352 protein-coding genes, 4 tRNA genes and 1 pseudogene (1 of these 357 only partly in view) are annotated in these 461,373 nt (G+C 62.4%); 191 read left to right on the top strand and 166 right to left on the bottom strand.

Annotated elements, in window-relative coordinates:
- A protein-coding gene (locus IPK70_01880) for a flippase-like domain-containing protein (GenBank protein MBK8225908.1) crosses the window boundary here: on the bottom strand, positions 1–54 show its 5' portion. Its footprint begins 1,149 nt before the window's first position; 54 of the gene's 1,203 nt are visible here — the first part of the coding sequence; the start codon lies at positions 52–54; its stop codon lies beyond the left edge, outside the window.
- 49 nt (positions 55–103) lie between these two features.
- Here IPK70_01880 and IPK70_01875 point away from each other — a divergent pair, with 49 nt between their 5' ends.
- The 4 genes from IPK70_01875 to nadD are packed head-to-tail and all read left to right on the top strand — an operon-like array spanning position 104 to position 3,082.
- Entirely contained in the window at positions 104–1,027 is a 924-nt protein-coding gene (locus tag IPK70_01875) for a DMT family transporter (protein MBK8225907.1), read from the top strand.
- Between the two features lie 32 nt (positions 1,028–1,059).
- Positions 1,060–1,929 carry a YicC family protein gene (locus IPK70_01870; GenBank protein MBK8225906.1) on the top strand — a complete coding sequence of 290 codons (870 nt, stop codon included), beginning with the start codon at positions 1,060–1,062 and terminating at the stop codon, positions 1,927–1,929.
- On the top strand, positions 1,929–2,495 hold the full coding sequence (gene gmk / locus IPK70_01865; GenBank protein ID MBK8225905.1) for a guanylate kinase: 567 nt from the start codon (positions 1,929–1,931) through the stop codon (positions 2,493–2,495). The genes IPK70_01870 and gmk overlap by 1 nt, the downstream gene beginning before the upstream one ends.
- The gene (nadD, locus tag IPK70_01860) at positions 2,492–3,082 is read left to right on the top strand and encodes a nicotinate (nicotinamide) nucleotide adenylyltransferase (protein ID MBK8225904.1); all 591 of its coding nucleotides are present in this window, start codon (positions 2,492–2,494) and stop codon (positions 3,080–3,082) included. Before gmk ends, nadD begins: the two co-directional genes overlap by 4 nt.
- On the opposite strand, the gene IPK70_01855 is transcribed toward nadD, so the two are convergent.
- Positions 3,073–3,717 (bottom strand): uridine kinase, encoded by a 645-nt coding sequence (locus IPK70_01855; GenBank protein ID MBK8225903.1) that lies wholly within the window; start codon positions 3,715–3,717, stop codon positions 3,073–3,075. The two genes, nadD and IPK70_01855, sit on opposite strands and share 10 nt — an antisense overlap.
- Positions 3,718–4,090: 373 nt before the next feature.
- Here IPK70_01855 and IPK70_01850 point away from each other — a divergent pair, with 373 nt between their 5' ends.
- From IPK70_01850 to IPK70_01835, 4 genes are all read left to right on the top strand, one after another.
- A complete protein-coding gene (locus tag IPK70_01850; protein ID MBK8225902.1) occupies positions 4,091–4,267 on the top strand; it encodes a hypothetical protein in 177 nt (58 codons plus the stop codon).
- Between the two features lie 112 nt (positions 4,268–4,379).
- The gene (recJ, locus tag IPK70_01845) at positions 4,380–6,155 is read left to right on the top strand and encodes a single-stranded-DNA-specific exonuclease RecJ (GenBank protein ID MBK8225901.1); all 1,776 of its coding nucleotides are present in this window, start codon (positions 4,380–4,382) and stop codon (positions 6,153–6,155) included.
- Between the two features lie 23 nt (positions 6,156–6,178).
- The gene (locus IPK70_01840) at positions 6,179–7,753 is read left to right on the top strand and encodes a T9SS type A sorting domain-containing protein (protein ID MBK8225900.1); all 1,575 of its coding nucleotides are present in this window, start codon (positions 6,179–6,181) and stop codon (positions 7,751–7,753) included.
- Positions 7,753–8,199: a nucleoside deaminase gene (locus IPK70_01835; protein MBK8225899.1), complete on the top strand. Its 447-nt coding sequence runs from the start codon at positions 7,753–7,755 to the stop codon at positions 8,197–8,199. Before IPK70_01840 ends, IPK70_01835 begins: the two co-directional genes overlap by 1 nt.
- A gap of 6 nt (positions 8,200–8,205) precedes the next feature.
- Here the strand turns inward: IPK70_01835 and IPK70_01830 are convergent, their stop codons facing one another.
- Both IPK70_01830 and IPK70_01825 read right to left on the bottom strand, forming a co-directional pair.
- The gene (locus tag IPK70_01830; protein MBK8225898.1) at positions 8,206–8,886 is read right to left on the bottom strand and encodes a hypothetical protein; all 681 of its coding nucleotides are present in this window, start codon (positions 8,884–8,886) and stop codon (positions 8,206–8,208) included.
- A 12-nt stretch (positions 8,887–8,898) separates the two neighbouring features.
- Positions 8,899–11,655, bottom strand: a complete 2,757-nt coding sequence (locus tag IPK70_01825; GenBank protein MBK8225897.1) for a M36 family metallopeptidase — start codon at positions 11,653–11,655, stop codon at positions 8,899–8,901.
- A 255-nt stretch (positions 11,656–11,910) separates the two neighbouring features.
- On the opposite strand from IPK70_01825, the gene IPK70_01820 reads away from it, so the two are divergent.
- Positions 11,911–12,321, top strand: a complete 411-nt coding sequence (locus IPK70_01820; protein MBK8225896.1) for a BrxA/BrxB family bacilliredoxin — start codon at positions 11,911–11,913, stop codon at positions 12,319–12,321.
- Positions 12,322–12,388: 67 nt separating this feature from the next.
- Here the strand turns inward: IPK70_01820 and IPK70_01815 are convergent, their stop codons facing one another.
- The 3 genes from IPK70_01815 to dprA all read right to left on the bottom strand — a co-directional run bounded on the left by IPK70_01815 (position 12,389) and on the right by dprA (position 19,080).
- Positions 12,389–16,318, bottom strand: coding sequence for a PKD domain-containing protein (locus IPK70_01815; GenBank protein ID MBK8225895.1), 3,930 nt, complete (start codon positions 16,316–16,318; stop codon positions 12,389–12,391).
- Positions 16,319–16,450: 132 nt separating this feature from the next.
- A complete protein-coding gene (gene gdhA / locus IPK70_01810; GenBank protein MBK8225894.1) occupies positions 16,451–17,806 on the bottom strand; it encodes an NADP-specific glutamate dehydrogenase in 1,356 nt (451 codons plus the stop codon).
- A gap of 167 nt (positions 17,807–17,973) precedes the next feature.
- Positions 17,974–19,080, bottom strand: coding sequence for a DNA-protecting protein DprA (gene dprA, locus IPK70_01805; protein MBK8225893.1), 1,107 nt, complete (start codon positions 19,078–19,080; stop codon positions 17,974–17,976).
- Positions 19,081–19,206: 126 nt separating this feature from the next.
- Between dprA and IPK70_01800 the strand changes: the two genes are divergently transcribed.
- The 5 genes from IPK70_01800 to IPK70_01780 all read left to right on the top strand — a co-directional run bounded on the left by IPK70_01800 (position 19,207) and on the right by IPK70_01780 (position 24,730).
- On the top strand, positions 19,207–20,223 hold the full coding sequence (locus tag IPK70_01800) for a TonB-dependent receptor plug domain-containing protein (GenBank protein ID MBK8225892.1): 1,017 nt from the start codon (positions 19,207–19,209) through the stop codon (positions 20,221–20,223).
- Positions 20,224–21,637: 1,414 nt separating this feature from the next.
- Positions 21,638–22,396: a 3-deoxy-manno-octulosonate cytidylyltransferase gene (gene kdsB / locus IPK70_01795; GenBank protein ID MBK8225891.1), complete on the top strand. Its 759-nt coding sequence runs from the start codon at positions 21,638–21,640 to the stop codon at positions 22,394–22,396.
- 167 nt (positions 22,397–22,563) lie between these two features.
- The gene (locus IPK70_01790; protein MBK8225890.1) at positions 22,564–23,628 is read left to right on the top strand and encodes an SPOR domain-containing protein; all 1,065 of its coding nucleotides are present in this window, start codon (positions 22,564–22,566) and stop codon (positions 23,626–23,628) included.
- 54 nt (positions 23,629–23,682) lie between these two features.
- Positions 23,683–24,081 (top strand): hypothetical protein, encoded by a 399-nt coding sequence (locus IPK70_01785; GenBank protein ID MBK8225889.1) that lies wholly within the window; start codon positions 23,683–23,685, stop codon positions 24,079–24,081.
- Positions 24,082–24,091: 10 nt separating this feature from the next.
- Positions 24,092–24,730 carry a hypothetical protein gene (locus IPK70_01780; protein MBK8225888.1) on the top strand — a complete coding sequence of 213 codons (639 nt, stop codon included), beginning with the start codon at positions 24,092–24,094 and terminating at the stop codon, positions 24,728–24,730.
- Here the strand turns inward: IPK70_01780 and IPK70_01775 are convergent.
- Positions 24,715–25,302 (bottom strand): CopD family protein, encoded by a 588-nt coding sequence (locus IPK70_01775; protein MBK8225887.1) that lies wholly within the window; start codon positions 25,300–25,302, stop codon positions 24,715–24,717. The genes IPK70_01780 and IPK70_01775 overlap by 16 nt on opposite strands.
- Before the next feature lie 80 nt (positions 25,303–25,382).
- Between IPK70_01775 and IPK70_01770 the strand changes: the two genes are divergently transcribed.
- From IPK70_01770 to IPK70_01760, 3 genes are all read left to right on the top strand, one after another.
- Complete coding sequence (locus IPK70_01770; GenBank protein ID MBK8225886.1) at positions 25,383–26,030, top strand: flavodoxin-dependent (E)-4-hydroxy-3-methylbut-2-enyl-diphosphate synthase; 648 nt, start codon at positions 25,383–25,385, stop codon at positions 26,028–26,030.
- An 18-nt stretch (positions 26,031–26,048) separates the two neighbouring features.
- Entirely contained in the window at positions 26,049–28,631 is a 2,583-nt protein-coding gene (locus IPK70_01765; protein ID MBK8225885.1) for a hypothetical protein, read from the top strand.
- A gap of 80 nt (positions 28,632–28,711) precedes the next feature.
- Positions 28,712–29,227: an acyl-CoA thioesterase gene (locus tag IPK70_01760; GenBank protein ID MBK8225884.1), complete on the top strand. Its 516-nt coding sequence runs from the start codon at positions 28,712–28,714 to the stop codon at positions 29,225–29,227.
- Here the strand turns inward: IPK70_01760 and IPK70_01755 are convergent, their stop codons facing one another.
- Positions 29,228–29,590 carry a hypothetical protein gene (locus IPK70_01755; protein ID MBK8225883.1) on the bottom strand — a complete coding sequence of 121 codons (363 nt, stop codon included), beginning with the start codon at positions 29,588–29,590 and terminating at the stop codon, positions 29,228–29,230.
- The gene (locus IPK70_01750) at positions 29,587–30,564 is read right to left on the bottom strand and encodes a glycosyltransferase family 9 protein (GenBank protein ID MBK8225882.1); all 978 of its coding nucleotides are present in this window, start codon (positions 30,562–30,564) and stop codon (positions 29,587–29,589) included. Before IPK70_01750 ends, IPK70_01755 begins: the two co-directional genes overlap by 4 nt.
- A gap of 139 nt (positions 30,565–30,703) precedes the next feature.
- On the opposite strand from IPK70_01750, the gene IPK70_01745 reads away from it, so the two are divergent.
- The 8 genes from IPK70_01745 (at position 30,704) to IPK70_01710 (ending at position 35,610) form a co-directional block, all read left to right on the top strand.
- Positions 30,704–31,474 carry a TatD family hydrolase gene (locus tag IPK70_01745; GenBank protein MBK8225881.1) on the top strand — a complete coding sequence of 257 codons (771 nt, stop codon included), beginning with the start codon at positions 30,704–30,706 and terminating at the stop codon, positions 31,472–31,474.
- Positions 31,471–32,499 carry a type I asparaginase gene (locus IPK70_01740; protein ID MBK8225880.1) on the top strand — a complete coding sequence of 343 codons (1,029 nt, stop codon included), beginning with the start codon at positions 31,471–31,473 and terminating at the stop codon, positions 32,497–32,499. Before IPK70_01745 ends, IPK70_01740 begins: the two co-directional genes overlap by 4 nt.
- Positions 32,500–32,623: 124 nt before the next feature.
- A tRNA-Ser gene (locus IPK70_01735) sits at positions 32,624–32,713 on the top strand.
- A gap of 542 nt (positions 32,714–33,255) precedes the next feature.
- A complete protein-coding gene (locus IPK70_01730; GenBank protein MBK8225879.1) occupies positions 33,256–34,020 on the top strand; it encodes a MotA/TolQ/ExbB proton channel family protein in 765 nt (254 codons plus the stop codon).
- 2 nt (positions 34,021–34,022) lie between these two features.
- Positions 34,023–34,415 (top strand): hypothetical protein, encoded by a 393-nt coding sequence (locus IPK70_01725; protein MBK8225878.1) that lies wholly within the window; start codon positions 34,023–34,025, stop codon positions 34,413–34,415.
- Between the two features lie 7 nt (positions 34,416–34,422).
- Positions 34,423–34,875 (top strand): biopolymer transporter ExbD, encoded by a 453-nt coding sequence (locus tag IPK70_01720; protein ID MBK8225877.1) that lies wholly within the window; start codon positions 34,423–34,425, stop codon positions 34,873–34,875.
- The gene (locus tag IPK70_01715) at positions 34,841–35,152 is read left to right on the top strand and encodes a hypothetical protein (protein MBK8225876.1); all 312 of its coding nucleotides are present in this window, start codon (positions 34,841–34,843) and stop codon (positions 35,150–35,152) included. The genes IPK70_01720 and IPK70_01715 overlap by 35 nt, the downstream gene beginning before the upstream one ends.
- 5 nt (positions 35,153–35,157) lie before the next feature.
- Entirely contained in the window at positions 35,158–35,610 is a 453-nt protein-coding gene (locus IPK70_01710) for a biopolymer transporter ExbD (protein ID MBK8225875.1), read from the top strand.
- Between the two features lie 77 nt (positions 35,611–35,687).
- Here the strand turns inward: IPK70_01710 and IPK70_01705 are convergent, their stop codons facing one another.
- A complete protein-coding gene (locus tag IPK70_01705) occupies positions 35,688–36,668 on the bottom strand; it encodes a hypothetical protein (protein ID MBK8225874.1) in 981 nt (326 codons plus the stop codon).
- 109 nt (positions 36,669–36,777) lie between these two features.
- On the opposite strand from IPK70_01705, the gene IPK70_01700 reads away from it, so the two are divergent.
- Positions 36,778–36,957 carry a hypothetical protein gene (locus IPK70_01700; protein MBK8225873.1) on the top strand — a complete coding sequence of 60 codons (180 nt, stop codon included), beginning with the start codon at positions 36,778–36,780 and terminating at the stop codon, positions 36,955–36,957.
- 30 nt (positions 36,958–36,987) lie between these two features.
- Here IPK70_01700 and purD read toward each other — a convergent pair whose 3' ends face one another.
- Together purD and IPK70_01690 are read right to left on the bottom strand one after the other, a co-directional pair.
- Positions 36,988–38,298 (bottom strand): phosphoribosylamine--glycine ligase, encoded by a 1,311-nt coding sequence (gene purD / locus IPK70_01695; GenBank protein ID MBK8225872.1) that lies wholly within the window; start codon positions 38,296–38,298, stop codon positions 36,988–36,990.
- A gap of 159 nt (positions 38,299–38,457) precedes the next feature.
- Entirely contained in the window at positions 38,458–39,087 is a 630-nt protein-coding gene (locus tag IPK70_01690; protein MBK8225871.1) for a thioredoxin family protein, read from the bottom strand.
- Between the two features lie 126 nt (positions 39,088–39,213).
- Here IPK70_01690 and rpoN point away from each other — a divergent pair, with 126 nt between their 5' ends.
- The 6 genes from rpoN to IPK70_01660 all read left to right on the top strand — a co-directional run bounded on the left by rpoN (position 39,214) and on the right by IPK70_01660 (position 47,860).
- Positions 39,214–40,683 (top strand): RNA polymerase factor sigma-54, encoded by a 1,470-nt coding sequence (gene rpoN / locus IPK70_01685; GenBank protein ID MBK8225870.1) that lies wholly within the window; start codon positions 39,214–39,216, stop codon positions 40,681–40,683.
- A 182-nt stretch (positions 40,684–40,865) separates the two neighbouring features.
- Positions 40,866–41,489: a hypothetical protein gene (locus IPK70_01680; GenBank protein MBK8225869.1), complete on the top strand. Its 624-nt coding sequence runs from the start codon at positions 40,866–40,868 to the stop codon at positions 41,487–41,489.
- Between the two features lie 29 nt (positions 41,490–41,518).
- Positions 41,519–43,066, top strand: coding sequence for a hypothetical protein (locus IPK70_01675; GenBank protein MBK8225868.1), 1,548 nt, complete (start codon positions 41,519–41,521; stop codon positions 43,064–43,066).
- Positions 43,067–43,091: 25 nt separating this feature from the next.
- Positions 43,092–44,480 (top strand): Gfo/Idh/MocA family oxidoreductase, encoded by a 1,389-nt coding sequence (locus IPK70_01670; GenBank protein MBK8225867.1) that lies wholly within the window; start codon positions 43,092–43,094, stop codon positions 44,478–44,480.
- Positions 44,481–44,511: 31 nt separating this feature from the next.
- Positions 44,512–45,957 (top strand): alpha-L-fucosidase, encoded by a 1,446-nt coding sequence (locus IPK70_01665; GenBank protein MBK8225866.1) that lies wholly within the window; start codon positions 44,512–44,514, stop codon positions 45,955–45,957.
- Positions 45,958–45,979: 22 nt separating this feature from the next.
- Entirely contained in the window at positions 45,980–47,860 is a 1,881-nt protein-coding gene (locus tag IPK70_01660) for a DUF4838 domain-containing protein (protein ID MBK8225865.1), read from the top strand.
- 12 nt (positions 47,861–47,872) lie between these two features.
- Here the strand turns inward: IPK70_01660 and IPK70_01655 are convergent, their stop codons facing one another.
- Genes IPK70_01655 through IPK70_01645 form a run of 3 tightly spaced genes read right to left on the bottom strand, consistent with a single transcriptional unit; the run spans position 47,873 to position 51,111 of the window.
- Positions 47,873–49,237: an alpha-L-fucosidase gene (locus IPK70_01655; protein ID MBK8225864.1), complete on the bottom strand. Its 1,365-nt coding sequence runs from the start codon at positions 49,235–49,237 to the stop codon at positions 47,873–47,875.
- 3 nt (positions 49,238–49,240) lie between these two features.
- Positions 49,241–50,329 (bottom strand): aminoglycoside phosphotransferase family protein, encoded by a 1,089-nt coding sequence (locus IPK70_01650; GenBank protein ID MBK8225863.1) that lies wholly within the window; start codon positions 50,327–50,329, stop codon positions 49,241–49,243.
- Positions 50,326–51,111: an NTP transferase domain-containing protein gene (locus tag IPK70_01645; protein ID MBK8225862.1), complete on the bottom strand. Its 786-nt coding sequence runs from the start codon at positions 51,109–51,111 to the stop codon at positions 50,326–50,328. Before IPK70_01645 ends, IPK70_01650 begins: the two co-directional genes overlap by 4 nt.
- A 62-nt stretch (positions 51,112–51,173) precedes the next feature.
- On the opposite strand from IPK70_01645, the gene IPK70_01640 reads away from it, so the two are divergent.
- The gene (locus IPK70_01640) at positions 51,174–52,967 is read left to right on the top strand and encodes a hypothetical protein (GenBank protein MBK8225861.1); all 1,794 of its coding nucleotides are present in this window, start codon (positions 51,174–51,176) and stop codon (positions 52,965–52,967) included.
- A gap of 56 nt (positions 52,968–53,023) precedes the next feature.
- Here the strand turns inward: IPK70_01640 and IPK70_01635 are convergent.
- Positions 53,024–53,096 (bottom strand) — tRNA-Ile (locus tag IPK70_01635).
- Positions 53,097–53,182: 86 nt separating this feature from the next.
- Here IPK70_01635 and IPK70_01630 point away from each other — a divergent pair.
- Positions 53,183–53,956: a hypothetical protein gene (locus IPK70_01630; GenBank protein ID MBK8225860.1), complete on the top strand. Its 774-nt coding sequence runs from the start codon at positions 53,183–53,185 to the stop codon at positions 53,954–53,956.
- Positions 53,953–54,585, top strand: a complete 633-nt coding sequence (locus tag IPK70_01625; protein MBK8225859.1) for an HAD family phosphatase — start codon at positions 53,953–53,955, stop codon at positions 54,583–54,585. The genes IPK70_01630 and IPK70_01625 overlap by 4 nt, the downstream gene beginning before the upstream one ends.
- On the opposite strand, the gene mce is transcribed toward IPK70_01625, so the two are convergent.
- The 10 genes from mce to IPK70_01575 all read right to left on the bottom strand — a co-directional run bounded on the left by mce (position 54,578) and on the right by IPK70_01575 (position 69,735).
- The gene (gene mce / locus IPK70_01620; GenBank protein ID MBK8225858.1) at positions 54,578–54,979 is read right to left on the bottom strand and encodes a methylmalonyl-CoA epimerase; all 402 of its coding nucleotides are present in this window, start codon (positions 54,977–54,979) and stop codon (positions 54,578–54,580) included. The two genes, IPK70_01625 and mce, sit on opposite strands and share 8 nt — an antisense overlap.
- A gap of 75 nt (positions 54,980–55,054) precedes the next feature.
- Complete coding sequence (locus IPK70_01615; protein MBK8225857.1) at positions 55,055–55,843, bottom strand: hypothetical protein; 789 nt, start codon at positions 55,841–55,843, stop codon at positions 55,055–55,057.
- Positions 55,844–55,950: 107 nt separating this feature from the next.
- A complete protein-coding gene (locus IPK70_01610) occupies positions 55,951–56,556 on the bottom strand; it encodes a DUF1684 domain-containing protein (protein ID MBK8225856.1) in 606 nt (201 codons plus the stop codon).
- Positions 56,556–57,068, bottom strand: coding sequence for a hypothetical protein (locus IPK70_01605; protein ID MBK8225855.1), 513 nt, complete (start codon positions 57,066–57,068; stop codon positions 56,556–56,558). Before IPK70_01605 ends, IPK70_01610 begins: the two co-directional genes overlap by 1 nt.
- Before the next feature lie 21 nt (positions 57,069–57,089).
- Positions 57,090–59,495 (bottom strand): hypothetical protein, encoded by a 2,406-nt coding sequence (locus tag IPK70_01600; protein ID MBK8225854.1) that lies wholly within the window; start codon positions 59,493–59,495, stop codon positions 57,090–57,092.
- A gap of 39 nt (positions 59,496–59,534) precedes the next feature.
- Positions 59,535–65,648: a hypothetical protein gene (locus tag IPK70_01595; protein MBK8225853.1), complete on the bottom strand. Its 6,114-nt coding sequence runs from the start codon at positions 65,646–65,648 to the stop codon at positions 59,535–59,537.
- Between the two features lie 92 nt (positions 65,649–65,740).
- On the bottom strand, positions 65,741–66,769 hold the full coding sequence (locus tag IPK70_01590; GenBank protein ID MBK8225852.1) for an FAD-binding oxidoreductase: 1,029 nt from the start codon (positions 66,767–66,769) through the stop codon (positions 65,741–65,743).
- A 28-nt stretch (positions 66,770–66,797) separates the two neighbouring features.
- Positions 66,798–67,157, bottom strand: coding sequence for a response regulator transcription factor (locus IPK70_01585; GenBank protein MBK8225851.1), 360 nt, complete (start codon positions 67,155–67,157; stop codon positions 66,798–66,800).
- Between the two features lie 89 nt (positions 67,158–67,246).
- Positions 67,247–68,584 (bottom strand): RIP metalloprotease RseP, encoded by a 1,338-nt coding sequence (gene rseP, locus IPK70_01580; GenBank protein MBK8225850.1) that lies wholly within the window; start codon positions 68,582–68,584, stop codon positions 67,247–67,249.
- Positions 68,572–69,735 (bottom strand): 1-deoxy-D-xylulose-5-phosphate reductoisomerase, encoded by a 1,164-nt coding sequence (locus IPK70_01575; protein ID MBK8225849.1) that lies wholly within the window; start codon positions 69,733–69,735, stop codon positions 68,572–68,574. The genes rseP and IPK70_01575 overlap by 13 nt, the downstream gene beginning before the upstream one ends.
- A 106-nt stretch (positions 69,736–69,841) precedes the next feature.
- Between IPK70_01575 and IPK70_01570 the strand changes: the two genes are divergently transcribed.
- Complete coding sequence (locus tag IPK70_01570) at positions 69,842–71,260, top strand: hypothetical protein (GenBank protein MBK8225848.1); 1,419 nt, start codon at positions 69,842–69,844, stop codon at positions 71,258–71,260.
- On the opposite strand, the gene IPK70_01565 is transcribed toward IPK70_01570, so the two are convergent.
- The 3 genes from IPK70_01565 to IPK70_01555 form a co-directional block, all read right to left on the bottom strand.
- Entirely contained in the window at positions 71,257–71,643 is a 387-nt protein-coding gene (locus IPK70_01565; protein ID MBK8225847.1) for a glutaredoxin, read from the bottom strand. The two genes, IPK70_01570 and IPK70_01565, sit on opposite strands and share 4 nt — an antisense overlap.
- Positions 71,644–71,778: 135 nt before the next feature.
- Entirely contained in the window at positions 71,779–72,282 is a 504-nt protein-coding gene (locus IPK70_01560; GenBank protein ID MBK8225846.1) for a hypothetical protein, read from the bottom strand.
- Positions 72,283–72,327: 45 nt separating this feature from the next.
- Positions 72,328–73,275 (bottom strand): threonylcarbamoyl-AMP synthase, encoded by a 948-nt coding sequence (locus IPK70_01555; GenBank protein ID MBK8225845.1) that lies wholly within the window; start codon positions 73,273–73,275, stop codon positions 72,328–72,330.
- 36 nt (positions 73,276–73,311) lie between these two features.
- Between IPK70_01555 and IPK70_01550 the strand changes: the two genes are divergently transcribed.
- Both IPK70_01550 and IPK70_01545 read left to right on the top strand, forming a co-directional pair.
- Entirely contained in the window at positions 73,312–75,258 is a 1,947-nt protein-coding gene (locus IPK70_01550; GenBank protein MBK8225844.1) for an LTA synthase family protein, read from the top strand.
- A 24-nt stretch (positions 75,259–75,282) separates the two neighbouring features.
- The gene (locus IPK70_01545) at positions 75,283–75,702 is read left to right on the top strand and encodes a Rieske 2Fe-2S domain-containing protein (protein MBK8225843.1); all 420 of its coding nucleotides are present in this window, start codon (positions 75,283–75,285) and stop codon (positions 75,700–75,702) included.
- On the opposite strand, the gene IPK70_01540 is transcribed toward IPK70_01545, so the two are convergent.
- Together IPK70_01540 and IPK70_01535 are read right to left on the bottom strand one after the other, a co-directional pair.
- Positions 75,703–77,187 carry a GH3 auxin-responsive promoter family protein gene (locus tag IPK70_01540; GenBank protein ID MBK8225842.1) on the bottom strand — a complete coding sequence of 495 codons (1,485 nt, stop codon included), beginning with the start codon at positions 77,185–77,187 and terminating at the stop codon, positions 75,703–75,705.
- Positions 77,188–77,302: 115 nt separating this feature from the next.
- Positions 77,303–78,136 carry a M23 family metallopeptidase gene (locus IPK70_01535; protein ID MBK8225841.1) on the bottom strand — a complete coding sequence of 278 codons (834 nt, stop codon included), beginning with the start codon at positions 78,134–78,136 and terminating at the stop codon, positions 77,303–77,305.
- Positions 78,137–78,264: 128 nt separating this feature from the next.
- Here IPK70_01535 and IPK70_01530 point away from each other — a divergent pair, with 128 nt between their 5' ends.
- The 11 genes from IPK70_01530 (at position 78,265) to IPK70_01480 (ending at position 88,370) form a co-directional block, all read left to right on the top strand.
- Positions 78,265–80,877 (top strand): hypothetical protein, encoded by a 2,613-nt coding sequence (locus tag IPK70_01530; protein MBK8225840.1) that lies wholly within the window; start codon positions 78,265–78,267, stop codon positions 80,875–80,877.
- 96 nt (positions 80,878–80,973) lie between these two features.
- Positions 80,974–81,390, top strand: coding sequence for a polymer-forming cytoskeletal protein (locus IPK70_01525; GenBank protein MBK8225839.1), 417 nt, complete (start codon positions 80,974–80,976; stop codon positions 81,388–81,390).
- 45 nt (positions 81,391–81,435) lie between these two features.
- On the top strand, positions 81,436–81,828 hold the full coding sequence (locus tag IPK70_01520; GenBank protein ID MBK8225838.1) for a hypothetical protein: 393 nt from the start codon (positions 81,436–81,438) through the stop codon (positions 81,826–81,828).
- Entirely contained in the window at positions 81,825–82,052 is a 228-nt protein-coding gene (locus tag IPK70_01515) for an AtpZ/AtpI family protein (GenBank protein MBK8225837.1), read from the top strand. Before IPK70_01520 ends, IPK70_01515 begins: the two co-directional genes overlap by 4 nt.
- Before the next feature lie 130 nt (positions 82,053–82,182).
- Positions 82,183–83,325 (top strand): F0F1 ATP synthase subunit A, encoded by a 1,143-nt coding sequence (gene atpB / locus IPK70_01510; protein MBK8225836.1) that lies wholly within the window; start codon positions 82,183–82,185, stop codon positions 83,323–83,325.
- Between the two features lie 25 nt (positions 83,326–83,350).
- Entirely contained in the window at positions 83,351–83,599 is a 249-nt protein-coding gene (atpE, locus tag IPK70_01505; protein ID MBK8225835.1) for an ATP synthase F0 subunit C, read from the top strand.
- A gap of 50 nt (positions 83,600–83,649) precedes the next feature.
- Positions 83,650–84,159 (top strand): F0F1 ATP synthase subunit B, encoded by a 510-nt coding sequence (gene atpF, locus IPK70_01500; protein MBK8225834.1) that lies wholly within the window; start codon positions 83,650–83,652, stop codon positions 84,157–84,159.
- Between the two features lie 41 nt (positions 84,160–84,200).
- Positions 84,201–84,719: an ATP synthase F1 subunit delta gene (gene atpH, locus IPK70_01495; GenBank protein ID MBK8225833.1), complete on the top strand. Its 519-nt coding sequence runs from the start codon at positions 84,201–84,203 to the stop codon at positions 84,717–84,719.
- A 12-nt stretch (positions 84,720–84,731) separates the two neighbouring features.
- Complete coding sequence (locus IPK70_01490; GenBank protein ID MBK8225832.1) at positions 84,732–86,312, top strand: F0F1 ATP synthase subunit alpha; 1,581 nt, start codon at positions 84,732–84,734, stop codon at positions 86,310–86,312.
- A gap of 84 nt (positions 86,313–86,396) precedes the next feature.
- Positions 86,397–87,275 (top strand): ATP synthase F1 subunit gamma, encoded by an 879-nt coding sequence (gene atpG / locus IPK70_01485; protein MBK8225831.1) that lies wholly within the window; start codon positions 86,397–86,399, stop codon positions 87,273–87,275.
- A gap of 150 nt (positions 87,276–87,425) precedes the next feature.
- Positions 87,426–88,370, top strand: coding sequence for a T9SS type A sorting domain-containing protein (locus IPK70_01480; protein ID MBK8225830.1), 945 nt, complete (start codon positions 87,426–87,428; stop codon positions 88,368–88,370).
- A 42-nt stretch (positions 88,371–88,412) separates the two neighbouring features.
- Here the strand turns inward: IPK70_01480 and IPK70_01475 are convergent, their stop codons facing one another.
- Genes IPK70_01475 through IPK70_01465 form a run of 3 tightly spaced genes read right to left on the bottom strand, consistent with a single transcriptional unit; the run spans position 88,413 to position 105,586 of the window.
- A complete protein-coding gene (locus tag IPK70_01475) occupies positions 88,413–89,399 on the bottom strand; it encodes a PorP/SprF family type IX secretion system membrane protein (protein ID MBK8225829.1) in 987 nt (328 codons plus the stop codon).
- A gap of 17 nt (positions 89,400–89,416) precedes the next feature.
- Positions 89,417–97,591: a gliding motility-associated C-terminal domain-containing protein gene (locus IPK70_01470; protein MBK8225828.1), complete on the bottom strand. Its 8,175-nt coding sequence runs from the start codon at positions 97,589–97,591 to the stop codon at positions 89,417–89,419.
- Between the two features lie 15 nt (positions 97,592–97,606).
- A complete protein-coding gene (locus IPK70_01465; protein ID MBK8225827.1) occupies positions 97,607–105,586 on the bottom strand; it encodes an IgGFc-binding protein in 7,980 nt (2,659 codons plus the stop codon).
- A 194-nt stretch (positions 105,587–105,780) separates the two neighbouring features.
- Here IPK70_01465 and IPK70_01460 point away from each other — a divergent pair, with 194 nt between their 5' ends.
- The 3 genes from IPK70_01460 (at position 105,781) to IPK70_01450 (ending at position 111,732) form a co-directional block, all read left to right on the top strand.
- The gene (locus IPK70_01460) at positions 105,781–109,356 is read left to right on the top strand and encodes a HAMP domain-containing histidine kinase (GenBank protein ID MBK8225826.1); all 3,576 of its coding nucleotides are present in this window, start codon (positions 105,781–105,783) and stop codon (positions 109,354–109,356) included.
- An 18-nt stretch (positions 109,357–109,374) separates the two neighbouring features.
- A complete protein-coding gene (locus IPK70_01455) occupies positions 109,375–110,163 on the top strand; it encodes an enoyl-CoA hydratase/isomerase family protein (protein ID MBK8225825.1) in 789 nt (262 codons plus the stop codon).
- 102 nt (positions 110,164–110,265) lie between these two features.
- Positions 110,266–111,732: a polysaccharide biosynthesis C-terminal domain-containing protein gene (locus IPK70_01450; GenBank protein ID MBK8225824.1), complete on the top strand. Its 1,467-nt coding sequence runs from the start codon at positions 110,266–110,268 to the stop codon at positions 111,730–111,732.
- 7 nt (positions 111,733–111,739) lie between these two features.
- On the opposite strand, the gene IPK70_01445 is transcribed toward IPK70_01450, so the two are convergent.
- Positions 111,740–112,141, bottom strand: coding sequence for a carboxypeptidase regulatory-like domain-containing protein (locus tag IPK70_01445; protein ID MBK8225823.1), 402 nt, complete (start codon positions 112,139–112,141; stop codon positions 111,740–111,742).
- Positions 112,142–112,180: 39 nt separating this feature from the next.
- Between IPK70_01445 and dut the strand changes: the two genes are divergently transcribed.
- The 11 genes from dut to IPK70_01390 all read left to right on the top strand — a co-directional run bounded on the left by dut (position 112,181) and on the right by IPK70_01390 (position 123,960).
- The gene (gene dut / locus IPK70_01440; GenBank protein ID MBK8225822.1) at positions 112,181–112,639 is read left to right on the top strand and encodes a dUTP diphosphatase; all 459 of its coding nucleotides are present in this window, start codon (positions 112,181–112,183) and stop codon (positions 112,637–112,639) included.
- 12 nt (positions 112,640–112,651) lie between these two features.
- Positions 112,652–113,659 carry an NTP transferase domain-containing protein gene (locus tag IPK70_01435; GenBank protein ID MBK8225821.1) on the top strand — a complete coding sequence of 336 codons (1,008 nt, stop codon included), beginning with the start codon at positions 112,652–112,654 and terminating at the stop codon, positions 113,657–113,659.
- Positions 113,660–113,669: 10 nt separating this feature from the next.
- Positions 113,670–115,436 (top strand): tetratricopeptide repeat protein, encoded by a 1,767-nt coding sequence (locus IPK70_01430; protein ID MBK8225820.1) that lies wholly within the window; start codon positions 113,670–113,672, stop codon positions 115,434–115,436.
- The gene (locus IPK70_01425; GenBank protein MBK8225819.1) at positions 115,433–116,317 is read left to right on the top strand and encodes a DUF4292 domain-containing protein; all 885 of its coding nucleotides are present in this window, start codon (positions 115,433–115,435) and stop codon (positions 116,315–116,317) included. Before IPK70_01430 ends, IPK70_01425 begins: the two co-directional genes overlap by 4 nt.
- Positions 116,301–117,539: a peptidoglycan DD-metalloendopeptidase family protein gene (locus tag IPK70_01420; protein MBK8225818.1), complete on the top strand. Its 1,239-nt coding sequence runs from the start codon at positions 116,301–116,303 to the stop codon at positions 117,537–117,539. The genes IPK70_01425 and IPK70_01420 overlap by 17 nt, the downstream gene beginning before the upstream one ends.
- A gap of 78 nt (positions 117,540–117,617) precedes the next feature.
- On the top strand, positions 117,618–117,776 hold the full coding sequence (gene tatA, locus IPK70_01415) for a twin-arginine translocase TatA/TatE family subunit (GenBank protein MBK8225817.1): 159 nt from the start codon (positions 117,618–117,620) through the stop codon (positions 117,774–117,776).
- 15 nt (positions 117,777–117,791) lie between these two features.
- Positions 117,792–119,195: an Asp-tRNA(Asn)/Glu-tRNA(Gln) amidotransferase subunit GatA gene (gene gatA, locus IPK70_01410; GenBank protein MBK8225816.1), complete on the top strand. Its 1,404-nt coding sequence runs from the start codon at positions 117,792–117,794 to the stop codon at positions 119,193–119,195.
- A gap of 77 nt (positions 119,196–119,272) precedes the next feature.
- On the top strand, positions 119,273–120,736 hold the full coding sequence (locus IPK70_01405; GenBank protein MBK8225815.1) for a LysM peptidoglycan-binding domain-containing protein: 1,464 nt from the start codon (positions 119,273–119,275) through the stop codon (positions 120,734–120,736).
- 2 nt (positions 120,737–120,738) lie between these two features.
- Entirely contained in the window at positions 120,739–121,770 is a 1,032-nt protein-coding gene (locus IPK70_01400) for a DUF4837 family protein (GenBank protein ID MBK8225814.1), read from the top strand.
- 103 nt (positions 121,771–121,873) lie between these two features.
- Positions 121,874–122,116 carry a hypothetical protein gene (locus tag IPK70_01395; protein MBK8225813.1) on the top strand — a complete coding sequence of 81 codons (243 nt, stop codon included), beginning with the start codon at positions 121,874–121,876 and terminating at the stop codon, positions 122,114–122,116.
- A gap of 5 nt (positions 122,117–122,121) precedes the next feature.
- Positions 122,122–123,960, top strand: a complete 1,839-nt coding sequence (locus IPK70_01390; protein ID MBK8225812.1) for a peptidylprolyl isomerase — start codon at positions 122,122–122,124, stop codon at positions 123,958–123,960.
- On the opposite strand, the gene IPK70_01385 is transcribed toward IPK70_01390, so the two are convergent.
- The 3 genes from IPK70_01385 to lysS all read right to left on the bottom strand — a co-directional run bounded on the left by IPK70_01385 (position 123,961) and on the right by lysS (position 126,258).
- Positions 123,961–124,302 (bottom strand): hypothetical protein, encoded by a 342-nt coding sequence (locus IPK70_01385; protein MBK8225811.1) that lies wholly within the window; start codon positions 124,300–124,302, stop codon positions 123,961–123,963.
- Positions 124,303–124,406: 104 nt separating this feature from the next.
- Entirely contained in the window at positions 124,407–124,637 is a 231-nt protein-coding gene (locus IPK70_01380; protein ID MBK8225810.1) for a hypothetical protein, read from the bottom strand.
- A 103-nt stretch (positions 124,638–124,740) separates the two neighbouring features.
- Positions 124,741–126,258, bottom strand: a complete 1,518-nt coding sequence (gene lysS, locus IPK70_01375; GenBank protein MBK8225809.1) for a lysine--tRNA ligase — start codon at positions 126,256–126,258, stop codon at positions 124,741–124,743.
- A gap of 94 nt (positions 126,259–126,352) precedes the next feature.
- Here lysS and IPK70_01370 point away from each other — a divergent pair, with 94 nt between their 5' ends.
- Genes IPK70_01370 through lipB form a run of 3 tightly spaced genes read left to right on the top strand, consistent with a single transcriptional unit; the run spans position 126,353 to position 128,524 of the window.
- Positions 126,353–127,339 (top strand): bifunctional phosphoglucose/phosphomannose isomerase, encoded by a 987-nt coding sequence (locus tag IPK70_01370; protein ID MBK8225808.1) that lies wholly within the window; start codon positions 126,353–126,355, stop codon positions 127,337–127,339.
- Between the two features lie 39 nt (positions 127,340–127,378).
- Positions 127,379–127,765 (top strand): GxxExxY protein, encoded by a 387-nt coding sequence (locus IPK70_01365; protein ID MBK8225807.1) that lies wholly within the window; start codon positions 127,379–127,381, stop codon positions 127,763–127,765.
- Between the two features lie 45 nt (positions 127,766–127,810).
- Positions 127,811–128,524 (top strand): lipoyl(octanoyl) transferase LipB, encoded by a 714-nt coding sequence (gene lipB / locus IPK70_01360; protein ID MBK8225806.1) that lies wholly within the window; start codon positions 127,811–127,813, stop codon positions 128,522–128,524.
- A 3-nt stretch (positions 128,525–128,527) separates the two neighbouring features.
- Here the strand turns inward: lipB and IPK70_01355 are convergent, their stop codons facing one another.
- The gene (locus tag IPK70_01355) at positions 128,528–131,149 is read right to left on the bottom strand and encodes a hypothetical protein (protein MBK8225805.1); all 2,622 of its coding nucleotides are present in this window, start codon (positions 131,147–131,149) and stop codon (positions 128,528–128,530) included.
- A 119-nt stretch (positions 131,150–131,268) separates the two neighbouring features.
- On the opposite strand from IPK70_01355, the gene IPK70_01350 reads away from it, so the two are divergent.
- From IPK70_01350 to IPK70_01340, 3 genes are all read left to right on the top strand, one after another.
- Positions 131,269–132,435 (top strand): serine hydrolase, encoded by a 1,167-nt coding sequence (locus tag IPK70_01350; GenBank protein ID MBK8225804.1) that lies wholly within the window; start codon positions 131,269–131,271, stop codon positions 132,433–132,435.
- Between the two features lie 60 nt (positions 132,436–132,495).
- Positions 132,496–132,900: a hypothetical protein gene (locus tag IPK70_01345; protein MBK8225803.1), complete on the top strand. Its 405-nt coding sequence runs from the start codon at positions 132,496–132,498 to the stop codon at positions 132,898–132,900.
- A 109-nt stretch (positions 132,901–133,009) separates the two neighbouring features.
- Positions 133,010–133,723 carry a ribonuclease H-like domain-containing protein gene (locus IPK70_01340; protein MBK8225802.1) on the top strand — a complete coding sequence of 238 codons (714 nt, stop codon included), beginning with the start codon at positions 133,010–133,012 and terminating at the stop codon, positions 133,721–133,723.
- 7 nt (positions 133,724–133,730) lie between these two features.
- Here the strand turns inward: IPK70_01340 and IPK70_01335 are convergent, their stop codons facing one another.
- Entirely contained in the window at positions 133,731–134,498 is a 768-nt protein-coding gene (locus IPK70_01335) for a glycosyltransferase family 2 protein (GenBank protein ID MBK8225801.1), read from the bottom strand.
- A gap of 69 nt (positions 134,499–134,567) precedes the next feature.
- Between IPK70_01335 and IPK70_01330 the strand changes: the two genes are divergently transcribed.
- Genes IPK70_01330 through IPK70_01315 form a run of 4 tightly spaced genes read left to right on the top strand, consistent with a single transcriptional unit; the run spans position 134,568 to position 141,455 of the window.
- Positions 134,568–135,869 carry a hypothetical protein gene (locus IPK70_01330; GenBank protein ID MBK8225800.1) on the top strand — a complete coding sequence of 434 codons (1,302 nt, stop codon included), beginning with the start codon at positions 134,568–134,570 and terminating at the stop codon, positions 135,867–135,869.
- Between the two features lie 12 nt (positions 135,870–135,881).
- Positions 135,882–138,179, top strand: a complete 2,298-nt coding sequence (locus IPK70_01325; protein MBK8225799.1) for a hypothetical protein — start codon at positions 135,882–135,884, stop codon at positions 138,177–138,179.
- On the top strand, positions 138,176–139,726 hold the full coding sequence (locus IPK70_01320; protein ID MBK8225798.1) for a hypothetical protein: 1,551 nt from the start codon (positions 138,176–138,178) through the stop codon (positions 139,724–139,726). The genes IPK70_01325 and IPK70_01320 overlap by 4 nt, the downstream gene beginning before the upstream one ends.
- Positions 139,695–141,455 carry a glycosyltransferase family 39 protein gene (locus IPK70_01315; GenBank protein MBK8225797.1) on the top strand — a complete coding sequence of 587 codons (1,761 nt, stop codon included), beginning with the start codon at positions 139,695–139,697 and terminating at the stop codon, positions 141,453–141,455. The genes IPK70_01320 and IPK70_01315 overlap by 32 nt, the downstream gene beginning before the upstream one ends.
- 4 nt (positions 141,456–141,459) lie before the next feature.
- Here the strand turns inward: IPK70_01315 and IPK70_01310 are convergent, their stop codons facing one another.
- Genes IPK70_01310 through IPK70_01300 form a run of 3 tightly spaced genes read right to left on the bottom strand, consistent with a single transcriptional unit; the run spans position 141,460 to position 144,732 of the window.
- Positions 141,460–142,173 carry a glycosyltransferase family 2 protein gene (locus IPK70_01310; GenBank protein MBK8225796.1) on the bottom strand — a complete coding sequence of 238 codons (714 nt, stop codon included), beginning with the start codon at positions 142,171–142,173 and terminating at the stop codon, positions 141,460–141,462.
- A 52-nt stretch (positions 142,174–142,225) separates the two neighbouring features.
- A complete protein-coding gene (locus IPK70_01305; protein ID MBK8225795.1) occupies positions 142,226–144,070 on the bottom strand; it encodes a hypothetical protein in 1,845 nt (614 codons plus the stop codon).
- A gap of 5 nt (positions 144,071–144,075) precedes the next feature.
- Positions 144,076–144,732 (bottom strand): CoA transferase subunit B, encoded by a 657-nt coding sequence (locus tag IPK70_01300; GenBank protein MBK8225794.1) that lies wholly within the window; start codon positions 144,730–144,732, stop codon positions 144,076–144,078.
- A gap of 176 nt (positions 144,733–144,908) precedes the next feature.
- Between IPK70_01300 and IPK70_01295 the strand changes: the two genes are divergently transcribed.
- A complete protein-coding gene (locus IPK70_01295; protein ID MBK8225793.1) occupies positions 144,909–146,387 on the top strand; it encodes a hypothetical protein in 1,479 nt (492 codons plus the stop codon).
- Between the two features lie 82 nt (positions 146,388–146,469).
- On the opposite strand, the gene IPK70_01290 is transcribed toward IPK70_01295, so the two are convergent.
- From IPK70_01290 to IPK70_01270, 5 genes are all read right to left on the bottom strand, one after another.
- Positions 146,470–148,221: a hypothetical protein gene (locus tag IPK70_01290; GenBank protein MBK8225792.1), complete on the bottom strand. Its 1,752-nt coding sequence runs from the start codon at positions 148,219–148,221 to the stop codon at positions 146,470–146,472.
- Positions 148,221–149,978, bottom strand: coding sequence for a hypothetical protein (locus IPK70_01285; GenBank protein MBK8225791.1), 1,758 nt, complete (start codon positions 149,976–149,978; stop codon positions 148,221–148,223). Before IPK70_01285 ends, IPK70_01290 begins: the two co-directional genes overlap by 1 nt.
- A gap of 13 nt (positions 149,979–149,991) precedes the next feature.
- The gene (locus IPK70_01280) at positions 149,992–150,690 is read right to left on the bottom strand and encodes a CoA transferase subunit A (GenBank protein ID MBK8225790.1); all 699 of its coding nucleotides are present in this window, start codon (positions 150,688–150,690) and stop codon (positions 149,992–149,994) included.
- Positions 150,691–150,740: 50 nt separating this feature from the next.
- Complete coding sequence (locus IPK70_01275) at positions 150,741–151,613, bottom strand: toxin-antitoxin system YwqK family antitoxin (GenBank protein MBK8225789.1); 873 nt, start codon at positions 151,611–151,613, stop codon at positions 150,741–150,743.
- A gap of 94 nt (positions 151,614–151,707) precedes the next feature.
- A complete protein-coding gene (locus IPK70_01270; protein MBK8225788.1) occupies positions 151,708–152,655 on the bottom strand; it encodes an NAD-dependent epimerase/dehydratase family protein in 948 nt (315 codons plus the stop codon).
- A 92-nt stretch (positions 152,656–152,747) separates the two neighbouring features.
- Here IPK70_01270 and IPK70_01265 point away from each other — a divergent pair, with 92 nt between their 5' ends.
- The 7 genes from IPK70_01265 (at position 152,748) to IPK70_01235 (ending at position 158,469) form a co-directional block, all read left to right on the top strand.
- Positions 152,748–153,869, top strand: a complete 1,122-nt coding sequence (locus IPK70_01265) for a rhodanese-related sulfurtransferase (GenBank protein ID MBK8225787.1) — start codon at positions 152,748–152,750, stop codon at positions 153,867–153,869.
- A 54-nt stretch (positions 153,870–153,923) separates the two neighbouring features.
- A complete protein-coding gene (locus IPK70_01260; GenBank protein MBK8225786.1) occupies positions 153,924–155,081 on the top strand; it encodes a homogentisate 1,2-dioxygenase in 1,158 nt (385 codons plus the stop codon).
- A gap of 24 nt (positions 155,082–155,105) precedes the next feature.
- Positions 155,106–156,251, top strand: a complete 1,146-nt coding sequence (hppD, locus tag IPK70_01255) for a 4-hydroxyphenylpyruvate dioxygenase (protein ID MBK8225785.1) — start codon at positions 155,106–155,108, stop codon at positions 156,249–156,251.
- A 101-nt stretch (positions 156,252–156,352) separates the two neighbouring features.
- Positions 156,353–157,156 carry an RNA polymerase sigma factor gene (locus IPK70_01250; GenBank protein ID MBK8225784.1) on the top strand — a complete coding sequence of 268 codons (804 nt, stop codon included), beginning with the start codon at positions 156,353–156,355 and terminating at the stop codon, positions 157,154–157,156.
- Positions 157,157–157,255: 99 nt separating this feature from the next.
- Positions 157,256–157,738 carry an SRPBCC domain-containing protein gene (locus tag IPK70_01245; protein ID MBK8225783.1) on the top strand — a complete coding sequence of 161 codons (483 nt, stop codon included), beginning with the start codon at positions 157,256–157,258 and terminating at the stop codon, positions 157,736–157,738.
- On the top strand, positions 157,735–158,037 hold the full coding sequence (locus IPK70_01240) for an antibiotic biosynthesis monooxygenase (GenBank protein MBK8225782.1): 303 nt from the start codon (positions 157,735–157,737) through the stop codon (positions 158,035–158,037). Before IPK70_01245 ends, IPK70_01240 begins: the two co-directional genes overlap by 4 nt.
- An 18-nt stretch (positions 158,038–158,055) precedes the next feature.
- Positions 158,056–158,469 carry a hypothetical protein gene (locus tag IPK70_01235; GenBank protein MBK8225781.1) on the top strand — a complete coding sequence of 138 codons (414 nt, stop codon included), beginning with the start codon at positions 158,056–158,058 and terminating at the stop codon, positions 158,467–158,469.
- A gap of 34 nt (positions 158,470–158,503) precedes the next feature.
- Here the strand turns inward: IPK70_01235 and IPK70_01230 are convergent, their stop codons facing one another.
- Entirely contained in the window at positions 158,504–159,055 is a 552-nt protein-coding gene (locus tag IPK70_01230; protein ID MBK8225780.1) for a cupin domain-containing protein, read from the bottom strand.
- Between the two features lie 29 nt (positions 159,056–159,084).
- Between IPK70_01230 and IPK70_01225 the strand changes: the two genes are divergently transcribed.
- A complete protein-coding gene (locus IPK70_01225) occupies positions 159,085–159,681 on the top strand; it encodes a TetR/AcrR family transcriptional regulator (protein ID MBK8225779.1) in 597 nt (198 codons plus the stop codon).
- A gap of 549 nt (positions 159,682–160,230) precedes the next feature.
- Here IPK70_01225 and IPK70_01220 read toward each other — a convergent pair.
- A complete protein-coding gene (locus IPK70_01220) occupies positions 160,231–165,708 on the bottom strand; it encodes a T9SS type A sorting domain-containing protein (protein MBK8225778.1) in 5,478 nt (1,825 codons plus the stop codon).
- Between the two features lie 399 nt (positions 165,709–166,107).
- Positions 166,108–167,124, bottom strand: coding sequence for a UDP-3-O-(3-hydroxymyristoyl)glucosamine N-acyltransferase (lpxD, locus tag IPK70_01215; GenBank protein ID MBK8225777.1), 1,017 nt, complete (start codon positions 167,122–167,124; stop codon positions 166,108–166,110).
- 70 nt (positions 167,125–167,194) lie between these two features.
- On the opposite strand from lpxD, the gene uvrC reads away from it, so the two are divergent.
- The 5 genes from uvrC (at position 167,195) to IPK70_01190 (ending at position 173,593) form a co-directional block, all read left to right on the top strand.
- Positions 167,195–168,997 (top strand): excinuclease ABC subunit UvrC, encoded by a 1,803-nt coding sequence (gene uvrC, locus IPK70_01210; protein MBK8225776.1) that lies wholly within the window; start codon positions 167,195–167,197, stop codon positions 168,995–168,997.
- A gap of 1 nt (position 168,998) precedes the next feature.
- Entirely contained in the window at positions 168,999–170,159 is a 1,161-nt protein-coding gene (locus IPK70_01205; GenBank protein MBK8225775.1) for a beta-lactamase family protein, read from the top strand.
- A gap of 19 nt (positions 170,160–170,178) precedes the next feature.
- Complete coding sequence (locus IPK70_01200) at positions 170,179–170,928, top strand: DUF3667 domain-containing protein (GenBank protein ID MBK8225774.1); 750 nt, start codon at positions 170,179–170,181, stop codon at positions 170,926–170,928.
- Between the two features lies 1 nt (position 170,929).
- A complete protein-coding gene (locus tag IPK70_01195; protein MBK8225773.1) occupies positions 170,930–171,928 on the top strand; it encodes a glycosyltransferase in 999 nt (332 codons plus the stop codon).
- A gap of 69 nt (positions 171,929–171,997) precedes the next feature.
- A complete protein-coding gene (locus IPK70_01190; GenBank protein ID MBK8225772.1) occupies positions 171,998–173,593 on the top strand; it encodes a T9SS type A sorting domain-containing protein in 1,596 nt (531 codons plus the stop codon).
- Between the two features lie 5 nt (positions 173,594–173,598).
- Here IPK70_01190 and IPK70_01185 read toward each other — a convergent pair whose 3' ends face one another.
- Positions 173,599–173,835, bottom strand: a complete 237-nt coding sequence (locus IPK70_01185) for a hypothetical protein (GenBank protein ID MBK8225771.1) — start codon at positions 173,833–173,835, stop codon at positions 173,599–173,601.
- Positions 173,836–173,863: 28 nt separating this feature from the next.
- On the opposite strand from IPK70_01185, the gene IPK70_01180 reads away from it, so the two are divergent.
- The gene (locus IPK70_01180) at positions 173,864–174,493 is read left to right on the top strand and encodes a LysE family transporter (GenBank protein MBK8225770.1); all 630 of its coding nucleotides are present in this window, start codon (positions 173,864–173,866) and stop codon (positions 174,491–174,493) included.
- A 12-nt stretch (positions 174,494–174,505) separates the two neighbouring features.
- Here the strand turns inward: IPK70_01180 and IPK70_01175 are convergent, their stop codons facing one another.
- Genes IPK70_01175 through IPK70_01150 form a run of 6 tightly spaced genes read right to left on the bottom strand, consistent with a single transcriptional unit; the run spans position 174,506 to position 179,630 of the window.
- Positions 174,506–175,513, bottom strand: coding sequence for a hypothetical protein (locus IPK70_01175; protein MBK8225769.1), 1,008 nt, complete (start codon positions 175,511–175,513; stop codon positions 174,506–174,508).
- 2 nt (positions 175,514–175,515) lie between these two features.
- Positions 175,516–176,031, bottom strand: coding sequence for a hypothetical protein (locus tag IPK70_01170; GenBank protein MBK8225768.1), 516 nt, complete (start codon positions 176,029–176,031; stop codon positions 175,516–175,518).
- Between the two features lie 3 nt (positions 176,032–176,034).
- Positions 176,035–176,442 carry a DoxX family protein gene (locus IPK70_01165; GenBank protein ID MBK8225767.1) on the bottom strand — a complete coding sequence of 136 codons (408 nt, stop codon included), beginning with the start codon at positions 176,440–176,442 and terminating at the stop codon, positions 176,035–176,037.
- Positions 176,443–176,450: 8 nt separating this feature from the next.
- On the bottom strand, positions 176,451–176,915 hold the full coding sequence (locus IPK70_01160) for a YHS domain protein (protein MBK8225766.1): 465 nt from the start codon (positions 176,913–176,915) through the stop codon (positions 176,451–176,453).
- Between the two features lie 52 nt (positions 176,916–176,967).
- Entirely contained in the window at positions 176,968–177,963 is a 996-nt protein-coding gene (locus tag IPK70_01155) for an NAD(P)H-dependent glycerol-3-phosphate dehydrogenase (protein ID MBK8225765.1), read from the bottom strand.
- Positions 177,963–179,630: a M28 family peptidase gene (locus IPK70_01150; protein ID MBK8225764.1), complete on the bottom strand. Its 1,668-nt coding sequence runs from the start codon at positions 179,628–179,630 to the stop codon at positions 177,963–177,965. The genes IPK70_01155 and IPK70_01150 overlap by 1 nt, the downstream gene beginning before the upstream one ends.
- 69 nt (positions 179,631–179,699) lie before the next feature.
- Here IPK70_01150 and IPK70_01145 point away from each other — a divergent pair, with 69 nt between their 5' ends.
- A complete protein-coding gene (locus tag IPK70_01145; GenBank protein MBK8225763.1) occupies positions 179,700–179,927 on the top strand; it encodes a DUF1232 domain-containing protein in 228 nt (75 codons plus the stop codon).
- Between the two features lie 55 nt (positions 179,928–179,982).
- Here the strand turns inward: IPK70_01145 and IPK70_01140 are convergent, their stop codons facing one another.
- The 8 genes from IPK70_01140 to IPK70_01105 all read right to left on the bottom strand — a co-directional run bounded on the left by IPK70_01140 (position 179,983) and on the right by IPK70_01105 (position 190,018).
- Positions 179,983–182,181 carry a S9 family peptidase gene (locus tag IPK70_01140; GenBank protein ID MBK8225762.1) on the bottom strand — a complete coding sequence of 733 codons (2,199 nt, stop codon included), beginning with the start codon at positions 182,179–182,181 and terminating at the stop codon, positions 179,983–179,985.
- 31 nt (positions 182,182–182,212) lie between these two features.
- Complete coding sequence (locus tag IPK70_01135; GenBank protein ID MBK8225761.1) at positions 182,213–182,920, bottom strand: recombination protein O N-terminal domain-containing protein; 708 nt, start codon at positions 182,918–182,920, stop codon at positions 182,213–182,215.
- A gap of 15 nt (positions 182,921–182,935) precedes the next feature.
- Positions 182,936–185,296: a hypothetical protein gene (locus IPK70_01130; protein ID MBK8225760.1), complete on the bottom strand. Its 2,361-nt coding sequence runs from the start codon at positions 185,294–185,296 to the stop codon at positions 182,936–182,938.
- Positions 185,297–185,395: 99 nt separating this feature from the next.
- A tRNA-Cys gene (locus IPK70_01125) sits at positions 185,396–185,469 on the bottom strand.
- Between the two features lie 94 nt (positions 185,470–185,563).
- Positions 185,564–185,911, bottom strand: coding sequence for a dihydroneopterin aldolase (folB, locus tag IPK70_01120; protein MBK8225759.1), 348 nt, complete (start codon positions 185,909–185,911; stop codon positions 185,564–185,566).
- Positions 185,902–187,443, bottom strand: coding sequence for a glutamate--tRNA ligase (locus IPK70_01115; protein ID MBK8225758.1), 1,542 nt, complete (start codon positions 187,441–187,443; stop codon positions 185,902–185,904). The genes folB and IPK70_01115 overlap by 10 nt, the downstream gene beginning before the upstream one ends.
- Positions 187,444–187,495: 52 nt before the next feature.
- Entirely contained in the window at positions 187,496–189,616 is a 2,121-nt protein-coding gene (locus IPK70_01110) for a T9SS type A sorting domain-containing protein (GenBank protein MBK8225757.1), read from the bottom strand.
- A gap of 75 nt (positions 189,617–189,691) precedes the next feature.
- The gene (locus IPK70_01105) at positions 189,692–190,018 is read right to left on the bottom strand and encodes an N-acetyltransferase (protein ID MBK8225756.1); all 327 of its coding nucleotides are present in this window, start codon (positions 190,016–190,018) and stop codon (positions 189,692–189,694) included.
- A gap of 109 nt (positions 190,019–190,127) precedes the next feature.
- Between IPK70_01105 and IPK70_01100 the strand changes: the two genes are divergently transcribed.
- The 6 genes from IPK70_01100 to ybeY all read left to right on the top strand — a co-directional run bounded on the left by IPK70_01100 (position 190,128) and on the right by ybeY (position 198,915).
- Entirely contained in the window at positions 190,128–191,690 is a 1,563-nt protein-coding gene (locus tag IPK70_01100; GenBank protein MBK8225755.1) for a hypothetical protein, read from the top strand.
- 58 nt (positions 191,691–191,748) lie between these two features.
- Positions 191,749–192,714, top strand: a complete 966-nt coding sequence (locus IPK70_01095; protein ID MBK8225754.1) for a glycosyltransferase family 2 protein — start codon at positions 191,749–191,751, stop codon at positions 192,712–192,714.
- Between the two features lie 54 nt (positions 192,715–192,768).
- Positions 192,769–194,544 (top strand): hypothetical protein, encoded by a 1,776-nt coding sequence (locus IPK70_01090; protein ID MBK8225753.1) that lies wholly within the window; start codon positions 192,769–192,771, stop codon positions 194,542–194,544.
- A 93-nt stretch (positions 194,545–194,637) separates the two neighbouring features.
- Complete coding sequence (locus IPK70_01085) at positions 194,638–198,048, top strand: DUF4175 domain-containing protein (GenBank protein ID MBK8225752.1); 3,411 nt, start codon at positions 194,638–194,640, stop codon at positions 198,046–198,048.
- Between the two features lie 5 nt (positions 198,049–198,053).
- Positions 198,054–198,491, top strand: a complete 438-nt coding sequence (locus IPK70_01080) for an ATP-binding protein (GenBank protein ID MBK8225751.1) — start codon at positions 198,054–198,056, stop codon at positions 198,489–198,491.
- Positions 198,492–198,498: 7 nt separating this feature from the next.
- Positions 198,499–198,915 carry an rRNA maturation RNase YbeY gene (gene ybeY / locus IPK70_01075; protein ID MBK8225750.1) on the top strand — a complete coding sequence of 139 codons (417 nt, stop codon included), beginning with the start codon at positions 198,499–198,501 and terminating at the stop codon, positions 198,913–198,915.
- Positions 198,916–198,925: 10 nt separating this feature from the next.
- On the opposite strand, the gene IPK70_01070 is transcribed toward ybeY, so the two are convergent.
- Positions 198,926–199,309 carry a hypothetical protein gene (locus tag IPK70_01070; protein ID MBK8225749.1) on the bottom strand — a complete coding sequence of 128 codons (384 nt, stop codon included), beginning with the start codon at positions 199,307–199,309 and terminating at the stop codon, positions 198,926–198,928.
- Positions 199,310–199,464: 155 nt separating this feature from the next.
- On the opposite strand from IPK70_01070, the gene mnmG reads away from it, so the two are divergent.
- From mnmG to IPK70_01050, 4 genes are all read left to right on the top strand, one after another.
- On the top strand, positions 199,465–201,348 hold the full coding sequence (gene mnmG, locus IPK70_01065; protein ID MBK8225748.1) for a tRNA uridine-5-carboxymethylaminomethyl(34) synthesis enzyme MnmG: 1,884 nt from the start codon (positions 199,465–199,467) through the stop codon (positions 201,346–201,348).
- Between the two features lie 188 nt (positions 201,349–201,536).
- Complete coding sequence (locus IPK70_01060; protein ID MBK8225747.1) at positions 201,537–202,298, top strand: class I SAM-dependent methyltransferase; 762 nt, start codon at positions 201,537–201,539, stop codon at positions 202,296–202,298.
- Positions 202,299–202,493: 195 nt separating this feature from the next.
- The gene (locus IPK70_01055; GenBank protein ID MBK8225746.1) at positions 202,494–204,053 is read left to right on the top strand and encodes an aldehyde dehydrogenase family protein; all 1,560 of its coding nucleotides are present in this window, start codon (positions 202,494–202,496) and stop codon (positions 204,051–204,053) included.
- A gap of 153 nt (positions 204,054–204,206) precedes the next feature.
- Positions 204,207–205,334, top strand: coding sequence for a TlpA family protein disulfide reductase (locus tag IPK70_01050; GenBank protein MBK8225745.1), 1,128 nt, complete (start codon positions 204,207–204,209; stop codon positions 205,332–205,334).
- A 12-nt stretch (positions 205,335–205,346) separates the two neighbouring features.
- On the opposite strand, the gene IPK70_01045 is transcribed toward IPK70_01050, so the two are convergent.
- Positions 205,347–206,822, bottom strand: a complete 1,476-nt coding sequence (locus tag IPK70_01045; protein MBK8225744.1) for a M28 family peptidase — start codon at positions 206,820–206,822, stop codon at positions 205,347–205,349.
- Positions 206,823–206,859: 37 nt separating this feature from the next.
- Positions 206,860–207,297 carry a ribose 5-phosphate isomerase B gene (rpiB, locus tag IPK70_01040; protein ID MBK8225743.1) on the bottom strand — a complete coding sequence of 146 codons (438 nt, stop codon included), beginning with the start codon at positions 207,295–207,297 and terminating at the stop codon, positions 206,860–206,862.
- Between the two features lie 684 nt (positions 207,298–207,981).
- On the opposite strand from rpiB, the gene IPK70_01035 reads away from it, so the two are divergent.
- From IPK70_01035 to IPK70_01025, 3 genes are read left to right on the top strand one after another with little or no spacing between them, the layout of a single operon-like run.
- Positions 207,982–209,238: a hypothetical protein gene (locus IPK70_01035; protein ID MBK8225742.1), complete on the top strand. Its 1,257-nt coding sequence runs from the start codon at positions 207,982–207,984 to the stop codon at positions 209,236–209,238.
- A 19-nt stretch (positions 209,239–209,257) separates the two neighbouring features.
- Positions 209,258–212,293 carry a PAS domain S-box protein gene (locus IPK70_01030; GenBank protein MBK8225741.1) on the top strand — a complete coding sequence of 1,012 codons (3,036 nt, stop codon included), beginning with the start codon at positions 209,258–209,260 and terminating at the stop codon, positions 212,291–212,293.
- Positions 212,265–213,020, top strand: coding sequence for a response regulator (locus IPK70_01025; GenBank protein MBK8225740.1), 756 nt, complete (start codon positions 212,265–212,267; stop codon positions 213,018–213,020). The genes IPK70_01030 and IPK70_01025 overlap by 29 nt, the downstream gene beginning before the upstream one ends.
- A gap of 5 nt (positions 213,021–213,025) precedes the next feature.
- Here the strand turns inward: IPK70_01025 and rnr are convergent, their stop codons facing one another.
- Positions 213,026–215,335, bottom strand: a complete 2,310-nt coding sequence (gene rnr, locus IPK70_01020) for a ribonuclease R (protein ID MBK8225739.1) — start codon at positions 215,333–215,335, stop codon at positions 213,026–213,028.
- A 137-nt stretch (positions 215,336–215,472) separates the two neighbouring features.
- Between rnr and IPK70_01015 the strand changes: the two genes are divergently transcribed.
- The 5 genes from IPK70_01015 (at position 215,473) to IPK70_00995 (ending at position 219,072) form a co-directional block, all read left to right on the top strand.
- Positions 215,473–216,420, top strand: a complete 948-nt coding sequence (locus tag IPK70_01015) for a ribose-phosphate pyrophosphokinase (GenBank protein ID MBK8225738.1) — start codon at positions 215,473–215,475, stop codon at positions 216,418–216,420.
- A gap of 12 nt (positions 216,421–216,432) precedes the next feature.
- A complete protein-coding gene (locus tag IPK70_01010; GenBank protein ID MBK8225737.1) occupies positions 216,433–217,101 on the top strand; it encodes a 50S ribosomal protein L25 in 669 nt (222 codons plus the stop codon).
- A gap of 78 nt (positions 217,102–217,179) precedes the next feature.
- Positions 217,180–217,743: an aminoacyl-tRNA hydrolase gene (locus IPK70_01005; protein ID MBK8225736.1), complete on the top strand. Its 564-nt coding sequence runs from the start codon at positions 217,180–217,182 to the stop codon at positions 217,741–217,743.
- Positions 217,744–217,786: 43 nt separating this feature from the next.
- On the top strand, positions 217,787–218,293 hold the full coding sequence (locus tag IPK70_01000) for an acetyl-CoA carboxylase biotin carboxyl carrier protein subunit (protein MBK8225735.1): 507 nt from the start codon (positions 217,787–217,789) through the stop codon (positions 218,291–218,293).
- Between the two features lie 35 nt (positions 218,294–218,328).
- Positions 218,329–219,072, top strand: coding sequence for a superoxide dismutase (locus IPK70_00995; protein MBK8225734.1), 744 nt, complete (start codon positions 218,329–218,331; stop codon positions 219,070–219,072).
- Between the two features lies 1 nt (position 219,073).
- Here the strand turns inward: IPK70_00995 and IPK70_00990 are convergent, their stop codons facing one another.
- From IPK70_00990 to IPK70_00980, 3 genes are all read right to left on the bottom strand, one after another.
- Positions 219,074–220,141 carry an acyltransferase gene (locus tag IPK70_00990; GenBank protein ID MBK8225733.1) on the bottom strand — a complete coding sequence of 356 codons (1,068 nt, stop codon included), beginning with the start codon at positions 220,139–220,141 and terminating at the stop codon, positions 219,074–219,076.
- Positions 220,142–220,184: 43 nt separating this feature from the next.
- Positions 220,185–221,114, bottom strand: a complete 930-nt coding sequence (locus IPK70_00985) for a bifunctional hydroxymethylpyrimidine kinase/phosphomethylpyrimidine kinase (GenBank protein ID MBK8225732.1) — start codon at positions 221,112–221,114, stop codon at positions 220,185–220,187.
- A 49-nt stretch (positions 221,115–221,163) separates the two neighbouring features.
- Positions 221,164–221,237: transfer RNA gene (locus IPK70_00980), tRNA-Asn, on the bottom strand.
- A gap of 127 nt (positions 221,238–221,364) precedes the next feature.
- On the opposite strand from IPK70_00980, the gene IPK70_00975 reads away from it, so the two are divergent.
- The gene (locus IPK70_00975) at positions 221,365–223,353 is read left to right on the top strand and encodes a PKD domain-containing protein (protein ID MBK8225731.1); all 1,989 of its coding nucleotides are present in this window, start codon (positions 221,365–221,367) and stop codon (positions 223,351–223,353) included.
- A gap of 3 nt (positions 223,354–223,356) precedes the next feature.
- Here IPK70_00975 and IPK70_00970 read toward each other — a convergent pair whose 3' ends face one another.
- Together IPK70_00970 and IPK70_00965 are read right to left on the bottom strand one after the other, a co-directional pair.
- Positions 223,357–223,917 (bottom strand): hypothetical protein, encoded by a 561-nt coding sequence (locus IPK70_00970; protein ID MBK8225730.1) that lies wholly within the window; start codon positions 223,915–223,917, stop codon positions 223,357–223,359.
- Between the two features lie 390 nt (positions 223,918–224,307).
- Complete coding sequence (locus tag IPK70_00965; GenBank protein MBK8225729.1) at positions 224,308–225,321, bottom strand: aspartate-semialdehyde dehydrogenase; 1,014 nt, start codon at positions 225,319–225,321, stop codon at positions 224,308–224,310.
- Positions 225,322–225,432: 111 nt separating this feature from the next.
- On the opposite strand from IPK70_00965, the gene IPK70_00960 reads away from it, so the two are divergent.
- From IPK70_00960 to IPK70_00940, 5 genes are all read left to right on the top strand, one after another.
- Complete coding sequence (locus IPK70_00960; protein MBK8225728.1) at positions 225,433–227,994, top strand: lamin tail domain-containing protein; 2,562 nt, start codon at positions 225,433–225,435, stop codon at positions 227,992–227,994.
- A 255-nt stretch (positions 227,995–228,249) separates the two neighbouring features.
- Entirely contained in the window at positions 228,250–229,560 is a 1,311-nt protein-coding gene (locus IPK70_00955) for an aspartate aminotransferase family protein (protein MBK8225727.1), read from the top strand.
- 77 nt (positions 229,561–229,637) lie between these two features.
- Positions 229,638–230,606, top strand: a complete 969-nt coding sequence (locus IPK70_00950; protein MBK8225726.1) for a carbon-nitrogen hydrolase family protein — start codon at positions 229,638–229,640, stop codon at positions 230,604–230,606.
- A 60-nt stretch (positions 230,607–230,666) separates the two neighbouring features.
- Positions 230,667–231,158 carry a VOC family protein gene (locus tag IPK70_00945; protein MBK8225725.1) on the top strand — a complete coding sequence of 164 codons (492 nt, stop codon included), beginning with the start codon at positions 230,667–230,669 and terminating at the stop codon, positions 231,156–231,158.
- A 162-nt stretch (positions 231,159–231,320) separates the two neighbouring features.
- Positions 231,321–232,517, top strand: a complete 1,197-nt coding sequence (locus IPK70_00940; protein ID MBK8225724.1) for a T9SS type A sorting domain-containing protein — start codon at positions 231,321–231,323, stop codon at positions 232,515–232,517.
- 3 nt (positions 232,518–232,520) lie between these two features.
- On the opposite strand, the gene pyk is transcribed toward IPK70_00940, so the two are convergent.
- The 6 genes from pyk to IPK70_00910 all read right to left on the bottom strand — a co-directional run bounded on the left by pyk (position 232,521) and on the right by IPK70_00910 (position 237,446).
- The gene (gene pyk, locus IPK70_00935; protein MBK8225723.1) at positions 232,521–233,942 is read right to left on the bottom strand and encodes a pyruvate kinase; all 1,422 of its coding nucleotides are present in this window, start codon (positions 233,940–233,942) and stop codon (positions 232,521–232,523) included.
- A 32-nt stretch (positions 233,943–233,974) separates the two neighbouring features.
- Positions 233,975–234,397 (bottom strand): IPExxxVDY family protein, encoded by a 423-nt coding sequence (locus IPK70_00930; GenBank protein ID MBK8225722.1) that lies wholly within the window; start codon positions 234,395–234,397, stop codon positions 233,975–233,977.
- A gap of 36 nt (positions 234,398–234,433) precedes the next feature.
- Positions 234,434–235,204 (bottom strand): ribonuclease III, encoded by a 771-nt coding sequence (rnc, locus tag IPK70_00925; protein ID MBK8225721.1) that lies wholly within the window; start codon positions 235,202–235,204, stop codon positions 234,434–234,436.
- A gap of 1 nt (position 235,205) precedes the next feature.
- The gene (fabF, locus tag IPK70_00920) at positions 235,206–236,456 is read right to left on the bottom strand and encodes a beta-ketoacyl-ACP synthase II (protein ID MBK8225720.1); all 1,251 of its coding nucleotides are present in this window, start codon (positions 236,454–236,456) and stop codon (positions 235,206–235,208) included.
- Positions 236,457–236,465: 9 nt separating this feature from the next.
- Positions 236,466–236,702, bottom strand: coding sequence for an acyl carrier protein (locus tag IPK70_00915; protein MBK8225719.1), 237 nt, complete (start codon positions 236,700–236,702; stop codon positions 236,466–236,468).
- A gap of 72 nt (positions 236,703–236,774) precedes the next feature.
- Positions 236,775–237,446 carry a nitroreductase family protein gene (locus IPK70_00910; protein MBK8225718.1) on the bottom strand — a complete coding sequence of 224 codons (672 nt, stop codon included), beginning with the start codon at positions 237,444–237,446 and terminating at the stop codon, positions 236,775–236,777.
- A 25-nt stretch (positions 237,447–237,471) separates the two neighbouring features.
- On the opposite strand from IPK70_00910, the gene purN reads away from it, so the two are divergent.
- From purN to IPK70_00890, 4 genes are all read left to right on the top strand, one after another.
- Positions 237,472–238,035, top strand: a complete 564-nt coding sequence (purN, locus tag IPK70_00905) for a phosphoribosylglycinamide formyltransferase (GenBank protein ID MBK8225717.1) — start codon at positions 237,472–237,474, stop codon at positions 238,033–238,035.
- 3 nt (positions 238,036–238,038) lie between these two features.
- On the top strand, positions 238,039–238,650 hold the full coding sequence (locus tag IPK70_00900; protein ID MBK8225716.1) for a MarC family protein: 612 nt from the start codon (positions 238,039–238,041) through the stop codon (positions 238,648–238,650).
- Positions 238,647–239,126, top strand: coding sequence for a ribonuclease HI (gene rnhA / locus IPK70_00895; GenBank protein MBK8225715.1), 480 nt, complete (start codon positions 238,647–238,649; stop codon positions 239,124–239,126). The genes IPK70_00900 and rnhA overlap by 4 nt, the downstream gene beginning before the upstream one ends.
- A gap of 84 nt (positions 239,127–239,210) precedes the next feature.
- The gene (locus IPK70_00890; protein ID MBK8225714.1) at positions 239,211–239,738 is read left to right on the top strand and encodes a ferritin; all 528 of its coding nucleotides are present in this window, start codon (positions 239,211–239,213) and stop codon (positions 239,736–239,738) included.
- A 42-nt stretch (positions 239,739–239,780) separates the two neighbouring features.
- On the opposite strand, the gene IPK70_00885 is transcribed toward IPK70_00890, so the two are convergent.
- The gene (locus IPK70_00885) at positions 239,781–241,118 is read right to left on the bottom strand and encodes a M20/M25/M40 family metallo-hydrolase (GenBank protein MBK8225713.1); all 1,338 of its coding nucleotides are present in this window, start codon (positions 241,116–241,118) and stop codon (positions 239,781–239,783) included.
- Between the two features lie 205 nt (positions 241,119–241,323).
- On the opposite strand from IPK70_00885, the gene IPK70_00880 reads away from it, so the two are divergent.
- From IPK70_00880 to IPK70_00870, 3 genes are read left to right on the top strand one after another with little or no spacing between them, the layout of a single operon-like run.
- Positions 241,324–241,851 (top strand): YfiR family protein, encoded by a 528-nt coding sequence (locus tag IPK70_00880; GenBank protein MBK8225712.1) that lies wholly within the window; start codon positions 241,324–241,326, stop codon positions 241,849–241,851.
- A 2-nt stretch (positions 241,852–241,853) separates the two neighbouring features.
- A complete protein-coding gene (locus IPK70_00875; GenBank protein ID MBK8225711.1) occupies positions 241,854–242,738 on the top strand; it encodes a hypothetical protein in 885 nt (294 codons plus the stop codon).
- Positions 242,739–242,746: 8 nt separating this feature from the next.
- Positions 242,747–244,534, top strand: a complete 1,788-nt coding sequence (locus IPK70_00870; GenBank protein ID MBK8225710.1) for a SpoIIE family protein phosphatase — start codon at positions 242,747–242,749, stop codon at positions 244,532–244,534.
- A gap of 11 nt (positions 244,535–244,545) precedes the next feature.
- On the opposite strand, the gene IPK70_00865 is transcribed toward IPK70_00870, so the two are convergent.
- On the bottom strand, positions 244,546–245,388 hold the full coding sequence (locus tag IPK70_00865) for a universal stress protein (GenBank protein ID MBK8225709.1): 843 nt from the start codon (positions 245,386–245,388) through the stop codon (positions 244,546–244,548).
- Between the two features lie 244 nt (positions 245,389–245,632).
- Between IPK70_00865 and IPK70_00860 the strand changes: the two genes are divergently transcribed.
- Positions 245,633–245,995, top strand: coding sequence for a single-stranded DNA-binding protein (locus tag IPK70_00860; protein MBK8225708.1), 363 nt, complete (start codon positions 245,633–245,635; stop codon positions 245,993–245,995).
- A gap of 6 nt (positions 245,996–246,001) precedes the next feature.
- Here the strand turns inward: IPK70_00860 and IPK70_00855 are convergent, their stop codons facing one another.
- The 3 genes from IPK70_00855 to IPK70_00845 all read right to left on the bottom strand — a co-directional run bounded on the left by IPK70_00855 (position 246,002) and on the right by IPK70_00845 (position 249,132).
- Entirely contained in the window at positions 246,002–247,078 is a 1,077-nt protein-coding gene (locus tag IPK70_00855) for a hypothetical protein (protein MBK8225707.1), read from the bottom strand.
- Between the two features lie 136 nt (positions 247,079–247,214).
- The gene (locus IPK70_00850; protein MBK8225706.1) at positions 247,215–248,600 is read right to left on the bottom strand and encodes a hypothetical protein; all 1,386 of its coding nucleotides are present in this window, start codon (positions 248,598–248,600) and stop codon (positions 247,215–247,217) included.
- A complete protein-coding gene (locus tag IPK70_00845) occupies positions 248,578–249,132 on the bottom strand; it encodes a sigma-70 family RNA polymerase sigma factor (protein MBK8225705.1) in 555 nt (184 codons plus the stop codon). The genes IPK70_00850 and IPK70_00845 overlap by 23 nt, the downstream gene beginning before the upstream one ends.
- Before the next feature lie 257 nt (positions 249,133–249,389).
- Between IPK70_00845 and IPK70_00840 the strand changes: the two genes are divergently transcribed.
- Positions 249,390–249,746 carry a single-stranded DNA-binding protein gene (locus IPK70_00840; protein MBK8225704.1) on the top strand — a complete coding sequence of 119 codons (357 nt, stop codon included), beginning with the start codon at positions 249,390–249,392 and terminating at the stop codon, positions 249,744–249,746.
- A 115-nt stretch (positions 249,747–249,861) separates the two neighbouring features.
- Here IPK70_00840 and IPK70_00835 read toward each other — a convergent pair whose 3' ends face one another.
- The 5 genes from IPK70_00835 to IPK70_00815 all read right to left on the bottom strand — a co-directional run bounded on the left by IPK70_00835 (position 249,862) and on the right by IPK70_00815 (position 254,136).
- Positions 249,862–250,614 carry a YebC/PmpR family DNA-binding transcriptional regulator gene (locus IPK70_00835; GenBank protein MBK8225703.1) on the bottom strand — a complete coding sequence of 251 codons (753 nt, stop codon included), beginning with the start codon at positions 250,612–250,614 and terminating at the stop codon, positions 249,862–249,864.
- 111 nt (positions 250,615–250,725) lie between these two features.
- Positions 250,726–251,724 carry a hypothetical protein gene (locus tag IPK70_00830; GenBank protein ID MBK8225702.1) on the bottom strand — a complete coding sequence of 333 codons (999 nt, stop codon included), beginning with the start codon at positions 251,722–251,724 and terminating at the stop codon, positions 250,726–250,728.
- Between the two features lie 113 nt (positions 251,725–251,837).
- Positions 251,838–252,212 carry a hypothetical protein gene (locus IPK70_00825; GenBank protein ID MBK8225701.1) on the bottom strand — a complete coding sequence of 125 codons (375 nt, stop codon included), beginning with the start codon at positions 252,210–252,212 and terminating at the stop codon, positions 251,838–251,840.
- Between the two features lie 119 nt (positions 252,213–252,331).
- Entirely contained in the window at positions 252,332–253,654 is a 1,323-nt protein-coding gene (locus tag IPK70_00820; GenBank protein ID MBK8225700.1) for a hypothetical protein, read from the bottom strand.
- Complete coding sequence (locus tag IPK70_00815) at positions 253,651–254,136, bottom strand: RNA polymerase sigma factor (protein ID MBK8225699.1); 486 nt, start codon at positions 254,134–254,136, stop codon at positions 253,651–253,653. Before IPK70_00815 ends, IPK70_00820 begins: the two co-directional genes overlap by 4 nt.
- 43 nt (positions 254,137–254,179) lie before the next feature.
- Between IPK70_00815 and IPK70_00810 the strand changes: the two genes are divergently transcribed.
- Both IPK70_00810 and IPK70_00805 read left to right on the top strand, forming a co-directional pair.
- Positions 254,180–255,124, top strand: a complete 945-nt coding sequence (locus IPK70_00810) for a glycosyltransferase (GenBank protein ID MBK8225698.1) — start codon at positions 254,180–254,182, stop codon at positions 255,122–255,124.
- Positions 255,124–255,627: a serine acetyltransferase gene (locus IPK70_00805; protein MBK8225697.1), complete on the top strand. Its 504-nt coding sequence runs from the start codon at positions 255,124–255,126 to the stop codon at positions 255,625–255,627. Before IPK70_00810 ends, IPK70_00805 begins: the two co-directional genes overlap by 1 nt.
- Before the next feature lie 8 nt (positions 255,628–255,635).
- On the opposite strand, the gene IPK70_00800 is transcribed toward IPK70_00805, so the two are convergent.
- Both IPK70_00800 and lepA read right to left on the bottom strand, forming a co-directional pair.
- Entirely contained in the window at positions 255,636–257,939 is a 2,304-nt protein-coding gene (locus IPK70_00800; GenBank protein ID MBK8225696.1) for a spermidine synthase, read from the bottom strand.
- Between the two features lie 30 nt (positions 257,940–257,969).
- Complete coding sequence (gene lepA, locus IPK70_00795; GenBank protein MBK8225695.1) at positions 257,970–259,757, bottom strand: elongation factor 4; 1,788 nt, start codon at positions 259,755–259,757, stop codon at positions 257,970–257,972.
- 158 nt (positions 259,758–259,915) lie between these two features.
- On the opposite strand from lepA, the gene IPK70_00790 reads away from it, so the two are divergent.
- The 7 genes from IPK70_00790 to IPK70_00760 all read left to right on the top strand — a co-directional run bounded on the left by IPK70_00790 (position 259,916) and on the right by IPK70_00760 (position 270,296).
- Positions 259,916–260,410 carry a gliding motility-associated C-terminal domain-containing protein gene (locus tag IPK70_00790; GenBank protein MBK8225694.1) on the top strand — a complete coding sequence of 165 codons (495 nt, stop codon included), beginning with the start codon at positions 259,916–259,918 and terminating at the stop codon, positions 260,408–260,410.
- Between the two features lie 89 nt (positions 260,411–260,499).
- Positions 260,500–261,057 carry a sigma-70 family RNA polymerase sigma factor gene (locus IPK70_00785; GenBank protein MBK8225693.1) on the top strand — a complete coding sequence of 186 codons (558 nt, stop codon included), beginning with the start codon at positions 260,500–260,502 and terminating at the stop codon, positions 261,055–261,057.
- Entirely contained in the window at positions 261,047–262,039 is a 993-nt protein-coding gene (locus IPK70_00780; GenBank protein ID MBK8225692.1) for a gliding motility-associated C-terminal domain-containing protein, read from the top strand. Before IPK70_00785 ends, IPK70_00780 begins: the two co-directional genes overlap by 11 nt.
- A 148-nt stretch (positions 262,040–262,187) precedes the next feature.
- The gene (locus tag IPK70_00775; GenBank protein ID MBK8225691.1) at positions 262,188–264,824 is read left to right on the top strand and encodes a gliding motility-associated C-terminal domain-containing protein; all 2,637 of its coding nucleotides are present in this window, start codon (positions 262,188–262,190) and stop codon (positions 264,822–264,824) included.
- A gap of 17 nt (positions 264,825–264,841) precedes the next feature.
- The gene (locus IPK70_00770; protein ID MBK8225690.1) at positions 264,842–267,292 is read left to right on the top strand and encodes a gliding motility-associated C-terminal domain-containing protein; all 2,451 of its coding nucleotides are present in this window, start codon (positions 264,842–264,844) and stop codon (positions 267,290–267,292) included.
- A gap of 83 nt (positions 267,293–267,375) precedes the next feature.
- Positions 267,376–268,329, top strand: coding sequence for a methylenetetrahydrofolate reductase [NAD(P)H] (gene metF, locus IPK70_00765; protein MBK8225689.1), 954 nt, complete (start codon positions 267,376–267,378; stop codon positions 268,327–268,329).
- Between the two features lie 26 nt (positions 268,330–268,355).
- Positions 268,356–270,296 (top strand): T9SS type A sorting domain-containing protein, encoded by a 1,941-nt coding sequence (locus IPK70_00760; GenBank protein ID MBK8225688.1) that lies wholly within the window; start codon positions 268,356–268,358, stop codon positions 270,294–270,296.
- Here the strand turns inward: IPK70_00760 and IPK70_00755 are convergent.
- From IPK70_00755 to IPK70_00730, 6 genes are all read right to left on the bottom strand, one after another.
- The gene (locus tag IPK70_00755; protein ID MBK8225687.1) at positions 270,286–270,966 is read right to left on the bottom strand and encodes a lipoprotein signal peptidase; all 681 of its coding nucleotides are present in this window, start codon (positions 270,964–270,966) and stop codon (positions 270,286–270,288) included. The two genes, IPK70_00760 and IPK70_00755, sit on opposite strands and share 11 nt — an antisense overlap.
- A gap of 29 nt (positions 270,967–270,995) precedes the next feature.
- Entirely contained in the window at positions 270,996–271,427 is a 432-nt protein-coding gene (locus IPK70_00750; protein ID MBK8225686.1) for a TraR/DksA family transcriptional regulator, read from the bottom strand.
- Positions 271,428–271,914: 487 nt separating this feature from the next.
- Complete coding sequence (locus tag IPK70_00745; protein MBK8225685.1) at positions 271,915–275,298, bottom strand: isoleucine--tRNA ligase; 3,384 nt, start codon at positions 275,296–275,298, stop codon at positions 271,915–271,917.
- A 49-nt stretch (positions 275,299–275,347) separates the two neighbouring features.
- Positions 275,348–276,613: an NAD(P)/FAD-dependent oxidoreductase gene (locus tag IPK70_00740; GenBank protein MBK8225684.1), complete on the bottom strand. Its 1,266-nt coding sequence runs from the start codon at positions 276,611–276,613 to the stop codon at positions 275,348–275,350.
- 60 nt (positions 276,614–276,673) lie between these two features.
- The gene (locus IPK70_00735) at positions 276,674–278,338 is read right to left on the bottom strand and encodes a hypothetical protein (GenBank protein ID MBK8225683.1); all 1,665 of its coding nucleotides are present in this window, start codon (positions 278,336–278,338) and stop codon (positions 276,674–276,676) included.
- Positions 278,339–278,350: 12 nt separating this feature from the next.
- The gene (locus IPK70_00730) at positions 278,351–279,607 is read right to left on the bottom strand and encodes a DUF2029 domain-containing protein (GenBank protein MBK8225682.1); all 1,257 of its coding nucleotides are present in this window, start codon (positions 279,605–279,607) and stop codon (positions 278,351–278,353) included.
- A 107-nt stretch (positions 279,608–279,714) separates the two neighbouring features.
- Here IPK70_00730 and IPK70_00725 point away from each other — a divergent pair, with 107 nt between their 5' ends.
- The gene (locus tag IPK70_00725) at positions 279,715–280,668 is read left to right on the top strand and encodes a T9SS type A sorting domain-containing protein (protein MBK8225681.1); all 954 of its coding nucleotides are present in this window, start codon (positions 279,715–279,717) and stop codon (positions 280,666–280,668) included.
- A 65-nt stretch (positions 280,669–280,733) separates the two neighbouring features.
- On the opposite strand, the gene IPK70_00720 is transcribed toward IPK70_00725, so the two are convergent.
- Positions 280,734–281,321, bottom strand: coding sequence for a nitroreductase family protein (locus tag IPK70_00720; protein ID MBK8225680.1), 588 nt, complete (start codon positions 281,319–281,321; stop codon positions 280,734–280,736).
- A 53-nt stretch (positions 281,322–281,374) separates the two neighbouring features.
- On the bottom strand, positions 281,375–282,250 hold the full coding sequence (locus IPK70_00715) for a pirin family protein (GenBank protein MBK8225679.1): 876 nt from the start codon (positions 282,248–282,250) through the stop codon (positions 281,375–281,377).
- A 193-nt stretch (positions 282,251–282,443) separates the two neighbouring features.
- On the opposite strand from IPK70_00715, the gene IPK70_00710 reads away from it, so the two are divergent.
- Both IPK70_00710 and IPK70_00705 read left to right on the top strand, forming a co-directional pair.
- On the top strand, positions 282,444–283,736 hold the full coding sequence (locus IPK70_00710) for an acetyl-CoA hydrolase/transferase family protein (GenBank protein ID MBK8225678.1): 1,293 nt from the start codon (positions 282,444–282,446) through the stop codon (positions 283,734–283,736).
- Positions 283,737–283,913: 177 nt separating this feature from the next.
- Positions 283,914–285,854, top strand: coding sequence for a 1-deoxy-D-xylulose-5-phosphate synthase (locus tag IPK70_00705; protein MBK8225677.1), 1,941 nt, complete (start codon positions 283,914–283,916; stop codon positions 285,852–285,854).
- Here IPK70_00705 and IPK70_00700 read toward each other — a convergent pair.
- A complete protein-coding gene (locus IPK70_00700; GenBank protein MBK8225676.1) occupies positions 285,838–287,226 on the bottom strand; it encodes a glycosyltransferase family 39 protein in 1,389 nt (462 codons plus the stop codon). The two genes, IPK70_00705 and IPK70_00700, sit on opposite strands and share 17 nt — an antisense overlap.
- Positions 287,227–287,258: 32 nt before the next feature.
- Between IPK70_00700 and IPK70_00695 the strand changes: the two genes are divergently transcribed.
- Complete coding sequence (locus IPK70_00695; GenBank protein MBK8225675.1) at positions 287,259–288,710, top strand: hypothetical protein; 1,452 nt, start codon at positions 287,259–287,261, stop codon at positions 288,708–288,710.
- Here the strand turns inward: IPK70_00695 and IPK70_00690 are convergent, their stop codons facing one another.
- From IPK70_00690 to IPK70_00650, 9 genes are all read right to left on the bottom strand, one after another.
- Complete coding sequence (locus IPK70_00690; GenBank protein ID MBK8225674.1) at positions 288,711–290,489, bottom strand: hypothetical protein; 1,779 nt, start codon at positions 290,487–290,489, stop codon at positions 288,711–288,713.
- A 48-nt stretch (positions 290,490–290,537) separates the two neighbouring features.
- Entirely contained in the window at positions 290,538–291,881 is a 1,344-nt protein-coding gene (gene accC / locus IPK70_00685; GenBank protein MBK8225673.1) for an acetyl-CoA carboxylase biotin carboxylase subunit, read from the bottom strand.
- A gap of 141 nt (positions 291,882–292,022) precedes the next feature.
- Positions 292,023–292,511: an acetyl-CoA carboxylase biotin carboxyl carrier protein gene (gene accB, locus IPK70_00680; protein ID MBK8225672.1), complete on the bottom strand. Its 489-nt coding sequence runs from the start codon at positions 292,509–292,511 to the stop codon at positions 292,023–292,025.
- Between the two features lie 61 nt (positions 292,512–292,572).
- Positions 292,573–293,565, bottom strand: a complete 993-nt coding sequence (locus IPK70_00675; GenBank protein ID MBK8225671.1) for a ketoacyl-ACP synthase III — start codon at positions 293,563–293,565, stop codon at positions 292,573–292,575.
- Between the two features lie 2 nt (positions 293,566–293,567).
- Complete coding sequence (locus IPK70_00670) at positions 293,568–294,506, bottom strand: phosphate acyltransferase (GenBank protein MBK8225670.1); 939 nt, start codon at positions 294,504–294,506, stop codon at positions 293,568–293,570.
- Positions 294,507–294,533: 27 nt separating this feature from the next.
- Positions 294,534–294,725, bottom strand: a complete 192-nt coding sequence (rpmF, locus tag IPK70_00665) for a 50S ribosomal protein L32 (protein MBK8225669.1) — start codon at positions 294,723–294,725, stop codon at positions 294,534–294,536.
- An 18-nt stretch (positions 294,726–294,743) separates the two neighbouring features.
- Complete coding sequence (locus IPK70_00660) at positions 294,744–295,259, bottom strand: DUF177 domain-containing protein (GenBank protein MBK8225668.1); 516 nt, start codon at positions 295,257–295,259, stop codon at positions 294,744–294,746.
- A gap of 130 nt (positions 295,260–295,389) precedes the next feature.
- Positions 295,390–296,463 carry a 4-hydroxythreonine-4-phosphate dehydrogenase PdxA gene (gene pdxA, locus IPK70_00655; protein ID MBK8225667.1) on the bottom strand — a complete coding sequence of 358 codons (1,074 nt, stop codon included), beginning with the start codon at positions 296,461–296,463 and terminating at the stop codon, positions 295,390–295,392.
- Between the two features lie 30 nt (positions 296,464–296,493).
- Complete coding sequence (locus tag IPK70_00650; GenBank protein ID MBK8225666.1) at positions 296,494–297,753, bottom strand: leucyl aminopeptidase; 1,260 nt, start codon at positions 297,751–297,753, stop codon at positions 296,494–296,496.
- Positions 297,754–298,095: 342 nt separating this feature from the next.
- Between IPK70_00650 and IPK70_00645 the strand changes: the two genes are divergently transcribed.
- Positions 298,096–300,720: a gliding motility-associated C-terminal domain-containing protein gene (locus tag IPK70_00645; GenBank protein ID MBK8225665.1), complete on the top strand. Its 2,625-nt coding sequence runs from the start codon at positions 298,096–298,098 to the stop codon at positions 300,718–300,720.
- Entirely contained in the window at positions 300,720–301,304 is a 585-nt protein-coding gene (locus IPK70_00640) for a riboflavin synthase (protein ID MBK8225664.1), read from the top strand. Before IPK70_00645 ends, IPK70_00640 begins: the two co-directional genes overlap by 1 nt.
- Before the next feature lie 45 nt (positions 301,305–301,349).
- Here IPK70_00640 and IPK70_00635 read toward each other — a convergent pair whose 3' ends face one another.
- Positions 301,350–303,263: a nitrate- and nitrite sensing domain-containing protein gene (locus IPK70_00635; protein MBK8225663.1), complete on the bottom strand. Its 1,914-nt coding sequence runs from the start codon at positions 303,261–303,263 to the stop codon at positions 301,350–301,352.
- Positions 303,264–303,364: 101 nt separating this feature from the next.
- Between IPK70_00635 and IPK70_00630 the strand changes: the two genes are divergently transcribed.
- The 4 genes from IPK70_00630 (at position 303,365) to IPK70_00615 (ending at position 308,423) form a co-directional block, all read left to right on the top strand.
- Complete coding sequence (locus IPK70_00630; GenBank protein ID MBK8225662.1) at positions 303,365–304,906, top strand: acyl-CoA carboxylase subunit beta; 1,542 nt, start codon at positions 303,365–303,367, stop codon at positions 304,904–304,906.
- A 96-nt stretch (positions 304,907–305,002) separates the two neighbouring features.
- A complete protein-coding gene (locus tag IPK70_00625; protein ID MBK8225661.1) occupies positions 305,003–305,752 on the top strand; it encodes a hypothetical protein in 750 nt (249 codons plus the stop codon).
- Positions 305,753–305,847: 95 nt separating this feature from the next.
- Positions 305,848–307,773 carry a sensor histidine kinase gene (locus tag IPK70_00620; protein MBK8225660.1) on the top strand — a complete coding sequence of 642 codons (1,926 nt, stop codon included), beginning with the start codon at positions 305,848–305,850 and terminating at the stop codon, positions 307,771–307,773.
- A 5-nt stretch (positions 307,774–307,778) separates the two neighbouring features.
- Positions 307,779–308,423 (top strand): response regulator transcription factor, encoded by a 645-nt coding sequence (locus IPK70_00615; GenBank protein MBK8225659.1) that lies wholly within the window; start codon positions 307,779–307,781, stop codon positions 308,421–308,423.
- Positions 308,424–308,509: 86 nt separating this feature from the next.
- Here IPK70_00615 and IPK70_00610 read toward each other — a convergent pair whose 3' ends face one another.
- From IPK70_00610 to polA, 3 genes are read right to left on the bottom strand one after another with little or no spacing between them, the layout of a single operon-like run.
- A complete protein-coding gene (locus tag IPK70_00610; protein ID MBK8225658.1) occupies positions 308,510–308,941 on the bottom strand; it encodes a hypothetical protein in 432 nt (143 codons plus the stop codon).
- An 8-nt stretch (positions 308,942–308,949) separates the two neighbouring features.
- Positions 308,950–309,843, bottom strand: a complete 894-nt coding sequence (locus IPK70_00605) for a hypothetical protein (protein MBK8225657.1) — start codon at positions 309,841–309,843, stop codon at positions 308,950–308,952.
- 53 nt (positions 309,844–309,896) lie between these two features.
- Positions 309,897–312,788, bottom strand: a complete 2,892-nt coding sequence (gene polA / locus IPK70_00600) for a DNA polymerase I (GenBank protein ID MBK8225656.1) — start codon at positions 312,786–312,788, stop codon at positions 309,897–309,899.
- A 95-nt stretch (positions 312,789–312,883) separates the two neighbouring features.
- Between polA and IPK70_00595 the strand changes: the two genes are divergently transcribed.
- From IPK70_00595 to IPK70_00585, 3 genes are all read left to right on the top strand, one after another.
- Positions 312,884–313,984, top strand: coding sequence for a hypothetical protein (locus IPK70_00595; protein ID MBK8225655.1), 1,101 nt, complete (start codon positions 312,884–312,886; stop codon positions 313,982–313,984).
- Positions 313,985–314,007: 23 nt separating this feature from the next.
- Complete coding sequence (locus IPK70_00590; protein ID MBK8225654.1) at positions 314,008–316,002, top strand: VCBS repeat-containing protein; 1,995 nt, start codon at positions 314,008–314,010, stop codon at positions 316,000–316,002.
- A gap of 204 nt (positions 316,003–316,206) precedes the next feature.
- Positions 316,207–317,853 (top strand): hypothetical protein, encoded by a 1,647-nt coding sequence (locus IPK70_00585; protein ID MBK8225653.1) that lies wholly within the window; start codon positions 316,207–316,209, stop codon positions 317,851–317,853.
- A 5-nt stretch (positions 317,854–317,858) separates the two neighbouring features.
- On the opposite strand, the gene IPK70_00580 is transcribed toward IPK70_00585, so the two are convergent.
- From IPK70_00580 to IPK70_00555, 6 genes are all read right to left on the bottom strand, one after another.
- Positions 317,859–318,881 (bottom strand): M28 family peptidase, encoded by a 1,023-nt coding sequence (locus IPK70_00580; GenBank protein ID MBK8225652.1) that lies wholly within the window; start codon positions 318,879–318,881, stop codon positions 317,859–317,861.
- Positions 318,878–320,353, bottom strand: a complete 1,476-nt coding sequence (locus IPK70_00575; GenBank protein ID MBK8225651.1) for a cysteine--tRNA ligase — start codon at positions 320,351–320,353, stop codon at positions 318,878–318,880. The genes IPK70_00580 and IPK70_00575 overlap by 4 nt, the downstream gene beginning before the upstream one ends.
- Before the next feature lie 60 nt (positions 320,354–320,413).
- Complete coding sequence (locus IPK70_00570; GenBank protein MBK8225650.1) at positions 320,414–322,849, bottom strand: transglycosylase domain-containing protein; 2,436 nt, start codon at positions 322,847–322,849, stop codon at positions 320,414–320,416.
- Positions 322,850–322,930: 81 nt separating this feature from the next.
- Complete coding sequence (locus tag IPK70_00565) at positions 322,931–323,377, bottom strand: gliding motility lipoprotein GldH (GenBank protein ID MBK8225649.1); 447 nt, start codon at positions 323,375–323,377, stop codon at positions 322,931–322,933.
- A gap of 29 nt (positions 323,378–323,406) precedes the next feature.
- Positions 323,407–324,783 (bottom strand): hypothetical protein, encoded by a 1,377-nt coding sequence (locus IPK70_00560; GenBank protein MBK8225648.1) that lies wholly within the window; start codon positions 324,781–324,783, stop codon positions 323,407–323,409.
- A gap of 119 nt (positions 324,784–324,902) precedes the next feature.
- Positions 324,903–326,021 (bottom strand): hypothetical protein, encoded by a 1,119-nt coding sequence (locus IPK70_00555; protein ID MBK8225647.1) that lies wholly within the window; start codon positions 326,019–326,021, stop codon positions 324,903–324,905.
- A 74-nt stretch (positions 326,022–326,095) separates the two neighbouring features.
- Here IPK70_00555 and IPK70_00550 point away from each other — a divergent pair, with 74 nt between their 5' ends.
- Entirely contained in the window at positions 326,096–327,286 is a 1,191-nt protein-coding gene (locus IPK70_00550) for a phosphoglycerate kinase (protein MBK8225646.1), read from the top strand.
- Here the strand turns inward: IPK70_00550 and IPK70_00545 are convergent.
- Entirely contained in the window at positions 327,283–327,795 is a 513-nt protein-coding gene (locus tag IPK70_00545) for a CvpA family protein (GenBank protein MBK8225645.1), read from the bottom strand. The two genes, IPK70_00550 and IPK70_00545, sit on opposite strands and share 4 nt — an antisense overlap.
- Positions 327,796–327,854: 59 nt before the next feature.
- On the opposite strand from IPK70_00545, the gene IPK70_00540 reads away from it, so the two are divergent.
- On the top strand, positions 327,855–328,190 hold the full coding sequence (locus IPK70_00540) for a hypothetical protein (protein ID MBK8225644.1): 336 nt from the start codon (positions 327,855–327,857) through the stop codon (positions 328,188–328,190).
- A 3-nt stretch (positions 328,191–328,193) separates the two neighbouring features.
- Here the strand turns inward: IPK70_00540 and IPK70_00535 are convergent, their stop codons facing one another.
- A complete protein-coding gene (locus IPK70_00535; GenBank protein ID MBK8225643.1) occupies positions 328,194–328,586 on the bottom strand; it encodes a hypothetical protein in 393 nt (130 codons plus the stop codon).
- A 30-nt stretch (positions 328,587–328,616) separates the two neighbouring features.
- On the opposite strand from IPK70_00535, the gene IPK70_00530 reads away from it, so the two are divergent.
- Genes IPK70_00530 through IPK70_00520 form a run of 3 tightly spaced genes read left to right on the top strand, consistent with a single transcriptional unit; the run spans position 328,617 to position 331,621 of the window.
- Positions 328,617–329,327 (top strand): peptidylprolyl isomerase, encoded by a 711-nt coding sequence (locus IPK70_00530; protein ID MBK8225642.1) that lies wholly within the window; start codon positions 328,617–328,619, stop codon positions 329,325–329,327.
- A 2-nt stretch (positions 329,328–329,329) separates the two neighbouring features.
- Positions 329,330–330,361, top strand: a complete 1,032-nt coding sequence (gene pheS / locus IPK70_00525) for a phenylalanine--tRNA ligase subunit alpha (GenBank protein ID MBK8225641.1) — start codon at positions 329,330–329,332, stop codon at positions 330,359–330,361.
- Between the two features lie 9 nt (positions 330,362–330,370).
- Complete coding sequence (locus tag IPK70_00520) at positions 330,371–331,621, top strand: geranylgeranyl reductase family protein (GenBank protein ID MBK8225640.1); 1,251 nt, start codon at positions 330,371–330,373, stop codon at positions 331,619–331,621.
- Between the two features lie 11 nt (positions 331,622–331,632).
- Here IPK70_00520 and IPK70_00515 read toward each other — a convergent pair whose 3' ends face one another.
- Together IPK70_00515 and IPK70_00510 are read right to left on the bottom strand one after the other, a co-directional pair.
- Entirely contained in the window at positions 331,633–333,315 is a 1,683-nt protein-coding gene (locus IPK70_00515; GenBank protein ID MBK8225639.1) for a hypothetical protein, read from the bottom strand.
- Positions 333,316–333,384: 69 nt separating this feature from the next.
- Positions 333,385–334,131 carry a class I SAM-dependent methyltransferase gene (locus tag IPK70_00510; protein ID MBK8225638.1) on the bottom strand — a complete coding sequence of 249 codons (747 nt, stop codon included), beginning with the start codon at positions 334,129–334,131 and terminating at the stop codon, positions 333,385–333,387.
- 244 nt (positions 334,132–334,375) lie between these two features.
- Here IPK70_00510 and IPK70_00505 point away from each other — a divergent pair, with 244 nt between their 5' ends.
- Positions 334,376–337,135 (top strand): aminotransferase class I/II-fold pyridoxal phosphate-dependent enzyme, encoded by a 2,760-nt coding sequence (locus tag IPK70_00505; protein ID MBK8225637.1) that lies wholly within the window; start codon positions 334,376–334,378, stop codon positions 337,133–337,135.
- Positions 337,136–337,201: 66 nt separating this feature from the next.
- On the opposite strand, the gene IPK70_00500 is transcribed toward IPK70_00505, so the two are convergent.
- The 5 genes from IPK70_00500 to IPK70_00480 all read right to left on the bottom strand — a co-directional run bounded on the left by IPK70_00500 (position 337,202) and on the right by IPK70_00480 (position 347,614).
- Positions 337,202–337,645 (bottom strand): hypothetical protein, encoded by a 444-nt coding sequence (locus IPK70_00500; GenBank protein ID MBK8225636.1) that lies wholly within the window; start codon positions 337,643–337,645, stop codon positions 337,202–337,204.
- Positions 337,642–339,699 (bottom strand): T9SS type A sorting domain-containing protein, encoded by a 2,058-nt coding sequence (locus IPK70_00495; GenBank protein MBK8225635.1) that lies wholly within the window; start codon positions 339,697–339,699, stop codon positions 337,642–337,644. Before IPK70_00495 ends, IPK70_00500 begins: the two co-directional genes overlap by 4 nt.
- 73 nt (positions 339,700–339,772) lie before the next feature.
- Positions 339,773–341,839, bottom strand: a complete 2,067-nt coding sequence (locus tag IPK70_00490; protein ID MBK8225634.1) for a PKD domain-containing protein — start codon at positions 341,837–341,839, stop codon at positions 339,773–339,775.
- Between the two features lie 185 nt (positions 341,840–342,024).
- Positions 342,025–344,085 carry a PKD domain-containing protein gene (locus tag IPK70_00485; GenBank protein ID MBK8225633.1) on the bottom strand — a complete coding sequence of 687 codons (2,061 nt, stop codon included), beginning with the start codon at positions 344,083–344,085 and terminating at the stop codon, positions 342,025–342,027.
- A gap of 103 nt (positions 344,086–344,188) precedes the next feature.
- Positions 344,189–347,614, bottom strand: a complete 3,426-nt coding sequence (locus IPK70_00480) for a hypothetical protein (protein ID MBK8225632.1) — start codon at positions 347,612–347,614, stop codon at positions 344,189–344,191.
- Positions 347,615–347,825: 211 nt separating this feature from the next.
- Between IPK70_00480 and IPK70_00475 the strand changes: the two genes are divergently transcribed.
- Genes IPK70_00475 through IPK70_00465 form a run of 3 tightly spaced genes read left to right on the top strand, consistent with a single transcriptional unit; the run spans position 347,826 to position 352,482 of the window.
- Positions 347,826–349,976, top strand: coding sequence for a hypothetical protein (locus IPK70_00475; GenBank protein ID MBK8225631.1), 2,151 nt, complete (start codon positions 347,826–347,828; stop codon positions 349,974–349,976).
- A gap of 23 nt (positions 349,977–349,999) precedes the next feature.
- Positions 350,000–351,784 (top strand): tetratricopeptide repeat protein, encoded by a 1,785-nt coding sequence (locus IPK70_00470; GenBank protein MBK8225630.1) that lies wholly within the window; start codon positions 350,000–350,002, stop codon positions 351,782–351,784.
- Positions 351,781–352,482 (top strand): response regulator, encoded by a 702-nt coding sequence (locus tag IPK70_00465; protein MBK8225629.1) that lies wholly within the window; start codon positions 351,781–351,783, stop codon positions 352,480–352,482. Before IPK70_00470 ends, IPK70_00465 begins: the two co-directional genes overlap by 4 nt.
- A gap of 1 nt (position 352,483) precedes the next feature.
- Here IPK70_00465 and IPK70_00460 read toward each other — a convergent pair whose 3' ends face one another.
- The 4 genes from IPK70_00460 to IPK70_00445 form a co-directional block, all read right to left on the bottom strand.
- A complete protein-coding gene (locus tag IPK70_00460) occupies positions 352,484–353,932 on the bottom strand; it encodes an aldehyde dehydrogenase family protein (protein MBK8225628.1) in 1,449 nt (482 codons plus the stop codon).
- Positions 353,933–353,950: 18 nt separating this feature from the next.
- Positions 353,951–354,943 carry a hypothetical protein gene (locus IPK70_00455; protein MBK8225627.1) on the bottom strand — a complete coding sequence of 331 codons (993 nt, stop codon included), beginning with the start codon at positions 354,941–354,943 and terminating at the stop codon, positions 353,951–353,953.
- A 97-nt stretch (positions 354,944–355,040) separates the two neighbouring features.
- Entirely contained in the window at positions 355,041–356,675 is a 1,635-nt protein-coding gene (locus tag IPK70_00450) for a biotin carboxylase (protein ID MBK8225626.1), read from the bottom strand.
- A gap of 106 nt (positions 356,676–356,781) precedes the next feature.
- Complete coding sequence (locus tag IPK70_00445; protein ID MBK8225625.1) at positions 356,782–357,237, bottom strand: DedA family protein; 456 nt, start codon at positions 357,235–357,237, stop codon at positions 356,782–356,784.
- A 70-nt stretch (positions 357,238–357,307) separates the two neighbouring features.
- On the opposite strand from IPK70_00445, the gene IPK70_00440 reads away from it, so the two are divergent.
- From IPK70_00440 to IPK70_00405, 8 genes are all read left to right on the top strand, one after another.
- Entirely contained in the window at positions 357,308–358,033 is a 726-nt protein-coding gene (locus IPK70_00440; GenBank protein ID MBK8225624.1) for a hypothetical protein, read from the top strand.
- A gap of 120 nt (positions 358,034–358,153) precedes the next feature.
- The gene (gene purH, locus IPK70_00435; protein MBK8225623.1) at positions 358,154–359,683 is read left to right on the top strand and encodes a bifunctional phosphoribosylaminoimidazolecarboxamide formyltransferase/IMP cyclohydrolase; all 1,530 of its coding nucleotides are present in this window, start codon (positions 358,154–358,156) and stop codon (positions 359,681–359,683) included.
- A gap of 13 nt (positions 359,684–359,696) precedes the next feature.
- Positions 359,697–360,722 carry a rod shape-determining protein gene (locus tag IPK70_00430; GenBank protein ID MBK8225622.1) on the top strand — a complete coding sequence of 342 codons (1,026 nt, stop codon included), beginning with the start codon at positions 359,697–359,699 and terminating at the stop codon, positions 360,720–360,722.
- Positions 360,723–360,793: 71 nt separating this feature from the next.
- Entirely contained in the window at positions 360,794–361,624 is an 831-nt protein-coding gene (gene mreC / locus IPK70_00425) for a rod shape-determining protein MreC (protein MBK8225621.1), read from the top strand.
- The gene (locus IPK70_00420; GenBank protein MBK8225620.1) at positions 361,621–362,148 is read left to right on the top strand and encodes a rod shape-determining protein MreD; all 528 of its coding nucleotides are present in this window, start codon (positions 361,621–361,623) and stop codon (positions 362,146–362,148) included. The genes mreC and IPK70_00420 overlap by 4 nt, the downstream gene beginning before the upstream one ends.
- The gene (mrdA, locus tag IPK70_00415) at positions 362,145–363,998 is read left to right on the top strand and encodes a penicillin-binding protein 2 (GenBank protein ID MBK8225619.1); all 1,854 of its coding nucleotides are present in this window, start codon (positions 362,145–362,147) and stop codon (positions 363,996–363,998) included. The genes IPK70_00420 and mrdA overlap by 4 nt, the downstream gene beginning before the upstream one ends.
- Entirely contained in the window at positions 363,995–365,317 is a 1,323-nt protein-coding gene (rodA, locus tag IPK70_00410; protein ID MBK8225618.1) for a rod shape-determining protein RodA, read from the top strand. Before mrdA ends, rodA begins: the two co-directional genes overlap by 4 nt.
- A 256-nt stretch (positions 365,318–365,573) precedes the next feature.
- Positions 365,574–366,263 carry a DUF2924 domain-containing protein gene (locus tag IPK70_00405; GenBank protein ID MBK8225617.1) on the top strand — a complete coding sequence of 230 codons (690 nt, stop codon included), beginning with the start codon at positions 365,574–365,576 and terminating at the stop codon, positions 366,261–366,263.
- On the opposite strand, the gene IPK70_00400 is transcribed toward IPK70_00405, so the two are convergent.
- Together IPK70_00400 and IPK70_00395 are read right to left on the bottom strand one after the other, a co-directional pair.
- Positions 366,264–366,560, bottom strand: coding sequence for a hypothetical protein (locus tag IPK70_00400; protein MBK8225616.1), 297 nt, complete (start codon positions 366,558–366,560; stop codon positions 366,264–366,266).
- Positions 366,561–366,722: 162 nt separating this feature from the next.
- Positions 366,723–368,345 (bottom strand): restriction endonuclease, encoded by a 1,623-nt coding sequence (locus IPK70_00395; GenBank protein ID MBK8225615.1) that lies wholly within the window; start codon positions 368,343–368,345, stop codon positions 366,723–366,725.
- A gap of 195 nt (positions 368,346–368,540) precedes the next feature.
- On the opposite strand from IPK70_00395, the gene IPK70_00390 reads away from it, so the two are divergent.
- Both IPK70_00390 and IPK70_00385 read left to right on the top strand, forming a co-directional pair.
- On the top strand, positions 368,541–368,984 hold the full coding sequence (locus tag IPK70_00390; protein MBK8225614.1) for a hypothetical protein: 444 nt from the start codon (positions 368,541–368,543) through the stop codon (positions 368,982–368,984).
- A gap of 181 nt (positions 368,985–369,165) precedes the next feature.
- On the top strand, positions 369,166–370,056 hold the full coding sequence (locus IPK70_00385; protein MBK8225613.1) for an HIRAN domain-containing protein: 891 nt from the start codon (positions 369,166–369,168) through the stop codon (positions 370,054–370,056).
- Positions 370,057–370,397: 341 nt separating this feature from the next.
- Here the strand turns inward: IPK70_00385 and IPK70_00380 are convergent, their stop codons facing one another.
- Entirely contained in the window at positions 370,398–371,084 is a 687-nt protein-coding gene (locus IPK70_00380) for a hypothetical protein (GenBank protein ID MBK8225612.1), read from the bottom strand.
- Between the two features lie 425 nt (positions 371,085–371,509).
- Between IPK70_00380 and IPK70_00375 the strand changes: the two genes are divergently transcribed.
- Positions 371,510–371,887: a helix-turn-helix transcriptional regulator gene (locus tag IPK70_00375; protein MBK8225611.1), complete on the top strand. Its 378-nt coding sequence runs from the start codon at positions 371,510–371,512 to the stop codon at positions 371,885–371,887.
- Positions 371,888–372,028: 141 nt separating this feature from the next.
- On the opposite strand, the gene IPK70_00370 is transcribed toward IPK70_00375, so the two are convergent.
- The 3 genes from IPK70_00370 to trmB all read right to left on the bottom strand — a co-directional run bounded on the left by IPK70_00370 (position 372,029) and on the right by trmB (position 375,353).
- Positions 372,029–374,110, bottom strand: a complete 2,082-nt coding sequence (locus IPK70_00370; GenBank protein ID MBK8225610.1) for a peptidylprolyl isomerase — start codon at positions 374,108–374,110, stop codon at positions 372,029–372,031.
- Positions 374,111–374,292: 182 nt separating this feature from the next.
- Complete coding sequence (locus tag IPK70_00365) at positions 374,293–374,631, bottom strand: MGMT family protein (protein MBK8225609.1); 339 nt, start codon at positions 374,629–374,631, stop codon at positions 374,293–374,295.
- Between the two features lie 32 nt (positions 374,632–374,663).
- Entirely contained in the window at positions 374,664–375,353 is a 690-nt protein-coding gene (trmB, locus tag IPK70_00360; protein MBK8225608.1) for a tRNA (guanosine(46)-N7)-methyltransferase TrmB, read from the bottom strand.
- Between the two features lie 250 nt (positions 375,354–375,603).
- Between trmB and IPK70_00355 the strand changes: the two genes are divergently transcribed.
- Together IPK70_00355 and IPK70_00350 are read left to right on the top strand one after the other, a co-directional pair.
- Positions 375,604–376,689 carry a glycosyltransferase gene (locus IPK70_00355; protein ID MBK8225607.1) on the top strand — a complete coding sequence of 362 codons (1,086 nt, stop codon included), beginning with the start codon at positions 375,604–375,606 and terminating at the stop codon, positions 376,687–376,689.
- 18 nt (positions 376,690–376,707) lie between these two features.
- Positions 376,708–377,943, top strand: coding sequence for a DNA/RNA non-specific endonuclease (locus tag IPK70_00350; protein ID MBK8225606.1), 1,236 nt, complete (start codon positions 376,708–376,710; stop codon positions 377,941–377,943).
- A 3-nt stretch (positions 377,944–377,946) separates the two neighbouring features.
- On the opposite strand, the gene IPK70_00345 is transcribed toward IPK70_00350, so the two are convergent.
- On the bottom strand, positions 377,947–378,984 hold the full coding sequence (locus tag IPK70_00345; protein MBK8225605.1) for an ATP-binding protein: 1,038 nt from the start codon (positions 378,982–378,984) through the stop codon (positions 377,947–377,949).
- Positions 378,985–379,113: 129 nt separating this feature from the next.
- Between IPK70_00345 and IPK70_00340 the strand changes: the two genes are divergently transcribed.
- The gene (locus IPK70_00340) at positions 379,114–380,799 is read left to right on the top strand and encodes a Na/Pi cotransporter family protein (GenBank protein MBK8225604.1); all 1,686 of its coding nucleotides are present in this window, start codon (positions 379,114–379,116) and stop codon (positions 380,797–380,799) included.
- Positions 380,800–380,805: 6 nt separating this feature from the next.
- On the opposite strand, the gene IPK70_00335 is transcribed toward IPK70_00340, so the two are convergent.
- Positions 380,806–381,321: a hypothetical protein gene (locus tag IPK70_00335; GenBank protein MBK8225603.1), complete on the bottom strand. Its 516-nt coding sequence runs from the start codon at positions 381,319–381,321 to the stop codon at positions 380,806–380,808.
- Positions 381,322–381,345: 24 nt separating this feature from the next.
- Between IPK70_00335 and IPK70_00330 the strand changes: the two genes are divergently transcribed.
- Both IPK70_00330 and IPK70_00325 read left to right on the top strand, forming a co-directional pair.
- Positions 381,346–382,344: an acyl transferase gene (locus IPK70_00330; protein ID MBK8225602.1), complete on the top strand. Its 999-nt coding sequence runs from the start codon at positions 381,346–381,348 to the stop codon at positions 382,342–382,344.
- A gap of 48 nt (positions 382,345–382,392) precedes the next feature.
- Complete coding sequence (locus IPK70_00325) at positions 382,393–383,511, top strand: hypothetical protein (GenBank protein ID MBK8225601.1); 1,119 nt, start codon at positions 382,393–382,395, stop codon at positions 383,509–383,511.
- Between the two features lie 13 nt (positions 383,512–383,524).
- Here the strand turns inward: IPK70_00325 and tyrS are convergent.
- A pseudogene (tyrS, locus tag IPK70_00320) lies at positions 383,525–384,543 on the bottom strand (tyrosine--tRNA ligase).
- A 67-nt stretch (positions 384,544–384,610) separates the two neighbouring features.
- Between tyrS and IPK70_00315 the strand changes: the two are divergent.
- Complete coding sequence (locus IPK70_00315) at positions 384,611–385,609, top strand: NAD-dependent epimerase/dehydratase family protein (protein MBK8225600.1); 999 nt, start codon at positions 384,611–384,613, stop codon at positions 385,607–385,609.
- On the opposite strand, the gene IPK70_00310 is transcribed toward IPK70_00315, so the two are convergent.
- The 6 genes from IPK70_00310 to IPK70_00285 form a co-directional block, all read right to left on the bottom strand.
- Positions 385,549–385,938 carry a DUF4296 domain-containing protein gene (locus IPK70_00310; GenBank protein ID MBK8225599.1) on the bottom strand — a complete coding sequence of 130 codons (390 nt, stop codon included), beginning with the start codon at positions 385,936–385,938 and terminating at the stop codon, positions 385,549–385,551. The genes IPK70_00315 and IPK70_00310 overlap by 61 nt on opposite strands.
- Positions 385,935–387,272: a dihydroorotase gene (locus IPK70_00305; GenBank protein ID MBK8225598.1), complete on the bottom strand. Its 1,338-nt coding sequence runs from the start codon at positions 387,270–387,272 to the stop codon at positions 385,935–385,937. The genes IPK70_00310 and IPK70_00305 overlap by 4 nt, the downstream gene beginning before the upstream one ends.
- A gap of 4 nt (positions 387,273–387,276) precedes the next feature.
- Entirely contained in the window at positions 387,277–387,993 is a 717-nt protein-coding gene (locus IPK70_00300; GenBank protein MBK8225597.1) for a polyprenol monophosphomannose synthase, read from the bottom strand.
- 75 nt (positions 387,994–388,068) lie between these two features.
- Complete coding sequence (locus IPK70_00295) at positions 388,069–390,615, bottom strand: gliding motility-associated C-terminal domain-containing protein (GenBank protein MBK8225596.1); 2,547 nt, start codon at positions 390,613–390,615, stop codon at positions 388,069–388,071.
- A 272-nt stretch (positions 390,616–390,887) separates the two neighbouring features.
- Positions 390,888–395,642, bottom strand: a complete 4,755-nt coding sequence (locus tag IPK70_00290) for a hypothetical protein (protein ID MBK8225595.1) — start codon at positions 395,640–395,642, stop codon at positions 390,888–390,890.
- On the bottom strand, positions 395,564–397,555 hold the full coding sequence (locus IPK70_00285) for a hypothetical protein (protein ID MBK8225594.1): 1,992 nt from the start codon (positions 397,553–397,555) through the stop codon (positions 395,564–395,566). Before IPK70_00285 ends, IPK70_00290 begins: the two co-directional genes overlap by 79 nt.
- A gap of 319 nt (positions 397,556–397,874) precedes the next feature.
- Between IPK70_00285 and IPK70_00280 the strand changes: the two genes are divergently transcribed.
- From IPK70_00280 to IPK70_00265, 4 genes are all read left to right on the top strand, one after another.
- On the top strand, positions 397,875–400,433 hold the full coding sequence (locus IPK70_00280; protein MBK8225593.1) for a TonB-dependent receptor plug domain-containing protein: 2,559 nt from the start codon (positions 397,875–397,877) through the stop codon (positions 400,431–400,433).
- 26 nt (positions 400,434–400,459) lie between these two features.
- The gene (locus tag IPK70_00275; protein MBK8225592.1) at positions 400,460–401,737 is read left to right on the top strand and encodes a choice-of-anchor J domain-containing protein; all 1,278 of its coding nucleotides are present in this window, start codon (positions 400,460–400,462) and stop codon (positions 401,735–401,737) included.
- A gap of 34 nt (positions 401,738–401,771) precedes the next feature.
- Positions 401,772–403,097, top strand: a complete 1,326-nt coding sequence (locus tag IPK70_00270) for a carbohydrate binding domain-containing protein (GenBank protein MBK8225591.1) — start codon at positions 401,772–401,774, stop codon at positions 403,095–403,097.
- Positions 403,098–403,741: 644 nt separating this feature from the next.
- Entirely contained in the window at positions 403,742–405,454 is a 1,713-nt protein-coding gene (locus IPK70_00265) for a hypothetical protein (GenBank protein MBK8225590.1), read from the top strand.
- A 91-nt stretch (positions 405,455–405,545) separates the two neighbouring features.
- Here IPK70_00265 and IPK70_00260 read toward each other — a convergent pair whose 3' ends face one another.
- Positions 405,546–405,905: an arsenate reductase gene (locus tag IPK70_00260; GenBank protein ID MBK8225589.1), complete on the bottom strand. Its 360-nt coding sequence runs from the start codon at positions 405,903–405,905 to the stop codon at positions 405,546–405,548.
- Between the two features lie 138 nt (positions 405,906–406,043).
- Here IPK70_00260 and ygiD point away from each other — a divergent pair, with 138 nt between their 5' ends.
- Positions 406,044–406,874, top strand: coding sequence for a 4,5-DOPA dioxygenase extradiol (gene ygiD, locus IPK70_00255; GenBank protein ID MBK8225588.1), 831 nt, complete (start codon positions 406,044–406,046; stop codon positions 406,872–406,874).
- Here ygiD and asnS read toward each other — a convergent pair.
- Positions 406,871–408,328, bottom strand: coding sequence for an asparagine--tRNA ligase (gene asnS / locus IPK70_00250; protein MBK8225587.1), 1,458 nt, complete (start codon positions 408,326–408,328; stop codon positions 406,871–406,873). The genes ygiD and asnS overlap by 4 nt on opposite strands.
- A gap of 192 nt (positions 408,329–408,520) precedes the next feature.
- Here asnS and IPK70_00245 point away from each other — a divergent pair, with 192 nt between their 5' ends.
- From IPK70_00245 to IPK70_00225, 5 genes are all read left to right on the top strand, one after another.
- Positions 408,521–409,270, top strand: coding sequence for a response regulator (locus IPK70_00245; protein ID MBK8225586.1), 750 nt, complete (start codon positions 408,521–408,523; stop codon positions 409,268–409,270).
- 472 nt (positions 409,271–409,742) lie between these two features.
- Positions 409,743–409,880, top strand: coding sequence for a hypothetical protein (locus tag IPK70_00240; GenBank protein MBK8225585.1), 138 nt, complete (start codon positions 409,743–409,745; stop codon positions 409,878–409,880).
- Between the two features lie 277 nt (positions 409,881–410,157).
- Positions 410,158–412,062, top strand: a complete 1,905-nt coding sequence (locus IPK70_00235) for a hypothetical protein (protein ID MBK8225584.1) — start codon at positions 410,158–410,160, stop codon at positions 412,060–412,062.
- 221 nt (positions 412,063–412,283) lie between these two features.
- Positions 412,284–412,430, top strand: coding sequence for a hypothetical protein (locus tag IPK70_00230; protein MBK8225583.1), 147 nt, complete (start codon positions 412,284–412,286; stop codon positions 412,428–412,430).
- Between the two features lie 39 nt (positions 412,431–412,469).
- Positions 412,470–412,604: a hypothetical protein gene (locus IPK70_00225; GenBank protein ID MBK8225582.1), complete on the top strand. Its 135-nt coding sequence runs from the start codon at positions 412,470–412,472 to the stop codon at positions 412,602–412,604.
- Between the two features lie 43 nt (positions 412,605–412,647).
- Here IPK70_00225 and IPK70_00220 read toward each other — a convergent pair whose 3' ends face one another.
- The 11 genes from IPK70_00220 to IPK70_00170 all read right to left on the bottom strand — a co-directional run bounded on the left by IPK70_00220 (position 412,648) and on the right by IPK70_00170 (position 439,615).
- The gene (locus IPK70_00220; protein ID MBK8225581.1) at positions 412,648–416,853 is read right to left on the bottom strand and encodes an FG-GAP repeat protein; all 4,206 of its coding nucleotides are present in this window, start codon (positions 416,851–416,853) and stop codon (positions 412,648–412,650) included.
- Positions 416,854–416,936: 83 nt separating this feature from the next.
- The gene (locus tag IPK70_00215) at positions 416,937–418,766 is read right to left on the bottom strand and encodes a hypothetical protein (protein MBK8225580.1); all 1,830 of its coding nucleotides are present in this window, start codon (positions 418,764–418,766) and stop codon (positions 416,937–416,939) included.
- 69 nt (positions 418,767–418,835) lie between these two features.
- Positions 418,836–422,498 (bottom strand): tail fiber domain-containing protein, encoded by a 3,663-nt coding sequence (locus tag IPK70_00210; protein ID MBK8225579.1) that lies wholly within the window; start codon positions 422,496–422,498, stop codon positions 418,836–418,838.
- Between the two features lie 3 nt (positions 422,499–422,501).
- The gene (locus IPK70_00205; GenBank protein ID MBK8225578.1) at positions 422,502–422,975 is read right to left on the bottom strand and encodes a T9SS type A sorting domain-containing protein; all 474 of its coding nucleotides are present in this window, start codon (positions 422,973–422,975) and stop codon (positions 422,502–422,504) included.
- Positions 422,976–423,048: 73 nt separating this feature from the next.
- Positions 423,049–425,103, bottom strand: coding sequence for a hypothetical protein (locus tag IPK70_00200; GenBank protein MBK8225577.1), 2,055 nt, complete (start codon positions 425,101–425,103; stop codon positions 423,049–423,051).
- Positions 425,104–425,105: 2 nt separating this feature from the next.
- Complete coding sequence (locus tag IPK70_00195; GenBank protein MBK8225576.1) at positions 425,106–432,035, bottom strand: hypothetical protein; 6,930 nt, start codon at positions 432,033–432,035, stop codon at positions 425,106–425,108.
- Positions 432,036–432,038: 3 nt separating this feature from the next.
- Entirely contained in the window at positions 432,039–433,748 is a 1,710-nt protein-coding gene (locus IPK70_00190; protein ID MBK8225575.1) for a hypothetical protein, read from the bottom strand.
- 86 nt (positions 433,749–433,834) lie between these two features.
- Positions 433,835–434,476: a response regulator transcription factor gene (locus IPK70_00185; GenBank protein ID MBK8225574.1), complete on the bottom strand. Its 642-nt coding sequence runs from the start codon at positions 434,474–434,476 to the stop codon at positions 433,835–433,837.
- Between the two features lie 180 nt (positions 434,477–434,656).
- Complete coding sequence (locus IPK70_00180) at positions 434,657–436,549, bottom strand: hypothetical protein (protein ID MBK8225573.1); 1,893 nt, start codon at positions 436,547–436,549, stop codon at positions 434,657–434,659.
- A gap of 236 nt (positions 436,550–436,785) precedes the next feature.
- Entirely contained in the window at positions 436,786–438,870 is a 2,085-nt protein-coding gene (locus IPK70_00175; GenBank protein MBK8225572.1) for a tetratricopeptide repeat protein, read from the bottom strand.
- A 70-nt stretch (positions 438,871–438,940) separates the two neighbouring features.
- Positions 438,941–439,615 (bottom strand): DsbA family oxidoreductase, encoded by a 675-nt coding sequence (locus IPK70_00170; GenBank protein ID MBK8225571.1) that lies wholly within the window; start codon positions 439,613–439,615, stop codon positions 438,941–438,943.
- 208 nt (positions 439,616–439,823) lie between these two features.
- On the opposite strand from IPK70_00170, the gene IPK70_00165 reads away from it, so the two are divergent.
- The 4 genes from IPK70_00165 (at position 439,824) to IPK70_00150 (ending at position 446,619) form a co-directional block, all read left to right on the top strand.
- Positions 439,824–440,438, top strand: a complete 615-nt coding sequence (locus IPK70_00165; protein ID MBK8225570.1) for a TetR/AcrR family transcriptional regulator — start codon at positions 439,824–439,826, stop codon at positions 440,436–440,438.
- Positions 440,438–441,766, top strand: a complete 1,329-nt coding sequence (locus IPK70_00160) for a TolC family protein (protein MBK8225569.1) — start codon at positions 440,438–440,440, stop codon at positions 441,764–441,766. The genes IPK70_00165 and IPK70_00160 overlap by 1 nt, the downstream gene beginning before the upstream one ends.
- 21 nt (positions 441,767–441,787) lie before the next feature.
- Complete coding sequence (locus tag IPK70_00155) at positions 441,788–442,945, top strand: efflux RND transporter periplasmic adaptor subunit (protein ID MBK8225568.1); 1,158 nt, start codon at positions 441,788–441,790, stop codon at positions 442,943–442,945.
- A gap of 131 nt (positions 442,946–443,076) precedes the next feature.
- Positions 443,077–446,619 (top strand): efflux RND transporter permease subunit, encoded by a 3,543-nt coding sequence (locus IPK70_00150; protein ID MBK8225567.1) that lies wholly within the window; start codon positions 443,077–443,079, stop codon positions 446,617–446,619.
- 62 nt (positions 446,620–446,681) lie between these two features.
- Here the strand turns inward: IPK70_00150 and IPK70_00145 are convergent, their stop codons facing one another.
- The 3 genes from IPK70_00145 to IPK70_00135 all read right to left on the bottom strand — a co-directional run bounded on the left by IPK70_00145 (position 446,682) and on the right by IPK70_00135 (position 455,857).
- Positions 446,682–450,809 carry a hypothetical protein gene (locus tag IPK70_00145; GenBank protein MBK8225566.1) on the bottom strand — a complete coding sequence of 1,376 codons (4,128 nt, stop codon included), beginning with the start codon at positions 450,807–450,809 and terminating at the stop codon, positions 446,682–446,684.
- A gap of 368 nt (positions 450,810–451,177) precedes the next feature.
- Positions 451,178–452,002, bottom strand: coding sequence for a DUF3108 domain-containing protein (locus IPK70_00140; GenBank protein MBK8225565.1), 825 nt, complete (start codon positions 452,000–452,002; stop codon positions 451,178–451,180).
- 126 nt (positions 452,003–452,128) lie between these two features.
- Entirely contained in the window at positions 452,129–455,857 is a 3,729-nt protein-coding gene (locus IPK70_00135) for a leucine--tRNA ligase (protein MBK8225564.1), read from the bottom strand.
- Positions 455,858–455,920: 63 nt separating this feature from the next.
- Here IPK70_00135 and IPK70_00130 point away from each other — a divergent pair, with 63 nt between their 5' ends.
- The 7 genes from IPK70_00130 to rlmN form a co-directional block, all read left to right on the top strand.
- Complete coding sequence (locus IPK70_00130; GenBank protein ID MBK8225563.1) at positions 455,921–456,796, top strand: cell division protein FtsX; 876 nt, start codon at positions 455,921–455,923, stop codon at positions 456,794–456,796.
- Between the two features lie 11 nt (positions 456,797–456,807).
- Entirely contained in the window at positions 456,808–457,062 is a 255-nt protein-coding gene (locus IPK70_00125) for a DUF3098 domain-containing protein (GenBank protein MBK8225562.1), read from the top strand.
- Complete coding sequence (gene uppP / locus IPK70_00120; GenBank protein ID MBK8225561.1) at positions 457,059–457,853, top strand: undecaprenyl-diphosphatase UppP; 795 nt, start codon at positions 457,059–457,061, stop codon at positions 457,851–457,853. The genes IPK70_00125 and uppP overlap by 4 nt, the downstream gene beginning before the upstream one ends.
- Before the next feature lie 4 nt (positions 457,854–457,857).
- Positions 457,858–458,586: a tRNA pseudouridine(55) synthase TruB gene (gene truB, locus IPK70_00115; GenBank protein ID MBK8225560.1), complete on the top strand. Its 729-nt coding sequence runs from the start codon at positions 457,858–457,860 to the stop codon at positions 458,584–458,586.
- A 138-nt stretch (positions 458,587–458,724) separates the two neighbouring features.
- Entirely contained in the window at positions 458,725–459,774 is a 1,050-nt protein-coding gene (gene queA / locus IPK70_00110) for a tRNA preQ1(34) S-adenosylmethionine ribosyltransferase-isomerase QueA (GenBank protein MBK8225559.1), read from the top strand.
- Positions 459,775–459,883: 109 nt separating this feature from the next.
- Positions 459,884–460,546, top strand: coding sequence for a 2-C-methyl-D-erythritol 4-phosphate cytidylyltransferase (locus tag IPK70_00105; GenBank protein ID MBK8225558.1), 663 nt, complete (start codon positions 459,884–459,886; stop codon positions 460,544–460,546).
- Positions 460,547–460,563: 17 nt separating this feature from the next.
- The coding region (gene rlmN, locus IPK70_00100) for a 23S rRNA (adenine(2503)-C(2))-methyltransferase RlmN (GenBank protein MBK8225557.1) at positions 460,564–461,373 on the top strand (810 nt) is incomplete at its 3' end.

Below are 461,373 nucleotides of genomic sequence, written 5' to 3'. Positions count from 1 at the left end.
CAGCCGGAAGGTGCTGCGGAAATCCTGTTCGGCTGCCTGCGCGCTGCGCTCCATCGCTCTGGGTTCGGGCTAAAGGTATCCGTGCGCACTTTCGCCGCCGCACATGGACCGCCGATCGCGCGCCCACCTCGCCCTCTTCGCGGTGAATGCCATTTATGGCATCAACTACGTCGTGGCCAAAGGGCTGATGCCGGCGGTGATCGGCGCCAGCGGCTTCATCCTGCTGCGCGTGATCGGGGCCGCGCTGCTCTTCTGGCTGTTGCGCGCGCTGCGGCCGGAGCGCGTGGCCTGGTCCGATGCGGGGCGCCTGCTCCTATGCGCGGTGTTCGGCGTGGCGCTCAATCAGCTCATGTTCTTCCACGGCCTCATGCGCACCTCGCCGATCAACGCGAGCATCATCATGGTGGCCACGCCCATCCTGGTGCTGGTGCTCTCCGGCGTGCTCATCGGCGAGCGCATCACGCGGACGAAGCTGCTCGGCGTGCTGCTCGGCGCTGCGGGTGCGCTCGCGCTGATCCTGCTGAAGCCGACGGGCATGGCTTCAGGAGCCACCATGCTGGGCGACGCATTCATCCTGATCAACGCCATCAGCTACGGCCTCTACCTCGTCCTGGTGAAGCCGCTCATGCGCACGTACTCGGCCGTGACGGTGATGTCGTGGTGCTTTTTGATCGGGTTGGTGATCGTGCTGCCATTCGGCTTGGGCGAGTTCGATGAAGTGGCCTGGTCGTCGCTCAGCGCTCCCGTGATCCTGGCCATGGCCTTCGTGGTGGTCATGGTCACCTTCGTGGCCTACCTGCTGAACACTTGGGCACTGGGGGTGGTGAGCCCGAGCGTGGTGGGCATCTATGTGTACATGCAGCCGGTGCTCGCGGCGGCGATCACCTGGCTCTTCATGCGCATCGGCCCAGAGCGCATAGGCATCCCGGGTTCATATGACGCCTCCATCGGTTGGCAGCAGGGCCTTTGCGCAGCGCTGATCTTCACGGGCGTTCATCTGGTGAGCCGCGCGGATCGGGTGAAGTAGGTCCGGGTACATTTGACGCCTCAACAGAACGCATGCTCTTATCCATGACCGGCTTCGGCCGCGCCGAGGGCGTGGTGAAGGACCGCAAGGTCACCGTCGAGATCCGCGCGCTCAACAGCAAGCAGCTCGACCTCTTGCTGAAGCTGCCCAGCATCTACCGCGATCGTGAGCAGGAGCTGCGGCAAGCGCTGGGCGAAGAGCTCGTGCGCGGCAAAGTGGATGTGTTCGTGAGCGCCGAATCGCTGCACGCCACCAAGCACACCAGCTTCGACCGCGAGCTGATAGCAGCTTATTATGCCGAGCTGAAGGCCATCCGAGACGAGGCCGCGCCGGAAGTCAGCACCGACCTCTTCGCGCAAGTGCTGCGCCTGCCCGATGTGAGCACCACCACCAGCGACCGCGCCGACGACGAGGAATGGTCCGGCGTGCGCGCGCTCGTGGCTGACGCGCTCCGTTCCTTCAAGGCCTTCCGCGCCAACGAGGGCGCCAAGCTCGAAACGGAACTGAAGCAGCGCGCACAAGGCATCGCATCGCTGCTCGATCAAGTGGCCGCGCTCGATGCCGGCCGCCAGGACCGCACGCGCGAGCGCCTGCGCGGCAAGCTCGCCGACCTGAAGGCCGAAGTGGACGAGTCGCGCTTCGAGCAGGAGCTGATCTACTACCTGGAGAAGCTCGACATCACCGAGGAGAAGGTGCGCCTGAGCGCGCATTGCGGTCACTTCGCCGAGACGCTCGCGCTGACGGAGCCGCAAGGCCGCAAGCTCGGCTTCATCGCGCAGGAGATGGGCCGCGAGATCAACACCATCGGCTCCAAGGCCAATGATGCCTCCATGCAGCACCTGGTGGTGCGCATGAAGGACGAACTGGAAAAGGTGAAGGAGCAATTGCTCAACGTGCTCTGATGAAGGGCAAGGCCATCATCGTATCGGCCCCTTCGGGCGCTGGCAAGACCACCATCGTTCGGCACCTGATGGATCGCGGGCTGGGCCTTGCCTTCAGCGTGAGCGCCACCACGCGGCCCATGCGCGCCAGCGAGCGCGACGGCCACGATTACTGGTTCCTTTCAGAAGAGGAATTCAAGCGCCGCATCGCCGCCAACGAATTCGTGGAATGGGAAGAGGTGTACCCCGGCCGATACTATGGCACCCTGCGCGATGAGGTGCTGAGGATCCAGGGCGAAGGCCGGCATCCGGTGTTCGATGTGGATGTGGAGGGCGGGCTCAACCTGAAGAAGGAATTCGGTGAGGATGCGCTGGCGCTGTTCATCGCGCCCCCATCGTTGCAAGCCTTGGAGCATCGCTTGAGTGCCCGCGGCACGGAAACGCCGGAGAGCCTCGCGAAACGCGTGGGCAAAGCCGCGCACGAACTCACCTACGCGACGCGCTTCGACCGCACCGTGGTGAACGACGACCTCATCGGTGCCTGCGCCGAAGCCGAGGCGCTGGTGCGCGATTTCCTTTCCCGATGAAGGTCGGACTGCTCTTCGGCACATTCGACCCGCCGCACAGGGCGCATGTCGCCGTGGCCGAGCACATGCTCCGCACCCAGGGCCTCGACCAGGTGTGGCTGGTGGTTACCCCGCTCAATCCTTTCAAGCGGCACCAGCCGATCAGTGCCGATCACCATCGCGTAGCCATGTCGCGGCTGGCCATCGAAGGACGCACCGGCATCGCGGTATGCGATTTCGAGCTGGGCCAACCGACGCCGAGCTATACGGTGGACACCCTGAGGGCCATGCGCGAGCATTGGCCCGAGCATCGGTTCGTGCTGATCATCGGGAGCGACAACCTCGCGAGCCTGAGCCGCTGGAAGGACCCTGAGGGAATCCTCGCGCACCACCACCTGCTCGTGTACCCCCGGCCTGGCGCCGACCTGCACCAAGCCATGTCGGCATTCCATGAGCATCCGCGAATCATGGCACTGCACGGCGCGCCGGTGATGGATACCTCATCGACCCGGATGCGCGAGGAGCTCTCGGCGGGCCGGATCCCGGTGGGCACCTTGGCCCCGGCCGTGCTCGACTACATCCGCGAGCACCGCTTGTATCAGAGCTGAACCGCCGGCTCGTGCTGGCGGGCGGCATTCATCAAGTGATCGCGAAGCACCCGCGCGGCCCGCTCGAAGCCCAACTCGTTCACCACGTGCAGATCGCAGAGGTGCCGATAGGGCAGCAGGAACTCGCGATAGGCCGGCAGCACATGGTGCTCCCATTGATAGCGCACATCGGCTTCGCCGTAGCCGCGCTCGCGGGCATCGCGCTTCAAGCGGCGCTCGAGCTGGCTCGCCTCGCTGGCATCGATGAACACGCGCAGGTCGAAGAGGTCGCGCACCGGCTGATGGTGCAGCACGAACAAGCCTTCCACGAGGATGATGGGCGCGGGCTTCAGCTCGATCATCTCCGGCTCCTTGCCTTCGGTATTGAAGGTGTACTCCTTCCGCAGGATGGGCACCCCGGAAACCAGCGTTCTCAAGTCCTGCGCAAGGCTGTCGAGGTCAACCGCCGTCGGCAGGTCGAAATTGATGCGGCCATTGGGGTCAATGGCCTGTTGCTCCTTCGGGTGGTAGTAATCGTCTTGCGAGACCGTGCAGCTCATCCCCGGCGGCAGAGCCTCACGCAGCGCCCGCACCAGGCTGGTCTTGCCCGACCCGCTCCCTCCTGCAATACCTACCAGGTAGGCCGCACGTTGCATCTCCGTTGTCCCGCTATCGGGGACGCCGAAAGTAGGAGTCGGGCATCGGCCCGCACACTTTGGCACGGCGGTTGGCAGTTATCCATCCGGAACCAACTCCCCCTAGAGCATGAACCGCTACATGAAGTTGAAGAACGCCGCGAAAGCCCTTCTGCTCGCCGGCGACCTGGACCGCTACCTGCAAGCCCTCCGCCTCATGCACGGCTTGCGTGCCATGAGCCCTACGGGCCTGGCCTGATTGAACCGTACGCGATAGGGGCCCGCGCTGCCATGGCCCCCGGTTTCGGTGAAGGAGCGGCGGCATCCGGGAGGGTGCCGCCGCTGCCATTTCACCGGGTGCGATCCTTTTCCCGGCATCGCCGTAGAAGGCCCCATGACGAAGAAGGACAAGATCGCCTTCATCAAGAGCAGCAAGCGGAAAACGCACGTGTACAATGACCTGAACCGCTACTCGGACCAACAGCTCGACGACGTCATCCGGGAGATCGTGCAGGGGCTGATCCGCGAGAGCGAGATCATCGCCAATGCCTACATCAACGGATACCGTTAAGGAGCCGCGTCCAACGCCTGCTGCTGAAGGCGGAACGCCTTAGGCTACGGGGCCCCACCGCGAAAGCGGCTGGGGCCTCGCAGCGTTCAGCCACCCCGGTTATCTTCGGCGCATGCCGACCCCGACGAAGCGCTGGCGCCTGAGGCCCGAGCCCGAGGCGAAGGCCGTGGCAGGCCTCACTTATGAGCGCTGCCCGGCGAGCGCTGCAACCCTCTTGGCCCAGCGCGGCATAGCCGATAAACGGATGGCCTCGCACTTCTTCCGGCCCATGCTCACCGACCTGCACGACCCCTTCTTGATGGCCGGCATGCAAGCAGCCGTGGAACGCATCGAGCGCGCACTGGGCGAGAACGAGCGCATCATGGTCTATGGCGATTACGATGTGGATGGCACCACAGCCGTAGCACTCGTATTCGGTTTCCTCGCGCGCTTCACAGGGAACCTCAGCTTCTACATCCCCGATCGCTACTCGGAAGGGTACGGGGTCTCCTTCCAGGGCATCGATAAGGCTGCCGAAGAAGGGGCCGCGCTCATCATCGCGCTCGACTGCGGCATCAAGGCCAACGACAAAGTGGATTATGCCACTGAGCGCGGCATCGACTTCATCATCTGCGATCACCATCTGCCAGGCGCCGAATTACCGAAGGCGGTGGCCGTGCTCGACCCCAAGCGGCCCGATTGCCCCTATCCCTTCAAAGAACTGAGCGGCTGCGGCATCGGGTTCAAGCTGATGCAGGGCTTCGCGCAGCGCAACGGCATCCCCTTCGAAGACCTCGAATCGTCGCTCGACCTGGTGGCCATCAGCACGGCGTGCGACATCGTGCCGGTCACGGGCGAGAACCGGATCCTCTGCCATCACGGCTTGAAGCAGATCAACGATCAGCCGCGCCACGGCGTGCGCGCGATCATGGGCATGGCTGGCGTGAAGAAGCGCCTCGGCGTGGGCGACCTGGTCTTCGCCATCGGGCCGCGGATCAATGCCGCCGGCCGCATCGAGCACGGGCGGCAGGCCGTGGAGCTGCTGCTCGCGCACGATGAGAAGCACGCAGCAGCAGCCGCGGCGCTGGTCGATGGCAACAACAGCCACCGGCAGGAGCTGGATCGGAGCATCACGGAGGAAGCATTGGCTTGCTTCACCAACGACGGATGGCTGCGCGATGCGTGGAGCACGGTGGTGTTCAGCAAGAGCTGGCACAAGGGCGTTGTGGGCATCGTGGCATCGCGTCTGGTGGAGAAGCATTACAGGCCCACGGTGGTGCTCACCGAGAGCAACGGCAAGGCGGTAGGCAGCGCCCGAAGCGTGCGCGGCTTCGACGTGTATGAAGCCGTCAGCGCATGCAGCGACCTGTTGGAGCAATTCGGCGGGCACATGTACGCCGCCGGCCTCACCATGCCGCTGGAGAACGTTCAGTCCTTCCGCGAGCGCTTCGATGCCGCGGTGCGCCAGATGATCAAGCCGGAGCAGCGCGTACCCGAAGAGGACGTTGACCTGGAGCTGCGCCTTGACGCGATCGATGATGGGCTCCTGCGCGTGATCCGGCACATGGCCCCTTACGGACCCGGGAACATGCGGCCCGTCTTCCTCGGACGCGGCGTGGTGGATACCGGCAGCGCACGCCTCGTGGGCGAGCATCATCTGAAGATGCGCCTCACCCATCCTGAGGATACCCGCCGATCCTTCGATGCCATCGCCTTCAAGCAAGCGCACTGGATCGACCTCGTGAAGAGCGGACAACCATTCAGCGTGCTTTACGCGATCGAGGACCACGAATGGCAGGGCCGCGTGAGCACGCAGCTGAACATCAAGGACATCAAGCCGGGCGCCGAAGGGGTGCTCGTTGGAGAGGAGTTCCCGGTGCATGCCGGGATGGAGGAATTGAACCGTTGACCACCGAATTCATCGAAGCACGCATGCAGAAGCACCTCTCCATTTGCCTGATGGCCCTTGCCATTCAGCTCGCCATGCCGCGGCAGGCAAGCGCACAAACGCCCACCTGGAGCGATGACGTGGCCTGCCTCGTGTACTCGCACTGCGCCCCCTGCCACCACGACGGAGGCCCGGCGCACTTCAGCCTCACCACCTATGTTGATGCCTACTGGTGGCGCAACGAGATGCAGGCGGCCACCCAGGCCAGGCTGATGCCGCCCTGGCCGCCGGACGAGGAGTATCGCCCATTGGCGCATGAGCGCTTGCTCACTCAGGATGAGATCGACATCATTGCGGCGTGGGTGGCCGGAGGAGCGCCCGAAGGCGACCCTCAGAATGCTCCGCCCCCGCCCATCTACTCCAACGAACCCGTGATCAGCAACCCGGACATCACGTCCATCATGGAGGAATTCGCGATCCCATCATCCACGTCCGACCTCTACCGCTGCTTCGTGCTGCCGATTGATAACCCCACCAACAGCTGGATCACCGGTATGGAGGTGGTGCCCGGCAACCGCGAGATGGTGCACCATGTGCTCGTATTCCAGGATGCCACCGGGCAGGCTGAGCAGCTTGATGCCCAGGACCCTGCTCCGGGCTACACCAGCTTCGGCGGCATCGGAGTGACCGGGGCGGACCTCATCGGCATCTGGGTGCCTGGATCGGAGCCCTTCTTCACCCCGCCGGGCATGGGCATCAAATTGCTGGCGAATGCAGACATCGTGATCCAGGTGCACTATCCGGCCACGAGCGATGTGGAGATCGACAGCACGCGCGTGAATATTCGCTTAGGCACTTCGCCATTCATGCGCGAGCTCGCCATCGATGCCATCTTGAGCCATGCGAGCATGACCAACGGCCCGCTGGTGATCCTTGCAGATCAGGTGCGCACCTTCAACCAGCAGTACGTACTTCCTTTGAACGCCACCATCACCGCAATCGGGCCGCATGGCCATTTGATCTGCCGCAGCCTCAAGAGCTGGGCGGTGAAGCCAGGCGGCGAAGTGGTGCCGCTGATCGACATCCCCGAGTGGGACTTCCGCTGGCAGGACATGTACTTCTTCCGGAATCCCATCTACCTGCCCTCCGGGACGGTGATCCACAGCCAAGGCGTATACGACAACACCAGCGCGAACCCGAGCAATCCCAACAGCCCGCCGCAGCTGGTGACGGCCGGCGAGGCCACCACCGATGAGATGATGCTCTTCTTCTTCGCTTGGACGCCGGGATTGCCAAGTGATGAGTCGATCGTGATCGATGACGGCTCGCACATCGAGCATTACCTCGATTGCGAAACGACCTTCTCCGTCGGCGCAACTGAGCCGAGCTCTGCACCGATCCACATAGCACCCAATCCGGCCACGGAGCACATCCTCGTCTCCGGTACGCCGGGCTCAATCGTCCGGCTCTTCGACGCAACAGGCCGCATCGCGCTCACCTCATCGATCAGCCTGCACGAGGCGCCCATCGATGTGTCGATGCTGAAGCGAGGACCGTACGTGGTTGATGTCACCCATCACGATGGCATGAAACAGCGCGCCACCCTGGTGCTGGAGTGATGCTCGTCCTCGATGATGAGCACTTCATGCGCCAAGCACTGAAGGAGGCCGAGCAGGCTTTCAAGCAGGATGAGGTGCCCATCGGCGCAGTGATCGTGGGCGGCGGTCGAATCGTCGCCCGTGCGCACAACCTCACCGAGAAGCTGAACGATGTGACGGCCCATGCCGAGATGCAGGCCATCACATCCGCCGCGGAGGCCATCGGAGGCAAGTACCTCACCGATTGCACCGTGTACGTCACTGTGGAACCCTGCCCCATGTGCGCAGCCGCTCTGCGCTGGGCACAGGTTGGGCGCATCGTTTTCGGCGCCTTCGATGAGAAGAGCGGCTACCGGCGCATCGGCGGCGTGCTGCTGCATCCGAAGACGCAGGTCACGGGCGGCGTGCTCGAGCCCCAGTGCGCGGACCTGATGAAGGCCTTCTTCAAGAAGAAGCGCTCGCTCTGATCGTCATCAAGGAAGCTGCTGAACGCGCGTATTGGTGGGCACGCTGCCGCCGATGTTCACAAGGATTGGGTCGCGGTCGTTGCCATCACCCGTGTATCGAATCACGCCGTCAAGGTTCACATCCTCCTGCAGGTATCCCGGGGCGCTTACGCTGGTGGGGACGCTGCCTCCAATGACCACCAAGAGCGGGTCCCGGTCGTTGCCATCGCCGGTATAGCGCAAGGTTCCATCACGCACGGCATCGCCGCTCCAAAGCATGGTCTTGCCATCGCGCGGCTTCTGCGCCTCAGTGCCGAAGGTCGCTGTGGCGGGGTTGGTGAGATCAATGCCCATGGGCGTGGTGGAAAGCGCGAGAGGCACCGATGTCATGGCGCCGAGGTGGTTCCGGTGCCGTGCGGCCACATGGTAGTTGCCACCACTGGCCCTGAAGGTCACGTTTCCGTTGAGGTCGGTATCCACCACATCGCCATCACGCTGGAGCAGTGCGGCACGCGTGGCCAAGATGGTAGCCGGGGAAGCAGCGTCGCGCAGTTCGAGCAGCACCCAGTCCACGATAGCGTCGTCGCCAGTGGTGGTGAGAATTGCTGGCGCGATGGATTCACCGCCACCGAATACCTGCGTGAAGCCCCCGCTTGTGTACGGCTCGGTCGTCGGCACAAGGCCTCCGACACGCAAGCCATCGCTCATGCGGTCCGTGGCCTAGTCGTAGGGGCCATCGAGCATCAGCTTGAGCGCTACGCGCACGCCATTGCGCTCAATCACCACATCATCGAGGTAGAGCCAGTTGCCGTAATTATTGATGGCCACGAAGCGCACGAGCACCTGCCCGCCGTCGTATGCGGTGAGGTCATGGTCGTGCTGCTGCCATTGGGTGCAGGTGGTCGGGGTCCAGGCGGAAGTGACATACGGATTGGTCTGCAGCGCCGCGCCGAAGGCTTCGAAGACCGTTGTCCACGAGAGGCCGCAATCGCCGCTCACCTGCACCCGCAAGCCATCGGAGTAGCTGCTGCTGTAGCCCGAGTAGGCGTGCTTGTACTTCAGCCTTGTGCCTGCAGAGCCGCTCAAATCGACGCGCGGGGTGATCAAGCGGTCCTCTTGACCGGGCGTGTTCACCGAGAAGTTGTCAATGGCCCAGGTGCGCGCACCTACGCACGAACCCTGCCCAGAGACCGCCTGTGTGACCCATGTGTTGCCATTGTCCGGGTTCTGAAGCACCCAGCCTGTCGGGGCGGGTGGGGTGGCCTCGATGTTCTCAGCGTAGGTAGAAGGCACCGTAGTGGGCGTGCTCACCGTGATCGCGCTGGCCGCCTGATCGTTGGCGCTGTACTGATCGCCAGCCAAGCTTGTGCGCGCCGTGAGCGTGTGCGGCCCGGTGCCGGGAATCGTTACTGGCTGCGGGAAGGTGAAGTTGGCCGACGCTCCTGCCGCGAGGGTGCCGACATAGGTGGCGATCACTTCAGTCCCGCCATCGAGCTGGTAGCGCAGCTCGAAGTCGGTCTGCGGCTGCTGGCCGAAGTTGCGCACGCTGACAGTGACCGGCATGTTCGTGGTGGCGCAATCGTACAGGTCACCGCGGGGTGAGAGCACTTCGGAAATGCCCAGGTTGCTGGGCAGAGGGGTGTCGAAGGCCTCGACCTGATCACTGCGGCTGGTGGAGAGCCCTTGACTGGCGCTGGCGCCCAGGCCGCGCCGCGCGAACGCAGCCCAGATGTACGCTTGGTTAGCGCCACCGTAGAGGGCTTGGTCGGCGGCGAGGATCGCATCGCGTCCATTCACGAAGCCGGGGTTGCAGGGCGTGAGTTTCAGGCCTTCGATCACCAGCCGCATGGCGATGTTGTTGCCGCCATCGCCGTTGTAGATGTCGGGGTCGAAGCCGTGAACACCGATCAGCTCCCAAGTCATCTCCCAGAGCATGGTGCACCACACGAAGCCGATGCCATGGGGCTGGCTAAGGCCGCTGTTCGTGCTGGCGTAGGTGTAATTGTTCGAGGCGAAGCTGGTGGTGTAGCGCGCTGGGCGAATGCCGACGCCCGTTGTAGCCTGCCCGAGCACATAAGTGCCAACCCCGCGGCCTGTTGTAGGCGTGTCCGTCGCCTTCATGGTCATCACGATTCCGAAATAGTCGCTCCAGCCCTCGCCCATCTGCTCAGCATTGCCGAGGCAGCTGGTGTTCGATGGGCCGCCGACCAGGCGGTTGCTGATGCCGTGACCGTATTCGTGCGCGATGATCCCGTTATCCAAGTCGCTGTCGCGGTTGGGCGTGGTACTGGTCCACCGATACATCTGCATTCGTGGATTGCTGCCATCGGGCGGCGTGCCGAAATTGGCATTGTTGGTGCCGCTGCCGTCTTGCGCGTCGGCGTCTACGGGGTCGCTTCCGGAACCGCCGCGACCGTAGTTATTCTCCTGGAAGTTGCCCGCGGGATCCGTGAATCCGTACTGGTACCACACATCGTGCATAAGGTTGTTCCAGTAGAAGAGGTTGGTGGTGGCCGCGGGCAGGTAGGTGCTCGGGGCACCGGTGAGGTCAAGCGGGAAATCGAAGTCGAGGTTGGCTCCACCGCTGGGTCGGGTGCCTCCGGTATTATTCGCGTCGGCATCTTCCTGGGCGAAGCAGTTATTGCCGCGCGTATCGGTGAATTCCGCGCCGGCCGCGCCATTGGTGTCGTGCCAGCCATAGGGCGATGCGATGCCGCCATCAAGCCAAGGCGCGTTACTCAGCGTGCGCGCGCCGTGGCTGGGGCTCTCGGTGGGCCAGTCGAAGATGTTGTAATCATTGGGGGCCGCTGGAGCAGGGGCTTCCTCCATCCCGTGTTCGGCGCAACCCTGATGCGCCACATCATCCCAATTGCAGCTGGCCACCCAATCGTTGCGGTCGAGCTCCGCGCCGTTGAGCGCGTCGATGCGCACGTTCCACCAGTGCGAGCCGTCGGGCGTGTAGTGATTCACGTTCCATGCCAGCCTCAGCGCTTCGCCCACAGGCTGATACACCAGCTGAGCCACCACAGGCTCATGGCCATAAGCGTCGCCATTGAAGACGACACGGCGCCCTTCATCTTCCACGCTTACAACCCCAGGAACAGGCTTGCCGGGCATGGTCCGCGAGAGCACCGTGCTCACCGCAGCCTCGGCGCTGAGGGCAGGCTCAGTTCCGTTCACGCGTTTCTCCAATGCGGTGAAGCCGCCCACGTTCAACCGCAACAGCTCGCCACTGGCCAGCTCATGCACGGCGATGTCGCCGTTCCATACCTCGATGCCCTGCCAGCGCTGGCGGAAGTAAGTGTGGGTGATCCCTGCGCCGGTGTAGTGGTCCTTCGTAAGGAGGCCTTCGAGGTCCGATGCATGGAAGCCCTGCCGCTTCAGTTCATCCATCACTTTGGGTGATGGGGCGCTGGGGCGCTGGGCGGCGACGAGCATGGATGAAAGCGCGACGCAGAGTGTCAGGATTGAACGCATGAGCTGTTGAAAGGGCGGGGAAGGTACCGGGTGATGGGGTGCCGAGGCAATGCGAGGTGCCGATGAACCAAGGAATCCTTCCGGATCGGTGGCGCGCTTCCGTGCGTTAGGGCGCGGATCACGGGACGAGGAAGGCGCTCCTCCAGCCTACTTTTGCGCCGCCATCCGAACCACTGAATGGGGAGAATGATGGATGCGCAAAACCCGCAACCGGTCCTTTTTGGACCAACCTGCAACCCTCAACCCTGAACGAGCATGTACCCCCCCGAACTCACTGCCCCGATGTCCATGGATCTGGTATCCGCCGGATTCGAAGAACTGAAGACCCCCGAGCAAGTGGACAAGGCCCTTGCGCAGCCCGGCACGGTGCTCTGCGTAGTGAACAGCGTTTGCGGCTGTGCGGCAGGTGCAGCGCGCCCCGGAGTGAAGCACAGCCTTCGCGGCGCGAAGCGCCCGGACAAACTGGTGACCGTATTCGCCGGCGTGGACACCGATGCGGTGATCCAAGCGCGCAAGCACTTCCTGCCCTATCCACCCAGCAGCCCCAGCATGGCGCTGTTCAAGGATGGCAAGCTGGTCCACTTCCTGGAGCGCCACCACATCGAGGGCCGCACCGCTGAGATGATCGCGGAGAACCTAGGCATGGCCTACGAGGAGTTCTGCTGAAAAGAGCAGCATCAAGCAAGCGCCCCGGTCCCTTGCGGCCGGGGCGCGCTCGTTCGATGCGACCCGCTCATGGAAGCTGTTCCCAGCGCACGTTCGTGGGCACACTCCCTCCGATGTTCACCAGGATCGGGTCGCGGTCGTTGCTGCTGCCCGTGTAGCGCACCAGGCCGTCGAGGTTGACATCTTCCAGATAGTAACCGGGCACCGTGTTGGTGGGCACCGCTCCCCCAATGATCAATAAGATGGGATCGCGGTCGTTGGACTGGCCCGTGTACTTCACCTGGGCATCGCGCAAGGCGTTGCCGCACCAAAGGGTGCGCACCGCGCCCACCGTGCGCATGGCTTCCGTGCCGTGCATGGCCAGGCCAGGGCTGGTGAAGTCGATCACGCTGCTCGTGGTGGAGAGGTTGTAGCCGTTCGCGGTCATCGCGCCGAAGTGGTTGCGGTGCCGCACAGCGATGCGGTACATGCCAGCCGGCGCGAGCAGCGCTATGGCCGAGACACCATCCTCCGCCACCACATCACCATCGCGCTGCACAAGCGCGGCACGCGTGGCCACGATGCTCGTAGAGGTTGCGGCATCGCGAAGCTCCACCATCACCCAATCGACGATGGCATCATCGCCTGTGCGCGATAGCACGCCAGACTGGATGAGCTCGCCGCCGCCGTCGGCCGCCTGCGTGAAGCCAAGTGCCGTATAGGGCTCTAGGACGGGTATCCATCCGGCCGCGCGAAGACCATCGCCCATGCGTTGCGCAGCCGCATCGTAGGGGCCGTCCAATAGGACCTTCAGCGCCAGGCGAAGTCCATTGTTCTGCACCTCTATGTTGTCGAGGTAGAGCCGGTTCCCGTACTGATTGGTGTTCACGAAGCGGATCACGACGGCTTGTCCATCGTAGGCGCTGAGGTCGAGGTCGCGCAACGCCCATTGGCCGGCAGCGGTGGGCGCCCACGGGCTGGTGGTCACCGGCGCGGTGCCGAGCGCGGTGCCGGCCGCATTGAAGAGCGTGGTCCAATCCGTACCGCAGTTGGTGCTGATCTCCACGCGCAGCGCATCCGCATATCCGCTTGAGCTGTAGGGAGCATAGGCCTGATGGAAGCGCAGGCGCGTGCCCGCGCTTCCGGCCAAGGTGATCAGGGGGGTGATCAAACGGTCCTCCTGGCCGGGCGAGTTGTAGTAGTAGTTGTCCAACCGCCAGGCACGCGTGGCCGCTCCGGTCGGGCCGGTCACGCTCACGTTCGTCCAGGTGTCCAGGCCATCCACGTTCTCCAGGCGCCAGCCCGTTGGCGTGACGGCTTGGTCCTCCGCATTCGCGACCATCGGCGCGCTTGCCGTGAAGTTGGCATAGGTGACGAAGGCCGTGATCGTCCTCGTGCTGGTGCCGTACGCATCCGTTACGGTGAGCGTGACATCGTAGCTGCCGGGCGCGCCGTAGGTCACGAGCGGGCTGCGGTTGGTGCTGCTGCTGGGCGATCCGCCGGGGAAGCTCCAGCTCCACGAGTAGCCGTTGCCGCTGAGCACGCTGTTGTCGTAGAACTGCACGCTGGGCGCCAGGCAGGTGATCGTGCGCTTGTCCGCGCTGAAGTTGGCCACGGGCGCGCTGGGCGTTTCCACGGTGCTCTCCCACACGCTGCGGTCGGTGCCGTTGCGGATCTTCTGGTCGCGGTAGTTGATCAGCAAGCGCGTGCTGAAGATGCGCGCGGGCAATCCTGTGTTCCACAGGGCCCATGCAGGGGCGGCATCGCTGCGGTAATAGACCGCGCGGCGCGTGCCGATGTACAGCCCGCCATTCGTTCCCAGCTGGTGCGCGATGTTGGTGGGCCACTCGTTGTTGAGCGTGGCATCGGTGATGTTGGTCCAGCTCGTCCCGCCATTGGTGCTCCGGAAAACCACGTAGCCGTTGATGTTGGGGTAATCACCGTATTGGCTGGTGCGCACGAGCCAGAGGGCCTGCGGATCGGTGGCGCTCACGGCGATATCGTAGGGCACCCAGGTGTTGCCGTTGATCGTCGCGCTGCTCGGCGTGATGTTCGTCCAACTCGTTCCGCCGTTGGTGGTGCGCCATACTTTCTTATCGCCCCACCAATCGCTGTAGGTGCAGACGTACATCGTGCTCGGGTCGCTGAACGCCACTTCGATGCTGGTGACGTACTCCCCGAAGTCGTGCACCTCGGTGAAGCCAATGCCGTTGTCGTCCGTGCGCCAGAGCGAATTGCCCTCGCCCACGAATGCGGTGTTCACTGAATTGGGATGCCAGACCACTTCGCTGCTGCGGCCGGTGATGTAGTCCGCGTTGGGCTCGCGGGCCCAGCTCGCGTTACCGTTGTTCACGGTGCGGTCGCCGCTTAGGGTCTTGTAGCCGTAGTCGCTCAGTACGCGGCGATCGTACTGCGGATGCACGAAGCCGCGGAAATTGTCTCCGCCGTCGGTGCTCACCCAGCCGTTGGTGTACACGTTGTTATCCTTCAGCAGCGTCCCGTTGTGGTAGGTGCCGCCGAGCATCACTGCGCTGCCCGTCCATCCGCCAGCGCCGAAGCCCCAGAAGTCGGTGCCCGCGATGCCGAACATGCGGCGGTTGAAGGTGCCGCCGCCATCGCTGCTGTAAAAGATGCCGCCGTCATTCGCCACCCACACCTCGTTGCCGTAGTAGCGGATATCGTGGATGTCGGCGTGCACGTAATCCGCCTTGTAGCTGTGGCTCCATTTCGCTGGACAGGTGAAGGTCACCCCGCCATCGTTGCTCACCCAGCGCTGCACCCCGCACACATCGAGCTTGTTCGCGTTGGCGGGATCCACGGCGAAGGCGAGGTCGTAGTAGTACTGGCCGCCATCGTCCTGTCCGGCATCATCCCAGCCCATCAGGTTCTTGTTCGTTGGCGTCGGCACACCACCGGGACCTGTGCCGCAGCATTGAAAGGTCCAGTTGGTGCCGCTATCCGTGCTCTTGTAAACGCCGTAGAGGCCGCTGCCGCCATCGGCCACTCCGGTGCAGAGCGCATAAACGGTGTTAGGGGCGCTGGCGCTCACCGCGATCTCTGTTCGCTCTTGCTCATCAGGATCCACGGGCAATGGCCAACCCGTGCCCACTTGCGAGAAATTCACGCCGCTGTTGGTGCTGCGCCAGAACTCGGTGCGATTGCTCACTTGCTTGATCGCATAGACCGTGGCGGGATCGCCCGGCTTCAACTCGAGCTCTTGCCATGATCCCGCCTGCACTTGCGTGAAGCTGCTGCCGCCATTCGTGCTGCGGTAAAGGCCCTGGCTGCTGCATACGAAGAGGATCTGGTTGTTGGCGGGATGCAGCACGATGTCGCGGATCGTGTGGTTGGCGGCTTGGAACGCCGCATCGCCGATGCTCGCCCAGTTCGCGCCGCCATCGGTGGTCTTCCATAGATCGCCTTCCGCGCCGAAGTAGGCCGTGTTCTGCGCCGTGTGGTCCAGCTCCACGCTGTACACCGTGCCGATCATCATGCCTTTGGTCACATTGGTCCAGTTGAGGCCCTTGTCGGTGCTCTTCCACACGCCGGCATTAGCGCTTCCTGCATAGAGCAGGTTCGTGTTCGCCAGGCTCTGCTCCACCGTGTAGACATGCGCCGCGCCGCAGGCATAGCTCTTATCCACCGCGCCATGGTCCCAGTCGAAGGGACCGATGCAGGTCCAGTTAGCAGCGCGATCGCCGCTCGCGCTCTCATCCAGGTACGACCCCAGGGCCTCTTCGTACGCCTCGCGCTGCGCGATGTCCTTCGGGATGTGGTTATGCCCGATTTCCCGCTTCCAGCGCTTGAAGTACTGCGTGTGGCTGTTCTTCACGAAGGGATTCACGGCGTAGTAGGCATCGTAGGCCGCCTGCACCGCGCCGGGATCGGCATCGGGGGCGTACATGAGCTGCACCCATTGCGGCGATTCGCTCGGGCCGTGCGAGACCATGCGCTCGTAGGTCTGCGCGGATGCGGCGAACGCGCATAGCAAGCCGAAGGAAAGGCAGAAGGATCGCATGGGTGCAGGTTCAGCGCAAGATGCGATGCGCGCTATGGTTGCAGCACTGAGTTTCGACAGGCGCATTGGGATCCTGCCAACGAAGAAGCCCCGACTCCCGCCGGGGCTTCTCGCATTCGAATCGTACTGCGCTCACACCACCCCTTGGTCCAGCATCGCATCGGCCACTTTCACGAAGCCGGCGATGTTGGCGCCCTTCACGTAGTTGATGCCCTTGCCCTCCTTGCCGTGCTTCACGCAGGCGGCGTGGATATTCTTCATGATGGTGTGCAGGCGCTGGTCCACTTCCTCGCGGGTCCAGCTCAGGCGCAGGCTGTTCTGGCTCATCTCCAAGCCGCTGGTCGCAACACCACCAGCGTTGCTGGCCTTGCCCGGAGCGAAGGCCACGCCTGCTCCCTGGAACACTTCGATCGCTTCCGGTGTGCTCGGCATGTTGGCGCCTTCGGCCACGTACTTCACGCCCTTCTTCACCAGGTCCTTGGCGTTCTTGCCGTCCAACTCGTTCTGCGTGGCGCAGGGCAGGGCGACATCGCACTTGGCCACGACATCCCACACGCGCGCGCCCTTCTTGTAGGTGACGCCCTTGAACTTCTTGGCGTACTCCTCAATGCGGCCGCGCTTCACGTTCTTCAGTTCCATGAGGAAGGCGAGCTTCTCGGCATTGATGCCGGCGGGATCGTAGATGCTGCCATCGCTGTCGCTGGCGGTGACCACCTTGGCACCGAGCTGGGTGGCCTTCTCGATGGCGTACTGGGCCACGTTGCCGCTGCCGCTCACCGCCACCGTCTTGCCCTTGAAGCCGGTCTTGTTGTGCTTCATCATCTCCTCGGCGAAGTACACGCAGCCGTAGCCGGTGGCCTCGGGACGGATCAGCGAGCCGCCCCAGGTGGCACCCTTGCCGGTGAACACGCCGGTGAACTCGTTGCGCAAGCGCTTGTCCTGGCCGAACATGAAGCCGATCTCGCGGCCGCCCACGCCGATATCACCGGCGGGCACGTCCGTGAACTGGCCCACGTGGCGCCACAGCTCGGTCATGAAGCTCTGGCAGAAGCGCATCACTTCGCCGTCGCTCTTGCCCTTCGGGTCGAAGTCGCTGCCGCCCTTGCCACCGCCCATGGGCAGGGTGGTGAGGCTGTTCTTGAAGGTCTGCTCGAAGCCCAGGAACTTCAGGATGCTGAGGTTCACGCTGGGGTGGAAGCGCAGGCCGCCCTTGTAGGGGCCGATGGCGCTGTTGAACTCGATGCGGAAGCCCCGGTTCACCTGCACGTTGCCCTTGTCGTCCACCCAGGGCACGCGGAACATGATGGTGCGCTCGGGCTCCACCATGCGCTCCAGGAGCATCTTGCCCTTGTACTTGGGGTTCGCCTCGATGAAGGGGATCACCATCTCGGCCACTTCGTGCACGGCCTGAAGGAATTCGGGCTCGCTGCCGTTGCGCTTCTTCACTTCGGCCATGAATGCATCAACAGCCTTGTTCGACTTTGCCATCGGGATGTTTTGTTGGTGCTTTTGATTAAGCGGCGGCAAATGTAGGTGGGGGATTGCAGGTTGAATGCAGGTTGATGGTTGGCGCGGGTTGAGGGTTCTTGCCACTCCAGCCCATGTCCCCAACCGGCGGAATCGGCGGCGGCGCGTGAACGCACGACCCTTCAACCTCAATTCACCTCGTACACCTTCCCAGGCAAGCTGCGGACCGCCCCGCTGAACTCCATGTTCAGCAACAGGCCAGCCACTTTCCCTTGCGGCCATTTGCTCTGCACGCAGAGGTCGTCGATGCTGATCCTGCCCTTGGCCTTGATGAGGTCCATCAGCACCTGCTCATCGGGCATCAGTTCCGCGAAGAGCGCGGCTTGAACCGGGGCCTTCTTCTTCTTGGGAAGCCATTCCATCAAGGTGATCACATCCTTGGCGCTGTTGACCAGCGCAGCCTTGTTCTGCTGGATAAGCTTGTTGCAACCCTCACTGCGCGGATCGGTGGGCCGGCCGGGGAAGGCGAACACCTCGCGGTCGTAGCTGCTGGCGATGTCGGCGGTGATGAGCGAGCCGCCCTTGGGACCGCTCTCCACCACGATGGTGCAATCGCTGAGGCCGGCGATCACGCGGTTGCGGGCTGGGAAGTTGCCGGGCGCGAAGGGCGATCCGCTCGGCAATTCGCTCACGAGCGCTCCGTGCTTCACCATCTCCTTCGCCGTTGCGGCATGATCGCCGGGGTAGAGCTTGTCCAGTCCGTGCGCTACGCAACCGATGGTGGGCAGGTCATTCTTCAGTGCTTGCCGGTGCGCCACGATATCGATGCCGTAGGCGAGGCCGCTCACGATGGTGGCATTCGCTTCCTTCAACCCCTGCACGAGCTCCACGCAGAGCTGCTTGCCCTGCTCGGTGGGCGTGCGCGTGCCCACAATGCTCACCATGCGCGTTTCATCAAGGTCGGCATCGCCTTTCACGAAGAGGATCACCGGCGCATCCTCGCATTGCTTCAGGCGCTTGGGGTATTCCGCATCGAGGTAGAAGAGCATGCGGAGCTTGTGCTTGCGCACGTATCCCAACTCCTTCTCCGCCGCGGGCAGCACCTTCTTATCGGTGATGCTGGCGATGAGCTTCGGTCCGATGCCGGGCACCTTCTCCAAGGTGTTCTTCAGCTTCTTGTCCGTGAAGATGGGATCCACGCCGCCGCAATAGGCCACGAGATTGCGCGCATTCACCGGGCCTATTCCCTTGAGCATGCTGAGCGCTATGCGGTGTATGAGTTCCTGATCGGTCATGGATTCGGTTCGTGACGCCGACAGCGTGGTCCATCAGCGATCGGGCCGCGCATTCAAGCCTTCTTCTACATTCGCCCGACCGCCGTGGTTCCTGTCGATCGCGGCGGCCCCAAGATCGCTCTACGCATGATGCGAAAAACACTCGCTGCGCTCACGCTCGCTGCTTCCGTGCCCACCATGGCCCAGGACGCCACGATCACCGGCAAGGTCACCGATGCCTCCACCGGCGAGGCCTTGATCGGCGTGAACGTGACCTACGCTCCCGGAAAAGGCGTGGCCACCGATGTGAACGGCGTTTACCTCTTGCAGGTCCCGGCCGGGGCGGCGCGCATCGCCTTCAGCTTTGTGGGCTACGCCACGCGCACCGAGGCCATCACGCTGGTCGCCGGCGAACGGCGGGACCTGAGCATCAAGCTCGCGCTCGGCAATGCCCAGCTCGAGACGGTGGTGATCAGCGGCGGCCGTTACGAGCAGCGCATCGGCGAGGTCACCCAATCGCTCAGCGTGCTGCGGCCAGATATCATCTTGAACAAGAACGTAGTGAGCCTGGAGCAGGCGCTGGATCAAGTGCCCGGCGTGGTGATCGTGGATGAAGAGCCGCAGATCCGCGCGGGCAGCGGCTTCAGCTACGGCGCTGGCAGCCGCGTGATGGTGCTGGTGGACGATATCCCGATCCTCAGCGGCGACATCGGCAGGCCCAACTGGTCCTTCCTGCCGATCGAGAACCTCGAGCAGGTGGAAGTGATCAAGGGGGCATCATCGGTTCTCTATGGCAGCGCAGCGCTCAGCGGCGTGATCAATGTGCGCACGGCCTACCCGCGAGCCGAACCGCGCACGCGCGCCACGCTCTTCAGCGGGGTGTACGACACCCCGGGGCATGCACCCGCCAAATGGTGGGACCAGAACAATCCGGGCATCAGCGGCGCCAGCTTCTACCATAGCCAGCAATTCGGGCAGCTCGACCTGGTGATCGGGGGAATGGCGTTTCGGACCAAGGCTATGTGGGGCCAGAGCCGCTGCCCGCGGACACCATCGCCGCAGACCCGTACCGCATCGGCCCCGGCGGCTACGACCACCGCGCGCGCTTCAATGCCAACCTGCGCTGGCGCAGCAAGAGCAGGCCGGGACTCACCTTCGGCGTGAACGGCAATGCGCAGAAGGGCAAGAGCACCAGCGTCTTCATCTGGAACGATACGGACCGCGGGCTCTTCCGCCCCTTCCCCGGCACGGTCACGCGCACCAAGGCCACGCAGTATTACATCGACCCCTTCGTGACCTACACGGGCGAAGGCGGCACGCGCCACAGCCTTCGCACCCGCCATCACCGGCAGATCTTCGACAACGACAATGGCCAGAGCAACAGCAACGCCACCTGGCATGCCGAGTACCAGGTGCAGCAGAAGCTGGACCTCCTGGGCGAGACCAACTTCACAGGCGGCCTGCTGCTGCGCGATGTGATCAGCACCGCCGAGCTCTATCGCGGAAACGCCGATGGCAACGACCGCAACAAGGCGCGCAACCTGGCCGGCTACCTGCAGGTCGACAAGAAGCTCTTCAAGGAGAAGCTCGCGCTCAGCGGCGGCGTGCGCTACGAGCAGTTCATCGTGAACGATGCCGACGCCGCGCAACCCGTGTTCCGCGCCGGCGCCACCTACCAGGCCATGCGCGCCACCTTCATCCGCGCCAGCTACGGACAGGGCTTCCGCTTCCCCACCATCGGCGAGCGCTTCATCAGCACGAACGTGGGGCGCCTGGTGATCTTCCCGAACCCCGAGCTGCGGCCGGAACGCTCGTGGAACGTGGAGGCGGGCCTGAAGCAAGGATTCAAGATCGGCGGCTTCATGGGCTATGTGGATGCCGTATGGTTCCAGCAGGATTACGAGGACTATGTGGAATTCACCTTCGGGCAATGGAAGCCGTTCACGCTCGGGAATGCCGTGGATGAGTTCTTCGGACTCGGCTTCAAGAGCGTCAATACCGGCCGTGCGCGCGTAACAGGCTACGAATTGGAGCTGGCGGGCAAAGGGAAGATCAGGGCCGTAGAGCTCACCGCTCTGCTGGGCTGGACATCAACCGATCCGATCAGCACCACGCCGGATGAGGTGTACGCCATTCCACCGGAGAATCCGATCCGGATCATCCCTGCCTCCACCTACTCCAACACCAGCTACGATCCGGAAGGGAACATCCTGAAGTTCCGCATCCAGCAAACCTTCCGCAGCGATATCCAGCTGCAGTACCGCAAGGTGTTCACGGGCTTCAGCGTGCGGTATAACAGCCATGTGCGCAACATCGACAAGGCCTTCATTGACCTGGACGCCGGCCCGCCCCAACCGGACGAGCTCCCCACCGGCATAACCGGCTGGATGGAGCGCAATCGCACGGGCACCTGGATCGTGGACGTCCGCGCAGGGCTTGACCTGAGCAAGCAGCTGCGCGCCACGGTGGTGGTGAACAACCTCAGCAACGAGGTGTACTCGCTCCGGCCCTTGAGCATCGAGGCGCCGCGCACGGTGCAGGTGCAGTTGAGCGCGACCCTGTGAGCACCAGATCACGCATGCGCATCCTCGGCGTGGTCCCCGCACGCTATGCCAGCACGCGCCTGCCGGGCAAGCCGCTGGTCGATATCGGCGGGACCAGCATGGTGATGCGCGTGGTGGAGCAGGCGCGGCGCTCCTCTTCACTCGACCGGGTGATCGTGGCCACCGATGATGCGCGCGTGCTCGAGCATGTGGCGGCGCAGGGCGGTGAATGCGTGATGACCTCATCGGACCATCCGAGCGGCACCGACCGGTGCTTTGAGGCGCTCACCATCGCCGGTCGGGACCGCTACGATGCCGTGGTGAACATCCAAGGCGATGAGCCCTTCATCGTTCCGCAGCAGATCGATGAGCTGTGCCTGGCGCTGCGCCAGGCCCCGAGCGGGATCGCCACGCTCGCGCAAGTGGTCTCCGATGAACGCGACCTCGATGACCCCGGCGAAGTGCTGATCACGACCGACGTGAACATGGACGCGCTTTACTTCAGCCGGGCGACAATCCCATTCCTTCGAGAGACTGGTCCCGGACCCCGGCATGCACGTTTCCGATACCTGAAGCACGTAGGCCTTTATGGATTCAGCGCCGAGGTGCTCGAGCAATTGGTGAAGCTCGCGCCGTCATCCCTGGAGAAGGCCGAAGCCTTGGAGCAATTGCGCTGGGTAGAGAACGGTTACAGGGTCCGCATCGGCCTCACGGAGCATCCTTCGTTCTGCGTGGATACCCCCGCCGATCTGGAAGAAGCGCGGCGCAGGGCCAGTGACTTCCAGAAGGATTGAACAGCGATCGATAAGAGTGGCGCGTCGGCAAGTGGCGAGTGGATCGACTTGCCGCTGCCGGCTCGCCTACTTGCCGCTTCCCAACCTCCCTGCTCGTCGCTTCCCATTGGCCGCTTTACCCGCTGAGCACAGCACCCAACGAAGAGGCGCAATACCTTGGCCGCGCTATGGGCCTCGAGCGCGACCTGCACGACCTGCTCTTCTGCCACGATTGCGTGATCGTGCCGCAATGGGGCGGCTTCCTCACGCACTACCGCCCGGCCCGCCTCGATGAGGCGCGAAAGCTCATCCACCCGCCTTCGAAAGACCTGAGCTTCAACCGGCATTTGGTGCGCAATGATGGGCTGCTGGCCGACCGCTTGGCCAAGCGCGAGGGCCTCGCTTTCGACAAGGCCACCGCGCGCATTGACGCCGAAGTGGCTGAGTGGCGGCTAGCGCTCGACCGCAGCGGCCGTTTGGAGCTGCCCAGCATCGGCATCTTCTACCGCGACGCCGAGCACAACCTGCAATTCGACCCCGACCGGCGCACCAACTACCTCCGCGATGCCTATGGGCTTCGGCCTTTGGCCGCTGTGGCCGTGGAGCCGGTGCGCACCAAGCCAGCCGCCCTGCCGATCACGAAGCCGCAGCCCGCTCCTGAGGAGATCGAGGATCGCAAACGCCCCTACCTGGCATGGGCTGCCGCCAGCGCAGGCATCCTGCTGATCGGCGCAGCAGCATTCTGGGTGGTCAGCAATGGGCCCGATGGACAGGCCCAGTGGAGCGGCTGGGCGCCGTGGAAGAGTGGCCCCGAACCTTCGTACACGGCACCAGCGCAAGCAGGTTTCGCACCTGTGAATGCGCTCGCGCCCTTCACGCTTGATACCGCTGGCGCGGGCGTTCGCGAAGTGGTCCTCGATGAAGAATCGGATGTGCGCATGAAGGTGGATTGGGGGCGGCCAGTTGCCGCCTTAGCCGCCGCCGACACCACGCACGTGGCCCTTAAGCCCACGACCACGGACGATTCGGCATTGCGCTACCATGTGGTCGGCGGCTGCTTCGCCCAGCCAGAAAACGCGGATAAGCTCTTGAGCGAGCTCCTCTCCAAGGGTTTCCCGGCTCGCCGGCTGCGCCAACGCGGTCAATTGCATCCGGTAGCCATTGGCAGTTACGCTTCTCGCGACGAGGCAATGGCCATGCTCAAAGCAGTGCGCACCAACGAGGGCCGCTCGGCCTGGCTGCTGGTCCGTTGATCAGCGCCGCACGCCGCCTCCCATCGCTTTAGCTTCGCACCCCCTGAGCCGCGGATGACCATGCACGCCATTGAATTGCCCTCCTGCACGGTGACTTTCATCGATGCGGAGATCGTGCACACGCACTTCAAGGATGACCATCTGGTGAGCGTGGAGGATGTGAAGGCCATGTTCGCCGCGATCGCCGCCGAGCGCAAAGGGCGCAAGACCTTGCTGATGGTGTCCGTGGGCCAGAACACCACGATGAGCAACGAGGCGCGCGGCTATGCCGCGCAATCCGCCGAGTCGAACGAGCACATCGCCGCCGACGCGATCATCGTGCGCGACTTCGGCCACCAGCTCGCTGCGAACGTCTTCGTGCGCCATCACAAGCCCGGCCGCCCCATCCAGATGTTCCCCGACCGCGAGAGCGCGCTGGCCTGGCTCGAGACGCAGCGGCACCTGATCGCCTGAACCCATGCTGATGCGCCGCTCCCTGCTCGCCCTCTTCCTGGCCTCCATCACTCCGCTCTTCGCGCAAGTGCTGCCCGCAGCGGCCGAGCGGACCATCCGTGCAACGAAGGCCGAGGTGCTTTGCATCGCTATGGCGCCCAAAGGCGACCGCATCCTTGTGGGGCTGAACAAGGGCGCCGAATTGATCGACCTGGAGAGCGGCAAGAAGCTGCTCACGCTCCCGTACAACGAGGACGGAAGCATGGCGGCCTACTACTGCGCGTTCAATGAGAATGGCGAATACGCCGTGCTCATCGGGCATAGCGGCAAGCGCGTGGTGTACAGCATGAAGGACGGCAAGCCGCAGCCCTCGTTGCAGCAGCATCGCTGGGTGCCCGACCCGCGCGCCGTGAAAGCCATGGGTCTCGACATGGGCAATTCCACCTTCGACCGCTTCTACCAGCAGAGTGAGTTGAAGGATGGCGCTCACGTGTTCCGCGCCGGGAAGAATGGCGCAGTGGACGTGATCGATGCCGAGGGCAGATCCATTCAGACGCTGAACTTCCCAGAGAACAAGGACCAGCACCACCGCGCGCCGCTCCTGCGCTGGCAAGAGTGGCTGCTGGTGGGCACGGACGATGGCCGCGTGCTCTTCTACAAGCTGCCCTGATCCTTCGCGCCGGATGCCTGCTCCGTTGAAGCGGAGCCGCGCATCTTCATCACCGCATAGCCGATCACGGCGCCCAGCACCAGCAGGCCCAAAGCGCCCCAGGTCCAGCTGAGCCGATCGCGGAACACCATGGTGGCCAGCAATGCCACCAGCAATGCCCACGCGCCCTGCCCGAACAACCACAGTCCCGGTCCTGACCAGTTGAGCGATGCGCTTTGCAGGCGCACCTGCACGCGATGGATGAGCAACTGGTACACCACCAGCAGCGCCACCAGGCCCAGCTTCAGGTGCATGAAGGGCGATTTGAGCAGCGCCGGCATCTGCACCAGTTGCCAGACTCCGAATACGACCAACAGGATCAACGCGGGCCAAGCCAGGCCATACAGCACGCGGCGCTCCAGGAGCGTGAACCGTGCATGGAGCAATCCGCGCTCCGGCTCCCAGAGCTTCAAGGCCGCGCGGTGCGTATTGTACAAGCGCGCGAGATGGAAGGCCGCCGCGAACCAGGCGATCAGCGCGAGCAGGTGCAACAGCTTGAGCAAGGGCAGCAGGACGGGGGCTTGTTCGGGCATGAGCGAAAAGTACGCGTACCAGTCCGCCTACCTTCGCGCGCCATCGCCGGACCGCACGACCGCGAAGGCGAGCACCGCACATGAACCGCGCATCACGCCCCATCTCCGATAGCTACTCAGAGACCACGCACGTGGTGCTCCCCAACGACACCTACAACGCGCATGGAATGGCCGAGCAGCGCCGGCTCTTCTTCGGGTTGATGGTGCAGGAGTGCCCGGCGCCGGTGATCGTCGAGCGCGCTTATGGCGATATCAGCAACGACGCGCTCGTGCTCGAGTGCAGCACGGATATCGATCCGCTGCTGATCGATGGCCTCGTTGACGGCATCTTCATCGCTGATGAGAAGGGCGGACGAGAAGACCTTGTTCGCCGCACAGCCTTCGGCATCCTGCAAGCCACGCGCACCAGCAAGACCGAGTACATCAGCTGCCCGAGCTGCGGCCGCACGCTCTTCGACCTGCAAGAGACCACGGCGAAGACCCGCGCGCGCACCAGCCACTTGAAAGGCGTGAAGATCGGCATCATGGGCAGCATCGTTAACGGCCCCGGCGAGATGGCTGATGCCGACTTCGGGTGCGTAGGGACCGGAAATGGCGTTATTACCCTGTACCGCGATAAGGAAGTGATGAAGCGCAACGTGCCCAGCGCACAAGCCGTGGATGAGCTGATCGCGCTGATCAAAGAGCACCGGATGTGGTTGGATGCCGGCCTGGACGCTTCTCTGTAGAACCAGAACCAAGAGAACATGCCGTTCACAAGGACGCTCCTGCTGATTGGTCTCTTGTCCTGCGCTACGCTCGTCAGCGGGCAGTGGGTCTTGGGAATCGATCCCGACTTCGGCAACAACGGACTGACCACATGGGACCACGGCGGCAACGTCAGCTCGCGCCCCGTGAAGGTGTTCCGCCGCAATGATGGCAGCACCGTGGTGGTAGGGATGAACATCGATGCATCCAACCAGATCACAGGGCCCTTCACCGCGTTGCTTGATCCCAGCGGCCAGCGCGATCTCGGCTACGGCCGACATGGTGAAACCGAATTCGAGCAACTCATCTGGAACGGCCTCTGGTACAGGCTTCTGATTGCTGCTGCCATGCAGAGCGACGGCAGGGTGATCATGATACTTTACGATCAGAACAGCGGCCTCACGCAGCTCGTGCGGGTGCTGCCCACCGGCTACCCCGATCCTTCATTCGGCCCCAATGGCGCGCAGGCTGTTGTGGGCATCGACATCAACACCATCGCCGTGCAGCCCGATGATGGGATCCTGCTCTTGGGCAGCAGCGGCGGCAATGCCACGGTGCGCCGCTTGTTGGCAAGCGGTGCGTTGGACACCTCTTTCGGCACAGGAGGTTCGTTCGTTGCGTCGGTGACCGACTCGTTCCGAATCGTGGAGTTCTTGGCCAGCGGCAAGATGCTCGTCGGGGGCACTGGCCTGGCGCGCCTAAATGCTAACGGAACGCTCGATACCTCCTTTGGCACGAATGGGTGGTCCGCTGAGCCTTTCGTGTCGGCGTTCCCCTGGATCAATGATTTGGCCGAGCTGCCCAACGGAATGGTGTTGCTCGGCAAGGACACGGGCATCCGACGATTGCTCGAGGATGGCACTGCCCTCGATGCCGACTTCACCTTCAATAACACTTGGCCCTTCGGGGCCCTGCACATTGAAGCGGCTCCAGATGGATCCTGGTACTTCTTCAATTCGAAGCTTCGGCGCGTTGATGCCAATGATCAATTGGATCCGTCGTTCGGCGAGGTGGACCTTAGCTTGGGCGAGACCCTGGAATTCACATACAGCGAAGGCGATGGAGTCGATGTGTTCGGATTCATGGTCAACGCAGAGCCCTTCTCGGATGATGTGGCGATCGAGCGCTACGACCTCGGTGGCGATGCGGTCACCGCGTGGGGCAGGAACGGGCGCATGGTATGCAACGGCAACGGAGGGAATGAGAACGTGACCGGATTGGCCGTGGCCAGCGATGGGTACATCTGGACCGTGGGTCCGGGCTACCAAGCAGGACCGATGATGGCGCGCTTCCAGCCGAACGGTGCGCCGGATCTTGGCTTCGGCTACAGCGGCGCGGCTGATCCCATCATGAACAGGCCCATCGCCGTGGGCGTGCGCAGCGACGGCACTGCGGTGGTAGCCGGGTCCAACATCGTTGGCAACAGCTCATGGCCCGTGGCTACGCTCGTGCTGGCGGATGGAAGCACCGATGCGTTCTGGAACACGAACGCGGGCGTCACGGGCACCACTAACGGGATCCAGCAGTGCGCGGACATGATCGTGCTCCCCGATGACCGCACCGCTGTGCTGATCAACATGGGCGACATCAGCAATCCGACCCCGGAGCATTGCGCCATTGTGATGCTTAGCGCCGATGGGCAGCGCGACCTGAGCTTCGGCACCGATGGGCAGGTGCTGTTCGGTTGGGATGGCGTGTCCGTAAGCGGAATCGCGATGCTGCCGAATGGCGGGCTGCTGTGCATCGGCACCGAGTACATCAACGGCGAGGTCAAGCTCTTCTCTTACGCCGTTGACGCCTCGGGACAGCCCTTCGGCGGCTTCGGGACCAATGGCGCGGCACTGGTGACACTGCCGCAGACCAGCTTCTATTTCACCAGCGTCAGGCCCGTGGTGCGGCCCGATGGCAGCTACTACGTGCTCTACGATGACACTTCGTTCGGTTGGCTTTCGCGCTTGCAACCCGATGGCAGCTTGGATCTCTCGTTCAACAATGGATACTATGCCCTCCCGGATTTCCAACTGGGCCGGGGCATGGGCCTGCTCAGCACGGACGAACTGCTCGTATCGTGCTACGAGTACTGGGGCACCCTACCGCTGCTGAAGTTCGGTGCGGATGGCGCGCTCGTAAGTTCGTTCGGTGACGGCGGCGTGTACACGATCGCCGACACCGCCATGGTGAAGTTCGGCAACTCCGTGCTCACGGTGCTGCCCGGAGATACGGTCCTGCTCGCAGGCGATCTGCGCCGCTCCGACTTCTGGGAGAGCGAAGGCATTGATCCGTTCCTGTTCCGATTCGATCCGGACTTCAACGTGAGCGCTGCAACGCAAGCGCTGCCGGAAGGACTCCTATGCTTCCCATCCCCGTCCGCTGGACGCGTGTTCATCCGCCTGAACGAGACGGAACACATGCTGTCGGTGATGTTGGTCGACGATGCCGGCAGAAGCATACCGGCCGAGGTGCAGCGGCAGAGCGAAGGCTTCGCGATCACGATGCCACCCGACGCAGCGCCCGGCGCATACATGCTGAGGCTAGGAACGCCGACCGGCGCGCGGGTCGCTCGCTTCGTTCTGCAGCGCTGAGCGATCGGTTGGATGAGCAAGCCTGAGCGACCTCGTCCCGCGCGAATACCTTCGGCCCCGCTTGCATCCAGAAGGCCCGAATGAACCGCGCATCACGCCCCATCAGCGACAGCTACTCAGAGACCACGCACGTGGTGCTGCCCAACGACACCAATACGCTCGGGAACCTCTTCGGAGGGCGGCTGCTGCAATGGCTCGACATCAGCTGCGCCATCAGCGCGCACCGGCACTGCAAGCGCACCGTGGTCACCGTGGCCGTGAACCACGTGGGCTTCGATCGGCCCATCAAGCTCGGCGATTTCGTCACCATCCGCAGCCACGTGAGCCGTGCCTTCGGCAGCAGCATGGAGGTGTGGAGCGATGTTTCCGTGGAGGACCAGGTGACCGGGGAGAAGATCCCGTGCAACAGCGCCATCTACACCTTCGTGGCGGTGGATCATGCGGGAAGGCCCGTGCAAGTGCCCGAGGCCGAGCCCACCAACGATGAAGAGCGCCGCCGCTACGATGGCGCCTTGCGCCGCCGGCAATTGCGGCTCATCCTCAGCAACAAGATGAAGCCCGACGAGGCCACGGAGCTGAAGAAGCTGTTCAGCTGATCAAAGCCCCTCGTCCAAACTGAGGCCATCGAAGAGCTCGCCCGTCGCGGTATCGTGCCCGAGCAAGCCGAGGTGCCGCAGCAGCGCGCCGATGCATGCCGCGCTCTGTTCGCCGCCGTGCACATGCGCCACCATGTAGCGCACTTGCGTGGCATCCTCCATGTGCAGCTGGATGCTGATATCGATGCCATCGCCCTTGGCGAAGAGCCAATCGTCGTCCACTTGATCGATGAAGGGGATGGCCTCGCGGACCCTGGTGATTAGCTGCTCGCGATCGCCGATGGGATTCGGCTTGAAATCCGGCGGCACCTCTTCGATGGAGGCAACGCGCGGGAAATCCTGGATGAAGATGTCCCAGCTCATGCCGAGGCGAGTTCAGCGATGCGCCGAAGGTCTTGCTTCTCCATGCAATGGAAGTGACCCTTGGGGCATTGGTCGTGGCCGATCTTGCTGCACGGACGACAGGACAGGCCAGGCACCTCACTGATCATGGCGCGTTCCGGATGCTGCGGCTGGTAAGGCCCCATGCCGAATTGCGGCACCGTATTGCCCCACAGGCTCACCACCGGCTTGTTGAATGCGCACGCGATGTGCATGGCACCGCTATCGTGCGCGATCACGCTCCCGGCCTGCTTGATCAGGGAGGCGCTGCCCAGGATATCGAAACGCCCGGCAGCATCGAACACCCTCCCTCCGATCGCATCGCCGATCATTCGCGCCACGGCCTGGTCTTCCTTTCCACCGACAAGCACGACGGGGCCTTTGATCAGGCGAGCGAGCTCGATGAGCTTGTGCGGAGGAAGCCGCTTGGTGGCGTGCGCCGCGCCGATCGCGAGCGCCGTGTATCCGGATTGATGCGACGGTGGCAGCGATGCGATGGGTACCTCCCGCTCTGCGGGCATGAAGAGCTCCAGGCCCTTGCCGTCATTCTTCACGCCCAGATGCGCCACGGCGCTCAGGTATCGATCAACGATATGGATCCTCGGCATGCGATCGATGCGCAGGTTCACCAGCAGCCACTTCTCGATATTGAGCTTGGGGAAGCTGTGCGCGGGCACGCCGAGCGCGCGCTTGATCCGGGCCGTGCGCAGGTTATGGTGCAGGTCGATCACGGCATCGAAGCGCTCAGCCTTCAACCGTGAGGTCAACTCGCCCAGGTCGTCGCCGAGCTCATGCACCCTGCTCACATGCGGATTGAAGCGCACCAGATCCGCGAAGGCGCTCTTGGTGGAGACGTGGATCTCCGCATCCTTCAGCTGCTCTTTGGCGCAGCGCAGCACCGGGCTGGTGAGCACGATATCGCCGATGGAGGAGAAGCGGAGGATCAGGAGTTTCACGCAGGCAAAGGTGCGTTAGCGCCGGTTGAGGGTTGGCGGCGACCTTTGCGCTGCATTCATCAGCCAAGGCATTCAACCCTCAACCTGCCTTGTCATCCCGGGCTTGACCCGGGACAACCCTGCAACCCCCAACCTTCCGGTGCAACTGACCGACACCCACGCCCATCTCTACAGCACCAAGTTCGATGCGGACCGAGAGGCCATGCTCCTGCGCGCGGCCGAGGCCGGTGTCTCGAAGCTCTTCCTGCCGAACGTGGATCACGAGAGCATCGCCGGCATGGATGCGCTCGTGGCCGCGCACCCCGATCGCTGTTTCGCCATGATGGGCCTGCACCCGTGCCATGTGGGTGAGGACAATGCCGCCACGATGGAAGAGGTGGAGCGCTTGCTGCGCACCGGCCGCTATTGCGCCGTGGGCGAGATCGGCATCGACCTGTACTGGGACAAGACCTTCCTCGCGCAGCAGCAGGAGGTGTTCCGCCAACAGGTACGCTGGGCGAAGGAGCTGCACTTGCCGATCGCCATCCATTGCCGCGAGAGCTTCAACGAGGTGATCGCCATCGTGGAAGAGGAGAATGGCGATTCGCTCACCGGCGTGTTCCATTGCTTCACCGGAAGCGCGGAAGAAGCGCGGCGCGTGATCGCATTGAAAGGCTTCTGCCTCGGCATCGGAGGCGTGGTCACCTACCCGAAGGGCGGCTTGTTCGAGACCCTGCGCGAGGTGGGCGCTGCGCACTGCGTGCTGGAGACCGATGCGCCCTACCTCGCGCCCGTGCCCTACCGTGGCAAGCGAAACGAGCCCAGCTACCTCACGCACATCGCCGCCAAGCTCGCGGAGGCCACGGGCCTTCCGGTGGAAGAGATCGCCGCGATCACCACGCGGAACGCCGAGCTACTTTTCCGGCGATGAGCGCTTCCGTCCTCCTGATCTACACCGGCGGCACCATCGGCATGCTCGCCGATCCGCGCACCGGGGCGCTGCGCCCCATGGACCTCGCGCACCTGGAGGAGCAGGTGCCCGAATTGGAGCGGGTGGGTGTCCGGTTGGGCGCAACGGCCTTCGAGCAGCCCATCGACAGCAGCGACATGCGGCCGGCGGACTGGGTTCGCATCGCGCGGATCATCGGCGATCGCTACCACGAATTCGATGGTTTCGTGGTGCTGCATGGCAGCGATACCATGGCGTACACGGCAAGCGCGCTGAGCTTCCTGCTGGAGGGTCTCACGAAGCCCGTGATCCTAACCGGATCGCAATTGCCCATCGGCACCATCCGCACCGATGCCAAGGAGAACCTGATCACCGCCATCGAGGTGGCGGCCGCCAAGGATGAACAAGGCCGCTCGATGGTGCCCGAAGTAGCCGTGTACTTCGAGTACCGCTTGATGCGCGGCAACCGCACGGTGAAGGTGCATGCCGAGCGCTTCGAGGCCTTCCGATCACCGAATTGGCCAGCCCTGGCCGAGGCCGGTGTTCACCTGCGCTATGACCGCTCCGCGATCCTGCCGCACCGAAGCGGGCCGCTCACGGTGCATGAGCGGGTCGATTCCCGCGTGGGGGTGATCCGTTTGTTCCCGGGAATCTCCGCGGAATGGGTGGCGCATGCCTTGGCCACCCCCGGCCTGCGTGCGGTACTGCTCACCACCTTCGGAAGCGGCAATGGCCCTACCGATCCGGGTTTCATCGGAGCCCTGCGCGGTGCACGTGAGCGGGGCGTCCACCTGCTCAACGCGACCCAATGCGTGGGCGGCCGCGTGGACCAAGGCCGATATGTGACCAGCCGTGCGTTCGTTGACCTGGGCGTGATACCATGCGCCGACATGACCGTCGAAGCCGCACTAGCCAAGACAATGTTCCTGCTCGCCGCGGATCCGCCTGCGGGTGCATTCGCCCAACGAATGGCAGCACCGATCGCGGGTGAATTGACGTTGGGGTAACGTGACCGGACTTCCACTCGCTGCCTCGCCCCAGCCGCTGCTTGTAAAGCCTTTGGCGCGTAGGGCCAATTGTTACCTTGGCCGCCCTTCGGAAGGCCGTGGAACCGCCTTCCGGGATACAACTGGAGAGATGGCCGAGTGGTTGAAGGCGCGCGCCTGGAAAGTGCGTTTACCTGAAAGGGTAACGGGGGTTCGAATCCCTCTCTCTCCGCCATTGCAAAGCGAGCGGCGGAGCCGCGCGGCTGAATGCGATGGCAGCGAGCCGAGCGTGCTCGGACGAGCGGACAGCGCATGCAGCCAGAGGCCCGAAGGGCCGACGCTTTGCAATGAAGCCCTCCCCAACGGGAAAGGCCGACCGGAGGGAGGCCAATCCCGCTCATTGCCTGAAAGCGAGCTGACGATGCAAATGAGCCAGAGGCCCGAAGGGCCGACGCTTTGCAATGAAGCCCTCCCCAACGGGAAAGGCCGACCGGAGGGAGGCCAATCCCGCTCATTGCCTGAAAGCGAGCTGACGATGCTAATGAGCCAGAGGCCCGAAGGGCCGACGCTTTGCAATGAAGCCCTCCCCAACGGGAAAGGCCGACCGGTGGGAGGCCGATCCTTCTTTGTACCGGGCGCCCAAGCTTCATCCAACAATCCAGGATTCGTGCGCTGGCCCAACCCCTCAACCGGTTCGCCGCTTCGATCCAACCCCCATCTTTGACCCGCTCTCAACGGAACCAACCGACAACAACCCCCACACGCAACCCTTCACACATGGTACGCAAGTTCTTGTCCCTCTGCATGGCGGCCTTCGTCGGCCTCAGCCTGCTCACCACCCCGGTCATGGCTCAGGACGCCCCCGCCGCGGCTTCCACTGAAGTTGCCGCCGATGCCGGTTCCGCTGGTGGCCACCAAATGTTCAAGCAGCGCTTCATCGAGGGCGATCCCATCTGGATGGCGCCGGTGCTCGTGTGCTTGATCCTTGGCTTGGCCATGGTGATCGAGCGCATCATCTACCTGAACATGGCCAGCACCAACACCGACAAGCTCCTCGGGTCCGTGGAAGAAGCCCTCAAGAGCGGCGGCATCGATGCGGCCCAGGAAGTCTGCCGCAACACCCGCGGGCCCGTGGCCGGCATCTTCTACCAAGGCCTCGACCGCGCGCACGAGGGCGTGGACATCGCCGAGAAGAGCATTGTGGCTTACGGTGGCGTGGAAGTGGGCCGCCTCGAGCGCGGCCTGCCCTGGATCGCGCTCTTCATCGCATTGGCGCCCATGCTCGGATTCCTGGGAACCGTGGTCGGGATGATCTTCGCGTTCGACCAGATCGCGATCGCCAACAACATCAGCCCGGCCATCGTGGCGGGCGGCATCAAGGTGGCGCTGCTCACCACGGTGTTCGGCCTCATCGTCGCCATCATCCTGCAGATCTTCTACAACTACCTGCAGAGCAAGATCGACAGCATCAGCGGCCAGATGGAAGAGGCTTCCATCAGCCTGGTTGACATGCTGGTGAAGCACAACATGAGCAAGCACTGATCATGAAACACTCCCCAACGAACAGCATCGGCCGCATCGCGCAATGGGCGCTCATTGGGCTCGGCGTGCTCTTCACCATCATGATCTTCGCTGGCAGCGACCTCGGCATCGACGGCGGCCTATGGATCTCTTACATCGCGATGTGCGCTGCAACGCTTGCTGCGATTGGCTTCTCCGTCACCGGCCTCACGCGCAAGTCGCTGATCGGCATCGGCGCATTCGTTGCGCTCCTGCTGGTCGCCTACCTCATCTCCGATGGCTCTGACGCCGCGAAGTACAACATCACCGAAGGCGCATCCAAGTGGATCGGCGCAGGTCTGATCACCATGTACCTGGCCCTCATCGGCGCCATCGGCGCCATCGTTTACGGTGAAGTGACTCGCCTGCTCAAGTGAACACGCCATGCTGAAGAAACGCGCCAAGTCAGGCCCGGGCGAGATCAATGCCGGCTCCATGGCCGACATCGCCTTCCTGCTGCTGATCTTCTTCCTGGTGACCACCACCATGGATACCGATGTGGGCATACTGCGCCTGCTGCCGCCAATGGTGGAAACCCCTCCGGATCCGGATGTCATCAACAAGCGCAACGTTTACGAGGTGCTCGTGAACGACGCCGACCAGCTCCTGGTCGAGGGCGAGCCGATGGACATCAAGGAACTGCGCGCCGGGGCCAAGGAATTCATGACCAACCCGGCCAACCTGGATAATCTGCCCGCCAAGACCAAGGTGAGCGCGGCATTCTGCAGGGAGCAGCTCCAATCTGAACAAGGGCTGGATGGCCGCCGCAACCGATACCTCGAAGGCCCGCTTCGAGGAGGGCGTGAAGAAATGGGAAGGCAAGCTCAAGGCCATTGAGCTGCTGGGCGAATACAGCGAGCTGCCCAACGACGCGCTCATTTCGCTGCAGACCGGCTCCAAGACCAGCTACAACATGTACGTGCAGGTCCAGAACGAACTGGAATCAGGGATCCGCGAACTGCGCGACGAGCTGAGCAAGGAGAAGTTCGGTCGCAAGTTCACAGAGCTCGATGAGAAGGTTGATGAGGACCAGGATCGGATCAAGTCCATCCGGCTGGTTTACCCGCAGCGCATCTCCGAAGCCGAGCCGGTTGACCTCACCAAGAAGAACTGATCGCCATGTCGCGCTTCAAGGAAAAGAAAGGATCCACACCGGCCATCAGCACGGCCTCATTGCCCGACATCATCTTCATGCTCCTCTTCTTCTTCATGGTCACCACCGTGATGCGCGAAGTGGACCTGAAGGTGAAAGTGGTGCTGCCCGAAGCCAACGAAGTGGCCAAGCTCGAGGACAAGGCCTTGGTCGATTACCTCTACATCGGCCCCCCCGCGGACAAGGCACGCGGCACCGAGCCCCTGTTGCAGCTCAACGACGACTTCGCGACCCTCAGTGAGATCGACGCCTTCGTGGTGGCGGGAAACGAGCGGCGCGATGAAGTTCTGCGCGGCAAGATCACCCGCTCACTGAAGGTGGACAAGGACACCTACATGAAGTTCGTGACCGATGTGAAGCAGGAGCTGCGCAAGAGCAACGCCCTGAAGATCAACTACAGCACCTCGCGCGGCCGCTGAGCCAAGCCAACTGTTCTGGAACGGCCGCCATCGCGCGGCCGTTCTGCATTCACGGCCGAATGACCCTCCCGAACGGCTCACATCCCGCCGCCCCAGCGCACCCACAGGGCCGCGCAGAGCATGGCTCCCAACCCAAGCTCCGCTAGCCAGCTGCGCTTGGGGTTCAGGAAGAGGTAAGCGGCGATCCCTCCGATAGGCAAAGCGGCGAGCACGGCCGGGAAGCTCCCCTTCAGCCAGAAGAGAAGGCCCATGACCACCGCCATGGAAAGCGCCAATGCCATGAACGCCGACCGCAGGTTCCTGCCGCGCATCACGCTCTGCGCCTGACTGCGATAGAAGGCCGCCAGCGCCAGCAGCAAGATGGGCATTGCAACTGAAAGGAAGGACTTCCGCGCAAGCCCATTCCAGAGCACGGCAGGGGCCATGTCCTCAGGCATCACCGTGAGCAGGGGGCGCCAAGGCGTTCGTCCTGCCAAGTGAAGCGCCATCCATGCGATGTAGAATACCAGCGCTGCACCGATCACCGGCAGCACATACTCGCGCCACGCAAAAGGCCGGATGAGCGAGGTGCTGATCCACAGCACCACGAGGAGCACCGCGTAGGGCAGGTAGCAGAGCGCCGCTAGCCCGATGAGCAGCGCGGCATCGAAGAGCGCCGCGAGCGCCGCACCGGTATTGCTGATGGACCATGCCCTGCGCAAGGCGAAGAGCACGAGAGGGAGCCCGAGCAGCGCCGGATCATAGCAGCCTGGGCCGCACAGCCCCGCCAGCAGCACCGGGAAGGTGAGCGCCACCAAATGGTTCCGGCGGTCCATCAGCTCCAGCGCATTCACCAGGATCGCCAATTGCACCGTCGCCAGCGCCACCAGCACCAGGCCCGCAAGCGCGTTGGCCCACGCCGAGCCGCCCAGCACCTGCTGCATCAACGAGGCCACCGGCATCAACGAACCGTTCTGCACCGGTGCGTGCCAGAACGCGGGCACGAAGAGCGCCGCCACCACCATCGGCACGGATACCAGAACGGCGGGCTGGTTGCTGCGGAAGAAGGCGGCGAGCATGCGGCGGCGAGGGGCGAAGGTCGGGACGGCTGGCCTAGGGCGCTCTGAGAGCAGGTAATCTCCGGAATATCCCCCCTCCTATCTTCGCCCCGCTTCACGCCTTACCGCCATGCAAGACATCGCCTTCGCCCTCGGCCATTTCATGGAGTGGACCTTCAAGATCCTCGAGAAGATGGGCTGGATGCCCGTCACGCTCACCAGCATCACGCTCTTCGTGGGCATGCTCTACTGGCTCAACCTGCAGGGCAAGTACAACCGCAAGGCCAAGGCCAACGGCACCATGGCATAAGTGCCACGGAGCCAAAGCGCACCTCTACCGTTACGGCTTCACTGCAGCCGCGCGTTGCGCGGGCTGCTTCACCAGGTCCTTCCCGATATCGTCTCGGCGGTATCGCCCCTCAAAGTGGATGGCGTCCGCGGCGCGGTAGGCGGAGGCGATCGCGCTCTCCAGGTCCTTGCCGATGCCGGTGACGCTGAGCACGCGCCCGCCATCGGTCACCAGCGCATCGTTCTTCGTTCGGGTGCCCGCGTGGAACACGTAGGCGTCGCGCACCTGCTCCACGCCGGTGATCGGCTTGCCCTTCTCGTAGTCGCCGGGGTAGCCTGCTGAAGCGAGCACGATGGTCACGGCGGTGCGGTCGTCCACATCCACATGGCGCTCGCTGAGCGTGCCTGTGGCGATGCCTTCGAAGAGATCGAGCAGATCGCTCTTCAGGCGCGGCAGGATCGCTTGCGTCTCGGGATCGCCCAGGCGCACGTTGTACTCGATCACATAGGGGTCGCCATTCACGTTCATCAGTCCCATGAAGAGGAAGCCCTGGTAGGCGAGGCCATCCTTCTTCATGCCGCGCACGGTGGGCGCCGCCACGCGGTCGTGCACCTTCTGCATGAAATCCTTATCGGCAAAAGTCACGGGCGATACCGCGCCCATGCCGCCGGTGTTGGGGCCGCTGTCGGCGTTGCCGATGCGCTTGTAGTCCTTGGCGGCGGGCAGCATCTTGAACGCATCCCCGTCGGTGATCAGGAAGGCGCTGCACTCCACGCCCTTCAGGTGCTGCTCGATCACCACGCGCTCTCCGGCCTCTCCGAAGCGTCCGCTCTGCAGCATGTCGCGCAGCGCCTTGGCCGCCTCCTTCTTGTCGTTGGTGATGATCACGCCCTTGCCGGCCGCGAGGCCATCGGCCTTCACCACGTAGGGCGCGTTCACACGGTCCAGGTGCTCGATGGCGTCTTGCAACTGGCCCTTCGTGAAGGTGCGGTGCGCCGCCGTGGGGATGTTGTGGCGGAACATGAACTCCTTCGCGAAGTCCTTGCTGCCCTCGAGGCGCGCGCCCTCCGCCTTGGGACCGATCACCGTGACGCCGGCGAGCTTCGGGTCCTCCGCGATCCGGTCGTGCAGGCCATCCACCAGCGGGCCTTCGGGGCCCACCACCACGATGCGGATGTTCTTCTCCAGGATGAAGTTGCGCAGGGCCTTGTGGTCAGCGGGGTCAATGTCCGCGCTCCGGCCATGGCGCAAGGTGCCGGGGTTGCCGGGCGCCACATAGAGCGCATCGAGCAAGGAGCTCTGCGCGATCTTCCAAGCCAGCGCATGCTCGCGTCCGCCACTGCCGATCAAGAGAACATTCATCAGGATCCGATTTGCTGCAAAGGAAGGTCCGGCCGTTCTGCTGGCATGCCAGGAGTTATCAACCTGTGTTGAGGTCGGGCGATAGCCGCACGCACCCGAATCTTCAACCGGTCATTGCGCCCGCGAGGAACGAAGCGCGAAGCAACAACCCTCAGCCTCCTAGTGCTTATGCGGCATGCGCTTGATGCTGCAGCCGATGTTGCGCGTGCTGGATGGATCAACGGGCTGGCCCGCTACCATCTTGTCGATCGCGTTGTAGGCCCAGCGCTCCTTCACCTCGCTGGCCTTGGCCACGTTGTCGTCGATGGCGCCCTTGTACGCGAGCTTGTGGTTCTTGTCGAAGAGGAACACGTGCGGCGTGGTGCGCGCACCGAAGGCATCGGCCACCTTGTGCCCTTCATCGAGCAGGTAGGCGCCGGTGTATTTCTTCTCCTTGTAGCGCGCCTGCATGTCGGCGAACGAATCGCCATCGCCACGCTTGGCCTCGTTGCTGTTGATCAGCACCACGGGCACGCCGAAGCGGGCGCCCACGGCCATCAATTCCGGGTATCGGCCTTCCCAGCCCTCGCTTCCTTCTGAGCCGATCACGAAGGGGCAGGTATTGCACGAGAAGATCACCAGCGTGCCGTTGCGGCCGGCGAGGTCCTTCAACGAGGCCATCTCGCCATCCACGTTCTTCATCTTCACATCGGCAGCGGGCATGGCATCGCCGATGTTGAGGTTGGGCAGCTCGTGCGCGGCGATGGCGACGGTGCCGAGAGCGATCAGTGAGATGGTCTTCAGGAGCATGGTGCGTGATGTTGTGAGGCGCGAAGGTATCGGAGCGAGGGGCCTGCGCCGACAGAGCCGGCGGGCGGGCGGAACGTGATGCGCGTTTCATCCAGCCCAAGCCTGCCCCCGTATTTTCGCCCCGACATGCTGAAGCAAGGATTATATCAGAAGCTCGCCCAGAAGCTCAGCCCGCAGCAGATCCAGCTGATGAAGATGCTGCAGCTGCCCACCGTGGAGATGGAGGAGCGCATCCGACAGGAGCTGGAGGAGAACCCTGCGCTGGAGAGCGGCGAGGACGAGAACGATGAGGAGGCCCCTTCCGAGGAGCAGGCCATCGCGGAGAGCACCGAGCTCGACACCGAGCAGAACGAGGAGAATGAGCGCGACGATTTCGACCTGAGCGAGTACTTCCCCGATGACGATACGCCCGACTACAAGCTGAGCGTGCGCAATACCGGGCCCGACGAGGAGGACCGCGAGATCCCCTTGGCCGGCGGCACCACCTTCCAGGACAACCTTCGGCAGCAGCTCGGCCTGCGCGACTGCGATGAGCGCACCGCCCTGCTCGCGGAGCACCTGATCGGCAACCTCGATGAGGACGGCTACCTGCGCCGCGACCTGCACGCCGTCGTCAACGACCTGGCCTTCACCCAGAACCTGATGGCGAACGTGGCCGAGCTGGAGAAGGCCCTGGCCGAGGTGCAGGAGCTCGATCCCGCGGGCACCGGTGCCCGCGACCTGCGCGAATGCCTGCTGCTGCAGGTGCGCCGGATGCCTCACAGCCTCGAGCAGCGCATCGCCGAGGAGATCCTCGGCAAGCATTTCGACGCCTTCGCCAAGAAGCACTACGAGAAGATCATCGAGCGCCTCGAGATCGATGAGGACGCGCTCAAGGGCGCCATCGAGCTCATCACGCACCTGAACCCCAAGCCGGGCAACACGCAGCGGGAGAACGCCGCCCCCAGCCAGGAGATCATCCCCGATTTCCATGTGCTCGCCATCGATGGCCAGCTCGAGCTCACCCTCAACGGCCGCAATGCCCCCGAGCTGCGCGTGAGCCGCGCCTACCGCGACATGATGCAGGAGTACGCGCGCAACAAGAAGGACAAAGCGGCGAAGGAGGCGATCATGTTCATCAAGCAGAAGCTCGATGGCGCCAAGTGGTTCATCGATGCGATCAAGCAGCGGCAGCACACCCTGATGGTGACCATGGAGGCCATCATGGAGCACCAGCGCGAGTTCTTCCTCACCGGCGATGAGACCAAGTTGAAGCCGATGATCCTGAAGGACATCGCCGAGAAGGTGGGCATGGACATCAGCACCATCAGCCGCGTGGCCAACAGCAAGTATGTGCAGACGAACTACGGCACCATCCTGCTCAAGTTCTTCTTCAGTGAGAGCCTCACCAACCAGGAAGGCGAGGAAGTGAGCACCCGTGAGGTGAAGAAGATCCTGAAGGACGCCATCGAGGCCGAGGACAAGCACAAGCCCCTCACCGACGACGAGCTCACGGCGCTCCTCATCAGCAAGGGCTACAACATCGCCCGGCGCACCGTGGCCAAGTACCGTGAGCAGCTCAGCCTGCCAGTGGCGCGGCTGCGGAAGCAGCTTTGACGAAGCGGCCGGTTCCCCAGCGGCGAGTTTGCAAGCGGCGAACTAGCCGCTTCCACGTCAATTGCCATAGGGCTATCCCCCTCGACCTTCGCACTGGCCGCTCGCCGCTGGCACACTCGCCGCTCCGCCGTACCCTGCTCTTCGACATGCTCCCCTAACTTGCCACACGCCTGCTCGCGCACTTGAGACCCGCTGCCCGCTTCCTCTCCTACGCCCTGCATCCGCTGCTGATGCCCGTGCTCACGCTCTGGGTCGCGCTGGAGCTCGACCCGCATCTGGGCTATTTCCTGCCTGTTGAGTCGCGCTGGAAGCTGCTCGCGATCGTGGCGCTGATGACCATTGTGTTCCCGCTCACAAGCACCCTGCTGCTTCGCAGCGCCGGCGTGGTGCAAAGCCTTGAGATGCACGCGCGCCAGGAACGCATCGCGCCGTTCGTGATGACCCTGCTCTACTATGCCATGGCCGCTTACCTGCTCACCAGCGCCCCGGTGCATCCGCTCACGCTCACGCTCATCGCGGGTGCGACAGTGGCGCTGCTGCTGGCCACGATGATCACGCTGCGCTGGAAGATCAGCGCGCACATGGTGGGGATCAGCGGCTGCATCGGTGCAGTGGCCGCGCTCGATGCCCTGCACGATCTCGGCGCCTTCGTGCCCTTGTGCACGCTGCTCTTGCTGGCCGGCGCGCTGGGCACGGCACGGCTGCTCACCAGTGATCACACTCCAGGACAGGTCTATGCGGGCGCAGCCGTTGGATTCGGCAGCGTGTCCGCCGCTGTGCTCTGGATGCCGGCTTGGCCTTTCTGAGCGCGCGGCCCATCTTCGTGCCTGCGCCCATGCGATCGCTCCTCCTTTCTCTCATCGCAGCATCGCTGCACTGCTCAGCGCAAGAGTCCGTGACTTCCTATTGGAGCGGCGCCCTCGGCCCAACCAGCATCCATATCCGCGCGCGGCTCAGCGGACCTACGGACAGCGTGCGCGTGCTGGCCTGCGCTCCGCCCTGCACCGAGGAGATCGCCAGTCCTTACACCGTGGCCGACCCCAGCGCCGACCAAGTGGCTGCAATTGAGCTCACCGGGCTTCAACCGGGCACACCCTATACCTATCGCTTCGAGGTGAACGGCGTGCAGGATGCATCAGGAATCGCAGCCGGGAGCTTCACCACCCCGGGCTTCGGAGCAGCATCCTTCTCATTCGTGACCGGCTCCTGCAACGGCAGCAGCAGCCATCCCGTGTGGCAAGCCATGCAGGAAAAGGAGCCGCTCTTCTTCCTCAGCACCGGCGACCTGCATTACCGGGACCCCAACAGCACGGCGATCGAGCCGCATCGGGCGCCCTACCGGGAAGACGTGCTCTCCGTCTCGCCAATGAAGGAGTTCCTGCACGCCACGCCCATCGCCTATGTATGGGACGATCACGATTTCTGCGGCAATGGCTCTGATGCCAGCTACATCGGCAAGGCCAGCGCTGCGCGCGCCTATCGCGAATACGTTCCGCACTACCCGCTGCACCATCCCATCAGCGTGCATCAGTCGTTCACCATCGGTCGCGTGCATTTCATCATCAGCGATCTGCGCAGCACCAAGACCGGAGAAGAGATGATGAGCGGTGCCCAGCTCGCGTGGCTGCTCAGCGAGATGCTCTACGCGCGCGACAACGGTCTGGTGGCCGCGTGGGTCACCTCGCTCACCTGGAACAGCGTGGGCTATCCGGAGAACTGGGCCTGCCAGCCCGCCGAGCGCACCGCACTGAACGATGTGCTCTTCGCCCTGGGCGTGAAGGACCTCTTCATCATCGCCGGCGATGCGCACATGCTCGCGATCGACGATGGCACCAATGCCGATTTCAGCACTGCGCAGGACCTGCGCTACCACTACCCCATCTTCCAAGCGGCCGCATTGGCCCGTTGGGGCTCGTACAAGGGCGGCCAATTCAATCAAGGAGGCGTCTTCCCGAACCCGAGCCCCGCGCACGGGCAGTTCGGCGAGGTGCTGGTGGAAGACAGTGGATTCGAGCTCTGCATCACCTTCAATGGATGGCAGACCGATGGAGCGGGCGCGGAGTGCGGATTGGTGAACAGCTACACCTTCTGCCGCACGCCAGGGCAGATCCTGGTGGGCGCCCCTCAGCCGACCAATGCCGGATTGATCAGTTGGTACGCTGAGGATGCCGGCCTCATGGTGCATGTCCCTGAACGGGCCACCGCCATTGAGGTGGAGGTCCGTGATGCCATGGGCCGCCTGTTGCTGCACGAACGCCGAGCCGCACAGCATGGGCTCTTGAGCCTGCCGATGCCACGCTTGAGCCAGGGCCTCCACACCGCCAGCATCCGCTGCGGCGATCAGCGATCGAGCCTGCGCTTCATGGCTGGTCCTTTGCACTGATCCCGCCTAACATCCGCAGTTCCACATGCATGCCGATCGCCGCGCCTTCATCCGTGACACCACCCTCGCGATCCTCGGCTTCGGCCTGGTGCCGCGCAGCCTGAAGGCATTCTATCAGCCCGGCGACCAGAAGGTGCGACTGGGCTTCATCGGCGTGGGCCTTCGCGGGCAGACGCACCTGGCGGAGCTCGCCTTGCGCGATGACGTCGAGATCATCGCCATGCACGATCCGGATCCCAGCATGATGGCCATGGCCCAGCAGCTGCTCGCGAAGGCTAAGCGGCCCAAGGCCATGGCCTACGTGAACGGCAACGAGGGCTACTTGGAACTGCTGCGGCGCAAGGACATCGATGCGGTGATCATCAGCAGTCCGTGGGAATGGCACGTGCAGCAAGGCATCGCAGCGCTGGAAACGGGCAAGATCGTGGGCATGGAAGTGTGCGGCGCCATGAGCGTTGATGATTGCTGGACGATCGTGCGCACGAGCGAGAAGACCGGCGTGCCGGTGATGATGCTCGAGAACGTGTGCTACCGCCGCGATGTGATGGCCGTGATGAACATGGTGCGTCAAGGAATGTTCGGCGAGCTGGTGCATGCGCAGGGCGGATATCAGCACGATCTGCGGCATGTGCTCTTCAACAGCGGCGCGCCCAACGGTTACGGCGATGGCGTGGAGTTCGGCGCGAAGGGATGGAGCGAGGCCAAGTGGCGCACCCAGCATTACGTGGACCGCAACGGCGAGCTCTATCCCACGCATGGCCTCGGCCCTGTTGCGGTGATGATGGACATCAACCGCGGCAACCGGCTCACGCGCCTGAGCAGCATCGCGAGCAAGGCGCGCGGCGCGCATAAGCACATCATGGAACATGCGAAAGGCGGCGCATCGCATCCGAACGCGCGCGTGGAATTCAAATGCGGCGACGTGGTGAGCACCCAGATCCAATGCGCCAACGGAGAAACGATCCTGCTCACGCACGACACCACCTTGCAGCGTCCATACAACCTCGGCTTCCGCGTGCAGGGAACCGAGGGCCTGTGGCAGGACAACGGCTGGGGCGAAGCGGACCAAGGCATGCTCTACTTCGAGAAGCGCATGGAGCACGGTCACCGTTGGGAAAACAGCAAGGCATGGCTGGAGCAATACGACCACCCGCTCTGGAAACGCCACGCCGCGCAAGCCGAGGGCGCAGGCCATGGCGGCATGGACTTCTTCGTGGACCACGCCTTCATCGAATGCATCAAGCGCAAGGCGCCTTTCCCGCTCGATGTGTACGACATGGCCACGTGGTACGCCATCACGCCGCTGAGCGAGAAGAGCATCGCCGAGGGCGGGCAAGTGCAGGACATCCCGGATTTCACCGATGGGAAATGGACGACGCGAAAACCGAACTTCGGTTTCACGGATGAATACTGATCAGAAAATGAGAGGATCAGATGATCAGAAAATGGGGAGAGCGCTCGTGTGCTTGGCATTTCATTTTCTGATCATCTCATTCTCTGATCATCTGATCGCACAGGCTCCCTACGTCCCTCCTTCCGACCCGCTCGTTCAGCAGAAGCTGGAGCAATGGAAGGACCTCAAGTTCGGACTTCTCATGCACTGGGGTCCTTACAGCCAGTGGGGCGTGGTGGAGAGCTGGAGCATCTGCCCGGAGGACGAGGATTGGTGCAGGCGCAAACCCGAGCATGGCGCCTCCTACAGTGAATACGTGAAGAACTACGAGGCGCTCTCCACAACCTTCGATCCGGTCAAGTTCGATCCGGAGCATTGGGCGCGCGCCGCGAAGGATGCCGGCATGAAGTACATGGTCTTCACCACCAAGCACCACGACGGCTTCTGCCTATTCGACACCAAGACCACGGACTACCGGATCACTTCGTCGCGCACCGCCTACGGTGATGACCCACGAGCGAATGTGACCAAGCACATCTTCGAAGCCTTCCACGCGCAGGGCCTGTGGACCGGCGCCTACTTCAGCAAGCCCGACTGGCACAGCGATGACTATTGGTGGCGCTACTTCCCGCCCAAGGACCGCAGCGTGAACTACCTGCCCACCAAGCATCCCGAGCGCTGGCAGGCCTTCAAGGACTACACCTTCACGCAGATCGAGGAGCTGATGACCGGCTACGGCCCGGTGGACATCCTCTGGCTCGATGGTGGCTGGGTGCGCCCGCTCAGCAGCATCGACACGAGCGTGAGCTGGCAGAAGGCCATCACCATTGAGCAGGACATCGACATGCCGCGCATCGCGACCATGGCACGCAAACACCAACCCGGCTTGCTCGTGGTGGACCGCACCGTGGGCGGCGAATACGAGAACTACGTGACGCCCGAAGGCCATGTGCCCGACGCGGACCTTGGCGTGCCCTGGGAGACCTGCATGCCCATGGGCACCAGCTGGAGCTGGGTACCGAATGAAAAGTACAAGAGCACCGACGAGATCATCCGCACCTTGGTGAGCGTGGTGTCGCGCGGAGGAAGTCTCTTGTTGAATGTGGCTCCCGGTCCCGATGGGCAGCTGGACTCAACAGCATACGTGCGCCTGAAGGAAGTGGGAGAATGGCTGAAGGTGAATGGAGAGGCGGTGTATGGGACGAGGGCATCCTATGTTGGTGACTTGCCCGGCGCAATGGGAAGAACATTTGCTTGGCGCGCTGGAGAGCGGAAGGCGGCTTACGTCTTCCTCGATCCAAAGGTGGTTGGAGCCGGAACTGTCACGATCCCTTTCTCAAGCCCGGTCTATGGGGAACAGGTTAGTTGCCTAGGACACGGCAAGGTGGGCTTCGCTCGGACCAAAGAGGGCCTGACCCTCCGGTTGCCCAGATCAGTGAGGGGCTCAACTGAGCTACCTGTTGTCATGAAGGTCGCATTCGAGAACAGCGAATTCTAGCAGTTTCAACCGCAAGGAGCTCATGTATGAAGCCATCACCTCCCGGCAGTATTCGCGACTGTGCGTGAGCCTCGCATTCGCACTCCTCTCCACCGCATCCTTCGCCCAAGACACCTCTCCCTTCTCCTTCCGCATGGCCTTCACCCACCCGGCCAGGGACAGCGCCTACGCCGCGGAACACCGGATCCGCCAAGTGATCAAGACCCGCGACAGCGAGGACCCCAAGTGGGGCCTCTGGGTCCACACCATGCACCGCTTCGTTCCGCCTGCACAGTTCGAGGCACACCCGGAGTACTTCGCGGAACGGAATGGCGTGCGCGTTCCCGACCAGCTATGCCTGAGCCACCCCGAGGTGCTCCGCATCACCGTGGACAGTCTGCGTGCGATGATGGCCCGCAAGCCTGCTGCCCGCTACTGGAGCGTGAGCCAGATGGACAACTACAACCACTGCCAGTGCGCGCTTTGCCACCGCACCGACAGCCTCGAAGGTTCACCGAGCGGCAGCATACTCCGCTTCGCGAACGCGGTGGCCGACAGCTTCCCGGACAAGGTCATCAGTACGCTCGCCTACCAGTACAGCCGCAGCGCGCCGAAGGTCACCAGGCCGCGGCCGAACGTGAACACCATGCTCTGCAGCATCGAGGAGGACCGCAGCCGGCCGATCGCATCGCGGGATCAACCCGGCTCGTTCACCGCGGATCTGCGTGACTGGTCAGCGCTCACCCACAACATCATCGTCTGGGACTACGTGATCAACTTCTCGCACCTGGTGATGCCCTTCCCGAATTGGAAAGTGCTGCAACCGAATCTGCAGCTCTTCCGCGATGCCGGCGTGCCGATGGTCTTCGAGCAAGGGCTCTCATCGCCCGGCGGGGAGATGCCCGAGTTCCGCACCTATCTGCTCGCGAAGCTCATGTGGAACCCGGACCTGAACGTGGATTCACTGCGCTGGCAGTTCATGGACACCTTCTACGGCGATGCGGGCGTGTACATCGACAAATACACCCGCCTGCTGGAAGAGGAATTGGACAAGAGCGGTAAGCCGCTCACGCTCTACGAGCACCCCCAAGCGCATAAGGACGGCTACCTCAGCCCGGAGAACCTGGCCAAGTACAAGATGCTCTTCAACAGCGCGGAGGCGGCCACATTCGATGAAGACACGATCTACGCATGGCGCGTGGAGGATGCGCGGCTAGGAATCATGTACGCGGAGCTGGAAGTGGCGCGGGCGATGCCGCACGCTGCGAATGGCCTCTTCGAGAAGGACAGTGTTGGGCATTGGCACGCGAAGACGTATTACGTGGAGTTGCTCGAGACCTTCGTGTCACGCACGAAGAAGCATGGCCATCTGCTGCTGCATGAGACGCGGAATACACCGGATGAGTACTTCAAGGAGTTCAGCGAGCACCTTAAGCACGGCGCGGTGAACCACCTCGCCGTTGGCAAGAAGATCACCTTCGAGACCCCACCTGATGCGCGCTACCCGGGCGGCGGCCCCGATGCGCTGATCGACGGCTTCCGTGCGAGCGCCAACTACCAGTTCGGCTGGCAGGGCTGGTACGGCAAGGACATGGTGGCGATAATCGATCTAGGAGTATCGGCCACTGTCCTGACCATCCAAGCGACGTTCTTACAGGATCAGCAGAGTTGGATATTCCTTCCGTCCGAAATGGTCATCGAAACATCAACGGATGAGGTCAGCTGGTCGGCATTCGACAAGACTGCGGTTCCGCTTCAGAAACAGAAAGGAGCTCCGCACATCCTGACGCTGAAGAATGAGGTGATCCCCGGTCCTGTTAGCCGCTACATCCGCATCACCGCGAAGAACCTCGGCGCCTTACCCGCTTGGCACGGCAGCAAAGGCGAATGCTGGCTGTTCTGTGATGAGATCGTAGTCAGGTGAGGGTGATCCTCCTCAGTAGCCGCCTTCGCCTCTGTACAACCGCAACGGCCCATCCAGCTTCACCTTCAGCACGGTCATCCACTCATCGTCAACGCTTTCAGGGATGTCGATGAAGACCAAGCCCGGCACCTTGCTCCAGCTGATCTTGCCCACCACGCGGTGCTGCAATGGCATTGAGGCTCCGACGACTTCGGCAGAAACGATCTTGTTGACGAGTCCCTTGATCTCCACGCTGCCGCTCATGCCATTGGCAAGGAAGAGATAGAGCGTGGTGCTGTCTTGTGAAAGTGTGGTGGGGCCGAAGAAGTGCCCGTTGGGCAGACCAGCGCGCGTGCCGTAGATCGCTTCTGCGTGCTTGCTGGTCCACTTGCCGAGGTCTTCCAGGCGTGAGACTTGTCCCGTTGTGAAAGTGCCATCCTCCTTCGGCCCGATGCCCAGCAGCAGGTTGCCGCCGTGGCCGATCACATCGGCGAAGATGTGGATCAGGTCGTGCGTGCTCTTGTAGTTGGTGTCCTGCGGTTGCCAGCCCCATTGCTCGCCCAGTGTCATGCACAGTTCCCACGCAGGCGCCTTCGGCGTTTCTACGGGGATGTTCTGCTCCGGCGTAGCGTAATCGCCATAGCCCTGCAGCCTCCCGTTTACGATCGCCTTCGGGTTCTTCTCCAGGATCATCGCGCGCACCTTGGCCGCTTCCCACTCCTTGGCGCTGTGCTCCCAGTCGCCATCGAACCACCAGAGATCCGGCTTCAACTGCGTGGAGATCTCCATGATCTGGCCTTGGAAGAAGTCGCGGAAGTTCTGCCAGCGCGCAGGATCATCCTTGATCGTGTAGCGCATGCTATCCTTCATGAAGGCCGGGTAGTTATAGTCGCTCCAGTCGATCAAGGAGAAATATGCACCGCACCGGACCTCCCTCGCGCGCAGTTCTCTGAAGAGCGGCGTGACGATATCATGCTCACTTCCTGCGAGATCGGTTCTGATGATCCGTGGTGGACCGCCTGACAGGACTCCTGGCTCCCGAACGATCCCCGTGATGAGCTCGGTATTGTACATCGCCACCCCATCGTGATGCTTGGTGGTGACCACCGCGTACTTCGCCCCGCTGCGTTGGATGAGATCAGCCCATGCGGCCGGTTCGTACTTGCTCGCAGTGAATCCATTGAGCTGCTTCATGTACTCCGCGTAGGGCACCTTCTTGCTGTAGAAGGCCCAGCTCTCGTCGGTGCCGTTCACGCTGTAGATGCCCCAGTGGATGAAGATGCCCAGCTTGGCATCCTGGAACCATTTGAGCTCGTGGCGTGCGGGCTCGGGTTCCTGCGAAACAGCAGATCCGCCAAGTGCGAAGGCCATAGCGATCGAAGCGGCTCGCTGGCTCATGTCTCAGGCAACAAGGTGCCGGATGCGATCATTCAACGGCCGCTGCATGGCCATGTAGCGCTTGAGCAGGTGCATCTGGTTCAGCGCGCGGTCGAGGTTGTGGCCTTCGCGGTCGATCCGGTAGTAGAGGTCGCCGTGCAGGTGGTCCGTGAGGAAGCGGATGCCTTGCTCGTAGATCAGCATCTGACCGCTCCAATGCACCAGTGAGCGCTCGCTCAGGCTCATCAGCGGGGCCATCTCGGAGAAATAGCCTTCCACAAGCTTCTCGAACACCTCTTCATTCACTTCGGTATGGGCGGGGTCGGGATCGTCTTCCGAAGCAGGCGAGATGAAGGTGCGGATCATATCGCCGAGGTCGAAGAGCGCCTTGCCCGGCATGAGCGTATCGAGGTCCACCACGCACACCGCCTCACCCGTGCCCTTGTCGAAGAGCACGTTGTTCACCTTGGTGTCGTTGTGCGTGATCCGCGTGCGAACGCCGGGGTCCATCATGGTCACCCTGAACTCATCGACGATGCCGGCATTGTTCAGGAAATGGCTGATGGCATCGCGCGCGCGGTCCTTGCGCTCCACGGGTGCATTGCGCACGGCCTGCTGGAACAGGGCGTAGCGCGCTGCCAGATCGTGGAAATCGGGGATGATGGTCTTGAAGGCACCTACATACACGCCTTCAAGGTTCCGCGTGAGCAGGCCGAACTGCTGCGCGGCGCTACGGGCCTGCTCCGGAGAAACAGCTCCCTCGAAGCTCACCGTATTGGGGAAGTAAGGGAACACGCGCCATGCGCCCAGCGCTTCGTTGATGTAGAGGTCACGCCCATCGGTGGTGCGCAGCCCGCGCATGAAGCGGTACTCCGGATGGTGGTTGCGCAGATGCTCGGCCGCGAGGTAATTGTTGTAGGCGATGAGCTGCGGCTGCTTGAACACGCTGGTGTTCACCTGCTGCAGGATCCAATGGTCGTCGCCATGCCGGTTGCGGAGCAGGTAGGTCTGGTTGATGAGGCCGTTGCCGAAGGGCGCGCAATCGTGGCCATTCAGCTCGATGCCGAAGGCGGCGCAGATGGTGCTGAGAACGGAAGCGCGGGTCTCGCTCATGGCTGCTGGGCCAGGGTTCGCCGCACAAGGTCGGCATCGGCGGCGAAGGTGAGGCCATGCCAGGCATCAGGCGTGCGCAGCACTCGGAAGGCGTGGCCAGCGGCCAAGGCGTGCTCCACAGCGTCCGGCAAGCCCAACTCCGCTGCTGGCATAGGCGCTCTTCCACGGTGCATCTCCGCGAGCAGGTATCCGAATCGCTCACGGAACACCCAGAGGTTCATGCTCACCGGCGCATCCGATTTCCACGTGCGATCGCTCCCATCGCGGATCTCGCCACCGGCATCGAGCCGGAGCCCGGTCACTTCTTCGATGCCGGCCAACCGATCGCCTTCGTTCCTGCAAGCCGCACGATTCACCGGCCCGCTCGGGGAAAGCGTGCGGCCCAGGCCGAAGGCTACCAGTGCATGCTCATCGGCTTGGCCATCTCGCGCATGCTCCATGGCGATGCGCAGCGACTCCCTCCCATACAAGTCATCGCCGTTGGCCACGATGCAGGTCCCGACAGCGTGCTCCATGCCCACCAAGGCCGCATGACCTGTTCCCGATGGCTCGGGCTGCTCCATGATCTTCACCAGCGGGTTGCTCTGGTAGCGCTCACGGGCCATGTCAGCATGACCGGGCCTCACGACGATCCGCGCCTCATCGCAGCCGTGGGCGAACGCATCGCGCAGCGTGATGTCGAGGACCGCTTCGCCCTTGGGCCCGACCGGCTCCCACTGCTTGGGCCTGCCGAAACGCGTGCTGTTGCCAGCGGCCAGGATCACGAGAGAGACGGAGCGCATGCGGCGAGCAATCGGTGCGAAGGTCCGGCGATCGCCATCTTCACGGCCCCTTTGATATGCGCATGCGCCGCTCTGCCCCTTCGTTGATCGTCGTCCTGGCGGTCGTTGCGCTGAATGCGGCCATCAGCGTGCGCGGCCTCTGGCCCGGAACCGCGGCAGGCCTTGCCGATGCCGTGGTGCGCAGCGATGTGAAAGGGTACTACGGCTACCTGCAAGCGCTCTTCATCCGGCATGACCTCGGCCATGAGAAAGCCGTGTGGGAATACGTTCGCCACACGCCCACCGGCACGCTGAACAAATACTACTGCGGCACCGCGGTGATGATGGCACCGTGGTTCCTCATCGGCCACGACTTGGCGCTGAGCGACCCGAAAGCACCGCACGATGGCTTGAGCGACTACGAAATGAAGGCGCTGAGCGTCGGCGCGTGGTGCTATTTGCTGATTGGCCTGCTTGCCATGCGTGCCCTGCTCCGGCGAATGGGGTTCACGGAAAGCACGGTGACCTGGATCCTCATCGCCATCGGCTTCGGCACTCAGCTCATGCAGTACAGCGCGCTGCAGCCCGGATGGTCGCATGTGTATTCGTTCTGTGCGGTGAGCGCATTCCTGCTTGCCGTGCATCGCTTCGGAACCGATGGGGCACCTTGGTGGATTATCGCTGCGGCCTCGCTCTTCGGCCTCATTGTCATCATCCGCCCGGTGAACGGCTTGGTGGTGCTCGCGTTGCCTGTGGTGCTTGGCGGCGCATGGTGCGATGCGGCGAAGCGCGCCATCCGGCATCCGATGGTCCTCATGTTCGCCGTCATCGCATGCGGAGCGGTGGTCCTCATACAGCCCTTGCTCTGGCATGTGCAAATCGGTAAATGGTACGCTTACGGGTACACGGGCGAAGGCTTCCATTGGGGCCGGCCCGAAGTGCTGAAGGTGCTCTTCGGCTTCCGTCGCGGGCTCTTCCTATGGGCACCTGTGCTGCTGGTCGCCCTCTTCGGCACGGCTAGGCTGCTGCTGAAGGACCGCGCTCGTGGCATCGGCATGCTGCTCTATTGGGCCGCGAACCTCTATGTGATCAGTGCTTGGTGGATCTGGTACTACGGCAGCGGCTTCGGCAGCCGCGTATTCGTTGATCACTATCCCGTGCTGGCATTGCCGATGGCCTTCCTGTTGCAGGCAGCAGCCACGCGCTGGCTGCTCATCGCCCGTGCCTTCATCCTGCTCTGCTGCGCGCTGCTGCTCTTCCAGATGTGGCAATACGGAGCGGGCATCCTTCATCCGGAGAGCATGGACCGCGTGAAGTACGCGTACGCCTTCCTGCGCTGGGATGATTCCTATCGGCAGGCGCTCGGCGGCAACTCACAGGGCCCTCCGTTCAATCCGAACGGTATGAGCCCCGTGCTTGAGGAGAGCTGCGACTTCGAGCATGCCTGCAAGCATTGGGGTGGCGGCGCCGTCCGCAGCCGAAGCGATGCCTTCAGTGGAGGGAACGCCGCCGTGTTCGATGGCGGCGAAGAGTACGGGTTGCAGTTCGAGGCGAGCACGGATGTTCTACCGACCGGGCGCGCGCTCTACCTCGAGGTGGGGCTTCAGCGGCGCGAGGAGCAGAGCCGCGACGCGCACCATCTGCTCGCCGTCACCGATGTGCGCAAGGCCGATGGCTCCGTGGCCTACTACGAGCCTTTCCCGTTCAATCCCATGCCAGCGAAGCCCGGCACCTGGGAGCGAATCGAATATCGAATCCCGGTGCCCCCGTTGGAAGAAGGCGATCGCCTCAAGTTCTACCTCTGGGACAAGGATCGCCGCTCGCACGTGCTGATCGACGACGTGTACATGCGTGTGAATGCGGTCAATCCGTACTGAAGGCACGCCGCGCCGAAAGCGGCCAGCCTCCGCACTTCGTGCTTCGGCGGGCGCTGTGGGCCTGGCAGGATTTGAACCTGCGACCAAGGGATTATGAGTCCCCTGCTCTGACCGCTGAGCTACAGGCCCGGTCATGCACCGCGCAACCTTGAAAAACAGGCGTCGCGACGGCGGGCGGCAAATGTACCCGTGCGCTTCTTTGCCGTGTGAGCAGCGTGAACCGCCGAACAGGCGCCACCCAAGACCCTGCACCGCGCCAGAAGCGCAGGCGCCTGAGCTGGCGTAAAGTGGGCGCCGTGCTGCTCATTCCGGCAGCGCTCGTGGTCCTGCTGGTGCGCGCTGGCGGAAAGGAGGCTGCGCCGCCGGCACCGGTCGCGATAGCCCCGCGCGCAGCCATGACCTGCTCCGAATACCCTTTCAAGAACCATAGCCCCAAGCTGAACGCCAAGCTGCCTGCCTACAAGCATTCGTCAGCAAAAGCGGGCATCAAGCCCTTGAAGGACGATGCCGCCTTGAGCAAGGCGCTCGCCGAAGGATCGATCAACTTGGTGCGCATCGAGAGCGACGAGCGCATCTGGGTGGCGCCCATGGATCACGGATCGCCCTACCTCACGGCCAATGCCGCCGCCGCGCTTCACGCCATCGCCAAGGACTTCAAGGCCCGCATCGCCGACACGGACCTTGCCGATGCGCGCATCCGGGTGACCAGCTTGCTGCGCACCAAGGACGACCAGCGCAAGCTCGGCCGCGGCAACGTGAACGCCACGCGCGATGAACTTGCCCCGCACACCCACGGCACGAGCATGGACCTTTCCTATATGAAGTTCGTGGACCGGCAGGGCGGCATGCTCGACCTTCAGGCGTGCCAGCAGGTGTACCTGGCCGAGACGCTCGCCGAAGTGATCGCCGAGCACAGTGAGCGCGATAAACGGATCCGCGCCACCAAGGAGAAGCAGCAGGCCTGCTATCACATCAGCGTGTGCCGGTGAGCATCGACACCCTCATCCTCGACCTCGGCGGCGTGCTCATCGATGTGGACTACCGTGCCACTGGGCTTCATTTCGGGTCACTCGGCATCACAGGGTTCGACGCGCTCTACTCCAAGGCCAGGCAGAGCGACCTCTTCGACCGATTCGAGACCGGCGATCTCTCACCTCAAGGGTTCCGCGATGAAGTGCGCGCACTGCTCAGCGCGGCGCTGGCCGACACGGAAATCGATGCCGGCTGGAACGCCATGCTCGGCACGATCCCGCCGGAGCGCATAACCCTGGTGAAGGAACTGAAGCAGCGCTACCAGCTGCTGCTGCTCAGCAACACCAACACCATCCATGTGCCCGCCTTCGAGGCCATCATCGCGCGGGATCTCGGCATCCAAGATTTCCGGTCGCTCTTCCACGGCGCCTACTACAGCTGCGAGCTGGGGATGCGCAAGCCGAATGCTGAGATCTTCCAGCACGTGCTGGAGCAGCATGGCGCCGATTCCGCACGAGCGCTCTTCATCGACGACAGCATCCAGCATGTGCGTGGCGCACGGGCGGCAGGGCTGCATGCCGAGCACCTCGAACTAGAGAAAGAGGATGTGATCGGATTGGTGATGCGGCTCGGGCTGCTCACCTGATCTCCTGGCACAGCTCCACCAGCACCCCGCCCGCGCTCTTCGGGTGGATGAAGCATACCAGCTTATTCTCAGCACCGCGCTTGGGCTCTTCGTTCAGCAAAGTGAAGCCCTCGGCCTTCAAGCGCGCCATCTCCGCCCGGATATCGGCCACCTCGAAGGCGATGTGGTGGATGCCCTCGCCGCGCTTCTCAATGGCCTTGGAGATGGGCCCATCAGGCCGTGTGCTCTTCAGCAGTTCGATCTTGTTCGGCCCGGCCTTGAAGAAGGAGGTGATCACGCCCTCGCTCTCCACTTCCTCACGCTTGTAGGGCGGCTCGCCGAGCAGCTTGGTGTAGAGCGCCTCGGCGGCATTCAGGTCCTTTACGGCGATGCCGATGTGCTCGATGCGGGTCAGGTGGTCCATGCGACAAGGATAGAACCACGAAGCCCTCCGTTGCGGGAGGGCCTCGAAAGTCAATCGAACGAAAGCTCAGCGCTTCAGGAAGCTCTCGCCGAGCTTGTTGTCGTAATTCAGGTAGTAGAGGTCCTTCTTCAGGCCGGTGATGTCGATGCGCGAGGCGTAGCCGCGCTTCACGATGTTGCCGTACTGGTCATAGATCTCATACAGCGTGTTGGCAGTGAAGACGATCTCCTCCTTAGGCTTGGCAGGGCCCCAGGTCACGGGCTGCACGCTAGGGTCGGTGAACTTCACGGCCTCGCTGTAGCGCGATTTCCGGGTGAGGTCAACCTGGCGCACCCGGAAGATGTTCTCCCCGCTATGCGGCGTGACCTTGAATGAGTAGCTGTTCTCCCCCGGCTTGCCAGCGCCGGGCACCTCCCCCACCTTCACCCATTTGTTCCAGCGCTTCTGCTCCACGATGAAGGGCAGCTCGCCGGTCTCGTTGGTTGTAGTGAAAGTGTAGGTGCCATCGCTGGCAATGCCCTGCTTCACAATGTCAAAAGTGCTCTTCGGCTTCAGCACTTCGGGGTTGAGCACCACCGGCGTGCAGCCATCCTTATGGCGGATCTTCACCACGATGGCATCGCCGAGCTTCAGGCCGAAATTCTTCAGGTCGAGCTCGAAGGCGCTGGAGTTGATCTCATCGGTGGCGATCTGGTCATTCACCGTGACCTCGAACACGCAGAAGCCAACGCCCGCCTCGGAGAAGGGATTCTGGATGTAAAGGTTCTTGCCTTGGTAGTTGCCTTCAACGACGAGGGTGCCTGCGAGGGCCGGGGCAGCGAGCAAGGAAGCCAGAAGAGCGTAGTGCAAGCGCATGGTAGGGTGGTGCTTCGGCTGGCGAAGATAGGCGCGGAACCGTACCGCAATCATCGAGCGCGCCGTGTCTACGGGTCCGGCCCCAGGAGGTTCCATTGGCCTGAGCCTCAATGGGCAAAGGCCTTAACCCCAGCTTCGATCCGGAGGTCGAGGTGGTTCTCGATGGGCGGAATGGGGCAGGAATACTTGCCGCCATAGGCGCAATACGGGTTGTAAGCCTTGTTGAAATCCAACTCGACAGCCTTGCCCAAAGGCCCGCGCAAGTCGATGTACCGGCCACCACCGTAGGTCTCCTCGCCATTCGTGAGGTCCGTGAAGGGCACGAAGAGGTAGTTGGCATAACCAGGCTTCTTGCTGAGGTCGATGTTGCGGAAGACCGTGAGGCGCTCCTTCTTCCCATCCATGATGAAGCGGAGCAGTCCCACCGCTTCGTACTGCGGCAAGCGATCGGTTGTCGTTTTCATGCCGAAAGGCTTCCCCTTCTTCGGCTTGAACGCAGCGGTCACCTTGAACCGGGCATCGGGGGCGAATCGCTCCAATTCCGTGAAACGCTCGAGGTCAACAGGGAGCAAAGGCGAATGCTCGGCATCGGCATAGTCGGCGTTGATGCGCGACCAATAGGCCGAGAGGCTATCGAGCCATGTCTGATCATTCACCTGCGACTTGATGGCCGTGCCGCTAAGTGCTGCCACCACCAGGACTAGCGCGCGCATCAAACGGGTTGCTGTGTGCGAACAGCGGCGGCCATCCGTGACACATCGGCCTCGCTGAAACGGCCGCGGTCATCGTCCTGTACCACGAAGGCCCGATCGCCCGCTTGAACGATGCGGTAGAAATGCACGAAGACGATGTCCTCATCGGGGAAGGTGGAGCGCCAGATCAAGCGATCAGGCTGCTCCTCGATGATGGCGCTGGTGCGGAGCTGGTCCCGTTCCAGATCGGCTTTCAGCCGGGCGATGTCGCCAGGTTCCTCGGTGATCAGGATGCTGAAGCGCTCGCCAGCGCGGAGCTCCAATTGGCCCATGTCCTCATTCCAGCGAACGGACGGGCTGTCAACGCCCAGCGTTGCCGCATCACCAAGCTCAACGGTGAGAGGGAAGCCATGGCCAGCTAGATCGACGGCCAAGCTCGGCGCGACCTGCTCTGTTGATGAAGCTGGTTCGGTGGCTTGCTGACCGCAAGCGATCAGCAGGGCTGAGAGGAGCAGGGCAAGGGTCGCGCGCATGGGGCGAAAATAACCGGGACATCAGGCCGCGGCCAACGCGCCACGACGTGCTGTGCGCGGACGCTTTGCAAGGACCAGAATAGCCGCCATGAGCAGCGCTGCGCACAATGCGCCGCCACCGGCCCAGGCCAGGCGCGATTCGCTCCAAGGCGCCTCAACGCCAAGGACCAACTGAAGCTCCTGCCGCATCCAATGGCCATTGGCATCACGGGCCTTCACATGGAGCACATGATCGCCAGAAGGCAATCGGTCCAAGCGGATGAATGGCTCTCGCTGGTAGGTCCAGTCGCCGCTTAAGCCTTCGATGCGCCACGCGTAAGCAACGCGCTCAGGCCGGTCGTAGGAAAGCAGCGAGAAGCCGATGCGAATGCTCCGTTGCTCCGGTCCGAGCTCAACGGCGCGCCCATCCGTGAAGACCTCATTCACATCCACGAAGCCGGCTTGGGCCGCATCATACCGCTGCAGGCTGGTCAGCACCAGCGGGGATCGGGCCTCGCCATCGGCTCGCCGGAATTCTTCAGGGTGGAATGCGGTGATGCCATTGAGGCCTCCGAAAAAGAGCCGGCCATCGGGAGCCATTGCGTGCGCCAGGCGGTTGAACTCGTCGTTGGTCAGCCCGTCGTCCACCGTGAACACGGTCGATTGCCGGGAGCGCTTGTCGAAGCGCACGATTCCTCCATCGGTAGGGAGCCATAGCTGCTCAAGCCCATCCTCGTACGCGGCGTAAACCATGTTATTGGGGAAGCCGTTCCGCATGGCATATTGCTGATGCTCCCCGGTTCGCGGATCGAAGCGCACCAGGCCCATTCCGCGGGTGGAAAGCCACAGCACGCCATCCTTGTCCGTATATGCATGGTGGAGATCATCGCAGGGAATGCGCTCCTTTCCTTCGGCGCCGCACCAGAATCGTTGCAGCACCCGGCCATCGGCACGGAGCCGGTAGATGCCCTTCGATCCTACCGCTTCAATTCGGCCATCCTCGATCCGCCTGAGCTGAAGGATGTGCGCATGCTCCAATTCCGGGTACCGCTCATCGCTGAGCTTGCGCGCTGTACGGGATGTCGCATCAAGCTGCCAGAGCCCTTTCAGGCCGCCGAGCAGCACCAGTCCTTTGTCCACGTGCAGGATGCTCCAGATGTTGTCATCCACCTCGCACCGCTGTAGCGCTTCTCCGGGCCGGTTCCATTCCACGGCCCCACGGCTGCCGCGCCATACTGTGCCATCGGCACCCACGTGCAGGCCGAACAAGAAGGGCGAACCGGGCAGGGCTTCCTTAGCCCCGGTGGCGTGATCGATCACGAAGGCGCCGTGCCACTCAGAAGCCAAGTACAGGCGCCCATCATGCGCGGCCATGCCGCGGCAAAGCACGCCCATGCCGCCCTCGGCGCGGACATCATGGAGCAGGCGCGTGAAGCGATCGCCCCGGATATCGATGTGGAACAAACCGAACTCGGTGGCCAGCCAAGGATTGCCGGACCGATCCACCCAGCATGCCTTCACGCGCTGCTTCAGCTCCGGATACGGCACTGTCATATCGAATAGCGCCGCACCATCCATGTCAAGGATGTGCGTATCGGCCATGTGCATGCCGCGCGTTGGGAGCGGCGTGAAATTCAATGGCCGGTACACCGGATCGTTCCCGCTGTCGGCCCCGATGATCAATGGCATGCCGGCCACCGTGATCTCGGAGTACGTGTCGAAGTACCGCATGGTGCCATCAGCCGACTCGCTCCTGTACAAGGCACCCACGCTCGTGCGCCCAGTGACCAGAGGCTCGATGCTCGCGTTCTCGGGCAATTCGAAAGCGACCTGTATGGCACCTTCGGGACTGACGCGCACGATCCGCTTCGATCGGCCGTGCGTCAGGCAGCCGATCACGTTGCCGACCCGGTCGTGCCCCAAGGGGTCGAAGCGATCGCCTTCCAATCGATGCACCTTGAACTCGGAGCCATCGAACCGGATGCACTGCGCAGGCGAAGCTGTACCTAACACGACCACCTCGTCGTCGCGCTGCGGGGCGATGCGCTTAACGGTGGCGAGGTCGAATGGGAGGTCGGCATGGCACAGAGCCATAGGCTGCAATCGGCCGGTGACCGGGTCGAGTATGTCGATAGCGATGACATCCTCGCGCGCATCGGTTGCAATGGTCCATATCCGTCCTCGGGCATCACGGCGCAGCTGGTCCGCACGTCCTTGGGAGAGGCCATCGCTCACGCCCCAATTCCGGAACACGTGGCCGTCGAAACGGTCGACACCGCTCACCGTGCCGGCATAAAGGAAGCCCACGCGGTCCTGCACCAGCGAGAGCACATGCCGGTTGCTGAGGCCATGATCAGGGCCGTAACGGCTCACTACGAAGCGCGGATCCTGCGCAGCCCGCAGCAGAGTGCTGCAAAGGGCCAATAGGAGCGTGAGACGCCGAAGCATAGCGGCGCTTCTACGGCGGTGCTGGCCCGCGGTTTCGCGCTATTCACCCACCTTCAGCCGCAGCCCTTCACTGTGACTGCTGAACTCCGGCGCGTACATGCACATTGCGGTGGTGATGCCGTTGCTGAACTCACCGCCGTGCGTCACCTTCAGCTCGTACTCGAACACATAGGTGCCGGGCCCGATCCGGTCGAAGAAGAAGTGCATGGCCGCATCGCGGATGCTGCGGTAGTAGCCGAGGCCGCCCTTCCACTCGTAGCCGCTGAGGGCATCAACGGGTTCCAGGCCAGCGGCGCGAAGGTCCTTGAGGTGCACGAAGTCGAGCCAGCGGTCGGTGCGCAGCTCCACGCGTACGGTTAGGCGGTCACCCGGCTTCAGCGCGCGCGCCTTATCGAGCTCGATCAAGCGCGCTCCCGTATCGGTCTGCTCCCGCAGCATCACGTTCCGCTTCAGGATGAAGGGCGATTCATGCGGGGTGACCTTGTCCATCTGCTCGAAGTACTGCCAATGGAGCGCGCCCCATTGCACGCCGTCACTCGCAGTGGTCACGGTCACGCGGCCCATCGAAGGCTTCACCTCCTCGCCTTTCCAGCTGCGCTCGAAATAGCCCGTGCCCGCTTCAGCCTTTGGGGCCTTCACCTCTTCCTCACCGACCTTGATCACGGGAGCATCCTTCGGCTCCAGCCAATCGTCGCCTACGAGCAACAAAGCGTAGCAGGCATCAGCCGTGGCCTTGGTGGTGCCCCAGTCGGTGGTGCGCTTCAAGGAGAGCAGGTATTGGCGCAGTGCGTTCACCTTCTGCCTGTCGCGTGCAACCAGCTCGAAGGCCTCGATCATGAGTGCGTGCGTCTCCGTGGGGAAGCTGCTCCAGGAATGCCCGGCCCGGAAATCCTTCCAATGCATGCCCAACTCTTCGCTCAGGGCGGCGCGCTGCGCGAGCGAAGCGGTGATCAGCTGAGAGTCCTCCTCATCGACCAACCGGTGCAGGATGATCGCGATCATGGCCTGTTCCTGCATTCCATATCGCAGCCAATTCCGTTGAGCGCGTTCCAGCATGAACTCCGCCGCGCTTCCCTTCTTGCGATCCAATGCATGCTGCGGGAAGTGACTGCGCGCATAGAGGTAGTGGATGTCGAACGCCGATGGATCCGGCAGGCTGTCGGCCTTGGTGCCGCGCAGGTCGCGTTGGTGCTCACGCTCCACTTCGGCATCGATCCAATCGATGGCACGCTTGATCATGCGTCGCGCATCGGTGTCGGGATCCAGTTCGAGCGCATCAAGCTGTTGCAAGTGCCCGAAGCCCGCCACGATGTGCTGCGTGATGTACCGCGAGGGCTGCATGCCGCTCCACCAGCCCCATGCGCCGTTCGGGAGCTGCTGCTCCTCGAGCTTCTTCAGCGAAGCAGCTTCCTCGTTCGCCATGCGGTGCAAGTCGAAGAATAGCGCGATGCGCCGTTTGCGCTCGCCCTCGTCCTTCGCGTTCAGCAGCCAGGGCGTCTCTTCGAGCACGATGCCCTTCAGCTCGGGGTTCTTCTCGAGTTTGCTCAAGAACGATTGCTCATTGCCCGCCGCTCCTTTGCTCCATGCATCAAAGACCTTCTTCACCTGCGGACGCTGCTTCACGATGTGCCCCGCGATCCGGTTGGCGTAGTAGCGGCTGAAGACCTGCTCGGCGCATTCGTGCGGGAATTCCATCAAGTACGGCAGCGCCTGCACGGCATACCAAGCCGGATTGGGCGTGTATTCCAATTTGAGGCTGTGGTGCCTTAGGGTTGCTTGTTGATTGAGGACTGAGGAAGTTGAGGGTTGCTGGATCAGCTTCTTCAACTCGAACACTTTCGTGCCCGCTTTGGTGATGCTGATGGGCACGCTCTCGGTGACGAGCACGCGATCGGTGAGGATCGGCAGCGGGCGTTCCTCGCCATCGCTCATGCTGCCGGCCTTGGCCATGATCCGCACGGCCACCGCATCCGATCCATCGGGCACCTTCACGCCCCACGACACCACAGCGCTACTTCCTGGCGCGGCGGTGAAGGCACGATCGGATTTCTTCAGGCTGAAGATGTCATTCACAGGCTTGTTCGTGATGGGATCGAAGAGCTCGAGGCGCGCGACACCATTGAGCGTTCCGCCCTCCACCACATTCACTTTGGCCGTCAGCGTGATCTGATCGCCCTGGCGCAGGTAGCGCGGCAGGTTGGGCACCACCATGAGCGGCTTCTGCGTGATCGCGCTCTGGGGGAACTGCGCGGTCTTCAGATCCGCGGTATGCGCCAGGCCCATGAAGTTCCATCGCGTAAGGGCATCGGGCATGGTGAAGCGCAGCACCACGCTCCCATCGCGGTCGGTGAGCAGGTCGGGGAAGAAGAAGGCAGTCTCGCGGAAGTCGGTACGCAATGGTGATGGCGCAGATTGATTCTCCGTCCGCTCTTGGCCCTCCTTGCGCATGGTCGACACTACTTCCAGTGAGGCTTCGTCCGCATCAACGACTGTGAACCCAAAAGCACTATCCATCGAAACATTCCCGGCCTCAGCGCGCGCCACAACACCTGGCATCGCCTGAAGCTCCATCTCGACATCCCCTCGCATTGCATGGCCCCGGATGCCCGATCCGCGATACCGCCCACTGCCGCCGTTCCAATAGTCGGCGAGAAGAACCGGATACATCCTTATGCTATCGGCAGTGCCGCGATAGCCCCAATTGACTCTCTGCGCATACGCCCCGCCGAACGGCACAGCCCTTCCCCAGCTGCGCTGTGCCTGGTTCGCATGCCACAATGCCATGCCCCAATCGGGTTGCGCGAATTGGTCCAAGGAGGCATCGTACATCGCCGCCAGCACCTGCGCTGCCACCTGCTCCTTCTTCGGGCCGGTGATCTTCAATCGCCATTCCTCCTTCGCACCGGGCAGCAGCTTGTCGCGGAAGCTCATCCATTCCACCTTCAGTTGCTTGTTCGTCCACGGCACCTCGATGCGCTGCACCTCCACGTGCTGGCGTCCGCGCTCCACGCACACCAAATGGACCGTGAAGCCGCCGCGATCCTCTTCGAGCACGGGGATCTCCACGCGCTGCTGCCCGTTCTTCAACTGGAAGGGGCGCATCACCGCGATGCGGCCATCGCGCTCCACTTCCATCAGCACGCGGCATCCGGGCAGGGCTGAGCTTAGCAGCAGGACGGCCTTCTCCCCCGGCTCACATCGATCCTTGAGCACTTGGGCATGGAACGCTTCGTTCTCAAAGCCCGTGTTCTGGATCTCCGGATCGAAGAGCGTGAAGACCTTGCTTGCTTCAACGTCACGACCGCTTGGGTCGGTGGCGCGCATGGTGAGGCGATAGGTGCCCACTTCCCAATCCTTCACACCGCTCAGGACCACGCGCCGTCCCTTCGGGTCAACGGCCAAATGCACCATCACCTCATCGCCTTCGGGCCAAGATTCAAGATCGCCTTCATCGGCGTAGGCATCATCCGGGAAGCGCTGCGCGAACTCAGAAGAAGTAATCAGATGACGATCGGGGCGTTCCCAAAGCCTTGGACGCTTCACGCTGCCCGTTGGCTTCTGCAAACGCGTGATGCGCACATCGAAGGGGATGTCCACGCGCTCGCCGTTGAGGTTGGCCACGCGAACGGCGATGCTGTCCGCAGTGCTTCGATCAAGTGCCTCCCCGATGGGCATGTCGAGCTCGATGCTCCGGTAGCCGATGAGCAAAGAGGTGCTCGCGCGCTGCGTCTCGCCGGTGATGTCCGTGGCCCAGGCCTCCACCGAATAATTGAAGGTCGGATCGGCCTCCTGCGGAAAAGCGCGATCGGCCTGCGCGATGAACTTCAAGGTGAACTTGCCTTGCGCATCGCACACCGCCTCTCCGCTGGCGATCTCGGTGCTGCGGCCCCATGGCAATCGGCCCCAGCGCCATCCGCACCACCACGGCATGCGCGCATTGCGGCTCACGGTGTAGCGCACGGTGGCGCCATCGAGCGGCACGCCTGCGTAGCTCTTCGCCACACCCGTGACCGTGGCTTCCTCGCCGAGCTTGGGTGTTGCCGACACGGGATCGAAGACCAACTCGAAGGTGGGCCGCTTGTATTCCTCCACCCGGACATACTTCTCTGCAAGGAGCTCGTCATCCTCCAGATACCATTGGCCGGTGAGCCGGTTGAGCGGCAAGGTGAACTTTCCATGATAGGCCCCGAAGCGATCGGTGGTCACTTCAAGCGAATCGACTTCCTCATAGTTGGCGTCGTACAGGAAGATGGTGGTCCCATAGTCCGCCTTCACGCGCTGATCGCGCCCATTGCCCTCCACCACGATGCCCTTGAACCAGAGCTCTTGACCTGGACGATAGATGGCGCGGTCGGTGAAGAGGAAGCTGCTGATGGCTTCTGGGTCTTCTTGTTCGCGGTGGCGGGTGTAATGCCCATCGGAGCCATGATAGTCATCGCTGTGCTCCACCTGAAAGCCGATATGGCCTTGCTGTTTGCCAAGATCGAATCGCGCGATGCCATCATCCGATGTGGATGAGAATGCGATCTCCTTCTTCCGTCGCTGGTCTTCCTCCCAAGAGCTGACCATCGCCCGCACCTGCGCCCCTGCGATGGGTCTGCCCGTGGTGCGGTCGAGCACGAGGAGCTCATGCTCGCGTCCATCATCGCGATGCACCAAGGCGAGGTTGGTGGCCTTCACTTCGCACCAACTGATGGCCGCGCGAACCGGATCGAGTTGCTCACCGGTAGAAGCGAACAGCACGTAGCGCCCGGAAGGCAGCGCTGCAATCGCGATCTCCACCGCATGCTCATTCAAGTCGCCATCATCGGGCAGCTCGATGCTCCATTCAGCAACGGGTTTCTGCTTCAGTAACCAGGCCTGGCGGTTGGGCTCATAGCGTGCATCCGCTTCGTCGCGTTCGGGATCGGCCACCACGCGCAGCCACGCTTTCGTGGCGTTCCGGTATTCCACCAGCGCGAGGAACTCTTTGCCCGGCGGAACAGCCTGCTCGGTGGTGATGATGATGGAAGGCTGCTGCAAGCCAGACATCAGCGAGGCGGCGTTGCGCGCTCCGAAGGTGCCCGGCCACTTGGCCATGGCCGCTTTGCAGAGGTCGAGCGCGGTACGCCGCTCCCACTTCCAATCGTTGCCACGCAACCGGTCATACTTGCCGCTCTGCTCTTCGTGCCAACGCGCCATGGCCACCATCACCTCCGCTTCGCAGGCATCTTCGGGCAGTCGTGAGCGCAGCATCTCCAAGGCGCCGAGGTAGAGGCTGTCCTTATCGGGCAGCACGCTGCGCTCCCGCACATACGCGAGTCGCTGCATCGCCGCGTCCACGTATGCATCGAGCTTGTCGGCGTTGATGTGCGCGCGCTCCAGCCGCTGATGGATCCGGAGCGCCTGGAACTCCCACGCGGTGCTGTCGCGATGCGTGAGCGACCGGAAGATGAAGGGCTCGAAGAGGCTGAAGTGCGCGGTGTCGTCGAGGGAGAAGCGCCATGCCGGTTCTGCAAGGCGCGTCTCGGTATTGCTGAAGATGCGCAAGGCGCGGTGGGCGAGCACATCGTAGATCGCGGGGCGCAGGTAATAGGCACCGGAATCGCCGGTGAGCAGCTCGCGCAATTCGCCCACGGGGATCCGGCGCAGCGTGTCGAAGGGCTCGATGGAAGCGCGCGCCTCACGGATCACGCGCTCCATGAAACGACCCTGCGTCCAGGTCTCCGGGTCGGCCGCATCGAAGGAGCCGTCGAGCTCGGTGCGCTCCATGATGTTCCAGCGGTCCTGCTGATAGCGCTGCCACCAGCGGTCCATGAGCGTGCTGCGCAGCAGCTGCGAAAGCGGCGTGGCGGCTAGCGATGCCCGCGCATCCATCGGCGCGATGATGCTGTCGGGATCGGTGCCGATCATCTCCTGAAATGAAGCTCGCCGGACCCACGCGGTGAACTCCGTGCGCCAATCCCCTTCGGCTCCAGCTTCGCTCAGCAGCTCATCAGTGCGCTCCAGTGCCGAGGCGTATTGCCCGATGCCGGCGAGCGAATCGATCACGGCCCAGCGCGGGTCGTGGACGGGCTTAGAGGCGATGGGCTTCTTGCTTCGGCACCCACCGACCAAAGCGAGCAGCAGGAACGGCAGGATCAAGCGGGAAATGCGGAGGGCGTGATGGCGCATGGGAGGTGAGAACGGCGCAAAGCTCAGGTTCGTGCGGGGAACACGACACGCAAGACCTGAAGATGCCTCAGCAGCTGCGATTGCACATGCCTTCAGGTGAAGCGCTGCACGTCCACTTCCGGATCCAGCGGTTTGCCGTTGAGCAAGTGATCGGCCAGGTGGGCCGCGCACCACGGGGCTAGCAGTCCTCCGCGCGCACCGAATCCGGAGAGCACCGCTTCATGCGGGCCAATGCGGCCCATTATCGGACGCCTGTCCTTGCTCGCTGGGCGCACGCCGGCCCAGTGATCCAGCACTTCGATCGGTCCGCTCCATAAACGCTGCAGGCGGTCAATCAGATGGCGCTTCCCTTCGTCGGTGGGTCCGCTCCACACATCATCCCATGCGAACGTGGAGCCCACGCGATAGACATCATCGCCGATGGGCACGATGAAGGCGCCGCGATGCACCATGCAATGCAGGCCCAGGCCGGGCAGGCGCACCGTGAGCCCTTCGCCCCGCACAGGCACCAATCCGGGCACCTCGTTGAACGGCCCGCCGCAATGCACCAGCAATGGAGCGCTGCGCCCGAGGACTTCCACGCCATGGGCCTTGCGGATGATGTCCATCTCATGGATGATCCGTTCCTCGAAGGCGCCGCTGGCGATCAAGCGCCCGCGGTGATCAGCCATCATGGCCTGCAGATTCAACCATGCGCAGCGCAACACGACACCATAACCGTAAGGATGCGGCAGCTTCTCCAGGCCTGCATCGCTCACCGGTGCGCTTGACAGCATGTGCTTGTGCTCCAGATCACGCATGCGCAGCTGCCAGATGGCGGCCTCCTGCGCCGTGGGGAAGATCTCCACGAAGGGCAGGGGCTTCCAGTAGTCCGCTTCTAAATCGAGCTCGAGCTCCCGGTAATACGCGCCGGCGACGGCCAGCATTTCCGACGCGCGCCAGCTCGGCAGGGTGCGGCGCAGCACGATGGGATTCACCACGCCTGCCGCCACATGGGACGCGCTGCCTGCCCGCCTGGCATCGAAGACCATGACGCGCAAGCCACGCGAGGCGAGGGTCTCGCTGAGCACGGTGCCGGCGAGGCCCTGGCCGATGATGAGGGCATCGTGGGTGAAGAGCATGCGCGAAGGTCGCGCAAGTCCCATGCGATCACGCCGCCATGAGCCTCCGCATCCGCTCGAGCAACTCCTCCTGGTCGTAGGGCTTCTGGATCAGGTCGTTGGCGCCCACGCCGCGCACGGTGGCGTGCAGGTGCGGCAACTCGTAGGCCGTGAGCACGAGGATGGGCGCGGAAATCCCTTGCGCGCGCAATTGCTCAACAAGGGTGAGGCCATCGGCGCCGGGCAGGCCGAGGTCGATGAGGATGAGGTCCGCTGGATGCGCAGCGATGCGCGCGAGCAGCTCGTTGCCGTCGCGCAGGGCGGTCACCTCCCATCCCGCCAGATGCAAGCGCTTCTCCAGCAGCTTGCGCACCAAGGCATCGTCTTCGATCAGCAGCACGTGCGGCATGGCCGCTCATACGGCAGCGAGGTGCGTGAGGTTTGTGAGACCCCGGATAGCCTCCTTCGTCGGCTTCCGGGGTGACGCTCCACGAAAGACTAATTGAAGATGGCCTTCAACAGATCGTTGCCGTTGGCGAAGAGGATGAGGCCGAGCAGCAGCACCATGCCGATCATCTGCGCTACTTCGAGCACGCGCTGGTGCGGGGGACGGCCGGTGACCATCTCGTAGAGCAGGAAGACCACATGCCCGCCATCGAGCGCGGGGATGGGCAGGATGTTCATGAAGGCGAGGATGATGCTGAGGAAGGCCGTCATGCTCCAGAAGACCTGCCAGTCCCATGTGGGGCTGAAGAGCCCGCCGATGGCGCCGAAGCCGCCGATCTGCTCCGCGCCCGATCTGCTGAAGAGGAACTTGAGCGAGCTCACATAACCGCCGAGCGTCTCGATGCCGCTGCTGATCCCGGCGGGAATCGATTGCAGGAAGCTGAAATCCTCATGCACCGTGTTGAAGCCGTAGCCGAGCTTCACCAGGGCATCGTAGGCCTTGGGCTTCACGCCGATGGTGCCGCGCTTGTCAACGCCCACCACGGCCATGTCCCGCAGACCGCCGCGCTCGTAGCCCACTACGGCGAACCCCTCCTTCCGCGTGGCGATCCGCTTCTTGAAATCAAAGAAGAATGGCGTGGCTACCCCATCGACGGACACGATGCGATCGCCGTTCCGCAGGACGCTGCGAGCGGCACCCGAGCCCGGCACGATGGTGTCGAGGTAGAAGGGGATCCGCGCGTCAAGCAGCGAGCGCTCGCCGCTATCGACCGCCATCTGGCTGAATCCCGCCGGCAAGCTGATGCGCACTTCCTCTCCGTCGCGGCCGATCACCAGCTCGCGCGCATCATCGAGCATGATGGCTGATTGCGCCTCGCCCACCGACTTCGGCGCTTTGCCGTCCACGCTGATGATGCGATCGCCATCGCGCATGCCCTGCGCCTCCAGGCTCTTGCTCACATGCACGCCGTAGATAGCGTTCTCGTTCGGCAGGTAGTCCCGGCCCCATACCCAGAGGATGCCGATGTAGATGAGCATGCCTAAGAGCAGGTTCACGGTGACGCCGCCCACCATGATGATGAGGCGCTGCCACGCGGGCTTGCTGCGGAACTCCCACGGCTCGGCGGGCTTGGCCATCTGCGCCTTGTCCATGCTCTCGTCCACCATGCCGCTGATCTTCACGTAGCCGCCGAAGGGGATCCAGCCGATGCCGAACTCGGTGTCGCCGATCTTCTTCTTCGCCAGCGAGAACCACGGATCGAAGAAGAGGTAGAACTTCTCCACGCGGGTCTTGAACCAGCGCGCAGGCAGGTAGTGGCCCAGCTCATGCAGCGTGACGAGGATGCTGAGACTGAGGATGAGCTGTGCTCCTTTGATCAGGATCTCCATGCGGAAGGGACGGACTCACGCGCCAAGCGCCGGGCTTCGGCATCGCTGGCCATGAGGTCGGCAAGTTGAGGATCGGGGGTGAATGGGACGCGCGAAAGGCAATGCTCCACGAGGTCGCTCATCTCCAGGAAGCCGATGGCGTCCTTGAGGAAGAGCTCCACGGCCACTTCGTTGGCGGCATTGAGCACGCAGGGGGCGTTGCCGCCACGGTCCATGGCATCGAGCGCGAGCGCGAGATTGCGGAAAGTGGCGAGGTCGGGTTGCTCGAACGTGAGCGCGGGGTACGCGGTGAAATCGAAGCGCGGCCAATCCGTTGCCAAACGCTGCGGGTACGAGAGCGCGTATTGGATGGGCAGCTTCATGTCGGGCAGGCCCATCTGCGCCTTCATGCTGCCATCGCGGAACTGCACCACGCTATGGATGATGCTCTGCGGATGCACCACGATCTCGATCTGCTCCTTCTTCAGGTTGAAGAGCCACTTCGCCTCGATGGCCTCGAGGCCCTTGTTCATCAGGCTCGCGCTGTCGATGGTGATCTTGGCGCCCATGTCCCAGTTGGGGTGCTTCAGGGCCTGCGCCTTGGTCACAGCTGCAAGCTCCTCGCGCGACTTCCCGCGGAACGGTCCGCCGCTGGCGGTGAGCACGATCTTCTCGATCGGGTTCTCCCATTCGCCGGCCAGGCATTGGAAGATGGCGCTGTGCTCGCTGTCCACCGGATAGATGTTCACCGCCTTCTCGCGCGCGGCCTTGGTGACGAGCGCTCCCGCCACCACGAGCGTCTCTTTGTTCGCCAGCGCGATGTGCTTGCCTGCGTTGATCGCAGCGAGCGTGGGCTTCAATCCTGCGTAGCCGACCAGTGCGGTGAGCACGATGTCGATGCCTTCCATGGTCACGGCTTGCTCCAAGGCATCGGCTCCCGCAAACGCCTTGATGCCGCGCGGGAACAACGCATCCTTCACGCGGGGCAATTGCGCGGCATCGCCGATCACCACCGCGTTGGGGGTGAACTCCAGCGCCTGCTCGATCAGCAGGTCCACCTGATTGCCGCAGGTGAGCAGCTCCACCTCGAAGTGCTCCTTCTGCTCGCGCACCACTTGCAGCGCTTGCGTGCCGATGGAGCCTGTGGAGCCGAGGATGGCGATTTTTTTCATGCGGGGCGCAAAGATCGTTGTTCGCGCCCCTGGTGAACCGGATCGCTGTAGCCGGGTACCGATCGTGCAATTCCATTCGTTCGTGCATCTGCACCCAAAGCCCGCCATGAAGCTCACCATCAGCATCCCCACGCCCTGCCACGAGGACTGGAGCGCCATGACCCCCCAGGCCACCGGCAGGCATTGCGCCATCTGCGCCACCACGGTGGCCGACTTCAGCCGTTTGAGCGATGCCCAGCTCATTGCGCGCTTCGAGCAAGGGGGCATGCCCAAATGCGCACGCTTCAGCAAGGACCAGCTGGACCGTGTACTGAGCAAGCCCGAAGAGCCAGCGCCGAACCTGCTCGCAGCCGCAGCTACGGGCGCAGCGCTGATGCTCGTATCGCCGGAATTGGCGGCACAGCAGGAACGGGAGATCTCGTTCGGCCAGCCCGTGATCCAGCAGCCGGTGCCGGTGGAAGCGCTCATGCGGGGAGTGGTGGAAACGCGAGAAACAGCACGCACCGAAGAAGCCGAACCGATGCTGGCTGGTGGCGCTGCGTTCCGCGCGGTGCGGCCAGATGGATCCTGGTATCACTACATCGATGAGGTCCGGGTTGATGGGCCTTTGCCGCCTCAAGAGGACATCACGATCCGTGGGGGCATGGCCGTGATCGAGGTGGTGGAGGATGAAGGAAACCGTGCATCGAACAGCGACTCTGCGGTCATGAACTCCGTACGTAAGCTGAGCCCCAAAGACATCGCCCCATTGCCGGTCAGGTCAAGCGATGCGACGGGCATCACTTGCTCACCGAATGCTCCTTCAAGTGCTAAGGATCAAGTTCGTGTCATCACCGGCGGACTCCCGGTCCACTACGGTGATGTCCCTTGGACCATCACCGACGTGAGCACCGTAAGGGGCCGGGTAATCGATGCGCAAGGCGAGCCCCTGCCCTACGCTCATTTGGTGTGGAGCGACGGTGAACATGCTGGTGCAACTGGTTTCGATGGTCGCTTCACGGTGCGACGAACGCCGCCGCACCGTGAGCATGCCATGCGTGTGCTTTTCGTCGGACATGAGCCACAAGAGGTGCCGCTCCCGATATCACAGGCGTGCCATGGCGAGAGCATCGTCGGTGATGCCGTGGATGCGCAAGGCAAGCCATTAGCGGGCGTAGCTGTCTCGATCGAATCCCTCGGGCTGAGCTGCACCACGGATGAGCTGGGCCGTTTCGCATTCGACGTGCCGCAAACCGGAATGCCTGATCGAATCGAATTGCAGGCCGTGGGCTTGGCCGGAAACGGCGCTCACGCGATCATCGAATCCGGCTCATTGCCGCAGTGCTTGCAGCTCGTGCTCGGCGGTGAAAGGAAGCAGGCGCGCGTTCTGCCCAAGGACATTGATCTTGGCGACATCGTGATGAACAGCGGGACCTTCTTCATGGGCGAAGTCGTGCTCATCGAATCAACCGCAAGCAAAGTGAAGCGCGGCATCACTCGCCCCTTCCGCTGGCTGGGCCGGCAAATCGCGAAGCCCTTCCACTAACTGGCTTTCCGCTGCGCCTCGTTGATCGTATTGATCAGCGATGCCGGCTCGCAGAGCACGGCTTTGTCGCCCTGCAAAGCGATGGGCGCCTTGAGCAGCCCCGGATTGTGCGCGAGCACTTGCAGCCACCCTTCGCCATCGAGGTCGCGACCGCGCAAGTTCTCCTGGTAATACGGATGCGCCCGGTTGAGCAGGTCCTTGGGCCGCAGGTTCAATTGCTTCAAGACCTGGCGAACGAAGGTGGTGCTCAGGCTCACCTCGCTCACATCCTGCTTGTTCACCTTCGGGGCGAGCGTGTACGCAAAGGCCAGCGCCTTGCGTCCCTCAGAGGTGCTGCTGTCGTACACAAGCGTCAGTTCCTTGGCGTTAAGGGTAGTGCTCATGGCCGTGGTGGGTTTGGTGCAGGGTGAAGATAAGCGCTGACCTGATCCGAACGGCGTTCGTGGCCCTCCATTGTGCGGAAGCGGCGAACGGTTCGACCGGAGCATGTGGAGGATCGACGGCCTCAGCCGTGCGGCTTATTGGGCGAGACGTGCCTTGAAGCGCTGTTCGACCCGGACGCTCAGGTCCTGTTTCTCCCACAGGCCATACACGAGCTCGATTTCCTTGATGGGCTCATCGGAGATGTTGCGCAGCCTGATGAACAGGAATAGCAGATGCTCATGCGCTTCCATGTCAACCTTGTCCTTGATTCGGGAATAGAGGTTCGGCGCCTTCTCAGTGATGTTCTTGTCGAAAATCTCAATCGAAACGCGTCCAAGGGGGTCTTTCTGAATGTCGATTCGCTGAATCGCACTGTCACCATTCACCGCGAGGCCTATGCCCATGCTCAGCACAGGCGGGAAGTGAGCCGTGTCTGTGGCTGTTACCATGAACAAGGCGCCAATCGAATGCGGATAGTCCTTGTTCAGGTATGCGGCCCTGATCAGAGAAAGCTGGAAACTGGGAACTGCGTCCGGTGCTTGCGCGAACGAGCCAGCTGTGAGAACCAGGAATAAGAGGGTGAGGCCCGAGTTGCGCATGATGATGAATGCAGGTAAAGGTATCCGCCGTCTGCTTCGACGGCTTCAGCGCGCCGCCGCCCTCAGCAAGCGATCATTGATTGCGCGGCCCAGCCCTTCATCCGGGAAACGCTCTGCTAGTATCACATCGCAATCGCTGGCGTCCAGTTCGCGCAGCGCCGAGAAGAGCGTGCGCGCGGCTTCATCCAGGTCGCCGCTGGCAGAAAGCCCAATGCAATGATGGACTGGGTATTCCACATGGAATGCGATCACGCCAATGCGCTTCCCTTGATGCAGCTCGAGGAGCTCGCTGACCTCGCCTACCTGCACTGGCTTGCGCGGCGCGTAGTGGCTCTCGAGCATGCCGGGCGCGACGGGCAGCACCTGCTTCACGGCAGGCGACACAGAGCCGATCACCGCTTCGATGGCTTCAATAGCGGTGCCCCCAGGCCGGTAAAGGATCCAGCGGTCGTGCTCCCATCCGATGATGGTCGATTCGACGCCTACCGCGCACGCCCCCCCGTCGAGGATGTACCGGATCCGGTCGCCGAGCTGATCGGCCACGTGCTGCGCGGTGGTAGGGCTCACGTAACCGAAAGGGTTCGCGCTGGGCGCCGCGAGCGGGAACTCGAGCGTGCCGAGCAATTCAAGCGTGAGCGGATGCGCCGGCATGCGCACGCCCACGGTGCCCAATCCGCTGGTGACGATGTCGGGCACCTCGGTGCGCTTGGGCAGCACCAAGGTGAGCGGGCCGGGCCAGAAAGCATCGATGAGCGCTTGCGCTCCGGGCGGCAGATCGCGCGCCACGCGGGTCACATCTTCCCGGCGACCCACATGCACGATCAACGGATCGAAGCTGGGGCGTTGCTTGGCGGTAAAGACCTTGAGCACGGCATCCGCATCGAAGGCATTGGCAGCGAGGCCATAGACCGTTTCGGTGGGGATGCCGACGATTCCGCCATCGCGCAAGAGGCTTGCGGCGATGCTCAAGTCTTTTCCCACACTTGCGCGCATGGGCCAAAGGTCAATGATCGGATCTTTGGCGACCGCATGCCTCGCCACCTCCTGCTCCTGTTCAAGCTCCTCGTCGTTGGATTGGTCGCCGGCACGCTCTTCCGCACCACATTGCTGTTTCTGCATCGCGATCAATGGCACGATGCAGCCCTCGCAGATGTGCTGATGGCGCTGTTCGACCGCGGCCTGCTCTTCGACCTGTACGCCTGCTCATGGACCCTTGCATTGCCCGCACTGCTGCTCGGGGTGGCGCATGCGTTAGGCGGCATGCAACCCTGGGCCTGGAGGCTTGCGCGCTGGGCGTTCACCCTGCCCTTCCTGCTGCTGCTCTTCCTCGCCAGCGCCGACATCCCCTATTTCGACTATACCAACATGCGCATCACCGATGCGGCGCTGATCACGTTGCATGACCCCGCGCAGGCATTCCTTGAACTCGTGACCACGCCTGCCTACCTAGGCACCTTGCTGCTCTTCGCGGCGCTGGCTTGGACCGTGGCGCGTGGCGTGGGGCGCCTCTTCCTATCGCATCAGGCTGCATCCACGTCGCCAGCTCCGGTCCGCTGGGCGCTGCTACCTCTTCCGCTCGCATTGCTCTTCCTCGGCATGCGCGGCTCGGCTGATTTCGATGAGCATCCGTTGATCGCTCAGGACGCCTTCTTCAGCGACTCGCCCTTCCTCAACCAGCTCGGCACCAATGCGGCCTTCAGCTTCATCGAGAGCCTCGGGCAGGATCACGTGAATCTATTGCCAGCCGAAGAAGCCCTCACGAATGCGCGGCGCTACCTGGGAATCGGCGCGCAGCGCTTCGCTTCTCCGATCGCGCGCGAAGTGCGCTTCGATGAACCGCCGCTGCGCCGCAACGTGGTGCTCATCCTGGTGGAAAGCCTAAGCGCCCAGCGCTTGCACCGGTACGGGCATCCGAAATGGCTGATGCCTTCATTGGAGCAGCTCATGGATTCATCCGTGGTGATGGATCGCTTCTATTCCAGCGGCATGCACACCGCGAACGGCATCTTCAGCAGTCACTATGGCCTCCCGCCGATCGGCGCGCAGCACCCTATGATGCATCCGAGCATGACGGCCCAGCGCTTCCACGGACTGCCGGGCACCTTGCGCGACAACGGTTACCGCACCTGCTTCATCAGCCCGGGCGATCCGCGCTTCGACAACATGAACGGATTCCTTCCTTCGAACGGCTTCGAGGAGCTGGTCTCGAGGGACGACTTCCCGGATTCCGACGCCAGCAACAGCTGGGGCGTGACCGATCATGCGCTCTACCGCATGGCGCTGCGCCGGGCCGACCGGTACGCGCGCGAGGGCCAGGTGCCATTCCTGCTCAGCCTGCTCACCGTGAGCAGCCACAAGTGGAGCAAGGCGCCGAGCGACATCCCGGGCTTCGCGCCCACGAGCGCCGATGATGACGAAGCGATCTACGAGTACGCCGACCGAGCCCTCGCGGAATTCCTTGCCGAAGCGCGCACGCGGTCCTGGTTCAACAGCACGCTCTTCGTGATCCTGGGCGATCACGGTCAGGCCTTCGACCCGCTGTACGAGGTGCCACTAGCCTACCACCATGTGCCGCTGCTCTTGCATGCGCCGGGCTGGTTGGAGCCTGATGCGATGCACGGCTTCGGCACCCAGGCCGACCTGCCCGCCACGATCCTTGGTCTCCTGCGCATCCCGCACATCGACAACACGCTCGGCAAGGACCTGATGCACGGCGGGCACGCAGCAGCCTACTTCTGCTCCGACCACCGCATCTGCGCCATCAACTCCTCGGGCTACCGTATCCGTGACCGTGAAGCGGTGCGCTTGTACGATCACCGGACGCGCAGCACGAGCGACGTGGCCGCCACGCGCGCCGCTTTGCGCGATTCGCTCGGGCGCTATGCCGAGAGCATGGTGCAGGCAGCGCAAGCCCTTGTGGAGCGCAAGCTCGCCGGAACCGATGGCATGCGGCCGGCCGATCATGCAGCGCGATAACTTCCGCCGATCAAAACCGAACGCATGCAACGAAGAGACTTCCTCCGCAGCGCCTGCCAAGCGTGCGCGGCCATGGCGCTGATCCCAGTAGCTGCCACGCTGGAGGGCTGTGCATCCACGGCGAAAGCGATGACCGTAACGGATGGCGTGCTGAATGTGCCGCTGGATGCGCTGGGCAATGGCAACAGCACTGTGGTGCGTGCGAACGGCCTTGCGAACAAGCTCATGATCTCGAAGCGCTCCGATGGCACCTACACCGCGCTGGAACTGAACTGCCCCCACAAAGGCGGGCCGATCAAAGAGAAAGAAGGTCAGCTCGTATGCGGCTGGCACGGCAGCGCATTCGACATGAATGGGGACTTGAAAAAAGGACCCGCGAAGACCGGCTTGAAGACCTATCCGGTTGAAGCGGACGGGGGCATGCTGCGGGTGAGGCTGGCGTGATCAGCGCAGCCCTTCCGTGTACTTCCGGTCATTCGCCAATCGCGGCACCTTGCTCTGCGCGTCGTTCATGCCGCGTGCTTTCATCCATGCGGCGAACGCGCCGCGCGGCAACGAACGGATCACCAAAGGCCGCAGCACCTTGCCGGTGATGAGGTCGCGGTAGTACGGGTTGCGCTTCTGCAGGGCCGAATCGATCGCCAACGCGAACCGCTCGCTGTCCGATGGCGGCGCCGCGAATTCGATGTACCACTCGTGATGCGGGAGCCCTTCCGCCGGCGAAAGCTGCGGCGCCACGGTGAACTCGGCCACCTCGCACGGCACTTGCTCCATGGCATCCTTCAGCGCGCCCTCGACCTCCTCAGCGATCACATGCTCGCCGAAGGCGCTGGTGAAGTGCTTCGTCCGGCCGGTGACGACGATGCGCGGCGGTGAGAGCGAGACGAAGCGCACGGTGTCGCCGATCTCGTACCCCCAAAGGCCAGCGTTGGTGTGCAGCACGAGCGCGTAATTCACGCCCACCTCCACCTCGGCGATGGAGAGGCGCTTGGGCGCGGGCTTGCCCAGCTCGCTGGTGGGGATGAACTCGAAATAGATGCCGTTGTCGAGAACGAGCAGCAGTCCCTCCTCGTTGCTCATATCCTGGTACGCGATGAAGCCCTCGCTCGCGGGGAACAATTCAATGCTGGGCACGCTGCCGCCGATGAGCGATTCCAGGCGCGCACGGTAGGGCCCGAAATTGACGCCGCCGTAGACGAAGAGCGAGAAATTCGGGAAGACCTCTTTCACCTTCGCTTTGCCCGTGCGGGCCAGCAAGCGCTCGAAGTACATCTGCACCCAGGCCGGTATGCCACTGATCAAGCGCATGTCGGCCTTCATCGTCTCGGTCACGATCGCCTCCACTTTCGTCTCCCAATCGGCGATGCTGTTCGTGGTGAACGAGGGCAGCCGGTTCTTCAGCAGGTACCTCGGGACATGATTGGCCACGATGCCGCTGAGCCTGCCCGTAGGAATAGCGCGGCTCTTGTCCAGCACCGGGCTGCCTTGCAGGAAAATCATCTTGCCATCCACGAAATCGGAACAGCCGCTGTGCGCGATGTAGGCGAGCAAGGCGCGCCGCGCGCTGCCGATGTGGTTGGGCAGGCTCTCGCGCGTGATGGGAATGAACTTCGCCCCGCTGGTGGTGCCGCTGGTCTTGCACAGGTAGAGAGGCTGCCCGGGCCAGAGCACATCGCGTTCACCGAATAGGATACGGTCGATGTACGGCCTGAAGCCTTCATAATCGCGCAGCGGGATGGCCTGCGCTAAGGAAGAATGGTCGCGCACCTGGTGCAGGCGGTGCTCAAGGCCGAAAGCCGTATCGCCGGCGAAACGAACGAGCTCGTTCAGAACCGCCTGCTGCGTGGCCACCGGGTCCAGCGCGCGCCGCATCACGGCTTGGGTGACCTTGCGCGCATAAGGCTTCGCGATGCTTGACTTGAGGCTCATGGCAGACAATGATTGCATAAAAGCCCTGGCCCGAACACTGCGCACCGGGAAAAGCACAGGACCGGTGCGAAGCAACCCCCAACCGACGTAACCTCCAATCTCGATCGCACTTCCGCTACTGAAACATCATGTACGCTGCCGGGTCCACCGCATCGCCATTGTGCCAGAGCTCGAAGTGCAGATGGGGACCGGAGCTGTTCTCGCCGGTATCGCCCACGATGGCGATCGCCTCCCCCGGCTTCACACGATCGCCGGCCTTCTTGAGCAGAACGCGGTTGTGCTTGTACACGCTCACCAACCCGTTGGTGTGCTGCAGGGCGAGCACGTGCCCCGCATCAGTGGTCCAGCTCGATAATGCCACGGTGCCCGCCAGGCAGCTCTTCACCGCAGCATCAGGCGCGGTGACGATATCGATTCCGAAATGGCCCTTAACCCGGTCGAATGCACTGGTGACGACGCCCTCCACGGGCGGCACGAACAACACGCTGGCCAGCTCGCGGCGCTCGCTTGCGCCCCGGCCCTCAACCAAGCTGTACTGCTCTTCCCGCTGGATGCGCGCACGCAACGCGCTATCGGGAGCGCCGGGACCCAATCCGGCAGGATCCTGACGCACCAGGGCCGGCCGCTGAAGGGTCGCACTGTCAAGCGGCTGCTCGCCAGTGAGCACGGCCTGCAGGTTGTGGATGAAGGCCCGCTGTTCAGTCAGGGCCACCTGGAGCGAGTCGGCGCGCTCTGCGGAGCGGATCGCCTGAACACGGGTCTCCTCGTCGCTGTATCCGGGGATGAAGCGTTTGAGCGGTGTGAAGACGATGAGGGTCGACACCAAAGCACCGTAGAGCAGGAAGGCCAGCACCGTGAACACCAGGACGCTCAGCAGGTTGAGTCGTGCACTGAGCCGCTCGGCGAAGGTCCGATCATCGATGAGCACCAGCCGGTACTTACTGCGCAAGCGCGCCAAGAACCCACGCCTGAGCTTCCTGTTGGGCCTGTTCTCCGGAGCAGCCATTCGGCGAAGTTCGCCCACGCGGCGTTGGGGGCCATGAAATAACTTCGGCCGCTCGCAGTTATCCACGCCGGATGCGCACCTTCCTTCATCCCGCAACCCTCGCCCTGCTCTTGTTGGCCGCCGGCTTGCTTGCCGGCTGCAAGCAGGACAAGGACAGCTTCGTGAACCGCACCTACCATCGGCTCACCGCGCGCGACAACGGCTGGTTCAATGCCAATGAGAAGCTGAAGGAGACGGTGATGGGCATTGAGGACGCCCATGTCGACGACTTCGACAAGGTGCTCCCGCTGTTCATATACGGCAGTGAGCAGCAGGCCAAAGCCGCGACTCCGGACCTGGAGAAGTGCATCGACAAGTGCTCGCTGGTGATCGAGCGGCACAGCATGGATATCAAGGGGAAGGAGAAGAACACGTGGATCGACGACGCTTGGTTCGTGATCGCCCGCAGCCAGTTCTACAAGCGCAACCACTCCGAAGCCGAGCGAGGCTTCGCGCATATCACCCGGCAATACAAAGGCTTCAACCGCGAATACGACGCGCAGATCTGGCTAGCGCGGACTGCCATCGAGCTCGAGCAGTTCGGGAAGGCCCAGAGCGCCCTGGATCATGTGGGCAACGCGAAGAAGCGGCCCAAGCATCTCGACGAAGGGCTGCTGGCGGCCGTGCATGCCGAGCTGGAACTCAAGCGCGGCAAGGTCGATGATGCCATCCTCCACCTCGAGCGGGCTATCCCGATCGCGCGCACCAAGCGTGAGCGCGTGCGCTGGGACTTCGTGCTGGCGCAACTCTACCAGCTCAAGGGGCAGGAGAAGAAGGCCATCGATCAGTTCGCGGCCGTGGCCAAGATGGGCCCTCCCTACGAGATGGCCTTCCATGCGCAGATCTTCCAGGCGCTCGCCTACAACAAGGGCGACAGCAAGGCCTTGCGCAAGATGCTCAAGGGCATGCTGCGCGACGATAAGCACATCGACCACTTCGATATGATCCACTACGCCTTGGCGGAGCTGGACCTGAAGGAGCGCAAGAAGGAAGATGCGCTTGCGCACCTGCGCACCAGCGTGAAGGCCAGCACCAACGACACCAAGCAGAAGGCGAAGAGCTTCCTGAAGCTCGCCGATGTGCACTTCGATGATCGCCTGTACCGACCAGCACAGCAGTACTACGACAGCACCAAGGCCTTGCTGGACCCGAAGCACCTGCGCTTCGATGAAGTGGAAACACGGGCGCGGGTGCTCGGCGACCTGGTGGAGCAGCTCGAGATCATTGCCCGTGAAGACAGCCTGCAAGCACTCATGGGCCTCGATCCCGAAGAGCTCCAGAAGAAGATCCGCAGCATCATCCGCAAACGCGAGGACGCTGAAGAGGAACTGCGCCGCAAGGAAGAGGAGGCCCGGTCAGCTCCGGAGGCCACAGCCGATCGGCCCGCAGCGCCGGCTGTGGGAGGTCGCGGGAACTGGTATTTCTACGACCCACAGCAGATCAGCAGGGGCATGGCCAACTTCAAGAAGAAGTGGGGCAACCGGAAGCTCGAGGACGATTGGCGCCGGCAGGACCGCAGCGGCAGCGCTCTTGCGCAATCCGAGGAGGAAGAGGAGGAAGAAGGACCGGATGGGAAAAACGGCAAAGAGGCCGAGTGGAAAGATCCCGAATCGTACCTGCGCGACATCCCCAAGGATGAAGCGGCCGTGGCAGCCTCCAATGGCCGCATCTGCGGGGCCTTGTACACCAGCGGCATGATCTACAAGGAGCAGCTCAAGGACATCGACAATGCCATCGAGAGCTTCGAGGTGCTCAACAACCGCTTCGAGGAGTGCCAATACACCCCAGAGAGCCATTACCAACTCTACCGCATTTACCTGAAGAAGGAAAGCGAGGGCTGGGTGGACCTGATGGGCGGCAGCGGCTCGAAGACCTATGCGGACATCATTCTGGAGCGATGGCCCGACTCTGAATTCGCCCGGCTGGTGCGCGATCCCAATCTGCTGCTGGCCGATGCAGAGCGTCGGGCTGCGGAAGAGGAGGCCTACCGCGATGTATACCGCATGTTCCGCGACCGGTCCTATTACCCCACCATCACCGCTTGCGACCGCGTAATCCTCGAAGAGCCGAACAACCACTTCCGGCCGAAATACCACTTCCTGAAGGCCATGGCCATCGGTGGCACGCGCAATGTGCCGGAGTACAGGTCGGCGCTTACCACCGTGAAGGACGAATTCCCGGGCACCGAAGAGGCCACGCGCGCCGAAGAGCTGCTTGCCAGCCTGGATGGCGTAACCGGAGGGGCGCCCAAGCCCAAGGCACCCACAGGCACAGCCTACTCTGCTGACGACGGGCCACAGACCTATGTGGTCGTGGTGCCTTCGTCAGGCGCCGATATGGATGTCATGCGCGCGGCGGTCTCGGATTTCAATGCAGCCTATTTCGGCCACACCCCCTTGCAGGTCTCCGGGAGCATCCTCGATGCCGAAAGGCGTTTGGTGCTCATCGCACCGCTTCCGGACAAGGCCAAGGCCATTGAATACCATAACCTCTTTTACGGCAACGAGGATATGCTGCAAGGACTCGCGGACCAAGGTTATCCGGTCTTCGCCATCAGCCAGGCCAATTATGCAGCCTTCTTCAAGGCCAAGGATGTGGACGGTTATCAAGCCTTCTTCCTTCAGAACTACCTTGACGGTCAGTAGGATAAGCGGAGGCTTCGGCTATATTTGCCCGCGACGGTCCGTTTCACCCAACGCCCATTAGCCATGTTCGGCAGCGACAAAACCGCCCCAGCACCCATGAGCAAGCCCAACGAACCCGTAAGCCCAGGCAAGATCAACAGCATCATGGAAGGCACCTCCATTGTGGGCGAGGTGAACAGCGATAGCAATATCCGCATCGATGGGAAGGTGAAAGGCACCGTGAATGCCCGCGGCCGTGTGATCATCGGGCAAACCGGCGTGATCGAGGGAGAGGTGATCTGTCAGAGCAGCGACATTGAAGGCACGTTGGTGGGCAAGATCAATTGCCAGGACCTGCTGAGCCTGAAGGCCACCGCCAAGCTCCAAGGCGACATCAATACGAAGAAGCTGGCCATTGAGCCTGGAGCCGTATTCACCGGCAATTGCAGCATGGCCGGCGGCGTGGTGAAGGAAATGGACCCTGTCCGCTTGCAGAGCGCACCCCGGCCAGAGCAGGCGCAAGCCGGCCGCTGATTCTCCCTGTTGATTCGATTCCCGACACCCGCACGGGTGCCCCCCATGGCCCCTCAGCGCTGGTCCTTCCTGATTCCCATCGGACTGTTCACTGCGGCCATGGCCGTTCTGCTCTGGATCGCGCTTTATGGCCTTCGGGTCCCGTTCGAGCCGCTTCACGCCATCATGCTCGCGTGGTTCGCGCTCGTCACTGCATCGCTCCATCTCTGGCAGGAGCACGCCATGGCCACCGACCCGAAAGGCTTCGTCCGCCGCTTCATGGGCGGTCTCATGCTCAAGATGCTCCTATCGCTCGGCGTGCTCGTGGTGCTCCTGCTGCGCGCACCGAAAGAGACCCTGATGATCTCGGGCATCGCATTCGCGGTGCTTTATCTGGCTTTCCTCTCCTTCAGCACGGTGCGGCTCAGCAGCCTGTCGCGCAAGCTGCCCAAGGCATGAGCGCCAGCGAAGACATGAAGAAGGCGCGCAAGGGCTACGACGATTACCTGCGCTACACCGGTCTGGGATTCACGATGCTCGGTGTCGTGCTGGCCTTCACCGCAATCGGCTGGTGGCTCGACAAGCAGTTGCATTGGGTCTTCCCGGCCTGCACGTTGGTGGGCAGCTTGCTGGGTATCGCAGGATCCATGGTGTACCTGTTCAGGGAGACCGGGAACAGGTGATTGCAATTCCCCGCTTTCCCGAATGAAGCGGTTGCCTACATTCGCGGCCGCAAAGAGAGGGCACCGTCCCGCATCCATGTCGCTGAAAGCCTTGCTGCGCCTGAGTTTCCTGTTGATGGCAGCCCTGCTGATGGGCCCACTTTCCGCGCAGCACGAAGGGCATGGGCACCCCGAGGCGGGCGCTGTACAGGCCGAGCAATCGGTTCATGACCAAGCCGATCATGCGCACGCCGACTCCGCCATGGCCGTGACCACCATGGGCCATGAGGCAGAGGCCAAGCACACTGAAGAGAAGAAAGGCTTCGACGCCGGCACGCTCATCATGAGCCACATCGGCGATGAGCATGGCTGGCACCTCTGGGGCCACACCAGCTTGCCGCTTCCCATCATCCTTTACAACAGCGAGCGCGGCCTGAGCGTGTTCAGCAGCAGCCGTTTCGACCATGGCCACAAGGCCTATGGCGGCTACCTGCTGCACGACGGGCACATCGCCGCCACCGACGCGCCTGACGGCACCGACGCGCATCACGCGACCATCAACGAGGAGCTCACCAAGGCCACTTGGGACATCAGCATCACCAAGAACGTGATGAGCCTCTTCGTGAGCGTGACGCTCCTGCTCATCATCTTCCTCAGTGTGGCCAAAGCCTACACCCGTCGCGCAGGCCAGGCGCCCACTGGCCTGCAGAACCTCATCGAGCCCATCATCCTGTTCGTGCGCGACGATGTGGCCAAGAGCGCCATCGGCCACAAGTACGAGCGCTTCTTGCCTTATCTGCTCACGGCCTTCTTCTTCATCTTCCTGAACAACCTGTTGGGACTGGTCCCCTTCTTCCCTGGCGGCGCCAACCTCACGGGCAACATCGCCGTCACGATCGTGCTGGCCCTGATCACCTTCATCATCGTCACGGTGAACGGCAACAAGCACTACTGGCATCACATCCTGGCCATGCCGGGCGTGCCGGGCTGGGTGCTCGCGATCCTCACGCCAGTGGAGATCCTGGGCATGTTCCTGAAGCCCTTCGTGCTCATGATCCGACTCTTCGCCAACATCACGGCAGGCCACATCATCGCGCTCAGCTTCTTCAGCCTGATCTTCGTATTCGGCGAGACCAGTGCGGGCGCCGGCTATGGCGTGGCCATAGGCTCCTGGGCGTTCACGGTGTTCATGATGTGCCTCGAGCTCCTCGTAGCCTTCATCCAAGCCTATGTCTTCACCTTCCTCAGCGCCATGTACATCGGTGCTGCCGTTGAGGAACCGCACCACCACTAGAACCTTCACAAACAACCACGTTCCCATGTTCCTCTCTGTCCTCCTCGACCTCGGCACCGGTTACGGTATCGCTGCTCTCGGCGCTGGTCTCGCTGCCCTTGGTGCCGGTGTTGGCATCGGCCGCATCGGCGGTGATGCCGTGCAAGCCATGGCCCGCCAGCCCGAGTCGATCAACGATCTGCGCGCCAACATGATCCTCACTGCCGCTCTCGTTGAAGGTGCTGCCTTCTTCGCGATGGTGGTGGGCCTGCTGGTCGTGCTGAAGACCGCTTAAACAGCGGCCTTCCGTTGTTCAGTCATTCACCTCACTGATCCCGCACGCCCATGCTGCTCGCGAGCCTCGTAGAGCCCTCCATCGGCCTCATCTTCTGGATGACGCTGACCTTCCTGACCGTGCTCTTCATCCTGGCCAAGTTCGCCTGGAAGCCCATCCTCAATGGACTGAAGGAGCGTGAGGCCAGCATCGCCGATGCCTTGAATGAAGCGAAACGCGCACGCGAAGAGATGGCCGCGCTGGGCGCGAAGAACGAGGAGCTCATGCGCGCCGCCCGTGAAGAGCGCGAAGTGCTCCTGAAGGAGGCGCGCGACATCCGCGACAAGGAGATCGCCGAGGCCAAGGGCAAGGCGAAAGCCGAGGCCGAAGCGCTGTTGTCCCGCGCCCGCGCCGATATCCAGAACGAGAAGAAGGCCGCCATCGTGGAGATGAAGAACCAGCTCGCAGAGCTCAGCATCCAGGTGGCCGAAGTGATCCTCAAGGAGAAGCTCGCCGATCGCGCCGCGCAACAATCCCTGGTGGACAAAGTGATGAACGAAGCCGAGCTGCGCAAGTCATGAAGAACCCCGCGCCGGTCGCATATCGTTATGCCCGTTCGCTGATGGACATGGCCCGGGAGAAGGGTCAGCTTGACGCGATGCAGGCCGATATGCGCCTGCTGGCGAGCACCTGCGCCGAGAACCGGGAGCTGGTGGTGATCCTGAAAAGCCCGGTGGTGAAGTCCGATGCGAAGGACCGGATCCTGAAGGGCATCTTCGACGATAAGGTGGGCCCGATCACCAGGTCCTACATGGGCATCCTGGTGCGCAAAGGCCGCGAGTCGCTTTTGCCCGATGTGGCCGCGGCCTTCAACGAGCTCTTCAAGGTGGACCAGAACATCGTGACCGCTGTGGTCACCAGCGCTGTTGCGCTGAATGCTGATACCCGCGCCCAGGTGATCGCCCTCGCGATGAAGCAGCACCCTGGCAAGACGATCGATCTGAAGGAGAAGGTCGATCCCGCCCTGATCGGAGGCGTGAGCATCCGCATCGGGGATGAGCAGTACGATGGCACCGTGAGCCGCCGACTCGCCGATCTGCGCCGCGAATTCTCCAAGAACCCGTACATCCCCGCGATCTAAAGCAACAAGGCCATGGCCGAAGTGAAACCCGCCGAAGTATCGGCGATCCTCAAACAAGAACTCGCCGGTTTCCGCAGCGAGGCCGAACTCGAAGAGGTCGGGACGGTGCTCCAGGTCGGTGACGGCATCGCCCGCATCTACGGGCTGCGCGGCGTGCAGAGCGGTGAGCTCATCGAGTTCCCCAGCGGACTGCGCGGCATCGTGCTGAACCTCGAAGAGGACAATGTGGGCGCCGTGCTCCTGGGCCCCAGCGTGGGCATCAAGGAAGGCGACACCGTGAAGCGCACCAAGCGCATCGCGAGCATCAGTACCGGCGAAGGCATGGTGGGCCGCGTGGTGAACACCTTGGGCGAGCCGATCGATGGCAAGGGCCCCATCGCAGGCGAGCTCTTCGAGATGCCCATCGAGCGCCGGGCGCCGGGCGTGATCTACCGCGAGCCCGTGAAGGAGCCGCTGCAGACCGGCATCAAGGCGGTTGACGCCATGATCCCCATCGGCCGCGGCCAGCGAGAGTTGATCATCGGCGACCGCCAGACCGGCAAGAGCACGGTGGCGATCGATACCATCATCAACCAACGGGAATTCTACGAGGCCGGCAAGCCCGTTTATTGCATCTATGTGGCCATCGGCCAGAAAGGCTCCACGGTGGCGGGCACGGTGAAGACCTTGGAGGAGAACGGCGCCATGGCCTACACCACGGTGGTGGCGGCCAACGCCAGCGACCCCGCGCCGATGCAGTTCTACGCCCCCTTCACCGGTGCGGCCATCGGCGAGTACTTCCGTGATACCGGCCGTCCCGCGCTGATCGTGTACGATGATCTCTCCAAGCAGGCCGTGGCGTACCGCGAGGTATCGCTGCTGCTCCGCCGCCCGCCCGGTCGTGAGGCTTACCCCGGTGATGTGTTCTACCTGCACAGCCGCTTGCTCGAGCGCGCCGCCAAGGTGATCGCCGACGACAAGGTTGCTTCCGAGATGAACGACCTGCCTGCATCGCTGAAAGGCAAGGTGAAAGGCGGAGGCTCGCTTACCGCGCTGCCTATCATCGAGACGCAGGCCGGTGACGTTTCGGCTTACATCCCCACCAACGTGATCTCGATCACCGATGGCCAGATCTTCCTGGAGAGCACCCTCTTCCTGAGCGGTGTGCGCCCGGCGATCAACGTGGGCATCAGCGTGAGCCGCGTGGGCGGCAACGCGCAGATCAAGAGCATGAAGAAGGTGGCCGGCACCCTGAAGCTCGACCAGGCGCAGTACCGCGAGCTGGAGGCCTTCTCGAAGTTCGGATCCGACCTCGACGCCGCCACCAAGGCGGTGCTCGACAAGGGCGCTCGAAACGTGGAGATCCTGAAGCAGGGCCAGAACAGCCCCATGCGCGTGGAGGAGCAGATCGCAATCATCTACTGCGGAACGAAAGGCCTGCTGAGCCGGATCCCCGTGAAGAACGTGAAGCAGTTCGAGGCCGAGTATATCACCATGCTGCGCAACAAGCACAGCGATGTGCTGGCCGCGCTGAAGAAGGGCGATTACAACGATCAGATCACCGGCACGCTTGAAGCCGTTGCCAAAGACCTGGTGAAGAGCCTCGACAACTAAAGAGCGGCAAACAGGCCAGCGGCAAGCGGCCAGTGATGGACAAATCGCCGCCAGCCGCTACCCAATTCGCCAACTACACCCAAGATGCCCAGCCTGAAGGAGGTACGCAGCCGGATCGTCTCGGTGAACAGCACCAAGCAGATCACCGCCGCCATGAAGATGGTGAGCGCGGCCAAGCTGCGCCGTGCTCAGGACGCGATCGTGCGCATGCGCCCCTACGCCGAGAAGCTGCAGACCATCCTGGGCAATGTGAGCGCGAGCCTCGACAGCAGCGAAGGCAAGTACAGCGCTCAGCGCGAGGTGAAGAAGGTGCTGCTGGTGCCCATCGTTAGCAATCGCGGCCTGGCCGGAGCCTTCAATACGCAAGTGTTCCGCCTCGTGCGCACCGCCCTGAACGGTGCACAGGCCGATGGCCAGCAAGCGCATGTGCTCCCCATCGGCAAGAAGGCCATGGACCTCTACCGCCGCAGCGGCCTGCTCGACGCGGCATTGCCCACGGACCTGGCCTCGCTCTTCGATGGCCTCAGCTTCGACAAGGCTGCACCGGTGGCGGAATTGCTGATGAAGCAGTTCGCTGATGGCAACTATGATCGCGTTGTGCTCTTCTACAACAAGTTCAAGAACGCGGCGGTGCAGATCACCACGGAGGAGCAGTTCCTCCCGATCCTGCCCGCCGAGAAGAAGGCCAACAGCGGAGCCAAGTCCGATCATATCATGGAGCCGGACCGCGCCACCATCGTGGAGGAGATCATCCCCAAGAGCCTGAAGATCCAGCTCTACAAAGCGCTGCTCGACAGCCATGCGGCTGAGCACGGTGCGCGCATGACCGCCATGCACAAAGCCACCGACAACGCCGACTCGCTGCTGAAAGGCCTGAAGCTCTCGTACAACAAGGCGCGCCAGGCCAGCATCACCAACGAGATCCTCGAGATCGTGGGCGGCGCGGAGGCGCTGAAGGGGTAAGGGAGCTCAAGCTTCCTTTATTCCGTTCCGGATAACCGCTCGGCCCATGTTGGGCTCAGGCCATCTTCGTGCCTATCGATTAGGTTTGTTCTACCACCGCTCATCGCAGCGGCAGCACTGGTCAATCCACCAACTCCTGTTCAAAGCACCATGAAGCGCACGCTAATCGGTCAGAGCCTCGCCCATTTGCTCGTGCTGACCCTGTTGTCCGCGAGCGGCTTCCAGGCGCGCGCCCAAGTGCTGGAGATCAACACCGGGGCACCGAACACGCCTTTGTATGCTGTGGGGCCCATCTACTTGTCGTCCACGCTCTTCTACCGCTACAGCCGCTTCGCATACCTCTATAGCCAGGATGAGCTCGCGGCCGTGGGCATCGTTCCGGGCACGGTGATCCTCAGCACGGGATGGATGAAGAGCACTGCGAGCACGGCAGCGGGCCCTGCGGTCTTCAGCATCTACATGAAGAACTCGAGCGCGGCTTCGTACTCGAACGCCACGGAGACCTGGGCCAACCTGAGCGCAGGTGCAGTGCTGGTTTACACCAATGCCTCGCAGTCCATTCCCGCCACAGCAAGCCCGGGCTACATCGACTTCACGCTCACGTCCCCGTTCACCTATACCGGCGGTTCCTTGGAGATCCTCACGGAATGGGACATCTCAGCGGCAGCCGCGCCCATCGCCACCGGCGCGTTCGAATGGGTGAATACGACCGTGGTGGACCGGATCTACGCCAGCGGCAACACCAGCCTTCAAGCATCGCTGTCCAGCACCTTCAACAATGTCGACATGAACGATCGGCGCCCGGTGATCCAGCTCACGGTGGAAGTGCCCACAGGGGTCCAGGAAGCCATGGATGCCCAGGTGAGCTTGTGGCCGAACCCTGCCAACGGCATCCTCAACATCAGCAACGCCAGCGCTGCTCCCTTGGAGCGCATCGAGATCATCAACGCGCTCGGCGGAGTCGCACTATCTGAGAGCCCCAATGGCGTTGCCACGAACCTTCAGCTCGATGTGAGCAAGCTGGCTGCGGGCCCTTACCTCGTCAGCATCAGTACCGGTGCCGGGCGCGTGGTGAAGCGCGTCACGCTGAAATAGACTGGGGCGCTGCGGACACGCGCCATCCGGCTTTGGCCGGGATCAGAACGCGCTGCTCGTCAATCGCCGCTCACGGCCCGCGTGCGTGCCGTAGTAGATGATCGAGAACTCGAAGGCCCCGTTGCTGCGGGAATACGAGCGCAGCGGCGATGTGTTCACGTCGTAGCTGAAGCGGTAGGCGCTGTTCTTGTGCTTCAGGCCCACATGCGCCACGATGGCGTCTCTCACGCGGTACGATGCCCCGCAGATCGCACTGTACACCGATCCGCCGATGGCGAACTCGCCCATCATCCCCGCGTGGATCTGCTGGTCGTTCCCCTGGCGCATGTACAAGCCCTGCGGGATCAGGATCAGCCCCTCTGAGAGCTTCACGCGCACGCCACCGTTGGCCGAATACCGGATCGGCATCTTGCTCTTGGCCGTGCGATAGATCGACTCGTCTGGCATGGTGACATGGAAGAGCGCCGCATTCACGAACGGATTGATGCTCCTGCGCGGATTAGTCGAGCGATAAGCCAGGCCAACGGAGACATCGGGCATCAAGCGCGCGCCGCGCTGGGTGATCTCGCCGGATGGAAGGTCGGAATTGAAGTAACCGTTGCTGTACTGCGAGTCCCAGAGCAGGTTCTGATCATTCACCTTCTTGTACAGCAGACCGAGATGCACGCCTGTCGAAAGGGTGTGGTGCGCCTTGGGGTCCGAAACGTTGTACGCACCCGAGAGCCCGAACTGGAAATTGTTCATGATCCCCGCCATGTTGTAGTTGCTCAGCGACATCCCCACGCCGAAGCGCCTCTGGAACGAGAGGTCATACCCGAAGGCCGTGGTGAGGAAGTTGCTCGCCAGGCTGTTCCACTGGCTCCGGACGTTGCATGCCATGCGGAACTCCGCGTTCTCGTACATGCCCGTCAGCGCAGGGTTCAGCATCACCGGCGCCGCATCGTACTGCGACAGCTGGCCGTCCTGGGCGCGCAAAAGGCCAACGCCGCACAGCGCGAGGGCCGACAATAGGTTCTTGGTCGTTCTCATGGTTGCTCAGGGTTGCGCTATCGGATCAAAGTGACTTTTCCGGAACGGTCATGCTCAAGGCCATCGACCGAGGTGGCGACCACGGTGTACACGTACACGCCGTTGATCTCCGGCTTGCCGTTGTAGGTGCCGTCCCAGCCGAATGCGGGGTCCGTGGTCTCGAAGATCATTTCGCCCCAGCCGTTGTAGATCCTCAGCTCCATGGTGAGGAAGGGACCGCCGCGCACGTAGAACACATCGTTCACGCCGTCGCCGTTCGGGCTGAAGGCATTCGGGAGCTTCGGCGGAAGAATGTCCTTCTCCTCGATGACGATGAGCAAGGAATCCTGGTCCGTGCAGCCCGCCGCGTTGGTCACCGTTTGCACGATGACGTACTGCCCGGACTGCGCATACTCATGCGTAGGCTCTGCGCTGATCGCGCCGGACCCGTCTCCGAAGCTGTAGTGCCAATTGGTTGCGCCGACGGAGCTGTCCGCGAACGCGATGGGCGTGTCGGTGTAGGGGTCGCCACTGATGCTGAAGCCAGCGACCGGTGCATCGAGGATGTCGAAGACCTGCGTGGTCGTGTGGCTGCAGCCATTCTGCGCGAACACGGTCAGCGTTGCGCTGTACTGCGCGGCCGTGGCGAACGAGGTGCTGGCCTGCGGACCCGTCGCCGTAGCCCCGTTGCCGAAGCTCCAGGTCCAGCCGATGATCGGCGAACCACTGGTCGTGCTGTTGCTGGTGAATACGGTCTGCGATCCCACGCACGCGTTGCTGACGCTGAACGATGCCTGCAGGGGATTCACGAAAGAGAGGAAGAGCGTGTCGCTCGCCGCAGCGCAGGAAGCGTTGCCCGTGGTGGTCAGGATCATGCGAACCGTGCCGTTCTGCTCGTCCGTCGGTCCAGGCTGATAACTGGCATTCGCAGCCGTGTTGCTGGGCACGAACACACCCGATCCGTTCGAGGTCCACAGCACGCCGCCTGCGCCGGTGAAGGAGCCGCTCAGGTCGATCGCGCTGCTCGCATCGCAAACGTTGATGTCGGCGCCCGCGTTCACCGTGGGAGGTGCTTGCAGATGCACCACCATCGTATCGGTATGCGCAGGACATCCCATGTTCCCTGTGGTGGACAGCACGAACTGGAGCTGCTGGAACACCAGGTCGGTCTGGCTGGGCACATAGGTGGCGGACAACGCCGTCGGGCTTGGGAGGAATGTTCCCGCTCCCGTGGTGCTCCAAACCCCGCCGCTCACGCCGGTCACGGATCCTGCCATCTGCCAGAAGTTCCCATCGGCGCAGAGATTGATGTCGCTGCCGGCATCGGCGATGCGCGTCGGGCCGATGTCGATGAAGAGCGAGTCGCTGTGATTGCCACAGGTGCCTGTTCCGAAGCCGGTGAGGATCAAATACACCCCACCTGCGATGCTATCGTTTGCGGTTGGCGCGTACACCGCGTTGGCCGCATCGGCCGCCGGGCTGAAGCTGCCTGTGCCCGTGGTGAACCACTGCACGCTGCCCGCATTTTGTTCCACCCCATTGAGTTGAACATCCTCCAGACCATTGCAGAGCAGCTCATCCGCCCCAGCGTTCACCACCGGTGGCACATGGTAGCTCACCACCAGCGTGTCGCGGCCAGCGGCGCAGCCTTGATTGTTGGTGGTGCTCAGGATCAATGAAACGTTGCCGATCACGAAGTCCGCCGCCCCGGGCACATAGGTGGCATCCAACGCCGTGGCACTGGGCATGAAGGAGCCCGTGCCCGTGGTGCTCCACTGGCCTGTTGTCGTGCCCGCGACTATGCCGTTCAGCACGATGTTCGGCTCGGTGCTGCACGCGATCACATCAGCGCCCGCAGTGGCGGCCAAACCACCTCCGAAGCTGATCACCAGCTCATCCGATACAGCGCTGCATGGCGCAACCCCAGTCGTGGTCACCGTGAGCGTAACCGTGCCGACCGCGCTGTCTGCCGCGCTCGGGTAATAGAGCGTGGCCAGGGCATTCGCATCCAGGAAGGTGCCGCTGCCCGATGTGCTCCAGGTTCCGCCAGGGGTGTTCACCGCGTTGGCCACCACCTGGACCGGAGCAGCGCTGCACGCCACGATATCACTGCCCGCATTGATGCTCGGCAAGGCTTGCACGCTCAAGGTCATCGCATCACTGGCCACCGCGCATGTGCCATCGGTGATCGTCGTGAGCGTGAGCAGCACACCGCCATTGGCGATGTCCGCCGCGCTCAGTGTGTAGGTGGCGTTCGGGTCGGTGCTGTTGCTGAAGAATCCCGATCCATTGCTGCTCCACACGCTTCCCTGGGCACCGCCGCTGAAGTTGCCTTCGAGCTGCGCGATCGGCGCATTGGCGCAGAGGCTTTGATCGGCACCCGCATAAGCGAAGCTGCTGTTGCCGAAGGTGAGCACCATCTGGTCCTGCACCGGCGGACAGGTGCCCGTGTTGGTGCTGAGGAATGTGAGCACCACACTGCCGTTCGCTATATCGGTCGGCGTGAAGTGATACTGCGCATTGGTCACATCGGCGCTCGGCAAGAAGGAGCCCGTGCCCGTGGCGGACCAGGTGCCCGATGGCGACCCATTGATGACCTGGCCTTGCAGCTGAGCATAGGTGCTGCTCACGCATGCGCTCTGGTCAGGACCTGCATCGGCGGCCAATCCGCTGGTGAGGTAGATCGTCATCTGATCGCTGACCGCGTTGCAGTTGCCGTTGTTCAATGAGCTCAGCGTGAAGGTGATCAGGCCATTAGCCACATCGACCGGGCTGGCGTTGTACGTGGTGCTCAGTGATCCGGCGCTCGACATGGTCCCTGTGCCGTTCGTGGTCCATTGGCCCATGTCGGTGATGCCGCTGATCGCTCCGTTCAGATCGAATTGCGTCACCTGATTGCAGTAGGTCTGGTCCGGACCAGCATTCACATAAGGCGCTGGGGTGAGCGTCAGCTGCATCGCATCGGTGGCGTTGTTGCAGCTGTTCAGTGCGCTGAGCATGAGGGTCAGGTTGCCGATGGCCGTGTCGAGCGCGCTCGGTATGTAGGTGGGCGTGAGCACTCCGTTGTTCGGGAAGAAAGCGCCCGTGCCGGAACTGGTCCATTGGATCTGCGTGGCATCGCCCACGAGCGAGCCATTCAGCGCAACCGTTGCGTTGTTGGCGCAGAAGCTCAGGTCGGCACCAGCATTCACGGTGCCGAAGGGCAGGATGGCGATGTGCACGATATCCGAAGCTGCAGGGCACGCGCCCGTATTCGTAGCGGTCAGCACCAGGTCCACGCCGGCGGCCAGCGAATCCGATGTGCTCGCATTGTAGATATTGGCGAGTGCCGTGCTCGCGTTCTGGAAACTGCCCGTGCCCAGAGTGCTCCACGCACCGGTCGCAGAGGCGCCGCTGACCGCGCCGTTCACCAGGATGCTCAGATCGCTCACGCAGGTCACCTGGTCCGTTCCCGCATCGACGACCGACTCTGGGGTGATGGTGAGCACCATCTCATCAGAAGCGTTGTCGCAGCTGTTCACGCTCCAGGTGAAGGTGACCGTGCCGTTCACGGCATCGCTCGGCGCAATGCTATACACCGCGTTCGCCGCATCCGGGCCCGGTGAGAAGCTGCCCGCGCCCGTGGTGGTCCAGCTGCCTTGCGTGGCGTTCCCGGTGATCGCACCGTTCAGGTTGATCGTGCCTTGCGTAGCGCAGATGGCCTGATCCGCACCGGCGCTCGCGACAGCGTTGGGAAGGATGGTGAGGGTGAGCATGTCGCTCACGCTCGTGCAAAGGCCATTGCTGGTGGAGGTGAGCGTGAGGTCCACGCCCCCATTCAGTGAATCGAGGCTGCTGGCGATGTAGGTCGCATTGAGCATGTTCGCGCTCGGCGAGAAGATGCCCGTGCCTGATGTGCTCCATTGGCCGGTGCTCGCGCCGCCGCTGACCGTACCGCCCAACGGCACTTGCAGTTCGCTCGAGCAAGCCGTGATGTCGGATCCAGCGCTCACCGCTGGTGCTGGTGCCACGGTGATCGTCAACTGATCATTCACCGCAAGGCAGTTGCCATTGCCCGTGCTGGTCAAGGTGAGCGTAACGCTTCCCTGCTGCAGCTCGAAGGGCGTCAGCGTGTACTGTGCGTTCAACGTGCTGGCATCCGGAGCGAAGGCACCTAGTCCACCGCTCCATGCACCGCCAGTTGCCACGGTCATCGAACCGGCCAGGTTCACCACCGGGTTGTTCTCACAGACATTGAGGTCAGTTCCAGCATTCGCAACAGGTGCAGGCGTGAAGGTGATGAGCACCTGATCGCTCACCGCGAAGCAGTTGCCATTGCCTGTGCTCATCAAGGTCAGGGTCACACTCCCCGATGCCACTTCAGCAGCGGTGGGTGTGTAGACCGGTGCGAACACGTTGCTGGCCGGCGAATAAGTTCCGTTGCCGCCGGACCAAGCGCCCCCATTGGCGTTGATCACGTTGCCGTTCAATTGAACAGCGCTGTTGTTGGAGCAGACCGCCTGGTCAGGCCCGGCATCCACGATCGGGGACCCGGTGAAGGTGACCACCATCTGATCGCTCATGGCGCTGCAGATCGTGGTGCCCGTGCTGGTGAGCGTGAAGGTGATCGAGCCCGCAGCGATCTCGGCCGCGGTCGGGATGTACTCCGTGGCTGTGGCTGCAGCACCCGACACATAGTTGCCCGTGCCGCCGCTCCAGATCGCGCCCGGGGCATTGCCCACGAAGCCATTCAGTTGCAGGCTCGGGTTGTTCGCGCAGATCGCCTGGTCAGGGCCTGCGTTCACCACCGGTACCGGATCGATGGTGATCACCATCGCATCCTGCACTGCGATGCAGTTTCCGTTGCCCGAACTCGTGAGCGTCAAGGTCACCTGGCCTGCGGCGATCTCGCTCAGGCTCGGTGCATAGGTTGCGTTCAGCGCGGCGCTGCTAGGCGTGAAGGTGCCGTTGCCCGCGCTCCACACGCCACCGCTGGCCACAGTCACCGCTCCCTCCAGCTGGACTTGCGGCGCGTTGGCGCAGACATTCGCATCGGCACCGGCATTGATGGTAGGAGCAGGCGTGAAGAGCACTTGCACCGAATCATTCACGGCGCTGCATCCGCCATTGCCGGTGGAGGTGAGGAACAACCAGAGATTGCCCGCGTTGACCTCGGAACCGCTCGGCGTGTAAACCCCGTTCAGTGCGTTCGCGCCCGGCGCGAAAGTGCCTGCACCGCCGCTCCAGATGCCGCCGTTGGCGCCGGTAACATTGCCTGCGAGCTGCACAGCAGCATTGTTGGCGCAGAGTGTTTGAGGATTGCCGGCTTCCACCGTGGGTGCCGGCGTGTAGGTGATGGTCACCTGGCTCGAGACCGCCGTGCACAGGCCATTTCCCGCGCTGGTCAAAGTCACCGTTGCGCTTCCATTGGCGATCTCAGCCGCCGTTGGGGTGTAGATCGCGTTCAGCGTGCTCGCATTCGGGCTGAATGAACCAGCGCCGATCCATATGCCGCCTGCCGCATTCAGCACCGATCCGTTCAGTTGCACGGCGGCGTTGTTCGCGCAAGCCTGCAGCGCAGCACCTGCACTCACGATCGGCGCAGGAGCGATGTTGATCACCACCTGGTCGCTCACCGCGTTGCACGAGCCATTGCCCACCGTAGTCAGCGTGAGCGTGGCGCTGCCCGCCGCGATCTCCGCAGCGCTCGGCGTGTAGGTCGCATTCAGCGTTCCGTTGTTCGGGTTGAAGCCGCCTGTTCCACCGGTCCAGAGACCGCCGGTCGCCACCGTGACCTCACCGTTCAGTTGGACGGTGGCATTGTTCGCGCAGCTGAACGGATCCGCGCCCGCATTGGCTGTTGGCGCCGGCGTGAACGTGTAGGTCACCTGGCTGCTTACAGCCGTGCAGCCATTGTTGCCGGTGGTGGTCAGCGTCAAGGTCACGCTGCCTGCGGCGAGCTCGCCAACCGACGGCGTGTACACCGCATTCAGTGAATTGGCATTCGGGCTGAAGGTGCCCTGCGCGCCCGACCATGCGCCGCCATTGGCCACGGTCACACTGCCGTTCAGGGGGATGCTCGCGTTGTTCGCGCAGAACACGCCGCCCGCACCAGCATTCGCTGTCGGGGCCGCAGTGAAGGTGACCAGCACCTCATCGGATACCGCGACGCAATTGCCATTGCCGATCGTGGTCAACGTGAGGGTGAGGGTGCCTGCCGCTACCTCTGCGGGCGTTGGCGTGTAAACCGCATTCAACGACGCGATGCTCGGCGCGAAAGTGCCCGAGCCGCCGCTCCATTGTCCGCCGCCGGCTCCGCTCACGCTTCCACCCAGTTGAACCTGGGGATTGTTGCTGCACGCGAAGAGGTCGCTGCCCGCATTGGCCACAGGCGCACCGATGATGCTGATCACCATCTGGTCGCTCACGGCATTGCATAGCCCGTTGCCGGTGCTGGTCAGCGTAAGCGTCGCCGTGCCCAGGGCCACTTCAGCCGGGCTCGGGACGTAGGTCGCGTTCAGCGCATTCGCGTTCGGGGTGAAGGTCCCGCCGCCGCCGCTCCACACGCCTCCTGTGGCGATCGTCAAGGAGCCGTTGAGGACGACCGTAGGGTCATTGGAGCAGACCGTGCGATCGAGCCCCGCGTTCACCACCGGGCTTTGCGTGAAGACGATGAAGACCTGGTCGGTGACCTGCGCGCAGGTGCCGTTGCCGGTGCTCGTCAGGTTCAGGGTGACGGATCCATTGTTCAATTCCGTGGTGCTCGGCGTGTACACCGCGTTCAGCGCCGTGATGCTCGGCGAGAAGCCACCGGTGCCGCCGCTCCAGATCCCGCCGCCCGCATTGCTCACGGAAGCAGCCATTTGCACCGCAGCGTTGTTGGAGCACACCGTGGCATCAGCCCCCGCATTAACCGCGGGGGTCGGTGCAATGGCGATGAGCACTTGGTCGCTCACCGCATTGCACAGGCCATTCCCGGTGCTGGTCAACGTGAGCGTTACTGTTCCTGATGCAATCTCGCCCAATGAAGGCGTGTAGGTTGCATTCAGGTTGTTGCTGCTCGGGTTGAAGGTGCCCGCGCCGCCGCTCCAGATGCCGCCTGTGGCATTGTTCACCACACCCGCCAATTGCGCGGTCGATTGATTGCCGCACACCGTGATGTTCGCTCCGGCGTTCACAACGGGCGCGGGCGTGATGGTGATCACCACCTGGTCGCTCACCGGATTGCTATTGCCGTTGCCGACCGTGGTGAGCGTGAGCGTCACCGTGCCCGCGGCGATCTCGGTCGCGCTGGGCATGTAGGTCGCATTCAGCGCAGCGCTGTTGGGGGTGAAGGTGCCCGTGCCGCCGCTCCAGATGCCGCCCGTGGCGATCGTCACCGCGCCGTTCAGCGCTACGCTGGCGTTGTTCGCGCAAATGGTCTGATCGGGGCCCGCATTCGCTGTGGGCGCCGCACCGAAGGTGATGGTCATCTGATCGCTGGATGGCGCGCAGGCTCCATTTCCCGTAGTGGTCATGGTCAGCGTCACGCTGCCTGCGGCGATCTCCGCTGCAGTAGGCGTGTACACCGCGCTCACCGCGGTGTTGTCCGGGTTGTAAGTGCCCGCGCCACCGCTCCACACGATCCCGGTGGCCACGCTGAAGGAACCAGCCAGGGTGGTGTTCGCGTTGTTCGAGCTGACCGTTTGGTCAGGACCGGCATTCGCAATGGGCGCATTGGTGAAGGTGAGCGTCACCTGGTCGGATACCGCGGCGCAATTGCCATTGCCCGTGGTCGTCACGGTGAGCGTCACGCTGCCATTGGCGATCTCGATCGGCGAAGGCATGTACGTGATGTTCTGCGCCGTGCTGCCCGGAGCGTAAAGGCCAGAGCCACCGGACCACTGCACGCCCGTGGCAACAGTGACCGTGGCATTCAGTACCGCGTTCGCGTTGTTCCCGCAGAGCGTTTGATCCGCCCCCGCATTCACCGTGGGCGCTGGCGTGATGGTATAGGTGACCTGGCTGCTCACCGGATTGCACAGGCCGTTGCCGGCGGAGGTAAGCGTGAGGGTTACGCTGCCATTGGCGATCTCCGCCGCGGTCGGCGTGTAGGTGGCGTTCAGGGTGATGCTGTTCGGGGAGAACACACCAGCGCCCCCGGTCCACACACCGCCCACGGCACCGGCAACCGAGCCGTTCAGGTTGATGGTGGCCGCATTGGCGCAGACGGTGCCGTTCGCACCCGCATTCACGATCGGCGCAGGCGTTTAGGTGATGATGCGCGTCGATGTAGCTGGCGCGCAATTGCCATTGCCGGTGGTGGTGAGCGTGAGCATCACCTGGCCAGCAGCGATGTCCGCAGCACCGGGCGTGTAGGTGGCGTTCAGCGTGTTCGCATTCGGTGAGAAGGTCCCCGTGCCGCCGCTCCAGGTCCCGCCCGACGCGGTCACCACGCTGCCATTCAGCGCAACCGCCGCGTTGTTCGCGCACACCGTCACGTTCGGACCTGCGTTCGCCGTGGGCGCATCCGTGAAGGTGATCACCATCTGGTCGGTGGCCGCATTGCAGAGTCCATTGCCCGTGGTGGTCAGGGTCAGGGTCACGCTGCCTGCCGCGATCTCGGCCGCCGTCGGCGTGTAGATCGCGCTCATGTTCGTGGTGCTCGGATCGAAGGTGCCGCTGCCGCCGCTCCAGACTCCGCCCGTAGCGATGGAGAACGCACCGGATAATCCCGTCGAGGGATTGTTCGCGCAGAGCACGCGGTCGGCACCCGCGTTCGCGGTGGGTGCTGGCGTGATCGTGTAGGTCACCTGGTCGCTCACCGGTGAACAATTGCCGTTGCCCACCGTGGTGAGCGTGAGCGTAACTGAGCCTGCGGCGCGTTCAGCGGCGCTCGGTGAGTAGGTGGCGTTCAGTGTGCTGTTATTCGGACTGAAGGTGCCCGTGCCGCCGCTCCAGATGGCGCCCGTGGCGACCGTGATGCTGCCGTTCAGATTGATGGTGGCGTTGTTCGCGCACACCGTCCCGTTCGCCCCGGCATTCACTGTTGGCGCAGGCGTGAAGGTGATCACGCGGCTGTCGGAAACAGCCGTGCAATTGCCGTTGCCCGTGCTCGTGAGCGTGAGGGTCACCGTGCCCGATGCGATCTCCGCAGGGGTGGGCGTGTAAGTCGCATTGAGCGCGGTGTTGTTCGGCGTGAAGCTGCCGAGGCCGACGCTCCAGATGCCGCCGGTCGCAACGGTCACGCTGCCGTTCAGGGGAATGGCGGCATTGTTCGCGCAGAAGGAGGCGGCTGGTCCCGCATTCACCGTGGGGGAAGGCGTGAAGGACAACACGACGTTGCTGCTCACGGCATTGCAAGAGCCGTTGCCCGTGGTGGTGAGGGTGAGCGTCACGTTGCCGTTCGCGATCTCCGCCGCCGTGGGCGTGTAGGTCGCGTTCATGTTGGCTGGGCTTGGGCTGAAGGTGCCCGCACCGCCGCTCCAGATCGCTCCGGATGCGACCGTGTAGCTGCCACTCAGGGTGGCCACCGGGTTATTCGAGCACAGCGTCTGATTCGGGCCTGCGTTCACCGTAGGCGCGGGTGTGATGCTGAAGGTGACATTGCTGCTCACCGCGTTGCAGTTGCCGTTGCCCGTGCTGGTCAGCGTGAGCGTCACCGTGCCAGCTGCGATCTGCGCTGCCGTGGGCGTGCAGGTCGCGTTCAGCGCCGTGTTGCTCGGACTGAACGTCCCGCCACCGCTCCAAACGCCGCCGGTCGCCCCAACCACGCTGCCATTCAAGCTGATCAGCGGAGCGTTCGCGCACACGGTCCCGCTCGTGCCAGCATTCACCGTTGGCGCTGGCGTGAAGGTGATCACCTTGTTCGCGGAAACCGCGTTGCAGTTGCCATTGCCCGTGGTGGTCAGCGTGAGCGTGACGATGCCGTTGGCGATCTCCGCCGGGGTCGGCGTGTAGGTCGCGTTCAATGCGGTATTGTTCGGCGTGAAGGAGCCGTTGCCGCCGCTCCAGACCCCACCCGTTGCACCGCCCACCGTCCCATTCAAGGACACGACGGGGTTGTTCGCGCAGATCGACGCATCCGCACCTGCGTTCACCGTCGGAGCAGGCGTGAATGTGAGGAGCACATCATCGCTCACTGCGCTGCACAGGCCGTTGCCCGTGGTGGTGAGCGTGAGGATCACGCTGCCGTTCGCGATCTCGGCCGCGCTCGGTGTGTACACCGCGCCCAGATTCGTGTTGCTCGGATTGAAGGTGCCGTTGCCGCCGCTCCAGGTCCCGCCGGTCGCAACGGTCACGCTGCCATTCAGCGCAGCCGCTGGGTTGTTGGAGCAGAGCGTGAGGTTGCTGCCCGCATTGGCCGTGGGTGCAGGCGTGATGCTGAATGTGACATTGCTGCTCACCGCATTGCAATTGCCGTTGCCGGCAGAAGTCAAGGTGAGGGTTACCGTGCCCGCAGCGATCTGCGCAGCTGTAGGCATGTAGGTCGCATTGAGCGTGGTGCTGTTCGGCGTGAAGGTGCCCGCGCCGCCGCTCCAGATCGCGCCGGTGGCGCCGCTCACGCTGCCGTTCAAGCTGATCAGCGGTGCGTTCGCGCATACCGTTCCATTGCTCCCCGCGCTCACGATCGGCGCTGGCGTGAAGGTGATGGTACGGCTGCTCGATACCGCGTTGCAGGTGCCGTTGCCCGTGGTGGTGAGCGTGAGCGTCAAGGTGCCCGCTGCGAGTTCCGCTGGTGTGGGCGTGTAGGTGGCGTTGAGCGTGGTGTTGTTCGGCGTGAAGGATCCCGCACCGCCGCTCCAGAGACCGCCTGTTGCCACGGTCACGGCGCCATTCAGGCTCACCGTGGGGTTGTTCACGCACAGCGAAGCATCAGCACCTGCATTCGCTGTGGGCGATGGTGTGAAACTCAGGATGACGTTGCTGCTCACCGCATTGCACAGGCCATTGCCGGTGGTGGTGAGCGTCAAGGTGACGCTGCCGTTCGCGATCTCTGCCGCCGTGGGCGTGTAGGTCGCGTTCATGTTGGTATTGCTCGGGAAGAAGCTGCCCGACCCGCCGCTCCAGATCGCTCCCGTGGCCACAGTGAAGCCTCCGCTGAGGGTCGCAACCGGATTGTTCGAGCAAAGCGTCTGCGCAGGGCCGGCGTTCACGGTCGGCGGCGGCGAGATCGTCCAGGTCACTTGGCTGCTCACCGGATTGCACAGTCCGTTGCCTGTGGAGGTCAATGTCAGAGTCACGCTTCCCGCAGCTCGTTCAGCGGCGCTGGGCGTGTACACCGCGTTCAAGGCGGTGTTGCTCGGACTGTAAGTGCCCGTGCCGCCGCTCCATGCGCCGCCCGTGGCGCCGGCAACGGAACCGTTCAGGGCGATGGCGCTGTTGTTCGCGCACACCGTTCCGCCGATGCCGGCATTCACTACCGGTGCAGGCGTGAAGGTGATCACGCGGTCGCTGGTGGCTGGATTGCAGGTACCGTTGCCCGTAGTGGTCAGGGTCAGCGTAAGGGTGCCGTTCGCGAGTTCCGCAGCCGTTGGCGTGTAGGTCGCGTTCAGCGAGGTGTTGTTCGGGCTGAAGGTGCCCAAGCCGCCGCTCCAAACGCCGCCGGTGGCGAGGGTCACGCTGCCATTCAGGGCCACGCTGGCATTGTTCGCGCAGAGCGTGAGCGGCGCACCGGCATTGGCCGTGGGCGCGGGCGTGAAGCTGATCGTCATGTCATCCGATACCGGCACGCAAGTGCCGGCACCGGTGGTGGTCAGCGTGAGGGTCACGCTGCCGTTGGCGATCTCTGCTGCGGTCGGCGTGTACACGGCATTCACGCTGGTGGCGCCCGGCGAGAAGCTGCCTGCGCCGCCGCTCCAGATGGCACCGGTGGCCACGGTGTAACTGCCATTGAGGGTCGTGCTGGCATTGTTGCCGCAGCGCGTCTGATCCGCGCCGGCATTCACCGTTGGTGCCGGCGTGATCGCATAGGTCACGTTCGCGCTCACCGGCGAGCAGTTGCCATTGCCCACCGTGGTGAGCGTGAGCGTCACCGTGCCTGCGGTGAGTTCAGCAGCGCTGGGCGTGTAGGTGGCGTTCAGCGTGCTGTTGCTCGGAGTGAAGGTGCCCGTGCCACCGCTCCAGATCCCGCCGGTGGCAACGGTCACGCTGCCGTTCAAGCTGATGGTGGCGTTGTTGGCGCACACCGTTCCGTTCGCACCGGCATTCACCGTGGGCGCTGCCGTGAAGGCGATCACGCGGCTGTCGGAAACAGCGATGCAATTGCCGTTGCCCGTGCTCGTCAACGTCAAGGTCAAGGTACCTGCCGCGATCTCCGCAGCGGTCGGCGAATAGGTGGCATTGAGGGTGGTGTTGTTCGGCGTGAAGCTGCCCAAGCCGCCGCTCCAAACGCCGCCGGTGGCCCCGGTGACGCTGCCATTCAAGGCGATGTTGGCGTTGTTCGCGCAGAAGGTGGCCGGAGCGCCCGCATCCACCACCGGCGCCGCCGTGAAGTTCAAGGTGACGTTGCTGCTCACCGCGTTGCACGAACCGTTGCCCGTGGTGGTGAGCGTGAGCGTCACGTTGCCGTTCGCGATCTCCGCCGCCGTGGGCGTGTAAGTCGCGTTCATGTTCGTGGTGCTGGGGCTGAAGCTGCCGTTGCCGCCGCTCCAAACGCCACCGGTCGCGACGGTGAAGCTGCCGTTCAGCGTGGCGACGGGGTTATTCGCGCAGAGCGTCTGCGTGGCGCCGGCATTCGCGGTCGGCGAAGGCGTGATGGTCCAAAGCACTTGATCGCTCACGGCATTGCAGGTGCCGTTGCCGGTGCTGGTGAGCGTGAGCGTCACGCTGCCCGCAGCGCGTTCGGCGGCGGTGGGCGTGTAGGTCGCATTCAGCGTTGCATTGTTCGGCGAGTAGGTGCCCGCACCGCCGCTCCAGGCTCCACCGGAGGCACCGGTCACGGAGCCCGCGAGGGTGATCGCGCTGTTGTTCGCGCACACCGTTCCATTCGGACCGGCATTCACCACCGGTGCAGGCGTGAAGGTGATCACGCGGTTGCTGCTCACCGCGTTGCAGGTGCCGTTGCCCGTGCTCGTCAGCGTCAAGGTCAAGGTGCCTGCTGCGATCTCGGCAGCAGTGGGCGTGTAGGTCGCATTCAGCGTGGTGTTGTCCGGGTTGTAGATGCCCGCACCACCGCTCCAGGCGCCACCGGTCGCACCGGTCACGCTGCCGTTCAAGGTCACCGCTGCGTTGTTCGCGCACACCGATACCGGAGCACCCGCATTCACCACTGGTGCTGGGGTGAAGCTGATGGTCATTTGATCACCCACCGCAACGCAGCCCCCGTTGCCCGTGCTGGTTAGCGTGAGCGTCACGCTGCCGTTCGCGATCTCCGCCGCCGTGGGCGTGTAGGTCGCGTTCATGTTGGTGGTGCTGGGGTCGAAGGTGCCTGCGCCACCGCTCCACACGCCGCCCGTGGCCACGGTGAAGCTGCCGTTCAGGGTCACCGCTGCGTTGTTCGCGCACACCACCCGATCGAGACCGGCATTCACCGTTGGCGCCGGCGTGATGGTGTAGGTGACCTGTGCGCTCTCAGCGTTGCAGGTGCCATTCCCGACCGTCGTCAGCGTGAGCGTAACCGTTCCGGCGGCGCGCTCCGCCGGGCTCGGCGTGTACACCGCGTTCATGCTGGTGCTGTTCGGGCTGTAAGTGCCCGTGCCGCCGCTCCACACGGCACCCGTTGCGCCGGTGAAAGAACCCGCAAGGGTGATCGCGCTGTTGTTCGCGCATACCGTTCCGTTGGGGCCGGCATTCACCGTGGGTGCGGGCGTGAAGGTGATCACGCGATCGCTCGAAACAGGCAGGCAGTTGCCATTGCCGGTGCTTGTGAGCGTGAGCGTCAAATTGCCTGCGGCGATCTCAGCGGCAGAAGGCGTGTAGGTGGCGTTGAGCGTGGTGTTGTTCGGCGTGAATGTGCCGGTGCCGCCGCTCCAGATGCCGCCCGAGGCATTGGTCACCGATCCGCTCAGCGACACTTGCGCGTTGTTCGCGCACACCGATACCGGCGCACCGGCATTCACCACAGGAGCCGGCGTGAAGCTGATCGTCACATTGCTGCTCACCGCATTGCAGGTGCCGTTGCCCGTGGTGGTGAGCGTGAGCGTCACGCTTCCGTTTGCGATCTCGGCCGCAGTGGGCGTGTATTGCGCCGACATGTTGGTGGTGCTGGGATCGAAGGATCCCGCGCCGCCGCTCCAGATGCCGCCTGTGGCCACGGTGAACGAGCCGTTCAGCTGCGCCACCGCATTGTTCGCGCAGCGCGTGATCGCGGAGCCGGCATTCACGGTGGGCGCAGGCGTGAAGGTCACGAGCAGGCTGTCCATCACCGCCTGGCAAACGCCGTTGCCCGTGGATGTCAAGCGGATCCACACCTGGCCCGCGAGCAGGTCTGCTGCCGAGGGCGTGTAGGTGGCGTTCAAGTTGCTGTTGCTGGGAAGGAAGCTCCCGCTGCCGGCCGTGGTCCATACGCCACCGACAGCATTCAGCACGCTGCCCGCCAGTTGCACGGTGGTGTTGTTGAGGCACACCGACCGATCCGGTCCGGCATCGGGGATCGGCAGGGGCGAGAAGGTCACCACCATCTGATCGCTCGACGGTGTGCAAGGGCCGGTGGAGGTCAGGGTCAGGGTCACGCTGCCGATCGCGAGGTCGCCGATGCTGGGCTCGTAGGTGGCATTCAGTGAGGTGGGGCTTGGAGTGAAGGTGCCGCTGCCGTTGGTGGTCCAGATCCCCGTGGTGCTTCCGCCGGAGACCGTTCCAGTGAGCGATACCGTCTCATTCGCGCAGCGCGTCTGGTCCGCACCGGCGCTCACGTTGATCTGCCCGGCGAACTCCGAGAAGAAACCGTAGCGGCAGCCCGATGATGCCCCGCCGTTGATGATCGCGAGCGAGAACACATCGGAGGTGTTGGTCACGATGAAGGCCTGGTTCACCGGCACCTGCGTGGTGTTGTATTGGATCCGAGCGGCCATCCATTGGCCTCCCGTTCCGGGAACCGCTTGGAAGGCAGAACCCGGTATCGTCGCCGTACCGGGTCCCGTCACCACGAAGTCGTTCTGAGATCCATTCCGCACCAGCAGATTCAAGAAGAACGATTCTGAGGTGGATCGCGTGAAACTGAGCTGCGTGCTGCCCGCGCAATTGAGCGGAGGCAGGATCGCCATGCCCTGCTCGCAGCCGAAACCGGTGACGTGGATGGCGTAGAGCGGCTTCGAGCCCGTGACCAATGTGGCGTTGTTGGCCGCGCCCGCCAGGTAATCCATGTCGTGGCGGTAGTACTGCCCTGCGAAGAGCGTGGCCACCGGCGTTGCGCTGCCATCGATGAAGACCTGCGTGTTGTTCTGCACGGCCATCACGAAGAGCGACTCGTCGCCGTTGTTGTTCAGTGCGCCTTTCACCGCCACGTACTCCGTGCCCAGGATGTTCACCGGCACGATCTGGTCGAGCATCAGGTCATAGCAGCCGCCCGAAGGGTTGTGGTTCGAGTCATCCTTGATGGAGACCGCGACCGGCTTGTCCGAAAGCACCACAGCACCCGAGGGGTGCGTCATGGGATCGGTGTGCGTGGCAGGCGTGGTGTTCGCCGTTGAATAGGTCTGGCCCGCGTTGAGCGTGACCGTCCAAGGCGTCAGCGCCGGGTGGCCATCCACCGCTACCGGTGAATAGATCAGCACGTTGGTGTTGTTCTCGGTTGCGACGATATCGAACGAAGCGAAGGCGAGGTCTGCGTTGTTCGGAACGAAGCTGTGGTTGTAGAAGGGGGCGTGCTTGTGCAGCGGGATGTAGAACTCGGTGCCCAGGCCGTTGGCGCCCTTGAGCGCCATGATGTCCGGGTTGTTCGTATTGCTCGATTCGTAATAGCAGGTGATGTTGGCCGTGGATTGGATCCGAAGGCCGGTGTTACGGATGCTGTTGGTTGGGCGCGTCTCCAACTGGGCCTTCAGCGCCGTCATGTTGTGGCGCACGGCCGAATTGGCCGGCACGTTGAGCACGATCGGGCTGCCTCCATTGAAGGCCGGGTTGGCGGGCTGCGAAACCGTGACGGTCGCGGCCGCATTGCCCGTGGTCACGTTCAGGAAGATCGGCTCATCCCCAGGCATGTTGTGCCGAAGGGTGACATCGGGCGGAGCCATCCAGAACTCGGTCCCCGTCTGTGCCTGGATGAGCCCGGTAAGGAGCAGTCCAAGCACTAAGAGCAGTGCCTTTTTCATTCGATAAGGTCAGCCCGTGAGTGGCGGGCCGGTGCCGTTCTACGCAGACCGGCCAGCGGGGTTCGTTCGTCGACGAGCCGCGCCCGCCTGTCGCCAGCTTCTGAGCCGTGCTGTGCCCGGGGCCTGGTGATGGTCGAAGAGGAATGGCCATACCTACCCCCGTACTTTGGCGCATCCCTCCACGCCAGCGCTCTATGTCCCGTCCACTGCTCCTGTTGCTGCTGGGCGCTCTTTTCGCCACCCTCGCGGTGCTGATCGATGAGCCTGACCCAGAAACGCGACTGAGCGCGGCTGCCGCGCGATTGGAACATCGCATCGAGGCAGCCCAGAATGAGTTGAATGCGCTGGTGGAAGAGCAAGCCCGCCTCGTGTCATCCTTGGGCCCCGGGGCTTGGATGGATCGGCAGGCGGAGCTGCTCGAAAAGGAGCGGGAGCGGACTGGCACCCTGATCCATGTCGAGGTGGACGATAGCCTGATGGCTTGGTCAGGCGACCTGAACGGATACGGGGAACCGGGTCAAGGAGTAAGACTGCTTGCGTCCGTGCGCATCGGCAGCATGATGGTCAAGGCCGGGCGGCCAGTCTGGAGCGCGCCGCGTGTACAGAACCGATACCTCCGTGAGGGCTTCCATCCATCCTTGGGCGCAGCTGAGGGCCTGATGGCCGTGCCCTTTGCTCGGCCTGGGGTTGATATCGGGGCCGGTGCCACCACAGCACCGCTCCGCGTGGCCTGGCGCGACGGCGCCATGGAGCTCGGGGCCTGGTTATGGTGGCGCGCCGCGCTCATCGCTTGCGCTTCCGTTCTATTGATCGCTGCCTTGTGGAAGGCCTGCGGGCTGCTGCTGAACCGGAGAAGACTGCTGGCCGTCGCGGTGTTCATCGCCGGCCTGGTCCTGCTGCGCTGGCTCTCGCTCGCCTTCGGCCATTCCGCGCCCTTCGATCGCTGGCCGCTCTTCGACCCGGCCGTGTACGCCACAGGCTGGTGGTTCCCGTCCCTTGGGGACCTGGTCATCAATTCAGCCCTATTGGGCCTCGGTTCCCTATTCGCCCTACACGCTGCGCGTCCGATCGGATTTAACCCGAATCGGGTGACCACTTTCATTGTGCTGAGCATCCCGCTCTTTCAGGCGGCTGCCGTCACTTGGCTCACCATCGGGCTGGTGGGCAGCAGCACCATCGATCTGGACCTGTATCATATCCAGGGCCTTGGGGCCTTCGGGGCGGTGGCCTTGTTGGTGGTGGCCCTGTTGATGGCGGGATGGTGCTTGACCGCATTGGCCGCGACGAGGCTTCTCGCGCCGGGCACCGTTCGCCGGCTCGCGGGTCCGGCTCTATTGGCCGCTGGTGCCTCAATCCTGGTGCATCATCTATCCGGCGTGCGTGATACTGTTCTCTTCCTATGGCCTTTGGCCGGGATGGCGATCTTCCTTGTCGGGCGGGCGCTGGCCTTCGGTTTCCTGCAAGGCGTGCTCCTGTTGACTGTCCTCGCGGGCACCAGCACGCACATCATCGCCAAGCACATGGGCGAACGCGAGCGCAATGAGCGCTCCGTGCTCGCTGAGCGCCTTGCTATGCGGGAGGACCCAGTGCTTGAGCAGCTTTTCCGCGACAGCGCACCTGCCATCCGCCGCGACCTGAATCTCTATCGCCTCTTCTCCAGCGGCGAATACTGTGACCCCAACGACTTGGAGAAGCTCGTGAAGCAGCCGCACCTCAGCGGGTATTGGGAGCGCTATGACCTGCGCCTCTTCGGCTACGATCCCCAAGGTGAGCTCCGCTGCGCCACCGACCTCGATGCGCCGCTCGGCTTCACGGTTGATTCGGCGGCCTTCCCTGCAGGCATCAGCGACATGCCTGACCTTTTCGTGGACGAGCGGATCGGCGGGGAGCTGTATTACCATGCGCGCATCGCCATCATGCCCCATGACAGTGCGCCGCCCGCCCAGCTCGTGTTGGAGCTGAAGCCGCGCTCGCTCTCGCAAGGCGCCGGGTTCCCCGACCTCCTGCTCGCGGGCACGGATGAGCTCGCGCGACGCACAGAGCGCTACTCGCAGGCTCGCTACGTCAATGGACTCCTCATGGACCGCCGCGGTCCCGTATCGCACCCGCAGCGGTGGAGCCGCGCCTTAGACGATGAGCTGTGGTATGTGGAGAGTGGCCAGGATTTCCTGGCGAAAGCCGTGGGCGGCAACGTGGTGATGGTGCTCGGCCTGCCCCACCGCACCTTCCTGGACCGCATCACCACCTTCAGTTACCTCTTCACGCTGTTCGGGCTCCTGATGCTGATCGCGCTCGGCGCGCACGCGGCGCTCACCGGCACCTTGCCGGACCTCGGCATCGGCACCAAGGTGCGCGCGGCACTGGTGCTCTTTGCGATCACGGGCCTCATGTTCTTCGGGATCGGGTCGCAGCGCCTGCTCACGCGCCAGTTCGAGGAGCGCGAAGCCAACGCCTCCCTGGACAAGGCGCGGGCCGTGAGCGAGGAATTGCGCCGTCGGATCGGCGATGAGCGCATCGATAGCGATGCTTACGCCGGCTACCTGAACTATCTGCTCAGCCAGCTCGGCAACGCCTACTTCACCGATCTCACACTGTATGCGCCCGACGGACGCTGGCTGGCATCAACGCGGCCGCAGATGCTCTCGCAAGGACTGCTCGGCCCCCGCATGGACCACAGCGCCTATGCCCGCCTGGCCATCCGGCAGCAGAGCGCCTTCGTTCACCAGGAGCGCGTGGGCACGGCAGGCTTCAGAACGGCCTATCTGCCGGTTCTCGACAGCAAGGGCAAGGGGCAAGCCTTCCTCGCGCTGCCCAGCTTCGCCGACCAAGCACAGCAATCGGAAGAGCGAGCGCAACTGCTGGTGGCGGTTGTGAACCTCTTCGTGCTGCTCTTCGCGCTGAGCGTGCTGCTCGCGGTCTTCATCAGCAACTGGACCACGCGGCCCCTCGATGTGCTCAAGCGCGCACTGGCCCGCGTCGCCCTGCGCGGCAGCAATCAGCCCATCCATTACCGGGGCAACGATGAGGTGGGCGAGCTGGTGGCCGTTTACAACCAGAAGGTGGAAGAACTGCGTGAGAGCGCTGAGCGCCTGGCGCGCAGTGAACGGGAAAGCGCGTGGCGGGAGATGGCGCGGCAAGTGGCGCATGAGGTGAAGAACCCGCTCACACCGATGAAGCTCGGCATCCAGCACTTCCAATACACCTTCGATCCGAAGGCCCCGGACGCGAAGGAGCGCGTCGACCGCTTCGCGAAGAGCATGGTGGAGCAGATCGATACGCTCAACGGCGTGGCCTCGGCCTTCTCGCAATTCGCGCAGATGCCCGCCGCGTCGCCCACCGAGCTCGACCTGTGCGAAGTGGTGCGCGCCGCCGTGGACGTATTCCATGCTTCGCCGGGCATCGCCATCACGCATCAGGAAGAAGGCCCGTTGCCCGTGCTGGCCGATCGTGAGCACATGCTGCGCGTGCTGAACAACCTGCTCAAGAATGCCGTGCAAGCCATGCCCGAGGACCATGATGGCCGCATCGATGTGATCGCACGGCGCGAGGTATCACGGGCGCGGATCGAAGTGCGCGACAATGGCGCAGGGATCCCGACGGAAGCGCGTGACCGCATCTTCACCCCGAGCTTCACCACCAAGAGCAGCGGCATGGGGCTGGGCTTGGCCATGGTGAAGCGCATGGTGGAGCAGGCCGGTGGCCGCGTGTGGTTCGAGAGCGATGAGGGCCAAGGCACGCGTTTCTTCGTGGAGCTGCCGTTGCACCGTTAGGCCGGTACATTTGAGCCGATGCCATACACGAACCTATTGGTGTCCGATGCCGATGGCATCCGCACCATCACCATCAACCGCCCCGACCAGCTCAACGCGCTCAACCGCGCCACCATCGACGAGCTGGATAGCGCGCTCAACGAGGCCGAGGCCGACAGGAGCGTGCGCGTGCTCATCATCACCGGCAGCGGACCGAAGGCCTTCGTGGCCGGCGCCGACATCAAGGAGTTCGCCCACTTCAGCATGGAAGAGGGTCGTGCGCTCAGCGCCGATGGCCACACCAAGCTCTTCAGCCATGTGGAGCGCCTGAACAAACCGGTTATCGCGGCAGTGAATGGTTTTGCCTTGGGCGGCGGGCTGGAGCTGGCCATGAGCTGCCATTTCCGCGTGGCCAGCGACAATGCCAAGCTGGGCCTGCCCGAAGTCGGACTGGGCGTTATACCCGGCTACGGCGGAACGCAGCGCCTCGCAAGGCTTGTTGGAAAGGGCAAAGCCATGGAGATGATCTTCCTCGGTGCGGCGGGCATGATCAAGGCCGATGAGGCCCTGCAATGGGGACTGGTGAACCACGTTGTTCCCCAGGATCAGCTCATGACCAAGTGCAACGAGCTCGCTGCGGCCATCGCGAAGAACAGTCCCTCGGCGTTGGGCGCTGCCATCCGCGCGGTGAACGCCGGCTACGAACCCGGCGCCGACGGCCTCGCGCGCGAGATCGAGGAATTCGGCAAGTGCTTCGGCACGGCGGACTTTCAGGAGGGAACGAGCGCGTTCATGGAGAAGCGGAAGGCGGAGTTCACGGGGGCGTGATCCACAGAAAACGCGGATGGCACAATACGAATCACCAACTGCGCGAATTGACCCGATGGAACAAGCGCTATCTGTGACATCTGCGTCTGCTGTGGATGATCGATGAGCGCCCTCCGCAAACTCGCCGGCCAGACAGCCATCTACGGGCTGAGCAGCATCGTTGCGCGCTTCCTCAACTTCCTGCTCACGCCGCTGTACACGAGCAAGGCGGTCTTCGCGCCTGATGATTTCGGCGTGATCACCTACTTCCTCGGCTGGAGCGCCTTCCTCAACATCGTCCTCAGCTTCGGCATGGAGACGACCTTCTTCCGCTACGCCACCAAAGACGGCATCGACCAGAAGCGCGCTTACGGCACGGCGTTCCACATCGTCGCGTTCATCGCGCTCGTCTTCACGGCAGTGATCGCGCTGTGCGCATCGCCCATCGCCGATTGGTCCGGCTACGGCGCCTTCTCGAGCACCGTGCTCATGCTCGGCATCACGCTCGGCCTCGATGCCATCACCGCGATCCCTATGGCACGCCTGCGACAGGAGAACCGCGCGTGGCGCTTCGTGCTCATCAACATGATGAATGTAGGCGTGAACATCGTCGTGAGCCTCTTCTTCCTCGCCTACTGCATGCCCAAGCACAAGGCAGGAGAAAGCAACGCGTTGATTGAAGCCGTGTACGATCCATCCTTCGGTGTGGGCTATGTCTTCCTCGCCTACCTCGTAGCGAGCATTGTGAAGATGCTCTTGCTCCTGCCGCAATGGCCCTCCATTACCATGCGCGATCCGAGGCTCGTTCGACCCATGCTCGTGTTCGCCGCTCCGCTCGTTCTTGCCGGCCTCGCGGGCATGGTGAATGAGATGGGCAGTCGCGTGCTGCTGAAATACCTGCTGCCGGCGGAGACCGCCGACCATGACCTCGGCGTCTTCGGCGCGTGCTACAAGCTGGCGGTGCTGATCACACTCTTCATCCAGGCGTTCCGCTTCGCGGCTGAGCCTTTCTTCTTCAGCCGCGCGCACGACCCCAAGAGCAAGGAGACCTTCGCGCGCATCAACAACCTGTTCGTCGCGTTCTGCATGAGCGCCTTCCTGGTGGTGATGCTCTTCCTCGATCTCTTCAAGTGGTTCATCCCGAACCCCGCGTACTGGGAAGGCTTGCGCATCGTGCCCATCATCATGCTGGCGAACGTCTTCCTCGGCATCTACTACAACCAGAGCGTGTGGTACAAGGTCACGGACCGCACGCGCGTGGCGGGCAAGCTGGCCTTGGTCGGCGCGGCGCTCACGCTCGTGGGCAACATCGCTCTCGTGCCCTGGCTCGGATACCTGGGCAGCGCGTGGGCCACGCTCATCTGCTACGCCGCCATGACCGCGCTCAGCTACGTTTGGGGGCAGAAGCACTGGCCGGTGCCCTACAACGTGGGACGCGTGCTGCTGTACATGGCGGGGGCGGTGGTGATCTGGTGGGGGAGCGAACAGATTCCGCTGGCAGGTGCCGCGGAATATGGCCTGCGCGCGGTACTGCTCTCTTCGTTTCTCACCGCCGCGTGGAGAATCGAGCGCAGAGTTTTACGCGCCTAGCCCTCTGTCACTTTCTGCGCCATTTACAAACGCTCTCCCTCTTTGCGGGTTCATCCGTTGGCGTCAATCTGAAGTCAACGAACGTGATTGTCTTCGGCTTGACCTCGACCGCATTCAATCTTCGTGTTTCATACCCCGTATTCTCCACGGTAAGACAGTATTGACCAGGGGCCACCTCGGCAAACTCATAATTCCCACCTGAGCCGGATTGCGTCTCCGCGAGCACCGCTTCGAGACTATCTGAAAGGACCACCCGTGCTCCGGTAAGTGCTTCCTCTCCCTTTGCCTTAATGCGACCACGGAGCGAGCCGGACTGAGCATGGATTGCTTGGCTCAATACCAACAAGCCAACGACCAACAAACAACGATACATGCCTCGGAGTGCGGCCATCGGGCTCATGACATCCATCCAAAGCTAAAGCCAATGAATGCTTAGCACCTTTGCGCCATGACTGAGTTCGTGTCCGAAGCGCCGTGTGTTCGCATCCTCAACAAGAGCCACCACCCCCTCCCCTCCTACGCCACCGCCCACAGCGCGGGCATGGACCTCCGCGCCAACCTCGAAGTGCCCATCATTCTGGCTCCCGGCCAGCGTGCGCTGATTCCCACCGGCCTTTTCCTGGAGCTGCCCGAAGGCACCGAGGCCCAGGTGCGTCCCCGGAGCGGGCTGGCCTTCAAGCACGGGGTCACGGTATTGAACGCGCCGGGCACCATCGATGCCGATTACCGCGGCGAGGTCGGCGTGCTGCTCATCAATCACGGGCAGGAGCCCTTCGAGGTGAAGGATGGTGAGCGCGTGGCGCAATTGGTCATCGCCCCCTACCTGCGGGCCACTTTGCTGGAAAGTGCGGACCTTCGCGCCACTGAACGCGGAGCGGGCGGCTTCGGGCATACCGGCACCCGCTGAGAAGAGAACCGAATGAAGATCATCGTCCCTATGGCGGGCATGGGCAAGCGGATGCGTCCGCACACCCACACCACCGCCAAGCCCTTGCTGCCCATCGCGGGCAAGCCCATCGTGCAACGCCTCGTGGAGGACCTGGCCGCCGTGGCCGGTGAGCCTGTGGAAGAAGTCGCCTACGTGGTGCATCCCTCCTTCGGCGTGAAGGTCGAGGAAGAGCTCATGGCCATCGCCACGGCCATCGGCGCCAAAGGCAGCATCCATTACCAGGAGGTGGCGCTCGGAACGGCGCACGCCATCCTCTGCGCGGAGAAAGCGCTCAGCGGCCGCGTGATCGTGGCCTTCGCCGATACGCTCTTCCGTGCGCAGCTCAAGCTCGACAAGGACTGCGACGGCGTGATCTGGGTGAACAAGGTCGAGGACCCCAGGCCCTTCGGCGTGGTGAAGCTCGATAGCGAGGGCATCATCACCGAGTTCGTGGAGAAGCCGCAGGCCTTCGTGAGCGACCTGGCCATCATCGGCATCTACTACTTCGCCGATGGCGAGCGCCTGCGCAACGAGATGCAGTGGCTCATCGACAACGACGTGAAGGACAAGGGCGAGTACCAGCTCACCAACGCCATGGAGAACATGAAGCGCAAAGGCGCGCGCTTCAAGGCCGGCAGCGTGGATGTGTGGATGGACTGCGGCAACAAGAACGCCATGGTGGACACCAATACCAAGGTGCTCGGCTTCCTGAAGGATTCGCCCGGGCTGGTGAGCCCCAAGGCGATGCTCAACGGCAGCCTGGTGATCTCGCCCTGCTTCATCGGCGAGAACGTGACGCTGGTGAACAGCATCATCGGGCCGAACGTTTCCCTGGAGCCCGGCGCGCTTGTTGAGAACAGCGTGGTGCGCAATTCGATCCTGCGCGGAGATTCGCGTGTACTGGACGCCGTGATCGACAACAGCATGATCGGGCAGCGCGCCCAAGTGACCGGCAAGGCCATGGACCTCAGCCTGAGCGACGATAGCACCGTGGGCTGAGCACCTCCGCATGAAGCAGCACCAACACATCCTCCTCGCCTTCATCGCCGCGCTCTTGTTAGCCGCGTGCGGCGGGGCCAAGCCCGTCGTCAATGCAGAGCCGGGCCCCGATGGCGGGAGCGGGGGCGCGAGCGATAAGCGCGCGCAGGTGATGCGCCTTTACATGGAGGCCACGCAGGCCCGCATGCGCGGCGAATTGCCAAAAGCACTGATGCTGTATCAGCAATGCGTGAAGAACGACCCGCAGAACGCAGCCGCCATGTTCGAGCTGGCCAAGCTCTACCACCAAGGCCAGAACTACGATCAAGCCGTTGACCATGCCAAGCAGGCCGTTGCCGCGGACAAGAAGAACATCTGGTACCGATTCCTCCTCGCCGACCTGTATCGCCAAGGCAACAAGCCCGATGACGCCATCGGTGTTTACAAGGGCATCCTGGAGCAATGGCCGGAGCGCTACGAAGTGTACCTCGACCTGGCGGCTGCATACGCTTATGCGAACAAGCCGGCCGAAGCGGCCAAGGCCTACGGCGATGTCGAGAAGCGCTTCGGGCTGGGCGAGGAACTGGTGCATCACGCCTTCAATACCTATATGGCCCTGGGCCAGTGGGACGATGCGGAGAAGCTCCTGAGCCGCGCCATTGCCGCGAACCCGACCAGCGCCGAGTACACCGGCATGCTCGCCGAGGTATATGGCGAGCAGGGCAAGCCCGATCTTGCGTTGGAGCAGTACCGAAAGGCCCTCGCGCTCGATCCTGCGAACAGCATGCTGCGCATCTCGCTCGCCGAGCACTACTATGCGGTCGGTAAGCTCGACGAGGCCTATCGCGAACTGGGCGAGGCCTTCGCGGATCCCGAGGTCGAAATCGACGCCAAGATGCAAGTGCTCATCGGTTTCTTCGAGATGACCGAGAGCGAAGGCGAAAAGCCCGAGGACCGGCCCGACCTGATCCGCCGCAGCTATGCGCTGATCGAGTCCCTGGAGAAGGCGCACCCCGAAAGCGGGAAGCCGCACACCATACATGGAGATTTCCTGCTGCGCGATGGCAAGGCCGCTGAGGCGCGCGAACAATTCCGCAAGGCGCTGGCCTTGGAGCAGGGCCGCTTCCCCATCCACGCGCAATTGCTGCAACTCGACCTGCAGCTGGGCGACCACGAATCGCTGGTGAAGGATGCGAGCCTCACCATCGAGCTCTTCCCGACCTCTCCCGAAGCCTACCTCTATAAAGGCATCGGCCATTCGCAGCTCGACCAGCATGAAGCCGCCATTGAGGCGCTCGTAACCGGCCGCGACCTGGTGGTGGACAATCCGCCGCTCACCGCGCAGTTCTGGAGCAGCCTCGGAGAGGCCTACAACGCATCGAAGCAATTCGCGAAGAGCGATCAGGCCTACGACAAGGCCCTGGCCTTGCAGCCCGATGACCCCACCGCGCTGAACAACTACGCCTACTACCTCAGCCTGCGCGGCGACCAGCTGGAGAAAGCCGAGCGCATGAGCAAGCGCAGCAACGAGCTCGCACCGGGTCAGCCCAGTTATCAGGATACCTACGCCTGGGTGCTCTTCAAGCTGAAGCGCTACCCTGATGCCCGCATCTGGATGGAGAAGGCGTTGGCCGGATCGCCGAATCCCGATGGTGAGCTTCACGAGCATTACGCCGACATCCTCTTCGAGCTGGGCGAGAAGGCACTCGCGCTGGAGCATTGGAACCTGGCCAAGGCGCGCGGCGGCGCCAGCGAGGCCATCGACCGAAAGATCACGGAAGGGCGACGCGTGGAATGAGGCGCCTCGCACTCGCACTCCTGCTTCCCGCGATGGTCGCATCGGCGTGCGGGAGCCGGCGCACCGTCACCGTTGACCGGGAGCTTCCGCAGCGATCCGCCGAGAAGGTGCTCGAGCGCGCCCTGGCCATGCATCAGGCGCCTTCCAGGTATTATTCGGCCAAGGCGGACGTTGAACTCTCGATGCCCGATGAGCAGCGCAGCTTCAAAGCGCACCTGCGCAGCGTGAAGGACAGCGCCATATGGGCAAGCGTGGTGCCGCTGCTGGGCATTGAGGCGGCGCGCGTCCTGCTCACGCCCGACAGCCTGAAGATCATGGACCGCATCAACGATCGGTATTTCGTGGGTGACACCGGCGCCACCAGGAAACGCTTCGGACTGGTGCCTGAACTGGACTTGCTGCAACGAGCGCTCAACGGCGAGGCCATCGCTTTGGACTCGGCTGAGCGCTACCGCGTTGACCGCGAGGACGGCCATTACGTGCTCACGAGCCGCGAGAAGCGCCGGTTCATCCGTGCTGCGGAGGACATCAGCCCCAGCGACACGCTCACGCGCGACCGCGACATGCGTGAGCGCCGGCTGGAGCGCACGCTGCGCAAAGCGGAAGAGAAGGAGGCCATCGTGCACCGCTACTACTTCGAGCCGGACAGCTTCCGCGTGGCGCGCGTGCAAGTGGTGAACCTGATGAACGACAAGACTGCGGAACTGCGTTATGAAGAGCGCGGCGGACCGGAGGCCCAGCATCTGCCCACGCGCATCCGGATCACCCTCAGCGAGCCTGGACGCGTGGTGAGCGCTTTGCTCATCATCACCCGCATCGAGCTCGAGGGGCCCGTTCAAATGAGTTTCCGCATCCCCGAGAAGTATGAGCCGATGCCCTGAGCGGATCCTGCGCGCATGCGCCCTGCTGCCGCTCCTGCTGGCAGTGGCCCTCTCTTGGGGCCAATCGAAGAAAGAGCTGGAGAAGCGCCGCGATGCGCTGGACAAGCAGATCCGCACCACCACCGCATTGATCGATCAGGCGCGCAAGGAGCAACGCGTCACCCAAGAGCAATTGGCGCTGCTCGAGAGCCAGATCGCCGCACGCGCCCAATTGATCCGCGCCATGGATAATGAGGTGCGCGCAGCCGATGACCGCATCCGGCAGGACGAGGAATCAATCGCCGACCTGCAGTCCGACCTGACCGCGCTGAAACAGGGCTATGCCCGCATGATCGCCGCCGCCTACCGCAACCGCAGCGCCTATGACCGCCTCAGTTACCTCTTCGCCAGCAGCAGCTTCCAGCAAGCCTTCCGCCGCAGCCGGTACATCAACCAGCTGGCGGCGCAGCGCCGAAGGCAGGCCGCGCTGATCACGGAAACGCAGGCATCCATGGATGCGCGCGTGGCCGCACTGAAGCAGCAGCGGCAGGAAAAAGCCGTGCTCTTGAGCGAGCAGGTCCAGGAGAAGCGCAAGCTCGATACCGACCGTGCCGGCCAGCAGAACGCCCTGACCAGCTTGCGCAAAGAGGAGGGCCGGCTGCGCGAGACCCAGAAGAAGCAGGAGAACCAGCGCCGTGATCTGGAAGCGGCGATCCGCAAGGCCATTGAGGCGGCCATGAAGCCGAAGGCCAGCGCCTCCGCCGCAGGCGGCAAGCCCGCCAAGCTCGATGTGACACTGACGCCCGAAGCAAGAGAGCTCAACAGCGATTTCGAGAAGAACAAAGGCAAGCTGCCCTGGCCCGTTGAGAAAGGCGTGATCACCGGCCGTTATGGCAAGCAACCGCACCCCGTGCTCAAAGGCATCGTCATCGACAACAACGGCATCGACATCACCACCGAGAAGGGCGCGAGCGTGCGCGCGGTGTTCCGGGGCGAGGTCACCAGCGTGATCGTGCTGCAAGGCGCCGGCAAGGCCGTGATCGTGAGCCATGGCGCCTACCGCACGGTGTACAGCAACCTGGCCAGCGTGAACGTGGCCAAAGGCCAGAAGTTGGACACCAAGCAGGCCATCGGCACGGTGCTCACCGGTGACGACGGAGCCGTGGCCCACATCGAGGTCTGGAAGATCACGGCTGATGGGCTGGTGAACGTGGACCCGGCACTTTGGCTCTACCGTGATTAGGCGGGCCGATCGGTTACTTTTGGCCCTGCAACAATCACGCACACCATGAACCTGCTCCCGCTTTCCATCCTGCTCGGCATGATCGGCCCTTGGCAGGTTGTACTCATCGTGGTGGCGCTGCTCCTGCTCTTCGGGGGGAAGAAGATCCCCGAGCTCATGCGCGGCCTCGGCCAGGGCATGAAGGAGTTCAAGAACGCCAAGGACGGTGTTGAGGACAAGAAGGACGACGCGAAGTAGCCCGCTGGCGTGAGCATCCCGAAGACCTTCTCCGAGGCCCGCGCCGCCATTGCCCAAGGCGCTACTGTAACGCAGCTGGTTGAGCGCTCCATCGCGGAAGCTGAGCGCCGCGCGGACCTGAACGCCTTCCTCGAGCTCTTTCCGGAGAGCGCGTTGGCCAAGGCCGCCGATGCGGATGCCAAATTGTTGTCCGGCACTGCTGGGCCACTCGCCGGCATGCTCGTGAGCATCAAGGACAACCTCTGCTACAAGGGCCATAAGGTGAGCGCCGCATCGCGCATCCTCGAAGGCTTCACGTCGCTGTACAGCGCAACTGCGGTTGAGCGATTGCTCGCTGCCGATGCGGTGATCATCGGCCGCACCAACTGCGACGAGTTCGCCATGGGCAGCAGCAACGAGAACAGCGCTTTCGGCAACGTGAAGAACCCCGTGGACCCCGGGAAAGTGCCCGGCGGCAGCAGCGGCGGCGCTGCCGCGAGCGTTGCTGCGGGCATCGTGCATGCCGCGTTGGGAAGCGATACCGGCGGCAGCATCCGGCAGCCCGCCTCATTCACCGGCACGGTCGGCTTCAAGCCCACCTATGGCCGCGTGAGCCGCTACGGCCTGATCGCCTTCGCGAGCAGCTTCGACCAGATCGGCCCCTTCGCGCGCACTGTGGAGGATGCTGCCGCGCTCTACAGCGTCATCGCGGGCAGCGATCCGCACGACAGCACCACGAGCAGCAGGCCGAACGAGCCCATCGCACTCGGCAATCCCAGGAAGCTGCGCATCGGCTACTTCCGCGAAGGCCTTGAGCGCGCAGGCATGGATCCCGAGGTTGTGGCGCATCTGCAGCTGCAGATCGACCGCTTGAGGCGCGAAGGCCACACGGTGGAAGCCGTAGAGGTGCCGCTGCTCGATCACCAGGTGCCCGCTTATTACATCCTGGCCACGGCCGAGGCCAGCAGCAACCTCGCGCGATTCGATGGCATCCACTTCGGGCATCGCAGCAAGCAGGCGCAGGGCGTGGAGGAGACCTATCGACTGAGCCGCACCGAAGGCTTCGGGCCAGAGGTGAAACGGCGCATCCTCCTGGGGACCTTCGTTCTGAGCTCGGGCTACTACGATGCGTACTACGCCAAGGCCCAATGCGTGCGACGGATCCTGCGCGACCGCACCTTGGAAGCCTTCGACCGCTTCGACCTGCTGCTCGGCCCGACCTGTCCGAGCACGGCCTTCTCGCCCGGCGAGATCACCGATCCCGTGGCCATGTACCTGCAGGACATCTTCACCGTTCAAGCCAACCTCGCAGGCACGCCAGCCATCAGCCTGCCCACCGGAACGCACAGCAACGGCCTGCCCTTCGGCGTGCAGCTGATGGCCAGGCCCTTCGATGAAGCGCGATTGCTGGCATCGGCGAAGGCGCTCTTCGGTTCGTAGCATCCACACGCTGGTGTGAACGAACCGCTCACATACCAAGACGGGCCTTCTTGCGTATTACGGGTACCTTCGGCACCATGCCTTTGCTCCGTCGATTCACCTTAGCCGCCCTGCTGCTTCCCTTCTGCTCCATGGCGCAGCGCGAGGCCCCGCTCGCCTTGCCCGCCGATGATCCGGTGATGGCGCGATTGGATGACCTGGCCAACCTGCATTGGGTCAAGCACTCGCCGTTCACCATCGACACCGCGCACCACAATCTGCATGGCTTCGCGCCCAATCAGGTCCCGACCTGGAGCGAGGACATCATGCAGCAGCGCGTCGCCGTGCTTGACGCCAACTCGCCCTTCAGCCTGGTCTATAATCACGTGGTGCAGTCATACATCGACCTGTACATGGTGCGCAAGCGCGAGATGAGCTCACGCATGCTGGGCCTCGCCGAACTCTACTTCCCCACCTTCGAGGAATACCTGGACCGCCATGGGATCCCCCTTGAGATGAAGTACCTGGCCGTTGTGGAGAGCGCGCTGAACCCGAGCGCCCGTTCGCGTGCCGGCGCAGTGGGCCTTTGGCAATTCATGCTGCCCACCGGCAAGATCTATGGCTTGAAGGCCGACAGCTACATCGACGAGCGCCATGATGTCCATAAGAGCACGGAGGCCGCCTGTCGCTACCTGAAGTACCTGCACCGCATCTATGGCGATTGGGAATTGGCCCTGGCGGCGTACAACTGCGGCCCAGGCAACGTGAACAAAGCCATCCGCCGCGCGGGCGGCGTGAAGGACTATTGGAAGATCTACGACTACCTGCCACGCGAGACACGAGGCTATGTGCCTGCCTTCATCGCGGTGAACTACCTCTTCGCGCACCATGCCGACCATAACATCTACCCCATCGCGCCCACCTATTGCGCCTATGAGGTGGATACCGTGCAAGTGTGCCACCCGCTCGACCTGGCCGCCATCGCCGTGCTCACGGGCGGCACCGTGCAGGAGCTCCGGGAACTGAATCCCACCTTCAAGCTCGGCATCGTGCCCGATGTGGACCAGCCCGTGAGCGTGTACCTGCCGAAAGATGCCGTGCCCGTTTACATCAACAACGAAGAACTGCTTCGCTACAGCTACTACGCCGCGAATCCCGGAACCCAGCCCATCGCGACAGCAGCCTCTGCGGCGGCGGCGACCGAACGCGTTGCTGACAGGCACCACACCGTGCGCAAGGGTGAATCGCTCGGCGGCATCGCGAAGCGCTATGGCATGAGCGTGCCGCAATTGCGCAAGCTCAACGGCCTGCGCAACGACATGATCCGACCCGGTCAGAAGCTTGTGGTGCGCAAGGGTGCACCTAGCAGCGAGCGAACCGCACAGGCCTCTCCTGGCTCCGATGCCAGCGGCTACTATGTGGTGCAAGCGGGCGACACCTTGTGGAGCATCGCGCAGCGGCACCCCGGCGTGAGCGTCGAGGACCTGCGCAGCCTGAATGGCGGACTGCCTGACGGCCTGAAGCCCGGCGCGCGCATCCGCGTGCGCGCACCGCAAGGATGAGCATGAAGCATACGGCGGCCTGCATGGCGATCGCGCTGCTAGCCAGCTGTGATGACGCGCGCAAGCGCTTGCCCGATAGCGCCGGTGGACCGGAGGAGATTCTCGTGGTGATGCCGAAAGGCCATTGGGAGGGTGAGCCCGGCGCGCTGGTGCGCTCGATCCTGGAGCAGCCGATGCAAGGCATGCCGCAGCGCGAGGCGCTATTCCGGGTGGCCCAATGCCGCCCGGAGGATTTCGCCAGCCTGCTGCAAGCGCACCACAGCGTGCTCTACGCCGCCTTCGGCGAGGACAGCTCCGGCGTGCTCATGCTGCGCGACCAGCATGCACGCGGCCAGCTCGTGGCGCGCGTTGGCGCAGGAAAGCCTGAGGCCTGGAACGCGCTCTTCAGCGCCAATGCCGATGCGGTGGTCCGTGCGTTCGAGGACCACCATCGCGCACGCACGGGCGCACGGCTGAAGCACGAGCGCGACGCCGCGCTCGCCAGCAGCTTGCGCGCGTCACTCGGCATCGAGCTCGACGTGCCCGGCGGATACCGCATGATGAAGCAGGACTCCGTGATCACCTGGCTTCAACGCGACCGCATCATAGCTGGCGGAGGGCTCGAGCATAACGTGATCGAAGGCCTGCTCATCCATAGTCACCCTTATGTGAGCGACAGCACCTGGAATGTGCCCTCTCTGGTTGATCTGCGCGATGCGGCAACCAAGCAGCGCATCGATGGCCCCGACCCGGGATCATACATGGTGGTCCGGCGCGCGTTCGAGCAGATGGACCTGATGCCCGGCGGTCGAGCGGTGCAGCTCGACGGGCGCTTCGCTTACCTGATGCACGGCCTCTACGGCATGCACGGCGCGAAAATGGGCGGACCCTTCGTGAGCCTGACCACGCTCGATCCGAGCGGGAAGCGCATCGTCACCGTCGAAGGATTCGCCTACGCGCCGCAGTTCGACAAGCGGCCGTATGTGCGCGAGCTCGAAGCGCTGATCTTCTCCCTGCGCTTCAGCGGATCAGCTTCCAGTGGCGGCGCGCAATAGCGCATCGCTGCCTACCGTTTTTCCACAGGTTGGCATGCGCTGTTGATAATTGGATCAGCGCTCCGCCTCCGCCCCCTGCTACTTTTCCGCTGTCGCTGTTGCCATGGAAGTCGCCAACCTCCGGAAGTTCGCCCACCAGCATTGCCGCTTCAAGCTGCGCGGAGGCAAGGAGGTCTTCGGCGTGGTGTGGGAGGTGGAGACCAGCGAGAGCGCTGGCGCTGACGGCACCAAGCGCCTCTTCTTCGCCAGCGTTCGCGACTACGAGCGCCTCACGCAAGGCTCTCCCGCGCAGGTCATTCCCATCGCTCCGGCCGACATCGTCTCCGCCGAGAGCATCGCGAGCTAGCGCGCATGCGCAAGGTCCTCTTCCTGCTGCTGCTTGCCGCATGCGGGGCGCCACGGCCTGATGCACCGAACCGCTGGGCCGATGAGCGCCTCTGGCCGGTGCTCGAGGCGCAAGAGCACCGCGATGCCGATGCGCTCTGCCAGCTGCTGAAGCACGAAGCGCCAGAGGTGCGCGAGGCGGCTGCGTTGGCCTTCGCGAGCGTGCAGGACACCTTGGCGACACCTTGCTTATTGAAGGCCCTCTCGGATGAGATCGCCACTGTTCGTTCGACGGCGGCATTCGCACTTGGCTTCGTGGCGGACAGCTCGACCATTGAGCGCATGGTCGAATTCAGCAGGAGCGAACACGACGGCTTCGTGATTCACGCGATCGCCTCGGCTGTTTTCTCCGCTCGACTGCGCGGCGGACCGGCGAGGGATCCCCGCGTGATACTGGAGTACTACGAAAATGCCGAGGGACATGAACAGGCGCGCGCGGCCGATGCGCTGAGGAGGCTGCCGGATAGCACGGTCTTGACGCTGAAGGCCGCGGTCGAACGGCTCATGGAATCCGAATCAATCGAAGTGCGATCCTTCGCCCTTCTTGGAATGCGGAAACTGGGCGTGGCGGCCGATACGGCATTCCTCGCGCAAGTCGCCTGTGACGCATCGCGCTCGTTGCCGGAACGCGTGTCAGCGCTTCGCTCGTGGGCCCGTGCGTCGAAGTCGTCCGGAAGCCCATTGCTCACAGACCTGCTCCTAGACCCGGAGCCGATGATCTGTCGAGCAGCGTTGGAAGAACTCCGCGCATTGCCTTGCCCGATGCCTCGGTCCGCATTGGAGAAGACCGCGAACCGAACGTCGGACATCCACATCACGCTCGCGATAGAAGGCCTTGTTGAGCGCTGCGGGCAAGACCTTCATGAGCACTTCACTTCGGCTCGCATTGGCCTTGATCGATCCGACAACCCGTACTTGCGCGCTGAGCATTGGGGGGTGATGCTCAACCTCACCTCCGACTATTTGCCCCAAGCGATCCAGCGCCTGGGTGAAGAGGACCACCCAGCAATCAAGCAGGCGATCATGCAGTGGGCCGTACGAGAGATCCGGAACAACATGATGCGATCTCGGTACGCTTCGTTCGAATCGCAATACGCCCAAATGCGCGAATTGGTGCATTCAGTGGTCCTGCTCGGCGACGCCGGACTAGTCTCCGCTATCGCCGAGTTGTTGGTTGAAGAAGACAAGGAGGTCATCCAACTGCTCCTGCCGTCATCCTTAGACGAAACTGCTCTCGCCCCGCTTCAGCCCATCCGAGATCTTGAAGCGCGACTCTTGTTGCAGAAGGCGATCGCCAAGCGCGACGGACTCCCTCCTCCACGTCACGCACCACCTCCTTTCAATCACCCCATCAACAAGGAAAGGCTTCGTGCGCTGAGGCAAGGCCAGCAGTACCGTATCGTCACGAACAAAGGTGAGATCACCATAGCTACCGATGTGAACGAATGCCCCGGCAGCAGCCTCGCCTTCGATTCTCTGGTGACGGCTGGGTACTACAACGGCAAGGCCTTCCACCGCATGGTGCCCAACTTCGTGGTGCAGGGCGGCTGTCCGCGCGGCGATGGTTACGGCGGCATGCCATGGACCTTGCGGACGGAGATCGGCCGCTCGCCGTTCACCGCGGGCTCCGTAGGTCTTGCTTCAGCAGGCCCTGATACCGAGAGCTGCCAATTCTTCATCACGCACAGCGCCGCGCCGCACCTCGATGGCCGCTACACGCGCTTCGGTGAAGTGGTGAGCGGTATGGACGTGGTGTGGATGCTCCAAGTGGGTGATGTGATGGAGCGGGTGGAACGATTGACGTGATCAACGTCGCCGTCCTTTAGCCTTTCCATCGATCATCATGTACAAAAGCCCCACACCGGCCGAAGCATCAACCGTGGCATAACCGTGCTCGCGCGCCCAATTCCCAACCCCGGGACAAACATGCAACCCGGTTGTGGCCAGCAGGCGGCCACCAATCGGCCATTCACCCGTGAACCCGATGCGCCATCGACCATCGCGAACGGAAAAGCCACTCTCGACTTCATCAACCGGGGTTTCCCTCCGGTAGTACCCGGTCTGGAAATCACCTCCTTGATCAACCCTCACCCCAACACGCCGCTCGCCTATCTCGGCGCCGATGACCGGACCGAGCTCGAAGAACAACCGATGGTTCCGCGTAAGCCGCCAACGCAGCTCGAAGGAGAGCCACAATAGGCTCGAGACACTCTCGAATTCCTCGTGCTTGCCGTCCAACTCATGCCTCGCCTTCACGGAATATCGGCGCTGCCCTGCATCCAACCCGATCCGGAAGCCCATTGCGTCCCTTCCACCCATTGCAGGCCGGCTATCCAACCACCTCGTTCCTTCAGCTCTTCACGAGCCTCCCATGCACCTGTTGCGACAAACGCCCCACCTTGGATGCCGATGCCGTATTGGCCCATCAGCCAAGGCCGGGTGAACGCGCAGCTCAGGAGCAGGAGGACGAATCGGAGTTGCATGGTGGTGTCCAACGAATGACCGGGGCCACTTCGTGTTGGTTGCCCGAGCCCAACACCAGCCAGGGCCCGAGGCCCGAATCCTGTTTCCGAGCCCTACGAGCTCTCACGCATTCGATCGCTCCGGCCGCATCTGCGGAAACAGCAGCACCTCTTGGATCGCCGGGTTGTTGGTGAGCAGCATCACCAGGCGGTCCACGCCAATGCCCACGCCGCTGGTGGGCGGCATGCCGTACTCGAGCGCACGGAGGAAATCCTGATCGATGAACATGGCCTCGTCATCGCCGCGCTGTTGCAGTTCCAACTGCGCCTCGAAGCGCTCGCGCTGATCGATGGGATCATTCAGTTCGCTGTACGCATTCGCCAACTCGAAGCCGTTCACGAAAAGCTCGAAGCGCTCGGTGAGGCGCGCATCGTCTCGGTGCTTCTTGCACAGCGGGCTCATCTCCACCGGGAAGTCGCACACGAAAGTGGGCTGGATCAATTCAGGCTGCACCAGCGCGCTGAACAGCTCATCGATGAGCTTGCCCTTGCCCATGCTGGGCTCCACATGGATCTGGTGCTTCGCGCAGAGCGAGCGCAGGGCGGCTTCATCCATCCCGAGCACCTCGGCGCCGGTCTTCTCTTGGATGCTGCCGCACATGGTGATGCGCTTGAAGGGCGCTGTGAACCGGATCGTGTTCTCTCCGAAGGTGGCTTCGGCCTTGCCGTTCGCCGCGACGCACACCTGCTCGAGCATGCGCTCCATGTAGCCCATCATCCAGCGGTAGTCCTTGTAGGCCACGTAGAGCTCCATGATGGTGAACTCCGGGTTGTGCGTGCGGTCCATGCCCTCGTTGCGGAAGTTGCGGCTGAACTCGAACACGCCCTCGAAGCCGCCCACGATGAGGCGCTTGAGGTAGAGCTCGTTGGCGATGCGCAGGTAGAGCGGGATGTCGAGCGCGTTGTGGTGCGTGACGAAAGGACGTGCCGCCGCGCCGCCGGGGATGGGCTGCAGCACGGGCGTGTCCACCTCGTGGTATCCGCTCTCGGTCATGAAGGAGCGCATGGCCGTGACGATGCGCGAGCGCTTGAGGAAGGTCTCCTTCACGCCGGGGTTCACGTTCAGGTCCACGTAGCGCTGGCGGTAGCGCTGCTCGGGATCGGTGAAGGCATCGTGCACGTTGCCTTCGTCGTCGGTCTTCACCACCGGCAGCGGCTTCAGCGCCTTCCCGAGGATGGTGAGCTGCTTCACGTGAACGGTGATCTCGCCGGTGCGGGTCTTGAAAACATGCCCCGTCACTCCGATGAAATCGCCGAGGTGCAGCAGGTGCTTCCATACCTCATCGTACATCGCCTTGTCATCGCCGGGGGCCACTTCATCGCGCGCCACGTAGATCTGTTGGTCGCCGGTGTGGTCGCGCAGCACCGCGAAGCTGGCCTTGCCCATGACGCGCACGCTCATGATCCGGCCCGCGATGCTCACATGGGCGGGCTCGCCTTCTTCCTTGAACAGGCCTTTCACATCAGCAGCGGTAGCCGTTACCTTGTACTCAGCGGCGGGAAAGGGATCGATGCCGAGGGCGCGGAGCTTCTGGAGCGCCTCGCGGCGGATGACTTCTTGATCGGAAAGTGCGTTGGACATGGTCTGCTTAGAACAGGCGGCGAAGGTATCCGGCAACCCGGCCCGCTACAGAAGCGTAGGAGCGGATCTAATTTCGGCCCGCATTCATCAGCACATGCAACACCTCATCGACGCTTTTCCCAAACAATTGAAGGAAGCCCTGGAGATTGGCCGCAAAGCCCAATTGAAAGCCCCCGGCGGCCCTTACGCGAACGTAGTGGTCACGGGCCTCGGAGGCAGCGGCATCGGCGGAAGGATCGCCGCCCAACTGGTGCATAAGGAGGCCAAGTGCCCCATCGAGGTCTATAACAACTACTACCTGCCGGGCTATGTGAACCATAAGAGCCTGGTGATCGCCTGCAGCTACAGCGGCAACACGGAAGAGACCATCGCCGCCATGGAGCAGGCGCTGAGCAAGGGCGCCCGGGTATGCGTGGTGACCAGTGGCGGCGCCATGCTCGAGATGGCCAAAGCGAAGGGCCTTGACCACATCGTGATCCCCGGGGGCAATCCACCGCGCACCATGCTGGCCTACTCACTGGTGCAGCAGTTCTATGTGCTGCACCACTTCGGCATCATCGGCGACGGCTTCGAAGGCGCGATCAAGACCGCCGCGAACATGCTGGAGCAGGAGAAGGAGGACATCAAGAAGGCCGCGCAGGAGCTCACGGAGAAGCTGGTGGGCAAGCGCCTGGTGATCTACAGCGAGGCCAGCACCGAGGCCGTGAGCATCCGCTTCCGCCAACAGGTGAACGAGAACAGCAAAGAGCTCTGCTGGCACCACGCCATCCCGGAGATGAACCACAATGAACTGGTGGGGTGGGCCGGCGGCAAGGACGATATCGCGGTGGTGATCTTCCGCCATAAGGAGGACCATGAGCGCAGCCAGATCCGCATGGAGATCAACAAGGAGGTGTTCCGCAGGCACACGCCGCATATCCACGACGTGTGGAGCCAGGGCGATACCGCCTTCGCGCGGCAGCTGTACCTGATCAACCTTGGCGACTGGGTGAGCTTCTACTGGGCGGAGAAGAAGGGCGTTGACCCCAGCGAGATCGCGGTGATCAACATGCTGAAAGGGAAGCTGGCCGAGGTGAAGTAGTCATTGCCGCAGAGGCGCAGAGGCGCAGAGAATCCAAGTATGCTGTACCGGGAGCTTTCTGGAATCATTATCGGAGCTGCCATTGAGGTGCATCGAGAGCTCGGGCCAGGGCTGCTTGAAAGCGTTTATGAGCATTGCTTAGCGCGCGAGCTTCGCGAGGCAGGTATCCCATTCCTTCAGCAGCACGCCTTGCCAGTCCGCTACAAAGGAGAGAAGCTCGACTTGGGATTCCGACTCGATCTTTGGGTAGATCAGCGCATCATCGTGGAAATCAAAGCGGTCGAAATTGTGCAAGAGGTCCACCGCGCGCAATTGCTGGGCTACTTGAAGCTCACCGACTGCAAACTCGGATTGCTCATCAACTTTAACGAAGCCGTCGTGAAGGATGGTGTGCACCGCGTTGTCAATGGTCTCAATGAACCTTGAATTCCCTTTTCTTCTTTGCGCCTCCGCGCCTCTGCGGCCAATTCGATGAGACAGATCCGCTTCCACGACCTCGGCCTCATCGACTACGCCACCGCGTGGGACCTGCAGACGCGCCTCTTCAAGGAGACCATCGAACGGAAGATCGCCAATCGGTCACTGCCCGAGAATGAGCAACTGCTCACCGAGGACCATCTCCTCTTCTGCGAGCACAAACACGTGTACACCCTGGGCAAGAGCGGCAAGCAAAGCCACCTGTTGCTGAATGAGCAGGGCTTGCGCGAGCGCGGGGTGCAGTTCTTTCCCATCGATCGCGGCGGCGACATCACCTACCATGGCCCGGGGCAGATCGTGGGCTACCCCATCTTCGACCTCGACCACCACTTTACCGACATCCACCGCTACCTGCGCACGCTGGAGGAGGCCATCATCGGCACACTCGAAGCGTATGGCATCAAAGCCGGCAGGATCGAAGGCTTGACGGGCGTTTGGCTGGACTGGAACGATCCCGCCAAGGCCCGGAAGATCTGCGCCTTCGGCATCCGCGCCAGCCGATGGGTGACCATGCACGGATTCGCCTTCAACGTGAACACGGACCTGAGCTATTTCCAGAACATCGTGCCCTGCGGCATCGTGGACAAAGGCGTTACGAGCATGGCGGCCGAGCTGGGCGGCGTGGTGGACATAGAAGAGGTGAAGAAGAGGCTGCGGCTGGAGATCGCGGATCTGTTCGATGCGGAGCTGGTCAGCCTCGGCGTATAAGCCTCAGCGCACCACCATCAGCTTGGCGCATCCGGCATCCGAAGCGCCATGCATCCTGATCAGGTAAGTGCCGGGACCGAGTTGCCCAAGGTCGATCACCACCGAGGTGCCCGTTAAGGCATGAGCAGAAACGCATTCTCCCAACGCATTGAGGACTTCCATCCGGGCTTGTTGCGGCCTTCGCAGCGTGATCGTGACCGCATCCTGGACCGGGTTCGGCGCCACGGTGAATCCCGCTTCACGATCATCGGCATCCGGAGCGCTCACCCACGAAGCCAGATTCGAGCGCCAGAGCCCGCGTCCGAAGGTGGCCGCTACGATGGTGCCGTTGGCCGGAGCGATCTCGAGGTCGTTCACCTGCACATTGGGCAGGCCGTTGTCGAAAGGTTGCCAATCGCCTTCGGCCTCCGACCACTGGAACACGCCGATGTCGGTGCCGATATAGAGCGAACCGGAAGTGCCCGGCTCATGCGCAATGCAATTCACGGGGACGTTGGGCAGTGTGCCGGTCATGCTCACCCAAGACGCCCCCCCGTTATCCGATGTGTACACCTTGCGCTGCGCATCGTAACCACTGATCACGACCCACGAACGCTGCGGATCGATGTCGCTAACGGCGATCCCGGAGATCGCATTCGACGGGCTCCCGGTGATCATGCCGACCGGAATGGCGCTCCAATCCGAGCCTGTACGCTTGAACAGGGTGTCGTACGTAGCGGCATAGATCATCTGCGGGTCGGAAGGTGCTATCGCCAGATGCCGCAAGTGCGATCCCGTTTGAAGTCCCGGCACAAGGCTCCAGCCATCGCCGCGGTTGGTGCTGCGCCATAGCTGCTTGAATCCGATGTAGAGCACCTGATTGTCCTGCGGATCCATCGCAACCGGCGTCACCCACGCACCCGGCCCAAAGCCGTATTGCTGCGTGTATGCGGTGAACCCCGGGATGTTGTCGGCGATGAGCGTGCGGTTGGACCAATCGTCAGTGGTGCGGTAAAGCAGGCCTGTGAGCGCGCAAGAGTATTGCACCTGCTGCTCCACCGGGTCGATGATGCACTCCATGTTGTCGCCGGGCATGATCTCGCGCCAAACGTCTTCGTCAAGCTGCTTCAGCCCATTGTCCTGCAGCCCGCACAGCATCACCTCTGGTGCTGTCGCGCTGACGCCCACCTTATACATCTGGCTGATCCCGAGACCTGGTGTCCGATCGTACCACGTTGCGCCGAGGTTGTTGGTGACGTGGATTCCTCCATCAGAGGCGGCATACACCACATTCGGCGCGAGCGGATGATGCTTCACCGCGTGCTTGTCTGAATGCAGGAAGGGAATGCCATCCGGATTGTGCATCGGATTGGTCGTCCACATGGAATTCAGGTTCCAGCTCGCTCCCGCATCCGTCGTCAGCCACAGATTGACGCCGCCGATCCAGCGTTCGCTGGCATTCACCGGACTGATCCCGCAGGCCAGGTCGAACACGCCCTGTCCCCCGCATCCGCTCGCATCGTTCGTCCGGATGAGCATGTTGTTGAAGCAATCGCCATCAACGGTCTGCACGAAGCTTTGTCCGCCGTTGTTGGATACGTACACGCCTTCAAGGCCACCCAGGCCGTAGGTGTCCGCGCACACGGCCATCACAAGGCCCGGCGCCGCTGGGCTCACGCCAAGCGCAATGCGGTTCACGCCTTGGAATGCCGTGATAGTGCTCCACGTGAGGCCGCCATCGGCTGATCTCATGATCTGGGCGTTTCCTGTATTGCTCAAGGTCGAAGCGAGGATCACATTCGGGGTTCCGGGCTGCAATTCCATATCGATGAACCACCCGCCGATCATGTTCGTCCAAGTCTGGCCACCGTTCGTGGTGCGCCACACGCCATCCGAAGCTGCGGCCCATAGCACCTCCGGGTCATCCGGGTGAATCAACAATCGCCCGATGAGCTTTTGCGCGGACACCTCCATGGTGAGCCCCGTGGTGCTCCACGTTTCCCCGCCATCCGTGCTCTTCATCACACCGATGCTCTTGGTGCTCGATGGCACGACCAAAGCCGTCTCGGCGTCGCCCGTCGCGATGTAGAGGACATCCGGGTTGCTGGGATCTATTGCGATATCGCTCACGCCGAGCACCGGAAGCTCATCGGTGGTGGTGGACCAGGATCCCCCGCCATCGGTGGTGCGCCAGATTCCGCCGGCCGGGGTGCCCACCCAGAAGGTGAGCGGTTCCGAAGGATGGAACGCCATGCAGTTCACGCGCCCGATCCCTCCGAATCCTGCGAATTCGAAAGTCGTTGGCCCCACCTCCATCCAATTCGATGCGTTCTTCGGCCGCCCGACACGTGAACGGGCCTGCTGCCTGCGGTATTCCGTGGTCGCCTGCAATAGCGCATCAGCCCCCGGGAAGCGCCCGCCTGGAAGCACGCGGGGCTCCCAATACCATTCCCATCGCTTGAAGCGCTTGAAGCCCGCTCGTGCTGGCGCTGGTTGTTCGGCGAACATCGTGTTGAATCGCTCCTTCAACTCATGGAACGAAGGCCCATCCATGGCTGGGGGGTACTGTGCGATGGCCAATGCAGGCAGCAGAGCACTGAACAGGGTCCCGGAAGCGCGGTATGCGGTGGATCTAGCGGAGGACATGCTGTAGCCCGAGAATATTTCCGAAGGTAAGCGCTCCGCCATTGGTCGTCCCGGCGATCAAGCTTGGCACTGCGCTCAACCGCAGAACCGCCGTCGGTACCTTCGCGCAACACTTCATCATGCGATTCTTCAAGAAGTTCCTCCTCTGGCTCATCGGCATCGTCGCGCTGCTGATCGCCCTCGCCTATGCCACCGGCAACAACCACTTGGTGCGCGGCGTGCGATACACCTACCTCATCGGCCGCACCAGCCCGGAGATCGACGACCGCGACTTCTTCCCCTACTCCACCATACCGGCCACCAATCCGCAGCCTTGGCCTCAGGGTTCGCGCTCCGGGCAGTTGAAACTGAGCGCTGAGCAGGAGAAGGAGATCACCGACCTGCACAGCGTGGGCTTCGCCGTGTGGCAGCACGACAGCCTGATCTTCGAGCAATACTGGAACGGCTGGGACGCCGACAGCGTGAGCAACAGCTTCAGCGTGGCCAAGAGCTACATCAGCGTGCTCACCGGCATCGCCATGGGGGAAGGCCGCATCAAGAGCGTGTTCCAGCCGGTGAGCGATTTCCTCCCGGAATTCGCGGACAGCTGCCATGCGCGCATCAACCTGCATCATGTGCTCACCATGAGCACCGGCCTCGACTGGAGCGAGAGCGGCGCCGACCCCTTCAGCGACAACGCCAAAGGCTACTATGGAACGAATGTGCGTGAGCTCGCGCTCACCCAGCCCTGCCGCGATGAGCCGGGCAAGGAGCTCGATTACATCAGCGGCGCCACGCAGATCATGGCCGAGGTGCTCGAGGCCGTTTACGGAAGGCCGCTCGATGAACTGGTGCGCGAGAAGGTATGGGGGCCGCTCGGCTGCGAGCACGATGCCTATTGGGGCAAGGACCGCGAGGACGGCGACTTCAAGGCCTTCTGCTGCCTCTATGCCACCGCGCGCGACTTCGGCCGCATCGGGCAGCTCTACCTCGATAGCGGCATGTGGCGCGGGCAACAGATCGTGCCGCGCGAATATTGGGAGGCGAGCATCACCCCCGCACGCCTCATGGACAAAGGCGCGCCTAACGCGCGTTACGGCTACTTCTGGTGGCTTGCCGAGCTCGATGGCATGCCCATCCACTATTGCCGAGGCTTCCACGGCGAGTACGTGGTGGTAATCCCGCATGAGCGCTTGGTCTTAGTCCGCACCGGCATGAAACGCGAGGAGGTGAACGCCACGGGCCACCCCACGGATGTGTTCAAGTGGATCGCCATTGCGCGGGAACTGGCTTCACGCACCAGCTGAGGCCCGACCTCCCACCGGTCATTGCGAGCGAAGCGAAGCAACAACCCACAACCTGCCGCTTTGAGGAAAGACATCGTGCCGCCGAAGGTCGAAGGCGTAGCCATGGCCGTGGTGCGCGAATCCGATGAAGAAGGCGCACCGGCCTGGTACGTGTACCTGATCAACCGGCGCGACGAAACGCTGGAGAACGTGCTCATCAGCTCGCGCGGCTACGGCGAGATCGAAGGCGAGGAGCGCAAGACCAGCGAGATGCGCCACCACTTGGAGGTGCTCGGCCCCAAGAGCTGGGCGCGCATCGAGCGGATCGTGGAAGAGGTCTTCGCCCTGAGCAACCAGTACTGGCTCAGCTTCTACATCGGTCGTGAGCTGCACGACAAGAAATACATCTTCCTCGCGGGCAGCATCGACGAGGCGAACTTCACCAATCTGCCGCTGATGGGGGTGAGAGGAGTGATGATCGAGTAGGCTCGGCTGCAGGCTGAACCCATGAAGGCTGGGTGCCGCAGGTTGCCCGGATCTCCGATCTTCACCAATCCTCAACCCGCTCAACCTTCAACCCACAACCTGCTTCACCATGCGCGACCTCAGCAAGCTCCTCTTCCTCGACATCGAGACCGTGCCGCAGACCTACCACTGGGCCGACCTCGATCCGCGCACCGCGCAGCTATTCGCCGACAAGACCCGCTACGAGCAGGAACGCGATGGCAAGACCGCTGAGCAGATCTGGGGCGAGAAGGGGGGCATCCTTGCGGAGTTCGGCAGGATCATCTGCATCGGCGCGGGCAGCCTGCACAAAGAGGCCGATGCCTGGCACCTGCGCGTGACCTCCTACCATGGCCACAACGAATACGACCTGCTCACGCGATTCGCCGAGCTGCTCGACCGCCATTACCGCACCGACGACCATTGGCTCTGCGCGCACAATGGCAAGGAGTTCGACTTCCCGTGGATCGCACGGCGCTGCATCATCAATCGCATCCCAGTGCCGCGCATCCTCGACATCGGTGGCCTCAAGCCCTGGGAAGTAGGTCATGTGGACACCATGAACCTCTGGAGCTTCGGCGACCGTAAGGCCTACACCTCGCTCGCGCTGCTGGCGCACATCCTCGGCATCCCCACGCCCAAGGACGACATCACCGGCGCCGATGTGGCCCGCGTGTATTACGAGGACAAGGACCTGGAGCGCATCGCCGCATACTGCAGGAAGGACGTGGTGGCCACGGCGCAACTCTACCTCCGGCTCACGGGCCGTGACCTCATCGCCGAGGAGCGCGTCAAGCTGGTGTGAGCGGGGCTCAGCGCTCCTCCTGCTTCCTGTAATGCTTGCGGATCCGCCAGAGCTGAATCGGCACGCGTGCGCCATCGATCCACTTCACCTTGGAGCCGCCTTGCTCGTGCCAATTGCGCACCGGCACCTCGGCGATCTCCTCTTGCGCGCGGGCGCGCCCAACGAGGTTCACCACGCGCCAGATCAGTTCCACATCGAATAGCCATCGCGTGAGGAAGGGCTCTTCGAAGAAGGCGGGCACGCGATCCATCCGCACCAGCTTGGCGCCGCATTGCGTATCGTAAACCGGCAGCCCCAGCATCTCGCTCACCAGCGTGGCGAAGACCCGGCCGATATAGTGCCGCTTGGTCGAGCGAAGGATGCGCGTGGTGCCCATCAGGTTCACGCGGCTGCCCATGATCAGTGACGGCCGGGCTTGCTTCACGCCCTCCAGCAGATTCATGGCTTCTTCCAAGGGCGTTGCGAGGTCGGCATCGAAATACCCCGCATACCCGGCTTCCGGGAACACCTCAGCCGCGAATCGCATGCCCTGTCGGACCGCCTCGCCCTTGCCTCCGTTGCGCTCGAGCCCGCGCACCTTGATCCGCCCCGGATGCGCATATGCCAGTCCATCCAGCGCCGCACGCGTGCCATCCGCGCTGCCGTCATCCACCAGCACAAGCGACATCCAAGGATGGGCGCTCACCGTTTCGCTGATGCGCTGCACGGGCAGCCTTCCCGCTTCATTGTAGCACGGGATCACAAGCACGATCCGCTCATCGCCGGAATCCTTCATTCCGGGGCGAAGATGGCCCATGATCCCTCCCTGGATTCCCACCATCGGCGCCACCGGTATCTTGGCCGCATGCACCGCATCCCCGTGAACCGACCCATGGCCGAATGGGAGCGCACGCTGCAATGGGGGCTTTTCCTGGTGGTCCTGCTCATCAACTGGCACAGCGCCTGGCTTGAGCACCGGCACGACCCATATGAGTTCCTCCGCCACGGCACCGATTCCCTGGGCTACTACCAATGGCTCCCCTGCACCTTCATCGAGTGGGATTGGACCCGCATGTACTGGACCTACATGCAGGAGAACGGGCCCTGGATCAGCCTCTTCACCATTGGCGTGGCCGTGCTGGAGATACCCTTCTTCCTGATCGGGCACTGGGGCGCCTGGGTCTTCGGCTATGACTTGAACGGATTCTCATCGCCCTACGGCGTGGCCATCATGCTGGGCACCTCGTTCTACACCGCCGCTGGCTGCGTGCTGGCCTTCAAATTGGCCCGGCGGTTCAGCGATACGATGCCTGCGCTCCTGTCCGTGCTCTTGCTCTATGCCGGCACGAACCTCTTCTACTACTCCGTGCAACAGCCTATGATGTCGCACCTGCACTCCTTCTTCCTGATCACGCTCTACGCCTGGTGCGCCTTGCGCGTGCTCGACGGGCCGCGCCCGCTGCATGTGGCAGCGCTTGTGCTCAGCGGGGCCTTGCTCGTGCTCATCCGCCAGCTCAACATCTTCAGCCTGCTCTTCCCATTCCTGGTGGGCGGCTGGCCCTCGGTGCGGGTCTTCTTCAGGAACCTGATGCTGCACAAGGCCGCATTCATCACAGCACTCGCAGTGGCGCTCACGCCGTGGGTGCTGCAGATGATCTACTGGCATTGGGCCACCGGCGAGGCGATCACCTTCACTTACGGCAAGAAAGATGAGCACTTCGATTTCGGGAAGATGGTGCCCGGAATGGTGCTCTTCAGTCCGCGAAATGGCTGGCTGACCTATACCCCGCTCATGATCCCGGTGCTGATCATGCTCGTCCGCCGCGCGTGGCAAGGCATGGCACCCGCCCGCTCGGTGCTGCTGCTGGTTTGCCTTACCTGGCTGCTTTATAGCGCATGGTGGTGCTGGTGGCTGGGCGGAAGCTTCGGGCACCGCGGCTTCGTTGATCTCTATGGCCTGCTGGCCATCCCGCTTGCCTGGCTGCTGCATGCGCTGCTCCAACGCTCCATCCGATGGCGGCTGTCGGCGGCGGTCGCGCTGGTGGCGATCATCCAGTTCAACCTCGGCCTCACGGAGCTCTATGAGCCGCATTGGTCGGACTTCGGCTGGGACTGGAAGCAGTACTTCGGCAAGGTGAGCGAGGTGGTGGAGGGGAAGCCCAAGTGATCTCGTCCTGCAATGTCCGACCAACGCGACGCTAAGCGACCCGCACTCCGCTCATGGGCCTGGTGGCTGGTGCTCACTGCGGCCACGCTGGCGGTGGTCGCCATGCACTTCGGCAGCGTGCTGAGCAACCCCAATGCGGTGCTGCTTTCTGCCGATGGCGATGGCCTGAAGAACATGTTCACCTATGCCTGGCACGCTGAGCATGGCAATTCCCTGCTTCACTTCAGCGGCTCGGGCTATCCCTACGGCGACCACATCTTCTATACCGATGGGCATCCGCCTTTGGCTTGGCTGATCAAGCTCTTGCCTTGGCTGAAGCCCTGGAAGGTCGGACTGCTGAATGCGCTGCTCCTGCTTGCCCCGCTGGGCTGCGCGTGGGCGCTCTTCGCCATTGGCCGGCGTTGGGGCCTGGCTCCGTGGGCCGCAGCCTTGGCTGCATTGTGCATCAGCATGCTGCAGCCGCAGATCTACCGGCTCGGCGGCCACTTCGCGTTGGCGCATTGCTGGTTGTTCCCGGCCATCTGGCACGCCCTGCTGCGTGCACTTGATGAGCCGAAGCGCTGGACCTGGGCCATTGTCACAGGCGCGCTGGTGCTGCTCGCCTTGCTCGTGCATCCCTACCTGGGCATGATGAGCGCGCTCTTCGTGGCCGCGCTCATCGGCATGCGCGCATTGATGAAGCGGCAGTCTTTGGGGCAGGCGCGGACCTACATCGATGCCGGTGTGATGGCCGTGCTGCCCGTGGTCCTGTTCCTGGCCTTGGCCAATGCCAGCGACCGCGTTGCCGACCGGCCCGAGACACCGCCGGGCGCCGAGGCCTATGCCACGCGCTGGCAGAGCCTGCTGATCTCCACGCAGCCACCCATGAGCCAGTGGGTGCATCCGCTTGAACCCGAGGGCGGCCTCTCATGGGAGTCCCTTTGCTATGTGGGCATCGCTACGCCCCTGCTCTTGCTGGCCGCTATCGTGGCGCTCCTCGTGAGCATGAAGAAGAGGGGGCGCGCGGCGCTGATCCCGGATGAGCCCGCAACGCACCTGCTCGCCGCCATCATCGTCCTGCTCTTCGCCATGAATGTCTGGGGCAAGTTGCTCGGCGATGCGTTGCCCATGCTGAAGCAATTCCGTTCAACGGGCCGATTCGCGTGGGCCTTCTATTTCGTGTGCCTGCTCTTCTGCTCCGCTCGCTTGTGGCACTGGCTCGCCGCATCGCACCGGCGCTGGCGGGTTCCGGGCGCTGCCATGTACGCCGTGCTGATGGCCACCTATGCCGTGGAGGGCTGGCCAGTGATGGCCTCCATGTCCGGATCGATCGGCGGCGCATCCAACTTGTTCGATGCACGGATGCACGATGAGCGCATCGACCCGCTGGCGAAAGCCGTGCGCGAGAGCGGCGCGGCGGCGATCATCCCGCTGCCATTCCCGCATGGCGGATCGGAACGCTACGCGAAGAGCGCACCCGAAAGCCTACATGCATTGGCTTACAATGTTGCTTACCGCTCAGGCACGCCATTGATGGCGGGCAATCTCATCCGAACCTCGTACGAGCACGCGCGTCAGCTTTTGGCGCTGCGCGCACCGAGGGCCTTCTTGAAGCGCGTAGCCGAAGCCGTACCGCCAACAGCTGCGCTGGCCCTGTTGCGGAGCACCGATGGCCTGGAGCCGGAGGAGGACTCGCTTTGGCGCAAGGGAACACCGGTGCTTGCGAATGCCTCGGGTGAGGTGCGCGTGATCAAGGCTTCGGACCTGTTCGCCTGGGATGGCCCATCGTTGCGCAATCGATTCAAGGAGAAGCGTGAGTCGATGGTCCGGCAGGACAGCCTTTGGCTGGAAGCGGATTCAACACCGGCCATCGACCATGTGGCCGGCCCCTTCAAGGGATTCGTGAGCGAGTTCATCCGATTGATGGACATCGACGCCGCGCAGCTCGACACCGCTACGACCTACGAACTGAGCGCCGTGGTGCGGGCCATCGATGGAGATGCCGTGAACTCCTGGCTGATCATCGAGCACGGCGAGCCCGATGGCAAGGTCGATTGGGAGGGCTTCCGCGATGTGCGGTCCATGCCCATGCAACTGCACGACCGCACCATCGCCGCGATGCCCTTCCGCCCCAAACGGGCGAGCGGGCGCTACCGCGTGATGCTGGGCGGCCCCGAGGAGAACCGATCGCGCGCGGTGGTGGAGCACGTGATCTTCAGGCCGATCTCCATCCAGGTCTGGCGTTCCGATGCCGGCGGGCTGCACTGCAACAACATTCCTTTGGACAGCGCAGCGTACTCCGCGCCGCCGGTCAACCGAAAAGAGCGATGAGGTCATTGGTGCATCGGCGTTGGACCACCGCATACATGCTGGCGTGCGCCGTGGTGATCATCGCGGTCTGCGGCCACCGCGCTGCAACCACCTCCTTCACGCACGACGAGGCCATCAGCTTCCTCCGCTACCCCCAGCTCTCCGTCAGCAACCTGCTCAACCATACCGAAGCCTACACCAACAACCATTTGCTGAACAGCTTGGGCATGAAGTGCAGCATGGCGCTGTTCGGCACGAGCGACCTATCGCTTCGACTGCCGAACCTGCTCGCGCTCCTGCTCTACCTGGTATACACGGCCCTGCTCATCCGGCGCTGCCATCCGCTGGTGGTCCTGGCCGGCTTCCCGCTGCTGTTCACCAATGTGTACTTCATGGAGATGTTCACCTTGGCACGCGGCTACGGACTTTCCTATGGCTTCCTGGCCATGGCCATCTACCACGCCAGCCGGGCCATCGGCGCCAAGGGCCATGGGCACCTCGCGCTCTTCCACCTGGCCGGCGTTCTGGCCACGCTGAGCAATTTCACGCTGCTCACCGGCTACCTCGCGGTGTTCGGCGCCTACCTGATCGGCACGGCAGCGTTGGCGCGCGCGGAACGCATGGGATGGGAAGCGCTGCGTCCGCTCGCGCAAACGAACGGCCTCTTGCTCGTCGCCGCATTCATCGTCCTCTGCACGCCCATCCGCCGCGTGCGCGAGGCCAATACGCTCGACTTCGGCGGCAAGGCGAGCTTCTACTCCGATACCGTGAGCACCCTCATCGATGGCATGGTGCCCGGTGTGAGCCTGCAAGGCGAACGCATGGTCATCGCCTGGGTGATCGTCACCGCCGTGGTGGCCTTCGCGATCGCTATCGCGCTGGTTCGCTTATGGAAACAGGGCGCCGTTCCATTCCTGGCCGCGCATGCTGGCCTGGTCGTCTCCGCGCTCACCGTGGTCATCATCGGCATAGGCGCCTATGCCCAGCACCTGGTCTTCGGCGTTGACCACCTGCATGCGCGCTTCGCGCTCTTCATGCTGGTGCCGCTGATGCTCTGCTTCATCCTGCTGATGGGGTACTGGGCGGAACACCGGCCCCTTGCGCCCATCGTGATCACCGCAGCCGCTTGCCTATGGGCGGTGCCCCGTTTCACGCAGCACTTCGGGACATACCGCAGCTGGGAATGGGGCTACGACTCGCAGACCAAGGAAGGCGTTGATGCCTTGATGGCGGACCGCGAGCAGGTGTGGCGGCGCGATGGCTTCGTGCAACTGGGCATCCGATGGATGCACGAGCCCACGATGAATTATTACCGCATCACGCGCAAGCTCGATTGGCTCTGCGAGCTCGATCGCGAGGGCCTGCGGCCGGACGATGACTATCGATATGTAATGGACACCGTTGCCGTGGCGTCGATCGGATTCGATACCGTGGCGGTGTTCCCGCATGCGCGCACGATCCTGCTGCGGCGAGCGCCCGATGCGCCGATGGATCCGATCAGCGATCAAGAACCCCGAACCGAAGAACTTCACCCGCATGAGCCTGTTCCAGAAGCCCAACCGGAATGATGCGCTGCTGATCGCGGCGGCGGCGCTCCTCGTGCGGCTGTTCATGCTGCCTTGGGCGCAGACGGTGCAGGCCGATGCGGTGAGCCGCATCCACATCGCCTTGGAATGGCTGCGCGATCCGCACTGGATCACCCATGGCTATTGGGGGCCGCTGCATCATTACCTCAATGCGCTCTTCATGCTCATCTTCCCCGGCAAGGCGCTAGGTCCGCAGGTGCTCAACATCCTCGCCGCGTCGCTCACAGCGATCCCGCTCTATGGCTTCACGCTCACCGTCTTCGGCTCACGGCGCGGTGCCGTGTTCGCAGCATTGATCTACGTGTTCAGCCCCATCGCCCTGTGGACCAGTTTGCAGGCGCTATCGGAGGTGAGCTACGGCTTCTTCCTCGCTTCCGCGCTCTTCGCGCTTTCGATCAACCAAGGACAGCGACGCGCATGGCGAAGCGCTGCCATCGCCGGCCTGCTCATGACCTGCGCGGCCGCCACGCGCTACGAGGCCTGGGTGCTCATCGCGGCGCTCTCCTTGGTGGCCCTGCTGCTGCATGGCTGGCGCATCGCGTTGGTGTTCTGGGCCTGCGCCATGCTCTTCCCTTCGGTGTGGATGATCGGCAACCAGCTCGAGTTCGGCGATGCGCTCTACAGCGTGAACCAGAATGACGAATGGAACATGGGCAAGGAGGGCATCAACGACGACGTGACCAAGGCTACGCGGATCCAGCGCGTGGTGTTCTTCCCGCTCTCATTCACGCTGAACAGCTCGCCGTTATGCGCGCTGCTGCTCGGGCTCGGGGTTGTCGCTGCGGCGATCAAGCGTCGGCTCACCAAGCCCCAGTGGATCTGGCTCATCCCATTCGCGATCATGGCCATCATCTTCCAGAAGAAGGCATGGGAAGGCTCGCTCATGCTTCACCACCGCTTCGTGGTCACGTGGCTGATCCTGTTGCTGCCCTTTGTGGCGCTCGTCTTCACCGGATTGCGCTGGAAAGCGGTCCACCGCGTGCTCATGCCCTTGGGCCTCATCGCCACGCTTCCATTCGCCTGCCTCTTCGGCAAGCTCGACTTCGCGAAGATGCTGGGCGATCGGGCGCTGAGCCGGGCCATGGATGGATTGGTCCTTGGCCACTATCGTGAGATGCAGGTGGTGCCCCGCCTTTACGGGAACGAAGCCGAGGGCCTGCTCACCGTGATCAATGCGCAGACACGCGCAGGCGATGGATTGATCCTCGACTTCCACGGCTGGGACGAGAGCTACTACATCCTGCTGCACGCATTGCCGAACACGATGGTAGTGGGCGGTGCGAAGCACGAAGGCTTCAAGCCCGAAGAGGCGCATGAGCTGCTCGCCACGCACAAGCAAGGCGTCATGGTATTCAGCCGCACGGGCATGCTGCAGCACAAGGTCGATTGGCGCGGCGAGGTGATGCGCCTGCACGGCACGGAAGTCCCGCTCGCGGTTTCCGCACCGATCACCTTGCGGGGCACGCGATTGTTCCAGTACCGTGTCATCGCGCCTGACGACTCGCTGGCCCTGGCTTCCGCCGATGCGCCACTGCGCAACGTGCTGCCGGCAGAGAAGGACCTCGAGTACTACGACCAGCTCATCCGCGGCGATGAGTCGTGGTTCGCTTCGGTGCGCAGGCAAGCCTTCTGGAAACGGGAGACGATGGATGAGGCGCTTCGCCGCAATGCCGAGTACATGATCTGGATGGACCAGCAGCAAGCGCCCTAATGCGCTACAGCCCGTACTTCACGATGCACCAGATCGCGCGGAAGCCGTCCTTCCAGCCGATCTTCTTGCCCTCGGCGTAGGTGCGGCCGTAATAGCTGATGCCCACCTCATAGATGCGGATGCCTTTCACGCGCGCGAGCTTGGCCGTCACCTCGGGCTCGAAGCCGAAGCGCTGCTCGCGCAGGTCGAGGCCCTTGGCGATGTCGCTGCGGATGAGCTTGTAGCAGGTCTCCATATCCGTCAGGTTCAGGTTGTTGAACGCGTTGGACAAAGAGGTGAGGAATTTGTTGCCGATGCTGTGCCAGAAGAAGAGGATGCGGTGCGGATGGTGGCCCATGAACCGCGAGCCGAAGACCACATCGGCGAAGCCCTCCACCACAGGACGGAGCAGGTCGTTGTACTCTCGGGGGTCGTATTCCAGATCGGCGTCCTGCACCAGGAGGTACTCGCCGGTGGCTTCCTTGATCCCGCGGTGGATGGCCGCGCCTTTGCCCATGTTGCGCGGCTGCTCGATGAAGCGGATGCCCATGCCTGGATTCGCCTCCATGTATCGGCGCACGGCGTCAGGGGTGCCGTCCTTCGATCCATCGTTCACGATGATCACCTCCTTGGCGATGCCATGGTTGAGCGCCGCATCGCGCACCTTGTCGAGGATCAGGTGGATGGTGCGCTCCTCGTTGTAGGCGGGGATGATGATGGAAAGGGTGCGGACGTTCATGAATTCAGGGCTGGCGAAGTTGGGGGTTCTCCCGCGAACACGGACTTGGCATTCATCGGGTCACGAACAGCCGCATATCGCCCAACTGTATCCGCGGCGACAGCAAATAAGGGATCGCCGAGAACCGCAGCTCATCACCGGGCCGCAGGCTCTTCGGCGCGAATACGATTCCCGCATCGTACCAATCGCCATATCGCGGCACCTGATAATGCGAGGCCAGGTCCAGATGCCCGACGAGATCACCATCACGGAGATGATCGACCGTAAGGGTGAGCCAGCTGGCATCGCTCTGCTCAAGGGCGCGCACGGTGCCCGATACGAGCACCTGGGCATCTCCCAGGCCATCGGGCACCACCCAGACCAGGGTCGGCTTGGGCATGCCATGCGCGACCGTGTCGTTGGACAATGTCCCGGGCAGGAGGGCTTCATGAACCGGAGCCTCAAAGCGGCGATGCATGCGCTCATCGCGGTACAGCGCGGTTCCGGTGCTGGAGCGGTGCATCAATGACCACTCGGGCTCCACCAGGGATGAGCCATCTCCTGTGACCAGGTGATAATCGCACCTCGGCAGCTCGCCTTGGCCGGGCTGATGCACGCTCACCAACTGAAGAGCGCCGGTCACGCGCAGGTAGTAGCCGAGCGAGGAGCCGCAGGACACCGGGCTGCTCATCGTGGTGACCGGCCTTCGTGCACCCGTGTGAACGCGGTCGTCGAGTGCCATCATCAAGTGCCCGCGCACATGTCCGGATTCCCTCCACTCCGCTGCGTACCCGAAGTTGGCGGCCCGGATCAGGTGCAGCGCCAAGGCCAGCGCGAAACCGGCACCGAGCATCGAAGCCGTAGGCCTTCCCCACGCGAACAGCGCGCACACGAACAGCCATCCGAGCAACGGCACCAGGAAGAGCGCCGTGCGGGAGGATGGCCAGTGCAATCCGAGCAGGAGCTCCTGTGCCATAAAGGCCAAAAAGGTGATCGCGGTCACGATCAGCCCGAGGATCAGCGGCTGCGATGCAGATGTCTTCCGTGCCATGGCGAAGGCCGCGATGCAAGCGACCACAAGCGCACCGAGGAACAGGCTCATGGCCTGCAAGGGCTCCATCGGCAAGTGCTGGTGGTAGGCGAGCATGACGGCCAAGGTGCCGAGCATGCCCTTCCAAGGCCCCTCGCTGCCGTGGAAGAGCGCTTCGCCCTGATACATCCCGACGGCGTTCCAGACGACGAAGGCCAGGACCACGGCCGCGATCAGCATGATCCGGAGCAGAGCGCTGGTCAGAAGGCGCTTCTGTTCGCGCCTCGCATCGAGCAGCAGCACAGCCGCCAGCACCGCGATCAGGCCGAGCAGGTAATTGAGGATGATGGTATGCGCCAGCACGGCCGCCGAAGCAGATAGGACGCTCTGCACGGCGAAGCGCGGCTCATGGCCTTCCGTCGCGAAGCGATGCAACTGCCAGAGCGAGAGCAGCAGCAGGCCGTTGGAGATGCCATAGCCGCGCGCGAGGCTGAAGAAGTCGAGCAGGTAGGGATGCGCGCACAGGAGCACGAACGATGCCAGCGCGAGCGCGGCACTGGGTGCGCGCAGGGCCAAGCGCACGGCAGCGTAGAGGTAGATGGCACCACCGATGAGGTTGGGCATGCGCATGGCGAAGTCGTGGGGGCCGAAGAGCTTCATGGCGAGCCACATGCCCCACACGTTCAGCGCATGGTGATTCGCCGAAGCACTGTCATGCTCAAGGATCACCAGCTTGCCCTTGCGGACATGGTGCATGAACGTGAAAGCCTCATCCCAGCTGAAGGACACTGTTTGCGCGCGAATGCCGATGTATGCCAGCAAGAGCGCCGCGCAGGCTCCGAGGGTCCAGCGCAGCTGGATCCCGTGCCGCACATCCAGTGGGCGCATCCCGGTCACACGGTCATCTCCGGCACCTCGCCCTTCACCACCAAGCGGCCTTCGGTCTTCGCCTTGATCTCGTCCACGCTCACCCCCGGTGCGCGCTCGATCAACTCAAAGCCGTCCGGGGTGATGTCGAACACGCCGAGGTCGGTGACCACCTTCTTCACGCAGGCCACACCGGTGAGCGGCAGGGAGCACTTCTTCAAGAGCTTGCTCTCGCCCGCTTTGTTGGCGTGCATCATGCACACGATGATGTTGTCGGCGCTGGCCACCAGGTCCATGGCGCCGCCCATGCCCTTCACCATCTTGCCGGGGATCTTCCAATTGGCGATGTCGCCGTTATCGCTCACCTCCATGGCGCCCAGAACGGTGAGCTGCACGTGCTGCCCGCGGATCATGGCGAAGCTGGTGGCGCTGTCGAAGATGCTGCTGCCGCCGAGCAGGGTTACGGTCTGCTTGCCGGCGTTGATCAGGTCGGCGTCCTCCTCGCCCTCGTAGGGGAATGGCCCCATGCCCAGGATCCCGTTCTCGCTCTGCAGCACCACGTTGATCCCTTCAGGGATGTAGTTGGCCACCAGCGTGGGGATTCCGATGCCGAGGTTCACGTAGTAGCCATCGCGCAGCTCGCGCGCGATGCGCTTGGCCATCTGCTCCTTGGTGAGCGCCATTCGGTACGTTTGGGTCAAATGTAGAAGCCCGCGTTCGGCTGGCTTCGGCCCGTGAGACGATGTCACACCCGCAACCTGTAGGCAAGCTGTGGTCATCGATTGCTCTGGCAATCGGCTGTCTCGCTATCGGCGCAGCCCTGCTACGCGCTGATCAAGTCGACCTCGAGTACCTCTTCATGACCGATGCCCTGTACATGCCTTCCGTCTACAAGGACTGCATCGTCGATGGCAACAGCTTGGGCGATTGGTACCTGAACCCGGCGCCGAACTTCTTCCCCGACATGGTCCTGTACTCAGCGATGAATGCACTGGTGGTGGATTTCCGCTTGGCTTCCTACTTGTACCCTATCGTGCAGTTCGTGCTCATCGGCCTGCTTCTCCGAGCCATTCTGATGGAGAACAGGGTGGTCGGAGACGACAAGGGCATCGCAGCTGGATTCCTGATGATGGTCTTGCCCGTGTTCTCCGGATGGTGGGACGATGATTTCATCACCACCTTCCAGCTGCTGATCAATGCCTACCACATGGGCGCGCTCGTCAATGCGCTTATCGCCACCTGGCTCCTGCTTCGCTTGGTCGGACGCATTGTTGCGTGGGAGCTTGCGGCCTTGATCGCCGTCGTGCTTCTCGGCGCCATTTCCGACAAGCTGTTCTGGTTGATGTTCGTCGGTCCGGCAACGCTCGCCAGCTTGCTTCTTTGCATCAATCCGACGGGGAGGCCACGAGCGATAGTGCTCACTTCGCTCATCCCACTCAGTGTGTTGTCTGGCCATTTACTGCTGAAGGCCGTGCTGGATGCCTTTCCGATGCGACTGGCGGATCCTTATGCCCTGCTCGCCTTCGATCGCATCGGCAGCTCTTGGAGCTGGTTCATCGAACAGATGAGGTGGTATTTCTGGAACGGCCCACTGGGCGTGTTCCTGGTGATGACCATGCTAGCCGTGTTCTGCGGCTCTCTTCGCTCCGCGGTGCGGCTCACCTCTCGGTGGCCACGTGCTGTTCGTGCCGGGGACAATGGCTCCATCCGTCGATTCGTCCTTCAAGCCATGGCCGTGATGTTCTTCCCGATAGTGCTGCTCGCTCCGGTCCTGAACGGCTCGTTCGATGGAGCGGATTCGATTCGCTACAACTACGCCGCCTTCCTCCTTTCGCCCTTCGCCCTTGGGGTTGCATTGGGCAGCTGGTCGCCACAGGCAGCACGCGCTTGCTTCGCATGCATGCTGATCCTGGTCGGCGCACCCGCGCTCTGGGCCTGCCTCCAGTTCCGGGATTATGCCCGGCTCGCCGACTTCATGCCTGGGCGCGTCACGGAGCTAGATGCGCTCGCCAAAGAGCACGGCCTGAAACTTGGCGTGGCGAATTACTGGGACGCCAAAGTGGTGTCCATGTTCTCGCGGGAGGGCCTCACCGTATTGCCCGTTTTCCCTGATCTGGCCATCTTCATTCATGTCAATCGCGAGGACATGTTCTACACGGCGCCTAGCGGCGAGCTGATGCAATATGATTTCGTGCTGATGCATAAAGACCTCGATGAATCCCAAATCGCAGACAAGCTGCCTGTTCCTTACGAGCGGATCGAACGCAATGGCGTATTCCTGCTCAAGACCCCATCGTGGAGCTACGACCCTGCCACACGGCGACCGGCGACGCGCTGATTGCACACGAGTGACAGCGTGAATACGCGCACCTTCCACGAGCAACCTGTTCTGCCTTCGACAAGACCTCGTGGCGCACGCCTCACTCCTCCATCGCTAGCACCCGCATGCGTGCATGCTCGATGGTGAAGCCCTTGCGCTGCGGCTCCCAGAAGAAGACCTCGGCCCGCGCGGCATCGGTGCACCTCGGGATGAGCAGCGCGGTGCGCCATGGCTCGCCGCTCCAATGCGCTCGGCGCGTGGCCAGCATGATGTGATCGGCGTGAATCGCCGTGCCCGCTGAGTCGAAAACGGCCACGCACGCGCGGAGGTCGAGTGATTGCTGCCCGCGCAGGGTTCCATGCAGCACCACGACCGCATCGGACATGCGCAACCGGTCCACTGTAATCGCAAGGCCTTTGGAACGATCCAAACCCATGGACTGCAGCTCAAAGAGGGTGTCGGTGAACGTGCTGCCCCGCCATGCTTCGCGGCGCAGGTAGAGCATCAAACCGTTCTCAGCGCTGTCCGCCATGAAATAGCGCGAGTCTTCATCGAAGGGGGTTCCCTTCACGGCGAAACGCCCATCGGCTGGCGTGTTCGGCCAAAGCGTCGCCGTGCCGTCGCGGTCGTTCCCATGCAGGCGGCTCTCCAGCCCGAACGGCAGAAGGGCCAGCCGATGCATGCCCACCAAGGCTGGTCGCCCGAGCTCGGCTTCCAGTGAATCGATGCGCGCGATGAACCGCTCCGGAATGGACTGCTCCGGCCAAAGCCCCGTGCGATCAACGTTGATGGTGAGCATCGTGCGCAAGGGGAGCACCAACAAGGTCAGCGCAACCAGCCATGCGCGTGCATGAATCTTGCGCAGCGCATCGGCCGCGAATGCCACGAAAAGGACGGCGAGCAAGAGCACGTGCAGCGCGGTGCGGTCCTCGGCATAGTTCAATCCCATGATCTTGGCGAGGAGCCAACGCAACATGAATTCGCCCAAGAGCAACGCGCCGATCACGATGGGCGCGCTCGGGAGCTTGATGCGACGATGTACTAGCAGTAGCGCAATTGCGAGCAAAAAGAATCCGCCCGCGATGGCGGTGGCCAGAACAGTGCCATCGATCCCCAGCGCGTACCTGAGCAAGGACGCGACCGTGACCTCCGCATAGCCCGCAGTGCTTCCTTGATACAGCAAGCCGAGCGAAGCCATGTATCGCGCCAGCGCCGCGAACAGCGCAAAGGGCAGCAAGCCGAGCACGCACCACACAACCAGTTGATCGCGGTTTCGCCACGCACCTGAAAGCAACAGGAGCAGAAGCACCGAGGCCACAGGCAGCAGAGCCATCATGAAGCCCAGCGCGGCATCGAGCGCAATCAGGCTCCACAAGAGGTGCTTCGTTGCGCTGTGCTCCGCGTAGCGCAAGGCCTGTTCGATGGCGATGAGCAGCAGGGCGAGCGCGGGCCCATAACCTCGGAAGAGCGAGAAGAAAACGAGTGCGAATGGACAGGCAAGCAGCGCTGGCCAGAGCAGCCAGCGCACGGGCCGGCTCATCCGCGTGCCGAAGCGCCATGCAGCGAACGCGAAAAGCAGATAACTGAGCACGCTGGCCCAGCGCAGCGCGAGTGGATGCAGTCCGAAGAGCTTGAAGCCGACGTGCCCGCACAGGCTGTTGAGGTAGTGGTTGTTCGCATCCCACATCGACGCGAAGGGCAGATAGGTGCCTGGCTGGGCATAGGCGATGAAGGAAGTGGCCTCGTCATGGACGAACGGCACCAGCAAGGCACGCAGCAATACGTACGCGAACAGTACGGCCGCCAAACCGACGAAGGGCCAACGCTCCTTCCGAGTGACCGGATCGCTCATCATCGTGCGGATTCAAGGCGGTGCACCTTCAGCCGCACGCTCGGTGCCTTGAACGAGTGGCGCTTCGGATTCCAGAAATAGCAGACGCGCCGCGTCGACGCATGATCCTGAAGCGGCACGCGCCGGATCAAGCGCCATGACTCGCCTTGCCAATGCGTGCGCAAGCGCTGCGCGTCCACCACATCGTAATGGAGCGTGCCGCCATCGGCATCCTTCAGCTCCACCACGAAGCGGAGGTCGAGCGGAGCTGAGGCGCTGTGCAGCTCGGCATGGAGCTCGATCAGCCATTCGCCGCTATCCAGCGCAGCATCTTCGGCCACCAACAGCTCAACGAACTCGGCATCGGTCTCTACAATGGTGAAGGCGGTGTCGAGAAGGAGCAAGGTGCTCAAGGGCTCATCACGCTGCATGAGCGCGAGCTTGCCATGCGGCGCAGAGGTGATCGTGCTGAAACCGGCAGGCGCCTTGAAATAGGTCGGGTCGATGAGGAGAAGGTCGCAGGTGGGCTGCGGGAATCCGTCGCTATCGAGGAAAGGCAGCGTGCCGCCGTGACGCATGCTGCCGAACGCCCAAACGGCCGCATTCTGGTGGTAGCCGCCGATGAGCAAGGGACGCGCGCTGTGTTGCTGCAATCGCTCTACCGCATCGAAGACCTCCGCAGGAATCGCTTGCTCCGGCCAATAGGCCGTGCGGTCGAGATTGGCGAAAAGAACCGTTCGAATCGGCAGCGCCAGAACGAGCAGCGCGGCCCAGCGCATCCAAGGCCGATCCTGTGTCAGTGCATCAACGGAGAACACGGACAAGAGCAGCAGGACCGGAACGAGGTGCATGGCGGTGCGGTCCTGCGGGTAGAGCACGTCGAAGGCCTCGGCCAACACGAAGCGACCGAGCAGCTCACCGATGATGAGCAGCAGCAACGCGCCGATCTCCGTGCGGTGATGGCCGGTACGCAAGGCCAACATTCCAACGGGCAAGGGCAGAAGAATCAGGGCCGCGCCCAAGCGCGGAGCATCCACACCGAGAGCCCATCGGCCCAAGGAGGCCATGGTACCGTTGACAAGGCCGGCATCGGTGCCGAAGTAGAGCAGGCCGCGCGCCGAGAGCTCGAACGAGTATTGCGCGGCGAGCACCAGCGGTACGGCGCCCAACATGATCACCGCCAGCCAGGCACGGGCATCGCGGCGAAGGCTGCGGAACACGATCGCAACGGTAGCCGCAAGGATCATGCACCACGCGATGAGCAGCGTGAGGGACGCCACGCAGGCCAACAGCGCGGCTACAAGAATGAGGAGGAGATCGGTGCGGCGCGCGTGGACCAACAAGCGCAGCAGATGATGCAGCGCCATGAGGAGGAAGGCGAGCGAAGGTCCGTAGCCACGAAAGAGCGCGAAGAACTCGATGACGAAGGGCGTGAGCAGAAGCGCAACCACCGTGCTCATGCGGATGAGGCCATTCTCGATGGGTCGTGTGATGCGCCAGGCATACAGCGCCCAGAGCAAGAAGCCGATCAACGAGAAGGCCCGCAAGGCCAGCGGCGATGGCCCGAAGAGCAGATATGCCGCACGCGTTACCGCCGTGCTCAACAGATGATTGCCGGCATCCCAATGCGCGAGGTAGGGCAGGTAATCGCCCGTGAGCACGTAGGTCTGGAAGGTGGCGGCCTCGTCGTGGGTGAGCGGGACGAAGGCCGCGCGCAAGAAGAGGTACAGGAAGGCCGCTAAGCCCACCGCGATGCAGGCGAGCCGTTCACCGCGCATGGCCATGGAGGCGTCAGGCGCGCTTGCGCACCGTGCGCTGCTCGATGCGCTTCTCGTAGCCGGTGCCTTGGAAGATGCGCTGCACGAAGATGCCCGGCGTGTGGATCTGATCCGGATCGAGCTCGCCGGGCTCCACGAGCTGCTCCACTTCGGCCACGGTGACCTTGCCCGCCATGGCCATCATGGGATTGAAATTGCGCGCCGTGCGCTTGTACACCAGGTTGCCGAAACGATCGCCCTTCCAGGCCTTCACCAATGCGAAATCGGCGCGGAGCCAGCTCTCGAGCACGTGCATCTTCCCGTTGAACTCGCGGGCCTCCTTCCCCTCGCCCACCTCGGTGCCATAGCCCGCTGGCGTGAAGAACGCGGGGATCCCTGCGCCGCCCGCACGGCAGCGTTCGGCCAGCGTGCCTTGGGGAATCAGTTCCACCTCCAGTTCTCCGCTGAGCATCTGCCGCTCGAACTCGTCGTTCTCGCCCACGTAGCTGCTGATCATCTTCTTGATCTGCCGCGTCTTCAGCAGCAGGCCCAGCCCGAAGTCATCGACGCCCGCGTTGTTGCTGATGCAGGTGAGGCCCTTCGTTCCCCGGCGCACCATGGCCGCGATCAGGTTCTCCGGGATGCCGCACAGCCCGAAGCCGCCCACCATGAGCGTCATGTTGTCCTTCAGGCCATCGAGGGCCTCATCGGGACCGGCCACCAACTTGTTCATGCGCGAATGATTGAGCGCCGAAGATAGCCGGGCGCTCTTCGCGGCGAAGGCTACTTCAAGTCCTCCTCCGTGATCACCGCATCGCCCAGGTAACGGCCCTGCTTGTACATCTTGATGCGGTCGAGGATGCCGTTGCGGTCATACTCGTAGCGCTTGCCGTCCCAGAGACGGCCATCCTTGAACTCGCCCTGCTGCGAGAGGCGGAGCTGCTTGTCATAGAGCGTATTGAAGCCGTTCTCGCGGAAGACCACTGCGTTGGTGCGCTCCGTGGGCGCCGGGGCTGGAGCAGGCTCCGCTTTCGGATCCACCTTCACATCATCGGCCTTAACGACCGGCTTGATCCACTTGCTGTTGGCAGCATCGATCACGCCATCGTTGAATTGCGCGTTCTGGGTGAGTTGGCCCTTCTCGTCGTAACGCTTGAGCGCGCCATCCTCCTTGCCTTCTTCGACATTCACCGCCACGGCGAGCTGGCCGTTCTCGTGGTAGTACTTCTGCTCGCCATCGCGCATTCCATAGGGATTGAAGACGAAGTCCTGCGCGAGCTTGCCGTTGGGGTGGTAGCGCTGGAACTTGCCCGTATTGCGGTCGAGGTCCCAGGTGCCCAGCTCCTCCACCTTGCCGGTAGGGTAATAGGTCTTGTACTCACCTTTTGGACGCCCCATCTGGTAGGTGATCTCGCTCATCACGTTGCCGTTGGGCCAATAGCGCTTCCACGTGCCTACGCGCTTGCTGTTGGCGTAGCGGCCCTCTTCGATCAATTGGCCATCCTCGTACTCGGGCTTCTCGGCTTTCGGCGCTAGCACTTTCCAATAGCCCTGCTTGCGGCCCATCTCATCAACGACATTCAGGGTGTCCTGTGCCAGGGCGGCGGCACGACCGGCGATGAGCAGAAGGATCAGAAGGGTGAGTTGTCGGTACATGGCGTGTTGGGCTTCGCGAGGCGCGAAACGGCCGGAGCAGGTTGAAGGTTGCAGGTTGAGGGGTTGAGGGTTGGGCGCATTCAACATGCAACCCTCAACCGCTAATCAACCTCTTCAGCTCGATCATCATCTCGTCCACCATCGCTCCCAGGTCATACCGCGGCTTCCAGCCCCAGTCGGTGCGGGCGGCGCTATCGTCGATGGTGCGCGGCCAGCTGTCCGCGATGGCCTGCCGTTGGTCCGGCGCGTAATCGATGGTGAAGCCGGGGATGTGCCGGCGGACCTCGGCGGCGATCTCCTCCGGGTTGAAGCTGAAGCCCGCGAGGTTGTAGCTGTTGCGAACCTTCACCTGCTCGGCAGGGGCCTCCATCAGGTCGATGGTCGCGCGGATGGCATCGGGCATGTACATCATGGGCAAGGTGGTCTTCGGCCCTAGGAAGCTCGTGTACTTGCCGTGCTTGAACGCCTCGTGGAAGATGTGAACGGCATAATCCGTGGTGCCGCCGCCCGGCGCGCTCTTCCAACCGATGAGGCCAGGGTAGCGGATGCTGCGCACATCCACGCCGTATCGCTTGTGGTAGTACTGGCACCAGCCCTCTCCGGCCAGTTTGCTGATGCCATAGACCGTGCTGGGCTCCGCGATGGTGTGCTGGGGCGTGCCATCCTTCGGCGTGGTGGGGCCGAACACGGCGATGCTGCTGGGCCAATACACGCGCTTCAGCTTGCCTTCACGCGCCAGCTCCAGCACGATGAAGAGGCTCTCCATGTTCAGCTTCCACGCGAAGGCGGGATCCTTCTCCGCCGTGGCGCTCAACAAGGCGGCGAGCAGGTACACCTCGGTGATCCCATGCTTCTCGATGATGCGCTCGATGCCCCTGCGGTCCATGGCATCGACCATGGCGAAGGGGCCGGCCTGCTCGACCTGCGGCTGCTTGATGTCGCTGGCCACCACGTTCCCGTTGCCGAAACGGGCGCGCAGGCCTTCCACGAGCTCGGTGCCGATCTGGCCACTGGAGCCTATGACGAGGATCTTCTTGGTCATGCTTTGAGCGCCGAGACCGACAGGGCGAAGGCGCGCGGGCGAAGCTATTTCGCTGGCTGTAACAGCCCGATTGACCGCCGTACTTTCGCCTCATGGACGCTCACCGCCTGCGGAACCTGCACCGGCCCGATGTGCTCAGGGCTCGTCTGGAGCATGAGGGGGCGCCGCGCACCACCCTTTCCTTCTATCGCTACGTGCGATTGCGCGAAGTGGAGGATCTGCGCCATGCGCTCTACCAGGAATGGGAGGCGCTGGGGGTGCTCGGCCGCATCTACATCGCACCGGAGGGCATCAACGCCCAGGTGAGCGTGCCCATGAACAACCTCGAACACTTCCGTAAGGCGCTGGATGCACGCGAAGCCTTCGCGAACGTGCCGTGGAAGATCGCGGTCGAAGACGACGGCAAGAGCTTCCTCAAGCTCGCCATCAAGGTCAAGAAGAAGATCGTGGCCGATGGCCTGGCCGACGATGCCTTCGACGTGACCAACGTGGGTGAGCACCTCGACGCAAGGACCTTCAACCGGAAGATGGAGGAAGGCGCATTGGTCATCGACATGCGCAACAACTACGAGTGCCTGATCGGGCACTTCGAAGGCGCCTACCTGCCCAAGGCCGACAACTTCCGTGGCGCGATCGAGGAAGTGGTGGAGGCGTTCAAGAAGAACAAGGATGCAGAAGTGCTGATGTATTGCACCGGCGGCATCCGCTGCGAGAAGGCCAGCGCCTACCTCAAGCACCAAGGCTTCACCAACGTGAGCCAATTGCACGGCGGCATCATCGACTATGCGCGCCAGTTGAAGGCCGAAGGGCTGAAGAGCAAGTACCTCGGCCAGAACTTCGTGTTCGATGAGCGGCTCGCCGAGCGCATCACGGACGATGTGGTGAGCACTTGCATGCAATGCGGCACCAAGTGCGATCGCATCACCAACTGCCAGGAAGTGACCTGCAACATGCTGCTGGTGCAGTGCGAGGCGTGCGCAACGAAGTACGCCGACTGCTGCTCACCCAGCTGCCGGGAGATCCATCAATTGCCGGTCGAAGCGCAACGGGCCTGGCGCAAAGGCCGCAGCACGCGCAGCACCAAGACCAAGGCGATCCACGACCCCGAGGGCCTGCGTCGCCGCATCCGCGAAGAGGAGGAGTTGCTCGCGCTGAACGGCACGCTGCATCCAGAGCTGACGTCCATCACCATTCACGTAAAGACAAGCGCGTAGGCTTGCGCGATCGGATGACCCGCAACCTGTAACGCGCCAACACGCAACTGGAAAATGCCCATCTACCACACCCTCGGCAAGATCCCGCACAAGCGGCACACCGTGTTCAAGAACGGGAAGGACCGCTTTTTCTACGAGCAGCTCTTCGGCACCATCGGCTTCGATGGCATGAGCACGTTGAGCTACCACACGCATCGGCCCACGATGGTGAAGGCGTTGGGCAAGCCGAAGGACCTTACGCCCAAGATCGCCGTGGAGAAGAACATGCGCTCGCTGCGCCTGCACGGCTTCAAGACCAAGCCCGAGAAGGACCACCTCGCCGCACGCAAGGCCATCCTGGTGAACAGCGATTGTTCCATCGTGCTCGCCGCGCCTCAGGCGAAGAGTGTGGACTACTTCTACAAGAACGCCGACTGCGATGAGATGATCTTCATCCACAAGGGCAGCGGCACCCTGCGCACCTTCTTGGGCAACATCGATTTCAGCTACGGCGACTACCTGATGATCCCGCGCGGGATGATCTACACCATGGAGTTCAAGGACGCGGACAACCGCCTCTTCATCGTGGAGAGCCACCGCCCGATGTACACGCCGAAGCGCTACCGCAACTACTTCGGCCAACTGCTGGAGCATTCGCCGTTCTGCGAGCGCGACATCCGCCGACCGAAGAAATTGGAGACGCACGACGAGAAGGGCAGCTTCACGATCAAGGTGAAGAAGCAGAACATGCTGCACGAGCTGGTGTACGCCAGCCACCCGTTCGATGTGGTGGGCTGGGACGGCTACAACTACCCCTACGCATTCAGCATCCACGACTTCGAACCGATCACGGGGCGCGTGCACCTGCCGCCCCCGATCCACCAGACCTTCGAGACCGATGCCTTCGTGGTGTGCAGCTTCTGCCCGCGTTTGTACGACTACCACCCGCAAGCCATCCCAGCGCCCTACAACCACAGCAACATCGACAGCGATGAAGTGCTGTACTACGTGGCCGGCGACTTCATGAGCCGCAACGACATCGGCCCGGGCCACATCAGCTTGCACCCCGCCGGCATCCCCCACGGTCCGCACCCGGGTGCCATGGAGCGGAGCATTGGAAAGAAACAGACCGACGAGCTTGCGGTAATGGTGGATACCTTCAAACCTTTGATGGTGACCGAGGAGGCTTTGAAACTGGATGACGGCAAATACTGGAAGAGCTGGATCGAGTGATCCCAAACCGAAAAACGAACGACCATGTCAACCGGACTGAAAGACGTCGACTACGGCCTGGAGAAGATCATGAAGGAAGCCGAGGACTTCCTTCCCCTCTGGGGCACCGACTACGTGGAGCTCTACGTGGGCAACGCCAAGCAGAGCGCGCACTACTACAAGACCGCCTGGGGCTTCCAGAGCGTGGCCTACGCCGGCCTGGAGACGGGCGTGAAGGACCGCACCAGCTACGTGCTGCAGCAGGACAAGATCCGCCTGGTGCTCACCACACCGATGACGCCGGAGAGCCCGATCAACGACCACCTGCGCAAGCACGGTGACGGCGTGAAGGTGATTGCCCTTTGGGTGCCTGATGCCCGCAAAGCCTGGGAAGAAACGACCAAGCGCGGCGCGAAGAGCTTCATGGAGCCGGTGAAGGAAGAGGACGAGCATGGCTACGTGGTGCGCAGCGGCATCCACACCTACGGGGAGACGGTGCACATCTTCGTGGAGCGCAACGAGTACAAAGGCCCCTTCATGCCCGGCTATAAGGCGTGGAAGAGCCACTACAACCCGCCGTCTACCGGCCTGAAGTACATCGACCACATGGTGGGCAACGTGGGCTGGGGCGAGATGAACACTTGGGTGGACTTCTACGCTCGCGTGATGGGCTTCGCGCAACTGGTGAGCTTCGACGACAAGGACATCAGCACCGAATACACCGCGCTGATGAGCAAGGTGATGAGCAACGGCAACGGCCGCATCAAGTTCCCCATCAACGAGCCCGCCGAGGGCAAGAAGAAGAGCCAGATCGAGGAGTACATCGATTTCTACCACGGCGCCGGTGTGCAGCACATCGCGGTGGCCACCAACAACATCATCGAGACGGTGGGCGCGTTGAAGGACCGCGGCGTGGAATTCCTCTACGTGCCACCGACCTACTACGACGACGTGATGGCGCGTGTGGGCGAGATCGACGAGGACCTGGCGGTGCTGAAGCAGCACGGCGTGCTGGTGGACCGCGACGACGAGGGCTACCTGTTGCAGCTCTTCACCAAGCCGGTGCTGGACCGTCCCACGATGTTCTTCGAGATCATCCAGCGCAAGGGCGCGAAGAGCTTCGGCAAGGGCAACTTCAAGGCCTTGTTCGAGGCGATCGAGCGGGAGCAGGAGAACAGGGGGACGCTTTGAACAGCACGATTTGAACACGTGCGAAGGGCGTCCGATCGGCGCCCTTCGTTATTTGCGCGCTCGTTCATCTCGCACACCTATTGGGGCTTCTTCCAATGACCCTGTCCACCGAACAACTCACCTCAGAATTCGAGCGCACACGTCCTGCGCTCCGCTCCTACATCCTGCGCATGACAGCGAGCCGCCAGGACGCCGAGGATATCGTGCAGGAGACGTGGATCCGGGCACAACGCGGCTTGGAATCCTTCAAAGGCGATAGCAGCGTGAAGACCTGGCTCTTTGCGATCGCGCAGAACATCGCACGCGACCACCTGCGCGCGCTTAAGCGCTGGCCGGAGCACGTGGGCGACATCTGCAAGGATGCGGCGATGCAGGACCCGGATTTCTTCCGCGAATCGATGGCGCTGCATCAGACCTCGCCGCAGGCTCGCTTCGAGATCCGCGAGCACATCGCCCTTTGCTTCACCTGCGTGAGCCGCTCGCTGCCATTGGAAGAGCAGATCGCCTTGTTGCTGCGCGAAGTGCACGGCTTCAGTGCGAGCGAGATCGCGGAGATCATGCAGAGCACCGAGGCCATGGTGAAGTACTGGTTGCACGGCGGAAGGAGCCGCATGATCGCCGTGTTCGACCGGCGCTGCGCGCTGATCAACAAGGAGGGCGCCTGCCACCAGTGCACCGAGCTCAACGGCATCTACAATCCGAAGCAGAACGCCCAGGAAGAGGCGGCGAAGCTGCGCATGGTGCGCGATGCCGCGAACCCGGACAAGGAGCACCTCTTCGACCTGCGGATGCAGGTGTTGCAAGAGATCGACCCCTTCACTTCGGCGGCCGCGGAGCTTCAGTTGCACCACCTGGATTTCGACCGCAAGGTGATGGAGCAGCACGTAAGCGCGCCAGCGGACTGAGGCTCAGCGCGGACCAGGAAATTTCGCGCCTCATCCTATCCTTTCTTTCGCGCCGGTCGTCCAAGAGGCATGGGGCACGTTTTCATCGCCCTTGTCATCATGACCCAACTCACCGCCACCGCGCAGGGCAGCAAGGCTGTCACCACGCGCACGACCTTTCATCGCGAGACCAGCGTCAGCGCCACCATCCGTGCGGAAGAAGCCATCATATGGGCGCTGCTCACGAACGCAGGGGACTATCCCCGCTGGAACAGCACCGTCATCTCCATTAATGGCAACATCGCGCTGGGCGAGCGCATCGTCCTCAAGAGCACCTTGGACCCCAAGCGCAGCTTCAAGCTGCGGGTGAAGGTCTTCGAACCAACATATCAACTGGTCTGGGGTGATGGCAAGGGGGAGCGCACCTTCACCATGAAGAAGAACGGTGATGGAACCATTGCCTTCAACATGCGCGAACGCATCGGCGGCCTGATGTTCCCGATGTACGCCAAGTACATCCCGAGCTTCGATGCGAGCTTCGACGCGTTCGCCGCTGACCTGAAGAAGGAAGCCGAGGCCATTTCAAACAACATGGAACCATGAAGCACGTCCTGGTGACCTATTCCGTGAAAGCGGCGTTCGAGGATGAGAACCGCCGCAACATCGCCGGCGTGATGGAGGCGCTGCGCGGAGCCGGACATGGCGGCATCCACTACCGCGTACTTTTCGATCCGGAAGAACGCACCTTCGTGCATCTCGCCCGCTTCGAAAGCGCCGAAGACCAACACCTGCTGATCGCCTTGCCTGCCTTCCAGCACTTCCAACAAGCGTTGCGCGCCAGCGGACCCACGGCCCCGCCTCGCTCGCGGGAGTTGCAGGACGCGGGCAGCTGGAACAACTGAACGAACAACCCCTACCACATGGACCTGAAGAAGAAGATCGGAACGAAGGACGCGCCGATGCCACTGAAGACCCCGCCGGGAACGGCGGAATACACGATGCACATGGATGAGAAAGATGGCAAGGAGCTGCTTGTGTGCACGGTCGGCAAAACGGTGCTGCACTACGATCCGCGCTGCATCGAGGACCTGCACGTCATGCTCAAGAAGCACGGCGACTGGATGGACCTCGGAGGCACTGACGAACAGAAGCCCGCGAAAGAAGGCACCGTGGAGGCCTGGGGCCGTAGCGAGAAGAACCCCGTGAAAGGATGGTACGGCCTGAAAAAAGGATTGCGCGGCCGCTTCGGCGTATACGTGCCGCCGTTGATGGAAGCGCTCGGGCTATGCGAGCTAACGCACGAGGCGAAAGGGAACAGGATGCGGGCGAAGTGAGTGGGAAGGGCGCCATGAAGGCATCCCTCGCTGCTCACCTCACCGGCTCCGGCGCATCCGCGTAGCGCTTGTGCTTCCCGGCAAGTCTTCCGAAGAACACAGTGATCGGGAAGATGACCTTCTTCACGAAGCCCGGGATCTCCAGCATGCCGAACTCGCTGGCGTAATGTTGGCTGAGCCAGGCGCCATCGAATTCCTTCGGCCGATTGCCGCCGTTCTCCTTGGTGCTGCGATAGATCTCCGTGAGGAAATACTCCACGTTGTGCGCGGGCTTGATCCAACCCTTGCAACGGAGAGGTTCGCTGCCAACCGCCCAGAATTTGTGCCCTACGCCCGCTTGGAAGGTCACCGTTGAACCGGGCCCATGCTCCACAGGCTCCTTGCCGGATTCCTGCACCCCGATCCTGCCGCTCACGACTGTCAGGCTCTCGGCTTGCTTGAAGTGAACGTGCATGGGCGGGCCTGAGCCCGGCTGCACCAGGTTCTCCACTTCGAGCCATTCGCCCTCAGGGTCCTTCACCAAGCGCACGAAGGTGAGCTGCTCGCCGTGGCCGTTCTCGATGGTGTGCGGGTAGGTGTAGCGCATGTGCTTAGATTTGGACAATGTCCAAATATATGGCGAAGCGAAGGATCACGGTCAAGGGCGAGGACAAGCGCGGGCGGATCTTGGCCAAGGCGCTGCAATTGTTCAACAAGCACGGGGTGGAGAAGGTGGCCGTGCGCGACATTGCGCGGGCGCTGGACATGCGGCCGGGGCACATCACATACTACTTCCCGGACAAGGAGGCCATGGTACTGGAACTGACCGCTGAATTACGCGCGCTGAACGATGCCGTGGTCCCCGATGGCAGCGTTCGTTCGCTGGATGAGTTCCTCGCGCGCTTCGAGCAGGCACTGCGCAACCACATCGCCTACCGCAGCCTGCTGCTGAGCATGGCACGCCTGCTCTCGCAGCTTCCGAAAGTGAAAGCCCAGTACCGCGCCATCCAAGAAAGGCGCCGAATTGATCTGCGCGGATGCTTCCGATCGCTGGTGGTCGCGGGAGTTCTGCGCTCCCTCTCCCGGGCAGATGAGGATTATCTGATCTCATGCTATAGTCTGATCTCGCGCGGCTGGATTCCCGAAGCATTGGCAGAAGGACACGATCTCGAAGAACGCATCCCGCATTACAATTCACTGCTCCGCAAGGTGATCGAGCCGTTCCGGGCATGAACGATCGACGTGCATTAGGTATGCAGTCCGGCGCACGCGTCTTCGCCTCGAGCTTTCTGAGGGCGCCATGGGCTTCGGCAAAGGCGAACTCAAGGCGTTGTTCGAGATAAGCGTACCGTAACGCTGCGCGAGGGGACAAGAGCGTGGTGGCACGATGACAACGCGGATACCGAACACATGAGAAGGGCGCTCCGATCGGAGCGCCCTTCCTATTCATCGGAAAGCAATGATCGTCCTGCCGTTCGACATGGCCTTCAATTACGCTGGTGCTTGGTGCGCATGGTCCCTTCCATGAAAATCTCACCATCGCAGCATAGTGTTGCAACGGCGCGCTCCGGTCGTGCATTTCATGCCTGGCCTCGATACGAAGGAGGCTTTAATGGTCGCTCGTAAGAAGAGCGAACGCGGCACAGCGACGTGGAACCGAAGGTTCGTCGGCACGAAGAGCGCCGTATTCGAGGGTTCGCGTTTGATACGAATGAGCGAAGCCCGAAGGATGCCGACCTCTGTCGGTACCCTCCGGGCCTCACATCAACGAACTCCCGTCCGTCAGTCCATCTTCACGAAGCGCTCACTCACCACCTTGTCGGCAGAGAGGATGCGCACCATGTAGGCTCCGGCACTTAGCATGCTCACGTCAAGGCTCACTTGGTTGTAGCCCGTACCGTAATTGAACGCTTGTGGCAACTGCATCTCCTTGCCCATGAGGTCGACCACGCTGACCGCGACATTCCGGTCGCCGACCACGTAAATGCTCAGGTTGAGCACATCGCGGGTCGGATTCGGCCATGCAGCGGTGATATTCACAGGACTGTCGTTCTCGATGGCCATGGCCATGCCGGGGTCCATGTTCTCCAGCGCGGCGAGCGTTTCTTCAGGATTGCTCTGGTCGATGCCGCGGAAGAGGTCAAGGAAGCCGCAGATGATCGGACCAACCGCGATGAACGGGGCGCCGTCCACGTCGAGGCTGGCGCAGATGGAACCACCGCCCTGGATGAGCAGGCTGTTCACATCGAAGCCCGTTGTGGTGCCGATTTGCACAATGCTCAAGTCAAGCGTCGCAGGGTCGTACACCAGCGTGTGGATCCGATAAACGCCATTCTGGTTCACTGTGAACTCAGGCACGGTGTTCACTTGGCGGATCACAAGGCCGTTGCCGCGAGTAAGCACATAAAGCACTTCGTACCCGACTGGCACCACTGCATTTCCTGCGGGGATGCCGATCAGCTGCTCATCCTGCCAGCATACCAGGAAGTCAGCTGGCGTGATCGTGCCTGCACTGGCCGCGCACTCCGTTTCGCAGGTCGTTACGTTGAAGGCTGCACCGGCCACATCGAGGCTTGCGCAGATGTTGTTCGCTGCCAAGGGCGCCAGCACATCACCACCCGTGGTCGTGCCGGGCACCACCACGCTCAGGTCCAGATCGCTCGGGAACACGAAGGTGTGGATCGTGTAGAGACCACCAGCCGTTACCGTGAACTCAGGGGAAGCGCCCAGCTGCTCGATCACCAGGTTGGTGCCAGAGGTCAGCACGTAGGCCAGGCTGTAGCCATCGGGCGTGTTGCTGTCGCCGTTCGGGGTGGCCGTCAGGGTCACTGCGTCACCGCTCAAGCACACATCACCGCCACCGCTCAGGGTGCCGGCGTTCGGGTCGGCCACGTTGAAGGCTGCACCGGCCACATCCAGGCTTGCGCAGATGTTGTTCGCTGCCAGGAGCGCCAGCACATCACCACCCGTGGTCGTGCCGGGCACCACCACGCTCAGGTCCAGATCGCTCGGGAACACGAAGGTGTGGATCGTGTAGAGACCACCGGCCGTTACCGTGAACTCAGGGGAAGCGCCCAGCTGCTCGATCACCAGGTTGGTGCCAGAGGTCAGCACGTAGGCCAGGCTGTAGCCATCAGGCGTGTTGCTGTCGCCGTTCGGGGTGGCCGTCAGGGTCACTGCGTCACCGCTCAAGCACACATCACCGCCACCGCTCAGGGTGCCGGCGTTCGGGTCGGCCACGTTGAAGGCTGCACCGGCCACATCGAGGCTTGCGCAGATGTTGTTCGCTGCCAAGAGCGCCAGCACATCACCACCCGTGGTCGTGCCGGGCACCACCACGCTCAGGTCCAGACTGCTCGGGAACACGAAGGTGTGGATCGTGTACAGGCCACCGGCCGTTACCGTGAACTCAGGGGAAGCGCCCAGCTGCTCGATCACCAGGTTGGTGCCAGAGGTCAGCACGTAGGCCAGGCTGTAGCCATCGGGCGTATTGCTGTCGCCGTTCGGGGTGGCCGTCAGGGTCACTGCGTCACCGCTCAAGCACACATCACCGCCACCGCTCAGGGTGCCGGCGTTCGGGTCGGCCACGTTGAAGGCTGCACCGGCCACATCCAGGCTTGCGCAGATGTTGTTCGCTGCCAGGAGCGCCAGCACATCACCACCCGTGGTCGTGCCGGGCACCACCACGCTCAGGTCCAGATCGCTCGGGAACACGAAGGTGTGGATCGTGTAGAGACCGCCAGCCGTCACTTCGAAGCTGGGAGTACCGCCCAGCTGCTCGATCACCAGGCTGGTGCCAGAGGTCAGCACGTAGGCCAGGCTGTAGCCATCAGGCGTGTTGCTGTCGCCGTTCGGGGTGGCCGTCAGGGTCACTGCGTCACCGCTCAAGCACACATCACCGCCACCGCTCAGGGTGCCGGCGTTCGGGTCGGCCACGTTGAAGGCTGCACCGGCCACATCGAGGCTTGCGCAGATGTTGTTCGCTGCGAGCAGCGCCAGCACATCACCGCCGGTGGTCGTGCCGGGCACCACCACGCTCAGGTCCAGACCGCTCGGGAACACGAAGGTGTGGATCGTGTACAGGCCGCCGCTCGTCACTTCGAAAGAAGGCGTTGCACCGAGTTGCTCGATCACCAGGTTGGTGCCAGAGGTCAGCACGTAGGCCAGGCTGTAGCCATCGGGCGTGTTGCTGTCGCCGTTCGGGGTGGCCGTCAGGGTCACTGCGTCACCGCTCAAGCACACATCACCGCCACCGCTCAGGGTGCCGGCGTTCGGGTCGGCCACGTTGAAGGCCGCACCGGCCACATCGAGGCTTGCGCAGATGTTGTTCGCTGCCAGGAGCGCCAGCACATCACCACCCGTGGTCGTGCCGGGCACCACCACGCTCAGGTCCAGACTGCTCGGGAACACGAAGGTGTGGATCGTGTACAGGCCACCGCTCGTCACTTCGAAAGAAGGCGTTGCACCGAGTTGCTCGATCACCAGGTTGGTGCCAGAGGTCAGCACGTAGGCCAGGCTGTAGCCATCGGGCGTGTTGCTGTCGCCGTTCGGGGTGGCCGTCAGGGTCACTGCGTCACCGCTCAAGCACACATCACCGCCACCGCTCAGGGTGCCGGCGTTCGGGTCGGCCACGTTGAAGGCCGCACCAGCCACATCAAGGCTTGCGCAGATGTTGTTCGCTGCCAGGAGCGCCAGCACATCACCGCCGGTGGTCGTGCCGGGCACCACCACGCTCAGGTCCAGACTGCTCGGGAACACGAAGGTGTGGATCGTGTACAGGCCACCGGCCGTTACCGTGAACTCAGGGGAAGCGCCCAGCTGCTCGATCACCAGGTTGGCGCCAGAGGTCAGTACGTAGGCCAGGCTGTAGCCAGCAGGCGTGTTGCTGTCGCCGTTCGGGGTGGCCGTCAGGGTCACTGCGTCACCGCTCAAGCACACATCACCGCCACCGCTCAGGGTGCCGGCGTTCGGGTCGGCCACGTTGAAGGCCGCACCAGCCACATCAAGGCTTGCGCAGATGTTGTTCGCTGCCAGGAGCGCCAGCACATCACCGCCGGTGGTCGTGCCGGGCACCACCACGCTCAGGTCCAGACTGCTCGGGAACACGAAGGTGTGGATCGTGTACAGGCCACCGGCCGTTACCGTGAACTCAGGGGAAGCGCCCAGCTGCTCGATCACCAGGTTGGCGCCAGAGGTCAGCACGTAGGCCAGGCTGTAGCCAGCAGGCGTATTGCTGTCGCCGTTCGGGGTGGCCGTCAGGGTCACTGCGTCACCGCTCAAGCACACATCACCGCCACCGCTCAGGGTGCCGGCGTTCGGGTCGGCCACGTTGAAGGCTGCGCCAGCCACATCAAGGCTTGCGCAGATGTTGTTCGCTGCGAGCAGCGCCAGCACATCACCGCCGGTGGTCGTGCCGGGCACCACCACGCTCAGGTCCAGACCGCTCGGGAACACGAAGGTGTGGATCGTGTACAGGCCACCGCTCGTCACTTCGAAAGAAGGCGTTGCACCGAGTTGCTCGATCGCCAGGTTGGTGCCAGAGGTCAGCACGTAGGCGAGGCTGTAGCCATCGGGCGTGTTGCTGTCGCCGTTCGGGGTGGCCGTCAGGGTCACTGCGTCACCGCTCAAGCACACATCACCGCCACCGCTCAGGGTGCCGGCGTTCGGGTCGGCCACGTTGAAGGCCGCACCGGCCACATCGAGGCTTGCGCAGATGTTGTTCGCTGCGAGCAGCGCCAGCACATCACCACCCGTGGTCGTGCCGGGCACCACCACGCTCAGGTCCAGACTGCTCGGGAACACGAAGGTGTGGATCGTGTAGAGACCACCGGCCGTTACCGTGAACTCAGGGGAAGCGCCCAGCTGCTCGATCACCAGGTTGGTGCCAGAGGTCAGCACGTAGGCCAGGCTGTAGCCATCAGGCGTGTTGCTGTCGCCGTTCGGGGTGGCCGTCAGGGTCACTGCGTCACCGCTCAAGCACACATCACCGCCACCGCTCAGGGTGCCGGCGTTCGGGTCGGCCACGTTGAAGGCTGCACCGGCCACATCGAGGCTTGCGCAGATAGAACCACCACCTTGGACCAAGAAACCATTGACATCGAAGCCGGTGGTCGTGCCGACGACTACACCAGAAAGATCAAGTGTGTTAGGGTCGTAAACCAACGTGTGGATCGTGAACAGACCCTCTTCGTTCACTTCGAAGCTGGGCGAAGCGCTCACATTCTGGATAACCAGATCCGTGCCCTGGGTAAGCACGTACAAGGTCTGGTAACCAGATGGGAGGTTAGCATCACCATTGGGAGTTGCCGTAAGCGTCACCGGAAGTGGTCCGCAGGCTTCTCCACCTCCGCTCAAGGTTCCGGCTTGCGGATCAATCACGAAGGCTTGTGCACCAGCCACGTCGAGAGCGGCACAAATGGTGCCGCCACCTTGTACGAGCAACGAATTGACTTGGAAGCCGGTGGTTACGCCGAACTCGACGATGCCAAGGTCAAGCGTGGTGGGGTCGTATACCAGCGTATGGATGGTGTAGCCGCCTATGCCGGGGAGTGAAAAGCTCGGATTCGGAGCAGCGTCGATGATGACGAGTCCAGAACCTTGCGTAAGCACGTAGAGGATCTCATAGCCAGCAGGAGCGGTCGGTGCAACAACAACGTTTGCGCTCACACCCGCTGGACCTCCTTCGTAGCAGATCACCGGCTTCACGATCTGGAGGGAACCAGCGGTCACGTCGCAAGGAGCGCTTACCAGAACCGTGTAGTCCTCCACTTCGCCCACGGCGTAATTCGCGCAAGCGCCTTGATAAGTGAACGCACTCATGTTCACTCGCATGCGCTTGGCTCCAGGAGTGGTGCCAGCCGGAACGCTCACAGTGCCGCTTTCCTGGCCGAAGCCCGTGGTTTGGAAAACGAGCTCGGCACCGCTGAAGGTGCCATCGTTGTTCCAATCAACCCAGGTGCGCCAACGGTAGCGCAGGAAGAAGGGACCATTCGGATTCAAGGTGATGCCATAGGAAGCACCGGGGTCCACATTGGATACCAGAGAAGTGAAGTTGCCGTAGCCGTTATTGTCACCGCTCGCATTGTCGATTCCATTGAACTGGACCCGGGCAATGTTGAACGTGTTCCCGGAACCACCGTCAGATGCGCAATAGGTTTGGGCCTCTGCGGCAGAGACTGCTAACAACGTCAGCGCCAAGGCGCTTCCTATTCGACGCGCCCAACGAATAGGGCGGAACCACTGGGAGTTTGTGGTCTTCATGGTTAAAAGGGGGGGGTTGGATGGTTTTGTTTAGGCTTGAAATCGAAACGCTGAACATTATTAAGAGTCCCTTGGTTCGACTATTCGACAATATTTTTGTGGTCATGCATATAACCAATTGTTTTTCAAGGACTAACCTCATTCTGGATTTTCTGCGTCGGAATACCCTGTAATGCTGCACCGCGAGCAACCCAGAATTCCACGAGTCGGTCCCCTCGACCTTCCCGATAGGAAGTCTGCGATTCGTTTTACACCGCCCTGTACCTCACATAGAGAGGCGCCTGCTCCATCAGGAAAAATGAGACGCAGCTTACCGGATCAATAGCGATTGAAAGGGAGCAGTGGAATAGGGGGGGCGCACTTAGTCAGCGCACCCCGAGTTTCACCATCCAGCAGTGCTCACTCTCCGCGTTTCTCCAGCTTCTCCACCCGCGCCACCAGCTTATCCAGGTTCCGGAAGTGGATGTAGCTCTTGCGGTACTTCTGCACCTCGAAGGCCGGTGAGCCCATGTAGGCCTCCCCCGCCCTGGTGTCCTTGCTGATGCCGCTCTGCGCGGCGATGATGGTGCCGTCGGCGATCTTCAGGTGGCCGATGATGCCCACTTGGCCGCTGAACATGCAGTTCTTGCCGATCCTGGTGCTGCCCGCCACCACGCCGCCGGCAGCGTAATAGGTGTTCTCGCCAACCTCCACGTTGTGCGCGATGTGGATGAGGTTGTCGAACTTGACTCCTCTGCGCAGGATGGTGGAGCCCAGCGTGGCGCGGTCGATGGCGCAGTTGGCGCCGATCTCCACATCATCCTCGATCACCACATTGCCGATCTGCGGGATCTTGGCGCCGCCATCAGGACCTGTTGCGAAACGGAATCCATCGCTGCCGATCACGGTGCCGCTGTGGATGATGCATCGCGCACCCACCATGCAATCGGAGTAGATGGTCACGTTGGCGAACACCGTGGTGTTGTCGCCGATCACAACGTTATCACCGATGTACGCCTGCGGATAGATCCTCACGTTGCTGCCGATCCGCGCATTCTCGCCGATGAAGGCCAATGCGCCGATGTAGCAGTTCTCGCCGTGCGTGGCGCCCTGGCTGATCACGGCCTGCGGAGATACGCCCTTCTTGTCGAGCTTGATGGTGTTGTACATCTCCAGAACCTTGGCGAAAGCGCCTTGCGCATCGGCCACGCGCACCAGCGTCGTCCTCACAGGCCCAGTGAGCTCGAAAGCCGAGCCGATGATCACCACGCTAGCGGTGGTCTCGTACACGTATTGCGTGTAGGCCGGATTGGCGAGGAAGGAAAGCGAGCCCGCACCGCCTTCTTCGATCTTCGAGAGCTTGCTCACGGTGACGTTGGGGTCGCCTTCAACAATGCCTTGGAGGAGTTGCGCGATCTGGGCTGCGGTGAATTGCATGATGCGAGGATGTGGCAGGCAAGATAGCGGCACGGTCCCGGGCCGCTTCCATTCCGACCTTCGCGGCGCCATGCCCGAGCTCGACGTCCGCGAAAAAGTGAAGCTGCTGCCGCACCAGCCGGGCGTGTACCAGTTCCTCGACTTCAGCGGGCGCATCATTTACATCGGCAAGGCCAAGGACCTGCGCAACCGCGTCAGCAGCTATTTCAACAAGCAGAAGTTCGAGACGGGCAAGACCGCCAAGCTCGTGGCCAACATCGTTGATGTGAACATCATCGTGGTCGCCACCGAGTTCGATGCGCTGCTGCTCGAGAACTCCTTGATCAAGCAGCATCAGCCACGGTACAACGTGATGCTCAAGGACGACAAGAGCTATCCGTGGATCCGTATCCGCAATGAGCGGTTCCCGCGCGTGGAGGGCATGCGCAACCCGGAGGATGACGGCAGCGAGTACTACGGCCCCTACGCCAGCAGCCGCGTGATGCACACCGTGGTGGAGCTGGTGAACCGCATGTACAAGCTGCGCAGCTGCAATTACGAGCTGAGCGAGCGCAACGTGGAGCGCGGCAAGTACAAGCGCTGCCTGGAGTACCACTTGGGCAATTGCAAGGCGCCATGCGAGGGCTTGCAGGCGCAGGAGGAGTACGATGCGCACATCAAGCAGATCCGTCAGATCGTGCGCGGCCGCACGCGCGGCGTGGCCAACTTGCTGAAGGAGCAGATGGCCGCGCAGGCCGAAGCGCTCGAGTACGAGAAGGCGGAGCTCACCAAGCAGCGCATCGAGCAGCTCGAGCGCTACCAGGCGCGCAACACCATCGTGCATGCCGACATCGGCGATGTGGATGTCTTTGCCCTGGCAAGCGATGCCGGAGGCACCTGCGTGAACTACCTCCGCGTGATCGATGGCGCGGTGGTGCATGGCATCACCGTGGAGCTGAAGCCCAAGCTGGAGGAGACCGAAGCCGAGCTCCTCCAGCTGGCCATCGCCGAGTTGCGCGAGCGCTTCAAGAGCACCGCGCCGGAGGCCATCGTGCCGCTGGACCCCGGCATCGAGGTGCCCGGCCTCTCCTTCACCATCCCGCAGCGCGGCGACAAGAAGGCGCTGCTGGAGCTGAGCGAACGCAACGCGAAGTACTTCCTGCTCGACAAGCGCAAGCAGGAGAAGCTCGTGGACCCCGAAGCGGCCACCAACCGCATCCTGGAGCAACTGAAGCAGGACCTCCGCTTGGCCGAGCTGCCGCGCCACATCGAATGCTTCGACAACAGCAATACCCAAGGCACCGACCCTGTGAGTGCCTGCGTGGTCTTCAAGGATGCCAAGCCCAGCAAGAAGGACTACCGCCATTTCAACATCCGCACGGTGGAGGGGCCGGACGATTTCGCGAGCATGGAAGAAGCTGTGGAACGCCGTTACACCCGCTTGATCAGCGAGGGAGAGCCGCTGCCGCAACTGGTGGTGATTGACGGCGGCAAGGGCCAATTGCACGCGGCCATGAATGTCTTCGACCGCCTGGGCCTGCGCGGCAAAGTGGCGCTCGTGGGCATCGCGAAGCGCTTGGAGGAACTCTACTTCCCCGACGACCCTGTGCCCCTTCACATCGACAAGCGCAGCTCTTCGCTGAAGGTGATCCAGCACCTGCGCAACGAGGCGCACCGCTTCGGCATCACGCACCACCGCGGCAAACGCAGCAAGCGCATCATCCGCACCGGGCTCGAGGGCATCGAGGGCATCGGGCCGAGCACCGCGCAGAAGCTGCTCACGCGATTCGGCAGCATAGCCGGCATCCGGGAGGCACTGCCCGAGGATGTGGCGGCCGCAGTGGGCGCGAAGAAGGCGGAGGTGGTGCTGAAGGGGCTGGCGCAAGCGAACTGAGATGCGCGCACTTCTCCTCCTTTTCGCCACCCTGCTCATCGCGCCAGCATTCCCGCAGCACGATGCACGGCTCGACTCCATTGCCTGTGAGCGCATGGCCTCATGGCTGAAGCCCAACGGCAGAAACAAGCGGCACAACTTCCAGTTCCACTTCCGGTATGGCGAGCACTACCGCTTCGACGGAGCGCTAGGGCAGGTGAGCAAGCGTGATAAGGCCAGTCCCGCAGGGCACCGCTATAAGACCGCCAGTGTGGCCAAGACCTTCGTGGCGGTGCTCGTGCTGCAGCTTGTGGAGGAAGGCCGGATCGCGTTGGATAGCGCGGTGGTGCATTACCTGCCGGATGATCTGGTTCGTCCGCTGGTGCGCGTGAAGGGCAAGGACCTCGGGCACACCATCACGGTGCGGCAACTGCTGGCGCATACGAGCGGCCTCAGCGACTACATCTTCGACGATTGGCGCTTCCTCGTACGCACCCAGCTGAACCCGAGGAAGGAACACACCCCGCAGGAGCACTTGCGCACCGCTGTGAAGCACGGCATGGCCAAACGCAAGACCTCCGTGCCGGGGAGCGCATTCCACTATTCGGACACAGGCTACCTGCTGCTGGCATTTATGGTGGAGAAGGTCGGCGCAGCATCGTTGAACTCGCAATTGCAGAAGCGCATCTGTTCTCCACTCGGCCTGCACGATACCTGGACCGATAGCTGGGACAGCACTTACACGCGCATGATGCACCAGTATCATGGTCGTCGCGATGTGACCGCCGTGCTTCACCCCTCCGTGGAGTTCGGCGGCGGTGGCCTCATCACCAGCACGGCGGACCTCGCGCGCTTCATCAACGGACTGGCCAAGGGCGAACTGTTCCGCGAGCGCAGCACCTTGGACCTGATGCTCAAGCGCCATTCTCCCGCATATGGACTAGGCACCGATGTGATCCGTTTCGATGCGAAGCCCTCCGGCGTCGCGGGCCTCGACTCGCTCACGATGATCGGCCACAGCGGCTTCTTCGGCGTGAACATGTACCACATCCCCGAACTGGATGCCACGTGGGTGAGCAGCATCGGGCAGGTGAAGGGCTTCGAGAAGGAGAGGCGCGCGCTGCCGTGGTGGCCCTTGCTCAGGGAGTGCATCAGGCTCTATGGGGTGAAGCCGCGCGAGTAATGGCCGCTACCTTGGCCGCATGACCCCATGCGCGAATTGCGGTGCCTCGCACGACGGTCTATTCTGCTCGCAATGCGGGGAGAAGCGGCGCAAGCCGGGCATCCGCTTGGGCGAAGTGCTCAGCGACTTCCTCGGCGGCCTCTTCAATGTGGATGCGCCCATTCCCTTCACCCTCCGCACCTTCTTCAAGGGTCCGGCGGCGCTTACGCACAGCTTCCTCGCTGGCAAGCGCAAGGCCTACACGCCGCCCGTGCGCTACTTCCTGTTCGGGGTGGCCTATTACTACATCATGCGGTGGTTGCTCAATTGGGATCCCGTCGACAGCGCCGTGGCTTCCTCCGGCGGCGACCCCTCTGCGGCGACCGGCGCCATGCGCGTGAACCATTGGATGAGCCAGAACGTGAACCTGCTGTTGCCGTTGCTGCTGCTGATCCTCGCCTCCTTTGATCGCCTGCTGTTCCCGCGCACCCCGCTACGCTGGGTCGAGCGGCTAGTGCATTACCTCTTCGCCGCAGGAACCTATTTGATCATCTCCTCCACGACATTGCCGCTGGCCAAGCTGTGGCCGGTTTTCCAACTGTTCAACTTCATCGTCATCTTCGGAGTGATCATCTACGCGACGCTCTCCGTGCATCGGCGAAGCGTTTGGAATGTGGCCAAGGCGGTGATGATGACGCCTTTGGCCTTCGTGATTTACATCGCACTCTGCTCAGTGCTCGTGGCCATGCTGCTCGGGGTGCCCTTGACTGACCTGGTGGTGAAGCGCTAGCATGGCACGGACCACGGTCCTCCTCCCCTTCCGCAACGCATGCGCCACGCTCGATGCCGCCATCGCCAGCATTTCGCAGCAGACCTATCCTGATTGGAGCATGCTGCTGATCGACAACGACAGCACCGATGAAAGCCCCGGGATCGCTGCGCATTGGGCGGGCCGGGATCCGCGCATCACCCTGCTGCGCGAATCCCGCGTCGGCATCGCGCATGCGCTCAACGCCGGCTTGAGCCATGCTGAGGGTGAATACATCGCCCGCATGGATGCCGATGACATCAGCCATCCGGAACGCTTCGCGAAGCAGGTGGCCTGGCTCGAGACGCATCCCGAAGTCGGAGTGCTGGGAACGCGCACGGCTTTCACCAGCACGGTGGAAGAGAGTCGGGGCATGCGAGCTTTCGTACGGTGGCAGAACGCGATCATCACTCCGCACGAGCACCTGATGAAACGCTTCGTGGACGCCCCTCTCGCGCATCCCACAGTGATGTTCAGGCGGGAACTCGTTGAGCTCCACGGCGGCTACGATACCGGCCCTCTGCCAGAAGACCACGAGCTCTGGTTGCGTTGGATGGATGCCGGCGTGCGCTTCGCGAAACTGCCGGAGGAGCTGTTGACCTGGAGCGATCACGAGGAACGGCTCAGTCGGACCCATGCGAACTACAGCGTGGATGCCTTCTTCCGCACCAAGGTGAAGTGGCTGGCCCAGTGGATGAAGCGCACATTGAACGGCCGTCCGGTGATCATCGCCGGCACCAGCAGCCTGTGCCGCGACCGCGCCGGGCTGCTCGAGGCCGAGGGCATCGTGATCCATGCCTTCACCGATGTGAGGCCACGCGAAGTGCCAGGCCGGTCCTTCATTCCCCACGACCGCATTCCCACCGCGGGCGAGGCCTTCATCGTCTCCTTCATCAGCCAGCGCGGCACCGGTGACCGCATCGCGGAGTTCCTTGTGTTGCGCGGTCTTGCTGAGGGTGAGGACTTCATACTCGCCGCGTAGGGCTGGGTGACATTGGTTACCCTGCCAGCGAAGGCAGGTCCACAACTTCGCTCCCTAACCTGTGATAGCATGCGATTCTCTGTGCACCTCTTGCTCCTTCTCACAGGCACGGCATCCTTCGGTCAGGACCTCGGCACGCGGAACATCGTGCTGCAGGAAATCACCATCCCGAACATGCCCGGCCTGCAATCGTTCGCTTGGGGCCAGCACGATGGCGAATGGCTTTTGATCGGCGGGCGCACGGATGGCCTGCACCAGCGCCAGCCCTTCGCCGCGTTCCTCGCTGCCGAAAACAACACCATGGCCTATGTGGTGAACCCGCAGACGCAGCTGGTATGGAGCGCTTCGCTCGCCTCCCTGCCCACCGCCGTGTACATGCAGCTCCAGAGCACGAACATGGAGTTCCAGCAAGTGGGTGATATGCTCTACATCATCGGCGGATATGGCTACTCCACCATCGCGGCGGACCATATCACGCATCCTCGGCTCACAGCGGTCCAGGTCCCGAACATGATCGCCGCGATCAAGACAGGACAACCGGTGGCAGGTCATGTGCGGTCGATCGTCGACAACCGCATGGAGGTGACCGGCGGGTATCTCGGCATGCTGGGCGACACCTGCCTCTTGGTGGGCGGCCAGCGATTCGTTGGTCGGTACAACCCGATGGGGCCCGACTTCGGACCGGGCTTCATCCAGCAATACACCAACGCCATCCGCCGCTTCCGCATCACGGATGATGGGACAAGCCTGGGCATCGCTGATTACGAACAGGTCGTTGACACTGTGAACCTGCATCGCCGCGATTACAACCTGGTGGCACAGGTATTCCCCGATGGGAGCTGGGGCTATACGGCCTTCAGCGGCGTGTTCCAGTATGGTGCCAATATCCCCTGGCTGAACACCGTGGACATCGATACCGACGGATACACTGTGGTGCCCGATTTCGAGCAATTGCTGAATCAGTACCATGGTGCCCACCTCGCCGCATACGAAGCGGCAGCCAACCGGATGAGCTCGGTCTTCTTCGGCGGCATCGGGCGCTACTATTTCGATGCCAACGATCAGTTGATCGATGATGCCGCTGTGCCCTTCGTGAACACCATCAGCCGCGTCCAGCGCGAAGCCGATGGAAGCATGGAGGAAGCGGCCATCGGCGAGATGCCGGCCTTGATGGGGGCCAGTGCCGAATTCATCAAGGTGTCAGAGGTTCCCGAAGTCTTCGATGGCTTGATCGCCTTGGATGACCTGCAGGGCGACACCGTGCTGGCTGGCCATATCGTGGGCGGCATCCAGAGCAGCGCGCGTAACATCTTCTTCGTGAACAACGGCACGCAGAGCGATGCCACCACGCGCGTGTTCCGCGTGCTGCTGGTGCAGGACAACACAACAGGCCTCGCTGAAGGCGACCCGATCGCCAAGCCCGTGCTCGCCATCGGCACCAACGGGGCCGATGAGCTGCTGATCGCGCTCGACCTTCCCTCGACCGGCTTCGCGCAGCTCGACCTGATCGATAGCAGCGGAAGGCTGGTGCGCAGCCTGCTCGGCGCGCGCATGCCAGCAGGGCCCCAGCGCATGCGAGTCGATGTGCGCGACCTTGCGCCCGGCGGCTATTTCGTTCGATTGCGCACCAGTGACCTGACCGAGGCCGTGCGCTTCGTGCGGTAAGCCGTCTAGCCCTCCAGCACGCGCTCTCCTCTCTTCGGCTTAAGCGCATCGCGGACCACGCTCAAGTGCGCCTCATCGCATTCGAGCGTAGCCGTGACGCGCACAGGCAGCATCGTGGTCCAGTGCCGGTGCCCGGATATCGAGTTGCGCGCGCAGAACTCATCGACATGATGCAGGAAGTGCTCAGCGGTCTGAAGAGCATCGGGTCCGAAGAAGTCCCAGTGGAAGCGCAAGAGGCCCATTTCGGCGTAGCAGCTATTTTGCGCAAAGGTGGACACGCTCCTCTTCTTCTTTTCGGCCGCGCTGGCCAGCTTCATTGGATCACTGCAAGCCGGCGTGGTGAACACAGCGGTGCTGGCGCACACGGTGAAGTGGGGTCGCGTGGCCGGGAGACGCATGGCCGTGGGCGGGAGCATCCCGGAGTTCATCTATGCGGGCGTGGCCTTTCTGGGCGCAGGCTGGCTCGTTGATGCGCTTGGCATCGGCGCCACGGGCATCACCCTGGTGGTCTCGGCCATCCTCCTCATGCTCGGGGTGTATTTCGTCTTCGTCTACAAGCCCAAGGTCGCCGCGCCCGGTGAGGATAAGCTCGCAGGCGACCTGCGCCGCGGCCTCGTGCTGGGCATGGCCAATCCGCAGTTGCTCCTGTTCTGGTGCGGAGTGAAGCTGATGCTCGTCTCCTTCGGGATGCGAGGAGAATCCACCGCCGACCTCTTCGCCTTCGCGGCGGGCGCCTTCGTTGGGGCCATCATCCTGCTCATGATACTGGTGCGCTTGGGCGTGAAGGCTCAAGAACGCATGTCCCCGCGAGGCCTGAGGCTCCTGTTCCGGAGCATTGGCCTGGTGCTGCTGGGCAGCGGCATTTATGGGCTGATGCGCGCGCAAGGCTGGGTGCCCTGAGCCTTTGGACGACTATCTGAAATGCACCGCGCAGCGTTGGAGCATCGCGAGGGCCGAAACAGGCTCATGGCCCATCTGCTGCAGCTGCTGGCTCAGAGGCCCGATCAGCCTCACATGCCGCAATAGCTCGCGCCAGCAGGACCAGATGCTCCATGACGGATCGTAGATGCTGCCCGGCTCACTGCTCACGCCATTGATCTCGATCACCGTGAAGCGGCCTGCGCGCAGGGCGCCCTCATCCTCGGCGCGCGCATCCACACGGCCATAGCATATTCCCCTCGAATCGGCTAAGAGCGCATCGAGCGCGGCACCAAGTTCCGGCGTTGCCAGATGGCTGGCATCCCGGAAGATGGTTCCCCGGCAATGATTGCCGATGGGTTCAGCGATCACCCGCTCACCCTTTCCCGGCACGCGCGATAGAATGCCCGGATCCGCTTCTGCCAGCCTCGTCAGCTGCCGCCCGCCACGATGCGTGCGCGCCAGCAGGTCGCGGACAGTGCTGTAGCCATCGCCCACGACTTCGAGGAAGCGCTTTTCGCAGATCGACAGCAAGCGGACGCTTCGCGTAGCAGGATCAACGATGAACATCAGCGCGAATTCCATCCGGCCCGGTGCCATGGCCTGCATGAGCAGGTCCTTGCTCTTGCCCGCCGATGCGCGCAGCAGGCTCTCTTCGTCATGGACGACCGTGACGCCTTCTCCGCGCTCACCCACATCGGGCTTCACGATCAATGGGAAAGCGATGCCCGACACGCGCCAAGAATCCAGCACATCGCCCGGCGAGGTCCCTGCTGCGATGAGGCAGGTTGTCGGATAGCTTCCCTTCGGCAACTGCGCGTAGATGTCCTGCTTGCGCTCGCCGAAGAAGCCTCCCATGTCGATGCCCGGGTTGACGTTCGTGAAGAACGCTGCGCGCCTCTGTCGCAGGGCTTGGTAGAGATAGAACGGAAGGACGGGGAGGTAGATGAGCCACCACGGCCAGTACTCGTGATTGAGCCGCACGGCGAGGCGTCGCCACATGATCACATGGCCGCTGTCGCCTGGGCTTGATGATTGCGCGTGGAGGCCGCAACACCCAAGTGCCCCGGGAATTGCACATGCGGAAGCTCTTGCTCGAGCGCGATGCGGACCATGGCAAGGTGATGGACGCTGTGATCGGCCAGGTAGGCGAGTTCGCGCGCCAAAGTGGTGCGTTGCTCAGTGAGCACTTCATCCCCGGGGAGCGAGCTGGCCATGATCAGTTCACGATCACTGATCTCATCGGCGAGCAAGCCATTGCATAACGATGCGCACGCACGCGCGGCGATCACGCTCTCCTCGATCACAGGGTCGCGGCGGCGCCGATCGTAGCTGAAGCGGTGCTCATCGTCCCGCGTCAGAAGGCAGGTGTAGAACTCGAGGATGTGGCGGAAATGCCCGCCGATGCTGCTGCCGAAAAGGATGGCACGGGGCGCTGCAAGGTCGTCGTCGGACAATTGGAGGAGCAGGGCGTCGATGCGCTCAAGGAGCTCTTGGTTGTACGCTAGGATCAATCGCATGGGTCAGGCGCCAGCGGGTTTCGATCGGCCCGATAACCGGCGCACGAAGTTCATGCCGCGCTCGCGATCCCGCATCAGCACCCATGAGCTGGCCACGGCAACGGTAACGGCCAGCGCGAACAGCGTACCGCCATCACCCATGACCTCGATGCCGAGGATGGTGAGGTGGCCCAGAATGGCCCCGGCCATGGTGCCCAGCGCCAACAGGGCGCCCATCCACGCCGTGGTGCGCATGATCAGCAGGGCGGCGGCGATGAGCTCGATCACGCCCGATCCGATGCGGCCCACCGGCTCGGCACCCAGCTTCTCGAAGATCCAAACGGATTCGGCAGCGCCTGTGAATTTGAAGAAGAGCGTCTGCAGCAGGATGACGGCTGCGATGATGTCGGGGAGTCGGCGGAGATGCTGCATGGTGCTGTTCAGGGTTTATGGTCGTGCGCGGCCCAGTTACGGTCGGCCTTCGCGCGCAATCGCGGCTCATCTTGGTTCCAGCTCGTGAGCGTGTTGTTGAAGAAGGCGTTGTAGAAGAGGTAGAGCTTGCCCTCTTTCACTTTGAAGGTCTCAGGGTCCACTTCCACCTTCTTCCCGCTATCGCCCATGGCAAAGGCGCACCAGCCGCCGTATTGCGGCAGATAGCGACCCGGGTCCCGCCGGAAGAGATCGCGATGGGCAGTGCTGCTGAAGAGGAATGTGGCGCCCTTGTGGGCCAGCGCGACCTGCGGGCTGCCTTTCACGGCCTTGTTCCGGGTGAAGTAGGCCACGGGGTCATAGCCTTCGACCCAGAGGCCCTTCTCGTTCACGTTGAATAGGGGGAGTAAGTCTTGGGCACGCAGCGCGGGCGGGCAGGACAACAGGGCGAGGAAGAGCAATGGCAGGGCACGCATCGGATCCGGTTTCGGCTGATGGTCACATCGGCCGATGAATCCTGACACCAGTCTAGGCCAGCCGCTCGCTCAGCAGCCGCATCTCCATCATGGGCGCCATCTTCTCATAGAGCATGCGATAAGTGGCCTCGGTGATGGGCATGTCCACCTTCAGCTTCTCGTTGATGGCGTGCACGCACTTCACGGCGTAGTAGCCCTCGGCCACCATGTTCATCTCCAGTTGCGCGGCCCGCACGCTGTACCCTTTGCCCAGCATGTTGCCGAATTCGCGGTTGCGGCTGAACGTGCTGTAGGCTGTCACCAGCAGGTCGCCGAGATAGGCGGGCTCGTTGATGTCGCGTGCGATGGGGTGCGCGGCCTTCACGAAGCGGTCGATCTCCTGGATGGCGCGGCTCACGAGCACCGCGCGGAAGTTGTCGCCATAGCCCAAGCCCACGCTGATGCCGGCGCATACCGCGATCACGTTCTTGAGGATGGCCGCGTATTCAGTGCCATAGATGTCGTCGCTGACCGTGGTCTTCATGAAGCGGCCGTTGAGCGCATCGCCCATGGTCTTCGCCTTGGCTGCGTCCTGGCAGGCGATGGTGAGGTAGCTGAGGCGCTCCATGGCCACTTCCTCCGCGTGGCACGGACCGCAGATCACGCCAAAGTCACGCTCGGCGACCCCCCAGTGCTGGAAGAGATACTCTCCTACGATCTGGTTCGTCTCCGGCACGATGCCCTTCACCGCGCTGAAGATCATCTTGCCCTGCAGTTCGGTCGGGTCGAGCTGATCCATGGTGGCCTTGAGGAAGGCGCTCGGCACGGCGATCACGAGCACATCGGCGTCCTTCAGGACCGAATGGATGTCGGCGCTCATCGCTAAGCGCGACACGTCGAACTGCGCAGCGCTGATGTAATCCGGATTGTGCCCGTACCTAGTGATGTGCGCGATGGTCTCCGAACGCCGCACCCACCAGCCAACACGCTCTGAATTGCTGCTGAGCAGCTTCACCAAGGCCGTGCCCCAGCTGCCGGCGCCGATCACGGTGATGCGCTGAGCTGCCATCAGAATGTCACATCGGTTTCAACCTCCTTGCCGGCGCGCAGCACCTTCACCTTGGCCGTATCGCCCTTGTTGAACTGCGCAAGGGCTTTCATGTAGCCCATCATGTCGGCCACGTCCATCGCGCCGAGCTTCACCACCACATCGCCCACCTTCAGGCCGGCATTCGCAGCGGGCTTGCCTTCGGTGATGCCATCGATGCGCATGCCTTTGCCATCGTAGAGGTAGTCGGGCACCACGCCCAAGGTGACCTTGAAGCGCGGGGTCTCCTCGGTGCTCACGTCCTCGGTCTTGGTGAAAGGAAGCTTGCCATCGTCGTTCAGCGTGGCGATGAGCGACTCGATATGGCGCGCCACCCGCAGCATGCCATCATAGTTGATCTTCTCCTCGTCGTCGGTGGGCTTGTGGTAATCAGCGTGCGTGCCGGTGAAGAAGTGGATGGCAGGCACGCCCTGCAGGTAGAAGCTGGTGTGGTCGCTCGGTCCGATGCCGCTGGTGGTGGTCTTCACGTTCAGGTCGCCGACCAGATTGCGATTCACTTCATCCCAAGCGGGCGAGGTGCCTACGCCATTGATGCCGATGGCTCCTGCGCTGTCGAGACGGCCCACCATGTCGAGGTTGATCATGTAGTTGAGCTCGGTGATCGGCACTGTCGGGTTCTTGGTCCAGTAGTTCGATCCGTACAGCCCCTTCTCTTCACCGCTGAAGGCGATGAAGAGATAATCGTTCGCGCGGGTGTGGTCGTATTCGGCGAGGTCGCGAGCCAGCTGGAGCATCACCGCGATGCCGCTGGCATTGTCATCGGCGCCGTTGTGGATGGCGCGTTCGCCGCGGTGGAGCGAGCCCTCATCGCCCCAGCCCAAATGGTCCAGGTGCGCGCCGATCACCACCACGTTGGGCGCGCCGTTGTCGATCATGCCCACCACGTTGAAGGCTGTCCGCTCCTCGCGCACGATGTCCACGCGTACCGCGCATGGGTTGTTGTCGATCACGAGCTGCTCGTGAAGGTCTCCCTTGAGGAAGATCACCGGGATGCCGATGGGCTTCACCTTGGCGCTGAGCCTGTCTTCGGGCGAGGGTGCCGTAGGGTCGTCATTGTAGAAGAGCACGGCTGCTGCCCCGCGTTCGGCAGCGCGCTGGGCCCGCGCCTGCAGGTCGTGGTGCGCGAGGTACTTGCTGTGCGGATGGATGCCATCGGGCGAGCTCACGCTGAAGGCCACCACCCGTTCCTTCAGGTCGAGGGTGTCGGGATAGTCCGAATAGTTGAGTTCCGGAGCCACGATTCCGTAGCCGAGCTTGAGGATTTTACCGCGCGCGCCCATGGATCCGGAGAAGCCCAAGGGGAACCACTGCTCATCGGGCTTTGGTTTCTTACGGCCTAGCTGCAACGTGCAGTTGGCGCCGCGCTGCGGCTCAGCGGCGAATTTGAAGGCCTGCGTGTATCCAGCATTATCGCCGTACGGCATCAGGCCCACGTTGCCGAATTTGGCCTTGACGTAATCCACTGCGAGCTGCTCTCCCTTGGTTCCGGCCTCGCGGCCTTCGAGCAGGTCGCTGGCGAGGTACTGCACATCGAAGCGCATCTGATCGAGCGCTTCAGCATCAGACAACAATTGCCCGAAGGCATGGGCCGGGAAGGCCAAGAGGATTGAAAGTACCAGGTTGCGCATCGGCGGCCGAAGTTACCGTCGATACCTTCGACGGCATTTCCCGCGTTCTTCCCGGAAACGCAAGGACCCATGAAGAGCCTGCTCATCGCCATCGCCGGCATCCTGTCTTTCATCTACCTGCTGAACCCAACGCTCGGCGTGTTCGAGTTCGTTCCGGACAACATCCCGCTGCTGGGCAACGTGGACGATGCCACCGCCGCCATGGTGCTCTTGGGCGCGCTGCGCTACTTCGGCTGGGACCTGACGGATGTTTTCGTGCGCCATCGCGCCATCGACTTCGGCGCGAAGGGCAACTAGAACGGGTCACGGGAATTGCCCTTCGGGCATCGCCTGGGCTTGGGGGGGGCTGGAGCTAGCCTGCAAGTCCCGCCTGCTGCAGGAAGAAGGCATAGATCAGGGCGACCTCTTTCAGCATCTCGAAGCGGCCTGATGCGCCGCCGTGACCGGCTTCCATGTTGGTGAAGAGCAGGATCGGCGCATCGGACTGCTGATGCTCCCGCAGGCGCTGCACCCATTTGGCCGGCTCCCAGTATTGCACCTGGCTGTCGTGGAACCCTGTGGTGACGAGCATGGCGGGATAGTTCGCGTCCTTCACATTGTCGTAAGGCGAGTATGAAAGCATGCGGTCGTACGCCTCTTTCTCCTTGGGGTCTCCCCATTCATCGAATTCGCCCGTGGTGAGCGGGATGCTCTCGTCGAGCATGGTGGTCACCACATCCACGAAGGGCACCTCGGCGCAGGCCGCCTTCCAGCGGTCGGGGCGCATGTTCACCACGGCTCCCACAAGCAGTCCGCCCGCGCTGCCGCCAAGGCAGAAGATGCGCTTGGGGTCGGCGTATTTCATTTTCTCCAGGTGATCCGCACAGTCGATGAAGTCGGTGAAGGTGTTCACCTTGTGCTCCATCTTGCCGTTGTCGTACCAATCACGGCCCATCTCCTCGCCGCCCCGGATGTGCGCGATGGCGTAGACGAAGCCGCGATCGAGCAGGCTGAGGCGCGCGCTGCTGAAGGAGGGGTCGATGCTGTTGCCGTAGCTGCCATAGCCGTATAAGAGCAACGGCGCTGTTCCATCGATGCGCGCACCCTTGCGGTAAACGATGCTCACCGGCACTTGAGCGCCGTCACGCGCCGTGGCCCAGATGCGCTCACTTGCGTAATCGCTGCTCTTGAATGCGCCGATCACCTCCTGCTGCTTGAGCAGCACCGACGTGTTGGCATCCAGGTCGTGCTCGAATACGCTGTTCGGCGTGGTGAGCGATGTATAGCCGTAGCGGAGCTTCCGCGAATCCCATTCCGGGTTGGTGCCGGTGTAGGCTACGTAGGCCGGGTCATTGAATCCGATCTCGTGCTCACGGCCATCGCTAAGCCGGCGCACGCGCAGATGGGTGAGGCCTTCGCGGCGTTCGCTGAATACAAGGTGCTCGCGGAAGACCTCCACGTCCTCCAGCAGCACGTCTTCGCGATGGGCCAGCACCTCCTTCCACTTGCGCTTGTCCTGCGTATCGGCCTCCGTGCATTCCATCAAGCGGAAATTGAGCGCATTCCAATTGGTGACGATGTACCATTTCCCTGGTTTGCCGGCCGCAGGCGGCACATGCATCACGCTGTGCTCGTGCTCTTCTTCGCGCTGGAGGAACACTCGGAAGCCTCCCATCGGCTCGTCAACGGGCAGGTAACGATGCTCGCTGCTGAGGGTGCTCTCGCTCACGATCATCACGAACCGGTCGCTGCGGCTGCGGTAAACATCGCAGCTGAATCCAGGGTCCTTCTCCTCGAACACCACCTGGTCCGCCTCGGTCGGCGTGCCCAGCACATGGCGGCAGATCCGGTAGCTGCGCAGCGTGTTGTCCTTGCGTGCGTAGAACACTGTGCGCTCATCAGCAAAAGCGCAGCTCCCCGCAGTGGCCGGAATCACATCGGGCAGATCAGTGCCGGTCGCGATATCGCGGAACCGGATGTCGTAGAGCCTTCGCCCAACACGGTCCGTGCTGTATGCCGCGATGCCATTGCCGGGACTGATCTCGAAGTCGCCCAGATCGAAATAAGCGCTGCCTTCGGCCAGCTTCGTCTCATCGAGCAGCACCTGCCACTCCGCATCGCCCTCTTCGGGCCAACGGTCGCTCACTGCCCGAGCGCGCAGGTGCACGCCGTATTCCTGGCCCGCATCGAACCGCTGCCGGTACCAGAAGCCGTGCTCGCGGTAGGGCACGCTCATGTCCGTTTCCTTGATGCGCGCCTTCATCTCCGCGAAGAGCGATTCGCGCAACGCCTTCACGGGAGCGAGCATCGCTTCCGTGTAGGCGTTCTCGGCGTTGAGGTGGTCGATCACCGCGCGAGAGATCGAATCCGGTTCGGCAGCGCTGCGCTGCTCCTCGGTTAGGCGCATCCAGTGATACTCGTCTACGCGTGCATGGCCATGCGCGGTGATGGTGTGCGGGCGCTTCGCCGCAACAGGGGGCGCAATGGAGGTGTCGATCATCGGTTCAGGTGCGTTGGAGCATGCCGCCGCGGCAACCGCAACAGCCAGGGGGAAAAGTGGGCGGCTCGTCATAAGGGGTTGCTGCGGAGGCCGAATGTACCCGCTAGCCGAGCACGGCACGCAGTACCGCCGGCGACCGCATGGCGCCCATGGCCTCCAGGTGCAGCCGGTAATAGAGCAGGAGGTGGTCGAGCAGCTCGTTGCGTTGCGCGGAGGTGGCCACGATGGCCGGTGCCGCGTTGAGCTCCGTTCGAATGAGTTCCGAAAGCGCAGTGCTCAACGGAGGGGCCAGCAAGTGGCCGTGACGGGCTCCTGCCGGAACGAAGCGCCCCTCTTGCAAATCGAAGTGGTCGAGGCCTGCATCCGGCAGCTCTGGCCTAAAGCCCAGTGGGCCGGAGAGGCGCATGAGCGCTTGATGCGGAAGCCATCGGGGATCGCCCTGTGAATCGATGGCCTCAATGATCTCTTCCACGGCTTCATGCAGCTCCTCGTCAGCGCTTTCGGCCCGCAGCACCCGGTAGAACAGCTCTTGCGCGAAGAGCGCCACCGCGCCGCGAACGGGATCGAACGCGATGCGCAGGAAGGGCCGGGTCACGCGCACGGAGCGTGCGGAGTGCAGTTCGCGGTCGGGCCGCTCGTCCGCGATTACCTCGATGCGGCTCAACGGCTGCAGCGCGGCCTGTTGCCCCTTAGCGCCCAGGCGCACCAGATAGGAGCGCGCACCTGCATGTCGGGTCCAAGCCTTCAGCACCACGCTCCGGTCGCCGTGCGCGATGGCGCGCAGAACGATGGCTTCAGCGGTGATGAGCATGCGCGCGGACTGGGGTCAGCGCGCCACCAGCACTTTGGTGTTGCACTTGAAACTTCCATCCGGATCACTCGCGAAGATCAAGTACACGCCGGTGGCAACACGATTGCCGCTCAAATCGCTCGCGTTCCAGATGGCCTGGCCGCCGAGCGAGGTTGTCTTGAACACGAGGTTGCCGCTGGCGTCGGTGATGCGCACCTCGCTATCTCGGGCAAGGCCGGTGATGGCCACCGGGCCAGCATGGCCTTCCGGGACGGGATTCGGGAAGACCTTCGCGCAAGTGGCGCTCTCCGCAGGGTCAATGGCATCGCTGCGGTAGCTCACGATGCCGCGATCGGTAGCGATGAACACCTCGCCAGAAGCCCCATCGAGGGCGACCGCGTTGATGGTGTTGCTCAGCAATGGACTGTTCTCGGCGGTGAAGTGCGCGATCTGCTCGCGCCCATCGGCGCTGATCAGGAACACCCCGCCGGTCTGGGTGCCCACCCATTTGCGGTTGGCGCCATCAACGGTGATGGCGCTGATGAACTCGGTTTCCAGGAGTATCTGCACATTGCCATCCTGTTCGATCAGGATCTGCTGTGCATCGGTAGGGCTGCTGGTGAATAGGTCGCTCGGGTTGTAGAACACGGCCAAGCCCTTGTTGGTGCCCACCCAGACCTGTCCCTCAAGGTCCTCGGCGATGGAGAGCACATCGATGGAAGGCAATCCGCCAGAGCCCTCGACGGTGGTGATCAGCTTGTACTGGTCGTCACCGGGCTCTGCCAGCGTTCCGTTGTCGTTGAAGACAAGCAGGCCGGTTGCCCGCGGCCTGATGAGCCACTTATAGCCGTTGCTCGCTGCTATGATGTCGCCCAAGAGCCCATTGCCTCCCAACAAGGCTCCGGGGCTGTAGCTGTACCATTGACCACTGCGCGTGCGCACGCTGATCGGTGCCGCTGCGTGCGCATTCGAGGCCCACAGGTTTCCTTGCGCGTCGAAGTCGAGGCCAGCGACGTTCACTTTGCCGCCGCCATCGTTGGTCGCCAGCCCAAGGCTGCTGTTGTTCTGATTGTATAGCGCAACGGCTTCACGGTCCCGGAACTCCACGATTCCGTCATCCCAGCAGCCCACATAGGCAAGCGCTGGGTCAATCGGGTCCACCGCCACAGAGACCGGATCGTTCAGGGATTGCCCGAACTCATTCCCTCCTGTTTGGAATATCGCGCTGTTGTTGCGGTCCGTGGTGCGCCATTGCTCTTCTCCGAAGTGGTGCACGCCATCCTTCAGGAAGGCATTGCCCCAGTTGCCCGTTACGGACCCTGTGGCCACATAAACGCGCCCTCCTCCAGCTGCCATTCGGTACGCATTGGCCGTTAGCGGGCCATTGGGCCTTACGGGTACGCCTTCGTTCAAGCCCGCTATCCGCACCAGCCCTTGGTCACGGTCAGCGATCCACACGGTGCCATCGAGCGCCTGGAGCATGCGCGCTGGCGTGCAGTACTGCCCGCCCGATCCGTACGAAAAGGTGGCATTATCCACTTCTAGCGCTGCGTTGAACTGCACCAGGTCATAATCGCGCGCGAAGAGCAGGAACTGGCCGTTCTCCGATACGCGGGTCTCCACATTGAAGGTGCCGCGGCCTGGTCCGAATTGCTCCCACGTGTTATCCGCGCGCAGGATCAGCAAGGTGTCGTTGTTGCTGTTGGGCTTGTCGTAGTTCACGAACAGCATTCCCTGATAGGACACTGCCTGATTGAAAGGCCCGTTGGCCATGAGGCTGCCCATGTCAGCCCGGCGGCGCCAATTCGTGAAGGCCGCGAGATTAGAGGCGTTCCGCGAGGCCACGAATAGGCCCGAGGTGGTAGCCGCATAGATCGAATCGTTGTGCAGGGCGATCTGCCGCACGCGCACCTGCGCGCCATCGGGCCCGATGAGCCAGGTCTCCTTCACCTCCCGGCGCGCGAGGTCCACTACCACAATGCCGAAACCGCAGGAGAGGTAGGCCGTGGCGCCATCCACAAGGATCCGATAGATTGCCTTGTCGCCCAATACAGAGCTGCGGCGGATGTCGCTCATGTTGAAGCTGCGGTCGCCCTGCACCAGGTCGAGGTTGCCGTTGCCGTAATGCACCAGCAGCATGCCCAGCTGCTGGCACCACGCCAGCCCTCGGATATCCACATCATTGAGCAGGTTCACTTTGCTCAGGCGACGGGTCTCGCCGGTTGCTGGGCCGTAATGGAACACGGCATTGGCGGTAGCGCAATACACGCCGCCGTCGCCCTCCACCACGTCGATCATGCGCTGCCATGGCAGATGCTCTCTCCAAGCACCGATCGGGATCTGCGCTTGAGCGACGATGGCCACGAAGAGGAATAAGCTGGTGCAGAGTCGTGTCATTGTAATCCGTGTGCTTGCCCACAACGCAGGTTACGGGCGATCGGTATGGGCCAAGGTAGAACCTCTTAGCGCGAAGCCCCGCCGCAAGGCAGGGCTTCTTGGAGGTCACGAGCGGAGTCGAACCGCTGTAGCAGCTTTTGCAGAGCTGTGCCTAGCCACTCGGCCACGTGACCCTGAACGGCGGGCGAAGATAGGCGGGGAATGCAGGTTGGGAATATCGAGCGGATGGTTGTTGTCCTCGTTTGCTCCGTAACGATTGAACCCGGCTCAGGCCTCGGCCACGTAGGCCGCTTCTGCTACATCGCCATTCACTGGGGGCCGCTCCTTGACCACACGCACCACGAAGCGCGCAGACGGCCATTCCTTCTTCAAGGCTTCCGCGATACGTCGCGCCACGTGCTCGATCAATCGGCTGCGCTCGGCCATCTGTTCCAGGACAATGGCCGTCACACGGCCATAATCCACGGTGTCAGCAAGCTTGTCCGACTGTTCCGCGCCGCTGAAATCCCCTTGCGCCGAGACATCCACGCGGTAGTGCCCGCCGATGCGCTCCTCTTCCGGCAAGCAACCATGGAAGGCGAAGGCCCGGATGCCATTCACCTCGATCAGGCCCATGAACGGCAAAGGTCAAGGCCTGCGTTCAGGCGGACGATCACTTCCTCTCGGCCCAGAAGCGCGCTGACATCGAACATGCCCGGCCCTTGCATCCGACCTGCCACGAAGAGCCGGTACAACGGCATCACTTGCCCGACCTTCATGCCGGTTTCCGACAGGACACGGTTGAACGCCGCCTCGAATGCAGGAGCCTTGCTCTCAGTGAGCGCACGGAGCGCGGTGATGTATGCTTCCAGTGCCGGAGCGGCTTCGGGCTTCCATCGCTTGCGCAGTTCCTCGATCGCCGCATCGTTGCCTTTCAGCGGCGAGCCTTCAACGAAGAGATAAGCGCCCTCGAGCATGTCGTCAACGAATGTGGCCCGCTCCTTCAGCAGCGCGACGGCTGCATTGGCGCGCCCCTCGCTTGCTTCTATTCCGCGCTCCTTCAGCTTCACTCGCAGTTGTGCGCCCAAGTCCCCATCGGGGCGCATGCGGAGGTATTGCTGGTTGAACCACTTGGTCTTCTCGGGATCGAATCGGGCGCCGCCTTTGTGAACGCGGGACAGGTCGAAGCGCGCGATCATCTCCTTGCGATCCATGATCTCCACGTCGCCGCCGGGATTCCAGCCGAGCAGCGCGAGCATGTTGATGAAGGCATCGGGGAAGTAGCCCTTCTCGCGATAGCCGCTGCTCTTCTCGCCGCTCACGGGGTCCGTCCAGTCCAACGAGAATACCGGGAAACCCAGTCGGTCACCGTCGCGCTTGCTCAGTTTCCCGTTGCCGTCGGGCCTCAGGATCAACGGCAGGTGCGCGAAATCGGGGCGGTCCCATCCGAAGGCTTCATAGATGAGCACATGCAACGGCGCGCTGGGCAGCCATTCCTCGCCACGGATCACGTGGGTGATGCGCATCAGGTGGTCATCGACGATGTTAGCCAAGTGGTAGGTGGGCATCCCGTCACTCTTGAAGAGCACCTTATCGTCGATGTTGCTGCTGTGCACCACCACCCAACCACGGATGAGGTCCTCGAAGCGCACCTCTTCGTGGCGCGGCACTTTCAGGCGCACCACGAACTGGTCGCCCCGCGCAAGTCGTTCCTTCACCTCGTCGGCACTCAGCGTAAGCGAGTTCTTCATGTGCTCACGCGTCACGGCATTGTAGGCCGGCGCCGCCACGCCCGCGGCCTGCAGCCGCGCGCGCATGGCATCGAGTTCTTCCGGGGTATCAAAGGCGTAGTAGGCCTTGTCCTTCGCGATCAGCTCATCAGCGTAATTCTTGTATAGCGCCTTGCGCTCGCTCTGGCGATAGGGGCCGTCAGGGCCGCCCGACCAAGGGCTCTCATCGGGCATCAGGCCGCACCATTCGAGGCTCTCCTTGATGTACTCCTCCGCGCCGGGAACGTAGCGGGCCTGATCGGTATCCTCGATGCGCAGCAGGAATTGGCCCCCGTGCTTCTTGGCGAATAGGTAATTGTAAAGCGCGGTGCGAACGCCCCCCATATGCAGGGGGCCTGTAGGGCTAGGCGCGAAGCGGACGCGGACGGACATGTTCAGCAGGTGTCATTCCCCGCAAACCGGCAGGGGCGCGCGAAAGTAGCTGGGGCGTCTAGCGTTGGATCACCATGCGCTGCTCCCGGCGCTCTCCAGCAGCCGTGATCCGCAGGATGTAGCTGCCCGGAGCCGCATCGGTGCTCAACCAGGCGGATTGATTGCGCGATAACTGCAGCCCGTCCCTATGGACCAGGCGGCCGCTCACGTCCAAGAGCTCGACCAGTACCCGGCCTTCAGCGCCTGCAGCAATGAAGAACGCTCCGGAGTTCGGGTTGGGATGAACCCTGAGGCTGTTGGCCGTGTTCAGCCCGAGTCCATCGCATACATCAACCAAGAACTGCGCTCCGGCCGCATCGAGATCGGCACAGAGCGAATTGCTGCTTATGAAGTCCAGCACTTCAGCCGCCGTAGTCTCGCCCGGTACGATGAATCCGGGGTCGAATGTGAGGGGGTCGAAAACAAAGCTGTGGATGGCATACTCACCGACCTCCATGACCATGAATGCGGGGTCAACGCCTGCGTCGAGTATCAAGAGGCTCGATCCTTGGGTGAGCACGAACACCTGAACGAAGCCGTCCGGCACCACGGCATCACCATTCGGGCTGGTGAGCAGGCTGGCCTCTCCATCCACAAGGCATATCACGGCGCCGGGCCCATTGGTGGTTCCTGCTTCGGCATCGCACGGATCGGCGCATTCCACAACGGTGTATGCCGCGCCCATAACATCGAGGCTCGCGCAAACAATGCCGCCGCCTTGGATCAACAGGCCGTTCACATCAACTCCTGTTGTAACGCCGAACTCGATGCTGCCCAGATCGAGCGTGGCCGGGTCGTATACCAGCGTGTGTATGGTGTGCAGTCCAGTTGCAGTTGCATTGAAGACGGGGAGAGGTCCTGCATCGATGATGGTGAGGCCTGCGCCCTGCGTGAGCACATAGAGGACCTCGTAACCATCGGGCACCACGGCATCTCCGCCGGGAATGCCGATCAGCTCCACGCTTCCGCCCGGCACCAAGCAGGGGATGAAATCGACACCGCCAAGCGTGCCCGCGAAGGCTATGCAGCAGTATGATTCACCGACGAGGAAAATGGGAGGGTCTGAGGTGAGTGTAGCGCAAGCGCCCTGCTGGTCGATTTCGGCCTGAAGGTTTCCAAGCGTCAGCGGGCCGCCGAACACAAGGAACCCCAGGTCCAATGTGGCGGGGTCGTAAACAAGGCAGTCGATTGTGTACAGCATCTCGGATGTCACCACTGCCATTGGTTGCGCCATGGTGTCCTCAATGAATTCGGTCAATCCGCTCGCGAGTATGTACAACACCTCAAAGCCGGGCGGCACTACGGCATCGCCATTGGGCGTTGCGGTTAGAACGGTGCCGTTCGTATCAAGGCAAAACTGCCCGCCACCGGAGAGCGTTCCGGAGAAGGCCGTGCATCCACCCGAGCAATCCTCCACCACGATATCGATGCTCAGGCTGTCCGTTGCAGCGGCGATCGCAGCACCATCCTGTGCGCTCACCACGTACTTCACCGAGTGCGTGCCAACGCCTGCAAGGCTCGGGTCGAAGAATCCGCCGGATACCCCTGGGCCGGAGAATGCCCCGCCGGGCGTTCCCAAGGGGACCAGCGCGAACGGCTCATCCGTGTGGCAGAGCGGCTCGCCCGGTCCGGCGAATGCGGGATCGGGAAGGATGGTGATCAGGGTTGGGAAGCCTACTTCATTGCCATTCTGTGCAATGGGGCCGAAACCTCCGCAGGTGAGCGAGAACGGCCAGGCATTCACGTTCACCACAAGATCAACGGACGCCTCGAAGACGCCTGCGTCCGTGGGTACGCCGGCGAGTGCGCCACAGCCATTCGCGGGGGGCGTGTAAGACGCCTGGTTCGTGGTGCCCGTGAGCCCGCCCGGCAATTGCGTGAACGCCACGCTGGTGATCTGCGTGATTCGTATGGAAACGCCGGTAAGTGTAGGATCGAAGAGCGTCGCCGGCGTGCATTCGTTGGTGACATGGAATGATATGGCATCGCTGTATGGCTCACCCACGCGGCCATCGATGAAGGTGGCCGAACAAAGACCGCCCCAGGCCGGCAACTGGCTCAGGCAATCGACCGGAGCGCATTGGCCGAATGCGTTCGGGGCAATGGCAATGGCGAGAATCGCAGCGTAACGAAGACTCATGCGGAAAGGTGTTGGGTCGTGCGTTGGCAATGGCCAGGCTCGACAAGTATAGGGCGGCCCCGAAAAGCGCCTCCGTCAGACCTGCACCCCTTTCAAGAGGAGCCGCTTCCACGCGGTGTGCTTGCGCAAGTAGGCCTTGATGGCCGGCGCTGTCGGGATGAGCTTCAGCCGGTTCTCCTCCACCCACATCAACGTCTTTTCCATGACCACGTCGCCTACGCCGAGCTCTGCCACTTGCCTTGGAACATCCAGCGTTCCGAGGAAGATGCGATCGCCATCACGGTCATATTCCATGCGCGCACGGTGCTCGCCCACGCGAAGCACGAATTGCCGTGAATCTGGCTCGTCGATCAATGGCTGGGCCATCAGGTCGATCACATCCGTGGTTGGCTTGCGCGTCATGGGTGGTTGGGAGCGCGAAATTAGCATCCACAGCGGTGCGGAGGAGCGCCGGGCTCAACTCGCACCTGCGCAGGGACCGAATCAAGCCCATCCCGGCTACATTGGCCCTATGAAAAGAGCGCTCTTCGGTTTATTCGGGGGTTGCGTTGCAGCGGGCGCTATGGCTCAATGCGGTCCCTGCGCCATCGGCGACACCTGTACGGTTGACCCTCCATTCCCCGCGGTCTGCCCCTCCATAACACCCGTGGGCATCGTAGGCGTGCCATACGATTTGGATGTCACCTTCTGGATCCCCCCCTCCTTCCCCGAGCCTACTACGCAGCTGAACGTGGTGCTGCAGCAGGTCACGTTGATCAGCATGGAGAATGTGCCGCTCGGCCTTACTTACGAAGCCAACAGCCCAACACTGACCTATTTCCCGCAAACCGACCCCTTTGGCTGCGTTCGTGTATGCGGCATCCCAATGGTGGCAGGGAACGACACAATCCGACTCACGGCCATTGCCCAAGGCACCGCCGGCGGTATCGCCATCAATCAGAATTACACCCTGGGCATCCCGATCCAGGTTCTGCCCGCCGCTCAGGATACCCTGCCCGATTTCTCTTTCGCGCCTGATTCGCTGTGCGCACCCATGACCGTGTCATTCTCCGAAGCGCTTGGTGCAGCCGGCATGACTACGAGCTTCGATTGGGACTTCGGCAATGGCAGCACATTCTCCGGCAGCGCTCCTCCAGACCAGAACTATACCGATGGCGGTGATTTCCCGGCCACCCTTCAACGATCCTTTTCCGTGCCCATGTTGACGCAGATGGCCATTAGCAGCGTCTCAGACGCATGGTGCGGCGATTTGGATGAGCCGAACCTTCCAATTGTTGGCTGCGTGGGTCAGCCCGACCTGTATTTCACTTTGCAGGACGCGCGTCTTGCGCTCTGGCGGTCGGCAGTCGTGAACAATGTGCAGAGCACAGCCTGGAACAACCTCGCCATCCCGCTCGGGTTCCCGCCTTTCACCTTGCGCGTGTATGACAAGGACGAGATCAGTGCCGACGATCTGCTGAGCACCTTCGACATCACCAGCGCAACGGGCAGCGCTTCCTTCAGCCAAGGCGGCACGGCCGGGTCGCGGCAAGTGGAGGTGCAAACGGTGCTCACCACATCATTCACCGACACGGTGCGCGTATTCAGCGTGCCCGTAACCACGCTCTCATTAGACCTTGATGCGGGCACCCTTTGCGCCGAGGACCAATCCCTCGTTTCCTACGTATGGACGCTGAACGGCGATGTGGTCGCGGACGAGCAAGGACCGTGCGTGCCGGCGTCCAATGGCCTTTGGCAGGTGACCGGGATAAGCGCCGATGGATGCAGCAGCACGTCTGCCTTGCTGGTCGCGGGTGTTGGCATCACCGAACACGAATCGCCATCGGCCCTTCTGCTCTCACCCAACCCTTGCAGTGGGGTTGTGCGCCTGGCGCTCTCACGACCGATCAACGGAATTGCACTGGTCCGCGTACTTGATCTGCACGGGCGTGTTGTGCATTCAGCGCAAAGTCCGCTGAATAGTCAACAAGGGCTGCAGATTGATGTTCCCTCGCTTCGTTCGGGCGTGTACACCGTACACGTTGAATGCGCAGGGGCGCGAAGCCAGGCAAGCTTGGTCGTGGCGCCGCACTGAACAGCCGGGTGGCGGATTGAAGGCCTTCTCGAATATGCCGCCGCGCGTCACCGTTTTGATGACCTTGTACAACAAGGCCCCGTTCGTGGAGGAGGCGGTGAAGAGCGTGCTCGCCAGCAGCTACACCGACTTCGAATTGCTGGTATTGGACGATGCCAGCACGGACCGCGGCGCTGATCTGGTCCGGGCCGTAAGCGATCCGCGCATTCGATTGATCGTGCACGGGGAGAACCTTGGGCGCGCGCGCAACGCCAATCGGGGCCTTGCTGAATCAGCGGGCGAGTACGTGGCGATCCTCGATGCGGACGATATGATGCATGCAGATCGGTTGGCAAAGCAAGTGGCCTACATGGATGCGCATCCTCGGATAGGCGCTTGCGGCACCGCTGCGCAGCTGATAGGCGATCGCGATCGCGTAGCGGCCTGGCCGACCCGTGATGAAGTGGCGCGGGGCCAGATGCTCTTCGACGACCCCTTGCTGTATGGTTCGGCCATGTTCCGACGGAGCGTGATCGTAACGCATGGCCTTCAATGCCCAGAGGATTGGCGGGGTCCGGGCATGGATTACCTTTTTCTGCTCCGGGTAGCGGCAGTAACGGAAGTGGCGAATCTTCCAGAAGCGCTCACCCAATACCGCATCGGGGCGAATAACTTCCGGCATGGGCGGAACATGCTGGCCGATGCGGAGCGGATTGTCAAGGAGGCTTTGGGGTTCTTCGGTTTGAAGGCCGATCAGCAAGAGTTGCGATCGCACCTGGTGCTGTTGCGCAGGCTTGATCCTCCAGAGACCGTCGATGGGGTTCGGTCGTTGAATGCGTGGGCGGCGCGACTTATTGCCTTCAACCGAGAGGCGCAGGCTTTCCCGAAAGCCGTGTTCGAATCCCGCTTGCGTGCCGAGCTCGATCGCATCTTCTTCCTGCTCGCCGACCATGACCCTCGACTTGCCTGCAGGCATGCGCGTCTTTCAGGCGGATGGACCCTTGGCCGGCTACGCTATTACCTGGCGGCACGTTGGCGCACCTGAGCGAAGGCGCGGGTCTGTTTCATTCCGCTACCTTGCCTTCGCAACAACCCGCTCATGCTTCACATTGCACCATTGCGCTCACTGCTGCCTTTCGCGCTCCTCTTCGCGCTTGCTTCGGCCAGGGCCCAGTGCCCGGGCTGCACGCCCGATCTGAGCTGCACCATCTCTCCGGCCTTCCCGACGCTTTGTCCGGAGACCGCGCCTAACGCGACCGTCGGCCAGTACTATGAAGAGGACTTCACTTTCTGGATGCCGGCCAACTTCACCGACCCGGGCTCCGGGTTCGACGTGACCCTCCTCCAATTAACGGTCACCGGCGTTTCCGGCCTTCCTTTCGGATTGAGCTTCACAACGAACTCGCCCGATGGCGTGTATTACCCGCAGGACAATGAATTCGGCTGCGCGCGGATTTGCGGCACTCCATTCGGCGCTGGTGAGTTCCCGATTACCGTGAGCGTTGTGGCCCAGGTCACCGCCAGCGGCATCACCCTCGATGTACCTACTTCCTTCCCGATCACGCTCATCGTGCTTCCGGGGTCGGGCGGCAACACGAGCTTCAGCTTCACGCCCACCTCCGGTTGCGGCTCGGTCACGGCGAACTTCCAAGCACTGATCGATGGCAGCCCCTCTCCCACCGCTTATGCATGGGACTTCGGCAATGGCAGCACCAGCACGTTGGCTCAACCGCCAGCTCAGACCTTTTCTCCGGACGGCACCTATCAAGTGACCTTGCAGACAACGATCGGCGGCTACGTGCTGCAAACCGTGACGCTCACTGGCGTGAACGGCAACTGGTGCGGCGATGTCGAAGAACCTGACCTGCCAATCGTAGGCTGCACCGGTACGCCTGATCCCTATTTCGTGCTCACAAACGCCGGCGGCGGCGCCTATACCTCAAGCGCATTCACCGATGTATCCACCGGGCAGTGGACCAGTCTCGGATTGCTGCTCGATAACCCCCCATATTCCATCTCCTTTTACGACGAGGATGTGATCAGTGGCGATGACCTCTTGGGCACCTACAACATTCCGCTCACCAGCGAAGGCACATACTTCCTCAATGTGGCCGGCGGCACTACGGGCAGCATGGAAATCACCAATGAGCCGCAGCAAGTGTTCAATGACACGGCAGCAATCGTGGTTCATCCGCTGCCCAGTGTCGTGCTTGTTCAGAATGGCACCACGAGCGAGTTGTGCGCTACGGACCTTGCGCTCACGTCGTTCGTTTGGCTCCTCGATGGCCAAGTTGTGCCCAATGAGACCGGCCCGTGCTTGCTTCCCAGCGGACCCGGCGTTTGGCAGGTCGTCGGCTTCAATGGCTTCGGCTGCTCCGACACGAGCAATGCTATTGTGGTATGCCCTGTGTTCAGCGTCGCGCAGAACGGCAACGTCCTCTTCGTGCCCAGCGGGTATGTGAGCTATGCGTGGACATTCAATGGCGTCGCGATCGGGGAAAACACCGCATTCGTGTTCCTGCAGGGCGACGGGCTCTACGGGGTTACCGTGGATGCCGGCAATGGCTGCATCATCACCCTGTCGTTCTTGTGGGATACGACGAATATGCCGGATGCCGGAACCGAAGCCGGGCGCATGGAGGTTTTCCCCGTGCCGAGCGATGGGCTCTTCAATGTGGTGGCCGATGGTCTCCGATCGCCTTGGGTGAGCATTGAGGTGCTCGATCTTTCAGGCCGACTCCTGCACGCCGACCAGGCACAGGTCGTACAGGGCCGGCTGCAAGCTGCGCTCGCGCTCCGCTTAGCGGCCGGCACTTACAGCATCCGCATCGTCGATGGCGACCGGACCCTGTCCCGGCGCGCTATGGTCCGGTGATGATCATGCTCACAGGCGCGGGGCGAACCCCTATGTCACGGGCGTAGCTTTGCTCCGCAACAAGGTTCGCCACCGGGCGTTTCCCCAGCACCGATGCAAAGCGACTACCAACTGCTCATCGCCAAGCTCGATGCCTTCATCCGGAAGTACTACAAGGACCGGCTGATACGCGGCGCGCTATACGCCACAGGACTCTTGGCGAGCCTGTTCCTGGCAACGGCCCTGCTTGAGCATTTGGGCCATTTCGGCACTTCGCTGCGCACGTTGCTGTTCTGGGGCTTCGTGCTAAGCATGGGCTTGGTGCTGGGGCGATTCGTGGTGCAGCCATTGGTGATGCTCATGCGACTCGGGCCCATCATCTCCCACGAAGAGGCCGCTCGGATCATCGGCTCCCACTTCAGCGACGTTCGCGACAAGCTGTTGAACACCCTGCAGCTCCATGACCTGGCCGCCACCCTGCCGAATCGTCGCGAGCTCATCGAGGCCGCCATCGCGCAACGCAGCCGCGAATTGGGGCCGGTGAGCTTCGTGCGCGCAATCGACCTCCGTCGCAACCGTCGGTACTTGCGCTACGCAGCCCCCCCGCTTGCCTTGCTGTTCTTGCTGCTGTTCGCTGCGCCGAGCATCATAACCGGGCCCGCGCATCGAATACTCCGCCATGGAAGCGAGTTCCTCCCCGAGGCGCCCTTCCGGTTCGTCCTGCTCAATGATTCGCTGACCGTAGCCGAAGGCAAGGACTTCGAATTGCTGTTAGGCCTTGAGGGGGACCCGCTTCCGAGCCGGGTTGAAGTCGAAGCCAACGGTGCCGCAATCCCTATGGTCCAGCCATCTCCTGGGCGTTTCTCCCATCGTTTCCGCAATGTGCACAGCCAAATCGTGTTCAACTTCCGGGCAGATGGGTTCAAGAGCCGGGAATACACCTTGACACCGGAGCCCGCTCCATTGATCATCGGACTTAGCGCAAGCCTTGAGTACCCCGCTTACCTCGACCTCTCGACCGCGGAGGAACGCGTAGCCGGGGACATGACCGTTCCTGCAGGCACGCGCATCACCTGGCTTGCCACGGCTCAAAGCGCTGATGCACTTCACATGGAATTCGATGACACCACGCTCGTCTCTGCACCCCTGCCGACCGAGTCGGGCCAAGTCATTTTCAGCATGACACGGAGAATGATGCAAAGCCGCTCATTCGTGTTGCGGCCCATGCTAGAAAAACGTCACGGTGCCGAGCCCATGAGGCATAGGATCGAGGTTGTTCCGGACCTCCATCCGACCATCACGGTACAGTCCACTCAAGACTCGTCGGCCTTGCGGCGTTTGTACTTCAGCGGTGAGGCGGGCGATGATCACGGACTGAGGAAGCTGCTCTTCCATTATCGTTTCGTCGCGGGTGGCGATAGTGTTGCTGCGGAGAAACGACAGGGCAGCACTCCAATCGCCATCGACTCGCGGAGCGTGCGGCAGGCCTACTTCCATACCTGGGACCTGTATGACCTGAGCCTTTCCCCTGGAGATCGGATTGAACATTGGTTCGAAGTGTGGGATAATGATGGCGTGAATGGAAGCAAGAGCACCCGAACGGCCGTGCAGGTCTTTGCTGCGCCAACGCTTAAGGAGCTTTCCGAGCGCCAAGAGGCCCGAAGCGAGGAGAGCAAGGGGCGGTTGCGCGAGAGCATCAGCGAAGCACAGGACCTGCAGCAGGAGCTGGACAAACTGCGGCGCGACCTTTTGGAGAAGAAAGAGGCGGATTGGCAGGACAAGAATCGGCTTCAGCAGATCATGGAGCGCCAGAAGCTCCTTGAACAGCGCATCGAGGAATCTGTGGAACAGATGCGCCAGAGCCAGCAGGAAAACCGTGAATTCAGTCCGCCGGACGAGCGGCTTCTGGAGAAGCAGGAGCGCATCCAGGAGCTCTTCGAGAATGTGCTCAGTGAAGAAATGAAAGAACTCTACCGCAAGGTGGATGAGCTCATGCAGAAGCTGGACAAGGACCAGCTTCAAGAGCAGCTGCGGGAGATGAAGCTGGGGCAGGAAGACATCGAGAAAGAGCTCGACAGGGCTTTAGAGCTGTTCAAGCGCATGGAGGTGGAGCAAAAGGCCGAGGACATCACCAAGCGACTACAGGAACTTGCCGAGAAACAAGAGAAACTCGGCGAGGAGACCAAAGAGGAGAAGCGACCCGATGACGACCTGAAGCGTGAGCAAGAGGCCCTGAACGAGGAATTCAAGGAGCTGCGCAAGGACATGGACCAGCTCTCTGAGAAGAACAAGGACCTCGAGCAACCAATGAACCTGCCCGATACGGAAGCGCTCGAACAAGAAATCCAGGATCAGCAACAACGAAGCTCGGAGGACCTGGATCGAAAGCAGAGACAGAAAGCCTCGAACGGACAGAAGGGCGCGGCAGAGAAGATGGAGCAGCTTGCACACCAGATGGAGAGCGCCATGCAGGGGGGCGCACAAGAACAGCAAGAAGAGGACATGGACGCTCTAAGGCAGCTGCTAGAGAACATCCTACACCTGAGCTTCGGCCAAGAAGGCCTCATGGCCGATTTGACAGCGACCAATGTCCGCGACCCTCGGTGGGTGGGGCATGGCCGCACGCAGCGCAAGCTTCGGGACGACGCCAAAGTCATCGAGGATTCCCTCTTCGCACTAAGCAAGCGCGTGCCCCAGATCCAAAGCACCGTAAACAAGGAGATGAATGCGGTGAACGACAACATGGATGAGGCTCGACGGCTGATTGGTGAGGCTCGCGCCAACGAGCGATTCAAGCCGAGCGCAGCCGACAAGCAGCAACGCGCCATGACCTCCTTGAATAACCTGGCCCTATTGCTTGATGAGGCGCTCCAACAGATGATGCAGCAGATGAATGCTCAGAGCAAGCCCGGGAGCGGCAGCTGCAACAAGCCAGGGAAGAACCCAAGCGGACAAGCCGGTAATAAGCCAAGCATGTCGAAGGCGCGGGCTCAACAGCAAGCCATGCAGAAGCAGCTCGAAGAAATGCGGAAGGCCATGGAGCAGGGCAAGAAGCCAGGCGACCAGCGCGGCCAAGGAAGCCCCGGTTTGCCGGGGATGAGCCAACAACTCGCAAATCTCGCCGCTCAGCAAGCAGCCATTCGGAAGGAAATGCATCGAATCGCCCAAGAGCTCAATAAGGACGGCAGCGGGACCGGGAATGAGCTGAATAAGCTGGCTCAACAGATGGAGCAGCAAGAAAGGGACATCGTGAATAAGAGCATCACACCGGAGACGATGCGGCGCCAACAGGATCTCCTCGTTCGCCTCCTCGAGCACGAGAAGGCCGAACGAGAAAGAGAGCTCGACCAGAAGCGGACGAGCAACGAGGGTCGCGATGCACCGCCTCCGGATCCAAAGCGCGCATTCGAGCACCAGCGGCTTAAGTCCCGTGAGGCCGAACTGCTGAGAACGGTCCCGCCAGGGCTCAAGCCATATTACCGGGATCGCGTGAATGCCTATTTCGGTACCTTTGACCGACCCTGAACAGCATGCCCGCACTCACCGAAGCTCTGGCCTTCACCGAGCGCATCGAATTTCCCGCTAAGGCAGAGAATATCGCCGTAGCAGAAAGGCTCATTGACGAGGCCTGTTCCCGCTACAATGTGCACGAGAGCCTTTATGGGAACATACTCATTGCGCTAACCGAAGCCGTGAACAATGCTATTCATCACGGCAATGGATTAGACCCCTCAAAGATTGTCTCCCTCGGTTATGAGGCCCGAGAGCATCAGTTGGTCTTCGTCGTCTCAGACCAGGGTCCGGGTTTTGACCATCTGAACCTTCCGGATCCGACCGATCCTCAAAATCTCGAGAGGCCACATGGTCGAGGCGTCTTTCTGATGCGAGCCCTGGCTGATGAGGTCGAGTTTACAGACAACGGCGCCACTGCTGCGCTTGCGTTCAGCCTCATCCCAAGGAAGGATTAGCCCCGCAATGGGCCAAGTTCATTTCCTGGCGCGCGGTGTACCCAATATTTTCCGGGAACGCGCGCGGCTTCGCGAATGGTTGTTGCGCGTTGCCCAAGAGCATGGCCAAGACGTCCTGGAGTTGTCTTTCGTGCTCTTATCCGACGAGGCCCTGATGGAAATCAATCGCCGATTCTTGGGCCATGACGACTTTACTGATGTAATCACCTTTGACTTGAGCGGTGGGGTTGGGGTACGCGGCGAAGTGCTCATGAGCCTGCCGCGAATCCGCGATAACGCCAACGTGTACTGCGTTCCGCAACAACAAGAACTAAGGCGCGTGATGGTGCATGGCCTGTTACATCTCCTTGGGCATTCGGATAAGAAGCCCTCGGAACGCAAAGCCATGACCGCGTCAGAAGACGCCTGCTTGAGGCTGTACTAGATTCCTTCGCTCAGCGTTTCGCTTTTCGCTCCTCCACGATAGCGCTAGCGTTCTTCCGCACCATCTCGGCCTTCGCCACAACCTCGGTCCACTGAGAAGCGGCGCTGGGGTCATTAACCGTGGTAAGCATGCCCTCTAATTGCAAGAGCGATTGCTCCATACGTGCTTTCAATGCTGTTTGCTCTGCGGTCGCCTTTGTTGCGTCCGGGCCAATCTCTCTCCCCAAATGAGCGAGTTCACGACTAAGTGTGCCGTATGCTTCTTTAAGCCCCGCGCTAATGCTGGCAATCTCCGCGGTAGCGTTTGGCTGCTTCGAATCAATTGGCGTTTGCTGCTGAGCTTGGGCTCCTATGGCAAAGAGCGAAAGCGCGAAAGTGGCGATGAGGTTCTTCATGGTTTCTGGGTTGGGGCGTGAAGTTCTAGTTTTTCGGCGGTAGAGCCACCAATAGACGCGGCAATCTTGAATAATGGTTGCCTCGATTGCCAATAGAGCCCCTTGCTCCGCCTTTCTTTGCCTTGTGGGCCGGTATTGGCCCTTCCTGGAATAGTATGAACCTCGATTATGATGTGATTGTCGTGGGTGGTGGCCATGCCGGCTGCGAGGCCGCCGCCGCTGCAGCGAACCTGGGGTCGCATGTACTTCTTATTACGATGAACATGGGTGTTATCGGCCAAATGAGCTGCAATCCGGCCATGGGCGGAATTGCCAAGGGTCAGATAGTCAGGGAAATAGATGCCATTGGTGGCTATAGTGGAATCATTAGCGACAAGAGCGCCGTGCAATTCCGGATGCTCAACCGCAGTAAGGGTCCGGCCATGTGGAGCCCGCGAACACAAAACGATCGAGTACGATTCGCGTGGGAGTGGAGAAAGACTCTGGAGAGCTTACCGAACATTCATTTTATTCAAGATACGGTGGTCAGTCTTCTAACCACGGACAGCGACGCGCTGCGGATTGAAGGAGTGGTCACTGGAATGGGGTCCGCAATCCGCGCCCGTGCGGTTGTGCTTACCAGTGGGACCTTCATGAATGGTGTAATGCACATCGGCGAGAAACAGTTGGGTGGAGGGCGTGCTGGCGAAACCGCCAGCCATGGTATTACTGAGCAGCTTCGTGGTTTGGGCTTCAGGTCTGGCAGGATGAAGACCGGTACACCCCCGCGGATTGATGGTCGTAGCGTAGATTATGGACAACTGGAGGAACAACTCGGCGATAGTGAGCCGAGCAAATTCAGCTACTCGCCTACTACGAAACCCCTCGCGCGACAACTAAGTTGTTGGATGACCTATACCAATCCAGAGGTGCATGATATCCTGCGCGGTGGATTCGACCGAAGCCCTATGTTCAATGGCAGAATTAGCGGCATAGGCCCTCGGTATTGCCCGAGCATTGAGGATAAGATTGATCGATTCGCAGATAGAGACCGCCATCAGATATTCCTTGAGCCAGAGGGCTGGGATACTGTTGAGACTTATGTCAATGGTTTCAGCACAAGTCTGCCACAAGAGGTGCAGGTTGAAGCCTTACGCAAGGTCCCTGGCTTCGCGAATGCCCGGTTCTTCCGCCCAGGTTATGCGGTGGAGTACGACTACTTCCCCCCTACTCAATTGAATCTCACCCTGGAGACGAGGCTTGTGAAAGGCCTTTACTTCGCTGGACAGATAAATGGGACTACGGGTTACGAAGAGGCTGCGTGCCAAGGCTTGATGGCGGGCATCAATGCTCATTTGATGCTAAATGAATCTGGACCATTTGTCCTGAATCGCGATGAGGCGTATATCGGCGTTCTTATCGACGATCTTGTCACAAAGGGCACGGATGAGCCTTATAGAATGTTCACCAGCCGTGCGGAGTTCCGAATTCTTCTTAGGCAGGACAACGCAGATTTACGGCTTACCCCTCGGTCCCATGCCATTGGCTTGGCAGATGATTCGCGCATGAAGCGCGTTGAAAAGAAATTGCTTGGGGTCGGTGAGCTTTCAGCGGCACTGCGCCGTGAAAGCGCCGGTCCGGAAGAGGCGAATGAAGTGTTAGTTCCACGTGGAACAACGCCCCTTCGGCAGAAATCGAAACTCTACGATCTTTTGCTTCGGCCTCAGGTGCGCTTTGGTGATATTGAGCATCTCTCTCCTAAGCTCTCTGCCATCCAAAAGAAACTTGGAGACTTAGACTCAGAAGTTGTTGAGCAACTTGAGATTGAGGTTAAATACGAGGGGTACCTGAACCGAGAGCGTGAAGTCGCCCAGAAGATTGGGCGGTTCCATCATTTGCCATTAGAAACAGAATTGGATTACTCACTCTTTACTTCGCTATCCTTAGAAGCTCGTCAGAAACTGAATCAGTTGAAGCCCAGCACCATTGGTCAGGCGTCCAGGATAAGCGGTGTTTCACCGGCGGATTTGAACGTGCTATTAGTTTATCTAGGGCGCTAACCATCGCCCTGTTCCACGTGGAACTAAATGCTTCCATACCCGACGATTCGTGTCCCCTCTGTGGAAAACGAGAGCATGTCAATGCGCTTAATGTCTTAGACCATCATTTTACGAAAGAGGAATTTCACCTCGTCGACTGTACCTCGTGTGGGTTTCGCTCCACAAGCCCAAGACCACGCGGTGCCAACTTGTCCGCTTACTACGAGTCTAATGAATATATATCCCACGACGCGACGGGCCAAACCGCCCTTGCACGGGTTTATCGCGCTTTACGTTCAATCGCACTGCGTTCGAAATCATCTATTCTACGTGCCTATTCCCCCTCTGGCCATATATTGGATGTGGGTTGCGGGACGGGAGAGTTTTTGGCGCTCTTGGCCAAATCCAACTACTCTACATCGGGTGTTGAGCCGGGTCTTCGGGCGCGTGAAACAGCTATCCAATCACACAACCTAAAGGTCTACCCCTCCCTAGAGAGCATTCCAACCACCGTCAAGTTCCAAGCAATTACGCTCTGGCATGTGCTCGAGCATGTTCCAAATCTTCCACAGTCCATCCAACTATACCATGGCCTCCTTGAGAAGGGGGGGCATCTCCTAATAGCCGTCCCAAACAGGTTGTCCTGGGACGCAAAGCACTACGGAGCCGCTTGGGCCGCTTGGGACGTGCCCAGACATCTATGGCATTTCCGGAGGTCCGATGTCGTCGTTCTTTTATCCCGGCAAGGGTTCAGGCTGGTCGCAACCCGGCGAATGTGGTTTGACGCTTACTACATAGCCCTGTTAAGTGAGCGTTATCTGGGGCGCCCCTCTTGGTTGGCCTGGATACATGCGCTCTTGTTCGGGACGGTTTCCAATTTCATCTCCATCGTTACCGGCCAGCCGACCTCGAGTTCCTTGTTCATTGCCGAAAAGATTGATTTCGGCGGCTCTTCGGTCGATAGAAAGTAGAGCGCCTCCGTTGCTATTTCAGGACATACGACATCAAAGAATCGACCGGCGCGTAACCCGCTCACTTACCAGACCCATATACGCTTGATTTTTAGTTATTTACGTAGTTCATGTTTCGCCTGTGGCCCTTTGTACCAAGATTGCCGATAGGTCACCGAATCGACTTCTATTTTCGCCGCCCAAACCCCGAGGGCCATGAACACGACCGAACAACTAACGGACCGCATCCTCAATGTGCTTGATGATCTCGGCTTATCCAAAGAAAACAGAGGGGTTGCCACGGGCTTGAGCTGGTTTAATGGAGAGGGTGGAGCAATCCAGAGCTACAGTCCCGTAAGCGGTGCGCTCCTTGGAACAGTCCGAAGCGCGAGCCGGCTTGAATATGAACATGTGGTCACCACTGCATTACAGGGCTTCTCGGAATGGCGCACCTGGCCCGCACCTAAACGCGGGGAAATAGTTCGACAAATTGGCGATGAGCTACGCCAGAACAAGTCCGCCCTGGGCAGGCTGGTCAGCCATGAAATGGGAAAGAGCTATCAGGAAGGATTGGGCGAAGTGCAGGAGATGATTGACATCTGCGACTTCGCCGTAGGGCTTAGCCGACAGTTGCATGGACTTACCATGCACAGCGAGCGCCCGTTGCATCGGATGTATGAGCAATGGCATCCATACGGACTTGTTGGGGTAATAACCGCATTCAACTTCCCAGTTGCGGTATGGAGCTGGAATGCAGCCTTGGCTTGGATTTGTGGGGATGTTGTCATCTGGAAACCCAGCGAGAAGGCCCCGCTATGCAGCCTTGCGTGCCAGCACATCACGTCCAGGGTATTCAAGCGCAACGGTGTACCGGAAGGTGTCAGCTGCATTCTGAACGGCGGTCGTGAGGTCGGTGAGTGGATAAGTCGTGACCCGCGAATTCCCCTCGTTAGCGCGACGGGTAGTACGCGCATGGGCAAGGCGGTCGCTGCGGCTGTGGGTGAGCGACTAGGACGGTCGTTACTTGAGCTGGGCGGGAACAACGCGGTCATCATCAGCGATAAGGCAGATTTGGAAATGGCGCTGATCGGTAGTGTTTTCGGAGCTGTGGGAACAGCTGGTCAGCGCTGCACCAGCACGCGTCGCCTGATCATCCATGACGGTGTCTACGATGCATTCAAGCGGAAGCTCATAGCAGCGTACGAGCAATTGCGAATCGGCGATCCACTGGACGAGCGCAACCATATCGGCCCTCTGATAGACAAATCTGCAGTTGATGCTTACCTGAATGCATTGGGCGCTGCGAGAGAGCAGGGTGGCCGGTTCGCGATTGAAGGGGGGGTGCTCAACGGGAGCGGGTACGAGAGCGGCTGCTACGTTCGACCAGCAATTGTGGAGGCCACGCCAGAGATGGCGATCGTGCAGGAAGAAACCTTCGCTCCCATCTTGTACTTACTCCGTTACAGCGGCGACGTCAATGAGGCGATACGCATACAGAACAACGTGAAACAGGGCCTCAGCAGCGCTATCATGACCCTTGATGTACGTGAGGCAGAGCGCTTCTTGAGCGTTACCGGAAGCGATTGCGGCATCGCCAACGTGAATATCGGCACCAGTGGCGCGGAAATCGGGGGGGCGTTCGGCGGGGAGAAGGAAACCGGCGGCGGACGCGAGAGCGGCAGCGACGCTTGGAAAGTCTATATGCGCCGTCAGACCAATACCATCAATTACGGGACTACCCTGCCCTTGGCCCAGGGCATTCGGTTCGACATTTGAACCCAGCTCTCGGTTCTCGAACCCCTCTTGCCACTCATGCATTCGCTGCACCCGGGATCCCGCCTCCATATCTCCCTTGCAACGCTCGTCTTGCTTTCGTGCGGTCCAAGCGAGCGTCCACTTCGTGAGGGCCCGTGGACCGTCGAGTTAGATTTGAGCGCAGCAACACTTCCGTTCAATCTGGATTTTCGGAACGACTCCCTCGGTCGTGATTTTGTGGTCGTCCACAATGGTGCTGAGGAGATCATTGTGAGCGACGTCGTGGTCATGCATGATTCCATCCGGATACGGATGCCGCTATTCGACTCCGAGTTCCTCGGAACTCACACCTCAGATAGCGTTATCACCGGCGCTTGGTTCAATTATCTGAAGGGCAATGATTACCGCGTTCCTTTTGTCGCGCGATTTGGAAGCAAGTCGCGATTCCCAAGGCAGTCTTCCGCTGCCGCCCTGCGATTCTCTGGCAGTTGGCGTGTAGTATTCAGCCCAGGAACGCCGGGCGCTTACAACTCGATAGGTGAATTCCAAGCGGGCAGAGATGGCTCATTAACCGGTACCTTCATGACAGAGACGGGGGACTACCGGTATCTAGCGGGGGCCGCGCACGGTGATTCGCTTAAGCTATCCTGCTTCGATGGCTCGCATGCCTTCTTGTTCGCGGCACGAGCTAAGGGTGATTCGTTATTCGGGAGTTTCTGGAGCGGCATCCATTGGCAAGAGCCTTGGGTGGCCGTGCGCACTGACTCCTATCGATTGCGGGACCCCGACTCTCTTTCCTTCCTGCGCGAGGGTTATGACCGAGTAGATTTTCGGTTTCCCGACACCGACGGCATCTTGAGGTCCCCCTCAGACACCGGATACCGTGGCAGGCCATTGCTGGTCCATATCATGGGCAGCTGGTGCCCGAATTGCATGGATGAAACCGTGCTATTGCGCGAGATGCACGACAAGTACGCCGATGACGGCCTTCGGATAATGGCAATAGCATTCGAAAAGCACTCCGACCCCTCCCGCGCGATAGCCGGCTTGCGACGGTTCAAAAGCACGTTGCAGGTGCCATATCCCATTCTTTATGCCGGTAATGCGTCCAAAGAAGAGGCCACATCCAAGCTGCCATTCCTTGAACGATTGATCAGCTACCCGACTTGCATATTCATCGACAAGCAGGGCCGCGTCCTGCGTATCCGGACCGGCTTCTATGGCCCCGGTACTGGCCATCATTATACGGAGTACAAACGCGGACTTGATGAATACATCAATCAGCTTGTCCGCGCGGATTAGCCGAATTCGGCATCACCTAATGGGCTTATCAGCTCGAATTCGCTCATTCCTATTTGCCAGCAGCCAAGCCGTGTGGAACACCAACCGGGCCCGGGCTTCCAATAGATCGAAACGGATCTTCTCAACGTCATCGCCCGGTTGGTGGTAGTCCTCATGTACTCCACTGAAATAAAAGATGCTCGGGACGCCTTTCCTCGCAAAGTTGTAGTGGTCGCTCCGGTAATAGAACCGATTCGGGTCATCCTCCGCATTGAACGAATAATCGAGCACGATTCCGGTTTGTGCGGAATTCGCCTCTTCATTCACAGCATGCAGTTCCGAACTCAACCGGTCGCTGCCGATGATGTAGACATACGGCGGTGAGGCCGCGTGCGCCGAATCAACGCGGCCAATCATGTCGATGTTCAAGTTCGATACGGTTTGTTCCAGTGGGAACACGGGGTTCTCGCTGTAATAACGAGACCCCAATAGACCCTTCTCCTCGCCGCTGACCGGCATCACGAGAATGCTCCGTCTAGGGCCGCGCCCGGCGGCTCTGGCGGCTGTGAAAGCCTGGGCGATCTCCAACAACGCAACGGTACCGCTGCCATCATCGTCGGCCCCGTTGTATACCACGTCGTTTTCCACTCCAATGTGGTCATAGTGGGCGGTGACCACGACAAGCTCTTCGCGCAAGTCCGTTCCTTCGATGTACGCCAGCACGTTCTCCGCTTGGACGCGCTTCTCTCGCGGAGTGACCTCTATGCTGATTCCAACCTTGACCCGCCTCCCCTTGGCCCCCAGCAAAGAGCGCATTCCGCGCCGCCCCGACAACTTAGACAAGCCCGGGGCCGTGAGGTAGAACACCTGCATGGTTCCGTTGCGCGTTTGGGGGCGATCTTCCGGCGACGGAAGTCGCATGCTTGTCCCATCAGCGTGCACGAAACCATCCATCTGCTGCTTTGACTCCTCTTGCACAATGATGAACACGGCCTTGAAGCCTGCGGTTTTCGCCCTTTCGAGAGGTTCGCGCAGCCCATTGAATCCAGCCGGCCCGAGTTCCAGGCTGCGCGCATCGATAACGGCGCCCGCGCGCGCTACCGATAAGGAATCCAAGGGTTTAGTCGCTTTCAAGGGGACTAACCAATCGAGTTCCAAGCCCTCATTCATGTGCTCCGAGAAATAAAGCACTTCTTGGGGCCACTTCAACTCGTGATCACTCGATCGCACGGCAATCGACCCTTTGCGCGACTCTATCAGCTCATACGTTTGAAAGAAGCCCCTGTCCACCCCGGCTCGCGAAAGTGGAGGCACGCCAATCTCCAAGAACCTGTCACGGAGATACTCAGCGGCCATCCTCTGACCCTCCTTGCCGGTATCCCTCCCCATGAAACTGTCGTTGGCCAGCACTTCCAATTGACGTTGCAAATCAACCCTGTCAATGAGCCGAGCAAACCTCGAAGCGACCGTATCCGGTTGCGCGCGCAGCAGACTCGCGCAAAGCCACATACCAGTCACTGCGAATATCCTGAAGCGCTTCATCTGGCTAGCACCCCTCAATTTTCTCTACGCGCCGTTGATGCCGGCCGCCCTCGAATTCAGCCGCTATAAATGCATCCAGGATGGCCAGTGCCTGGTCGGTGCTGACGAAACGAGCCGGAAGCGCCAGAATATTCGCGTCATTATGTTTCCTGCCGAGCGCAGCCACCTCAGGCGCCCAGGCCAAGGCGCACCGCACTTTCTTATGCCGGTTCGCAGCCATGCTCACCCCATTGCCACTGCCACAGATGAGCACCCCCAATAAGACCTCCCCAGATTCCACAGCATGCGCCACAGCATGCGCCGGATCGGGATAATCCATGCTCTCAAGACCATTGGTTCCGAAATCCGTGCAACGCCAACCGATTTCATTCAACCGTTCTTTCACGCGCTTCTTCAGCTCGAAGCCTGCGTGGTCGCTGCCAATGGCAATGGTCTTTTCCACGTGGCGAATATACCCGCCCACGGCGGCTCCCCTGATTTTTCAACGCCAAGCCTGTTCACATCGCCAATCAACCGTTCATATCTGCTCGTAACAATTCCCTATCAACATGTTCCGCTCGATGGGTTCGATGGTCTTGCCCTTCTCGTGCAAAATGCAATGCTCCATCAACCGCTCATGAACACTGACCGTGTTCGTTCGCCCCCCTTTGTTTTCCACATCAATACTAATCCACAGGAAGCCAGGATTGTTCATTGCACGGCCACATGGCCTTCTCTGCATGCCTGGTATCCATTCCCTAATCAGCGAGCATTCTTGGTCATCGGTGGATTACTTTTGATAACTCAAAGGCGCCAGCTCTTCGAGGCTTGATTATCAACCGATCCAACAGGCTATACTACATCATCAATAATTCTAAGAAGAAGTATGAAATGCAATGGCCTGATAGCAACTGTGTCTTGTTTGTTCGTGGTGCTCCATGTGCAAGGACAGGATAGCTTGACGCGGTATTACCATCCCAATGGTCAGATTAGCAGCGAAGGCCTTGTTGTGGATGGCAATCCAGAGGGCTGGTGGCGGAATTTCTATGCCAGTGGTGTATTGCGATCTGAAGGAGGCCGGGTCAAGGGCAAGCTGGATAGTGCATGGCGATTCTATGATGAAAAAGGTCGCTTGGAAACCGAGATCATGTACAAGGAAAACCGCAAGCATGGGGCCATGCGGCAATTCGACACGCTTGGCATGGTGACAAGCGCCGTCCCATACCTGGATGATCTACGCGAAGGATTCGCCGTTTACTACTACCCGGACGGGACCAAGCAAAAGGAGGTGCCATATCAGTCGGGCCGTGAAGAGGGCCGGGGCCATGAATACGCACCTGATGGGCGGATCATAGCTATTCTTCACTTCGGGGCGGGCATGCTCAGGCGACGAGAGGAGATTAACAGCATCGATAAGGCGGGCCTGCGGCAGGGTCCGTGGAAAGAGTTCCATCCGAATGGACGCGTGCGTTGGGAAGGTTCCTTCTTGGACGACAAGCGGCATGGCATATTCAAGGAGTACGATGCCATGGGGAATCTAAAGGAACTGAACAAATACGACGCAGGCGTTGTGGACACCGGCGCAGCAGATAAGCTAACAGTGGATATCAAGCGCACGTTCCATCCGAATGGCAAGGTCGCCTCGTTGGGAAGCTATTCGAGATCAGGCAAGCGTGAAGGACTCTTCAAGGAATTCGACCTGAAGGGCGGGATCACAGGGGCGAGGATCTTCAGCGGCGATCAGTTAGTGAGTGAGGGCATGGTCAACGACTCAGGCATGCTCGAAGGAGCATGGGTTGAATATTTCAGCACGGGCGAGAAGCGCGCAGAGGGCGTTTACAAGGAAGGGAAGAAGGATGGCGAGTGGTCGTTCTACCACCGAAGCGGCAAAGTGGAGCAGCGCGGCAAGTATGCCGCCGGATTGGCACAAGGCCAATGGACCTGGTTCTACGAAAGCGGCAGAACCCATAGGCAAGAGAACTACCGGCGCGGAAAAGAGGACGGCGCATCGGTGGAATTCGACGAGGACGGCAAGGTGATCACCCAAGGAGAGTACATCGATGGCAGGCGTGAAGGCAAGTGGCTCTATGAGGTAGGCGACCACAAGGAAGAAGGCGGATACAAGGATGGTCTTAAGGAAGGTCCATGGAACTACACCTACGGCGACGGCAAGCGCTATTTCTCGGGTTCCTTCCAGAACGGAGAACCAGATGGCAAGCATCGTTGGTACTGGCCGAATGGAAGGCTGCGGATGGAAGGACGGTATGCGGGGGGGCTGGCCCAGGGCGAGTTCACCCACTACGATGATCAGGGAAACATCATCACCGTAGTGCGCTACCGGGATGGAGCCGAGATCAGGATTGATGGTGAGCGCGTGCCTCCGCCCTATGGGCCAGGTGACTAGCAGCCGTGACTGAATTACGATGCGCCAGAAGGGAAGAAGGGCTCAGTCCGACGCCGACGAGTACAGTGAGCTTAAGCGCCGGTACGACGACCTGCTGAACGGCAACCTCGCCGGTATTTTCCGCACCACGCTCGACGGAAGGTTCGTGGAGTGCAATGATGCCATGGCCCATGTGCTCGGTTACGCCGACCGGGACGAGCTGATGGCGCTGAAGGCGGGTGTGCTGTATTTCAGCGCTGATGACCGGGTGCGTTACCTGAACGAACTGCAAGAGAAGGGAAGGCTGGTCAATTACGAGATCCGCTTGCGGCACAAGACAGGTGCTGAGGTGCATGTGCTCGAGAACGTCTACCTCGTGCATTCTGGCATAGGTGAAACCACAGTGCTCGGGATGCTCATGGATATCACCCCGATCAAGCAGTCCCAAGAAGCCCAGCGCGCAGCATCGATCAGCCATCGGAATCTTGTCGAGCGCATGCACGATGGATTGCTGCTGGTGCGAAATGGTGTGGTCCGATACGCCAATCCCGCGTCCGTCAAGCTATTGGGGAATGATCCGGTCGGCGGGGCGCCGTCTGCGATGTTCCATCCGGGCGACCGGCCCAGCGTCGATCAAGCCGTTCAATTTGCGGCGATGGGGCGCGAGACAGAGGCCTTGGTGCGCTTGGAGCGCTTCGAGATGCAGCAATTGCTCATCGTGGCCATGGCCACGGTGCTCGATGGCGAGCCCGCCGTGCAGGTCACGATTCATGACCAGGCGTCCCGCGAGCGCGCAATCCGGGAACGCGTGCAGCTTCAAATCGCCCAAGAGGTGAATTCAGTGCTGCGCCAAGAGATCGAGATGCACCGCCGCACGCAAGAGGAGCTCAGGCACTCGCGGCGTTTCGCGCGAAGCCTCATCGATAGTTCCTTGGACATGATCATGGCGGCCGATAGCGAGGGCCGTGTGACGGAATACAACCCGGCAGCCAGCATCCGCTTCGGATACGAGGCCGAAGAGGTGCTCGGGCAGGATACGAGGATGCTCTACGCTGACCCGGCCGAGTATGCGCGCGTGCAGCATGAGCTCGACCGGTACGGCGCGTTTACGGGCGAGGTGCGCAACAGGGATAAGAACGGCCGCCACTTCGTCTCCTTCCTGGCGGCATCGAGGCTCTTCGATGAAGAAGGCAAGCAGGTCGGGGCCATGGGCGTTTCGCGCGACATCACGCGCATGAAGCAGGACCAAGAGGCGCTGCGCGCGAGCGAGGAGCGCTATCGCGACCTTTTCGAGAATGCGACCGACCTCATTCAAAGCGCCGGGCCTGATGGTCGGTTCGAGTACGTGAACAACGCTTGGCGCGCCGCGCTCGGTTACTCAGAGGATGAACTGCGCACGATGACCATGTGGGACATCATCCATCCGGACCATCAGGATGAATGCCAGAGGCTTTTTGCGCGGGTCATGTCCGGCGATGATGTCGGCCGCATTAGGACCACATTCCGCGCTCGTGATGGCCATGCCATCGTGGTTGAGGGCACGAGCAACTTGCGCACGGTGGATGGACATCCGGTAGCCACAAGGAGCATCTTCCGGGACATCACCAAGGAATTGGCGGCCCGACAGGAAATCGAAGGCCACCAAGCCAGGCTTCGTGCGCTCTTCGAGAGCAGCGAGCACATGTTCTGGTCAGTGGACAGCGGATTGCGGCTCACCTCATTCAACAAGGGCTACGCGGACATGATCGAGCGGCTCTATGGCGTGAAGCCCGAAGTGAACAAGGACACCGGCAAGCCCCGCAGGACCTTTGCCAGCACCGACTACCACGATTTCTGGGCAGCCCAATACACCGAGGCGTTCGCTGGCAAGGCGCTTCGGTTCGACACGGACCTCACGGACCTGAAAGGCGGGCGCGTGTGCAACGAGGTCTTCCTCAGCCCGGTCTTCGGCCACGACGGGAAGGTGGGCGAGGTTTTCGGCATAGGTCACGAAATCACGGAGCAGAAGCTTGCGGAGGACTTGGTGCGCGAGCAAGCGGCCCGTCTCAAGGCCATCTTCGAGAGCTCGGCCAACATGATGATCTGGACGCTGAGCCGGGATTTCCGCCTCACCTCGTTCAATGGTCACTTCGAGCGCAGCATAGCGGAAATCCATGGCATCAGGTTCAGTCACGGCGACGACTTTGTAGAGCGCATGGCTCCGCGCGTGAGGTCGGGCGCTACCAAGCAGTTGATCGCACGATACGCTGCGGCCCTCCGCGGCATTCCGCAACAGTTCGAGGTGGAGCTGGTTGACCTTCACGGCGACTCGGCCTGGGTGGAGAACTTCCTCAATCCCATCGTGGTTGACGGGGCCGTCACGGAGATCTCATGCTTGGCCTACGGCATCACCGACCGCAAGGAGGCGCAGCGCGCGCTGGAGCACAGCCTGGCAGAGAAAGAGGTGCTGCTCAAAGAGGTTCACCACCGCGTGAAGAACAATCTGCAGGTGATCAGCAGCATTACCAAGCTGCAGGGTGAACGCGATGGTTTGGACCCGAAGGTGCGCGAGATGCTGCATCACAGTCGGGACCGCGTGCGAAGCATGGCCCTCATCCATGAGCGGCTCTACCAGAACAAGCAGTTCAGCAGCATCGACCTGGCCGACTACATCGACGGCCTGTCCCGCAACCTCCTGCTCAGTTACAGCACCTCGGGCCGCGTCTCGCTCGACCTGGACCTGGAGCCGGTGCACTTGAGCATCGATCAAGCCATGCCCTGCGGCCTCATCCTCAACGAGATCATCAGCAATGCGCTCAAGCACGCCTTCGCCGATGGCCGGGAAGGTGCCATCAGAATCGTGCTGCGCATGGAAGGCGAACAGGTCAGGATCGAAGCGGGTGACAATGGCAACGGATTGCCCGACGGATTCCAGGATGAACGCGACGGCGGCCTCGGCCTGGAGCTGGTCCAATTGCTCACTGCGCAGATCGATGGCCGCATGGAGCGCAGCAGCAAAGGCGGGGTGAGCTATTTACTTACTTTTGAACGGGTCAACCCGAAAGCACATGGCGCAGACGAACGTACTGGTCGTTGAGGACGAGAGCATCGTGAGCAAGGACATTCAGCACAGCCTCAAGAAGCTGGGCTACCATGTGGTGGGTGCGGCCAGCACCGGTGAACAAGCGGTTGCCCTGGCCAAGGAGCACGTGCCCGACATCATCCTCATGGACATCATGCTCAAAGGCGAGATGAGCGGGATAGATGCGGCCGAAGCCATCCGCAAGGAGGCCAATATCCCGGTGATCTTCCTCACGGCCTACGCCGATGAAAGCACGCTGGCGAAGGCGAAGGTGACGCAGCCCTACGGATACATCATCAAGCCCTTCAAGGAGATCGACATCCACACGTCGATTGAGATGGCCCTGTACAAGCACAAGAAAGAGACCGAGGTGCTCAAGGAGCGCGACATGCTCTACGCCCTGGTGGAGAACAAGGACAGCAACAAGGACATCCTCTTCGTGAAGAGCAATAGCCGCCTGGTGAAGCTCAACACCAAGGACATCTATTTCGTGGAGGCGCTGAAGGATTACGTGGTGATCAATCTGTTGAACACGCGCTACACCGTTCACAGCACCATGAAGGACATCGAGGCCAAATTGCCAGAGAGCGAATTCCTGCGCGTCCACCGCAGCTTCATCGTCCGGGTCGATAAGATCACGGCCATCGAGCAGCCCAACCTGATCCTGGAGAACGATAAAAAGGTGATCCCGATCGGAGGCAGCTACAAGGATGATCTGGCCAAGCGCCTGAATCTGGTATAGGCCGCCTATTTCCGCTTACCGCGACCCATGCTGCGCCGTTGGCGCTCGCGCGATTGCGCGGCCGCTTTGCCCTTCCGGGCGTGCTCTTGCTTCTCAGCGGGCAAGGCCTCGTCCCACCGACCCTCGGGCTTGCGCACGAACTTCCCGCTCGTGGTCACCGGACCGCGCGCTTCGTGCAGCGCCAGCTCAACCGTTCGCTTGTCCATGTCTACAGCCTTGATGGCCACGGTGAGCTCATCTCCCAGCCGGAACTTGCGGCCCGTGCGGTGGCCCGCGACCGTGTATCGCTCTCGATCGAAGCGGAACACATCGCCGGGCAGCTCGCGTAAGGGGATCATTCCCTCGCACTTGTTCTCGCGCAGCTCCACATAGATGCCCCAGTTGGTGAGGCCGCTGATGATGCCCTCGAACGATTGCCCGATGCGCGCAATCAGGTACTCGGCCTGCTTGTACTTGATGCTCGCGCGCTCCGCATCAGAGGCCTGCTTCTCCATGCGCGAGCTGTGGGCGCAGCTCAACTCGAGCGCTTCGCGATCAAGGGGCGAGCCGCCGGCGAGGTAATGCGCCATGGCCCGGTGAACCAGAAGATCCGGGTAGCGGCGGATAGGGGAGGTGAAGTGGGTGTAATGCTCGAAGGCCAGCCCGTAATGGCCGATGTTCTCCGTGCTGTAGATGGCCTTCGCCATGCTGCGGATCGCCACCTGCTTGATGATGTTCTCCTCCTCCTTCCCGCGGACGTCATGCAGGAGCCGATTGATCGCGTGCGGCAGGTCCTCGCCCTTGCCAACGGTCAGCGAATGGCCGAAGCTCTTCGCTAGCGCACGCAGCTGCTCCACTTTCTCCGGGTCGGGCAGGTCGTGCACGCGATAGACGAAAGGGCGCGCCGCCCCAGCGGAGCCTGGCGCGCCCCTTTTCGGCTTGTTCACCCACGCCGCCACGCGCTTATTCGCGAGCAGCATGAACTCCTCGATGAGCCAGTTGGCGGGGCCCATCACTTTCTCATGCACGCCCAGCGGTCGACCTTGCTCATCGAGCTTGAACTTCACCTCGTTGCCGCCGATCTCCAGCGCGCCATTCTCGATCCGCTCCTTGCGCATCACTTGCGCGAGCCGGTGCAGCGTGAGCACTTCGTTCCTGAAGTCGCCATCGGCGCCATCGATGATGGCCTGAGCCTCGGCATAGGCGAAGCGGCGCTGCGAGCGCATCACGGTGCGGCCGAACCACTCACCCTTGACGCGCGCCTTTTCATCCAGTTCGAAGATGGCGCTGAAGCTGAGCTTGTCGGTATGCGGGTTGAGTGAGCAGAGGTCATTGCTGAGCTTCTCCGGCAGCATGGGGACCACGCGGTCCACGAGGTAAACGCTGGTGGCGCGGTTGGCCGCCTCCATGTCGATCACGCTGCGCGGCGTCACGTAATGGCTCACATCGGCGATGTGTACGCCCACTTCCCAGTTGCCGCTCTCGAGCTTGCGCAGGCTCAGTGCATCATCCAGATCCTTGGCATCATCCGGATCGATGGTGAGCGTGGGGATATCGCGCACATCGCGGCGCATGGCGATCTCTTCAGGCGTTACACCATTGCCGATCTTCTCGCTTGCCAGCCGCACGCTCTCGGGGAAATCCAACGGCAGTCCGAATTCCGCGAGGATGGCGTGCATCTCCACGTGGTGCTCGCCGGCGCGGCCCAGCACGCGGGTCACCCTGCCCCGCGGCATATCGCGGCTGTCCTTCCATTCGCCCAGCGCGATGATCGCTTTGTCGCCCTCCTGCGCATTGAGGCTCTCGTGCGGCGGGATGAAGAAGGGTCGCTGCACGCGCTGGTCGTCGGCCACGAGCATGAGCCGCCCTTGCTGCTTGTGTATGGTGCCCACGAATTCGGTCCTGCGCCGTTCGAGGATGCTGAGCACTTTGCCTTCGGCGCGAGCGCCGCGGCTGCTCATCACCTTCACCAGCACGCGGTCGCCGTGCAGCGCGACGCCCACATTCCTATTGTGGATGAAGATGTCTTCCTCGCCGCCTTCCACGCGCACGTACCCGGCCCCGCTGGCGATGATGTCGATTCGGCCCTCCACGCTGTCCTTCCCCCCCTGCGCGGTATAGCGTCCTTTCTTTCCGCTCTCGATCCGCCCCTCGTCCAGTAGCGCTTCGATGGCATCGAAGAGCAGGTAGCGCTGGCCTTTGTCCTTGAAGCCCAACTGCAGGGCGAGCTGCTGACTGGTAACGCCGGCGTGGCCAGACCGCCGAATGGCAGCTAGGACATCTTGGGAGAGCTTGGCCGGGGAAGGGCCGTCACTACGGCTGGTGCGCTTGGGCATGGTCGCGGGGTCCAGCGTATGCATTAGGACCGGACGGGGGCCGAAGGTACCGGCGACCCAAATTCTACTCACTACCCACACCTGTTGATAACCCGCTGAGGATCTCTACATTCGCGGCCCGTTTCGGGGAAATCGCCATGCTCGAGAGCGCCAAGATCTTCAGCGGCACCGCCACCAAGTACCTGAGCGAGCAGATTGCTGCGGCCAGCGGCGAGCGCTTGGGCGAGGTGAGCGTGGCCCGCTTCAGCGATGGCGAGTTCCAGCCCAGCTTCGAGGAGACCGTGCGCGGCGAACTGGTCTTCATCGTGCAGAGCACCTTCCCGCCCAGCGACAACCTCTTCGAGCTGCTGCTCATGGTCGATGCCGCCAAGCGGGCCAGCGCCAAGCGCATCGTGGCCGTGATGCCCTACTTCGGATTCGCCCGGCAGGACCGCAAGGACAAGCCCCGCGTCTCGGTGGGCGCCAAGCTGGTGGCCAACATGCTCACCGCCGCCGGAGTGGACCGCATCATGACCATGGACCTGCACGCCGACCAGATCCAGGGCTTCTTCGAGGTACCGGTCGATCACCTCTTCGCCAGCACCATCTTCCTGCCGCACATCAAGGAGATGAAGCTCCCCGACCTGGTGATGGCGGCTCCCGACACCGGCGGCACCAAGCGCGCTAACGCCTACAGCAAGCACTTGGGCTGCGACATGGCCATCTGCTACAAGCAGCGCAAGGTGGCCAACCAGATCGAGCGCATGACCGTGATCGGCGACGTGAAGGACAAGAACGTGGTGCTCGTGGACGATATGATCGACACCGCAGGCACGCTCACCAAGGCCGCCGACATGATGATGGACCTAGGCGCTACCAGCGTCCGTGCGGTGTGCACCCACGCCGTGCTCAGTGGTGAGGCCTGCGAGCGCATCGAGAAGAGCGCGCTCACGGAGCTCTTCGTCACCGACACCATCCCCATGAGCCCGGAGAAGCGGGCCATCACCAGCAAGATCCAAGTGCTCAGCGTCGCGCAGCTCTTCGCCGACGTTATCCGCCGCGTGCGGAGCCACGAGAGCATCAGCAGCCACTTCATCATCGCGTAACACCGTCACCCCATGAACAGAATCACCCTCAGCGGCAATGTCCGCCAACAAGTCGGCACCAAGAATGCCGCCCAGCTGCGCCGCGTGAAGCGCGTGCCCTGCGTGCTCTACGGAGGCACGGGCACGGTCCACTTCAGCGTGGACGAGGCCGCCCTGCGCAAAGTGGTCTTCACCCCGGAGGTCACCGGCATCGAGCTCGAACTCGATGGCGCGAAGACCTTGGCCATGGTGCACCAGAAACAGTTCCACCCGATCAGCGACCGCGTGATCCATGTCGATTTCATGGAGATGAAAGAGGATCGGGAAGCCAAGGTGCAGCTCTCCATCCGCCTGAAGGGCCAGCCCATTGGCGTGCGCAATGGCGGCAAGCTCAGCCAGGTCATGCGCAAGGTGACGGTGAAAGGCCTTCCAGGTGCCATCCCCGCGCACCTCGAGGTGGATGTGGCCGGACTCGACATCAACCAGAGCGTGCATGTCGGCGATCTGAAGCTCAATGGCCTGACCCCGATGCACGATGCCGAAGAGGTGGTGGTGTCCGTGAAGGTGCCGAAGAAGGTGGAAGAAGCCGCTCCGGCCGCTGGCGCTGCTCCGGCCGCTGGTGCGGCTGCGCCCGCTGCCGCTGCGAAGGCCGGCGACGCGAAGCCCGCCGCCGCCGACGCGAAGCCCGCTGCGAAGAAGTAGTCCTCGGCTCCGATCACACGATCAATTCCACGAATGGGCCCCTGACCTTGTCGGGGGCTCGTTTCATTTGCAGGGCACATGAAGCACCTAATCGTCGGATTGGGCAATCCGGGACCCGACTACACCGGAACGCGCCACAACATCGGCTTCCAAGTGCTGGACCATGTGGCCGAAGCCGCCGGCGTGCGTTTCGTCCCCGATCGCTATGGTGATCGAGCTGAGCTGCGCCACAAGGGGCGCACCTTCATCCTCATCAAACCCAGCACCTTCATGAATCTCAGCGGAAAGGCGGTCCGGTACTGGATGGACCAAGAAGGCATTCCGGCCGACCGCGTGCTGGTGATCACGGACGACCTCGCGATCCCTTTCGGTGCCATCCGCATCCGAGCGAAAGGAGGCGCCGGAGGGCACAACGGACTAACCAGCATCATCGAGCTCATCGGCACTGAGGAGTTCCCGCGTTTGCGCTTCGGCATCGGCAGCGACTTCCCCAAAGGGCACCAGAGCGACTATGTGCTCAGCCCATGGAGCGAAGAGGAGCGGAAAGCCATCGCTGAGCGGATCGAGCTCGCTTCCAAGGCCGTGCTGCAATTCGGGCTGCTCGGCGTGGCCAGCGCCATGAACAATTTCAACAAGCGCTGAGGGCCTCGATAGCCTCTAGTTTCGCCGCACTCAATCACCGGAAATGGCCAAGCTCTTCGCCGCGATCAGCGGCACCCAAGGCGAACTCGTGCTGGAGCGCCGATCATCTGATGCGCCCTGGAGCCTTGTCGGCGCTCCGGCGGACCTTGTACGAATCGGACCTGCGCAATTCAGCGTGGTGATCGATGGCCGCAGCCATCGGGCCCTCGTGCTGAAGGAGGACCGGGAGAACCGAACGGTACGCCTGCGCATCGGCGGACGCACTTGCACCGTGAAGCTTGAGGAGGAACAGGACCGCCTGATGCAGACGCTGGGCCTCGACAAGGTGGCACGAAAGGCCGGCGACCTGAAGGCGCCGATGCCCGGACTCGTGATCAACATCCTCGTGAAGCCGGGTGACCAAGTGAAGAAGAACGACCCCGTGCTTGTGCTGGAAGCCATGAAGATGGAGAACCTGATAAAAGCTCCCGGCGATGGCGTAGTGAAGGCGATCGCCGTTGAGAAGGGCAAGCCGGTGGAAAAAGGGCAACTGCTGGTGCAGTTCGCCTGAGCGGACCGCCCGCGAGCGCATGTACCTTGGCCGCTATGGACCGCAAGCACTTCCTCGCTCGTTCGTTGCAAGCATTGGCTGGGGCCGCCATCGCAGGGCCTACCTTGCTTCAAGCCGGCTCCTGTTCCATTCCGCGTGGAGCGGCAAGCGGCTCCGCGCCGCCAGGACCGGCGCCGAATGACCCGCTATTCACCCAAGCGAAGCTCCCTTACGCCCTCGCTGCGCTCGAGCCGCACATCGATGCGCTCACCATGGAGATCCACTATGGGAGGCATCATGCAGCCTACGTGAAGAATGTGAACGAGGCGATCATCTCCGAAGGCATCGTTTCAACGGATGAGGCTGCCTTCTTCGCCACCGCATCGAAGCTCAGCCCCAAAGCCCGCAACAACGGCGGCGGCGCATGGAACCATAATTTCTTCTGGCAGGTGATGGCGCCCGGCCAGAGCGGTGCTCCCATGGGCAAAGCGCAGGATGCGATCAATGGTTCATTCGGCTCATTCGAGAAATTCAAGGACGTCTTCACTGACGCGGCCATGAAGCGCTTCGGCAGTGGTTGGGCCTGGCTGGTTGAACGCGAAGGCAAGCTCGCGATCGGAAGCACGCCCAATCAGGACAACCCGCTCATGGATGTCAGCGAGCTGAAGGGACGGCCGCTGCTGGCGCTTGATGTTTGGGAGCACGCCTATTACCTGAAGTACCAGAATAAGCGCAACGAATACGTGGCTGCTTGGTGGAATGTGGTGAACTGGGATGCCGTGGCCGCAAAGCTTGGCTGAGTTATGCCGCGCCGACCGGGAACCTCCTCTTGAACCAACGGTTGCATGGATCCTCTATGACGAGGAAGAGCAGCCAAGCGAGCATCTGCAGGACGAGCCAGGTGACGATCAAGCTGGGTGAATGGCGGTCAATGAGCTGGAAGAGGAGGCCCATGTGTATGAGATAGAAGGCGTAGGACGCGCGGCCCATCACCTGGAACGGCCCGCTTTCAAGCACCCGTCGCAGCCACGAGCGCTCGCGCATCAGTCCGGCGAATAGAATCGCGAGGCCCATAGGAAGGCAAGCGCTCAAGAGCACCACGCCAAAGGGATCCGTATAGTCCGTGCGCAAGGCTGCTGAAATGCAGACCAGGCCGCAGCAGAGCACCGCGCCTATCAGCGTAGCCTTTCGAGGCACCACATCCCAAGCGGGTTCGCGCATCGCCCAAGCCAGGGCCACGCCCGCAAGGAACTCAATGCAACGCCCCGGAAAGGTGATGCCGAAGAAGAATAAGCGTGAACCCAGAAAGCCATAGGGCGCTTGTCCATCGAGTGCTTCAACCAGGATCAGACCTGTTGCGATCAAGAATCCGGGAACCACCAACAGGGCGTAAGGATTTCTGCGCACGCACCACAAGAGGGGCAGAGCAAGGCAATAGAAGGTCATCTCTGCGGTGAGCGACCAGCCCTGCGCGATGCCGGTATTCCACAGGTCGTCGAACCAGCCGCGCAGCAGTGTGGCGTTCGCCAGGAACAGGGCAAGAGGGAACCCACCAGCGCCCTCCTGTGCCCACCATGGATGCACGAAGACCACCGCCGTGATCAAGAGGTAAAGCGGCATGATCCGGCCAGCCCTGCGAAGGAGGAAAGCGGGCAGGGCGCCCAGGCCCACCGACCAATAGCGATCGGCGATGAGAAACCCGCTGAGCACGAAGAAGAGCGTGACGCCGACATGGCATTGGCCCAGGAGCGCTAAGAGCCACGGGTGCTGAAGAGCGGGGACGTCTGGGCCGTAGTGGTGAAGAAAGACGAGCAGCGCAGCGACAGCGCGAATGCCGGTGAGGGCGGGGTAGTTGCGTGGCTGATGCACGCCCGAAGATCGGGGTCTGCGGGCTGCTGTCGTTGTTCAGGAATCAGCCTTCCACGAGCTCGATGTCGAAGTCGACGAGCTCCACGAATTGCTGGATGCGCGCATCGATGTCCTCGCGCGTTACCTCCACCAAGCGCTCGATGCCGAACTTCTCGCAGGTGAAGCTGGCCAGTGCGCTGCCCACGATGATCGCGCGCTTGAGGTTGTCGAAACTGTGGTCTTGCGTGCGAGCGAGGTAGCCGATGAAGCCCCCGGCGAATGTGTCTCCGGCGCCAGTGGGGTCAACCACATCTTCCAGCGGAAGTGCTGGCGCGAAGAAGACACGGCCCTGGCCGAAGAGCAGAGCGCCGTGCTCACCTTTTTTCACCACCAGATGCTTCGGGCCCATGGCCAGGATCTTCGTGGCGGCCTTCACCAGGCTGTGCTCTCCGCTCAGCTGCCGTGCCTCGGCATCGTTGATGGTGAGGATATCCACGCGAGAGATCACTTCCGTCAGCTTCGGCATGGCGCTGTCCATCCAGAAATTCATAGTGTCCATCACCACGAGCGCCGGACGCTCTTCCATTTGGTCGAGCACCTTGGCTTGCACGCCAGGGTCCAGGTTTCCCAGCATCACGTATGGCGCCTTGCGGTAGGCCTCGGGCAGCTCCGGATCCAGGTCGAGCAGCACATTCAAGCGCGTCTCCAACGTGTCGCGCGTGTTCATGTCGTAGTGGTACCGACCCGCCCAGAAGAAGCTCTCCTTGCCCTTGAGCACCTCCAGCCCAGAGAGGTCAACACCGCGATCACGGAGCTGCACCATCACCGCCTCCGGGAAATCGTCGCCCACCACGCTCACCAGGCCCATCTTCTCCAAGAAAACGGAGGCCGCCAGGCTGATGTAGGTGGCCGCACCGCCAACGGTCTTCTCGGCCACGCCGAACGGGGTCTCGATGCGGTCGAATGCGACGGTGCCAACGGTGATGAGCTGCATGGATGTCAGGTTGAAAAGAAGGAAGGCCGCTCATTGCGGCCTTCTCGAGCTCCCCGGGCTGGACTTGAACCAGCGACCCCATGATTAACAGTCATGTGCTCTAACCAGCTGAGCTACCAGGGAAGGTCCCTTTTTCAAGGGAGCGCAAATGTAGAAAGCAAGGGCGTCCGGGCAAGGAAATAGGGCAATCCGTCCGTGGGCGCCTATTCAGCCCCCGATTGCGTCATTTGCGTGACCAAACCGATACCGGATGCGCCTTACTGCGCTGCTCCTCGTTGCTCTCCTCACCCTTCAAGGCTGGGCACAGAACATTTGTGATGGCTTTGACGCCGCTTTCACCTGGGCCTCTGCAACCAGCAACCCGGTGCAGTTCAGCAACGGCACAGTGGGCACGGGTCAGAGCACCACATGGCAGTGGAGCTTCGGCGACGGAACATCGAGCAATAACGCCCAGCCGCTTCACGAGTTCCCGGGCCCCGGCACCTATGAGGTGTGTCTCACGGCCATCACGATCTTCATTCTCCCAAGCGGAGAATCGCTCACTTGCGTGGATGAATACTGCGCACCTGTTGTGATCAGCGGCGGCGGCGATCCGTGCGATGGCTTTGAGGCGGGCTTCACCTGGGCCAGTACGGCATCGGGCAATGGCGTGGTCTTCAGCAACGGCACCACGGGCACGGGCTTCCAGACCACCTGGCAATGGATCTTCGGTGATGGCACCACGAGTAACAATGCGCAACCTGACCACGCCTACGCCGAGCCCGGCACGTACACGGTGTGCCTGGTGGCCACCACGGTCTTCGAAACATCATCCGGCCTGATCACTTGCGTGGATGAATACTGCGCACCCGTTGTGATCAGCGGCGGCGGCGATCCGTGCGATGGCTTTGAGGCGGGCTTCACCTGGGCCAGTACGGCATCGGGTTATGGCGTGGCCTTCAGCAACGGCACTACGGGCACGGGCTTCCAGACCACTTGGCAATGGATCTTCGGTGATGGCACCACGAGTAACAATGCGCAACCTGACCACGCCTACGCCGAGCCCGGCACGTACACGGTGTGCCTGGTGGCCACCACGGTCTTCGAGACATCATCCGGCCTGATTACTTGCGTGGATGAATACTGCGCACCTGTTGTGATCAGCGGCGGCGGCGATCCGTGCGATGGCTTTGAGGCGGGCTTCACCTGGGCCACTGCGGCATCGGGCAATGGCGTGGTCTTCAGCAACGGCACCACGGGCACGGGCTTCCAGACCACCTGGCAATGGATCTTCGGTGATGGCACCACGAGTAGCAATGCGCAACCTGACCACGCCTACGCCGAGCCCGGCACGTACACGGTGTGCCTGGTGGCCACCACCATCTTCGAGACGTCCGCCGGCCTGATCACTTGCGTGGATGAATACTGCGCACCTGTTGTGATCAGCGGCGGCGGCGATCCGTGCGATGGCTTTGAGGCGGGCTTCACCTGGGCCACTGCGGCATCGGGCAATGGCGTGGTCTTCAGCAACGGCACCACGGGCACGGGCTTCCAGACCACCTGGCAATGGATCTTCGGTGATGGCACCACGAGTAGCAATGCGCAACCTGACCACGCCTACGCCGAGCCCGGCACGTACACGGTGTGCTTGGTAGCCACCACCATCTTCGAGACATCATCCGGCCTGATCACCTGCGTGGGTGAATACTGTACCGAAGTTATGATCGGACAAGGTCCAGACGAATGCGATCCCACCTTCGCGCTGGAGATCGACTCTGAGGGGTCGGGCGCGGGCTTCATCCTCACGGCCAGCACGAATATCCCGAGCAACGGCATCACATGGACATTCGACAATGGTCTGGTCCTCTACGGCCCCACGATCCAGATCGGGCTGGGCTCCGTGCTGAACATCGAACTCTGCATCACTGCGTGGTATCTGCCGGCCAATTCCACCGACACCTGCTGGACCGAAGTGTGCGGGCTGTTGAGCGAACTTGGATTTGCGGTGAGTGTGGATGAAACCGCGGTCGGGGCATTCAGGGCATGGCCGAACCCGGCGGTCGACGCCGTGTATGTCGAGGGTCTCGGCACAGGCCCAGTGCGTGTGATGATTCATGGTGCCGATGGCCGCATGGAACGGGAGCTCACGGTGATGGCGAGACCGGCGCGCGTCGACCTGAGCGGACTGGCGGCAGGACTGAAATGGTTGACGCTCAACTCGGCGGACCGCACCGAGCGCTTCAAGCTCGTGAAGGAGTAGCGGTCAGCGCAGATCGATGCGCAGGCCGAAGAGGTTCTGCCACGCCCCGCTGGCCTGAGCGGGCAGATTCGGAAGTGAGCGAACCATGATCGTGGGCCGCATCTCGGCATAGAGGTGAAGCGCGCTCCAGAACGCGCTTTTCCGACCAAGGCGCAGATCGACTCCGAAAAGCGCGTGCATGCTGACATAGCCCGTGGCCGGAGTGCGAAATCGTTCACGACTGAGCTGCTCGTATTCATAGTCGAAGCCGCCCGAGGGCTGTTTGGTCTCGCGGATGATCGCACGGTCGACCTCGGCATTTCCGGAGAGTCCGACACCGAATTGGACGCCCAAGCCCAGGTACCAAGAGAATCTCGATTCAGCCCTTCGATGCACGATGTATGTGGCATCAAGACCGATTCGGTCTCGCGCGTGCCTAGCCGTGTAACGTTCCGTCCAAATGCTGTCGAGCACGTATTGCTCGCCAGTGGCGGAAGAAACGAGGGTGTCGTATGGTGCCGATGCGGACCGGCTCCAATAGCCATCGACCGATTCGACACCGGCATAAATGAGGACGATGCGCATGCGTTGATCGAATCTCGGCGCCCCCTCGCGCTTGCGGCACAAGGCCAGACTCGCTCCTGCATGCACCAGCCCAAGGCCCGTGATGGCCGTTAGGGCGCGTGGACCCTGCGGGTGCCTGGATGGGTATGGGTCCTCATTCCCCGTCGGCAAGTCATCGAGCAACAAGCTTGAGCCGGGCAGCATTCGGCGCCAATCATCATCGCTCAGCAAGGCGCTTCTTTCGAGTTGGAAACCGAAGCCCAATGAGGCATCGGTGATCAAAGGCGAAGGCTCGGGCTGTGCGAATGAAACAAGCGGACCCAAGGCCATGGGGAAGAACAAGCGGCGCATAGGCATGGTCGATTCGATCGGTGAGAGGTTGTTCGCGAACAGGAGATGGCCGGTCGACCCTTATTGGCCGGCAGCTTGCGCAATGCGCCGAAGAAGCCGCCGCTCGACAAGCAGCTCTGCGATCTGCACCGCGTTGGTAGCGGCTCCCTTGCGCAAGTTGTCGGCCACCACCCACATGTTCAAGGTATTCGGCTGGCTCTCGTCGCGGCGGAGTCGGCCCACGAGCACCTCATCGCGGCCATTGGCCAGAAGCGGCATCGGGTATTCGTCCTTGGCGGGGTCATCGAGCAGCAGGATGCCCGGTGCTTCACGCAAGAGTTGCCGCACAGCGCCTAATTCGAAATCGCGCGCGAACTCAACGTTCACCGATTCGCTGTGACCGCCGGTAACAGGCACGCGCACGGCGGTGCATGTCAAGCGGATCGCGGGGTCGAGGATCTTATGGGTCTCATGCACCACCTTCATCTCCTCTTTGGTGTATCCGTTTTCGAGGAACACATCACAGCGCGGGATCACGTTCCGGTCGATGGGGAAGGGGTACACCTTCTCGGCGCTCTTGCCCGCGCGCTCATCCTCCATCTGCTTCACGGCTTTCTGCCCGGTGCCAGTGACGCTCTGGTAGGTGGAAACCACAACGCGCTTGGCGATGTATGCGCGATGCAAAGGCGCAAGGGCCAACACCAATTGGATCGTGCTGCAATTCGGGTTGGCGATGATCCGGTCTTCTGACGAGAGCAAATGACCGTTGATCTCCGGCACGATCAGCTTCTTGTCGGGCATCATCCGCCATGCGCTGCTGTTGTCGATCACGGTGCATCCAACCTCCGCGAAACGCGGCGCCCACTCCAGCGAGGTGCTTCCGCCGGCGGAGAACAATGCGATGTCGGGTCGCTGGGCAACGGCCTCCTCCATGCCGATCACCGGCACCTCCTTTCCGCGGAAGCGGATCGTGGCGCCCGCGCTCTTCGCGCTGGCAACCGGAAGCAGCTCTTCAACGGGGAACGCGCGCTCTTCGAGCGCCTTGAGCATCACTCCGCCAACCAATCCGGTGGCGCCGACCACGGCTACTTTCATGATGTTCCCTGAACGTTGCAGGGCGGTCGAAAGTACTAGCTTTCACGCCGTAGAGAATCCATGGTGCGCGCCCTTCTCCGCCTACTTATCGTATCAGTCGCGACAGCCGTCATGCTCACCGCCAAGGCCCAGGTGAGCGATGACTTCTCCGATGGCAACTTCAACATTGGGACGGTTTGGACCGGGAGCGATGCGCTCTTCGCCGTGGTGGATGATGGTGGTAACCAACGATTGCGGAGCGCCAGCCCGGGCGCGGCGAATTATTGGCTGAGCACTCCTAGCACACTCGCTGACGATGCGGTTTGGGAGCTCTTCTTCGACCTGCGTTTCGCCACCAGCGGGGCGAATTTCGTGGACGTGCACCTGATGAGCAGCGCGGCGGACCTCGCCAGTGGCGTGAACGGCTACATCGTCCGGATCGGCGGCACGGCCGATAGGCTGGAGCTATTCCGCAGCGACGCAGGAGCGGCAGCCTCGCTGGCTGTGCAGAGCCCCGATGGCGTCGTGAACAGCAGCAGCAGCAATCCGTTCCGGCTGAAGGTGACGCGCAACGCCGGAGGGCTCTTCACGCTCCAGTACGATGATGGCAATACCGGCAGCTACACCACGGCGGGCAGCGTCACCGATGCCACGTACATCTCGGCCACGCACTTCGGAATCCGTATCGAGCAGAGCGCAGCGGCGAGCGCGGTGAACAATCATTTCTTCGACGACATCAGCGTTGCGCCCATCCCCGTGGACAATACACCGCCTGCGATCGTCTCAGTGAGCGCGACCAGCGCCACGCAAGTGGATGTGCACTATTCAGAACCGCTGGACCCGGATTTTGTTGGATCCTACGACATCGTTCCTTTCATCGGGGTGTCCGGTCAGGTGCTTGACGGGGCCGACGCCACCCTGGTGCATGTGACCCCGGCCATCGCTCTCACCAACGGGAACACCTATGGCCTGAACGGGTCCGGCGCGCTCGACTTGGCGGGAAACGCCTCGATTGATGCAGGGGTCTTCCAATTCCAGTACGTGGTGCCGGAGATCGCCCTTCCCGGTGAAGTGGCCATCAACGAGATCATGGCCGACCCCACGCCCACGGCGGGCCTTCCCGAAGCGGAGTTCGTGGAGATCCACAACACGACGGCGAACAAGACCTTCGACCTGGCGGGTTGGACGTTCTCCGATGGAGGCACGACAGCGATGCTGCCGGACGTGACGCTGCCGCCGGGCGGTTATGCGATCATCGTGGACGATGCGACCGCGCCGCTCTTCAGCGCCTTCGCCAGCGTGATTGTCGTGAGCGCCTTCCCCTCGCTGAACAACGACGGTGATCCGCTGGAGCTGAAGAACGATGCCGGAGCCACGATCGACGCGGTGACCTATTCGATCAACTGGTATCAGGATGCGCTGAAGGCCGACGGCGGTTGGACCCTGGAACGCATCGACCCCGCTACGCCCTGCACCGGTGCGGCCAACTGGATTGCAAGCAACGACCCATCCGGCGGAACGCCCAGCGCCCAGAACAGCGTGTTCTCGATTGAGCCGGACATCACGCCACCCGCCTTGCTGAATGTGCTGGTGAATGACGCGAATACCATCGCGCTCGTCTTCAGCGAAGCGATGGATCAGGGCAGCCTGACGACGGGGAGCTACACGATCACCCCGTCGATCGCCGTTGCGGGCGCATCGGTCACTGGAGCGAACAGCGTGCAGCTCAATCTGGCTGATGCGCTCACGGTCGGCGTGTTCTATGGCATCACCGTCGCGGCGGTGAGCGATTGTCCCGGGAACGTGATCGGACCAGCCAACACCGCATCGTTCGCTTTGCCGGAACCGGTGGAGGCGGGCGATTTGGTGATCAATGAGGCGCTCTACGACCCGGTCGGTACAGGTGCCGATTTCGTCGAGCTTTACAATCGGAGCAACAAGACGCTGAGCCTCCAAGGGCTGCAGATGGCGAATGAGTCTGACGGTGCTATCGCGAACCTGCGCGTGATCACCAACGAGCCGTACTTGATGCTGCCCGGAGAGTACATCGTGCTCACGCCGAACAGCAACGACATCGCCACGCGCTATCCGCAGGGCCGCACCGAACGCTTCCTGCAGATGAGCCTGCCCGCCTACAACAACGGCAATGGCGCGGTCGTGCTGCTTGATGGCGCCAATGCGGTGCTCGATCTCTTCCGTTACGACGACGCTCTGCACATCACGCTGATGAACGCCACCGAAGGCTACAGTTTGGAACGTGTGGATCCCGCTCGCGCCACCGACGACCCCACCAATTGGCACACCGCCAGCGACGTAGCGGGCAAGGCCACCCCGGGTTTCGGGAACTCGCAGTTCAGCCCCGCGCCCAGCGCGAGCGGCCAAATGACCATCGACCCGGCGATTTTCAGTCCCGACCAGGATGGTTACCAGGACCTGCTCACCATCGCCTACCGTTTCGACCAGCCCGGCTTCGTGGGCACCATCGTCATTTACGATGTCGCAGGCCGTGAAGCGCGCCGCTTGATGGAGAACCAGCTTCTGGGCGCCGAAGGCGCCATCAGCTGGGATGGCATCCTCGATGGCGGCAGCAAGGGCCGCATGGGTCCTTACGTCGTGGTGCTCGAAGCCTACGATCTGTCAGGCGATGTGGAGATCCACCGGAAGACCGTCACGTTGGCGCACAAGCTGGATTGAGGCGCTCCGCACCTTTTCAACCAAGGATGGCGAGGATCTTCATGGATGGGTGCTTTGCGCTGACCGGCCCGATCCGTGTTCATCTGCGTGAATCCGTGATTCCTTCGCGTTAGCGCGCCACTTGGCGCACAGCCCCGCTTGTTCAAGGCGCCTGAGCCCCCTCAGCTGTTCGCATTCTCTGCGTCTCCGCGCATCTGCGGTCCTTTCCATGACGCAACTTCGCAGCCGATTCCGCCTGTTACGGGACAAGAACGCATGACCGAGCAACTCACCAGGAGCCAGGAGCTCATCGCCCGCCGAAAGGCCGCCGTGCCGAACGGCGTGGGCATGTTCAACTATGCCACCGCCACCAAGGCCATTGGCGCCACCATCATCGATGAGGATGGCCGCGAATTGATCGACTTTGCTGGCGGTATCGGTGTCGTGAATGCAGGCCATTGCCCGCCGCCAGTAGTGAAGGCGATCCAGGAGCAGGCGGAGAAGTTCCTGCATGTGAGCTTCAATGTGGCCAGCTATGAGCCGTACATCGCCCTATGCGAGAAGCTCAATGCGCTGCTCCCGCACGGCGGCCCAACGAAGACGCTGCTGGTGAACACCGGCGCCGAAGCGGTGGAGAATGCCGTCAAGATTGCGCGGCAAGCCACGAAACGGAGCGGCATCCTCTGCTTCACGGATGCCTTCCACGGGCGCACCATGATGGCCATGACGCTCACCAGCAAGGTGGGCTACAAGCCGGACTGCGGACCCTTCGCGCCAGAAGTCTATCGCACGCAATACCCGAACTTCTATCGATATGGCGACCGCCTCAGTGAAGCAGAATTCGTGAAGGCGGAGCTGCATCGGCTGGAAGAGCTCTCCCATAACACGGTGTCCCCGAACGAGCTGGCGGCCATCATCATTGAGGTGGTGCAGGGCGAAGGCGGATTCAACGTTGCGCCGGCCGGTTACCTGAAAGGACTGCGGGCGTTCTGCGACAAGCACGGCATCCTGCTCATTTTCGATGAGGTGCAGGCGGGTTTCGGTCGCACCGGGGCGTGGAGCGCGTATGAGCACTTCGGCGTGGTGCCGGACCTGAGCACCTGGGCCAAGAGCCTGGGCAGCGGCATGCCGATCGCTGCCGTGATGGGCAAGGCGGCCATCATGGATAAGGCCGGCCCCAGCAGCATCGGCGGCACGTACATCGGCAACCCGGTGAGCTGCGCCGCCGCGCTCGCCACGCTGAGATACATGGAGGAGATTGATATCAACGCGAAGGGCAGGCATGTGGGGGGCGTGATCCGCAAGCGCTTCGAGCAGATGAAGGCGAAGCATGCGTGCATCGGTGATGTGCGCGGCCTTGGCGCCATGATGGCCATGGAATTCGTGAAGAACGGCGACCCGCTTCAGCCGGATGCCGACACGTGCACCGCGCTCATGAACGCCTGCGCCAAGCGTGATCTGGTGGTGATCTCCGCCGGAACCAACAAGAACATCATCCGCGTCCTTAGCCCGCTCGTGATCAGCGATGAGCTGCTGAACAAGGGGCTCGACATCATGGAGGAGGAGTTGGATAAAATCACAGGTTGAGGGCTGGAGGTTGACAGGGGTTGAGGGTTGTTCAACCCACAACCGCGCAGCACCCCCCAGCCACCCGCACAAACAGAATGAAACCCTTCTCCATCGCCGGCATCCAGATGCGCGTGGGCTCTGCCCACAGCAACGTCGAGGCCATGAAGACCAAGCTCGACCTGCTCATGGCCATCTATCCATGGGTGGACATGGTGCTGTTCAGCGAGCTGTGCGCCTATGGCCCGCACATCATCCATGCGCAGCCCGTGCCCGGCGAGTTCGAGCAGGAGATGTGCGCCATGGCCGCCAAGCACGGCATCTGGCTGCTGCCGGGAAGCATCTTCGAACGCACGAAGAACGCAGCAGGAGAAACGGTCATCTACAATACCGCCAGCGTGATCGACCCAGAAGGCAGCGTGGTTGCGCGCTACCGCAAGATGTTCCCCTTCTACCCGTACGAAGTGGGCGTTACCGGCGGCGATGAGTTCTGCGTGTTCGACATCCCCGAGGTGGGCCGCTTCGGCGTGAGCATCTGCTACGACATGTGGTTCCCGGAGACCACGCGCACCCTGGCCGTGATGGGCGCCGAGGTGATCCTGCACCCTACGCTCACGGGGACCATCGACCGCGAGATCGAGCTGAGCATCGCGCGCTCCAGCGCAGCCATCAACCAATGCTACTTCTTCGACATCAATGGCCTCGATGCGGGCGGAAGCGGGCGTAGCATCGTTTGCGGGCCAGAGGGCCGCATCGTTTACCAGGCCGATGTGAACGAGGAGTTCATACCGATCGAGATCAACCTGGAGAAAGTGCGGCGTAGCCGTGAACTTGGCGTGCTGCGCTTGGGCCAGCCGCTGAAGAGCTTCCGCGACCGCCCCGTGGAGTTCGGCATCTATGCGCCCGGCGTGAAGCACCCGCACCTGGAAGGCCTCGGGCCATTGATCAAGCCCACGCGTGTGCAAGAGCTCACGGAACTTGAAGTGAAGGACGAGACGCGCGCGCACGAATTGCCGAAGCACATCATCAGCGCATACCGCCCAACTAGCGATCCGAGCGCAATCTGAGCATCCCGCGGGCAGACGCCCAATCCCCGACCCCGAACCAGCAATCCGAATCCCGCTACCATGGGCAGCACTTCAGGCAGGCACCACATCAAGCTTAAGGACTTCGTCAACTGGTTCGAGATACCCGTGTACGACATCCACCGTGCTGCGCGGTTCTATGGCACCATCTACAGCATGGAGATGGAGGTGGCGGCGAACGGCGAGTTCGCCATGGCATACTTCCCTGCTGACAAGGGGATCGGTGGCGCGCTCATCGCAGGCCCCGGGTGCGTGCCTAGCGATACCGGCACGCTCATCTACCTCAACGCTGGAAACGACATGGATGCCATCCTTGGTCGCATCGATCTGGCCGGCGGACGCGTGATCATGCCCAAGTCGCTCATCAGCGAATCGGCAGGCTCCTTCGCGCTATTCATCGATAGCGAGGGCAACCGTGTGGCGCTGCATGAGAAGCCCATTGAGGCCAGCCCTAAGCATCCTGCGGACCGCAAGCCTGCTGCTGCGAAAAGAGCCGCTAAGAAGACAGCGGGCAAGAAGGCGAAGCGCCCTTAGTGCTCGCCTTTCGGAACAGGTCACGTTGAAAAATGGAACGAGCGGGTCGCTAGCTTGCATGGCACACGCCAGCACAGCCAGATGACCGCCACGCGAATCGTACTTCCTTTCATTCTTGCTTGTCTTGCTTTTGCGCAGAGCAAGGCGCAAACTGGCTGGTCCGTGCTGGACATCCCCGCTTCCGGACGTTACGATGACGCCTACTTCATCAACGCCGATACCGGCTGGGCGGCTGGCGGCCCGAACGGATGGATCCGCAAGACGGTGAATGGCGGTCAGGCCTGGGCGCTCCAATTCACATCGCCCCATTACCTGCGCAGCATTGAATTCCTGAACGCTGACACGGGTTTCGCAGGCTCGTTGAACGGAAGACTCTACCGCACCACCGACGGCGGCAGCACCTGGAGCAACATCGCGGGAAACATGGCTCCTCCACCACCCGGGATCTGCGGACTTGCGGCCGTCGGAAGCACAACGATCCATGCCTGTGGCCTATGGGCCGCGCCAGCCTATGTGTACTCATCGGTCGACGCCGGCGGCACCTGGACGTACACGGACATGAGCGGATTGGCCACACGGCTGGTCGACATCCACTTCACGCATCCGGATACCGGATTCGCGACGGGCACGGCCGATCCCGCATTCAATGGCGGCGTGATCCTGCGCACCACCGACGGCGGGGCCTCCTGGAGCGTGGTGCATCAAACCAGCACGCTCACGGATATCGTCTGGAAGATCCAGCGCCTCACCGCGCAGCTCTGGTATGCCAGCATTTACAGTGAGCCCACCAACGATGACACCCGCATGCTGCGCAGCAGCGATGGAGGCATCACATGGGAGCAGGTGCTCGTTAGCGACGATTACACGTATGTGGAGGCGATCGGCTTCATTGATCCGCAGCACGGATGGACGGGAGGGGATGATCGGCTATGGGAGACCACGGATGGCGGAGCGACATGGACGGAGATCGCCCTCGGCGACAGCTACAACCGGTTCTTCAGGGTGAACGAGAGCACAGCCTACCTCACGGGCCAGAAGATCTATAAGTATCTGGGTGATCTCACAACGCAGGTATCGGCGGAGGCTGCTATTCCGCCATCGCACTCGCTACGCGTAACGCCGAACCCATCCGGCGGGCGCCTCCAAGTGGAAGTCGTGCTCGACCGCAGCACCATCGTTGATCTGCGCATCGTGAATTCCAGCGGGAGCACGGTTCGGCAGCTGTTAAGGAGCAACGCGGCGAATCCCGGGGCGCATCGATTCAGCGCGGACCTGTCCAAGGAAGGGGCCGGCGCGTATCTGGTGGTGCTGAAGACCAACGAGGGCATGCGCTGGGAGAAGGCGATAATTGGCCAGTAGCCTTTAGGCCGCGCTCAGCTTCAGCATGTTCGCCATGCCCTGCTCCGCGATGGGCATGCTGGCCACATTCACCACCAAGTCGCCCTTCTGCACGAAGCGCCCGCTGCGCAGGATGTGCTTGATGTCGGCGATGGTGTGGTCCGTGCTCACGGTCTTGTCATAGTACTGTGCCCGCACGCCCCATACCAGGTTGAGCTGATTGAGGATCCGGCGGTTGCTGGTGAAGGCGTACACGTTTGCCTTGGGCCGCATGCTGCTGATCTTGTAGGCGGTGTAGCCGCTATGGGTCATGGTCACGATGGCCTTGATGTCGATGGCGGCGGCCATGCGTACCGCCGCCATGCAGATCGTGTCGGTGACCATGCGGTCCTTCAGCTCCAGGTCCGGTTGCTCCACGTTGAACATGGCCTCGCTGCTCTCCATCTCGAGCAGGATGCGGTTCATGGCGCGCACCACCTCTATGGGGTACTTGCCCACGCTGGTCTCAGCGCTGAGCATCACGGCATCGGCGTGGTCGAGCACGGCGTTGGCCACATCATTCACCTCGGCGCGCGTGGGCGTGAAGCTGGTGATCATGCTCTCCATCATCTGCGTGGCCACGATCACCGGACGATGCTGAAGCAGGCAACGCTTGATGATGTCCTTCTGGACCAGCGGCACCTTCTCCATCGGGATCTCCACGCCGAGGTCGCCGCGGGCCACCATGAGCGCATCAGCCTCGCGGATGATCTCGTCGATCTCCTTGAGGGCCTCGGGCTTCTCGATCTTGGCGATCACTCGTGCATGCTTCTCGCGTTGCTGGATCACGCCCTTCAGCTCGATGATGTCGCGAGCGCTGCGCACGAAGCTCAGGCCCACCCAATCAACATCGTTCTCCAGCGCGAAGTCCAGGTCGGCCCGGTCCTTCGGGGTAAGGCAGGGCAGGCTCACGCGCGTGTTGGGCAGATTGATGCCTTTGTTCGCGCTGAGCATCCCGCCGTGCAGCACGCGGGTACTCACTTCGGTGCGGCCATCCGTGCCCACAACCTCCAAGCGCAGCTTGCCATCGTCGAGAAGCACGAGCTCTCCGGGCTTCACGTCCTGCGGGAATTGCTTGTAGCTGGTGCTCACCAGGCCGGGCTTGCCCAGAAGCTCGTCGGTGGTGATGGTGAGCAGGTCCCCGCCCTTCAATTCGATAGGGCCGTTCTCCATGGCTCCTACGCGCAGTTTCGGGCCTTGCAGGTCAGCTAGGATTGCCGTGGTGAGGCCGAGTTCCGCGTTGAGCGAGCGGATGGTCCCGATCAGCTCGGTGTAGAAGTCATAGCTGCCATGGCTGAAGTTGAGCCGGCACACATCCATGCCGCTCAGCATCATGTCGCGCAGCACCTCGCGCGATGCGCTAGCGGGGCCAAGCGTGGCCACGATCTTGGTCTTTGGTTCATTCATCGGTCTTCCCTGCAGCTTGCGGGGGCGGGGGGTCAAAGCAACAACTTGTGGCCGTTGCGCGATTCATTGATGTCGACGGGGTATGCGAGCAGCACGAATTCGGTGGATCGAAGCCGCAGGATAAGGTCCGCTTCCCGCTCGGCGGTCTCTTGGTCGATCACGAGGAAGTAGTCGGCCTGCTTCTGGTCTGCGATGAGCCTTCTCTTGCCGCATAGGTTGCAGATCAGCCACCAAACGGCCATGCCGTCGGCACCAACCTGCTGGAACACGGGATAGTGCAGGTCCTTGCCACGGACATGCTCCACGATGTCTGTCCTGCGGCGTTCGAGACCTAGGCCCAAGGACAGGTTAAGCGCCCAGCAAAGGCGATAGTCTGGCACATGGCAGCTGATGCCGATCACCGACACCTTCTGGGCGGTATCTTCCTCCTCGTCAACCAGCTTGTGCTTGGCCATGGCAAGGCCAAAGGTACCTGCACGCGTCAGGGCTGCTCACAGCGGCGTTCCCGGCGCCCTTCTCGAATCGTCCGCATCAGGCTCCCGGGGTTTTGCGCGCCGCGACCGCATGCTGCGGAAGGCGCTCTGCGCGGCATCCTGCTCGGCGGTCTTCTTGCTGTTGCCCTTGCCGGTTCCTTTCAGTTCGCCGCCGATGCGCACCTCGGCCAAATAATGCCTCCCTCGCCCACCGCCGCCCTCGCGCACGATGAACTCGACCTTCTTCCGGCGTTTCTGCCCCCATTCCAGCAGGCGGCTCTTGCCATCGCGGTCCTCCTTCTCGATCTCGTTCAGGTCGAAATGCTGCGTGATGAGGCCAACCACCACCTTGCGTGTCCGCTCGAACCCCTTATCGAGGAAGATCGCGCCGATCAAGGCTTCCAGCGCATTCCCCGGAACGCTCGATTCGTGGGCGCGCGCCACGGTGGTCTCGATCACGCGCTCGATGCCGATGCGTTTGGCCAGGGCGTTGAGCTGCGTGCGGCTCACGAGCTTGCTCCGCATGCGCGTCAGGAAGCCCTCGCCCTGGTCAGGATACCGGTTGAAGAGCAGGTTGCCGATGATGGCATCGAGCACGGCGTCCCCGAGGAACTCGAGCCTCTCGTTATCGGGAAGGTCGGGCCGGTCGTCGGGCACGGCGCTCACATGGCGCAGCGCAGTGCGGTACAGCGGAAGGTCGCCCGGGGTGATGCCCAAGGTCTGGCGGCACCACAGCCGCACCCGACGCTCTTCGGGGCTGCGTGCGCGGCTGAATAGGCGTGCGATCACGCTAGCTGTGCTTTCGGAAGATCACCGAGGTGTTGTGCCCTCCGAAACCGAAGGTGTTGCTCAGGGCGGCGTTCACCGTTCGGCGCTGGGCCGTGTTGAAGGTGAAGTTCAGCGCCGGGTCGATCTCGGGATCGTCCGTGAAGTGGTTGATCGTGGGCGGCACGATGCCCGTGTGGATGGCCATGATGGCGGCCACGCCCTCGATGGCGCCGGCGCCGCCGAGCAGGTGCCCTGTCATGCTCTTGGTGGCGCTGATGTTCAGCGTGTAGCTGTGCTCGCCGAAGAGCCGTTGGATCGCTTTCACCTCTTGCGGGTCACCGATGGGCGTGCTGGTGCCATGCGTATTCACATAGTCGATCTCCGAGGGTTGCATGCCGGCATCCTTCAATGCGGCTTTCATGCACAGCTCTGCGCCGAGGCCTTCGGGGTGCGGCGCGGTGATGTGGTAGGCATCACTGCTCATGCCGCCGCCCACCACCTCGCAGTAGATTCTGGCGCCGCGTGCGAGGGCGTGCTCAAGGTCCTCGAGCACAATGCCGGCCCCGCCCTCACCGAGCACGAAGCCGTCGCGGTCCTTATCGTAAGGACGCGATGCCGTGGCGGGATCGTCGTTCCGCGTGCTCATGGCGTGCAAGGCATTGAAGCCGCCCACTCCCGCCTCATAGATCGCCGCTTCGCTGCCGCCGGTGACGCAGGCCACGCAGGTGCCCAAGCGGATGTAGTTATAAGCGTCGATCATCGAGTTGTTGCTCGATGCGCAGGCGCTCACTGTCACGTAGCTCGGGCCGCGCAACGTATGTCGCATGCTGATCAGCCCAGCCGCGCTGTCAGCGATCATCTTCGGGATGAAGAACGGGTTGAAGCGCGGGGTGCCATCGCCACGGCCGAAGGCGATGCATTCGTCTTGGAAGGTCTTCAGCCCGCCAATGCCGCTGCCCCAAATCACGCCCACGCGGTCTCGGTCAACGCCGCTATCGAGCAGTCCGCTGTCCTTGAGCGCCTCATCGGAGCACACCAGCGCGTACTGCGCGAAGGGGTCCATCTTCCGGGCCTCCTTGCGATCAAGGAAATCCTCCGGGTTGAAGCCCTTGACCTCGCAGGCAAAACGCGTCTTGAACTTGCTGGCGTCGAACTTGGTGATGGGCGCGGCTCCGCTTCGGCCGCTCACCAAGCCCTCCCAGTAGTCCTTGAGGGTGTTCCCGATGGGTGTGAGCGCGCCCAGACCAGTGACGACCACACGCCTGAGCTGCATGCGGCAGGATTACTTCGCGTTCTTCTCCACGTACTCCACGGCCTGACCCACGGTCTGGATCTTTTCGGCCTGGTCGTCGGGGATGGCGATGTTGAACTCCTTCTCGAACTCCATGATGAGCTCGACGGTATCGAGGCTGTCAGCACCCAGATCGTTCGTGAAGCTGGCTTCCAGAGTGACCTCGTTCTGATCGACCCCGAGCTTATCCACGATAATCGCGATTACCCTCGACTTGATGTCCGACATGTCGGTGCGGTTTTTTTGTGAGGCCCCAAAGGAAAGACATTTTCACTACGGGCAACGTTGGCTCATCGGCACCTACTTATGCACCACCAGCACTTGATCCAAGGGCTTCCTGACCAAGCGCGGCACTTGGCATCCCTCGGCCGGGAATCCCATGGGAATCAGGAGGAAGGGCCGCTCGTTCTCGGGGCGGCCCAGCACTTGTGTGAGGAAGTTCATGGGGCTTGGTGTATGTGTGAGCGTGGCCAGCCCGGCGAGGTGGGCAGCCGCCAATAGCATCCCGGTGGCAATGCCTACGCTCTCGTTCACATAGTAGTTCTGGTGCTTGCGGCCATTGGCTTCGGTCTCGTACGCGCGCTTGAACACCACCACCAGCCAAGGTGCGATCTCGAGGAACGGCTTATCGGCATCGGTTCCGAAGGGCTTGAGGTCATTGAGCCACTCCTCGCTCATGCGACCTCCATAGTTGATGCGCTCCTCCTCCTCGGCGGCCTCGCGGATGCGCCGTTTGAGTTCCGGGTCGCCAACGGCGACGAAGGTCCACGGCTGCTTATGCGCGCCGCTAGGTGCTGTGCTGGCCGCTCGCACCACCTCTTGGATCACTTCTAGCGGCACCGGTTCGGCGCTGAAGTGGCGCACGGTTCGGCGACGGTCCAGCTCACCATGGAAGGCACGCGCGCGCTTGAGCATCTCTTCGGGAGCCAGGCGGATGAACGCCAATGGAAGGAAGGCATGTGAATCGGCCATGGCCCGAAGGTCGCACCTTCGCAGCATGAAGCGCATCGCCGTGCTGGCCTCTGGCTCCGGCTCCAACGCCCAACGGCTCATCGAGCACTTCGCGCAGCACCCGCTTGCGCAGGTGGCGCTGGTAGGCAGTGATCAGCCGGGCGCGGGCGCGCTCCGGCGCGCTTGGGACCTGCATGTGCCAAGCTACCTCTTTGCGGGCAAGGACCTGAGGGATGGCGCTTTGCTGCGCGAGCTGCAAGGGCAGCGCATCGACCTGGTCGTGCTCGCGGGCTTCATGCGCATGATACCTGCTGAAATGGTGCGCGCCTTTCCTGAGCGCATCGTGAACATCCATCCGTCGCTGTTGCCCAAGTATGGCGGCAAGGGCATGTTCGGCGAGCATGTGCATCGCGCGGTGATCGCTGCTGGCGAGACCGAGAGCGGCATCACCATCCATCTGGTGAATGACCGCTACGATGAGGGCCGAATCCTCTTTCAGGCGAAGTGCTCCGTGCTGCCATCGGATACGCCCGGATCATTGGCCGACCGCGTGCATGCGCTGGAACATGAGCATTATCCGCATATCGTTGAATCTCTCCTTGCAGCCTGAACCATGTTCGATCCCGCCCAGATTGGCAAAGCCTTCCTCATCCTATTCGCGGTGATCGACATCGTGGGCGGTATCCCGCTGATCCTGCAAGTGCGCCAGAAGGCGGGCAAGATCTACCCCGCGCGCGCCACGCTCGTGAGCCTGGGCATCATGGTCACCTTCCTCTATCTCGGTGAGACCATCCTCAACATCGTCGGCATCGATGTGCGCAGCTTCGCGGTCGCAGGCTCCTTTGTGCTCTTCTTCGTTGCGTTGGAAATGACACTGGGCGTTCGTCTGTTCAAGGAGGACCTGAGCGCGCCGGGCCTCACGCCCGCCGATGACGACCACAAGGTTTTCAGCATCGTGCCGCTCGCCTTTCCGGTGATCGCCGGTGCGGGCACCATCACCACCGTGCTTTCGCTCAGGGCCGAATTCGATCGCCCCAACATCTTGGTGGCCATCGTCCTGAACATGATCCCTGTGGTGCTGGTGCTGCTGCTCACCAACCGAATCGAGCGCCTGCTCGGCCGCGTGGGCCTCATCGTGATCAAGAAGGCCTTCGGCATCATTCTGCTCGCAATCGCCGTGAAGCTCTTTGCAGGCAACATCACCTACTTGTTCCCCAAGGCATGAGCGTGACCTTGTACTCTGATGGGGCCGCCAGCGGCAATCCCGGCCCCGGCGGCTACGGCGTGGTGCTCGAGAGCGGCAAGCACCGAAAGGAGCTTTGGGGCGGCTACCGCATGACCACCAACAACCGTATGGAGTTGCTTGCGGTGATCGCGGGCCTGGAAGAGCTCAAACGCCCCGGCACCGAAGTGGTGGTGGTGAGCGACAGCAAGTACGTAGTGGATGCCGTGGAGAAGGGCTGGGTGTTCGATTGGGAGCGCAAGGGGTTCGCGAAGAAGAAGAACCCCGACCTCTGGAAACGATTCCTCAAGGCATACCGGCTTCATAAAGTCAGATTCCATTGGGTGCGCGGGCACAATGGGCATCCGCAGAATGAGCTGTGCGATCGCCTGGCGGTGGCAGCTCGCGAGCAGCCGGAAAGCCTTTTGGCGGTGGATGAGGCCTATGAGCAGGGTGATCCGGGGCTCTTCCAGGCCTGAGCATTCGCACGAACACTTCGCCGGGGTCCGTGGTTAGTTTCGCGCCGTCGTTCGCCAAGCGCTCGGCCCAAACACCGACTCACCATGCTCAGTAAGAAGATCGAAGCGGCGCTCAATGGACAAGTAGCCATTGAGGCCTCCAGCAGCCAAGCCTACCTCGCAATGGCGTCGTGGGCCGAGAATCAAGGCTTGCAAGGAACCGCGGCGTTCCTGTACCGGCACAGCGATGAAGAGCGCCTGCATATGCTCAAGCTCATCAAGTTCATCAACGAGCGTGGCGGATGCGCTGTTGTGCCGGCGCTGAAGCAGCCCAGCACCAAGTACAAGGGCATCACCGATGTGTTCCAGGCCCTGCTCGACCACGAGACCATCGTGACCAACGAGATCAACGGCGTGGTGGACCTCTGCCTGAAAGAGAAAGACTACACCACGCACAACTTCATGCAATGGTACGTCGGGGAGCAGATCGAGGAGGAGGCCTTGGCGCGCACGCTCATCGATAAGCTGAACCTGATCGGCAACGACAAGGGCGGACTCTACCTTTTCGACCGGGACCTCGAAGGCATGCAAGGCGCCGAGGGCGGGAATGCGAAAGGCGGCAAGAAGCAGTGATCGATCAGCAGCAACGAGGGCGCCGGGAGGCGCTTTCGTCGTTCATGGCCATGGCCAATCGCCACCGATGCGCAGGGGCTGCTCGAGGCCGGAATCGATCAGGCGCTGCTTCAGTTGCGATTCGTTGAAATGAGGAGGCAGTGAAGGCGCAGCGGCGAGCATGTACGCCAGCGCGCCCACGAAGCGCACGTTGTTCACCATGGCCTGAGGGTCAACAAGGTGGATATCGTCGCAGCTGCTGTGGTAGCAACCGTATACATGCTTGCCGAGGTCGCTGAGCGGATAGATCACCGGGACGCCGGCCATGAGGAAGGGCTGGTGATCGCTGTGCAGCCAAACCTCTTCGCTCAGGCGCCCCGAGAATGCGGCCGTGTCCACGGGTCGTATGCTGTCGCACGCGCTGCGCAGCAATGCAGCCCAGCCTTCGGGCCCGCCCACGCCGAAGCCCTGCGGGTTTCCGCTCATATCGAGGTTGATCATGCACTTCACCCGCGCCAATTCGCCGGTCTCACGATAATGCTCGACCAGCGCCCGCGACCCCAGCAACCCCTGCTCCTCGCCCATGAAGAGCACGAAGCGTATGGTGCGCTCAGGCCTGTTCGGCATAGCATTCATGGCGCGCGCCAGATCGAGGATCGAGAACGAACCAAGGCCATTGTCAGTGGCTCCGGTGGCAAGGTCCCAGCTATCGAGATGCCCTCCGATCAGGATCACTTCCTGGGGCATCCGCGCCCCGGGAATCTCAGCAATCACGTTGTTCGCCTCCACCATCGCGCTCTGGTTGCTCATTCCGAGCCTGGCCGTGAGGGCTTGCCCGGTCGCCAATCGTTTGCGCAGCAGGTCGCCATCCTCGGTGGCGATGCACGCTGCAGGAACCGGGATCAGCGCGCCATCAATAGAGGCGGTTCCGGTGAGCAGTACATGTCCTTCGGCCTGATTCACGAAGATGAGCGCAGCCGCCCCGCGATCCATGGCCAGCTTCGCCTTCTCGCTGCGGTGCAGGTTTCGCGCACCTTCGGTGGCCGCAACCAGCCCGATGTTCACCAGCGCGGCGGCCCCTTTGAGCTGCTCGCCCAACCGGTCGAGGTCGGAAGGGAGCCCATTGCCCGCATCGAGCAGCGGCGCCTCCACCGCAGCGCTTAATGGCGTGTTGGCCAATGCAACGGCCTGCAGGTGCGTGAATCCCTCACCATCGCCTACGGTGAGCTGCACGGTGCCGCGCGACCATGCCTGCGCACTGAATGGGAAGCGCATGACCAGCGGCAGGCCGCTCAAGCGGAAAAGGCTATCGGCCGCGGCCTCGGCCAAGGCGCCCTGTGCGCTGCCAGTGAGCCGGTGGCCGATGTGCTCACTGCTCCAGCGCAGCCAGCGGTACCCCATGGCATCGGATTGCGCGTTGCGGTCGAATGCCCTCAGCAACGGGACTTGCGCGCGGACGTCAACAGCAAGGTGTTGACAGACCGCAAACAGAAGCAGTGAGGCAAGGGGAAGGCAGCGGATACTTTGCAACGGGGCGGGGATGATCGGCATGGTTTCAGACAAGCGCGCGACCAAATCTATGCGAAGGGCATCCTTGTCCACTCCGTTGCAGCGACTGCTCATGCTGGCGTTGCTGCTGGTGTGCGGAGCCGCTCAGCAGCCGCGCGATGCGGAGAAGGACACCACATCGATCCTGCAGGCCAACTACCTGTACAACATCGCCAAGCTGGTGGAGTGGAAGGATGAGAGCATGCGGCAGGGCAACTTCATCATCGGTGTTCTCGGAGGGGCCAACCTTTACCAGGAACTGATCAAGCAGTACAGCACACGCACCATTGGCAAGCAGCCCATTGAGGTGCGCAAGCTGCCGCGCTCATCTGATGTGGAGCGTTGCCACATCCTCTTCGTAGGCAAGAGCGAGCTGGCGCTCCTGCCGGAGATATACAAGCGCAATCAGGGTAAGCCGACCATGATCGTCACGGAATACGCGGGCGCCCTCGAGGACGGCGCCATCGCGAACTTCGTGAAGGTGGACAACCTGCTGAAGTACGAATTGAGCATCGCCAACGCCAGGCAGCACGGCTTGGTGGTGGGCCTTACCCTGAAGAACCTCGCGCACCGCGTGCAGGAATGACAATGAACGCACGGGCACTCCACATTACGCTCTTCGCCTTGATGGCGGTCGCGGTGCGCGGGCAGGACCCGCTCGTGGAGGCGCTGCGCAAGTACCAGGCGGGCGAGCTTCAGGGCGCGCAGGTGCTCGTCGACGCTGCTGTGATGTCGGCCCAGCATGCGACCAACGCCGAAGCCTGGCTCTTGCGCGGATTCGTTTACAAGGACCTGTACAAGGCCAAGGCCGGCACCCGAGCCGGCGACGCAGCGCGCGATTCGGCGCTGATCAGCCTGCACCGCACCCTGATCATCGATAAGGACAGCACCTACCGAGACAATGCGGTGCAGGCCTACGATTTCCTTTCGCGCTCCTGCTTCAACGAGGCCGCCAAGGCGCTTGGCGAAGGTCAGGACGCCCGCGCCGTGGAGCTCTTCGACACCTATCGGGAAAGCGTGATCAAGCTGAAGCCGACCGCCGACCTCCGCACTCGTGAAGCCGAGTTCTCCAACGCCTTGGGCACCCTCTACACGAAGCGCTTCAACGAGGACCGCACGCGTACGGAATGGTTCGAGAAGGCCATTGAGACATACCGTGGCGTGCTCCGGATAGACCCGGAGAATTATGGTGCCAACTATAACCTGGCCACCCTCTTCTATAACATGGGGGTCTATCGGATACGCGCACTGCAAGCAGAGGCGGACCTGATCACCATGCAGCAGGTGCAGGAAGTGGCGCGCGAGTACTTCCAGCTGGCATTGCCCTTCATGCTGAAGGCGCACGACATGAACCCTGGGCGCCGCGAAACGCTGCTTGGCCTCGAAGGCATCTACTACAGCCTGCAGGACGAGATGAACTCCGAGCGCTTCCGTGAACTGTACGAGGCGCTGCCCCCGCAAGAAGACCGCTAGCGCGCCACATGGCCATGCGCATCACCATTGGACGGAAGATCGGCGTGGGCTTCGGCCTGTTCATCTTCTTCGCGCTGCTGGTGGTGCTGCTCACCAACCGCACACTGGAGCGCAGCCGTGAAATCAACACCGAGATCAATGAGGTGTACTCGCCTTCGGTCGATGCCCTGGTTGGCCTGCGCAACCTCACTGTGAGCGCGCACATGCTCATCAAGCACTGGGCGCTGATCGAGAGCCGCGCCGACGCTCCCGAAAAGACCACGCTGGTAGAAACCACGACGCAGCGCATCCCTGCAGCGCTCGACCGCGTGGACACGCTCATGGGGCGATGGGGCCATGACGAGGTAGCCATCATGACCCAGGTGCATACGGAGCTCAGCGCGTTGATGGCACTGCACGACAGCATCAAGCGGATGCTCCCTTCGCTTGAGAGCTACAACGACCCGTTCGTACACATGGACCGCACAAGCCTTGCCGAAGAGAACGGGCCGATCGATCAGCAGACGGCGAAGGTGCTGGCCGAGTTGGACCGGCTATTGGAGATGCTCGAGCGCAAGCGCCGTGAATTGGCCTCTGGCATGATCAAGAGCTTCGACTCCTTGAAGTTCTTCGTTCTGTACATGGGCATGGCGCTGGTGGTGGTGGGCGTGGTGGTCGCCTTCCTCATCATCCGGGGAATCGTGACGCCGGTGCAGCGGCTGCGCTCAATCCTGCTCAGCTTGGGTCGCGGGGTCTTCCCCCGCACCCGCGTCCGCATCACCAATGATGAGGTGGGCGACATGAGCCGGGCACTTGGCTCCCTGATCGATGGCCTCCGGAGGACCACGGACTTCTCCCACGCTGTGGCCGCTGGCGACTTCAGCGCGGATTATCAGCCGCTCAGCGAGGAGGACATGCTGGGCCACGCCCTGCTGAAGATGCGCGACGAACTTGGCCAACGAGAGCGGTTCCTGGAAATGAAAGTGGCTGAGCGCACCGAAGAAGTGGTGCGGCAGAAGGAAGAGGTCGAGCGGCAGAGCCGTAAGGTGGTAGAGCTCTATAAGAACGTCACCGACAGCATCCGGTACGCCAAGCGCCTGCAGGACTCGATCCTGCCACCGGAACGCCGTATCCGGGAATTGCTCCCTGAAGCATTCGTGTATTACCGCCCCAAGGACATCGTGAGCGGCGATTTCTATTGGATCGAGCGCGTGGGCGACAGGATTCTCTTCGCCGCCGTGGATTGCACCGGTCACGGCGTACCTGGTGCATTCATGAGCCTCATTGGCCACAACGGCCTTAATCAGGCGGCCAAGGAGCGGGGCTTGGCTCGGCCAGCCGACGTCCTGCGGGAACTGAACCGCACCGCCTTCGAGGCTCTGCATAAGGACCGGGAGCAGCACCTGATCCGCGACGGGATGGACCTTGCGTTATGCAGCTATGACCCAGCATCTCGCATGCTCGACTATTCAGGAGCCAACAGCCCGCTCTACGTGGTCCGGGAGGGGGAGACCATGGCCTATGCGCCAAACAAAGTCGCCATTGGCAATTTCGAGCCGCAAGGCCAGGAGTTCATGCAGCATACTGTTGAGCTCAGGCCCGGTGACATGGTGTACGTTTTCTCCGATGGCTACGCCGACCAATTCGGTGGGCCCAAGGGCAAGAAGTTCCTGTACCGGCGCTTCCGCGAATTATTGGTCGAGGTCAGCGCCCATTCGCCCGATCGTCAGCGTCGGATGCTTCATGACGCCTTCAACGCTTGGCGCGGAGCCCATGAGCAGGTTGACGACATACTGGTCATCGGCATGCGCGCCTGAATGACCTAGCCTTACTGGAAGCTCCAGCCACCGGCACCCGTATTGGTCTCGCGCGGGTTCATGCACATCACCGGGATCTGCGCCTCGTTGGTGATGATCTCCTGCTCGTAGGGAACGCCGAGCACACCGAAGATGTTACCCTGTGACAGGTTCATGATCGTGATCAGGTCGGCATCGACCGCCACCGCATGCTTCACCACGGCTTTCACGAAATCATCGCTATCCTGGTCAGCGATCACCGCGTCATGCGCGATGCCTCGCTCATCCAGGTACTGTTTCGCGAAGCGGATGTGGTTCTGGAGCTGCTTGTGCAGGAATTCGTCGTCCTCCTTCGGTACCACGAGATGCACCTTGCTCTGGAAGGTCTTGGCCATATCGGCTACCACCGTGAGTTTCTGCCGGGTCTCCTTGTGAAGGTCGAGGGGCACCACGATGCTGTCATAGCCGCCGTCCTTGATTCCGCGCTCCTGCACCACGATGAAAGGCACCTGACTGCTGGTGATCACGCGTAGCGCGCGGCTTCCCGTGATGAACTGCATGCCGCGCATGCCATGCGTGCCCATCACGATCAGCCCCGCCCCAATCTCTGCGGCCGCATCGCCGATATCGTCGAAGATTGAACCCACTCGAACGAGCTTGTGCACCGTGACGCCAGCCTCCGCGGCCTGCGCACGCTGTTGCTCCATTTCCAGCTTGCGCCGGGTCTCTTCCACTTCATCCTGCTTGGCGACGACATGGAGCAGGTACACCTCTGCGCCCGTATGCTTGGCCAGTCGCATGGCATGGCTGATGGCATTGTCGGCCACCTTGGTGAAATCGGTGGGGACCAGGATCTTCTTAGCGGCTTCGCTCATGGTTCATTGTATTGCGATGGACTTTTCCTCTGGCTTCGCCTTTGAGGCAGGCGCGAATGTAGAACGCAGCCGTTGTGCGAGCCTTTCGTTCCGCGATGCAAGCCGCCAAGCAAACGGGGGCAAACAACGATGAACGGCTGCAAATGACTTTCATACGACTCCGCCCGCCCTGTGCGGCTCGCTTTGCTGCCACAGGGCCGGCCACAAAGGCAGGACGGAAACCAACTAACACCATAAAACCGTGATGACGACGATGAAGAACAAAGTGCAGCTCGTGGGCCGCATCGGAAAAGACCCCGAGCTGAAGACCGTGGGCAGCGGCAACGCCATGCTGCGCATGAGCATTGCCACGAACGAGCGCTTCAAGGGAGCAGATGGCGAATGGAAGGACGATACCCAATGGCATCCTATTGTGGCCTGGGGCAAACAGGCGGAGCGCTTGGCCACCATTCTGCGCAAGGGCAGTGGAATCGTGATTGAAGGCCGGCTGGTGCATCGCAGCTACGAGGACAAGGACGGCATCAAGCGCATGAGCACGGAAGTGGTGCTTGCCGATTACCAGCTCCTTGCGTCCAAGGCCGAGGCAGTCATGGCAGAGGCGGAGTAGAAGGGATCAAGGCTGCTTCACGAGCCGCTGCAAAGCGCGGTCACGCACACCATCGAGCAAGAGAATGTAACTCCCGGCCGAGAGATGGGCCAATGGCAGCGTGCTCGGTTCGGCCGATGGGGCCAGCCGTCTGCGGAATACGATTCGACCTGCCCCGTCGAGAAGTTCCAGAGTGCGCCATTCCGGGCTAGGAACCACGGTGAGCGCATCGGTGAAGGGTGAAGGCCAGGCCAATCGGGCATTGTACCCGCCGAGCTCTGCAACCGAGACTTCAGGCATGATGAAGACCTCACGGCATATCGTGCTCACGCATGTATCGCTCAGCAGCGGCCCCCACGCCCTCAGCGTGCCGCAAATCGAGTAACTCTGCTGGGGCACATAGGCATGAGCCACAATGCGCCCCGTGCCCACCGCTCCATCACCGAAGTCCCAATCGTAACGGGCATTCATGCCGGTTACGTTCGAGGTGTCCACAACGCCGACCAGGTTCTCATACTGAAGCACCGCGAAGCCCTGGGTTACGACCTCGGAACAGGGCAGGCCGGCAGGGCCCAGATAGAGCCATTGGCACAGCGTGGCGGTGCAATAGGAAGGCGGCGCGCCTACCACGGTAAGGCAAACCTCGAAGGGGCCATTGCCTTGGAAGGTGTGCGAAGGCGATGGAGAAGAAATGATGCTGGAGCCATCGCCGAAGCTCCAGAAGGTGTTTTGCACGACCCCTGCAGGGAATTGCGTGAGGTCTTCGAAGGTGATGGTGCCGGCGCTGGCCCCTGCAATCCCGAAATTGACGATGAGGCTGGCGCAATCTGCATAGGCTTGCGGTGCAACAAGCTTGCACACGGTGGTGATGCACGGCTGCGAAGCCATCGGGTCGAAGGCCTGCACCGTGTAGCACATGGGGTAGGGCTGTGGGGTGAAGTAGGCGATTGTGGGGTCGCTGGTGTAATCCGTTGACCAAGTGCCTGAATCATAATTGTAATAATCCCACTGCGCACCCGTCACCGATGTGCTGCCCGGGGTCACTTCGGGTGTGAATTGGCACAGGTAGCCGTCCAGGTAGGCCGTTGAGAAATCAACGTGCATGCTGGTATCACACGTTTGAAGCGTGCCGCCACCCTTTGCGAGCGAATACCCGCTGAGTACTTGCCCTTGCGAAGCAATAGGCCAAGCGAGTCCGATCAAGATTGAAGCGATGGTGTCACGGAAGAAAGGCATGAGGTCAGAAGCGGTGTTGGATCATGAGGCGCAGCCCGAAGCGTTCAGGACGGGCATTTGCGTCCGAAGCGCCCCCGAAAGTGGTCAATGCCATTGAGGCGAATGGCGTAGCGATGATGCGTGAGCGGTCGGTCAATACGAAGCCGAGGTCGATTCCAGCAATAGCGGAAAGGCTCCATGGGTAACGAGCTCGCAATTCGGACGCCGAAAGTTGTCGTGCACGCACCATGCGGTCCGAGGGGTCCACGGCCAAGCTTGCCGAGGATCGTATGGAAGTATGCTCGCCGACGAGACCTGCACGAGGCCCGAAGCGCCACCGCTTGGCTGCCAACTGCCATGCCGCCTCCAACGGAATGCGCACGCGCACGCGGCGGTCGGCTCCTTCAGCTTGGGCTTCGCGAACCACATCGGTGGTGACTGTGTCCACGGAAGAGGCGAAGACCTGTGTGTTCAACGTGATGACCTGGGTCACGGTCTCTGTTTGTCTTTCGGTGCGCTGATCGAGGCTGCGGTAGGTCTGATCCAATCGGTCGGCCTCTATACCAAGCCCGATGCTCAATCCCGAAGGCCAGGCGCGGCCAGCCAAAGCACCGATTGCCACGCCGCCCTGCCATCGCCCGCTGCCCTGCAAGGCGCGTAGCAGGTTCGCTTGGTCGCTTTGCCATTGATAGCGGGAAGCTTGGGCGCTTGACGTGATCGCTATCCACCATGTCCCGCGGGAGCGCACCGTGTGCATTGGGCTAACGCCCCACGCCTTTTCTGGCAGGGGTGTCGAGAGTGCAAGAATGGGCTGGAGGCGGCTGATCCTATCATTCACTCGACCGCGATGAGTTTCTTTTCGCTCATCGGACAAACGGCCGTCTTCGATTCGGATGGCGGGCGTCAGAAGACCCGTCCCGTCCCCGGCGGAGTTGCTGTTCGACAACCCCAACGCAACGCTTGCAATCAATGAAGGAGGATTGGTTGATTTCGGGGACTTGCGATTGGGGGTTGTTGGCGGCTCTTGTGATTTCTGCGAAGGAGTCGTTAAGGCTGTCGCGGGTGACATGGTCCTCAAGGAAACCTCGCTTCCCGGCCGCTCAATCGGTTCATATTCTCCCGTGCTTGTTGTTGGCAAAGCACCCTCCACAGCTGCCGGGCCCTTGCGCACATCGACGACTTCGGTTGGGGCGTCTGTCCGCATGCTCGAACGCATCACCCAGGCAACGCTGGCGGCGGATCCAATCAGCAGGAGCAGACCAGCCAACAGGCGACGCCTCCAGATCAACGCCCGCCGCCGTTTGGCTCGCACGTGGGCCAAGATGGCCGCCCCCACCTCATTAGGCGGGTCGGCAGCGGCGCCTTGCAGGCTCCTGCGGAAGAGCTCGTCAATGGGATGCATTCCCGACATGTACAGGGGTGGTTGAGGCAGTGATCATCGATTGCAGCATGCGCCGCGCCTTAGCCAATTGGCTCCGCGAAGTGCTCTCACCGCACCCCAGCATGCTGGCAATCTCGGCGTGGTCGAAGCCTTCAATTGCGAAAAGGTTGAATACCAAGCGGTAGCCTTCAGGCAGCGTGGAAACCATGGCCAAGAGCTCTTCGGTTCCCAAGCGATCCATGGCATCGGAGGGCACGGGGCTCTCGGGCAGTTTATCCAAACCGAAGCGTTCCTGCTGGAAGCTCTTGCGACGGTAGCAGTTGATCGCGGTATGCACCATGATCCTGCGGACCCAGCCCTCCAATGAGCCCTCCATGCGGAAGTCCTTCAGCTTCTCGAACACGCGGATGAATCCTTCTTGCATCAGGTCCTGGGCCTCCAGCTCGTGGCGCGCATACCGAAGGCACACCGCATACATGCGGCGCGCGTACCGGGCATAAAGGGCTTCTTGGCAGCGCGGTTCGCCATCCAAGCAGCCCTTTACCAGCTCGCGTTCGGTCAGTTCACGCAACGAAGGGCCTTTCTAGGGCCAAGACACCCGTCGCATGCGCGGCGCTGCCTTGGCGTTAGGGCACGGGAAGATAGGCGCGGACGAGTGAAAGCACCGCCCCCAAGCAAACGGTAGCAAACGGCTGTAACCACTTACAACCGGGTACTAGCCGAATCCCCGGTGCTGCTTGGGAAAATGTTTGCAGCGTCGGTCGGCATCAGCACCGGTCGGCGGAAACCGAAAGTCAAACACACAAAAACCCAAGTACCATGAACACGCTGAAGAACAAAGTCCACCTCGTAGGGAACCTCGGCTTCGACCCCGAAGTGCGCGAGATTGCAAAAGGCCGCAAAGTGGCCCGGCTGTCAGTAGCCACGCACGACAGCTACAAGAACGCCAGCGGCGAGCGCGTCACCGACACTCAATGGCACACCGTGGTGGCCTGGGGCCAGACCGCCGAGATGGCCGAGCGCCTCTTGCGCAAAGGATCACCCGTGATGCTCGAAGGGCGCCTGGTGCACCGCAGCTACGAAGCCAAGGACGGCAGTAAGCGCTACATCACCGAGGTCGTGATGAGCAACTTCCAGCTGCTGCCGAACAAGCGCGAGGAAGCTGCTGCGGCTTGAGCCGAAAGAAGCAACTGAATGAAGAAGGGCGACCCGTAATGGTCGCCCTTCTTCATTCTTGGACAGCGGATGACGGTCAATACATGGTCAACGGCAAGGCTCGAACCCCAGCAACCTATTCCGCCTCCAGTTCCGCCTCCACCTCTTCCGTGATGTCCATGTTGTGGTACACGGCATTCACATCGTCGTCCTCATTGAGCAGGTCAACGAGCTTGAGCACGGCCCGAGCAGTGGTGATATCGGCCGGCATGGTGGAGAGCGGGAAGCGCTTCAGTTCGGCGCTCTTCACTTCCACACCGAGCTGCTCGAGCTTCTGCTGCATGGTGCCGAAGGAGGCGAATGGCGCGTAGATGATGAATCCTTCCTCATCGCGCAGCACGTCGTCGGCGCCGCCATCGATCAGCTCCATCTCGAATTCATCGGGATCGCGGCCTTTGAGGGCGGCGGCTTCCAGCACGAACTCGGCCTTGCGCTCGAACACGTGCGAAAGCGATCCGGAGGTGCCCAGGGTCCCTCCGCACTTGGAGAAGAAGCTGCGCACATTGGCCACGGTGCGCGTGGGGTTGTTGGTGGCCACGTCCACGAACACGGCAACGCCACCGGGCGCGTAGCCTTCGTAGTTCATTTCGCTGAAGTCCGCCTCGCCGCCGCCCGCCGCCTTCTTGATCGCGCGGTCGATGTTGTCCTTGGGCATGTTCATGCCCCGTGCGTTCTGGATGGCCACCTTGAGGCGGCTGTTCGCTTCGGGGTTCGGCCCACCGGCCTTCACGGCCATGGCGATCTCCTTGCCGATGCGGGTGAAGAGCTTGCTGAGCTTGGCGTTGCGCGCGAAGATCTTGTGCTTGCGTTTCTCGAAGATGCGTCCCATGAGGCGTGGCCGTTTGCGGAGCGCGAATGTAGCCAGTGAGCCGCGAGCCGTGCCCTCTGCTTGGAGGACTCGCTCACGGCCCGGGGCCCAACCCCTCGTAGCGCCTGCGCGCTAGTTGAACCCGACCAACTGCAAGCCCACCGCCCAGGGGATGAGCTCCGGCCCTTTGCCCTCTTGGAAGAGCGGCGTGAGCGAACGCTCTGCGAATAGCGTGAACTTGCCGAAGCCGATGCGAGCAGCCGCTGCCAAGCGGTAGGGCAGCAGGTTGAAGCCGCCCTTGTCGCGGTCCAGAACGGTCTTGCCCTCCACTTGGTAGCGCTGCTTGTACATGGTATCGAAGTACCAGCTGCCCACCACGCCCACCGCAAGATTGACGTTTTTCCGGCGCGAGTAACGGTAGCGCTTCGCGAGGGCGCCAGTGGTGTCGGCTCGGGCGGCTTCGAGGTCGGAAGCGCTGGGCAAGGGCGCGCGCTTGGTGTTGAACTCAAGCATCAAGGGCATGCGGAAGCCCATCATGCGCAGCTTGTTCTTATCGATGTCAGGGCTTTCAACCGGCACACCGAAGACACTATCGCCCTGTTGCGCCAAGAGCACATTCTCCTTCAGGCGATAGTTCACGAATTCCCAGCCCAGGCCGGTGAGCAGGCCAACGTGGTGCGTGCCGAACTCGATCTTCTGCTCCATGAAGTTGATGCTCAGGAACCGCGAGCGACCGTGGTCAATCTGCATGAACTCGGCGCTGGCATCGAGGTCCGCATCGCCATCGGCACCTGTGAGGAAGTTCACGCCGGCATCGACCCCGGCCCAATTGGTGAACTGGTTGCGGCGCTCGCGGCGCTTGTCGCGAAGCACTTCGTTGATGCTGTCCTCCTTGCTGACCCAAGGTTTGGGCTCGGTCTTCACCGTGATCCGCTTGTACTTGGTGTCGATGGTGAAGCCGCCCTTGGCGACCACGGTGTCGCCTTCGGTCATTTTCACGGTGAGGCCTTCATCGCTCTGCAGGCGCAACTCCAACGCCTGCATGCGGTCGGGAGAAACGGCGGTATCGTTCTGCGCGTTGGCGGTAAGGGACAGCAGCAGAATGGAGGAGATCAGGAGCGCAGTTTTCATGGGTTAGTCTTCTTGGCCATAGGACGAACTCATGCAAGCGGAGTTACAGCGCGATGCAAATGCGAACGGCCCCGCTCCCGCGAGGCCGTTACGCTCCAAGCTGCCGCTGCCTATCAGCCTTGGCGCTCGGGATGGAAGTCGATGACCATGTGCGTGGTTCTCCAGATGCCTTCGGGATTGCTGCCGATGTCGATGCGCGCCAGCTTGCGCAGCACGTAGGCCCGAAGGCGCTCGTTGGAGCTGTTGCAGGTGAGCACTTGCACCTTGCCTTCCGCGTCGATGTTGAAGCTCACGAAGACCTTGCCCGTCATATCCCCCTGTTCCAGCCAGGGATAGCTCATGTGGCGGTTCAGGGCCCGGTCGAGCGCGCGCTCGAGCACGGTGGCGGTGGCTGGCGCATTTCCAGGGATCGGCTCGGCGGCACGGGCGTAGCCCAAGGTGAGGACTGAGGCGAAGACGAGCAGGAATCGAGCGATGCGGGTTCTCATGGCAGTGGTGGTGTTGCGTTGATTGCGCATAGGACGGGGCCACGGCCGGCCTCGTTACAGAAATACGGTGGCTGGATGATGAGCGGTGCTCCCGCGATGATGGGCGGTGCGCTCAGTGCTCAGCGGCGCGCGCTCAGCGCCAGGTGGCGGCTCAGGCGCAGGTCGAAGCCTCGGCTGCGGCCCCGGCCATCACGCTTCACCACGAAGCCTGCGCGATCACCGGCCACGGCGCGCAACGCGCGATCGGCTGCGGCTTCGGCATCCGTGGCGTCCAAGGGCCGGGTGGGCTCGGCTTCCAGGGCCAACAAGCGTTCCCGCACGGCACCGGTGAACGCTTGCCCCATCGTGGGCACGGCACCTTCGATGGCGCGCTGCCCGACCGCATCGGCTTGCGCGAGCACGGCCGGCTCTTCGGTTCGTGGATTCGGCTCCGGTGTCAGCGCATCTTCAACCGGCACGTGCGCCATCGGTGCATCTTCTGGCTCCGGTGCTGGTGGCAGCGGCTCCGCAGGTTCAGGTATCAGGGGCGATTCGACGACCTGTCGCTCCTGTGGTTGGTGATGCACAGGCGCACTCGATTCAATGGGCTCCACGATTGAATCAGAGACCGGAACTTCATCGCGCTCATCAGGTTGTCCGCCTTCGGGATGCGGTTGCTGAGCCGCTTTCGGAATGGTTGTTCCTCGATGAGCGAAGCCGGGATCCGCATTGCCTTCGCTGCGCGACCACCACCAGCCGAGTCCCAGCAGCAGCGCGATGGAGGCGGCCGCAGCCAATCGCCACGCCTTTCCCCAGGCGCCAATGGCAATCACCTTCGCCGAGCGCTTGAGTCCGGGCCTCCCGCTGAACACGATGGTCTCAGGAGCAATGCGGGTCGCTTTCACTAGGGCCCACTCCTTCCGAGCCTGCTCGTGTTCCGCGAATAGCTCGTCGAGGGCGCGTTCTTGTTCTGTGCTCAGGTCGCCTTCGAGCCGGGCCACGAGGAAATCTTCCAGATCGCCCAAGGTGGGCCGACCTGCAGGCGGCAAAGCGCGATGAAGCGATCCACGGTTATTGAAGGCAATTGGCTCCGGGGTGATTCGGGCGTGCGCGTATTGGCGGTCCGTGCGCTGTGCCGTGGGACGAGATCTCAGGAACTCCGTCAGGGCCTGCTCCTGTTCCGGGTTCAAATCCCCTTCATGCCGGGCGATGAGGTGGTCGTGCAGCGTCAGCGCGGTGACGGAGCCCGTCGGGGGCAGCGTGCGTTTGAGGGCATCGCGGTCCGTGTCGGGGAACCGAGCGGAATCGGCATCGACCATGGGTAATGCCTCCTCCGAGGGCCTGAACTGCGGGTGGGCGATCAGGAAGGCTTCGAGCTCTCGCTCCTGTTCGGCTGTCAATTGCCCGTCCAGCTGATCGAGCAGCCAGGCCTCGTAGTTGTGGGGGCCGAGGCGTTCACTCATAGCACCAGGTCGAGTTGGCCGATGTGGTCCTTGAGTGCCGTACGGCCGCGGTAGATGTACACCTTCACTTGCGGCAGATTCAACCCGGTGAGTTCCGCGATCTCCTCGTAGCTGTAGCCCTCGAGGTCGCGAAGCAGCACCACGCTGCGCTGGATCGGCGGAAGCGCAGCCAGCGCGGCATCGAGCACGGCCTTCAGGTCTGGCTGGGCCATGCTTGTGTGCTGAAGGTCCGCATGGTGCTCTTCCATGCGGCGCACGCGACCACCCTTGCGGGTCTCGTCGACGATGGCGTGGTGCGCGGTCGTGAACAGATAACTCTTCGCCTTGGCCCCGTCTACCTGATCCACCCTGGCCCAGAGCCGGGCGAAGCTCTCCTGAACCACATCCTTCGCGTGATCAGCATCGCGCAGGTGCTTCAAAGCGAAGCGGTACAGGCCATCGGCATGCGCGTCCACGGCGGCGTTGAATTCAGCGATGGTCATCGGGGAGGGAGCCGGTGCCTGAGGGTGTGACGCGCGAAGGCGGATGAAGTTACAGGTGGGCCTGCCGCATCACCGCCGACCTGTTGAAAGCCCTGTGCGCCCCTGGAGCAGGCAACGCAATGCACGGTTGACCTTTGCCGCAATGGACGCCTTACTGCACGGAGGGCAGCGCACGCGCGGGATCGCTCCCGAACAGCGCGCTGATGCGCCCCTGGTGAGCATCGTGACAGTCGTATTCAACGGAGCGGCCACGCTTGAGCGCACCATCCAGAGCGTGCTGGCGCAATCGTACCCGAACATCGAGTACATCATCGTCGATGGCGGAAGCACCGATGGCACGCTGGAGATCATTCGCCGCTATGAGGACCGGCTTTCCTATTGGGAGAGCGCGCGTGACAAGGGCATCTACGACGGCATGAACAAGGGTGTGGCGCTCTGCACCGGCGAATGGGTGGGGCTGATCAATGCGGATGACTGGTACGCACCGCACAGCGTGGAGCGCGCCATGGGCGCGGTGCGCGGCAAGAGCGGCATCAACATCGTGCATGGCGACATCTGGCTCGAGTACCCTAATGGGCACAGCAAGGTGAAGCGGGCGCGCCTGAACGGATTCCTGCTGAAGTATTGGGAGATGGTGCTCAATCATCCTTCGTTCTTCGTTCGGCGCAGCTACTATGCCACGCATCCGTTCGACATCACCATCAAGGTGAGCGGCGACCACAAGTGGACGGTTGACGCGTGGATGGAAACGCCGCGGCAGTTCCTCTACCTCGCCGAGCCGCTGGCACATTTCACGGCGGGCGGCGCCAGCATGCGCGTGCCCTTGGGCAGGATGCTGCGCGAAGGACGCTTGGTGAGCCGCGCCATCGGCCATGGGCCCTTCGGCGTGGCGTTGAGCCAGCTGGTGAGGCTCGCGCTCTACGTGCCGCAAGGGCTCAAGCTGATCTTCAACCAGCACGTCTCACCTTTGGCGGGCAAGCAGCAGTGATGGCCAGCGCGTGGAACATCTTCCAGGACTGGGCGGCCGGCAAGGGCAACCCCAAGAGCCGGCTGGTGATGCTGCTGTTCCGCATCGCGCACCTGCTGCGCCAGAGCCCCATCACGTTCATCCTCTTCTTGCCCTACTTCATCGCATACCGCATCGGCGTGGAGTGGTTCCTGTGCATCGAGCTGCCTTGGAAGACGCGCATCGGACCGGGCTTCCGCATAGAGCATGGTCAAGCGCTGGTGGTGAACGACGGAACCGTTTTCGGCGCGGATTGCACCGTGCGCAACAGCTGCACCATCGGCAACAAGCAACTGAAGGACGGCAGCTACAGCCGCGCGCCCCGCTTCGGCGATCGTGTGGACATCGGCGCGAATGCCGTGATCATCGGGCCCATCACGATCGGGCATGATGTGGCCATCGGAGCGGGCGCCGTGGTGGTGAAGGATGTGCCCGCGAAATGCGCGGCCATCGGGAACCCGGCGCGCAATGTGCCGCGGGGGTGAAGGCCCGCTCAACGGAATAGCGCTTCGCGCAGCTTCCGCTTGATCATTTCCTGAGAATAAGGCAGCTCGTGCTCGTCGCGCGGATGCAGGTCCAAGTTGATGTCCTCTGCCGGGACCTCGGCGGGATCGATCAGCCCCAGGCGCTCTTCCATGCCATCGAGCAGGGCCGCCGCGTCGATGCCAGCGAGATCGAATCGCGCGCGCGTGAATGGGTCCTGGAGCCGCTCGTTCACGAGCCTCCAATCGATCACGATGGGCTGTTCGCTGCCGATGAGCAGGAAGCCGGGCACCTCGGCCACGTGCGTGAATACGCTGCAGAATGTGCGCCTCACCCGCGGGGTAGGGCACCAGGTAACGGCGTATCCTCCCGGCAGCAGCCTTTCGCGCAGCAACTCGAAGTACTGCTTGGAATAGATGTTACCGGAATAGCTCGAATTAGGCCGCAGGGCATCGGCCTCGATCACGTCATACCGCTCTGCCGACGCGCGGAGCTGGTATCTGCCATCACCTGCGACCAAGCGCAATCGAGGATCCTCGAGCAGGTGCACGATGGCTGAATCGCCCACGCGATCGGCGTATGCGCGCACGGCCAGAGCCTGGTTGCTCATGATCTCGAAGCACGTTATCCGGCGCGTCTCCGGCCGGGATGAAATGCCATACACGGTGCCACCGGAACCGAGTCCGATCACCGCGACATGCACTGGATTCGGATGCAGCAGCACCGGAAGAGCTCCCAGCCGTGCATGAACGAGATCCTGGTGATAGGGCATGATGCTCTGCCCGAGTCCATTGGCGAACACCACGCCCACCAGCCCTTTCCCGCGATCGTACCTCTTGATGATGGAGAGCCCCGATTCATTCTCCTCGCAGATGAAGCGCTCCTTCAGTTCCATGCCGCTGAGCCTCATCCACAGCTCTTGATTGCCCGGAAGAACGGCCACCATGACCACCAGCACAAGAGCATAGAAGCCAGCGCTCCAACGCTCGCGAGCATGGCGCTTGAAAGACACCGCTGCGTAGACCAGCCCGATGAGCGCAATGGCCTTGATCATCGGGGCAGTGCCCAAGCTGCGGAACCCGACCCAGGTGATGCACCAGGCGCCTGCGGCAGAGCCGACGATGTTCACGAACTGCAGCCAGCCCACCTTGCGCCCCACTTCCTCGAAGCGATCCTGCACGATAGCCTGCGATACGGAGAAGCTCATGCCCATGAGGAACGTGGGCAGGAACATGAGGAAAAGGGGCACGATGACATAGGTGCAGAGCAGCATGCGCGGACGCAGGTCTGGCTCGTAGCTGAGCAGGTATTCCCGCAGGAAGAGGAACGCATCGGTGCGCCAGATAACTGCCAGCAGCGCCAAGAAAACGAAGGCCATGCTCCCATAGAGCAGCATCTGCGCCCGAAGGAACAGTCGCTCACGGCCCAGGATGCCGCGCGAGGCCGCCATGCGCCCGCCCACTGCGGTGCCGATGGCCATGGACACGAGATAAATGGCCAGCAGGATGGAGAAGGTGAGTGCCACGGACTTGATCATGGTCTCCAACACGCGGAACCAGATCAGCTCCAGCGAAAGCGCTGCGAAGCCGGAGATCGCATAGTGTGCTGACCAAGCCACGAGCGCCGGCGTTGCGCGCAAGGGGAGGCGTACGGCATTCGCGCATTCGCGCGCATCGGCACCGTTGGCTGGGCGCCGCAAGGCCAAGACGACCGCGCCAATGGCGCATGCCGCATTCAAGGCCACGCCGAGCCAGATGGAACCGGAATAACCGAAGGCACGAACGAGCACCACGCCAGTGACCAAGGCACCGATGCCGGCGCCCAACGTGTTGATGAAATAGAGCGAGCTGATGTAGCGCGCCTGCTGCGACATGGCGCTCAGCCTGAACGCACGGGAGAGCACTGGCAGTGAGAGCCCCATCAGGAATGTGGGCAGCAAGAGCACCAAGAAGACCAGGGCCATATTGCCCATGGTGCCCAAGTGCGCACCGGAAGCAGAGAGGTAGAGCCAATCGTACAGGATGTGCTTGCTGCCAGCCGCGAAGAGCATGATGCCCAGCTCGGCGGCCACGAAGAGCATCAGGTTCCTGCGTGGTTCATTGGCGTCGGCTAACCTGCCGCCAACCAGATAGCCAAGGCCCAGGCCGGACATGAAGGCCGTTACGATCAAACTGATGCTCACCGTGTCTGAGCCCGTGTAGAAGACCAGCATGCGCTGCCACGCCACTTGGTAAAGCAGTGCAGCAAAGCCAGACAGGAAGAAGAGCGATAGTACCAGGGTTCGGGCGAATCGACCCTGCTGCGAGCGTTCCATGCCGATGAGCGTACAGTGTGGCGCCGAGGTTCAATCCAGCTTCAGCACCGCGAGGAAGGCCTGCTGCGGCACTTCCACCGTGCCGATCTGCTTCATCTTCTTCTTCCCCTCCTTCTGCTTCTCGAGGAGCTTCCTCTTCCTCGAAATGTCGCCGCCGTAGCACTTCGCGGTAACGTCTTTGCGCAGGGCCTTCACCGTTTCGCGGGCCACGATCTTCGCGCCGATGGCCGCTTGGATCGGGATGTCGAACTGCTGGCGGGGGAGGAGCTCCTTCAGCTTGCTGCACATCTTCTTGCCCAGCTCATGCGCATGGTCGCGGTGGATGAGCGCGCTCAGGGCGTCCACGCGTTCGCTGTTGAGGAGGATGTCGAGCTTGATCAGGTCGCTCTCCTTCAGGCCCACCGGGTGGTAATCGAAGCTGGCGTAGCCGCGCGAGATGCTTTTGAGCTTGTCGTAGAAATCGAAGACCACCTCGCCCAGCGGCAGTTCGAAGCTGAGCTCCACGCGGTCGGTGGTGAGGTAGTTCTGGCCGGTGAGGATGCCGCGCTTCTCGATGCACAATGTCATGATCGCGCCGGTGTACTCGGCCTTGGTGATCACCTGCGCCTTGATGTACGGCTCTTCGATCTTCTCGATGTGCATCACATCGGGCAATTCGCTCGGATTGTGGATCTCGAATACTTCTCCGTTGGTCTTGGTTATCACGTAACCCACGTTGGGCACGGTGGTGATCACGCTCATGTTGAACTCGCGCTGCAGCCGCTCCTGGATGATCTCCATGTGCAGCAGGCCTAGGAAGCCGCAGCGGAACCCGAATCCGAGCGCTGCGCTGCTCTCGGGCGTCCAGGTCAGGCTGGCGTCGTTGAGCTGGAGCTTCTCCATGGCATCACGCATCTCCTCATAGTCGTCCGTATCCACGGGGAAGATGCCCGCCCAAACCATGGGCTTCACTTCCTCGAACCCGTGTATGGCCTCGGCGCATGGGCGATCACGGTGCGTGATCGTATCGCCCACCTTCACCTCGCTGGCGGTCTTGATGCCGCTGATGATGTAGCCCACATCGCCCGCCTTCACATCGGGGCGGGGCTGGATCTCCATTTTCAAGCAGCCCACCTCGTCGGCGCCGTATTCGACCCCGGTGTTGAAGAACTTCACCTGGTCGCCCTTGCGGATGGTGCCGTTCTTCACGCGGAAGTAGGCGATGATGCCGCGGAAGGGATTGAAGACGCTGTCGAAGATGAGTGCCTGCAGCGGTGCGTTCGGGTCGCCTTTCGGAGCGGGGATGCGATGCACGATTTCCTCGAGTACCTTATCCACGCCGAGGCCGGTCTTGCCGCTGGCCGCCATGATCTCTTCGCGCTTGCAGCCTAACAGGTCCACGATCTGGTCCTTCACCTCTTCGGGGTTCGCGCTCGCGAGGTCCATCTTGTTAAGGATGGGGATGATCTCCAGGTCGTGCTCCAACGCCAGGTAGAGGTTGCTGATGGTCTGCGCCTGTATGCCTTGGGTGGCGTCCACGATGAGCAGCGCGCCTTCGCAGGCGGCGATGCTGCGGCTCACTTCGTAGCTGAAATCCACATGGCCGGGGGTGTCGATCAGGTTCAGGACGTACTTCTTCCCATTGAGGGTGTAGTCCATCTGGATCGCCTTGCTCTTAATGGTGATCCCGCGCTCGCGCTCCAGGTCCATATCGTCAAGGGCCTGCGCTTGCATATCGCGATCGGCGATGGTGCCGGTCATCTGCAAGAGGCGGTCGGCCAGGGTGCTCTTTCCGTGGTCGATGTGGGCGATGATGCAGAAGTTGCGGATGTGTTCCATGAATCCGGTCGGGGAGGGCGTTGTAAGGGCGCGCGAATGTACCCCAATGGCTTGCGCTGTGCGGGGAAGGCGCTACCTTAGGTGGCTCGAAGCCGACGACAAGCAACCATTGCGCGTCCTGGCCATCCATAATTGAAGCAGCTTACACCCCATCACGCATGCGCCATCATACGCTCCCCCGAATCGCGGCTCTTTCGACCCTGGCCTTCGCCCTGAGCGCGTTGGCTCAGAATGGCAACGACGCTCATCCGAGCCTGATCCGGGTGGAAGCTGATCGTCAGGTGCTTGGAGCTGAAACCATGGTTGAGGTGGGGAGCAATGCGGAGGTGGATGACCTTGGGGTGCTTCCAGCGCTGCCCATGAAGCCCGTTGGTCTTTTAGCCGCAACTGCCTTCACGCCCGATGGCGATGGCCTGAATGACAAGTACTTTCCCTACATGATGGGGATGGAGCTGGGGCTCAGTCGGTTTCAGGTATTCGATCGGTGGGGGCGCCAACTCTACAGCACCACCTCGGGCGAAGGCTGGGATGGCACCTTTGGCACGGCCGGGGCAGCCATGCCCTTGGGGGTTTATGTCTGGCATCTGGAGGCTTGGCCGGCAGGGTCGCGCGACAAGGTGGAGATCTCAGGATCGGTGACCCTGATTCGATAGGAGCGGACCGCCTTGCGAGTGTCTTAGCGGAGAGGGCCGCGCTCAGGCAACTTCCGTTGCCAGACCCGAATCATAGAACACGGACCGCCATGACGGATGAACAACTCGTTTCCGGATGCATCAATGGCGACCCGATTGCGCAGAAGGCTCTTTATAAGGCCTATGCCAGGAAGATGATGAGCATTTGCATGCGTTATGCCGGCAACCGTGAACAGGCCCAGGACATGCTCCAGGACGGCTTCGTGAAGGTGTTCCAGAAGATGGACCACTACCGAGGCGACGGCCCCTTGGGCGGCTGGATCGCGCGGACCATGGTGAATACGGCCTTGGACCATATTCGGCGCAACAAGCCGTACGACCACAGCGTGGACCTCACCGAGGCCGAGCACCTTCACCAAGCAGATGAGCAAGTGCTCACCACCATGACCACGGACGAGCTGATGGAGCTGATTCAAGCTCTTCCGCCCGGATACCGCACGGTGTTCAACCTTTTTGCGATTGAAGGCTTCGCGCACAAGGAGATCGCGGAGCAGCTGGGCATCTCTGAGAACACGAGCAAGTCGCAATTCATGAAAGCGCGGGCCTATCTGCGCAAGCTGCTGCCCAAAGAAGTGGGCGCACCCTATGCTAACGACCATGAAGAATAGCCTGAACGACCTGTTCCACGAGCGATTCCAGGGCCACGAGGCACCGGTGGATCCCGGCACGTGGGCCGTGATCGAGGCCAAGCTGCTTACCGCCGCACCTGTTTCGGACCCTGTGAATGACCTGTTCCGCGAACGGTTCCAGAATCACGAGTCGGCCGTTGATCCGAGCATTTGGAACGGCATCAGCAGCCAACTCGGGCATCCAGTGGCCGGAGGCGGCTGGGCAAGCTCCTTTGGATGGATGGCGGCGGGCATTGCAGGGGTCGTGGCCATTGGCGCACTCGTCATCGCGCTTAATGGAGGCAAGCCTGAAGCCGCCATTGCTGATACAATGACAGTCGAAGAGCAGGGACATCCTGCAACGGAACCGGTCTTTGAGAATCTCATCGCGGAACCGGTTGTCGAAGCCTCTATGGCACCGGTCGCGGCGCCCACCGCTGCCCGCAACCCTGTCCTTCCCGAGAATGGGGCGGGTCCCGCTCTTTTGACCAGCGCCTCTTCGACCCCGGTACAAGCCCCACCCGCGGAGGAAAAGGTCGAGGTGGTCGAGCAGATCATCGAAGGGCTCACGGTACAGACCATGCTCGAAGTACTGGCTTATGAGCCAGCGCCAACCGAACAGCCTTCCATACCCGAGCAACAGGCGGAACAGCCGTCAACGGGGTCGGGCTCAACGACCGAAATGCCTGTGGATGAGGAAGCTACCAAGCTATTCATGCCCAACACCTTCACCCCGAATGGCGATGGCATTAACGACACCTACCGTATCCTGCCACGGCAGGGCTTCAGCAGCGTGCTGGTGCGCGTGTATAGCATGAAGAACAACCAGCTCGTGTTCAGCTCGGCCAGCATCGATGATGAGTGGCAGGGCATTAATTGCGACGATGGCATGTACCTCGTTGCGGTGGAGGCAATAACACTCGGAGGCCGCGTGGTGGCCGATGGCAAAGTGGTGTGGCTGAACCGCGGCAGCACTAATTGAGAATCAGCCGGATGCGCTGCGTAAGTTTGTCGGCCCTTCGCGGAAAGGCGAGGATTTAATATCCGACTGGATGATGGCGCGCACCCGACTCCTTGCCCTGGCAGCTTTTCTGATTTGCGCAAGTGCTCATTCCCAGGGCCCATTGATCATGGGCGCAGCAGATTACCATGCCGCCAAGCTTGCGGGCACGCTGGCTCCGGGCGCCATGCCTAGCACCCCTGCTCCAGAAAGCGATCTGGTACCACCAAGCGGTGGCGAAGAGCGTGGTGGCGGCCCAGACGATTGCAATTGCTGGATTGAGCCGGACGCCAGTTACACATTGGCCATGGCGCCGAACGACGATGGATCCACCGGCAACCTGCCGCTTCCCTTCACCTTCAACCTGTACGGAGACACGTACACTTCCTGCTTCATCAACAACAACGGCAACATCTCATTCCTGCAAGCATTCGGCACATTCAGCGCCACGGCTTTCCCCAACGCGAACAACCGGATGGTAGCGCCCTTCTGGGCGGATGTGGATACCCGAGGGAATGGCGGGCAGGTCTGGTACAAGATCACACCCACGGCCATGTACGTGAACTGGGTGGGCGTGGGCTATTTCAACCAACAGACCGATAAGCGGAATTGGTTCCAGGTGATCATCACCGATGGCAATGATCCGGTGGTCGGCATTGGGAAGAACGTGAGTTTCTGCTATAAGGACATGCAGTGGACCACCGGCAGCGCATCTCAAGGCGTCGGCGGTTTCGGCGGCATTCCAGCAACCGTTGGCGCGAACCGCGGCAATGGCACGGACTTCATCCAGTTCGGTCGTTTCGATCACGCAGGCAGTGATTACGACGGACCGTTCGGTGTCCCGGATGGCATCAGTTGGCTCGACTTCAAGAATTTCGTGTTCACCACGGTCACCAGCACGCAGAACATCCCGCCCATCGCCGCTGGCCTTTACCTCTGCGATACGCTGCGTGCCTGCGTGGGCCAGACCGCAGACCTTGAACTCACCTTTCTCTCACCCGAGAATAACCAGACCACGGTGGCCACCTCCAGTGCGCCCACCATCAGCTCATGGACGGAGATTTCCAACACCAGCGGAATCGTGGCTTCTGTCACCGGGCAGTTCACGCCCACGGCAGGTGAGATCGGCTTTCACACGGTCACCTTCACCGGTACCGACGATGGCACTCCGAATCTCAGTTCCATCATCGATATCGTGATCGAAGTGACGCCAGCGCCCTCGAGCCCCCCAGCGATCGTCGGGCCCGCGGCCATCTGCGCAGGGCAGAGCACTACACTCACGGCCACCGGCCCCTTCTCGAACTTTGTTTGGAGCAACGGCCAGAGCGGTCCTTCGATTACCGTGAATCAGCCCGGCACCTTCACCGTGACGGGCGGCAACGGTCTTTGCCAGCTCACATCTCCGCCATTCACGGTCTCCATCGTGAACGCACCTGAGCTCTCCATCTCGGGTCCTGACCTCTATTGCGGTGAGCCGCTCCCCGACCTCACGGCCTCATTCGGCTACGACAGTCTCTTATGGAGCACCGGCGAGACCGATCAGACCGTTTTCGTTGGGGGAGGAACCTACACGGTGACAGGCTACTACCAAGGCTGCGTGAATGTTTCCGCACCCTTTACCGTGGTTGAGCAGGACCCGGGCCCACCCGCGATCACCGGCGCACTGCAATACTGCGAAGGCGCCAACACCACGCTGAGCGTGAATGGCTCGCTCTACGACCTGATCCAATGGAGCACCGGAGCCTTCGATGAGTCGATCACGGTCACCGCTGGTTCGTACAGCATCACCGCGCAATTCCTGAATTGCATCTATGAATCGCAGGTCACCGTGCAGGAGATCGTGCTGCCGCCGGTTTCGATCACCGGTCCGGCGCAGCTCTGCGAAGGAGGCATCGTGAACATCAGCGCCACACCCGGCTTCGAGACTTACACCTGGAACAACAACGCGGTCGGCCAATCCATCAGCGTGCAAGCAGGAACCTATTTCGTGGCAGCCAGCATAGGGCCCTGCACCACTTTCTCCAACACCTTCACCGTAACGCAGGTGCCGAACCCCGCGCCGGTGATCACAGGACCGAACTTCAGCTGCGGCGGCACTCCGGTCCTGCTCGCTACCACCCAGCCATTCCAGAGCTACAACTGGAGCACCGGCAGCACGGCAAGCACCGCGCAGAGCGGCAGCGGTTCGGTTACCGTCACTGTGACCGATGCCAACGGATGCACAGGCACCTCGGCGCCTTATGCAGTGACCGTGGCGAACGACCCGGTAGCAGATTTCGGCACCGAACCGGATTCACCGCAGCCCACTGGCACTACCGTGCAATTCACCGACCTGAGCAACGGGCAAGGAAGCGCCATCACGGATTGGCAGTGGACCTTCGATCCTTCGGGCAACGGCAGCGATGAGCAGTCGCCCGCATGGACCTATGGCGACCCAGGCCAGTACTGGGTCACGCTCATTGTGACCAACGCCTTCGGGTGCACCGATACGATAATGCAGCGCTTCGACATCTACCCGCCCGACATCACCATCCCCAACGTGATTTCGCCGAATGGCGACCGCCAGAACGATTTCTTCGTGATCGACAACATCGAGTTCTGGGTGAACAACCTCACGGTCTTCAATCGCTGGGGCCAGAAGGTTTACGAAGCAACCAATTACAGGAACACGTGGAAGGCCGATGACCTGCCCGATGGCACGTACTATTATGTGCTCACCCTGCAGGACAAGTCGGAATACACCGGCCATGTGACGGTACTACGATGATCAACACCACACGCCGAATGATGTTGCGAAGCTGGATCGCAGTTGGCTTGACCGCTGCAGCGCTGACCGCCAATGCGCAGGAGTATTACATGAACCAGCCCAATGTGAATGCCTGCCAAGGGGCGTTCCTGGACAGCAATGGCAACGGCGGCCCGTACGGTGACAATGAGAACTTCACCTCGGTGATCTGCCCCGATGGATCAGGGCCGGCCATCTCGCTGCAGTGGGTGATATTCAATCTGAGCTCGGCCGGGGTGTCACCGAATGACCAGATGAGCATCTATGACGGGGACAACACGAGCGCGCCGCTGATCGGCACCTGGGCGGCAGGCGACAATCCAGGAATCATCTCAGCGAGCTTCGCTAACCCGACTGGCTGCCTCACGGTGGTCTTTACGAGCAACGGCACGGGCACTGGCGACTTCGCAGCCAACATCACCTGCTTCCAGCCCTGCGAGCCCCCTACGGCCGTGGCCACCTTCGGCAGCGCCATTCCCTTGCTGGCCTGCCAGGGCGAGCAGATCACGTTCAATGCCAGCGCATCGACAGCAGCGAGCGGCTTCAATATCGAACAATACATCTGGGATTTCGCTGACGGCACGGTTGATAGCACCAGCGGAGAGGTGGTGACGCACGCCTTCACGGATCCCGCCGAATACGTTGTGCAAGTCACGGTAGTCGACGATAACGACTGCGCGAGCGTGAACGTGGTTGATCTGCAGGTTCTCGTCAGCACCACGCCGCTCTTCACGGGAACAACGGGCGACACCACGATCTGCCAAGGCGATACGTTGCCATTGGTCTCGAGCCCTACCGCAGTAACCTGGTCCGCTTTGCCGGAAAGCAATTTGGGCGGTGGCTTATTCCTCCCCGATCTGCAGGGTGTCCCTTTCACCACCGCCATCACGTTCACCAATTTCGACCCAGGCCAAACGCTTACCGACCCTACCGACCTGTTGAGCGTATGCGCCACCATGGAGCACAGTTACATGGGCGACCTGGTGATCCAGATTGCCTGTCCGAATGGCCAGACCACCGTGTTCCACCAGCAAGGTGGCGGCGGCACCTACATCGGGGTGCCAGTTGATGACGAGTCGGAAACGCCGGGGACCTGCTGGGAGTATTGCTGGAGCCCCACCGCCACGAATGGCACCTGGATCGAGAATGCCGGGGGTACGATCCCGGCCGGAACCTATGAGAGCGTGCAGCCCTTCAGCAACCTGATCGGTTGCCCGCTCAATGGCCAGTGGACATTCACCATTACTGACCTCTTCGCCATCGATAATGGTTACATCTGCGATTGGTCAATCACATTCGATCCGGACCTCTTCCCCAGCCTCACGGTATACACGCCTGTGCTCGGTCAGACCGCCGACTCTGCTGCATGGACGGGCCAGAACCTGATCAGCGACCCGAACGACCCGTACAGCGCGACGATGGTGGGTGCCACGCCCGGGACCTTCGACTACAATTTCTCGGTAACGGACAACTTCGGCTGCACTTACGATACCACCATCACCGTGACCGTGACACCATCGCCGCAAGCCCCCATCATCATTGGCGGCAACCCTGTCGTGTGCAGCGGCGGCCTGGCGCAGCTTTCCGCTCCGGCGGGTTTCGACACCTACATCTGGCAGCCTGGCAGCCTTTTCGGTTCCAATGTGCAGGTGGGCGCCGGGACTTACACCGTGACCGTGGCCTACGGCAATTGCCCGCTCACTTCGGATCCGCTTACCGTTACGGAAGCCCCTGCACCCTCTCCGGTTATCACGGGCCCGCCGTTCAGCTGCGGTGGAGCGAACGCTACGCTCTCCACCACTGAGCCCTATGCCACCTATGCATGGAGCAATCAAGCCACCACGCCCACCATCACCGTGGGGACCGGTACCTACACAGTGACCGTTACCACCGCGCAAGGGTGCTCCGGAGTCTCGGCGCCCTATCAAGTGCTCGTGGCCAACAATCCGGTAGCTGATTTCGGCACCAGCCCTCAATCGCCGCAGCCCATGAGCACTACGGTTGACTTCACTGACCTCTCCACCATCGCGGGCGGCACCATCACTTCCTGGTCGTGGGACTTCGATGACCAGGGCGCTGGCAGCACGGCCCAGAATCCCTCATGGACATTCGAGAACCCCGGGCAATACGCGGTCACGCTCACCGTGACCACGGCCGATGGCTGCTCGCACTCGGTGACGAACATCTTCGTGATCTTCCCGCCGGACATTACCATCCCCAATGTGATCACCCCCAACGGCGATCGCGCCAACGATTACTTCGTGATCGACAACATCGAGTACTGGGGGAACGAGCTGACGATCTACGGCCGCTGGGGCAACAAGGTGTACTCCGCTACCAATTACAAGAACACTTGGAAAGGCGACGATGTGCCTGACGGCACCTATTTCTATGTGCTCACCTTGAGCGATAAGTCCGAGCGCACCGGTCACATCACCGTTCTGCGCTGAGGGCTCGAGGCTTTGAACAATGGAGGGCCCTTCCACCGTGAAGGGCCTTCCTACTTTAGCCGCCCTTTGAAAACGCCCATCGGATGAAGGTCATCGACCACTTGCGCAAGGCCGACCGCACCCTCTTCAGCTTCGAGATCCTCCCTCCGTTGAAAGGGAGGGACATCCGGTCCATTTACGAGGGCATCGATCCGCTGATCGAATTCGGCCCGAGCTTCATCAACGTGACCTATCACCGGGAGGAGGTGATCTATAAAGAGAAGGGCAATGGACTTACCCAGCGCGTGCGCCTGCGGAAACGGCCGGGCACGGTGGGCATCTGCGCCATGCTCAAGGCCAAGTACGGCATCGACACGGTGCCGCACCTGATCTGCGGCGGCTTCAGCCAGGAAGAGACCGAGGACGCGCTGATCGAGCTCAACTTCCTGGGCATCGACAACGTGCTGGCGTTGCGTGGCGATGCCATCAAGAACGAGGCGCACTTCACGCCGGAACGCGATGGCCATGCGCATGCCGTGGACCTGATCCGGCAGATCAACGGGCTCAACCACGGCAAGTACCTTCACGAGGAAGAGCAGGAGGCCGCCCCCACCGACCTCTGCGTGGGCGCAGCCTGCTACCCGGAGAAGCATCCGGAGGCGCTCAATCTCAACGTCGATGTCGCTTATCTGAAGCAGAAGGTGGATGCGGGTGCCGAGTACCTTGTGACGCAGATGTTCTTCGACAACGCGAAGTATTTCCACTTCGTTGATCTCTGCCGCGAAGCAGGGATCATGGTGCCCATCATCCCGGGCCTCAAACCGCTCACCACGCTCAAGCACATCGCCTTCCTCCCGAAGACCTTCCGTGTGGACCTGCCCGATGCCTTCGCGAACGAACTGGTGAAATGCCGAAGCGACCTCGAGGTGAAGCGACTCGGCATCGAATGGTGCATCGCGCAGGCGAAGGAGCTTCGGGAGCGCAACGCGCCATGCCTGCATTTCTACACCATGGGCCGGAGCGAGGCGGTGCGTGCCGTGGTATCGGCCGTGATGTAGGGGCTGCCCCACCTTACCTTGGCGCTATGCGCGCGCTTGCATTCGTCCTTGCCGCATCGGCACCCTGGCTGATCGCAGCACAGGTCTGCTATGACCCGCACGCCATCGAGCGCATCGCCTCCGACGAGGCGTGCTGCCATGCGGGACTTGCTCAACGCCAGGGACGAAGCGAGCCTTCCCGCGGGTACGACATGGTTCATCACCGCCTCGACCTGGTGATTGACCCTGCGGTGCGCGCCATCTCCGGTCTTGTTACCCACCGGATCACGGCGTTGGCGGAGCTGGAGGCCATTGAACTCGATCTCAGCAATGCCCTTATCGTCTCTTCAACCATCGTGGACGGCACTGCCGTTGCCTATCTGCACGTGGACGACGAACTCACCTTGTTGCTGCCCGACCCCATTGCGGAAGGAGAGACCGCCGAGGTCTCCATCGCCTACGCCGGCGAACCGCCGCAGAACGGATTCGGGTCGTTCGCCCAGGCCGAACATGATGGCGCGCCCATCGTCTGGACCCTGAGCGAGCCTTATGGCGCGAAGGATTGGTGGCCGTGCAAGCAGGACCTGAACGACAAGGCCGATTCGCTGGACCTGATCGTGACCACAACCACTGGCAACCGTGTGGCGAGCAACGGGCTGCTGATCGAAGAAACCGATCTGGGCAACGGGGAGGTGCGCTTCCATTGGCGCCATCGGCACCCGATTGCTTATTACCTCATCGCGCTTGCGGTCACCAATTACAGCGTGTTCAGCAACACTGTTCCACTGGCCGATGGCGATGTGGAGGTGCTCAACTACTGCTACCCCGAGAACCTCGGTGCTTGGCAGATCGCTAGCAACGACATAGTGGCGCAGCTGCAGCTCTATAGCGAGCTCTTCGGGCCCTACCCCTTTGCTGATGAGAAGTACGGGCATGCGCAGTTCGGCTGGGGCGGCGGCATGGAGCACCAGACCATGAGCTTCATGGGCGGCCTATGGTACGAGCTCATTGCGCACGAAGCGGCGCATCAGTGGTTCGGCAACCTGGTCACCTGCGGCACTTGGCAGGACCTCTGGCTGAATGAAGGGTTCGCCACCTACCTGCAGATGCTCTGCTACGAGCGCCTCGCGCCGCAGTACTGGAAGCCGCAGATCCGTGCGCGCATGAATCAGGTGACCTCACAGCCCGGCGGCAGCGTGCTCGTCACCGACACGCTGAATATCGGACGGCTCTTCGATGTGCGGCTCACCTATGCGAAAGGCGCGCTGCTGCTGCACATGCTGCGCTGGGTGTGCGGCGACGAGGCCTTCTTCCAAGGCGTTCGAGACTATCTCAACGACCCCCTGGTGCGCAACAGAAGCGCAGTGACCGCGCAGCTCGTGGCGCATTTGGAAACCGCCAGCGGCTTGAGCCTTTCAGAGTTCATGGCGGATTGGCACAGCGGCCAGGGATTCCCCACGTATCAAGTGGCTTGGGCGCAGGAGGCCGAAGGCCGGGTGCATGTCGGGATCGACCAAACGACCTCGCACGCAAGCGTCGGATTCTTCGAGATGCCGGTGGCCTTGCGCTTCACCGGCGATGGCCAGGAAGAGCTGGTCCGGCTCAACCATCTGAGCAGCGGGCAGCGCTTCGAGTTCGACCTTCCGTTCCAGGCCGATTCCGCTCAGTTCGACCCGGACCTCTGGATCGTGAGCGGGCAGAACCTCGTGCTCAAACTGCCAATGGCCGTGTTCGAGGACCGCGACCGCTCGTTGATCTATCCGAACCCGGTTACGGATGATGCGTGGCTGCACGTGGGCGGGCGCATGAGCGGACAAGTGCGCCTGGAGGTGATTGATGCCTTGGGGCGGATGGCTATTGCGGCCAATCCAGTGGTGGAAGACCTACGCGTTCCGGTGCCGAGTGCGCGCTTGGCGCCCGGCCACTACACCGTGCATGTCGTGAGCAGCGATGGGGCCCGCATCGAGCTGCGGTTCATCAAAGGTTAAGTGGCGAGTCCGCTGAAGTCACGGGCGATGACGGGGCCTCATCCGGCTTGTCCGGTGCCGGGGCTTCAGCAGGCGCATGCTTCAGGCGGCGCTGCGCGAGGATGAAGAGAACGATGCCCATGGTGATGGCCGCATCGGCGATGTTGAAGACCGGCTGGAAGAACTCGAAGTAGGATCCACCGATGCGCGGCAACCAAAGGGGGAGCTGCCCGCGCCAGATGGGGAAGTGGAACATGTCCACCACGGCGCCGTGGAACAAACCTGCATAACCGCCGGCGGCCGGCAGGAATTCAGCGACCTCGTGCGGGGTGCTGGCGCTGAAGAGCAGTCCATAGAACGTGCTGTCGATGATGTTCCCGAGGGCGCCCGCGAACACAAGCGAGACGCTGACCACCTGCAGCAAGGAGGCCTGCTGAGCTACCATGCGGCGCAGGGCCAAGCCGATGCCGAACACGGCAGCGATGCGGAGCAGAGTCAGGGCCAGTTTTCCATACTCCCCGCCGAGCTTCATGCCGAAGGCCATGCCCTCGTTCTCGATGAAGTGGAGGTAATACCAGCTATCGAGGTGCTCCGGGATGTGCTGCCCGATGGTGAAGGTGAGCTTCACCCACACCTTCAGCGCCTGATCGGCCAGCAGCACGAGCAGGATGATGGCGGCAGCGCGCTTCAAGGCCTTGAGCGGAATAGCAGCCCCTTGGCTTAGTTGCCCATCTGCTGCTTGGCCTCGATGCTCAGCGTCGCATGGGGCACCAAGCGCAGGCGCTCCTTGCTGATCAACCGGCCGGTGACGCGGCAGATGCCGTAGGTCTTGTTGCGGATACGCAGCAAGGCGTCCTCGAGGTGCTTGATGAACTTCTCCTGTCGTGCGGCGAGCTGCGCGGTCTCTTCACGGCTCAGGGTCTCGCTCCCATCCTCGATCATCTTGAACGACGGGCTCGTGTCGTCGGTGCCATTGTTGTCCGTGTTGGCCAAGGTCTGCTTCAGAAGGTCGTAGTCCTTACGGGCCTCATCGAGCTTCTTCTTGATGATCTCGCGGAACTCCTCAAGCTCATCGTCATTGTAGCGGGCCTTGTCGGCGCTTTCCAAGGTGCTCACATGCTTCTTCACGACCGGTGCGGATACCGGGCGCATGGGCGCTGATACTTGTGTCACCAACGGTGCAGCCGGTGCCTTGGGCTCCTTCGCTTCCTTCTTCGCTTCCTTCTTCACGGGCTTGGGGGCGGCCACTGGGGCCGGCTTGGTTACAGGTTTGGCTGCTGCAGGCGCGGCCTTCACCGGAGCAACAGGCTTTGAAGCAGCCTTTGCCGGGGCTTTGGCAACAGCCTTCGCAACAGGCTTCACGGGAGCCTTGGCTGCAGGCTTCGGTGCAGGCTTGGCCACGGCCTTCTTCGCCACGGGTTTCGCAACCGGTTTGCTCACGGGTTTCTTCGCCACGGGCTTGGCCGCCTTCACGGGTTTGGCCTTGGGCTTCGCGGCAGGCTTGCTGGCCTTGACAGGCTTCTTGACAGCAGGCTTCGCAGCTTTCTTGGCTACGGGCTTCGCCGGCTTCTTCGCGATCTTCTTGGCCATGACGGCGGGGGTTCGTTAAAAGATCCGCAAATATAGCCGGGCACCACTCTCAATTGGCCGATTGGACAAGGCTTAGCGCGCAGCGGAGGCGGTCGTCGATCTCCACCTCATGGATGCCTGCGCCCTCCGCGGGTAATGCGGGCACAAGCACTTGGTCTTCAGGTGTTATTGCCAAAGTCTCGGCGAGTATGTAGGCGGCATGGCTGCGGACAGCTCGCGCCAATCGTTCGTCGCCTCCGGCATGAATGTGCAGCAGCACGCGATCCGTAACCTCGAAGCCGCTCTCCTTCCGCAAGCCCTGGATCCTGCTCACCAGCTCGCGCGCGATGCCTTCTTGGAGGAGTTCATCGGTGAGGGTGATGTCGAGCGCAACGGTGAGCGCGCCATCGCTGGCCACGCTCAAGCCCGGGACATTCTCCGCAGTGATCTCCACATCGTCGCGGAGCACCTCCACCTCTTGTCCCTCGATAGTCAGCCTCATGGAGCCATTCGCTTCCAGTTCCGCGATCTGCGATTGATCGAACGCCGTGATGGCAGCGGCTACGCTCTTCATGAGCTTGCCCATCCGTGCGCCCAGCTTCGGGAAGATGGGCTTGATCTTCTTGGTGAGCTTGCTCTCGCTGGCGTCCAGGATGACGAGCTCCTTCACGTTCACCTCGCTCAGCACCAGGTCGCGGATGGCCTCCAAGCGCGTACGCATCGCGTCATCGGTCACAGGCACCAGCATCTTCTGCAAGGGCTGCCGCACACGGTGACCTTCCTTCTTGCGGATGCTGAGCACCAGCGAGGTGAGCTTCTGCGCGAGTGCCGTACGCTGCTCGAGCTCGGTGTCGATAAGCGACGCGTCGTGCTTCGGCCAATCGCTGAGGTGGACACTCGAACCAGTCAGATCACGGTAAAGACGGTCGCTGAAGAAGGGCGCGATGGGTGCGCTGAGCATCGCGATCACTTCCAGGCAACGATGCAGTGTGCTGAACGCGGCGTTCTTATCGGCACCGATCTCGCCTTTCCAGAAGCGGCGGCGGTTGAGGCGCACGTACCAATTACTGAGGTCCTCCACCACGAAGTCCTGGATCGCACGTGCGGCGATGGTGGGCTCGTAGTCGGCGTAGCTCGCGTCCGCTAGTTTCAGCACGCTGTTCAGGCGCGAGAGGATCCAGCGGTCGCTCTCCGTCAACGTCGCCTCGCCCTTCCCGTCGAATCCATCGATGTTCGCGTACAGTGCGAAGAAATTGTAGGTGTTGAAGAGCGCGCGGAAGAACTTACGCTGCACTTCAGTGATGCCTTCTGCATCGAACTTCAGGTTGTCCCACGGTGAGGCGTTGCTGATCATGTACCAGCGCACGGCATCGGCGCCGTACTGGTCCAGCGTCTTGAAGGGGTCCACCGCATTGCCTAGTCGCTTGCTCATCTTCTGGCCCACCTTGTCGAGCACCAGGCCATTGCTCACCACGGTCTGGTAGGCCACGCTGTCCTGCGTGAGCGTGGCGATGGCGTGCAGCGTGTAGAACCAGCCACGGGTCTGGTCCACGCCTTCGGCGATGAAGGCTGCGGGGAACTTCTCCTTGAAGGTGGCCTCGTTCTCGAAGGGGTAGTGCCACTGCGCGTAGGGCATCGCTCCGCTGTCGAACCACACGTCGATCAGGTCGGTCTCGCGACGCATGGGCTTGCCGCCGGGGCTCACCAGCACGATGTTGTCCACGTACGGGCGGTGGATGTCGATGCGGTCGTAATTGGAATCGCTCATGTCGCCTGGCACGAAGGCGGCGTAGGGGTCTGCCGCCATCATACCGGCCTTCACGGCGCGGGCGACCTCCTCCTTCAGTTGTGCGAGTGAACCGATGCAGAGCTCCTCGCTGCCATCCTCCGTGCGCCAGATGGGCAGTGGAATGCCCCAGTAGCGGCTGCGCGAGAGGTTCCAGTCCTGCAGGTTCTCCAGCCAGTTGCCGAAGCGGCCGGTGCCGGTGCTCTCGGGTTTCCAGGTGATGGTCTTGTTGAGCGCGATCAACCGGTCCTTCTTCGCGGTGACGCGCACGAACCAGCTGTCGAGCGGGTAGTACAGCACGGGCTTGTCGGTGCGCCAGCAGTGCGGGTAGTTGTGCTCGTACTTCTCCACCTTGAAGGCTCGGCCTTCGGTCTTCAGCTTGATGGCGATGCGCTCGTCCACGCTGAGGTACTTGTCGCGCCCTTGCTTCTTCGCCTCGGCCGCCTGCTCCTCCGCGCTGAGGTACTCTGCCTTCACGTACTCGCCAGCGAAGTCGGTCACTTCATGCTTGAAGCGGCCGCGCAGGTCCACCAGCGTGAGCGACCCGATGCCATGCTGGCGCGCCACACGCTGGTCGTCCGCGCCGAAGCTGGGTGCCGTATGGACCACGCCGGTGCCGTCCTCCGTGGTCACGAAGTCGCCGCCGATCACCTTGAACGCGTCGCCGCCCTCCGGTGCCGCGTAAGGGAGCAGCTGCTCGTAGCGCACGCCTTCCAACTGGTGACCGTAGAAATCATCGAGGATGCTCCAGGGGATGTTCTTGCCATCCTTCTTGTAGTCCTCGAACGAAGCGTCCTGGTTGTCCTCTTTGAAGTAAGCGTTCAACCGGGCCTTCGCCAGCACCACGGTCTGCGGCGCATGCGTGTAGGGGTTGAAGGTCCTCACGCGCACGTAGTCCAGCTTGGGGCCCACGGTGAGCGCGCAGTTGCTGGGCAGGGTCCAGGGTGTGGTCGTCCATGCGAGGATGAACACATCTCCGAAGGCGTCTTTGAACAGCCATTCGCTGTTCGCATCGCGCTTCACCTTGAACTGCGCCACCACGCTGGTGTCCTTCACCGGCTTGTAGGTGCCGGGCTGGTTCAGCTCGTGGCTTGAAAGGCCCGTGCCCGCTGCGGGCGAGTAAGGCTGAATGGTGTAGCCCTTGTACAGCAGGTCCTGGTCGTACAGCTGCTTCAACAGGTGCCACACGCTCTCGATGTACTTGGTGTGGTAGGTGACGTAGGGCTTCTCCAGATCGAGCCAGAAGCCGATGCGCTTGGTGAGGTCGTTCCACACATCGGTGTAGCGCATCACGGCCTTCTTGCACGCGGCGTTGTACTCTTCAATGCTGATGCTCTTCCCGATGTCCTCCTTGGTGATGCCGAGCTCCTTCTCCACGCCCAGCTCGATGGGCAGGCCATGGGTGTCCCAGCCGGCTTTGCGATCCACGCGGTGGCCTTTCTGCGTCTGGTAGCGGCAGAAGATGTCCTTGATGGTGCGCGCCATCACGTGGTGGATGCCGGGCAGGCCGTTGGCGCTGGGCGGACCCTCGTAGAACACGAAGGGCGGCGCGTTCTTGCGCAGCTCCAGGCTGCGGCCGAAGGTGTCCTCGGCCTCCCATTGCTTCTGCACTTCTTCAGCGACCTTGGGCAGGTCGAGTTCGTCGTATTGCGGGAAACGCTTGTCCATCGCGGATTTCAAAGGGCCGCGAAGATAGCCGGGCGGCTTCTATCAGCGCTCACATCGCTCCCTTCATCATCTTGTTCCAATACAGCCAAGGCAGGCCGTATTTCTTCAGCACCCACATGCTCCAAAGCGGCTTGCTGGTGTCGAAGAGCTTGCTGAGCAGCGGGTCGCTGTCGCGCACGTTATCGTACTTGAATTCGGCCAGGAGCATCTTGCCGTAGCCTGTCACGAGCGGACAGCTGCTGTACCCCTCGTAACGCTCACTGGCCAGGGCGCCGTCCTTGATTCGCTGCAGGATATTGGCCACCACGACGGGCGCCTGCTTGCGGATGGCCGCACCGGTCTTGGCCGTGGGCAGCGCAGCGACATCGCCCAGGCCGAAGATGTTGGGGTAGCGCTTGTGCTGCAAGGTGTTGATGTTCACATCCAGCCAGCCTTTATTCGGCCCTTCGGCGCAGGCGAGCGGCGAGTCCTTCACGAAATCGGGCGCGCTCTGCGGGGGTGCCAGATGCAGCATATCGTAGGGCATCACGATGATGCTCTCTCCCTCGACCTTCTCTTTCAGCCCGTGATCCTCGGTGATCACGCATTGGTTGTCGCCGGGCTTGCTCCAGGCGAAGTGAATCTCCTTCTTCGCCGGGTCGATGCGCACCGGCTTATAGAAGGTCTTGAGGATGATGTTCTTCTTGCGCACCACATCCTCCAGCGCGAAGCGGAAGGGCTCCACGCCGAAGATGACCGAGCCGGGCGTTGCGAAGACGAGCCGGGTCTTGTCGCGCACCCCGCTCCTGCGGAAGAACTCATCGGCGAGGTAGGCGGCCTTCTGGGGCGCGCCACCGCATTTGATGGGCGTGGCCGGCTGCGTGAAAACGGCATTGCCTCCCTTGAAGGCTTTCAGCACGCGCAAGGTCTTCTCCGGGTCGACGTAGTTGCTGCACACGCTGTCGGTCTGCAGCGCATCGCGCAGACCGGGCAAGGCATCCATGTCGAGCTTGATGCCAGGGCAGACGACCAGATGCCCGTACGTGAACCGCTTGCCGGAAGCGGAGATCACTGCGCTCTGCTCCGGCTCGAATCTGGCCGCTGCCTCTTGGATCCATGTTACGCCTTCAGGGATCTGGTCACGCTCATCGCGCCGCGTCTCCTTCATGCTGAAGGTGCCCGCGCCGACCAGTGTCCATGCCGGTTGGTACCAATGATCCTTGGCGGGATCGAGGATGGCGATGTTGAGCTTCTTGTCCTTGCGCCGCAGTTGCGCGGCCGTCATGATGCCAGCGGTGCCTCCGCCGATGATGAGGATGTCGTGATGGTTGCCCATTGCTTCAAGGATTGGCAAACCGAAGGTGTAGCCGCGATCCACTGGTGGGCGTGATGATCGTCACGGTTGCCGGAGGACCGAAGCCCATCCGGCCAACAGCAAGCGGCATGCGCGCAACTCCGACTGATAGGCATCCTCGGTGCGCGCGGCCTTGGCGAGCAAAGCCCGCTTCATGCGCAAGAGGTCGGGTCGGGGCCAGCGCTGGTATTCGCCCAGCACCATCAATGGCAACGCCCACGCGTCCAAGGCGAGAGCAACGCCAGGCTTCTTCAAGTGCTCCTGCGTGAAGCCGAAGGCGAGGCACGCGAGGCCCTTGGCGTCGGAGATGAGCTGCTGGCGGGCCTTCGTTACCGTATTCGCAGCCAACAACTGTGCGGCGCTCACGAGGGCAGCTGTGTCGATCATAGGCGCGGGATCCTCAGCGGCGTGCAGTACGAGCCCATCCGCCACGAGCTCCTTCAATGTGCGCAAGGCCGGTTGGTAGCCCTTGGACTTCTGCATGCGGGCGAACTCGCGCGCGGCCGCTCGCCCGTGGCGGGCATCCCAAGGACGGAATCCCAAGCGGTAGTAGAACCAGTAGGCGCCGCTCTTCAAGCCATCGGCATTCCCATGGCCGAGCTGGTAGTTCTCGGCCTCGAACACTGACACCTTGAATCGCTGGCGATAAAGGCGCAGGAGCTGCCCGAAGAACCAGGCGCTCTCGCCGCCGCGCAGGGCCGGGAATACATTGATGCCCACCTTGCTCCGGCCGGGGAAGATCCACGCGCCGCCGTAGCCGAGCGGAACGCCGTTCTTGAAGGCCATGAAGCCCACGTAGCTCTCGAGTGCCAAGCGATGCGCTGGATCCATGTGGAAGAGCGCGATCACAAGCCCTCGGCCCATGTCGAAGGCCTGCACCTCTTGGGCGTAGGTGATGGGGTCCGTCTCCCGCTGCATCAGGCAGAGGATGGCCCGTGCATCGTCGATGAGCCGGCGCCGCATGCCAAGGCTGAGTGGCATGGGCTGATCCACGGGCTGGTCCAGCACGGAGGCTAGATCAATGCCGCGCTCCAAGCCTTTCGCATGAAGATGGGTTGCGTGCTTCGGCCCGCGCAAGGCGGTCAAGGAGGGGAAGGAGCCGCCCTTCACGCGCACGTACACCTGCAGCCTTGCGAAGATCGCTTCGCGCAGCTCGTCCGTCGCTGGCTTGGCGCAGATAAGCTCAACCAGGTCGCACAGTTGCCGGCGCGGATCAATGCCGAATAGCATAGCGACCAATGCTGAGGTGCTGCCATCGTGCAGGTCGAGGGCCTCGCGCTCCGATTCAGCGAGCATTGGCCGAAGGAGTTCGCGCACCTCCTCCGCTGCCGCATCCATGCTGAAGAGCCCGACATCATCAGGCCAGCGCGAAAGAAGCCAGCGCACGAGCGTCAAGGAATACAGCCCCACGGTGTCGCAGCCAAACAGGCCTGAATCGCGGAGCGCTGCGCGCAATCGCGCATCGGAACCGCGCAGCGCACCGATCATCTGCTCCTTGCCGCGCCTTGCGATCCTGATCTGCTCCGCGCTCAACGGATAGGCTTCGATGAAGAGCAACAGATCATGGAGCTCACGAAGCGCGGCCGTTGACTTCGGCATACGCTCAATTGCTGCGGCCAGGCGCTCATCCGCTTCGGGCGAACGGGCCATGATGCTCCGTCGCAGCTGAAGCACTTGGTCTCGGCCCTGGAGCCTTGCCTTGCTCATGTTCCGGACGCTTTACACCGCACGGCTAGGTTCGCTTCGCGCGAACATCCATCCGCAGGCAAGCAGCAGCAATGCCTCGGCGAAGAGGATGTTCACCGGGAGCACCGACCAGCCACCCGCCACAAGCACAGCGGCGATGGCGAGCAGCGCATTGGCCAGCAACGGCCGGCCCCACCACGCATGAAGCACGAGCAGAACCGGACCGATCCAATGCACGACCTGATAATCGAAGCGCGGAGTGGGCAGCAACATCATCAGTACTGACCACGCCATGAACCCGATGAGCAGCAAGTGCGCGCGCGGCAAGCTGAGGAAGCGCTTTCGCAGAACAACCCCCGCAGCCCCGAGTACCAGTGCATATGCGGCCCAAGGAAGAATGCTGGGCAATTCGATGCCAGCCACAGCAATCAGGACAGCCGCCACTGAGCCGTTCTCGAATTCCATGGCGTGATGATCCCGCAGGTTGCTGAGCCCTTCGATCAGGGCAGGATAGGTGAACGCCCCGGGATCTGAAGTGGGTGGCGCACCTACGCCCGGCATGGCGCTCCAGGCGCGCATGGCCTCGAGGTACTCGCCCCATGCCGAGAAGCCATCGGGGATGATGGCGAATAGCCCGGCGCTTGCAATGAGGGCCATCGACCCGCCAGCGATCAGCCGCGCATTCATGCGCAAGGCGAGCGGCAATAACAGGAATGCGTACGTGGGCTTGAACAGGATGAGCGCGACGGCGAGCGTGCCAGCAAGCAGGTGCCGCTCCTTCGACAAGCTCCAGAACAAGGCGGCGATGAGCGCTGCGAAACCGATGTACACCTGGCCGCGCTCCACATGCAATCGCCATGAGGTGGATGCGAGCACGGAAACGAGCACAAGGCCGGCGATCAGTTCCGTGCGCCGATCCCCATTGCCAAGGGCACGGTGAGCCGTGATCACGGCCAGTAAGAGCAGCGCGTATTGCGCTAAGAGCCATGGCAAGCGCAATGAACCGAAGGAGAGCATGCCCAGGGGCGCCATGGCCAGTGCTTGGAATGGGGTTCCTGTGTAACGCGTCATCGTGGCGCCTGGTGGCACCATGGGGTCGGCGAACCGCTCATCCTCCCCCGGCTTCCACGGATTGAAATACATCGATCGCCCGGCCAGCAGGCTGCGCGCGCCAACCACCTTGTCGCGCAGGTCCACGCCGCCGTATTTGCGCGTGAGTGAAAAGTCGATGGCCATGCTGAAGAGGATCAGCACGCCGATCGCGGCGCGAAGGAGAAGTCGCTCGCTCATGTTATAAGGCGATGCCCTCGCCCAGCCAAAGATGCACGGCATCCTGATCGGGACGAAACGGTTCGTATGGGCCGGACGGTTATTTTCACCGCTCGAACCCCTCCACCATGAAGCGAACCGTACACATCATCCCAGCGCTGCTTCTCGCGGCAACCGTTAATGGCCAGCAAGTGATAATCAGTCAGGATTTCGAAGCCTTCGACCCCGGGGATCCACTTGCGCAGACTGCTGGACTTCCTTGGACCACCTGGAGCAATGCGCCCGGCGGCACGGAGGACACGCCATGCTCGAATGCTCAAGCCTATGGCGGCAACATGAGCGCAGCGTTCGCCAGCACCGCCGGAACCGGAGGGCCAACGGATGTGATCCTCCAGCTCGGCAACCGCACCAGCGGTCAATACCTCTTGGGCTGGTGGATGTACATTCCTGCGGGCAAGGGCGGCTATTACAACATCCAGAAGAGCATCACGGCCGGTCAAGCCTGGTCCATCGATGTGCTCTTTCGCGCTAGCGGCGCCATCGAACTCTCCACGAATGCCATTGCCGGAGCCACCACCACCTATCCTCAGGATGAGTGGTTCTTGGTAGGCATGGTCATCGACCTCGGCGCAATGGCCGGCACGGTGACCATCAACGGCAATGTGGCGGCTACTTGGGTAACCACCACGGCTGTTGGCACTGGCGGGGTGGGCCTCAACCAGATCGGCGCTGTCAACTTCTTTGCCTACTCCGGCGGCGACCAGAGCGAGTACTACATCGACGACGTGAGCTTCATCGATGTCACCGGGGTGGGTGTTCCCGAGTTGAGCGCCGTTGATGCCTCAGCCTTCCCCAACCCGACCGAAGGCGCGTTCGTAGTGGACGCCACCGGCCTTTCGAGCGCTGCCACCTTGAGCGTTGTTGACCTCACCGGCCGACAAGTCGTGGCTTCGAGCGCACTATTGCGCCGCGGCGCGGTTTCCCGAGCCGAGATCGATCTCAACGGCGCCCCGAGCGGATTGTATTTCGTGCGCATTCAAGATGCTGGGACCGAAATCGTGCGCCGAGTGACGAAGCACTAGACGGCCTGTCCAAGGCGAAGCCCGGCGTTGATGATAGCGCCGGGCTTTGCTTTTCACGGCAATTATCAGATTCTTGACGCAATCTCGCTCACCGGCTTGCGGCTGCGCGGCGTTCGCTCTCGCGTGAGATAGGGTTCGGGCAGAGACTCTGCAGGTCCCAATCGGCCAAGCACCAACAGGCAGATGATGGCTTCTTTTTCCTTGTCGATTCCGAGCAGTTCGATCGCGGCGTCATGATTGAATCCGCCCAGGATATGGCCATGGACGCCCATGCTGGTGGCTTGCAGCAGCAAACTGCCCACGGCAAGACCGGCATCGAACTGCCAGGTGGCATTGGTGGCGCCGTTGCGCTCATGATGCGTTCTCGCACTGACAGCAATGATGGCAGCAGCATTCGGTGCCCATGGCTGGTTCCCTGCCGAGAATGTGGCGCGCAAGGACTCGAAGCCCGAGCTGCCCCGATGCGCATATCGGAATCGCCATGGCTGCTCATTCATGCTGCTCGGCGCCCAGCTCCCAGCCTCGAAGAGCGCAAGCAGCTCTTGGTCGGTGAGCGCTTCGCTCGAGAACGCGCGTGGACTGAAGCGCTGCTTGATGAGCGGATGCACGTCGTGCTCGGTGCGCGCTTCCTTCAGTTCAAAGGTCGGGTTCATGGACTATGTTATCGTGTTCGCTGCGATCGTTTCCGGTGGAGCATCCAACACCGCTACAGCTGCATCGGCACATCCTGCAGCAGGATCTCCGCTCCGTTCGGGCCCGCCTCCACGATCAGCGCATCGGTGTCCCATACGCCCAGCGCGTCACGCTTGCCGAGAGCCTGACCGTTGATGGTCGCGCTGCCCTCGATCACGAAGGCGTACACGCCGTTGCCTTTGCGCTTCAGGTCATAGTTGGTCCTCTTGTTCGCATCGAACTTGCCGATGCTGAACCACGCGTCCTGGTGAATCCACACCCCGGCGTCATCCGGGTTGGGGCTGAGGACCTGCTGCCACCTGTTCTCCCGGTCCTTCGGATCGAGCGTCATCTGCTGATAGCGCGGCGTCACCTGTCGTTCACGAGGGAAGAGCCAGATCTGAAGCGTGTTCGCTTCTCGATCGTCATGCGGATTGAATTCGCTGTGAAGGATGCCCGTGCCAGCGCTCATCACCTGAACATCGCCGGCGTTGATGATGCTGGTGTTGCCCATGCTATCCTTGTGCTGCAGCGCGCCCTTCAAGGGGATCGTGATGATCTCCATGTTGTCGTGCGGATGCGTGCCGAAGCCTTTGCCCGCAGCGATGATGTCGTCGTTCATCACGCGAAGCACGCCAAAATGCATGCGGGTGGGGTCGTACCAGTTGGCGAAGCTGAAGCTGAAGTTGGCCTTGAGCCAGCCGTGATCGGCCGTGCCGCGCTCGTTGGCGCGGTGCAATACCATGTTGCCCATGCGTTCAGGGGGTGTTGGTGGGAGGTGGTCGAAGCCGACCGGATCCAGCGGTTTGATCTCCTCGATGCCGTCCTGGATCAGCTGTGCAGCGGCTGTGCCGCTCGCGAGCATGCCCGTGCCCAATAGGCTCTTGCGGAGGAAATCCTTGCGGTCCATGGTGATGTCGTGTTGGGTCCTTGTCGATGAACAGCGGCCTAGGGGCCTTCGTTCATCTGTCCTGCAAAAATATTCCATGGAAAATAAATGAAAATCCTCGAGAGTCCCCATCCTTGGAACCGCGAACCGTCGTGGATGCCCCCTTGGGCCGTCATCCGGCCTGCAGACCACTGCGCCCCCCGACCTTTGCGGCATGTCCCTCCCTTGGATGTCTGCCGCCGAGGCCGTGCGCTTGGTACGAAGCGGCGACCGCGTCTTCATCCACGGCAGCGCCGCCACCCCGGTGCGGCTGGTGCGTGCCCTGCTCGACCGCCACGCCGAGCTGCACGATGTGGAGCTCACGGCCATTAGCACCTTCGGCGATTTGGGCATCGACCGGCCCGAGGTGCAGGGACCGTTCAGCCTGAACGCCTTGTTCGTCAGCGCCAACATGCGGGGCATGGTGGATGGGCCCAACGGCGACTATATCCCCGTCTTCCTCAGCGAGATCCCACGCCTCTTCGAGAAGGGCATCCTTCCGCTCGATTTGGCGCTGGTGCACGTGTCGCCGCCCGACCGCCACGGCTTCTGCTCACTGGGCGTGAGCGTGGACGTGGCTCGCAGCGCCGTGCGCAACGCCCGCGCCGTGATCGCGCAGGTGAACCCGAACATGCCCCGCACCCTCGGCGATGGCCACGTGCATGTCAGCCGCTTCGCCGCGCTGGTGGAGGTGAGCGACCCGCTGCCCGAGGTGGACTACGCCGCGCAGATCGGCCCCAAGGAGCGCCGCGTGGCCGAACTGGTGAGCGCCATGGTCGAGGATGGCAGCACCCTGCAACTCGGCATCGGCGCCATCCCCGATGCCATCCTGGGCGCGTTGGGTGGCCACAAGGACCTCGGCGTCCACACCGAGATGTGCTCCAACGGCATCATCGACCTGGTGCGCAACGGCGTGGTCACCAACAAGTACAAGAAGAAGCACCGCGGCAAGGTGGCCACCGCCTTCGCTTTCGGCACCCGCCGCCTTTACGACCTTGTGGACGACAACCCCTTCTTCACTTTCCTCGACGCGCAGTACGTGAACGACACCAAGGTGATCCGCGAGAACCCGAAGGTGGTGGCCGTCAACAGCGCCATCGAGGTGGACCTTACCGGGCAGGTTTGCGCGGACAGCATCGGCACCTACCAGTTCAGCGGCGTGGGCGGACAGATGGACTTCATGCGCGGGGCTGCGCTCAGCGAGGGCGGCAAGCCCATCATCGCTTTGTGCAGCACCACCGCTAAAGGCACCAGCAAGATTGTGCCCTTTCTGAAACAGGGCGCCGGGGTGGTCACCACCCGGGCCCATGTGCACTACGTGGTCACTGAGCACGGCATGGCCTACCTATATGGCAAGAACCTGCAGCAGCGCGCCCGGGCCTTGATCGGCATCGCTGCGCCGGAGCATCGGGAGGAGCTGGAGAAGGCGTACAAGGAGCGGTTCGAGCGGCACGGGATGATTCGGTGACCCCCAAGGACGACGCCGATTCAGTCACTCGACACTCCGCCAAAACCATCATCCGGCGCCGCCCGGGAACCCGCCCGGGTCGCAATTCCAGCTTCAGCCAGTCGTTTCAGGGGCGTCTTCCCCCGAACCTTCAGCCGGTTACCTTTGTTCATCCCGCTGTTACCAGACCAATCGCCCATGCCCACCCCTTCGTACCCGCTCCTGGAGCGCATCACGCTGCCCGCTGATCTGCGTGCCCTCCCCGAGGAGCAGCTGCAGCAGGTGTGCAACGAGCTGCGCGATTTCATCATCGATGTGGTGAGCGTGAAGGGCGGACATTTCGGCGCTAGCCTGGGCGTGGTGGAGCTAACCGTGGCGCTGCACTATGTGTTCAACACGCCCTATGACCAGCTGGTGTGGGATGTGGGGCATCAGGCCTACGGGCACAAGATCCTCACTGGCCGGCGCGAGGTGTTCCACACCAACCGCATCTACAAGGGCCTCAGCGGTTTCCCAAAACGCAGCGAGAGCGAGTACGACACCTTTGGCGTGGGACATAGCTCGACGAGTGTCGGCGGGGCGTTGGGCATGGCAGTGGCCAGCAAGCTGAAGGGCGAGCAGGACCGCCAGATGGTGGCCGTGATCGGCGATGGCGCCATGACCGCGGGACAGGCCTTCGAGGCGCTGAACCACGCGGGCGGGGCGGGCACCGACATGCTGGTGGTGCTGAACGACAACTGCATGAGCATCGACCCGAACGTCGGTGCACTGAAAGAGTACCTCACCGACATCACCACCAGCCACACCTACAACAAGGTGAAGGACGAAGTGTGGAAGGCGCTGGGCAAGCTGAGCAAGTTCGGTCCGAATGCGCAAGCCATCGTGCAGAAGGTGGAAGGCGCCGTGAAGAGCGCATTGCTGAAGCAGAGCAATCTGTTCGAGAGCTTGCAGTTCCGCTACTTCGGTCCGGTTGATGGTCACGATGTGGACCACTTGGTGAAGGTTCTGCGCGACTTGCGCGACATACCCGGCCCGAAGATCCTGCACACGATCACCAAGAAGGGCAAGGGTTATGCGCCGGCCGAGGCTGGCAGTCCCACGGTGTGGCATGCGCCGGGCCTCTTCAACAAGGAGACCGGCGAGATCATCAAGGTGGTGCCCAAGAGCCCGCAACCGCCCAAGTACCAGGACGTGTTCGGCCACAGCATCGTGGAGCTCGCTGAGAAGAACCCGAAGATCGTTGGAGTGACGCCCGCCATGCCCTCGGGCTGCTCGCTGAATATCATGATGAAGGCCATGCCCGACCGCGCCTTCGACGTTGGCATTGCCGAGCAGCACGCGGTGACCTTCAGCGCCGGCATGGCCACGCAGGGCATGGTGCCCTTCTGCAACATCTACAGCTCCTTCATGCAGCGTGCCTATGATCAGGTGGTGCATGATGTGGCCCTGCAGAACCTGAACGTCGTGTTCTGCCTGGATCGCGGCGGACTGGCCGGTGCCGACGGCCCCACTCACCACGGCAACTTCGACTTCGCCTACTTCCGCTGCATCCCCAACATGGTGGTAAGCGCACCGATGAATGAAGAAGAATTGCGCGACCTGATGTACACGGCCCAGCTGCCGGACCAAGGCCCCTTCAGCATCCGCTACCCGCGCGGCGAGGGCGTGATGACCGAGTGGAAGACGCCCTTCAAGGCGATTAAGGTGGGCACCGGCCGCAAGCTCCGTTCAGGTACCGACATCGCCGTGCTCTCCATCGGCCACATAGGGAATCACGCAGCCAAGGCCATCGACCGCTTGGAGGCCGAGGGCTACAGCGTGGCGCACTACGACATGCGCTTCGTGAAGCCGATCGACGAGCTGCTGCTGCACGAGGTCTTCGGCAAGTTCAAGCAGTTGATCACCGTGGAGGACCACGCATTGCACGGCGGCATGGGCAGCGCGGTGCTGGAGTTCATGGGCGACCATGGTTACGCTGCCCACGTGAAGCGCCTGGCCATCCCCGACAAGTTCATCGAGCACGGCACGCAGCCGGAGCTTTACCGGGAATGCGGGATCGATGACGTGGCGGTTGTGGAGGCGGTGAAGGAGATGCTGGGGGAGAGGCGAGCCACGAAGACCATCAAGGCGACCGCCTGAGCCCTACTCCTGCATCGAACCAACGGTCGTTCCCGCTCCGATGGAGCGTGTCGCCCGTTTCGGTGAGCAGGTATTCCCCAATGGCGTCCGGTCCTTCCGGTGTGATGCGAACTCGCGAGGCATCCCGGCCTGCGAGCACCAGTGCCTCTCGGAAGCCATGGCGGAAGATGAAGGCGCCGTTATGATCACTCGGCAGGTTCCATACAAGCAGTCGTCCGTCCGGAGGCGGCTCCGGTGTTTCGGCGATGAGGCGCTCGATGGTCCACGACGCGATGCGCCAATTCTCCTGTCCGCTCTTCAGCATGAACAAGCTCGCCGACGAGAGGAGCACGATGACGCTGCGGCGGAGCACGGTGTGCCGGAGTCGCGCCATCAACAGCGCGATCAGCATGCATAGGAAGGCCGAGGGCAGGTAGAGGAAACGGTCGCTCTCGCTGGTGCGCGTGCTCACGCCGCCCACGATGGCGATGATGGAGGCTGTTCCGAAGAGCGAGACGAGCAGGAGCGCAATTCGTCGCGCCTGCGGCTCGGCTCTGCTTGCGCGCCAGAAACCGATTGCAACAACGGCGAGCACGACGAAGAGCATGGCGAAGCACACCGTCTGTACGGCAGGGTCCTCATTCGGCGGCAGTAATGAGCGGCCGATCACCTTCGCGACCATGCCCAGGTAATCGCTCATCGGCTTGTTGAAGAAGCCCGACCCGTAGTCGTTCGCAACCCGATTGATCGCCAACGCGCGCACAAGCAGATGAAGCGCCACCGCGATGGCCGATGCCGCAGCAGCCGCACCCCATCCGCGCATATCTGCAGGGCGGAGCATGATGAGCCAGGCAGCAAGCAGCAGAGGGAGCAGCAGCGCGCTCTCATAGCAAAGAGCGCCCAGGGAACCGAGCATGAAGACTCCGATAGACTTGCGCCATGGGTTCAACTCGCCTGCGGCCGCATGCAGGGCGAGCAGGATGAACAGCGTGGACATGGCCGTACTGCGGCCGATGATCCAAACCTGGGGCTCCAGGTGGAAAGGGTAAAGCACGAAGAGCATCCCGGCAAGCAGGGTAGCCTCCGCGCACATCAGCTTCCGAGCGAGCAGGGTCACGAGCCATCCGTTCAGCCCCAGCAGCAGCACGTTCACCAACCGGAAAGCCCATGCCTTGGGGCCGTGAACCCGGTATTGCAACCAGAGCGTCCAATCGGGCAGTGGGCGGAAGAAGCTGCCGGGGCTGAGGTCGTCTCGCGTGCCGAGCTTGTGAATCACGGAGAAATCGTCGCTGAAGAAAGAAAAAGGCAGCGCACGCCAGTGAAGGCCCACGGCGACCAGGACCAGCAGCGGCAACCACCAGCCAACAGGGATGCTCTTGCCCGTGCGCTCCATGCGACCAATGTAGCCGCGCTATGTTCGTAGCGATGCCGCGCCGTCATCTGCTGATCCTGTTCGTTGCCTTCGGCGTGAGCCTGTTCGTTCGCTGGCCCCTGCTCAATCGTCCGCTCAGCGGCCATCACGAACTATGCACCGCGTTGGTGCTCATCGCACTGGACAACTGGCATCGCGACGGCTTCACCGCGCACCACGGGGCGCCGGCCATCACATTCACCGGCGCTGCGGATCGGATTCCGCCCGGATACACCGATGCGCCTGCCTTGCGAGACGGTGTGCTCTACTACCTCTCGCACCCGCCGCTCGCCTTCGACCTGCCGCATCTGCTCTTCTCGCTCGCGGGCTCGGCACCGAACGCGCTAGGCCTGCAGCTCTTCAACCTGCTCTTCCACCTTTTCACGGCCATTGGCCTCTACTTGATCGTTCGCGAGCTGCGGAGCGATGGGCCAGCGTCGCTCTTCGCCGCCCTGCTCTACCTCTTCATGCCCGCGCCGCTGTGGTTCCATGGCAATGCTTACATGAGCGACATGTTCGTTCAGAACGCTTGGGTGTGGCACGTACTGTTGGCCTTTCGCGCGCTGAAAAACGATCAAGGCCCTTCGTGGCGGATGGCAGCATGGTGCGGGGTCACTCTTCTGCTCACCACCGCCATCAGCTGGCCGGGCGTGTGGGCGGGAGTGGCCCTGTGCAGCATCGCTCATTGGCGCTTCCTGCAGACGCGCGATCCAAAATTCGTGCGTCTCTACCTGATCGCGATCGTTGCGGTGGGCATAGGGCTGGTCTACACCATTGCACGTTGGCTGCAAATCGTGGATGCTGATTCGCTCCTGGCGTATCTCACCGGTCGCTATTCCGAACGCGGCAGCACCGGCATCCACGGTGCCAAGGACATCCTCTCAGCGATCGCGCTTAACTACCGCATCAATTGGCTTCCGCTAGCGCTGCCCTTGATAATCTTCGCCTGGTGGATGCGGACCATTCGATCCTCGACTCACGGCCTGACGCTCTTCGTGCTGCTCACGGCCCTACCGTCGCTTCTAGAACATGCGTTCCTGCTCGAGTACACTCGCCACGACTTCACGACGCTGAAGGCGGGGCTGCTGTTGAGCGGACTAGCCGGACTCGGCATCGCTGCGATCAGGGCCCGTTGGTCTTGGGCCGCCTTGGCCCTGACCTGCGTCGGCGGTGCGCTGTATTTCTACAGGACCAACGCGCTCGGTTCAGGTTTGTCCGTGCCCGCATACCAGGACTATGAGGTCGGGGCCATGGCGGCACGGATGACCGGACCGGATGAAATGGTCTTCACCCTCGGTTTCGCTGGAGAACCGCAGATGCAATGGCCTGCAAGGCACACGCTATTTCATGTGCGCGACCGTGCGCATGCGAGGGCCATGCTGAACGAGAAGGGCTTGAGGCGAGGCGTGATCATTAAGAAGACCGGTCTGTTCAGGAGCCTGGAATGGGTCGAAGCGGAGCCGTGACTACTGCGGCTCAAACACCTCCACCTGCAGGTCATCCACCCGATGGTTGCCGCCGGCCTGGTTCCAGAAGTACACTTTGAGGTTGTCTTCATCTGAGCGCACCTCGGGCGTGAGGTAATCGAAGCTCAAGGTGTTCCAGGCATTGCGTTGCACCGAGCCCATGTTCCATGATCGGGTCACGTATTTGTAGCTCGGGCCATCGTGATGGAAAGCGCACACGATCAGCGGTGCGGTGGTCGCGCTGTCGTTGACCCAGAGCCGAGCGCTGATGCGCAGCCACGCATGGTCCTTGCTCGTCAGCTCGCGGTAGCGCACGTCGGGGCCGGAGGAGAAGGGCTGCTCGCTGCTCAAGGCGAAGACGCTGTCCGGCTGCTCATCGAAGGTGTTGCGGTACAGCAGGTGGCGCTTGTAGCGCGATTCATCCTCGAGCCTCTCGTCGCCAGTGATGGAGCGCTGCACGAGTAAGAGCTCATCGGCATTCGACGGGATGCTCGTCCTGCCGAAGATCGCCGCGTAATAGGCGGCAGTCATGCGGTCCTTCGAGATGATGTTGGCGCTCCATTGCCAGGTCTGGAAGAGGTTAAGCGCTACGATGAAACCGAGAAGTGCGATCGCCGGTTTCCGCCAGGCGCTTGAAGAGAGCGTGAACAGCATGAAGCCCAAAGGCAACGCGAGCAAGGCATAAGAGGGCATCATGCTCCGCGCACTGAAGCTGCCGCCCGCGTACCACCAGCAGGTCCAGCTGCTGGTGATGTAGAGGTTGAAGGCAAAGAAGGCCGCAATGGGCCAGAACAGATTCCGCGCGCGTTGCCACAGCAGGAACAATCCGCCCACCATGAGCGCCGCCATGGGGGTGTACACGAACCAACCCTTGCGGAAGCTGAAAAGGTAATCCCAGGTGTAGGGCGTGGTGAAATCGAAGCCTTCTCCTGGATTGATGTACGAATAGAAGAGCCATTGACCGGTAACGCTCTTCCAATAGAGCAGTTGGGGCGAGGCCATGACCACGAATGCAATCGAGGCGAGCACGACGTGAAGCAGATGCGCGCGCACCGAACCCCATTTGGCTGTCAGGCCATCGCTGTTGGCCCAGAGCAGTGGCAGCAGCACGCACACGCCCTCGTTCGGTCGCACGAGGGTGATCCAGCCCGCAGTAGCGCCGATGGCGATGGCCGCCTGCCACGAGGGCTTCTTGTGCCAATGGATGGTCGACAGCATGAGGCCGGCGTACAACGTGAACAGGAAGGGATGGGTGAGCAGGGTGCCATCGAGCGCTGCGAGATGCAGGAAGTTGGTGCCGAGCACCACGAGCACGAGCAGCACCTCCGTCCAACCGTCGCTGAAGAAGTGCAAGAGCGCGCGGCGGAAGAGGAAGAGCCCGAGCATCACCCAGAGCAGTACGCCGATGGTGACGGCCACCGAGTAGGGCGCGGAGAAGCCATCGGCCGGGAAGCCAAGCGGCTCAGCCAACACATGCGCGATGAGGAACCAAGGGGCGCACGCGAGCGCCATGCCCGAGCTGTATTTGATCACGCGGGCGTCGTCGGGGCCATCGACCAACTGGTAGAGCGTGGTGCTCGGGTCGTAGGTGGCCATCACCTCGTCGAGCCAAGCGTGATTCTTCAGCGCTGGGTCATCGTGTATGACGATCGCAGGCAGGTAGAGGTAGTAGCCGAAGACATCCCACGTGATCGTTTGCGTGGGTGGCTGCACCCAGCGCAGGGCGAAGAGCAGCGCGCAGAGCGCCAGAACGGTGAATAACGAGCGACGGCGCTGCATGCTCTTCGTCCCGCTCGGGTCGGGAGCGCCAAGGTATCCGGACCGGCCTTACGGCTTCTTGATCTCGAAGTCCTCCAGGAACTTCGTCGTGAACTCACCCTTCCGGAACTTCTCGTTCTGCATCAGTTGCAGGTGGAAGGGGATGGTGGTGCTCACGCCCTCGATCACGTATTCGCTCAGCGCGCGCTCCATCTTGGTCAGTGCCTCTTCACGCGTCTGCGCGCTCACGATCAGCTTGCCGATCATGCTGTCGTAGTTGGGCGGGATGGTGTAGCCGGCATAGACGTGCGTATCCACGCGCACCCCGTGGCCACCGGGACTGTGGTAGCTGGTGATCTTGCCGGGCGTTGGGCGGAAATTGTTGAAGGGGTCCTCCGCGTTGATGCGGCACTGGATGCTGTGGCGGGTGGGCTCGTAGTTGAGGCCGCTGATAGGGATGCCGGCGGCGATCTTGATCTGCTCCCGGATCAGGTCGTAGTCGATCACCTCTTCGGTGATGGTATGCTCAACCTGGATCCGCGTGTTCATCTCCATGAAGTAGAAGTTGCGGTCCTTGTCCACGAGGAACTCCACCGTGCCCACGCCCTCGTAATTCACGCTGGCGGCGGCCTTGATGGCGGCGGCGCCCATCTTCTTGCGCAGCTCCTTGGTCATGAAGGGGGATGGCGTCTCCTCCACGAGCTTCTGGTGGCGGCGCTGGATGCTGCAATCACGCTCGCTCATGTGGCAGAAGGTGCCGTACTGGTCGCCGGCGATCTGGATCTCGATGTGACGGGGCTCAAGGATGTACTTCTCCATGTACATGCCCGGGTTGCCGAAGGCCGCACCCGCTTCCTGGCTCGCTTTCTCGAAGGCTTCCTGGAACTCCTCCTCTTTCCATACCAGGCGCATGCCCTTGCCGCCGCCGCCGGCAGTTGCCTTCAGGATCACCGGATAGCCGATCTTCTTCGCTTCCTTCTTCGCGATGGCGATGTCCGTTACCAAGCCTTCCGTTCCCGGAACCACAGGCACGCCGGCTGCGATCATGGTGGCCTTGGCCGTGGCCTTGTCGCCCATGGCCTCGATCTGCTCGGGCGTGGCGCCGATGAACTTGATGTTATGCTGCTGGCAGAGCTTGCTGAACTTGGCGTTCTCGCTCAGGAAGCCGTACCCGGGGTGGATGGCGTCCGCATTGGTGATCTCCGCCGCGGCGATGATCCGCGGCATGTTCAGGTAACTCTCCTTGCTCACCGGCGGGCCTATGCACACGGCCTCATCGGCAAAGCGCACATGCAGGCTCTCACGATCGGCGGTGCTGTAAACGGCCACCGTCTTGATGCCCATCTCTCGGCAGGTGCGGATCACGCGAAGGGCGATCTCGCCGCGGTTGGCTATGAGGATCTTCTTGAACATCAGCGGGTGGGTTTGCCGCAGAGGCGCAGAGGCGCGGAGAATGCGTGGTGGAGAAAGGTCAACAATTGGGACTTGGGGTTGGAGGTCATGGGATCGGCATCGTGTCCAACTCTGCGTCTCTGCGCCTCTGCGGCCAAGTAATTAGGACGGGTCGACCAGGAACAAGGGCTGATCGTACTCCACGGGCTTGGCATCATCCACCAGCACCTTCACGATCTTGCCCGCCACGTCGCTCTCGATCTCGTTGAAGAGCTTCATGGCCTCGATGATGCAGATGGTCTTGCCGGGCTTCACCTCGTCGCCCACGTTCACGAACACGGGCTTGCCCGGTCCGGAGCTGCGGTAGAAGGTGCCGATCATGGGCGCCTTGATGGTGACGTACTTGCTGTCGGCACCAGCTGCTGGCGCCAGAGCGGCTGCAGGCGCCGGAGCAGCCGCGGCAGGCGCAGAGGCCGCGGGCATTGGCGCGGGGGGCGCGTAAGCAGGGGCGGGTGCGGCGATCACCTGCACTTCCTTCTTGCCGGCCGGGGTCTTTATGGTGATCTTGAAGTCCTTCTGCTCAATCTCCACCTCGCTCACGCCGCTCTTGGCAACGAACTTGATCAGGTCCTGGATCTGGGTAAGGTTCATCGGTTCGCTCATTTGGTAATGGCTGCCTTCAACGGAAGGATCGCCAATGTAGAGGTTCCTGCTATCCGCCGTAGGCCCACTTGAGCCAGATTGCGCCCCAGGTGAATCCGCCGCCGAAGGCGCTGAGGATGATGTTGTCGCCCTTCTTCAATCGCGGCTCCCATTCCCAGAGGCAGAGGGGCAGGGTGCCGCTGGTGGTGTTGCCGTATTTCTCGATGTTCACCATCACCTTGCTATCGTCGAGGCCCATGCGGTTCGCGGTGGCATCGATGATGCGCTTGTTGGCTTGGTGCGGCACCAGCCACGCCACGTCGTCGGCTTTCAGGCCGTTCTTCTCCATGATCTCCGCGCTCACATCAGCCATGTTGGTCACGGCGAACTTGAACACGGCCTTGCCTTCCTGGTAAACGTAGTGCTCCTTGCGCTCAATGGTGCGCTCGCTGGTCTGGTGCCAACTGCCTCCGGCCTTCTGATGCAGGTATTGGCAGCCGCTGCCGTCGCTGCGCAGGATGCTATCGCGGATGCCGAGGCCTTCTTCATTGGGCTCCAGCAGCACGGCGCCGCAGCCATCGCCGAAGATGATGCAGGTTGCGCGGTCCTCGTAGTCGATGATGGAGCTCATCTTGTCGCCGCCGACCACCACCACCTTCTTGTGCTTGCCGCTCTCCACGAACTGCGCGCCGGTGGTGAGGGCGTAGAGGAATCCGCTGCAGGCCGCCATGAGGTCGAAGCCCCAGGCGTTCTTGGCGCCGATGGCATCGCAAACGATGTTGGCCGTGGCGGGGAACACGCGGTCAGGCGTCACCGTGGCCACGATCATCAGGTCGATCTCCTCCGGTCCGATGCCGCGCTTCCTCAGCAGCCCTTTCACCGCTTCGATGGCCATCACGCTCAGTCCCTGCTCCTTGCCGGTGAGGATGCGGCGCTCCTTGATGCCGGTGCGCTCGGTGATCCACGCATCGTTGGTGTCCACCATGGTCTCCAGCACCTGGTTCGTAAGCCGGTACTCCGGCAGATAGCCATGCACAGCTGTGATCGCAGCGGTGACCTTCATGTTCATGAGAGCGCTTCGCGGATGCGGTCGTTGAGCTTGCTCTCCACCACTTCGCGCGTGAAGAGAATCATGTTCTTGACGGTGAGCTCGTTGCTGATGCCGTGGCCGATGATCACGTTGCCATTCACGCCCAGCACCGGAAGCCCGCCATAGTTCTCGTAGTTGAAACGGTCAAAGAAGGGCTCATGCACGCCGCGCTGCTCCAGCAGGTCGTGGAAGGCCTCAACGGCCTTGAGCACCACATTGCCCGTGAAGCCATCGGTCACGTACACATCGGCCTTGCCGTTGAAGAGGTCGCGCCCTTCCACGTTGCCGATGAAATTGTACTGCTTCTGTTCGCGCATCAGCTCGAAGGTTGCCTGTCGCAATAAGTCGCCCTTCTTCTCCTCCTCCCCAATGTTGAGCAGGCCCACTTTCGGGTCCGAGATATGGTACACGTGCTGGGCGAGCATGGAGCCGAGCAATCCGAATTGCGCGAGCACATCAGGCTTGCAATCAGCGTTCGCGCCAACATCCACGAGGATGCCGTAGCGGCCGTTCTCCTTGGGCACCACGCTGGGGATGCACGGCCGGATCACGCCCGGAATCGGCTTCACGCTGAAGATGCTGCCCACCAGCATCGCACCGGTGTTGCCCGTGCTGGCGAATGCGTCGATCTTCCCTTCTTTCAGCAGGTGGAAGCCGATGCTGATGCTGCTCTTGGGTTTGGCTTGCAGCGCTTTGGTGGCGTTGTCGCTGAAGGTGATATCGTCCTGGCTGCCCACAATGTCGAAGGCCGCCGGATCCGCTCCTTCGGTCCGAAGGCCTTGCAAGATGGCCTCCGCATTGCCGATGAGTACCAGTCGCGCATCGGCAGGGAGCTCCTTGGCCGCCATCACGGCAGCACGAATGGGAACGACCGGACCGTGGTCGCTTCCCATGATGTCCACGCCGATCCTCATGCGGAGGCTGGAGCGGTGTTCACCGGATTATTCACTGGCGCTCTTGTCCACCACCACGCGGCCGCGGTAGAAGAGCTTGTCGCCCTCCTTGTGCGCGCGATGGCGCAGGTGGGTGGCGCCCGTCTCGCTGTCCACGCTGAGGGTGGGGGCGGCCGCCTTGTAGGTGCTGCGGCGGCTTGCGGTGCGGGTCTTACTGAATCGGCGTTTCGGATTTGGCATGACGACGGGAGTTGTGGCCTAGGGCCGCTGTTGCTTGAGTTGGTTGAGGGCGTCCCAGCGCGGGTCCGGAACGGGTTCGTGCTCCACGCGCAATTTGCCCAAGGCCGCTTCCACTTCGGGATCGCATTGACCGGGCGCGTGCACATGCCGGGCCGGCAAGGCCAGCCGCAGGCATTCGTAGATGTAGTGAGTGAGGTTGATGCTGTGCGCCTTCGGATCGAGTACCACCAGTTCTTCGTCGTCCTGGTCGGGATCGCCATGGAGCTGGAAGATCTGCCGCTGCTTCCCTTCCACGGGAAGGTCGAGCGCTGCGGCGCAGTGATCGCATGTGGTGTTCACCGTGCCCGACACATGGAGGTTGGCCACAAGGAGCACCGCACTCTTGTCCAATGTGAGGTCCACCTGCACCCGCCCACCATGGAATTCTTCCTCATGCGCGGCATCGAAGAAGTCCTGGCCCAGCAACCAATCGAACTGGTGCTGACCATCCTTCAATCCGGTGAAGGCGATGGTATGATCCGCGAGGGCTTCCACAGGCTGTTGAAAACAGGTCGGCAAATGTAGGCGGCAGACCCATGCGGCCAAGAGAGCCGTTGGCTCAACGGGAAGGGCCAATATCCTTCGGCGCGGAGCAGGGTGTTTGGCGAGACGCCCGTTGGATCACCTACCCCTCCTTCCGTTCCTTCTCCTTCTTCTGCGGCTGCAATGGATTGGCCATGATGGCCTTGTACCGCTCCCGATTCGTGCGGATATCCGCCGCCATCCACACGGCCGCACGGAAGCTGCCTTCGTCGGCCATGCCCTTGCCGGCGATGTCGAGGCCGGTGCCGTGGTCGGGGCTGGTGCGCACGATGGGCAGGCCTGCGGTCACGTTCACCCCATGGCCGAAGCTGAGGGCCTTGAAGGGTGCCAGGCCCTGATCGTGGTACATGGCCAGCACGCCGTCGAAGTGTTTGTACGCGCCGCTGCCGAAGAAGCCGTCGGCGGCATAGGGGCCCATGGCGCGGATGCCCTCGTCGTTCAAGCGGCGCACGGCCGGCGCTATGCGCTCCTTGTCCTCGCTGCCCAAGGCGCCGCCATCGCCGGCGTGCGGGTTGAGGCCGAGGATGGCGATGCGCGGCTCCAGCACGCCGAAATCGCGCAGCAGGCTCTGGTGCAGCAGCCGCGCCTTGGCGATGATGCGCTCCGCCGTGATGGCCGCCGCGACATCCTTTAATGGGATATGTCCGGTGACGCACCCCACGCGGAGGCCCTCGCCCACCAGAATCATGAGCACTTCGCCATCGGAGCCGGCCATCTGCTGCAGGTATTCGGTATGGCCCGGGTGGGCGAATCCCGCCTGCTGCATGCTGTTCTTGTCAATCGGCGCGGTCACGAGCACATCGGTCTTGCCGCTGGCCAGGTCCTGCACGGCGGCCTCGAGGCTCTTGATGGCGAAGGCCGCTAGGGCCCCCGATGGCTTGCCCGGCTCAATCACGACCTCTTCGTCCCAGAGGTGCACAACATTCAGTTTCTTCGGAAGGGCGTCGCGTGCGTCGGATACGCGGTTGAACTGCACCTCATCGAGCTTCAGCAATTTGCGCCAATGGCTCACGGCCTTGGCCGATGCGTAGAGCACCGGCGTGGCGTCGGCCAGCATGCGGGGGTCCTCGAAGCACTTGAGCACCACCTCGATGCCGATGCCGTTGAGGTCGCCGCAGGAGATTCCGATGCGGACAGGATTTCGTATTTCGTTCATGGGCTCGGAGAGGCGTGCAAGATCGCAGCCCTAACGCGCGGCCGCGCGCTGTTTGAGGAATTCGTAGAGCAACCGCACCCCGACCCCGGTGCCGCCGCGCGTGCGGTAACCGTCCTTCTTGGTGATGAAGGCGGGCCCGGCGATGTCGATGTGGATGAAGGGCCTGGTGGTGAAGCGCGCGAGGAACTTGCCAGCGGTCTGTGCGCCGGCCAGGTCGCTGCCCAGGTTCTTGATGTCGGCCACCTCGCTCTTGATCTCGTCACCGTATTCATCCCAGAAGGGCAGTTGCGCCACTCGTTCATAGGTGGCGTGGCCCGCTGCTTCGAGCTTCCTGAAGTCGGCTTCCGCAGCGGTGCCCATGACCGCGCTGCCGTAGTGGCCGATGGCGCGCATGGCGGCGCCGGTTAGGGTGGCCAGGGTCATGACCAATTCGCCGTTGAATTGCTCACCGTAACTCAGCGCATCGGCCAGGATCATGCGCCCCTCGGCATCGGTGTTGAGCACCTCCACGGTAAGGCCATTGTGCATGCGCACCACATCGCCGGGCGCATATGCATTGCCGCCTGGACGGTTGTCGGTTGCGGGAATGAGTCCGATGATATGCAACGGGAGCTCGCGCTTCGCGGCCACACTGATGGCGCAGGCCACGGCAGCGGCACCGGCCATGTCGCATTTCATCTGGTCCATGCTGTTCGGCGTAGGCTTCAGGCTGAGCCCGCCCGTATCGTACACCACGCCCTTGCCCACCAGCACGATCGGCTTCTTGTTCACGGCGCCCTTCGGTTTCCACTCCAGGATGCTGAAGGTGGGCTCGTCGATGCTGCCTTTGTTCACGGCGATGAGGCCGCCCATGCCCAAGGCCGCGATCTGCTCCTTGCCCAGCACCTGGGCCTTGAAGCCTGCATTGCGGCTCAAGGTTCGGATCTCTGCAGCGAGCTGCTTAGCGTTCAGGAAGCTCACGGGCTCGTTCACCAGGTCTCGCGCGGTGAAGACCGCATCACAGAGGTCGGCGAGTTCTTCGGCTTGCCCGGCGCTCACTTCCTTCGCCACGATGCCGAGCTTCTCCAGGGTCGGGGCCCCGTTCTCGTCGGTCTTGTACTTGCGGAAGGCATAGCTGCCCAGCGTAGCGCCTTCGGCGAGGGCCAGTGTGAGGGTGGCATCATCCTGAAGGCTGATCACTTGCGCCTCTTTGCGTTTCGCGGCATTCAATCGAGCGGCCATGGCATCACCGGCGCGACGGGCCTGTTCCAAGCGCTTGCCGGGTTCCGGGGCGGTGGCCAGATGCGCCATCACCATGCGCCCGCTCACATCGGCCACGCCGAGGGCAGGGTCTGCTTTGAGCTGCTCCATCAGGTATTGGCGGTCGGCGCGCTCGAGGTCTAGGGTACGCAGCTGCGCGAGGTCGTCGAGGACCACGAGGCTGTCGCGCGAGGCAGCGGCGCGCGGGGCTTTGGCCAGTTCGATCATGGGCCGAAGATACCTGCCGCTCCCGGGCTGATAAGGCGCCACGCTGCAACGGGCACCGGCAAAGCCGGCTCAAGCACCGGTAAGGCGCGGGGCCACGGGGAAAGGCGCAGGAATCGTCGTGAACGGGAACGGGCGCCCTTGCCGATGGCCCATCTTTGCCTACCGATGCGATTGCTCCGCGCATTCTTCATTTTGTCCTTGGCGCTGACGGCGCGTGCCGTGCAGGCCACGCACAACCGCGCTGGGGAGATCATCGTGTGCCATGTGAGTGGACTCACGTACGAGGCCACCATCATCACCCACACCAAGCTCTCGGCACCGGCGGATCGGCCCGAGCTCACGCTGCATTGGGGCGATGGTGACAGCACGGTGATTTCACGGCTGCCGCCTCAGGATTTCCCGGACGACGACTTGCGTCGCAACGTGTACATCGGCACGCACACTTATGGCGGCCCTGGAGTGTTCACGCTCTACTTCTTCGATGAGAACCGCAATGCAGGGGTGCTGAACATCCCCAACTCGGTGAACCAGCCCTTCGCGGTGATAACGGAACTCACGATTAGCCCGTCGGGCGGGAATAATTGCTCGCCGCGATTCCTGAACTCGCCGATACAGGATGCCTGCACGTGCATGCCGTGGATCCACAATTCAGCCGCCTACGACCCTGACGGCGACAGCCTCAGCTATGAGCCTGTGGCCTGCTTGGGAATCGGCGTGCTGCCGATCAATGGATACCTGTTCCCGAGTCAGATGGCCGGATGCAATGGCAACGCTTACAGCATCGACCCGGTCACCGGCACGATACGCTGGCTGAATCCAGGGACGCAAGGTGAATACAACCTTGCGTTCCGGGTGCATGAATGGCGGCGTGTGGGGAATGCACTGCTCCATATGGGCTTCGTGATGCGCGACATGCAGGTGACGGTGATTGCCTGCTCCAACCAACCGCCTGTCATCGCTCAAGTGCAGGACACCTGTGTCACCGCCGGTGCTTTCCTCGCCTTCAATGTGCAAGCCAGCGATCCTGATGCTGGTCAGCTTGTCACGCTCACGGCATTGGGCCAACCCTTCGTTATGCCCAGTTCGCCAGCCACCTTCGTGAGCCCCTCGCCGGGCCAGTCAGTATCGGGCATATTCTCGTGGGGCACGAACTGCAGCCATGTGCGGCCGCAACCTTACCAAGTCGTGTTCGAAGCGCGTGACAATGGGCAACCCGTGGAGCTCTACGACTATCGCACCATGAACATCACCGTGGTGTCTCCGCCGCCCACCAATCCTAGCGCCACGCCCAGCGGCAGCAGCATGCTGTTGAGCTGGACGCCCACGGTGTGCACCAATGCATCGGGCTATAAGATCTATCGGCGGCTCGGCGCGTATGGCTTCGTCCCGGACAATTGCGAGACCGGAGTGCCCGCCTACACCGGGTACACGCTCATCGGCAGTGTCGCCGGCTCCGGCACCAGCACCTTCACCGACAACGGGCCCATCACCGTTGGCAATACGTACTGCTACATGGTGGTGGCCACCTTCGTAAACGGAGCCGAGAGCTATGCCAGTGTGGAGTTCTGCGCCACTCTCACCCGGCAGGTGCCCGTGATCACGCATGTGAGCGTGGGCGAGACCAGCACCACCACCGGCATCGACACCGTGCGCTGGAGCAACGCCTACGACCTGGACACGCTGCTGCGCCCCGGCCCGTATCAATTCAAGCTCTATCGCGGCACGGGCTTCACCAATGCCACCACCCTTATCCATACCAGCGGGCTGCATCCCTTCTTGGCGCATCCCGATACGGAGTTCATCGACCTCGGCCTGAACACGCAGGACCAGGCGCACGTGTACCGCGTGGATTTCTTCGGTAGCGGCGGCAGCGATTTCATCGGCAGCAGCAGCGCGGCCTCGTCGGTCTTCATCGGCGCCGAGCCGAACGATGAGCAGCTCACCATCTCATGGGCGCTGAATACGCCGTGGATCAATTCGATCTATGAGGTGTACCGGGACATTGCTGGTACGTGGACCTTCGTTGGAAGCAGCACGACGGCCAGCTTCACCGAGAGCGGCCTCAGCAACGGAACCGAATACTGCTACCTCGTGCGCAGCACCGGTGCTTACAGCAATCCGGGCATTCCTTCGCCGCTGCTGAATTTCAGTCAGGAGCTCTGCGCCGCTCCGCGTGACCGCACGCCGCCGTGCCCACCTGCCGTTCAGCTCGACAACGATTGCGAGACCCCGCTGAACACGCTCACCTGGAACAACCCCAACCAGAGCTGCGCTGACGACACGTACCAATACCATGTGTACTTCGCCGAGACGCCGACCTCGGATTACGCGCTCATCGGCGTGATCGTGGGTGCAGAGAACACCAGCTTCACGCATGTGAATGGAACCAGCGTCTCGGGATGCTATCAGGTCACTGCCATCGACACCGTTGGCAACGAGAGCGCGTTCATCGAGCCGGTTTGCGGCGACAATTGCCCGCTCTACACGCTGCCCAACATCTTCACTCCGAACGGCGACCGCATCAACGACCTCTTCGTGCCCTTCCCTTATCGTGGCGTGAAGGCGATCGACCTGCAGGTGTACAACCGCTGGGGGCAGGTGGTCTTCAGCACCTTGGATCCCGATATCCTTTGGAACGGCACGCTGAACAACAATGGCGAAGCCTGCCCGGATGGCGTGTACTTCTACACCTGCATCGTCACCTTCGCGCGGCTCATGGGCGATGAGCCCAAGGAGCTCAAGGGGTACGTCCACATCAGCGGCGGCAAGGATTCGCCCAAGCTCAACTGATGTTCACGGGCATTGTCGAGGAGATCGGCGCCATTGCCGCCGTGCGCGACGAAGGCAGCAATCGTGTGCTCACGGTAAAGGCGCGCATGGCGCCCGAGCTGCAGGTCGATCAAAGCGTTTCGCACAACGGGGCCTGCCTAACCGTGACCAGGGTCCTGGGCAATGCATACGAGGTGGTGGCCGTGCAGGAGACCCTTGCACGCACCAATCTTGGCGCACTGCACGTGGGCGATGCCGTGAACCTGGAGCGCAGCCTGCGCCTCGGCGACCGACTTGATGGCCACTTGGTGCAAGGCCATGTGGATGATGTGTTGCGCTGCATCGACGTCCGTGACGAGAACGGCAGCTGGACCTTCCGATTCGCGCTGCCGCCTTCCAAGCACCTGCTCGTTCCCAAGGGCAGCATCTGCCTGAACGGCGTGAGCCTTACCATCGCGCAGCTCAACGACGATGGCTTCGCCGTGGCCATCATCCCCTACACCTTCGAGCATACCACCTTCCGATCATTGCGCGCTGGCGGTACCGTGAACGTTGAGTACGATGTGCTCGGGAAGTACGTGGAGCGGATGATGGGGGGGCGGTGAGGCTGTGAATGGACATCGCCCTTCCGCATCGCGCCCGTTCGCGGATCATCGGCCGGTGAAGCGTATCTGGTAGCGCGTGCCTTCAGTGCCGCCCTCCACCGTCATGCGCCCATTGAGCTGTTCCACGAGGCCCTCGATCAAGGTGGAGCCCAGCGTTTCTCCATCGGGCTGCAGCTTCTCCAAGGGGATGCCAGTGCCATCATCGGCGTAGAGCAGGTCGAAGGCATCGCCCTCGGCTCGATGAAGTGCGAGCGTGACGCGGCCTTTGGATCGGCCGGTGAACGCGTGCTTGAGCGAGTTGGTGATGAGCTCGTTGAGGAGCAGGCCAAGCGGCACCATGGTGCTGAGGCCGAGGCTGAGCCCTTGGTCGATGTCTGTGCTGCGCGTGATGCGCTCCTGCACATCGTTCACGCGCACCAGCTCATCGAAGAGCTCTTCGATGTAGAGCGCCACTTCGACCGTGGCGAGCTCATCGCCCTTGTAGAGCTTCTCGTGGATCAGCGCCATGCTGGTCACGCGGCTCTGGCTCTGGTCGAAGGCGGCCTGCAGCCGTTCATCGCTGAAGGAGGCCGCTTGCAGCCGAAGCAGGCTGGCGATCACCTGCAGGTTGTTCTTCACGCGGTGGTGCATCTCCTTGATGAGCACGCTGATCCGCTGGTTGGCCTCCTCGAGCTTCTCCTTCTCCGATTTCAGCGCGCGCGCCTGTTCGTCGTCGCGCAGGCGGGCGGCCTTCAGGTTCTCCTTCATGCGCGCTAGGGCGAGGCCCAATTGGTCCTGCGTACCGCGCACATTCACGGGGGCATCGTAATCGCCGCGACCGATGGCCTCCGCGCTGCGGGCCAGCGAGCGCTGGTTATCGACCATGCCATTGAAGGCCACCGCCATCGCGCCGATCTCATCGCCGCTGGTGGCGAGCACCTTCACGTTCACATCGCCAACGGCCATGGAGCGCGCGGCGCGCCCTACCTCATCCACCGTGCGGCTCACGCCGCGGGTGATCAGGAAGCCCATGATGAAAACGGCGGACACCACGGCGATGAGGGCGGCCAGCACGGCGAAGAGCCGAAGCTCAGCATCGCGGCTGTTGGCGGCGGAGCTGCTGGTGATCAACGAAAGGGATCGGGCCTCCACCGCGCGCAGCTTCTCCACCACATCGAGGGAGAGCTCCCACCATTCGCGCGGAGCGATTTCCAGGTCGGGCGACCTGCGCTGCTTCACCGTGCCGATCAGGGACCGCATGAAGTTCACATCCTCTCCTTGGAATTCCTCCTGATAGGCCTTCAGCACCTCGGCAGGCGCGTCACGCTCGAACAGCAGCACGTTGGTCTCGTAAGCGCTCACCTGCTCAGCAAGCTCCGAAACCTCGCCCGCTTCAATGGGTCGAGTGGCATAGCCGATGGTGAGTTTGTCCCTGAGCACGCTCATGGCCTCTTTGGCGCTGAGCAGTCGCAGGTGCGCATAGAGCATGTCCTTGATGCTGGGGTCGAGCTGGAGCCGGCCAGAACGTCCGAGCTCATCGAGCAGGGCCTGGTCCATGGCGCGGTAGGCGCGGCTCACGCTGCTCGGGTCGATACGGCGTTCGCGCACGCGTTGCCGCAGGATATTCAGCCCGTCGAATGGGCGCTTCGCCAGGACCGCCGCACTGATCGGATTGCCGGGCAGCTCAAGTGTGACCAGCGCGCCATCTGTCCGTGCCTGCTGCAGCTCCAGCTTCTGCGGCAGCACGTTCATGCCGGCCAGATAGCCAACTGAGATGGCGCGCTCACGCTGCAGCTCGTGCACCACATTGGCATAGAGCCCGATCAGCCGCGTCTGCTGGTCGATATACTCCATCACGTCGAGGCGCTTGAGGCTGCCATCGATCTGCTTGCCGATCAGGAGCACCATGCCCAGCACGGGCAGGCCCAAGGTCACCATGAACTTGGTGCGCACCGGCAGGTCGGCGAAGCGGAGCTTCATGCGGGCAAAGTAGCAAGGCCAGGGGCTGGGCGCCACAAGGCAGCGCAGCCTGACGGAGGCAGGTACATTCGCCCCGCCGCCATCACAGCGCGGAATGAGCGATGAAAGAGCAGTTCGACCGACTCGACCAACTTGCAGCGAAGGCCCTTGAGGGCGGCGGCCCAGAACGGATCGATGGGCAGCACAAGAAGGGCAAGCTCACCGCGCGTGAGCGCATAGGCCTGCTGCTCGATGAGGGCAGCTTCCAGGAAATCGGCCAGCTGGTGACGCACCGTAGCAGCAACTTCGGGCTGGAGAAGCAGAAGTTCCTGGGGGATGGCGTGATCACCGGTTACGGCACCATCGGCGGCCGCTTGGTGTACGTGTTCTCGCAGGATTTCACCGTGCTGGGCGGATCTCTCGCCGAGGCCCATGCGCAGAAGATCTGCCGCATCATGGACCTGGCCATGCAGAACGGGGCGCCCGTGATCGGCCTGAACGACAGCGGCGGCGCACGCATCCAGGAAGGCGTCGTGAGCCTTGGCGGCTACGCCGACATCTTCTACCGCAACGTGCGATCCAGCGGCGTCATTCCGCAGATAAGCGCCATCCTCGGACCCTGTGCCGGCGGCGCGGTGTACAGCCCTGCGCTCACCGATTTCGTGCTCATGGCCGAAGGCACAAGCTACATGTTCGTGACCGGCCCCAACGTGGTGAAGACGGTGACGCATGAAGAGGTGAGCAGCGAGGACCTGGGCGGCGCCAGCACCCATGCTACCAAGAGCGGCGTGGCGCACTTCACGGCGGCTAACGAGATCGAGGCCATCCGTCAGTTGCGCCAGCTGGTGGGCTATATCCCCAGCAATTGCGAAGAGGAGCCGCCTGTGTTACCGTACGCGCCAGGCGATGAATCGCGTCCGGAGCTGGATGCCATCATCCCTGAGAACCCGAACCAGCCCTACGACATCAGGCAGGTGATGAACGCGGTGATCGATCCCGACAGCAGCATGGAGGTGCACGCTGAATACGCGCGCAACATGGTCATCGGCTTCGCTCGCGTTGCGGGCCGCACCGTGGGCTGCGTGGCCAATCAGCCCGCCGTGCTCGCCGGTGTGCTCGACATCGATGCCAGCACCAAGGCCGCGCGCTTCGTGCGGTTCTGCGACGCTTTCAACATCCCGCTAATCACCTTCGTGGATGTGCCCGGCTTCCTGCCCGGCACGGATCAGGAATGGCGCGGCATCATCAGCCACGGCGCCAAACTGCTCTATGCCTTCAGCGAAGCAACCGTGCCGCGCATCACCATCATCACGCGGAAGGCCTATGGCGGCGCCTACGACGTGATGAACAGCAAGCACATCGGCTGTGACATGAATTTCGCCTGGCCCAGCGCGGAGATCGCTGTGATGGGCGCGAAAGGCGCCGCCGAGATCATCTTCAAGGGCGAGATCGCAAAGGCTGCGGACAAGGACGCCAAGTGGAAGGAGAAGGAGGCCGAGTACAAGGAGCAGTTCGCCAACCCCTACGAGGCTGCTGCGCGCGGTTATGTCGATGAGGTGATCCGCCCTTCGCAAACGCGGGTCAAGGTGATCGCCGCGCTCGACATGCTCCGCAACAAGGTGGACAATCTGCCGCGGAAGAAGCACGGGAACATCCCATTGTGAGCAAAGCGGGTTCGGGCTGTTGATTTCTTCGGCCCGCCCGATCCCCGCTGAGCATTCAAGGGCTGCACCTTCGTGTCGATCAAACCGTCATCCGCCATGAGTGCCCGTCCCATCGCGTTTGCCAGCCTTGCTTCCATTCTCGTGTTCTCTGCTTGCAAGAAGGAAGAAGACGGCTACTCCTCCGACAGCCCCGGCGGTGGATCAGGCAACAACACGGCCAGCACCACGCCTGCCTTCGCTGATGCCGATGGCGTGCTGGTGGCCACCCGTGCCTATGTGGTGATCAGTACGCCTCTTGGCCCTCAGGAGATCATCGCTGGCCTTGCAGCGGGCGCCTTCAGCAACGACCAATTCGTGACCCGCGTTAATGTCGGTGCCGTTTCGTGCAACGGCGAGCTGCTCGGGCCGCAAGCCGGCAATGCCTACGCCTACATCCCGCCCGCCACAAGCCCAACGGGCATCGATCTCACTGCCTCGAATGAAGTGACTTGGGTCGTTGGCGGCGGAAGCGGCTTCTCCCCCTTCACGCGCACCATCATGGGCCCGTATCCGGCCACTGGCGGAATAAATAGCGGCAGCACGGTGGTGCGCGCATCGGGGCATACCCTCTCCGTCGATGCCGTGGTCAGCGCCGACTCCGTGCTCTTCGCGGTCGGACCGGTCGCACGCACGCTCTCCGGAGGTGCCACGGCGTGCACCTTCAGCGCTGCCGAACTCAGCAGCCTGGCCACCGGATCAGCGCTGGCGCAGGTGGTGGCCTACACCTCGGCGAACGAGGTGATCGGCGGCAAACGCATCTACTTCGTGAAGCAATCGCTGCGCTCTCAGTCGGTGACGGTGCAGTGAGCTCGGCGCAACTCCAGGCCCTGGGGTGATCCGCGGATCATCATCAGGTCCATACCGCAGCGCCGGGTCTTCCGGGAACTCGCAGCTTTGCCACCATGCGCAAGCTGCTCGCCTTCGCGGCGCTCCTTTCGTCGCCGGCGCTTCCGGGTCAAACACCGGTGCTCGACAGCCTTCTGCGCGTGCTGCCCGCGCAACGAGGCGCGCAGCGATGCCGCACGCTCAGTGAGGTGCAATGGGAATTAGGCTTCCGCGATGCGCAGCGCGCACTGGCCTTTGGTGCTGAGGAATTGCGGCTGGCGGAGAGCTTGAAGGACAGCGCACTCATCGCGCAAGCGCTGAATGACATGGCGATCACCGAGTACCGGCTCGGACGGCATCGGCATGCCATTGACCTGAACATGCGGGCTCTGCGCATCCGTGCAGCCCTTCACGATTCGGTCGGCATGGCCGCGAGCCATAGCAAGGTCGGCGTGGCCTACACGGACCTCATGGAGTTCGATTCGGCTTTGGCGCACAACTATTCGGCCGCGCGCATCTATGCAGGGCTCGGAGATGTGCTCCGGTCAGCGCAGGTGCGCGGCAACATCGGGCATCTGTATCAACAGATGTCGGACCTGCCGGCGGCTGAGCGCATCACACGGGAAACGGTGGCCATCCTGCGCGGACAGCAGAATGATTATGCCTTGGCCGCTGCAATCGGCCAGCTCTGTCAAGTGCTGCAGCACATGAACCGGCCCGATGAGGCGCTCGCCGCCGGGCAGGAGGCCATGGAGCTGTACGAGAAGGTGGGGTCGAAGATGGATGTGGCCAACCTCAACAACGAGCTGGGACAGGTCAGCCGGCATCGCGGCGACGATGACGCAGGCCTGGCCTACTACAAAAGAGCGCTGGAACTCGGCGAAGAGTCCGGCGACCTGAACGGCGTGGCCACCTATGCGCTCAATGTCGCCAAGGCGCTTGTCGATCTGGGCAGGCCCAAGGAGGCGCTGCCCCTGTTCGAGCGCAGTGTGGCCCTCTGCCGCGCAGAAGGCTATGATGACCAGCGCATGTCCGCATTGGCGGGCTGGGTCGCGGCCTTGGAGCGCACCGGCGACCTGGGCGGCGCATTGGCGCTGCAAAAGGAGCTCACTGGCTTGCGCGACAGCGTGTACAGCACGCAGCGGCTGTCGGCGCTCACCGACATGCAGGTGCGCTATGAGACCGAGCGCACGGAGAAGGAGCTTGCGGAAGAGCGCCAGCGCGGGCTGGAGCAGGAGAACCGGATCGTGCGACAGCGCTTGCTCATCGCGATTTCCGCTGGGAGCGCCTTGCTGGTGCTGCTGGGGGCATGGTTCGTGGTATCACGGCAGCGCGCGCGGCTGAAGGCTGAGCGCGACGCGGCCATCATCGCTGAGCGCGACCAGGGGCTGAAGGCGTTGGTGGAATCCACCGATGCCGAGCGCAAGCGAATCGCCTCGGAGCTGCACGATGGCGTCGGGCAATTGCTCACGGGCTTGCGCATGCGCATGGAGGCGGGGGCGTCAGGCGCGCCGGACTGGGATGAACTCAAAACGCTTGCAGTTGATGCGAGCAACGAAGTGCGCGGCATCGCCCACCGCATGATGCCCCGCGCGCTCGGGGAGCTGGGCCTGGCGCCCGCCATCGGCGATATGCTGGAGAAGACCTTGAAGCTGCCAGGAATGCGCCATGCATACGAGCACTTCGGCTTGGAGGGCCGCTTGCCGCCAGAGCTCGAGACCGGGGTGTACCGCATCGCGCAGGAATTGGTGACCAATGCCGCCAAGCACGCGAAGGCGCAGCTCGTGAACGTGCAGCTGATGCGCAACAAGGGCTGGCTCATCCTGATCGTCGAGGATGACGGCGTCGGATTCGATGCTCAGGGCAGAAGCGCAGGAATCGGATTGCAGGGCCTGCGAGACCGTGCGCGCGTGCTTCGCGGAACCCTGGCCATCGCCTCCACGCCCGGAGCCGGAACCGTGGTGACCTTGCGCATCCCCTTAACCAACGGGCATCCCGAATGACCCCTATGAGCACTGTCATCCGCATCCTAGTCTGTGACGACCACCGCATCATCACCGAAGGCCTGCGCGACCTGCTCGCGCCTGCCGCCGATGTGGAATGCGTGGGCACCGCGCCGTCAGGCATTGAGGCGTTGGGCATGCTCGACCACTTGAGCGTCGACGTGCTGCTCACCGACCTTGACATGCCGGAGATGGATGGCTTCCAGTTGACTGAGCGGGCCAAGGCCAAGCACCCTGCGCTGAAAGTGGTGGTGCTCACCATGCACGATGAACCTGCCCTTGTGAAGCGCGCGCTGGAACTTGGCGCCGATGGCTATCTGGTGAAGACCGCGGGACGCGATGAGGTGCTGCTGGCGGTGCGTGAGGTAATGGCCGGGCGCAAGCATTTCGGCAGCAGCGTCATGGAAGGATTCCTCCGGCAGGGCGTTGAGGCGAAGAAGGGCAGCGAGCTGCTCAAGGACCTCAGCGAGCGCGAGGTGGAAGTGCTCGCCGCGCTGGCTGAGGGCCTAGGCAACAAGGAGATCGGCGAGCGGCTCTTCATCAGTCCGCGCACGGTCGATACGCACCGCACCAACCTCATGCGCAAGCTCGACGTGCACAACGTGGCCGGCCTCGTGCGGCTGGCGATCAAGGCCGGGCTGGTGAGCTGAGCACCTTCAAGTGAAGAGCCCGGGTTACGGCCCGGGCTCCTCATCTGCGCCATCGGCTTACGGGCCAACAGCGGCGGATGCGGTGCTCATTCCTTGAATCCGACCATGATGGCCACGCAGCCCAGATGCGTCATCTCGGTCTTGCGCTCGGGCACCCATACCACCACGCGCATCTGGGTGGTGCTGGCCGCCTTGAAATCGAAAGCGGGCTTCGGATCATCGGCCATGCTCTCGAACACGATCTTGTTGTTCTGGTCCACGAGCTTCCAGTTCACCTCGCCGAGGATCTGGTGCACGCACACCATCACGCGGTACTCCTGCCCGCTGTAGAACGTGAGGGCCACTTCGGCCTCATCGCCGGGCGCGAGCTGCGCACCGTTGAAGGTCTCGTTGAACTTGTAAGGCGCGAGGCCGGGCACGCACTTGTTCTTCGCGAACGATTTGCACTGGGCCTGGGCCGTGGTTCCCGCCAGCATCATGCCTGCGACCAGCAGCGAAGCGAATGTGATCCGGAGCATGGCGGCGATCAGTTGATGTAGGAGTTGCGTATGGTGGCGGCCTTCTCGGTGATGGCCTTGAGCTGCGAATCGGTGAGCGTTGCGGCTCCGCCCTCAGCGCCGATCACGGTGACCCCGTTCTCTTGCGTGGCGGTGACGCCACCGCCGCCGGCCTGCACCTCGGTGTACAGTTCGGCAAGGGCCTTCACGTCGGAGCGAACGCCCATCAACGTCTCGTCCTCGCCGTAGGTCTCGAGCAGCGAGACGAGGTCGGTGAGCGAGAGCTTCTGCTCGGCGATGCGCTGCTTGAGCTCGGCGCTGGGATTGGTGCGGGCCACCTGCGTGGCGATGTAGAGCCCCTCGACCCATCCGCCGGCGATCATCAGCGCGCTGATGTTCTCACGGTCGTTCACCTTCAGGTAGCGGTCCATGTCCCAGTACGTCTCGCTGATGATGTCGAGCATCTTCTCGCGGTCGTTCTGGTGCTGCTCCATCAGCCCCATCACGCTGTCGTTGAAGGCGCTGGTGACCCCGAGCTTATCAGCCAGGCGCCGTGCGCAGCTGGTGTAGAAGATGCTCTCCTGGGTGTGGTTGAAGACGCTGGCGTAGCTGAGGTCGGCGCCGTACACGCCGAGGTTGAGCGCTTGCTTGCTGGCAGCGGTGTAGGTATCGACGTTCTTCACGTCGTTGAGGATCTTGCTGTTGTAGCTGGCCCCGGCCTTCTTCAGCAGCGCGGCCGTCTCCATGGGCGAGGGGATGCTGTAGAAGATCTTCTTGGTGCGGCTCTGGCGCTCGCTCTGCGCGAGGCTGTCGGCGTCGGGGGCTTGCAGGGTGTCCTTGGGCTGCTCACCGCCGCCGCAAGCGGCAAGCAGGAGCACGAGGGCCGGCAGCAGGAGCTTGCGCGGATGAAGCATGTGGGGCATGGGCTGTGTGCGGGAGAGATCCGCTTCAAATGTCCCGTTGCTCGCCGTGGCGATCAGTGCGCCTGCAACCAGTTTTTCCCCAAGCCCATGTCAACAACGAGGGGAACGGTCAATTCCATCGCGCCTTCCATGCGTTCGCGCACGAGCGATTTCAATTCGTCCGCTTCATCGTTGTGTGCATCGAACACGAGTTCGTCGTGCACCTGCAAGAGCAACTTGCTCCGCATGCGGCGCTGCTTCAGCTCGCGGTGGATGCTGACCATGGCCACCTTGATGATGTCCGCAGCGCTGCCCTGCATGGGCGCGTTGATGGCGATGCGCTCAGCTTGGGCCCGCACGGTATTGTTGCCACTGGTGATGTCCGGCAGGTAGCGGCGGCGGCCCATCAGGGTCTTGATGTATCCGTTGGTGCGGCAATAGCCGATCATCTCATCCATGTAGTTGCGCACGCCGGGGAACTGCGCGAAGTAGTCGTCGATGATCTGCTTGGCCTCCGCGCGCGGGATGCCCAGGTTCTGGCTGAGGCCGAAGGCGCCCTGCCCATAGGCGATGCCGAAATTCACGGCCTTGGCGCGGCTGCGCTGCTCGCGCGTCACCTCGTTGATGTCCACGCTGAAGACCTTGGCTGCGGTGGCCGCATGGATGTCGAGCCCGTGGCGGAAGGCCTCCTGCATGTTGCGATCGCCGCTCATGTGCGCGATGATGCGCAGCTCGATCTGCGAGTAGTCGGCGCTGAGCAGCTGGTAGTCTTCATTGCGCGGCACGAAGGCCTTGCGGATCTCACGGCCCTTCTCGGTGCGGATGGGGATGTTCTGCAGGTTGGGGTCGTTGCTGGCCAGGCGGCCCGTGGCGGCAACCGTCTGCAAGTAGCTGGTGTGGACGCGGTGCGTTGCTGGATCAGCGGCTTCGGGCAGCGTGTCCACGTACGTGCCCTTCAGCTTGCGCAGGCTGCGGTAGTCGAGGATGAGCGGGATCACCGGATGCGCATGGCTCAGCTCCTGGAGGATATCCTCGCTGGTCTGGTACTGACCGGTCTTCGCGGTCTTCTTGATCCGGTCCCCGCCGAGCTTGAGCGTCTCGAAGAGCACATCGCCGAGCTGCTTGGGCGAGTCGATGTTGAATGGCACGCCGCTGCTCGCGTGGATGGCTTCCTGCAAGCGGATCAGCTCGGCGCCCAGTTCCTCGCTGAATTGCTTCAGCGCAGGGATGTCGATGCGGATGCCCTCGGTCTCCATGTCGGCGAGCACGTGCACCAGCGGCATCTCGACGTCGTTGAAGAGCGAAGCCACCTCATCCTTTTCCAGCAAGGGCGAGAACAACCCCGATAGCTGCCAGGTGATGTCGGCATCCTCCGCGGCGTACTCCTTCACGGCGTTGAGGTCCGCATCGCGCATGCTCTTCTGCACCTTGCCTCGTCCTTTCTCGCCGATGAGCGTCTCGATCGGCACGGGCCGGTAACTCAGATAGGCCTCACTCAGGTAGTCCATGCCGTGCTTCTGCTGATCGGGTTTCAGCAGGTAGTGCGCCACCATCGTATCGAAGAGCGGGCCCTTCACTTCCACGCCGTACTTCGCCAGCACGCGGATGTCGTACTTGGCGTTCTGCGCCACCTTGCCGATCGCTTCATTCTCCAGGACGGGCTTGAAGATGTCCACGACGCGCTGGGCCTCGGCACGGTCCTCCGGCACGGGGACGTAGTAGCCCTCGTGCGCCTTCCAGCTGAAGGCGAGGCCTACCAGCTCCGCCGTGCGCTCGTCGGTTCCGGTGGTCTCTGTGTCGAAGCAGAAGCGCGGCTGTTTCTTCAGTTGCGCCGCGAGCATGTACATCTTCTCTTCTGTGTCCTCCAGCAGATAGCGGTGAGCCACGGTGTCGATGTTGCCGAACTCTTTCAGCTCGACATTGCCTTCTGCATCCACGCTTGTTCCGAAGAGGTCCACTTGCCCTGGTGGCGCTGCTCCCGATTTCCTGGTGGTATCGGTCACCGCGACGCCCGCCGATGGGCGGGACGAAGCGGTCCCGTCACCCTTCAACGCACCCTCTCCGCCCAGCACCCGGCCGGTGAGGTTCTTGAATTCCAATTCGCTGAACACCTCCAGCACCTTGGCTGCATCGGGCGGGTCGAGCGTTAGGGCCGTGTGGTCCAATTCCACTGGCGCGTTGATGTTGATGGTCGCGAGCGCCTTGCTCATGCGCCCCTGCTCAGCGAACGCGATGACGTTCTCCTTCTGCTTGCCCTTGAGCTGATCCACGCCCTCGATCACGCCCTCCAATGACCCGAATTGCTGCACCAGCTTGATCGCGGTCTTCTCGCCGATGCCAGGGATGCCGGGGATGTTGTCCACCGCATCGCCCATGAGGCCGAGGATATCCTTCACCTGTTGCGTGCTGGTGAGCCCTCCCCAGCGATCACAGATCTCCTTGGGGCCGAGCTTCTCCGGCGGGTCTCCGCCGCGTCCCGGCTTGTACATGATGATCTTGTCCGTGACCAATTGCCCGAAGTCCTTATCGGGCGTGACCATGAAGGTGGTGTAGCCTTCTTGCTCGGCCTTCTTCGCCAGGGTGCCGATCACGTCATCGGCCTCGTATCCATCGCTCTCGAGGATGGGGATGTTGAGGGCCTCGATGATGCGGCGGATGTACACCAGGTTGCTTCGGATGTCGTCGGGCATCTCCTCGCGGTTGGCCTTGTAGTCGAGGAGGGTCTCGTGGCGCTCGGTGGGCGCGGCGGTGTCGAAGACCACGGCGATGTGCGTGGGCTTCTCGCGCTTGATCAGGTCCAGGAGCGTGGTGGTGAAGCCGAAGGCCGCACTGGTGTTGAATCCCTTGCTGTTCACGCGCGGCGCGCGGATGAAGCTGAAGTAGGCGCGGTAGATGAGCGCGAAGGCGTCCAGGAGGAAGAGGCGCTTGTCCTCGGCAGCCGGGGTATTCTGGGTCGGTTCGGACATGGGGGCAAGGTAGTTTCGGTGGGAAGGCTCGGATGGCATGAGCAACGGCATCCCGGACGGGGCCGTCAACCTCCTAGATTCGGCGCCTCGCCGCTATGACCCGCCGTACGCTCCTGACTTTGATCGCGATCGTGGCCTTGGTGCTGGCGTGCCGCCATGAGCCCGCGGAGATGGCCGCGCCAGCGCCGCCCGCCGATCCGGAGGAGGCGGTGAGCATGGACTTGGACCAAGTGCCTTATCCCACGCTCTCGCAGTACCGCTTCTTCAATGGGCCCATGGCCGCGCACCAGCCCAATGGCGGGGTGCTTCCATATGATGTGATCACGCCGCTTTTCAGCGATTACGCGCATAAGTTCCGATTCGTGTGGATGCCCCCCGGAACCAGCGCAAGCCACGTGGGCGACAATGTCCCGCTCGATTTCCCGAACGGCACGGCGCTCATCAAGAGCTTCTACTTCGACAACGTGCAACCAGCCAACGCCAGGCGGATCCTTGAAACGCGTGTGATGATCAAACGCGATGGCCAATGGCTCTTCGCCGATTATGTCTGGAACGACGAGCAGACCGAAGCCGTCCTGGACCTGAATGGCCGATTCGTGCCCCTCACTTGGCGCGATGACCAGGGCAACGACCGCGTCCAGCAATACCGCATCCCGGCATGGGCCGAGTGCTTCACATGCCACAAGCAGAACGATGTAGCCATGCCCATCGGCCCCAAGCTGCGCAATCTGGCGCGCACGGTGGATTATGCCAGCGGCCCCGCTGACCAGATCGGGAAATGGGTGGATGCCGGCTACCTGCAGCCGGGCTTCCCCGCCCCGCAGCCCGTGGCCCGCTGGGACGATCCGGGCACCTCGCTCAATGACCGTGTCCGTGCCTATGTGGACATGAACTGCGCGCATTGCCACTCCGAAGGCAAGCACTGCGATTACCGGCCCATGCGCTTCGCGTGGCAGGAAACCGCCAATCCGGTGAACCTCGGCGTTTGCGTTGAACCGGAGGACCCGCTGCCTGGCGAGCCGCAGCTCACATACATCGTGGCGCCCTCGAACACCTACAGGAGCATGCTGCTCCACCGCATCTCGAGCACCGATGAAGCCGTCAGGATGCCATTACTTGGCCGCACTGTGGTGCACGCCGAAGCAGTGGCACTCGCCACGGAATGGATAAACTCGCTGCCCGGACCCTGCAATTGAACCTGAACCAAACCCAAGGAAGCATGAACCATCGTTACCTCGTCGCGCTAGCCGCCGTCCTTTCCATCGCGCGGGCTCAAGCGCAAAGCACCTGCGCGAGTCCACTGCCTGCATTGGCAGGCATGACCTACACGGTCGATACCGTGATCGGCACCGATGTGCCCTCGCCCGTTTGCAGTTCCGGCGGCACCGGGGCCACCAGCAGCGAGTGGTTCGTTTACACCGCAACGGACTACGTGACCGTGACCGTGAGCAGCGACCTCACGCAGAATGGCAATACCGACACGCGTGTGCAGATCTACAGCGGCGCATGCGGCAGCCTCACTTGCGTAGGTGGGGATGACGACAGCGGCGCCGGCCTGCTTACCGTCGCCATCTTTAATGCTTACGCAGGTCAGAGCTACCTGATCGCTTGGGACAACCGCTATTCCAGCTCGGGATTCGATTTCACCGTCAGTGAGCAGCCTTGGGACCCCACGGCCATCAGCTTCACCAACCAAGCCGTCAGCACGAGCGGGAATGCCTATGCCGCTGTTGACATGAACAATGATGGTTTCGACGATATCGTGTCGGTGACGGCCACGATCATCCGTGTCCACTACCAGCAACCCGATGGCACCTTCAGCATGGTGGATTACGAGACCACCTCGGCGGATTACACTCCGAGCTGGAGCATGGCCGCCGGCGACATCGATGGCAATGGCTTCCTGGACCTGCTCTACGGCGGCGGCAGCGGGGTGACCTTCATGGTGGCCAATGCTGATGGCACCGGCTTCACGGAGGTGAGCGGCCCGCAGTACGTGTTCTCACAGCGGAGCAACTTCGTGGACATCAACAACGATGGCAACCTCGACGCCTTCGTGTGCCACGATGTGCAGCCTAACGTTTACTACATCAATGATGGAACCGGGCAGCTCTCTTACATCCAAGGCGGATTGGGCAACACGCCCGACGGGGGCAACTACGGCAGCATCTGGATCGACTACAACAACGACCACAAGATCGACCTCTTCATCGCCAAGTGCCGTGGCAGCAACCAGTCTCCTGCTAGCGTGGACCAGATGCACCAGAACAATGGCGACGGCACCTTCACCGATGTGGCCGCGCCGCTCGGGCTTGCCGATTACCACTTGAGCTGGAGCAGCGCCTGGGCCGATTTCGACCTCGACGGAGACATGGATGTGCTCATCGGTTCGAGCTCCATGGCGCAAGGCGGGCACAAGCTCATGCGCAACGATGGCGCGACATTCTCGAACATGACCGTCGGCTCCGGCTTCGATGTGTTCGGCGGCACCAGCATCGAATGGGTCGCGCACGACTTCAACAACGATGGCCGGGTCGATGTTCTGGGCGCCAGCAACACCATCCACTTCAATAACGGCGACTGGACCTTCACCCCGATCGTGGTCACCGCCGGCAGCGGTCCGATCGCAGACCTGAACAACGATGGATTCCTTGATGTGCTCAACGGCGGCACTATTCGCCTGAATACCGGCAACGGCAACAACTGGCTTCGGGTGAACCTGCATGGCACCTTGAGCAATGTCAACGGCATCGGGGCTCGGGTGGCGATCACCAGTGCATCAGGTACCCAGATTCGGGACATCAAGAGCGGCGATGGCTTCCGGTACATGAGCTTCCTCGGCGCGCATTTCGGACTTGGTGACGACGAATTGGTGGAGCAGGTGGCGGTGTATTGGCCCAGCGGTACCGTGGATGTGATCACCGATGTTGCTGTGAACGAGGTGCTCGATGTCACGGAGAGCCTCAGTACCGAAGTCGCTGAGCTTCCCGCCGGGGCGTACACCTTGAGCCCGAACCCTGCATCGGACCGCATCACCATAGCTGGTGAGCTTTCGGGGGCCACGGCGATTTTGCTGGATGGTGCTGGCCGGGTGGTTCTGCGCGCGAACGCCGCAGACGGCGTCATCGATGTAAGCCGCTTGGCCACGGGTTCATATGTGCTGCACTTGGTCACGGCTGGCGGCACTTGGAAGGAGCGGATTACCAAGCTCTGACCACAACGTACCGTACCGGCTGCCCCGTTCCGATATCCGGTTCGGGGCAGCCTTTTTCAGGGGATTGCGTATAAATAGCTGAGGCCCACTATATTTACTCGTTATTGGCGAAAGGCCATGCTGGCTCTGCAACGCGCATATCATCGATGTAGGGCGCATTTTGCGCGGTTGCTGGTATTGATTCCGATACTCTGTGCAACGCAGATGCGCGCTGACCATTTTTCCGGCGCTAGCATCAGCTACCAGTGCTTGGGTGGCAACCAGTACCGCATCAGCCTCGACCTGTTCTTGGATTGCGCAGGCGTAGCCATCACTCCGCATTCGTTGAACTTCAGCAACAATTGCGGCGTGAGCTTCACCATTTCCAACCTCACGCCTGTTTCGGTCACAGAGGTGTCGCAGCTCTGCCCTTCGCAAACAGCGAACAGCACGTGCAATGGCGGTACGCAGCCGAGCTTCCGGAAGTACCGGTTCCAGACCACCCTCTTCCTTTCGCCTTGCAACTCTTGGACGATCGACTGGTACACCTGCTGCCGGAACACCACCGAGAACGTGATGTTCACCCCCGGCATGTATGTGTCTGCAACGCTGAACAACACGGGCGGCCTGTGCGATAATTCGCCAGTATTCAATGACGTGGGCATCCCGTATGTGTGCGTCAACCAGCCGGTGGCGTACAATCTCGGCGCTAGTGACCCTGATGGGAACCTGCTGAGCTACAGCCTGATTTCTGCTCGCTTCGGCATGCCTGCGCCTACCAATGTGACCTACGATCCGGGCTACTCGGCGACAGCGCCGATTCCCGGCATCGTCCTGAACCCGGTCACCGGCCAGCTCAGCTTCTTCCCAACGATCACCGGCTATTTCGTGGTGGTTGTCCAAGTGAAATCATTCACCAGCGGAGGCCAGCTCATCGGTACAGTGATGCGCGATCTGATGTTCGCTGTGGTGGTCTGCGACGGTACCCCACCTACGACGATCGGACTATCAAGCGGTACCAATGGCGTATCGTTCGGTCCTGGAACATTCGTTGCATGTTCCGGCAATAGCTTCTGTGTCTCGATGCAGTTCAGCGACCCGAATCCTGGCCAATCCATCACGGTGACCTCCAATGCAGCGGCTGTCCTGCCGGGGGCCACATTCACCACGACCGGCACGAATCCCGTTACAGCCACGGTGTGCTGGACCGCCACGGCAGGGGCTTTCCCGATAGGCATCGCCTTCCAAGCCACCGACAACGCATGTCCCGTAGCCAACACATCCTCATTCGCCATTACAGCACTTGACTGCGCGTATTTGCCGGTGGAGCTGCTTGATTTCACTGCCACGCCCGAACAGGAAGGCGTTGCGTTGCGGTGGCGCACGGGATCGGAACAAGGCACGCGCTCGTTCATGGTCGAGCGAGGCCCGGAGCCAAGCCGTTTGGATCCGATCGGAAGCGTGCAAGCCGACGGGAACTCGGTCTCGGAGCGCGCTTATGCCTTCATGGACCGGGAACCCCTCAACGGACTCGCGTATTACCGTTTGCGCATCTCCGATTGGGATGGCAGCGAAGAGCTTGGGCCAATGGTCCCGGTTTGGGCAAACGGAACCGGCAATGCCTGTGCAGTGGCCATGGCCGACGGCTGGTCGGTTTCTGGTGCTGTGCCTGGCGCGCAATGGCGCTTGCTCAGCGTGAATGGCGCGTTGCGGTCCGAGGGCAGGGCGGATGGCACTGGGACCTTCAAGGTCAGCATCCACGCATACACACCGGCATTGCTGGTCATCGAATCAGGCGCTGGACGCGTGCGGCTGAAGCTGCCTGTGCTGGCTGGACTGGAGCCCGGGGCGCGGGTCACGGCGCTTCCCTGAGCTGGTCAACGCTCCTTCCACACGACCTCGAGCACGGTGCGGCCCACAGCATCCAGCGTGGCAGGGTCGATCACGTCCATGTCATCGTCGTGCGTGTGCCAGCTGGGGTGGAAGGCATTGGTGCTCTCGTGGAACTCGATGATATCGATCGTGGGGATGCGAAGGCGCTCATTGATGGGCAGATGATCATCGGTGCCCACGAAGAACTTGGTCTCCTGCACGAACCGGTCGCCGTGGCCAATGGCGCCAGCCGTGCGCCACACCTTGGCCACTATGGCGGGCGCGTACTTCATGCTGAGGGCCTCGCGGTAGAAGCGCGCGTCCTTGGCCCCGCACATGTCGAGCAGGATGCCGAAGCGCGCCGTATAGCCCGCGACATGCGGGTTCTTGGCGAAGTGCTGCGAGCCCAGCGCCCAGGTGTCGACGCTCTTCTCATCGATTCCCATGGCACCGCTGGGCTGGCCGTAATCCTCCACGTCCGTGAAGAGCAGGTCGATGCCGGGCCCGTGTTCCTTGGCGCTGAGATGGCGCGCTAGCTCGAGCAGGATCCCCACACCGCTTCCGCCGTCATTCGCTCCGAGGATGGGCTCGTGAGGCCGCTCATCGTCCTTATCGGCGAAGGGCCGCGTGTCATAGTGCGCGAGCAGCAGGATGCGATCCTTCGCAAGCGGGTTGAAGGAGGCGATGATGTTGCGCAACGGGAGCTCCTTGCCATTGAAGGCCTTCACGGTGCCTTTCTGTTCGGTCACCTCGGCCCCATGGCCCTTGAGCTTGGTCACCATCCAATCAGCGCAGGCCGTGTGCTGCGGAGTGCCAGGTACGCGCGGGCCGAAGCTCACCTGCTTGGCAACGAAAGCATAGGCGCTATCGGGATTGAAGAGGGGTGCGGGCGGAAGCGCCGGGAGAGCGGCATCACTGCCCTGCGACCGCATTGGCTGATCGGTGCCGCAGCGCATCAGCGGGAGCGCGAGCATTGCCGCAAAGCCGAGAAGAAGCGCAGCGGCTCCGAACTTTCCTTTCTTTCTCATCTGCGTTCCCAGGTTGTGCCATCCTTGGTGTCCTTGAGCACGACGCCGATGGCGGCGAGCCGGTCGCGGATGGCATCGCCGGTCGCGAAGTCCTTGCGGCCCTTGGCCTCTGCGCGCAGGCGGATGAACTCCTTCACCAGCGCATCCAGCGCGTTGTCGTTGGTCGGGCTCGCGGTCGCTTCATCGCGCAATCCCAGCACTTCGCGCACCATCGTTCGCATCAACGCGCGCAGCTTCTCCACAGAGGCGGCCGTGAGCTTCAGTTTCCCGTCGTTCACTGAGTTGATGATGCGCGCGGCCTCGAATAATTCGGCGATCATCACTGGAGTATTCAAGTCATCGTTCATGGCCGCGCAGCAGCGCTGCTCGATTGCGGCGATGTCGGCCTCATCAGCATCCGAAGTCTTCAGCCTCGGCAGCAGCGCCATCGCCTTCATCAATCTCTCCAGCCCTTTCTCGGAGGCCTGCATGGCCGCGTTGCTGAAGTCGAGCGTGTTGGCGTAATGGCATTGCAGCATGAAGAAGCGCACCGTCATGGCACTGTAGCCCTTCTCCAGCAGCTTGTGCTTGCCCGTGAGCAGCTCTTCCGGCGTGAAGCCGTTGCCCTCGCTCTTGGCCATCTTACGGCCATTCACGGTGAGCATGTTGCCGTGCATCCAATAGCGCACCGGCGCATGGCCATCGGCCGCCACGCTCTGCGCGATCTCGCATTCGTGGTGCGGGAACTTCAGGTCCATGCCGCCGCCGTGGATGTCGAAGGTCTGGCCGAGATACTTGGTGCTCATGGCGCTGCACTCCAGGTGCCAGCCAGGGAAGCCCTCGCCCCAGGGGCTGGGCCACTTCATGAGGTGCTGCGGCTCGGCCTTCTTCCAGATCGCGAAATCGAGCGGGCTGCGCTTCTCGTCCATGCCCTCGGTATCGCGCGTGTTGGCCAGCAGCTCGTCGATCTTCCGGCCGCTCAGCTCGCCGTACGCGTGCTGTTCCGCGAATTTCGGCACATCGAAGTACACGCTTCCGTTCGCCTCGTAGCCGTATCCGCTGGCCACGATGCGCTTCACCATCTCGATTTGCTCGATCAAATGGCCCGTGGCCGTGGGCTCGATGCTCGGCGGCAGGATGTTGAAGAGCCGCATGACATCATGGAAGCCATTGGTGTACTTCTGCACGATCTCCATGGGCTCCAATTGCTCCAGGCGCGCGCGCTTGGCGATCTTGTCCTCGCCGTGGTCCACATCATCGACCAAGTGGCCCACATCGGTGATGTTGCGCACGTAGCGCACCTTGAAGCCGATGTGCGTGAGCCAGCGGTAGAGCACGTCGAAGGTTAGGAAGCTGCGCACGTTGCCCAGGTGGACATCGCTGTATACCGTGGGGCCGCACACGTACAAGCCCACGTGCGGCGGCCGCAGCGGGGTGAACTCCTCCTTGCGGCGGGTGAGCGTGTTGGTGATGAAGAGCGGGCCGGGATTCATGTCGTATCAGGCGGCCGAAGGTAGAAGGGAGGGTGTGGCTGCTGACCGCTGGAGCAATGTTCAATCCCAGATCGGCTTCGCGCTTGTGCCGCCCTTCGCTTTCCGGCAATCGATCTCCACGCCCAGTTCGCCTTCGGGCCGTTCGAAATCACCGGTGCTGATCTCGATGGTGGGGTCGGCGTACACCTTGTTCATGAAGTAGCCATAGATCGGCAATGCCATGTTCGCGCCCTGGCCCTTGTCGGTTGTGCTGAATCGCACGCTGCGGTCCTCGGCGCCGGTCCACACGCCGGTGACCAGGTCTGGCGTGATGCCGATGAACCATCCATCGCTGTTGTTCTGCGTGGTACCGGTCTTGCCCGCCGTTGGGAATCTGATGTTGGCGTATTTCTGCCGGGTGCCCCAGCTGGTGCGCAGGCGCATGGCGGTGCCCACCACCTTGCCCGTGCTGGGGTTGTATGCGCCATCAACTACGCCCTTGAGCATCTTGAGCATGATATAGGCCGTGCGTTCATCAAGGGCCTCGTAGGTCTTGGGCACCACGTCGAGGATGGTGTTGCCGTTCTTGTCCTCGATGCGGGTGAAAAGGACGGGCTCGATGTACACGCCCTTGTTGGCGAAGGAGCTGAAAGCGCCGGTGATCTCGGATAGCTTAAGGTCCGCCACGCCGAGGCAGAGCGATGGCACCGGATCCAGCGGGCTCTTCACGCCCATGTGGCGCGCGAGCACGGTGACGCTCTCGGGGCCGTACTGTTTCATGAGCCAGGCAGTGACCGTGTTCATGGAGTTTGCCAGTGCGAATTCCACGGTGACCATGCCGCCGTAAACCGCATCACTGTTCTCGGGGCACCAATCCGGCTGGCCCTCTGGCATGTCGAAGCATACGCGCTGGTTGGGCAGTTCTCGGCAGGGCTCCATTCCCTCGCGAATGGCAGTTGCGTACACGAAGGGCTTGAAGGTGCTGCCCACCTGGCGCCGCGCCTTGTCCACATGGTCGAATTGGAAGTGCTTGAAATCCGGCCCCCCCACCCACGCCTTCACGAAGCCCGTGCGCGGGTCCATGCTCAGCAGGCCGCTGCGCAGGTAGCTCTTGTAGTAGCGGATCGAATCCATCGGGCTCATCACGGTGTCGATCTCGCCCTTCCAGCCGAATACGCGCATCCTCACAGGCGTATCGAAGACCTTGGGGATGTCCTCTTCCTTCACCACGGGCCACCAGGCATCGCAGCCGCGGTTGCTGCCCTCGCCTTTCTCGGGGCTGCAATGGAAGTGCATAGCGCCCTCGTGCATCTCCTTCATGATGAAGCGCGCCGGGCGCTCACAGCTGCCGCACTGCTTGCCGGTGATCACCTTGTAGCGCGCGCTGCGCTTCATGGCCGTGTTCAGGATGGTCTTGATCTCGTCGGCGCTCACGCGCGAGTCGAAGGGCTTGTTCTTCTTGCGCGCGATGTCCTTGAAGAAATCGGCCTGCAGTTCGGTGCCCAAATGCTCGCGGACGCCCCACTCGGCGTAGGCCTGCATCCGGCGGTCGATGGTGGTGTACACCTTGAGTCCGTCGGTGTACAGGTCGTAGGGCTTGCCGTCCGGCCGCGGGTAGCGCAGCTTGCCGTTGTCGTCCTTGCTGTCGAGCAGCGCCTGAAGCCGCTCGCGCAGCGTCTCGCGGAAGTAGGGCGCCGGCCCTTCGGTGTGGCTCACGCTCTGGAAGTCGAGACCCAGAGGCAGGGCCTTGAGCGAGTCGTATTCGGTGCGGGTGAGGTATCCGTTGCGGCGCATCTGGTCGAACACCACCATGCGCCGGTGCAGGACGGTATCTACGCGGTAGTCCTTGCGCGGATTGAAGAGCGCGGGATTCTTGCACATGCCCACGAGCATGGCGGCCTGCTCCACGCGCAGCGAATCCGGGGTGGTATTGAAGTACACGCGCGCCGCGCTGTGGATGCCCACCGCCTGGTTCACCCAATCGAAGCGGTTGAGGTACATGGCGATGATCTCGTCTTTCGTGTACATGCGCTCGAGACGTGCGCTGATGATCCACTCCTGGAACTTCTGGAACACGCGCTTCACCGCATTGCCGCTGCGATCCGTGAAGAGCATCTTGGCCAGCTGCTGCGTGAGGGTGCTGGCGCCGCCGCGCTTGCCCAGGAATACCGCTGCTCGCAGCGTGCCGCGAAGGTCCACGCCGCCATGCTCGCGGAAGCGCTCATCCTCGGTGGCGATGAGCGCCTTCACCACGTTGGGGCTGATGCGGTCATAGCCCACCGGAATCCGGTTCTCTTTATAGTACTGGCCCATCTGCGTGCCGTCGCTGAAGAGCACGGCGGTTGCCAGGTTGCTGCGCGGGTTCTCCAGGTCCTCCACGCTGGGCAGATCGCTCAGCGCTGCAGCGCCGAGCATGGCGTAGATGCCGAGCACGGGCGAGAGCACCAGACCCCACCAGAAGAGCCTGCGGCGCTTGGTGCTCTTGCCGGATTTGCCAGGAGAGGAAGACTTGGCCATGGGAGCGGGCGAAATTACCCGCCTTGGCAGCGGTGCATACCGGCGTTAACGGGTGTTACCACCTTAGGCGTGTGCGCAGCCTCAAGGCTCACCGCGCTCGATGCTCACGCCCACGTCGATGATGCCCGGCAGCGGCTCATCGCGCATGGCCTGCTCTATGGTGATGGTGTAGCGCCCGGGCTTGGGGAAGCGATTGCCCATGCGGTAGAGCACCTTGGCATCGCGCGTCCGGCTGGCGAAAATGAAGCCAGTGCCCTTGCCGAGCCAGCGGCCCATGGGGTCGGCCAGCAGGCATTCAACGGTATCGCGCTTGCTGCGTCCGCCAGGGCCTTCGAGGTCGAGGAAGAGGTAGAGGTTGCTGTACGCATAGTCTCCCGTGTGGCGCACATCGATGAAGACATTGTGGCCGCTGAGCGTGTCGGTGATGTCGAAGGCGAAGGAGGGCTTCAGCGCACTGCTCCAAGCGCCATCAGGAATCGGGGTGTCAGCCTGGAAAATGACATTGTCCGCGCAGCCGCAGAGCAGCATGACGCATGTTGTGATCAACGCAATGGGCTTCACGCCACCGGCGGGGTTGGTGGAGCGCCGCCACCTTGCTGACGATCGCCACGGCCCCTGCCGCGACCGCGGCGGCGCCGCTCACCGCTGCCTGTACCATGCCCTTCGGGCCGAGGTGCGCTTGGAGCTTGCTGCGGCTTCGGCCCTTGCGGCGGACGCGCTTCTTGCCTCGGCCTTGGGCCGCCTTGGGCCTGCTGCGGCCTCGGGCCTTGGTCGCTCCTGCGGCGCTCGCCTCCACGACCCTTATCGCGGGATCGCCTGCCACCGCCCTTCATCTTGGTATCGAAGCGAGTGAGCTCGTCCTGGCCCACCACGTTCTCGTAGTCGGGCTGTTTCACGGCCTCCACAGGCTCATCAACCATGTTCAGGTCCACTTCGGGCTCTATGCCTTCTTTGTTCTGGGCGAGTATGCTGCGCACCACGTCAATCGGGAAACCGGCCATCACGAAGCCCTCGCCGGGCTTCTTGAAGCCGTACCACATCTTGCCGCTGAAGATGTCGGTCTTGATGTGCGCGCCCGTGCCTTGCTGGGTCTTGAGCTTGGCGTTCTGCGAAGGATAGCTCTTGATCGCCTCGATGTACATATCGAGCTCGTAGTTGAGGCAGCATTTGAGCTTGCCGCATTGGCCGGCTAGCTTCTGCGGGTTTAGCGCGAGCTGCTGGTAGCGCGCGGCGCTGGTCGTCACGCTGCGGAAATCGGTGAGCCACGTGCTGCAGCAGAGTTCGCGACCGCAGCTGCCGATGCCCCCCACACGCCCGGTCTCCTGTCGAGCGCCGATCTGCTTCATCTCCAATCGCACCTTGAAGCGGTCGGCCATGGTGCGCACGATCCCACGGAAGTCGATGCGCTCCTCGGCGGTGTAATAGATGGTGGCCTTGGTGCCGTCGCCTTGGTACTCCACATCGGTCACCTTCATGTCGAGCCGCGCATCACGCACCATTTCCCGTGCGGCCAGCATGGTCTCATCCTCGCGCTTGCGGGCCTCGTGCCAGCGGTCAATGTCCTCTTGCGTGCTCTTGCGGAGCACCTTGCGCAGCTCGTAGGTCTCCACCATCACATTCCGGCGGGCCATCTGCGCGCGCACCAGTTCACCGGTGAGGCTCACCATGCCCACATCGAAGCCCGGCGCCGCATCCACTGTGACCAGGTCGCCGGGCATGAGTTGAAGGCCGCTGGCGTTGCGGTAGAAGGTCTTGTGGGTGTTCTTGAAGCGCACCTCCACGCCATCGAAGGCCGTTTGCCCGTGCGGCAGGGGCACCCCCGTTAGCCAATCGAAGACGCCCAGCTTGTTGCACCCGCTGGTGCTGCAAAAGCCATTGCTCTTGCAACCGGCCGGTTTGCCATCGGCGCCTGTCCCGCAATTCCCGCATGCCATGGGGGCGAAGATAGAGGGGGTGCCGAAGCCTGGAGTTTGAGCGGGTAGAGGGCTGCTCAACCTACAACCAGCGCTGGCCCGTGGGCCGGACCAACCCCCAACCCGCCAACCTCTGGCCTTCAGCTCTTCAGCATGGTCATCATCCGGTAGCTCACATCCATGAAGAGGACCTTGGGGTTGGCGTTGCGCTCGATGTGCGTGTGGGCGGTCTCGAGCTCGCGACGGATGCCCTCGGCGTTGCGCTCGTTGAGCAGCGTGCTGAAGCGCCCCACGAACTCCAGCTCCTGGCCGGTCACGCGCACCAGCGGAGCCGCTTGCATCCATTGCAGCGCGCATTGGCGCATGATGAAAAGGCCGTAGCGCATCAAGGCCTTCTGCCATTCCCGCCCCTGCTTGGCGAAGCCCTCGCCCAATTCGGCGGCGTTGGCCACCTCGCGCTTGTAGCAGGCGCGCAGCCAATCACGGAAGAATATGAAGTGCTCGGCCTCGCCTTTCTCGGCCATGTCAACCGCCTCCAGCAGGTCGCCCTCGCTGCGGTTGCTGATAGCCAGGGCCTCATCGGCGATGAGCTCGGGGAAGCGCTCGCGCAAGGCATCGCCGATCTCGGCCGGCTCCAGCGCGTTGATCTTCACCAACTGCGCGCGGCTGAGGATGGTGGCTATGAGCTGCTCGGGCTGGGCGGATGCCAAGAGGAAAAGCGTATTGGGCTCGGGTTCTTCCAGCACCTTCAGCAACTTGTTGGCGGCTTGGTGGTCCACCAGCTCGGGAAGCCAGATCAGGATCACCTTGTGGCCACCGCGGAAGCTCCTCAGTGCGAGCTTCTGCTGGATCTCAGCCGCGATCTCCACGCCCATGCGCAATTGCTTGTTCTCGCTGTCGAGCCGATCGCGCCATCGATCAATGTCGATGTAAGGCTCGGCCTGCACGGCTTCGCGCCAGGTCGCCGTGAAGTAGTCGCAGGTGTGCGGCTTCTTCTCGAGGAAGGCGATCGGGAAGAAGAGGTGCAAGTCCGGGTGGGCGAGCTTGGCCATCTGTTGGCACGAGGGGCATGCGCCACAGGCATCGGCCTGGCCGCGTTGCTCGCACAAGAGGTATTGCGCGTAGGCCAGGGCGAGTGGCAGGTTGCCGCTGCCGCGGGGCCCCACGAAGAGCTGCGCATGCGGGACACGGCCTTCGCGGATGTTGCCGATCAGCTTCGCCTTCAAGGCGGCGTGGCCGATGACCTTGGAAAAGAGCATGGGGCGAAGTTGCTGCATAGTTGACCAATGCCGGACTTCCAGCAGGCATCCACCCGCTTCCGATATTCGCGGCCATGATCACAATGGACTCCTTCTCCTTCAGCCGCAAGAAAGCCTTGGTGCGCGTGGACCTCAACGTTCCGCAGGATGCCAATGGCAAGGTGACCGACGACACGCGCGCGCGGGCGATCATCCCCACGGTGAAGAAGATCATCCGCGACGGCGGCAGCGCGATCCTCATGAGCCATCTCGGTCGCCCGAAGGGCAAGGTGAACCCGGCAATGAGCCTGATGCCCATCGCGGACCACTTGAGCGGCCTGCTCGGCCAGCCCGTGCTCTTCGCAACGGATTGCGCAGGGCCCGATGCGAGGGCCAAGTCTGCTGCGTTGAAGCCCGGTGAAGTGCTGATGCTTGAGAACCTGCGCTTCCATCCGGAAGAGGAGGCAGGCGATGAGGCCTTCAGCAAAAGCCTGAGCGAGCTGGGCGATGTTTACGTGAATGACGCCTTCGGCACGGCGCACCGCGCGCATGCCAGCACCACCATCGTCGCGAAGTTCTTCCCGACCGCGAAGCTCTTCGGATATCTGATGCAGGCGGAGATCGACAGCGTGGGCAAGGTGCTGGGGAATCCGCAGCGCCCCATGACAGCAATCGTGGGCGGCAGCAAAGTGAGCAGCAAGATCGAGGTGCTGCGGAACCTGATCGGGAAATGCGATGAGCTGATCATCGGCGGCGGCATGGCCAACACCTTCGTGAAGGCCATGGGCGGCAGCACCGGCGCCAGCCTGGTGGAAGAGGACCTGCTCGATACCGCGCGCAGCATCATCAAGGAAGCGGAAGCGAAGGGCGTGAAGCTGCACATACCCGCCGATGCCGTAGTGGCCGATGCCTTCGCCGCCACTGCGAACACCGATCAGTGCGAATCGGATGCGGTCCCCGCCGGCTGGATGGCGCTCGACATCGGCCCGAGAAGCACCGAAGCGTTCCGTGCATCCATCCTGCGGAGCAAGACGCTGCTGTGGAACGGCCCCATGGGCGTGTTCGAGATGGAACCCTTCCAACAAGGCACCATCGCCATTGCCCAAGCGGTTGCCGAGGCCACGAGCCATGGCGCCTTCTCCCTCGTGGGCGGCGGTGATAGCGTGGCAGCAGTGAACCAGTTCGGCCTTGCGGACAAGATCAGCTACGTGAGCACTGGCGGCGGCGCCATGCTGGAATACCTAGAAGGGAAAGTGCTTCCGGGAATCGCGGCCGTGCTGGGTTAGCGTTCGACGCTGCGCCCCACTTCATCCTTCAGCTCCTCCATCCATTTGGCCTCGTTGAGATTCGGGATGACGTAGGGCGCGAGGATCATCAGCGGGGCATGCAGTCGCGACTGTTCGCGCACCTCAGCTGCAGGGAACGCACCGCCGCTGAACCCTTGCAGCAGATTCAAAGCGATGCTGAGGGTGAAGGCCGAGCGCACCACCCCGAAGGCGATGCCGGCTAACTTGTTCGGGATGCTCAGATTGGCCAGATCGATGGCTTTCGTGAGCAGATGGCCCAGCAGCACCACAAGCGCCAGCACCAGGCCAAAGGTGATCAGGAAGGCAGCAGCCGCGCCCTTGACTTCCAAGTCCAGCGCATCGATCACGCGATCGCTCAGGTGGATGCCCGCCCAGATGCCGAGCACCAGGCCGAGGAGGGATGCGACCTCAATGAAGAAGCCGCGCCGGAAGCCTTTCCAGGCGGAAGCGCCCAAGATGATGAGGAGGACGATGTCGAGCCAGTTCATGCGGGGGTGAAGATGCTGCCCTTAGACCTTTGCTCGTACGCGCTTCATCTTCGCCGCCCATGGACCTCACCTTCGAGAAACGCTGGCGCGATTTGGTGGCCACGCTCTCCAAGCGCTTCGACGCTGGCACACTCGACCTCAACGCCATCATATTCCTCATCGGGGTGCAGGAGCTGGGCCAGCATGCGCGCGAATTCAAGAAGGACGAGAAGGTGGCCCTGATGCACATCGGCATATGCGTGCTGCTTCTGCCCTACGGGTATTATCGTGAACTGGGGCGCGATGCCGATGGCTGGCCTCACTTCGACCGCGTGCAGGAGTTGCCTGCGCTCGGCGCCGAAGAACAGGAGCGATTGATGAAGGAGGCCGTGCTGGCCTATTTCGAGAAGGGCTAGGCCTTACTCGACAGGCAGCAGCGTGATGACCTCACGATTGTCCTGCTCCTCTTCGATCTTGATGATGCCTTCACCCACGAGGGTATCCCACGTGCAGATGATGTCGAGCACCGCGAAGCCGCTCTGGCCCTTCTTATAGAACTCGGAATAATCGAATACCACGAGGCCACCGCCGTCCGTGGTCCCTTCCTTATCGAGGCGGGTGGGGTCGCCGAGCGGATAGGCAGGGTCTGCATAGAGCTTCACCAGCGCATCGGGAACCACCGTGCCGTCCTCAAGTTGCACCGTGATCAAAGCCTTGGTGGGCTTCTGCTTGTTGCAAGCGGGCAAGGCGATCACGAAGAGGGCCAGCGCCATCGCGCCGGTAAGTGCGCGGAAGGGGTTGAACTTGGTCATTGGTCTACTTTTGAGCGCTTCGAGAAGCGGATGTCAAATGTAAGGCGATGGCCCCGACAGTGGCGGCAGGCAATCCTGGCCGTTTCATGCGCATGGGCCTGCCTTGGGACGCAAGCCCAAGCCTTGGCGGTGCCTGTGCGGCCCTTGGTGGAGGTGCGCACCACCATGGGCAACATGATCGTGGCCCTGTACAACGAGACCCCGCTGCACCGGGACAACTTCCTCAAGCTGGCCCGCAGCGGAGCCTACGACAGCCTGCTCTTCCACCGGGTGATCACAGGTTTCATGGCCCAATCCGGCGACCCGGACAGTAAGCGCGCCACGCCAAGCGCCCCGCTCGGGCAAGGCGGCCCCGGCTATACCCTCCCTGCCGAGATCGATGGTCGCTTCATCCACAAGCACGGAGCCTTGGCAGCGGCCCGTTTGCCCGACGAGGTGAACCCGGAGCGGCGCAGCAGCGGGAGCCAGTTCTACCTGGTGCAAGGGCGCACCCATAACGCCGAGGAGCTGGACCGCACCATGCAGCGGAACGCCCGTTACGGCACACCGGTGAGCTACTCGGCTGAGCAGCGGAGCATCTATGCCGAGCAAGGCGGGGCACCGCATCTCGATGGCGCGTACACCGTCTTCGGTGAAGTGGTCGAGGGCCTCGAGGTGCTCGATGCCATCTGCAACGCGCTCTGCGATGGGCAGGACCGACCTTTGAAGGACATCCGCATCTTCGTGCGCCCATTGCCATGAGCCTGCTCGACCGCATCGCCTCGCTCGAAGAGGAACTGGCCAAAGCTGAAGCTCGCACTGCCGACGAGGTGGAGCGTTTCCGCGTGGCCATGCTGGGCCGCAACGGCGCCGTTACTGAGCTTTTCGAAGCCTTCAAGCAAGTGGCCGGCGAGGAGAAGCGTGCCCTCGGCCAGCGCATGAACCAGCTGAAGCAGAAGGCTCAGGCACGCTGGGAGGAACTGAAGGCCGGCCAGAATGGGGAAGAGGAAACGGTCGCTTCGGTCATTGACAGCTCAGCACCGGCGCTCATCGAGCCGACGGGCTCCCTGCATCCCATCACCCTCATCCGGCAGCGGATCATCGATGTGTTCGCGCGCATCGGTTTCACCGTGAGCCAGGGTCCTGAGGTGGAGGACGACCACCACAACTTCACGGCGCTCAATTTCCCGCCCGACCATCCGGCTCGCGACATGCAGGACACCTTCTTCGTTGAGGGTCCCGGCGGTTTCGCCTTGCGCACGCACACCAGCAGCGTGCAGGTGCGCGTGATGGAAGGCCAGAAGCCCCCGATACGAACGATCTCGCCCGGACGCGTCTATCGCAATGAGGCCATCAGCGCGCGCGCGCATTGCATGTTCCATCAGGTCGAAGCGCTGTACGTGGATGAGGGCGTGAGCTTCGCGGAACTGAAGGGCACGCTCGACTACTTCGCCAAGAGCCTATTCGGCCCCGAGGTGAGCATACGATTGCGCCCGAGCTATTTCCCATTCACGGAGCCGAGCGCTGAGGTGGACATGAGCTGCACGATCTGCGGCGGCCCCGGCTGCAACGTGTGCAAGCACAGCGGATGGGTGGAGATCATGGGCTGCGGAATGGTGGATCCCGCCGTGCTCGCGAATTGCGGCATCGACCCCGAGGCGTATTCCGGCTTCGCATTGGGCATGGGCGTGGAACGCATCGCGCAGCTCATCTACCGCGTGCCCGACCTTCGGCTCTACTGGGAGAACGATGTGCGCTTCCTCGATCAGTTCACCCCTGCGCACCTGCGCTCCTGATCCGCGCGGCTGATGCATGCCGATGTGTGCATCTTAGGCGGTGGCCCCGGCGGCTGTTCCGCTGCGCTGCAACTTGCGAAGCACGGGATCGGTGCCATGCTTGTCGAGAAGGCCCGCTTCCCGCGCGACAAGGTGTGCGGCGATGCGCTCAGCGGCAAAGTGGTGCGCGTCCTTGAGCGGCTCGATGCCGAGCTCGCCATCAGCGTGAAGCGCGATGCCCGGGCCATGCCCAGCTGGGGCGTCATCTTCGTGGCGCCCAGCGGACGGGCGTTGCGCGTGCCCTTCTCACGCAATACCGGAGAGGGCGAAGCGCCGGGCGCGATCATGCCGCGCTTCGATTTCGATGACGTGCTCTTCCAGCGCGTGAAGCGAGCCGATGGCATCACCGTCATGGAAGATGCTTTGGCGCGGTCCTTTGCCCGCGCGGACGGCGGTTGGACCATCGGCATCGAGCAGGATGGCCAGCAAAGGGAACTTCGCGCACGCATCATCATCGACGCCAGCGGGGCGAACTCGTCTTTCTCGCGCCATGTCGCTGGCCTATCGATGGAGCCGCACCATCATGCAGCCGGTGTGCGCGCGTATTTCAACGGCGTGAAGGGCTTGGACCCTGACGGCTTCATCGAACTGCTATTCCTCAAGGACCTCCTGCCCGGATACCTCTGGGTATTCCCGTTGCCGGGCGGCAGAGCGAACGTGGGCCTCGGTCTCCGGAGCGATGTGGTGCGGCGCCGGAAGGCCGACCTGAAGAAGCTGCTGCTCGAGCTGATCGCTTCGCATCCGCAGTTGAAGGACCGCTTCGCATCCGCGTCGATGGAAGGCGATGTGCGGGGCATGGGGCTTCCGCTGGCGAGCAAGCGCCGAAGCATCAGTGGCGATGGCTACCTGCTCGTGGGCGACGCCGCGCACCTGATCGATCCCTTCACCGGCGAGGGCATCAGCCATGCGATGATCAGCGGGATGCATGCTGCGGACGTTGCCATGGAGGCGCTTGCGGCAGAAGACTGCAGCGCTGTCCGCCTACGCTCCTATGACGACCGGGTTTGGAAGCGTCTCGGCAAGGAGCTCGCGATCAGCACCCGCTTGCAGCAGTTGGCGCATCAGCCCTGGCTCTTCGATTTCGTGGTGGACCGCGCGAACAGGAATCCCGCGCTCGCCGACATGATCAGCAGCATGTTCACCGACATGGATTTGCGCGAACGGCTGAAGAAGCCGGGCTTCTACATGGATCTGCTGCTGGGGCGGGCGCCGAAGAAGTAGAGGGCGCCTCATCAAGCCTTCACGAACCGAACCGTCCGCCTTTCGCTTCCCAGTACCAATTCCAGGATGTATTCTCCGGGCTTCAGGTGATGAGCCGGTATTTCCAGGGCGTTGTGGCCAACGGCCACACGCTCCTGCGAATCCATCACCAAGCGGCCCAAGGCATCCATGCAGCGCAATTTCAGGTCGCCATGCGAACGGGTTGCGAACGAGAAGCGCAATTGGTCGCGCACCGGATTACCGAGCACGGAGAGTTCAGTCCATTCCTCCTTCGACAGTTCGATCACCACCACCTTGGTGCGGTCCTCTGGGCTGAGCCCCCCGACATCGATGCTGCCGCCATCGAGGGTGACCACGAGCTTCATGCGCTGGCCATTGCTCCAATCGTTGATCAAGCGCGAGCCGGGAGCAAATCGCAACCGTGCCCCTTCGCGGAGTGTAATGTGCATGTCACGTTCCTCGCTCACCTCTGCAGGCTCCTTGATGATCATGGTGCCGTTCATCACGAGCTCGGCATTCGCGCCCACGTGAAGCGCAGAGCCCTCAATTAGCAGCAGCATGCCGCGGCCTTCCTGTCCGTAATGGAAGGTGCTTCCATCGGCAACGCGCAACGCGCTGCCCGACTGGAACTGGAAGCAGGCGTTGCGCCCCTCGAACGAAATGTGGCCATGTTGGTGTACGTAGCTCGTATTGGCCGTCCAGACAACCTCGATGAACTCCCAACCCATGCAGAGGTCGGCACCGTCGTTCACCACGGTCAGCGGGTGCCGTATCGAATCGCTCCCGAGCACAAGGCCGCCACGCAGCTCCGTGTAGGGCTGAAAATTGAAGCCCGAGAATGGCTGCAGGTACATGGTCACATTCGTCGGAGAGGCCACGTTCGGCACAGGCGGCACATCAAGGTGGTACACATGGTCGGCGTCCGGGTAGTCGGCATTGTCATGCATCACCAGAATGTTGTCCCAGCCCCAGCCGATCCAGTAGGAGAATTGGCTGCCAAGGAATTGCGGCAGGTTCGCGCTGGTGAGCGGCACCAAGGTGCCCCAGGCGCTCATGTCCTGTACTTCGCTGTAGAGGTTTTCGATGTATGTGCCCGGCGGTGCTCCGTTCAGCTTCAGGCTCACTACGAATTCGCGCAAGTCGTTCTCGGCGAACTTCTCCGTGGGCACGCAGAGCTCCAACTGGTACGTGGAGAAGTCTTGCTCATCGTAAGCCGCTTGGTACCAGCGCATAGCGGTTCCGGTGCCGCTGGCGTCGGGTATGCGCACACCAGCGAAGAGGCCGGAGCAGGGCCCGCCGGGGCACGGGCCGTTGTCGAAGCTGCCCGGGCCGAAGGCCTGGAAGCCAATCGCATATTGGTTGTTGGTTGTGAGCGGAAGCACGTTGTTGTCATCGTACAGCGCCCGGATGAAAACAGGCCTTGATGCATCGATCTCATTCACAGCGATGCGCGGCCACACCCAATTCCCGGTCACATGGGCCAGGTTGATGCAGGTCGCAGGGTCCCTAGGCCCCCACCATGTATCGTCGAGTGTTTGGTAGGCCTCCCAGCCCGCGTAGGTGAGAATGTTGACACCGGGGTCCTGCGGGCAGGCGATCGTCAACGTATCCGAAGGGCTGAATCCGGGCAGGTAGGGTTGCGCGATCGCGCTTGCTGGCAAGAGAATCGCGAAGTGGAGTACAGCTCTATTCATGGTCGCGGATTTCAGGTGGGACACGCCCGACCGAAAGTACGCTGCCTGCCGTAGCCGAAGTTCGATGCTTTAACGCACCCGCTTCGCAGCGACGAACCAATCCCAAGGGAAGGGCGCTTTCATCCAGCGCGGCGGGGCGTCGAACTCCGTGCTCCATGGGTATTCGATCTTCTCGATGTCGAGGACATTGAAGCCGCGATCGTTGAGCAGCGCTTCGAGTTCCTCCCGGAGGTAGTGCTTGGTCGGCACGTTGTCGATGCTCACCAAGCCATGCTCGAGGCCATGGCTATTCAGTGCAGCGGCCTTCTGGGCCGCCTGCGGGTCCATGCCATCACGCAGGTTCCATTGCAAGTGGCGGTAAGCGGTGAGCAAGGCTGAATTGAGAGAAGGCACCACCAGCAGCAAGTGGCCGCCCTTCTTCACGCCCCGGCAGGTCCGGTCAATGAGCCCTTCGCGGATCTCGAGCGCGGCATTGAGCCAGGTGTTGATGCATAGCACCACATCGGTGGCGGGGTAGCTGTTCTTGTCCGCACTCACATCGGCATGCACGTATGCGATGTTGGAGCGGCCCGCATTGGCCTTCGCCGCCACCTCCAGGCATTGGCTGCTCACGTCCACCGCGTACACGCGTGCATAATGGTCTGCAAGCAGCGCTAGCGTGCGACCCACTCCGCAGCCCAGGTCGGTGGCTTCGGCGCCCGGGGACGCGAGGTTCTCCACCCATCCGCGGATGATGCCCTTGGCATCGTTCGCGGGCACATTGAAGATCTCCTGCTCGAAGGTCCCGGCCACCTTATCCCAATCGCGCTCGTTCATGCGGTTGCGTTTTGTGCCGCAGCGATAGCGCCAAGGAGGGAGCCGATCGGACGTTGATGCAATGCTGCGGCGGTTGGTGTTGCGGGCAAGGTACCCGGGCATGCCCGGCGCCCATGGCCGGGCGTTGCGCAGGTATCAACGATCACGGGTTGAAGGAGGCCTTCGGGATGACCGGAACCCACACTAGCATTGGCCATTCGCACGATGCCGCACCCCGCCTATCTTTCCCGCAATCAGCAATCTGATGGCTTCCGGAACCGCAGCAGAGAGATCGCTGCGCCAGCATTACAATGCGGCGCGCTTGCGATCCCATACCTGGGATCAGTTGAAGCTAGCGGCAATGGACCTCGACGATGGCCGTTGCGCGCCGGATGAAGTGGCCGCGATCCTGAAGGACCTGTTCACCATCGAATTGTACTGGGCCTATCCCGGCCGCAGCACAGTGCGCCAGCTCGAGCAGATGCTCCGCAGCAAGGATCATCATGGCCTGCACCTCGGGGTGAATCACGTGGTGCGAACGCTGAGCAGCGGGGCTTTCCGCAGCGATTCCGCCGCACTGCTCGATCCGGCATCAGGCCGTGATGCGCTGCTTGCGGAAGAGGAGGGAAAGCCCAGGCCGAACTACTTCGAGGTGCTCTTCGTGGATGAGCTCGACGAGGATGATGAGGCCGCCCTGAAGCATAAGCTGCTCCAATGCCGCGATAAGGCCGACCCCTTCGTGTACGATGCGGTGGTGGTGCGAACGGTGCAGGATGCGCTCATCGCGCTGCTCTTCAATCACAACATCCAAGTGGTGGTGGTGCGCTTCGGCGTTCCATACCGGAACACGAACCACAAAGGAATGCTCAGCACGTTCACGCGCGCCATCGATGCGTTGGATCCCGGAGAGATCGGCCGTGCGCACATGGGGCCATACCTCGGCCGCATCTGCCGCTGGTTCCGTCCGGAAGTCGACCGTTACTACGTGACCGATACCCCGGTGGACGGGCTGGAGGACGCCACGCTCGCCACCTTCCGCCGCATCTTCTACCGAACCGAGGACCTCACCGAGCTGCATCTCACCATGCTGCGCGGCATCCAGGAGAAGTACGAGGCCCCCTTCTTCTCCGCCCTGAAGGAATACAGCCGCCGGCCCATGGGGGTGTTCCACGCCATGCCCATCAGTCGCGGGAACAGCGTCTTCAAGAGCCGGTGGATACAGGACTTCGGCGAGTTCTATGGACGCAACCTCTTCCTCGCGGAGACCAGCGCCACCACCGGAGGCCTCGATTCGCTGCTGCAGCCCACCGGTCCACTGAAGAAGGCGCAGGAGCTGGCGGCCCGCGCCTTCGGCTCGCAGCGCACCTTCTTCGCCACCAACGGCACCAGCACCACCAACAAGATCGTTGTGCAGGCGCTTGTGGAGCCCGGCGACATCGTGCTCATCGACCGCGACTGCCACAAGAGCCACCACTACGGCATGGTGCTCAGCGGCGCTTACCCGGTATACCTGCACAGCTATCCGCTGAAGAAATACAGCATGTACGGCGCGGTGCCGCTCCATCATATCCGCGAGCAGCTCTTCAAGCTGAAGCGCGGAGGCCGATTGGACAAGGTGAAGATGCTGCTGCTCACCAACTGCACCTTCGATGGCGTGGTGTACAATGTGGAGCGCGTCATGGAGGAAGTGCTCGCCATCAAGCCCGACATCGTCTTCCTCTGGGATGAAGCCTGGTGGGCCTTCGCACGATTCAGTTATGTGCTGCGCCAGCGCACCGCCATGCACATTGCGCGGAAACTGGCCCGGAAGTACCGCACACCGGAGTACCGCGCAGAATACGAAGCGCACCTCGCGAAGCTCGTTGATGGAGAATCGCCGCGGATGCCCGACCCCGACAAGGTGCGCATCCGCGTGTATGCCACGCAGAGCACGCACAAAACGCTCACCTCGCTGCGGCAGGGCAGCATGATCCACATCTGGGACGAGGACTTTGTGAGGAAGAGCGAGGCCTCTTTCCACGAGGCCTATATGACCCACACCAGCACCAGCGCCAACTACCAGATCCTCGCGAGCATGGATGCAGGGCGCCGGCAAGTGGAGTTCGAGGGATACGAGCTGGTGGAGAAGGCGATCGAGCTGGGGCTTCTGCTGCGCCGCACGGTGCGCGAGCATCCCAAGCTGAAGCGCTGGTTCGACATCATCACCATCGGCGAGCTCATCCCCGGTGAGTTCCGGCAGAGCGGGCTCGACAGCTACTATCGGCGCGATCAGGGCTGGAGCGAGATCGAGAAGGCATGGGCCGAGGATGAGTTCGCGGTGGATCCCACCAAGATCAACCTCTACACCGGCCACACCGGCATCGATGGCGATACCTTCAAGAACCAGTTCTTGATGGACAAGCACCAGATCCAGATCAACAAGACATCGCGGAACTCGGTGCTCTTCATGACCAACATCGGGACCACGCGCGGCTCGCTGGCCTATCTCACCAAGGTGCTCCTCCAGATCGCGGAGGAATTGGAGCAGCGCAACGCTGGCTTCGAGCACGACGACAAGAGGGCGCACATCGCGCGGATCCGCGCGCTCACCGAGGAGATCCCGCCACTGCCGGACTTCAGCAGCTTCCACCGCAGCTTCCAGGGACAGCCCGGTGTGCCCGGCGGCGACCTGCGAAGCGCCTACTTCCTCTCATACAAGGAGGAGCGCTGCGAGCACGTGAAGCTCGAGGAGTGCAAGCGCCTGATGCTCGAAGGTCGCGAGCTGGTATCGGCCAGCTTCGTGATCCCCTACCCGCCGGGCTTCCCCGTGCTCATGCCTGGCCAGATGATCAATCAGGAGATCATCGACTTCCTCATTGCCATTGACGTGAAGGAGATCCACGGCTACCGCCCCGAGCTCGGCCTGCGCGTGTTCACTGATGCCGCATTGGGCAGGCAGAAGACGACAACGGCGATGGGGGGCATGCGCGGGCCGATCCCAGCCGTCGCCAAGGATATCAAGGTCGTGAAACGAACGAAGCGCTAAGGGATTCGATGGGCCGCATGCGCATCGTGAGAGCCTGAATCGCTGTTGCTTGTTCCATTGGCCAGATTACTGCAGCACTACACGGCTCTTGCGCTCCAGGTCCGTGCGGCTCTGGAAGCGCAGCGTGTAATAATCGGCGCTGTTGGGGGCGAGCTGCATGTCCATCGCTGCACGTCCATATTCCAGGCCGGCCTCATCGAATGCAACGGCGGTGATGCGCCCATTGAATTCGCGGCTGGCCACTACGTACACCACGAGCACGTTATCAGTACCGGCACTGTCAGGCTCCACCATGGTCTTGCCGATGGAAAGGCCTTGATCAAGAAGGTGCTCGCTCAGCTTCACATCCAGGTCCCAGGTCTTCTCAACCCCGGAGGCGAGGCCTTCAACCACTTCGGTGGCAGCAACGCCTGCGATTTCGCCACCCTTGTTCAGCGCGCCCTTGGTGCCCTCGGCTACACGGCCGCATCCGGCCAAAGCGCCCAAAAGAAGGAAAACAGCCACTCTCATCGCACGATGAATCGGATGGTGCGCTGCTCGCTGCCGAAGCGCGCGCGCAGGAAGTAGGCGCCCGCTTGAAGCCCGGCGATCGGCAGGTCGATGCGGTGGTCGCCGGCCGAACGGTTGCCTCCGGCGATGCTGAGCACCGCACGGCCGGTCATGTCGATCACCTCCAACGTGAGCGCAGAGGCCGAGCGCATGCTGAGGAGCGCGGTGGCTGCGCCGTCGGCAGGATTGGGCAGCACCTGAAGATCAGCGCCGCTGGCCAGTTCCTCGACGCTCACAGGCTGCCCATTGATGTTGATGTCGTCCAGGTAGATGTTGTTGCCGCCGTTGCTCTCGAATTCGAACTTGAAGCGGAAGTTGGGCACATGGCTCGTGCTGCTGATGGTATTGACCTCTGCGAATCCCCATTGTGAAGGACCGTTGGGCACGAAGCTGCCGGTCGTGTTCGGCGCGGTCGGCAAGGAATTGCTCCCACGGAGGATCTTGCGCAAGGTCCAGGTCTGTCCGCAGTTGCTGCTTGTCCAGAAGCGGAGCACATCGTCGTTCGCCGCGGCGCGCTTGGCATACGCGTAGCGGTAGCTCACGGTGATCTGGGTGGCTCCGCTCATGTCATACGTGCGCGAGACCAGCTCATCCGCGCGACCATCCATCGAAGCGGCATTCACGATGCGCGCGCTCTTTGAGCCGGTGTATGCGGCTGCCGTGGTCACGTTCCAGGTGTTGTCGCCATGCACGTTCTCGATGAACCACTCAGGGGCGTTGAAGGCGCTGAGCGATTCGAAGCCTTCCTGCACCGGAGGCTGCTCACCTGGTTGGTTCAGCACAGTGATGTAGGCGGTCTGCGTGCTGGTCTGCGAACTGCTTCCATCGCTGGCGGTGAGCGCCACCGTATAGGTGCCCGGCGTGTTATAGGTAACGCTCGGGTTGGCATCTGTTGAGGTGGCAGGGGTGCCGCCAGCGAAGCTCCAGTTGCGCGAGCTCACGGCATTGAAGCTCTCATCGGTGAAGTCCACGGTGCTTCCCGGGCACACCACGCGGGTATTGCTGCTGAAGGCCGCTGCGCAGAGCGCTTCAGGCAGGTTCACGCCGGTGGCGGTCAGGTTGTTCGACGTGATGAGCTGGTTGCGCTGCGCAGTGGAGCTGTTGAGTGCGGCGATCATGCGCGTTTTCTGGCCATTGGTGAACATCTTGGAGCAATAGCTGTACTCCATGTAGTTCTCTACGTTGTCCAGCGAGCTGCAGCTGGTGCCGCTCAGGACGCATGTGGTCCACCCGATCGTGTTCGGCGTGTCGCTCACGCCATCGTCGGTGTTGCAGTTGCTGGCCACGGCGGGGGTGTTGCTGCCTCCCCAGGTGTGCTCCAGGTTGATCCAATGGCCCACCTCGTGCGTGAGTGCGCGCGACCGGCTCACGCTGCCCGTGCCGATGCTGCCCACATAAGTGTGCTGCATCACGATGCCGTCCGCGGCAGCGAAGACCGCTGCGCCGCCCGGGGTTAGCGTGTAGCCGGCGGCGCCATCAGCGCTTGCGGCCACCCACACGTTGAGGTACTTGTTGCGCGGCCACTGGATCAGGTTCTTCATGGTCTGCGTGCCGTCGTTGGTGAGGGCGCTCACCGTGCGCGTGATGCCCTTGGTGCAATTGCCGTTCGGGTCCTTCCGCGCCAGCTTGAACTCGATGTCGATGTTGGCGACAAGCGGCAGGAACTGGCTCACCACGTTGTCCCAATCGGGATTCTGCTTGTTGAAATCCTCATTGAGGATCCGCATGGCATCGAAGACCTGCGCATCACTGATGTTCTCGGCGCCGAACTGGTGGATGATGTGAAAGACCACCGGGATGGTGTAGGTGCTGCGTGCGCCCTCACTGAATCCTTCTGTCCAGGCCTCCAAGGCGGCCTCCTCCTCGGCGATCGCGGCCATCAAGGCCGGGTCGTTGCCATGCAGCTGCTCCATGATGCCGGCATCGTTGGTGCGGCAGGTGAAGGCGGTTTGCTGCTGGGCCATTGCGCCCGCTGAGAGCATGATGCAAGCCAAGAGTGTCGCGATCCTGTTCATCAGTCTGCGTGTTGAGGGGATGACGTGCGAAATTAATCGAAGGCTGCTCGTGGCTTCCGGCTGCGTTGCGCCACTAGTCAATGATCAGCCGAACCACCGAGGGTGCGCCATCCACTTCAGCGCGAATCAAGTACGTGCCCGGAGCCAGGCCATGCAGTGGTATCGGGTGCAGCACTTCGCCGCTCCGTGTGCCCAGGTCCATATGGAGCACTTGGCGGCCCGTGGCATCGGCAAGCTGCAGGCGCACTGGCGCTGCATGGGGAAGTTCGATGCGCACGCGTGCCTGCCCTTGAGCGGGGTTGGGCAGCACCTGCAGGGCCCCGCCTGCGGAGAGCTCCTCAACGCCCACCGGCATGCCATTGAGGTTGATGTCGTCGATGTACAGGTTGTTGCCGCCATCGCTCTCGAACACGAACTTGAAGCGGAAGTTGGCGATGTGGCTGGTGGCGCCGATGTTCGTGACCGTGGTTTGCCCCCATTGCTCGGGGCCATTGGGAACGAAACTGCTGGTGGTGGCAGGCGCCGTGGGAAGCGTGGTGCTTCCGCGCATGATCCGGCGCAGCAGCCAGTTCTCTCCGCAATCGTTGCTGATGTGCAGGCTCAGGATGTCGTCCGTACTGGTGCTGCGGCGGGCGTATGCCCATCGGAAGGAGATGGACACGGCCTCGGCATCAATCAGGTCGAATGTGCGTGAGAGGAGCTCGTCCGTGTTCCCGGCCATGGCCGTTGTGTTCAGCACCCGGACGCTCTTGGCGCCGGTGTACGCGGCCGTGCTGGTCAATTGGAAGGTGTTGTCGTTGTTCCCGTTCAAGGTGAACCACTCCGGGCCATTGAGGGCAGAGAGCGACTCGAAGCCTTCGGTCACCGGCGCTTCCTCCCCGGGATTGGCGAGCACGGTGATGTACGCGTTCGCCGTGGTCGTCAGGTTGGCCGTTCCGTCCGATACTGTCAGGCTCACCGGATAAACTCCGGGCTCGGAGTAGGTGACGGTGGCCTGCGCTTCTTCCGCTGTGGCCGGCGTGGCGCCTGGGAAATCCCACTGCCAACCGGTGACCCCGTGGAAGCTGAGATCGGTGAAGGTTATCGGAGAGCCGGCGCACACCAGACGGGCGCTGCTCCCGAAGGCGGCCTGGCAAAGCGTCGGCGCATCGTTCGCTCCTGTAGCTGCGAGATTGGATGCGGTGTGCAATTGGTTGCGCTGCGCGGTGCCGCTGTTGAGCGCGGCGATCATCCGGGTCTTCTGGCCTTCGGTGAACATCTTGCAGCAATAGCTGTACTCCATGTAGTTCTCCACATTGTCCAGCGAGCCGCAGCTGGTGCCGTTGATCGCGCAATAGGTCCATCCGATCGTGTTGGGCGTATCCTGCACGCTGTCATCCATGCCGCAGTTGTCCTCATCGCCCGGAGTGTTGCTGTTGCCCCAAGTGTGCGCGAGGTTGATCCAGTGCCCTACCTCGTGCGTAAGCGCCCGGCTGCGGCCCACGCTGCCCGTGCCGATAGCACCGGTGTAATCGTGCAGGATCACGATGCCGTCCCAAGTGGGCTGGTTGTTCACCGAGCTCGGGCGGTAGGTGTAGCCGGCAGCACCATCGGCGCTGGCGGCTACCCAGATGTTTAGGTACTTGTTGCGCGGCCACTGGATCAGGTTCTTCATGGTCTGCGTGCCGTCGTTGGTGAGGGCGCTCAGCGTGCGTGTGATGCCGTTGGTGCAATTGCCTTGGGGATCGCGCTTGGCCAGCTTGAATTCAACGCCCACATCAGCCACCAGTGGAAGGAAATCGGGCCGCACGTTCGGCCAATCGGGATTCAGCTTGTTGAAGTCCTCGTTCAGGATGCGCACGGCATCGATGACCTGCGCATCGCTGATGTTCTCCGGCCCGTTGTTGTGGATGATGTGGAAGACCACGGGGATCGTGTACACCACGCGCTCGGCCCCACTGTTCTCAGCAGCCCATTGCGCCGTGAAGGCCTCGAGTTCAGCATCGGCTTGAGCAATGCGCTGGCGCTCGCCCATGGGATCGGGGTGGCCGGCCAAGGCCTTGTCCAGGTCATTGGCACCGCACGGATGCACAGGTGATTGCGCCGAGGATTGGGTGAAGCTGAATAATGCAGCGATCAGCGAGAGTGAAAGTTGGCGCATGCGCGAGGGGGGGGGTCTAAGGGGTGCCAAAATACCCGTCCCAGCCTCACCCGCCTGTCACAGCTTGGCAATGCTATTGCGGCACGATGGATCCAAAACAGTCCAGGCTATCGCTCAATAGCAGTGCGGTTCCGACCAATCCGGATATCACCTCCCCGAACGCGACCTTGTCCCCGACGAGGGAGTCAGGGCATCACAAAGCGCACAGCCTCGCTCCGATTCCCGCCACTTACCCGGAGCATATAGCCACCTGCGGCCCGACCCTGAATGGGCAGGGCGATCCGGTGGCTGCCAGCGCCCAAAGACAGCGGTCCTAGCTGCGAGACGACGCGACCCAAGGGGTCCAGCACATCGAATCGAAGCCTGTCTGGTCGATCCAGGTTGAGCAACGCATCAGCGGTTCCGGCTGAAGCATCGAGGAGGATTCGCACCCCGGATTGCCCATCGGGCAGCTCATCGATTCCGACCAGTCCGCCCTGCACGTTGATGTCGTCGAGGTAGAGGTCGTTGCCGCCATTGCTCAAGAACACGAATCGCACGCGGAAGCTGCTGGTGCAGAGGTTCGCGCCGATGTTGGAGAATTGCGCGAAGCGCCACTGCTCGGGATTTGTCGGCGTGAATGCCCCGGGCACCACCCCGGCTGTGAGCAAACTGGTGTTGCCGCGCATGATCTTGCGCAGCAGCCAAGTGTCGCCGCAGTTCGCACTGACGTACACGTACAGCTCATCATCATCTGCAACGTACCGCTTGGCGTAGGCATAGCGGAAGCTCACGATGCCGCCGGGCGCGCCGCTCAGGTCGAAGGTGTTCGAGATCAGCTCATCGGTGCGGCCTGCGCTGAAGATGGTATTGGGCAGGCGAGCGCTTCGCGTGCCGGAGTACGCTGCGGACGTGGTGAGCTGGAAGCCGCCATCGAGGCTGGGGTCAATCACCTCCCAGGTATCATTCGGCAGGATCGAAGCTGATTCGAAGTCTTCGTTCCAAGGCACGGGCTGCCCGGGGCTCGGGAGCACGCGGATGTAGGCTGTTTCAGTTCGGGTGAGGCTACTGCCGTTGGCGTCAGTGACCGTGAGCGTGACCTCGTACTCTCCGGTCGTTGGGTAGGTCACGGTCGGCGCCGCCTCGGTGCTTGTTGCCGGCTCGCCGCCCGGGAAGCTCCATGCGCGCTGCACGATGCCATTGAAGCTCTGGTCGGAGAAGCTCACGCTCCCGCCCGAGCACACCGAGCGACGGTTGGCCGTGAAGCGCGCTTCGCACACCGTGCCGGTTCCATCTACGCCTGTGAGCGCCAGGTTCGCCGGCTGCCAGAGGTTCTCTCGCTGCGCGATCGGCGAAGTGAGCGCAGCAAGCATCCGATCGCCCTGCCCAGCGGTGAACATGCGGCCGCAATAGCTGTACTCCATGTAGTTCTGCACATTGTCCAGCGTGCTCCCGCAGCTGGCGCCGCTCAGCACGCAGCTGGTCCAGCCACGGGTGAGGGGGGTATCCTCCACGTCGTCGTCCATGAAGCAATTCGCTTCATCGCCTGGCTCGTTGCTATCGCCCCAGCAATGCTTCAGGTTGAGCCAGTGGCCCACTTCGTGGCTGAGCACCCGCGAGCGGAAAGCGGAGGAAGTCCCGATGCTCCCCACGTAATCATACCGCACCACGATGCCATCGGCCTCTGGCCAGCCATCGAGCCAGATGGGGTAATAAGTGTAGCCCGCCGCTCCGTTGGCGTAGCGGCATACCCAGATGTTCAGGTAGCGGTCTCGCGGCCATTGGATCAGCTGGGTCATTTCGAAGTCCCCCAGATTGGTCTGCGTGCTCTGTGTACGGGTGATGCCGTTGGTGCAATTGCCTTCAGGATCACGTTGAGCCAAGCGGAACTGAATGCCAACGTCGGCAACGATGTCAATGAACTGCGGGTGCGTCGAGGTCCAATCCGGGTTCAGTTTGTTGTAGTCCTCGTTAAGGATGCGAACAGCGTCCTGTACCTGGGCATCGCTGATGTTCTCTGTCCCATTGTTGTGGATCACGTGGAAGACCACCGGGATCACATAGTCCTCGCCTCCGCCGCGTGCGAAAGCACCAGTGCGCGCATCGAGCGCGGCCTTGGCTTGGACGGCGTGCACCATGGCGCCGGGATCAGCAGCCAAGTGACGGCTCAGCTCTGCGGGGTTGTTGGCCAGGCAACGGAAGCCCTCATCCTGGGCAATCGCGGTGAAGGCAAAGGCCAAGGCAGGAAGGAGAATCGGATAGCGCATGCGTGAGGGGCGTCGAATGTAGGCTCAACGGTTCGCCCCAAGCCCGAACCAAGGCTGGCCTTAAGCGCGTTGGCCTTGGAAGTCTGAACACCCCGGACCGCGCTCAGGGCAACTGCTCATTCCTTGAGTTCGTGGGTACCGCACCTCCAATGTTAACCAGAATCGGATCACGGTCGTTCTGGAAGCCAGTGTAGCGTACCACGCCGTCGAGGTTCACGTCTTCGGGGTAGTATCCCGCCGCAGTCGCGGTGGGCACAGATCCGCCGATGCGCACCAAGATGGGATCACGGTCGTTGTCCGCATTCGTGTAGCGCAGCACGCCATCGCCGCTCACATCGCCGGCCCAGAGCATGCTGATGCCATCGACCAAGGTGCGCGCATCGGTGCCATAGGTCACGGTGGCCGGATTGGTGAGGTCGATGCTGACCACGCCAGTGCCATACTGCTGCGCCACGTTGGTCATGGCGGCCAAGTGGTTGCGGTGCCACGTCGCCATTTTGTATTGCCCGCGCGGCGCGTTGGGGAACCATAATGGCTCTTCGCCATTGGGCATCACCACCTTGCCGTTGGCCAGTACCAGGGCCGCGCGCTCATCCACAACGGTGCTATGATTGGCGCCATCGCGCAGCTGCACCATCACCCAATCCACGGGCGCATTGCTGCCCGTGCGGTCGAATAATGCCTGGCTCATGGTGGCGCCCATGCCGTAGGGATCGCTCATAGGCAACAGGCCTGCGGTCTTCAGGCTGGTGCGCATCGCGGTTCCTGTCCAAGCGCCTTCGAGCACAAGGTTCAAGGCGAGCTCGCTGTCCCCATCGGTGAAGTCGTAGATGCCATCCATGTCGCGGTCAACGCCATGCCGGATCTTGGTGGTGGGGTGCACGAGGGTCCATGTGAGCGGTGCGCCGCCGGCTTGGGCGGCCGCGACCAACGCGGTGTGCGTGACGGCTGCGGCCCCGTTCTGGTCGGGCTGGTAGTTGTTGCTGCCCAAATAGTAGAAGCCGCGCGGCACGCCGCCCCAGATGCCTTTCACCACCATGCCGTACTCGCTGGCACGGGTGTCGGCCAGGTCCTTCAGCACGTTGAGCGTGGTGGTGGAGCCGATCGATCCGTTGATCGTATGGCGCATGCCCACCGCGGGGAGCACATCATTCACGGCAGAGGCGGAGAATGGGAAATTGGTGGTGTTGAAGCACTGCGAGCAGTTGGCATTATCGATGCCTCCTGACCAACTAAGGATCTCCGGCTCGTAGTCCCCCATGTAATTAGCTGTACCAGCACCGTTGTACCATGTCTCCATCACACCTTCGGACAATAGCCCGAAGCCACTGGTGCATTCGGTGGTGTTGTAGAAGAAGCCCGTCTTCCGGTAGGCGCTGCGCAAGTCACCGGCCATGTTCCTGTTCATGGTGAAGCCTTGTGTGTTGTTCGTGGTGCCTCCCGCGCCGGGGGCGTTCCCGGCCACCTGTCCATTCCCGGCAAGGTCACCGCGTCCCGTTTGTGCATTGTGGCAGGGTACGCAATTCACGTTGACGGCAACGAAAAGATTCACCGCTGGAGGAACGCTCTGGAACGTGACGCCTGTACCTCGTACGCGGTTCGGGTTGATCCGCGCCGTGGACGATTGCGAATTGGGCTTGTAGACACGGTATGGGTTCGGCACGTACCAGCAGGCGGCCAGGAAATCACTGAACTCCTGCATGCTCACCACATCCAGCGGCGCATCGGCGCCTTGCAGGTTCTGGAATGCGCCTGCGAAATCGGCGAAGCCATCCTTGTCGCCGCGCCAATGCAGATTGCCACGGCCCCGACCGATGATGTCGATGAGGAATTGCGTGGTCTTCACGCCCTTCAACGGATGGAAGCTCTTGCCATCCACGAGCGCCATCTCGCCGGACGGATCCCCAAGGTCCCAACCGAGCCGGTCCCAACGGGCATCCACATGACAGCTGCCGCAGCTGATGTGACCGTGACCGCTGCCGGTGTGGGTGTTGTACAAATGCTTGCGCCCGGTCTTGATCACCTGCGGCGTGGGGTCGAAGAAGGCTGTGCGGCTCACTTCCTTGTCCGTGGAGAGGTCGATGGTGGAGATGCTGCCACCGAATTTGTTGATGACGTACGCGCGCTGGCGTGCTTCATCGATCACGACGCCCGTTGGGCCTTCGCCCACGGGGATGGGGTCCGGAACGGTGCGGCTACCCGTGGCATTGATCGTGATCACGTTGTTGGAGCCCATGCCAGTGACGTATGCCTTGGTGCCATCCGTGCGCCAGGCGATGCCGCGCGGGTCGCCCAAGGCCTGCTTGCGCACCGCTGGAGGTGAAGTGTGGGTGCTGTAATTGATCTGCGGATTCATGTCCGTGATCGCCACGGAGCCCGAGGGTGGTGCGAAGCGCGAAACGTTCACCCGAAGGAACTTCCCTTTCAGGTTTGGCTCGAAGCGGATCTCGTTGGTGGCATCGGTACCCACCACGAACACTTCGCCAGTGCCGGGCCGCACGCTCATGGCCATGAGGATATTCCCCAACGTGCTCTTATATGTGACTGCATTCGTGCTGGTCGCGATCATGGCCACATCGCGGTCCGGCATGTCCCAGCCGGCTTGACGAACGCCAGCGCCTCCGCTCACGATGTTCGTCCAGTCATGGTTGTTGTCGTCCATCCATTGGCCGGACGCGTTCTTGCGCACGATCATCGTGTTGGTCTCGGTGGACGGCGGGTTGCTCGGGTTGAGCGGTGGGTTGAATCCCGTTCCGGAATTCGGCACCGGGACCACGCCGCCGTATGGCCCGGTCGGTCGCTTGACATCGTTCGGGATCAGGGTGCACCCCCCCTGCGTAGAGCAGATGCCGATCTTGGTGGGCACGTGCTCGGTGGAGAAGAAATCATTGCCGCTGATGGCGGTGGTGCGGTTGCCGCTCTCGAAGAAGGCGCAATAAACCGTGCTCCCATCGGGGCTTACGGCCAGTGCGCGCGGTTGCTCGCCTTTCAGCAGGACCTCAACGGGCGCGGTAGCGAGGTTGGCCGGGTCGAACACCTGGATGCTCTCGCGCTCCGCACAGCTCACATAAGCCTTCTGCGGAGTGCCTGCGAACACCAGGTCGGCCGGCTCGTTCTCAGTCGCAACACTGCGGATGGTGGCCTTCAGGGTGAGGTCCACGATGCTGATCTCGTCGCTGACCTGGCAGACCACCCAGACCTCATTGTTGGTGCGGGCGCGCACCGTTACCGGATCAAGGCCAACGGGTATGGTGGCGAAATGCATCATGCCCGTGGCGCTCAAGGTGAACACCTCCAGGCTGTTATTCGCCGTGTTCACCGCGAGCAATTTGGTGCCATCGGGCGTCATGGCGATCGGGCTCACATGCGCCGACTCGAAATTGGTGAAGCTGCTCGTCGGCACTCCGTTGCCGATCGCCTTGGCCGTTCCCTCGTCCTCGGGCCCATGCTCGAATGCAGTGAGTCCGGCGATCAAACCGAGACTGGAAAGCGCGATGATCGACTTGCGGTTGGCGGAGAAGAAGCGCATGGGGAGGTCGATTTCCCGGGGCCTGTCACGCACCGGCAGTTTTCAGACCGGCCAAACTAGCCCATTGACGCGATCAGAACAAGCCCGGATTCCCCTCACCCTTATTGTCCCGTCGTTCGCGGTCGGCATCGGAACCAGCGCCCGTTGGCGTGCTAGGTTGCGCGGAATCACGTACCAGCCCATGACCCCTCGCACCGTTCTGGCTACTCTGATGGCCAACCTCGCCTGCTCGATTAGCGCTCAATCGCTCGATTGGGGCCGCAGCGTCAATGGTGCCTTGACAGAGAACGCTTTCGCCACGAGCATTGATGGACAGAACAGCGTTTGGACGGCCGGCATTTTCGTGAATACGGTGGACCTCGACCCTGGAGCGGGCACCTTCAACGTGAGCAGCAACGGTGATCACGACATCTTCATCCAGAAGCTCGATTCTGCGGGCAATTTCCAGTGGGGCGGATCCCTGGGCGTGAGTGGCGCAGAGTACGGGCGCTCCATCGTCATCGACGCCCAGGACAATATGTACCTCACTGGCCGCGTGCGCGGTACCGTGGATCTCGACCCCGGGCCGGGCACCGACTTCCAGACGACGCCGAACACCGTTTTCGCGGCCTTCGTGATCAAGCTCAGCGCCTCGGGCTCCTACCAATGGGGGCGCATCTTCGGCGGGCTTGGGAATGATGAGGGCTATGGCATCGCCATCGATGGCCAGGGGAACTTGATCACCGTGGGCGCGCTGGGCAACGGCGGCGACCTTGATCCCGGGCCAGGCACCGCTACGGTGGCGGGCATGGGACAACAGGATGCCTTCGTTCAGAAGATGGACAGCAACGGCAATTTCCTTTGGGGCTTCACGGTGGGAGGCACTGCACAGGACATCGCATATGCTGTTTGCGTGGATGCGCTGGACAACCTTATCGTTACCGGTGAGTTCCGGAATTCCGTTGACCTGGACCCCGGGCCTGGAGTGGCCACGCGAACCAGCGGCGGCGATGCAGACATCTTCGTGCTGAAACTCTCTTCCTCGGGCGCATTCATCTGGGGCCATGGGATCGGCGCCAGCGGCAATGAGCGCGGAAAGGCGATCGGCGTAGGTCCGGATGGCGGCCCTGTCCTCACTGGCCGCATCACCAGCAGCACGGACTTCGACCCCGGGCCGGGGGTGCTCAGCCTCGCGGGCGATTTCACCGAGCCGGCTTTCGTGTGCAAGCTCAGCAGCGATGGCTCCCTGACTTGGGCCTTCATGCTAAAGAGCTTTCTCAACGAAGGGCTTTCGCTCAAGGTGGACGCCCTCAACCGGATCACGATTTGCGGGGTCTTCGGCAGCTTCGGTTCAACCGCCCTCGACCTCGATCCCGGGCCAGGCACGCTTGAACTGCTCACCAATGGCGGCGGCGATTGCTTCGTGGCCAGCTACACGGCCAATGGAACGGTCATCTTCGGATTCGGATTCGGCTCCGCCCAGAACGATGTGGCCAACGCGCTGGCACTCGGCACGCAGGGACGATTCGTGGTTGCAGGCGCTTACCTGCAGACCATGGATGCGGATCCCGGGCCCGGCGTATCGCTGCTCACGAATGCAGGAAGCACCGATGCATTCGTCATCCAGTACCGCAAGCCGGACTGCGCCGGCATCTTCGTGCGCGCCAAGGCTTTCCTCGAAGGCGCCTACGATACGGGTTCCTTCCTCCCTCAACGCGACGACCTGCGCTTGGCCGGACTGATCCCGCTGAACGAGCCGTACAGCGACTTGGGCTTCGTGCTGGAGCAGGATGCGAGCACCACGCAGCAAGCGCTCACCTGGACGCTGTCCTCTGCTATTGTCGATTGGGTGATGGTGGAATTGCGCGTAGCCGATGATCCCAGCGTGGTGATCGCACGGCGTGCAGCGCTGCTTCAGCGCGATGGGGATATCGTGGCCGTTGATGGCGTGGCCCCTGTAGGTTTCTGTGCTGGTGATGGCGAATACCACATCGCTATCCGCCACCGCAACCACCTGGCCGTGATGACCGCTCAGCCCGTGGCCTTGTCGGGGACGCCAGCAGTGATCGATTTCACCAGCCCGGCAGCGCCCACATGGGGAACAGAAGCACGCAAGTTGATTGGCGATGACATGGTGCTCTGGGCTGGCAATGTCGAACCGGATGGCGCGCTGAGGTACATCGGCCAGCAGAACGACCGTGACCCGATCCTGGTACGTGTCGGCGGAAGCATCCCTACCAACACCACGAGCGGGTACTGGCCCGAGGATGTGAACCTCGATGGCGTGGTGAAATACGTGGGCCAACAGAACGACCGCGATCCGATCCTGCTGAACATCGGCGGCAGCACGCCCACGGCCACGCGCGTGCAGCAGCTGCCCTAGTGCAGTTCCTTAGCGCTATGCTGATGAAGCGATCGCTCCTTTCGACCTGCGCAATGGCCCTCTCGGCGGCGCACCTGATCGCGCAGCCGGAGCTCGATTCCTTGCGCGACGTGCTGGCAAGCGCCGCAGATGACAGCATGCGTTATGAAGCGCACCTCTCGCTGTTCCGTGCGCATTTGCGACGAGCGCCGGATAGCGCCCTCTTCCATGCGGAAGCCATGCGGGGCCTGGCAGGAGGCCGGTTGCCGCTGGTCCGCGCGCAGGCTGAGAATGCGGTAGGCATGCCGCTCACGATCATGGGCCGCCACGACCGCGCGCTGGAGCACTACCTCTCGGCGATCGACCTTTATGAGCAGGCCGGTGATCACAGTGCGACCTTGATCATCCATAGCAGCGTGGCCAACGCGCATGCTGCACTGAAGCGCTACGGCAAGGCGGTGGAGCACTACCGGATCGCTGCCGATGGTTATGCGAGAACGGGGCAGCCGCTGTGGCAAGCGGGCATGATGCAGGAACTCGGCAAGGCCTACCGCGATTCCGGGCAGCTCGATAGCGCCGAGGCCTGCTTGAGCCGATCCATCGATTTGCTCACGGGTGTTGGCGGCGCACATGGATCCATCGCGCGATTCGAGCTGGCGCAATTGCGCGCGATGCGCGGCGACCATCAAGCCGCCATTCCGCTCTACCGGGAGGCTTTAGCATCAATGGGTCCATCAGGCGACGCCCCGGTCCGCTGCGGCATGCACATCGGCTTGGGCCATGCGCTCCTGGCCGCAGGACGGCCCGTCGAGGCAGCAGAGCAATTGCGTATCGCGACCGAGATCGCCCGCAGTGCGAACCTGACCGCCTCGCTGGCCGATGCGCTGCGCGCCCAAGCCGATGCTGCGCATGCGATGAACGACCATGCACTCGCTTTCAATCTGCTACAGGAACACCTGGCTTGGCGCGATACGCTGTACCGTGCCGAGCAGCAGCAAGCCGTGGCCGATGCACAGGAGCGTTTCGAGAGCGCGCGAAAGGATACGGAGATCGCGCAGCAGCGCTCAGAGGTGGAGCAACGCACGCTCCTGGCAGGGATCGCCGGTGCCGCAGCGCTGATCATGGCCATTGCCGGATTGCTCCTGCTGCGCGCGTACCGTCTGCGCAAAGCGCTCACGGAAGCCTTGGGCATGAAGAATCGGGAGCTCGAAGGCGCGATCGGCGAGAAGGACCTTCTGTTGCGCGAGCTGCACCATCGCGTGAAGAACAACCTGCAACTGGTGGGCAGCCTGCTGCGCATGCAGGGGCGGCGCATCAACGACCCGGCCGCGCGCGATGCCGTTCGCGAGAGCCAGGATCGCGTGCGCAGCATGGCCCTTATCCATCAGGACCTTTATCGTGCCGACGATCCGCACGGGATCGCCATGAGGCCCTATGTGCAGAAGCTGATCCAAGGCCTGATCGAGAGCCATGGGATCAGGGAGGACCGCATCCGCATCGACCCTCAGGTGGATGAGATGCGCCTGGACGTGGATACCGCAGTACCCATCGGACTCATCTTGAACGAACTGCTGGTGAACGCCATGAAGCATGCCTTTCCTGAAGGTCGCGCGGGCCGCATCACCGTGGCACTGCGGCAATCAGGCAAGGAGCTCCTTCTGGAGGTGCGAGACGATGGTGTGGGGCATCCTGAGAAGACGGATCACGAGGGCTTCGGTCTGCAATTGCTGAAGAACTTCGCCACACGGCTGAACGCGACCTACGACATGAATGGCTCACCGGGGACCGCTGTGCGCATGACTATACGCGAATTCAAGATCACTGTATGAGCATGCAGCGCGCGCGATTGCTAGTCGTTGAGGATGAGCCGCTGATCGCGGCGGATATGCAGGCGATGCTGGAGGAGATGGGGCATGATGTGGTGGGAGTGACGCATAATGGCACAACGGCGATCGCCTTGGCTCAGCAAGAGCAGCCCGATCTCGCGCTGCTCGACATACGGTTGCACGGCGATCCTGACGGTATCGAAGTGGCCAAGGAGCTCACGCATCGATTGCGCATTCCTTTCCTCTTCATCACTTCGCATGCCGACCCGGCCACCTTGGAGCGCGTGAAGGCCACCAAACCCGAAGGATTCGTGATCAAGCCCTTCGAGGCCGCCGACTTGCGCGCGCAGATCACCATCGCATTGGCGCGCATCGGCTTCGGTACGGCCAAGGGTCACCTGCTCGTGCGCGACAAGGGCAGGCTGGTGAAGGTGCGCATCGACGACATCCGCTACTTGGAGGCGGACGACAACTACGTGGTGATCCATGCCGATGGGCAGCGTTACGCGCTCTCGGCTACGCTCAACAGCATGGAAGAGCGCATCGCCTCAGCGCATTTCGTGCGCATCCATAGGAGCTATCTGGTGGATGCCCGAAGGATCACAGCGCTTTCGGAGAAGGAAGTGCTGATTGAGGGCGAACGTTTACCGCTGGGCCGCACGCACAAGGAGGCTGTTCGGGCAGCGTGGGTCGGGCGTTGAACTAGTACACCAGCAACCTTGGCTCGCTCATCTCCTCCATCGCGTACTTCACTCCCTCACGCCCCAGCCCGCTGTCCTTGATGCCGCCGTAGGGCATGCTGTCGATCCGGAAGCCCGGCACGTTGCCGATGATGATGCCGCCCACCTCCAGCTCTTCGTGCGCCAGCTTCATATGGGCCACCGAGTCGGTGAACACGCCCGCCTGCAGGCCGTAGGTTGAATCGTTCACGGCCGCAATGGCCGCGCTGAAGTCCGCCACTTCCTCGATCACGGCCACCGGCCCGAAGACCTCAGCGCAGCTCACCTTCATGTTGTTCCTGGTTCCGGTGAGCAAGGTGGGGGCATACACGTTGCGGTCAGCGTCGGAGGCCTTCCCTCCTGCGAGCAATCGTGCGCCGCCCTTCATCGCTTCATCCACCCAAGAGCCGATGCGCTCGAAGTGCCCTTTGTCGATGATGGGGCCTACGGTCACGCTTGCATCGCCCGGGTCGCCCGACTTCAATGCGGCGTATTCCTTCACGAGCAGGTCGCGGAACTGGACGAAGACGCTCTTCACCGCGTAGATGCGCTGCGTGCTGATGCAGGTCTGGCCCGCATAAACGTTCGCGCCGATGGCCACGGTCTTCGCGGCGGCGGCAAGGTCAACGCCTTCGTCGATGATCACCGCTGCATTACCGCCAAGTTCCAGCGCGAGCTTCTTCTTGCCGCAGATGTTCTTCAAGTGCCAGCCCACCTTGTCACTGCCGGTGAAGCTGAGCATGGCCACGCGTTCGTCCTTCACGAGCTTCTCGGCTACAGGCACGCCGCACATCAGCACATGGAACGCGCCCTTCGGCCAGCCGATCTCCTCCATGAACTTGCCCAGCACCAGCGAGCACAGCGGCGATTGCGGCGAAGGCTTGAGCACCACCGGACAACCCACGGCCATGGCGGGTGCCACTTTATGCAGCACCAGGTTCAGCGGGAAGTTGAAGGGGGTGATCGCGGCGATGACGCCTATGGGGAAACGCTTGGTGAAGGCCGTCTTGCCTGCGCCCGCGCCGAAGTCCATGGGCGTGACCTCGCCCCAGAAGCGCAATGCCTCAGCAGCGGCCGTGCGCACCGTAGTGATGGTCCGAGCGACTTCGATGCGAGCCGCACCGATGGGCTTGCCCGCCTCATTCACCATCAACTGCGCGATCTCCTCTTCGTGCTTCGCGATCAACGCAGCCAGCGCTTCGAGCTTTGCGCTGCGCTCACCGGCGCTCATCCTCTTCAGCGCTTCACGACTCGCGTACGCAGCGGCGATCGCCTCTTCCATCTGCGCCTCCGTGGCATTCGGCAGCTTGGCCAACGCGGTGCCGTGGTACTTGTCAACGACGGTGTTGAAGGTGCCATCGCCCTCGAAAGAACGATGGCCGTTGATCAGGTTCGCCGGTGTGTAAAGGGAGTCGGTGGCAACGCTTGGCATGCGCCAAAGGTACCGGCTTCACTTCGCCAAGTACCTGCCCACCGGCTTCAGCAGCACCACCTGGACCTCCTGCTCCTCGAACTTCTTGAAGCTCGCTTCCACCTGCTTCTCTGGCCATATGATCTGCACACGGCCCTTATCCAGGTCGTAGGCTGCCGTATAGAGCGTGCCGAAGCCGCGGAGGTATTGTTGGCTGTACAGGGGGGGCTTGAGAAACTGCTTGATGAGCGCCGCGTGCGTGAGCTTGGGTTGCGCGATGCTGTGCTCCAGATGATGCTTCCGCTCGATGGTGTGGGTGAAGGCCGCGTACTCGTCCCACTCCACTTGATGCTGGTGGTTGCAGGCCACGGCCTGATAGATCACCTGCGCCGGACGATCATGGTTCATGTACACCGTGGCGTATTTGCCGCTCTTGTCCACAACCGTCACGTTGTAGCCCATGTGGACGGGGATGCGCTTGAGCACCTCACAGGCCTCGTCGGTGGTGCTGCACGTTTCCAGCACGTAGCGGATCACCAGCGGAATGCCGAAGCCCGTGCCCCACACCTTCCTGCCACCGAAAGCGAGCGAGAGCGCAAGGCCGTCCGCGTTCATGCCGTCGAGTAAGCCCCACGCGCTGTCCTGGATGCCGATCACCGGCTTCACGTACTCGGTGTAGCGCAGTCGCCCATCGAAGTAGCGCGGATCGAAGTCGTAGTTGCGGATCAGCGTGGGCGATCCCTTGGTCCATGCCACCTGTGAGCAGCCGGCCATGTACGGCGGCGGGCACCACATGGTGAGGAAGCGGCTGGCCACGTCGTCGTTCTTCGCCAGGCGACAGAGCGTGTTGTACACCGGGATCAGCTCCGGCATGTGCAGCTCCAGCAGGCTGCGGCACGTGACAAGATCCGGTCGCGCGTCGAGGCCCTCGCTCTCGTACCAGATCCTGAATAATGGCCACGCGCGGTCGAAGAAGGTCTGCCAGCGCTCGCTGGGCCAGGGCTCTTTCACCAACTTCAGGTGGACGTACATCTAGCTCACAATTCGTCGAGGTGAATGGGCGGTGGTGAATGGCGAATAGCGGGCTCAGGCCCATTCACCAATGACCATTCGCGATTCACCATTTTCCTCACATCATCTTGAACCCGCCGATCTCCAGCAGATGCTCGTGCCCGTTCGCACCTGATGCCCCCGGCGCCACGCTCTTGAACTGCCTGCGTATCGCCGCCAGCCACTTCTTGCTGCGTTCGGTGAGTTGGAAGTCATCGGTCATCATGCGGCCGCGCATCACTAGGATGCCCATGTCGGCGCCTTCGTAGAACCAGTCGCCGGGGCGCGTAATGCGCAAGAAGAAGGCCTCGTTGTCCTTCTCCACGTACCGGCGGTGGGTGTCCATGCGCCAGAAGTAGATGCTGCCATCCTCGCGCATGCGCCAGATGCCGCTGCGGGGGGCTTCGGTCACGCGCTGCACATCGTCGGTGGTGTACTTGATCACCATCTGTCCCCAGGTGTCGATGTTCTCCGGCTTGGCCCAGCGGCGGTTCAGCGTATTCACGTTCAGCTCGTACGGCACGTCCATCCATTCCAGCGTGTGGAAGAGATGCAGCGGCGCATCGCTCAGCGCGAAGACCGCGTGGTTGGTGATGGAGCTCGCGCCGGTCACGCGCGGGTTCAGCTCGCCGAGGTAGATCTCGCCGTTGTCGGTGTCGATGAGGAAGTCGAGCTCGAAGTAGCCTTTATAGCCTTCCTTCAGGAGCTGGTCGCCGAACTTGCGCGCATAACGACGCGCCTTGGCGCGGATCTCCGGCGTGAAGGTGTCGCTGAAGATCTCGTTGCCGCACCAGCCGCCCTTGTATGGGGTGAGCTCCTTGAAGCCCACGAGTTCCGTCATCAGCGGCGCAACGATGGTGCCATGCCGGGTGACGCAGGCCTCCATGGCCGCGCCCCGGCAGTTGATGCGCTTCATGATCTTGCATTCCTTCTCCGCTTCGATCTCCTTCGCGTACTTGTCGTAGTCGGCCTTGGTCTTGATGAAGAAGGTGGTGTGGCCGCTGTCGCCATAGGGGGTCTGCACCACGAGGTCATTGCCGAGCTTGCCTTTCTGGGCCACCGACAGCAAGTGCTCATAATGCTTCACCGGACTGAGCACGTAGGGCACGCAGGGCACGCCGGCCTTCTCGGCCACGCGGTTGGTGTTCACCTTGTTGTCCAGCCAGCTGCGGAGCTTGGCGGGCGGGAAGATCACCTCGAGCCCGGCCTTCTTCGCGAGCGCCTCGGTCTTCTCATCGAACATGAGGAAGAGGGCCTTGCCAGCGCTCCTGTTGCTCATCCGCCGGCTCTCGATGTAGTCGCGCACCTCGCTGTGCGTGAGCAGGTAGTTATTGATGTCCTCGATGCTCTGGAATTCCTCGTGCGGCTCCTCGGTCTTTGGGCTCATCAGGTTCGGATGCAGCCCATCGAAGCAATCGATGTAGGTGATGAACTTGAAGCCCTTGATCCATTCGTCGGCGCCCAGCAGGTTGAAGTTGGTTGCGCTGATGAAGTAGATGGGCACCTCGTTGCGGTAGAAGAAGCGGCGGATGTCGCTGATGCCCTTGAGGAGATTGGCGGGCGGAGCGGGCTTCGTTCTGCGCGCGCTTCCGCCTTGACGGGCCTTGGTGGTGCGCTTGGTGGCTTCCTGGCCTGCGACCCAGCCGGTGAAAGACCGTTTGGTGAGGGCCCCGGTCCTGGAAGCGGGCCTGGCCTTGGAACTCTTCTTTGCCATTCGTGTGCTTGGTTGCGCTCGTGGTCCGGGTAAAGGTGGGAGTTGCCGGGCAATTCTAATCTACGGATCAGCTTGAGGCGATCGTGCAGCAAAATAGATCAAGGCCTCAACCTAATCCCTTGGCTGCTGCGATCACCACGGCATAACGCGCCGCCTTGCCGATGAGCATGAGGACCGCCGTGGGCAGAGGTCTCGCCCGCCCCAACCCGAGTGCGATGGCGATCGGGTCGCCGATCACCGGCAGCCAGCAGAGCAGGGCCGCCCATGCACCGTAGCGCGCTGTTCGCTGCTGCCAGAGAAGCGCTTTGGCGGGATCAGCGCGCAGCCACCGGGCCATGCGATCGAGGTCGCCCAAGCGCCCGAGCCCGTAGCTGCTCATGCCGCCGAGCGTGTTGCCGGCGCTCGCCACGGCCCATAAACCGATGCTGCTCCAAGGCCCGGCCAGCATGGCCAGCAGCACCAGCTCGGAGCTGAAGGGGAGCACCGTGGCCGCCAGGAAGCTGGCCATGAACAATCCCGCCAAACCGGCCGTTGCCCATTCCGGACCAAGCTCAAATCCCATGCGGCGCAAGGTATCCGTGGGCCTTCGGCATAACCTTTGGCCCGGCGATGAAGCATCATCACCATTCCACATGAAAACCTTGCTCCCCACGCTGCTCGCGGTCCTGCTCGGATCAGCGCAACACTTGGCGGCGCAGCGCAATCAGCAACGCTGGGACGATCGGCCGGCATCGCGCTGGAACAATCGGCCAGCCACGATCAGTGGCGGCTTGGAGATCGGCATCCCCATCGGCGAATTCGATGAGGCCTGGGGCAGGCAGATGGCCGGCCTCAGCGCCAACTTCACGATGCCCATGCGGCGCTTGCCCTTCAGCTACGGCTTCGATTTCGGCTGGCAGCGCATGGGGTCGCGCGCTCAGGAGGTGACCGTTGACGTGGAGGACCTCGGCCTCACCACCGGTGAAATGAAGGTGCGTAGCAGCATCTATGGCTACCATGGCCTGCTGCGCTTGCAGCCCTTGCAAGGCAAGGTGAGCCCTTATGCCGAGCTCATGACCGGCATGCGCCATTTCGTGACGCGTTCGGAGATCGAGGCGCGTGGGATCGACGACCCTGTGAGCGAAGAGCGACTGGCCAGCGAGTTCATCGGCAGCATCGGTTGGGCAGCGGGGATCAACTACGCGCCCACGCGGAATTTCTTCGCAGAGCTGCGCCTGGAGCGGCTCAACGGCGGCAGGGTCGGGTATGTCGACCCCCGTTCCATCGTGGTGGACCAGGCCGGCAATGTTGACTACAGCACCTTGAGCAGCGGCACGCGCGTGGCGAACCTGACCTTCGGGGTGGGGCTCCGCTTCTGATCACGGCATCAACCGTTGTTGGTAACCTCCGGATAACCGCCGCGCGGGGCTTCCTTCGAGGGCTTCGCAGCCGCTGTAAACTTGCGGCCATTACGGGGCCTAGACCCTCGGAATCTCCCATTGGACGGGCAAAAACGCATCCAGAGCGCGCTCATCTCGGTCTTCCACAAGGATGGGCTCGAACCCATCGTCCGTGAACTCGATCGGCTGGGCGTGCACCTCTACAGCACCGGGGGCACGCAGAGCTTCATCGAAGGCCTGGGCCTGAAGGTGACACCGGTTGAAGAGATCACCACCTATCCGAGCATCCTCGGGGGCCGCGTGAAGACCCTGCATCCGAAGGTCTTCGGCGGGATCCTCGGCCGCCGTGATCTGGACAGCGACGTGGCGCAATTGGAGGAATACGCCATACCGCCCATCGACCTGGTGATCGTTGACCTCTATCCCTTCGAGGCCACAGTGGCGGCGGGCGGAACCGAGAGTGAGATCATCGAGAAGATCGACATCGGCGGCATCAGCCTGATCCGCGCCGGCGCGAAGAACCACGCCGATGTGGTGATCGTGCCTAGCATGCAGCACTACGCCGAATTGCTGCGCCTGCTGAAGGAGCAGGAGGGAAGCACCACGCTCGCGCAACGCCGGGCATTCGCGGCCGCAGCCTTCGGCGTTAGCAGCCGCTACGATGGCGCCATCTACAACTGGTTCAGCGACGGCATCGGGGATCTCCGCCTGAGCGCCGGGCCGACCACGGTGCTGCGCTATGGCGAGAACCCGCACCAGAAGGGGGCTTTCCACGGCGACCTGGCGGGGATGTTCGAGCAACTGAACGGCAAGGAGCTCAGCTACAACAACCTGCTGGACCTCGATGCGGCGGTGGAGCTGATCCAGGACCTCGATTCGATCGAAGGCGTGCCGTTCGCCATCCTGAAGCACAACAACGCATGCGGCGCCGCCGTTCGCTCCACGGTGAAGGAGGCCTGGGATGCCGCGCTCGCGGGCGATCCGGTGAGCGCCTTCGGCGGCGTGCTCATCACCTCGGCGCGCATCGACAAGGGCACGGCGGAAGCCATCGACGCCATCTTCTTCGAGATCATCGCTGCGCCCGGATTCGATGACGATGCCCTTGCGGTGCTGATGAGGAAGAAGAACCGCATGATCCTGAAGCGAAGGGCTGCGGCACTGCCGAAGACGAAGGTGCGCTCTGCGCTGAATGGCGTGCTCACCGAGGACGCCGACACCGTGGTGCCCTCCGCCGCCAGCATGAAGACGGCCACCACCAAAGCGCCGAGCGCGCAAGAGGTGAGCGACATGGTCTTCGCGACCATGCTGGTGAAGCACACCAAGAGCAACGCCATCGTGCTCGCGAAAGGGAATCAGTTGCTGGCCAGCGGCACTGGACAGACCAGCCGCGTGGATGCGCTGGAGCAGGCCATCGCCAAGGCCAAGAAATTCAACTTCGACCTCCATGGCGCCGTAATGGCCAGCGATGCCTTCTTCCCTTTCCCCGACTGCGTCGAGATCGCGCACAAGGCGGGCATCACGGCCGTCGTCCATCCGGGCGGCAGCATCCGGGACCAGGACAGCATCGATTACTGCAACGCGAACGGCCTCGCGATGTGCATCACCGGCACCCGCCACTTCAAACATTGACCCTCCCCACCGCATGAGCTGGTTAAACCTCTTCACCCAGGAGATCGCCATCGACCTAGGCACCGCCAACACGCTCATCATCAGCAACGACAAAGTGGTGGTCGATGAGCCCAGCATCGTGGCCATCGACCGCACCACCAGCAAGGTGATCGCCGTGGGCCGCCAGGCACAGCAGATGCACGGCAAGACCCACGAGAACATCAAGACCATCCGTCCGCTGCGCGATGGCGTGATCGCCGACTTCAAGGCCGCCGAAGAGATGATCAAGGGCATGATCCGCATGATCAACCCCGGCCGCCGACTCTTCACGCCCAACCTGCGCATGGTGATTTGCATCCCCAGCGGCATCACCGAGGTGGAGAAGCGCGCTGTGAAGGACAGCAGCGAGCACGCTGGGGCCAAGGAGGTGTACATGATCCATGAGCCCATGGCAGCGGCCATCGGCATCGGCATCGATGTGGAGGAACCCATGGGCAACATGATCATCGACATCGGCGGCGGAACCAGCGAGATCGCCGTGATCGCACTCGGCGGCATCGTGTGCGACAAGAACATCCGGGTGGCCGGCGACGAGTTCACCCAGGACATCGAAGAATACATGCGCCGCCAGCACAACATCCTGGTGGGCGAGCGCACCGCCGAGACCATCAAGATCGAAGTCGGCGCCGCGCTTACCGAGCTGGATAATCCCCCGCCCGATTACGCCGTGCGCGGCCGCGACCTCATGACGGGCATCCCCAAGGAGATCACCGTCACCTATAGCGAGATCGCGCAGGCGCTCGACAAGAGCATCAGCAAGATCGAAGAGGCCATCCTCAGCGCCTTGGAGGCCACGCCGCCCGAATTGAGCGCCGACATCTACAAGACCGGCATCTACCTAGCCGGCGGCGGCGCATTGCTGCGCGGGCTCGACAAGCGCATCAGCATCAAGACCAAATTGCCGGTGCACGTGGCGGATGACCCCCTTCGCGCCGTGGCACGCGGCACCGGCATCGCGCTGAAGAACATCGACCGCTTCCAATTCCTGATGCGGGAATGACGGTAGGGGCGTGACACGTCGCGCCCATGCCGACATAGGCCGGCGCGGGCGGGCGGACATGCAAAAGCACCATGCGCGACCTCTTCCGATTCCTCCTCCGCGTCCGCGATACCTTGTTGTTCATCGCCCTGATGATCCTCGCCATGGGCCTGCTCTATTCCGGGAGCATGCATCATCGGGCGGTGGCCATCAACAGCAGCAACGCCTTGGCAGGGACCCTCTTCGACTGGCAGCGCCAGGTCACCGAGTACACCAGCCTGCGTGCCGTGAACGAGCGCCTGGTCGCTGAGAACACGCAATGGCGCAACCGCTTCGGCCTGGCGGACAGCGCGAAGGCGATCGGTGCCCCCGCCGGCGCGGATAGCCTCACGGAGCGGCTCTACCGATTCGCATCGGCCAAGGTGGTGAGCGCCACCTATCACAAGCAGCGCAACTACATCACCCTCGACAAGGGGACATCGAACGGCGTGCTGCCCGGCATGGGCGTGATCGGCCCCGATGGCATCGTGGGTGTGGTGCACGATGCCAGCGAGCGGTTCGCATCGGTGATCAGCGTGCTCAACCCCTTGGTGAAGACCAGCGTGAAGCTCAAGCGATCGGGCAACTTCGGGCTCTTGTATTGGGATACGAATGACCCCGCCACGGCATCGATGGTCGATATCCCCAAGCACGTGCGCGTGGCCGTTGGCGATACCGTGGTGACCATGGGCGGCGATGGCGTGTTCCCCACCGATGTGCCCGTGGGCGTGGTGGCCGAGGTCAGCAGTCCACCGGGAAGGCCGGATCAAGCCGTGATCGTGCGGCTCTTCGAGGACCTGAGCCGCAGCGGCTACGTGTACGTGGTGCACGACATCCACCGTGCCGAGCGCGATTCACTCATCCAACGCCAGGACGAGCCATGATCCAGGGCATCGCCGCGAACCTTGGCCGCTTCGTGCTGCTGCTCCTGCTGCAGGTGCTGCTGCTTGATCAGGTGGACCTGGCCCATGGCTGGATGGTGCCCTACCTCTACGTGCTCTTCCTCATCATGCTGCCCTTCGAATTGCCGGCATGGGCAGGCTTGCTCATCGGCGCGGCCACCGGCCTGGTCATGGACATCTTCGCCAGCACGCCCGGCATGCACATGAGCGCCTCCGTGGTGCTCATGTTCGTGCGCAAGCACCTGCTGCGGCTCATGGCTCCCCGCGACGGCTATGAGTTCGGCATGCACCCCACGGTGCCCAGCATGGGCCTCGCGTGGTTCGCCACCAACGCGGGCGTGCTCATCGCCGTGCATCACTTGTGGCTCTTCTTCGTGGAGCTGCACCGCTTCGACGCCTTCTTCGGCACCCTGCTGCGCGCAGTGCTCAGCGCGGCATTCACCTTGGGCCTCTGCCTGCTGGCGCAGCTGCTCACCTCGCGCACCGCCGAACGCAAGCGCGCATGAACTTCGAGGGGCGCAAATACGTGCTCATCGCAGGGGTGATCGCAATCGCCTTCATCTTCCTGCTCCGCCTCTTCTGGATCCAAGTGGTCGATGACAGATGGAAGGCCAGCGCAGCGAGCATGGCCGAGCGCAAGATCACCGACTACCCCGCGCGCGGCTTCATCTACGACCGCAACGGGAAGCTCCTCGTGGCCAACACGCCGGTGTACGACCTGATGATGGTGCCGCGTGAGGTGAAAGCCTTCGATACCGCGGCCTTCGCAGCGCTGATCAGCGTGCCGCTGCCCGACCTCAAGCAGCGGATCGCCGAGGCGCGCACGTATTCGCTGTACAAGCCGAGCGTGATCGAGAAGCAGATCACCGCGCAGCAGTTCGCGGCCATCAGCGTGCACCTGCACAGCTACCCCGGCTTCTACGGCCAGAGCCGCACCCTGCGCACTTACCCACCGCGCGTGGGCGGGCACATGCTCGGCTACCTCAGCGAGGTGAGCCCCGCCAAGGTCGCAGCCGACCCCTACTACAAGCCCGGCGACGTCATCGGCGTGGGAGGGCTGGAGCAGTACTACGAAGTGGAGCTGCGCGGCCGGCGCGGCGTGCGCTACGTGCTCGTCGATGTCCACAACAACATCAAGGGCAGCTTCAAGGAGGGGCGCTACGATACGCTCGCCATCGAGGGCAAGGACCTCTACACCGGGATCGATGCCGATATGCAGCGGCTGGGGGAGCAGCTCATGCAGCACAAGAAGGGCAGCATCGTGGCGCTCGACCCGAAGACCGGCGAGGTGCTCTGCCTGGTGAGCAGCCCGGCCTACGACCCGGAGCTGCTCGTGGGCCGCGTGCGCAACGCCAACTACGCCGCCTTGCAGCGCGATTCCATCAAGCCGCTCTTCGATCGCGCCCTGCAGGCGCAATACCCGCCGGGCAGCATCTTCAAGATCGTGCAATCGCTCATCGCGCTCGATGAGGGCGTGATCTCCGTGAACAGCAGCTTCCCGTGCAACAAGAACCTGGTGGGCTGCCACAACCATCCCACCGCGGCCAACATCGAGCAGGCCATCCAGTTCTCCTGCAACCCGTACTACTACGCCGTCTTCGACCGCATCGTAGAGCGCAAGCTCGACAAGAAGAGCCGCTTCCGCGATGCCGCCTTGGGCCTGGCCGAGTGGGAGCGCCGCATGCACAGCTTCGGACTTGGCGACAAGCCGCGGCTCGACCTCCCTTCGCTCAAGGGTGGCAACATCCCCGGCCCCGCCTACTACGACCGCAAGTACGGCAAGGAGCGCTGGGCCTTCAGTACCATCTACAGCGCGAGCATCGGTCAGGGCGAAGTGCTCACCGTGCCCATCCAGATGGCCAACCTCGCCGCCATCTTCGCCAACAAGGGCTGGTACTACGATCCGCACGTGGTGCGCGCGGTGGGCGAGGCCGACAGCCTGCAGGCCAAGTACCGCGAGAAGCACGTGGTCGAAGCCGCGCCGCACTGGTTCGACCATATCCAGGAGGGCATGCGGCGCGTGGTGAATGAGCCCGGCGGCACGGCGAAGAACGCACGGCTCAAGGACATCACCGTGTGCGGCAAGACCGGCACCGCCGAGAATCCCCACGGGCAGGACCATGCGGTCTTCATCTGCTTCGCGCCCATGGAGGATCCGCAGATCGCCATGGCGGTGTATGTGGAGAACAGCGGCTTCGGCGGCACCTGGGCGGCACCGATCGCGAGCCTGTTGATCGAGCAGTACCTCACCGATACCATCACGCGGCCCGAGGTGATGCAACGCATGCTCGACGCGGACCTCATCGCGCAGGAGAAGTTCTTCCGCAAGAAGCCCAAGAAGCCACGCCGCCGATGAGCGCCCGGGAGAACGTCGCCGCCAACCTCGATCGGCCCCTTTTGGGGATGTACCTCGCCCTGCTCTTCATGGGCTGGGCCAACATCTACAGCGCCGCCTACGACCCCGACCACGCCAGCATCTTCGATCAGAGCAAGGAATACGGCAAGCAAGCCGTGTGGATGGGCATCAGCCTCACCCTCGGCGCGGCCATCCTGCTCGTGCGCGGCCACATCTTCCGCGATTGGGCCAATGGCATCTACGCCTTCGTGCTGCTGCTCCTCGCCCTGGTGCTCGTCATCGGCAAAGAGGTCAACGGCGCCAAGGCCTGGTTCGGCGTGGGCAGCTTCGGCATCCAGCCGGCCGAGTTCGCCAAGTACGCCACCGCGCTCGCCCTCACGCGCTACCTCAGCGGCCTCAAGGCCCTCATCGACCTGCGCTCGCGCGTCATCAGCGCCCTCATCATCCTCGCGCCCGTCGCGCTCATCATGCTGCAGCCCGATACCGGCACCGCCCTCGTCTCCGGCGCCTTCATCCTCGTGCTCTACCGCGAAGGCCTTTCCGGCAACGTGCTGCTGCTCGCCATCCTCGCGGCCTTCCTCTCCATCCTCTCACTCATCCTCAAAGAGAGCAGCTTCGACCTGCCCTTCACCGATCGCGTGCTCACCGGCCCGCAATTCCTCATGCTGGTCATCGCCTTCATCGCGGGCATCGGCTGGCTCATGGTGCGCAACATGGTGGCCAAGCGCCTGCGCCGCAGGCTCTACACCTACATCGTCATCGGCGTCCTGGCCTCAGCCGCCTTCATCGGCAGCGTCGATTACGCCTTCGAGAAGGTCCTGGCCCAGCACCAGCGCGACCGCATCCTCGTCATGCTCGGCCAGATGGAGGACCCCCAGGGCCTTGGCTACAACGTCAAGCAGAGCCAGACCGCCATCGGCAGCGGCGGCTTCAGTGGCAAGGGCTACCTCGAGGGCACCCTCACCAAATTCAAGTACGTGCCCATGCAGAGCACCGATTTCATCTTCTGCACCGTGGGCGAGGAGTGGGGCTTCCTTGGCACCGCCACCGTCGTCATCCTGCTCACCGTCCTCATCCTGCGCATCATCCAGATCAGCGATCGCCAGCGCTCCCGCTTCACCCGCATCTACGCCTACTGCGTCGCCAGCATCTTCTTCCTCCACCTCATGATCAACGTGGGCATGACCATCGGCCTCGCGCCCGTCATCGGCATCCCGCTGCCCTTCTTCAGCTACGGCGGCAGCAGCATGATCGGCTTCACGCTGCTGCTGGGCACCTTGGTGCGGCTCGATGCGGAGCGGCTGAGCCAGTTGAGGTAGTCCCCTCCGCTGCGGGCCTCACCCTCAGGCCACCCTGTCCATTTCCCATCGGTCGCTCCACAACCGTGTCCACCGTGTCCACCCCGCATTCATGAACTCCGCTGCTCAGATTTCACGCGCCTCTTTCTCAATTCTTCAGACGCACTCTCAAGTTCTCGTGAGTTTCTGTCTGAATTGTCGCGAATCGGTTACGGTGGGGCTTGCCGAATGGCCACAGTGCCCATTGGTCTCCCGACCACCGCTTAACATTGTGGGGATGCACGCGCACAGCAAGCACTTGGTCGTCGGTCACTTGGAGTACATCTCCCGGGAGATCTTCAAAAGGTTCCACAAGGAGATCACCGACTCCGTTGGTGGTCGCAATGGTATCTACGCGCTCTATGCGGACGGGAAACTCTACTACGTCGGCCTCGCGCGCGATCTCAAAGGCAGGCTCAAGCGGCACCTCAACGACCGTCATAAGGACAGCTGGGACCACTTCAGTGTCTACCTCACCAATGGCGAGGGGCACATGCGCGAGCTGGAAACGTTGATGCTCCGCATTATCAAGCCTACGGGGAACCGGGTGTCCGGTAAGCTCAAAGGCTCTACCGACCACAAGGGCGAATTAGAGCGCCGCCTATGGCTGGAACAGGAGCGCATCATCGGGGGAATGCTGGGCAAAGAGGCCAAGCCCGCCAAGCCCAAACGAAGCGTGTTGCGCAAGACCGGCTCACTTCGAGGCCACGGCGCCAATGGTGCCATCTTCCTGCGCGCACTCTATAAAGGCAAGGAATACCGCGCCACCCTCAGCCAGGATGGTACCGTACGCATCGGCGACAAGCGCTACACATCACTATCCGCAGCCGGTATGTCCATCACCAAGCGCGCTACCAATGGTAGGCGCTTCTGGCGAGTGCGTAATGCAGAGAAGGAGTGGGTCGGGATTGGGCACTTCCATTCTTGATTACTCGCTATTCAGGTGCCACAACGAACTGATTGCGCCGACCAGCGTGGATAACAAACCAAGGACAAGTAGCACCAGATGTCGCCGGAAGGCTCGCGGACTCGCGTTGAGTACGGCCCATTTGAAGTCGAATCGGTTCATTCCCCAAACAGAAGTAGCTGGCTGGACTACTTCAGTGCGGTCATTGGCCAGAACTGTACCTGCGCTGGCATCGACCATTAGTTGCGGTTTTGGATCTTGGTCGAAGAAGATGCTCAGTTGATCCTTGGATACCCTGGAGGACTTCTGTTTGGACATCGCTGTGCGCCGGTTTGAACCTTGTAGCGCAGCGCGCGAAGGACCGGTTTCGCCTCATTGAGCACTAGCGAAAGCGTTCCGCGATACGTCCCAGAATTCACCCCGTGAATGGGCACAATGTGCCGATGGATCGCAGGAATCGTTTTATCGACATCGCTCTGGTCAGAACAACTTTTCCTGCCCCTTCTTCCCCTCTTCCCTTTTCGCCTTCTTGAAGTTCACATCCGGCCGCTGGTCCGGGTGCTCCGCACGCACCTTCCCGTTCAGCAGGTCCTCGATCGTCAGGATCTGCATCCTCGGCACCTTCCGCTCGCTCCGGTCCGCGTAGGTGTAGAACCCCGCCGCCGCCGCATCGCCCACCATGCCGCTGGTGGGCTTGCTCAGGGTGATGAACAGCCCGATCTCCGCCTTCTCCCGTTCCCGCACATGGTTGAAGGCCCGCACATCGTCCGCCTTCAGTTTGCCGCTCTTCACGCTCACCAATATCTTCTTCGGGCCGGCCTCATCCGCATCGTGGAAGTACTTCACGCCATCAATCCCGCTGTCAGCGCCTTTCTTCTTCGCTTGGTAGGGCTGCGCGCTCACAAGGCTCGTCGCCCACCATTGGAACTGGTAGCGGTTGCGTAGGGCCAGGTCACGCGCAGCCTCCAGGTCCTTGGGTGTCCCTATTACCTCAAACTTCAAGCTTTCGCCGAAGGCATCCTTCATCCGCTTCTCGATCAAGCTCACCGCCAGGTGCGTAATGTCTATCCCGATCCAATCCCGCTTCAACTTTTGCGCCGCATGCACCGCCGTCCCGCACCCGCAGAACGGGTCCAGTACCACATCACCTTCGTTGCTGCTGGCTTGTATGATGCGCTCAAGGAGGGCAAGAGGTTTTTGGGTAGGGTAGCCCAAGCGTTCGTCTGACAGGTTGTGCATTGGTCGGATGTCCGAAATGATGTCCTGAATTGGCACACCTTTCAAATCCTCAGGATACTGTTTCAGACGGGGCATTCCATCCTCCTTCTTCGGCCAATGAATGCGCCCTTTCTTATCCAAGTCGTCGAGAACGCTAGGAGGAACAGCCCAATGTCGGCCTTTCGCAGTGATGTCAATGCCCCGCCAAACCTTTCCAGTCTCACCTCGGCGTACACCAGCACCAGTTAGATCCGTTCGTTTCCATCTTCGCCCGTCGGCGTCTACTTGATCGAAGAAAGTGTCAAAGTACTCCTCGTCGTATGGCACAAACACTGAGTTCCACACAGCGTCATCGCTCTTCCGATAGAAGAAGATCACGTCGTGTATCGGCCCCCAGCGCTTCGCACTGCTGTGAGCACTAGTTCTCTTCCAGACCACTTCGCTTCCATAATGTTCTGGGCCGAAGACAGCGTCGAGAACAATCTTAAGATAATGACTTGCGGCAGGATCGCAGTGCAAGTACAAGCTACCCGTGTCCTTCAGCACGCGGTGCATCTCCAGTAAGCGAATGGCCATCGCGGTCAGGTAGGCCATCATATCGTTCTCACCCAAGAAACTGCGCAGCGCGCGCATCAGCTCGGCCACATCGGTGTTCGGCTGGTGCATCAGTTGCTCGAACTCCCGTTCGGCCTGCATGTTCCAATGCCACGTATCCTCAAAGGCCGTGATCTGCGCTTCCGCTGCTTCACCCTTCGGGCTCTTGAACAGCACATTGTAATCCCGCTTGCTATTGAATGGGGGGTCCAGGTAGATCAAGTCCACGCTCGCATCCTTCAGGTGCTCGCGCATCACGCCTAAGTTGTCTCCGTAATACAAGGTCGGCATGCAGCGAATGTAGCCGGGCGCCACTTCGTAGATTCACGAACCTTGGGTCTCGTGTAAGCCTTTCGTTGTGAATAGTGCATGGCAAGAACTTTTCAGATTGTGTTGATATCTGAGGGCCGTGCGAGTGCCGCACTCCTAACTTGTTCGATGCGGTATGACGGCGAATTCGTCATGCCGAGCAAACACCACAGAGCCATGAAAGAGTTGGAGTACAGAAACAAGACAGACGTAGGTGAGCTGCAGCCCAACCAAATGCAGACAGTCCGATTCATAGAGCCGGAGGCCGTCCATTGCAGCGCAGTATCTACCGTTGGCTTGTTGTTGCACCGGGTTATCCTTACCTCGATTGCACCTGATGCCGTAAGAAGATTGCGCAATGCGGTGATCGTTGTTGAAGCGGCAGCCTACGATGTGCACGAGAAGCAGCTATACCGTAAAAAGGAGGATGTCCGCCTTCTCGGGCATGCTCGGAATGACATGCTGCACCCTTTCTTGAATCTCCGCTACCTCGTCGATTTGCGAACTGGATCCGGGCCTTACCTGCATCAGATTCACTATTGGCACATGCTCATCACACTTCAAGGAATCGAAATGACTCCAGAAGAGCAGGTGACCTTGGATGTTACTGCAGTCGATTAGCGGCAGCAGCTCGCGGCAGGCTGCGCGCGCGGGTGTCCACGATCAGCGCGGCGCCGACCGGTCGGCAGGCCTGTGCTGCGGGCCCGTGAAGACCGGCCCGGCGCTTTGATCGTGGTCGCCTTTTGGCTCCACCTTTTGGCGAAGCAAAAGGTGGAAAAGGCATTCAACCCATCTTTCACCCATGGACCGCCTCACCTTCCTCAAGAGCATGCTGGGCAACGCTGCCCTGCTCACCCTGCCGCCACTCGAGCTCCTGCCCAAGGCCGAGCAGGACCGCTTGGCTTGGACCACCGATTGCCACCTCATCTTCATCTACGACACCTACATCCGCGGCTTCCAGTTCCACCAAGGCCCCAAGCTCATCAAGCGCATCAAAGACGAGGACACCCTCGACCTCGTCCGCGAGTACGACAACGAGCACGACGACAACGCCGTCGCCGTCTATTGGGAAGGCCACAAGCTCGGCTACCTCCCCATGTTCGAGAACGTCAGCCTCGCATACATGCTCGATCACGGCCTCCTGCTCCAATGCCATGTGGTGTACACCCAGCCCAAGGCCGAGCCCTGGGAGCAATGCTTCATCGCCGTCGATCTCCTCGTGCCCCGCCATCCCTCCTTCGATGCCTACATCACTCACTACATGGATCGCCCCGATGCCGGTTTCAAGCGCAGGCCGGAGTACGATGGCGATAAGCCTCCAACCGCCCAACCCGACCCCTACGATAAGCCCTCGCCCAAGAAGGAGACCCTGCTTAAGAACGGCAAGGTCCTCGAGCTGCTCAGCTTGCAGCGTTTCCGGTTGTTCATGCACGCGGTGCTCGATCTCCCCGATCCGCCCATCTGCGTCCAGTCGTTCATGCGCGATGTGGCCGAGGAAGGCATCGTCCCGCGCACCAACAGAATTGGCCAGCACGGCGAATCGCTTTCGCTGCGCATCCTCGGCCACGATCACTTCCGCATCCGCTTCGAGTATGCTGGCGGCCACGTGGGCGATGGCGGCGAATGGGACGTCATCTTCGATTCTGTCGGCACCGTCCAGCGCATCGAGTGCCGGGAGCATTGGATCGCCTAGCCCTCAACCGCCCTCACCCAAAATAGTTGGCCAACCGGTCATCGCGAGCGCAGCGAAGCGATCTCGTGAGCTTCGCACCGCGATTGCCACCCGCCCTCCGTCACTCCAAGCGAGGCTCTGCGAAGACCCGCAGTCTCACCCATCCCACCGTGTCCACCTGTGTCCACCCTCCATTCCCGTGCATTCCTCTCCATTGCATTCTTCCCCACGGTGTCCACCGTGTTCACCGCTCCCCAGCAAAAAGCCCCACCGTCTACGGCAGGGCTCTTCACTAGCGGCTCGGTCATCGCGAGCGGAGCGAAGCGATCTCATTCAGCATGCGCCGCTCACTCCGCAGCGCCCTACGGCTCTGGCGGCACCGGCGGCTCATCCCCGCCCTTCGCCCCCGTGTTCACCACGATCCGCGCATCGAAGTACTCCTGATAGAAATCCGGCTTCGTCAGCTCGAACTCGCTCATCAGCTTATCCATCCGAGTCGTCAGGATCGTCGTTCCCTCCTTGATCAGCGCCTCAATCGCCTCCGTCGCTCCCTTCCGTACCGTGATCGCCGTGCGTGGCGCACTGATTACCGCCTCGTAGTCATCGATCAGCGTCTGCAGGTCCGTCAGGTCGCCCGCCGCCACACCGTACGCCACGATGCTCGCTGCCACGGCGTTCGCCTCATCGTGTATCACTTGGCATTTCTGCGCGATCACCGCATCGCGCGGTGCAGCAAGGTCGCTGTAGCTCACATCCATCTTCTCACGCAGCACGGTGTTGCCATCATCCACCGCGAAGGCATACACCTTGTTCGCGACCTCCAGACCCTTCCGGATCATCTTCTCCTTCTTCTCCCCCTTATCCAGGGCATAGCCTTCAAGGTCCGTGGTCTGCTTCGCGATCTCCGCTTCGATCGCAACGATCTTGTCCTTGAATGCGGTCACCGCATTCGCAAAGGGCAACAGCGCCGCCCAAGCAGCGTTGTGCGCATCAACAGCGGTCTGGGTCGCATAGAACATCGTGAATCGATCCTCAAGATCCTTTCTCATCGCATGGTGGTGTTATGGTTTTCCGGCATCCACCGGAGCGCCGCATCAGCGTTCGCACCGCCAAACAAGTAGGCAATCGATTTCATTTTTCGCCATATTCGCATGAACCATGTATTCGCATCACGTGCTCCATTCAACGCACGCATTTCACTCACTTACCGCGCGTCCCCGTCCGGAACGCCCGTTATGGATATTCAGCGATGCCACCTTTCAATTTCGGAACCCTTCATTCAAATTCTCCGACAAGACATTGAGGTTTTGGAATGCGAGATTGAAGTTTTGGAATGTGACATTGAGGTTTTGGAATGCGAGCATCCCGCTTCAGCAAGAGTTGATCGGTTTTCCGGATCAGAACGTCCCAGAATCCCAACCCCGCATCGGGTTTTTCGAACAGTCTATCGCAATACCTCAAAAACCGTCATCAAATGATCACCCTCGATGTCGAACGAATCGCTAAGCTGAAGGGAATTGCCAAACCGTACGCCTTTTTGGTCAAGAATGGCTTCACCCACCACGTCGCCCACAACATCGTCAACGGCACGTGTAAGGGCATCCGCTTCGATCACCTTGAAAAGCTATGCCGTGCTCTCCATGTCCTGCCGCACGATCTTTTCTGCTACAAGCCGCATGGCCGGGGCATCAATCCATCCAACGATGTGCTCCTCCCGCTCCGCAAAGGGCCGCTCGAGAACAACGACTTGCAGCGCCTCATCAGCACCCTATCGCCCGAAGCCATCATCAGCCTTACCTCAGAGCTGAAGGACCGCTACCAGCCGCCTTCCCCATCGCCCGAAGGCCAGTAGCCCACTGCCATTCCGCTGCGCGGCCACCGAACCGCTCACCATTCAGCCTGTACCGTTTCGCCCTGCACGCACAACGGCCTCGATAGCCTGTAACGAAAGAGCGCCGGCATGGCCGGCGCTCTCCATTGGGCGTTTCCGCGCCTAGTTGTAATGCAAGTGCCGGTTATCCTTCACGCCGGCGGCTTCGCGCAGCGCGTTCAGCACCGCGCTCTCCGCGCGGCTCTGCAGGCGGCCCAGCAGGCTGCCCTTCTCCCCGGCAATGTCGCCCTCGGCGGGGGCCTCGGTGCGGCTATTCATGCGCGCCACGAACACCGCTGTCTCGCCGTGCAGCGGCACGCTCACCTGTTCGGCCTGCAAGCCGAAGACCTTCCCGATCACCTCATACTCCGCATAGCCGCCGGGGATGCTGAAGCTGTTCAGCGCCATGTCCGTGGCATCCTGCACGCTCACGCCGAGCTCGCCGGCCAATGCGTTCAGGTCGGTCTTGCCTTTCATCTTCTCGAGCCAGGCCTCGGCCTTCTTCTGTTTGGCCGCCTCCTTCGTGAAGGCTTCGCGCACATCCTCAAGTTCAGGCACGCCCTCTTCTTTCACCTTCAGCAGCGCCGCCACCACGTAGTTGTCGCCAGCGTCCTTCGGATCGCTCACCTGGCCCACCTCCGCACGGTTCACCCAACCGATCACGCTGCCCGGCTGGTCGATCCCCTGCACATAGCGGCTGTCGGCACGGAAGTCGGGCACGTTCGTCACCTGCAGGCCCTGCTCTTCGGCAGCGGTCTTCAGCGCCTCGGCGGTCTTGTTCCGCAGGCTGAATTCGTTGGCCTTCTTGTACACTTCCTTGAAGGTGGCCGGGCTCGGCTTCACCGCACGGTCCACCGTGATGATGCGGCGCTCCTGGCGGCTGCGTTGGCCAAGCACTTCCACGATGTGGAAGCCGTAGCTGGTCTTGCAGATGGTGGTGGCGCCCACCTTCTGGTCGAAGCTCGCAGCGGTGAACTCGGGCACCATCTGCTCCTTGCCGAACCACTCGTACACGCCGCCGTTGCTCACGCTGCCGGGGTCGTCGCTGAACTTGGTCACCATCGCCTCGAACTTGCTCTTGTCGCGCTTCACCACGGCGAGCAGGCTGTCCGCGCGCTGCTTCTGCTCCGCTTCGTCCTTGCCCTTCTGCGTGCTGAGCAGGATGTGGCGCACGCGAGCTTCGGGCACGTCGGCCAGTTCCTTCACCTTCACCAGCTTGTAGGTGGTTCCCTCCAGGAAGGGGCCCACCACGGTGCCCACCGCGCCGTTCACGATCAGCGAATCATTCAGCTTCTCGATGCTGCCTTCGGTGTAAGGCACCTTGCTGTAGCTGCGCGAATCGGCGTTGCCCACCACGAAGAGGCTGTCGTCCTCGGCCTGCTCGAAGGAATTGCGCAGGGCGGCCAGGTTGCCGGCGATGGCCTCGCGATCGGCATCGCTGGGCTGCACGGGGAAGAGCACGTAATCGAAGGTGCGCGCGGCCTTCTGCTTGTGCTTCGGCTCGTTCTTGTGCTCGTTGTAATAGCTCCGCAGGTCGCTGTCGCTCACGGGATAGAGGCTGTCGGGCTCGCTGTCGTAGCGCTTGGCCACGAAGCTGAATGTGGCCTTGGTGTTCTTCGCATTGAACTCATCGCGGGCCTGCGCGCTGTTCACGAACACGCTCTTCTTCACCAAGGTGTTGTATTTGGCGTAGAGGCGGTTCTCCTGGATCCGGCGGCTCTGGATCTCGTGGTACACCGGCGCGTTCAGCTGGATGCCATTGAAGTATTCGCGCAAGCGGGTCTTGTCGGGCTGGCCATCGGGGCCATTGAACTGGCCGCGGAACTCGGGCGCCACGTTGTCGCCGAAGCGCACGTCGTCGTACTCAGGCTTGGTGATGGTGAAGCCTGCCGCTTCCACCTGATTGAGGAGCACGCGGGCCTTCACGATCTCGTTCCACACTGTGCCGCGCACCTGTTCGCTCACCTGTGCATTGGCGGGTTGGCCGAACTCGTTGCGGTAGCTTTCCACCTCGTCGCTCACGCGCCGATCGAAGTCAGCGAGCTTGATCTCCTGCCCGCCGATCTCACCCACGGGCTCATCGCCACGGCCGCTCGGACCACCGCGGTTCGAGAGGAGGGCATCGAGGATGAAGAGGGCCAATGCGCCGCCCACGAGAACGATCAAAAGGCCGCTGCGCTCGCGGATCTTGCCGATGACTGCCATTATCTGCTGGAATTGGGGCTGCGAATATAGGCGGGCAATGTGTACGGAATGGGCGTGCGCAAGAGGCTGGCGATCAGGAGGTGGCGGCGATGCAGCCGGGGCCTTGAACGCTGTTCCGGTGGGGCCGGGCGGCTATCGGTCGGCGCAACGCGCCTTCTACAGGGTGCTGGATCACGCTCGCTTCAGCGCAATTCAAGCTCCACCATGGGGTCCCAGTAGCGCTTGGCGAAGTCCACCACTTGGTCGTCCTTCACCCGCACGCCCTCCTTCTCCAGCAATTGCTGCATGCGGTCCTCCGGGCCGAAGTGGTGCTTGCCGCTGAGGATGCCTGCGCTGTTCACCACACGATGCGCTGGCACTTTCGGCTTCACGGTGTGGCTGTTGTTCATGCAATAGCCTACGATGCGTGCCGAGCGCGCGGCGCCCAGGTACTTGGCGATGGCACCATAGCTGGTCACGCGGCCGCGCGGGATCTGCCGCACCACGTCCATCACATCGGCGAAGAAGTCGCGCTCCTGCACCGCTTCGTTGCGCACTTGCTTCTTGGCCATGTTCAAGCCGCGTCGTTCATGGCGAAACGGACGTAGTGGATCGTACGCCCTTCTTCGAGCCACATCTGCTCGTAGTAGGTGCGGATGCTCAGTACCGCTTGTTCCTCGGCCGATGCGCGGTGCACCAGGTCGGAATACACATTGTCGCTCTGCTCGTGCACGATGAGGCCGTGCTCCGCGATCATCTCCATGGTGTACTCGTAGAGCAAAGGGCTGTCGGTCTTCAGGTGGATGATCCCGCCGGGCTTCAGGGTCTGCTTGTAACGCTCCAGGAAGAGCGGGCTCGTGAGCCGCTTGCGCGCCTTGCCGATCTGCGGATCGCTGAAGGTGAGCCAGATCTCGTCCACTTCCTGAGGGCCGAAGCACTTGAGCAGATGGTCCACGTGCGTGCGCAGGAAGCCCACGTGGTGGAGTCCTTCTTCCTTGGCGGTTCGCGCCCCGCGCCAGAGCCGCGCCCCCTTGATGTCCACGCCGAGGTAATTGCGCTGCGGAGCCAAGCGCGCGAGACCAACGGTGTATTCGCCGCCACCGCAACCGAGTTCCAGCACCAAGGGCGCCTCGCGCTTGAAGAAGTCGGCGTTCCATCGGCCCTTCAGCGGGAAGCCGTCCCTCACCAGTTCCTCGAAGCGGGGCTGCACCACATGCTCGAAGGTGAGGTTCTCGGCGAAGCGCGCGAGCTTGTTCTTTCCCATTGGAAGGCTTGCCCGCCGCTGGCAGGTCGGCGAAAGTAGAAGCAGCCTCAGAATCCCCCTTCGGACATCGCCGGGTCTTTTCGCGACCATACTTCGTTGCTCAACCCTTCCAGAACATCCAGCTCTGCTCGGGCGTCATTCCGGGCTTGACCCGGAACGCGCCTCGTCTGGCCGCGAAAATCCTCTGGCTCGCTTTCCGAAAGGAATTCCGAGGCTGCTTCTGGCCGCATAACGTTCGCATCACCTGCGGGTGACCACCTTCGCCGCCATGCTCGCCGGCAAGCGCATCCTGGTGGCCCCGCTCGATTGGGGCTTGGGCCATTCGGCGCGTTGCGTGCCCATCGTCCAACGGTTGATCGAATCGGGCGCTGTGCCCGTGATCGGCGCCGACAAGGGGCCGCTGGCCTTGTTGCGCGCGGAGTTCCCGGAGTTGGAGCACGTGCGCATCCCGGGGGTCGATGTGCGCTACTCAAGGACGAGCAACCAGCTCTGGAGCATGGCGCGGCAGTTCCCGGCCATGGTGCGCAGCGTGCAGGCCGAGCGCGCCCTCTTCGATCGCCTGCGCGGCCGCTTGCGCCTCGATGCCGTGATCAGCGATCAGCGCTTCGGATTGCGGAGCCCTGAGCTGCCGAGCGTCCTCATCACGCATCAGGTGTTCCCCTTCACGCCTTTCGCGCAAGCAGCGCTGCGCAAGCTGAACCTGCGACATATCGCGCGCTTCGATCGCTGCTGGGTGATGGATGAGCCTCAAGCGCCGGGGCTTGCAGGCGAGCTCTCGCACGGTGCGGCCTTGCCGAGGAATGCGCGCTACATCGGCACCGTGAGCCGCTTGCGCGGGCCTGGAGCTTTCCGCGATCGTTACGACATCGTGGCCGTGATCAGCGGGCCGGAACCGCAGCGCACCTTGCTGGAGTACCGCCTCATGGAGCAACTGGGCCGCATCCCCGGCGATCATTTGCTCGTGCTCGGCCAGCCGGACAAGCCGCGCAACGAACGCATCGGCTCCGTGTCCATCCGGTCGCACATGAGCGGCGATGAATTGGCCGGATCCATGGGCGGGGCACGCCTCATCGTTTCGCGCAGCGGTTACACCACCTTGATGGATCTCGAAGCGCTGGGAAGGAGCGCGCTGATCATCCCCACTCCCGGACAGGAGGAGCAAGAGTACCTGGGCCGCTTGCATGCGCGCACGGGCCGCTTCCTGGTGCAGTCGCAGGAATCAATCGACCTGATGGCTGCGATGAAATCAACCGGGAAGCACGAGGCCGCTGCTCGGGCCAACGGGAACGAGCTCTTGGCAGCAGCGCTCCACGAGCTCGCGGTCCTCGTGGCCTGACCCGCTTACCTTGCCGCCATGCGCAAGGCCGTCCTGCTGTTCGTGATCATGGTGCTCCCGGCATCTGCTTGGTGCCAGTATGACCTTGATGCCAACCTGCGCCGGCTCGAAGAGCAGCAGCAGCGCATGCTCACGGATCAGGCGCGCCTTCGTGACCGCTTGGACAGCGCCAAGCTCGCGATCATCCGCCGCGACCTGCGCGCGAAGGGCTTGCCCAAGCTCGCAGACGGCGATGCGATCGTTGAGCACCCTGGCCACATGCTCGTGTACAGCGAGCCGCACGAGCAGCCCAAATGGGTGGCCCACATCGCTGTGCCGGAATTGATCACGGGGAATTTGGCGCGCATCGACTCGTTCCTGCCTGATCCTTTGGTGAAGACGGGCACGGCCGTCACGGCGGATTATTGGAACAGCGGCTACGATCGCGGCCACATGGTGCCGAGCGCCGATATGCGCTGGAACCTGGAGGCTTTGCGGGCCACCTATTACTACAGCAACGTGAGCCCGCAGAAACCTGAGCTGAACCGGGGCGCTTGGGCCGAGCTCGAGGATTGGGCGCGCCGCTACGTGAACCACAGCAAGCGCCGAATCTTCATCGTTACCGGTCCAGTGCTCCGCGAGGGCCTGCCCACCATCCAGAAGGCCGATCGCAAGAATGAGGTGAGCATCCCCGAGCTGCATTGGAAGGTGATCGCCGACCTCGATGACGACCGGCCACAGGCCATTGGCTTCGTGATGCGCAACGGGCCGCAGGCGGATCCGCCGATCAGCTACGCCGTCACTGTGGATAGTGTGGAGCGGCTCACCGGATTGGATTTCTTTCACGTGCTCGAGGATGCGATCGAGGACCGCATCGAGGCCATGCGTGAGCCGAAGGACTGGTATGCCGAGGGCGACCCCTTCTTCGGCGAGGCCGAGCCTTTGAAGGCGCCTCTGCCCAAGGGCATGTTCAATACCGTGCAGGCCAAGCACCACATCGGCAAGACGGTCACGGTGTGCGGCACCGTGGTGAGCACGCGCAAGACAGCGAAGGCCAAGGCCGTCTACCTCAACTTCGACCGTGTGCATCCGCACCAGGATTTCTACGCCACCATCTGGGACTACAACAGCCCCAACTTCAGCTACGACCCCGAGGCGGCGCTCTTGCAGAAGAAGGTCTGCGTAACGGGCAAGGTCACGGTGTACGACGACATCCCGCGCATCAGCATCAACAACGAGAAGGAGGTGATGCTCTACGAAGAGGCCATCCGGTAGCGCTCACTCCTCGGCCTGCAAGGTGAAGGTGAAGGAGGTGCCCTTGCCCTCGGTGCTCTTCACCGCGATGGTCTGCCCATGCGCATCGATGATGTGCTTCACGATGGCCAGGCCCAAGCCGGACCCGCCCTCGTTGCGCGCGCGGCTCTTGCCCACGCGGTAGAAGCGCTCGAAGAGCCGCGGCAGGTGCTCCGGGCTGATGCCGATGCCATCGTCGCTCACATCCACCGCCACTTGCTCGCCGAGGGAGTAATTGGAGATCGTGCATCGACCGCCGTCGCGCCCGTAATTGATGGCGTTGTTGAGCAGGTTGGTGCACACCTGCAGCAGGCGGTTGCGGTCGGCCATCACGCTGGTGCCCTGCGCCACTTCGTTCACCAGGCGAACGCCTTTCTCCCGTGCGTGCATCTCGAGCCCCTCCATGGCTTCCTTCACCACGGCGTGCAAGTCGATGCGCGCCACGCGAAGCTCCATCACGCCGCTCTCGAGCTTGGTGATCAGGTCCAGGTCCTCCACGATCTTCATCAGGCGCTCCACGCCGTTCGATGCGCGCTCCAGGAAATCACGGTTCACCTTGCCATCCTCCAGGCCGCCCTCAAGAAGCGTCAGGATGTAGCCTTGGATGTTGAAGATGGGCGTCTTCAGCTCATGGGCCAGGTTGCCGATGAACTCGCGGCGGAATTTCTCCCGCTCCTGCAGCTCGCGGATCTCCGTACGTCGCTCGCTGGCCCACTCGGCCACCTCGGCATTCACGCGGCTCAGCTCATCGCCGACATATGCCTTGGACGTCTCCGGCTTCGCGCGCCGCAGGTCATGCACGGTGCGGTAGAGCGTCTTGATGCGGCCATGCACGAAGCGCTCGATGCCGAATGCGAACACCCCGTAGGCGATGCCGAAGATCCCCACTGCGCAGAGGAAGGGCCACCAGCGATCGATCCCCGAGCCAGCCAGATCCACGGCGAGGCCGGCCAGCAGCCCACCGGCAACGGCCACCACAAGCGCCGCAAGCAAGGCGACCTGGCTGGTGGTGAGCTGGCTCATGAGCGGTGCGTGCCGATGCGCAAGTTTAGGCCGTGATGGCCGGAGGCACGGGGCCATGGCAATCGCCCGGGAATTAACCTTGCCGCAACAAGGCGCCGATAGCTTGGCGCGCTTGGCATCATCGGCTCCATGCGCTTCGGATTGATCGAATTCCTCACCCTTGCGGGATCGCTCGGCCTGTTCATCTACGGCATGAAGGTGATGAGCGAGGGCCTGCAGAAGGTGGCGGGCCGGCGCATGCGCACCGTGCTGGCGAGCATGACGGCCAACCGCTTCCGCGGGGTGCTGACCGGCCTGGTGAGCACTGGTGTGATCCAGAGCAGCAGCGCTGCCACGGTAATGGTGGTGGGCTTCGTGAACGCGGGGCTCCTGAGCGTTCGGCAGGCCATCAGCGTGATCATGGGCGCCAACATCGGCACCACGATCAAGGCGGTGCTCTTCAGCTGGGCGGTCTTCGCCGAGATGAGCATCACCAAACTGGCCATCCCGATCATCGGAATCGCCTTCCCGCTGCTCTTCATCAAGTCGCCACGGGCACGGGCGGGCGCCGAGTTCCTGATGGGCGCCGCGCTGCTCTTCCTCGGCATCGAGTTCCTCAAGCAATCGGTGCCGACCCCCTCACCCGAGGCGCTCAGCTTCCTGCGCGGCCTCAGTGACCGCGGCCTGCTCTCCGTGCTGCTCTTCGTGGGCGTGGGCACATTGCTGGCTGCGGTGATCCAAAGCTCCAGCGCCTCGATCGCGCTCACGCTGGTGCTCTGTGAGAACGGCACCATCGGTTACGATATGGCGGCGGCCCTGGTGCTCGGTGAGAACATCGGCACCACGCTCACGGCGAACATCGCGGCATTGGTGGCCGGCGCTTGGGCCAAGCGCACCGCGCGTGCTCACCTGCTCTTCAACCTCATCGGCGTCTCCTGGGCGCTGCTCGTGTTCAGGCCCTACCTCGATGCGATCGATGCGTACATCACTTTCCAGTTCGGGGCTTCCCCGTACACCGAGCCCTCGTCCATCAAATGGGCGCTCACAGCGCTCCACATCAGCTTCAACGTGGCCAACACGCTGCTCCTGGTGGGCTTCGTGCCCATGCTCGAGCGCATCGTCACCTGGATGGTGCCTGCACGCACGCAGCTCGATGAGGAGTACCGCCTCGAGTACCTCGATGCCGATATCCCGCTCTCGCCCGAGGTGTCGCTGATCGAGGCGCGTCGCGAGATCGCGCGCTTCGGCAAGCTCACGCACGAGATGCTGGGCATGACGCGCCAGCTGCTCACCGCGCGGGACCCGATCGTGCGCGACCGGCTGATGCAGCGCCTCGAACGCTATGAGCAGATCACGGATCGCCTGGAAGTGGAGGTGGGCAAGTACCTCACGAAGACAAGCACCGAGGCGCGCAACGAGGAGCTCAGCGGCCGTATCCGCGGGATGCTCAGCATCGTTGGCGATCTGGAGCGCGTGGGCGACATCTTCTTCCAGATGAGCAAGTCGATGGAGCGCAAGCTCGACGACAAGCTCTGGTTCTCACCGGAGCAGCGGCAGGACCTGCTCTCCATGATCGAACTGCTCGATCAGGCTTTCGAGGTGATGCTGTCCAACCTGGAGGCCGAGCAGGAGCAGGTGCGGCTCGATGCCGCCGTGGAGGCCGAGCAGCGCATCAACGCCATGCGCGACCAATTGCGCCTGAAGCATTGGCGCAGCATCGAGGAAGGCGATTACAATGTGCGCAGCGGACTGGTGTACCACGACCTCTTCAGCAGCTGCGAGAAGGTGGGCGACCACCTGATCAACGTGAGCGAGGCGCTCGCGGGCGAAATGTGATCGCCCCTAGTACACGATCCGCTGCTGCGGGCTCTCCACCGCATTGCTCACGTTCAGCGCGCGATCGACCAGGGTGACGGTGAAGCGCACGGTATCGGCAGGCCATCCCGCCGGATACGTGATCAAGGGCCAGGGCTTCAGCGCCACGGCGATCTCGCCCTCCAGCGTCTTGTTCTGACCCGTGGGGGTGATCACGGGTATGCGGTAGTACAGCGGGAGCTGGAATGCAACGCGTCGCCAGGCGCCGTTCTCGAGCGTATCGTACTCGAGGAAGAGATTATGATAGTAGGTGCTGCCCGTGTCGAAGGGCGGTTGATCGTAGGCGTCGCTCAGGCCGATGTCGCCATCGCCATCCGTGAAGCTGATCACCAATGAAGCAGAATCGCCGAACTGCGTGAATGACTTGAATTCGATCACCGGCTCGGGCGGCAATTGCTTCTCCGGTTTGCACCCGGAGAGGGATAGGAACAGGAGGCCGATGGCCCCGGCTACTTTCGCCCGTGCTTGCCCGCCTTTCCGCATGGTCCCAAAAGTATGACGCCCCGAATGCCAGCCCACGCCGTTGCCCGCTTGCGCAGCGACGTTTTCGCGGTGAAGGACGCCGCAGGCTTTGATGCGCTGGCACTGGAGCTCTTCCGGATCCACGTGGAGCGCAACCCGGTCTACCGTGATTTCATTGCGGCATTAGGCCTTGACCCGCAGGCCATCCTTCGGGCGGCTGACATCCCCTGCCTGCCCATCACGGTCTTCCGCAGTCAGCGCGTGCTCCTTGATGGGCTTGAGCCTGCTTTGGCTTTCACGAGCAGCGGCACCACTGGAAGCATCACGAGCACGCACCTGTTGCCTTGGCCCGAGCACTATGAGCGCTCTTTCATGACATCCTTCTCCGCCGCGTACGGAAACCCGTCGGAATGGCGGATCCTGGCGCTGCTACCGGCCTATCTCGAGCGTCAGGGCAGTTCGCTCGTGTACATGGCTGAGAGGCTCATCGCTGCGAGCGGTGATTCCCGAAGCGGTTTCTACCTGAACCAGTACGATGAGCTTGCTGAGGTGCTGAAGCGATCGGAAGTCGAGGGCCGCAAGACCCTGCTGCTGGGTGTCACCTTCGCACTGCTCGACCTGGCCGAGCGGCATCCCATGCGGCTGCAGCACACCACCATCATGGAGACCGGCGGCATGAAAGGAAGACGGCCGGAGATCGTGCGCGAAGAACTGCACAGCATCTTGAAGCGAGCTTTCGGTGTTGCGTCCATCCACAGCGAGTACGGCATGACGGAACTGCTCTCGCAGGCATGGAGCACGGGAGATGGGCGCTATCGCTGTCCACCTTGGATGCGGGTGAGCTTGCGAGAGGTGAATGATCCATTCAGTCCAGTGGACTTCGGCCGCACGGGCGGCATAGATGTGATTGACCTGGCGAACGTGGGCAGCTGCCCGTTCATCGGTACGCAGGACCTGGGACGCATGCAACCCGATGGGTCATTTGAGGTACTGGGGCGGTTTGACAACAGCGACGCAAGGGGCTGCAACTTGATGGTGGAGTGAGTATCGACGAATGTCGTGGGACGTAATTTCACACTCCGGACGTCACGCATGTTCAATACAGCGGCAAGCGCCAACCTTCCAACGACCTTAGGTATGCACCCGCTCAGAATAGCCAGATTCGTATCGCTGCTTGGTCTATTAATCATGGTCCTTGCTCATTGCCAGGCGCAGTGGGCCACCGGTATAAAATCACCCTGCCCGGAAAGGGTTCCGTTCAAGTTGATCGCTGGAACGACCCGGGTGGGAAAGGACCTTCGAGAGACGAAACGAAAGAGCAATGCGTTCGGCGCCATCCATACGTTGGGATACGCGGCTAACCATTCCGGGGTTTATCCGGGCGGAGCCCGGATGCGACCGACTAGGCGCCTCACAACGACGGATCCGGAATTCGGAAAAGACTCCGACCATCTGATCTCAGGCACGTTCAGATTGCACTATCGGAACGGGGTGCTTCAACAGGAACTCGTATTCAAGGATGGCTACATTCTCTCAGATAAGACCTACTACAAGAATGGGAATCTCATGTATTGGATCGATTACGATCTGGATATCGATCACTGCCTATTCACCTGTCATGTGCAGCGCTGCATGACCAAGAAAGGTCCGCTTCCGACAACCGAGCACATATTGACTTACATCGACAAGCGCTATGGATGGCATTCTCCTTCGTATGCTTCAACGGCAAGGTGGCATGACTGGAAACTGGAATGCGAGACATGGGCTCAACCGTTGCAGTTCATCCAGCCCGGCCTTACTGATTCCCGCATTAAGGCGCCCGAGCGCGCCGTGGAAGCGTACTTCATTCGGACGGACCGGTCCGTGATGCCTGCTTATGCTATTGTCCGTTTGCCGAGTAAGCGTTGCCTGGATCGACCATTCAAGGTCACAGGTCTTGAAATGTCCCTCACCCATACGAACGGCGCTCCGGTGCAATGGACCTCCGTTGAACTTGTCCTGCCAAATAGTATCCCGTTCGCTGGTCTGCGGTCAAGGAAGCCTGCGTTGGGCCGATACCACTGTTTCCCTCTTGGCAAGCGTACCTCCTTCGGATACAAGGCCTATGAGCTGAAGCCTGGCACATACACGATGAGCATCCACTACAGAGCAAACCCTGTAGCTGCGCCTGTCCTGATCGATCAAGTACCGTTCGGGGTGAGCGGTAATTGACCTCGGCTATCCATCACACCACCTTCACCAGGAAGTAGTTCTTCTTTCCGCGTTGCAGCAGCACGAAGCGGCCATCGGCCTTGGGCTGCCATAGCTCATCCACCTTCTCCCGGTTCACGCTGATGCTGCCCTCCTTCAGCGCACGCTTCGCCTCGCCCTTGCTCGGCAGGAAGCCGGTGCGGTCGGTGAGCAGGTCGATGATGGTTGTGCCACTGAGTGTTTCTCGTCTCACTTCCGCTTGCGGCACGCCCTCGAACACATCGAGCCATTGCTGTTCGGAGAGCTGCTTCAGCGCATCTGAGGTGGCGTTGCCAAAGAGGATCTCACTGGCCTGCTTCGCCGCCTTCAGTTCCGCCTCCCCATGCACCCTTCGTGTGATGTCCTCCGCCAGAGCTTTCTGCACCGCGCGCAGGTGCGGCGTCTTGGCATGTTCCGCGATCAGCGCCTCAACGCGTTCGCGTTCCCGTAGTGAAGATCCGCAGGCACTTCTCGGCTTCCATGTCGCCTACATTCAACCAGAACTGGTAGAACTTGTAGGGTGATGTGCGCTTGGCATCGAGCCACACGTTGCCGCTCTCGCTCTTGCCGAACTTGGTGCCATCGGCCTTGGTGAGCAGCGGCGTGGTGATGGCGAAAGCAGGATTGCTCACCGCCTCTTCGCCGCCCATGCGCCGGATCAGTTCGGTGCCGGTGGTGATGTTGCCCCACTGGTCGCTGCCGCCCATCTGGAAGTTGCAGCCCTTGTTCTTCCACAGCCAGTAGAAGTCGTAGCCCTGCACCAATTGAGCTCTTGCCGCTGGGGTCGCCCACCATGCCGGTGGCGCCGCCCACCAGCGCGATAGGCGTATTGCCGCAGCGCTGGAAATGCACGAGCATCATGATCTGCACCATGTTGCCCACGTGCAGGCTGTCGGCCGTGGGGTCGAAGCCGATGTAGCCGCGCTGCTGGCCCTTGGCCAATTGCTCTTCGGCGCCGGGCATGCTGTCGTGCAGCAGTCCGCGCCAACGGAGTTCCTCGATGTAGTTGGTCATTCCAAGAGGCCCGCGAACGGGCGGCGGCGAAGGTAGAGGCCGGGAACGCCCGCCTACCTTGCGCGCCATGGACCTCGTCACGGGCGCCACCGGCATCGTGGGCACGCATCTGTTGCTGGAGCTGCTCCGCGAGGGGCGCACCGTCCGGGCATTGCGACGCGGCGGATCCGATGCTTCCATCGTTGACCGCGTGTTCCATCACTACGGGGCCGGTGATCTGGTCGCGCGGATCGAGTGGGCGGAAGCCGACATCCAGGATGTCACCGCGCTTGCTGATGCGATGGATGGCGTGGAGCACGTGTACCATGCCGCTGCGCTGGTGAGCTTCGACCCGCGCAAGGCCGACGCGCTGCATGCAGTGAACGTGCAAGGCACGGCCAACCTGGTGAATGCCGCGCTTGAGGCCGGCGTGAAGCGCCTTTGCCATGTGAGCAGCACGGCCGCGATCGGCGCAGCGCAACCGGGAGTGTTGCGCGATGAGTCGATGGCCTTCACGGATGGCCGCTGCAGTTCCGAATATGCGCGCAGCAAGCATCTGGCGGAGCTCGAGGTGCATCGGGGCATCGCCGAGGGGCTCGACGCGGTGATCGTGAATCCGAGCGTGATCATCGGTCCCGGGTTGCCGGGGCGCAGCAGCATGACGCTCATCGAGCGACTGCGGAGCGGCACGCGCTGGTACACCACAGGCTCGAATGCTTTCGTTGATGCGCGGGATGTGGCGGCCTGCATGCGCAAGCTCATGGATCGGGGCGTTCCCGGCGAGCGTTATCTGCTCGTTGGCGCGAATGCCAGGTACAAGAGGCTGTTCGAGTTGGCGGCTGAGTGCTTCGGGCAGGAGCCGCCCGTCTCAGAGGCGAAGCCGTGGATGCTCGCTCTGGCATGGCGCGCTGAGCGCATGCGTTCGCTGCTTACCGGATCATCGCCGTTGGTCACGAAGGCCACGGTGTCGAGCGCATTGAGCGCCCGCGCGTACAGCAACGCGAAGGTCGACGCCGTGCTCGGGCATCAATTCCTGCCGCTCGAGGAATCCGTGGCCAATGCGGTGTCTTTCGCCGCAGCGGGCTGAGGCCAGCCGTCCTTCATGCGGCGCAAGCGCTCCACCACGTCATCGTAGACCGCCTTCATTTCCTCAGGACGCATGGCGTAGTGGTCGAAGCTCCTGCGGAAGGCGGCGCTATCGATGCCGTGCTCCGCATAGAGCTCCTTGCAGTAGAGCGCCATCGGCGGAGCATCAGCGGGCACCACCATCATCTCCTGGCTCATTCGTGCCTCGAGTAGCGTCATGCCCACCATCACCTCGGTGAATCGCTCGCGGTCGAGGACGTCATCGGGCAGCGGGGCCTCCGCTTCGCATGCGCTGAGCAAGAGGATCGCGATGATGGGCAGTGGCTTCATCGGGCGAATCGGAGGCGCTCTCCGCGCATGGATGCATCCACTCTTCCTTCTGCGTAGCAGAGCCTGCCGTTCACCCAGGTGCGCAGCACGCGCGCATGGAAGCGCTCCCCTTCGAATGGCGACCAGCCGCATTTGCTCTGCACCCCTTCGCGCGTCACGGTCCAGGGCGCATCGAGGTCAATGAGGACCAGGTCGGCCTTCCAGCCTTCGCGCACATAGCCGCGATCCGAGATATCGAAGAGCCGTGCCGGCGCATGGCACATCTTCTCCACCACTTGCGGCACGGTGAGCACGCCTTGGCGCGCCAGTTCCAGCATTGCCGGCAAGGCATGCTGCACCAAGGGGCCGCCGCTGGGGCATTGCGCGTACGGCATGGCTTTCTCCTTCAGCGTGTGCGGCGCATGGTCGGTGGCCACCACATCGATCCGGCCATCGTGCAGGGCGCTGCGGATGGCGTCCCGGTCGGCGCGGGTCTTCACGGCGGGGTTCCACTTGATCAAGCTGCCTTTGGCGGCGTAATCGGCATCGGTGAACCAGAGATGGTGCACGCATGCTTCCGCAGTGATGCGCTTGGCCTCCAACGGGCCGGGCTCAAAGAGCTCCAGCTCGCGCGCCGTGCTGATGTGCAGCACATGCAAACGTGTGCCGAATGCCTTCGCCCGCGCTACCGCTGCACTGCTGCTCGTGTAACAGGCCTCGGCGCTGCGGATCAGCGGATGCTCCTCGATGGGGATGTCTGGGCCGAAACGGGCGGTGCGCTTCTCCAGTTCGATCTTGATCGTGGGGTCGTCCTCGGCGTGGACGGCCAGGAGCATGTGCGCACGGCGGAACAGCGTATCGCGCGCAGCGTCGTCGCTGATCACCATGTCGCCGGTGCTGCTGCCGAGGAAGGCCTTCAGCCCGCAGACCATGCGCGGGTCGGTGCGAACGACTTCCTCGATGTTGTTAGCGCCGCAGCCCATGTAGAAGGAATAGTTGACCACGCTGCTCGCAGCGGCCATCTGGTATTTCTCCTCGAGCAGCTCCTGCGTGAGCGTCTGCGGCACCGTGTTGGGCATCTCCATGTAGCTGGTGATGCCGCCTGCAGCCGCCGCCGCGCTCCCATGCGCGATGTCCTCCTTGTGCATGAGGCCCGGCTCACGGAAGTGCACTTGATCATCGATGGCTCCGGGCAGGAGGTGACGGCCCCGAGCGACATGTTCCTTCGCGCCAGCAGCCGTTCCGATGCCTTCCGGCGCCAAACGCTCGATTCGGTCGCCATGCACGAGCACATCGGCGTGGAACACCTTCCCGTCGTTCACCACCTGCGCATCGCGGATCAGGAGCTTCTCCATGGCTTCACTTGATCCATCCGCCGAAGCGCATCTGCAGCACGCCGATGATGGCCTCGCGGAAGATGCTCGAGTTCATCTTGCTGGTGCCCTTGGCCCGATCGATGAAGGTGATGGGCACTTCAACGATGCGGAAGCCCTTGCGCCGGGTGCGGTACTTCATCTCGATCTGGAAGGCGTATCCGATGAAGCGCACTTCATCCAAAGGCAGCGCTTCGAGCACCCGTCGCGTGTAGCACACGAAGCCCGCAGTGGTGTCTCGCACCCCGAGCCACAGGATGGCACGCACATAGAGCGATGCGCAATAGCTCAGGATGATGCGGTCCCAGCTCCAGTCGCGCACCTGGCCGCCTTCCACGTAGCGGGAACCCACGCTCATGTCGCCGCCATCGGCGCAGGCCCTCCAGAGCCGTACCAGGTCGTCGGGGTTGTGCGAGAAGTCGGCATCCATCTCGAAGATGAAGCTGTAGCCGTTGGCAAGCGCCCACTTGAAACCGTTGATGTAAGCCGTGCCAAGGCCTTGCTTGCCTGCTCGCTCGATCAGATGGATGCGACCAGGGTGCAGGCCTTGGGCCTCTTTCACCAGTGCGGCGGTGCCGTCGGGCGAGCCGTCATCAACAACGAGGAGGTCGAAAGGCGGTTGCAGTCCGATCACGCGCGCGATGACCTCGCGTATGTTCTCGCGCTCGTTGTAGGTGGGGATGATGACGAGGCGCTCGGGCAAAGGGGTAGGCTCTTGCGAACGGTTGCGCAGCGAGCGCGGCGAAGATACCTGCCAGTGGGAAGGTGATCTGCTGCCTCACCGCAGCAGGTTAACATGCCCGATGCGCTCCACCCGGTCTCCACTGAACAAGTCCTTCACGCGCACCTGCCAGACATACACGTCCATGGGGGCGTCAGACCCGTCAGCCATGCGGCCATCCCAGGTCTCGCCCGGTGTCTCGCTCAAGAACACCCGCAAGCCCCAGCGGTCGTACACCTCGAAGCGGTAGAATCGCTCATCGATGCCGAAGGTGACAGGCGCGAAGCCCTCATTCTTGTTGTCGTTGTTCGGGGTGAAGGTGTTCGGGACCCAGAGCACCATGCCATCGGCAAGGGTGATGGTGCGGCAGGACGTATCGGCGCATAGCGCGCTCGCATATGCGATCAAGCAGACGCCGTATGCATCACCGATCTGTGCGGGGAAGGTGTAGCGCAGGTCAAGCTCTTCGGATACAGGCTCCTCATTGATCTGCCAGGAATAGGTGCTGGCTCCTGTGGTCGTGTTGCTGAAGAAGCCGACCGGCTGCAGGGTGGTGATCACTTCGGGCAGCATGGTGAAGTCGGCTGTCGGCGGCGCGAACGCGGTTACGGCGTCCTCCACCGTCAAGGTGTCCGCGCCGCAACCGTTCCCTGCGTCGACGATGAGCGTCACGTCAAAGCTGCCCGGTTCGTTGACGGTGTAGACAAAGGGAGCGCACTCCATGAGCGGCGGCTCATCGCCGATGATCCATGTGCATGTGCCGGTGCCCGTGTAGGCGTGCGAGAACGTCACCTCAAGCGGCACGCACTCGCCTTCGCTCTCGGCAAGGAAATCGGCCACCGCAGGCGGAATCACCGTTGTGGCCACCGTTGCGCTCACTGCGGGGCAAGGCGCTGCAGGAGAAACGAAATAGGTGTAAACGCCAGGTGCGCTGGTGGCCGGATCGAAGGTGCTCACTGTTGTGCTGCCATCGGGAGCGACCCATGCTCCACCGGCATCCGGCGTTCCTCCAAGCACATTGAAGAGATCCGCGGGATCATCGCCCGAGCAGAAAGAGATCGCTCCTGAGGCCCCCGCATCGCCGGCGATGCTAACGCTCACAAAGACCAGTGCATCATCGTTGACGCAAGGAGCCAAGCCCGGCACCGTGTAGGTATAGGGTCCAGCCTGACCCGTGGCCGGGTCAAACAAGCCGCTGAAGGGGGCGCCTAGGGGATCGGTCCATGTCCCGGTGGCCTGCGGCGTTCCGCCGAGCTGCATGAACAGGTTTGTCGCAGGGCCCGAAGTGCAGATGCTGAGCGCGCCGTCTTCTCCCGCCATCGGAACGGGGTTGATCGTGACCTGCACCAAGCTGTTGGCCGAAGGGCAGGGTGCGATTCCTGTGACCGTGTACGTGTACGTGCCCGATGCATCTAACGCCGGATTGATCGTGGTTCCATGCGCAGCGCCATTGGGAGCGGTCCAGCTTCCACCCGCATCGAGGGTGCCGCTGAGCCCGTCGAACAAGGAGGCGGACCCCCCGCTCGCGCATAATGTCAAGGAGCCGCCGATGCCCGCAAGCGGCGCGGTATTCACCGTAATGGTGAGCGACGATTGGTCATCGGGGCAAGTGCCGCCACCGGTTACCGTATAGGTGTATATGCCCGGAATCGATGTGGCGGGGTTGAAGCTCGATTGAGCGGTCGTGCCATTCGCATCGGTCCATGTGCCGCTTGCATCAGGAGCGCCCGCGAGTTGCCCGATCATGGCGAAGGGGGCATCCGTGCTGCAGAGTACGATGCTGTTGTCGTCGCCGGCATTGGGTCCGGGCAATACGTTCACGGTGACGATCGCTAATGCGTTCGGACACGCAACACCAGCGATGGTATAAGTCTGTGCTCCGCCGATGTCAGTGCTTGGATTGAAGGTCCCGTTGAATGTCACGCCATCCGGGTTCGTCCAAACGCCTCCGGCTTGCGGCGTACCGCCTAGAAGCATGAACAGGTTCACAGGGTCGCTTCCTGGGCATAGGTCAATCGTTCCAGGAAGGCCTGGATCGCCCGGGGATTCTTCGGTGATCGTCACACTCGAACTTGCTCCAGCACACGGCGTCACCGCGGCGATGGTGTAGGTGTAGATGCCCGGGTTCATCGTGGCGGGATCGTAGCTGCTGCCGACCACCGCTGATGGTCCGCTCCAGGTGCCGCCCGCATCGGGCGCACCGCCGAGCTGCGCGAAGAGGTCGATCGCGGCTCCGTTGCCGCAGGCCGTGGCGCTGCCATTGGTTCCCGCGTTGGGCGAGCTCGTCTCGGTGACGGTCACCGTTGCTGATGCGTTCGTGCACGGCGCGACGCCGTTCACCGTGTAGATGTATGCGCCTGGCGTCATCGTCGCCGGATCATAGTTCCCGCCGGCCACGGCGCTAGGTCCGCTCCAAGTCCCGCCTGCTTGCGGCGCACCGCCCAGCGCTGCGAAGAGCGATTGCGCGGCACCAACGTCACAGGCAGTGATCGAGCCATCGCTGCCCGCATCGGCCGGCGCGTTCTCGGTGATCGTCACCGTAGCACTGCTGCCCAGGCAGGGCGCCACCGCCGCGATGGTGTAGGTGTAGATGCCCGCGTTCATCGTGGCGGGATCGTAGCTGCTGCCGACCACCGCTGATGGTCCGCTCCAGGTGCCGCCGGCATCGGGCGATCCGCCGAGCTGCGCGAAGAGGTCGATCGCGGCTCCGTTGCCGCAGGCCGATGGCGCTGCCGTTGGTTCCCGCGTTGGGCGCGCTCGTCTCGGTGACGGTCACCGTTGCTGATGCGTTCGTGCAAGGCGCGACGCCGGTCACCGTGTAGATGTATGCGCCTGGGGTCATCGTCGCCGGATCATAGTTCCCGCCGGCCACGGCGCTAGGTCCCGCTCCATGCTCCGCCTGCTTGCGGCGCACCGCCCAGCGCTGCGAAGAGCGATTGTGCGGCACCAACGTCACAGGCAGTGATCGAGCCATCGCTGCCCGCATCGGCCGGCGCGTTCTCGGTGATCGTCACCGTAGCACTGCTGCCCAGGCAGGGCGCCACCGCCGCGATGGTGTAGGTGTAGATGCCCGCGTTCATCGTGGCGGGATCGTAGCTGCTGCCGACCACCGCTGATGGTCCGCTCCAGGTGCCGCCCGCATCGGGCGATCCGCCGAGCTGCGCGAAGAGGTCGATCGCGGCTCCGTTGCCGCAGGCCGTGGCGCTGCCGTTGGTTCCCGCGTTGGGCGAGCTCGTCTCGGTGACGGTCACCGTTGCTGATGCGTTCGTGCAAGGCGCGACGCCGGTCACCGTGTAGATGTATGCGCCTGGGGTCATCGTCGCCGGATCATAGTTCCCGCCGGCCACGGCGCTAGGTCCGCTCCATGCTCCGCCTGCTTGCGGCGCACCGCCCAGCGCTGCGAAGAGCGATTGTGCGGCACCAACGTCACAGGCAGTGATCGAGCCATCGCTGCCCGCATCGGCCGGCGCGTTCTCGGTGATCGTCACCGTAGCACTGCTGCCCAGGCAGGGCGCCACCGCCGCGATGGTGTAGGTGTAGATGCCCGCGTTCATCGTGGCGGGATCGTAGCTGCTGCCGACCACCGCTGATGGTCCGCTCCAGGTGCCGCCCGCATCGGGCGATCCGCCGAGCTGCGCGAAGAGGTCGATCGCGGCTCCGTTGCCGCAGGCCGTGGCGCTGCCGTTGGTTCCCGCGTTGGGCGAGCTCGTCTCGGTGACGGTCACCGTTGCTGATGCGTTCGTGCAAGGCGCGACGCCGGTCACCGTGTACACGTATGCGCCTGGCGTCATCGTCGCCGGATCATAGTTCCCGCCGGCCACGGCGCTAGGTCCGCTCCAAGTCCCGCCTGCTTGCGGCGCACCGCCCAGCGCTGCGAAGAGCGATTGCGCGGCTCCGTTGCTGCACACGGTGAGCGCACCGTCAGTACCGGCGTTGGTCGCTGCGTTCTCGGTGACGGTGATCGTGGCCGTTGCGTTCGTGCAAGGCGCGACGCCGTTCACCGTGTACACGTATGCGCCTGGCGTCATCGTCGCCGGATCGTAGTTGCCGCCAGCCACGGGTGAGGGACCAGCCCATGCTCCGCCCGCTTGCGGCGCACCGCCCAGCGCTGCGAAGAGCGATTGCGCGGCTCCATCGCTGCACACGGTGAGCGCACCGTCGGTACCGGCGTTGGTCGCTGCGTTCTCGGTGACGGTGATCGTGGCCGTTGCGTTCGTGCAAGGCGCGACGCCGTTCACCGTGTACACATAGGCACCGGGGTTCATCGTCGCCGGATCGTAGTTGCCGCCAGCCACGGGAGAGGGACCAGCCCATGCTCCGCCAGCTTGCGGCGCACCGCCCAGCGCTGCGAAGAGCGATTGCGCGGCTCCATCGCTGCACACGGTCAGTGCACCGTCGGTACCGGCGTTGGTCGCTGCGTTCTCGGTGACGGTGATCGTGGCCGTTGCGTTCGTGCAAGGCGCGACGCCGTTCACCGTGTACACATAGGCACCGGGGTTCATCGTCGCCGGATCGTAGTTGCCTCCGACCACGGCGCTAGGTCCGCTCCAAGTCCCGCCTGCTTGCGGCGCACCGCCCAGCGCTGCGAAGAGCGATTGCGCGGCTCCATTGCTGCACACGGTGAGCGCACCGTCGGTACCGGCGTTGGTCGCTGCGTTCTCGGTGACGGTGATCGTGGCCGTAGCGTTCGTGCAAGGCGCGACGCCGTTCACCGTGTAGATGTATGCGCCTGGCGTCATCGTTGCCGGATCGTAGTTGCCTCCGACCACGGCGCTAGGTCCGCTCCAAGTCCCGCCTGCTTGCGGCGCACCGCCCAGCGCTGCGAAGAGCGATTGCGCGGCTCCGTTGCTGCACACGGTGAGCGCACCGTCGGTACCGGCGTTGGTCGCTGCGTTCTCGGTGACGGTGATCGTGGCCGTTGCGTTCGTGCACGGCGCGACGCCGTTCACCGTGTAGATGTATGCGCCTGGCGTCATCGTCGCCGGGTCGTAGTTGCCTCCGACCACTGCGCTAGGTCCGCTCCAAGTCCCGCCAGCTTGCGGCGCACCGCCCAGTGCTGCGAAGAGCGATTGCGCGGCTCCGTTGCTGCACACGGTGAGCGCACCATCGGTACCGGCGTTGGTCGCTGCGTTCTCGGTGACGGTGATCGTGGCCGTTGCGTTCGTGCAAGGCGCGACGCCGTTCACCGTGTACACATAGGCACCGGGGTTCATCGTCGCCGGATCGTAGTTGCCGCCAGCCACGGGTGAGGGACCAGCCCATGCTCCGCCCGCTTGCGGCGCACCGCCCAGCGCTGCGAAGAGCGATTGCGCGGCTCCATCGCTGCACACGGTCAGTGCACCGTCGGTACCGGCGTTGGTCGCTGCGTTCTCGGTGACGGTGATCGTCGCCATCGCGTTCGTGCAGGGCGCCACACCGTTCACTGTGTAGGTGTAGGCGCCCGGCGCCATGGTCGCGGGATCGTAGTTGCCGCCAACGACAGGAGAAGGTCCGCTCCAGGTCCCACCCGCTTGCGGCGCACCGCCCAGCGCTGCGAAGAGCGATTGCGCGGCTCCGTTGCTGCACACGGTGAGCGCACCATCGGTACCGGCGTTGGTCGCTGCGTTCTCGGTGACGTTCACAGTTGCCGTTGCGTTCGTGCAAGGCGCGACGCCGGTCACCGTGTACACATAGGCACCGGGGTTCATCGTCGCCGGATCGTAGTTGCCGCCGACCACGGGTGAGGGACCAGCCCATGCTCCGCCCGCTTGCGGCGCACCGCCCAGCGCTGCGAAGAGCGATTGCGCGGCTCCGTTGCTGCACACGGTGAGCGCACCGTCGGTACCGGCGTTGGTCGCTGCGTTCTCGGTGACGGTGATCGTGGCCGTTGCGTTCGTGCACGGCGCGACGCCGTTCACCGTGTACACGTATGCGCCTGGCGTCATCGTCGCCGGGTCGTAGTTGCCTCCGACCACGGCGCTAGGTCCGCTCCAAGTCCCGCCAGCTTGCGGCGCACCGCCCAGCGCTGCGAAGAGCGATTGCGCGGCTCCATTGCTGCACACGGTGAGCGCACCGTCGGTACCGGCGTTGGTCGCTGCGTTCTCGGTCACGTTCACAGTTGCCGTTGCGTTCGCGCACGGTGCGATGCCGTTCACCGTGTACACATAGGCACCCGGGTTCATCGTCGCCGGGTCGTAGTTGCCTCCGACCACGACGCTAGGTCCGCTCCAAGTCCCGCCTGCTTGCGGCGCACCGCCCAGTTCTGCGAAGAGCGATTGCGCGGCTCCGTTGCTGCACACGGTGAGCGCACCGTCGGTACCGGCGCTGGTCGCTGCGTTCTCGGTCACGTTCACAGTTGCCGTTGCGTTCGCGCACGGAGCGATGCCCGTTACGGTGTACACATAAGCACCGGGGGTCATCGTGGCCGGGTTGTAGTTGCCGCCGACCACTGGTGAGGGACCAGCCCATGCTCCGCCCGCTTGCGGCGCACCGCCCAGCGCTGCGAAGAGCGATTGCGCGGCTCCGTTGCTGCACACGGTGAGCGCACCGTCGGTACCGGCGTTGGTCGCTGCGTTCTCGGTGACGGTGATCGTGGCCGTTGCGTTCGTGCAAGGCGCGACGCCGTTCACCGTGTACACGTATGCGCCTGGCGTCATCGTCGCCGGGTCGTAGTTGCCGCCAGCCACGGCGCTAGGTCCGCTCCAAGTCCCGCCCGCTTGCGGCGCACCGCCCAGCGCTGCGAAGAGCGATTGCGCGGCTCCATCGCTGCACACGGTGAGCGCACCATCGGTACCGGCGTTGGTCGCTGCGTTCTCGGTGACGTTCACAGTTGCCGTTGCGTTCGTGCAAGGCGCGACGCCGGTCACCGTGTACACATAGGCACCGGGGTTCATCGTCGCCGGATCGTAGTTGCCGCCGACCACGGCGCTAGGTCCGCTCCAAGTCCCGCCTGCTTGCGGCGCACCGCCCAGCGCTGCGAAGAGCGATTGCGCGGCTCCGTTGCTGCACACGGTGAGCGCACCGTCGGTACCGGCGTTGGTCGCTGCGTTCTCGGTGACGGTGATCGTGGCCGTTGCGTTCGTGCAGGGCGCGACGCCGTTCACCGTGTACACGTATGCGCCCGGCGTCATCGTCGCCGGGTCGTAGTTGCCTCCGACCACTGCGCTAGGTCCGCTCCAAGTCCCGCCAGCTTGCGGCGCACCGCCCAGCGCTGCGAAGAGCGATTGCGCGGCTCCATTGCTGCACACGGTGAGCGCACCGTCGGTACCGGCGTTGGTCGCTGCGTTCTCGGTCACGTTCACAGTTGCCGTTGCGTTCGCGCACGGTGCGATGCCGTTCACCGTGTACACATAGGCACCCGGGTTCATCGTCGCCGGGTCGTAGTTGCCTCCGACCACGGCGCTAGGTCCGCTCCAAGTCCCGCCAGCTTGCGGCGCACCGCCCAGTTCTGCGAAGAGCGATTGCGCGGCTCCGTTGCTGCACACGGTGAGCGCACCGTCGGTACCGGCGCTGGTCGCTGCGTTCTCGGTCACGTTCACAGTTGCCGTTGCGTTCGCGCACGGAGCGATGCCCGTTACGGTGTACACATAAGCACCGGGGTCATCGTGGCCGGGTTGTAGTTGCCGCCGACCACTGGTGAGGGACCAGCCCATGCTCCGCCCGCTTGCGGCGCACCGCCTAACTGGGCGAAGAGCGATTGCGCGGCTCCGTTGCTGCAAATCGTCAAATTGCCGTTCGTGCCCGCATTGGTAGCCGTGTTCTCCGTGACGGTGATCGTCGCTGTCGCGTTCACGCATGGTGCCGCACCGGTCACGGTGTACACGTATGCGCCGGGGTTCATCGTGGCCGGGTTGTAATTGCCACCGAGCACTGGTGAAGGACCAGCCCATGTTCCACCTGCTTGCGGCGCACCGCCTAGCTGGGCGAAAAGACTCGTTGCCGCACCATTGCTGCACGCGGCGAGCGCACCATCGGTTCCAGCATTCGGTGGCGGGCTCTCTGCAACCGTCACGGTGGCGGTCGAATTCGCGCAAGGCGCTGGGTTAGTCACCGTATAGGTGTACACGCCTGGATTCATCGCAGGCGGATTGTAATTGCCGCCCACCACCGGTGAAGGACCGCTCCATGCACCACCTGCCGTGGGTGTACCGCCTAATTGCGCGATTAGGGAGAACGATGCACCATTGCCGCACACGGTGATGTTCCCGTTAATGCCCGCGTTGCCTGCCGCACCTTGATTAACCGTTACGGTTGCCGAGGCGTTCTGGCAGCCATTCCCAACCGTGTAGGTATAGACCCCAAAAGCATCGGTGGCCGGATCGAATGTCCCGTTATGCGCCCCGCCAGGACCTACCCATACGCCACCGGCTTGCGGGACGCCCCCGAGTTGGGCGAATAGATTGATAGGCGGGGTGCCTGGGCAACTGGCAACAACTGTCGAGGTTCCGGCATTCGGCGGAATAGGCGGTGCCGCCACCACATTGATCGTGAGCTGGTAATTGGAAAGGTTCTGCAGCGGGCAGGCGTTGTCGTTCACATCCACGAGCACCGCGACGGGCGATAGCGCGAGCACAGGCGTCCAGCATAAGGTGGCGACGGCCGGGTTCGTGCCGTTGACGATGAAGGTTGCACCCGGCAGCTGGGCGGTGATCTGGGAGGAGAGCGTGACCACCGCCAAGGGATCCACATCCGTGAAAGTGAGGTCAACGCATGAAGGCACGCCGTCGCACATCTCCACGGAAGTGGCACTGGTGATCACTCCGCTGGTGATCGAGGTGGGCCCCACGTTATCGGCAGGTGGGTCGGTGCAGGGAATCACGATGAAGAGGAAGTCGCGCATCACGGTGCCGATGAGCTGGCCCAAGGCATTGTAGGAGGCGACCTGTAAGGCTACCACATAGCGGCCTGTGATGGTTGGCGTGAAATTGATGGTGCCCGTGTTAGTGTCGAGCGTGATGCCGGGAATGGGAACGGCCGCAGTGAAACCGGGTTGGTAGGTCACGTTCGTCGGCAGGGGGGCTCCGAACCGTGCACTGATGAAGGAGTAGACGAGTGTGTTGCCGTCGGCATCAGTGACCTCCGGATTGTAGGAGACCGGCTCACCCACGCACACGTATGGAATCGTCATATCGCCGAACTGCGGCGACTGGTCGCAAAGGCCGCCCAGGTTGTTGAGCGTGGCATTCACGTACATGCCCGGGGTGAGCTGCACGTTCTGCGTTGCTGCACGGCAGCATATCGCCCAGCTGATGTTCCAGCTATTGCATGGCGCCAGATTGAGCGTGACCTGGAACTGATAGTGCATGACGCCGGGCAGGGTACCGCCATTGCACGTGCTGTTGAGCAACTGAGAGCCGCATAGCTGTGAGACCTCGTTGGTCTGAACCAACGGTATGTTGTTCAGCGTGAAATTGACGCCGCAGTTGTTCGTGAAGTTGAGCGCGTGCGGCGTGAGCGGTGCTCCAGCGCAATCAAGGAAGAGGTCGAGCGTGATGGTGTACGAATTCCCACCATTGCACACATAAGTGATGTTCGCTCCGCTGAAGTGATCGGCACGGGCAGCCACGAACCCCATCGCCAAGGTGGCAAAGGCAGCGATTCGCCGAAGGGTTCCCGTGAATGGCATTTCAATGCGCCCCTGCGCTTGGGCAGGGCCTGGTCGAAAGGGCGTCGAAGATAATCAAACCCATTATCCTTCAGGTGGTTAAGGCAATATCAGGAAGGGTGCTGTAACGTGAATCCCACATGAACTGTTCGCCTGATGGAATTAACCCGTTCATGCCTGATCATTCAACCGGAGCGCGGCTACTTTTGCCGCCCGCGTGAAACAGCCCTGCCTCAGGACTGACGCGGATTCACCGACCACCGGCGCCCCCTTCGCCCTCATGACACTACTCCGCCATCAATTCCCCGCTGGCCGCACCCTGCTTGTCCTGCTTGCGTGTGCGTGCGCTTTCGGGCTGGAAGCGCAGATTGATACGTTGGTGAACCCAGCGCCGCCGGACACTTCGGCAGCCAATCGCCCGCAGCTGCCGGTCTTTACCCTTACCACCGACGACCTCGATGGCGAGTTGGGCAACCAGGACATCAGCGGGATCCTGCAATCGTCGCGCGACCCCTTCACGGCGGTGGCTGGCTTCAACTTCGGACAGGCACGCTTCCGCATCCGCGGCTACGATGGTGAGAACACCGTCGTCACCATCAACGGGGTGCGGGTGAACGATCTGGAGACGGGTTGGGCCGTTTGGAGCAATTGGGCGGGCCTGAATGATGTGACCCGATGGATGCAGGTGCGCACGGGCATTGGTCCGAGCCGTTTGGTGTTCGGAAGCCTCGGCGGCACCACGGACATGGACATCCGCCCGAGCGCCTTGCGGAAAGGAGTCCGGGCGTCGTATGCCAGCGCCAACCGCGCCTATCGCAATCGAGCGATGTTCACCTACGCCACTGGCATGAACCCCAAGGGCTGGTCGTTCGCTGTGAGCGGTTCCCGGCGGTGGGCCGAAGAAGGATATGTGGAGGGCACCCCCTTCGACGCCTATTCCTACTACATCGGGGCCGAGAAGCGCATCAACGCCAACCACTCGATCAGCCTGAGCGCGTTCGGGGCTGCGATCACGCAAGGCAGGCAAGCCTTGGCGGTGCAAGAGGCCTACGACCTCACGGATAATCCCTGGTACAATCCGAACTGGGGCTATCAGGCCGGCCAGAAGCGCAATGCCAAGATGAGCCGCGACCACAAGCCGATGATCCTGCTCACCCATCGCATGCAAGTGAGCCCGGCAGCTCGCCTCACCACTTCGGCGTACTACACCTTCGGCCGCGACGGCCTCACCGGACTGAACTGGTTCGATGCGAAGGACCCGCGCCCGGACTACTACCGCTACCTGCCCAGCTATTTCCGGTTCCAGGATGCGGAGCAGTTCGGCCCGCAGACGAATGCCTGGCAGAACGATGTGAACACGCGTCAGCTCAACTGGGACCAATTCTGGTTCGCCAACCGGAAGAACATCTACCAAGTGGAGAACGCGAACGGCATCGCAGGGAACACCGTCACGGGGAACCGCAGCAAGTATGTGGTGGAGGAGGTGCGTCAGGACCCGACGCGATTCGGCCTGAACAGCGTGTGGGACAAGGCCCTGAACGACCGCACGCACCTGACCATCGGCGCGAGCTTCCACCAGCAGAAGACGCACTACTTCCGGGTGATGGACGATCTCCTGGGCGGCGACTTCTGGCTCGACATCGACCAGTTCGCAGACCGCGACTTCAACGACACGCTGATTTCGCAGAACGACCTGAGCACCACCAACAAGCTCGTGCGAGAAGGTGATGTGTTCGGCCACGACTACAACATCCATACGCGCGTGGCGGACCTCTTCGGCCAATGGGAGCGCAAGTGGACGCGCGTGGAGGCCTACCTCGGCGCGAACATCTCGCAAACCAGCTTCTGGCGCGAAGGCAATCTGCGCAACGGTCGGTTCCCGGAGAATTCGTTCGGTGAATCGGAGAAGCAGGGATTCTTGGGCTATGGCCTGAAGGGCGGCTTCATCGGCAAGATCACCGGGCGCCACTTCGTGACCGCCAACCTCGCGTACATCGTGCGCCCGCCGGCCGGCAGCGTGGCCTACCTCTCCCCGAGGGTGCGCGATGCCGTGGTGAGCGGCTTGACGCAGGAACGCGCCAGCGGCGCCGATGTGAGCTACGTGCTGAAGGCCCCACGCGTAAAAGGCCGGGCCACGCTCTACTACTCGCGCATCGCCGACCAGGTCTGGAACCGGAGCTATTACCACGACGAGTTCCTCACCATCGTGAACTACACCATGACCGGCGTGGACCAGGTGCACCAGGGCATTGAGCTCGGCGTGGAGGCCAACCTCACCAGCACGTGGCAACTCACTGCCGTTCATGCCGGCGGCGATTACCGCTACGATTCGCGCCCGACGGCTACCGTGACGCGCAACAACAGCGATGAAGTGTTCGCGCAGGACCGCACCGTCTATTGGAAAGGCTACCGCGTGGGCGGCATGCCGCAGAGCGCCTCTTCACTCGGGTTGCGCTACAACTCGCCGAAATTCTGGTTCGCGGGCGCCAGCGCCAACCACTTCCGCCACATCTACCTCGACCCCAACCCTGATCGCCGCACGCAGGAAGCGCTGGAGAACCTGGTGACCAGCGATCCGCAATGGGACGGCCTGCTCAACCAGACGCGCCTCGACGACCAGCTCACCGTTGACTTCTTCGCCGGCAAGAGCTGGATGTTCAAGCGCAAATACCGCTTGGCTGTGAACGTGAGCGTGAGCAACGTGCTCAACAACCGCGAATTCCGCGTGGGCGGCTTCGAGCAGCTCCGCTACGACCGCATGGACCCGGACCGCTTCCCGCCGAAGTACAGCTACCTCTTCGGCCGGAACTACTTCGCCATGCTCACTTTCAGCTTCTGAACAACAACGCACAACCGCATCACCCGATGATCCGCAATATCGCCATCGCCCTCTCCGCCGCCGCGCTCCTGATCCTCGCGGGCTGCGAGAAGGAACTCGACTCACCGCCCGTGCGCACGCTGCCCGTTGGGCAGGTGATGACCGTGGCTCAATTGCGCGCCCTCTACACCGGAACGCAGCGCACCTTCACCGGCGACAGCAGCGTGTACGCCGTGGTGACCGCTGATGAAGAGAGCGGCAACCTCTACAAGAACGTTTACGTGCAGGACCACACCGGCGCCATCGTGCTGCGCTTGATCAACAGCGGGGGGCTCTATCAGGGCGATAGCATCCGCATCTACCTGCCGGGCACCATCCTCGGCGCCTACAATGGACTGTTGCAGCTGGACAACGTGGACGTTGACAACAATGTGGTGAAGCAAGCCGCCGGAGTGGAGAAGCAGCCAGAGCTCGTCACCCTTGCGCAGATCACGCCGGCGATGCAAGCCCGTCTGGTGAAGATCGAAGGCGTTGAGTTCATCGTGAGCGAGGCGTGCAACGGCCTGACCTACGCGGACGCTGCCGGTCAGGAGACCCTGAACCGTACGCTCACGGATTGCTCCGGAACAGTGCTGGTGCGCAACAGTGGCTATGCCAACTTCGCCGGACAGCAGCTGCCCAGCGGCAACGGAAGCATCATCGCCGTGGTTGGCCAGTTCAATGACGAGATGCAGCTCTTCATCCGGAAGGTGAGTGAGGTTCAGATGACCGGAACCCGTTGCGCGCCATGCCCGGTGCCGTGCGCTCCTGCTGCCAACCTCGCCCAGGATTTCGCCACCGCGGTGACCAATGTCGACTTCGCAACGGACTGCTGGTACAACCAGGCTCAGGTGGGCAGCCGGTTCTGGCGAGGGTACAGCGTGAGCGGCAACATGGCTGTGCAAGCCACGGCCTTCGGGAGCAGCAACGCCAGCGATGTTTCGTGGCTGGTATCCGCACCTGTGAACTACCAGCCCGGCATGCTGCTGAGCTTCCGCAGCCAACGCGGATTCGGCGTTGCCTCGCACGACCCCTTCGCGCTTTTCGTTAGCACCAACTACACGGGCCTCAACCTCGCGACCGCCAATTGGACGCAGGTCACCGGCTTCCCGTATGCCAATACCTCAACGGCGGATCAGGTATGGGTCGATAGCGGCCCCATCGACCTGAGCACGGTTCTGCCCGGCGGGTTCTCAGGGCCTTTCGTGGTCGGCTTCCGCTACACGGGCAGCGGCACAGGAGGTGAAACCACCAACTTCCGCATCGACGACGTTGCGATCCAATGATCGCTCCCACAAAGCACCTTTAACCCTTCAGACCATGAGACACATTACCCTTCTCGCGTTCACGGCGCTGTTCTCGTTCGCGGCGCACAGCCAAGTGATCTTCACCAGCGGATTCGAGGACTGGAACGCCGGGCTGCCCACCGATTGGTACGGCAGCAAGAGCAACATCATCCAGACCGATGTAGTGCAAGTGACCGCTAACGTGCACGGAGGCGCGAGCGCCGTGCAGCTCATCAAGGAAGGCACCGGCCACCAGCGCTTCACCACGCAGGTGCTGGCGGTCACGGCGAACCAGGAATACGAAGTGCGCTTCTGGGTGCGGGGAGAAGGCCAGATCCGGTTGGGCCTGTATGATGGCCGGCCCACCGGCAGCGGCTATGCGCCTTACACATCGTACACCACCTCCACCGGGAACACCTGGCAGGAGGTCGTGCTGAATGTGATCGCGGCTGTTGATGCCGGCAATGCCGAGTTCATCCTCAGCGTGCAGAGCACCGTGGCGCCCGAGCACTTGGTGGTGGATGATGTGACGATCACCGCCTTGGCGATCGTTGCCCCCACGCCCGCTACCATCGTCGAGATCCAAGAGACCACGGCTCCCGATGGAGCTTCGCCCATGAACGGCATCACCGTGCTCACGCAGGGTATCGTGAGCGCCTTGCTCGGCAATGGCTTCTACCTGCAGGATGGCACTGGCCCATGGACCGGACTCTTCGTGTTTGGCACTCCGGGCGCGCTGGCCATCGGCGATTCAGTTGCGGTATCCGGAACGGTCACGGAGTTCAACGGGCAGACGCAGCTCGCTTCGGTGCTGAACCTGGTGACGCTCACCAGCGGCAATGCGCTCGCTCCGACCCTGATAAGCACCCTCGATGGCAACACGGAACCCTACGAGAGCGTGTTCGTGAAAGTGGAAGCCGCGAACTGCACGGTGTCCGGCGCCTTCGGGCAGTTCACCGTTGACGACGGCAGCGGTCCGGTGCTGGTGGATGACGTGATCTACGCTTATCCCTTCGTTGTGGGGCAGTTCTACGATATCGCCGGGGTGCTCCAATACGCCTTCAGCGAGTGGCGGATCCTGCCGCGTTTCGTGGACGATGTGGAAGTGGTGACGGGCGTCGGCGAACTGAGCCGTTCAACAGTGGCCATCGGGCCCAACCCCGCCAACGATATGGTGCGCGTGGCCGCTGATGATGCACGCGCCGCTTATGCTTTGTGCGATGCGATGGGCCGTACCGTGCAGCAGGGCAATCTGATGAATGGCGCGCTCATGGTGGATGCTTTGCCTACGGGCACCTACACGCTGAGCGTTGCCGATGGTGCGCTTCTTCGCCAGGCTAAGCTGGTGGTGCAGCGCTGAGCGGACGCACGCATTCCCGAAGCCCGCGTTGGATCGCCAGCGCGGGCTTCTTGCTTCATGATCGAGTGCGATCGATAGCGGTGCGCTGGGGCCTTCGGACTTGATCGACTTGGCCGCTACCACCCTCGCCGCCCTCACCTTCGGCGCGTTGCCGATGAGGATCTTCTTATCGATGATCATCACCGGCCGCTTCAGGAAAGTGTATTCCTGCAGGATATGCTTGCGGTAATCCATCTCCGTGAGTGTCAACTTACCCGAACCGAGCGCGCGGCACTTCAAAGTGACGCGGCTGAGGAGCGCCTCGTAGCTGCCTGCGAGCTTCTACGTTTGGTCGAGTTCCTTAGCGCTTATGACATGCACTCCCACGGTACGACAGGAGACCCTCCACAGCGTGAATCGATTTAAGCAGGTGCTTTCCAGCTTGTTTAGTTCCGCCATTGCCACGGTGGGCATTCGGAGCATCTTCAAGAGCTGAATCTGTTGCGGGCTCCCCTGCTGGAGCTTCTGATACGACCTTGGCCTCAATGTGCGGTTTCTTCCGCAATCCGTGTTGCGGCCCGAATTGGGGTCGGTACCAGAAACCGGACGAACTCCTAGGCCATGTGCCTGAACACGATACTTTCGGGCCTTACCTCGCACTCGCCATGTTGTCAGGAAACCGCGTCAGGCCCATCGTTTTCGGAAGGCTGTTCTGGGCCTTCTGGGCCTTGGTGGCTGCTGGTCATGGCTCAGCGCAGACCGATCAGGTCACCTACATCTGCACCGGCTACCCGGTGGAGGCTGGCAAGGAGCTGGTGGTCACGGTGATGGGCGATGACGGTTCCACGCAGAAGGCCAACGTTTCCAAACCAGGTGGCGCGTATTACCTCGCCATGGCCAGGCTGAAGACCGGCGTCTCTTATGAAGTGGAATACCAGCTGGGCGGTGTGGTGAGGCACGTTCACTCGCCGGTGGTGGCGGACCGCATTTCGCCGCTCCGGCCCATCATCAAGGAAATCCAGTTCGACAAGGTGCCCAAGATGAAGGATGGGCCCAAGGGCAAATTGCCTCTGCTGGCGCAGGCCAAGGGCGTCACCGCTTCCACGGACGGTGAACCCGTGTTCACCGTGACCACAGGTGATGGTGCATTCGTCAAATCGACCCGACCGATGACCAAGGGCTACGGGCTGGTACATGTGGAGCCTGGCCATGCTTATACGCTCACCTATCGAATCGGCGGGCGGACCTTCAGCCGAACGGCATCGGTGCCCAACGATGGCTCCGTGCCGCCTAAATGGGAATTGGCCGAGGAGCAGGCCCCGCCACCGGATCCGGATCCGCCCTGTGCACCCGGCGAGCCCTGCGATGATGGCGACCCGCGAACGAAGAAGGACAAGGTGCTAGCGGACTGCACTTGTCGCGGCATTCCTGAGCAATGCACGCCTGGGGCACCGTGCGAGGATGGCGACCCGGAGACCATCGGGGAGAAATACAACCGCCGTTGCGAATGCACCGGCGGTGTGCAGAAACCCGATTGCAAGGGAGTCCCCGGCGGGCCTGACGTGCAGGGCGAGCCTTGCGACGATGGCGACCCGCAGACCGTGAACGATGTTTGGGCGGCCAATTGCAAATGCGCGGGCACTTCCTTGGAGGAGGATTGCCTGGGCATGCCCGGCGGCACTGCCAAGAAAGGCACCCGCTGCGACGATGGTGATCCGGCCACCGTGGAGGACAAGTACGACGCCAACTGCCAGTGCCATGGGTACAAGGCCAAGCAGTCCATGCCATTGATCAAATCCGATTCCCATGCGAATCGCTGCAGCAACCTGCATGTGCTGGCCAGCGCGAAGCCCCGACCGGAATGGAATGTGGGTGATGTTGACGTGATGAAAGTGAAGGTGGATCCCGCCGTGTATACCGGATCACCGAATTCCCAGCAAGGCGTGGAAGAGAAAGGGGCGAGCCTGAATGGCCTGGTGTATGTGAACGACTCCCTCCGCCTGATGCTGTCCTCGCCGGACGAGTGCTTCAAGATCACCGGCACCAACCCTGACCAATCCATCCGCAGCTCTGACACCTTGGTGTTCACGTGGTCCATCACAGCCGAGAAGACGCCCTCCAAGCTGAAGGACGACCGCACCACGCTTGAAGTGAACTCCTACACGCTGGACTGCAACACCGGCAAGTGGACCATCAACCCCACCAACACCCTGACCTTCGAGGTCACCGTCACCGAGCCATTCGACCTGATCAAATGGCTTCAGGACCATATCGCGGCCATCGGGGGGATCCTCGGCGGCATTGCGGTCATCATCGGGTATTTCAAGGACTGGTTCGGCGGGCTCTTCCGGAAAAAGACCAAAGAGGAGGGAGCTTAGGGCGACTGGTTGGTCTGGTCCCTGCGCCCGCTGCAGGGAACCGAAACCCGAGCACGCGCTTGATGACCTCCAGCCCTAGACCGTTGGAGGTTCAAAGCCCACGGCTCGCCACTGCCATCGCCGCTGTCACCTTCGGCGCATTCCCTATGAAGATCTCCTTGTCGATGATCATCACCGGCCGCTTCAGGAAGGTGTACTCCTGCAGGATCCACTTTCGGTAGTCCTTTTCGGAGAGCGTCATTCCATTCAACCCGAGCGCACGGTACTTGAGCGCGATGCGGCTGAAGAGCGCCTCATAGCTGCCCGCGAGCTTTTTCATTTGGTCGAGTTCCTTCGCCGTGATGGGATCACCTTTGATCTCGCGTAGTGTGAGACTCTCCAGGTTCGGGATCTCCTTCATGATGCGCTCGCAGGTGGAGCAGGTGCCGAGGTAGTAGAAGAGGCGGGGCATGGAGGCGAAGATTGCTTGCGTTTTTTTGGCGTCCCCTCCGACCTGTCCAGAACACCGCAGGCGCAACTTTGTTCCGCCGCCATGCACCGCAAGGATTTCCTCCTCTCACTCGCCGCGCTGCCCTTGGCCGGAGCCGCCATGAACCTCAATGAGCTCTCGCGCATCACCGACCCGCTGGGCCCGACCGAGCGCATGCCCGTGCTCTTCCTCGGTCACGGCAGCCCGATGAACGCCATCGAGGAGAACGGATTCGTGCAGGGCTTCCGGAGGGTCGCGGCGGAGATTCCGAAACCGCAAGCGATCATCTGCGTGAGCGCGCACTGGGAGACGCGAGGCACCTACGTGACCGCGATGGCCATGCCGCGCACCATCCACGACTTCGGCGGGTTCCCCAAGGCGCTGTTCGATGTGCGGTATCCGGCACCCGGCGACCCTGAGCTCGCTGGGGAGGTGAAGCGAACGGTGAAGGGCGCATCCGTGGGCCTGGACCTGAGTTGGGGCCTCGATCATGGCGCATGGAGCGTTGTGAAACACCTGTACCCGAACGCCGATGTGCCCATCATCCAATTGAGCCTCGACCGGTCGCTCTCACCGGAGGAGCATTACGCGCTGGCGAAGGAACTTGCCTCCCTCCGCGAGAAAGGCGTGCTCATCATCGGCAGCGGCAACATGGTGCACAACCTGGGCATGGTGGCCTGGGACAAGTCCGATCAGCCTTTCGCCTTCGATTGGGCGCAGGAAGCCAGCGAGAAGATGAAGCGCGCCATCACCACTGGCGACCACGATCCGCTGATCGGATTCCGCGATCAGGGCCGGGCCTTCGAACTGGCCATCAACAGCAGCGAGCACTTCCTGCCTTTGCTCTACGCCCTGGCGCTGCAACAGAAGGATGAGCAGGCCTCGCTCTTCAACGACCAGGCACTGGCGGGTTCGCTGACGATGACGAGCGTAAGGATCGGGAGGTCTTAGAACTCCGCGCTCTTCGGCGTCCGCGGGAAGGGGATCACATCGCGGATGTTGCCCATGCCGGTGACGAAGAGCACGAAGCGCTCCAGGCCCAGGCCGAAGCCTGCGTGCGGCACGGTGCCGAAGCGGCGCGTGTCAAGGTACCACCAGAGCTCCTCAGCGGGCACGTTCATGTCCTTCATGCGCGCTTCGAGCACATCCAGGCGTTCCTCGCGCTGGCTGCCGCCGATGATCTCGCCGATGCCCGGGAAGAGCACGTCCATGGCGGCCACGGTGGTGCCCTTGTCGCTGTAGCCGAAGTCGCCGGGGCCGTTGGTGCGCATGTAGAAGGCCTTGATCTTGGCTGGATAGCCCGTGACGATCACCGGTTTCTTGAAGTGCTTCTCCACCAGGAAGCGCTCATGCTCGCTCTGCAGGTCGATGCCCCACTCCACCGGGAACTGGAACTGCTTCTTCTGATGCGGCTTGCTCCGCAGCAGGATCTCGATCGCGTCCGTGTAGGTGATGCGCTCGAAGGGATTGTCGACCACGAACTTCAAGCGGTCAATCAATCCCATCTCGCTCCGTTGCTCCTTCGGTTTGGTGGCTTCCTCTTCCTTCAGGCGCGCATCGAGGAATTGCAGGTCATCCATGCTGTTCTTCAGCACGCGGGCGATCAGGTGCTTGCACAATCCCTCGGCAAGGTCCATGTCGCCCTTCAGGTCCATGAAGGCGGCCTCAGGCTCGATCATCCAGAACTCCGCGAGGTGGCGCGCGGTGTTGCTGTTCTCGGCGCGGAACGTTGGGCCGAACGTGTACACCTTGCCAAGCGCGAGCGCCGATGATTCTGCTTGCAGCTGACCGCTCACGGTGAGGCGGCTCTCCGCTCCGAAGAAGTCCTCCTTCCAGTTCACGCTGCCGTCTTCGTTCAGCGGCGGACTCTTCGCATCCAAGGTGCTCACGCGGAACATCTCGCCCGCGCCCTCCGCATCGCTCGCCGTGATGATCGGGGAGTGGAAATAGTTGTAGCCGTTCAGGTCGAAGTACTCGTGTATGCCGAAGCTCACTTGGTGACGGATCCGGAATACGGCGCTGTAGGTGTTCGTGCGGAAGCGCAGGTGGGCGTTCTCGCGCAGGAATTCCAAAGAGTGCTTCTTCGGCTGGATGGGGTACCTCTCCGCATCGCTGTCACCGAGCACTTCCACGGCGGTCACCTGCATCTCCACGCGCTGCCCGCTGCCCTTGCTCTCCATGATCGCGCCTGTGCATTTCACGGCGGCGCTCGTGGTGAAGCGCGCGCGCGTGGCCGCATCAACATTCTCCTGATCGATCACGCACTGCAGGTTGCGGATGGTGCTGCCGTCGTTCAGGGCGATGAAGCGGTCGTTGCGGAAGGTGCGCACCCAGCCGGCCACGGTGAGCGTGGTGCTGGTGAGGGAGGTGTCGTCAAGGACGGATTTGATCGGGGTGATGTCCATGGGGGGTCTGCTGAGGCTTTGCCCGGGCCATGCGGTGCGCGGATGGGCGAAGGCTGGCAAAGATGGAGAGCGGCGCGCAACGCCTCGTTCCGGTCGATGCCGTCCGCCCGTTGAGCGATTTGAACCAACTTCGCGGGCGAAGCATCCTAACGTTGCCGCTAACGCTTCGTTGGACGCCAAAACCAAGCAAGCATGCCGAGCAGGATCCTGGTGGTAGAGGATGAAGGAATCGTGCGCAAGGACATTGAGCGCACGCTGATCCAGTTAGGATACGAGATCGCGGGTTCCGTGGCCGAGGGCCAGGCCGCGATCGACGTAGCTGAAAAGGAGCGCCCCGACCTGGTGCTCATGGACATCATGCTCAAGGGCGACATGAGCGGCATTGAAGCCGCCATGGTGATCGGAGGTGAGCTTGGCCTGCCGGTGATCTTCCTCACGGCATACAGCGACGAGGCCACGCTGAACAAAGCGCGAATCGCTGAGCCGTACGGCTACATCGTGAAGCCCTTCAAAGTGGTGGAGGTGCAAGCGGCGATCGAGATGGCCTTGCACAAGCACATCCACGATGCGGAGGTGCGCCGCGAGCGCGACCAGCTGCATGAGCTGGCCACACGTGAGGCCTCCACGGGCCCGCTCTTCCTCAAGCATCAGGGCCGGCAGGTTCGCGTGGCGCTGGAGGATGTGTACTACATCTCCGCGCTCAAGGACTACTTCAGCGTGCACGTGAAGGACAAGCGCTACATCGTGCATGGCACCATGAAGCACATCGAATCACGCCTGCCCACCGATAAGTTCATGCGCATCCATCGCAGCTTCATCGTCCGGCTCGACAAGGTGGAGGCCATCGACGCCCCGCATGTGATCATGGAGGACGGCAAAGGGTCCATCCCCATCGGCGATTCATACTACGGCAAGCTGCTCGAGCGCGTGGCGCTGAAGTAGTGCTCATATAGGCTGGTGGCCTTGCCTGTCATCAATCGGCCATGAGTTCAGCGCATCGCGTCGCGTTGGACGAAGATTATCTCCAGTTCCCTTTTAGTCCTTTGCCAGCGCCTTTCCGCGTGGTGACATGGGGAGGACGTGATCGGTCGCGCCGCACCTCCATCCCCAAGCGGCCGTACTCCTCGGAGCCAAGGGTGCCGGGTCAGCGATCGGTATCGGACAGGGGAAAACAGGGTGAACGGCTGACGGCTTCGGAATTCCGTTTCAGAGCAGCTCCTTTGGAGGCGATGAAGCCGCTGGATGCGCTTTCCTGGAACACGAGGGCTGTCCGGGGCGCGTGGCCCTGGAGGACATCCACTTCATCTCAGCGCTCAAGGATTTCTTCTCGGTGCATCTGAAGGAGTGCCGCTACGTAATGCACGGCACCATGTAGGACCTCGTATCTGGACTGCCGCCGGAGAAGTTCATGCGCATGCACCGCAGCTTCATCGTCCGCATTGACAAGATCTACGCGATCGATGCCCCGGACGTGATCATGGGGGATCAGATGGGCTGCATCCCCATCGGTGATTCGTACTACGGGGACCTGCTGAAGCGGCTGGATGAGTAGTGCCTGCCGACTCGGTTCATCGGCATCACATACAGCCTCTCTCTTCCTTGCGGGTGGCCGCTGCTCCCCACCTTGAAGCCGAGCACCTCTGTTGAAGCATGCGGATTGGGACGCAACAGGCGCGCAAACGGGATGTAAGCACCGAACGGTTCATGTACGGGGCTGAATCTGATGACACAGCGTTTTTGCGAGCGCGGACCGAACGGGGAACGCTGGTGCTTCACGCGGCATGAAATCCGGTACCAGGGAAATCCCTTACTTCGGGAAAACTCGTTTTATGCACGTATCGCTTCTACCCCTCGCATGGTGGGCGCTGCTCACCTCCGTGCTGCTTTCCGGATGCAATGGCTGTGGGCGGCGCTGGGAGGTGATCAAGGATATCGGCACGCATTGCGCTCCAGCCATCAGCCAGGACTCACGCGGTTTGATCATGGCGGTTGTGGATAGCCTGGGGAGGGTTGCCGTGCGGAATTCGACGAAGCCTGGGGAGTGGTCCGATTGGACGATCGTCGCCGATGAGGCGGAGCCCCGGACTTCTCCGGAAGTGCACTTTTTCCGCGCCGGACCGCTGGTGTTCGTACAGGTCTTCTACCGCGGCGATGATGACAATCTCTATTTATGTCAACGGACCGATGGCCAATGGTCTGCGAACCCTTTCGCCTTGACCACAGATGGCAGTGTCCGAGGCCGTTTCAGCACCTGTCGAACGGAGACCATCACCCATTGCCTGCACATCGCAGGTCCGACCACTGTGAACTATCGAAGTGGAACCGCTTACAGCTTTCCGCTGAGGCACCAGTTTCAGGGTGCGGTCGACGGGACATTGGCCCCGAGAAGCGGTTTCGGAACCGGGGCCGTGATGGTGCTGCGCTACGCGAACAAGGTCACGGCGTTCGCGAATACCGGGACTGCGGATCCTCCTGCCGAGTTGGAAACGAGGCATTACCCTTTCGGCACCAACGATATTAGCAATGTCGTGGCGCAACCGAAGAAGCTGGTTTTTCCTCCTGCCACCTACAGTCACCATGTATTGTTGGACACTCGCAAGGCCGCACCGGACTCTGCCGGGCGATCCACGCAGGCCCTGCAGCATTGGATGATTGATGCGGAAGGTGGCCGTGCCCGCGCTATTCCGGTCATGGAGTACTCGGCCCAAGGCGAGCACACCCGATCCGCGTTGGCAGCATACCGCAGCAAGCTGGTTGCCTTGTGGCGAACCGCTGACGGTGGGTTGAGCAACGCCCGCTTGGACGATGCCGATCCATCCATGCCATGGATCGTGGATGAACGGATCCGATATGCCATGAAGCCGGAAGGACGGCCAGCGCTTTGCGCCTACGACCATAGACCGCATATCCCGATCGAGGAGCGTCGGACTTCTCGTCCGAATTATGGGAACGACTTGTTCGCGGCTGCGAGCCAGCGTGGACGGGCCATGTTCGAGGCGCTAAGCCGCACCTGGTTCCAAGAGCTTGTGGACGATGAGTTCAAGTTGTTCCACTCCCCGGTCAGTGAAGGCTGCGCCGGTACTGGAGATCCCGATGCGCCTGTGGCACTGGGACCGGCAGCAAGCATCGATAGCCCGTTCATCACGGAGCTGGGATTCGGAAGCTGGGTGCTGCCGGCGTGGCTGATCGATGGCCAGTGGAGGCGCGTTGGCGGTTACATGTGCGCCAACCATCCCGATTGGCACATCAAAGGACGAACCCCGCTGCCTTGCGCTACTGCGCGCATGCCGGTTATCATGAAAGAGTCGGGCCCCATCTACTTCTGCGCAGGGCCCTGGATGAACTATGATGTGGACCACACCGTCTATTGGGAAGAGCTCGGGCATTACCTCACCTTCCCAATGGGCATCTGCAATGATTGCCCCTTCCCGACGCAGGAGAATGCGCTTACCGCGATTCAATTGGGGGCGCGACAGCAAGCCCACGCACTATTCAATGAAGGAACAGGCACGAATTGCGGGGATGTGGCGCGTTGCCCAGGATTCGTTGGTTGGGGAGGCAACTACGATATGACCGGACGCGAGCACTCATTCATTTATGCGGTTCACGAGTACATCAATAATGGCGGCCAGATGCGTACTTGGATACAGCAGGACCTTGCAATGGGTAATACCCTTTTGCGACGCAAGTACAATTGGATACGCGATGAGATTTTCCGTGGTGTGGAATTCTGACGGACTCCTAAGTACAGCATCCGTTGACGCGCCCGGCCCATGCTGCTTTCCTTGGGCTATAAGAGGGAGGACGTGATCGGTCGCGCCGCACCTCCATCCCCAAGCGGCCGTTCTCCTCGGAGCCAAGGGTGCCGGGTCAGCGATCGGTATCGGTCAGGGGAAAACAGGGTGAACGGCTGACGGCTTCGGACTTCCGTTTCAGAGCAGCTCCTTTGGAGGCGATGAAGCCGCTGGATGCGCTTTTCCTGAAGCACGAGGGCTGTCCGGGGCGCATGGCCCTGGAGGACATCCACTTCATCTCGGCGCTCAAGGATTACTTCTCGGTGCTTCTGACGGAGTGCCGCTACTTAATGCACGGCACCATGTAGGACCTCGTATCGGGACTGCCGCCGGAGAAGTTCATGCGCGTGCACCGCAGCTTCATCGTCCGCATTGACAAGATCTCCGCGATCGATGCCCCGGACGTGATCATGGGGGATCAGATGGGCTGCATCCCCATCGGTGATCCAACTAGTGCGCGCTCCTCCGGGAACCGGAGATGAAGTGGTCCTGGCGTTAACGGCTCGTTCACAGTCCTCCTGCGACTCACTGCTTCACGACCCGATCGCTGAAAAGGATGCCACCATAGGTGTCGAAGCCCATCAGGGTATAGCTTCCATTGGGCAAATCAACCATGCTGATCGACAACGGACCTTCAACCTCGGCTTGAGTCCTCGAGACGACCGTTCGGCCAAGCGCATCCAGGATGACTATCCGGGCAATCGCCCCGTTCGATTCACCCAGATCGACGTTGACCAGATCGTGGGTTGGGTTCGGGAAGAAGATGCCCGGTGTTCTCGCGCAGGGCTGCGCCGCAGCAGAGGGCAGCACGGACGTTTCGCCATCCAGGTCAACCTGAACCAACCGGTAGAAAATCGTTCCACCGCTTCGGGCGCCAGGATCCTGACAGGAGTACTCCATCAGTTGATGGCTGTGACCAGCAGCGGGCACGCGCGCGACTTCGGTCCAGTTGATCGCATCATCGCTCCGCTGCACCAGGAAGTGGCTGCTGTTCTCTTCGGTACCGGTGGCCCAGGTGAGTTCCACCACGCCGCCCTTGCAGGTCGCATCGAAGCGCAGCAGCTCCACGGGCAGTGGCACATTATTGTGGGTGCCTAGGCCATCCTGGTATCCCGGCATGTAGCGCCAGGGGCCGAAGACCTGTCCGGTGATGGCCGTGACCGGATCGTAACGGACCCTGGCGCGCACCTTCGTGGCGGTGAGGCCGCTCCCTCCGCCGGGCTTATCCACCAGGTTCTTCAGCTCAACACCGGCGACCGCTCCGGCGGTGAGCACGGCCTGCTGGGCGGTGAAGGCCGTGCTGTTGTTCACCAGCCCGTTGCTGCCCGTGCTGAAAGCCGCTCCTTGGATGCGTGTCTCCCACACGAGTCTTGTTCGGGAGCGGCCCAGGAAGGGACGCACGAAAAGCCCCGCCCCGAATTGCGGGATGGGGATGTTCGCTGCAGTGATCGGTGTGGTCAGGTTCGTCTCATAGAGCCTGAAGTGGCCTCGGGCGAGGGTTGAGCTCGTGTTGCCGAAGTGGACGAAGGCGAGGCTCGGCCCGTACTGTCCGATCACCACATCGCTGTACCCGTCCCCGTTCACATCGCCCGCCCCGGCCGCACTGTGCATGCTGGAGCCCGGGATGGTCAAGTCCGGCACGTTGGTGGGCGCACCGAAGATGGGGCCGCCCAACCCCCACTGCCCTCCGAAGTAGATCTTGGCCCCCACAGCGCAATCACTGACCACCACATCGCTGTAGCCATCGGCGTTCAGATCGCCCGCGCTCGCCACCGTGGCGCCGTAGAAACCACCACCGATGATGCTTGAACTCCAGGAGGGGGTTGCGGACGCACCGGAGGGCCCGCCGTGATGGATGTGCGCCTGGAAGCCCATCCGGGCCATGATCACATCGCTGTATCCATCGCCGTTCACATCGCCGGCTCCTCCGGCGCACGCTCCGCTGTGCGGGTTGGAGCCGAAACGTTGCCCGCTGACCGCATGATCGTAGACGGACGCCGGCAATGCCGACAGGCCTGCAGGCCCACCATGGAAGATCACCACTCGGCCCCGATCGCCATTGTAACCGCCTGCACCGATGATCACGTCGCTGTAGCCGTCGCCGTTCACGTCTCCGGCACCGTCAACCCCTTCGCCGTAATAGCTGTTGGGGAGGAGGGGGGCAACAAAGGGGGCCGATACCCAGCTGGGCGTAGTGCTTAGCCCGGAAGGGCTGCCGTGGTAGACCGTTACGCGGCCGGCATTCGAGATATGCCCGGGCTGCCCGATGATCACATCGGCATAGCCGTCGGCATTCACATCGCCCGCGCAGCTCACACTGAACCCGAAGCGGGTGTTCACCGTGCCTGAAACGGTCCAGTTCGGTGCAGGCGGCAGTCCGGCGGACGAACCGTGGTAGACATGCACCGTACCTCCTAGATCAGCACCGATGATGATGTCGCTGAAACCATCGCCGTTCACATCGCCTGCGCCGGAAACGCAGTAGCCATAGCCGCCGATGCCGCCCTGGGTATATGTGCGGTCAGCCACGAGCGAGGTGCCCGCAGGAGACCCATAATGGACGTAGGCGGTACGTTGGTTCGGAGCGCCGATGATGACATCGCTGTATCCATCGCCGTTCACATCGCCAGCGCTGGCCACGGACCTGCCGTAGGTTGATGAAGCACCACCAGGCCCAATGAGCATGCGATCGGCCGTGTTGTTAATGGACGCGGGGGCACCTGGATAACACCGCACGCGTCCCTCGTTGGTGAAGGCGAAATCATGGAACTGCGCACCGGCGATCACATCGCTGAATCCATCCCCGTTCATGTCGCCTGCGCTGGCCACGCTGCGCCCGAAGCGGGCGTTGAGCTGTGTGCTGAGGATCGTGGTGGGTGCGGCGCTGATCCCCGTCGCGGTACCGTTGAACAGGTCGATCCTGCCCCCGCTAGCGTGCAGCGGCGAGCCGGAGATCACATCGGCGTATCCATCGCCGTTCACATCGCCCGCGCAGGCCACGCTGGTCCCGCGCTGCTCGCCTGCATTGTTGGGCTCAAGGCTGTGATGCACCACGGTCAGGCCGGCGGAACCGCCACGGGCGATCTGGATCACGCCTTCATCGGGTTGCCCGTTGTCCCAGAGCGGGCTGCCGAAGACCACATCACTGTAGCCATCGTTGTTCACGTCGCCGGCGCTGGATACGCTGGTGCCCGTGGCTGCGCCGGGCTGATTGCTCTCCATGGTCCAGTGCGTGGCCGCGAGGAGGCCGGTGGCGCTTCCGAGGTGCACTATCACGCGTCCTTCATCGGCCTGCCCGTTGTCATACAGCGGCGCTCCATAGATGATGTCGCTGTACCCATCACCGTTCACATCGCCTGCGCAAGCCACGCTGGCTCCGGCGTTCGCATCGTTCTGGTTGCTCTCGGTGATCCAGCTCACCGATGTGGGCAGGCCGGAGGCGCTGCCATGGAACACGAACACGCGCCCTTCGTTGGTCTCTGGGTTGTCGAAAAGCGGTGCCCCGAAAATGATGTCGCTGTACCCATCGCCGTTCACATCGCCAGCGCAGGCCACGCTGCGCCCCAGATAGGCCGTCGCCTGATCACGCTCGTAGGTCCAGTCCGGCGTGGCCGATAGCCCGCTGCTGCTGCCATGGAACACATAGACACGTCCCTCATCGGTCTGGCCGTTGTCCAGGTAGGGCGCGCCCACGATCACATCACTGTAGCCGTCACCGTTTACATCACCGGCTGTGGAAACACTGTACCCCAACTGTGCGGACGCGGAGTTCGACTCATAGGTCCAGCTTGGCGTGGAGGAAGGCCCGGACGCGCTGCCATGGTAGACCACCACCCGTCCTTCGTTCGTCTGGCCATTGTCATAGGCGTGATGCCCGACGATGATGTCGCTGTAACCATCACCGTTCACGTCACCCGCGGACGCCAGGCTCCAGCCGAATTCGCTGTTGGATTGGGCACCGTCCATGGTCCAGACAGGCGTGGTGAGCAAGGGGTCCACCGTGATGGGATATGCTGCATCCCGTTCATCCACGAGGAGCACGATGCGCTCATCCTCCCATGCGGCCCAGGCATTCAGCGTATCGCCTTGCGCATCCCAGACATGCAGGTCGCTGTAGTGCATCCGAACCGTTCCGGCGGTATCGCTGAATTCGAAACGGTCCCCTCCTGCATGCCTGCATCGCAGATCTCCTTCCACGGCGAGCTCGACCCGGAGCGGCCCCTCACCCTTCGACCGGTGATGCACGATGAAGTTCTGGCGCACTCCGTCGTCGCCGTTCACCTGTTCCAGGTCGAAGCCGCCATGTCGGGCCAGGGTGCGCCTATGCGTTCGGTCCATCTCCGGCTCTGCGATGGGAGCCGACCAGTCCTCCGCTCGACCGATGCGATGCAGCAGGAGGGCCACGTTCCATGCCCCTGTGTCTTCAAGTATGGGCGACAGGACCACACCATCGGCGCGAACAGAGGCCCGCAGGCCTTGTGGGTTGGTCCAGGTACTTGCCCGGAATTCCTTGGAGAGCGTGTAGCCCGCGTTTGCGGCGGGAGCCGGTGGGGCCAGGCTAATGGCCGAACCTGTGCCGGACAAACCAACGCCATCAACGATCCATCCACCCGGACCAAGGCCTTCGTTCCGTTCCCCGTTCGAGCATGGGCCAAGTAGGACCGCCAAACCCGCCAGGCCTTGGAAAAGCCGGGTTGCCAAGGTGGAAAGGATGCGCTGGACCGGTTTCATGGCGGTGCAAAAGGACTGCCGGAAGCGGCTGATTGGAATACCACGTTCGTAGTATGGGGCAGGGGCTTGGCCTGTGCTCCGCGTTACGCGCGCTCCACGAACCACATGGCCAGCCCGCCCTTGCCTTTCGCCTCCACGATGCCGCGCTCATGGAACCGCAAACCGCTCTCGGCGGCGATGAGCGTGCGTGTGCTGTTGCTGATGTTCACGCGGTCGGGCTCCCCGGTGGATTCCATGCGGTTCGCCGTGTTCACGGTGTCGCCCCAGATGTCGTACTGGAACTTCTTCACGCCCACGATGCCCGCCACCACCGGACCGGTGTGGATGCCCACGCGCATGGCGAACGCCGGTCGGCCCAGGGCCTCGCGCAGCGCGCGCCTCCTGGACATGAAATCCTGCATGTCCAGCGCCGCCAGCACCACGTTCAAGGCTGAGGACCCCGTTTCGCCCGAGAGCCCGCCAGCGGCCATGTAGGCATCGCCGATGGTCTTGATCTTCTCCACTCCGCGCGCGGTGATGATGTCGTCGAAGGCTTTGAAGCACGCATTCAGCTCCTCCACCAGTTCCTGCGGGGAGAGCTGCTCGCTCACGCCGGTGAAGCCCATGAAATCGGAGAAGAGGATCGTCGCCTCATCGATCAGTCGCGCCTGCGATTCGCCCTTGTCCTTCAGCTCCTGCGCCACCTCGGCAGGCAGGATGTTCAGCAGCAGCTCCTCGTTGCGGTCGCGCTCTTTGCGGATCAACGCGCGTGAACGCCTTGTTTGCGAAACGAGAACGAGCAGCGCGATGGACAGTACGGCCGTCAATGCGCCGATGACCAGGAAGAGGTTCTTCTGCTTGCGTTGCTGCGCCGTACGTTCCTCGGCTTGGGCGAGTTCCTGCTCATGCTCGAAGGTGAGCCGCGCTTCGGTGAGCGCACGGGTCCTCTCGAGATCAAGGTCCTCCACGAGGGCATCCGTCGCTTTGCGTTGCAGCGCGATGGCTTCACGATATCGCCCGGATGCCGCTGCCGAGAGCGCTTGCAGCGCCCCGACATGCGCGACAGCCTCCGCGCTGCCGAGCTCCTGCGCGAGGTGCATGGCGCTGTCCAAGGCAATCAACGCGGGCGCTATCCGGCCGGTTGCAAGCAGGTATTGGCCGGTGTGGGCATGGTATTTCATCCACGCATCAGGAAGCGCCTGTTCCAGTCCTGCGCGTGCCTGGTCAAGAGCTGCTGAGCAGGAGTCATAAGCCTCGATGCGCGCCCAGTTGCCCGCCATGTTCAACCAGGTGTTGGTGGCATTGGCCACGTTGCCGGTGCGGCGGTACACGCCGATCGCCAGGCGATTGTAGCGTTGCGCACTATCGATGCGGCCACCATCGGCCATGGTGCTCGCTAGTCCAGTGAACGCATCGGCGAGGTCCTCGTCGGGCTCGAGCGCGCGGAGGATGCCAATCGCCTTGCGCGCATATCGTTCCGCCTGCTGGTCGTCGTTCATGGAGCGGAAGCAGTACGACATGTAGTTGTACGCCGCGCCTTCATCCGTGGCGGAGCCGATCAAGGCGGCATCCCGCTGGTAGTCCTGCATCGCTTCCAACGCCTCGTCATAGTGACCACGGTAGAAGGACACCATGCCGACCAGCTTATGCGCCTGCATACGCTGCTTCAACCAGCCGGCCTCTTGGGCGAATGGTCCTTTTGCTTGCAGCACGAAATCGACACCCGCTTGCGCGACGGCAGCGGCGGAGTCGAGGTTGCCGGCATTGATGAATGCGCGCGTGAGCTGCCTGAACCGAACGGCCTGTACCGTATCGGCCAAGCTGCCCGCGTTGCGATAGTCGCCGATCAAGTCGCGCAGCGAATCCGCCCGGTCGTTTTGTGCGCTGGAGCCAAAGCAGAGGGCGAGGGCTGGGAGGAGCGCCAGGGTTCGCATGGCTGGAACGAGACGGGCGGGCATCGAAGGAGGGGATTGCCTTCGATGCCCGCCCGGAGGGATCGCTGATCAGCGTTTCAGGAGCTGTTGCACCAATGCCTTCAGCTCGGCGATCTCCTTCTGCTGCTCTTCGATCTGGGCCTGTTGCTCCTGCACAGCCTTCACGAGCGGAACGACGAATTCGGCGTAACGCAGGCCTACAAGGCCATCGCCATTTTCGGCCTTATCCACGCCGCTGAAGTCGAACCCGACCTCTTGCGCGGCAGCTTCCACCTCTTGCGCGATGAAGCCGGTTTGGAGAATTGCTGATTTCTCAGCACGGGCTTGAGCCATTTCAGGAGCCAAGGGCAATGGGATGCGGTTGCCGTTCTTGTCGAGCTGCATGTCCTCGCCAAGGTGGGCGGCGATCTTGTCCACGTTCAAGTGATAGGTCACCGGGCGCAGGCGCGTGATGAAGGCCAAGCCGGGGACGTTCGCTTGCACATTGTTCTTCACCCGGGCATCGCTGATATTCGTCCAGCCGGCATAGCCACCGATGCTGCTGACCGCGCTATTGCCCAAGCGCACCATGTTGCCCGCAGTGCATGCTGCCTGGTAACCCAGCGAAGTGGTATTGCTGAAGGAATTCGAAGTTGGACCGGTTAATGCGCCCAAGGCCGTGTTGAACGAGGCCGTCGTATTGCTCATCGCACCGGATCCCACGGCAGTGCTGCTATTGCCACCTGTACTCGACGAGAGCGCGGCATAGCCCAATGCGGTGTTCGCGTCTCCGATGACGTTCGCATCCAAAGTGCTATGACCCAACGCGGTGTTCCGGTTACCCGTCGTATTCGCAAAGAGCGACTTTGAACCCACGGCTGTGTTGAACATCGCTTGATTCGGGACGTCGATATCATCAATAGGCCCGGCGCCGATACTGTTGTTGTAGAGCGCGCTGTCCCCGACGGCCACGATATTCTTCCGGTCAACGTTGTTCTGAAGGGCAGATACCCCTATCGCTACGTTGGAAGACCCCGTCTGTCCCCCGAAGAGCGCGTAGACGCCCACTGCGGTATTGTAGCGCCCCGAGATGTTCTGGTACAACGAGGCTGCGCCGAAGGCACTATTCCGGTACCCGGTCGTGTTCGCTGTCATCGCTTCGGTGCCGACGGCTGAATTGTCGTATCCGGTCGTGTTCGCCTTCAAGGCGCGCGCGCCAACGGCAGCATTGAAGGTGCCAGTGGTGAGGAAGCGAAGCGCCTCATAGCCGAAGGCCGAATTCCAGTTCCCGGTGGGCGATGCGTTCAGCGTGAGAGAGCCAAGCGCAGTATTCCGTGTGACGTTATTGATCGTGCCTGAGCCGATGTTGTTCATTCGGAAGTTCAACGGTTGCGCATCGGTGGTGCCGAGGAAATTCGCTGCCGGATCGATCCCGGCGTTACCGGTGAGCAGCCAACCGCTTCCTCCGCCAGCAGGCCCTTGCGGTCCAACCAACGAGGTGCCTGTACCCCATGCTCCAGCGGTCTTCGGTCCGAAGATGAAATCGGTGGTGGTGTTGATGTAGAAGTCGCCATCGGTGCCGATGCCTCCGGTTGGGTCCGCGGCACCATTGAGCACCGTCTTTCCATTGAGCCCATTGGTGCCGTTCGTGCCATTGGTTCCTGGAGCGCCCTGCGGACCTTGTGGTCCCGTTGCACCTGTTGCTCCAGCAGGCCCTTGTGGTCCTGTTGCACCGGTGGCGCCCGTCGCTCCCTGTGGACCCACGAGTGATACGCCACTGCCCCACGCGCCTCCGGTCTTCGGTCCGAACAAGGTGTTCGAGGAGGTATTGATGTAGAAGTCTCCATTCGCGCCGGTGCCCGCTGTTGGGTTGCCCGTACCGTTCAGCACCGTGCGGCCATCAGCACCGTTGGTGCCATTGGTGCCTGGCGCGCCTTGTGGCCCTGTCGCACCGGTTGCTCCAGCAGGCCCTTGTGGTCCTGTTGCACCGGTGGCGCCCATTGCCCCAGCTGGACCTGCTGGCCCTTGCGAACCGGTCGCGCCTGTTGCTCCGGTGTTGCCCTGTGGTCCCTGCGGTCCGGTTGCACCCGTAGCGCCCGTAGCTCCTTGCGGACCTACTAGCGAAACGCCGCTGCCCCATGCGCCTCCGGTCTTCGGGCCGAAGAGCGTGTTGCTGGTAGTGTTGATGTAGAAGTCTCCATTTGCGCCAGTGCCCCCGGTTGGGTTAGACGCACCGTTCAGCACCGTGCGGCCATCTGCGCCTGCGGCACCTTGTGGTCCCGTTGCTCCCTGTGGTCCTTGAGGACCGGTGGCGCCCGTTGCCCCAGCTGGACCTGCTGGCCCTTGCGAACCGGTCGCTCCCGTTGCTCCGGTATTGCCCTGTGGTCCTTGCGGTCCGGTGGCGCCCGTAGCGCCCGTTGCTCCTTGCGGACCTACCAGCGAAACGCCGCTGCCCCATGCGCCGGCGGTTTTCGGACCGAAGAGGGTGTTGCTGCTGGTGTTGATATAGAAGTCTCCATTCGCGCCGATGCCACCAGTCGGGTTGCCGGTTCCATTGAGCACGGTGCGGCCATCGGCACCTGCTGCACCCTGCGCACCAGTGGCGCCTGTAGCCCCTTGCGGCCCCGCAGGACCTTGTGGCCCCGTAGCGCCTGTAGATCCCGTTGGTCCTTGCGGACCCTGCGGTCCTGCAGGTCCTTGTATGGAGCCTACGTTCTCCCAATCGTTCGAGGTCTCGCTCCATACATAGAGACTGCCCCCGATGAGATAGGCGTCACCCGGGTCTCCGTTCGCGGGAAGCTGATTCACATTGGTGAGCGTTCCGAGGATCGTGACGCCGGTACCATCAGCACCAGCCGGACCCTGCGGCCCCGTGGGTCCCGCAGGTCCTTGTGAGCCTTGCGGCCCTTGTGGTCCAGTGGCTCCGGTTGCACCGGTGGCGCCCGTTGCACCCTGTGGCCCGGCAACGCCTTGCGGTCCTTGCGGTCCGATCAGCGATGTTCCGCTGCCCCACGCTCCTGCTGTTTTCGGTCCAAAGAGCGTATTGGTGGATGTGTTGATGTAGAAGTCGCCATTCGATCCTGTTCCAGCTGTGGGGTTGCTCGCTCCGTTCAGGATCGTGCGTCCATCCGTACCAGCTGCGCCTTGCGGCCCTGCAGGGCCTTGGATGGATCCCACGTTCTCCCACGAGTTCGTGTTATCGCTCCAAACGTAAAGGCTTCCGTTCACCAGGTATGCATCGCCTGGGTTACCTGACCCGGGCAGTTGATTCACATTCGTGAGCGAGCCAAGGATGGTCACCCCTGTACCATCCGCGCCAGCTGGTCCTTGTGGGCCGGCCGGTCCTTGCGGCCCCGCAGGCCCCGGAGTGTTGCTCTGCTCCGCGAAGAGCGCGTACGGAACACTCAGCAATTGCGTGGTGCCGATCGGCGTGCCGTTCACGCTGGTGCGCACGAAATAGGGGCCGTTGCTCCAATCAATGGCCGCGAAACTGCCGCTCACCACGGTGCCGCCTCCGATGGCCACGTTGGCCAGGCCGAATCCGTTGGTGGTCACCGCGTGGTTCTCATTGTACACCACGGGGCCACTGGCGCTGCCTTGCAGCACGGCCAGGCCGAGCGTGGCGCTGGTGTTGGGCTGTATGGCGCCGCCGGCATCGCGCAGGATGGCCTGGTAGCTGATGCGCTGCGGCGCTTGGGCCAGTGCGCCAAGGGTGAGCGCCATGGCGGTGAGGAGGAGGAGGGTCTTTTTCATGGCTTAGTGGGTGACGGAGATCTTGAATGAGCGCCCGCTGTTGTCGTTCGGCCCGAGTACGCGCAGGTAGTAGCTGCCGCTGGCGAAGGGCTCCATGTCGAGGTCGGTGATGGCGGAACCGATCCGGCCATCGGTCACTTGTCTTCCGGCGGCGTCGTGAAGCACATAGTGGTGCCCCTCGGGCGTGCCGTCCATGGCGATGTGCAGGATGTGGCGCACGGGGTTCGGGTACACGTTGATGCTCGGGCCATCGGTCACGGGGTCATCCACCACCGTGTTGATGTCCGCCCATGGCTGCTGGAAGCCTTGCGTAAGCGTGGTGCTGGCGTTGCCCACGGTGGCGGTCACCGGCTCACCGATGGTGTAGGACAGTCCAGCAGTACCGCTGGTGTGGTAGGCGCCTCCTGTGCCGATCACTTCCTGTGCGGAAGAAAGGATGGGCGAACCCAACAGAAGGGCGATCAGAGAAGCGCGCATGGTCGTGGGCATTGGGGTAGCGAAGCAACCCGAGGCGCTCAGCGCCATCAATACCACATCAGTAGTACGGGCGCTATGGCAGGACTACAGCGGCGTACGCCGTTGCGATGGGCGCCGCGCCACCATCAGGGAATACGGCTTGCACCATGTAGGTGTAGCTGCCCTTGCCTGGCAATCGGATATCCGTGAAGGTCCGGGCATCTCGCGGGGCGGAGCCGATGGCCACTGGAGGCGCGCCTTCCTTTGACCGCAGCAACAGGTAATGGCGAACCGGCGCCGGCGGATGCTTCCAGCTCACCTGTACCGTGCGTCCATCCACTGCGACGGCGCTCACCTCGGTCGCGCCGGGCCGCTTGCTGCCGCGTGGCACGCGCACCTCCATGGGGCGCGCATGCGCGGATCGATTGCCGGCGCTATCCACAGCAACGAGGCTGTAGGCGTAGTAGGCGGGGCCGCTCACATCCTGGTCAAGCCAGGTTCGTTGCTCCGAGGGAGCAGGAATTGCCGACACCAACGACCATGCGGTATCGGGATGGATCCGGCGCAGCAGCTCGTGGCGGCTCACGTCCTTGCTGTGGCTCGGCACAAAGTCGATCAGCACGGCGCTATCGCTCACCGTGTAGCGCTTCATCACCGGTGCAGCAGGTGCGATCACGTCCGGGCGCGTGAGCGTGAGCATGGCGCTGAGGCCGCTGTGGTTGAAGTTGCGATCAACGGCAACCACCTTGTAGTGGATGCGCTTGGTGAGCGTGCGCAGCTGGAGCGTGTCGGTGAAGGTGGTGTCGGCCACAGGCTGCGGCGAGAGATTATTGAACGCATGGTCCGGCGCGTTGGCGAAGAACACCCGATAGCCGAGGATGTCCATCTCCTTGCCTAAACGCCAGCGCACGGTGACCACGCCGCTCGAGTCGATGCTGCCTGAAAGGCCGGTGGGGGGCGCAGGCGCGATGCTATCGATGAGGAAGCCGTAGCCGGGATTGGAGTTCATCCGGTTGCCTGCGGTATCGATCGCTGCAATGCGATAGTGATTCTCTCCCAGGAGGAAGGTTGATGTGTCCGTGAATTGCCGGGCGCTGGGCGGCAGCAGGCCGTTGTGGAGCGGGTAATACATGCCGTTGCTCTGCTGTGATTTCTCAACGGCATAGCCCTTCAGGTCCGTCACCGGTGCTGGCTGATCCCAATGCACCACCAGCTTCCCGCGCTCATCCTTCACGGCGGTGATCTCCGGAGCCGCGGGCGGTGTGCGGTCACGGCCCATGGCCGTGACCACCGGCGCATCCGCGCTGACATCGCCGAAGGGCGTGATGCCCAGCACGCGATAGCGCATCGGCTGGTAGTTCGCCGTGATCGTCGTGTCCATCCAGTAGACCACCTCAAGGGGTTTCCCCATCTCGCCCGTAGGCACGTAGGGCCTTCGGTTAAGGCGCTGCCAGCTCTTGCCATCGCTCGAGCGTTCCACCCAATAGGCACTGAAGGACGCCACGCCCTTTTGTGCCTCCCAGCGCAACTGCACCTTCCCTTCGCGCTCATCGGTCCAAATGGCCGGGCCATGCGGCACAGGGTCTTCACCCCAGGCGCGGTTCACCGCCACCACGGCCGTATCGGGCCGCGTGGCATCGAGCGCGATCACGCGATAGAGGTAGTTGGCGTCGGGTGCCGCGTTGCGGTCCACGCACCGCAGGCCAAGGGCGTCGGCCATGGTGGCGTCCATGTCGGCGACGAGCATGCACATGGACCATTCCATTGTTTGCGCATCGGCCATTCGCGCGGCGGCCACGAGGTCCGTCTCCGGCGTTCTAGTCCCTTCCATTCTCCCGTGCAGCAGTTGCGCGACCGCGCCAGCCCACGGGTGGTCCGCAGCGTAGCGGAGCTTCATGGCTTCGAGCGAAAGCGGCAAGTGGCGCTCTGGCCCGACTGTGGTCCACTTGCTGCTCCGGGAGGTGCGCTCGTTGATCAGCAGGCGCTCCACGCGGTAGCCATGCACATTGCTCGCTCGCCAGGCGGCGGGGTCGCTGGCCGCCCAGCGCAGCACTACGGAATCGGCTGTATTGCGCGCAACGAGGCGCACGTGCTGCGCTTGAATGGAGATGCCGACGAGCGCTGCGAGGAGGAGGAAAAGGTTGCGCATGGTTACTTCTTTATCACACCGCCACCACCGGGCAGGCCAGGCGGGATGTAAGGCCTTGGCGCTTCCGGACCGCTTGGGTAGTTGTAGATGGCGATGCCGTCGTTCACTGCGGCCTGCCCGCCTATAGGCGCGCTCTCGATGACCGCGCAGAGCAGCAGCGGGACGCCATAGCGCAGCTCTATGCCGTAGTTGCCACGGTACATGCGGTGGAAGGAGGTGTTCTGGAAGGACATGACCTTGCTGCGCAACGGCTCGGCCATCTGCTGATAGACATCATCATGCTGGTTGGGCGGCGCGGTCACGGGCCCGCAATTGGTGATCACCAGGTTGGTGAGGGTTTGCAGGCGCACATAATCATTGGCCACTTCAGTGCCGGTGGTCATCCGCATGTAGCTCAGCGCGGGCGCACCGCCGGGCAGGGCGATCGCGCCCGCTGAGGCGGGAGCGCCATAGGGCGATGGGCTGGTCTCTGAAGTGCTCAAGGGCGGCTTCGGCTCCCAAGTGGGATGGAAGCGGATGGTGTATTTGGGCGGTATTCCGAGCGTGTCCGGGTTGGCCCGGATGAGCCGGTGCGCCGTGCACCCCGAATTCCGCAGCACATCATAGTAGTCGTAGAGCTTCGGCTGAGCCCAATCGGTGAACCAGGCGTCGGTGTGGGGATCCAACATGCGCACCAAGGGTCCGGCGCGCCATGCGGGCTGGTTGTTCGTTCCGCCGTATGGTTGGCCGCGCACATCGTACACATCGAAGAGCTCGCCCCCGAAGGTGATGTCGAGCACTTCACGCGGGGGTATGGTGGCCAGTGCCGTGGCCGTGGTCGCGCTGTGAACGATTCCTGCGGCCTTCGCGGCCAAGGTGTTGTACTGAGAGGTGCGGAAATGGTAGAGGTAAGTGAGCTTCTCGTCCGGCCGTAAGGTGAAGCCCTGCAGCGAGCGCATTCGGATCTGCACCATGTTGTTGAACTGACTGGTGGTGTTCGTGGTCACCGATGCCACAGGCATGGAAGAGCTGCTTGCTCCAGGGAAGCCGGGCATCTGCGGGGTGCTGCCGCCGGATGCCAGGCCATCACCGCTGATCTCCATGGTGCCGAAGTCGATCTCGTCACGGGCCACGATGCGCAGCGCATACGTGCGGCTGTTCAGCAATGCCGGAATCTCGAAGTTGATCACCGACTTCTCGAAATGGGTCGCGGTTGCCGGCTTCTCGAGCGGAGTGCCGCCATTGATCGGCAGGAAAACAGCCTTGAACACGCGCCTTCGACCCGGTCTCGTCTTGAAGACCGGTTGATTGCTCAGGTCAGACTTGCAGATGATCTTCCCCATCCGGCATTCGTCCTGCAGGAAGTAACGCTGGCCCAGGAAGGGGTAGCTCACATCCACATTGCCCGCGGTGAGCTCCTTGATGCCCTCATTGGTCTTGAAGGTGTGCGTGCGCTCCCAACGGACTGGCGCATTGTTGTGCATTACCTGTGCCCATTGACCGTTGGCCAGGCGCTCTTCGCCGCGCAGCTTGATGGTGATGGTGTGCGTGGAAAGGGGCTCCAGGTATTGCGATGGGCGCATGGACAGATGGTCCTGCGCAGCATTGAAGGTTTGCGTACCGGCCAGCACGGCACCGTTGCGCTTCAGCTCAAAGGCCTCCTTCACGATGCGGAAGGTGCGCGTGGTGCGGGATCCGTTGCTGTTGATCTGCTGCATGGTGAAGGGCGAGTCGATCTTCAGGTTGAAGACCACTTCAGGCTCGATGCCGCAATCGACGCCGCATAGCGCCGCATTCGCGCACCCGGGCGGCAAGCCGTCCTTGTCTTCCGGAGACAGATCGCCGATCGGGTTCAGGTTCGCGAGCATGCCGTTCTCGGGGACCTGGCAGCGCTGTCCGGCCTTGAAGGGCAGGGTGACCGATCCGGAGATCGCACCGTGCAGGATGTCATAGGTGCCATAGATGAAGCCGCTCAGCCAGGAGGGATTCGCGAATCCGCATTGGAAGAGGCCGCCCGCGCTCACATCGAACAGGTGGAATTCGCCGGAGGCGAGCCAGATGTCAACGTAGATGCCTACCGATGCATCGATGTAGCCATACGCCTGCCCTTCGGCATAGAACGGCCCTATGCCCGGATCCGGGATGTTCAGGCATTCCATGCCATCGCTCAAGCGGAAGAGGATGTCGAAGCCGACCTCTCCTTGGATGTGGTAGCGGAACACCACCACCGTATCACGCTTGGAGAACGGCAGGTTCGCGCCGAAAGCGATGCCCGATGCGTCGCCGATGTCCGCTCTTCCGGCGAAGTAGCTCGGAGGGGCATGAGCGAGCAATTCAGCGGGCGGCAGCGGAATGCCCGGCAGATCGTCGCCCAGCATGAAGTAGAAGCCGCCGGAGATGAAGCCCGCAGCAGTGAGGCCCACTCTCTCTGAAGGCGTGCCCAGCAGCAGGTGCCAGTTCTCCGGGCCGATGTACAGCGCGATGGCGCCCGCTCTCTTCTGCGGGCCGTTGCCATAGAGCACGCTGGTCTCTGCTGCCTTCACATCCACGAACACATTGAAGTTCGCGGCGAGCACGTCATTGGCGAAGTCGTATGAGATGCTGCCATCGCCCTTGAGGGGCACATGCCCCGTGTCCTCTCGTTTGTGCAGCAGGGCCAGGTTCGTCGTGAGCGACAAGGTCTCGATGCCGCCGGTGCTGGAGAACTGCGCGCCGAGCGTTGCATCGCCGTTGTATGCGTAACCGCTGCTGGGGTCGCCGAAGATGATGGTGCCCTGGAAACCCAAGCCGATGGAGGCATCCGGCGTGAAGCTCATGCCGCTGAGGGTGATTCCCGGCTCGAACAGGGAGTCGCCGACATTCTCGATCTCCTGCGCGGTGATCTCGGTTGAGAGGGGGAGCGCGCCATTCCTGCGCATGTGGTACCACGCTGCGCCGCCGAAGCCGTACACGGTGAAGGCCGATGGCTTGTTGAATCCGCCCTCCTTGGCGAGCATCGCATCCACGTACCAGTATCTGCTGCCGCTCTTGTCACCGAACTGCGCGTTGGCCAGCACCTCGATCTTCTTTTTCCAGAAGCTCGCGCGAAGGCTTCCGCGGATACCGTTGCCGTAGGTGGGGCTATCCCGGTACCACCGCAGCCCGCCGTGGATGTCCACTGCGCCGTTGTCGCCCTCAACACCGATCGAATCGAGCCGCATCTCGTGCGCGCCCCATTCGTGGATGCTGCTCGTGTTGAGCACGCCCAGGGTCGCCACTCGCGTGGTTGCGCGGAAGATGTTGCTGTTGTCTACGAGCTGGAGGTTGATGTCGTAGGCGATGCCGGCAGCGGGCTTGCCATCGATGGTGGTGCGCTCACCCTTCACCTCGGTGATGCTCACCGGGAAACCGCTGGCCGTGCCGCCATTGCTCAATTGAGCATCCTCTTCCTCAAGTGCCACGCCCATGTACTTCTGCGGACTGGCGTAGGAGAAGCTCACTGCGCTATCGATGTTGGTGTAGGGCGCATCGGTGCTGAACCACAGGTCCTGGAATTCGATCCCCGTGAAGTTGAGCTGCACAGGCGCCGTCTCGGGCGTGGCCAGATTCAGGCGGCCATGAAGCGTGGCTTTGGCGCGCGCGGAAGTGGTCGATCCCTCGTTCGCGATCACCGCGGTCAGCGTACTGGTCTCCTCGAGCTCGAGCGAGGAATAGAGGAAGGGGATCGGGAAGGAGAGGTCCTCTTGGGGCTGCACGAGGAACTCGAGCCAATGGTCGTCGTTGGTGAGGCTCTGGCGGAACACGCCGGAATAATCCAGCAAGGTGCTGCTCACGGATGTGCGGATGCGTCCCTTGATCCCGGTCTGGTGGAAACTGTTCTGCACGATGTCCATGCGCAGCGTATCCAGTGAGATGGCCCACCCGGCCAGGTCTCCTTCATTCTCGCCCAGGAGGTTGGCGAGCTTGAAGCTGGCGGTGAGCCCGTCGCCATTCACAACCAGGTCATCCACCACGCCGGAGACGCGCTCCGTGCTGCCGAAGCGCTTCACGCCATTGGGCAGGCGCAGCATCGCCCGTTTCAGGTAGAACCCGCGCCATGCCGCTTGGGCAGCGCCTTGCGCATCGGTGAGGCCGATATGCTGCGCCACAGCGGGCTCCAGGCTCATCTCCGGCGGGTTCGCATAACTGGCCATGTCGAGCCAGGCTTCCTGCACGTCGAAGCCCCAGCCTTCCGCGCCATCGATGTGGAAGGGCTTGTTGAAATCCACGCGGCCCATGAGCCCGCCACGCCCCGTGCGCATCTTCATGGCGGCCACGATCTTCTCTGGACCAGAGGTGCCGTCGGGCCGGTCCTCTTTCAGATGCTCGCGATCGAATCGCCATTGCGCATCGATCTGCAAGGCGCGGAAGCCTCGGCAGTCCCAAGCCGCGTAAGTACCGGAGTCCACCACGGCCATGTGGTTCGCGGGATCGAAGCGTGTGCCCTTCATCACCAGTGAATCGCCACCGATGCCCACGCGCACATCGTCCACCAGGTAGAGCATGGCGTCGCTATCGGGGCAGCCTACGCCATCCGGATGGAAGACCTGATCGGTTACGCCGAGCCCGTAGTTGAAGCCGAGCTCTGGCACGGGCACGCTCATCATGGCGTTGAGCTTCGCCACTGTGTCGGTGAACTGCATGCCCACGATGCCCACGGTGAAACGGCCGCCCGGCACGTCGGCGGCGATGCCGATGGGCAGGCCCATGGGCGAATTGCCTGTGAGCTGCATGGTGAGGCGGCCAGCGGCATTGAGGTAGTCATCAATCTGCTGCACGGCGCTCGGGCTGAAGCCCGCTGCAAGCCCGGCGCCCATTCGCCAGGCGGCTGGGACGATGGATTCATTGTCGTATCGGCCGTATACATCGCCTTGATACATCACTTTCTGCGCATTGATCTGCGCGTCGGTGAAACTCACCTTCATGGGGCAGTTCATGAATGGCACAGGGATCAGGCCTTCACCGCTGGCGGTGCCGCCGGCCCATGCGATCTCCGTGATGCGCATGCGGAACAACCCGATGGCGATCGTGTCCGTGACAGCAGCGCTCGTTACGGGCACGCGCTGCGCCATCGGTGTGGGCGCGGCCCGGCAGATGCTCACGCATTCGCGCGGGCGCACCTCCTCTTCCGCGGGCGGTGCTGTCGTGTCGGCTGCCACACGGAACATCCGAACTGGGCCGTCGTGGTAGGTCGCTCCGGCTTCGGAGCCGGGGTCTTGGAGCCAGGCCACGCGCCAGTAGTAGGTGCCCGTGTCCGCTGGCGCGAATTCTACTGAGTCCAACCTGTAGAACTGGTCCTTGACGCAGGCATCGCTGCATGCATCATCAATCAGTTGCACGGGCCCTAGCACTTTGCTGCGCACGAGTATCGGGCTGGTCATGGTCGCGGAGCGCGAGACCTCCAAGCGCCAACGTTCATGTGCCTGGCCATGGGTTTGGGTGGGGGCGTTCGAGCCGTAGAGGATGCGGATTGGGAATGGCGGGCGAAGTGCCATCGGTTCATCTGCGGTCTGGAAACGCAGCATCACCGGGGCGAATCCGGTGATGGTGGTATCACCGCCGTTCTTCGGCAGCAGTGCGTTGTTCGCCGGGGTCAGGGGTCTCGGTCGCCCCATGCCCGAGACGAAGATCCCTTCCGCATCTCCATAGCGCACATCCAAGCCTGCACGGTTCTTCGTGCGCAGGTCTGCGGATAGCGCATAGCTTGATCCGCGCTTGAACCGGCCCTCGGCATCGGGGCTGTTGGTGTATATGTTGATGTGGCGGGCTTGCTCCTCGGTGAAATCCGATGGGTTACCGAGCAATTCCATTTGCGAGTGATAGTACCCTCGACCCCAATCGATCTCATTCGTCTGCGTGTGTCGGAATGTGCGGTTGAGAAAGGCTCCGTCCTTGTACACGTCCAACCGGCTCCAGAATTTTCCGGTGGTAAGGTCATCGTTGGGAGGGGCATGCGGCTCGAATCGCGCCATGATGGGGATTAGGTCCCAAGGCAGGGTATCCTGCTGCACGGGAAAGCTCAGCCCGAACTCCGTATCGCCATGTTCTTGGTAAGTGAACGTGCATGGACGCATGTAGCCGTTGTTGCGCACCAAGGCGGCATCACTTGGGAATGGCACAGCGCGCACCCACCAGGCATACATGCGCCCCGGCTCAAGGGCCGGCATCATCTGCGTGTAGATAAGTTGGTTCGTGGGCACGCTTGTCTCGTACACCACATCGGTGCTCGTCTCCAATGCGGCCTGCGCATTTGTTGGACTTTCAATGCGAACCAGCCGGAACTCGTACGAGAAGGTCACGCCGGGCGGAACCCCCCCAGGCAGGAACCAGTTGAAGAGGATGAACTGCGGATCCTGCGGGGTCACCATCTCACCCACGCCATCATCCTGGCAGGACGGCGCCAAGGGCTCCGGCGGCTCCAATTCCCGGATGGTGAAGATCCGGCATCCATCGGCTGAAAGGGCGGTGCCGGGCACGTCGTAGTCATACACGCGCAGGCAGAGCTCGTACTCACCTTCTGGGATCACGCCAAGCCGAAGCTGGTCTTCCAGCCCATCACCTACCAGCGTTGCCGGGTTCCCGTTGATGGCGTTCAGGATGGGCACCAGGTTATCGCCAGTGAAGTAGTTCGAGCCGGGCGGAACGATCAAGGGGGGCGCGCTCCAGGCCTGCTGTCCGTCCACCGTGGCGGAGAGGTCCTCCTCCGGAATGCGGGTGATCGAGCCCGCCAGGTACACGCGTTTCGTTTCCGTCGTGCTGTTGAAGATGACGAAGGCGACGTTGCTGCTGCTGCTGAAATAGTTGGCGATGCTGGGCGAATAGGGCGGCAGGACGCTGGTGCTGATCGTGAGCGGATATTCGCCTTGTGCATGCAAGGCGGCCGAGAGCAGCACGGCGGCTGCAGTGGCGATGAGCGCGGATGCAACGTGGCGCATGGATCAGGACTTGGTTTGGAATGTGAGCACGTAACCACCCATGAATCGCACCTCGGTGAACTCGCGGACGGCGACGAACGTGGTGCGGTTCTGCAGGGCCGTGATCGTTAGCTGAAAGCGGTGCGAGCGGCCTGCGCTGTATTGCAGCGTGTGATTCGCATTGATCGTGGTGCCGGCCTCAGCGCCATCGAAATAGGCTTGGTTGTAGCTGCCCGAGAGCGAGAGCATGAGCTTCTGCTTGGCGAAGGGCCGCGAGAACCCGAGGGTGGGGCCCGCGAGGATGAACTCGCCGGCTTCCGTCGTGTTGCGGTTGGCGTTGAGCCCCCCGCTCACCATCAGGTTGTCGCGGGCGCGGATTCGACTGATGTGCAGGTTCGCATGCAGCACCTGGTTCTCCGCGCTGGAGAATGTCCCGAAGGGGTTCAGGTCAACGAGCTCCTGGTAGCCGCCCGAGAGCATTGCCGACCACGTGCGCAGCTTGTTGCGCAGGTTGATGCGCTGCGCGACAACGATGTTGCGGTTGGCCTGGGCTACCCGGAAGGTGTCGTTGAGCACGCGCAGGCCCGCTTGCTGGACCACTCCGTAGTTGGAGTAGGAAGCGTCGATCCCATATGCGTTCGAAGGATTCCAGGATACCTGGGCCGACCCGATGCGGCGCACCGAAGTGGTCACCTTCGTCATCCGGATATTGTCCTGCTGCAATCCATAGCTGCCGCCGATGCGCAGCTTGCCCTTCATCAGGCGAAGGCTGGGCTCCGCGGTCACCGCGCGCAGGTCGGTCTGCTGGTAGAAGGCGCCCAGTGAGCGGTAACCCGGCTCCACTTCCTTGTATTGCAAGCGGAGGTTGAAATGCCTGCTGCTCCAGCGCAACGAGGTGTTGCCGGCGAAGAGCGCCCGGGTCCCGATGCGCGGCGTGAACAGCCCGGTGGAGAAGCGGCGCAGGTCATCATTCACGAGCACAGGAGCCCGGACATCCTCAGTGATCGCGCTCCCTGCCGCATCCAGTTCCCAGGTGATCTTCTTGCTGAGCGCGATCCGGGCAGTGAGCCCGACCGCCACGTTCTCCATGGGTGTCACGCGCGCGTTTCCGGTGACCTCCGGTATCGAAGCGGTATCGTCAGCTGCGCGGAAGACCATCAGGTCAACGTGATTCCTGCGCGAGCCGGCACCGATCTTCACGCCCATGCCCATGCGTCGGTAGGCCGGCACGGGTACGATGCTGCCAAGGGTGTCCTGCGCAATGGGCTTGTTGAAGCGACCGTAGAATGCCGCGAAGCGGAAGCCCTTCGGCTCCAGCTCCAGGCCCCCGCCATAGAACTGAAGGCCGGCGAACGTGTAAGGGTTGAAGCGCATGCTGCGATAGCCTAGGTGCAGCTTCGCCCACTTATAGAAGGGGCTCACGCCATAACGGTTGAAGGGCTGGGTCCACGTACGTTCCTGCGAGCCGACGGAGAAGCTGAACGGGGCCTGCCAACCCCAGATCGAGAGCGTGATGGTACCAGTGCTGTTCCAGAAGAACGGCTGATTGCGCGCTTCACCATCGCCGCTGTAGAAATAGGGCCCGCCTTGCAGTGAGATGCTTCCGGAGAGGCCGAACGGTTTCCTCTGGCCGATCTGCGCGAGGTCTTGCGATCGGCCCGGCCCAGGCGCCAGTAACCCGATCAGGAGCAATGCCCACTTTGACCTATTGACCGCCTGTCTGACGCTGCGCATGGCCCCTCGCATGCGCGTGCATGCTTATGGCCAAAGCAAGCGGCGCACGATGGCCCAGGAAATACCACGTCAGTAGTAGACCGGATTCAGTAGCCGTTGGGGTACACCTTCCGGATGGCCTCCATGCGGGAGCCTACCTGCAGCTTCTCGTAGATGTTGCGCACGTGCTTGCGCACGGTCTCGGTGCTGATGCCCGTTTTGGCGGCGATCTCCTTGTACATCAGGCCTTGGGCTAATTGGTCCAGGATGCCCTTCTCCCGATCCGTGAGGGCGTGGTCCTGGATCCTTGTCTTCACGCCGTTCTGGAAGGAATCCACCACCAGCCGTGCGATGGTCGATGACATGGGGGAGCCGCCCTCGTGCAAATCGCGAACGGCGATGGCCAATTGCTCCTGTCCGGCGTTCTTCACCAGGTAGCCCGTTGCACCGGCGCACAGGGCCTGGAAGATGAAGGCCGGATTCTCGAAGACCGTGCTCATGAGGAATTGGGTCTGCGGCCGCATCGGCTTCGCCTTCGCCACGCAATCGATGCCGCTCATGTCCGGTAGGCCGATATCCATCAGCACCACGTCCGGCTCCAGCTCCTCGAAACGCTCCAAGAAGCCTTCGGCATCTCCGAACAAGCCAACCACGCGGAGCCCAGCCTCTCGCTCCAAGGACCGCCGCATCAAATCTCGGATCTCGGTGTCGTCCTCAACGATGATGACACGGATGTTCGATTCGCTCATGCGCAAGGTCCGGGCACACGTAGCCGGAATCGCTGCCTAAGCTAACCGTTGACGCCGAACCTGCAAAGGCCCATGACCCTCCTGGCGATGACATGATCGTCATCGCCAGGAACATCATGCACAGGGAAGGATATGTTGACGCCGAAGCAACACGCCGCACCGCTTCGGCGGAATACCACATTAGTGGTATGCCGGAGCCAGCTTGGTGCCTTGCAGCTCCATGCGGCATCCGCCTTCGGGCGGGGCGCTCACATCGAAACGTGCGCCCATGCTCGCGGCTCTGGCCCGCATGTTCCGGAGCCCATGGCCGCTGCCCGATCCGGAGGAGCCCAGGCCGCGGCCATCATCCTGCACGGTAAGCCGATAGCCGTCCTCGGTCAGCAACAGGGTCACATCGATGCGCGAGGCCTGCGCATGCTTCAAGGCATTATTCAGCGCTTCTTTCAGGATACGGATGAGGTTCTGCTTCCAAGCAGTGTCCACCGGTCCATCGGGACCATCGAGCTGCAGGTCCATCGTGTACTTCGGGCCGCTGCCCTCCAGCATCCGCTGGATCAGATCGCGCGCATGGTCCAATGTCCCTTGCCGTGTATCGTAATGCGGATCGGTGGCCCATACGATGTCGCGCAAGGAATCGCTCGCCAGCTGCGCCGAGCGTGCCATGCGCTCCACGGCCATGCCCGCCTGACCGGGATCGCTGCGCAAGAGATGCTGGGCCTCGCCTCCGAGCAGGCGGATCTTGGTGAGCTCACCGCCCATGTCGTCGTGGATGTCGCGCGCGATCCGCGTGCGCACCTGCTCGGCTTCGCGCCGCTTCTCGCTTCGGACGAGCTGCTCCTGGGCGCGGATCAGCTCGTCGTTCTTGAGGCGAAGCGCGCGCGCCGATCGCGAACGCACCCGAACCAGGGCCAGCAGGAGCATGGCCGCCACGCCTAGCAGTGCTGCCGCTGCGTATGCGAGTTTCCGCCGCTCCTGCTCCTCGGTGATGCGTTCCTGCGCGAGCGCCGCCTCGCGCTCCTGCTCGAAGGCCACGCGCAAAGCGGTCACCTCCTGCACCTTCTCGAGGTCGAGGTCCTCCACCGTCGCATCATCACCCGCGCGCAGTGCCGCCATTGCAGCGGGCATGTCGTGCAAGCCTGCATAGGCGAGCGCCTTCAAATGCAGGATCACGGCGAGATCTGCGGGATTGCCGTTCGCGCCGGCCTCTGCTTCTGCGAGCAGGTCGAGTCCTTCTTTGAATCGGCCACCCATCACACGTGAACGGCCGAGCATGCCCTTGTAGCGCAACCGGCTCTGCGGGTTCAAAGCGTCGACGTACGGCGCGGCTTGCTCGAGGTAATGGTCCACGGAATCGTGCAGGCCGTTGTTATTGTACAGCTCAGCGAGGTTCAGTTGCGCAGCAGCGATCTGGGACCGGGCATCGATCTGAAGGAAAAGCTCCAGTGCGCGATGGAAGTACAGGGCCGAGCTATCGACCATGCTCACATTCGAATAGATGCCCCCGAGGCTCATGATCGCGGTGCCTCGGTCAGCCTGCGCATCAGTGCGCTCCAGCAGGGCGATGGCGCGCCTCGAATAGTTGATCGCCTGAGCCGTGTCCTGCATCTCACGGAAACAGAAAGCCATGTACATGAGGCTTCTCCCTTCCTCCACGGTATCGCGGGCAAGGAGGGCGTGCCGATTCGCAGCCTGCATGCTCTTGAGGCTCTCGGCATACCGAGCTTCGAAGTAATGGGCGCGCCCGCCCAGCCTGTTCGCCTTTGCGAGGAGCAGCTGTACGCTCGGGTGAGAGCGATGGCGCTCTTGAAGGCCATTGAGCAGCGCAATGGAGGCCTCGGCCTGTTTCAGCGCGCTTCCGTATTCGCCGGCTTTGCTCAGCTTATCCACGAGCTTGTTCCGAAGCTTGGCAATAGCTGTGTCCCGCAGGTCTCCAGTTGCTCGCATGCGGCCGACCTCGCCGAGCAGGCTATCGATCTCGTGGGTTTGCCCCTGCGCATTGATCGGTGGGCATCCAGCGCTAATGACCAGAAGCAGTGCTGAAAGCGCAGGTGCCCGTAGCAGGTCCTTTCTCATGATCGGGGAATCGGATCAGTCATCTTCAGGGTGAACCAACCTTCAAGGATCCTTCCATGGCCATGCGGCATGTTGCCCGGGTTCATGATCAAGCGCTTCGGCGGCGAAAGAAGCCAGCATCGAGCGGCTGCGAAGTCCGGTTCATCAATGACCCCGACCACGCATGGCGCATGATGTGCTGAGGTGCCATTGTGAGGCGGTTGCGCCGCGTGCTCGGGTTCCATTGGGCTGCTTGGTCATTCAGGGCCATCCATCGTTGAAGAGGGCAGACCCCATTGCCCATCTATGCTGACCCGGCAACCGTTGCCTGGCGAGGCGTTCACCGCGAAGCTGGCACCGACGCGCTTGGCCCTGCTGGCGATGGACCGAAAGCCGTTGCCGGGTTGCACAGAGCCCTGGTCGAAGCCGATGCCATCATCGGCCACCATCAATCGGAAGCGCTTCGCGTCAGTGGTGAGCGATACTTCGATTCGAGTGGCCCCTGCGTGCTTCACTGCATTGTTGACCAATTCCTTGAGCAATAGGAATACATCGTGCTTGATGCCAGGGTCGAGCATGAGGTCGGGACCTGTGTGCTCGAACCGGAGGTCCTGCTGCAGGCTCGTTCCATCGAGCATGCGGTGGGTGTAGGCGCTGCACCGCGTAATGAGCCCATGGGCGGTATCCTGATGCGGATCGGCGGCCCATACGATGTCGCTGAGGGCGGTAGTGGCATCGCGTGAGAGCTCCACGATGCGGTTGGCGAGCTTTGCCGTGGCATGGGCGTGGTCTGCCACGGTGCGCCTCATCTCATCGCCCAGCAGGCTCAGCTTCGTCAGGTCGCTGCCCAGGTCGTCATGGATGTCGCTCGCGATCCGGTTGCGCACATGCTCTGCTTCGCGCTGCCTTTCGCTGATCACCAGCTTGGATTGGGCCGCCAGGATGGCTTTGTTCGCGCGCGCCATGTACCGTACCCGCCCCCAGAGCGCAAGGCCGAGCACGAGGAGGATGGCCAACCCGCCGACCAACACGTTGCGACGGTCGCGATGGGCGGAAGCCATGGCGCGTTTCTCTTCCAGATGCCGCAGGCTATCGGCCAAGGCCTGGCTCTCATAGGCATAGGCGAATTCATGTCGAAGCACCTCTCGCTGGTTCTCTTCGCGCATCAAGCTATCGTTGTACACGATGCTCTGCTCCAGCGCCGCAAGCGCCTCGCGCTCCCGACCGAGCTCCTTAAGCGCACGGTACTTCAGAACGAGCACATCACGGTGCATCGATAGCTCTTCCGCTTCTTCTGCGAGGGGTAGCGCGTTCCGCGCGGCAATGAGCGCATCGGCATATCGGCCCTGGTCGAGCCATGCGTTGCCAAGGCCCATCCACGCGGTGCCACCATTGAATGGCGAGCCTTGTTCGGCTGCGATGGACGCGCTCTGCTGAAAGGTGGTTATGGCAGCCGCTGTGTTCCCTTGGATCCGCTGGATCTCGCCGATCTTGTTCAAGGCGGTGGCGATGCCATGCTGGTCATCCAGCGACGTGCGCAGGTCCAAGCTGCGATTGAAGTGGCTCAACGCGCGCTCAAGGTCGCCGAGCTCCTGCTGACAGGTGCCTATTTCAAGAAGCACCTTCGCGGCAAGGTGGCCGTCGTTCAGCGCTTCGGCGGCCTCCGCGGCCGTTGTATACCGCTTCAGCGCTTCCGCATAATCGCCTTGCGCCAGGTATACGGCTCCGATGTTGCTGAGCGTGGTAGCCGCGCCGCGCTTGTCGCCCAGCGCTTCCTGGATGCGCAGGCTTCGCGCGTACAGCGCGACCGCGCGTGCATGATCACCGCGCATCATGTGGATGCCGCCGATGCTGTTGAGGTCGTTGGCGATGGAGGCGGAGTCCTTGAGCTCCTCATGAACGCGAAGCCCTTGTTCATAGAGGACCAGCGCCGTGTCCTTTGCGCCGAGGAAGGAATGCATGGCGGCCATGTTGGTGATCACGTCAGCCTGCCGGTTCCTGTCCCCTAGCCGCTGATGGATGGCCAGTGATTGCTGATAGAAGCCAAGGGCCTTCTCGAACTGCCCGCGGACATACCACGTGGCGGCCTTCGCTTCGATGGCCACGGCCACGAAGCGCTCCTTGCCATTGGCGCGCGCTTCAGACTCCATGCGTTCGGCCAGCAGCCAAGCCGTATCGGGCGAGTTGAACATGTAGCCCTCCCAGATCAACTCGTTGCAGGCCGTGAATCGAGCGGAGTCCGATAGGCTGCGGTCGGCGCAGGCGCTGCGGAGGCTGTCCAGATCCTGGCCAGCGAGCGTGTGGGCGATGGAAAGCAGGGCTATGATGACAGGGCTCCGCATCGGGCGAAAGTGAAGGTCCGCACTCGGATCTGCAATACCACGCTCGTGGTATGTACGGCCGGCTTGCGGCTCACTTCCCACGCTCTTCCCGCGCCTTCTCCAGCGCTTGCAGGAACACGGCGCTTGATTGCGCCCCGCTCACCGCGAAGCGCCTGTCGAAGACGAAGAAGGGCACGCCGCTCACCCCGAGCTGCCGCGCCTCTTGCTCGTCGGCGCGAACCTCGCGGATCCACGAATCGCCTTCGAGGCCGTAGCGGAGCTCATCCGTATTCAGGCCTGCCTCCTTCGCCAGTGAGATCAGGGTCGGCTTGTCGGCCAGGTGCTTGCCCTCGGTGAAGTAGGCGCGGAAAAGGCGCTCCTTGATCGCATCGCCCTTGCCCTGGCTCTTGGCGTACTGCAGCAATCGGTGCGCTAGCAACGAGCTGCCCACGATGACCTTGTCGAAATCGTATTTCAAACCGAGGCTGGCTGCGCGCTGCGTCACGCCGTTCACGCGCGCCTTCGCTTCGTCGCGGCTGATGCGGTACCGCTCCATGAGCATGCCGTAGGTGTCGTGCGGCGCGCGGTCCGGAGCGTTGGGGTCCAGCTCGAAGCTCTTCCACACCACCCGGACTTGATCCCGGTGGGGAAAGCGGGCCAAGGCGCTCTCGAGCTCGCGCTTGCCGATGTAGCAGAAGGGGCAGACCACATCGCTCCACACCTCGATGGTGAGCGGTTGGTCGGCGCCGATAGGGGTGGTGGACATGGGCTGGAATTGAGCAGAAGCCGCGATGGACAAGGCCCAGAGGCCCATGGAGAGGATGGCGGCGCGCATGCGGGTCGGGCCGAAAGATCGGGTGCTCATCCAGCGATAGCACCGTTCATCACACCGGAAACGATTCCTGTTGCATTTCGTTTCCTCTGTCCCCTACGTTTGCGCCCCCTTCCGAGAACGCCTCCCCAACCCCGACGGAATGGACCCGAAGAAGCAAGAGATCCTGGAGCAGTCGCTGAAGCTCTTCATGCGCTTAGGCATCAAGAGCCTGACCATGGACGACGTGGCCACCCAGCTGCGCATGAGCAAGAAGACGCTCTATGAGCACTTCACGGACAAGAACGACCTGGTGGAACAGGCGGTGACCGCTGTGTGCAGCTTCCATCGTGATGCGATCAATGCGATCTGCACGCGCGGCCTCAATGCCATCGACGAGAATGAGGAGATCACGAGGTTCATCGTGGCACAGGTGGGCAACATGCACCCCAGCGTGCAGTTCGATCTCCAGAAGTACCACCCCAAGGCGTGGGAGATCATGGAGCAACGCGAGCAGGAGGACATCTACACCTGCGTGAGCACCAACCTGCGGAAGGGCATCGCTGAGGGCCTGTACCGCGAGGATCTGGATGTGGAGGTGATCACGCGCCTGTACATCGCCCGCATCGATTCAACTTGGGATGGCCGTGTATTCCCCACGGACCAATTCAACCTGAGCGACGTGCTCTGGAAGCACTTCGAGTACCACATCCGCGGCATCGCCAGCAAGAAGGGCGTCGCCTACCTGGAGAAGAAAGCCAAGAAAGAACGCGCCTGATGAGAACATCCATCACCTTCCTCTTTTCCGCAACGGCCATCGCCGCGCAGGCCCAAGGCCCCATCAGCCTCTCGCTGAAGGAAGCCATGGACATGGCCTCGAAGCAGGCCTACGCCGTGCAGTCCAGCGCGCTGGAAGCCGAGAAGATGCAGCACCGCGTGAAGGAGATCACGGCCATCGGGCTGCCCCAGATCAATGGCGAGGTGCAGCTGCAGAACTTCATCGATGTGCCCACGCAGCTGATCCCGAACTTCTTCACGCCGGGGCAGGGCCCGGAATTCGTTGCCGCGCAGTTCGGCCTGCCATGGAACGCCAGCGCCGGAGCCACGCTCTCGCAATTGCTCTTCGATGGCAGCTACCTGATCGGCCTGAGGGCCACCAAGGCCCTGGCCCAGCAAAGCCGCGAGGAATTGGAGAAGGCGCGCGCTGATGCGCGCAACCAGGCCGCGAAAGCCTACTATGGCGTGCTTGCGGCTGAAGAGGGGGCGCGAATCACCGCAGAGGGCATCCCGCTGATCGAGCAGAGCCTGCGCGAGGCCCGGGCCATGGTGGAGGCCGGCTTCCTCGAAGAGACCGATGTGGACCGACTCACCATCCAGCTCGATCAGACCACCAGCCTGAAGAACAGCTTCCAGCAGCAGGCCGATGTGGCGCGCATGCTGCTCGCGCTCACGCTCGGCGCCCCGCAAGGCACGCCCATCACGCTCACCGACGATCTGAAGGCACTGCTGAACGACCCCGACGAGACCGCCTTGAGCGAGCAGGCCTTCCAACCCGCGCAGCATATCGAACTCCAAGGCGCTGAGACCCTGGTGCGCCTGCAAAAGCTGAACATGCGCAACGAGCGAAGCAAGCAGTTGCCCAGCCTCGGCGGCTTCCTCAGCCACCAGCAAGTGTGGAACGGCCCCGACTTCGACCCCGGCGGCACGTATCCGTTCTATCCGACCACGGTTTGGGGCGTGAAGCTGAATGTACCGGTGATCAGCAGCGGCAGCAGGCATCACAAGGTGAAGCAGGCCACCATCGCCGTGAAGCAGGTCGAAGTGAACCGCACCGCCACCGAGCAGCGCTTGCTGGCCGAGGTGGAGCGCGCGCGCAGCCAGGCCCGTACCGCGTTCGAGAACTACCGCACCGAAGAGCGCAACCTGCTGCTCGCCCAGCGCATCGCCGAGCGCACCAGCATCAAGTTCGGGCAGGGCGCCGCCAGCAGCTTCGAGCTCACGCAAGAGCGCGGCAACAGCCTCGCGGCGCAGCAGCAATACGTGCAGCGCCTGATCGAATTGCTCACCACGCGCGCCGACCTGCGCCGCGCGCTCGACCTCTATTGATAACGCGACCAACCCAAGACCATGCGTCACTCCCTCCTTCTCCTAGTCCCCGCCATCGCCCTGCTCGCCTCTTGCGGCGCTAGCGCCCCCGACACCGATGCGCAGGTTGCCGCGAAGCGCGCCGAACGCGATTCCCTGAAAGCCGCGCGCGAGAAGCTCAACGCCTCCATCGCCGAGGTCGAAGGCTGGCTCGCGGCCAACGACCCCGCCATGCAGCGCTCGCTGCCCATGGTCACCACCTATTCGCTGCAATCGCAGCCATTCGCGCATTGGACCGAGGCGCATGGCAGCGTGCGCGCAGACGAGAATGCGCTGGTGTTCTCTGCCACCGGCGGCAAGGTGCGGCGGATCCTGGTGCAGCAGGGCCAGAGCGTGAAGCAAGGCCAGGCCATCGTCGATATCGATGTGGATGCGCTGCGCGAAGGCGTTCGACAGGCCCAGGCCCAAGCCGAGCTGGCGCGCACCGTGTATGAGAAGCAAGCCCGCCTCTGGGAGCAGAAGATCGGCAGCGAGGTGCAATTCCTCCAGGCCAAGGCCAATATGGAGAGCAGCGCCGCCCAGGTGAAGTCGATGATGGATCAGGTGAGCAGCGCCGAAGTGCGCGCGCCCTTCGATGGCGTGGTGGACGCGATCTTCCCCAATCTCGGCGACATGGCCAACCCCATGCAGCCCGTGGCGCGCGTGGTCTCCCTCGGGAAGGCCAGCATCGAATGCGACCTCGCGGAGGACCTGCTCACGAAGGTGAAACCGGGCGACAGCGTCGAGGTGCATATCCCCGAGACCCGCGAGAAGCACATGGCCACCATCGCGCAGGTGGGTCAGTACATCAACCCCGCCAACCGGAGCTTCAAGGCCACCTTGCGGATGGACAACGGCACCAAGCTCCGCCCGAACCAGCTCCTGAACGTGCGCATCCGCGACCTCATGGTGGCCGATGCCATCGTGGTTCCCAGCCGCCTGGTGATGCAGAACAGCGCCGGTGAGAGCTATGTGTTCACGCTGGACCAGGAGAACGGCACGCCCCGCAGCCGAAAGATCTTCGTGAAGGTGCTCAGCACCCAAGGCGGCGACATGCTGCTCGAATCATCCGATGCGCTCAAGGGAGATGTCACGCTGATCGATCAGGGCGCCCGCCTGGTGGTGGACAAGCAGGAGGTGCAGGTGATGAAGGGGGCATGATCCTGATCAACGACCAGCGGCTTTCCCGACTCACCCGAAGCGGCGACCGAATGGGTCGACGAACAAGTGCCGGCAACAGCACGACATCTTTCTGATCGCAACAAAGGATAACGGACATCAAGGAGAGCATCATGTCAAACGACAACGTATTCCCTGAGAAGCGCTTCGGCATCGCCTCATGGGCGGTGGACAACCGCGCCACCGTGATGGTGCTCAGCATCCTCATCGCGCTCGTGGGCTGGAGCGCCTACCAGAGCATGCCGCGCGAGGCCTTCCCCGAGGTGGTCACACCGGAGATCTTCGTGAGCACCATGTACCCCGGCAACGCGCCGGACGACATGGAGAAGCTCATCACCCGCCCGCTGGAGAAGGAGATCAAGACCATCACCGGCATCGACGAGATCCTCAGCACCAGCGTGCAGGGGTTCAGCACCATCCACATCAAGTTCGACTTCAACGTGAAGCCCAGTGAGGCGCTGCGCAAGGTGAAGGATGCGGTGGACAAAGCCAAGGCCGACCCCGACTTTCCCACCGACCTGCCTGCGGAGCCCAGCGTGTTCGAGATGAACTTCTCGGAGATGATGCCCGTGATGAACCTCAACCTCAGCGGCGATTACAGCATCGATCAGCTGAACAGATGGGCCGAGCAGCTGGAGGACAAGCTCGAGGACCTGGAGACCGTGAACAAGGTGGAGATCCGCGGCGTGCCCAAGAAGGAATTGCGCATCAGCCTCGACCTGCCCAAGATGGAGGCGCGCGAGCTCAGCTTCCAGGATGTGGCCAGCGCCGTGCAGCAGGAGAACGTGAGCATCAGCGGCGGCGAAGTGCTGGTGGATGGCCTGCGCCGCACCATCAGCGTGAACGGCGAGTTCACCGGCATGGACGAGGTGCGCGGCATCATCGTGAAGCAGGAGAACCTCGACATCGTGCGCCTGGGCGACATCGCCGATGTGGACTTCACCTTCGTGGAGCCCACCAGCTACGCCCGCGAATTCGGTCAGCCCGTGGTGATGCTCGACGTGATCAAGCGCAGCGGCCGCAATCTGCTCGTGGCCAGCGACAGCATCAACGCCGTGCTTGACCGCTTCAAGCGGGACGTGTTCCCCAAGGACCTCACCGTCACCATCACCGGCGACATGAGCGACCAGACCCGCACGCAGGTGGATGAGCTGGAGAACTCCATCATCTTCGGCGTGCTGCTGGTGGTGGGCATCCTCATGTTCTTCCTCGGCCTGCGCAATGCCATTTTCGTTGGCATCGCCATCCCCATGAGCATGCTGCTGAGCTTCATCGTGCTCAATGCCATGGGCTACACCCTCAACATGATGGTGCTCTTCAGCCTCGTGCTCGCCTTGGGCATGCTCGTGGACAACGGCATCGTGGTGATCGAGAACACGCACCGCCTGATGAGCGAGGGGCAGAGCCCCATCCGCGCCGCCAAGAATGGCATCGGGGAGGTGGCATGGCCCATCATCTCCAGCACGGCCACCACCGTGGCGGTTTTCATTCCCCTGCTGATGTGGCCCGGCATCATGGGCGAGTTCATGAAGTTCCTGCCCATCACGCTGATGGTCGTGCTCTCCTCGTCGCTCTTCGTGGGCCTCATCGTCAACCCCATGCTCGCCGCGCGCTACATGCGGGTGAAGCAGGACGGGCCCTCGCGCTTCCTCACCTTCAAGGTGGGCGGATGGATGACCGGCCTCGGCCTGCTCTTCAGCCTGCTCGGTCATTTCGGCGGCAACACCTTCCTGTTCACGCTCGGCAACCTGGCCTTCGCCTTCGGCCTCTTCGGCTACCTCAATCATTACGTGCTGTACCCGGCCAGCATACGCTTCCAGAACGTCACTATGCCGCGCGTGGAGGAGCGCTACCGCCTCTTCCTCGTCTGGGCCCTGCAGGGCAAGCGGCCACGATGGATGTTCATCGGCACCATCGGCCTGCTCTTCTTCTCCATGGCGCTCACCGCCATCTTCCCGCTCAACACCCTCTTCTTCCCGGTGAACCAGCCGCTCTATGTGAACGTGTTCATCGAGAAACCGATCGGCACGGACATCAACAGCACCGATGCCACCACGCGTGAGATCGAGCGCAGGGTGTTCGACGTGCTCGCGGACCCGAAGTACAACGACACGGTTATTGACACCCTGCCCGATGGAAGCACCGCGCAGCGCCTGCGGAACTTCATGGTGAGCAGCGTGATCGCCCAGGTGGGCGAGGGCACCAGCGATCCCATGGCCGGTCCCAGCTTCGACGCCACGCCGCACAAGGCGCGCGTACAGGTGAGCTTCGTGAAGTACGCTGAGCGGCGAGGCATCAATTCACTCGACGTGATGGAAGCCATCCGCGAGGCCGTGCGCGGCGTTCCCGGCGTGACCGTGGTGGTGGACAAGGACGCTGCCGGTCCGCCGGTGGGCAAGGCCATCAACCTCGAGATCAAGGGTGATGATGTGCTCGCGCTGATCGAAGAGGGCGAGAAGGTGCGCGCCTTCTTGAAGGACCAGCACATCGACATGGTGGAGGAACTGAAGCTCGATGTGGAGCTGGGCAAGCCCGAGATGCCGATCGTGATCGACCGCGCGAAGGCCCGTCGCTACAACGTGAGCACCTGGGCCATCGGCGACGCGCTGCGCACCGGCCTCTATGGCCGTGAGGTGAGCACCTACAAGCAGGGGGAGGACGACTACCCGGTGAACATCCGCCTGAAGGACGAGTACCGCTACGATCCCGAGGTGCTCGCCGGCATGCGCGTCACGTTCCGCGACCAGACCAACGGCCAGATCCGCCAGGTGCCCATCAGCGCGCTGGCCACGCCTACCTACACCAGCACCTTCAGCGCCGTGAAGCGCAAGGACCTCAAGCGCATGGTGCAGGTGCAGAGCAACGTGACCGATGAGTTCCAGAAGGACCCCGTGGTGAAGAACGTGATCGCCGCCTTCGAGGGCTACCAGAAGGACCCGCGCTTCACCTACGAATTCACCGGTGAGCTGAAGGAGCAGGAGAAGCAGATGAGCTTCTTGAGCACCGCGCTCATGATCGCCGTGTTCCTCGTCTTCCTCATCATCGTGGCGCAGTTCAACAGCGCGGCCATACCGGGAATCATCGTGAGCAGCGTGGTCTTCTCGCTGATCGGCGTCTTCCTGGGCCTGGTCATCTTCCGCATGGAGTTCGTGATCATGATGACCATGGTGGGCATCATCTCGCTCGCAGGCGTGGTGGTGAACAACGCCATCGTGCTCGTTGATTTCATGCTGCTGCTGCAGAACCGTCGCAAGGCCGAGCTCGGTCTTACGCAGGAGCAGCGCCTGCCCATGGCCGAAGTGCTGCGCAGCATCGAGGATGCCGGCGCGCGACGGCTGCGCCCCGTGCTGCTCACCGCGATCACCACGGTGCTGGGCCTCATCCCGCTGGCCATCGGCATCAACATCAACTTCTTCACGCTCTTCACTGACCTCGATCCGCAGTTCACCCTCGGCGGCGACAACACGGTGTTCTGGGGACCGATGAGCTGGACCGTGATCTTCGGCCTCGTCTTCGCCACCTTCCTCACCCTGGTGATCGTGCCGGTGATGTTCCTGCTGCTCACGAAGGTTCTGTACCGGTGGGTGCCGGTGCGCGAACAAGCCACGAGCGGGGATGAGGGTGCGGCGACGAAGATTTCGCCTTCACCTGCTTGAATCACGCTCAAGCAGAAGCGGCCCGTGCATTCACGCACGGGCCGCTTGCATTTCGAGTCCGCTTAGGGCAGTTGTTCCACCCGCGTGTTCGTGGGCAGGCTGCCGCCGATGTTCACCAGGATCGGGTCGCGGTCGTTGCCATCGCCCACGTAGCGCACGGTGCCGTCAAGGGTCACGTCTTCCGGGAGATATCCGCTCACCGTGTTGGTGGGGACACTGCCGCCGATCCGCACCAGGATGGGGTCGCGGTCGTTGCCGGTGCCCACGTACTGCAGCATGCTGTTGAAGGTCACGTCGCCCGCCCACAAGGCCTCTGCCGGGAATGCGCCGGTGATGGTCTTGCGCGCCTCGGTGCCATAAGTGGCCAAGCTGGCCAGCCGGAAATCGACCGTGGTGGCGGCAGTGCTTAGGGCTACAGGGATTGCCGTCATCGCGCCCAAGTGATTGCGGTGGCGGATTGCCACATGGTAATCGCCCGGAGCCACAGGAAAGCTCACCGGGTTGAGGCCATCGCTGGCCACCACATCGCCATCGCGCTGCACCAGGGCACTGCGCGTGGCCATCACCGTCGTCGGCCCGCTGCTGCTGCGCAGCTCCACCACCGCCCAATCGACGATGGCGTTATTTCCGCTGGTGGCGAGCACCGGCGCAGCCACCGCTTCGCCGCCACCGCTCACGTGCGCATAGCCCAGGGCGGTGAATGGCTCAGTGAGCGGGAAGGAAGGAAGCACGCGCAGGTTGTCGCGCATCAAGCCGGTGCCCGGGTCATAAGGGCCTTCGAGTGCTACGCGTGCGGCCACCTGCACCTCGCTGCTGCCGGTGACCAGGATATCGTCGATGGCCATGTCACTGGTGGAGCCTGAGCCCGTGATTCCGCGGAATCGGATGCGGATGGCCTGGCCAAGCCAAGGGTTCAGTGAAAGCGTACCCTGCTGCCAGCTGTTGCCCTGGTTGCCGGTGCGGCTCCAAGCTGCCTGCGTCCAGGTCGCACCGTTCCAGACATCCACGTTCAAGGTGCCCATGGTCGCGCCCCATAAGTGGAACCAGAAGGTGAGCTCGGCGTTGGCGTAAGGCTCCAGGTCGATGCACGGGCTGAAGAGCTCGGCTGCGCGGCTGGGGTTGTTGGGGCTGCTCGATTCGGTGAAGAGGTAGTTGCCGGTTCCGCTGGTGTGGTCGCCTGTCGGGCCGGTGTTGCTGGTGGGCGTGCTGCCGCTCTGCAGGGTCCAGTTGAAGAAATCCGTGACTCCTTGCACCCAGGCGCCCAGGCCCCCGGTGAAGTTCTCGCTGTACGGCAGTGCGCCGATGCACGGCGTGCCGATGCAGAAGTTCGAAGCGATGGTGCTGGTGAAGGTGGAGGCCGAAGCCAGCGGTACGCCGCTGGCTTCCAGCACAGCGATGTACCCGCTGCCGAAGCTGCAGCACAGCCCGTCGCCGAAGCTGTCGTTCACCGTGAGCGTATAGCAGCCTGATGGAAGGCACAGGTTCACGTCGGGTTGCGGGTACGTGCCGTTGGCGGCTTGGTTGGTGTAGGGTCCGCCGCTGGCCACCACATTGCCTCCGCTGCTCTGCAGGTTCCAAGTGGTCTCCGCGCCGTAACGGTCCAGCACGATGCGGATGGCCACCGGCTGGCAATCGCTGGTGGTGTATGACCAGATGGCCGATGGCGAACCGAAGCCGCAGGGGTTGCTCGATTGCACACGCCAGTAATAGGTGGTGAGCGGCTGCGTGGCCACCGCCGTGTTGTAGCTGGTGGCGGTGAGTCCGTTGCCGGTCTCCACGATGTTGGTCATGCCCGCATCGGTGGCGATCTGGATGGCATACAATGCCGCATTGGGATCCACATTCCATGTCAAAGGCGTGCCGCCGCCCACGCCCGATGCGCCATTGGCCGGCGATGCCAAGGTGACGGTGCCGGCCGAGGCGATCACCTCAAGCGTGAGCGCCAGGTTCTTGTTGCCGCTGGCGCTGGTGGCGGTGAGCGTGAAGTTGTAGGTGCCCGGCGCCACGCTGCCGGTGCCGTTGATGGTGAGCGTGCTGCTGCCACCGGGCGTTACCGGGTTGGGGCTGAACGATGCGCTCAGGCCCGACGCGAGACCCGCGGTGCCCAGCGTGACCGCACTGCTGTAACCGAGGATGCTGCCGACCTGCACCGCATAGGTGGTGTTGGCGGGTTGGCACGCGTTGGCCGTAGCGCTCGACACGCTCAACGAATAGTCTGGCGTGGCGGGCACGGTGATCGTGAAGTTGGTGTTGCTGATGTCGTAGAAGATGTTGCCGTTGGCGCGCACCATCACGCGTGCAGTGGTCGTGGGGTTGCTGGGCACGGTGATCGTCTGGCTGCCATCGTTGGGCGTGGCGGTGGCCAGGGTGATGGGATAAGTGAGGCCGCCATCGGTGCTCAACAGGATGTCGACGTTCGCGCAACTCACCGGCGAGACGTTGGTGCCGGCCACGTTCCAAGTCACCGTTGCCGAAGTGAGCGCCGTCCAGGCCACGGCCGTATTGGGCGCGGTGACCACGAAGGGCCCGGCCGTTCCGTTCACCGTCACCACCATGTTATCCTGCTTCGCGCAGCCACCGCCCACGGCATTGTCGCGCACGGTGAAGCGGAAATTGTATGTGCGCGCCACGCTGCTGAGCACCTCCCAAGTGGGCGTGGTGTTGGCGATCACCGCTGGCAGGTTGGGCATGTAGCGCACAGGCGTGCCTTGCGGCAACAAGGGCACCCAGGCCGGGCCGCCCGTGTTGGTAGCCGCGGGCGGTTGTGTGGCCACGGCGTTGTCCATTTGCTCCCAGCTATAGCTGAGCACGTTGCCAGGATTGGCGTCGGTTGCGCTGCCCGTGAGGATGAAGGGCGTGGAGCGCGGGATCACACGGTCCACGCCGGCATTCGCGGTGGGCTGGGCGTTGGCGAGCGCGGTGGTGGTTGGGCAGCCGCTGCTGGCGCCGGTGGTGATGTTGGCGGCGATCTCCTGCATGCTGTAGCCGCCGAACATGGCGATGCTGTTGCTGGCCACATCGGGCGAACAGATGCCGGCGTAGCCCATGATCGTGATGCCGCTGCCCACCTCCACGGCAGCGCTGGCGGCGCGGTTGCAATTGTTGTTCTGGCTGTGATTGCCGCCATACTGGTGCCCCATCTCGTGCGCTACATAGTCGATGTCGAAGGGGTCGCCCACCGGTGCGCCGGAGCCTGTGACGCCCCCCGCCTTGTTGCTGGTGCAAGGACTGTTCAGGTAGGCCACGCCGCCGCCCCCGGTACTGAACACGTGCCCGATGTCGTAGTTGGCCGAGCCGATCACGCTGTTGCAGGTGCTGATGTTCTCGCCCAGCATGGTTCCGCCATTGCTGTTGGTGTACGGGTCTGTGGCGGCGTTGAGGTAGATGATGGCATCATTGTTCGCGACGAGCAACATGGTGAGCGTAGCGTCCCTCTCATAAATGCCGTTCACCCGGTTGAGCGAGGTGGCCATGGCAGCTGCGGCGAAGCTCTTGTTGTTGTTAGTGGTGTTGCTGCCGTGGAAATTCGCGTACTCGCCGGTGCAGGCCAAAGCCAGGTCGTAGCGACGCAGCTGGCAATCGCCCACGCGATTGACGCCCATCTGAGCGATCCATTCGCGCGACTGCTTCTGTGCGGCGTCGATGTCGTTCACCTGGTCATAGTGGCAGGCCTCGAAGTCGGCGGGCAGTTGTTTGCGGAAGTCGCGTTTGAAGTAGCTCTGGTAGTGGGCGGCATCGCCGTGAATGAGGGGGTCGATGAACCAGTCGTCGGAACTTGGCGTGAGCACCATGGCGTGCAAGCCATGCGGGGTAAGGTCCATTTTCAGCAGCGCGCCGTCCTCGAGCCCAACTCCGGTATACGTGCGGATCATGGGGTACCGAGCCTGCAGGTCGGGGTGCATCACCGGAACCTCCAGGAATCGGAATCCCGCGAAGCCCCCGCCGGGCATGGGCAATTCCAAAAGATGCGAGGAACTGCCCACCTGCTCGAGCGAACCGACAGGGACCGTGGCGAGGAACAATCGCAGTCCTTCGGCATCGAGACTGAGCGTTCGTGCCCGATCAGGCACGATGCGCCGTTCACCGGGCATCTGGCCAGCACGTGCGGCGGGCAATTCGCTCCAGAAACGACTCTGGGCGGTGGCGGTGAAGGCGGTGAGCAGCGAAAGGGCGAGTGCAAGTGATTTCATGGCATCATTGTGAATCCGACGGGCAAGGCCTGTGGGGCCGGCAAATTGAGTGATCCCGTCCGAATGCACTGTGTCGAATATCACTGCGCTCATGGGTATCGCAAGTCATCCGATCCCGGTCACCGGGTGCATTCACAACCAGCCGCGAACCATTCGTTTGGCAACGGATCTGAACGCACGCGCGGACTGCCGGGCGCGGAAGGGCGGATATCCGGCGGTGCCGGGTCACATGAGCACCTGCTCAAATAGGACCAGCACCAGAGGGTTTGTCCTTTATGCTGATGCTGGCCTTCGGGATGGTAGCCGCGTGATCGCCCCGGGCTGGCAGGCCATTCCTGCTTCGCGATCAGATCGCGACCAAAACGATCCTAGTGCTTCGCGATCGGATGGCTCAGCCCTTCGTACTGGCTCAGCTCCATCTTGATCGAGCCCACGAGCACCTTGGCCTGCGCGAGCACGGGGATCTTGTTGCCGTCGTCGGTGATCCACACGTTGAGGTCGTCGTTGGTCTTGAACACGCGGCCCTCCTGCACCACGGGCTGGAACTTCATGCAGCGGTACTTCCCGTTCCGCAATTTGATCGTCTCCCTGCCGATGAACTTCATCTGCAAGGGCCAGAGCTCGTCATCGAGGAAGGTCTGGATGGTGTACACATCGCCGGGATTGGCGTTGCTGAAGTCAATGGTGCGCGCGTAGTAGAAGGCGCTGAGCATGTCTTGCACGCTGGGTGGCACCGCATGCGTTTGCTGCTTCTGCGTGGTCACCTCGTTCTTGTGCTGGCGGTAGAAGTAGTCCTGTGAGAACTCGTAGCCGCCCTCGCTCACGCGGCGCTGGAACATCCACGGGAACACGCCCTCGGAATCGATCTGGCTCTCGTAATAGTCATCGACCTTGTAGAAGGCGTTGAAGGCGCCGAGGCTCCGGCCGCGGCCCACCGCGCGCAGCACCTTGCGTCCCATGATGGGCTGCTCCGACTCACGCAATTCCACAACCGCTTCGCCAGCATTCATCCAGCCGTAGTGAACGACGTAGGTGAGCTTCTCGCCGGGCTTGAAGGCATTGTGGCTGATGCTGCGGTACGGCGTGCTCGAGGGAGCCGGGAGCGTGTTCGGTTCGGTTGGGCGATCACTCTGGGCGAAGGCCATGGTGAAGAGGCCGATGCCCGCGAGCAGGAAGGTGGAAGTGCGTGCCATGCCCTCAGGAACGCAAAGCGGGTGCCGATCGGTACGAGTGCAGCTGCTCGCTCCTAGCCACGAGCCTCTAGCCGGCTTCCGCCGAAGGCGGGCTAGTAGCTTGGGGCTAGGAGCTAGTGGCATGCGCTACACCACGATGTTCACGATCCGCTTGGGCACCACGATCACCTTCTTCGGCGGCTGACCTCCCAGCTTGGCCTGCACCTCCGGATTCGCGAGTACCTGGGCCTCCACCTCTTCCTTGCTCAGCCCGATGGGGAATTCGAGTTGTAGCCTCGTTTTTCCATTGAAACTGATGGGGTAGCTGAAGCTGTCCTCCACCAAGTGCTGGGCATCCCATTGGGGCCATTTTGCCCCTGTTACGCTGTCGGTATGGCCGAGCTTCTCCCACAATTCCTCTGCGATGTGCGGCGCGAAGGGCGCCAAGGCGATCACCAGCGGCTCCAGCACCGCGCGCTTGTTGCATTTGAGCGCGCCCAGCTCGTTCGCGGCGATCATGAATTGCGCCACGCTGGTGTTGAAGCTCATCTTCTCGATGTCCTCGGTGATCTTCTTCAGCGTGGCATGCAGGACCTTCAGTTCGGGTTTGGTGGGAGCATTGTCGGTAACGCCGAATGCATCACCTGCAAGATGGAAGAGATTCCAGAATTTCCGCAGGAAGCGGAAGGTGCCTTCAATGCCGTTGGTATCCCACGGCTTGCTCTGCTCCAGGGGGCCGAGGAACATCTCGTAGAGGCGAAGCGTGTCGGCACCGTACTTCGAAATGATGTCGTCGGGGTTTACCACGTTCAGCTTCGACTTGGACATCTTTTCTACTTCTGAAGCACAGAAGAACTCTCCGCCATCAGGTATGAACCCAGCTGTTGCAAAGGAGGGATTTGATCTTCGGAACATATCCTTATTCAGGACATCGTTTACAACCAAGTTGACATCAACATGCGTTGCTATCGTTCGGAATTCACGTGCATCAGTCCCAGCAGAAATGAGCAGGGGCCATGAATACTCTTCGTCTGAAACGACAGAGGTTCGTGTGGCGGCTGCCTCTCGGATTCTATTGATTACTGAATCGAGATTCACTACCGCTTCTCCAAGTGTGACGACAACGGCCACCGTGTTGCTCATGTTTTCCGTGAACCGCTCGATTCGTCTCTTGGCCGCTAATCGTCCTTCGGCCCCTTCAATCAAAGCCTTGGTTTCCAAGATCACATTCACCCCTTCCGGGCTAGTGAGCATCAAATCGGGTCTGACGGTTTCGTTGCCCTTGGGTTCGTACATAATCTTCCATCCATCGGCTCCCAATGTGTGCTCGAGAATCCCCCAATCCTCTCGGTCTACAATCATTTGTGCGATGCTCGAACGTCCCTGTATCATCCCCTGGTTCACCAGCTTCTTCGCGGGCTCATCAAAGTTGATCCAGCCGCGGTCGTGCAGGAACTTGGTCCAGAAGCGGAAGTAGAGCAGGTGGCCGGTGGCGTGCTCGCTGCCGCCCACGTAGAGATCCACCTGCTGCCAGTAGTTGAGGGCCTCGGGTGATGCGAAGCGGCCTTCGTTCTTCGGGTCCATGTAGCGCAGGAAGTACCAGCTGCTACCAGCCCAACCGGGCATCGTCGTCGTTTCCAACGGATGGCCTTGGTAGTTCCAATTCGCAGCGCGTGCGAGTGGAGGTTCTCCGTCCTCCGTCGGCAGGAACTTGTCCACTTCGGGCAGCTTCAGGGGCAGCTCGCTCTCGGGCAGCGCGTAAGGCACTCCGTCCTTGTAGTAGATGGGGATCGGCTCGCCCCAGTACCGCTGGCGGCCGAAAGCGGCATCGCGCAAGCGGAAGTTGATGCGGCGTTCGCCGGCACCGCGCTTCTCCAATTCATCAATGGCGCGTTTGATCGCATCGGGCACCTTCAGGCCCCGGAGAAAACCTTCGCTGCTGATCGTCGCGTCTTTGCGCTCATCGGCCTCTTTGCTGATGTCGGCGCCCTCGGTCACGGCGATGATGGGCAGATTGAAGTGCGTCGCGAAATTCCAGTCGCGCTGATCGCCGCCGGGCACGGCCATCACAGCGCCGGTGCCGTAGCCGCCGAGCACGTAATCGCCCACCCACACGGGCACTTCTTGTCCGGTGAAGGGATGGATGCAGGTTGCGCCGGTGAACACCCCGCTCACGCGCTTCACCTCCGTCATGCGCTCGCGCTCGCTGCGGTTCTTCGCCATGGTGACGTAGGCCATCACTTCGTCACGGCGGTTGGCGGGCGTGATTACTTCCACGAGTTCGTGCTCTGGCGCGAGCGTTACGAACGTCACACCGAAGAGGGTGTCGGGCCGTGTCGTGAAGACCTCGATTGCCTCACCCCCTACCCCTCTCCCGGGGAGAGGGGAGGAATACTCCTCTTCGGTTTTATCGTCTGCTGATGCACTGAAGTCCGGCCTTGAATCCAGTTCTGCTTGAATCCGTCGCTTGACCTCAAACACATCGGAGAGCACCTCTTCATTTCGGAAGCGGATGACCTTGAATCCCTTCTCGCCAAGCGCTAGCGTCCTCAGTGCATCTTCCTCTATTTGAAGGTCGTGGATATCACCATCCACTTCGATGACCAATTGTTTCCTTAGGGAAACAAAGTCCACGATGTACTTGTCGATGATGTGTTGGCGCCGGATTCGGCCACTGGTCGCATTCCCCCGGATGGCCTGCCAAAGTTTGTTCTCGGCCTCGGTGGGGTTATGACGCATCTCTTTCGCGTGTGCGACGAGCTTCGACCAGATGAATGGGTTTGCGGTCTCGCGGAATCGGCTTATCGCACCACTATCTGATTCATCCTGGTCGAAGTGAGCTGTTCCCCTCTCCTCGGGAGAGGGGTTAGGGGTGAGGTTGGATTTGAGTTTGAAACGCACGAGCGCTCCTTCACTGCGGCCGATCCAGTTGCGCTGCGCCTCCTTGATGCTCTCGCTCCAATCGAGCGTATCGAGCCCGCTGAGCAAGCGCTGCGCATACGCTGTGATGCGCATGCTCCACTGCGGCATCCGCTTGCGCTCCACGGGATGGCCGCCGCGCTCGCTCACGCCGTCCTTCACTTCGTCGTTGGCGAGCACGGTGCCCAATGCGGGGCACCAGTTCACCCATGCCTCGCTCAAGTAGGCCAGCCGGAAGTGCTGAAGGATGCGCTGCTTCGTGCGCTCATCGTAGGCTTTCCATTCATCAGCGCTGAATGCACCCAGTTCTTCTTCCACATCGCCGGTCAGCGCGCAGGGGTCCGATGGCTGCCAGCCTTGGTGCCCGAAGCGCACGACCAAGGTGTGGATCGGCTTCGCCTTCTGCGCTTCGTGGTCGTACCAGCTGTCGAAGAGCTGCAGGAAGATCCATTGCGTCCACTTGTAGAACGACGGATCGCTGGTGCGCACCTCGCGGCTCCAATCGAAGCTGAAGCCGATGGCATCAAGCTGTCTTTTGTATCCCCTAATGACCTCGCCGCTGCTGTTTAGGGCCTCCTTCTTGATGCTGCCATCAGAGTTCAGATACTTCGGCAATATGTTGCCTTCATCATCAAGGCACCCATCAATGTTCACCTCGGTGGTCTTCGCGGGGTGCTGTCCGGTCTGTATGGCGTACTGCTCGGCGGGAAGCCCGAAGCTGTCGTAGCCCATGGGGTGCAGCACGTTGAAGCCGCAATGCCGCTTGTAGCGCGCCACGATGTCGCTGGCGATGTAGCCGAGCGGGTGCCCCACATGCAGGCCGGCGCCGCTGGGGTAGGGGAACATGTCGAGCACGTAGTACTTGGGACGTGAAGCGTCGTTCTCCACACGGTAGGTTCCGCGCTTCGCCCATTCGGCGCGCCACTTCTTCTCGATCTCGTTGTGCTCGTAGGCCATCACGGTTGCTTGCGTGGCGAAAGGTAGAAGGGCGTCCGTACGCGCTCCTACCTTCGCCGCCCGATGAGCGCCCGCCGCAGCAAGATCCGGACCCGCACCACCAGCGTGGGCACGGTCATCGGCATCACCTTGGTGCTGTGCATGCTGGGCCTTCAGGGCTTCATCCTGCTCAATGCCCGCGCGATCGAGCGCTACTTCAAGGAGCAGGTGCGCGTGGAGCTCTTCCTGAAGCGCGAGCTGAAGGAGGCCGACGTGCTGCGCTTCCGCAAGGAGCTGGACCTTCAGCCATACAGCGCCGGCACCTTGTTGGTGACCCCGGAAGAAGCCGCTGCGCAAATGAAGGAGGAGCTGGGCGAGGATTTCCTGGAGCTGCTCGGCGGGGTGAGCCCCATCGACCCCAGCATCCAGCTGAGCGTGAAGCCCGCATATGCGCACCCCGACAGCATGAAGTGGATCGTGGCCGGCCTGCAGAAGGATGCCCGCCTGCACGATGTGGCCTACAACGCCGCCGTGATCGAGAACATGGACCGCAATTTCGTCACCCTCAACATCGGAGGGCTCATCTTCCTGGCCCTCCTGCTGGTGGTGGCCGTTGCGCTCATCAACAACACCATCCGGCTGGCCATCCACAGCCAGCGCTTCCTGATCCGCACCATGCACTTGGTGGGCGCTACCCGCTGGTTCATCAAGCGGCCTTTCCTCCTGAGCGGCGTGTGGCAAGGGCTGATTGCGGCGGTGCTGGCCGTCGGTACGCTCGCCGGCCTCTTCTGGCTGGGCAAGCGCTACGTGCCCGACCTGCTTGCCTTCACCGACGCGCTCTCCCTGGGCCTGCTCTTCGCGGCCGTGGTGGTCGTAGGGCTGCTCATCGCGCTGTTGGCCACCTGGGTGGCCGTGGGCCGCTACCTTCGCATGGATCACGAAGCATTGCACTGGAGCTGAACGAATCGCACATGGCCAAGCAGAACCACTTCAACGACCTGGCATTCACCGCCACCAACTACAAGCTCTTGCTCATCGGACTGGGCATCGTGGTGGTGGGCTACTTGCTCATGAGCGGCGGCGGCAACGGGGATCCAAACGCCTTCGATGCCACCGAGATCTTCAGTGATCGGCGCATCACCGTGGCGCCCATCGTGGTGCTGGTAGGCTACCTCTTCGTGGTATACGCCATCCTCAAGCGCGATCGTAGCGGCGAGGCGCAATGACGCTGCTGCAGGCCATCATCCTGGCCATCATCGAGGGGCTCACCGAATTCCTGCCCGTCTCCAGCACGGGCCACATGATCATCGGCTCGGCGCTCATGGGCATCGAGAAGGATGAGTTCGTGAAGCTCTTCACCGTGGCCATCCAGTTCGGCACCATCCTCAGCGTGGTGGTGCTGTACTGGAAGCGCTTCTTCCAGAGCATCGATTTCTACCTCAAGCTCCTCGCGGGCTTCATCCCGGCGGTGATTGCAGGATTGCTCTTCAAAGAGCACATCGATGCGTTGCTGGAGAACGTTTTCGTGGTGGGCCTCGCGCTCTTCCTCGGCGGCATCGTCTTCCTCTTCATCGATCGCTGGATGCCGGGCGGAACGGGAGCCGGGCCGCAGCCCATCACGTGGCGCAAGGCCTTCACCATCGGGGCGTGGCAATGCCTGGCCATGGTGCCCGGCGTGTCGCGCTCGGCGGCCACGATCATCGGCGGCCTTTCGCAGGGGCTCACCCGCAAGCATGCGGCGGAGTTCAGTTTCTTCCTCGCGGTGCCCACCATGTTCGCCGCAACGGTGAAGAGCATGTACGATTACATGAAGGATGGCGGCGCCTTCACCAACGAGCACTTCCAGCTCTTCGCCGTCGGCAACGCCGTCGCCTTCATCGTGGCCATCATCGCCATCCGCGGCTTCATCGGCTTCCTCACCAAGCATGGCTTCAAGGCCTTCGGATGGTACCGCATCGCCGTGGGCGGCGTCATCATCGCGCTGCACTTCATGGGCGTTCAGATGCAGATGTTCTGAGCCCATGATCCATGACCATGTCTTTGACCCGGTCGCCGGTGGCCTGATCCTGGTGGACAAGCCCCTCGGCTGGACCAGCTTCGATGCGGTGAAGAAGATCCGGGGCGCGATGCGCAGCGTGGTGCAGCGCCGCAACTTCAAAGTGGGGCATGCCGGCACCTTGGATCCGCTGGCGAGCGGACTGCTGATCATGGCCTATGGCCCGCTCACCAAGCAGCTGCCCGCGCTCACGGGATTGGAGAAGACCTACACGGGCACCATCACCCTGGGCAGCACCACGCCCAGCTACGATCTGGAGACGGCCACCTTGCACAGCGGACCGTGGGAGCACTTGAGCGAAGCGGAGATACGCGCCGCGTTCGCCCGCTTCATCGGTGAAGTGGACCAGCGCCCGCCGAATTATTCCGCGAAGCGCTTCGAGGGCGAACGTGCCTATTTCCTGGCCCGCGATCCCGAGCGGGCCCACGAAGTAGTGATGCCCGTGGTGAAAGTGATCATCAGTCAATTGGAAGTCGCCGCCGTCCGGGGCGCTCAAGTCGATTTCGAAGTGCATGTGAGCAAGGGCACCTACATCCGCTCGCTCGCGCACGACATCGGCCAGGTGCTGGGCTGCGGCGCCCACCTGAGCCAGTTGCGCCGAACGGCCATCGGTCCATACCGGGTAGAGGACGCGCACGTGCCGGAAGCCTGGGCACAGCACATTGCCCCTTTGCCCGACCGAGGCGCCCAATAGCCCGCCCAAGGACATCTCGTGGCTGTTGAATTCCGGGGTGTAATCCCCTGAATGCGAAGTTCTTTGACCTTGGCTTAACCGTGACACTATATTCGGCCCCCCAAACCCGGCGAGGCCCCGTAAGACCCCGCAATCCACATGAAACTCAACGCATTCAAGTTCAACCTCCCGAAGGAGCAGATCGCCCTCTATCCCACCAAGGACCGCGACGGAAGCAAGCTCATGGTCCTCCATCGCAAGGATGGCAAGATCGAGCACAAGAAGTTCAAGAACCTCCTCGACTACTTCGATGAAGGCGACACCTTCATCCTGAACAACACCAAGGTGTTCCCGGCCCGCATGTGGGGCAACAAGGAGAAGACCGGCGCCAAGATCGAGGTGTTCATGCTGCGCGAACTCAATCGCGAGAGCCTGCTCTGGGATGTGGTGGTGGACCCTGCGCGCAAGATCCGCATCGGCAACAAGCTCTACTTCGGCAAGGACGATGAGCTGGTGGCTGAGGTGATCGACAACACCACCAGCCGCGGCCGCACGCTGCGCTTCCTGTTCGATGGGCCTTACGAGGAGTTCAAGCGCACCATCACCGAGATGGGTGAGACCCCGCTGCCGCGCTACATCAAGCGCGAGACCGAGCCCAGCGATACGGAGCGCTACCAGACCATCTACGCCAAGCACGAAGGCGCCGTGGCCGCACCCACTGCGGGCCTGCACTTCAGCCGCGAGCTGATGAAGCGCATGGAATTGAAGGGCATGAACTTCGCCGAAGTCACACTGCACGTGGGCCTCGGCAGCTTCCGTCCGGTGGAGGTGGAGGACCTCACCAAGCACAAGATGGACAGCGAGCAGGTGATCATCTCCAAGGAGGCCTGCGCCATCGTGAACCAGGCCAAGGACACCAAGAAGCGCGTATGCTGCGTGGGCACCACCACCATGCGCGCCATCGAGAGCAGCGTGAGCACGGAGAACCACATGAAGTCGATGAACGGCTGGACCAACAAGTTCATCTACCCGCCTTACGAGTTCAGCATCGCCGACAGCATGGTCACCAACTTCCACATGCCCGAGAGCACCTTGCTCATGCAAGTGTGCGCCTTCGGCGGATACGAGCACGTGTGGAACGCCTACAAAGTGGCCATCAAGGACAAGTACCGCTTCTTCAGCTACGGGGACGCGATGCTCATCATCTGAAGAAACAAGCCGCAGGGACGCTGAGGCGCGGAGAGGAGAAGCTCTGCGCCTCTTTTCTTTGTGAAAGCCCCTGCATTCTCCGCGACTCTTCGCCTCTTCGGCAATACCCATGCATCGCTCCACCATCATCGTCGCCGGCGGAAGCGGCAAGCGCCTGGGCGGCCCCGTTCCCAAGCAGTTCCAAACGGTGAAGGGCCGTCCCCTGCTGATGTGGACCATCGAGGCCTTCCATCGCTTCGATCCGGGAATGGCGCTGATCGTGGTGCTGCCCCAGGCGCACCTCGACATCTGGAAAGCGCTGTGCATGGGTCATCGCTTCTTCATCGAGCACGAGGTGGTGGCCGGTGGCGAGCAGCGCTGGCACAGCGTGAAGGCCGGCCTTGAGAAGGCGGAAGGCGACGGGCTCGTCGCCGTGCATGATGGCGTACGGCCGTTGGTGAGCACTGAGCTGATCGCTCGCTGCTTCGATGCTGCGGACAAGCACGCCGCGGCGATACCAGTGGTACCCGTGGTGCCGAGCATCCGCGAGACCACCGCCGAAGGATCACGCGCGCTCGACCGCGCGAAGCTGCTGGCCGTGCAGACGCCGCAATGCTTCCACACCGACCTGTTGCGCAAAGCCTTCCAGCAGCCTTACGACCCCGCCTTCACCGATGAAGCGACACTGGTGGAGCGCTTGGGCGTGAAGGTGGCGCTGGTGGAAGGCGAGGAGAACAACATCAAGGTGACATCCGCCATGGACATGCGGGTCATCGAATCGCTGCTCGGTTGACACGATACGTTTCCAGCATGACAGCCCCCGACCTCCGCTCCCTCACCCTCGATGGGATCAAATCCCTCGTCGCGGAGCTCGGCGAGAAGCCCTACCGTGCCAAGCAGCTCTGGGAATGGTTGTGGAAGAAGAAGGCCCGCTCGTTCGATGATATGAGCGACCTGCCCAAAGCCTTCCGCGCGGCACTGGCGGAGCGCACGGTGCTGCGGCCCTTGGTGCTGGCCGAGGAGCAGCGCAGCCAGGATGGCACGGTGAAGTGCGCCTTCAGGACCTGGGACGGCCACATCGTTGAAGGTGTCCTGATCCCCACCCCAACGCGCTTTACGGCCTGCATCAGCAGCCAGATCGGGTGCAGCCTGACGTGCAGCTTCTGCGCCACCGGCAAGCTCAAGCGCGTGCGCAACCTGGACGCCGGCGAGATCGTGGATCAGGTGGTGCTCATCGATGCGCTCGCGCACAAGTACTACAAGCAGGGCCTCACCAACATCGTGTACATGGGCATGGGCGAGCCGCTGCTCAACTACGCCAGCACGCTGCGCAGCGCGGAACGGATCACCGCCGAGGACGGCCTGGGCATGAGCGCAAGACGCATCACGGTGAGCACGGCCGGCATCGCCAAGATGATCCGCAAGCTGGCTGACGATGGCGCACGCTTCAACCTGGCGCTCTCGCTCCATGCTGCCAACGATGCCAAGCGCGACCGCATCATGCCGATCAACGAGCAGAACTCGCTGGCCGAGCTGAAGGATGCCCTGCGCTACTACACGCGCACGCTGCGGAAGGACGTCACCTTCGAGTACATCCTCTTGCGCGGCTTCAACGATTCA

It is taken from the genome of Flavobacteriales bacterium (genome assembly GCA_016712535.1).
Taxonomy (GTDB): domain Bacteria; phylum Bacteroidota; class Bacteroidia; order Flavobacteriales_F; family PHOS-HE28; genus PHOS-HE28.
Note: the sequence above shows the minus strand (reverse complement) of the source record. Positions and strands in the feature narration are given on the sequence as shown.

What these genes read in the sequence shown, in the direction of transcription:
- IPK70_01390 (MBK8225812.1), top strand. Translation starts at nt 122,122, where the DNA reads ATGCGCAAGGTCCTCTTCCTGCTGCTGCTTGCCGCATGCGGGGCGCCA.
- IPK70_01000 (MBK8225735.1), top strand. Translation starts at nt 217,787, where the DNA reads ATGGCCAAGCTCTTCGCCGCGATCAGCGGCACCCAAGGCGAACTCGTG.
- IPK70_00620 (MBK8225660.1), top strand. Translation starts at nt 305,848, where the DNA reads ATGCGCAAGCTGCTCGCCTTCGCGGCGCTCCTTTCGTCGCCGGCGCTT.
- IPK70_00130 (MBK8225563.1), top strand. Translation starts at nt 455,921, where the DNA reads ATGAGCGCCCGCCGCAGCAAGATCCGGACCCGCACCACCAGCGTGGGC.
- atpB (MBK8225836.1), top strand. Translation starts at nt 82,183, where the DNA reads ATGGGCCCACTTTCCGCGCAGCACGAAGGGCATGGGCACCCCGAGGCG.
- IPK70_01800 (MBK8225892.1), top strand. Translation starts at nt 19,207, where the DNA reads ATGATGCGAAAAACACTCGCTGCGCTCACGCTCGCTGCTTCCGTGCCC.
- IPK70_01640 (MBK8225861.1), top strand. Translation starts at nt 51,174, where the DNA reads ATGCGCCGCTCTGCCCCTTCGTTGATCGTCGTCCTGGCGGTCGTTGCG.
- trmB (MBK8225608.1), bottom strand. Translation starts at nt 375,353, where the DNA reads ATGGGAAAGAACAAGCTCGCGCGCTTCGCCGAGAACCTCACCTTCGAG.
- IPK70_01380 (MBK8225810.1), bottom strand. Translation starts at nt 124,637, where the DNA reads ATGCAACTCCGATTCGTCCTCCTGCTCCTGAGCTGCGCGTTCACCCGG.
- IPK70_00495 (MBK8225635.1), bottom strand. Translation starts at nt 339,699, where the DNA reads ATGAACAGGATCGCGACACTCTTGGCTTGCATCATGCTCTCAGCGGGC.
- IPK70_00445 (MBK8225625.1), bottom strand. Translation starts at nt 357,237, where the DNA reads ATGGGATTTGAGCTTGGTCCGGAATGGGCAACGGCCGGTTTGGCGGGA.
- IPK70_01785 (MBK8225889.1), top strand. Translation starts at nt 23,683, where the DNA reads ATGACCATGCACGCCATTGAATTGCCCTCCTGCACGGTGACTTTCATC.
- IPK70_00280 (MBK8225593.1), top strand. Translation starts at nt 397,875, where the DNA reads ATGACACTACTCCGCCATCAATTCCCCGCTGGCCGCACCCTGCTTGTC.
- IPK70_01205 (MBK8225775.1), top strand. Translation starts at nt 168,999, where the DNA reads ATGCGCGCACTTCTCCTCCTTTTCGCCACCCTGCTCATCGCGCCAGCA.
- IPK70_01270 (MBK8225788.1), bottom strand. Translation starts at nt 152,655, where the DNA reads ATGACCAAGAAGATCCTCGTCATAGGCTCCAGTGGCCAGATCGGCACC.
- metF (MBK8225689.1), top strand. Translation starts at nt 267,376, where the DNA reads ATGAAGGTCATCGACCACTTGCGCAAGGCCGACCGCACCCTCTTCAGC.
- IPK70_01425 (MBK8225819.1), top strand. Translation starts at nt 115,433, where the DNA reads ATGAGGCGCCTCGCACTCGCACTCCTGCTTCCCGCGATGGTCGCATCG.
- folB (MBK8225759.1), bottom strand. Translation starts at nt 185,911, where the DNA reads ATGGGCCTGATCGAGGTGAATGGCATCCGGGCCTTCGCCTTCCATGGT.
- IPK70_01030 (MBK8225741.1), top strand. Translation starts at nt 209,258, where the DNA reads ATGCGCCAGAAGGGAAGAAGGGCTCAGTCCGACGCCGACGAGTACAGT.
- IPK70_01605 (MBK8225855.1), bottom strand. Translation starts at nt 57,068, where the DNA reads ATGCGCGCGACCCTTGCCCTGCTCCTCTCAGCCCTGCTGATCGCTTGC.
- IPK70_01350 (MBK8225804.1), top strand. Translation starts at nt 131,269, where the DNA reads ATGCGATTCTTCAAGAAGTTCCTCCTCTGGCTCATCGGCATCGTCGCG.
- IPK70_01660 (MBK8225865.1), top strand. Translation starts at nt 45,980, where the DNA reads ATGTATGAAGCCATCACCTCCCGGCAGTATTCGCGACTGTGCGTGAGC.
- dprA (MBK8225893.1), bottom strand. Translation starts at nt 19,080, where the DNA reads ATGACCGATCAGGAACTCATACACCGCATAGCGCTCAGCATGCTCAAG.
- IPK70_01230 (MBK8225780.1), bottom strand. Translation starts at nt 159,055, where the DNA reads ATGCGCTACACCTACCCGCACACCATCGAGAACGGCCACGGCGAGCAG.
- IPK70_00490 (MBK8225634.1), bottom strand. Translation starts at nt 341,839, where the DNA reads ATGCGCCAACTTTCACTCTCGCTGATCGCTGCATTATTCAGCTTCACC.
- IPK70_01445 (MBK8225823.1), bottom strand. Translation starts at nt 112,141, where the DNA reads ATGGATGTCATGAGCCCGATGGCCGCACTCCGAGGCATGTATCGTTGT.
- IPK70_01025 (MBK8225740.1), top strand. Translation starts at nt 212,265, where the DNA reads ATGGCGCAGACGAACGTACTGGTCGTTGAGGACGAGAGCATCGTGAGC.
- IPK70_01305 (MBK8225795.1), bottom strand. Translation starts at nt 144,070, where the DNA reads ATGCGCCCACTGGATGTGCGGCACGGGATCCAGCTGCGCTGGACCCTC.
- IPK70_01700 (MBK8225873.1), top strand. Translation starts at nt 36,778, where the DNA reads ATGCAAGACATCGCCTTCGCCCTCGGCCATTTCATGGAGTGGACCTTC.
- lipB (MBK8225806.1), top strand. Translation starts at nt 127,811, where the DNA reads ATGAGACAGATCCGCTTCCACGACCTCGGCCTCATCGACTACGCCACC.
- IPK70_00710 (MBK8225678.1), top strand. Translation starts at nt 282,444, where the DNA reads ATGTCCCTCCCTTGGATGTCTGCCGCCGAGGCCGTGCGCTTGGTACGA.
- IPK70_01645 (MBK8225862.1), bottom strand. Translation starts at nt 51,111, where the DNA reads ATGCGCTCCGTCTCTCTCGTGATCCTGGCCGCTGGCAACAGCACGCGT.
- IPK70_00700 (MBK8225676.1), bottom strand. Translation starts at nt 287,226, where the DNA reads ATGGAGCGCACGGGCAAGAGCATCCCTGTTGGCTGGTGGTTGCCGCTG.
- IPK70_01090 (MBK8225753.1), top strand. Translation starts at nt 192,769, where the DNA reads ATGCTTCACATTGCACCATTGCGCTCACTGCTGCCTTTCGCGCTCCTC.
- IPK70_00185 (MBK8225574.1), bottom strand. Translation starts at nt 434,476, where the DNA reads ATGAGCGAATCGAACATCCGTGTCATCATCGTTGAGGACGACACCGAG.
- atpG (MBK8225831.1), top strand. Translation starts at nt 86,397, where the DNA reads ATGCCCAGCCTGAAGGAGGTACGCAGCCGGATCGTCTCGGTGAACAGC.
- IPK70_01610 (MBK8225856.1), bottom strand. Translation starts at nt 56,556, where the DNA reads ATGCGCGCGCTAGTCCTGGTGGTGGCAGCACTTAGCGGCACGGCCATC.
- IPK70_01240 (MBK8225782.1), top strand. Translation starts at nt 157,735, where the DNA reads ATGAAGCACGTCCTGGTGACCTATTCCGTGAAAGCGGCGTTCGAGGAT.
- accC (MBK8225673.1), bottom strand. Translation starts at nt 291,881, where the DNA reads ATGTTCAAGAAGATCCTCATAGCCAACCGCGGCGAGATCGCCCTTCGC.
- IPK70_01650 (MBK8225863.1), bottom strand. Translation starts at nt 50,329, where the DNA reads ATGAGCGAGACCCGCGCTTCCGTTCTCAGCACCATCTGCGCCGCCTTC.
- mreC (MBK8225621.1), top strand. Translation starts at nt 360,794, where the DNA reads ATGCGCGACCTCTTCCGATTCCTCCTCCGCGTCCGCGATACCTTGTTG.
- IPK70_01190 (MBK8225772.1), top strand. Translation starts at nt 171,998, where the DNA reads ATGCGATTCTCTGTGCACCTCTTGCTCCTTCTCACAGGCACGGCATCC.
- IPK70_01770 (MBK8225886.1), top strand. Translation starts at nt 25,383, where the DNA reads ATGAACCGCGCATCACGCCCCATCTCCGATAGCTACTCAGAGACCACG.
- IPK70_00230 (MBK8225583.1), top strand. Translation starts at nt 412,284, where the DNA reads ATGAAGCCGCTGGATGCGCTTTTCCTGAAGCACGAGGGCTGTCCGGGG.
- IPK70_00565 (MBK8225649.1), bottom strand. Translation starts at nt 323,377, where the DNA reads ATGCTGCTCTGCGGCTGCGCGGACAATGTCATTTTCCAGGCTGACACC.
- IPK70_00610 (MBK8225658.1), bottom strand. Translation starts at nt 308,941, where the DNA reads ATGCTCCGGATCACATTCGCTTCGCTGCTGGTCGCAGGCATGATGCTG.
- IPK70_00210 (MBK8225579.1), bottom strand. Translation starts at nt 422,498, where the DNA reads ATGAAAAAGACCCTCCTCCTCCTCACCGCCATGGCGCTCACCCTTGGC.
- IPK70_01585 (MBK8225851.1), bottom strand. Translation starts at nt 67,157, where the DNA reads ATGCCGCACGTGCTGCTGATCGAAGACGATGCCTTGGTGCGCAAGCTG.
- IPK70_00985 (MBK8225732.1), bottom strand. Translation starts at nt 221,114, where the DNA reads ATGCAGCTCATCACCGTTGGCACCGTCGCATTCGACCGCATCGAGACC.
- IPK70_00890 (MBK8225714.1), top strand. Translation starts at nt 239,211, where the DNA reads ATGCTCAGTAAGAAGATCGAAGCGGCGCTCAATGGACAAGTAGCCATT.
- IPK70_01475 (MBK8225829.1), bottom strand. Translation starts at nt 89,399, where the DNA reads ATGAGAACGACCAAGAACCTATTGTCGGCCCTCGCGCTGTGCGGCGTT.
- IPK70_00265 (MBK8225590.1), top strand. Translation starts at nt 403,742, where the DNA reads ATGTTGTCAGGAAACCGCGTCAGGCCCATCGTTTTCGGAAGGCTGTTC.
- IPK70_01590 (MBK8225852.1), bottom strand. Translation starts at nt 66,769, where the DNA reads ATGCTCTTCACCCACGATGCCCTCATCATCGGCCAGGGCCTCGCCGGC.
- IPK70_00585 (MBK8225653.1), top strand. Translation starts at nt 316,207, where the DNA reads ATGCGCGCTGACCATTTTTCCGGCGCTAGCATCAGCTACCAGTGCTTG.
- tatA (MBK8225817.1), top strand. Translation starts at nt 117,618, where the DNA reads ATGATCGGCCCTTGGCAGGTTGTACTCATCGTGGTGGCGCTGCTCCTG.
- truB (MBK8225560.1), top strand. Translation starts at nt 457,858, where the DNA reads ATGATCCATGACCATGTCTTTGACCCGGTCGCCGGTGGCCTGATCCTG.
- IPK70_01285 (MBK8225791.1), bottom strand. Translation starts at nt 149,978, where the DNA reads ATGCGCGGTGAACGGCTCGCCTGCATCGCGGTGGGCTTAGCGGCCTTC.
- IPK70_01835 (MBK8225899.1), top strand. Translation starts at nt 7,753, where the DNA reads ATGCTCGTCCTCGATGATGAGCACTTCATGCGCCAAGCACTGAAGGAG.
- IPK70_00785 (MBK8225693.1), top strand. Translation starts at nt 260,500, where the DNA reads ATGACGGATGAACAACTCGTTTCCGGATGCATCAATGGCGACCCGATT.
- IPK70_00150 (MBK8225567.1), top strand. Translation starts at nt 443,077, where the DNA reads ATGTCAAACGACAACGTATTCCCTGAGAAGCGCTTCGGCATCGCCTCA.
- IPK70_01085 (MBK8225752.1), top strand. Translation starts at nt 194,638, where the DNA reads ATGCAAAGCGACTACCAACTGCTCATCGCCAAGCTCGATGCCTTCATC.
- pdxA (MBK8225667.1), bottom strand. Translation starts at nt 296,463, where the DNA reads ATGAACGAAATACGAAATCCTGTCCGCATCGGAATCTCCTGCGGCGAC.
- IPK70_00815 (MBK8225699.1), bottom strand. Translation starts at nt 254,136, where the DNA reads ATGACCATCGCTGAATTCAACGCCGCCGTGGACGCGCATGCCGATGGC.
- IPK70_01530 (MBK8225840.1), top strand. Translation starts at nt 78,265, where the DNA reads ATGCGCACCTTCCTTCATCCCGCAACCCTCGCCCTGCTCTTGTTGGCC.
- IPK70_00440 (MBK8225624.1), top strand. Translation starts at nt 357,308, where the DNA reads ATGAAAACCTTGCTCCCCACGCTGCTCGCGGTCCTGCTCGGATCAGCG.
- IPK70_00580 (MBK8225652.1), bottom strand. Translation starts at nt 318,881, where the DNA reads ATGAGAAAGAAAGGAAAGTTCGGAGCCGCTGCGCTTCTTCTCGGCTTT.
- IPK70_01235 (MBK8225781.1), top strand. Translation starts at nt 158,056, where the DNA reads ATGGACCTGAAGAAGAAGATCGGAACGAAGGACGCGCCGATGCCACTG.
- IPK70_00345 (MBK8225605.1), bottom strand. Translation starts at nt 378,984, where the DNA reads ATGAGCCAGCTCACCACCAGCCAGGTCGCCTTGCTTGCGGCGCTTGTG.
- IPK70_01365 (MBK8225807.1), top strand. Translation starts at nt 127,379, where the DNA reads ATGCTGTACCGGGAGCTTTCTGGAATCATTATCGGAGCTGCCATTGAG.
- IPK70_00260 (MBK8225589.1), bottom strand. Translation starts at nt 405,905, where the DNA reads ATGCCCCGCCTCTTCTACTACCTCGGCACCTGCTCCACCTGCGAGCGC.
- IPK70_00650 (MBK8225666.1), bottom strand. Translation starts at nt 297,753, where the DNA reads ATGGCGCATCTGGCCACCGCCCCGGAACCCGGCAAGCGCTTGGAACAG.
- IPK70_01010 (MBK8225737.1), top strand. Translation starts at nt 216,433, where the DNA reads ATGAACAGAATCACCCTCAGCGGCAATGTCCGCCAACAAGTCGGCACC.
- IPK70_00695 (MBK8225675.1), top strand. Translation starts at nt 287,259, where the DNA reads ATGCCGCGCCGTCATCTGCTGATCCTGTTCGTTGCCTTCGGCGTGAGC.
- IPK70_01330 (MBK8225800.1), top strand. Translation starts at nt 134,568, where the DNA reads ATGCACCGCATCCCCGTGAACCGACCCATGGCCGAATGGGAGCGCACG.
- IPK70_00530 (MBK8225642.1), top strand. Translation starts at nt 328,617, where the DNA reads ATGTCAAATGTAAGGCGATGGCCCCGACAGTGGCGGCAGGCAATCCTG.
- IPK70_00455 (MBK8225627.1), bottom strand. Translation starts at nt 354,943, where the DNA reads ATGTACGTCCACCTGAAGTTGGTGAAAGAGCCCTGGCCCAGCGAGCGC.
- IPK70_01105 (MBK8225756.1), bottom strand. Translation starts at nt 190,018, where the DNA reads ATGACGCGCAAGCCAACCACGGATGTGATCGACCTGATGGCCCAGCCA.
- IPK70_01875 (MBK8225907.1), top strand. Translation starts at nt 104, where the DNA reads ATGGACCGCCGATCGCGCGCCCACCTCGCCCTCTTCGCGGTGAATGCC.
- IPK70_00995 (MBK8225734.1), top strand. Translation starts at nt 218,329, where the DNA reads ATGGACCGCAAGCACTTCCTCGCTCGTTCGTTGCAAGCATTGGCTGGG.
- IPK70_01710 (MBK8225875.1), top strand. Translation starts at nt 35,158, where the DNA reads ATGTCGCGCTTCAAGGAAAAGAAAGGATCCACACCGGCCATCAGCACG.
- IPK70_00475 (MBK8225631.1), top strand. Translation starts at nt 347,826, where the DNA reads ATGGCCAACCTCGCCTGCTCGATTAGCGCTCAATCGCTCGATTGGGGC.
- IPK70_01830 (MBK8225898.1), bottom strand. Translation starts at nt 8,886, where the DNA reads ATGAGCGATGGCTTGCGTGTCGGAGGCCTTGTGCCGACGACCGAGCCG.
- rnhA (MBK8225715.1), top strand. Translation starts at nt 238,647, where the DNA reads ATGAGCGTGACCTTGTACTCTGATGGGGCCGCCAGCGGCAATCCCGGC.
- rodA (MBK8225618.1), top strand. Translation starts at nt 363,995, where the DNA reads ATGAGCGCCCGGGAGAACGTCGCCGCCAACCTCGATCGGCCCCTTTTG.
- IPK70_00540 (MBK8225644.1), top strand. Translation starts at nt 327,855, where the DNA reads ATGGACCTCACCTTCGAGAAACGCTGGCGCGATTTGGTGGCCACGCTC.
- IPK70_01760 (MBK8225884.1), top strand. Translation starts at nt 28,712, where the DNA reads ATGAACCGCGCATCACGCCCCATCAGCGACAGCTACTCAGAGACCACG.
- uppP (MBK8225561.1), top strand. Translation starts at nt 457,059, where the DNA reads ATGACGCTGCTGCAGGCCATCATCCTGGCCATCATCGAGGGGCTCACC.
- IPK70_00960 (MBK8225728.1), top strand. Translation starts at nt 225,433, where the DNA reads ATGCTCACCGCCAAGGCCCAGGTGAGCGATGACTTCTCCGATGGCAAC.
- IPK70_01070 (MBK8225749.1), bottom strand. Translation starts at nt 199,309, where the DNA reads ATGAAGAACCTCATCGCCACTTTCGCGCTTTCGCTCTTTGCCATAGGA.
- IPK70_00975 (MBK8225731.1), top strand. Translation starts at nt 221,365, where the DNA reads ATGCGCCTTACTGCGCTGCTCCTCGTTGCTCTCCTCACCCTTCAAGGC.
- IPK70_01600 (MBK8225854.1), bottom strand. Translation starts at nt 59,495, where the DNA reads ATGCTTCGGCGTCTCACGCTCCTATTGGCCCTTTGCAGCACTCTGCTG.
- IPK70_01130 (MBK8225760.1), bottom strand. Translation starts at nt 185,296, where the DNA reads ATGACACGACTCTGCACCAGCTTATTCCTCTTCGTGGCCATCGTCGCT.
- IPK70_00800 (MBK8225696.1), bottom strand. Translation starts at nt 257,939, where the DNA reads ATGGAACGCTCGCAGCAGGGTCGATTCGCCCGAACCCTGGTACTATCG.
- IPK70_01615 (MBK8225857.1), bottom strand. Translation starts at nt 55,843, where the DNA reads ATGCGCTTGCACTACGCTCTTCTGGCTTCCTTGCTCGCTGCCCCGGCC.
- IPK70_00955 (MBK8225727.1), top strand. Translation starts at nt 228,250, where the DNA reads ATGACCGAGCAACTCACCAGGAGCCAGGAGCTCATCGCCCGCCGAAAG.
- IPK70_01080 (MBK8225751.1), top strand. Translation starts at nt 198,054, where the DNA reads ATGCCCGCACTCACCGAAGCTCTGGCCTTCACCGAGCGCATCGAATTT.
- IPK70_01355 (MBK8225805.1), bottom strand. Translation starts at nt 131,149, where the DNA reads ATGTCCTCCGCTAGATCCACCGCATACCGCGCTTCCGGGACCCTGTTC.
- IPK70_01520 (MBK8225838.1), top strand. Translation starts at nt 81,436, where the DNA reads ATGGCCCCTCAGCGCTGGTCCTTCCTGATTCCCATCGGACTGTTCACT.
- IPK70_00430 (MBK8225622.1), top strand. Translation starts at nt 359,697, where the DNA reads ATGAGCTGGTTAAACCTCTTCACCCAGGAGATCGCCATCGACCTAGGC.
- IPK70_01225 (MBK8225779.1), top strand. Translation starts at nt 159,085, where the DNA reads ATGGCGAAGCGAAGGATCACGGTCAAGGGCGAGGACAAGCGCGGGCGG.
- IPK70_00465 (MBK8225629.1), top strand. Translation starts at nt 351,781, where the DNA reads ATGAGCATGCAGCGCGCGCGATTGCTAGTCGTTGAGGATGAGCCGCTG.
- IPK70_01870 (MBK8225906.1), top strand. Translation starts at nt 1,060, where the DNA reads ATGCTCTTATCCATGACCGGCTTCGGCCGCGCCGAGGGCGTGGTGAAG.
- IPK70_01840 (MBK8225900.1), top strand. Translation starts at nt 6,179, where the DNA reads ATGCAGAAGCACCTCTCCATTTGCCTGATGGCCCTTGCCATTCAGCTC.
- IPK70_01450 (MBK8225824.1), top strand. Translation starts at nt 110,266, where the DNA reads ATGAGCGCCCTCCGCAAACTCGCCGGCCAGACAGCCATCTACGGGCTG.
- IPK70_00750 (MBK8225686.1), bottom strand. Translation starts at nt 271,427, where the DNA reads ATGCGCCCGGTATCCGCACCGGTCGTGAAGAAGCATGTGAGCACCTTG.
- IPK70_01340 (MBK8225802.1), top strand. Translation starts at nt 133,010, where the DNA reads ATGCGCGACCTCAGCAAGCTCCTCTTCCTCGACATCGAGACCGTGCCG.
- IPK70_00175 (MBK8225572.1), bottom strand. Translation starts at nt 438,870, where the DNA reads ATGCGGAGCCCTGTCATCATAGCCCTGCTTTCCATCGCCCACACGCTC.
- IPK70_00375 (MBK8225611.1), top strand. Translation starts at nt 371,510, where the DNA reads ATGATCACCCTCGATGTCGAACGAATCGCTAAGCTGAAGGGAATTGCC.
- IPK70_00720 (MBK8225680.1), bottom strand. Translation starts at nt 281,321, where the DNA reads ATGAACCCGACCTTTGAACTGAAGGAAGCGCGCACCGAGCACGACGTG.
- IPK70_00690 (MBK8225674.1), bottom strand. Translation starts at nt 290,489, where the DNA reads ATGCAGCGCCGTCGCTCGTTATTCACCGTTCTGGCGCTCTGCGCGCTG.
- IPK70_00470 (MBK8225630.1), top strand. Translation starts at nt 350,000, where the DNA reads ATGAAGCGATCGCTCCTTTCGACCTGCGCAATGGCCCTCTCGGCGGCG.
- IPK70_00640 (MBK8225664.1), top strand. Translation starts at nt 300,720, where the DNA reads ATGTTCACGGGCATTGTCGAGGAGATCGGCGCCATTGCCGCCGTGCGC.
- IPK70_01170 (MBK8225768.1), bottom strand. Translation starts at nt 176,031, where the DNA reads ATGCGATTGATCCTAGCGTACAACCAAGAGCTCCTTGAGCGCATCGAC.
- IPK70_00215 (MBK8225580.1), bottom strand. Translation starts at nt 418,766, where the DNA reads ATGCGAACCCTGGCGCTCCTCCCAGCCCTCGCCCTCTGCTTTGGCTCC.
- uvrC (MBK8225776.1), top strand. Translation starts at nt 167,195, where the DNA reads ATGCCCGAGCTCGACGTCCGCGAAAAAGTGAAGCTGCTGCCGCACCAG.
- IPK70_01320 (MBK8225798.1), top strand. Translation starts at nt 138,176, where the DNA reads ATGAGGTCATTGGTGCATCGGCGTTGGACCACCGCATACATGCTGGCG.
- IPK70_00370 (MBK8225610.1), bottom strand. Translation starts at nt 374,110, where the DNA reads ATGGCAGTCATCGGCAAGATCCGCGAGCGCAGCGGCCTTTTGATCGTT.
- IPK70_01295 (MBK8225793.1), top strand. Translation starts at nt 144,909, where the DNA reads ATGACCGATGCCCTGTACATGCCTTCCGTCTACAAGGACTGCATCGTC.
- IPK70_00135 (MBK8225564.1), bottom strand. Translation starts at nt 455,857, where the DNA reads ATGGCCTACGAGCACAACGAGATCGAGAAGAAGTGGCGCGCCGAATGG.
- mrdA (MBK8225619.1), top strand. Translation starts at nt 362,145, where the DNA reads ATGAACTTCGAGGGGCGCAAATACGTGCTCATCGCAGGGGTGATCGCA.
- IPK70_00805 (MBK8225697.1), top strand. Translation starts at nt 255,124, where the DNA reads ATGGCCAGCGCGTGGAACATCTTCCAGGACTGGGCGGCCGGCAAGGGC.
- IPK70_00190 (MBK8225575.1), bottom strand. Translation starts at nt 433,748, where the DNA reads ATGCGCAGCGTCAGACAGGCGGTCAATAGGTCAAAGTGGGCATTGCTC.
- IPK70_00885 (MBK8225713.1), bottom strand. Translation starts at nt 241,118, where the DNA reads ATGGGGTACCGCTGGCTGCGCTGGAGCAGTGAGCACATCGGCCACCGG.
- IPK70_00460 (MBK8225628.1), bottom strand. Translation starts at nt 353,932, where the DNA reads ATGCCAAGCGTTGCCACCGACTCCCTTTACACACCGGCGAACCTGATC.
- IPK70_01525 (MBK8225839.1), top strand. Translation starts at nt 80,974, where the DNA reads ATGAGCAAGCCCAACGAACCCGTAAGCCCAGGCAAGATCAACAGCATC.
- purN (MBK8225717.1), top strand. Translation starts at nt 237,472, where the DNA reads ATGAAGCGCATCGCCGTGCTGGCCTCTGGCTCCGGCTCCAACGCCCAA.
- IPK70_01550 (MBK8225844.1), top strand. Translation starts at nt 73,312, where the DNA reads ATGCCTCGCCACCTCCTGCTCCTGTTCAAGCTCCTCGTCGTTGGATTG.
- IPK70_00830 (MBK8225702.1), bottom strand. Translation starts at nt 251,724, where the DNA reads ATGAAAACTGCGCTCCTGATCTCCTCCATTCTGCTGCTGTCCCTTACC.
- IPK70_01370 (MBK8225808.1), top strand. Translation starts at nt 126,353, where the DNA reads ATGCAACACCTCATCGACGCTTTTCCCAAACAATTGAAGGAAGCCCTG.
- IPK70_00145 (MBK8225566.1), bottom strand. Translation starts at nt 450,809, where the DNA reads ATGAAATCACTTGCACTCGCCCTTTCGCTGCTCACCGCCTTCACCGCC.
- IPK70_00195 (MBK8225576.1), bottom strand. Translation starts at nt 432,035, where the DNA reads ATGCGCCACGTTGCATCCGCGCTCATCGCCACTGCAGCCGCCGTGCTG.
- IPK70_00505 (MBK8225637.1), top strand. Translation starts at nt 334,376, where the DNA reads ATGGCTTCCGGAACCGCAGCAGAGAGATCGCTGCGCCAGCATTACAAT.
- IPK70_00310 (MBK8225599.1), bottom strand. Translation starts at nt 385,938, where the DNA reads ATGAAGCCACTGCCCATCATCGCGATCCTCTTGCTCAGCGCATGCGAA.
- IPK70_00835 (MBK8225703.1), bottom strand. Translation starts at nt 250,614, where the DNA reads ATGGGACGCATCTTCGAGAAACGCAAGCACAAGATCTTCGCGCGCAAC.
- IPK70_00730 (MBK8225682.1), bottom strand. Translation starts at nt 279,607, where the DNA reads ATGAGCGAGCGACTTCTCCTTCGCGCCGCGATCGGCGTGCTGATCCTC.
- IPK70_00480 (MBK8225632.1), bottom strand. Translation starts at nt 347,614, where the DNA reads ATGCGCTTCTTCTCCGCCAACCGCAAGTCGATCATCGCGCTTTCCAGT.
- IPK70_01560 (MBK8225846.1), bottom strand. Translation starts at nt 72,282, where the DNA reads ATGCGCAACTCGGGCCTCACCCTCTTATTCCTGGTTCTCACAGCTGGC.
- IPK70_01815 (MBK8225895.1), bottom strand. Translation starts at nt 16,318, where the DNA reads ATGCGATCCTTCTGCCTTTCCTTCGGCTTGCTATGCGCGTTCGCCGCA.
- IPK70_00485 (MBK8225633.1), bottom strand. Translation starts at nt 344,085, where the DNA reads ATGCGCTATCCGATTCTCCTTCCTGCCTTGGCCTTTGCCTTCACCGCG.
- IPK70_01035 (MBK8225742.1), top strand. Translation starts at nt 207,982, where the DNA reads ATGTACAAGGAAAACCGCAAGCATGGGGCCATGCGGCAATTCGACACG.
- IPK70_00820 (MBK8225700.1), bottom strand. Translation starts at nt 253,654, where the DNA reads ATGAGTGAACGCCTCGGCCCCCACAACTACGAGGCCTGGCTGCTCGAT.
- IPK70_00270 (MBK8225591.1), top strand. Translation starts at nt 401,772, where the DNA reads ATGAGACACATTACCCTTCTCGCGTTCACGGCGCTGTTCTCGTTCGCG.
- IPK70_01765 (MBK8225885.1), top strand. Translation starts at nt 26,049, where the DNA reads ATGCCGTTCACAAGGACGCTCCTGCTGATTGGTCTCTTGTCCTGCGCT.
- IPK70_01575 (MBK8225849.1), bottom strand. Translation starts at nt 69,735, where the DNA reads ATGAAAAAAATCGCCATCCTCGGCTCCACAGGCTCCATCGGCACGCAA.
- IPK70_01825 (MBK8225897.1), bottom strand. Translation starts at nt 11,655, where the DNA reads ATGCGTTCAATCCTGACACTCTGCGTCGCGCTTTCATCCATGCTCGTC.
- IPK70_00340 (MBK8225604.1), top strand. Translation starts at nt 379,114, where the DNA reads ATGCGCTTCGGATTGATCGAATTCCTCACCCTTGCGGGATCGCTCGGC.
- IPK70_00140 (MBK8225565.1), bottom strand. Translation starts at nt 452,002, where the DNA reads ATGGCACGCACTTCCACCTTCCTGCTCGCGGGCATCGGCCTCTTCACC.
- IPK70_00825 (MBK8225701.1), bottom strand. Translation starts at nt 252,212, where the DNA reads ATGAGAACCCGCATCGCTCGATTCCTGCTCGTCTTCGCCTCAGTCCTC.
- IPK70_00245 (MBK8225586.1), top strand. Translation starts at nt 408,521, where the DNA reads ATGCCGAGCAGGATCCTGGTGGTAGAGGATGAAGGAATCGTGCGCAAG.
- IPK70_00160 (MBK8225569.1), top strand. Translation starts at nt 440,438, where the DNA reads ATGAGAACATCCATCACCTTCCTCTTTTCCGCAACGGCCATCGCCGCG.
- rpmF (MBK8225669.1), bottom strand. Translation starts at nt 294,725, where the DNA reads ATGCCAAATCCGAAACGCCGATTCAGTAAGACCCGCACCGCAAGCCGC.
- IPK70_01275 (MBK8225789.1), bottom strand. Translation starts at nt 151,613, where the DNA reads ATGTACCGACAACTCACCCTTCTGATCCTTCTGCTCATCGCCGGTCGT.
- IPK70_01145 (MBK8225763.1), top strand. Translation starts at nt 179,700, where the DNA reads ATGAAGAGCCTGCTCATCGCCATCGCCGGCATCCTGTCTTTCATCTAC.
- IPK70_01855 (MBK8225903.1), bottom strand. Translation starts at nt 3,717, where the DNA reads ATGCAACGTGCGGCCTACCTGGTAGGTATTGCAGGAGGGAGCGGGTCG.
- IPK70_00170 (MBK8225571.1), bottom strand. Translation starts at nt 439,615, where the DNA reads ATGTCCACCACCCCTATCGGCGCCGACCAACCGCTCACCATCGAGGTG.
- IPK70_01185 (MBK8225771.1), bottom strand. Translation starts at nt 173,835, where the DNA reads ATGGGCCTCTTGCGCTTCCACTGGGACTTCTTCGGACCCGATGCTCTT.
- IPK70_01300 (MBK8225794.1), bottom strand. Translation starts at nt 144,732, where the DNA reads ATGGCGCTCACCAAGGAGCAGATGGCCAAGCGCATCGCGCGCGAGCTG.
- IPK70_01850 (MBK8225902.1), top strand. Translation starts at nt 4,091, where the DNA reads ATGACGAAGAAGGACAAGATCGCCTTCATCAAGAGCAGCAAGCGGAAA.
- IPK70_01135 (MBK8225761.1), bottom strand. Translation starts at nt 182,920, where the DNA reads ATGCTCATCACCGCTGAAGCCATCGTTCTGCGCGCCATCGCGCACGGC.
- IPK70_00305 (MBK8225598.1), bottom strand. Translation starts at nt 387,272, where the DNA reads ATGGAGAAGCTCCTGATCCGCGATGCGCAGGTGGTGAACGACGGGAAG.
- IPK70_01220 (MBK8225778.1), bottom strand. Translation starts at nt 165,708, where the DNA reads ATGAAGACCACAAACTCCCAGTGGTTCCGCCCTATTCGTTGGGCGCGT.
- IPK70_00745 (MBK8225685.1), bottom strand. Translation starts at nt 275,298, where the DNA reads ATGGACAAGCGTTTCCCGCAATACGACGAACTCGACCTGCCCAAGGTC.
- IPK70_01655 (MBK8225864.1), bottom strand. Translation starts at nt 49,237, where the DNA reads ATGAGCCAGCGAGCCGCTTCGATCGCTATGGCCTTCGCACTTGGCGGA.
- IPK70_00395 (MBK8225615.1), bottom strand. Translation starts at nt 368,345, where the DNA reads ATGCCGACCTTGTATTACGGAGACAACTTAGGCGTGATGCGCGAGCAC.
- IPK70_00875 (MBK8225711.1), top strand. Translation starts at nt 241,854, where the DNA reads ATGAACGCACGGGCACTCCACATTACGCTCTTCGCCTTGATGGCGGTC.
- IPK70_00915 (MBK8225719.1), bottom strand. Translation starts at nt 236,702, where the DNA reads ATGTCGGACATCAAGTCGAGGGTAATCGCGATTATCGTGGATAAGCTC.
- hppD (MBK8225785.1), top strand. Translation starts at nt 155,106, where the DNA reads ATGTCAACCGGACTGAAAGACGTCGACTACGGCCTGGAGAAGATCATG.
- IPK70_00945 (MBK8225725.1), top strand. Translation starts at nt 230,667, where the DNA reads ATGGGCAGCACTTCAGGCAGGCACCACATCAAGCTTAAGGACTTCGTC.
- IPK70_01335 (MBK8225801.1), bottom strand. Translation starts at nt 134,498, where the DNA reads ATGAAGGATTCCGGCGATGAGCGGATCGTGCTTGTGATCCCGTGCTAC.
- accB (MBK8225672.1), bottom strand. Translation starts at nt 292,511, where the DNA reads ATGAACCTTACCCAGATCCAGGACCTGATCAAGTTCGTTGCCAAGAGC.
- IPK70_01150 (MBK8225764.1), bottom strand. Translation starts at nt 179,630, where the DNA reads ATGCGCAACCTGGTACTTTCAATCCTCTTGGCCTTCCCGGCCCATGCC.
- IPK70_00315 (MBK8225600.1), top strand. Translation starts at nt 384,611, where the DNA reads ATGGACCTCGTCACGGGCGCCACCGGCATCGTGGGCACGCATCTGTTG.
- IPK70_00400 (MBK8225616.1), bottom strand. Translation starts at nt 366,560, where the DNA reads ATGTCCAAACAGAAGTCCTCCAGGGTATCCAAGGATCAACTGAGCATC.
- IPK70_01570 (MBK8225848.1), top strand. Translation starts at nt 69,842, where the DNA reads ATGAAGCTCACCATCAGCATCCCCACGCCCTGCCACGAGGACTGGAGC.
- IPK70_01160 (MBK8225766.1), bottom strand. Translation starts at nt 176,915, where the DNA reads ATGCGTGCCCTGCCATTGCTCTTCCTCGCCCTGTTGTCCTGCCCGCCC.
- asnS (MBK8225587.1), bottom strand. Translation starts at nt 408,328, where the DNA reads ATGGACATCACCCCGATCAAATCCGTCCTTGACGACACCTCCCTCACC.
- IPK70_00335 (MBK8225603.1), bottom strand. Translation starts at nt 381,321, where the DNA reads ATGCGGAAAGGCGGGCAAGCACGGGCGAAAGTAGCCGGGGCCATCGGC.
- IPK70_00575 (MBK8225651.1), bottom strand. Translation starts at nt 320,353, where the DNA reads ATGAATCCCGGCCCGCTCTTCATCACCAACACGCTCACCCGCCGCAAG.
- IPK70_00350 (MBK8225606.1), top strand. Translation starts at nt 376,708, where the DNA reads ATGCGCAAGGCCGTCCTGCTGTTCGTGATCATGGTGCTCCCGGCATCT.
- IPK70_01265 (MBK8225787.1), top strand. Translation starts at nt 152,748, where the DNA reads ATGGACGCTCACCGCCTGCGGAACCTGCACCGGCCCGATGTGCTCAGG.
- IPK70_00775 (MBK8225691.1), top strand. Translation starts at nt 262,188, where the DNA reads ATGGGCGCAGCAGATTACCATGCCGCCAAGCTTGCGGGCACGCTGGCT.
- IPK70_00220 (MBK8225581.1), bottom strand. Translation starts at nt 416,853, where the DNA reads ATGAAACCGGTCCAGCGCATCCTTTCCACCTTGGCAACCCGGCTTTTC.
- IPK70_00910 (MBK8225718.1), bottom strand. Translation starts at nt 237,446, where the DNA reads ATGGCCGATTCACATGCCTTCCTTCCATTGGCGTTCATCCGCCTGGCT.
- IPK70_00715 (MBK8225679.1), bottom strand. Translation starts at nt 282,250, where the DNA reads ATGGACCGCAAGGATTTCCTCCGCAAGAGCCTATTGGGCACGGGCATG.
- IPK70_01405 (MBK8225815.1), top strand. Translation starts at nt 119,273, where the DNA reads ATGCCTTTGCTCCGTCGATTCACCTTAGCCGCCCTGCTGCTTCCCTTC.
- IPK70_00630 (MBK8225662.1), top strand. Translation starts at nt 303,365, where the DNA reads ATGAAAGAGCAGTTCGACCGACTCGACCAACTTGCAGCGAAGGCCCTT.
- IPK70_00385 (MBK8225613.1), top strand. Translation starts at nt 369,166, where the DNA reads ATGGACCGCCTCACCTTCCTCAAGAGCATGCTGGGCAACGCTGCCCTG.
- IPK70_00390 (MBK8225614.1), top strand. Translation starts at nt 368,541, where the DNA reads ATGAAAGAGTTGGAGTACAGAAACAAGACAGACGTAGGTGAGCTGCAG.
- IPK70_00855 (MBK8225707.1), bottom strand. Translation starts at nt 247,078, where the DNA reads ATGCACGTTGATTTCTCAACGGCCTACCTGGACGGCTACCTGTGCCAA.
- IPK70_01095 (MBK8225754.1), top strand. Translation starts at nt 191,749, where the DNA reads ATGACCTTGTACAACAAGGCCCCGTTCGTGGAGGAGGCGGTGAAGAGC.
- IPK70_01200 (MBK8225774.1), top strand. Translation starts at nt 170,179, where the DNA reads ATGACCCCATGCGCGAATTGCGGTGCCTCGCACGACGGTCTATTCTGC.
- IPK70_01515 (MBK8225837.1), top strand. Translation starts at nt 81,825, where the DNA reads ATGAGCGCCAGCGAAGACATGAAGAAGGCGCGCAAGGGCTACGACGAT.
- ygiD (MBK8225588.1), top strand. Translation starts at nt 406,044, where the DNA reads ATGAACCTCAATGAGCTCTCGCGCATCACCGACCCGCTGGGCCCGACC.
- dut (MBK8225822.1), top strand. Translation starts at nt 112,181, where the DNA reads ATGACTGAGTTCGTGTCCGAAGCGCCGTGTGTTCGCATCCTCAACAAG.
- lpxD (MBK8225777.1), bottom strand. Translation starts at nt 167,124, where the DNA reads ATGCAATTCACCGCAGCCCAGATCGCGCAACTCCTCCAAGGCATTGTT.
- IPK70_00645 (MBK8225665.1), top strand. Translation starts at nt 298,096, where the DNA reads ATGCGATTGCTCCGCGCATTCTTCATTTTGTCCTTGGCGCTGACGGCG.
- IPK70_00725 (MBK8225681.1), top strand. Translation starts at nt 279,715, where the DNA reads ATGAAGCGAACCGTACACATCATCCCAGCGCTGCTTCTCGCGGCAACC.
- IPK70_00790 (MBK8225694.1), top strand. Translation starts at nt 259,916, where the DNA reads ATGCGCCATCATACGCTCCCCCGAATCGCGGCTCTTTCGACCCTGGCC.
- IPK70_01460 (MBK8225826.1), top strand. Translation starts at nt 105,781, where the DNA reads ATGTCCCGTCCACTGCTCCTGTTGCTGCTGGGCGCTCTTTTCGCCACC.
- IPK70_00155 (MBK8225568.1), top strand. Translation starts at nt 441,788, where the DNA reads ATGCGTCACTCCCTCCTTCTCCTAGTCCCCGCCATCGCCCTGCTCGCC.
- IPK70_00420 (MBK8225620.1), top strand. Translation starts at nt 361,621, where the DNA reads ATGATCCAGGGCATCGCCGCGAACCTTGGCCGCTTCGTGCTGCTGCTC.
- IPK70_01775 (MBK8225887.1), bottom strand. Translation starts at nt 25,302, where the DNA reads ATGCCCGAACAAGCCCCCGTCCTGCTGCCCTTGCTCAAGCTGTTGCAC.
- IPK70_01690 (MBK8225871.1), bottom strand. Translation starts at nt 39,087, where the DNA reads ATGCTCCTGAAGACCATCTCACTGATCGCTCTCGGCACCGTCGCCATC.
- IPK70_00595 (MBK8225655.1), top strand. Translation starts at nt 312,884, where the DNA reads ATGACCCGCCGTACGCTCCTGACTTTGATCGCGATCGTGGCCTTGGTG.
- IPK70_01730 (MBK8225879.1), top strand. Translation starts at nt 33,256, where the DNA reads ATGGTACGCAAGTTCTTGTCCCTCTGCATGGCGGCCTTCGTCGGCCTC.
- IPK70_00605 (MBK8225657.1), bottom strand. Translation starts at nt 309,843, where the DNA reads ATGCCCCACATGCTTCATCCGCGCAAGCTCCTGCTGCCGGCCCTCGTG.
- IPK70_01015 (MBK8225738.1), top strand. Translation starts at nt 215,473, where the DNA reads ATGCTCGAGAGCGCCAAGATCTTCAGCGGCACCGCCACCAAGTACCTG.
- IPK70_00205 (MBK8225578.1), bottom strand. Translation starts at nt 422,975, where the DNA reads ATGCGCGCTTCTCTGATCGCCCTTCTGTTGGGTTCGCCCATCCTTTCT.
- IPK70_00950 (MBK8225726.1), top strand. Translation starts at nt 229,638, where the DNA reads ATGAAACCCTTCTCCATCGCCGGCATCCAGATGCGCGTGGGCTCTGCC.
- IPK70_01290 (MBK8225792.1), bottom strand. Translation starts at nt 148,221, where the DNA reads ATGAGCGATCCGGTCACTCGGAAGGAGCGTTGGCCCTTCGTCGGTTTG.
- IPK70_01140 (MBK8225762.1), bottom strand. Translation starts at nt 182,181, where the DNA reads ATGACGAGCCGCCCACTTTTCCCCCTGGCTGTTGCGGTTGCCGCGGCG.
- IPK70_01740 (MBK8225880.1), top strand. Translation starts at nt 31,471, where the DNA reads ATGAGCGCTTCCGTCCTCCTGATCTACACCGGCGGCACCATCGGCATG.
- IPK70_01165 (MBK8225767.1), bottom strand. Translation starts at nt 176,442, where the DNA reads ATGCAGCATCTCCGCCGACTCCCCGACATCATCGCAGCCGTCATCCTG.
- IPK70_00380 (MBK8225612.1), bottom strand. Translation starts at nt 371,084, where the DNA reads ATGAGAAAGGATCTTGAGGATCGATTCACGATGTTCTATGCGACCCAG.
- IPK70_00180 (MBK8225573.1), bottom strand. Translation starts at nt 436,549, where the DNA reads ATGAGAAAGGACCTGCTACGGGCACCTGCGCTTTCAGCACTGCTTCTG.
- IPK70_00705 (MBK8225677.1), top strand. Translation starts at nt 283,914, where the DNA reads ATGCCCACCCCTTCGTACCCGCTCCTGGAGCGCATCACGCTGCCCGCT.
- IPK70_01720 (MBK8225877.1), top strand. Translation starts at nt 34,423, where the DNA reads ATGCTGAAGAAACGCGCCAAGTCAGGCCCGGGCGAGATCAATGCCGGC.
- IPK70_00570 (MBK8225650.1), bottom strand. Translation starts at nt 322,849, where the DNA reads ATGGCCAAGTCTTCCTCTCCTGGCAAATCCGGCAAGAGCACCAAGCGC.
- IPK70_00555 (MBK8225647.1), bottom strand. Translation starts at nt 326,021, where the DNA reads ATGCTCTTTTCCAAGGTCATCGGCCACGCCGCCTTGAAGGCGAAGCTG.
- IPK70_01055 (MBK8225746.1), top strand. Translation starts at nt 202,494, where the DNA reads ATGAACACGACCGAACAACTAACGGACCGCATCCTCAATGTGCTTGAT.
- IPK70_01665 (MBK8225866.1), top strand. Translation starts at nt 44,512, where the DNA reads ATGGGGAGAGCGCTCGTGTGCTTGGCATTTCATTTTCTGATCATCTCA.
- IPK70_00810 (MBK8225698.1), top strand. Translation starts at nt 254,180, where the DNA reads ATGAAGTTACAGGTGGGCCTGCCGCATCACCGCCGACCTGTTGAAAGC.
- IPK70_00165 (MBK8225570.1), top strand. Translation starts at nt 439,824, where the DNA reads ATGGACCCGAAGAAGCAAGAGATCCTGGAGCAGTCGCTGAAGCTCTTC.
- IPK70_00560 (MBK8225648.1), bottom strand. Translation starts at nt 324,783, where the DNA reads ATGGCATGCGGGAATTGCGGGACAGGCGCCGATGGCAAACCGGCCGGT.
- mnmG (MBK8225748.1), top strand. Translation starts at nt 199,465, where the DNA reads ATGAACCTCGATTATGATGTGATTGTCGTGGGTGGTGGCCATGCCGGC.
- IPK70_01260 (MBK8225786.1), top strand. Translation starts at nt 153,924, where the DNA reads ATGCCCATCTACCACACCCTCGGCAAGATCCCGCACAAGCGGCACACC.
- IPK70_01110 (MBK8225757.1), bottom strand. Translation starts at nt 189,616, where the DNA reads ATGAGTCTTCGTTACGCTGCGATTCTCGCCATTGCCATTGCCCCGAAC.
- IPK70_01595 (MBK8225853.1), bottom strand. Translation starts at nt 65,648, where the DNA reads ATGCGCCATCACGCCCTCCGCATTTCCCGCTTGATCCTGCCGTTCCTG.
- atpF (MBK8225834.1), top strand. Translation starts at nt 83,650, where the DNA reads ATGCTGCTCGCGAGCCTCGTAGAGCCCTCCATCGGCCTCATCTTCTGG.
- IPK70_00965 (MBK8225729.1), bottom strand. Translation starts at nt 225,321, where the DNA reads ATGAAAGTAGCCGTGGTCGGCGCCACCGGATTGGTTGGCGGAGTGATG.
- IPK70_00590 (MBK8225654.1), top strand. Translation starts at nt 314,008, where the DNA reads ATGAACCATCGTTACCTCGTCGCGCTAGCCGCCGTCCTTTCCATCGCG.
- IPK70_01280 (MBK8225790.1), bottom strand. Translation starts at nt 150,690, where the DNA reads ATGAACAAGTTGGTGGCCGGTCCCGATGAGGCCCTCGATGGCCTGAAG.
- IPK70_00675 (MBK8225671.1), bottom strand. Translation starts at nt 293,565, where the DNA reads ATGAAGGTCACCGCTGCGATCACAGCTGTGCATGGCTATCTGCCGGAG.
- IPK70_00930 (MBK8225722.1), bottom strand. Translation starts at nt 234,397, where the DNA reads ATGGCCAAGCACAAGCTGGTTGACGAGGAGGAAGATACCGCCCAGAAG.
- atpE (MBK8225835.1), top strand. Translation starts at nt 83,351, where the DNA reads ATGTTCCTCTCTGTCCTCCTCGACCTCGGCACCGGTTACGGTATCGCT.
- IPK70_01455 (MBK8225825.1), top strand. Translation starts at nt 109,375, where the DNA reads ATGCCATACACGAACCTATTGGTGTCCGATGCCGATGGCATCCGCACC.
- IPK70_00405 (MBK8225617.1), top strand. Translation starts at nt 365,574, where the DNA reads ATGCACGCGCACAGCAAGCACTTGGTCGTCGGTCACTTGGAGTACATC.
- IPK70_01565 (MBK8225847.1), bottom strand. Translation starts at nt 71,643, where the DNA reads ATGAGCACTACCCTTAACGCCAAGGAACTGACGCTTGTGTACGACAGC.
- IPK70_01325 (MBK8225799.1), top strand. Translation starts at nt 135,882, where the DNA reads ATGTCCGACCAACGCGACGCTAAGCGACCCGCACTCCGCTCATGGGCC.
- IPK70_00735 (MBK8225683.1), bottom strand. Translation starts at nt 278,338, where the DNA reads ATGAGCAAGGCAAGGCTCCAGGGCCGAGACCAAGTGCTTCAGCTGCGA.
- IPK70_01430 (MBK8225820.1), top strand. Translation starts at nt 113,670, where the DNA reads ATGAAGCAGCACCAACACATCCTCCTCGCCTTCATCGCCGCGCTCTTG.
- IPK70_00450 (MBK8225626.1), bottom strand. Translation starts at nt 356,675, where the DNA reads ATGGCAAAGAAGAGTTCCAAGGCCAGGCCCGCTTCCAGGACCGGGGCC.
- IPK70_01675 (MBK8225868.1), top strand. Translation starts at nt 41,519, where the DNA reads ATGCGATCGCTCCTCCTTTCTCTCATCGCAGCATCGCTGCACTGCTCA.
- IPK70_01315 (MBK8225797.1), top strand. Translation starts at nt 139,695, where the DNA reads ATGAGCCTGTTCCAGAAGCCCAACCGGAATGATGCGCTGCTGATCGCG.
- IPK70_01045 (MBK8225744.1), bottom strand. Translation starts at nt 206,822, where the DNA reads ATGTGGCTTTGCGCGAGTCTGCTGCGCGCGCAACCGGATACGGTCGCT.
- IPK70_00200 (MBK8225577.1), bottom strand. Translation starts at nt 425,103, where the DNA reads ATGCGCAACCTTTTCCTCCTCCTCGCAGCGCTCGTCGGCATCTCCATT.
- IPK70_00295 (MBK8225596.1), bottom strand. Translation starts at nt 390,615, where the DNA reads ATGAACGCGGGCATCTACACCTACACCATCGCGGCGGTGGCGCCCTGC.
- IPK70_01435 (MBK8225821.1), top strand. Translation starts at nt 112,652, where the DNA reads ATGAAGATCATCGTCCCTATGGCGGGCATGGGCAAGCGGATGCGTCCG.
- IPK70_00740 (MBK8225684.1), bottom strand. Translation starts at nt 276,613, where the DNA reads ATGGGCAACCATCACGACATCCTCATCATCGGCGGAGGCACCGCTGGC.
- IPK70_00625 (MBK8225661.1), top strand. Translation starts at nt 305,003, where the DNA reads ATGAGTGCCCGTCCCATCGCGTTTGCCAGCCTTGCTTCCATTCTCGTG.
- gmk (MBK8225905.1), top strand. Translation starts at nt 1,929, where the DNA reads ATGAAGGGCAAGGCCATCATCGTATCGGCCCCTTCGGGCGCTGGCAAG.
- IPK70_00850 (MBK8225706.1), bottom strand. Translation starts at nt 248,600, where the DNA reads ATGTCGGGAATGCATCCCATTGACGAGCTCTTCCGCAGGAGCCTGCAA.
- atpH (MBK8225833.1), top strand. Translation starts at nt 84,201, where the DNA reads ATGGACATGGCCCGGGAGAAGGGTCAGCTTGACGCGATGCAGGCCGAT.
- IPK70_00780 (MBK8225692.1), top strand. Translation starts at nt 261,047, where the DNA reads ATGAAGAATAGCCTGAACGACCTGTTCCACGAGCGATTCCAGGGCCAC.
- rseP (MBK8225850.1), bottom strand. Translation starts at nt 68,584, where the DNA reads ATGGAGATCCTGATCAAAGGAGCACAGCTCATCCTCAGTCTCAGCATC.
- lysS (MBK8225809.1), bottom strand. Translation starts at nt 126,258, where the DNA reads ATGTCCAACGCACTTTCCGATCAAGAAGTCATCCGCCGCGAGGCGCTC.
- lepA (MBK8225695.1), bottom strand. Translation starts at nt 259,757, where the DNA reads ATGGAACACATCCGCAACTTCTGCATCATCGCCCACATCGACCACGGA.
- queA (MBK8225559.1), top strand. Translation starts at nt 458,725, where the DNA reads ATGAAACTCAACGCATTCAAGTTCAACCTCCCGAAGGAGCAGATCGCC.
- IPK70_00275 (MBK8225592.1), top strand. Translation starts at nt 400,460, where the DNA reads ATGATCCGCAATATCGCCATCGCCCTCTCCGCCGCCGCGCTCCTGATC.
- IPK70_00500 (MBK8225636.1), bottom strand. Translation starts at nt 337,645, where the DNA reads ATGAGAGTGGCTGTTTTCCTTCTTTTGGGCGCTTTGGCCGGATGCGGC.
- IPK70_00330 (MBK8225602.1), top strand. Translation starts at nt 381,346, where the DNA reads ATGCCAGCCCACGCCGTTGCCCGCTTGCGCAGCGACGTTTTCGCGGTG.
- IPK70_01420 (MBK8225818.1), top strand. Translation starts at nt 116,301, where the DNA reads ATGAGCCGATGCCCTGAGCGGATCCTGCGCGCATGCGCCCTGCTGCCG.
- IPK70_01480 (MBK8225830.1), top strand. Translation starts at nt 87,426, where the DNA reads ATGAAGCGCACGCTAATCGGTCAGAGCCTCGCCCATTTGCTCGTGCTG.
- IPK70_01395 (MBK8225813.1), top strand. Translation starts at nt 121,874, where the DNA reads ATGGAAGTCGCCAACCTCCGGAAGTTCGCCCACCAGCATTGCCGCTTC.
- gdhA (MBK8225894.1), bottom strand. Translation starts at nt 17,806, where the DNA reads ATGGCAAAGTCGAACAAGGCTGTTGATGCATTCATGGCCGAAGTGAAG.
- IPK70_00615 (MBK8225659.1), top strand. Translation starts at nt 307,779, where the DNA reads ATGAGCACTGTCATCCGCATCCTAGTCTGTGACGACCACCGCATCATC.
- recJ (MBK8225901.1), top strand. Translation starts at nt 4,380, where the DNA reads ATGCCGACCCCGACGAAGCGCTGGCGCCTGAGGCCCGAGCCCGAGGCG.
- IPK70_00860 (MBK8225708.1), top strand. Translation starts at nt 245,633, where the DNA reads ATGACGACGATGAAGAACAAAGTGCAGCTCGTGGGCCGCATCGGAAAA.
- IPK70_00290 (MBK8225595.1), bottom strand. Translation starts at nt 395,642, where the DNA reads ATGGGCTGGTCCCTCACCAGTGGTCGGCGGCAACTACAACCCGGCCAC.
- IPK70_00545 (MBK8225645.1), bottom strand. Translation starts at nt 327,795, where the DNA reads ATGAACTGGCTCGACATCGTCCTCCTCATCATCTTGGGCGCTTCCGCC.
- nadD (MBK8225904.1), top strand. Translation starts at nt 2,492, where the DNA reads ATGAAGGTCGGACTGCTCTTCGGCACATTCGACCCGCCGCACAGGGCG.
- IPK70_00760 (MBK8225688.1), top strand. Translation starts at nt 268,356, where the DNA reads ATGCGCGCGCTTGCATTCGTCCTTGCCGCATCGGCACCCTGGCTGATC.
- IPK70_00635 (MBK8225663.1), bottom strand. Translation starts at nt 303,263, where the DNA reads ATGAAGCTCCGCTTCGCCGACCTGCCGGTGCGCACCAAGTTCATGGTG.
- ybeY (MBK8225750.1), top strand. Translation starts at nt 198,499, where the DNA reads ATGGGCCAAGTTCATTTCCTGGCGCGCGGTGTACCCAATATTTTCCGG.
- IPK70_01245 (MBK8225783.1), top strand. Translation starts at nt 157,256, where the DNA reads ATGACCCAACTCACCGCCACCGCGCAGGGCAGCAAGGCTGTCACCACG.
- IPK70_01545 (MBK8225843.1), top strand. Translation starts at nt 75,283, where the DNA reads ATGCAACGAAGAGACTTCCTCCGCAGCGCCTGCCAAGCGTGCGCGGCC.
- IPK70_00535 (MBK8225643.1), bottom strand. Translation starts at nt 328,586, where the DNA reads ATGACCAAGTTCAACCCCTTCCGCGCACTTACCGGCGCGATGGCGCTG.
- IPK70_01670 (MBK8225867.1), top strand. Translation starts at nt 43,092, where the DNA reads ATGCATGCCGATCGCCGCGCCTTCATCCGTGACACCACCCTCGCGATC.
- IPK70_00770 (MBK8225690.1), top strand. Translation starts at nt 264,842, where the DNA reads ATGATGTTGCGAAGCTGGATCGCAGTTGGCTTGACCGCTGCAGCGCTG.
- rnr (MBK8225739.1), bottom strand. Translation starts at nt 215,335, where the DNA reads ATGCCCAAGCGCACCAGCCGTAGTGACGGCCCTTCCCCGGCCAAGCTC.
- IPK70_00865 (MBK8225709.1), bottom strand. Translation starts at nt 245,388, where the DNA reads ATGAGCGAAGCCGCTAAGAAGATCCTGGTCCCCACCGATTTCACCAAG.
- IPK70_00900 (MBK8225716.1), top strand. Translation starts at nt 238,039, where the DNA reads ATGTTCGATCCCGCCCAGATTGGCAAAGCCTTCCTCATCCTATTCGCG.
- rpoN (MBK8225870.1), top strand. Translation starts at nt 39,214, where the DNA reads ATGCTGAAGCAAGGATTATATCAGAAGCTCGCCCAGAAGCTCAGCCCG.
- IPK70_01400 (MBK8225814.1), top strand. Translation starts at nt 120,739, where the DNA reads ATGAAGCATACGGCGGCCTGCATGGCGATCGCGCTGCTAGCCAGCTGT.
- IPK70_00515 (MBK8225639.1), bottom strand. Translation starts at nt 333,315, where the DNA reads ATGAATAGAGCTGTACTCCACTTCGCGATTCTCTTGCCAGCAAGCGCG.
- IPK70_01005 (MBK8225736.1), top strand. Translation starts at nt 217,180, where the DNA reads ATGAAGCACCTAATCGTCGGATTGGGCAATCCGGGACCCGACTACACC.
- IPK70_01195 (MBK8225773.1), top strand. Translation starts at nt 170,930, where the DNA reads ATGGCACGGACCACGGTCCTCCTCCCCTTCCGCAACGCATGCGCCACG.
- IPK70_01555 (MBK8225845.1), bottom strand. Translation starts at nt 73,275, where the DNA reads ATGCGCGCAAGTGTGGGAAAAGACTTGAGCATCGCCGCAAGCCTCTTG.
- IPK70_01820 (MBK8225896.1), top strand. Translation starts at nt 11,911, where the DNA reads ATGTACCCCCCCGAACTCACTGCCCCGATGTCCATGGATCTGGTATCC.
- IPK70_01155 (MBK8225765.1), bottom strand. Translation starts at nt 177,963, where the DNA reads ATGGCAGCTCAGCGCATCACCGTGATCGGCGCCGGCAGCTGGGGCACG.
- IPK70_00840 (MBK8225704.1), top strand. Translation starts at nt 249,390, where the DNA reads ATGAACACGCTGAAGAACAAAGTCCACCTCGTAGGGAACCTCGGCTTC.
- fabF (MBK8225720.1), bottom strand. Translation starts at nt 236,456, where the DNA reads ATGCAGCTCAGGCGTGTGGTCGTCACTGGTCTGGGCGCGCTCACACCC.
- IPK70_01790 (MBK8225890.1), top strand. Translation starts at nt 22,564, where the DNA reads ATGGGCCTCGAGCGCGACCTGCACGACCTGCTCTTCTGCCACGATTGC.
- IPK70_01780 (MBK8225888.1), top strand. Translation starts at nt 24,092, where the DNA reads ATGCGCCGCTCCCTGCTCGCCCTCTTCCTGGCCTCCATCACTCCGCTC.
- IPK70_01725 (MBK8225878.1), top strand. Translation starts at nt 34,023, where the DNA reads ATGAAACACTCCCCAACGAACAGCATCGGCCGCATCGCGCAATGGGCG.
- IPK70_01540 (MBK8225842.1), bottom strand. Translation starts at nt 77,187, where the DNA reads ATGAGCCTCAAGTCAAGCATCGCGAAGCCTTATGCGCGCAAGGTCACC.
- IPK70_01755 (MBK8225883.1), bottom strand. Translation starts at nt 29,590, where the DNA reads ATGAGCTGGGACATCTTCATCCAGGATTTCCCGCGCGTTGCCTCCATC.
- IPK70_00550 (MBK8225646.1), top strand. Translation starts at nt 326,096, where the DNA reads ATGATCACAATGGACTCCTTCTCCTTCAGCCGCAAGAAAGCCTTGGTG.
- IPK70_00670 (MBK8225670.1), bottom strand. Translation starts at nt 294,506, where the DNA reads ATGAGGATCGGCGTGGACATCATGGGAAGCGACCACGGTCCGGTCGTT.
- IPK70_01705 (MBK8225874.1), bottom strand. Translation starts at nt 36,668, where the DNA reads ATGCTCGCCGCCTTCTTCCGCAGCAACCAGCCCGCCGTTCTGGTATCC.
- IPK70_01490 (MBK8225832.1), top strand. Translation starts at nt 84,732, where the DNA reads ATGGCCGAAGTGAAACCCGCCGAAGTATCGGCGATCCTCAAACAAGAA.
- IPK70_01100 (MBK8225755.1), top strand. Translation starts at nt 190,128, where the DNA reads ATGAAAAGAGCGCTCTTCGGTTTATTCGGGGGTTGCGTTGCAGCGGGC.
- IPK70_00105 (MBK8225558.1), top strand. Translation starts at nt 459,884, where the DNA reads ATGCATCGCTCCACCATCATCGTCGCCGGCGGAAGCGGCAAGCGCCTG.
- IPK70_01465 (MBK8225827.1), bottom strand. Translation starts at nt 105,586, where the DNA reads ATGAAAAAGGCACTGCTCTTAGTGCTTGGACTGCTCCTTACCGGGCTC.
- IPK70_00240 (MBK8225585.1), top strand. Translation starts at nt 409,743, where the DNA reads ATGCACCGCAGCTTCATCGTCCGCATTGACAAGATCTACGCGATCGAT.
- IPK70_00325 (MBK8225601.1), top strand. Translation starts at nt 382,393, where the DNA reads ATGTTCAATACAGCGGCAAGCGCCAACCTTCCAACGACCTTAGGTATG.
- IPK70_01310 (MBK8225796.1), bottom strand. Translation starts at nt 142,173, where the DNA reads ATGAACGTCCGCACCCTTTCCATCATCATCCCCGCCTACAACGAGGAG.
- pyk (MBK8225723.1), bottom strand. Translation starts at nt 233,942, where the DNA reads ATGAATGAACCAAAGACCAAGATCGTGGCCACGCTTGGCCCCGCTAGC.
- IPK70_00970 (MBK8225730.1), bottom strand. Translation starts at nt 223,917, where the DNA reads ATGCGCATCGTCCTCATTTATGCCGGTGTCGAATCGGTCGATGGCTAT.
- IPK70_00125 (MBK8225562.1), top strand. Translation starts at nt 456,808, where the DNA reads ATGGCCAAGCAGAACCACTTCAACGACCTGGCATTCACCGCCACCAAC.
- IPK70_00870 (MBK8225710.1), top strand. Translation starts at nt 242,747, where the DNA reads ATGGCCATGCGCATCACCATTGGACGGAAGATCGGCGTGGGCTTCGGC.
- IPK70_01175 (MBK8225769.1), bottom strand. Translation starts at nt 175,513, where the DNA reads ATGTGGCGACGCCTCGCCGTGCGGCTCAATCACGAGTACTGGCCGTGG.
- kdsB (MBK8225891.1), top strand. Translation starts at nt 21,638, where the DNA reads ATGCGCATCCTCGGCGTGGTCCCCGCACGCTATGCCAGCACGCGCCTG.
- polA (MBK8225656.1), bottom strand. Translation starts at nt 312,788, where the DNA reads ATGTCCGAACCGACCCAGAATACCCCGGCTGCCGAGGACAAGCGCCTC.
- purD (MBK8225872.1), bottom strand. Translation starts at nt 38,298, where the DNA reads ATGAATGTTCTCTTGATCGGCAGTGGCGGACGCGAGCATGCGCTGGCT.
- IPK70_00510 (MBK8225638.1), bottom strand. Translation starts at nt 334,131, where the DNA reads ATGAACGAGCGCGATTGGGATAAGGTGGCCGGGACCTTCGAGCAGGAG.
- IPK70_00235 (MBK8225584.1), top strand. Translation starts at nt 410,158, where the DNA reads ATGCACGTATCGCTTCTACCCCTCGCATGGTGGGCGCTGCTCACCTCC.